Origin of the sequence: Endozoicomonas sp. ALD040 (assembly GCF_049275945.1) — a bacterium.
GTDB lineage: Bacteria > Pseudomonadota > Gammaproteobacteria > Pseudomonadales > Endozoicomonadaceae > Endozoicomonas_A.
The window spans coordinates 1,607,672-2,069,044 of record NZ_CP184829.1; the positions used below are offsets into that span (position 1 = coordinate 1,607,672).

At 49.3% G+C, this 461,373-nt stretch carries 373 protein-coding genes and 1 pseudogene (2 of these 374 only partly in view); 203 read left to right on the plus strand and 171 right to left on the minus strand.

Translation table 11 applies throughout. From position 1 onward, the window contains the following. Positions 1 to 521 carry the start of an acyl-CoA dehydrogenase C-terminal domain-containing protein gene (locus tag ACOJUN_RS05050; RefSeq protein ID WP_422135576.1) on the minus strand. Its footprint begins 1,270 nt before the window's first position, so 521 of the gene's 1,791 nt are visible here — the first part of the coding sequence; the start codon lies at positions 519 to 521; the stop codon falls past the left edge of the window. A gap of 525 nt (positions 522 to 1,046) precedes the next feature. Between ACOJUN_RS05050 and ACOJUN_RS05055 the strand changes: the two genes are divergently transcribed. The 15 genes from ACOJUN_RS05055 (at position 1,047) to ACOJUN_RS05125 (ending at position 16,506) form a co-directional block, all read left to right on the plus strand. Beyond that, positions 1,047 to 2,141 carry an ankyrin repeat domain-containing protein gene (locus tag ACOJUN_RS05055; RefSeq protein WP_422135577.1) on the plus strand — a complete coding sequence of 365 codons (1,095 nt, stop codon included), beginning with the start codon at positions 1,047 to 1,049 and terminating at the stop codon, positions 2,139 to 2,141. A gap of 188 nt (positions 2,142 to 2,329) precedes the next feature. Further along, positions 2,330 to 3,382: an ankyrin repeat domain-containing protein gene (locus tag ACOJUN_RS05060; RefSeq protein ID WP_422135578.1), complete on the plus strand. Its 1,053-nt coding sequence runs from the start codon at positions 2,330 to 2,332 to the stop codon at positions 3,380 to 3,382. 37 nt (positions 3,383 to 3,419) lie between these two features. Further along, a complete protein-coding gene (locus tag ACOJUN_RS05065) occupies positions 3,420 to 4,049 on the plus strand; it encodes an ankyrin repeat domain-containing protein (RefSeq protein WP_422135579.1) in 630 nt (209 codons plus the stop codon). Continuing rightward, positions 4,025 to 4,285 carry an ankyrin repeat domain-containing protein gene (locus tag ACOJUN_RS05070; protein WP_422135580.1) on the plus strand — a complete coding sequence of 87 codons (261 nt, stop codon included), beginning with the start codon at positions 4,025 to 4,027 and terminating at the stop codon, positions 4,283 to 4,285. The genes ACOJUN_RS05065 and ACOJUN_RS05070 overlap by 25 nt, the downstream gene beginning before the upstream one ends. Continuing rightward, positions 4,252 to 4,539 (plus strand): ankyrin repeat domain-containing protein, encoded by a 288-nt coding sequence (locus ACOJUN_RS05075; protein ID WP_422135581.1) that lies wholly within the window; start codon positions 4,252 to 4,254, stop codon positions 4,537 to 4,539. Before ACOJUN_RS05070 ends, ACOJUN_RS05075 begins: the two co-directional genes overlap by 34 nt. A gap of 138 nt (positions 4,540 to 4,677) precedes the next feature. Beyond that, positions 4,678 to 5,532: an ankyrin repeat domain-containing protein gene (locus ACOJUN_RS05080; protein ID WP_422135582.1), complete on the plus strand. Its 855-nt coding sequence runs from the start codon at positions 4,678 to 4,680 to the stop codon at positions 5,530 to 5,532. A gap of 199 nt (positions 5,533 to 5,731) precedes the next feature. Continuing rightward, positions 5,732 to 7,015: an ankyrin repeat domain-containing protein gene (locus tag ACOJUN_RS05085; protein WP_422135583.1), complete on the plus strand. Its 1,284-nt coding sequence runs from the start codon at positions 5,732 to 5,734 to the stop codon at positions 7,013 to 7,015. A 137-nt stretch (positions 7,016 to 7,152) separates the two neighbouring features. Beyond that, the gene (locus ACOJUN_RS05090; protein WP_422135584.1) at positions 7,153 to 8,310 is read left to right on the plus strand and encodes an ankyrin repeat domain-containing protein; all 1,158 of its coding nucleotides are present in this window, start codon (positions 7,153 to 7,155) and stop codon (positions 8,308 to 8,310) included. A gap of 188 nt (positions 8,311 to 8,498) precedes the next feature. Then, the gene (locus ACOJUN_RS05095) at positions 8,499 to 9,488 is read left to right on the plus strand and encodes an ankyrin repeat domain-containing protein (protein ID WP_422135585.1); all 990 of its coding nucleotides are present in this window, start codon (positions 8,499 to 8,501) and stop codon (positions 9,486 to 9,488) included. Positions 9,489 to 9,632: 144 nt separating this feature from the next. Next, positions 9,633 to 10,823 carry an ankyrin repeat domain-containing protein gene (locus tag ACOJUN_RS05100; RefSeq protein ID WP_422135586.1) on the plus strand — a complete coding sequence of 397 codons (1,191 nt, stop codon included), beginning with the start codon at positions 9,633 to 9,635 and terminating at the stop codon, positions 10,821 to 10,823. 136 nt (positions 10,824 to 10,959) lie between these two features. Then, positions 10,960 to 11,754, plus strand: a complete 795-nt coding sequence (locus ACOJUN_RS05105; protein ID WP_422135587.1) for an ankyrin repeat domain-containing protein — start codon at positions 10,960 to 10,962, stop codon at positions 11,752 to 11,754. 137 nt (positions 11,755 to 11,891) lie between these two features. Continuing rightward, positions 11,892 to 13,052, plus strand: coding sequence for an ankyrin repeat domain-containing protein (locus tag ACOJUN_RS05110; RefSeq protein ID WP_422135588.1), 1,161 nt, complete (start codon positions 11,892 to 11,894; stop codon positions 13,050 to 13,052). Between the two features lie 187 nt (positions 13,053 to 13,239). Beyond that, positions 13,240 to 14,289, plus strand: a complete 1,050-nt coding sequence (locus tag ACOJUN_RS05115) for an ankyrin repeat domain-containing protein (protein ID WP_422135589.1) — start codon at positions 13,240 to 13,242, stop codon at positions 14,287 to 14,289. A gap of 208 nt (positions 14,290 to 14,497) precedes the next feature. Continuing rightward, positions 14,498 to 15,559: an ankyrin repeat domain-containing protein gene (locus tag ACOJUN_RS05120; protein ID WP_422135590.1), complete on the plus strand. Its 1,062-nt coding sequence runs from the start codon at positions 14,498 to 14,500 to the stop codon at positions 15,557 to 15,559. Between the two features lie 188 nt (positions 15,560 to 15,747). Then, positions 15,748 to 16,506 (plus strand): ankyrin repeat domain-containing protein, encoded by a 759-nt coding sequence (locus ACOJUN_RS05125; protein ID WP_422135591.1) that lies wholly within the window; start codon positions 15,748 to 15,750, stop codon positions 16,504 to 16,506. A 281-nt stretch (positions 16,507 to 16,787) separates the two neighbouring features. On the opposite strand, the gene ACOJUN_RS05130 is transcribed toward ACOJUN_RS05125, so the two are convergent. Next, positions 16,788 to 17,315, minus strand: a complete 528-nt coding sequence (locus ACOJUN_RS05130; protein WP_422135592.1) for a DUF29 domain-containing protein — start codon at positions 17,313 to 17,315, stop codon at positions 16,788 to 16,790. Positions 17,316 to 17,368: 53 nt separating this feature from the next. Between ACOJUN_RS05130 and ACOJUN_RS05135 the strand changes: the two genes are divergently transcribed. Continuing rightward, complete coding sequence (locus ACOJUN_RS05135) at positions 17,369 to 17,632, plus strand: hypothetical protein (protein ID WP_422135593.1); 264 nt, start codon at positions 17,369 to 17,371, stop codon at positions 17,630 to 17,632. On the opposite strand, the gene ACOJUN_RS05140 is transcribed toward ACOJUN_RS05135, so the two are convergent. Beyond that, entirely contained in the window at positions 17,613 to 18,095 is a 483-nt protein-coding gene (locus ACOJUN_RS05140) for a zinc ribbon domain-containing protein (protein ID WP_422135594.1), read from the minus strand. The two genes, ACOJUN_RS05135 and ACOJUN_RS05140, sit on opposite strands and share 20 nt — an antisense overlap. Before the next feature lie 417 nt (positions 18,096 to 18,512). Continuing rightward, positions 18,513 to 19,097, minus strand: coding sequence for an IS607 family transposase (locus ACOJUN_RS05145; protein WP_422135595.1), 585 nt, complete (start codon positions 19,095 to 19,097; stop codon positions 18,513 to 18,515). A 347-nt stretch (positions 19,098 to 19,444) separates the two neighbouring features. Here ACOJUN_RS05145 and ACOJUN_RS05150 point away from each other — a divergent pair, with 347 nt between their 5' ends. From ACOJUN_RS05150 to ACOJUN_RS05275, 26 genes are all read left to right on the plus strand, one after another. Continuing rightward, entirely contained in the window at positions 19,445 to 20,692 is a 1,248-nt protein-coding gene (locus tag ACOJUN_RS05150) for an ankyrin repeat domain-containing protein (protein WP_422135596.1), read from the plus strand. Between the two features lie 77 nt (positions 20,693 to 20,769). Further along, positions 20,770 to 21,858, plus strand: a complete 1,089-nt coding sequence (locus ACOJUN_RS05155; RefSeq protein ID WP_422135597.1) for an ankyrin repeat domain-containing protein — start codon at positions 20,770 to 20,772, stop codon at positions 21,856 to 21,858. A 136-nt stretch (positions 21,859 to 21,994) separates the two neighbouring features. Continuing rightward, positions 21,995 to 23,545 carry an ankyrin repeat domain-containing protein gene (locus ACOJUN_RS05160; protein ID WP_422135598.1) on the plus strand — a complete coding sequence of 517 codons (1,551 nt, stop codon included), beginning with the start codon at positions 21,995 to 21,997 and terminating at the stop codon, positions 23,543 to 23,545. Between the two features lie 225 nt (positions 23,546 to 23,770). Next, on the plus strand, positions 23,771 to 25,531 hold the full coding sequence (locus ACOJUN_RS05165) for an ankyrin repeat domain-containing protein (RefSeq protein WP_422135599.1): 1,761 nt from the start codon (positions 23,771 to 23,773) through the stop codon (positions 25,529 to 25,531). Between the two features lie 186 nt (positions 25,532 to 25,717). Then, positions 25,718 to 27,067, plus strand: a complete 1,350-nt coding sequence (locus tag ACOJUN_RS05170) for an ankyrin repeat domain-containing protein (RefSeq protein WP_422135600.1) — start codon at positions 25,718 to 25,720, stop codon at positions 27,065 to 27,067. Positions 27,068 to 27,734: 667 nt separating this feature from the next. Then, entirely contained in the window at positions 27,735 to 28,853 is a 1,119-nt protein-coding gene (locus ACOJUN_RS05175; protein WP_422135601.1) for a hypothetical protein, read from the plus strand. 190 nt (positions 28,854 to 29,043) lie between these two features. Further along, positions 29,044 to 29,793: an ankyrin repeat domain-containing protein gene (locus ACOJUN_RS05180; RefSeq protein WP_422135602.1), complete on the plus strand. Its 750-nt coding sequence runs from the start codon at positions 29,044 to 29,046 to the stop codon at positions 29,791 to 29,793. Positions 29,794 to 29,938: 145 nt separating this feature from the next. Further along, positions 29,939 to 30,178: an RING finger domain-containing protein gene (locus ACOJUN_RS05185; protein ID WP_422137042.1), complete on the plus strand. Its 240-nt coding sequence runs from the start codon at positions 29,939 to 29,941 to the stop codon at positions 30,176 to 30,178. Then, on the plus strand, positions 30,123 to 30,293 hold the full coding sequence (locus tag ACOJUN_RS05190; RefSeq protein WP_422135603.1) for an ankyrin repeat domain-containing protein: 171 nt from the start codon (positions 30,123 to 30,125) through the stop codon (positions 30,291 to 30,293). Before ACOJUN_RS05185 ends, ACOJUN_RS05190 begins: the two co-directional genes overlap by 56 nt. A gap of 196 nt (positions 30,294 to 30,489) precedes the next feature. Then, positions 30,490 to 32,283: an ankyrin repeat domain-containing protein gene (locus ACOJUN_RS05195; RefSeq protein ID WP_422135604.1), complete on the plus strand. Its 1,794-nt coding sequence runs from the start codon at positions 30,490 to 30,492 to the stop codon at positions 32,281 to 32,283. A 137-nt stretch (positions 32,284 to 32,420) separates the two neighbouring features. Next, positions 32,421 to 34,217: an ankyrin repeat domain-containing protein gene (locus ACOJUN_RS05200; RefSeq protein ID WP_422135605.1), complete on the plus strand. Its 1,797-nt coding sequence runs from the start codon at positions 32,421 to 32,423 to the stop codon at positions 34,215 to 34,217. A 138-nt stretch (positions 34,218 to 34,355) separates the two neighbouring features. Further along, positions 34,356 to 36,524 (plus strand): ankyrin repeat domain-containing protein, encoded by a 2,169-nt coding sequence (locus ACOJUN_RS05205; protein ID WP_422135606.1) that lies wholly within the window; start codon positions 34,356 to 34,358, stop codon positions 36,522 to 36,524. A 186-nt stretch (positions 36,525 to 36,710) separates the two neighbouring features. Continuing rightward, positions 36,711 to 38,468 carry an ankyrin repeat domain-containing protein gene (locus tag ACOJUN_RS05210; RefSeq protein WP_422135607.1) on the plus strand — a complete coding sequence of 586 codons (1,758 nt, stop codon included), beginning with the start codon at positions 36,711 to 36,713 and terminating at the stop codon, positions 38,466 to 38,468. Between the two features lie 207 nt (positions 38,469 to 38,675). Beyond that, entirely contained in the window at positions 38,676 to 39,425 is a 750-nt protein-coding gene (locus ACOJUN_RS05215; protein ID WP_422135608.1) for an ankyrin repeat domain-containing protein, read from the plus strand. Positions 39,426 to 39,561: 136 nt separating this feature from the next. Then, a complete protein-coding gene (locus tag ACOJUN_RS05220; RefSeq protein WP_422135609.1) occupies positions 39,562 to 41,415 on the plus strand; it encodes an ankyrin repeat domain-containing protein in 1,854 nt (617 codons plus the stop codon). A gap of 189 nt (positions 41,416 to 41,604) precedes the next feature. Then, on the plus strand, positions 41,605 to 42,909 hold the full coding sequence (locus ACOJUN_RS05225; RefSeq protein ID WP_422135610.1) for an ankyrin repeat domain-containing protein: 1,305 nt from the start codon (positions 41,605 to 41,607) through the stop codon (positions 42,907 to 42,909). Positions 42,910 to 43,044: 135 nt separating this feature from the next. Then, a complete protein-coding gene (locus ACOJUN_RS05230) occupies positions 43,045 to 44,790 on the plus strand; it encodes an ankyrin repeat domain-containing protein (protein ID WP_422135611.1) in 1,746 nt (581 codons plus the stop codon). Positions 44,791 to 44,964: 174 nt separating this feature from the next. Next, the gene (locus ACOJUN_RS05235; protein WP_422135612.1) at positions 44,965 to 46,611 is read left to right on the plus strand and encodes an ankyrin repeat domain-containing protein; all 1,647 of its coding nucleotides are present in this window, start codon (positions 44,965 to 44,967) and stop codon (positions 46,609 to 46,611) included. A 174-nt stretch (positions 46,612 to 46,785) separates the two neighbouring features. Then, the gene (locus ACOJUN_RS05240; RefSeq protein ID WP_422135613.1) at positions 46,786 to 47,934 is read left to right on the plus strand and encodes an ankyrin repeat domain-containing protein; all 1,149 of its coding nucleotides are present in this window, start codon (positions 46,786 to 46,788) and stop codon (positions 47,932 to 47,934) included. A gap of 187 nt (positions 47,935 to 48,121) precedes the next feature. Continuing rightward, positions 48,122 to 49,375: an ankyrin repeat domain-containing protein gene (locus ACOJUN_RS05245; RefSeq protein WP_422135614.1), complete on the plus strand. Its 1,254-nt coding sequence runs from the start codon at positions 48,122 to 48,124 to the stop codon at positions 49,373 to 49,375. Between the two features lie 88 nt (positions 49,376 to 49,463). Further along, complete coding sequence (locus ACOJUN_RS05250) at positions 49,464 to 51,263, plus strand: ankyrin repeat domain-containing protein (RefSeq protein WP_422135615.1); 1,800 nt, start codon at positions 49,464 to 49,466, stop codon at positions 51,261 to 51,263. Between the two features lie 137 nt (positions 51,264 to 51,400). Further along, a complete protein-coding gene (locus ACOJUN_RS05255; protein WP_422135616.1) occupies positions 51,401 to 52,765 on the plus strand; it encodes an ankyrin repeat domain-containing protein in 1,365 nt (454 codons plus the stop codon). A 172-nt stretch (positions 52,766 to 52,937) separates the two neighbouring features. Beyond that, complete coding sequence (locus ACOJUN_RS05260) at positions 52,938 to 55,100, plus strand: ankyrin repeat domain-containing protein (protein ID WP_422135617.1); 2,163 nt, start codon at positions 52,938 to 52,940, stop codon at positions 55,098 to 55,100. Positions 55,101 to 55,269: 169 nt separating this feature from the next. After that, entirely contained in the window at positions 55,270 to 57,126 is a 1,857-nt protein-coding gene (locus tag ACOJUN_RS05265; RefSeq protein WP_422135618.1) for an ankyrin repeat domain-containing protein, read from the plus strand. 171 nt (positions 57,127 to 57,297) lie between these two features. After that, complete coding sequence (locus tag ACOJUN_RS05270; RefSeq protein WP_422135619.1) at positions 57,298 to 58,692, plus strand: ankyrin repeat domain-containing protein; 1,395 nt, start codon at positions 57,298 to 57,300, stop codon at positions 58,690 to 58,692. A gap of 136 nt (positions 58,693 to 58,828) precedes the next feature. Then, positions 58,829 to 60,079: an ankyrin repeat domain-containing protein gene (locus tag ACOJUN_RS05275; RefSeq protein ID WP_422135620.1), complete on the plus strand. Its 1,251-nt coding sequence runs from the start codon at positions 58,829 to 58,831 to the stop codon at positions 60,077 to 60,079. A gap of 134 nt (positions 60,080 to 60,213) precedes the next feature. On the opposite strand, the gene ACOJUN_RS05280 is transcribed toward ACOJUN_RS05275, so the two are convergent. Continuing rightward, the gene (locus ACOJUN_RS05280; RefSeq protein ID WP_422135621.1) at positions 60,214 to 60,549 is read right to left on the minus strand and encodes a hypothetical protein; all 336 of its coding nucleotides are present in this window, start codon (positions 60,547 to 60,549) and stop codon (positions 60,214 to 60,216) included. Beyond that, the gene (locus ACOJUN_RS05285; RefSeq protein ID WP_422135622.1) at positions 60,539 to 60,805 is read right to left on the minus strand and encodes a type II toxin-antitoxin system Phd/YefM family antitoxin; all 267 of its coding nucleotides are present in this window, start codon (positions 60,803 to 60,805) and stop codon (positions 60,539 to 60,541) included. Before ACOJUN_RS05285 ends, ACOJUN_RS05280 begins: the two co-directional genes overlap by 11 nt. Before the next feature lie 221 nt (positions 60,806 to 61,026). On the opposite strand from ACOJUN_RS05285, the gene ACOJUN_RS05290 reads away from it, so the two are divergent. Together ACOJUN_RS05290 and ACOJUN_RS05295 are read left to right on the plus strand one after the other, a co-directional pair. Next, positions 61,027 to 61,368, plus strand: coding sequence for a hypothetical protein (locus ACOJUN_RS05290; protein ID WP_422135623.1), 342 nt, complete (start codon positions 61,027 to 61,029; stop codon positions 61,366 to 61,368). Next, on the plus strand, positions 61,356 to 61,652 hold the full coding sequence (locus ACOJUN_RS05295; protein WP_422135624.1) for a helix-turn-helix domain-containing protein: 297 nt from the start codon (positions 61,356 to 61,358) through the stop codon (positions 61,650 to 61,652). The genes ACOJUN_RS05290 and ACOJUN_RS05295 overlap by 13 nt, the downstream gene beginning before the upstream one ends. A 26-nt stretch (positions 61,653 to 61,678) precedes the next feature. Here ACOJUN_RS05295 and ACOJUN_RS05300 read toward each other — a convergent pair whose 3' ends face one another. After that, the gene (locus tag ACOJUN_RS05300; protein WP_422135625.1) at positions 61,679 to 61,849 is read right to left on the minus strand and encodes a hypothetical protein; all 171 of its coding nucleotides are present in this window, start codon (positions 61,847 to 61,849) and stop codon (positions 61,679 to 61,681) included. Between the two features lie 293 nt (positions 61,850 to 62,142). Here ACOJUN_RS05300 and ACOJUN_RS05305 point away from each other — a divergent pair, with 293 nt between their 5' ends. From ACOJUN_RS05305 to ACOJUN_RS05320, 4 genes are all read left to right on the plus strand, one after another. Beyond that, positions 62,143 to 64,410 carry an ankyrin repeat domain-containing protein gene (locus ACOJUN_RS05305; protein ID WP_422135626.1) on the plus strand — a complete coding sequence of 756 codons (2,268 nt, stop codon included), beginning with the start codon at positions 62,143 to 62,145 and terminating at the stop codon, positions 64,408 to 64,410. Between the two features lie 187 nt (positions 64,411 to 64,597). After that, entirely contained in the window at positions 64,598 to 65,950 is a 1,353-nt protein-coding gene (locus ACOJUN_RS05310; protein WP_422135627.1) for an ankyrin repeat domain-containing protein, read from the plus strand. Positions 65,951 to 66,139: 189 nt separating this feature from the next. Further along, positions 66,140 to 67,486, plus strand: a complete 1,347-nt coding sequence (locus tag ACOJUN_RS05315; RefSeq protein WP_422135628.1) for an ankyrin repeat domain-containing protein — start codon at positions 66,140 to 66,142, stop codon at positions 67,484 to 67,486. Positions 67,487 to 67,841: 355 nt separating this feature from the next. After that, the gene (locus tag ACOJUN_RS05320; protein WP_422135629.1) at positions 67,842 to 68,609 is read left to right on the plus strand and encodes an ankyrin repeat domain-containing protein; all 768 of its coding nucleotides are present in this window, start codon (positions 67,842 to 67,844) and stop codon (positions 68,607 to 68,609) included. A gap of 198 nt (positions 68,610 to 68,807) precedes the next feature. Here ACOJUN_RS05320 and ACOJUN_RS05325 read toward each other — a convergent pair whose 3' ends face one another. Together ACOJUN_RS05325 and ACOJUN_RS05330 are read right to left on the minus strand one after the other, a co-directional pair. Then, positions 68,808 to 69,056: a BrnA antitoxin family protein gene (locus tag ACOJUN_RS05325; protein ID WP_422135630.1), complete on the minus strand. Its 249-nt coding sequence runs from the start codon at positions 69,054 to 69,056 to the stop codon at positions 68,808 to 68,810. Positions 69,057 to 69,075: 19 nt separating this feature from the next. Then, a complete protein-coding gene (locus ACOJUN_RS05330) occupies positions 69,076 to 69,309 on the minus strand; it encodes a BrnT family toxin (protein WP_422135631.1) in 234 nt (77 codons plus the stop codon). Between the two features lie 78 nt (positions 69,310 to 69,387). On the opposite strand from ACOJUN_RS05330, the gene ACOJUN_RS05335 reads away from it, so the two are divergent. The 21 genes from ACOJUN_RS05335 (at position 69,388) to ACOJUN_RS05435 (ending at position 105,920) form a co-directional block, all read left to right on the plus strand. Then, a complete protein-coding gene (locus ACOJUN_RS05335; protein WP_422135632.1) occupies positions 69,388 to 71,631 on the plus strand; it encodes an ankyrin repeat domain-containing protein in 2,244 nt (747 codons plus the stop codon). 336 nt (positions 71,632 to 71,967) lie between these two features. Beyond that, positions 71,968 to 73,119 carry an ankyrin repeat domain-containing protein gene (locus ACOJUN_RS05340; RefSeq protein ID WP_422135633.1) on the plus strand — a complete coding sequence of 384 codons (1,152 nt, stop codon included), beginning with the start codon at positions 71,968 to 71,970 and terminating at the stop codon, positions 73,117 to 73,119. A gap of 187 nt (positions 73,120 to 73,306) precedes the next feature. Next, the gene (locus ACOJUN_RS05345) at positions 73,307 to 75,016 is read left to right on the plus strand and encodes an ankyrin repeat domain-containing protein (protein WP_422135634.1); all 1,710 of its coding nucleotides are present in this window, start codon (positions 73,307 to 73,309) and stop codon (positions 75,014 to 75,016) included. A 123-nt stretch (positions 75,017 to 75,139) separates the two neighbouring features. Further along, positions 75,140 to 78,025, plus strand: a complete 2,886-nt coding sequence (locus tag ACOJUN_RS05350; RefSeq protein ID WP_422135635.1) for an ankyrin repeat domain-containing protein — start codon at positions 75,140 to 75,142, stop codon at positions 78,023 to 78,025. Between the two features lie 163 nt (positions 78,026 to 78,188). Then, positions 78,189 to 79,442 carry an ankyrin repeat domain-containing protein gene (locus tag ACOJUN_RS05355; protein WP_422135636.1) on the plus strand — a complete coding sequence of 418 codons (1,254 nt, stop codon included), beginning with the start codon at positions 78,189 to 78,191 and terminating at the stop codon, positions 79,440 to 79,442. A gap of 159 nt (positions 79,443 to 79,601) precedes the next feature. Then, positions 79,602 to 80,597, plus strand: coding sequence for an ankyrin repeat domain-containing protein (locus ACOJUN_RS05360; RefSeq protein WP_422135637.1), 996 nt, complete (start codon positions 79,602 to 79,604; stop codon positions 80,595 to 80,597). Between the two features lie 147 nt (positions 80,598 to 80,744). Beyond that, entirely contained in the window at positions 80,745 to 82,046 is a 1,302-nt protein-coding gene (locus tag ACOJUN_RS05365) for an ankyrin repeat domain-containing protein (protein ID WP_422135638.1), read from the plus strand. 147 nt (positions 82,047 to 82,193) lie between these two features. Next, positions 82,194 to 83,525, plus strand: coding sequence for an ankyrin repeat domain-containing protein (locus ACOJUN_RS05370; protein WP_422135639.1), 1,332 nt, complete (start codon positions 82,194 to 82,196; stop codon positions 83,523 to 83,525). A 116-nt stretch (positions 83,526 to 83,641) separates the two neighbouring features. Next, a complete protein-coding gene (locus ACOJUN_RS05375) occupies positions 83,642 to 84,937 on the plus strand; it encodes an ankyrin repeat domain-containing protein (protein ID WP_422135640.1) in 1,296 nt (431 codons plus the stop codon). A 392-nt stretch (positions 84,938 to 85,329) separates the two neighbouring features. Beyond that, positions 85,330 to 86,481 (plus strand): ankyrin repeat domain-containing protein, encoded by a 1,152-nt coding sequence (locus ACOJUN_RS05380; RefSeq protein WP_422135641.1) that lies wholly within the window; start codon positions 85,330 to 85,332, stop codon positions 86,479 to 86,481. A 146-nt stretch (positions 86,482 to 86,627) separates the two neighbouring features. Continuing rightward, entirely contained in the window at positions 86,628 to 89,423 is a 2,796-nt protein-coding gene (locus ACOJUN_RS05385) for an ankyrin repeat domain-containing protein (protein WP_422135642.1), read from the plus strand. A 151-nt stretch (positions 89,424 to 89,574) separates the two neighbouring features. Further along, on the plus strand, positions 89,575 to 90,942 hold the full coding sequence (locus ACOJUN_RS05390) for an ankyrin repeat domain-containing protein (RefSeq protein WP_422135643.1): 1,368 nt from the start codon (positions 89,575 to 89,577) through the stop codon (positions 90,940 to 90,942). 193 nt (positions 90,943 to 91,135) lie between these two features. Then, positions 91,136 to 92,944 (plus strand): ankyrin repeat domain-containing protein, encoded by a 1,809-nt coding sequence (locus tag ACOJUN_RS05395; RefSeq protein WP_422135644.1) that lies wholly within the window; start codon positions 91,136 to 91,138, stop codon positions 92,942 to 92,944. Between the two features lie 149 nt (positions 92,945 to 93,093). Continuing rightward, a complete protein-coding gene (locus ACOJUN_RS05400; protein WP_422135645.1) occupies positions 93,094 to 94,977 on the plus strand; it encodes an ankyrin repeat domain-containing protein in 1,884 nt (627 codons plus the stop codon). 181 nt (positions 94,978 to 95,158) lie between these two features. Further along, entirely contained in the window at positions 95,159 to 96,946 is a 1,788-nt protein-coding gene (locus ACOJUN_RS05405; protein WP_422135646.1) for an ankyrin repeat domain-containing protein, read from the plus strand. Between the two features lie 300 nt (positions 96,947 to 97,246). Beyond that, entirely contained in the window at positions 97,247 to 99,391 is a 2,145-nt protein-coding gene (locus ACOJUN_RS05410) for an ankyrin repeat domain-containing protein (RefSeq protein ID WP_422135647.1), read from the plus strand. Positions 99,392 to 99,570: 179 nt separating this feature from the next. Then, on the plus strand, positions 99,571 to 100,305 hold the full coding sequence (locus ACOJUN_RS05415; protein WP_422135648.1) for an ankyrin repeat domain-containing protein: 735 nt from the start codon (positions 99,571 to 99,573) through the stop codon (positions 100,303 to 100,305). A 12-nt stretch (positions 100,306 to 100,317) separates the two neighbouring features. Next, a complete protein-coding gene (locus tag ACOJUN_RS05420) occupies positions 100,318 to 100,746 on the plus strand; it encodes an ankyrin repeat domain-containing protein (RefSeq protein WP_422137043.1) in 429 nt (142 codons plus the stop codon). 181 nt (positions 100,747 to 100,927) lie between these two features. Next, positions 100,928 to 102,016: an ankyrin repeat domain-containing protein gene (locus ACOJUN_RS05425; RefSeq protein WP_422135649.1), complete on the plus strand. Its 1,089-nt coding sequence runs from the start codon at positions 100,928 to 100,930 to the stop codon at positions 102,014 to 102,016. 137 nt (positions 102,017 to 102,153) lie between these two features. Next, complete coding sequence (locus tag ACOJUN_RS05430) at positions 102,154 to 104,232, plus strand: ankyrin repeat domain-containing protein (RefSeq protein WP_422135650.1); 2,079 nt, start codon at positions 102,154 to 102,156, stop codon at positions 104,230 to 104,232. 137 nt (positions 104,233 to 104,369) lie between these two features. Beyond that, the gene (locus tag ACOJUN_RS05435) at positions 104,370 to 105,920 is read left to right on the plus strand and encodes an ankyrin repeat domain-containing protein (RefSeq protein WP_422135651.1); all 1,551 of its coding nucleotides are present in this window, start codon (positions 104,370 to 104,372) and stop codon (positions 105,918 to 105,920) included. Between the two features lie 215 nt (positions 105,921 to 106,135). On the opposite strand, the gene bioD is transcribed toward ACOJUN_RS05435, so the two are convergent. From bioD to bioB, 5 genes are read right to left on the minus strand one after another with little or no spacing between them, the layout of a single operon-like run. Next, complete coding sequence (gene bioD / locus ACOJUN_RS05440; protein ID WP_422135652.1) at positions 106,136 to 106,819, minus strand: dethiobiotin synthase; 684 nt, start codon at positions 106,817 to 106,819, stop codon at positions 106,136 to 106,138. Beyond that, positions 106,812 to 107,630 carry a malonyl-ACP O-methyltransferase BioC gene (gene bioC / locus ACOJUN_RS05445; RefSeq protein ID WP_422135653.1) on the minus strand — a complete coding sequence of 273 codons (819 nt, stop codon included), beginning with the start codon at positions 107,628 to 107,630 and terminating at the stop codon, positions 106,812 to 106,814. The genes bioD and bioC overlap by 8 nt, the downstream gene beginning before the upstream one ends. Further along, a complete protein-coding gene (locus ACOJUN_RS05450; RefSeq protein WP_422135654.1) occupies positions 107,615 to 108,361 on the minus strand; it encodes an alpha/beta fold hydrolase in 747 nt (248 codons plus the stop codon). Before ACOJUN_RS05450 ends, bioC begins: the two co-directional genes overlap by 16 nt. Further along, positions 108,358 to 109,533, minus strand: a complete 1,176-nt coding sequence (bioF, locus tag ACOJUN_RS05455) for an 8-amino-7-oxononanoate synthase (protein WP_422135655.1) — start codon at positions 109,531 to 109,533, stop codon at positions 108,358 to 108,360. The genes ACOJUN_RS05450 and bioF overlap by 4 nt, the downstream gene beginning before the upstream one ends. Further along, entirely contained in the window at positions 109,533 to 110,633 is a 1,101-nt protein-coding gene (gene bioB, locus ACOJUN_RS05460) for a biotin synthase BioB (RefSeq protein WP_422135656.1), read from the minus strand. The genes bioF and bioB overlap by 1 nt, the downstream gene beginning before the upstream one ends. 164 nt (positions 110,634 to 110,797) lie before the next feature. Between bioB and ACOJUN_RS05465 the strand changes: the two genes are divergently transcribed. Then, a complete protein-coding gene (locus ACOJUN_RS05465) occupies positions 110,798 to 111,490 on the plus strand; it encodes a ComF family protein (RefSeq protein WP_422135657.1) in 693 nt (230 codons plus the stop codon). A gap of 9 nt (positions 111,491 to 111,499) precedes the next feature. Here ACOJUN_RS05465 and ACOJUN_RS05470 read toward each other — a convergent pair whose 3' ends face one another. From ACOJUN_RS05470 to ACOJUN_RS05480, 3 genes are all read right to left on the minus strand, one after another. Further along, positions 111,500 to 112,516 carry a protein kinase domain-containing protein gene (locus ACOJUN_RS05470; protein ID WP_422135658.1) on the minus strand — a complete coding sequence of 339 codons (1,017 nt, stop codon included), beginning with the start codon at positions 112,514 to 112,516 and terminating at the stop codon, positions 111,500 to 111,502. 209 nt (positions 112,517 to 112,725) lie between these two features. Further along, the gene (locus ACOJUN_RS05475; RefSeq protein ID WP_422135659.1) at positions 112,726 to 113,709 is read right to left on the minus strand and encodes a protein kinase domain-containing protein; all 984 of its coding nucleotides are present in this window, start codon (positions 113,707 to 113,709) and stop codon (positions 112,726 to 112,728) included. A gap of 366 nt (positions 113,710 to 114,075) precedes the next feature. Continuing rightward, positions 114,076 to 114,978, minus strand: coding sequence for a protein kinase domain-containing protein (locus ACOJUN_RS05480; protein WP_422135660.1), 903 nt, complete (start codon positions 114,976 to 114,978; stop codon positions 114,076 to 114,078). Positions 114,979 to 115,130: 152 nt separating this feature from the next. Between ACOJUN_RS05480 and ACOJUN_RS05485 the strand changes: the two genes are divergently transcribed. Together ACOJUN_RS05485 and ACOJUN_RS05490 are read left to right on the plus strand one after the other, a co-directional pair. Then, positions 115,131 to 116,129, plus strand: coding sequence for a serine/threonine protein kinase (locus tag ACOJUN_RS05485; RefSeq protein ID WP_422135661.1), 999 nt, complete (start codon positions 115,131 to 115,133; stop codon positions 116,127 to 116,129). A gap of 171 nt (positions 116,130 to 116,300) precedes the next feature. Continuing rightward, complete coding sequence (locus ACOJUN_RS05490; RefSeq protein WP_422135662.1) at positions 116,301 to 116,540, plus strand: hypothetical protein; 240 nt, start codon at positions 116,301 to 116,303, stop codon at positions 116,538 to 116,540. Between the two features lie 457 nt (positions 116,541 to 116,997). On the opposite strand, the gene ACOJUN_RS05495 is transcribed toward ACOJUN_RS05490, so the two are convergent. The 3 genes from ACOJUN_RS05495 to ACOJUN_RS05505 form a co-directional block, all read right to left on the minus strand. Continuing rightward, positions 116,998 to 117,213 (minus strand): hypothetical protein, encoded by a 216-nt coding sequence (locus ACOJUN_RS05495; protein ID WP_422135663.1) that lies wholly within the window; start codon positions 117,211 to 117,213, stop codon positions 116,998 to 117,000. Continuing rightward, entirely contained in the window at positions 117,194 to 117,328 is a 135-nt protein-coding gene (locus ACOJUN_RS05500) for a hypothetical protein (RefSeq protein WP_422135664.1), read from the minus strand. Before ACOJUN_RS05500 ends, ACOJUN_RS05495 begins: the two co-directional genes overlap by 20 nt. A 114-nt stretch (positions 117,329 to 117,442) precedes the next feature. After that, positions 117,443 to 117,652 carry a hypothetical protein gene (locus tag ACOJUN_RS05505; RefSeq protein WP_422135665.1) on the minus strand — a complete coding sequence of 70 codons (210 nt, stop codon included), beginning with the start codon at positions 117,650 to 117,652 and terminating at the stop codon, positions 117,443 to 117,445. Positions 117,653 to 117,893: 241 nt separating this feature from the next. Here ACOJUN_RS05505 and ACOJUN_RS05510 point away from each other — a divergent pair, with 241 nt between their 5' ends. Continuing rightward, positions 117,894 to 118,106: a hypothetical protein gene (locus tag ACOJUN_RS05510; RefSeq protein ID WP_422135666.1), complete on the plus strand. Its 213-nt coding sequence runs from the start codon at positions 117,894 to 117,896 to the stop codon at positions 118,104 to 118,106. Between the two features lie 119 nt (positions 118,107 to 118,225). Here ACOJUN_RS05510 and ACOJUN_RS05515 read toward each other — a convergent pair whose 3' ends face one another. Further along, positions 118,226 to 121,765, minus strand: a complete 3,540-nt coding sequence (locus ACOJUN_RS05515) for an SNF2-related protein (protein WP_422135667.1) — start codon at positions 121,763 to 121,765, stop codon at positions 118,226 to 118,228. A 216-nt stretch (positions 121,766 to 121,981) separates the two neighbouring features. On the opposite strand from ACOJUN_RS05515, the gene ACOJUN_RS05520 reads away from it, so the two are divergent. Both ACOJUN_RS05520 and ACOJUN_RS05525 read left to right on the plus strand, forming a co-directional pair. Beyond that, the gene (locus tag ACOJUN_RS05520; protein WP_422135668.1) at positions 121,982 to 122,260 is read left to right on the plus strand and encodes a transcriptional regulator; all 279 of its coding nucleotides are present in this window, start codon (positions 121,982 to 121,984) and stop codon (positions 122,258 to 122,260) included. Beyond that, on the plus strand, positions 122,257 to 123,537 hold the full coding sequence (locus ACOJUN_RS05525) for a type II toxin-antitoxin system HipA family toxin (protein WP_422135669.1): 1,281 nt from the start codon (positions 122,257 to 122,259) through the stop codon (positions 123,535 to 123,537). Before ACOJUN_RS05520 ends, ACOJUN_RS05525 begins: the two co-directional genes overlap by 4 nt. Before the next feature lie 45 nt (positions 123,538 to 123,582). On the opposite strand, the gene ACOJUN_RS05530 is transcribed toward ACOJUN_RS05525, so the two are convergent. After that, entirely contained in the window at positions 123,583 to 125,007 is a 1,425-nt protein-coding gene (locus ACOJUN_RS05530; RefSeq protein ID WP_422135670.1) for a Fic family protein, read from the minus strand. A 360-nt stretch (positions 125,008 to 125,367) separates the two neighbouring features. Further along, positions 125,368 to 126,276 (minus strand): hypothetical protein, encoded by a 909-nt coding sequence (locus tag ACOJUN_RS05535; protein WP_422135671.1) that lies wholly within the window; start codon positions 126,274 to 126,276, stop codon positions 125,368 to 125,370. 125 nt (positions 126,277 to 126,401) lie between these two features. Between ACOJUN_RS05535 and ACOJUN_RS05540 the strand changes: the two genes are divergently transcribed. The 3 genes from ACOJUN_RS05540 (at position 126,402) to ACOJUN_RS05550 (ending at position 129,540) form a co-directional block, all read left to right on the plus strand. Continuing rightward, the gene (locus ACOJUN_RS05540; RefSeq protein ID WP_422135672.1) at positions 126,402 to 127,061 is read left to right on the plus strand and encodes a hypothetical protein; all 660 of its coding nucleotides are present in this window, start codon (positions 126,402 to 126,404) and stop codon (positions 127,059 to 127,061) included. 166 nt (positions 127,062 to 127,227) lie between these two features. Next, positions 127,228 to 128,106: a protein kinase family protein gene (locus ACOJUN_RS05545; protein ID WP_422135673.1), complete on the plus strand. Its 879-nt coding sequence runs from the start codon at positions 127,228 to 127,230 to the stop codon at positions 128,104 to 128,106. Positions 128,107 to 128,487: 381 nt separating this feature from the next. Further along, entirely contained in the window at positions 128,488 to 129,540 is a 1,053-nt protein-coding gene (locus ACOJUN_RS05550; protein WP_422135674.1) for a hypothetical protein, read from the plus strand. Positions 129,541 to 129,744: 204 nt separating this feature from the next. Here ACOJUN_RS05550 and ACOJUN_RS05555 read toward each other — a convergent pair whose 3' ends face one another. Further along, positions 129,745 to 130,395, minus strand: a complete 651-nt coding sequence (locus tag ACOJUN_RS05555) for a DUF29 domain-containing protein (protein ID WP_422135675.1) — start codon at positions 130,393 to 130,395, stop codon at positions 129,745 to 129,747. Beyond that, complete coding sequence (dnaB, locus tag ACOJUN_RS05560; RefSeq protein ID WP_422135676.1) at positions 130,385 to 131,788, minus strand: replicative DNA helicase; 1,404 nt, start codon at positions 131,786 to 131,788, stop codon at positions 130,385 to 130,387. The genes ACOJUN_RS05555 and dnaB overlap by 11 nt, the downstream gene beginning before the upstream one ends. Positions 131,789 to 131,974: 186 nt before the next feature. Between dnaB and tatA the strand changes: the two genes are divergently transcribed. From tatA to ACOJUN_RS05580, 4 genes are all read left to right on the plus strand, one after another. Further along, entirely contained in the window at positions 131,975 to 132,196 is a 222-nt protein-coding gene (gene tatA / locus ACOJUN_RS05565) for a twin-arginine translocase TatA/TatE family subunit (RefSeq protein WP_422135677.1), read from the plus strand. Between the two features lie 10 nt (positions 132,197 to 132,206). Next, a complete protein-coding gene (gene tatB, locus ACOJUN_RS05570; RefSeq protein ID WP_422135678.1) occupies positions 132,207 to 132,500 on the plus strand; it encodes a Sec-independent protein translocase protein TatB in 294 nt (97 codons plus the stop codon). Positions 132,501 to 132,534: 34 nt separating this feature from the next. Next, a complete protein-coding gene (tatC, locus tag ACOJUN_RS05575; protein WP_422135679.1) occupies positions 132,535 to 133,281 on the plus strand; it encodes a twin-arginine translocase subunit TatC in 747 nt (248 codons plus the stop codon). A gap of 263 nt (positions 133,282 to 133,544) precedes the next feature. Beyond that, positions 133,545 to 134,783, plus strand: coding sequence for an ATP-binding protein (locus tag ACOJUN_RS05580; protein ID WP_422135680.1), 1,239 nt, complete (start codon positions 133,545 to 133,547; stop codon positions 134,781 to 134,783). A gap of 130 nt (positions 134,784 to 134,913) precedes the next feature. Here the strand turns inward: ACOJUN_RS05580 and ACOJUN_RS05585 are convergent, their stop codons facing one another. The 6 genes from ACOJUN_RS05585 to ACOJUN_RS05610 all read right to left on the minus strand — a co-directional run bounded on the left by ACOJUN_RS05585 (position 134,914) and on the right by ACOJUN_RS05610 (position 139,634). Beyond that, complete coding sequence (locus ACOJUN_RS05585; protein WP_422135681.1) at positions 134,914 to 136,968, minus strand: PhoX family protein; 2,055 nt, start codon at positions 136,966 to 136,968, stop codon at positions 134,914 to 134,916. Positions 136,969 to 137,196: 228 nt separating this feature from the next. Beyond that, on the minus strand, positions 137,197 to 137,643 hold the full coding sequence (gene rplI, locus ACOJUN_RS05590) for a 50S ribosomal protein L9 (RefSeq protein WP_317144724.1): 447 nt from the start codon (positions 137,641 to 137,643) through the stop codon (positions 137,197 to 137,199). Positions 137,644 to 137,674: 31 nt separating this feature from the next. Continuing rightward, entirely contained in the window at positions 137,675 to 138,547 is an 873-nt protein-coding gene (locus ACOJUN_RS05595; protein ID WP_422135682.1) for a hypothetical protein, read from the minus strand. Between the two features lie 36 nt (positions 138,548 to 138,583). Next, entirely contained in the window at positions 138,584 to 138,808 is a 225-nt protein-coding gene (gene rpsR, locus ACOJUN_RS05600; protein WP_034835335.1) for a 30S ribosomal protein S18, read from the minus strand. A 110-nt stretch (positions 138,809 to 138,918) separates the two neighbouring features. Further along, positions 138,919 to 139,338, minus strand: coding sequence for a 30S ribosomal protein S6 (gene rpsF, locus ACOJUN_RS05605; RefSeq protein WP_422135683.1), 420 nt, complete (start codon positions 139,336 to 139,338; stop codon positions 138,919 to 138,921). 149 nt (positions 139,339 to 139,487) lie between these two features. After that, complete coding sequence (locus tag ACOJUN_RS05610) at positions 139,488 to 139,634, minus strand: hypothetical protein (RefSeq protein ID WP_422135684.1); 147 nt, start codon at positions 139,632 to 139,634, stop codon at positions 139,488 to 139,490. A gap of 38 nt (positions 139,635 to 139,672) precedes the next feature. On the opposite strand from ACOJUN_RS05610, the gene ACOJUN_RS05615 reads away from it, so the two are divergent. Continuing rightward, positions 139,673 to 141,406 carry an autotransporter assembly complex protein TamA gene (locus ACOJUN_RS05615; protein WP_422135685.1) on the plus strand — a complete coding sequence of 578 codons (1,734 nt, stop codon included), beginning with the start codon at positions 139,673 to 139,675 and terminating at the stop codon, positions 141,404 to 141,406. Further along, the gene (locus ACOJUN_RS05620) at positions 141,403 to 144,693 is read left to right on the plus strand and encodes a translocation/assembly module TamB domain-containing protein (protein ID WP_422135686.1); all 3,291 of its coding nucleotides are present in this window, start codon (positions 141,403 to 141,405) and stop codon (positions 144,691 to 144,693) included. Before ACOJUN_RS05615 ends, ACOJUN_RS05620 begins: the two co-directional genes overlap by 4 nt. Here the strand turns inward: ACOJUN_RS05620 and ACOJUN_RS05625 are convergent, their stop codons facing one another. Both ACOJUN_RS05625 and ACOJUN_RS05630 read right to left on the minus strand, forming a co-directional pair. Continuing rightward, a complete protein-coding gene (locus ACOJUN_RS05625) occupies positions 144,694 to 144,987 on the minus strand; it encodes a HigA family addiction module antitoxin (RefSeq protein WP_422135687.1) in 294 nt (97 codons plus the stop codon). A 112-nt stretch (positions 144,988 to 145,099) separates the two neighbouring features. Then, positions 145,100 to 146,044, minus strand: coding sequence for a D-2-hydroxyacid dehydrogenase (locus tag ACOJUN_RS05630; protein WP_422135688.1), 945 nt, complete (start codon positions 146,042 to 146,044; stop codon positions 145,100 to 145,102). Between the two features lie 92 nt (positions 146,045 to 146,136). Between ACOJUN_RS05630 and ACOJUN_RS05635 the strand changes: the two genes are divergently transcribed. Continuing rightward, a complete protein-coding gene (locus tag ACOJUN_RS05635; protein ID WP_422135689.1) occupies positions 146,137 to 146,379 on the plus strand; it encodes a DUF2789 family protein in 243 nt (80 codons plus the stop codon). Between the two features lie 13 nt (positions 146,380 to 146,392). On the opposite strand, the gene rlmB is transcribed toward ACOJUN_RS05635, so the two are convergent. The 3 genes from rlmB to trhA all read right to left on the minus strand — a co-directional run bounded on the left by rlmB (position 146,393) and on the right by trhA (position 148,376). Continuing rightward, positions 146,393 to 147,130, minus strand: coding sequence for a 23S rRNA (guanosine(2251)-2'-O)-methyltransferase RlmB (gene rlmB, locus ACOJUN_RS05640; RefSeq protein ID WP_422135690.1), 738 nt, complete (start codon positions 147,128 to 147,130; stop codon positions 146,393 to 146,395). 299 nt (positions 147,131 to 147,429) lie between these two features. After that, positions 147,430 to 147,672 (minus strand): hypothetical protein, encoded by a 243-nt coding sequence (locus ACOJUN_RS05645; RefSeq protein WP_422135691.1) that lies wholly within the window; start codon positions 147,670 to 147,672, stop codon positions 147,430 to 147,432. A gap of 65 nt (positions 147,673 to 147,737) precedes the next feature. Then, complete coding sequence (gene trhA, locus ACOJUN_RS05650) at positions 147,738 to 148,376, minus strand: PAQR family membrane homeostasis protein TrhA (RefSeq protein ID WP_422135692.1); 639 nt, start codon at positions 148,374 to 148,376, stop codon at positions 147,738 to 147,740. 117 nt (positions 148,377 to 148,493) lie between these two features. Here trhA and ACOJUN_RS05655 point away from each other — a divergent pair, with 117 nt between their 5' ends. Continuing rightward, on the plus strand, positions 148,494 to 148,757 hold the full coding sequence (locus tag ACOJUN_RS05655) for an addiction module antidote protein (RefSeq protein WP_422135693.1): 264 nt from the start codon (positions 148,494 to 148,496) through the stop codon (positions 148,755 to 148,757). A gap of 46 nt (positions 148,758 to 148,803) precedes the next feature. Here ACOJUN_RS05655 and rnr read toward each other — a convergent pair whose 3' ends face one another. Next, positions 148,804 to 151,335 carry a ribonuclease R gene (rnr, locus tag ACOJUN_RS05660; protein ID WP_422135694.1) on the minus strand — a complete coding sequence of 844 codons (2,532 nt, stop codon included), beginning with the start codon at positions 151,333 to 151,335 and terminating at the stop codon, positions 148,804 to 148,806. Between the two features lie 562 nt (positions 151,336 to 151,897). Between rnr and ACOJUN_RS05665 the strand changes: the two genes are divergently transcribed. Continuing rightward, positions 151,898 to 152,569: an OmpW/AlkL family protein gene (locus ACOJUN_RS05665; RefSeq protein WP_422135695.1), complete on the plus strand. Its 672-nt coding sequence runs from the start codon at positions 151,898 to 151,900 to the stop codon at positions 152,567 to 152,569. Positions 152,570 to 152,614: 45 nt separating this feature from the next. On the opposite strand, the gene ACOJUN_RS05670 is transcribed toward ACOJUN_RS05665, so the two are convergent. The 3 genes from ACOJUN_RS05670 to ACOJUN_RS05680 form a co-directional block, all read right to left on the minus strand. Next, positions 152,615 to 153,907 carry an adenylosuccinate synthase gene (locus ACOJUN_RS05670; RefSeq protein WP_422135696.1) on the minus strand — a complete coding sequence of 431 codons (1,293 nt, stop codon included), beginning with the start codon at positions 153,905 to 153,907 and terminating at the stop codon, positions 152,615 to 152,617. Positions 153,908 to 154,042: 135 nt separating this feature from the next. After that, the gene (locus ACOJUN_RS05675; RefSeq protein ID WP_422135697.1) at positions 154,043 to 155,227 is read right to left on the minus strand and encodes an ATP phosphoribosyltransferase regulatory subunit; all 1,185 of its coding nucleotides are present in this window, start codon (positions 155,225 to 155,227) and stop codon (positions 154,043 to 154,045) included. A 116-nt stretch (positions 155,228 to 155,343) separates the two neighbouring features. Beyond that, the gene (locus ACOJUN_RS05680) at positions 155,344 to 155,529 is read right to left on the minus strand and encodes a DUF2065 domain-containing protein (protein ID WP_317146501.1); all 186 of its coding nucleotides are present in this window, start codon (positions 155,527 to 155,529) and stop codon (positions 155,344 to 155,346) included. Between the two features lie 671 nt (positions 155,530 to 156,200). On the opposite strand from ACOJUN_RS05680, the gene ACOJUN_RS05685 reads away from it, so the two are divergent. Continuing rightward, positions 156,201 to 159,122: a death domain-containing protein gene (locus ACOJUN_RS05685; RefSeq protein WP_422135698.1), complete on the plus strand. Its 2,922-nt coding sequence runs from the start codon at positions 156,201 to 156,203 to the stop codon at positions 159,120 to 159,122. Between the two features lie 285 nt (positions 159,123 to 159,407). On the opposite strand, the gene ACOJUN_RS05690 is transcribed toward ACOJUN_RS05685, so the two are convergent. The 6 genes from ACOJUN_RS05690 to miaA form a co-directional block, all read right to left on the minus strand. Then, positions 159,408 to 159,671 (minus strand): hypothetical protein, encoded by a 264-nt coding sequence (locus ACOJUN_RS05690; RefSeq protein WP_422135699.1) that lies wholly within the window; start codon positions 159,669 to 159,671, stop codon positions 159,408 to 159,410. 399 nt (positions 159,672 to 160,070) lie between these two features. After that, positions 160,071 to 160,949, minus strand: a complete 879-nt coding sequence (hflC, locus tag ACOJUN_RS05695) for a protease modulator HflC (RefSeq protein ID WP_422135700.1) — start codon at positions 160,947 to 160,949, stop codon at positions 160,071 to 160,073. Continuing rightward, the gene (gene hflK, locus ACOJUN_RS05700) at positions 160,946 to 162,124 is read right to left on the minus strand and encodes an FtsH protease activity modulator HflK (protein ID WP_422135701.1); all 1,179 of its coding nucleotides are present in this window, start codon (positions 162,122 to 162,124) and stop codon (positions 160,946 to 160,948) included. Before hflK ends, hflC begins: the two co-directional genes overlap by 4 nt. Positions 162,125 to 162,655: 531 nt before the next feature. Beyond that, on the minus strand, positions 162,656 to 163,945 hold the full coding sequence (gene hflX, locus ACOJUN_RS05705) for a ribosome rescue GTPase HflX (protein WP_422135702.1): 1,290 nt from the start codon (positions 163,943 to 163,945) through the stop codon (positions 162,656 to 162,658). Positions 163,946 to 164,207: 262 nt separating this feature from the next. Next, positions 164,208 to 164,465, minus strand: coding sequence for an RNA chaperone Hfq (gene hfq, locus ACOJUN_RS05710; protein WP_317144701.1), 258 nt, complete (start codon positions 164,463 to 164,465; stop codon positions 164,208 to 164,210). A gap of 306 nt (positions 164,466 to 164,771) precedes the next feature. Further along, a complete protein-coding gene (gene miaA, locus ACOJUN_RS05715; protein WP_422135703.1) occupies positions 164,772 to 165,761 on the minus strand; it encodes a tRNA (adenosine(37)-N6)-dimethylallyltransferase MiaA in 990 nt (329 codons plus the stop codon). Between the two features lie 317 nt (positions 165,762 to 166,078). Here miaA and ACOJUN_RS05720 point away from each other — a divergent pair, with 317 nt between their 5' ends. Continuing rightward, positions 166,079 to 167,914: an autotransporter domain-containing protein gene (locus ACOJUN_RS05720; protein WP_422135704.1), complete on the plus strand. Its 1,836-nt coding sequence runs from the start codon at positions 166,079 to 166,081 to the stop codon at positions 167,912 to 167,914. A 210-nt stretch (positions 167,915 to 168,124) separates the two neighbouring features. On the opposite strand, the gene mutL is transcribed toward ACOJUN_RS05720, so the two are convergent. The 5 genes from mutL to ACOJUN_RS05745 all read right to left on the minus strand — a co-directional run bounded on the left by mutL (position 168,125) and on the right by ACOJUN_RS05745 (position 174,635). After that, the gene (mutL, locus tag ACOJUN_RS05725; RefSeq protein WP_422135705.1) at positions 168,125 to 170,065 is read right to left on the minus strand and encodes a DNA mismatch repair endonuclease MutL; all 1,941 of its coding nucleotides are present in this window, start codon (positions 170,063 to 170,065) and stop codon (positions 168,125 to 168,127) included. Between the two features lie 71 nt (positions 170,066 to 170,136). Beyond that, positions 170,137 to 171,108, minus strand: coding sequence for a hypothetical protein (locus ACOJUN_RS05730; RefSeq protein WP_422135706.1), 972 nt, complete (start codon positions 171,106 to 171,108; stop codon positions 170,137 to 170,139). A 106-nt stretch (positions 171,109 to 171,214) separates the two neighbouring features. Continuing rightward, positions 171,215 to 172,546 carry an N-acetylmuramoyl-L-alanine amidase gene (locus tag ACOJUN_RS05735; RefSeq protein ID WP_422135707.1) on the minus strand — a complete coding sequence of 444 codons (1,332 nt, stop codon included), beginning with the start codon at positions 172,544 to 172,546 and terminating at the stop codon, positions 171,215 to 171,217. Beyond that, positions 172,531 to 173,022 carry a tRNA (adenosine(37)-N6)-threonylcarbamoyltransferase complex ATPase subunit type 1 TsaE gene (tsaE, locus tag ACOJUN_RS05740; RefSeq protein WP_422135708.1) on the minus strand — a complete coding sequence of 164 codons (492 nt, stop codon included), beginning with the start codon at positions 173,020 to 173,022 and terminating at the stop codon, positions 172,531 to 172,533. The genes ACOJUN_RS05735 and tsaE overlap by 16 nt, the downstream gene beginning before the upstream one ends. 83 nt (positions 173,023 to 173,105) lie before the next feature. After that, positions 173,106 to 174,635, minus strand: a complete 1,530-nt coding sequence (locus tag ACOJUN_RS05745; protein ID WP_422135709.1) for an NAD(P)H-hydrate dehydratase — start codon at positions 174,633 to 174,635, stop codon at positions 173,106 to 173,108. 176 nt (positions 174,636 to 174,811) lie between these two features. Here ACOJUN_RS05745 and queG point away from each other — a divergent pair, with 176 nt between their 5' ends. Continuing rightward, positions 174,812 to 175,903 (plus strand): tRNA epoxyqueuosine(34) reductase QueG, encoded by a 1,092-nt coding sequence (queG, locus tag ACOJUN_RS05750; protein ID WP_422135710.1) that lies wholly within the window; start codon positions 174,812 to 174,814, stop codon positions 175,901 to 175,903. Between the two features lie 59 nt (positions 175,904 to 175,962). Further along, positions 175,963 to 176,352, plus strand: a complete 390-nt coding sequence (locus ACOJUN_RS05755; RefSeq protein ID WP_422135711.1) for a nuclear transport factor 2 family protein — start codon at positions 175,963 to 175,965, stop codon at positions 176,350 to 176,352. A 44-nt stretch (positions 176,353 to 176,396) separates the two neighbouring features. Here the strand turns inward: ACOJUN_RS05755 and ACOJUN_RS05760 are convergent, their stop codons facing one another. Together ACOJUN_RS05760 and orn are read right to left on the minus strand one after the other, a co-directional pair. Next, positions 176,397 to 177,716 (minus strand): DEAD/DEAH box helicase, encoded by a 1,320-nt coding sequence (locus ACOJUN_RS05760; RefSeq protein ID WP_422135712.1) that lies wholly within the window; start codon positions 177,714 to 177,716, stop codon positions 176,397 to 176,399. A 170-nt stretch (positions 177,717 to 177,886) separates the two neighbouring features. Beyond that, positions 177,887 to 178,429: an oligoribonuclease gene (gene orn / locus ACOJUN_RS05765; protein WP_422135713.1), complete on the minus strand. Its 543-nt coding sequence runs from the start codon at positions 178,427 to 178,429 to the stop codon at positions 177,887 to 177,889. A gap of 339 nt (positions 178,430 to 178,768) precedes the next feature. Between orn and rsgA the strand changes: the two genes are divergently transcribed. The 4 genes from rsgA (at position 178,769) to gshB (ending at position 182,653) form a co-directional block, all read left to right on the plus strand. Next, entirely contained in the window at positions 178,769 to 179,788 is a 1,020-nt protein-coding gene (rsgA, locus tag ACOJUN_RS05770; RefSeq protein WP_422135714.1) for a small ribosomal subunit biogenesis GTPase RsgA, read from the plus strand. Positions 179,789 to 179,848: 60 nt separating this feature from the next. Beyond that, positions 179,849 to 180,661 carry a sulfurtransferase gene (locus ACOJUN_RS05775; RefSeq protein WP_422135715.1) on the plus strand — a complete coding sequence of 271 codons (813 nt, stop codon included), beginning with the start codon at positions 179,849 to 179,851 and terminating at the stop codon, positions 180,659 to 180,661. A gap of 119 nt (positions 180,662 to 180,780) precedes the next feature. Continuing rightward, entirely contained in the window at positions 180,781 to 181,632 is an 852-nt protein-coding gene (gene asd, locus ACOJUN_RS05780; RefSeq protein ID WP_422135716.1) for an archaetidylserine decarboxylase, read from the plus strand. Positions 181,633 to 181,702: 70 nt separating this feature from the next. Then, positions 181,703 to 182,653 carry a glutathione synthase gene (gene gshB / locus ACOJUN_RS05785; protein ID WP_422135717.1) on the plus strand — a complete coding sequence of 317 codons (951 nt, stop codon included), beginning with the start codon at positions 181,703 to 181,705 and terminating at the stop codon, positions 182,651 to 182,653. 58 nt (positions 182,654 to 182,711) lie between these two features. Here the strand turns inward: gshB and ACOJUN_RS05790 are convergent, their stop codons facing one another. From ACOJUN_RS05790 to ACOJUN_RS05815, 6 genes are all read right to left on the minus strand, one after another. Next, a complete protein-coding gene (locus ACOJUN_RS05790) occupies positions 182,712 to 184,187 on the minus strand; it encodes a hypothetical protein (protein WP_422135718.1) in 1,476 nt (491 codons plus the stop codon). Between the two features lie 170 nt (positions 184,188 to 184,357). Further along, the gene (locus ACOJUN_RS05795) at positions 184,358 to 185,785 is read right to left on the minus strand and encodes a C2H2-type zinc finger protein (protein ID WP_422135719.1); all 1,428 of its coding nucleotides are present in this window, start codon (positions 185,783 to 185,785) and stop codon (positions 184,358 to 184,360) included. 216 nt (positions 185,786 to 186,001) lie between these two features. After that, positions 186,002 to 186,706, minus strand: a complete 705-nt coding sequence (locus ACOJUN_RS05800) for a hypothetical protein (protein ID WP_422135720.1) — start codon at positions 186,704 to 186,706, stop codon at positions 186,002 to 186,004. 145 nt (positions 186,707 to 186,851) lie between these two features. After that, positions 186,852 to 187,181 carry a type II toxin-antitoxin system PemK/MazF family toxin gene (locus ACOJUN_RS05805; protein ID WP_422135721.1) on the minus strand — a complete coding sequence of 110 codons (330 nt, stop codon included), beginning with the start codon at positions 187,179 to 187,181 and terminating at the stop codon, positions 186,852 to 186,854. Next, positions 187,181 to 187,435: an AbrB/MazE/SpoVT family DNA-binding domain-containing protein gene (locus ACOJUN_RS05810; RefSeq protein ID WP_422135722.1), complete on the minus strand. Its 255-nt coding sequence runs from the start codon at positions 187,433 to 187,435 to the stop codon at positions 187,181 to 187,183. Before ACOJUN_RS05810 ends, ACOJUN_RS05805 begins: the two co-directional genes overlap by 1 nt. A gap of 159 nt (positions 187,436 to 187,594) precedes the next feature. Beyond that, positions 187,595 to 188,983 carry an AAA family ATPase gene (locus ACOJUN_RS05815; RefSeq protein ID WP_422137044.1) on the minus strand — a complete coding sequence of 463 codons (1,389 nt, stop codon included), beginning with the start codon at positions 188,981 to 188,983 and terminating at the stop codon, positions 187,595 to 187,597. Positions 188,984 to 189,206: 223 nt separating this feature from the next. Here ACOJUN_RS05815 and ACOJUN_RS05820 point away from each other — a divergent pair, with 223 nt between their 5' ends. Genes ACOJUN_RS05820 through ACOJUN_RS05835 form a run of 4 tightly spaced genes read left to right on the plus strand, consistent with a single transcriptional unit; the run spans position 189,207 to position 192,036 of the window. Then, positions 189,207 to 190,073 (plus strand): energy transducer TonB, encoded by an 867-nt coding sequence (locus ACOJUN_RS05820; RefSeq protein WP_422135723.1) that lies wholly within the window; start codon positions 189,207 to 189,209, stop codon positions 190,071 to 190,073. Between the two features lie 20 nt (positions 190,074 to 190,093). Further along, the gene (locus ACOJUN_RS05825; RefSeq protein WP_422135724.1) at positions 190,094 to 190,714 is read left to right on the plus strand and encodes a YqgE/AlgH family protein; all 621 of its coding nucleotides are present in this window, start codon (positions 190,094 to 190,096) and stop codon (positions 190,712 to 190,714) included. A gap of 43 nt (positions 190,715 to 190,757) precedes the next feature. Beyond that, a complete protein-coding gene (ruvX, locus tag ACOJUN_RS05830) occupies positions 190,758 to 191,198 on the plus strand; it encodes a Holliday junction resolvase RuvX (protein WP_422135725.1) in 441 nt (146 codons plus the stop codon). Next, positions 191,176 to 192,036: a hypothetical protein gene (locus tag ACOJUN_RS05835; protein WP_422135726.1), complete on the plus strand. Its 861-nt coding sequence runs from the start codon at positions 191,176 to 191,178 to the stop codon at positions 192,034 to 192,036. Before ruvX ends, ACOJUN_RS05835 begins: the two co-directional genes overlap by 23 nt. 20 nt (positions 192,037 to 192,056) lie before the next feature. On the opposite strand, the gene ACOJUN_RS05840 is transcribed toward ACOJUN_RS05835, so the two are convergent. Beyond that, a complete protein-coding gene (locus ACOJUN_RS05840) occupies positions 192,057 to 193,184 on the minus strand; it encodes a PilT/PilU family type 4a pilus ATPase (RefSeq protein ID WP_422135727.1) in 1,128 nt (375 codons plus the stop codon). A 2-nt stretch (positions 193,185 to 193,186) separates the two neighbouring features. After that, positions 193,187 to 194,221, minus strand: coding sequence for a type IV pilus twitching motility protein PilT (locus ACOJUN_RS05845; protein WP_422135728.1), 1,035 nt, complete (start codon positions 194,219 to 194,221; stop codon positions 193,187 to 193,189). Between the two features lie 105 nt (positions 194,222 to 194,326). Between ACOJUN_RS05845 and ACOJUN_RS05850 the strand changes: the two genes are divergently transcribed. The 3 genes from ACOJUN_RS05850 to ACOJUN_RS05860 all read left to right on the plus strand — a co-directional run bounded on the left by ACOJUN_RS05850 (position 194,327) and on the right by ACOJUN_RS05860 (position 196,543). Then, positions 194,327 to 195,043 (plus strand): YggS family pyridoxal phosphate-dependent enzyme, encoded by a 717-nt coding sequence (locus ACOJUN_RS05850; protein WP_422135729.1) that lies wholly within the window; start codon positions 194,327 to 194,329, stop codon positions 195,041 to 195,043. Then, a complete protein-coding gene (gene proC / locus ACOJUN_RS05855; protein ID WP_422135730.1) occupies positions 195,033 to 195,857 on the plus strand; it encodes a pyrroline-5-carboxylate reductase in 825 nt (274 codons plus the stop codon). Before ACOJUN_RS05850 ends, proC begins: the two co-directional genes overlap by 11 nt. Before the next feature lie 134 nt (positions 195,858 to 195,991). After that, on the plus strand, positions 195,992 to 196,543 hold the full coding sequence (locus tag ACOJUN_RS05860) for a YggT family protein (protein ID WP_422135731.1): 552 nt from the start codon (positions 195,992 to 195,994) through the stop codon (positions 196,541 to 196,543). A 69-nt stretch (positions 196,544 to 196,612) separates the two neighbouring features. On the opposite strand, the gene ACOJUN_RS05865 is transcribed toward ACOJUN_RS05860, so the two are convergent. The 6 genes from ACOJUN_RS05865 to ACOJUN_RS05890 form a co-directional block, all read right to left on the minus strand. Next, on the minus strand, positions 196,613 to 197,746 hold the full coding sequence (locus ACOJUN_RS05865; protein ID WP_422135732.1) for an RNA-guided endonuclease InsQ/TnpB family protein: 1,134 nt from the start codon (positions 197,744 to 197,746) through the stop codon (positions 196,613 to 196,615). Between the two features lie 286 nt (positions 197,747 to 198,032). Beyond that, positions 198,033 to 199,961, minus strand: coding sequence for a hypothetical protein (locus ACOJUN_RS05870; protein WP_422135733.1), 1,929 nt, complete (start codon positions 199,959 to 199,961; stop codon positions 198,033 to 198,035). 350 nt (positions 199,962 to 200,311) lie between these two features. Then, a complete protein-coding gene (locus ACOJUN_RS05875) occupies positions 200,312 to 201,289 on the minus strand; it encodes a hypothetical protein (RefSeq protein WP_422135734.1) in 978 nt (325 codons plus the stop codon). A 232-nt stretch (positions 201,290 to 201,521) separates the two neighbouring features. Beyond that, positions 201,522 to 202,751 carry a hypothetical protein gene (locus tag ACOJUN_RS05880; protein ID WP_422135735.1) on the minus strand — a complete coding sequence of 410 codons (1,230 nt, stop codon included), beginning with the start codon at positions 202,749 to 202,751 and terminating at the stop codon, positions 201,522 to 201,524. Positions 202,752 to 202,999: 248 nt separating this feature from the next. Continuing rightward, on the minus strand, positions 203,000 to 204,742 hold the full coding sequence (locus ACOJUN_RS05885) for an ankyrin repeat domain-containing protein (protein ID WP_422135736.1): 1,743 nt from the start codon (positions 204,740 to 204,742) through the stop codon (positions 203,000 to 203,002). A 120-nt stretch (positions 204,743 to 204,862) separates the two neighbouring features. After that, positions 204,863 to 206,008: a hypothetical protein gene (locus ACOJUN_RS05890; RefSeq protein ID WP_422135737.1), complete on the minus strand. Its 1,146-nt coding sequence runs from the start codon at positions 206,006 to 206,008 to the stop codon at positions 204,863 to 204,865. 373 nt (positions 206,009 to 206,381) lie between these two features. On the opposite strand from ACOJUN_RS05890, the gene ACOJUN_RS05895 reads away from it, so the two are divergent. Then, positions 206,382 to 208,016, plus strand: a complete 1,635-nt coding sequence (locus ACOJUN_RS05895; protein ID WP_422135029.1) for an IS1634 family transposase — start codon at positions 206,382 to 206,384, stop codon at positions 208,014 to 208,016. Here ACOJUN_RS05895 and ACOJUN_RS05900 read toward each other — a convergent pair. The 17 genes from ACOJUN_RS05900 to ACOJUN_RS05980 all read right to left on the minus strand — a co-directional run bounded on the left by ACOJUN_RS05900 (position 207,915) and on the right by ACOJUN_RS05980 (position 230,697). After that, on the minus strand, positions 207,915 to 209,477 hold the full coding sequence (locus tag ACOJUN_RS05900) for a hypothetical protein (RefSeq protein ID WP_422135738.1): 1,563 nt from the start codon (positions 209,475 to 209,477) through the stop codon (positions 207,915 to 207,917). The genes ACOJUN_RS05895 and ACOJUN_RS05900 overlap by 102 nt on opposite strands. Positions 209,478 to 210,104: 627 nt before the next feature. Then, positions 210,105 to 210,683: a chorismate mutase gene (locus ACOJUN_RS05905; RefSeq protein ID WP_422135739.1), complete on the minus strand. Its 579-nt coding sequence runs from the start codon at positions 210,681 to 210,683 to the stop codon at positions 210,105 to 210,107. Positions 210,684 to 211,189: 506 nt separating this feature from the next. Beyond that, positions 211,190 to 211,735, minus strand: coding sequence for a hypothetical protein (locus ACOJUN_RS05910; protein WP_422135740.1), 546 nt, complete (start codon positions 211,733 to 211,735; stop codon positions 211,190 to 211,192). A 236-nt stretch (positions 211,736 to 211,971) separates the two neighbouring features. Beyond that, positions 211,972 to 213,453, minus strand: coding sequence for a hypothetical protein (locus tag ACOJUN_RS05915; protein ID WP_422135741.1), 1,482 nt, complete (start codon positions 213,451 to 213,453; stop codon positions 211,972 to 211,974). A 781-nt stretch (positions 213,454 to 214,234) separates the two neighbouring features. After that, complete coding sequence (locus tag ACOJUN_RS05920) at positions 214,235 to 215,482, minus strand: hypothetical protein (RefSeq protein WP_422135742.1); 1,248 nt, start codon at positions 215,480 to 215,482, stop codon at positions 214,235 to 214,237. Between the two features lie 146 nt (positions 215,483 to 215,628). After that, the gene (locus ACOJUN_RS05925; RefSeq protein WP_422135743.1) at positions 215,629 to 215,916 is read right to left on the minus strand and encodes a hypothetical protein; all 288 of its coding nucleotides are present in this window, start codon (positions 215,914 to 215,916) and stop codon (positions 215,629 to 215,631) included. Between the two features lie 139 nt (positions 215,917 to 216,055). Continuing rightward, positions 216,056 to 217,060 (minus strand): C2H2-type zinc finger protein, encoded by a 1,005-nt coding sequence (locus ACOJUN_RS05930; protein WP_422135744.1) that lies wholly within the window; start codon positions 217,058 to 217,060, stop codon positions 216,056 to 216,058. 25 nt (positions 217,061 to 217,085) lie between these two features. Next, positions 217,086 to 217,640: a recombinase family protein gene (locus tag ACOJUN_RS05935; protein WP_422135209.1), complete on the minus strand. Its 555-nt coding sequence runs from the start codon at positions 217,638 to 217,640 to the stop codon at positions 217,086 to 217,088. A 574-nt stretch (positions 217,641 to 218,214) separates the two neighbouring features. Continuing rightward, entirely contained in the window at positions 218,215 to 218,547 is a 333-nt protein-coding gene (locus tag ACOJUN_RS05940) for a Rha family transcriptional regulator (protein WP_422135210.1), read from the minus strand. Between the two features lie 686 nt (positions 218,548 to 219,233). After that, a complete protein-coding gene (locus ACOJUN_RS05945) occupies positions 219,234 to 219,971 on the minus strand; it encodes a ParB N-terminal domain-containing protein (RefSeq protein ID WP_422135211.1) in 738 nt (245 codons plus the stop codon). Beyond that, positions 219,968 to 220,867, minus strand: coding sequence for a hypothetical protein (locus tag ACOJUN_RS05950; RefSeq protein ID WP_422135212.1), 900 nt, complete (start codon positions 220,865 to 220,867; stop codon positions 219,968 to 219,970). Before ACOJUN_RS05950 ends, ACOJUN_RS05945 begins: the two co-directional genes overlap by 4 nt. Before the next feature lie 376 nt (positions 220,868 to 221,243). Further along, complete coding sequence (locus ACOJUN_RS05955) at positions 221,244 to 222,806, minus strand: recombinase family protein (protein ID WP_422135213.1); 1,563 nt, start codon at positions 222,804 to 222,806, stop codon at positions 221,244 to 221,246. A 61-nt stretch (positions 222,807 to 222,867) separates the two neighbouring features. Next, complete coding sequence (locus tag ACOJUN_RS05960) at positions 222,868 to 223,293, minus strand: hypothetical protein (RefSeq protein ID WP_422135745.1); 426 nt, start codon at positions 223,291 to 223,293, stop codon at positions 222,868 to 222,870. 291 nt (positions 223,294 to 223,584) lie between these two features. Next, positions 223,585 to 224,601: a hypothetical protein gene (locus ACOJUN_RS05965; RefSeq protein WP_422135746.1), complete on the minus strand. Its 1,017-nt coding sequence runs from the start codon at positions 224,599 to 224,601 to the stop codon at positions 223,585 to 223,587. A 323-nt stretch (positions 224,602 to 224,924) separates the two neighbouring features. After that, positions 224,925 to 226,853, minus strand: coding sequence for a pyruvate dehydrogenase complex dihydrolipoyllysine-residue acetyltransferase (gene aceF / locus ACOJUN_RS05970; RefSeq protein ID WP_422135747.1), 1,929 nt, complete (start codon positions 226,851 to 226,853; stop codon positions 224,925 to 224,927). Between the two features lie 19 nt (positions 226,854 to 226,872). Beyond that, on the minus strand, positions 226,873 to 229,530 hold the full coding sequence (gene aceE / locus ACOJUN_RS05975; RefSeq protein WP_422135748.1) for a pyruvate dehydrogenase (acetyl-transferring), homodimeric type: 2,658 nt from the start codon (positions 229,528 to 229,530) through the stop codon (positions 226,873 to 226,875). Positions 229,531 to 230,307: 777 nt separating this feature from the next. After that, a complete protein-coding gene (locus tag ACOJUN_RS05980; RefSeq protein WP_422135749.1) occupies positions 230,308 to 230,697 on the minus strand; it encodes a hypothetical protein in 390 nt (129 codons plus the stop codon). A 99-nt stretch (positions 230,698 to 230,796) separates the two neighbouring features. Between ACOJUN_RS05980 and ACOJUN_RS05985 the strand changes: the two genes are divergently transcribed. Together ACOJUN_RS05985 and ACOJUN_RS05990 are read left to right on the plus strand one after the other, a co-directional pair. Continuing rightward, a complete protein-coding gene (locus ACOJUN_RS05985; RefSeq protein WP_422135750.1) occupies positions 230,797 to 232,488 on the plus strand; it encodes a hypothetical protein in 1,692 nt (563 codons plus the stop codon). Between the two features lie 109 nt (positions 232,489 to 232,597). Continuing rightward, positions 232,598 to 234,259 (plus strand): hypothetical protein, encoded by a 1,662-nt coding sequence (locus tag ACOJUN_RS05990; RefSeq protein WP_422135751.1) that lies wholly within the window; start codon positions 232,598 to 232,600, stop codon positions 234,257 to 234,259. Between the two features lie 37 nt (positions 234,260 to 234,296). On the opposite strand, the gene ACOJUN_RS05995 is transcribed toward ACOJUN_RS05990, so the two are convergent. Both ACOJUN_RS05995 and ACOJUN_RS06000 read right to left on the minus strand, forming a co-directional pair. After that, the gene (locus tag ACOJUN_RS05995; RefSeq protein WP_422135752.1) at positions 234,297 to 234,917 is read right to left on the minus strand and encodes an isochorismatase family protein; all 621 of its coding nucleotides are present in this window, start codon (positions 234,915 to 234,917) and stop codon (positions 234,297 to 234,299) included. A gap of 26 nt (positions 234,918 to 234,943) precedes the next feature. After that, a complete protein-coding gene (locus ACOJUN_RS06000) occupies positions 234,944 to 235,627 on the minus strand; it encodes a pirin family protein (protein ID WP_422135753.1) in 684 nt (227 codons plus the stop codon). Positions 235,628 to 235,731: 104 nt separating this feature from the next. Between ACOJUN_RS06000 and ACOJUN_RS06005 the strand changes: the two genes are divergently transcribed. Both ACOJUN_RS06005 and glnE read left to right on the plus strand, forming a co-directional pair. Further along, positions 235,732 to 236,610 (plus strand): LysR family transcriptional regulator, encoded by an 879-nt coding sequence (locus ACOJUN_RS06005; RefSeq protein WP_422135754.1) that lies wholly within the window; start codon positions 235,732 to 235,734, stop codon positions 236,608 to 236,610. Further along, complete coding sequence (gene glnE / locus ACOJUN_RS06010) at positions 236,610 to 239,555, plus strand: bifunctional [glutamate--ammonia ligase]-adenylyl-L-tyrosine phosphorylase/[glutamate--ammonia-ligase] adenylyltransferase (protein ID WP_422135755.1); 2,946 nt, start codon at positions 236,610 to 236,612, stop codon at positions 239,553 to 239,555. The genes ACOJUN_RS06005 and glnE overlap by 1 nt, the downstream gene beginning before the upstream one ends. Here glnE and ACOJUN_RS06015 read toward each other — a convergent pair. Then, positions 239,519 to 239,866, minus strand: a complete 348-nt coding sequence (locus tag ACOJUN_RS06015) for a hypothetical protein (protein ID WP_422135756.1) — start codon at positions 239,864 to 239,866, stop codon at positions 239,519 to 239,521. The genes glnE and ACOJUN_RS06015 overlap by 37 nt on opposite strands. 13 nt (positions 239,867 to 239,879) lie before the next feature. Between ACOJUN_RS06015 and ACOJUN_RS06020 the strand changes: the two genes are divergently transcribed. From ACOJUN_RS06020 to ACOJUN_RS06065, 10 genes are all read left to right on the plus strand, one after another. Next, positions 239,880 to 240,806, plus strand: a complete 927-nt coding sequence (locus ACOJUN_RS06020) for a branched-chain amino acid transaminase (protein WP_422135757.1) — start codon at positions 239,880 to 239,882, stop codon at positions 240,804 to 240,806. A 289-nt stretch (positions 240,807 to 241,095) separates the two neighbouring features. Continuing rightward, positions 241,096 to 242,139 carry a lipopolysaccharide heptosyltransferase II gene (gene waaF, locus ACOJUN_RS06025; RefSeq protein WP_422135758.1) on the plus strand — a complete coding sequence of 348 codons (1,044 nt, stop codon included), beginning with the start codon at positions 241,096 to 241,098 and terminating at the stop codon, positions 242,137 to 242,139. Next, on the plus strand, positions 242,136 to 243,143 hold the full coding sequence (gene waaC / locus ACOJUN_RS06030) for a lipopolysaccharide heptosyltransferase I (protein ID WP_422135759.1): 1,008 nt from the start codon (positions 242,136 to 242,138) through the stop codon (positions 243,141 to 243,143). The genes waaF and waaC overlap by 4 nt, the downstream gene beginning before the upstream one ends. Beyond that, complete coding sequence (locus tag ACOJUN_RS06035; protein WP_422135760.1) at positions 243,140 to 244,282, plus strand: glycosyltransferase family 4 protein; 1,143 nt, start codon at positions 243,140 to 243,142, stop codon at positions 244,280 to 244,282. Before waaC ends, ACOJUN_RS06035 begins: the two co-directional genes overlap by 4 nt. Continuing rightward, entirely contained in the window at positions 244,282 to 245,091 is an 810-nt protein-coding gene (gene rfaP, locus ACOJUN_RS06040) for a lipopolysaccharide core heptose(I) kinase RfaP (RefSeq protein WP_422135761.1), read from the plus strand. Before ACOJUN_RS06035 ends, rfaP begins: the two co-directional genes overlap by 1 nt. Before the next feature lie 71 nt (positions 245,092 to 245,162). After that, the gene (locus ACOJUN_RS06045; RefSeq protein WP_422135762.1) at positions 245,163 to 245,288 is read left to right on the plus strand and encodes a hypothetical protein; all 126 of its coding nucleotides are present in this window, start codon (positions 245,163 to 245,165) and stop codon (positions 245,286 to 245,288) included. After that, positions 245,278 to 246,366, plus strand: a complete 1,089-nt coding sequence (locus tag ACOJUN_RS06050; protein ID WP_422135763.1) for a HigA family addiction module antitoxin — start codon at positions 245,278 to 245,280, stop codon at positions 246,364 to 246,366. The genes ACOJUN_RS06045 and ACOJUN_RS06050 overlap by 11 nt, the downstream gene beginning before the upstream one ends. A gap of 628 nt (positions 246,367 to 246,994) precedes the next feature. Further along, the gene (locus ACOJUN_RS06055) at positions 246,995 to 247,759 is read left to right on the plus strand and encodes a lipopolysaccharide kinase InaA family protein (protein ID WP_422135764.1); all 765 of its coding nucleotides are present in this window, start codon (positions 246,995 to 246,997) and stop codon (positions 247,757 to 247,759) included. Position 247,760: 1 nt separating this feature from the next. Next, entirely contained in the window at positions 247,761 to 248,708 is a 948-nt protein-coding gene (locus ACOJUN_RS06060) for a lipopolysaccharide kinase InaA family protein (RefSeq protein ID WP_422135765.1), read from the plus strand. After that, positions 248,705 to 249,631 (plus strand): glycosyltransferase family 2 protein, encoded by a 927-nt coding sequence (locus tag ACOJUN_RS06065; protein WP_422135766.1) that lies wholly within the window; start codon positions 248,705 to 248,707, stop codon positions 249,629 to 249,631. The genes ACOJUN_RS06060 and ACOJUN_RS06065 overlap by 4 nt, the downstream gene beginning before the upstream one ends. Here the strand turns inward: ACOJUN_RS06065 and ACOJUN_RS06070 are convergent. Both ACOJUN_RS06070 and ACOJUN_RS06075 read right to left on the minus strand, forming a co-directional pair. Continuing rightward, complete coding sequence (locus ACOJUN_RS06070) at positions 249,628 to 251,010, minus strand: PIG-L family deacetylase (protein WP_422135767.1); 1,383 nt, start codon at positions 251,008 to 251,010, stop codon at positions 249,628 to 249,630. The two genes, ACOJUN_RS06065 and ACOJUN_RS06070, sit on opposite strands and share 4 nt — an antisense overlap. 34 nt (positions 251,011 to 251,044) lie before the next feature. After that, positions 251,045 to 252,181 (minus strand): glycosyltransferase, encoded by a 1,137-nt coding sequence (locus tag ACOJUN_RS06075; protein ID WP_422135768.1) that lies wholly within the window; start codon positions 252,179 to 252,181, stop codon positions 251,045 to 251,047. A gap of 113 nt (positions 252,182 to 252,294) precedes the next feature. Here ACOJUN_RS06075 and ACOJUN_RS06080 point away from each other — a divergent pair, with 113 nt between their 5' ends. From ACOJUN_RS06080 to ACOJUN_RS06095, 4 genes are all read left to right on the plus strand, one after another. Beyond that, the gene (locus ACOJUN_RS06080) at positions 252,295 to 253,680 is read left to right on the plus strand and encodes an O-antigen ligase family protein (RefSeq protein ID WP_422135769.1); all 1,386 of its coding nucleotides are present in this window, start codon (positions 252,295 to 252,297) and stop codon (positions 253,678 to 253,680) included. A 101-nt stretch (positions 253,681 to 253,781) separates the two neighbouring features. Beyond that, positions 253,782 to 254,786 (plus strand): glycosyltransferase family 2 protein, encoded by a 1,005-nt coding sequence (locus ACOJUN_RS06085; RefSeq protein ID WP_422135770.1) that lies wholly within the window; start codon positions 253,782 to 253,784, stop codon positions 254,784 to 254,786. A gap of 490 nt (positions 254,787 to 255,276) precedes the next feature. After that, complete coding sequence (locus tag ACOJUN_RS06090; protein ID WP_422135771.1) at positions 255,277 to 255,516, plus strand: acyl carrier protein; 240 nt, start codon at positions 255,277 to 255,279, stop codon at positions 255,514 to 255,516. A gap of 25 nt (positions 255,517 to 255,541) precedes the next feature. Further along, positions 255,542 to 255,817: a BrnA antitoxin family protein gene (locus ACOJUN_RS06095; RefSeq protein WP_422135772.1), complete on the plus strand. Its 276-nt coding sequence runs from the start codon at positions 255,542 to 255,544 to the stop codon at positions 255,815 to 255,817. Positions 255,818 to 255,877: 60 nt separating this feature from the next. Here the strand turns inward: ACOJUN_RS06095 and ACOJUN_RS06100 are convergent, their stop codons facing one another. The 5 genes from ACOJUN_RS06100 to ACOJUN_RS06120 form a co-directional block, all read right to left on the minus strand. Then, positions 255,878 to 256,732, minus strand: coding sequence for a hypothetical protein (locus ACOJUN_RS06100; protein WP_422135773.1), 855 nt, complete (start codon positions 256,730 to 256,732; stop codon positions 255,878 to 255,880). Positions 256,733 to 256,804: 72 nt separating this feature from the next. Then, positions 256,805 to 257,050: a type II toxin-antitoxin system Phd/YefM family antitoxin gene (locus ACOJUN_RS06105; RefSeq protein ID WP_422135774.1), complete on the minus strand. Its 246-nt coding sequence runs from the start codon at positions 257,048 to 257,050 to the stop codon at positions 256,805 to 256,807. Between the two features lie 50 nt (positions 257,051 to 257,100). Next, complete coding sequence (locus ACOJUN_RS06110; protein WP_422135775.1) at positions 257,101 to 258,327, minus strand: pyridoxal-dependent decarboxylase, exosortase A system-associated; 1,227 nt, start codon at positions 258,325 to 258,327, stop codon at positions 257,101 to 257,103. Beyond that, positions 258,324 to 259,910, minus strand: a complete 1,587-nt coding sequence (locus ACOJUN_RS06115; protein ID WP_422135776.1) for an acyl-CoA ligase (AMP-forming), exosortase A system-associated — start codon at positions 259,908 to 259,910, stop codon at positions 258,324 to 258,326. The genes ACOJUN_RS06110 and ACOJUN_RS06115 overlap by 4 nt, the downstream gene beginning before the upstream one ends. A 96-nt stretch (positions 259,911 to 260,006) precedes the next feature. After that, a complete protein-coding gene (locus tag ACOJUN_RS06120) occupies positions 260,007 to 261,686 on the minus strand; it encodes an endonuclease/exonuclease/phosphatase family protein (RefSeq protein ID WP_422135777.1) in 1,680 nt (559 codons plus the stop codon). 312 nt (positions 261,687 to 261,998) lie between these two features. Between ACOJUN_RS06120 and ACOJUN_RS06125 the strand changes: the two genes are divergently transcribed. The 4 genes from ACOJUN_RS06125 to ACOJUN_RS06140 all read left to right on the plus strand — a co-directional run bounded on the left by ACOJUN_RS06125 (position 261,999) and on the right by ACOJUN_RS06140 (position 267,083). Continuing rightward, the gene (locus ACOJUN_RS06125) at positions 261,999 to 262,730 is read left to right on the plus strand and encodes a lipopolysaccharide kinase InaA family protein (RefSeq protein ID WP_422135778.1); all 732 of its coding nucleotides are present in this window, start codon (positions 261,999 to 262,001) and stop codon (positions 262,728 to 262,730) included. Positions 262,731 to 263,724: 994 nt separating this feature from the next. Then, positions 263,725 to 265,146, plus strand: coding sequence for a cytidylyltransferase domain-containing protein (locus ACOJUN_RS06130; protein WP_422135779.1), 1,422 nt, complete (start codon positions 263,725 to 263,727; stop codon positions 265,144 to 265,146). 5 nt (positions 265,147 to 265,151) lie between these two features. After that, entirely contained in the window at positions 265,152 to 265,691 is a 540-nt protein-coding gene (gene eda, locus ACOJUN_RS06135) for a bifunctional 4-hydroxy-2-oxoglutarate aldolase/2-dehydro-3-deoxy-phosphogluconate aldolase (RefSeq protein ID WP_422135780.1), read from the plus strand. A 357-nt stretch (positions 265,692 to 266,048) separates the two neighbouring features. Further along, positions 266,049 to 267,083: a polysialyltransferase family glycosyltransferase gene (locus tag ACOJUN_RS06140; RefSeq protein ID WP_422135781.1), complete on the plus strand. Its 1,035-nt coding sequence runs from the start codon at positions 266,049 to 266,051 to the stop codon at positions 267,081 to 267,083. Positions 267,084 to 267,279: 196 nt separating this feature from the next. Here the strand turns inward: ACOJUN_RS06140 and ACOJUN_RS06145 are convergent, their stop codons facing one another. Together ACOJUN_RS06145 and argH are read right to left on the minus strand one after the other, a co-directional pair. Then, the gene (locus tag ACOJUN_RS06145; RefSeq protein WP_422135782.1) at positions 267,280 to 268,362 is read right to left on the minus strand and encodes a Fic family protein; all 1,083 of its coding nucleotides are present in this window, start codon (positions 268,360 to 268,362) and stop codon (positions 267,280 to 267,282) included. A gap of 152 nt (positions 268,363 to 268,514) precedes the next feature. Continuing rightward, a complete protein-coding gene (gene argH, locus ACOJUN_RS06150; protein WP_422135783.1) occupies positions 268,515 to 269,894 on the minus strand; it encodes an argininosuccinate lyase in 1,380 nt (459 codons plus the stop codon). A 255-nt stretch (positions 269,895 to 270,149) separates the two neighbouring features. Here argH and ACOJUN_RS06155 point away from each other — a divergent pair, with 255 nt between their 5' ends. Next, positions 270,150 to 271,250 (plus strand): sensor histidine kinase, encoded by a 1,101-nt coding sequence (locus ACOJUN_RS06155; RefSeq protein ID WP_422135784.1) that lies wholly within the window; start codon positions 270,150 to 270,152, stop codon positions 271,248 to 271,250. Next, positions 271,228 to 271,962, plus strand: a complete 735-nt coding sequence (locus ACOJUN_RS06160; protein ID WP_422135785.1) for a LytR/AlgR family response regulator transcription factor — start codon at positions 271,228 to 271,230, stop codon at positions 271,960 to 271,962. The genes ACOJUN_RS06155 and ACOJUN_RS06160 overlap by 23 nt, the downstream gene beginning before the upstream one ends. An 18-nt stretch (positions 271,963 to 271,980) precedes the next feature. Here ACOJUN_RS06160 and ACOJUN_RS06165 read toward each other — a convergent pair whose 3' ends face one another. After that, on the minus strand, positions 271,981 to 272,472 hold the full coding sequence (locus ACOJUN_RS06165) for a DUF29 domain-containing protein (RefSeq protein ID WP_422135786.1): 492 nt from the start codon (positions 272,470 to 272,472) through the stop codon (positions 271,981 to 271,983). 177 nt (positions 272,473 to 272,649) lie between these two features. On the opposite strand from ACOJUN_RS06165, the gene hemC reads away from it, so the two are divergent. The 8 genes from hemC (at position 272,650) to trmB (ending at position 279,207) form a co-directional block, all read left to right on the plus strand. Then, a complete protein-coding gene (gene hemC, locus ACOJUN_RS06170) occupies positions 272,650 to 273,570 on the plus strand; it encodes a hydroxymethylbilane synthase (RefSeq protein WP_422135787.1) in 921 nt (306 codons plus the stop codon). Between the two features lie 13 nt (positions 273,571 to 273,583). Further along, the gene (locus tag ACOJUN_RS06175) at positions 273,584 to 274,360 is read left to right on the plus strand and encodes a uroporphyrinogen-III synthase (protein WP_422135788.1); all 777 of its coding nucleotides are present in this window, start codon (positions 273,584 to 273,586) and stop codon (positions 274,358 to 274,360) included. Further along, the gene (locus ACOJUN_RS06180; RefSeq protein ID WP_422135789.1) at positions 274,357 to 275,703 is read left to right on the plus strand and encodes a uroporphyrinogen-III C-methyltransferase; all 1,347 of its coding nucleotides are present in this window, start codon (positions 274,357 to 274,359) and stop codon (positions 275,701 to 275,703) included. The genes ACOJUN_RS06175 and ACOJUN_RS06180 overlap by 4 nt, the downstream gene beginning before the upstream one ends. After that, a complete protein-coding gene (locus ACOJUN_RS06185; RefSeq protein WP_422135790.1) occupies positions 275,700 to 276,947 on the plus strand; it encodes a heme biosynthesis HemY N-terminal domain-containing protein in 1,248 nt (415 codons plus the stop codon). The genes ACOJUN_RS06180 and ACOJUN_RS06185 overlap by 4 nt, the downstream gene beginning before the upstream one ends. Further along, a complete protein-coding gene (locus ACOJUN_RS06190) occupies positions 276,944 to 277,324 on the plus strand; it encodes a DUF423 domain-containing protein (protein ID WP_422135791.1) in 381 nt (126 codons plus the stop codon). The genes ACOJUN_RS06185 and ACOJUN_RS06190 overlap by 4 nt, the downstream gene beginning before the upstream one ends. A 56-nt stretch (positions 277,325 to 277,380) precedes the next feature. Continuing rightward, positions 277,381 to 277,863 (plus strand): DUF29 domain-containing protein, encoded by a 483-nt coding sequence (locus ACOJUN_RS06195; RefSeq protein WP_422135792.1) that lies wholly within the window; start codon positions 277,381 to 277,383, stop codon positions 277,861 to 277,863. A 66-nt stretch (positions 277,864 to 277,929) separates the two neighbouring features. Then, positions 277,930 to 278,388, plus strand: a complete 459-nt coding sequence (locus tag ACOJUN_RS06200) for a hypothetical protein (protein ID WP_317144599.1) — start codon at positions 277,930 to 277,932, stop codon at positions 278,386 to 278,388. 102 nt (positions 278,389 to 278,490) lie between these two features. Beyond that, entirely contained in the window at positions 278,491 to 279,207 is a 717-nt protein-coding gene (gene trmB, locus ACOJUN_RS06205; protein ID WP_422135793.1) for a tRNA (guanosine(46)-N7)-methyltransferase TrmB, read from the plus strand. A gap of 48 nt (positions 279,208 to 279,255) precedes the next feature. Here the strand turns inward: trmB and ACOJUN_RS06210 are convergent, their stop codons facing one another. The 7 genes from ACOJUN_RS06210 to ACOJUN_RS06240 form a co-directional block, all read right to left on the minus strand. After that, complete coding sequence (locus ACOJUN_RS06210) at positions 279,256 to 279,585, minus strand: DUF3392 family protein (protein WP_422135794.1); 330 nt, start codon at positions 279,583 to 279,585, stop codon at positions 279,256 to 279,258. Positions 279,586 to 279,668: 83 nt separating this feature from the next. Next, on the minus strand, positions 279,669 to 280,808 hold the full coding sequence (hemW, locus tag ACOJUN_RS06215; RefSeq protein WP_422135795.1) for a radical SAM family heme chaperone HemW: 1,140 nt from the start codon (positions 280,806 to 280,808) through the stop codon (positions 279,669 to 279,671). Positions 280,809 to 280,880: 72 nt separating this feature from the next. After that, entirely contained in the window at positions 280,881 to 281,501 is a 621-nt protein-coding gene (locus ACOJUN_RS06220) for an XTP/dITP diphosphatase (protein ID WP_422135796.1), read from the minus strand. Continuing rightward, positions 281,498 to 281,974, minus strand: a complete 477-nt coding sequence (locus ACOJUN_RS06225; protein WP_422135797.1) for a DUF4426 domain-containing protein — start codon at positions 281,972 to 281,974, stop codon at positions 281,498 to 281,500. The genes ACOJUN_RS06220 and ACOJUN_RS06225 overlap by 4 nt, the downstream gene beginning before the upstream one ends. A 4-nt stretch (positions 281,975 to 281,978) precedes the next feature. After that, on the minus strand, positions 281,979 to 282,581 hold the full coding sequence (gene metW / locus ACOJUN_RS06230; protein WP_422135798.1) for a methionine biosynthesis protein MetW: 603 nt from the start codon (positions 282,579 to 282,581) through the stop codon (positions 281,979 to 281,981). Next, a complete protein-coding gene (metX, locus tag ACOJUN_RS06235; RefSeq protein WP_422135799.1) occupies positions 282,578 to 283,735 on the minus strand; it encodes a homoserine O-succinyltransferase MetX in 1,158 nt (385 codons plus the stop codon). The genes metW and metX overlap by 4 nt, the downstream gene beginning before the upstream one ends. 253 nt (positions 283,736 to 283,988) lie before the next feature. Then, on the minus strand, positions 283,989 to 284,216 hold the full coding sequence (locus ACOJUN_RS06240; protein ID WP_317144591.1) for a hypothetical protein: 228 nt from the start codon (positions 284,214 to 284,216) through the stop codon (positions 283,989 to 283,991). A 533-nt stretch (positions 284,217 to 284,749) separates the two neighbouring features. On the opposite strand from ACOJUN_RS06240, the gene ACOJUN_RS06245 reads away from it, so the two are divergent. Further along, the gene (locus tag ACOJUN_RS06245) at positions 284,750 to 284,983 is read left to right on the plus strand and encodes a cell division protein ZapB (protein ID WP_317144590.1); all 234 of its coding nucleotides are present in this window, start codon (positions 284,750 to 284,752) and stop codon (positions 284,981 to 284,983) included. Positions 284,984 to 285,156: 173 nt separating this feature from the next. On the opposite strand, the gene ACOJUN_RS06250 is transcribed toward ACOJUN_RS06245, so the two are convergent. Together ACOJUN_RS06250 and ACOJUN_RS06255 are read right to left on the minus strand one after the other, a co-directional pair. Beyond that, positions 285,157 to 287,058 carry an ATP-binding cassette domain-containing protein gene (locus ACOJUN_RS06250; RefSeq protein WP_422135800.1) on the minus strand — a complete coding sequence of 634 codons (1,902 nt, stop codon included), beginning with the start codon at positions 287,056 to 287,058 and terminating at the stop codon, positions 285,157 to 285,159. Between the two features lie 267 nt (positions 287,059 to 287,325). Beyond that, positions 287,326 to 287,796, minus strand: a complete 471-nt coding sequence (locus tag ACOJUN_RS06255; RefSeq protein ID WP_422135801.1) for a hypothetical protein — start codon at positions 287,794 to 287,796, stop codon at positions 287,326 to 287,328. 422 nt (positions 287,797 to 288,218) lie between these two features. Between ACOJUN_RS06255 and ACOJUN_RS06260 the strand changes: the two genes are divergently transcribed. Continuing rightward, entirely contained in the window at positions 288,219 to 288,926 is a 708-nt protein-coding gene (locus tag ACOJUN_RS06260) for an FKBP-type peptidyl-prolyl cis-trans isomerase (protein ID WP_422135802.1), read from the plus strand. A gap of 69 nt (positions 288,927 to 288,995) precedes the next feature. Here ACOJUN_RS06260 and rsd read toward each other — a convergent pair whose 3' ends face one another. The 6 genes from rsd to hslO form a co-directional block, all read right to left on the minus strand. After that, positions 288,996 to 289,466 (minus strand): sigma D regulator, encoded by a 471-nt coding sequence (rsd, locus tag ACOJUN_RS06265; RefSeq protein ID WP_422135803.1) that lies wholly within the window; start codon positions 289,464 to 289,466, stop codon positions 288,996 to 288,998. A 713-nt stretch (positions 289,467 to 290,179) separates the two neighbouring features. After that, positions 290,180 to 291,754 carry a glutamate--cysteine ligase gene (gshA, locus tag ACOJUN_RS06270; RefSeq protein WP_422135804.1) on the minus strand — a complete coding sequence of 525 codons (1,575 nt, stop codon included), beginning with the start codon at positions 291,752 to 291,754 and terminating at the stop codon, positions 290,180 to 290,182. 210 nt (positions 291,755 to 291,964) lie between these two features. After that, positions 291,965 to 294,301, minus strand: coding sequence for a Tex family protein (locus ACOJUN_RS06275; RefSeq protein ID WP_422135805.1), 2,337 nt, complete (start codon positions 294,299 to 294,301; stop codon positions 291,965 to 291,967). Between the two features lie 313 nt (positions 294,302 to 294,614). After that, positions 294,615 to 295,991 (minus strand): hypothetical protein, encoded by a 1,377-nt coding sequence (locus tag ACOJUN_RS06280; RefSeq protein ID WP_422135806.1) that lies wholly within the window; start codon positions 295,989 to 295,991, stop codon positions 294,615 to 294,617. A gap of 813 nt (positions 295,992 to 296,804) precedes the next feature. Next, positions 296,805 to 298,406 (minus strand): phosphoenolpyruvate carboxykinase (ATP), encoded by a 1,602-nt coding sequence (gene pckA / locus ACOJUN_RS06285; protein ID WP_422137045.1) that lies wholly within the window; start codon positions 298,404 to 298,406, stop codon positions 296,805 to 296,807. A 245-nt stretch (positions 298,407 to 298,651) separates the two neighbouring features. Continuing rightward, on the minus strand, positions 298,652 to 299,572 hold the full coding sequence (gene hslO / locus ACOJUN_RS06290) for an Hsp33 family molecular chaperone HslO (protein ID WP_422135807.1): 921 nt from the start codon (positions 299,570 to 299,572) through the stop codon (positions 298,652 to 298,654). Between the two features lie 437 nt (positions 299,573 to 300,009). Between hslO and ACOJUN_RS06295 the strand changes: the two genes are divergently transcribed. Beyond that, a complete protein-coding gene (locus ACOJUN_RS06295) occupies positions 300,010 to 301,548 on the plus strand; it encodes a hypothetical protein (protein WP_422135808.1) in 1,539 nt (512 codons plus the stop codon). A gap of 23 nt (positions 301,549 to 301,571) precedes the next feature. After that, positions 301,572 to 303,296 carry a hypothetical protein gene (locus ACOJUN_RS06300; RefSeq protein ID WP_422135809.1) on the plus strand — a complete coding sequence of 575 codons (1,725 nt, stop codon included), beginning with the start codon at positions 301,572 to 301,574 and terminating at the stop codon, positions 303,294 to 303,296. A 7-nt stretch (positions 303,297 to 303,303) separates the two neighbouring features. Here ACOJUN_RS06300 and ACOJUN_RS06305 read toward each other — a convergent pair whose 3' ends face one another. Together ACOJUN_RS06305 and ACOJUN_RS06310 are read right to left on the minus strand one after the other, a co-directional pair. Next, entirely contained in the window at positions 303,304 to 303,606 is a 303-nt protein-coding gene (locus ACOJUN_RS06305; RefSeq protein WP_422135810.1) for a PTS fructose transporter subunit IIB, read from the minus strand. Between the two features lie 176 nt (positions 303,607 to 303,782). Continuing rightward, positions 303,783 to 305,042 carry a TolC family outer membrane protein gene (locus ACOJUN_RS06310; RefSeq protein WP_422135811.1) on the minus strand — a complete coding sequence of 420 codons (1,260 nt, stop codon included), beginning with the start codon at positions 305,040 to 305,042 and terminating at the stop codon, positions 303,783 to 303,785. Between the two features lie 564 nt (positions 305,043 to 305,606). Between ACOJUN_RS06310 and ACOJUN_RS06315 the strand changes: the two genes are divergently transcribed. The 6 genes from ACOJUN_RS06315 to ACOJUN_RS06340 all read left to right on the plus strand — a co-directional run bounded on the left by ACOJUN_RS06315 (position 305,607) and on the right by ACOJUN_RS06340 (position 316,138). After that, positions 305,607 to 305,966, plus strand: coding sequence for a response regulator (locus ACOJUN_RS06315; protein ID WP_422137046.1), 360 nt, complete (start codon positions 305,607 to 305,609; stop codon positions 305,964 to 305,966). A 311-nt stretch (positions 305,967 to 306,277) separates the two neighbouring features. Next, positions 306,278 to 306,652 carry a twitching motility response regulator PilH gene (gene pilH / locus ACOJUN_RS06320; protein ID WP_422135812.1) on the plus strand — a complete coding sequence of 125 codons (375 nt, stop codon included), beginning with the start codon at positions 306,278 to 306,280 and terminating at the stop codon, positions 306,650 to 306,652. Next, a complete protein-coding gene (locus ACOJUN_RS06325; RefSeq protein WP_422135813.1) occupies positions 306,649 to 307,194 on the plus strand; it encodes a chemotaxis protein CheW in 546 nt (181 codons plus the stop codon). The genes pilH and ACOJUN_RS06325 overlap by 4 nt, the downstream gene beginning before the upstream one ends. A gap of 137 nt (positions 307,195 to 307,331) precedes the next feature. Further along, positions 307,332 to 309,419 (plus strand): methyl-accepting chemotaxis protein, encoded by a 2,088-nt coding sequence (locus ACOJUN_RS06330; RefSeq protein ID WP_422135814.1) that lies wholly within the window; start codon positions 307,332 to 307,334, stop codon positions 309,417 to 309,419. Positions 309,420 to 309,475: 56 nt separating this feature from the next. Then, positions 309,476 to 315,625, plus strand: a complete 6,150-nt coding sequence (locus ACOJUN_RS06335) for an Hpt domain-containing protein (RefSeq protein ID WP_422135815.1) — start codon at positions 309,476 to 309,478, stop codon at positions 315,623 to 315,625. A 12-nt stretch (positions 315,626 to 315,637) separates the two neighbouring features. Beyond that, a complete protein-coding gene (locus ACOJUN_RS06340) occupies positions 315,638 to 316,138 on the plus strand; it encodes a chemotaxis protein CheW (RefSeq protein ID WP_422135816.1) in 501 nt (166 codons plus the stop codon). On the opposite strand, the gene ACOJUN_RS06345 is transcribed toward ACOJUN_RS06340, so the two are convergent. The 5 genes from ACOJUN_RS06345 to ACOJUN_RS06365 all read right to left on the minus strand — a co-directional run bounded on the left by ACOJUN_RS06345 (position 316,104) and on the right by ACOJUN_RS06365 (position 321,830). Beyond that, positions 316,104 to 316,829 carry a 16S rRNA (uracil(1498)-N(3))-methyltransferase gene (locus ACOJUN_RS06345; RefSeq protein WP_422135817.1) on the minus strand — a complete coding sequence of 242 codons (726 nt, stop codon included), beginning with the start codon at positions 316,827 to 316,829 and terminating at the stop codon, positions 316,104 to 316,106. The two genes, ACOJUN_RS06340 and ACOJUN_RS06345, sit on opposite strands and share 35 nt — an antisense overlap. Before the next feature lie 82 nt (positions 316,830 to 316,911). Continuing rightward, entirely contained in the window at positions 316,912 to 317,763 is an 852-nt protein-coding gene (gene metF, locus ACOJUN_RS06350) for a methylenetetrahydrofolate reductase [NAD(P)H] (protein ID WP_422135818.1), read from the minus strand. Positions 317,764 to 317,851: 88 nt separating this feature from the next. Beyond that, a complete protein-coding gene (gene ahcY / locus ACOJUN_RS06355) occupies positions 317,852 to 319,249 on the minus strand; it encodes an adenosylhomocysteinase (protein ID WP_422135819.1) in 1,398 nt (465 codons plus the stop codon). A 135-nt stretch (positions 319,250 to 319,384) separates the two neighbouring features. Further along, positions 319,385 to 320,395 carry a type I glyceraldehyde-3-phosphate dehydrogenase gene (locus ACOJUN_RS06360; protein ID WP_422135820.1) on the minus strand — a complete coding sequence of 337 codons (1,011 nt, stop codon included), beginning with the start codon at positions 320,393 to 320,395 and terminating at the stop codon, positions 319,385 to 319,387. 118 nt (positions 320,396 to 320,513) lie between these two features. Further along, positions 320,514 to 321,830, minus strand: coding sequence for a Bcr/CflA family multidrug efflux MFS transporter (locus ACOJUN_RS06365; protein WP_422135821.1), 1,317 nt, complete (start codon positions 321,828 to 321,830; stop codon positions 320,514 to 320,516). 330 nt (positions 321,831 to 322,160) lie between these two features. On the opposite strand from ACOJUN_RS06365, the gene ACOJUN_RS06370 reads away from it, so the two are divergent. The 4 genes from ACOJUN_RS06370 (at position 322,161) to ACOJUN_RS06385 (ending at position 327,387) form a co-directional block, all read left to right on the plus strand. After that, on the plus strand, positions 322,161 to 322,832 hold the full coding sequence (locus tag ACOJUN_RS06370) for a thiopurine S-methyltransferase (protein WP_422135822.1): 672 nt from the start codon (positions 322,161 to 322,163) through the stop codon (positions 322,830 to 322,832). 121 nt (positions 322,833 to 322,953) lie between these two features. Further along, positions 322,954 to 324,132, plus strand: a complete 1,179-nt coding sequence (locus ACOJUN_RS06375; RefSeq protein WP_422135823.1) for an ankyrin repeat domain-containing protein — start codon at positions 322,954 to 322,956, stop codon at positions 324,130 to 324,132. Positions 324,133 to 324,582: 450 nt separating this feature from the next. Next, the gene (locus ACOJUN_RS06380; RefSeq protein ID WP_422135824.1) at positions 324,583 to 325,530 is read left to right on the plus strand and encodes an ankyrin repeat domain-containing protein; all 948 of its coding nucleotides are present in this window, start codon (positions 324,583 to 324,585) and stop codon (positions 325,528 to 325,530) included. A gap of 498 nt (positions 325,531 to 326,028) precedes the next feature. After that, positions 326,029 to 327,387, plus strand: a complete 1,359-nt coding sequence (locus ACOJUN_RS06385; protein ID WP_422135825.1) for an SET domain-containing protein — start codon at positions 326,029 to 326,031, stop codon at positions 327,385 to 327,387. A 257-nt stretch (positions 327,388 to 327,644) separates the two neighbouring features. Here ACOJUN_RS06385 and tkt read toward each other — a convergent pair whose 3' ends face one another. From tkt to ACOJUN_RS06400, 3 genes are all read right to left on the minus strand, one after another. Beyond that, a complete protein-coding gene (gene tkt, locus ACOJUN_RS06390) occupies positions 327,645 to 329,642 on the minus strand; it encodes a transketolase (RefSeq protein WP_422135826.1) in 1,998 nt (665 codons plus the stop codon). A 167-nt stretch (positions 329,643 to 329,809) separates the two neighbouring features. Further along, entirely contained in the window at positions 329,810 to 330,832 is a 1,023-nt protein-coding gene (gene arsB / locus ACOJUN_RS06395; RefSeq protein WP_422135827.1) for an ACR3 family arsenite efflux transporter, read from the minus strand. 80 nt (positions 330,833 to 330,912) lie between these two features. Next, complete coding sequence (locus tag ACOJUN_RS06400; protein WP_422135828.1) at positions 330,913 to 331,437, minus strand: MerR family transcriptional regulator; 525 nt, start codon at positions 331,435 to 331,437, stop codon at positions 330,913 to 330,915. Between the two features lie 316 nt (positions 331,438 to 331,753). On the opposite strand from ACOJUN_RS06400, the gene ACOJUN_RS06405 reads away from it, so the two are divergent. From ACOJUN_RS06405 to vapC, 8 genes are all read left to right on the plus strand, one after another. Next, positions 331,754 to 332,725: an ArsR/SmtB family transcription factor gene (locus ACOJUN_RS06405; protein ID WP_422135829.1), complete on the plus strand. Its 972-nt coding sequence runs from the start codon at positions 331,754 to 331,756 to the stop codon at positions 332,723 to 332,725. 22 nt (positions 332,726 to 332,747) lie between these two features. Further along, positions 332,748 to 333,911 (plus strand): methionine adenosyltransferase, encoded by a 1,164-nt coding sequence (gene metK / locus ACOJUN_RS06410; protein ID WP_422135830.1) that lies wholly within the window; start codon positions 332,748 to 332,750, stop codon positions 333,909 to 333,911. Between the two features lie 328 nt (positions 333,912 to 334,239). Then, positions 334,240 to 335,403 carry a phosphoglycerate kinase gene (locus ACOJUN_RS06415; RefSeq protein ID WP_422135831.1) on the plus strand — a complete coding sequence of 388 codons (1,164 nt, stop codon included), beginning with the start codon at positions 334,240 to 334,242 and terminating at the stop codon, positions 335,401 to 335,403. A gap of 262 nt (positions 335,404 to 335,665) precedes the next feature. Continuing rightward, positions 335,666 to 336,631: a molybdate ABC transporter substrate-binding protein gene (modA, locus tag ACOJUN_RS06420; protein WP_422135832.1), complete on the plus strand. Its 966-nt coding sequence runs from the start codon at positions 335,666 to 335,668 to the stop codon at positions 336,629 to 336,631. 196 nt (positions 336,632 to 336,827) lie between these two features. Then, a complete protein-coding gene (locus ACOJUN_RS06425; protein WP_422135833.1) occupies positions 336,828 to 337,472 on the plus strand; it encodes a transcription termination/antitermination NusG family protein in 645 nt (214 codons plus the stop codon). A gap of 64 nt (positions 337,473 to 337,536) precedes the next feature. Then, positions 337,537 to 338,508 carry an alpha/beta hydrolase gene (locus tag ACOJUN_RS06430; RefSeq protein ID WP_422135834.1) on the plus strand — a complete coding sequence of 324 codons (972 nt, stop codon included), beginning with the start codon at positions 337,537 to 337,539 and terminating at the stop codon, positions 338,506 to 338,508. A 95-nt stretch (positions 338,509 to 338,603) separates the two neighbouring features. Beyond that, positions 338,604 to 338,843 carry a type II toxin-antitoxin system VapB family antitoxin gene (gene vapB, locus ACOJUN_RS06435; protein WP_422135835.1) on the plus strand — a complete coding sequence of 80 codons (240 nt, stop codon included), beginning with the start codon at positions 338,604 to 338,606 and terminating at the stop codon, positions 338,841 to 338,843. Then, positions 338,843 to 339,256 (plus strand): type II toxin-antitoxin system tRNA(fMet)-specific endonuclease VapC, encoded by a 414-nt coding sequence (vapC, locus tag ACOJUN_RS06440; RefSeq protein WP_422135836.1) that lies wholly within the window; start codon positions 338,843 to 338,845, stop codon positions 339,254 to 339,256. The genes vapB and vapC overlap by 1 nt, the downstream gene beginning before the upstream one ends. A 186-nt stretch (positions 339,257 to 339,442) precedes the next feature. On the opposite strand, the gene ACOJUN_RS06445 is transcribed toward vapC, so the two are convergent. Continuing rightward, a complete protein-coding gene (locus tag ACOJUN_RS06445) occupies positions 339,443 to 339,853 on the minus strand; it encodes a VOC family protein (protein WP_422135837.1) in 411 nt (136 codons plus the stop codon). Between the two features lie 112 nt (positions 339,854 to 339,965). Here ACOJUN_RS06445 and ACOJUN_RS06450 point away from each other — a divergent pair, with 112 nt between their 5' ends. After that, on the plus strand, positions 339,966 to 340,595 hold the full coding sequence (locus ACOJUN_RS06450) for a helix-turn-helix transcriptional regulator (RefSeq protein WP_422135838.1): 630 nt from the start codon (positions 339,966 to 339,968) through the stop codon (positions 340,593 to 340,595). On the opposite strand, the gene dsbB is transcribed toward ACOJUN_RS06450, so the two are convergent. Next, positions 340,579 to 341,133 carry a disulfide bond formation protein DsbB gene (gene dsbB, locus ACOJUN_RS06455; RefSeq protein WP_422135839.1) on the minus strand — a complete coding sequence of 185 codons (555 nt, stop codon included), beginning with the start codon at positions 341,131 to 341,133 and terminating at the stop codon, positions 340,579 to 340,581. The genes ACOJUN_RS06450 and dsbB overlap by 17 nt on opposite strands. A 266-nt stretch (positions 341,134 to 341,399) precedes the next feature. On the opposite strand from dsbB, the gene ACOJUN_RS06460 reads away from it, so the two are divergent. Beyond that, positions 341,400 to 341,597, plus strand: coding sequence for a type II toxin-antitoxin system VapB family antitoxin (locus ACOJUN_RS06460; protein WP_422135840.1), 198 nt, complete (start codon positions 341,400 to 341,402; stop codon positions 341,595 to 341,597). 37 nt (positions 341,598 to 341,634) lie between these two features. Here the strand turns inward: ACOJUN_RS06460 and serA are convergent, their stop codons facing one another. Beyond that, positions 341,635 to 342,864 carry a phosphoglycerate dehydrogenase gene (gene serA / locus ACOJUN_RS06465; protein WP_422135841.1) on the minus strand — a complete coding sequence of 410 codons (1,230 nt, stop codon included), beginning with the start codon at positions 342,862 to 342,864 and terminating at the stop codon, positions 341,635 to 341,637. Positions 342,865 to 343,106: 242 nt separating this feature from the next. Beyond that, on the minus strand, positions 343,107 to 343,367 hold the full coding sequence (locus tag ACOJUN_RS06470; RefSeq protein ID WP_317144543.1) for a DUF4404 family protein: 261 nt from the start codon (positions 343,365 to 343,367) through the stop codon (positions 343,107 to 343,109). A gap of 153 nt (positions 343,368 to 343,520) precedes the next feature. Between ACOJUN_RS06470 and ACOJUN_RS06475 the strand changes: the two genes are divergently transcribed. Together ACOJUN_RS06475 and ACOJUN_RS06480 are read left to right on the plus strand one after the other, a co-directional pair. After that, complete coding sequence (locus ACOJUN_RS06475; RefSeq protein WP_422135842.1) at positions 343,521 to 344,183, plus strand: fumarylacetoacetate hydrolase family protein; 663 nt, start codon at positions 343,521 to 343,523, stop codon at positions 344,181 to 344,183. A 69-nt stretch (positions 344,184 to 344,252) separates the two neighbouring features. Next, positions 344,253 to 344,645, plus strand: a complete 393-nt coding sequence (locus ACOJUN_RS06480) for a response regulator (RefSeq protein WP_422135843.1) — start codon at positions 344,253 to 344,255, stop codon at positions 344,643 to 344,645. A gap of 14 nt (positions 344,646 to 344,659) precedes the next feature. On the opposite strand, the gene ACOJUN_RS06485 is transcribed toward ACOJUN_RS06480, so the two are convergent. Beyond that, complete coding sequence (locus ACOJUN_RS06485) at positions 344,660 to 345,061, minus strand: acyl-CoA thioesterase (RefSeq protein WP_422135844.1); 402 nt, start codon at positions 345,059 to 345,061, stop codon at positions 344,660 to 344,662. 413 nt (positions 345,062 to 345,474) lie between these two features. On the opposite strand from ACOJUN_RS06485, the gene ACOJUN_RS06490 reads away from it, so the two are divergent. Further along, positions 345,475 to 346,440, plus strand: a complete 966-nt coding sequence (locus ACOJUN_RS06490; RefSeq protein ID WP_422135845.1) for a PstS family phosphate ABC transporter substrate-binding protein — start codon at positions 345,475 to 345,477, stop codon at positions 346,438 to 346,440. A 58-nt stretch (positions 346,441 to 346,498) separates the two neighbouring features. Here the strand turns inward: ACOJUN_RS06490 and ACOJUN_RS06495 are convergent, their stop codons facing one another. From ACOJUN_RS06495 to ACOJUN_RS06505, 3 genes are all read right to left on the minus strand, one after another. Continuing rightward, positions 346,499 to 347,821 (minus strand): Na+/H+ antiporter family protein, encoded by a 1,323-nt coding sequence (locus ACOJUN_RS06495; RefSeq protein ID WP_422135846.1) that lies wholly within the window; start codon positions 347,819 to 347,821, stop codon positions 346,499 to 346,501. Positions 347,822 to 347,996: 175 nt separating this feature from the next. Then, a complete protein-coding gene (locus ACOJUN_RS06500; RefSeq protein WP_422135847.1) occupies positions 347,997 to 349,817 on the minus strand; it encodes an RING finger domain-containing protein in 1,821 nt (606 codons plus the stop codon). Positions 349,818 to 349,996: 179 nt separating this feature from the next. Continuing rightward, positions 349,997 to 352,084: an RING finger protein gene (locus ACOJUN_RS06505; RefSeq protein WP_422135848.1), complete on the minus strand. Its 2,088-nt coding sequence runs from the start codon at positions 352,082 to 352,084 to the stop codon at positions 349,997 to 349,999. 419 nt (positions 352,085 to 352,503) lie between these two features. Here ACOJUN_RS06505 and ACOJUN_RS06510 point away from each other — a divergent pair, with 419 nt between their 5' ends. Next, a complete protein-coding gene (locus tag ACOJUN_RS06510; protein WP_422135849.1) occupies positions 352,504 to 353,544 on the plus strand; it encodes a hypothetical protein in 1,041 nt (346 codons plus the stop codon). A gap of 190 nt (positions 353,545 to 353,734) precedes the next feature. Here the strand turns inward: ACOJUN_RS06510 and ACOJUN_RS06515 are convergent, their stop codons facing one another. Together ACOJUN_RS06515 and ACOJUN_RS06520 are read right to left on the minus strand one after the other, a co-directional pair. Then, positions 353,735 to 355,828, minus strand: coding sequence for an RING finger protein (locus ACOJUN_RS06515; protein WP_422135850.1), 2,094 nt, complete (start codon positions 355,826 to 355,828; stop codon positions 353,735 to 353,737). 384 nt (positions 355,829 to 356,212) lie between these two features. Then, positions 356,213 to 358,285, minus strand: coding sequence for an RING finger protein (locus tag ACOJUN_RS06520; protein ID WP_422135851.1), 2,073 nt, complete (start codon positions 358,283 to 358,285; stop codon positions 356,213 to 356,215). Positions 358,286 to 358,738: 453 nt separating this feature from the next. On the opposite strand from ACOJUN_RS06520, the gene ACOJUN_RS06525 reads away from it, so the two are divergent. The 4 genes from ACOJUN_RS06525 (at position 358,739) to phoU (ending at position 364,419) form a co-directional block, all read left to right on the plus strand. Then, a complete protein-coding gene (locus ACOJUN_RS06525; protein ID WP_422135852.1) occupies positions 358,739 to 361,012 on the plus strand; it encodes an ABC transporter permease subunit in 2,274 nt (757 codons plus the stop codon). Between the two features lie 15 nt (positions 361,013 to 361,027). Beyond that, positions 361,028 to 362,692, plus strand: a complete 1,665-nt coding sequence (pstA, locus tag ACOJUN_RS06530) for a phosphate ABC transporter permease PstA (protein ID WP_422135853.1) — start codon at positions 361,028 to 361,030, stop codon at positions 362,690 to 362,692. Between the two features lie 63 nt (positions 362,693 to 362,755). Further along, positions 362,756 to 363,655: a phosphate ABC transporter ATP-binding protein PstB gene (gene pstB / locus ACOJUN_RS06535; protein WP_422135854.1), complete on the plus strand. Its 900-nt coding sequence runs from the start codon at positions 362,756 to 362,758 to the stop codon at positions 363,653 to 363,655. A gap of 38 nt (positions 363,656 to 363,693) precedes the next feature. Continuing rightward, complete coding sequence (gene phoU / locus ACOJUN_RS06540) at positions 363,694 to 364,419, plus strand: phosphate signaling complex protein PhoU (protein ID WP_422135855.1); 726 nt, start codon at positions 363,694 to 363,696, stop codon at positions 364,417 to 364,419. A 70-nt stretch (positions 364,420 to 364,489) separates the two neighbouring features. Here phoU and ACOJUN_RS06545 read toward each other — a convergent pair whose 3' ends face one another. Then, on the minus strand, positions 364,490 to 365,308 hold the full coding sequence (locus tag ACOJUN_RS06545) for a hypothetical protein (protein WP_422135856.1): 819 nt from the start codon (positions 365,306 to 365,308) through the stop codon (positions 364,490 to 364,492). 203 nt (positions 365,309 to 365,511) lie between these two features. Between ACOJUN_RS06545 and ACOJUN_RS06550 the strand changes: the two genes are divergently transcribed. From ACOJUN_RS06550 to ACOJUN_RS06560, 3 genes are read left to right on the plus strand one after another with little or no spacing between them, the layout of a single operon-like run. Then, a complete protein-coding gene (locus tag ACOJUN_RS06550) occupies positions 365,512 to 367,689 on the plus strand; it encodes a type I secretion system permease/ATPase (protein ID WP_422135857.1) in 2,178 nt (725 codons plus the stop codon). Between the two features lie 57 nt (positions 367,690 to 367,746). After that, positions 367,747 to 369,285: an HlyD family type I secretion periplasmic adaptor subunit gene (locus tag ACOJUN_RS06555; protein ID WP_422135858.1), complete on the plus strand. Its 1,539-nt coding sequence runs from the start codon at positions 367,747 to 367,749 to the stop codon at positions 369,283 to 369,285. 18 nt (positions 369,286 to 369,303) lie between these two features. Beyond that, entirely contained in the window at positions 369,304 to 380,583 is an 11,280-nt protein-coding gene (locus ACOJUN_RS06560) for a VCBS domain-containing protein (protein WP_422135859.1), read from the plus strand. A gap of 8 nt (positions 380,584 to 380,591) precedes the next feature. Here ACOJUN_RS06560 and ACOJUN_RS06565 read toward each other — a convergent pair whose 3' ends face one another. Beyond that, positions 380,592 to 381,737 carry a pentapeptide repeat-containing protein gene (locus tag ACOJUN_RS06565; RefSeq protein WP_422135860.1) on the minus strand — a complete coding sequence of 382 codons (1,146 nt, stop codon included), beginning with the start codon at positions 381,735 to 381,737 and terminating at the stop codon, positions 380,592 to 380,594. Between the two features lie 175 nt (positions 381,738 to 381,912). Continuing rightward, on the minus strand, positions 381,913 to 382,335 hold the full coding sequence (locus ACOJUN_RS06570) for an ArsR/SmtB family transcription factor (RefSeq protein WP_422135861.1): 423 nt from the start codon (positions 382,333 to 382,335) through the stop codon (positions 381,913 to 381,915). A gap of 245 nt (positions 382,336 to 382,580) precedes the next feature. On the opposite strand from ACOJUN_RS06570, the gene ACOJUN_RS06575 reads away from it, so the two are divergent. The 7 genes from ACOJUN_RS06575 to ACOJUN_RS06605 all read left to right on the plus strand — a co-directional run bounded on the left by ACOJUN_RS06575 (position 382,581) and on the right by ACOJUN_RS06605 (position 390,197). Continuing rightward, positions 382,581 to 384,266 (plus strand): NAD-dependent malic enzyme, encoded by a 1,686-nt coding sequence (locus ACOJUN_RS06575; RefSeq protein WP_422135862.1) that lies wholly within the window; start codon positions 382,581 to 382,583, stop codon positions 384,264 to 384,266. Between the two features lie 532 nt (positions 384,267 to 384,798). Beyond that, positions 384,799 to 386,118: a dicarboxylate/amino acid:cation symporter gene (locus ACOJUN_RS06580; protein WP_422135863.1), complete on the plus strand. Its 1,320-nt coding sequence runs from the start codon at positions 384,799 to 384,801 to the stop codon at positions 386,116 to 386,118. A 759-nt stretch (positions 386,119 to 386,877) separates the two neighbouring features. After that, the gene (gene gorA, locus ACOJUN_RS06585; RefSeq protein WP_422135864.1) at positions 386,878 to 388,245 is read left to right on the plus strand and encodes a glutathione-disulfide reductase; all 1,368 of its coding nucleotides are present in this window, start codon (positions 386,878 to 386,880) and stop codon (positions 388,243 to 388,245) included. 330 nt (positions 388,246 to 388,575) lie between these two features. Further along, on the plus strand, positions 388,576 to 389,076 hold the full coding sequence (locus tag ACOJUN_RS06590; RefSeq protein ID WP_422135865.1) for a hypothetical protein: 501 nt from the start codon (positions 388,576 to 388,578) through the stop codon (positions 389,074 to 389,076). A gap of 69 nt (positions 389,077 to 389,145) precedes the next feature. Continuing rightward, complete coding sequence (locus ACOJUN_RS06595; protein ID WP_422135866.1) at positions 389,146 to 389,349, plus strand: hypothetical protein; 204 nt, start codon at positions 389,146 to 389,148, stop codon at positions 389,347 to 389,349. Beyond that, positions 389,349 to 389,855 carry a superoxide dismutase, Ni gene (gene sodN / locus ACOJUN_RS06600; protein ID WP_422135867.1) on the plus strand — a complete coding sequence of 169 codons (507 nt, stop codon included), beginning with the start codon at positions 389,349 to 389,351 and terminating at the stop codon, positions 389,853 to 389,855. Before ACOJUN_RS06595 ends, sodN begins: the two co-directional genes overlap by 1 nt. Next, positions 389,856 to 390,197 carry a S24 family peptidase gene (locus tag ACOJUN_RS06605; protein WP_422135868.1) on the plus strand — a complete coding sequence of 114 codons (342 nt, stop codon included), beginning with the start codon at positions 389,856 to 389,858 and terminating at the stop codon, positions 390,195 to 390,197. Positions 390,198 to 390,692: 495 nt separating this feature from the next. On the opposite strand, the gene ACOJUN_RS06610 is transcribed toward ACOJUN_RS06605, so the two are convergent. The 3 genes and pseudogenes from ACOJUN_RS06610 to ACOJUN_RS06620 all read right to left on the minus strand — a co-directional run bounded on the left by ACOJUN_RS06610 (position 390,693) and on the right by ACOJUN_RS06620 (position 392,457). Then, positions 390,693 to 391,712 carry a hypothetical protein gene (locus tag ACOJUN_RS06610; RefSeq protein ID WP_422135869.1) on the minus strand — a complete coding sequence of 340 codons (1,020 nt, stop codon included), beginning with the start codon at positions 391,710 to 391,712 and terminating at the stop codon, positions 390,693 to 390,695. Position 391,713: 1 nt separating this feature from the next. Further along, positions 391,714 to 391,911, minus strand: a pseudogene (locus ACOJUN_RS06615) (zinc ribbon domain-containing protein); the annotation flags it as partial. Positions 391,912 to 391,923: 12 nt separating this feature from the next. Next, positions 391,924 to 392,457, minus strand: a complete 534-nt coding sequence (locus tag ACOJUN_RS06620; RefSeq protein ID WP_422135870.1) for a hypothetical protein — start codon at positions 392,455 to 392,457, stop codon at positions 391,924 to 391,926. A gap of 591 nt (positions 392,458 to 393,048) precedes the next feature. Here ACOJUN_RS06620 and ACOJUN_RS06625 point away from each other — a divergent pair. The 3 genes from ACOJUN_RS06625 (at position 393,049) to pntB (ending at position 398,268) form a co-directional block, all read left to right on the plus strand. Continuing rightward, positions 393,049 to 394,644 (plus strand): isocitrate lyase, encoded by a 1,596-nt coding sequence (locus tag ACOJUN_RS06625; RefSeq protein ID WP_422135871.1) that lies wholly within the window; start codon positions 393,049 to 393,051, stop codon positions 394,642 to 394,644. Between the two features lie 669 nt (positions 394,645 to 395,313). Then, the gene (locus ACOJUN_RS06630) at positions 395,314 to 396,846 is read left to right on the plus strand and encodes a Re/Si-specific NAD(P)(+) transhydrogenase subunit alpha (protein ID WP_422135872.1); all 1,533 of its coding nucleotides are present in this window, start codon (positions 395,314 to 395,316) and stop codon (positions 396,844 to 396,846) included. A 21-nt stretch (positions 396,847 to 396,867) separates the two neighbouring features. Next, positions 396,868 to 398,268, plus strand: a complete 1,401-nt coding sequence (gene pntB / locus ACOJUN_RS06635; RefSeq protein WP_422135873.1) for a Re/Si-specific NAD(P)(+) transhydrogenase subunit beta — start codon at positions 396,868 to 396,870, stop codon at positions 398,266 to 398,268. Between the two features lie 97 nt (positions 398,269 to 398,365). On the opposite strand, the gene ACOJUN_RS06640 is transcribed toward pntB, so the two are convergent. Together ACOJUN_RS06640 and nagB are read right to left on the minus strand one after the other, a co-directional pair. After that, positions 398,366 to 399,271 carry a hypothetical protein gene (locus tag ACOJUN_RS06640; RefSeq protein ID WP_422135874.1) on the minus strand — a complete coding sequence of 302 codons (906 nt, stop codon included), beginning with the start codon at positions 399,269 to 399,271 and terminating at the stop codon, positions 398,366 to 398,368. A 432-nt stretch (positions 399,272 to 399,703) separates the two neighbouring features. Then, positions 399,704 to 400,504, minus strand: coding sequence for a glucosamine-6-phosphate deaminase (gene nagB, locus ACOJUN_RS06645; protein ID WP_422135875.1), 801 nt, complete (start codon positions 400,502 to 400,504; stop codon positions 399,704 to 399,706). A 290-nt stretch (positions 400,505 to 400,794) separates the two neighbouring features. On the opposite strand from nagB, the gene sbcD reads away from it, so the two are divergent. From sbcD to ACOJUN_RS06660, 3 genes are all read left to right on the plus strand, one after another. After that, complete coding sequence (gene sbcD, locus ACOJUN_RS06650; RefSeq protein WP_422135876.1) at positions 400,795 to 402,039, plus strand: exonuclease subunit SbcD; 1,245 nt, start codon at positions 400,795 to 400,797, stop codon at positions 402,037 to 402,039. Continuing rightward, on the plus strand, positions 402,036 to 405,701 hold the full coding sequence (locus tag ACOJUN_RS06655; protein WP_422135877.1) for an AAA family ATPase: 3,666 nt from the start codon (positions 402,036 to 402,038) through the stop codon (positions 405,699 to 405,701). The genes sbcD and ACOJUN_RS06655 overlap by 4 nt, the downstream gene beginning before the upstream one ends. Before the next feature lie 244 nt (positions 405,702 to 405,945). Continuing rightward, complete coding sequence (locus tag ACOJUN_RS06660; protein ID WP_422135878.1) at positions 405,946 to 406,152, plus strand: hypothetical protein; 207 nt, start codon at positions 405,946 to 405,948, stop codon at positions 406,150 to 406,152. Between the two features lie 52 nt (positions 406,153 to 406,204). Here ACOJUN_RS06660 and ACOJUN_RS06665 read toward each other — a convergent pair whose 3' ends face one another. Both ACOJUN_RS06665 and ltrA read right to left on the minus strand, forming a co-directional pair. Further along, entirely contained in the window at positions 406,205 to 406,630 is a 426-nt protein-coding gene (locus ACOJUN_RS06665; protein ID WP_422135879.1) for a hypothetical protein, read from the minus strand. 485 nt (positions 406,631 to 407,115) lie between these two features. Then, positions 407,116 to 408,423 carry a group II intron reverse transcriptase/maturase gene (ltrA, locus tag ACOJUN_RS06670; RefSeq protein ID WP_422132384.1) on the minus strand — a complete coding sequence of 436 codons (1,308 nt, stop codon included), beginning with the start codon at positions 408,421 to 408,423 and terminating at the stop codon, positions 407,116 to 407,118. A gap of 854 nt (positions 408,424 to 409,277) precedes the next feature. Between ltrA and ACOJUN_RS06675 the strand changes: the two genes are divergently transcribed. After that, positions 409,278 to 411,515: an ankyrin repeat domain-containing protein gene (locus ACOJUN_RS06675; RefSeq protein ID WP_422135880.1), complete on the plus strand. Its 2,238-nt coding sequence runs from the start codon at positions 409,278 to 409,280 to the stop codon at positions 411,513 to 411,515. A gap of 4 nt (positions 411,516 to 411,519) precedes the next feature. On the opposite strand, the gene ACOJUN_RS06680 is transcribed toward ACOJUN_RS06675, so the two are convergent. From ACOJUN_RS06680 to gspC, 12 genes are all read right to left on the minus strand, one after another. Next, positions 411,520 to 412,320, minus strand: a complete 801-nt coding sequence (locus tag ACOJUN_RS06680; protein WP_422135881.1) for a type II secretion system protein N — start codon at positions 412,318 to 412,320, stop codon at positions 411,520 to 411,522. A 5-nt stretch (positions 412,321 to 412,325) separates the two neighbouring features. Next, positions 412,326 to 412,892 (minus strand): type II secretion system protein GspM, encoded by a 567-nt coding sequence (gene gspM / locus ACOJUN_RS06685; RefSeq protein ID WP_422135882.1) that lies wholly within the window; start codon positions 412,890 to 412,892, stop codon positions 412,326 to 412,328. Beyond that, positions 412,889 to 414,124 carry a type II secretion system protein GspL gene (gene gspL / locus ACOJUN_RS06690; RefSeq protein ID WP_422135883.1) on the minus strand — a complete coding sequence of 412 codons (1,236 nt, stop codon included), beginning with the start codon at positions 414,122 to 414,124 and terminating at the stop codon, positions 412,889 to 412,891. Before gspL ends, gspM begins: the two co-directional genes overlap by 4 nt. After that, positions 414,121 to 415,128 carry a type II secretion system minor pseudopilin GspK gene (gene gspK / locus ACOJUN_RS06695; RefSeq protein ID WP_422135884.1) on the minus strand — a complete coding sequence of 336 codons (1,008 nt, stop codon included), beginning with the start codon at positions 415,126 to 415,128 and terminating at the stop codon, positions 414,121 to 414,123. The genes gspL and gspK overlap by 4 nt, the downstream gene beginning before the upstream one ends. Further along, positions 415,125 to 415,763 carry a type II secretion system minor pseudopilin GspJ gene (gspJ, locus tag ACOJUN_RS06700; RefSeq protein WP_422135885.1) on the minus strand — a complete coding sequence of 213 codons (639 nt, stop codon included), beginning with the start codon at positions 415,761 to 415,763 and terminating at the stop codon, positions 415,125 to 415,127. Before gspJ ends, gspK begins: the two co-directional genes overlap by 4 nt. Beyond that, entirely contained in the window at positions 415,760 to 416,161 is a 402-nt protein-coding gene (gene gspI / locus ACOJUN_RS06705) for a type II secretion system minor pseudopilin GspI (RefSeq protein ID WP_422135886.1), read from the minus strand. The genes gspJ and gspI overlap by 4 nt, the downstream gene beginning before the upstream one ends. Positions 416,162 to 416,164: 3 nt before the next feature. Then, on the minus strand, positions 416,165 to 416,749 hold the full coding sequence (gene gspH, locus ACOJUN_RS06710) for a type II secretion system minor pseudopilin GspH (protein ID WP_422135887.1): 585 nt from the start codon (positions 416,747 to 416,749) through the stop codon (positions 416,165 to 416,167). Further along, positions 416,749 to 417,189 (minus strand): type II secretion system major pseudopilin GspG, encoded by a 441-nt coding sequence (gene gspG / locus ACOJUN_RS06715; protein WP_422135888.1) that lies wholly within the window; start codon positions 417,187 to 417,189, stop codon positions 416,749 to 416,751. Before gspG ends, gspH begins: the two co-directional genes overlap by 1 nt. A gap of 92 nt (positions 417,190 to 417,281) precedes the next feature. Next, on the minus strand, positions 417,282 to 418,505 hold the full coding sequence (gspF, locus tag ACOJUN_RS06720) for a type II secretion system inner membrane protein GspF (RefSeq protein WP_422135889.1): 1,224 nt from the start codon (positions 418,503 to 418,505) through the stop codon (positions 417,282 to 417,284). After that, entirely contained in the window at positions 418,505 to 420,043 is a 1,539-nt protein-coding gene (gene gspE / locus ACOJUN_RS06725) for a type II secretion system ATPase GspE (RefSeq protein ID WP_422135890.1), read from the minus strand. The genes gspF and gspE overlap by 1 nt, the downstream gene beginning before the upstream one ends. After that, on the minus strand, positions 420,018 to 422,219 hold the full coding sequence (gspD, locus tag ACOJUN_RS06730; RefSeq protein ID WP_422135891.1) for a type II secretion system secretin GspD: 2,202 nt from the start codon (positions 422,217 to 422,219) through the stop codon (positions 420,018 to 420,020). Before gspD ends, gspE begins: the two co-directional genes overlap by 26 nt. After that, a complete protein-coding gene (gene gspC, locus ACOJUN_RS06735) occupies positions 422,216 to 423,112 on the minus strand; it encodes a type II secretion system protein GspC (RefSeq protein WP_422135892.1) in 897 nt (298 codons plus the stop codon). The genes gspD and gspC overlap by 4 nt, the downstream gene beginning before the upstream one ends. Positions 423,113 to 423,669: 557 nt before the next feature. Here gspC and ACOJUN_RS06740 point away from each other — a divergent pair. Next, complete coding sequence (locus tag ACOJUN_RS06740) at positions 423,670 to 424,257, plus strand: acyloxyacyl hydrolase (protein WP_422135893.1); 588 nt, start codon at positions 423,670 to 423,672, stop codon at positions 424,255 to 424,257. 257 nt (positions 424,258 to 424,514) lie between these two features. Here the strand turns inward: ACOJUN_RS06740 and ACOJUN_RS06745 are convergent, their stop codons facing one another. Then, the gene (locus tag ACOJUN_RS06745) at positions 424,515 to 424,946 is read right to left on the minus strand and encodes a hypothetical protein (RefSeq protein ID WP_422135894.1); all 432 of its coding nucleotides are present in this window, start codon (positions 424,944 to 424,946) and stop codon (positions 424,515 to 424,517) included. A 262-nt stretch (positions 424,947 to 425,208) separates the two neighbouring features. Here ACOJUN_RS06745 and ACOJUN_RS06750 point away from each other — a divergent pair, with 262 nt between their 5' ends. Together ACOJUN_RS06750 and cueR are read left to right on the plus strand one after the other, a co-directional pair. Next, the gene (locus tag ACOJUN_RS06750; RefSeq protein WP_422135895.1) at positions 425,209 to 427,668 is read left to right on the plus strand and encodes a heavy metal translocating P-type ATPase; all 2,460 of its coding nucleotides are present in this window, start codon (positions 425,209 to 425,211) and stop codon (positions 427,666 to 427,668) included. Then, entirely contained in the window at positions 427,665 to 428,078 is a 414-nt protein-coding gene (gene cueR, locus ACOJUN_RS06755; RefSeq protein WP_422135896.1) for a Cu(I)-responsive transcriptional regulator, read from the plus strand. The genes ACOJUN_RS06750 and cueR overlap by 4 nt, the downstream gene beginning before the upstream one ends. Before the next feature lie 228 nt (positions 428,079 to 428,306). Here the strand turns inward: cueR and ACOJUN_RS06760 are convergent, their stop codons facing one another. Beyond that, positions 428,307 to 429,290 carry a transposase gene (locus ACOJUN_RS06760; RefSeq protein ID WP_422135897.1) on the minus strand — a complete coding sequence of 328 codons (984 nt, stop codon included), beginning with the start codon at positions 429,288 to 429,290 and terminating at the stop codon, positions 428,307 to 428,309. 200 nt (positions 429,291 to 429,490) lie between these two features. Between ACOJUN_RS06760 and ACOJUN_RS06765 the strand changes: the two genes are divergently transcribed. Beyond that, entirely contained in the window at positions 429,491 to 430,321 is an 831-nt protein-coding gene (locus tag ACOJUN_RS06765; protein WP_422135898.1) for a trypsin-like serine peptidase, read from the plus strand. A 239-nt stretch (positions 430,322 to 430,560) separates the two neighbouring features. On the opposite strand, the gene ACOJUN_RS06770 is transcribed toward ACOJUN_RS06765, so the two are convergent. The 7 genes from ACOJUN_RS06770 to galU all read right to left on the minus strand — a co-directional run bounded on the left by ACOJUN_RS06770 (position 430,561) and on the right by galU (position 435,106). Beyond that, complete coding sequence (locus ACOJUN_RS06770) at positions 430,561 to 431,010, minus strand: DUF411 domain-containing protein (RefSeq protein ID WP_422135899.1); 450 nt, start codon at positions 431,008 to 431,010, stop codon at positions 430,561 to 430,563. Between the two features lie 33 nt (positions 431,011 to 431,043). Then, entirely contained in the window at positions 431,044 to 431,244 is a 201-nt protein-coding gene (locus ACOJUN_RS06775; RefSeq protein ID WP_422137047.1) for an efflux RND transporter permease subunit, read from the minus strand. Then, positions 431,244 to 431,459 (minus strand): hypothetical protein, encoded by a 216-nt coding sequence (locus ACOJUN_RS06780; protein ID WP_422135900.1) that lies wholly within the window; start codon positions 431,457 to 431,459, stop codon positions 431,244 to 431,246. The genes ACOJUN_RS06775 and ACOJUN_RS06780 overlap by 1 nt, the downstream gene beginning before the upstream one ends. A 91-nt stretch (positions 431,460 to 431,550) precedes the next feature. Next, the gene (locus tag ACOJUN_RS06785; RefSeq protein WP_422135901.1) at positions 431,551 to 431,994 is read right to left on the minus strand and encodes a hypothetical protein; all 444 of its coding nucleotides are present in this window, start codon (positions 431,992 to 431,994) and stop codon (positions 431,551 to 431,553) included. A 112-nt stretch (positions 431,995 to 432,106) separates the two neighbouring features. Next, positions 432,107 to 433,318 carry a glycosyl transferase gene (locus ACOJUN_RS06790; protein WP_422135902.1) on the minus strand — a complete coding sequence of 404 codons (1,212 nt, stop codon included), beginning with the start codon at positions 433,316 to 433,318 and terminating at the stop codon, positions 432,107 to 432,109. 59 nt (positions 433,319 to 433,377) lie between these two features. Then, complete coding sequence (locus tag ACOJUN_RS06795; protein ID WP_422135903.1) at positions 433,378 to 434,250, minus strand: HAD-IIB family hydrolase; 873 nt, start codon at positions 434,248 to 434,250, stop codon at positions 433,378 to 433,380. Positions 434,251 to 434,275: 25 nt separating this feature from the next. Next, positions 434,276 to 435,106, minus strand: coding sequence for a UTP--glucose-1-phosphate uridylyltransferase GalU (galU, locus tag ACOJUN_RS06800; protein WP_422135904.1), 831 nt, complete (start codon positions 435,104 to 435,106; stop codon positions 434,276 to 434,278). Between the two features lie 193 nt (positions 435,107 to 435,299). Here galU and ACOJUN_RS06805 point away from each other — a divergent pair, with 193 nt between their 5' ends. Together ACOJUN_RS06805 and ACOJUN_RS06810 are read left to right on the plus strand one after the other, a co-directional pair. Then, positions 435,300 to 437,015, plus strand: a complete 1,716-nt coding sequence (locus ACOJUN_RS06805; protein ID WP_422135905.1) for a sugar phosphorylase — start codon at positions 435,300 to 435,302, stop codon at positions 437,013 to 437,015. 242 nt (positions 437,016 to 437,257) lie between these two features. Continuing rightward, positions 437,258 to 438,304: a hypothetical protein gene (locus tag ACOJUN_RS06810; protein ID WP_422135906.1), complete on the plus strand. Its 1,047-nt coding sequence runs from the start codon at positions 437,258 to 437,260 to the stop codon at positions 438,302 to 438,304. 60 nt (positions 438,305 to 438,364) lie between these two features. On the opposite strand, the gene ACOJUN_RS06815 is transcribed toward ACOJUN_RS06810, so the two are convergent. From ACOJUN_RS06815 to ACOJUN_RS06825, 3 genes are all read right to left on the minus strand, one after another. Then, positions 438,365 to 439,495, minus strand: a complete 1,131-nt coding sequence (locus ACOJUN_RS06815) for a hypothetical protein (RefSeq protein ID WP_422135907.1) — start codon at positions 439,493 to 439,495, stop codon at positions 438,365 to 438,367. Between the two features lie 93 nt (positions 439,496 to 439,588). Then, positions 439,589 to 439,909 (minus strand): FitA-like ribbon-helix-helix domain-containing protein, encoded by a 321-nt coding sequence (locus ACOJUN_RS06820; RefSeq protein WP_422135908.1) that lies wholly within the window; start codon positions 439,907 to 439,909, stop codon positions 439,589 to 439,591. A 35-nt stretch (positions 439,910 to 439,944) separates the two neighbouring features. Further along, the gene (locus tag ACOJUN_RS06825; protein ID WP_422135909.1) at positions 439,945 to 441,969 is read right to left on the minus strand and encodes an ATP-binding protein; all 2,025 of its coding nucleotides are present in this window, start codon (positions 441,967 to 441,969) and stop codon (positions 439,945 to 439,947) included. Positions 441,970 to 442,270: 301 nt separating this feature from the next. On the opposite strand from ACOJUN_RS06825, the gene ACOJUN_RS06830 reads away from it, so the two are divergent. After that, positions 442,271 to 442,489 (plus strand): hypothetical protein, encoded by a 219-nt coding sequence (locus ACOJUN_RS06830; RefSeq protein WP_422135910.1) that lies wholly within the window; start codon positions 442,271 to 442,273, stop codon positions 442,487 to 442,489. A gap of 63 nt (positions 442,490 to 442,552) precedes the next feature. On the opposite strand, the gene ggt is transcribed toward ACOJUN_RS06830, so the two are convergent. The 4 genes from ggt to sigZ form a co-directional block, all read right to left on the minus strand. Then, positions 442,553 to 444,319 (minus strand): gamma-glutamyltransferase, encoded by a 1,767-nt coding sequence (gene ggt / locus ACOJUN_RS06835; protein ID WP_422135911.1) that lies wholly within the window; start codon positions 444,317 to 444,319, stop codon positions 442,553 to 442,555. A gap of 102 nt (positions 444,320 to 444,421) precedes the next feature. Further along, positions 444,422 to 445,117 (minus strand): class I SAM-dependent DNA methyltransferase, encoded by a 696-nt coding sequence (locus ACOJUN_RS06840; protein WP_422135912.1) that lies wholly within the window; start codon positions 445,115 to 445,117, stop codon positions 444,422 to 444,424. 120 nt (positions 445,118 to 445,237) lie between these two features. Beyond that, a complete protein-coding gene (locus ACOJUN_RS06845; RefSeq protein WP_422135913.1) occupies positions 445,238 to 445,999 on the minus strand; it encodes a glutathione S-transferase family protein in 762 nt (253 codons plus the stop codon). A gap of 166 nt (positions 446,000 to 446,165) precedes the next feature. Continuing rightward, the gene (sigZ, locus tag ACOJUN_RS06850) at positions 446,166 to 446,702 is read right to left on the minus strand and encodes an RNA polymerase sigma factor SigZ (protein WP_422135914.1); all 537 of its coding nucleotides are present in this window, start codon (positions 446,700 to 446,702) and stop codon (positions 446,166 to 446,168) included. 29 nt (positions 446,703 to 446,731) lie between these two features. Between sigZ and ACOJUN_RS06855 the strand changes: the two genes are divergently transcribed. Both ACOJUN_RS06855 and ACOJUN_RS06860 read left to right on the plus strand, forming a co-directional pair. Further along, positions 446,732 to 447,010: a BrnT family toxin gene (locus ACOJUN_RS06855; protein ID WP_422137048.1), complete on the plus strand. Its 279-nt coding sequence runs from the start codon at positions 446,732 to 446,734 to the stop codon at positions 447,008 to 447,010. Positions 447,011 to 447,015: 5 nt separating this feature from the next. Next, complete coding sequence (locus tag ACOJUN_RS06860; protein WP_317144466.1) at positions 447,016 to 447,222, plus strand: hypothetical protein; 207 nt, start codon at positions 447,016 to 447,018, stop codon at positions 447,220 to 447,222. Positions 447,223 to 447,605: 383 nt separating this feature from the next. On the opposite strand, the gene ACOJUN_RS06865 is transcribed toward ACOJUN_RS06860, so the two are convergent. Then, positions 447,606 to 447,848: a hypothetical protein gene (locus ACOJUN_RS06865; protein ID WP_422135915.1), complete on the minus strand. Its 243-nt coding sequence runs from the start codon at positions 447,846 to 447,848 to the stop codon at positions 447,606 to 447,608. A 60-nt stretch (positions 447,849 to 447,908) separates the two neighbouring features. On the opposite strand from ACOJUN_RS06865, the gene ACOJUN_RS06870 reads away from it, so the two are divergent. The 10 genes from ACOJUN_RS06870 to ACOJUN_RS06915 all read left to right on the plus strand — a co-directional run. Continuing rightward, a complete protein-coding gene (locus ACOJUN_RS06870) occupies positions 447,909 to 449,567 on the plus strand; it encodes an F-box/WD repeat-containing protein (protein ID WP_422135916.1) in 1,659 nt (552 codons plus the stop codon). Between the two features lie 138 nt (positions 449,568 to 449,705). Next, positions 449,706 to 451,370 (plus strand): F-box/WD repeat-containing protein, encoded by a 1,665-nt coding sequence (locus tag ACOJUN_RS06875; RefSeq protein ID WP_422135917.1) that lies wholly within the window; start codon positions 449,706 to 449,708, stop codon positions 451,368 to 451,370. Between the two features lie 109 nt (positions 451,371 to 451,479). Beyond that, positions 451,480 to 453,261, plus strand: a complete 1,782-nt coding sequence (locus tag ACOJUN_RS06880; RefSeq protein ID WP_422135918.1) for an F-box/WD repeat-containing protein — start codon at positions 451,480 to 451,482, stop codon at positions 453,259 to 453,261. A 138-nt stretch (positions 453,262 to 453,399) separates the two neighbouring features. Next, positions 453,400 to 455,061, plus strand: a complete 1,662-nt coding sequence (locus ACOJUN_RS06885) for an F-box protein (protein ID WP_422135919.1) — start codon at positions 453,400 to 453,402, stop codon at positions 455,059 to 455,061. A 308-nt stretch (positions 455,062 to 455,369) separates the two neighbouring features. Then, the gene (locus tag ACOJUN_RS06890) at positions 455,370 to 457,028 is read left to right on the plus strand and encodes an F-box/WD repeat-containing protein (protein WP_422135920.1); all 1,659 of its coding nucleotides are present in this window, start codon (positions 455,370 to 455,372) and stop codon (positions 457,026 to 457,028) included. Positions 457,029 to 457,173: 145 nt separating this feature from the next. Next, complete coding sequence (locus tag ACOJUN_RS06895) at positions 457,174 to 457,800, plus strand: F-box protein (RefSeq protein ID WP_422135921.1); 627 nt, start codon at positions 457,174 to 457,176, stop codon at positions 457,798 to 457,800. 117 nt (positions 457,801 to 457,917) lie between these two features. Then, positions 457,918 to 459,297 carry a hypothetical protein gene (locus ACOJUN_RS06900; protein ID WP_422135922.1) on the plus strand — a complete coding sequence of 460 codons (1,380 nt, stop codon included), beginning with the start codon at positions 457,918 to 457,920 and terminating at the stop codon, positions 459,295 to 459,297. A gap of 514 nt (positions 459,298 to 459,811) precedes the next feature. Further along, positions 459,812 to 459,937: an F-box-like domain-containing protein gene (locus ACOJUN_RS06905; RefSeq protein WP_422135923.1), complete on the plus strand. Its 126-nt coding sequence runs from the start codon at positions 459,812 to 459,814 to the stop codon at positions 459,935 to 459,937. Beyond that, positions 459,882 to 460,241: a hypothetical protein gene (locus ACOJUN_RS06910; RefSeq protein WP_422135924.1), complete on the plus strand. Its 360-nt coding sequence runs from the start codon at positions 459,882 to 459,884 to the stop codon at positions 460,239 to 460,241. The genes ACOJUN_RS06905 and ACOJUN_RS06910 overlap by 56 nt, the downstream gene beginning before the upstream one ends. Before the next feature lie 149 nt (positions 460,242 to 460,390). Beyond that, positions 460,391 to 461,373: the 5' portion of an F-box/WD repeat-containing protein gene (locus ACOJUN_RS06915; protein WP_422135925.1), read on the plus strand. The gene runs 676 nt beyond the window's last position; only the first 983 of its 1,659 coding nucleotides appear in the window; the start codon lies at positions 460,391 to 460,393; its stop codon lies off the right edge, out of view.

Below are 461,373 nucleotides of genomic sequence, written 5' to 3' on the forward strand. Positions count from 1 at the left end.
AAGTCAGAACCGCAGTGAGGCTCGGTCAGACACATGGTACCTGTCCATTCACCGGATACCAGCTTGGTCAGGTAAGCTTGCTTCTGTTCTTCAGTACCATGGGCTTCCAAAGTATTCATGGCACCATGACTGAGTCCGGGATACATGCCCCAGGCCCAGTTGGCTTCTCCCATCAGTTCGCTGAGAACCAGACCCAGAGAGTAAGGCAGACCCTGGCCACCGTATTCTGGATCACTGGACAGTGAAGGCCAGCCGCCTTCAACGTATTGCAGGTAAGCCTCTTTAAAACCGTCTGGTGTTTTTACACCGTCCTCGGACCAGGTGCAGCCTTGCTCATCACCGACCTGATTCAAAGGGGCCAGAACCTGTTCACAGAACTTGGCACCTTCTTCAAGGATGGCGTCTACCATATCAGGGCTAGCTTCTTCTCCGCCGGGGAGACTGGCGTAATGTTCCTGATATCCCAGGAGCTCGTCACGAACGAACCGGATATCGCGCAGGGGGGCCTTATAGTCTGGCATAACGGTACCTCTGGGTTGTCTTATATTTATTCATGAAACAGATTGCAAAAGTATAGCAACAGTTTCAAACAGTCGTTTGAAAGTTACGTTCGCTTACAGTAAATGTCAACTATTGTTCATGTTCCTTTCAGTTTGCTCGGTTGATTTTCATGGTCGAGAGCTATGATGCAGCGCCTGTGGTGAATGAGGTCAGTGGTATATCTTATGCGGATGATTTTTTTCTTGATCGAGCGCTTTTTAAGCCTGTTTTGCGGGGTATTTGGATCAGGTGAAGCAATCATCGGCAGAAAAAATTAATGTCGATGCCATTGTGAATAATGGTATCACTGCTTTGATGCTGGCATGCGAGAACGGAAAAAAACGTTGTGTTATCCAGTAACCACGGCCTTCAGGTGTTCCCATCTTCTGAGTTTTTGAAATTGGTGACTATTTCGTCACTACAAACTTTGATTGCCATATATATGAACTACCATAGTTTCTTTGTACCTAACCCGGACCACCTAGTGGACCTAATGGCCAACAAAGATGCTCTACTTAAGTGTTGCATTGCTCGCTACCCTCTCCCTGTGGACAGTGAAGGCTGATCACTGTCCTATTTGTCTGGCTCACTTCCATGGCCGAAGTGCAGCGCCCGTGGTCGTCAAAACCCAATGTTGTGGCCAACTCTTCGATCTGGACTGTATTTCGAAGTCTTTTGTTGGACAGCCCATCGGCTCGCGACAGTGCGCGATGTGTCGGCAAGACCCGATGCCTGTGGTGAATCAGAACACCAATGAATCTCACCCGGATACATTTTTCCCCGATCAGGGGTTTTATCTTGCCTGTTCTATCGGGGATCTGGGTCAGGTGGAGAGGTCAGTGGCAGAAGGCGTTAATGTTAATGCTGTTATGACTAATGGTCTCACTGCCTTGATGTTGGCATCCCGCTGGAGGCACGCTGAAGTCGCAGAACGCCTGATCAATTCCGGGGCAAACGTCAACACTGCCTGGCATGGGGATGGCACCACCTCGCTGTTCCTGGCTGCTATGAATGGCTTTACCGACTGCGTAAAAATACTGATCAACGCCGGGGCGGATCTCGACATCCCCCGGACTTCGGATGGCGCCACTCCACTGTTCGCCGCTGCTATGAGAGGCAATACCGACTGCGTGAAACTTCTGATCAACGCCGGGGCGGATCTCAACGCCGGGGCGGATCTCAGCGCCGGGGCGGATCTCAACGCCCGAACCAAGACTGACACCACACCACTCTTCGCGGCTGCACAAGAAAATAACACCGACTGCGTAAAACTCCTGATCAACGCCGGGGCGGATATCAACATCCCTCGGACTTGGGATGGCTCCACCCCACTGTTGGCCGCTGCTGTGAAAGGCAATACCGACTGCTTGGAACTCCTGATCAATGCCGAGGCGGATCTCAACGCACAAACTGAGGATGGGCTCACCGCACTGTTCATGGCTGCTCAACAAAATAACATCAATTGCGTGAAGCTCCTGATTAAAGCCGGGGCGAATCTCAACATCCCTCGGATTTCGGATGGCATCACCTCACTGTCCATCGCAATCGCGATGGGCAATACCGAGTGTGCGCTAGCCCTTATCAAGGCTGGAGCAAAGTAGGGAACTGAGGCAAGGAAGGGAGCGAAAAAAAGGCGTTGTGTTATCCGGTAACCGCAGCTTTCAGGTGTTCCCATCTTCTGAGCTTTTGAGGTAGGCGATTATTTAGTCACAGCAAACTTTTATAGCCATAAAAATAAACTACCATAATTTCTTTGTACCCAACCCTCACTACTTCTTGGCCAGTACAGATGTTCTACCTATGGATGACATTGATCGCTGCCCTCTCCTCATGGACACTAAAGGCCGATCAATGTGCTATTTGTCTGGCTAACTTCCATAACCGTAATGAAGTGCCTGTGGTCGTCAAAACCGCATGTTGCGGCCAACTCTTCGATCTGGACTGTGTTTCGAGGTGTTTTGTTGATCAGCCCATCGGCTCACGCCGTTGCGCGATGTGTCGGCAAAACCCGATGCCTGTGTTAAATCAAAACACCAGTGAATCTCTCCCTGATACATTTTTCCCCGATCTGACGTTTTATAGCGCCTGCTCCAATGGGGATCTGGATCAGGTGGAAAGGTCACTGGCAGAAGGCGTCAATGTCAATGCCGTCGTGACTAATGGTTTCACCGCCTTGATGTTCGCATCCTATTATGGGCAAATGAACGTCGTCGAGCGCCTGATCAACGCCGGGGCGGACGTCAACATCGCCCGGAATGAGGATGGCGCCACCCCGCTATTCATAGCTGCCCAGACAGGCAACACCGGCTGCCTGAAAATCCTGATTGAAGCCGAAGCAGATCTCAACGCCCGGACTAAGAATGGCGCCACCCCGCTGTTCACCGCTGCACAAGAAAATAACATCGACTGCGTGAAACGCCTGATCAACGCCGGGGCTGATCTCAACGCCGCCCGGACCGAGGATGGCGCCACCCCGTTGTCCGCCGCAGCACAGATGGGCAATACCTATTGCGTGAAAGCCCTGATCAACGCCGGGGCGGATCTCAACACCCCGACCAAGACGGGCGCCACCCCGCTGTTCTTCGCAGCGCAGGAAAATAAAACCGACTGCCTGCAAGCCCTGATCGAAGCCAAGGCAGATCTCAACGCACGAACTGAGCGTGGGGTCACCGCACTGTTCATCACTGCCCAAGAAAGTAACACCGACTGCGTACAACTCCTGCTCAACGCCGGGGCAGATCTCAACGCCCAGACCAAGACTGGCGCCACCCCGCTGTCCATCGCAACAGAGATGGGCAATACAGAATGTGCGCAAGCCCTTATCAAGGCTGGAGCAAAGTAGAGAACTGAGGCAAGGAAGGCAGTGAAAGAAAGGCGTTGTGTTATCCAGTAACCACGGTTTTGCTTATGAATATCAACACTCCCCCCCTTTCCCCATGGGTACTGACGCCAGCTCGAAGGACGATGTTTGTGCTATTTGTTTGGAACATTTCCACGGCCACGATGTGGCGCCAGTAGACGCCGACGAAACCAAATGTCTAACCCATTGTGGCCACACATTCCATCTGCGCTGTCTTACGAGTCAATATTTTAGAAAACCTATCGGCTCACGCCAGTGCGCAATGTGTCGGCAAAACCCAATGCCTGTGGAGAAAGAGAAAACCAGTGAATCTCTCCCGGATAAGTTTTTCCCCGATGAGACGTTTTACGATGCCTGTTATCAAGGGGACTACGATCAGGTGGATAAGTCACTGGCAGACGGAGTCAATATCAATGCCGTTATGAAATATGGTGTCACTGCCTTGATGCTGGGATCCTTCAGTGGGAACAGGGCAGTCGTCGAACGCCAGCTCAACGCCGGGGCGAAGGTCAACTTTGCCCGGACTGAGGATGGTGCCACACCGCTTTTCATGGCGGCCATGATGGGCAATACCGAGAAGGTGCGACTCCTGATTGCTACAAGGCAGATCCCAACGCCGCCTTGTTGGATGGCACCCCCTCACTGTTAATCGCAGCCATGAAGGGCTATAAAGAGTGCGTAGAAATTCTGATCGAAAACGGAGCGGCTCTCGACACCGCCAGGGCTCAGGACGGCTTCAACCCACTGTTAGCCGCAGTCTGGGGAGGCAATACCGATTGCGCGGAAACCCTGATCAAACACGGGGCCGATCTCAACACCCCCAGGACTAAAGATGGCACCCCCCGCTGTACATGGCAGCTCAGGAGGGCAATACCCAGTGCGTGAATCTCCTGCTCAACGCTGGTGCGAATCCCAACACTGCCTTACCAACTGGTGCCACTCCGTTGTTCATCGCAGCCCTGAAGGGCAATGTCGAGTGCCTGAAAATCCTGCTCAACTTTGGAGCAGATCTCAAAGCCGCCAGATATAGGGATGGCGCGACTGCATTGTCCATCGCAATTGAGAAGGGCAACAACGACTGCACAGAAGCCCTTGTTGAGGCCGAGAAAGCAAATGAAGGGTACTGCGTTATCTTGTAAACACGGCTTTAAGGTGTTCCCATCTTCTGAGCTTTTGAGATGGGTGATTATTTGGTCACAGCAAACGGTGATAGCCATACAAATGAACTACGATACTCCCTTCGAACCTAACCCTTACTACTCACTTGGCTAGCACAGATGTTCTTCTTATGTATGGCGTTGCTCGCTGCCTTCTTCCCGACGACACTGGGGGCCGACATATGTCCTGTTTGTCTGGCTCCCTTCCATGGCCGAAGTGAAGAGCCTGTGGTCGTGACAACCCAATGTTGTGGCCAACGCTTCGATCTGGACTGTATTTCGAAATGTTTTTCTGAACAGCCCATCGGCTCACGCCGTTGCGCGACGTGTCGGCAAAACCCGATGCCTTTGGTGAATCAGAACACCAATGAAACTCTCCCGGATACATTTTTCCCCAATCAGACGTTTTATCTTGCCTGCTTATCTGGGGATCTGGATCAGGTGGAGAGGTCGCTGGCAGAAGGAGTCAATGTCAATGCCGCTATGACTAATGATTTTACGGCATTGATGTTGGCATCCACTATAGGAGACACAGACCTCGTCGAACGCCTGATCATTGCCGGGGCGAACGTCAACACTGTCCTTTCGAGTGGCACCAATGCAATGCTCATGGCTGCTTACTTGGGTAATAGCGACTGCGTGAAACACCTGATCAACGCCGGGGCAGATCTCAACGTCGCCAGAACGTCGGATGGCGCCACACCACTTTCCGTCGCAGCCTGGAAAGGCAGTACCGAATGCGTGAAAGCACTGATCGAAGCCAAGGCAGACCTCAACCTCCCCAGGACTGATGGCGCCACCCCGCTTCACGTCGCAGCCCGCAGAGGTAATCACGGTTGCTTGGAAATCCTGATCAACGCCGGGGCGGACCTCAACGCCGCCAGAACTTCGGATGGCTCCACCCCGCTGTCCATCGCAACCGAGATGGGCAATAGCGAGTGTGCGCAAGCCCTTATCAAGGCTGGAGCAAAGTAAGGAACTGAGGCAAGGAAGGAAGCAAAAAAAGGCGTTGTTTTATCCGGTAACCGCAGCTCTCAGGTGTTGCCATCTTCTGAGCTTTTGAGATGGGTGATTATTTAGTCACAGCAAACTTTATAGTCATAAAATTGAACTATCGTGCTTTTTTTGTATCTAAATCTGTATAGCTTCTTAAAAAAACACAGAGGTTTTACTTATGAATATCAATACTCACTCCCCTTTCCTCATGGGTACTGACGTAAGTTCGAAGGACGATGTCTGTGCTATTTGTCTGGAAAATTTCCATGGCCACGATATGGCGCCAGTGGACGCCGACGAAACCGAATGTCTAACCCATTGTGGCCACACATTCCATCTGGTCTGTCTTACGAGTCAGTATTTTACAAAACCTATCGGCTCACGCGAGTGCGCAATGTGTCGGCAAGACCCGATGCCTGTGGTGGGTAAGAAAATCGGTAAATCTTACCCGGATAAATTTTTCCCCGACGAGACGTTTTACGATGCCTGTCTTCAAGGGGATTACGATCAGGTGGATAAGTCACTGGCAGAGGGGGTCAATATCAATGCCGTTATGAAATATGGTCTCACTGCCTTGATGCTGGGATCCTGTAGTGGGAACAGCGCAGTCGTCGAACGCCAGCTCAAAGCTGGGGCAAAGGTCGGCGCTACCAGAACTGAGGATGGTGCCACCGCGCTTATTATTGCAGTCCTGGAGGGCAATACCGAGTGTGCGCAACTCCTGATCGACAAAGGGGCGGATCTCAAAGGCATCCCTCCACTGCTCATCGAAGTCCTCAAGGGCAATACCGAAAAGGTGCGAATCATGATTGCCGATGGGGCAGACCCCAACACCGACTTGTGGGGCACCACCCCAGTGTTTACCGCAGCACTGAAGGGCAATACCAAGTGTTTACAACTTCTGATTGAAAAAGGGGCGGCTTTTGACACTGCCAGAGCTTCGGATGGCTTCACTCCACTGTCCATCGCAGTCTGGAAAGGCAAAACCGATTGCGCGGAAATCCTGATCAAAGCCGGGGCGGATTTAAACGTCCGGACTAACGGTGGCTATAACATGTTGTTTCTCGCTGCCCAAGAAAATAACACCGGGTGCGTGAAACTCCTGATCAAACACGGGGTGGATCTCAACGCCGCCGGGACTTCAGAGGGCACCACCCCGCTCTACATGGCAGCTCAAGAGGGCAATACCCAGTGCGTGAAACTCCTGCTCAACGCCGGTGCGAATCCCAACACTGCCTTGCCAGAGGGTGTCACTCCACTGTTCATCTCAGCCGAGAAGGGCAATGTCGAGTGCCTGAAACTCCTGCTCAACTTTGGAGCAGATCTCAAAGCCGCCAGATATACGGATGGCGCAACTGCATTATCCATCGCAACTGAGAAGGGCAACAACGACTGCGCAGAAGCCCTTGCCAAGGCCGAGGCAGCAAAGAGAGCAAATGAAGGGTACTGCGTTATCCTGTAACCACGGCTTTCAAGTGTTCCTGTCTTCTGAGCTTTTGAGATAGGTGATTATTTAGTCACAGCAAACTTTTGTAGCCATAAAAATAAACTACCATAATTTCTTTGTACCCAACCCGCACGACTTCTTGGCCAGTACAGATGTTCTACCTATGGATGACATTGATCGCTGTCCTCTACTCATGGACGCTAAAAGCCGATCAATGCGCTATCTGTTTGGCTAACTTCCATAACCGTAATGAAGAGCCAGTGGTCGTCAAAACCGGATGTTGCGGCCAACTCTTCGATCTGGACTGTGTTTCGAGGTGTTTTGTTGATCAGCCCATCGGCTCACGCCGTTGCGCGATGTGTCGGCAAAACCCGATGCCTTTGATGAATCAGAACACCAGTGAATCTCACCCGGATACATTTTTCCCCGATCAGACATTTTATATCGCCTGCTCCAACGGGGATCTGGAGCAGGTGGAGAGATCACTGGCAGAAGGCGTCAATGTCAATGCCGTTATGACTAATGGTTTCACCGCCTTGATGCTCGCATCCTGTTATGGGCAAATGAACGTCGTCGAGCGCCTGATCAATGCCGGGGCGGACGTCAACATCGCTCGCAATGAGGATGGCACCACCCCGCTGCTCATCGCTGCCCTGTTGGGTAATACTGGCTGCCTGAAAATCCTGATCGAAGCCGGCGCGAACCCTAACACCCCCCGGACTACGGATGGCGCCACCCCGCTATTCATAGCTGCCTATGAGGGCAATACCGGCTGCCTGAAAATCCTGATCCAAGCCGAAGCAGATCTCAACGCCTGGAATAAGAATGGCGCCACCCCGCTGTACACCGCTGCACTAGAAAATAACATCGACTGCGTGAAACTCCTTATCAACGCTGGGGTGGATCTCAACGCCGCCCGGGCCAAGGATGGCGCCACCCCGTTGTCCAGCGCAGCGCTGATGGGCAATACCGATTGCGTGAAAGCCCTGATCAACGCCGGGGCGGATCTCAACGCCCGGGGTAAGAATGGCACCACCCCACTGTTCTTGGCTGCCTATGAAAATAACATCGACTGCTTACAACTCCTGATCACCGCCGGGGCGGATCTCAACGCTGCCTTGCCGAATGGCATTACCCCGCTGTTCATCGCAGCCCTGAAAGGCAATACCGATTGCGTGGAAACCCTGATCAACGCCGGGGCGGATCTCAACGCCGCCAGAACTTCGGATGGTGCCACCCCGCTGTCCATCGCAACCCGGAAGGACAACACCGACTGCGTGAAAGCCCTGATCAAGGCTGGGGCAAAGTAGGAAACTGAGGAGAGGAGGAGAACACATCAAAGGCATCGTGTTATCCAGCAAACACAGCTTTAGGGTGATTCCACCTTCTGAGTTTTTGAAATGCTTGAATATTTAGCCACAGCAAACTGTGATAGCCATACAAATGAACTACCATACTCCCTTTGAACCTAACCCTTACTACTTATTAGCTAGCACAGATGTTCTTCTTGTGTATGGCATTGCTCGCTGCCTTCTTCCCGACGACACTGGAGGCCGACATATGTCCTGTTTGTCTGGCTCCCTTCCATGGCCGAAGTGAAGAGCCTGTGGTCGTGACAACCCAATGTTGTGGCCAACGCTTCGATCTGGACTGTATATCGAGGTGTTTTGCTGATCAGCCCATCGGCTCACGCCGGTGCGTGATGTGCAGACAAGACCCGATGCCTGTGGTGAACCTGGACACCAGTGAATCTCTCCCGGATACATTTTTCCCCGATCAGACCTTTTTTGATGCCTGTTATGACGGGGATTTGGATCAGGTGGAGAAGTCACTGGCAGAAGGAGTCAATGTCAATGCCGTTACCTCTGATGATCTCACGGCCTTGATGATGGCATCCTATGGGGGGCATACAGACGTTGTCGAGCGCCTTATCAACGCCGGGGCAAGCCCCAACGCCGCCCGATCATGTGGTGCTACCGCGCTGACCTTCGCTGTCCAGGAAAATAACCCCGACTGCGTGAAACTCCTGATCAACGCCGGGGCAGATCTCAACGCCGCCAGAACTTCGGATGGCGCCACCCCGCTTTTCATCGCAGCTTTGAAAGGCAATACCGATTGCCTGGAAATCCTCATCCACGCCGGGGCGGATCTCAACGCCACAAGGACTTTGGATGGCGCCACCCCGCTATTCATCGCAGCCTGGAAGGGCTTCACCGATTGCGTGGAAATCCTGATCCACGTCGGGGCAGATCTCAACGCCGCCACGACTTCAGATGGTGCCACCTCACTGTTCGCCGCTGCTGAAAAAGGCAATACCGAATGCCTGAAAGCACTACTCGAAGCCGGGGCTGATCTCAACGCCCTGACTAAAGATGGCGCCACCCCGTTGTCCATCGCAACCATGCTGAGCCATAGCGATTGCGTCAAAGCCCTTACCGAGGCCAGAGAAAGGAAGGAAACAAAAGAAAGGCATTTTGCTATCCACTAAAAACAGCTTTCAGGTGTTCCCATCTTACGAGTTTTGCAATGCGTGATTATTTAGTCACAGCAAATTTATTCGCCATAAAACTGAATTATCGTACTTTTTTTGTGTCTAAAACTCATTAGATAAAACAACGAGGAGGTTTTACTTGTGGATGCCATTACTCACTCTCATTTACCCATGGGAACTGATGTAACGTCGACGAACGATGCCTGTCCTATTTGTTTGGAAGATTTCCATGGTCGCGATGTGACGGCTGTGAGCGTCAAACCTGTATTTCAAACCCAATGTGGCCACCGCTACCATGTGGACTGTATTACGCAGCTATTTCTTGAAGTAGCCATAGACCGCCGCCAGTGCGCGTATTGCCGGGGAGACCCGTTCCCTGTGATGAATTTGAACACCGGTGAATCTCACCAGGTTAAATTTTTCCCCAATCTGAGGTTTTATTATGCCTGTTCAAACGGGAACCGGGAACAGGTGTCCAGGGCGCTGGCAGAAGGAGTCAATGTCAATGCCGTCATGAATAAGGATACTCCCTTGATCTTGGCATCCAATGAGGGGGATGAAGTGATCGTCGACCACCTGCTCAAGGCCGGGGCGGACGTCAATACCGCCCGGACTGAGGACGGCGCCACCGCGCTGATGGTAGCTGCCCAGCGGGGCAGGACCAACTGCGTGAAACTTCTGCTCAAGGCCAGGGCGAATGTCAACGCCCGAAATGTGACGGGCGCCACTCCACTGTACTTTGCTGCTGAGAAAGGCAGAACCGGGTGCGCGAAACTCCTGCTCAATGCCGGGGCAGATCGCAACATCCCCAAGACTTCGGATGGCGCCACCCCTCTGTCCATCGCTGTTTCGAGAAGCTATGTCGAGTGCGTGGAACTCTTGATCAAAGACGAGGCAGATCTCAACACCCGGTTCAGGGATGGCAACACGCTGCTACTCATTGCAGCCTGTAAGGGCACCATGGAACTCCTGATCAAACATGGGGCGGATCTCAACGCCGCCAGAACTTCGGATGGCGCCACCCCGCTTTTCATCGCAGCTTTAAAAGGCAATACCGATTGCGTCGAAACCCTGATCAACTGCGGGGCGAATGTCAACGCCGCCAGGACTTCGGATGGCGCCACCCCGCTTTTCATCGCAGCTTTGAAAGGCAATACCAATTGCGTGGAAACCCTGATCAACGCCGGGGCGGATCTCAACGCCGCCAGAACTTCGGATGGCGCCACCCCGCTGTCTATCGCAATCGAGATGGACAACATCGACTGCGCATTGGCCCTTATCAAGGCCAAGACTCCGAAGAGAACAAATGAAGGGTACTGCATTATCCTGTAACACGGCTTTAAGGAGTTCCCATCTGCTGAGTTTTTGAAATTCGTGATTATTTAGTCACAGCAAACTTTGATAGCCATACAAATAAACTATCATGATTACTTTGGACCTAAACTGCGCTGCTTATTGGCTAGTACAGATGTTCTACCTAAAGGTCACATTGATCGCTGCCCTCTTCTCATGGACACTGAAGGCCGATCTACTTGAAATTTGTCTGGATTGCTACCGCTACCATAGCCGTAGTAGAGAGACTGTGTTCGTCATCACCCGATGTCGCCACTTCTACCATCTGGACTGCATTACGAGGCAATTTGTTATTCAGCCCACAGGCTCTCGCCAGTGCGGGTATTGCCGACAAAACCCGCTCCCTGTTTTGCATTGGCATACCGGTGAATCGTACCCGGATACATTTTTCCCCAATCAGACCTTTTATGATGCCTGTTATGACGGGGATTTGGATCAGGTGGAGAAGTCACTGGCAGAAGGAGTCAATGTCAATGCCGTTATGACCGATGATTTCACATCCTTGATGTTGGCATCCTCCGGAGGGCACACGGACGTCGTTGAACGCCTTATCAACGCCGGAGCAAACGTCAACGCCGCCATGACCTCGAATGGCGCCACCCCGCTTTTCTTCGCAGCTTGGAAAGGCCATACCGATTGCATGAAAATCCTGATCAACGCCGGGGCGGATCTCAACGCCGCCAGGACTTCGGATGGTGCCACCCCGTTGCTCGCCGCTGCTGAGAAAGGCAATACCGTATGTGTGAAAGCACTGGTCAACGCCGAGGCGGATCTCAACGCCGCCAGGACTTCGGATGGCGCCACCCCACTGTCCATCGCAACCAGGTTGGGCCATACCGACTGCGTGGAAGCCCTTACTGCGACCAAAGAAAGGAAGGAAACAAAAGAAAGGCATTTTGCTATCCAGTAAAAACAGCTTTCAAGTGTTCCCATCTTCGTGTTTTTTGATATTCATGATTATTTGGTCACAGCAAACTGTGATAGTCATACAAATGAACTACCATACTTTTTTTGTATCTAACCCAAGCTACTTATTGACCAACACAGATGTTTTACTTATGGGTGGCATTGCTCACTACCCTCTCCCCGTCAGCAGTAAAGGCTGATCAATGTCCTATTTGTCTGGCTGACTTCCATGGTCGAAGTGAAGCGCCTGTGGTCGTCAAAACCCAATGTTGTCGCCAACGCTTCGATCTGGACTGTATATCGAGGTGTTTTTTTAATCAGCCCATCGGCTCACGCCGGTGCGCGATGTGTCGGCAAGACCCGGTGCCTGTGGTGAATCAGAACACCAGTGAATCTCACCCCGATACATTTTTCCCCGATCGGACATTTTATGATGCCTGTTGTGATGGAGATTTGGATCAAGTGGAGAGGTCACTGGCAGAAGGCGTCAATGTCAATGCTGCTATGAATGATGGCTTCACTGCCTTCATGTTGGCATCCAGCAAGGGGCACATGGACATCGTTGAACGCCTGATCAACGCCGGGGCAGACGTCAACGTAGCTCGGAATGAAGATGGCACCACCCCGCTGTTCATCGCGGCCCTGACGGGCAATACCGGCTGCCTGAAAATCCTGATCAAAGCCGGGGCGAACCCCAACACCCCCGCGACTGCGGATGGCACCACCCCGCTATACATTGCAGCCCGGAAGGGTAATACCGATTGCGTGGCAATCCTGATCGAAGCCGAAGCAGATCTCAACGCCCGGAATAAGAATGGCGCCACCCCGCTGTTCATCGCTGTACAAGAAAATAACATCGACTGCGTGAAACTCCTGATCAACGCCGGGGCGGATCTCAACGCCGCCCGAACTATGGATGGCGCCACCCCGCTGTCCATGGCAGTACAGTTGGGCAATACCGATTGCGTGAAAGCCCTGATCAAGGACGGGACGGATCTCAACGCCCGGTGTAAGAAGAATGGCGCCACCGCACTGTTCATGGCTATCCAGGAAAACAACACCGACTGCATACAACTCCTGATCAACGCCGGGGCGGATCTCAACGCTGCCTTGCCAAATGGCGTCACCCCGTTGTTTGCCGCTGCTGCGATAGGCAATACCGAATGCGTGAAAGCACTGATCGAAGCCGAGGCGAATCTCAACGCCACCAGGACTTTGGATGGCGCCACTCCACTGTTAATCGCTGCCGAGTTGGGCAATACCGAATGCGTGAAGCTCTTGGTCAACGCCGGGGCAGAGTAGGGAACAGAGGCAGTGAAAGAAACAGAAGAAAGGCGTTATATTGTCCAGTAAACACAGCTCTCAGGTGTTCCCATCTCCCGAGTTTTGCAATGTGTAATTATTTTGCCAGAGCAAGCTTTGATAGCCATATAAATGAACTACCATACTTTCTTTGCACCTAACCCGTACTACTTATCGGCTAGCACAGATGTTTTACTTATGGATGGCATTGCTCACTGCCCTCTCCCCGACAACAGTAAAGGCTGATCAATGTCCTGTTTGTCTGGCTGAGTTCCATGGTCGAAGTGAAGCGCCTGTGGTCGTCAAAACCCAATGTTGTGGCCAACGCTTCGATCTGGACTGTATATCGAGGTGTTTTGCTGATCAGCCCATCGGCTCACGCCGGTGCGCGATGTGTCGGCAAGACCCGATGCCTGTGGTGAATCAGAACACCAGTGAATCTCACCCGGATACATTTTTCCCCGATAGGACATTTTATGATGCCTGTTGTAATGGAGATTTGGATCAGGTGGAGAGGTCACTGGCAGAGGGAGTCAATGTCAATGCTGCTATGAATGAAGGCTTCACTGCCTTGATGTTGGCATCCATTGGCGGACACATAGACGTCGTCGGACGCCTGATCAAGGCCGGGGCGGACCTTAACGCGGCTCGGTCTGAGGATGGCGGCACTCCGCTGCTCCAGGCTGCCCAGAAAAATAACACCAACTGCTTGAAAGCCCTGATCGGAGCCAAAGCGGATCTCAACACCAGGTCTAAAGGTGGCGCCACTGCGTTGTGGATTGCGGCCCAAGAGGGCAATACCGACTGCGCGAAACTCCTGATCAGCGCTGGGGCGGATATCAACGCCGCCACGCCGCGTGACGTCAGCCCGCTGTTCATAACAGCCCAGAATGGTAATACTGACTGTTTGAAAGCCCTGATCGAAGGCAGCGCAAATATCAACGCACGAACTGTGACTGGCGCCACCGCACTGATGGTCGCTGCCCAGTTGGGCAATACCGACTGCGTGAAACTCCTGATCAATGCTCACGCGGATCTCGACGCCGCCAACACGAATGACGCCACCGCATTGTTTATCGCTGCTCAGAATGGCAATACCGACTGCTTGAAACTACTGATCAACGCCGGGGCAAACCTCAACAGCCGGACTGATCTTGGCACTACCCCGCTGTCCATCGCAACCCGGAAAGGCAACACCGACTGCGCGAAAGCCCTGATCAAGGCTGGAGCAAAGTAGGGAACTGAAGCAAGGAAGGGAACAAAAGAAAGGCGTTGTGTTTCCCGGTAAACACAGCTTTCAGGTATTCCCTGCTTCTGTGTTTTGCAATGCGAGATTATTTAGTCACAGCAAATTTATTAGCCATAAAACTGAATTATCGTACTTTTTTGGTGTCCAAGACTTATGTGGATAACTCATTGAATAAAATAACGAGGAGGTTTTACTTGTGGATGCCATTACTCACTCCCCTTTCCCCGTGGGAACTGACGTAACGTCGACGAACGATGCCTGTCCTATTTGTTTGGAAGATTTCCATGGTCGCGATGTGACGGCTGTGACCGTCAATCCTGTATTTCAAACCCAATGTGGCCACCGCTACCATGTGGACTGTATTACGCAGTTATTTCTTGAAGTAGCCATAGACCGCCGCCAGTGCGCGTATTGCCGGGGAGACCCGTTCCCTGTGATGAATTTGAACACCGGTGAATATCACCAGGCTAAATTTTTCCCCAATCTGATGTTTTACCGGGCCTGTGAATACGGGAACCGGAGAGATGTGTTTAGGGCGTTGGCAGAAGGCGTCAATGTCAATGCCGTCATGAATAAGAAAACTCCCTTGATGTTGGCAACCAGTGAGGGGGATGAAGTGATCGTCGGCCGCCTGATCAAGGCCGGGGCGGACGTCAATACCGCCCGGACTGAGGACGGCGCCACCGCGCTGATGATAGCTGCCCAGCTTGGCAGAACCAACTGCCTGAAACGCCTGCTCAAGGCCAGGGCCGATATCAACGCCCGAACGGTTTTGGGCCTCACCCCACTGTACTTTGCTACTGATAGTGCCAATACCGACTGCGTGAAACGCCTGCTCAAGGCCGGGGCAGATCGCAACATCCCCAAGACTTCGGATGGCGCCACCCCACTGTTCCTCGCTGTTTCAAAAAGCTATGTCAAGTGTGTGGAACTCTTGATCAAAGACGAGGCAGATCTCAACACCCGGTTTATGGATGGCAACACGCTGCTTCTCATCGCGGCCTTTAAGGGCAATAGAGGCTGCACGAAACTCCTGATCAAAAATGGGGCGGATCTCAACGCCGCCTTGCCGGATGGTTCCACCCCGCTGTTCCTCGCTGCCCAGGAAAATAACTCCGGCTGCCTGGAAGTCCTGATCAAAGCCGGGGCGAATCTCAACGCTGCCAGAACCAGTGATGGCGCCACCCCGCTGTCCATCGCAATCCTGAAGGGCAATAACGAGTGTGCGATAGCACTGATGAAGGCTGGGGCAAAATGAGGAACAGAGGCAAGGCAAGGGAACAAAAGAAAAGTGCTGTGTTATCCAGTAATACGACTTTCAGGTGTTCCTATCTTCTGGATTTTTGAAATTCGTGATTATTTAGCCGCAGCAAACTTTGATAGCCGTAAAAATGAACTAACATACTCCCTTTGAACCTAACCCATAATACTTATTGGCTAGCACAGATGTTCTACTTATGGGTGACATTGCTCACTACCCTCTCCCCGTCAATAGTAAAGGCTGATCAATGTCCTATTTGTCTGGCTTACTTCCATGGTCGAAGTGTACCGCCCGTGGTCGTCACAACCCAATGTTGTCGCCAACGCTTCGATCTGGACTGTATTACGAGGTGTTTTCTTGATCAGCCCATCGGCTCACGCAGGTGTGCGATGTGTCGGCAAGACCCGATGCCTGTGGTGAATCAGAACACCAATGAATCTCACCCGGATACATTTTTCCCCGATTGGACATTTTATGATGCCTGTTATGACGGGGATTTGGATCAGTTGGAGAGGTCACTGGCGGATGGAGTCAATGTCAATGCCGTGATGGTTAAGGGTCTCACTGCCTTAATGGTGGCATCCATCAGGGGGCACACGGACGTCGTCGAACGCCTGATCAACGCCGGGGCGAATCCCAACGCTGCCAGAACTTTGGATGGCACCTCTCCGCTTTTCCTCGCAGCTTTGAAGGGCAATGCCGATTGCCTGGAAATCCTGATCAACGCCGGGGCGGATCTCAACGCCGCCAGGACTTTGGATGGCGCCACCCCGCTTTTTATCGCAGCCTGGAAAGGCAATACCGATTGCGTGGAAATCCTGATCCACGTCGGGGTGGATCTCAATGCCACCACGACTTTGGATGGCTCCACCCCAGTGTCCATCGCAACCGAAATGGGCAATACCAACTGCGTGAAAGTCCTTACAGAGGCTGAGGCAAAGTAGGGAAATGAGGTAAGGAAAGGAACAAAAGAAAGTCGGAGTGTTATCCAGTAACCACGACTTTCAAGTGTTCCCATCTTCTGGATTTTTGAAATTCGTGAATCTCACCCGAATACATTTTTCCCCGATTGGACATTTCATGGTGCCTGTAATACTACCCATTTCGTGCTACACAGCCTCCAACAGATTGTCAATGTCAAGCTGGTCAAACTGTCGTTTGGTCAGCAGTTCACGCTGTTGGGTCAGTCATTGGTGGTAATCGGTATTGTATAGGTTACTCATGGTCAGCCTCCGGCAGCCAGTCTTCTGTCGTAGAGATTGACGCCATTAAGGGGATACCAGTCTTCAGTCATGATCTGTTCAAATGACCACGGACACTCAGGCGGGAAACTACTGTCATTCAGTCGTTGCGTTTCGCTACTGGCGTAGATGTTCATTTCTTTAACGGCTCTCTCTTTGGCATCAGGATAAGCCTCACTTAAAACCTCTTCAATTTTTGCTGTAAGACAATGATTTTTTTCTATTAATTTATCAATATCACGTCTTGCATTGCATATGCTAACCACCCAACCCTTAAGTACTCTTTCAGTAGCTATACTGTCTCTCAACACACTGGTTTGGTAGTCTATTTTGAGAAGATGAAGTATAAGAATTACCAAGTGACTGTCCAGTACACGAAGGTCTTGCTTAATGCTCAACTCTAAATCCTCAATCAGGTTTTCTAAATCCAACTGATTAAAGTTTTGAGTTTTCAACAGGGTTACTTGCTGACTCAGCCATTGATGATAATCAGTGTTATATAAATTATTCATAAAAATACCTCCATTGCCCTACCACTGTAGGCAAATAACAGAAGGGAATCAAAATGAATTACCAAAGCACAGATGCCTTTGTCGGGGGCTTTGCCCGTGGTTTTGGGCTGGTCAATTCGGCCATTGATGCCAAAGAGAACCGTCAGTATCGCAAGGAAATGATGGGGATGCAGAAAGAATTCTATGATCGCAAGATTCAGAGAGAGGACATGAACAATAAAGTTAATGCGCTTCGGGCTTTACTCTTGATTAAAACCGCAACGAGCGCAACACTCGCTGTTATGGCTAAGGTTCAAGCTACCTTGTCAAACACTTAAGAAAGACATTTCTGGCACCGTTGATATCACGATCAACGATGAAGCCCTCACCCTTAATAATTTTGGAAGAACCTAATTTTTCGTCAATGGTCCCGCTCCATGATCGAGTCTTGGATGTATAGGCTTCGTTGCAATCAACCACATGCTTTCCATACTTTTTTGCGTACCACTTAAGCCGCTTTTTGAATTGGTAGTGATTGAGGTCAAGCATCTGGCGGCAGGTGTTACGGCGAATGGTGCGAACCTTCTTATCTTTGCGTGTGACCATACCTCTTGTCTCAAAGGTTGGCAAAAATACAACGTCGTAGTTCGACACCAGCTCGAACGCCAGCCGGTTATGCAGATCAAGAACAATGTCATCCTTTTTGCATTTCAGCCGGTCAATTTCCCTGTTGAAATGAATAATCCGATCTCTTGCCCACTGGGGCATATCGTGGAACTCAACGCCCTTCCGCGTGTTCACCGGGGTCAACTCCAACGCATCTAACCTTCCCTTGGATTTCGGGATTTAGCTCAATATGTTGTTGAACCTGAATGAACCAGCGACCTTTGTCGTAGGTTATGACACAAGACTTGCCAATCGCTTCTGCTGGCACATCTTCTGTCAGGTGAATCTTGCCAAGAGCCTCTACGCAGGGATTTAATCCCTTTGGCAAACGGTCAATAGAGAATGAGTGCCTGCTACCTTTGCGGCTTTTGAAACTGATTTCTGCAAAGCCCTCTTTAGCTCCCTTTTTGCTCTTGCTTCACTTGAGCTTTAATGGCAGGTCGCATGTTGATGAATTTTCCGCTGGCATCTTTATAGTCATCATTGCGGAAACGCTCAACAGCAAGGTTGTACGACCTCCGATAGAGCATCAGGGCATCGTGATAGGCTTGCTTATTCTCTGGGTAAAACCTGGTCTTTTTTGATGCTACTCTCTTTGCGTCCTTTGCGTCCTTTGCGTCTTTTAGCAGATCGCTTCCCGTAGTGGCTATTGCAGAATGAGGTAATGAAACCGATAAGCTCTTGGGTGTCGAATGGCTCACAGGCGTTATCCGGGTCATCCAAAACCTCGATGTGTCCTCCCGATAATTCAACAAGCCACTTGATAAGTTCAAATCCTGATCGGGCAAGGCGATTTTTTGTGGCAACCACAATATGGGTTGGATTTCCGCACACCGGTGATTCCAGAATGGTTTGCAGTCCTTTTCGCTTAAAGTTGAAAGCACTGGCAATGTCGCTGATAAATTCTGCATCAGGGTGCTCTTTGAGTAAGATACGCTTTTGCGTGTCAATGCTGGATTTTTGCTTTCCAGAACTCACTCTTGTATAGCATATCTTCCTCTGCTGGTTAATGAATATGCGGAAGTGACCACCACTGGTTTGCTTCACTTTTTCGTAGTGACCGCTTTCGATCTTGTGCCTCATAGTTTGGCTGGTTACGCCTTCAATCTTGGCTAGCTTTGTAGTTGAACCCCACAAGATAAATTCACCTTTTGACGATTTATCTTGTGTCTGGCGTAATTGATTTTGCGATTGTAGCAATTTTATTTGACTGTTTTTGAGCGCAAGCGACGATCCGGCAGAACGGCAACTGGCTCAGGATATTTGACGCAACTACGACTGCGAAAAAGTCCTTATCGAGGCCAGGCAAGGGAAAGGAATGAAAGCATCGAGTTGTGTTATCCAGTAACCACGACTTTAAGGTGTTCCCATCTTCTGGATTTTTGAAATTCGTGATTGTTTAGCCGTAGCAAACTTTGATAGCCATACCAATGGACTAATATACTTTTTTTGTATCTAACCCTTAACACTTTTGACCAATCCAGATGTTCTATTTATGTATGGCATTGCTTGCTGCCTTCTTCCCATCGACACCAGAGGCCGATCAATGTCCTATTTGTCTGGCTCCCTTCCATGGTCGAAGTGTACCGCCCGTGGTCGTCACAACCCAATGTTGTTGCCAACGCTTCGATCTGGACTGTATTTCGAGATATTTTACTGATCAGCCCATCGGCTCACGTCGGTGCGCGATGTGTCGGCAAGACCCGATGCCTTTGGTGAATCAGAACACCAGTGAACCTCACCCGGATACATTTTTCCCCGATCAGGCGTTTTATCTAGCCTGTATAAACGGGGATCTGGATCGGGTGGAGAGGTCACTGGCAGAAGGAGTCAATGTCAATGCCGTTGTGATTGGTGGCTTCACTGCCTTAATGTTGGCATCCAGTGACGGGAACAAGGACGTCGTCGAACGCCTGATCAACGCCGGGGCGAACCTCGACGCCGCCTGTTCGACTGGTGCCACCGCACTGTCCATCGCTGCTCAGGAAAATAACATCGACTGCGTGAAACTCCTGATCAGCGCCGGGGCGGATGTCAACGCACGGTCTGAGTATGGCGCCACCCCGCTGTTCATCGCTGCCGGAAAAGGCAATACCGACTGCGTAAAAGCACTGATCGAAGCCGAGGCGAATCTCAACGCCCGGGCCCAGAATGGCTACACCCCACTGCACATGGCTGTACAAAAAAATAACACCGACTGTGTGAAAATACTGATCAATGCCGGGGCAGATCTCGACGCCCAGAACAAGATTGGCTCCAATGCTTTGCTCGTGGCGGTCCGACACAATAACATCGACAGCCTGAAACTCCTGATTGAAGCCAAGGCAAATCTCAACGCCGCCACTCCGAATGGTGTGCCACCACTGTTTGTCGCAGCCCAGGAAAATAACGCCGACTCTATGAAACTCTTGATCAATGCCGGGGCGAATCTCAACACCCGGACTACGGATGGCACCACCGTGTTGATCTTTGCAGCTCTGAAGGGCCATACCGATTGCGTGGAAATCCTGATCAACACCGGCGCGAACCTCGAAGTGGCCCGTTTGAATGGTTCCACCGCACTGTTCATCGCTGCTGAGTATGGTAACGCCGACACCATGAAACTGCTGATCGACGCGGGGGCAGATGTCAACACCCTCCGGACTTCAGATGGCGCCACCCCGCTGTCCGCAGCAGCCCTGAATGGCAATACCGACTGCGTAGGACTCCTGATCAAGGCCGGGGCAAAGTAGGGAACATTGGATAGCCATACAAATGAACTACCATAGCTTCTTTGTGCCTAACCCGAACTACTTATTGGCCAGCACAGATGTTTTACTTATGGATGGCATTGCTCACTACCCTCTCCTGGACACTGAAGGCCGATCAATGTCCTATTTGTCTGGATTACTTCCGTAGCAGTGATGCAGCGACTGAGGTCGTCAAAACCCAATGTTGCGGCCAACTCTTCGATCTGGACTGTATAACGAGGTGTTTTTTTAATCAGCCCATCAGCTCACGCCATTGCGCGATGTGCCGGCAAAACCCGATGCCTTTGCTGAATCAAAACACCGGTGAATCTCTCACGGATACATTTTTCCCCGATCATACGTTTTATGATGCCTGTTATGACGGGGATTTGGATCAGGTGGAGAGGTCACTGACAGAAGGCGTCAATGTCAATGCCGTCATGGCTGATGATTTCACGGCCTTGATGTTGGCATCCTACGGGGGGCACACGGACGTCGTCGAACGCCTTATCAACGCCGGGGCGAACCTCAATGCCGCCCATTCGACCGGTGCTACCGCGCTGTTCCTCGCTGCCCGGGAAAATAACCCCGACTGCGTGAAACTCCTGATCAACGCCGGGGCGGCTCTCAACGCTGCCCTGGTGAATGGTGCCACCCCGCTGTTTATCGCTGCCCAGAAAAATAACACCGAATGCGTGCAACTCCTGAGCAACGCCGGGGCGGATCTCAACGCCGCCAGAACTTCGGATGGCACCACCCCGCTTGTCGCCGCAATCTGGAGAGGTTATACCGATTGCGTGGAAATTCTGATCCAAGCCGGGGCGGATCTCAACGCCGCCAGGACTATAGATGGCGCCACCCCGCTATTTATCGCAGCCTGGAGGGGCTGCACCGATTGCGTGGAAATCCTGATCCACGTCGGGGCAGATCTCAACGCCGCCACGACTTCGGGTGGCGCTACCCCGCTCTTCGTCGCTGCTGAGAAAGGCAATACCGAATGCCTGAAAGCACTGATCGAAGCCGAGGCAGATCTCAGCGTCGCCAGGACTTTGGATGGCGCCACCCCACTGTCTATCGCAACCAGGTTGGGTTATACCGACTGCGTGAAAGCCCTGATCGAGGCCAGGGAAAGGAAGGGAACAAAAGAAAGGCATTTTGCTATCCAGTAAAAACAGCGTTCAGGTGTTCCCAGACTCAGAGTCATACAAAGGAGTGACTATTTATTCGCAGAAAACTTTGATAGCCACATAAATGAACTATCATGCTTTTTTGTATCTAACCCGAGCTGCTTATCGGGCAACACAGATGTTCTACTTATACGTGACATTGCTCGCTACCCTCTCCCCATGGTCACTGAAGGCTGATCACTGTCCTGTTTGTCTGGTTCCCTTCCAGGGCCGGAGTTTAGCGCCTGTGATTGTCAAAGCCCAATGTTGTGGCCATCGCTTCGATCTGGACTGTGTTTCGAAATGTTTTTCCGGTCAGCCCATTGGCTCACGCCAGTGCGCGATGTGTCGGCAAGACCCGATGCCTATGGTGAATCAAAACACCAGTGAATCTCATCCGGATACATTTTTTCCCGATCTGACGTTTTTTCGTGCCTGTTTTAGCGGGGATCTGGATCAGGTGGAAAGGTCTCTGGCAGAAGGAGTCAATGTCAATGCGGTTATGATTCATGATTTCACTGCCTTGATGCTGGCAGCCAAAAACGGGAACAAGGCCGTCTTAGAACGCCTGATCAACGCCGGGGCGAACCTCGACGGTGCCGCCCGTTCGACTGCTAATTCCCCATTGTTCATCGCTACCCGGGAAAATAACATCGACTGTGTGAAGCTCCTGATTAACGCCGGGGCAGATCTCAACGCCCGCTCTGAGGGTGGCGCCACCCCGCTAGCCATCGCTGCCCAGGAAAATAACATCGACTGTTTGAAACTCCTGATCAAAGCCGGGGCGGATGTCAACGCTGTCTCGTCGGATGGCGACACCCCGCTCTTCATCGCTGCCCAGAGAAATAACACCGACTGCTTGCAACTCCTGATCAACGCCAAGGCGGATGTCAACAGCGTCCGGACTTCGGATGGCGCCACCCCGCTTTTCATCGCTGCCGGGATAGGCAATACCGACTGCGTGGAAATCCTGATCAAGGCCGGGGCGGAACTCGACGCCCGGAATGAGGATGGCGCCACCCCGCTATACATCGCAGCTCAGGAGGGCAATACCGACTGCGTGAAACTCCTGATCAACGCCGGGGCGAATCTCAACCCCTCCCTGACTTCGGATGGCAGCACCCCGCTGTTCATCGCTGCACGGGAGGGCAATAGCGACTGCGTGAAACTCCTGATCAACGCCGGGGCAGATCTCAATGCCCGGAGTGAGAATGGCAGCACCCCGCTTTTCATCGCTGCACAGGAGGGCAATACCGACTGCGTGAAACGCCTGATCGACGCCGGGGCGGATCTCAACGCCGCCAGGATTACGGATGGTGCCACCCCGCTTCTCATCGCAGTCTGGAAAGGCCATACCGACTGCGTGAAACTCCTGATCAAAGCCGGCGCGGATCTCAACGCTCCCATGAATGTTGCCACCCCGCTGTTTATCGCTGCCCAACAAAATAACATCGACTGCCTGAAAATCCTGATCGAAGCCGAGGCGAATCTCAACGCCCGGAATGAGAATGGCGCCACTGCGCTGTTCATCGCAGCCCTGATTGGCAATACCGACTGCGTAAAACTCCTGATCAACGCCGGGGTGGATATCAACGTCCGCACTGAGGCTGGCGACACTCCGCTGTCCATCGCAACCGAGAAGGGCAATATCGACTGCGTGGAAGCCCTGATCAAGGCTGGAGCAAAGTAGGAAACTGAGGCAAGGAAGGCAACGAAAGAAAGGCGTTGTGCTATCCAGTAGTGCTATCCAGTAGTGCTATCCAGTAGTGCTATCCGGTAAACCCGGCTTTCAGCCGTTCCCATCTTCTGAGTTTTGCAATGCGTGATTATTTAGCCAGAGCAAACTTTGATAGTCATATAAATGAACTAACATGCTTTTTTGTATCTAACCCACACGGCTTATTGACCAACACAGATGTTCTACTTATGTGTGGCATTGCTCGCTACCCTCTTCTCATGGACACTAAAGGCCGATCAATGTCCTATTTGTCTGGCTCCCTTCCATAGCCGAAGTGAATCGCCTGTGGTCGTCAAAACCCAATGTTGTGGTCAACGCTTCGATCTGGACTGTATTTCAAAGTCTTTTGTCGAACAGCCCATCGGCTCACGCCGGTGTGCGATGTGCCGACAAAACCCGATGCCTCTGGTGAATCAGAACACCAGTGCATCTCACCCGGATACATTTTTTCCCGATCTGACATTTTTTTGTGCCTGTTTAAGCGGGGATTTGGATCAGGTGGAAAGGTCTCTGGCAGAAGGAGTCAATGTCAATGCGGTTATGACTCATGATTTCACTGCCTTGATGTTGGCAGCCAAAAACGGGAACAAGGCCGTCGTCGAACGCCTGATCAACGCCGGAGCGAACCTCGACGGTGCCGCCTGTTCGACTGCTAACACCCCATTGTTCATCGCTACCCGGGAAAATAACATCGACTGTGTGAAGCTCCTGATTAACGCCGGGGCAGATCTCAACGCCCGCTCTGAGGGTGGCGCCACCTCGCTAGCCATCGCTGCCCAGGAAAATAACATCGACTGTTTGAAACTCCTGATCAAAGCCGGGGCGGATGTCAACGCTGTCTCGTCGGATGGCGACACCCCGCTCTTCATCGCTGCCCAGAGAAATAACACCGACTGCTTGCAACTCCTGATCAACGCCAAGGCGGATGTCAACAGCGTCCGGACTTCGGATGGCGCCACCCCGCTTTTCATCGCAGCCTGGAAAGGCAATAGCGACTGCGTGGAAATCCTGATCGAAGCCGGGGCGGATCTCAACACCGCCAGGATTACGGATGCTGCCACCCCACTGTTCGCCGCTGCTGCAAAAGGCAATACCGACTGCGTGAAACGCCTGATCAACGCCGGGGCGGACGTTAACGCCGCCCTGAGTCCGGATGGCGACACCCCGCTCTTCATCGCTGCCCAAGAAAATAACACCGACTGCGTGAAACTCCTGATCAACGCCGGGGCAAACATCAACGCCCGGGTCGAGAATGGCTCCACCCCTCTGTTCATCGCAGCCCAAAAAGGCAATACCGACAGCCTGATAACCCTGATCGGAGCCGGGGCGGATCTCAACGCCGCCAGGATTACGGATGCTGCCACCCCACTGTTCGCCGCTGCTGCGAGAGGCAATACCGACTGCGTGAAACGCCTGATCAATGCCGGGGCAGATGTCAACACCCTCCCGACTCTGGATGGCGCCACACCGCTTTTCATCGCTGCCTGGAAGGGCAATAGCGACTGCATGGAAATCCTGATCAAGGCAGGGGCGGATCTCGATGCCCGGACTGAGGATAGCGCCACCCCACTATACATCGCAGCTCAGGAGGGATATACCGACTGCGTGCAACTCCTGATCGACGCCGGGGCGAATCTCAACACCCCCCTGACTTCGGATGGCAGCACCCCACTGTTCATCGCCGCTGCAATAGGCAATACCTACTGCATGAAAGCCCTGATCAAGGCCAAAGCGAATCTCGACACCCGAACCAAGAATGGCGCCACCCCGCTTTACATCGCCGCCGGGGAGGGTAATACCGACTGCGTGAAACTCCTGATTAACGCCGGGGCGGATCTCAACGCCCGGACTAAGACTGGCGCCACCCCGCTCTTCATCGCAACCGCGATGGGCAATACCGACTGTGTGGAACTCCTGATCAACGCCGGGGCAGAGTAGGGATCAGAGGCAGTAAAAGAAATGAAAGAAAGGCATTATATTGTTCAGTCAATACGGCTCTCAAGTGCTCCCATCTTCTGAGTTCTTAAAACAGGTGATTATTTGGCCACAGGAAACTTTGATATTCAGTAAATGAACTAACATGCTTTTTCGTATCTAACCCGTACTGCTTATTGACCAACACAGATGTTCTACTTATATGTGGCATTGCTCGCTACCCTCTCCCCATGGACAGTGAAGGCCGATCACTGTCCTATTTGCCTGGCTCCCTTCCATGGCCGAAGTGAAGCGCCTGTGGTTGTCAAAACCCAATGTTGTGGACACCGCTTCGATCTCGACTGTATTTCGAGGTGTTTTTTTAATCAGCCCATCGGCTCGCGACGTTGCGCGATGTGTCGGCAAGACCCGATGCCTGTGATGAATCAGAACACCAGTGAATCTCACCCGGATACATTTTTCCCCGATAAGACATTTTTTCGTGCCTGTTTAGACGGGGATCTGGATCAGGTGGAGAGGTCTCTGGCAGAAGGAGTCAATGTCAATGCGGTTATGACTTATGATTTCACTGCCTTGATGTTGGCATCCAATAACGGGAACAAGGCCATCGTCGAACGCCTGATCAGCGCTGGGGCGAACCTCGACGCCGCCTGTTCGACTGGTGCCACCGCACTGTTCGTAGCTGCCCAGGAAAATAACATCGACTGCGTGAAACTCCTGATCAGCGCCGGGGCGGACCCCAACACCGCCAGGACTTCGGATGGCGCCACCCCACTGCAAATTGCTGCTATGAAAGGCAATACCGACTGCATAAAACTCCTGATCAACGCCGGGGCGAATCCCGATGCCCGGATCAGGAATAGCGCCACCTCGCTATACATCGCAGCTCAGGAGGGCAATACCGACTGCGTGATAATCCTGATCGAAGCCGGGGCGGATCTCAACGCCGCCAGGATTACGGATGGTGCCACCCCTCTTTTCGTCGCTGCCGTGAATGGCAATACTGACAGCTTGAAAGCCCTGATCAAAGCCAGGGCGAATCTCGAAGCCCGAAAAAGGAATGGCGCCACCCCGCTCTATACCGCAGCTCTAAAAGGCAATACCGACTGTTTGAAACTCCTGATCAACGCCGGGGCGGATCTCAACGCCCGGAATGAACATGGCGCCAACCCGTTGTTAATCGCTGCCCAAAAAAATAACACCGAATGCCTGCCACTCCTGATCAACGCCGGGGCGGATCTCAACGCTGCCCTGCTGAATGGCGCCACCCCGCTGTATATCGCTGCCCAACAAAATAACATCGACTGCCTGAAAATCCTGGTCGACGCCGGGGCGGATCTCAACGCCCGGTATGAGAAGGGCGCGACTCCGCTGTTGATCGCAATCCTGAAGGGCAATACCGACTGCGCGAAACTCCTGATCAACGTCGGCGCGGATCTCAACGCTGCCTTGCCGACTGGGGACACTCCGCTGTCCATCGTAACCGAGCTGGGCAATATCGACTGCGTGGAAGCCCTGATCAAGGCTGGAGCAAAATAGGGAACTGAGGCAAGGAAGGCAACAAAAGAAACGCGTTGTGCTATCCAACAAACAAGGCTTTCAAGTGTTCCCATCTTCCGAGTTTTGCAATGCGTGATTATTTAGCCACAGCAAACTTTGTAAGCGATGTAGATGAACTATCAAGCTTTATCGACCATACCTGTGCGAACGATCATATTTTTAAAAATTGAACATTAGCACCATTCAATAAACTCCATGGAAATCTACAAGTGTTTTGATTGGACAGGTAAAAATGTGATGTCTAAGCTTCCCTCTGCTCCGGCGGTCTCTCAAGCAATCGGTTAGGTACGGGGATTACCCTTTTCTTTTGGTATTTATCCTACAGGCGGTCCATAGAATCATGAAAATACTTTCAAGCCTTTTTCTGGCCTTGATACTTCCATTTTGTTCTTCCCTTTGGGCTGTGAATAATGAGATCAGTGCAGATGGCCTTTTGCAATACGATCCCCAGGAGTATGCCGCTCCTGAAGAGGGCGGTGTAGTTTCTCAAAGAGACAGAAGAGAGGCCCGCAGAGGCGGAGGTTCCTCAGGAGGTGGAAGAAGTAGCGGTTCAAAAGGAGGCAGTTACAAGGGTGGCAGTTACAAGGGTGGCAGTTACAAGGGTGGCAGTTACAAGGGTGGCGGTTCAAAAAAAAGCGGTCACAAAGTGACAAGCTACATAAAATCATCAGTATCAAGAGCCAGAGTTAAAATTGCAAAATTCATGAAAGGCTACTCCCTGTCCACTTCTAAAAAAATATCTGTCTCCATAAATCCGCTGGGGAAGTCCGCTCGAGGGAGTCAGCCAATAAACAAAATCGAATCAAAAGTCCGCTTTCAGACTAAAGAGTCTGATTTTCTTTACTACACACTCAGGGGGCATGCATCACTGAAAACTTTGTTTCATCTCATTTTAATCGAAAATCCAGAAGACTCCTCAAAGTTATATCTTGGTTACTATGAGGACAATGAAGACAGTGTTATTGATAATACTGTTTTCAGTTCAACGCCAGCACCCATCTTGTTGAAAGACGTTTTATACAAGTCTGACACATCAGCTTCTGCAATCAATGGTACTGCTACCAATAGCACGGCTCTACCACCTCATTCAGATCTGTCTGCAAACGACACTCTTATAAATACTAATTTGACTTCCCGTAATACAACTGGACTACAGGGTTTAATGCCAAAAGGGCGTGAGTTTAAGTCCTTCAAACCCATTCTGAGTTTGGAAAAAGAGCTTGAATATTCAATCGAAGTGGCTTGGAAATCAGAGGATGCAATAACGTCAGTTGCAATGTCTGATAACAATGGTATGGCGTATACAACAATCAGCCCTTCAGCAACAATGTCTTCTTCGGCACCATCCTCATCCATACTGTCCTCAACGAGACGATTCATGCCAGACGCTTCGGAAGCCATTCCCGAAAATGTCGGCACTCAAATTGTTATCAAAAATAAAGAGGGCATGACTCTTGCCATATTAAATCTTGAACTGGAGCCTGGTTATTTTTCACTGAGTGATGGCAATGGCTATTTACTCGAGTACAGAATTGATGGGGCCGGGATTTATCAGCTGACTAAAATTCACACTGAAAATGAATATGCGAACGAAAACTGGAACAATGTATTCTTTCCAGTGCGTCCTGATAACGATTACACCGCCTTGTACGCATTCCTCGGAGGAGTTGCCGGTTTTCTTGTAGTCGCTATGCTTTTATCAGCATTTGCAGTCAATCATTGTGGCCATCCTCAGGCGAAGACACTTCATGGAACGCCATTATAAAAATGACCTTGCGTTTCTCTACATACCATTTCTCTGGTTGCAGTGTTGATGACGGTTTCTGCTGCAATATCCTTTCAACGATATTTTACAGATAGTTTGGAGCAGGGAAGCACCACCATTCATCATGGAAGCGATGGAATGATTTTAATGCTTTTTTGTATCTAACCCTTAACACTTTTGACCAATCCAGATGTTCTATTTATGTATGGCATTGCTTGCTGCCTTCTTCCCATCGACACCAGAGGCCGATCAATGTCCTATTTGTCTGGCTCCCTTCCATGGTCGAAGTGTACCGCCCGTGGTCGTCACAACCCAATGTTGTTGCCAACGCTTCGATCTGGACTGTATTTCGAGATATTTTACTGATCAGCCCATCGGCTCACGCCGGTGCGCGATGTGTCGGCAAGACCCGATGCCTTTGGTTAATCAGAACACCAGTGAATCTCACCCGGATACATTTTTCCCCGATCGAACATTTTTTCGTGCCTGTTTATTCGGGGATCTGGATCAGGTGGAGAGGTCTCTGGCAGAAGGAGTCAATGTCAATGCGGTTATGATTGATGATTACACTGCCCTGATGTTGGCATCCGGCCTGGGGCACATAGACGTCGTCGAACGCCTGATCAACGCTGGGGCGAACCTCGACGCTGCCGGTTCGACTCGTCCCACTGCACTGCTCTTCGCTGTTAACTATGGTAATACCGATTGCGTGAAACGCCTGATCCACGCCGGAGCGGATCTCAACGCTGCCTTGCCGGATGGCACCACCCCGCTGTCCATCGCTGCCCAGGAAAATAACATCGACTGTTTGAAACTCCTGATCAACGCCGGGGCGGATCTCAACGCTGCCATGCTGACTGGCGAAACTCCACTGTCCATCGCAACCGAGCTGGGCAATATCGACTGCGTGGAAGCCTTGATCAAGGCTGGAGCAAAATAGGGCTTTCAGGTGTTCCCACCTTCCGAGTTTTGCAATGCGTGGTTATTTAGCCAGAGCAAACTTTGATAGCCATACCAATGAACTATCATACCTCCTTTGTGACTGACCCGGACAACTCATTGATAATACGATGTTCTACTTATGTATGGCATTGCTCGCTGCCTTCTCCCCGTCGGCACTGGAGGCCGATATATGTCCTATTTGTTTGGCTCCCTTCCATGCCCGAAGTGAAGCGTCTGTGGTCGTCACAACCCAATGTTGTGGACACCGCTTCGATCTGGACTGTATTTCAAAGTCTTTTGTTGGTCAGCCCATCGGCTCGCGACGGTGTGCGATGTGCCGCCAGGACTACGGGTGGCGCCACCCCGCTGTTCGTCGCTGCTGAGAAAGGCAATACCGAATGCCTGAAAGCACTGATCGAAGCCGAGGCAGATCTCAGCGTCGCCAGGACTTTGGATGGCACCACCCCACTGTCTATCGCAGCCATAGCGACTGCGTGAAAGCCCTTATCGAGGCCAGGGAAAGGAAGGGAACAAAAGAAAGGCATTTTGCTATCCAGTAAAAACAGCGTTCAGGTGTTCCCAGACTCAGAGTCATACAAAGGAGTGACTATTTATTCGCAGAAAACTTTGATAGCCACATAAATGAACTAATATGCTTTTCTGTATCTCACCCACACTGCTTTGACCAACACAGATGTTCTACTTATGTCTGGCATTGCTCGCTACCCTCTTCCCATGGACACTGAAGGCCGATCACTGTCCTGTTTGTCTGGCTCACTTTCATGGCCGAAGTGAAGCGCCTGTGGTTGTCATAACCCAATGCTGTGGTCAACGCTTCGATCTGGACTGTATTTCGAGGTGTTTTCTTGATCAGCCCATCGGCTCACGCCAATGCGCGATGTGTCGGCAAGACCCGATGCCTATGGTGAACCTGAACACCAGTGAATCTTACCCGGATAGATTTTTCCCCGATCAGACCTTTTATCTTGCCTGTTTAAACGGGGATCTGGATCAGGTGGAGAGGTCTCTTGCAGAAGGAGTCAATGTCAATGCCATTATGACTGATGATTTCACTCCCTTGATGTTGGCATCCATTGGGGACCACGAGGTCGTCGAACGCCTTATCAAAGCCGGGGCGGACGTCAACGCTCGGACTGAGGATGGCGTCACCTCGCTGTTCATCGCATCACAGGAGGGCAATACCGACTGCGTGAAACGCCTGATCAACGCCGGGGCGGAGGTCAACACTCACACTAATACTGGCGCCACCCCGCTGCACGTTGCTACTTTGAGAGGCAATACCGACTGCGTGAAACTCCTGGTCAAGGCCGGGGCAAATCTCAACGCCGCCTCGTCGGATGGCGTTACCGCGCTATTCATCGCTGCCCAAGAAAATAACACCGACTGCGTGAAAATACTGATTAGCTCCGGGGCGGATCTCAACGCCAACCGAACTTCGGATGGCGCAACCCCGCTGTTCGCTGCTGCTGCGAAAGGCAATACCGGCTGCATACAACTCCTGACCAACGCTGGGGCAGAGCCCAACGCCCGAACCAGGAATGGCGCTAGCCCGCTGTTCATCGCTGCCCTGAAAAATAACACCGACGGCGTGAAAATACTGATCAACGCCGAGACGGATATCAATCCCCGAACTTCGGATGGCATCACCCCTCTGTACGCCGCTGCTGAGAGAGGCAATACAGAATGCCTGAAACTCCTGATCGATGCTGGGGCGGACGTCAACGCCGCTCGGACTGCTGATGGTGCCACTCCGCTATTCGCCGCTGCTGCGAGAGGAAATGCCGACTGCTTGAAAGCCCTGATCGAAGCCAAGGCGAATATCAATGCCCCAAATAAAAATGGCGCCACCCCGCTATACATCGCAACTCAGGAGGGCAATACCGACTGCGTGAAACTCCTGATCAACGCCGGGGCGGAAACCGACGCCGCCTTGTCGGATGGCTCCACGCCTCTGTTCGTTGCTGCCCGGGAGGGCAATATCGACTGCTTGAAACTACTGATCAATACCGGTGCGGATATCAACAGCCGGATTAAGAGTGGCGCCACCCCCCTCCACGCCGCAGCCTATAAGGGCAATACCGACTGCGTGAAACTCCTGATCAACGCCGGGGCGAAAACCGACGCCGCCTTGTCGGATGGCTCCACGCCTCTGTTCGTTGCTGCCCGGGAGGGCAATATCGACTGCTTGAAACTACTGATCAATACCGGTGCGGATCTCAACAGCCGGATTAAGAGTGCCGCCACCCCCCTCCACGCCGCAGCCTATAAGGGCAATACCAACTGCGTGAAACTCCTGATCAACGCCGGGGCAGATCTCAACACTGCCTTTCCAAATGGCAAAACCCCACTGTCCATCGCAACCAGGATGGGCAATACCGACTGCATGAAAGCCCTGATCGAGGCTGGGGCAAAGAAGGGGACTGAGGCAGGGAAGAGAACAGAAGAAAGGCCTCATTCTATCCAGTAACCATGGCTCTCAGGTGTTCCCATCTTCTGCGTTTTTGAAACAGGTGATTGTTTGACCACAGCAAACTTTGATAGCCATATAAATGAGCTAGCATTCCTTTTTTGTATCCAACCCACACTACTTATTGACCAACACAGATGTTCTTCTTATCTTTGGCATTACTCGCTACCCTCTCCCCATGGACGCTGGAAGCCGATCCCTGTCCTATTTGTTTAGTTCACTTCCATGACCGTCATGTAGCGCCTGTGGTCGTCAAAACCCAATGTTGTGGTCACCGCTTCGATCTGGACTGTATTTCGAGGTATTTTGTTGATCAGCCCACCGGCTCACGCCGCTGCGCGATGTGTCGGCAAGACCCGATGCCTGTGGTGAATGAGAACACCAGTGAATCTCACCCGGATACATTTTTCCCCGATCTGACGTTTTATCATGCCTGTTTAAACGGGGATTTGGATCAGGTGGAGAGGTCACTGGCAGTAGGAGTCAATGTCAATGCGGTTATGGCTTATGATTACACTGCTTTGATGTTGGCATCCAATAACGGGAACAATGCCGTCGTTCAACGACTGATAGCAGCCGGGGCGAACGTCAACGCCTCCCGGACTTGGAATAACGCCACCCCGCTGCTCATCGCTGCACAGCAAAATAACAACGACTGCGTAAAAATCCTGATCGAAGCTGAGGCAGATCTCAACGCCGCCATGTCGGGTGGCGCCACACCGCTGTTCATCGCTGCCCAGGAAAATAACATAGTCTGCGTGAAACTCCTGATCAACGCCGGGGCGGATCTCAACGCCGCCTTGTCGGATGGCTCCACCCCGCTGTTCATCGCTGCCCAGGAAAATAACATTGACTGCTTGACAGCCCTGATCGAAGCTGGGGCGGATCTCAACGCCACTCGGACTATAGATGGCTCCACCCCGCTGTTAGTAGCTGCGGCAAAAGGCAATACCGACTGCGTGAAAGCCCTGATCGAAGCCAAGGCGAGTCTCAACGCCGCCATGTCGGGTGGCGCCACACCGCTGTTCATCGCTGCCCAGGAAAATAACACAGACTGCCTGGAACTCCTGATCAACGCCGGGGCGGATCTCAACGCCGCCTTGTCGGATGGCGCCACAGCGCTATTCATTGCAGCCCAGAAGGGCAACATTGACTGCGTGAAACTCCTTCTCGACGCCGGGGCAGATGTCAGCGCCCGGACGAAGAATGGCGCCACCTCGCTGTTCATCGCAGCCCTGAAGGGCTATACCGACTGCCTGAAAATACTGATCAACGCCGGGGCGGATTTCAACGCACGGACCGAGGATGGCTCCACCTCGCTGTTTATCGCGGCCTTGAGGGGCAATTCCGACTGCGTGAAACTCCTGATCAACGCCGGGGCGGATCTCAACACTGCCAGGATTACGGATCGTGCCAACCCGCTGTTCATGGCTGCTCAGCAAAATAACATCGACAGCCTGAAAATCCTGATCGAAGCCAAGGCGGATATCAATGCGCATATTGAGGATGGCACCACCCCGCTGTTCATCGCTGCCCAAGAAAATAACATCGAATGCGTGGAACTCCTGATCAACGCCGGGGCTGATCTCAACACCGCCTTGCCGGATGGCACCACTGCGCTGTTCATCGCTACACACGAAAATAACACCAAATGCGTGAAACTCCTGATCAATGCCGGGGCGGATCTCAACGCTCGAACTAAGACTGGCACCATCCCGCTGCACGTTGCTGTTGCGAAAGGCAATACCGACTGCGTGGAACTCCTGAGCAACGCCGGGGCTGATCTCAACATCTGTCGGACTTCGGACGGCGCCACGCCACTGTCCATAGCAATCGAGATGGGCAATAGCGACTGTGTGAAGTTCCTTATCAACGCCGGGGCAGAGTGGGGAACAGAGGCGGTGAAGGAAACAAAAAAAGCATCGTGTCAGTGAACATGGCTCTCAGGTGTTCCTATCTTCTGAGTTTTTGAAACAGGTGATTATTTAGCCACAACAAACGTTGAGAGACACACAAATGAACTATCATTACTTTCCTGTACTCAGGCCGCACCATTCATCGACTGGCACAGAATGTTCTACATATATTTGGCATTACTCGCCACTCTCTCCCCATGGACACTGAAGGCCGATCAGTGTCCTATTTGTTTGGCTCCCTTTCATGACCGAAGTGAAGCGCCTGTTGTCGTCAAAACCCAATGTTGTGGTTACCGCTTCGATCTGGACTGTATTTCGAGGTCTTTTGTTAAACAGCCCATCGGCTCACGCCGGTGCGCGATGTGTCGGCAAAACCCGATGCCTGTGGTGAATCAGAACACCAGTGAGGCTTACCCGGATGCATTTTTCCCCGATCAGACGTTTTATCGTGCCTGTATATATGGGGATTTGGATCAGGTGGAGAGGTCACTGGCAGAAGGAGTCAATGTCAATACCGTTATGATTGGTGGCTTCACTGCCTTGATGTTAGCATCCAGCAGGGGTCACGTGGATGTCGTCAAACACCTGATAAACGCTGGGGCGAACCTCGACACTGCCCGTCCGAACGGTGCCAACGCAGTGTTCGTCGCTGCTGAGTTCGGTCATGCAGACTGCGTGAAACTCCTGATCAACGCCGGAGCCAATCTCAACGCCGCCAGAACTTCGGATGGCGCAACCCCGCTTTTCATCGCAGCCTCGAAGGGCAATACCGACTGCGTGAAACTCCTGGCCAACGCCGGAGCGGATCTCAACGCCGGGGCGAATCTCAATACCGGGGGTGTGGTAGCGGGTGCCACCCCACTGTTCATCGCAGCCCTGAATGGCAATACCGACTGCCTGAAACTCCTGATCGAAGCCATGTCGGATATCAATGCCCGAAATTCGGACGACGTCACCCCGCTGTTCGCCGCTGCCACGAGAGGCAATACCGAGTGTGTTAAACTCCTGATCAACGCCGGGGCAGACCTCAACGCCGGTAATGAGTATAGCGCAACCCCACTGTTGGTTGCTGCTATGAGAGGTAATACCGACTGCGTGAAACTCCTGATTAACGCCGAAGCGGATCTCAACGCCCGGTCTGTGGATGGCCGCACCCCGCTGTTCCAAGCAGTTCAGAAAGGCAATACTGACTGCGTGAAACTCCTGCTCAACGCCGGTGCGAATCCCAACACTGCCTTGCCGGATGGCCGCACCCCGCTGTTCCAAGCAGCTCAGAAAGGCAATACTGACTGCGTGAAACTCCTGCTCAATGCCGGTGCGAATCCCAACGCTGCTTTATCGGATGGTGCCACCCCGCTGTTCATCGCAGCCCTTGAGGACAATGCCGAATGCCTGAAACTCCTGCTCAACTTTGGGGCAGATCTCAAAGCCGCCAGAAATAGTGATGGCGCGACTGCATTGTCCGTCGCAACCGAAGTGAGCAATACCGACTGCGTGGAAATCCTGATCAAAGCGGGAGCGCCTCTCAACGCCCGGTGTTCGTTTGGCGCCACCCCGCTATACATCGCAGCTGAGGAGGGCATTACCGACTGCGTGCAACTCCTGATCAACGCCGGGGCGGATCTCGATGTCCCGGATGAGAATGGCGCCACCCCGCTTTTCGTCGCTGCACGGGAGGGCAATACCGACTGTTTGAAACTCCTGATCAACGCCAGGGCAGCTCTCAACGCCCGCACTAAGACTGGCGCTACCCCGCTTTACATCGCTGTCCAGAAGGGCAATACCGACTGCGTGAAACTCCTGATCAACGCCGGGGCGAATATCAACGCCACCAGGACTTCGGATGGCGCCAACCCGCTGTTCATGGCAGCCCTGAAGGGCAATACCGACTGTCTGAAACTCCTGATCAATGCCGGAGCGGATCTCAACGCCCGGACTGAGGATGGCGCCACACCGCTGTTCATCGCAATCGAGATGGGCAATACCGACTGTGTGAAACGCCTGATCAACGCCGGGGCGGATCTCAACGCCGCCAGGTCGGATGGCACCACACCGCTGTTCTTCGCTATACAAGAAAATAACACCGAGTGCTTGAAACTCCTGATCAACGCCGAGGTGGATCTCAACACCCCCCGGGCTTCGGATGGCGTCACCCCGCTTCTCATCGCAGTCTGGCAAGGCCATACCGATTGCGTGGAAATCCTGATCAGTGGTGGGGCAGATCCCAATGCCGCCAATACTATGGATGGCGGCCTACTTTTCATTGCTGCCTTGAAAGGCCATAACGGCTGCGTGGAGGCTCTGATCAAGGCTGGAGCAAAGTAGGGAACTGAGGCAAGGAAGGCAACAAAAGAAACGCGTTGTGCTATCCAGCAAACAGGGCTTTCAGTTGTTCCCATCTTCCGAGTTTTGCAATGCGTGATTATTTAGCCACAGCAAACTTTGATAGCCATATAAATGGACTAATATGCTTTTTTGTATCTAACCCACACTGCTTATTGACCAATACAGATGTTCTACTTATGTGTGGCATTGTTAACCACCCTCTCCCCATGGACACTGAAGGCCGATCACTGTCCTATTTGTCTGGCTCTCTTCCATGGCCGAAGTGAAACGCCAGTGGTTGTCAAAACTCAATGTTGTGGTCAACGCTTCGATCTGGGCTGTATTTCGAGGTGTTTTGTTGATCAGCCCATCGGCTCACGACGGTGCGCCATGTGTCGGCAAGACCCAATGCCTGTGGTGAATCAGAACACCAGTGAATCTCACCCAGATACATTTTTCCCCGACAAGACATTTTTTCGCGCCTGTTTAAACGGGGATCTGGATCAGGTGGAGAGGTCTCTGGCAGAAGGGGTCAATGTTAATGCCGTTATGACTGGTGGCTTCACTGCCTTGATGCTGGCATCCTGCCGGGGTCACATGAATGTCGTCAAAAGTCTGATAAACGCTGGGGCGAACCTCGACACTGCCCGTTCGAATGGTGCCACCGCACTGCTCATCGCTGCTGAATACGGTAATACCGACTGCGTAAAACTCCTGACCAACGCCGGGGCGGATGTCAACGCCGCCAGGACTTCGGATGGCGCCACCCCGCTATACGTTGCTGCTGCGAAGGGCAATACCGACTGCGTGAAACTCCTGATCAGCGCCGGGGCAGATCTCGACGCCCGAACCAGGAACGGTGCCACCCTGCTTTTCATCGCTGTCCAGGAGGGCAATACCGACTGCGTGAAACTCCTGATCAACGCCGGTGCGAATATCAACGCCGCCAGAACTTCGGATAGCACCACCCCGCTGTTCATCGCAGTCCTGAAGGGCAATACCGACTGTTTGAAACTCCTGATCAACGCCGAGGCGGATCTCAACGCCCGGACTGAGGATGGCACCACCCCACTCTTCATGGCTGCCCAGAAAAATAACACCGAATGCGTGAAACTCCTGATCAATGCCGGGGCGGATCTCAACGCCGCCAGGATTACGGATGGTGCCACCCCACTGCTCGCCGCTGCTGCGAAAGGCAATACCGACTGTGTGAAACTCCTGATCAACGCCGGGGCAGATCTCAACGCCCGGACTAAGAATAGCGCCACTGCGCTGTACATCGCAGCTCAGGAGGGCAATAACGACTGCGTGCAACTTCTGATCGACGCCGGGGCGAATCTCAACATCCCCCTGTCTTCGGATGGCAGCAACCCGCTGTTCATCGCTGCTGCGAAAGGCAATACCGACTGCGTGAAAGCCCTGATCAAAGCCAAGGCCAATCTCGACGCCCGAACCAAAAATGGCGCCACCCCTCTATTCTTCGCTGCCCAAGAAAATAACACCGACTGTGTAAAACTCCTGACCAATGCCGGGGCGAGTCTCAACACCCGGCCTGAAAATGGTAACACCCCACTGTTCATCGCTGCCCTGAAAAATAACACCGACAGCCTGAAACTGCTGATCAACGCCGGGGCGGATCTCAACATCTGCCGAACCTCGGATGGCGCCACCCCGCTGTACATTGCTGCTGCGAAAGGCAATACCGGCTGCGTGGAACTTCTGATCAACGCCGGGGCGGATCTCAACATCTACCGGACTTCGGATGGCGCCACCCCGCTGTACGTTGCTGCTGCAAAAGGTAACAGCGACTGCGTGAAACTCCTGATCAACGCCGGAGCAGATCTCAACACCCGGAATAAGAATGGATGCACCCCGCTGTCCGCAGCAGCCCTGAAGGGCAAAACCTATTGCCTGGAAATCCTGCTCAACGCCATGACAAAGTAGGCAAGGAAGGGAACAAAAGAAAGGCGTTGTGCTATCCAGTAAACACGGCTTTCTGGTGTTCCTGTCTTCCGGGTTTTGCAGTCAAATAAAATTGCAACAATCGCAAAATCAATTACGCTAGGAGGCCGACCGAGAATAGCGCCCGTAGCGAGGACGGCAGAAAATTGAGGATGAAAATTCGGTTTTGTGAGGAGAATAGCGAGCTATTTGACGAACAAAAGCGGATTTTCAGACCAATTTGCTGCCGCCGCAGTAGGGCAGTCTATTCTCGGTCGGCCTCCTAGGAGCCTGACCCCATGGACACTGAAGGCCGATCCCTGTCCTATTTGTTTGGCTCCCTTCCATGACCGAAATGTAGAACCTGTGGTCGTCAGAACCCAATGTTGCGGCCACCGCTTCGATCTGGACTGTATTTCGAGGTGTTTTGTTGATCAGCCCATTGGCTCACGCCGTTGCTTGATGTGCCGACAAAACCCGATGCCTGTGGTGAATCAGAACACCAGTGAATCTCACCCGGATACATTTTTCCCGGATCAGACTTTTTATCTTGCTTGTTTAAACGGGGATCTGGATCAGGTCGAGAGGTCTCTGGCAGAGGGAGTCAATGTCAATGCCGTTATGACTAATGGTCTCACTGCCTTAATGTTGGCATCCGGCTGGGGGCACACGGACGTCGTCGAACGCCTGATCAATGCCGGGGTGAATCTCAATGCTGCCTTGTCGGATGGCACCACCACGCTTTTCATCGCTGCACAGATGGGCCATACCTACTGCGTGAAACTCCTGATCGAAGCCGAAGCCAATCTCAACGTCCGTGCTTCGGATGGCGCCACCCCGCTGGCCATAGCAATCAAGATGGGCAATACCGACAGCATGAAACTCCTCATCAACGCCGAGGCAAAGCTGGGAACTGAGGCAGTGAAGGAAACAAAGGAAAAGCTTCATGCTGTCCAGTAAACAGGGCTCTCAGGTGTTCCCACCTTCTGAGTTTTTGAAACAGGTGATTGTTTGACCACAGCCAACTTTGATAGCCACAAAAATGAACTAACATGCTTTTTTGTATCTAACCCACACGGCTTATTGACCAGCACAGATGTTCTACTTATGTGTAGCATTGTTCGCTAGCCTCTCCTCATGGACAGTGAAGGCCGATCACTGTCCAATTTGTTTGACTCCCTTCCATGGCCGCAATGAAGCGCCTGTGGTCGTCAAAACCCACTGTTGTGGACACCGCTTCGATCTGGACTGTATTTCGAGGTGTTTTTTTAATCAGCCTACCGGCTCACGCCGTTGCGCGATGTGTCGGCAAGACCCGATGCCTCTGATGAATCAGAACACCAGTGAATCTCACCCGGATACATTTTTCCCCGATCAGACGTTCTATCTTGCCTGTTTAAACGGGGATCTGGATCAGGTGGAGAGGTCACTGGCAGAAGGAGTCAATGTTAATGCTGTTATGAATAATGGCTTTACTGCCTTGATGTTGGCATCCGGTGGGGGGCACACTGACGTCGTCAAACGCCTGATCAATGCCGGGGCAGATGTCAACGCCGCCCCGCATGAGGATGGCGCCACTGGGCTGTTCATCGCTGCACAAGAAAATAACACCGACTGCGTGAAAATACTGATCAACGCCGGGGCAGTTGTCAACACCCGGACTAAGACTGACGACACCCCGCTGATCGCTGCTGTTACGAGAGGCAATATCGACTGCGTGAAAGCCCTGATCGAAGCCGGGGCAGATCTTAACGCCGCCTTATCGGATGGCGCCACCCCGCTGTTCATCGCTGCACAAAGGAATGAGATAGACTGTGTGAAACTCCTGATCAACGCCGGGGCAGATCTCAACGCCGCCAGGATCACGGATGCCGCCACTCCGCTTTTCGCCGCTGCTGCAACAGGCAATACCGACTGCATGAAAGTCCTGATCAAAGCCAAGGCGAATATCAACGCCCGAAATAAGGATGGCGACACGCCGCTGTTCAGCGCAGCTATACAGGGCAATACAGACTGCCTGAGAATCCTGATCGAAGCCATGGCGAATATCAATGCCCGGGCTTCGGATGGCGCCACGCCGCTGCTTGCCGCAGCTGCGAAAGGCAATGTTGACTGCATGAAACTCCTGGTCAACGCCGGGGCAGATCTCAACCCCCCTCATAGTCCCGATGGCGTCACCCCGCTGTTCGCCGCCGCTGCCAATGGCAATACCGATTGCGTGAAAATCCTGATCGACGCCGGGGCAGATCTCAACGTCCGGACTTCGTATGTCGCCACCCCTCTTTGCGCCGCTGCTGCGCTAGGCAATACCGAATGCTTGAAACTCCTGATCAACGCCGGGGCGGATCTCGACAACTCCCGGACTTCGGATGGCTCCACCCCACTGTTCGAAGCTGCTGCAAGAGGCAACACCGAATGCGTGGAACTCCTGATCAACGCCGGGGCGGCTCTCAACACCCGGAATAAGGATGGCGCCACCGCTCTGTTCATCGCTGCGCAAGAAAATAAGACCGACTGCTTGAAACTCCTGATCAACGCCGGGGCGGATCCCAACGCCACCGCGTCGGATAGCACTACCCCACTGTTCATGGCAACTCAGGAAGGCAATACTGACTGCGTTAAAGTCCTGATCGACGCTGGAGTGCATCTCTCAGCCCGGACTGAGGATGGCGCCACTGCGCTGCTAATCGCTGCTCAGCAAAATAAAATCGACTGCCTGAAAATCCTGATCGAAGCCAAGGCGGATATCAATGCGCAAATTAAGGATGGCAGCACCCCGGTGCTCATTGCTGCTGCGAAAGGCAATACCGACTGCGTAAAACTCCTGATCAACGCCGGGGCAGATCTCAACATCTGCCGGACTTCAGATGGCATCACACCGCTGCACCTTGCTGCTGCGAAAGGCAATACCGACTGCGTGCAACTCCTGACCAACGCCGGAGCAAAGTAGGGAACAAAGGCCGTGAAGGCAACAAAAGAAAGGATTTATGTTGCCCAGTGAACATGGCTCTCAGGTGTTCCCATCTTCTGAGTTTTTGAAACAGGTGATTGTTTAACCACAGCAAAGTTTGGGAGACACATAAATGAACTATCATTCCTTTTCTGTACCCAAGCCGCACGACTTATCGACTGGCACAGAATGTTCTACCTATATGTGGCATTGCTCGCCACTCTCTCCCCATGGACACTGAAGGCCGATCACTGTCCTATTTGTTTGGCTCCCTTCCATGGCCGAGTTGAAGCGCCTGTGGTCGTCAAAACCCAATGTTGTGGTCACCTCTTCGATCTGGACTGTATTTCGAAATGTTTTGCTGATCAGCCCATTGGCTCACGCCAGTGCGCGATGTGTCGGCAAGATCCGATGCCTATGGTGAATCAAAACACCAGTGAATCTCATCCGGATACATTTTTTCCCGATCAGGTGTTTTATGATGCCTGTTATGAAGGGGATTTGGATCAGGTGGAGAGGTCTCTGGCAGAAGGAGTCAATGTCAATGCCGTTATGCTTGATGATTTCACTGGCTTGATGATGGCATCTTACGGGGGGCACAAGGCAATCGTCGAACACCTGATCAACGCCGGGGCGAATCTCAACGCCACCTCAACAACGAGTGCCACTGCCATATTCTTTGCTGTCCAGAAAAATAACATTGATTGCGTGAAGCTCCTGATCAACGCCGGAGCGGATCTCAACGCCAACTTTTCAGATGGTGCCACTGTACTGTTGATCGCTGCAAGGCAGGGCAAAACCGACTGCGTGAAACTCCTGATCAACGGCGGGGCGGATATCAACGCCGCCTTATCGGATGGTGCCACCCCGCTGTTCTTTGCTGCCCAGGAAAATAACACCGACTGCGTGAAAATCCTGGTCAGGGCCGGGGCGAATATCAATGCCCGGACTAAGAAGGGTACAACTCCACTATTCATCGCTGCCCTGAATGGCAATACCAACAGCGTGAAAGCCCTGACCGAAGCCAACGCAGATCTCAACGTGAGAACTAACAATGGCGGCACCCCGCTTCTCATCGCAGTCTGGGAAGGCCATACCGATTGCGTGGAAACTCTTATCGCTGGGGGGGCTGATCTCAATGCTGTCTGGTCTATGGATGGCGTCACCCCACTTTTCATCGCAGCCCTGAATGGCCATACCGATTGCGCAGAAATCCTGATCCTCGTCGGGGCAGATCTCAACGCTGCCAGGGCTTCAGATGGTGCCACCCCGCTGTTCATCGCAGCCCTGAATGGCAATACCGACTGCGTAGAACTCCTGATCAACGCCGGGGCAAATCTCAACGTTGCCAGGACTTCGGATGGTGCCACCCCGCTGTCCATAGCAATCAAGATGGGCAATACCGACAGCATGAAACTCCTCATCAACGCTGAGGCAGAGGTGGGAACAGAGGCAGTGAAGGAAACAAAGGAAAAGCTTCATGCTGTTCAGTAAAAAGGGCTCTCAGTTGTTCCTGTCTTCTGAATTTTTAAAAACAGGTGATTATTTGACCACAGCAAACTTTGATAGCCATATAAATGAACTACCATTCTTTTTTTTGTATCCAACCCAAACTACTGACCAACACAGATGTTCTACTTATATGTGGCATTGCTCGCTATCCTCTCCCCATCGACACTGAGGGCCGATCACTGTCCTATTTGTTGGACTCCCTTCCATGGCCGAAGTGAAGCGCCTGTGGTCGTCAAAACCCAATGTTGCGGCCACCGCTTCGATCTGGACTGTATAACGAGGTGTTTTGTTGATCAGCCCATCGGCTCACGCCGCTGCGCAATGTGTCGGCAAAACCCGATGCCTGTGGTGAATGAGAACACCAGTGAATCTTACCCGGATAATTTTTTCCCCGATGAGACGTTTTATCGTGCCTGTTTAGACGGGGATCTGGATCAGGTGGAGAGGTCTCTGGCAGAAGGCGTCAATGTCAATGCCGTTATGACTGATGGTCTCACTGCCTTGATGTTGGCATCCATCAGCGGGCACACGGATGTCGTCGAACGCCTGGTCAACGCTGGGGCGAACCCTGACACTGCCCGTTCGAATGGCGCCACCGCACTGTTCATCGCTACTGAGTACGGTAATGCCGACTGCCTGAAACGCCTGATCAACGCCGGGGCTGATCCCAAGGCCACACTGTCGGATGACACCACCCCGCTATTAATTGCTGCTGCGAAAGGCAACACCGAATGCGTGCAAATCCTGATCAAAGCAGGAGCGCTTCTCGACGCCCGAACTTCGAATGGCGCCACCCCGCTGTTCATGGCATCACAGGAGGGCAATACCGACTGCGTCAAAATGCTGATCAACGCCGGGGCAGATCTCAACGTCCGGACCCGGGATGGCGCTAGCCCGTTGTTTATCGCTGTCAAAAAAAATAACATCGACAGCCTGAAAATCCTGATTGAAGCCGGGGCGGCTCTCAACACCCGGAATAAGGATGGCGCCACTGCACTGTACATCGCTTGTGAGTTCGGTAATACCGACTGCGTGAAACGCCTGATCAACGCCGGGGCGGATCTCAGCGCCACCCTGTCGGATGGCGCCACCGCTCTGTTCATTGCTGCTGCAAAAGGCAACACCGACTGCGTGGAACTCCTGATCAAAGCGGGAGCGCTTCTCAACGCCCAGACCTCCTATGGTGCCACCTCGCTGTTCATCGCAACACAGGAGGGCAATACCGGCTGCGTGAAAATGCTGATCAACGCCGGTGCAGATCTCAACTTACAGACCGAGGATGGCGCTACCCCGCTGTTTATCGCTGCCCAAAAAAATAATATCGACAGCCTGAAAATCCTGATTGAAGCCGAAGCAGGTCTCAACACCGTTATTAATTGTGGTGCCAGCCCAGTGTTCATCGCAGCCCAGAACGGCAATATCGACTGCCTGATAATCCTGATCGAAGCCGGGGCGAATTTCAACGTCGCCAGGATTAAGGATGGTGCCACCCCTCTGCTCATGGCAGCCCAGAAGGGCAATGCTGACTGCCTTAAAATCCTGATCGAAGCCGGGGCGGGTCTCAATGTCGGCAGGATTAAGGACGCTGTGACCCCGTTGTTCATCGCTGCACAAGAAAATAACATCGAATGCGTAAAACGCCTGATCAACGCCGGGGTGGATCTCAACGCCCGCACTAATACTGGCACCACCCCGCTGTTCGTTGCAGCCCTGAAAGGCAATACCGACTGCGTGAAACTCCTGATCAACGCCGGGGCGGATCTCAACGCCCGCACTATGAATGGTACCGCCCCGCTGCACGCTGCTGTAGCGAAAGGCAATATCGAATGTCTGGTACTCCTGATCAACGCCGGGGCAAGGTAAGGACGGGAAAACAAGAAAGGCCCTGTGCTATCCAGTAAACAAAGCTTTCAGGTGTTCCCATCTTCTGAGTTTTTAAAACAGGTGATTGTTTGGCCACAGCGAACTTTGATAGCCATATAAATGAACTAATATGCTTTTCTGTATCTAACCCACACGGCTTGTGGACCAACACAGATGTTCTATTTAAGTCTGGCATTGTTCGTTACCCTCTCCCCATGGACACTGAAGGCCGATCACTGTCCTATTTGTTTGGCTCCCTTCCATGGCCGAAGTGAAGTGCCTGTGGTCGTCAGAACCCAATGTTGTGGTCACCGCTTCGATCTGGACTGTATAACGAGGTGTTTTGTTGAACAGCCCATCGGCTCACGCCGGTGCGCGATGTGTCGGCAGGACCCGATGCCTGTGGTGAATCAGAACACCAGTGAATCTCACCCGGATACATTTTTCCCCGATCGGACATTTTATAATGCCTGTTTAAACGGGGATCTGGATCAGGTGGAGAGATCTCTGGCAGAAGGGGTCAATGTCAATGCTGTTATGATGGGTGGCTTCACTGCCTTGATGTTGGCATCCGGCAGGGGATATATGGACATCGTCGAACGCCTGATCAGCGCTGGGGCGAATCTCGACGCCGCCTGTTCGACTGGTGCCACCGCACTGTTCATCGCTGCTGAGTATGGTAATACCGACTGCGTGAAACACCTGATCAACGCCGGGGTTGATCTTAACGCCGCCAGGTCGGATGGCGCCACTCCTCTGTCCATGGCAGCCCAGAAGGGCAATACCGAATGCCTTAAAATCCTGATCGAAGCCGGGGCGAATCTCAACGCCCGGGCTAAGGATGGCGCCACCCCGTTGTTCATCGCTGCTGAGTACGGTAACAACGACTGCGTGAAACGCCTGATCAACGCCGGGGCGGATCTCAACGTCCGGACCCGGGATGGCGCTAGCCCGTTGTTTATCGCTGTCAAAAAAAATAACATCGACAGCCTGAAAATCCTGATTGAAGCCGGGGCGGCTCTCAACACCCGGAATAAGGATGGCGCCACCGCACTGTACATCGCTTGTGAGTTCGGTAATACCGACTGCGTGAAACGCCTGATCAAAGCGGGAGCGCTTCTCAACGCCCAGACCTCCTATGGCACCACCTCGCTGTTCATCGCAACACAGGAGGGCAATACCGGCTGCGTGAAAATGCTGATCAACGCCGGTGCAGATCTCAACTTACAGACCGAGGATGGCGCTACCCCGCTGTTTATCGCTGCCCAAAAAAATAATATCGACAGCCTGAAAATCCTGATTGAAGCCGAGGCAGGTCTCAACACCGTTATTAATAGTGGTGCCAGCCCAGTGTTCATCGCAGCCCAGAACGGCAATACCGACTGCCTGATAATCCTGATCGAAGCCGGGGCGAATTTCAACGTCGCCAGGATTAAGGATGGTGCCACCCCTCTGCTCATGGCAGCCCAGAAGGGCAATGCTGACTGCCTTAAAATCCTGATCGAAGCCGGGGCGGGTCTCAATGTCGGCAGGATTAAGGACGCTGTGACCCCGTTGTTCATCGCTGCACAAGAAAATAACATCGAATGCGTAAAACGCCTGATCAACGCCGGGGTGGATCTCAACGCCTGCACTAATACTGGCACCACCCCGCTGTTCGTTGCAGCCCTGAAAGGCAATACCGACTGCGTGAAACTCCTGATCAACGCCGGGGCGGATCTCAACGCCCGCACAATGAGTGGCACCACCCCGCTGCACGCTGCTATAGCGAAAGGCAATATCGAATGTCTGGTACTCCTGATCAACGCCGGGGCAAGGTAAGGACGGGAAAACAAGAAAGGCCCTGTGCTATCCAGTAAACAAAGCTTTCAGGTGTTCCCATCTTCTGAGTTTTTAAAACAGGTGATTGTTTGGCCACAGCGAACTTTGATAGCCATATAAATGAACTAATATGCTTTTCTGTATCTAACCCACACGGCTTGTGGACCAACACAGATGTTCTATTTAAGTCTGGCATTGTTCGTTACCCTCTCCCCATGGACACTGAAGGCCGATCACTGTCCTATTTGTTTGGCTCCCTTCCATGGCCGAAGTGAAGTGCCTGTGGTCGTCAGAACCCAATGTTGTGGTCACCGCTTCGATCTGGACTGTATAACAAGGTGTTTTGTTGAACAGCCCATCGGCTCACGCCGGTGCGCGATGTGTCGGCAGGACCCGATGCCTGTGGTGAATCAGAACACCAGTGAATCTCACCTGGATACATTTTTCCCCGATCAGACTTTTTATAATGCCTGTTTAAACGGGGATCTGGATCAGGTGGAGAGGTCACTGGCAGAAGGAGTCAATGTCAATGCTGTTATGATGGGTGGCTTCACTGCCTTGATGTTGGCATCCGGCAGGGGGTATATGGACATCGTCGAACGCCTGATCAGCGCTGGGGCGAATCTCGACGCCGCCTGTTCGACTGGTGCCACCGCACTGTTCATCGCTGCTGAGTATGGTAATACCGACTGCGTGAAACACCTGATCAACGCCGGGGTTGATCGCAACGCCGCCAGGTCGGATGGCGCCACTCCTCTGTCCATGGCAGCCCAGATGGGCAATACCGAATGCCTTACAATCCTGATCGAAGCCGGGGCGAATCTCAACGCCCGGGCTAAGGATGGCGCCACCCCGTTGTTAATCGCTGCCCATGAAAATAACACCGACTGCGTGAAACGCCTGATCAACGCCGGGGCGGATCTCAACGCCACCATGTCGAATGGCGAGACCCCGCTGTTCGTTGCTGCTGGGAAAGGCAGCACCGAATGCGTGGAACTCCTGATCAAAGCGGGAGCACTTCTCAACGCCCGGACTTCCTATGGCGTCACCCCTCTGTTCGCCGCTGCTGCGCGAGGCAAAACCGAATGTTTGAAACTCCTGATCAACGCTGAGGCAGATCTCAATGCCACCGTGTCGGATGGCACCACCCCGCTGCACGCTGCTGCTTCGAAAGGCAATACCGACTGCGTAAAAATACTGATCGAAGCAAATGCAAATCTCAACGCCGCCAGGACTTCAGATGGTACCACCCCTCTCTCCATTGCAACCACGATCGGCAATACCGATTGCATGGAAGCCCTGATCAAGGCCGGAGCAAAGTAGGGAACAAAGGCCGTGAAGGCAACAAAAGCAGGGATTTATGTTGTCCAGTGAACGTGGCTCTCAGGTGATGTCATCTTCTGAGTTTTTGAAACAGGTGATTGTTTGGCCACAACAGACTTTGATAGCCGTATAAATGAACTAATATGCTTTTTTGTATCTAACCCGCACTGATTGTTGGCCAACACAGATGTTCTACTTATGTGTGGCATTGTTCGCTACCCTCTCCCCTTTGACACTGACGACCGATCACTGTCCTGTTTGTCTGGCTCCCTTCCATGGCCGAAATGTGGCGCCTGTGGTCGTCAAAACCCAATGTTGCGGCCACCGCTTCGATCTGGGCTGTATAACGAGGTGTTTTGTCGATCAGCCCATCGGCTCACGCCGTTGCGCAATGTGTCGGCAAAACCCGATGCCTGTGGTAAATCAGAACACCAGTGAATCTTACCCGGATACATTTTTCCCCGATCAGACTTTTTATAATGCCTGTTTAAACGGGGATCTGGATCAGGTGGAGAGATCTCTGGCAGAAGGGGTCAATGTCAATGCTGTTATGATGGGTGGCTTCACTGCCTTGATGTTGGCATCCGGCAGGGGGTACATGGACATCGTCGAACGCCTGATCAGCGCTGGGGCGAATCTCGACGCCGCCTGTTCGACTGGTGCCACCGCACTGCTCATCGCTGCTGAGTATGGTAATACCGACTGCGTGAAACGCCTGATCAACGCCGGGGTTGATCTCAACCCCACCCTGTCGGATGGCACCACCCCGCTGTTAGTTGCTGCTGCGAAAGGCAACACCGAATGCGCGGAACTCCTGATCAAAGCGGGAGCGCTTCTCGACGCCCGGACTTCGCATGGCGCCACCCCGCTGTTCTTCGCATCACAGGAGGGCAATGACGACTGCGTGAAAATGCTGATCAACGCCGGGGCAGATTTCAACGCCCGGACTAAGGATGGAGCTACTCCGCTGTTTATCGCTGCCCAAAAAAATAACATCAACAGCCTGAAAATCCTGATTGAAGCCGAGGCAGATCTTAACATCCGGATTAAGAGTGGTGCCAGCCCACCGTTCATCGCAGCCCAGAACGGCAATACCGACTGCCTGAGACTCCTGATCGAAGCCGGGGCGGATCTCAACGCCGCCAGGATTAAGGATGGTGCCACCCCTCTGCTCATGGCAGCCGAGAAGGGCAATAGCGACTGTCTGATAATCCTGATCAAGGCCGGGGCGGATCTCAGCACCGCCAGGACTAAAGATGGCGCCACCCCAGTGTTTGCCGCTGCTGCAAAAGGCAATTCCGACTGCCTGAGACTCCTGATCGACGCTGGGGCGGATCTCAATGCCGCCAGGACTTCGGACAGCGCCACCCCACTGTCCATGGCAATCGAGATGGGCAATACCGACTGCGTTAAGCTCCTTATCACCGCCGGGGCAAGGTAGGGAACATAGGCGGTGAAGATTGATAACCATAAAAATGAACTAATATGCTTTTTTGTATCTAACCCGCACTGCTTGTTGGCCAACACAGATGTTCTACTTATGTTTGGCATTGTTCGCTACCCTCTCCCCATGGACACTGAAGGCCGATCACTGTCCTATTTGCTTGGCTCCCTTCCATAGCCGCAGTGAAGCGCCTGTGGTTGTCAGAACCCAATGTTGTGGTCACCGCTTCGATCTGAACTGTCTTTCGATGTGCTTTGTTGATCAGCCCATCGGCTCACGCCGGTGCGCGATGTGTCGGCAAAACCCGATGCCTGTGGTGAATCAGAACACCAGTGAATCTCACCCGGATACATTTTTCCCCGATCAGACTTTTTATAATGCCTGTCTTCACGGGGATCTCGATCAGGTGCAGAGGTCTCTGGCAGAAGGGGTCAATGTCAATGCCGTTATGACTGCTGATCTCAATGCCTTGATGTTGGCATCCGTCAGCGGGCACACAGATGTCGTCGAACGCCTGATCAACGCTGGGGCGAACCTTGACGCTGCCCGTTCGAATGGCGCCACCGCACTGTTCATCGCTGCTGAGTATGGTAATACCGGCTGCGTGAAACGCCTGATCAACGCCGGGGCAGCTCTTAACGCTTGCACAGAGACTGGCACCACCCCGCTGTTTGCCGCTGCGGTGAAAGGCAATACCATCTGCGTGCAACTCCTGATCAACGCCGGGGCGGATCTCAACGCGAGAACCAAGAGTGGCGAAACCCCGCTTCTCATCGCAGTCTGGAAAGGCCATACCGATTGCGTGGAAATCCTTATCAGTGGCGGGGCAGATATCAATGCCGCCTCGTCGGATGGCGCCAACCCGCTGCTCTTTGCAACACAGGAGGGCAATAGCGATCTCGTGGAAATCCTTATCAGTGGCGGGGCAGATCTCAACATCCGGACTAAGAGTGGTGCGAACCCAACGTTTATCGCAGCCCAGAACGGTAATACCGACTGCCTGAAAATCCTGATCGAAGCCGGGGCGGATTTCAATGCCCCCCACACTTCAGATGGCGCCACCCCGCTATTCATCGCTGCCCAACAAAATAACATCGACTGCCTGAAAATCCTGATCGAAGCCGGGGCGGATCTCAATGCCCAGACTGAATATAGCGCCACCCCGCTTTACGTCGCTGCACAAGAAAATAACACCGCATGCGTGAAACTCCTGATCAACGCCGGAGCGGATCTCAACGCCCACACCAAGACTGGCACCACCCCGCTGTTCGTCGCTGCTGCACAAGGCAGCACCGAATGCGTGGAACTCCTGATCAAAGCGGGAGCGCTTCTCGACGCCCGGACTTCGAAAGGCGGCACCGCGCTGTTCATCGCATCACAGGAGGGCAATAGCGACTGCGTGAAAATGCTGATCAACGCCGGGGCAGATCTCAACGCCCGGACTGAGGATGGCGCTACTCCGCTGTTTATCGCTGCCCAAAAAAATAACATCGACAGCCTGAAAATTCTGATTGAAGCCGGGGCAGATCCCAACATCCGGATTAAGAGTGGTGCCAGCCCACCGTTCATCGCAGCCCAGAACGGCAATACCGACTGCCTGATACTCCTGATCGAAGCCGGGGCGAATCTCAACACCGCCAAGATTAAGGATGGCGCCACCCCTCTGTTCATAGCAATCAAGACGGGCAATACCGACTGCGTGAAACTTCTCATCAACGCCGGGGCGGATCTCAATGCCGCCAGGACTTCGGACGGCGCCACCCCAATGTCCCTAGCAATCAAGATGGGCAATACCGACTGCGTTAAACTCCTCATCAACGCTGAGGCAGAGATGGAAACAGAGGCAGTGAAGGAAACAAAAGAAGAGCGTCATGCTGTCCAGTAAACAGGGCTCAGGTGTTCCCATCTTCTGAGTTTTTGAAACAGGAGACTATTGGGCCACAGCCAACTTTGATAGCCATACGAATGAACTATCATTCCCTTTCTTGTATCCAACCCGCACAAATTATTTGACCAGTGTAAATGTTCTACTTATATCTGGCATTGTTCGCTAGCCTCTGCCCATGGACACTGAAGGCCGATCACTGTCCTGTTTGTCTGGCTCCCTTCCATGGCCGCAGTGAAGCGCCTGTGGTCGTCAGAACCCAATGTTGTGGTCACCGCTTCGATCTGGACTGTCTTTCGATGTGCTTTGTTGATCAGCCCATCGGCTCACGCCAGTGCGCGATGTGTCGGCAAGACCCGATGCCTGTGGTGAATCAGAACACCAGTGAATCTCACCCGGATACATTTTTCCCCGATCAGACTTTTTATAATGCCTGTCTTCACGGGGATTTGGATCAGGTGGAGAGGTCTCTGGCAGAGGGGGTCAATGTCAATGCTGTTATGACTGACGGCTTCACTGCCTTGATGTGGGCATCTGGTGTGGGGCACACTGACGTCGTCGAACGCCTGATCAATGCCGGGGCGGATGTCAACGCCGCTCGGCATGAAGATGGTGCCACTGCGCTGTTACTCGCTGCACAAGAAAATAACACCGACTGCGTAAAACTCCTGATCAACGCCGGAGCAAACCTTGACGCTGCCATTTGGAGTGGTGCCACCGCACTGTACATTGCATCACAGAAGGGCAATACCGACTGTGTGAGACTCCTGATCAACGCCGGGGCGGATCTCAACGCCACCCCGTCGGGTGGCGCCACCCCGCTGTTCGTTGCTGCTGAGAGAGGCAACACCGAATGCGTGGAACTCCTGATCAAAGCGGGAGCGCTTCTCGACGCCCCCCGAACTTTGGACGGCGGCACCCCACTGTTCATCGCCACACAGCAGGGCAATACCGACAGCGTGAATAGGCTGATCAACGCCGGTGCAGATCTCAACGCCCAAACTGAGAATGGCGCTACACCGCTGTTTATCGCTGCCGAAAAAAATAACATCGACAGCCTTAAAATCCTGATCGAAGCCGAGGCAGATCTCAACACCGCCGCGTTTAAGCATGGTGCCACTCCTCTGTCCATGGCTGCTGCGAAAGGCAATATCGAATGCCTTAAAATCCTGATCGAAGCCGGGGCAGATCTCAGCGCCCGGGCCAAGGATGGCGCCACCGCACTGTTCATCGCTACTGAGTACAGCAATGCCGACTGCGTCAAACGCCTGGTCAACGCCGGGGCGGATCTCAACACCGCCTTGCCGGATGGCACCACCCCGCTACTAGTTGCTGCTGCGAATGGTAACACCGAATGCGCAAAGCTCCTGATCAACGCCGGGGCAGATCTTGACGCTGCCCTGCCGAATGGCGTCACTCCGCTGTCCATCGCAACCGAGATGGGCAATACCGAGTGCGTAAAACTTCTCATCAACGCTAAGGCAGAGATGGGAACAGAGTGAAGGAAACAAAGGAAAAGCGTCATGCTGTCCTGTAAAATAGAGCTCTCAGTTGTTCCTGTCTTCTGAGTTTTTGAAACAGGTGATTATTTGGCCACAGCGAACTTTGATAGTCGTATAAATGAACTAATATGCTTTTTTGAACCTAACCCACACGGCTTATTGACCAACACAGATGTTCTACTTATGTGTTGCACTGTTCGCTACCCTCTCCCCTCTGGCACTGAAGGCCGGTCACTGTCCGATTTGTTTGGCTCCCTTCCATGGCCGCAGTGAAGCGCCTGTGGTTGTCAAAACCCAATGTTGTGGTCACCGTTTCGATCTGGACTGTATTTCGAGGTGTTTTTTTAATCAGCCCATCGGCTCACGCCGTTGCGCGATGTGTCGGCAAAACCCGATGCCTGTCGTGAATCAGAACACCAGTGAATCTCACCCGGATACATTTTTCCCCGATCAGACTTTTTATAATGCCTGTCTTCACGGGGATTTGGATCAGGTGGAGAAGTCTTTGGCAGAGGGGGTCAACGTCAATGCTTTTATGACTGATGGCTCAACTGCCTTGATGTTGGCATCTGGTGGGGGGCAGACTGACGTCGTCGAACGCCTGATCAATGCCGGGGCGGATGTCAACGCCGCTCGGCATGAAGATGGCGCCACTGCGCTGTTCCTCGCTGCACAAGAAAATAACACCGACTGCGTAAAACTCCTGATCAACGCCGGAGCAAACCTTGACGCTGCCACTTGGAGAGGTGCCACCGCACTGTACATCACATCACAGAAGGGCAATACCGACTGTGTGAGACTCCTGATCAACGCCGGGGCGGATCTCAACGCCACCCCGTCGGGTGGCGAAACCCCGCTGTTCATCGCCACACAGGAGGGCAATACCGACAGCGTGAATAGGCTGATCAACGCCGGTGCAGATCTCAACGCCCGAACTGAGGATGGCGCTACACCGCTGTTTATCGCTGCCCAAAAAAATAACATCGACAGCCTTAAAATCCTGATCGAAGCCGAAGCAGATCTCAACACCGCCGCGTTTGAGGATGGTGTCACTCCTCTGTCCATGGCTGCTGCGAAAGGCAATACCGAATGCCTTAAAATTCTGATCGAAGCCGGGGCAGATCTCAACGCCCGGGCTAAGGATGGCGCCACCGCACTGTTCATCGCTACTGAGTACGGCAATGCCGACTGCGTTAAACGCCTGGTCAACGCCGGGGCTGATCACAAAGCCGCACTGTCGGATGGCACCACCCCACTATTAGTTGCTGCTGCGAAAGGCAACACCGAATGCCTGCAAATCCTGATCAAAGCGGGAGCGCTTCTCGACGCCCGGACTTCGAAAGGCGGCACCCCGCTGTTTATGGCATCACAGGAGGACAATACCGACTGCGTCAAAATGCTGATCAACGCCGGGGCGGATCTAAACGTCCGGACTCAGAATGGCGCTACCCCGCTGTTTATCGCTACCCAAAACAATAACATCGACAGCCTGAAAATCCTGATTGAAGCCGGGGCAGATCTCAACATCGGGATTAAGAGTGGTGCCAGCCCAGCGTTCATCGCAGCCCAGAACGGCAATACCGACTGCCTGATACTCCTGATCGAAGCCGGGGCGAATCTCAACGCCGCCAGGATTGAGGATGGTACCACGCCTCTGTTCATGGCAGCCCAGAACGGCAATACCGACTGCCTGATATTCCTGATCGAAGCCGGGGCGGATCTCAACGCTGCGACCATTAAGCGTGGTGTCACCCCCCTGCTCATGTCAGCCCAGAAGGGCAATACCCACTGCCTTAAAATCCTGATCGAAGCCGGGGCGGCTTTCAACGCCAGGACTCCGGATGGCATCACCCCGCTGTTCATGGCTGCTCAGCAAAATAACATCGACAGCCTGAAAATCCTGATCGAAGCCAAGGCGGATCTCAATGCCCAAATTGATGATGGCAGCACCCCGCTGTTCATTGCTGCTGCGAAAGGCAATAGCGACTGCGTGAGTCTCCTTATCAAAGCCGGGGCGGATCTCAACATCTGCCAGACTTCGGATGGCACCACCCCGCTGTTCATCGCATCACAGGAGGGCAAGACCGACTGCGTGAAACTCCTGATCAACGCCGGGGCAGATCTCAACGCCCGGACTCAGGATGGCATTACCCCGCTGTTTATCGCTGCCCAACAAAATAACATCGACAGCCTGAAAATCCTGATCGAAGCCAAGGCGGATATCAATGCGCAAACTGAGGATGGTGCCACCCCGCTCTCCATTGCAACCGCGATGGGCAATACCGACTGCGTGGAAGCCCTGATCAAGGCTGGAGCAAAGGAACAAAGACCGTGAAGGCAACAAAAGAAAGGATTTATGTTGCCCAGTGAACATGGCTCTCAGGCGTTCCCATCTTCTGAGTTTTTGAAACAGGTTATTATTTGGCCACAGCCAACTTTGATAGTCGCATAAATGAACTAATATGCTTTTCCGTATCTAACCTACACGGCTTATTTACCAGCAGATGTTCTACTTATTTGTGGCATTGTTCGCTACCCTCTCCCCTTTGACATTGAAGGCTGATCACTGTCCTATTTGTTTGGCTCCCTTCCATGGCCGCAGTGAAGCGCCTGTGGTCGTCAGAACCCAATGTTGCGGCTACTGCTTCGATCTGGACTGTATTTCGAGGTGTTTTGTTAGTCAGCCCATCGGCTCACGCCGGTGCGCGATGTGTCGGCAGGACCCGATGCCTGTGGTGAATCAGAACACCAGTGAATCTCACCCGGATACATTTTTCCCCGATCAGACGTTTTATCGTGCCTGTTTAAATGGGGATCTGGATCAGGTGGAGAGGTCTCTGGCAGAAGGGGTCAATGTCAATGCCGTTATGACTAATGATTTCACTGCCTTGATGTTAGCATCCAACAGAGGGCACACGGATGTCATCGAGCGCCTGATCAATGCTGGGGCAAACCTTGACGCTGCCCGTTCAAATGGTGCCACCGCACTGTTCATCGCTGCTGAGTACGGTGACAGCGATTGCGTGAAACGCCTGATCATCGCCGGGGCGGTTCTCAACGCCCGCACCAAGACTGGCGCTACCCCGCTGCACGTTGCTGCTGCGAAAGGCAATGCCGACTGCGTAAAACTCCTGATCATCGCCGGGGCGGATCCCAACATCTGCCGGACTTTGGATGGCGTCACCCCGCTGTTCATCGCAACACAGGAGGGCAATACCGACTGCGTGAAACTTCTGATCAACGCCGGGGCAGATCTCAACGCCCGAACTGAGGGTGGCGCTACCCCGCTGTTTATCGCTGCCCAAAAAAATAACATCGACAGCCTGAAAATCCTGATTGAAGCTGAGGCAGATCTCAACACCCGGATTAAGAGTGGTGCCAACCCACCGTTCATCGCAGCCCAGAACGGCAATACCGACTGCCTTAAAATCCTGATCGAAGCCGGAGCGGCTCTCAACGGCAGGACTTCGGATGGTGCCACCCCGCTGTTCATGGCAGCCCAGAACGGCAATACCGACTGCCTTAAAATCCTGATCGGAGCCGGATCGGCTCTCAATGCCGGGACTTCGGATGGTGCCACCCCGCTGTTCATAGCTGCTCAACAAAATAACATCGACAGCCTGAAAATCCTGATCGAAGCCAAGGCGGATATCAATGCGCACATTGAGGATGGCACCACCCCGCTGATCGTTGCTGCTGGGCAAGGCAATACCGACTGCGTGGAACTCCTGATCAACGCCGGGGCGGATCTCAAAGCCCGGACTTTGGATGGCGGCACCCCGCTGTTCGTTGCTGCTGCGCAAGGCAACACCAAATGCGTGGAACTCCTGATCAAAGCGGGAGCGCTTCTCGACGCCCGGACTTTGGATGGCGGCACCCCGCTGTTCGTTGCTGCTGCGCAAGGCAACACCGAATGCGTGGAACTCCTGATCAAAGCGGGAGCGCTTCTCGACGCCCGGACTTTGGATGGCGGCACCCCGCTGTTCGTCGCCACACAGGAGGGCAATACCGACAGCGTGAAACTGCTGATCAACGCCGGGGCAGATCTCAACGCCCGAACTGAGGATGGCGCTACACCGCTGTTTATCGCTGCCCAAAAAAATAACATCGACAGCCTGAAAATCCTGATCGAAGCCGGGGCGGATCTCAACATCGCCAGGATTAAGGATGGTGCCAGTCCTCTTCACATGGCGGCCCGGAAGGGCAATAGCGACTGTGTGAAACTCCTGATCAACGCCGGGACAGATCTCAACGCCCGGACTGAGGATGGTGCCACCCCGCTCTCCATTGCAACCGCGATGGGCAATATCGACTGCATGGAAGCCCTGATCAAGGCTGGAACAAAGGAACAAAGACCGTGAAGGCAACAAAAGAAAGGATTTATGTTGCCCGGTGAACATGGCTCTCAGGTGTTCCCATCTTCTGAGTTTTTGAAACAAGTGATTGTTTGGGCACAGCCAACTTTGATAGCCATAAAAATGAACTAACATGCTTTTTTCTATCTAACCCACACGGATTATTGACCAACACAGATGTTCTACTTATGTCTGGCACTGTTCGCTGCCGTCTCCCCTTTGACACTGAAGGCCGATCACTGTCCTATTTGTCTGGCTCCCTTCCATGGCCGAAGTGAAGCGCCTGTGGTCGTCAAAACCCAATGTTGCGGCCACCTCTTCGATCTGGACTGTCTTTCGATGTGCTTTGTTGATCAGCCCATCGGCTCACGCCAGTGCGCGATGTGTCGGCAAAACCCAATGCCTGTGGTGAATCAGAACACCAGTGAATCTCACCCGGATACATTTTTCCCCGATCAGACTTTTTATGATGCCTGTTTAAACGGAGATCTGGATCAGGTAGAGAGGTCTCTGGCAGAAGGGGTTAATGTCAATGCCGTTATGACTGATGATCTCACGGCCTTGATGTTGGCAGCCATCTGGGGGCACACGGATGTCGTCGAACGCCTGATAAACGCTGGGGCGAACCTTGACGCTGCCGGTTTGAATAGTGCCACCGCACTGTTTATCGCTGCTGAGTTCGATAATACCGACTGCCTGAAATACCTGATCAACGCCGGGGGGGATCTCAACCCCCGGAATGAGGATGGCGCCACCCCGCTGTTCATGGCTGCACAAGAAAATAACATCGAATGCGTGAAACTCCTGATCAACGCCGGGGCGGATCTCGACGACGCCTTGCCGCGTGGTGCCACTCCGCTGTTCGTCGCTGCACAAGAAAATAACACCGAATGCGTGAAACTCCTGATCAACGCCGGGGCGGATCTCAATGCCCGGACTAAGACTGGCGCCACCTCGCTGTTCATGGCTGCTCAGCAAAATAATCTCGACAGCCTGAAAATCCTGATCGAAGCCAAGGCGGATATCAATGCGCAAACTGAGGATGGCATCACTCCGCTGTTCATTGCTGCTATGGAAGGCAATACCGATTGCGTGCAACTCCTGATCAACGCCGGGGCGGATCTCAACGCCCGGACTTCGCATGGCGGCACCCCGCTGTACGTTGCTGCTGTGGAAGGCAATACCGATTGCGTGAAACTCCTGATCAACGCCGGGGCGGATCTCAACGCCCGGATTAAGACTGGCGCCACCCCGCTGTTCGCTGCTGCTGCGGAAGGCAAGACCGACTGCGTGGAACTCCTGATCAACGCCGGGGCCGATCTCAACGCCCGAAGTGACGATGGCGGTACCCCGCTGTTTATCGCTGCCCAGCAAAATAACATCGACAGCCTGAAAATCCTGATCGAAGCCAAGGCGGATATCAATGCGCAAATCGAGGATGGCACCACTCCGCTGTTCGTTGCTGCTGCGAAAGGCAATACCGAGTGCGTGAAACTTCTCATCAACGCTAAGGCAGTGATGGGAACAGAGGCAGTGAAGGAAACAAAAGAAAAACGTCATGCCGTCCAGTAAACAGGGCTCTCAGGTGTTCCCATCTTCTGAGTTTTTGAAACAGATAATTGTTTGGCCACAGCAAACTTTGATAGTCATATAAATGAACTAATATGCTTTTCTGTATCTAACCCACACTGCTTATTGACCAACACAGATGTTCTACTTATGTGTGGCACTGTTCGCTACCCTCTCCCCTTTGACACTGAAGGCCGATCACTGTCCTATTTGTCTGGCTTCCTTCCATGGCCGAAGTGCAGCGCCTGTGGTCGTCAAAACCCACTGTTGTGGTCACCGCTTCGATCTGGACTGTATTTCGAGGTGTTTTTTTAATCAGCCCATCGGCTCACGCCGGTGCGCGATGTGTCGGCAAAACCCGATGCCTGTGGTGAATCAGAACACCAGTGAATCTCACCCGGATACATTTTTCCCCGATCAGACGTTTTATCTTGCCTGTTTAAACGGGGATCTGGATCAGGTGGAGAGGTCTCTGGCAGAAGGAGTCAATGTCAATGCCGTTATGACTGCTGGTTTCACTGCCTTGATGCTGGCATCCGGCAGGGGGCACAGGGACGTCGTCGAACGCCTGATCGAAGCTGGGGCAGACGTCAACGCCGCCTTGTCGAATGGCGTCACCCCGCTGCACATCGCTGCACAGCAAAATAACTACGACTGCGTAAAAATCCTGATCGAAGCTGAGGCAGATCTCAACGCCGCCATGTCGGGTGGCACCACACCGCTGATGATGGCTGTCTATAGAAATAACATCGTCTGCATGAAACTCCTGATCAACGCCGGGGCGGATTTCAACGCTGCCTTGTCCGATGGCAGCACCCCGCTGTTCATGGCTGCTCAGCAAAATGACATCGACTGCCTGACAGCCCTGATCGAAGCCGGAGCGGAGCTCAACGCCGCTCGGACTACAGATGGCACCACCCCGCTGGTCATCGCTGTTACATTGGGCCATACCGACTGCGTGAAAGCCCTGATTAAAGCCAAGGCGAGTCTCAACGCCGCCATGTCGGATGGCTCCACAGCGCTGTTGTTCGCTGCCCAAGAAAATGACACTGACTGCGTGAAACTCCTTCTCGACGCCGGGGCGGATCTCAATGCCCAGAGCGAGGATGGCCACACCCCGCTGTTTAACGCAGCCCTGAAGGGCAATTCCGACTGCGTGAAACGCCTGATCAACGCCGGGGCGGATCTCAACGCTCACACTAAGACTGGCTCCACCCCGCTGCACTTTGCTGCTTCGAAAGGCAATACCGGCTGCGTGAAATTCCTGATCAACGCCGGGGCGGATCTCAATGCTGTGAGGACTACAGATGGTGCCACCCCGCTCTCCATTGCAATCGCGAAGGGCAATACCGACTGCGTGGAGGCCCTGATCAAGGCTGGAGCAAAGTAGGGAACTGAGGTCAGGAAGAGAACAAAAGAAAGGCGTTGTGTTATCCAGTAGGTACATGGCCCGTAACCGTGACAAATCTTCATAAAAATCACGTACCTATATTGTTTTTCTTGGAAAAAATATAAAACAGGGTGTTAATGGCGTAGACAATATTGAATCAAAGCCTGCCGGATGCTTTGTTTTGTGCTCAAAAATAACAATGGGTACACAACGCCCTCTGCCTCAGAAAAGCGATAGATTGTTCGCAATTGGAGTTTTGGATCAACATAATCGTGATAAGTTGTGAGCCCAAGTTCTGCCGCCTCTATACACAATGGAGCACTGTCAGGATGTCCATTCACTCTTTTCTCAAATCCAACAATAAAGCCATCAAGAAGCTCCTGAGCCGCTACCTGTCCGATGTGTCGAGCTAAATAATAAAACCTGTCATGAAGCTGACATTGGAAAGCTAGTGAATACTCAAACTTCATCAATAAGCCCTTTCAATCCAGCCCGAAGGTCGGAAGATGATACGGTTCGGCCTGCCTGAACATCTTTTTCGGCAAAAGATAGCAATCGTAGTAGAGCCATTTGTTCCTGCTGCATCTCAAACTGGACAGGATCTTGAACTACATACAAAGGTTCCCCATTTTGGGTTACAACTACAGGCTCTGATACATCCATAGAAGCCAGCTTTTTCTTGAAGGCCGATACCGTTGTGATGCGAGGTGAGGTTGATGAGCTCATGCTTGACTCCAATAATGAAAAATTTATCAGTCAAAGGATAAGCCCAATTAACGAAAAAGTCCATATATGGGCACTATATGGACTTGTTGTAAATTGCTAGTCTTTACGCTTTATCAGGGTTCGCCATTAAATAGTCAGGTGTAGTGCGAAAAACCACCGGCCTGCATCTTTCTTACCAACCATTATACTTTGCCTGAACTAATCCATTGGATTACATTCTAATGCATACGGTCGTTGAGCTGAAAAACTATCAGGACGAAGCTGAGAGCCTTCTATCCAGTGAGGAACGCCGCCATATCATTGATTACCTGGCGGCAAACCCTGAGGCTGGTGAGATCATGAAGGGTACAGGCGGCATCCGTAAGCTCCGGTGGCGAAGAGGTGCATCAGGCAAGAGTGGAGGAGTGCAGATTATTCACTTCTACAAGAATCCATCAATGCCCCTGTTCCTGCTCACGGTTTATGGGAAAAACCAACAGGAAAACCTGTCAAAGGCAGACCGCAACACCATGAAACAGTTAGTCACTCTACTCGAAAGAGGATGGAAAAAATGGCAAGCGTAGCGAACAGCATTATCCAGGGCCTTGAAGAGGCCGTAACCTACACAAAAGGTGAGAATACAGGTGCGATCGTCCATGAGGTGACACCCCTGGACATCAAAGGCATTCGCCAGCAGCTCGATATGACTCAGGAAGAGTTTGCCCAGGCTGTAGGTGTAAAACTCCCCACCCTTCGCCACTGGGAGCGGGGTGACCGCAAACCGAACGGCCCTGCCCGTGTATTGCTGAACCTGCTCGCCAGAGAACCCAAACAGATTGTCGCCATGCTAGGGCTGGCTCATTCCTGAATCATCGGCTGGTAATGTTTTTGCTGCTATTTATGTGGTTGTTTTTTAGTGCGTTTAGTATTCCATTTTCTAATACTTTTCTTAAGCATCTTCATTACTGCTTTGTTCTTATCAATCTTGCCACCTGCTTTTCTAATCCACCGCAGGCGGGCTTCATGGCCTCTGCTTTCTGGCGTTCCCTTCCATTGTTTTCTCATGTGAGCCTCCTTGTGGATTTTCCACTTTAGGTACTACGGCCATCCGTTTTAGCCAGGTATTCAAATGCGGTCTTTTATCCTCATCGCACTGACCCACAATCGCCAACCGTGCCGCCGTAATGTCGGTCTCGGACTGAGTTGGTACATGGCCCGTAAGCACGGCCCTGGTTGTTCCCATCTTCTGAGTTTTTGAAACAAGTGATTATTCAACCAAAGCAAACGTTGAGAGACACATAAATGAACTATCATTCCTTTCCTGTACCCAAGCCGCAGCAGTTATCGACAGGCACAGAATGTTCTACATATATCTGGCATTACTCGCCGCTCTCTCCCCATGGACACTGAAGGCCGATCAGTGTCCTATTTGTTTGGCTCCCTTCCATGGCCGAAGTTTAGCGCCTGTGGTTGTCAAAACCCATTGTTGTGGCCACCTCTTTGATCTGGACTGTCTTTCGAAGTCTTTTGTTAAACAGCCCATCGGCTCACGCCGCTGCGCGATGTGTCGGCAAGATCCGATGCCTTTGGTGAATCAGAACACCAGTGAAGCTTACCCGGATGCATTTTTCCCCGATCAGGCGTTTTATCGTGCCTGTATATATGGGGATTTGGATCAGGTGGAGAGGTCACTGGCAGAAGGAGTCAATGTCAATACCGTTATGATTGGTGGCTTTACTGCCCTGATGTTAGCATCCAGCAGGGGTCACACGGATGTCGTCAAACGCCTGATAAACGCTGGGGCGAACCTCGACACTGCCCGTACGAACGGTGCCACCGCACTGTTAACCGCTACTGAGTTCGGTCATACAGACTGCGTGAAACTCCTGATCAACGCCGGGGCTAATCTCAATGCCGCCAGGACTTCGGATGGCGCCACACCGCTTTTCATCGCAACCTGGAAGGGCAACAGCGACTGCGTAAAACTCCTGATCGAGGCCGGGGCGGATCTGAACCTCCCCCGGACTTCAGATGGCTCCGCACCGCTTTTCATCACAGCCCAGAAAGGCAATACCGACTGCATGGAAATCCTGATCAAGGCCGGGGCGGATCTCGACGCCCAGACTAAGGATAGCGCCACCCCGCTATACATCGCAGCTCAGGTGGGCAATACCGACTGCGTGCAACGCCTGATCGACGCCGGGGCGAATCTCAACCCTCCCCTGAATTCAGATGGCGCCAGCCCGTTGCTCATCGCTGCGGCAAAAGGCAATATCAACTGCCTGAAAGCCCTGATCAAAGCCAAGGCGAATCTCGACGCCCGAACCGAGAATGGCGACACCCCCCTGCTTATTGCTGCCCAACAAAATAACATCGACTGCGTGAAACTCCTGACCGAGGCCGGGGCGGATCTCAACGCCCGGAATGAGAATGGCGCCACCCCGCTTTTCGTCGCTGCCCAGGAGGGTAATACCGACATTTTGAAACTCCTGATCAACGCCGGGGCAGATCTCAATGCCCGGAATGAGAATGGCGCCACCCCACTTTTCGTCGCTGCCGAGGAGGGCAATAGCGACTGTTTGAAACTCCTGATCAACGCCGGGGCGGATCTCGATGCCCGGAATAAGAATCACGCCACCCCGCTTTACATCGCTGTCCAGGAGGGCAATACCGACTGCGTGAAACTGCTGATCAACGCCGGGGCGAATATCAACATCGCCAGGACTCCGGGTGGCGCCACCCCGCTGTTCGTCGCGGCCCTGAAGGGTAATACCGACTGTTTGAAACTCCTGATCAACGCCGGGGCGGATGTGAACGCCCGGACTGAGGATGGTGCCACCCCGCTATTCATCGCTGCTGTGCTAGGCAATATCGAATGCATGAAACGCCTGATCAAGGCCGGGGCGGACCTTAACGCCGCCCGGAGTAGTGATGGCGCCACCCCGCTCTTCTTTGCGGCACAAGAAAATAAAATCGAATGCCTGCAAGCCCTGATCGAAGCCAAGGTGGATCTCAGCGCACAAACTGAGGATGGGGTCACCGCACTGTTCATGGCTGTCCAGGAAAATAGCGTCGACTCCGTGAAACTCCTGATCAACGCCGGGGCGAACCTCAACGCCCAGACCGATAACGGCTCCACTCCACTGTTCGCTGCTGCTGCGAAAGGCAATACCGACTGCATGAAACTCCTGATCAACGCCGGGGCGGATCTCAACGCCGTCAGGATTACGGATGGTGCCACCCCACTGTTCGCTGCCACTGCGAAAGGCAATACCGACTGCGTGCAGCTCCTGATCAACGCCGGGGCGGATCTCAACGCCGCCAGGTTGGATGGCGCCACACCGCTGTCCTTCGCTATACAAGAAAATAACACCGAGTGCTTGAAACTCCTGGTCAACGCCGGGGTGGATCTCAACGTCCCCCGGGCTTCAGATGGCGCCACCCCGCTGCTCATCGCAGTCTGGCAAGGCCATACCGATTGCGTGGAAATCCTGATCAGTGGCGGGGCAGATCCCCATGTCGCCAGTACCATGGATGGCATCACCCCAGTCACCCCACTTTACATCGCATTCCTGAAAGGCGATGCCGGCTGCGTGGCAGTCCTGATCAAGGCTGGAGCAAAATAGGGAACCAAGACCATGAAGGCAACCAAAGAAAGGATTTGTGTTGTCCAGTGAACATGGCTCTCAGGTGTTCCCATCTTCTGAGTTTTTGAAACAGGTAATTGTTTGGCCACAGCGAACTTTGATAGCCATACAAATGAACTAACATGCTTTTTTGTATCAAACCTACACTGCTTCTTGACCAATACAGATGTTTTACTTATATGTGGCATTGTTCGCTACCCTCTCCCCATGGACACTGAAGGCTGATCACTGTCCTATTTGTTTGGCTCCCTTCCATGGCCGAAGTGAAGCGCCTGTGGTCGTCAAAACCCAATGCTGTGGTCACCTCTTCGATCTGGACTGTATTTCGAAGTGTTTTGTTGATCAGCCCATTGGCTCCCGCCAGTGCGCAATGTGTCGGCAAAACCCGATGCCGGTGGTGAATCAGAACACCAGTGAATCTCACCCGGATACATTTTTCCCCGATCAGGTGTTTTTTGATGCCTGTTATGACGGGGATTTGGATCAGGTAGAGAGGTCATTGGCAAATGGAGTCAATGTCAATGCCGTTATACATGATGATTTCACTGGCTTGATGTTGGCATCTGACGGGGGGCACGAGGCAATCGTTGAACGCCTGATCAGCGCCGGGGCGAATCTCAACGCCACCTCCACAGGTGGAGCCACCGCAATATTCTTTGCTGTCCAGGAGAATAACATCGATTGCGTGAAGCTCCTGATCAACGCCGGGGCGGATGTTAACGCCACCTTTTCAAATGGTGCCACCGCACTGTTGATCGCTGCCAAGGAGGGCAATACCGACTGCATGAAACTCCTGATCAACGCCGGGGCGGATATCAACGCCGCCTTGTTGGATGGCGCCACACCGCTGTTCTTCGCTGCCCAAGAAAATAACATCGAATGCGTGGAACTCCTGATCAACGCCGGGGCGAATCTCAACGCCAGGACTGAGAATGGTACAACCCCGCTATTCGTCGCTGCCCTGAGAGGCAATACCGACTGCGTGAAAGCCCTGACCGAAGCCAACGCAGATCTCAACGCGAGAAATAAGAATGGTGCAACCCCGCTTCTCATCGCAGTCTGGCTAGGCCATACCGATTGCGTGGAAATACTGATCCAGGTCGGGGCGGATCTTAAGGCCACCAGGACTTCGGACGGCGCCACCCCGCTGTTCATCGCAGTTCAGAAAAATAACACCGACTGCGTGAAACTTCTGATCAAGGCCGGGGCGAATCTCAACGCCCGGACTATTGATGGCACCACCGCGCTGTTCACTGCAGCCCTGAATGGCCATACCGATTGCATGGAAACCCTGATCCACGTCGGAGCGGATCTCAATGCTGCCAGGACTTCAGATGGTGCCACCCCGCTGTTCATCGCAGCCCTGAATGGCGATACCGACTGCGTAGAACGCCTGATCAATGCCGGGGCAGATCTCGACGCCGCCAGGACTTCAGATGGCGCCACCCCACTCTACATCGCAACCGCGATGGGCAATACCGACTGCATGGAAGCCCTGATCAAGGCTGGAGCAAAGTAGGGAACAAAGGCCGTGAAGGCAACAAAAGAAAGGCGTTACTTTGTCCAGTAAAAACGACTCTCAGGTGTTCCCATCTTCTGAATTTTTTTTTAAAACAGGTGATTATTTAGTCACAGCAAGCTTTGATAGCCATATAAATGAACTACCATTCCTTTTTTTGTATCCAACCCACACTACTAACCAACACAGATGTTCTTCTTATATATGGCATTGTTCGCTACCCTCTCCCCATGGACACTGGAAGCTGATCCCTGTCCTATTTGTTTAGCTCACTTCCATGACCGTCATGAAGCGCCTGTGGTCGTCAAAACCCAATGTTGCGGTCACCGCTTCGATCTGGACTGTCTTTCGATGTGCTTTGTTGATCAGCCCATCGGCTCACGCCAGTGCGCGATGTGTCGGCAAAACCCGATGCCTGTGGTGAATCAGAACACCAGTGAAGCTTACCCGGATACATTTTTCCCCGATCAGACTTTTTATAATGCCTGTTTAAACGGGGATCTGAATCAGGTAGAGAGGTCGCTGGCAGAAGGAGTCAATGTCAATGCGGTTATGGTTGGTGGCTTCACTGCTTTGATGTTGGCATCCCAAAACGGGAACAAGACTGTCGTCCAACGCCTGATAGAAGCCGGGGCGGACGTCGACGCCGCCTTGTCGAATGGCGCCAGCCCGCTGCTCATCGCTGCACATCATAATAACGATGACTGCGTAAAAATCCTGATCGAAGCTGAGGCAGATCTCAACGCCGCCATGTCGAGTGGCGCCACATCGCTGTTCATTGCTGCCCAGGAAAATAACATTGTCTGCGTGAAACTCCTGGTCAACGCCGGGGCGGATCTCAACGCCGCCTTGTCGGATGGCACCACCCCGCTGGTCATCGCTGCCCAAGAAAATAACATCGACTGCTTGACAGCCCTGATCGAAGCCGGGGCGGATCTCAACGCCCAGACCGATGATGGCTCCACCCCGCTGCTCATCGCAGCCTGGAAAGGCAATACCGACTGCGTGAAAGCCCTGATCGAAGCCAAGGCGAATCTCAACGCCGCCATGTTGGATGGCGCCACACCGTTGCTCACCGCTGCTCAAGAAAATAACACTGACTGCGTGGAAATCCTGATCAACGCCGGGGCGGATCTTAACGCCGCCATGTCGGATGGCTGCACTCCTCTATTCATCGCAGTCCAGAAGGGCAACATCGACTGCGTGAAACTCCTTCTCGATGCCGGGGCAGATATCAGCGTCCGGACTGAGGATGGCGCCACCTCGCTGTTCATCGCAGCCCTGAAGGGCAATACCGACTGCCTGAAAATACTGATCAACGCAGGGGCAGATCTCAACGCCCAGGCCGAGGATGGCTCCACCCCGCTGTTTATCGCAGCCCTGGTGGGCAATCCCGATTGCGTGAAACTCCTGATCAATGCCGGGGCGGATCTCAACACTGCCAGAATTACGGATCGTGCCACCCCGCTGTCCGTTGCTGCTGCAAGAGGCAATTCCGACTGCGTGAAACTCCTGATCAACGCCGGGGCAGAGTAGGGAACAGAGGCGATGAAGGAAAGAAAGGCGTTGTGTTAACCGGTAAACCCGCCTCTGGGTGTTTCCATCTTCCGAGTTTTTAAAACAGGTGATTATACCAATCGAACTTTCTAACTCCCTATTGCGCTGAAGATTTGAGCCTTAATCCTGCGTTGGCGATCGTCGCCATAGCTAAGGCTATGACTCCTCACGCCGCCTTGTCTTAAGGCTCAAATCTCCATGCTCATCACGGGAGTTAGAAAGCACGATTGGTATTATTTAGCCACAGCGGACTTTATAGTCACACAATTGAACTTTTGTACTGCTCTTATGTCTAACCAACACTGCATTATTGACTGACACAGATGTTCTACTTATGGATGGCATGGCTCGCACTCTTCTTCCCATGGAAACTGACGTAACGTCGGAGCCCGATGTATGTCCTATTTGTTTGGCTAATTTCCATGGCCGCGATGTGGCGCCAGTAGACGTCAAAACCCAATGTCTAACCCAGTGTGGCCACCGCTTCCATCTGGACTGTATTTCGAAACAATTCATTTTTGAACCGATCGGCTCACGCCGATGCGCGATGTGTCGGGAATGCCCGATGCCTGTGGTGAATCAGAAGACCAGTGAATCCCACCCAGATACATTTTTCCCCGATCAGGTGTTTTATGATGCCTGTTATGACGGGGATTTGATTCAGGTGGAGAGGTCACTGGCAGCAGGAGTCTGTGTCAACGCCGTTATGACTGATGATTTCACTGCCCTGATCGTAGCATCCAGTGAGGGGCACATAGACGTCGTCGAACGTTTGATAAAAGACGGGGCGGACGTCAATGTTGCCCGGGCCACGGATGGCGCCACCTCGCTGTTCTACGCTGCACAAGAAAATAACACCGACATTGGGAAACTCCTGATCGACTCCGGGGCGAATCTCAACACCCCCCGGACTTCGGATGGCGCCACCCCGCTGTTCTTCGCTGCACAAGAGAATAACAGCGACTTTGTGACACTCATGATCGAAGCTGGAGCGGATCTCAACGCCGCCAGGACTTCGGATGGCACTACCCCGCTGTCCATCGCAACCAAGATGGGCAATAGCGACTGCGTGGAACTCCTGACCAACGCCGGGGCAAGGTAAGGACGGGAAAGCAAGAAAGGCCTTGTGCTATTCAGTAAAGCTCGACACCCGCCTTCTGGCCCTGCTCCACGCCGAGCAGGATCAGGAAGAACTCTGTGTCAGCCAGTTGAATCGATTTCTGATTGCCAGAGCCCGAGAAGTGGCGTTTCGGCTGGCTGGGGATCTGGTGAAACCAAAGCAGGAGGAGACTGCAAGCTGTCACCCTGAATGCCTGACCACATATTCACGCAAAGCTTCATCCATACGGGTCTGCCAGCCTTTGCCAGTGGCGCGGAAAAATTCAACCACCTCGGGTGACAGCCGGATAGAAATCCGCTCCTTGGTCTGTTCGGCCTTGGGTCGCCCCACTGGTCGTAGTTGTTTGAACTCCTCGTCAGTAAGTTCATATGTGTCAGGATCAGCGGCAATGCCTGCATTGATGGCTGCCTCTTCTTCGTCGGTGTTCATCTGGATCCACCGACCGGATTTAGTCTTGATTCGCATAAGCAGTTTTCTCCCGGTTATTAGCTTTTCGAAGGGAAATAATACGTCGCGTCTCACCACGATCGGTGTACACCACGCAATAAAGTCGCTCACCCCAGAGGGCAAAACCAACCATGCGCTGCTCTCCATAGTCAAAGCGTTGGTCTTTCCATGCACAGAGTGTATCCCACTCCAAGCGCTCTGCCTCAGTTTTGCTTTCACCGTCCGGTTTAGCCACAGCAAACTTTGATTGACACATAAATGAACTAACATGCTTTTTTTGTATCTAACCCGCATTACATATTGACCAACACAGATGTTCTACTTATATGTGGCGTTGTTCGCTACTCTCTCCCCATATACAGTCAAGGCCGATCAGTGTCCTATTTGTTTGACTTACTTTCATGGCCGAAGTGTCACGCCTGTGGTCGTCAAAACCGGATGTTGTGGCCACCTCTTCGATCTGGACTGTATTTCGAAGTGTTTTGTCGATCAGCCCATCGGCTCAAGACGGTGCGCAATGTGTCGGCAAGACCCGATGCCTGTGTTGAATCTGGACACCGGTGTATCTCACCCGGATGCATTCTTCCCCGATCTGACGTTTTTTCGTGCCTGTTTTGAAGGGGATTTGGATGTGGTGGAGAAGTCACTGGCAGAAGGAGTCAATGTCAATGCCCATGACATTACGAATGATGATTACACCCCCTTAATGATGGCATCCATCGGGGGGCATATGGCGGTCGCCGAATGCCTGATCAACGCCGGGGCGAATCTCGACGCCGTCTGTGAGAGCGGTGCTACCGCACTGTTCATCGCTGCAATAGAAAATAACACCGACTGCGTGAAACTCCTGATCAAAGCCGGGGCGGATCCCAACATTGCCTTACCGGATGGCACCACCCCGTTGTACATCGTAGCCGAGATGGGCAATATCGTCTGCTTGAAAGCCCTGATCGACGCCGGGGCGGATCTCAACACCAGCTTGCCGGATGGCGCCACCTCGCTGCTCATCGCTGCCCAGAATGGCAATACTGACTGTGTGAGACTCCTGATTGAAGCCGGGGCGGATCTCGACGCAGTCTTGTCGGGTGGCTTCACTCCACTATTCATCGCAGCCGAGATGGGCAATACCGACTGCGTGAAAGCCCTGATCGACGCCGGGGCGGATCTCAATGCCCGGAATAAGGATGGCGCCACCTCGCTGCTCATCGCTGCCCAGAACAACAATATTGACTGCGTGAAACTCCTGATTGAAGCCGGGGCGGATCTTGACGCCGCCTTGTCGGATGGCTCCACTCCTCTGTTCATCGCAGCTGCGAAAGGCAATACCGACTGCGTGAAACGCCTGATCGAAGCCAAGGCAAAACTCAATGCCCTGACTCAAGATGGCGCTACCCCGCTGCTCATCGCTATACAAGAAAATAACACCGCCTGCGTAAAACTCCTGTGCAACGCCGGGGCGGATCCCAACGCCCCAGCTAACGATGGCACCACCCCGCTGTACATCGCTGCTGCAAAAGGCTATACCGATTGCCTGAAAGCCCTGATCGAAGCCAAGGCAGACCCCAACGTCAGGGCAAAGGAAGACAGCACTCCGCTGATCATTGCTGCTGCGAGAGGTCATATCGACTGCCTGAAAGCTCTGATCGAAGCAGGGGCGGATCTCAACGCACAAAATAAGGAGGGCGTCACCCCGCTGTTCATCGCTGCACAGGAAAATCACATCGACTGCGTGAAACTCCTGATCAACGACGGAGCGGATCCCAACACTATACTGTCGAATGGCTGCACTCCGCTGATCAGCTCTGCTGCGATGGGCTACAGCGACTGCGTAAAGCTCCTGATCAACGCTGGGGCGGATCTCGAAGCCAGCTTGTCAGATGGTGCCACCCCGCTGTACATCGCAGCCCAGAATGGCAATACCGACTGTGTGGAATCCCTGATCGAAGCCAAGGCTGACCTCAACGCCAGGAATAAAGAAGGCTGCACCCCGCTGCTGATCGCTGCTGCGAATGGCCATACTGACTGCGTGGAACTCCTGATCAATGCCGGGGCAGATCTCAACACCCAGACCAAGGATGGCGGCACCCCGCTGTTTTTGGCTGCACAAGAAAATCACGCCGACTGTGTGAAACGCCTGATCGAAGCCGGGGCGGACCTCAACATCCGGACTAAGGTTGGCGCCACCCCGCTGTTAATCGCTGCCAAGGAAAATAACATAGACTCCCTGAAACTCCTGATCGAAGCTGAGGCAGATCTCGACGCCAGGACTGAGGATGGCAGAACCCCCCTATTCATTGCAGCCGAGATGGGCAATAGCGACTCCGTGGAACGCTTGGTCAACGCCGGGGCCGATCTCGACGCCCGAAGGACTGAGGATGGTGCGACTCCGCTTTTAATCGCCGCTGAGGAGGGTAATACCGAGGGTCTGAAACTCCTGATCAGGGCCGAGGCAGATATCAACGCCGCCTTGTCGAATGGCACCACCCCACTTGCCATCGCAACCGAGATGGGCAATACCAACTGCGTGGAACTCCTGACCAACGCCGGGGCAAGATAAGGAGAGGAAAACAAGAGAGGCCTTGTGCTATCGAGTAAACAAAACTTTCAGGTGTTCCGATCTTCTGAGTTTTTGAAATAGGTGATTATCTGGCCACAGCAAACTTTGATAGCCAGATAAATGAACTAATACCAATCGAACTTTCTAACTCCCTATTGCGCTGAAGATTTGAGCCTTAATCCTGCGTTTGCGATCGTCGCCATAGCTAAGGCTATGACTCCTCACGCCGCCTTGTCTTAAGGCTCAAATCTCCATGCTCATCACGGGATTTAGAAAGTACGATTGGTATAACATGCTTTTTTGCATCCAACCCACACTGCTTATTGACCAACACAGATGTTCTACTTATATGTGGCATTGCTCGCTACCCTCACCCCATGGGCACTGAAGGCCGATCACTGTCCCATTTGTTTGGCTAACTTCCATGACCGAAGTGGAGCGCCTGTGGTCGTTAAAACCCAATGTTGTGGTCACCGCTTCGATCTGGACTGCCTTTCGATGTGCTTTGTTGATCAGCCCATCGGCGCACGCCGATGCGCGATGTGTCGGCAAAACCCGATGCCTGTGGTGAATCAGAACACCAGTGAATCTCACCCGGATACATTCTTCCCCGATCAGACGTTTTATCTTGCCTGTTTTAACGGGGATCTGGATCAGGTAGAGAGTTCACTGGCAGAAGGAGTCAATGTCAATGCCTTTAGGACTGATGATTTCACAGCCTTGATGTTAGCATGCCACAGTGGACATACGGATGTCGTCGTACGCCTGATCAACACGGGAGCAAACCACGACGCTGCCCGTTCTAATGGTGCCACCGCTCTGTTCATCGCTGCTGAGTTCGGTAATACCGAGTGCGTGAAACGCCTGATCAACGCCGGGGCAGATATCAACGCCCGGACCAGGTCTGGCGCCACGCCGCTGCACGTTGCTGCTGCGAAAGGCCATACCGACTGTGTGAAACTCCTGATCAACGCCAGGGCGGATATCAACGCGCAAACTGAGCATGGCGCCACCCCGTTGTTCATTGCTACACAAGAAAATAACACCGACTGCGTTAAAATACTGATCAATGCCAGAGCGGATCTCAACGCTTTCAGGATCAGGGATGGCACCACCCCGCTGTACATCGCCACCCTGCGTAATAGCATCGAGTGCGTGAAACTCTTCATCAACGCCGGGGCAGATATCAACGCCCGGTCCAGGAAAGGCATCACAGCGCTGCACGTTGCTGCTGCGTTAGGCAATACCGACTGCCTGAAACTCCTGATCAACGCCGGGGCGGACATCAACGCCCGGAATAAAGATGGCGCCACCCCGCTGTACATGGCAGCGCAGAATGGCAATACCGGCTGCCTGAAAATCCTGATCGAAGCCGGAGCGGATCTCAACGCCGCCAGGATTACGACTGGTGCTACCCCTCTGTTCATCGCAGCTCAGAATGACCATACCGAGTGCCTGAAACTCCTGACCGAGGCCGGGGCAAAGTAGGAAACAGTGGCGGTCAGAGAAACAAAAGAAAGATCTTGTGCTCTCCAGTAAATACACCTTTCAGGTGTTCCCATCTCCTGAGTTTTTGAAGCAGGTGATTATCTGGCCACAGCAAACTTTGATAGCCGAATAAATGAACTAACATGCTTTTTTGCATCCAACCCACACTGCTTATTGACCAACACAGATGTTCTACTTATATGCGGCATTGTTCGTTGCCCTTTCCCCATGGACACTCAAGGCCGATCACTGTCCTATTTGTTTGGCTAACTTCCATGACCGAAGTGGAGCGCCTGTGATCGTTAAAACCCAATGTTGTGGTCAACGCTTCGATCTGGACTGTCTTTCGATGTGCTTTGTTGATCAGCCCATCGGCGCACGCCGGTGCGCGATGTGTCGGCAAAACCCGATGCCTGTGGTGAATCAGAACACCAGTGAATCTCACCCGGATACATTCTTCCCCGATCAGACGTTTTATCTTGCCTGTTTTAACGGGGATCTGGAACAGGTGGAGAGGTCACTGGCAGAAGGAGTCAATGTCAATGCTGTTATGATTGGTGGCTTCACTGCCTTGATATTGGCATCCCTCTGGGGGCATACGGAAGTCGTCGAACACCTGATCAACGCTGGGGCGAACCCCGACACTGCCAATACCCTTTCGAATAATGCCACCGCACTGATCATCGCTGCTGATTGTGGTAATACCCTCTGCGTGAAAAGCCTGATCAACGCAGGGGCGAATCTCAACGCCCGGACTGGCGGCGGAGCCACCCCGCTATTCATGGCTGCTCAACAAAATAACATCGACAGCCTGAAAATCCTGATCGAAGCCGGGGTGGATCTCAACGCCCAGACTGAGGATGGCGCCTCCCCGCTCTTCGCCGCTGCTGCGCGAGGTAATACCGAATGCCTGAAACTCCTGATCGACGCCGGGGCGGATCTCAACGCCCTGACTAAGGGTGGCGCTACCCCGCTCTTCATCGCAGCCCAAAGGGGCAATAACGTCTGCATGAAACTCCTGATCGACGCCGGGGCGGATCTCAACGTCCAGACTGAGGATGGCGTTACCCCGGTGTTTATCGCTGCCCAAAAAAATAACATCGACAGCCTGAAAATCCTGATTGCAGCCGAGGCAGATATCAACGCCGTGACCAAGAGTGGTGCCAACCCTGCGTTCATCGCTGCCCAGAACGGCAATACCGACTGCCTGATAATCCTGATCGAAGCCGGGGCAGATCAAAACGCCGCCACGATTACGTATGGTGCCACCCCTCTGTTCACGGCAGCCCAGAACGGCAATACTGACTGCCTGAGAATCCTGATCAACGCCGGGGCGGGTGTCAACGCCGCCAGGATTACGGATGCTGCCACCCCTCTGTTCATGGCAGCCCAGAACGGCAATACCGACTGCGTGAAACTCCTGATCAACGCCGGGGCAGATCTCAACGCCGCCAGGATCAACGATGGCGCAACCCCGCTGTTCATCGCATCTCAGGAGGGCAATAGCGACTGCGTGAAACTCCTGATCAACGCCGGGGCAGATCTCAACGCCGCCAGGATCAACGATGGCGCAACCCCGCTGTTCATCGCAGCTCAGGAGGGCAATAGCGACTGCGTGAAACTCCTGATCAACGCCGGGGCGAATCTCAATGCCCGGGTCGAGGATGGTGTCACCTCGCTATACATTGCAGCCGGGTTGGGCAACACCGACTGCGTGAAACTCCTGATCAGGGCCGGGGCGAATCTCAACGCAGCCCTGCCGGATGGCACCACCCCACTTGGCATCGCAACCAAGATGGGCAATACCGATTGCGTGAAGCTCCTGACCAACGCCGGGGCAGAGTTCGGAACAGAGGCAGAGAAGGAAACAAATGAAAGACGTTGTTTTGCTCAGTAAACACAGCTCTAAGGGGTTCCTATCTTGCGGGTTGTTGAAATAGGTGATTATCTGCCTACTGCAAATTTAATAACTACCCGATTGAACTATCATATTTTTCCTGTGTCCAAACTGCATTGCTTATTGACTGATATAGATGTTCTACTTATGGACGGCATTGCTCACCCCCCTGTCCCCGGGGATAGTGAAGTACCAGAGGAGGCACATCCCTGTCCTATTTGTTTGACCCATTTTCATGGTCGTGTTGTAGCGCCCGTGGTGGTCAAAACCCGATGTTGTGGCCACCTCTTCGATCTGGACTGTATTTCGAAGTGTTTTGTCGATCAGCCCATCGGCTCACGGCGGTGCGCAATGTGCCGACAAGACCCGATGCCTGTGTTGAATCTGAACACCGGGGAGTCTCACCGGGATACGTTTTTCCCTGATCCGACGTTTTTTCGTGCCTGTTTTGAAGGGGATTTGGATCAGGTGGAAAGAACTCTGGCAGGAGGAATCAATGTCAATGTCCATTACATTGCGTATGATGATTTCACTGCCTTGATGATGGCATCCATGAGTGGGCATATGGCGATCGTCGAATGCCTGATCAACGCCGGAGCCAATCTCAACGCCGTCGCTAAGAGCGGTCTTACCGCAGTGATCATAGCTGCACAAAAAAATAACACTGCCTGCCTGAAAAGACTGCTCGAAGCCAAGGCGGATAGCAACGCCCGAACTTCCCATGGTGCCACCGCGCTGTTCATCGCTGCTTCGAAAGGCAATACCGAGTCCGTGAAAGCTCTGATCGAAGCCAAGGCGAATCTCGACACCCAGTCCAGGCAGGGCGCCACCCCGCTGCTCATCGCTGCTTCGAAAGGCAATACCGAGTGCGTGAAAGCCCTCATCAAAGCGGGGGCGGATCTCAACGCCGGGACTAAGGATGGTGCTACCCCGCTGCTTCTGGCAGCCCAGAACGGCAATACCGAATGCCTGAAACTCCTGATCGAAGCCAAGGCAGACCTCAACGTCCGAACTAAAGATGGTAACACCCCGCTGCTCATGGCAGTCGAGATGGGCAATACCGAGTGCGTGAAACTCCTGATTGAAGCCGGGGCAGATCTTGACGCCGCCCTGCTGGATGGCACCTCTCCGCTGCTCATGGCAGTCGAGATGGGCAATATCGACTGCGTGAAACTCCTGATCGAAGCCGGGGCAAATCTTGACGCTGCCCTGCCGGATGGCACCACCCCGCTGCTCATCGCAGCCGAGATGGGCAATACCGAGTGCATGAAACTCCTGATCGAAGGCGGGGCGGATCTCAATGCCCGGACCAAGGGTGGCGCCACCCCGCTGCTCATGGCTGCACAGGAAAATCACGCCGAATGCGTGAAACTCCTGATCGAAGCCAAGGCGGACCTCAACGCCAGGACTAAGGATGGCAGCACCCCGCTTGTCATCGCTGCTGCGAATGGCCATACCGCTTGCGTGAAAGCCCTGCTCAACGCCGGGGTCGATATCAACACTCGTAATGAAGATGGCACCGGCCCACTGTTCATCGCTGCTGCGAATGGCCATACCGATTGCGTGAAAGCCCTGATCGAAGCCAAGGCAGACCTCAACGCCAGGGCTAAGGATGACTTCACCCCACTGATCGTTGCTACTGCGAAAGGCCATCCCGACTGCGTGGAAGCCCTGATCGAAGCCAAGGCAGATCTCAATGCCAGGACTAAGGATGGTGACATCACTGCGCTTTTCATTGCGGCACAGGAAAATCAAATCGACTGTTTGAAACTCCTGATCAAGGCCGGGGCGAATCTCAATGCCCGCTTCAAGGATGGTGCCAACCCGCTCTACATTGCGGCCGAGATGGGCAATACCGCCTGCGTGAAAGCCCTGATCGAAGCCAAGGCGGATCTCAACGCCAAGACTGAGGATGGCGTCACCCCGCTTTTCATTGCGGTACAAAAAAATCACACCGAGTGCGTGAAACTCCTGCTCGACGCCGGGGCAGAGCCTGACGTCCGGACTGAGGATGGCACCACCCCGCTGTTCATCGCTGCTGCGAAAGGCCATACCACTTGCGTAAAAGCCCTGCTCAAAGCCAAGGCAGACCCCGACGCCCGGAACAAGGATGACAGCACCCCGCTAATCATTGCTGCTGCGAGAGGTCATAGCGACTGTGTGAAAACCCTGATCGAAGCCAAGGCGGATCTCAACGCGCGAAATAAGCATGGCGTCACCCCGCTGTTCATCGCTGCACAAGAAAATCACATCGACAGCTTGAAACTCCTGATCAACGACGGAGCGGATCCCAACGTCATCTTGTCGAGTGGCTGCACTCCGCTGTTCAGCGCTGCTGCAGGAGGCCATAGCGAATGCGTAAAACTCCTGATCGAAGCCGGGGCGGACCTCAACGCCCGCATCAAAGATGGTTCTACTCCGCTATACATCGCAGCCCAGAAAGGCAATACCGACTGCGCGAAACTCCTGATCAACGCCGGGGCGGACCTCAACGCCCAGAATAAGGATGGCGCCACCGCGCTGTTCATCGCTGCCCAGGAAAATCACCCCGACTGCGTGAAACTCCTGGCCGACGCCAAGGCAGGTCTCAACCCCCGAACCAAGGATGACGCCACCCCGTTGTTCATCGCTGCCCTGAACAATAACGTCGACTGCCTGAAAATTCTGATCGAAGCCGGGGCGGATCTCAACGCCCGGATCAAGAATGGCGCCACCCCGCTGCACGCCGCTGTTGCACAAGACAATACCGACTGCGTGGAACTCCTGATCAACGCCGGGGCCGATCTCGACGCCCGAAGGACTGAGGATGGTGCGACCCCGCTGTTCATCGCAGCCCGCAAAGGCAATAGCGAGTGTATGAAACTCCTGATCAGGGCCGAGGTAGATATCAACGCTGCCTTGTCGGATGGCACCACCCCACTGGCCATTGCAACCGTGATGGGCAATACCGACTGCGAGAAACTCCTGATCAACGCCGGGGCAGGGCAGGGAACAAAACAAAAGCGTTAGTTATCCGGTAAACACGGCTCTCAGGTGTTCTCATCTTCGGAGTTTTTGAAACAGGTGATTATTTAGTTAGCCACAGCAAACTTTATAGCCATAGAACTGAACTATTTAACTGTTTTTGTATCCAACCTTAAGCACTTATTGACTGGCACACGATGCTCTATTTATGGATAGCGTTGCTCGCACCTCGGCCCCCGGGAATCCTGTCGAACCGTCGGGGGTCGACAAATGCCCTATTTGTTTGACTGGTTTTCATGGCCGTAAAGCAGCGCCTGTGGTCCTCAAAACCCGTTGTTGTGGCCATCACTTCGATCTGGACTGTATTTCGAAGTGTTTTGTTGATCAGCCCATTGGCTCACGTCGATGCGCGATGTGTCGGCAAGACCCGATGCCTCTGCTGGATCTGAACACCGGTGAATCACACCCGGATACATTTTTCCCCGATCAGGCGTTTTATGATGCCTGTTATGACGGGGATTTCGATCAGGTAGTGAGATCACTGGCAGAAGGCGTCAATGTCAATGCCGTAAAGCATGATGATTACACTGCCTTGATGATGGCATCCGACGGGGGGTACGAAACTATCGTCGAACGCCTGATCAACGCCGGGGCGAATCTCAACGCCACCTGTGAGGTGGGTGCCACTGCACTGTTATTCGCTGCCCGGGAAAATCACACCGACTGCGTGGAACTCCTGACCAAAGCCGGTGCGAATCCAAACATACAAACTAAAAATGGTGCAACCCCGCTGTACATCACTGCCCTGAAAAATAACGCAGACTGCATGAAAATCCTGATCGAAGCCAAGGCAGATCTCAACGCCCGGACTGAGGGTGGCATCACTGCGCTGTTCATCGCCGCCCAGGAAAATAGCACCCACTGCATGCAAATCCTGATCGAAGCCGGGGCGGATCTCAACGCCCGGACTGAGGCTGGCGCCACCCCGCTGTTCATCGCAGCCGAGATGGGCCATAGCGACTGCGTGAAAGCCCTGATCGAAGCCGGGGCGGATGTCAAAGCGCAGGCTGAGGATGGTGCCACCCCACTGTTCATGGCAGCACAGAATGGCAATACTGACTGCCTGAAACGCCTGATCAATGCCGGGGCGGATATCAACACTGTCTTGTCGGATGGTGCCACCCCGCTGTCCATCGCTGCAGAGAATGGCCATACCGAGTGCCTGAAACTCCTGATCGAAGCCGGGGCGAATCTCGACACCACCTTGCCGGATGGCGCCACCCCACTGTTAATCGCAGCCGAGATGGGCAATACCGACTGCGTGAAAGCCCTGATCGAAGCCGGGGCTGACATCAAGGCCAGGACTAAGGATGGCAGCACCCCACTGTCCATCGCTGCGCAGAATGACAATACCGACTGCGAAAAACTCCTGATCAACGCTGGGGCAAGGCAGGGAACATAGGCAAGGAAGGGAACAAAAGAAAGGCGTTATGTTATCCGGTAAACACGGCTCTCAGGTGTTCTCATTTTCCGAGTTTTTGATATAGCCATATAGCTGAACCATCGTAATTTTTTTATGTCTGGTTTGTATAACTCATTAAATAACACGAAAACTCTACTTATGGATGCTATTGCTCCCTCCCCTCTCTCCATGGGCGTTGAATTGACGTCGGAAGCCGATGTCTGTTCTATTTGTCACGGTGAGTTCCATGGCCGCAATGTGGCGCCTGTGAACCTCAACCCCAAATGTCAAACCCACTGTGGCCACTACTTCCATCTGGACTGCATTACGGGGCAATTTGTTGATGAGCCCATAGGCTCACGCCGCTGCAAGCTTTGCCGACAAAATCCGATCCCGTTGTTGAATATAAACACCGGTAAATCTTACCCGGATAAATTTTTCCCCGATCAGATGTTTCGTAGTGCCTGTTGTTCCGGGGATTTGCAACAGGTGCAGAAGCTGCTGGCAGAAGGAGTCTATATCAATGCCGTTATGAATGCTGGTTTCACAGCCTTGATGATTGCATCCAGTGAGGGGGTCACAGACCTCGCCGAACTCCTGATTAGACACGGGGCGTGTGTCAACGCCGCTCGGGCTGAGGATGGCGTTACCGCGCTGTTCTTCGCTGCAAAAAACAATGACATTGACATTACGAGACTCCTGATCGGTGCCGGGGCGGATCTCAACACCCCCCGGACTTCGGATGGCGCCACCCCGCTGGCCATCGCAGTCCAGGAGGGCTGCACCGAGTGCGCGAGACTCCTGATCTACGCCGGGGCGGATATCAACGCAGCCTTGTCCAGTGGCATGACCCTGCTGTACATCGCAGCCCTGAGAGGCAATACCGACTGCGTGGAACTCCTGCTCAACGCCGGGCTGGATCCCAACGATGCTTCGTCGATTGGCATCACCCCGCTGTACATCGCAGCCCTGAAAGGCAATACCGACTGCGTGAAACGCCTGATCAATGCCGGTGCGGATCTCAACGCCCGGACCAGGAATGGCTCCACCCCGCTGTCCATCGCAACCAGAATGGGCAATACCGACTGCGTAAAAGTCCTTATCGCGACCGGGAAAAGCCAGGAAGCAAAAGAAAGGCGCGGTGTTCTCCAGTAAACACAGCTTTCAGGTGTTTCCATCTCCCGAGTTCTGAAATGCGTGATGATTTAGCCGCAGCAAACTCAACAGCCATAAAACTGAACTATCGTACTTTTTTTGTGTCTAATTTGTATAACTTACTTGAATATCATGGAGGCTCTACTTATGGATGCCATTGATCTTAATCACCCCCCACTCCCCATCACCACTGAATCAACGTCGGAGGCACATAAATGTGATATTTGTTTCGGTGAGTTCCATGGCCGCGATGTGGCGCCTGCGCAACACAACCCTAAATGTAAAAGCCACTGCGGCCACATCTTCCATCTGGACTGTCTTACGATGCTATCTGTTCATAAGCCCATAGGCTCACGCAGCTGCGGGTATTGCCGAGGAAAGCCGTTCCCTGTGTTGGATACGGAAACCGGTAAATCTTACCCGGAAGAGTTTTTCCCCGACCGGGTGTTTTTAACTGCCTGCTTGACTGGGAATGTGGATCAGGTGAAGAAGTCACTGGCAGCAGGAGTCTATGTCGACGCCGTTGTGGGTAATGGTCTCAATCCCTTGTTGATTGCATCCGCTGAGGGGCACACAGAATTAGCCAAAGTCCTGATTAACAACGGGGCGGACGTCAACGCCGCTATGGCTGAGACAGGCGTTACACCGCTGTTCTCCGCTGCGCTATACAATCGCACCGACATTGTGAGACTGTTGATCAATAACGGGGCGAAGCTCGACATCCCCGAGACTAAGGATGGCCACACCCCGCTGTCCATAGCGACCCAGGTGGGCTCTATCGACTCAGTGAGATTCTTGCTCATCGCCGAGGCGAATCCCAACGTCGTCTTGTCGTCTGGCTGCACCCTGCTCAACATTGCAGTCAAGAAGGGCTCTACCGACTCCGTGAGACTCTTGCTCCTCGCCAAAGCGGATGTCAACGCCCGGAATGAGGATGGCGTCACCCCGCTGTTCTTCGCTGCACAAAACAATCTCACCGAAATTGCGAAACTCCTGATCAACGCCGGGGCAAATCTCAACCCCCCCCGGACTTCGGATGGCGCCACCCCACTGGCCTTGGCAGCCCAGCAGGGCTCTGGCGGCTGCGTGAAACTCCTGCTCGACAGAGGGGTGAATCCCAACACCGCCTTGTTGAATGGCGTCACTCCGCTTTTCGCCGCAGCCCTTAAAGGCAGGATCGACTGCGTGCAACTCCTGCTAGAGAAAGGGCCGGATCTCAACGCCCGGACTAAATACGGCGCCACTGCGCTGTTCGTAGCCGCTGAGGGAGGCCATACCGAATGTTTGAAACGCCTGATCCAGGCCGGGGCAGATATCAACGCTGCCTTGCCGGATGGCACCACCCCGCTGTCCATCGCAACCAGGATGGGCCATACCGAGTGCGTGGAAGCCCTTAACGAGGCCGAGAGAAGCAGGGGAACAGAAGAAGGGCTCTGCATCATCCTGTAAAAACAGCTTTCAGGTGTTTTCATCCCCTGAGTTTTGCAATGCGTGATTATTTAGCCACAAAAAGCTTTATAGCCATAAAACTGAACTATCGTACTTTTTTTGTGTCTAATTTGTATAACTTACTTGAATATCATGGAGGTTCTACTTATGGATGCCATTGATCTTAATCACCTCCCTCTCCCCATCACCACTGAATTAACGTCGGAGGCACATAAATGTGATATTTGTTTCGGTGAGTTCCATGGCCGCGATGTGACGCCTGCGCAACACAACCCTAAATGTGAAAGCCACTGCGGCCACATCTTCCATCTGGACTGTCTTACGATGCTATCTGTTCATAAGCCCATAGGCTCACGCAGCTGCGCGTATTGCCGAGGAAACCCGTTCCCTGTGTTGGATACGGAAACCGGTAAATCTTACCCGGACGAGTTTTTCCCCGACCAGGTATTTTTACGTGCCTGCTGGAATGGGAATGTGGATGGGGTGAAGAAGTCACTGGCAGCAGGAGTCTATGTCGACGCCGTTATGAGTCATGGTTTCAATCCCTTGTTGATTGCATCCACTGAGGGGCACACAGAATTAGCCAAGGTCCTGATTAACAACGGGGCGGACGTCAACGCCGCTATGGCTGAAACAGGCGTTACACCGCTGTTCTTCGCTGCTCAAAACAATCACACCGACATTGTGAACCTGCTGATCAGTAAGGAGGCGAAGCTCGACATCCCCGAGACTAATGCTGGCCACACCCCGCTGTCCATAGCGACCCAGGTGGGCTCTATCGACCCAGTAAGATTCTTGCTCATCGCCGGGGCGAATCCCAACGTCGTCTTGTCGTCTGGCTACACCCTGCTCAGCATTGCAGTCCTGAAGGGCTCTACCGACTCCGTGAGACTCTTGCTCCTCGCCAAAGCGGATGTCAACGCCCGGAATGAGGATGGCGCCACCCCGCTGTTCTTCGCTGCAGAAAAAAATCTCACCGAAATTGCGAAACTCCTGATCGACAACGGGGCAAATCTCAACACCCCCCGGACTTCGGATGGCGCCACCCCGCTGGCCATCGCAGCCCAAGAGGGCTCTGGCGGCTGCGTAAAACTCCTGCTCGACAAAGGGGTGAATCCCAACACCGCCTCGTTGAATGGCGTCACTCCGCTGTGCGCCGCAGCCCTTAAAGGCAAGATCAACTGCTTGCAACTCCTGCTAGAGAAAGGGCCGGATCTCGACGCCCGGACTGAATACGGCACCACTGCGCTGTTCGTAGCTGCCAGGGGAGGCCATACCGAATGTTTGAAACGCCTGATCGGGGCTGGGGCAGATATCAACGCCGCCTTGCCGGATGGCACCACCCCGCTGTCCGTCGCAACCAGGATGGGCCATACCGAGTGCGTGGAAGCCCTTAACGAGGCCGAGACAAGTTGGGGAACAGTAGAAGGGCTCTGCGTCATCCTGTACACACGGCTTTCAGGTGTTTTCATCCCCTGAGTTTTGCAATGCGTGATGATTTAGCCACAGCAAACTCAATGGCCATAAAACTGAACTATCGTACTTTTTAGTGTCTAAATTTGTATAACTCATTAAATTACACGGGGGTTTTACTTATGAATACAATTAGTCTTTCTGCTCTCACCATGAGCACTGAAGTAACTTCGGAGGCCGATGAATGTAATATTTGTTTCGTTGAGTTCCGTGGTCGAGATGTCACGCCTGTGGAAGACGACCCCGAATGTAAAACCCACTGTGGCCATCTCTTCCATCTGAAATGTCTTACGAGGCTATTTTATGGTATGCCCATAGGCTCACGCAGCTGCGCGTATTGCCGAGGAAAGCCGTTCCCTGTGTTGAATATGAAAACCGGCAAATCTTACCCGGATAAGTTTTTCCCCGATAAGAGGTTTTATGATGTCTGTCTTCACGGGGACTTGAATCAGGTGACGAAGTCACTGGCAGAAGGAGTCTATGTCGATGCCGTTATGAAGGGTGATTTCAATGCCTTGTTGATGGCATCCGGTGAGGGGCATACAACCCTCGCCGAAGTCCTGATTAACCAAGGGGCGGACATCAACGCCGCTATGGCTGAGGATGGCGTTACCCCGCTGTTCTTCGCTGCACAACAAAATCACACCGATATTTTGAAACTCCTGATCAATAAGGGGGCGAAACTCGATTCCCCCCGGACTACGGATGGCTACACCCCGCTGTCCATGGCAGTCCAGCAGGGCTCTAACGACTCCGTGCGACTCTTGCTCATCGCCGGGGCGAATCCCAACGCCGTCTTGTCCTGTGGCATGACCCCGCTGCACATCGCAGCACAGAAAGGCAATATCGAATGCGTGAACCTCTTGCTCATCTACGGGGCGGATATCAGCGCCCGGAATGAGAATGGCGTCACCCCGCTGTTCTTCGCTGCACAAAAAAATCACACCGAAATTGCGAAACTCCTGATCGACGACGGGGCAAATCTCACCCCCCCCCGGACTTCGGATGGCGCCACCCCGCTGACCATGGCAGCCCAGCAGGGCTCTGGCGGCTGCGTGAAACTCCTGCTCGACAGAGGGGTGAATCCCAACACCGCCTTGTTGAATGGCGTCACTCCACTTTACGCCGCTGCCCTTAAAGGCAGGATCGACTGCGTGCAACTCCTGCTAGAGAAAGGGCCGGATCTCAACGCCCGGACTGAATACGGCACCACTGCGCTGTTCGTAGCCGCTGAGGGAGGCCATACCGAATGTTTGAAACGCCTGATCCGGGCCGGGGCAGATATCAACGCCGCCTTGCCGGATGGCACCACCCCGCTGTCCATCGCAACCAGGATGGGCCATACCGAGTGCGTGGAAGCCCTTAACGAGGCCGAGAGAAGCAGGGGAACACAAGAAGGGCTCTGCATCATCCTGTAAAAACAGCTTTCAGGTGTTTTTATCCCCTGGGTTTTGCAATGCGTGATTATTTAGCCACAAAAAACTTTTTAGCCACAAAACTGAACTATCTACTTTTTTTTTGTCTAATTCGTATAACTTACTTTAATAACATGAAGGTTCTAATTGTGGATGCCATTAATCTTAATCACCCCCCTCTCCCCATCAGCACTGAATTAACGTCGGAGCCCGATAAATGTGATATTTGTTTTGCTGAGTTCCATGGCCGCAATGTGGCGCCTGCGCAACACAACCCTAAATGTAAAAGCCACTGCGGCCACATCTTCCATCTGGACTGTCTTACGATGCTATCTGTTCATAAGCCCATAGGCTCACGCAGCTGCGCGTATTGCCGAGGAAACCCGTTCCCTGCGTTGGATACGGAAACCGGTAAATCTTACCCGGACGAGTTTTTTCCCGACCAGGCGTTTTCTCGTGCCTGCTGGAATGGGGATGTGGATGAGGTGAAGAAGTCACTGGCAGCAGGAGTCTATGTCAATGCCGTTATGAGTTATGATTTCAATCCCTTGTTGATTGCATCCGCTGAGGGGCACACAGAATTAGCCGAAGTCCTGATTAACAACGGGGCGAACGTCAACGCCACTATGGCTGAGAGAGGCGTTACATCACTGTTCTTCGCTGCGCAAAACAATCACACCGACATTGTGGAACTGCTGATCAGTAAGGGGGCGAAACTCGACCTCCCCCAGACTAAGGATGGCCACACCCCGCTGTCCATGGCGGCCCAGACGGGCTCTATTGACTCCGTGAGACTCTTGATCAACGCCGGGGCGAATCCCAACGCCGTCTTGTCTTGTGGCATGACCCCGCTGCACATCGCAGCACAGAAAGGCAATATCGAATGCGTGAACCTCTTGCTCATCTACGGGGCGGATATCAACGCCCGGAATGAGAATGGCGTCACCCCGCTGTTCTTCGCTGCACAAAAAAATCACACCGAAATTGCGAAACTCCTGATCGACAACGGGGCAAATCTCAACACCCCCCGGACTTCGGATGGCGCCACCCCGCTGTCCATGGCAGCCCAGCAGGGCTCTGGCGGCTGCGTGAAACTCCTGCTCGACAAAGGGGTGAATCCCAACACCGCCTTGTTGAATGGCGTCACTCCACTGTACGCCGCAGCCCTCAGAGGCAAGATCGACTGCGTGCAACTCCTGCTCGAGAAAGAGCCGGATCTCGACGCCCGGACTGAATACGGCACCACTGCGCTGTTCGTAGCTGCTGACGGAGGCCATAGCGAATGTTTGGAACTCCTGCTCAACGCTGGGGCAGATCCCAACGCCGCTCTCTCGGATGGCTTCGCCCCGCTGTTCGTCGCAGTCTTCAAACGCAGAAGCAAGTGCGTACAGCTCCTGCTCGAGAAAGGAGCGGATCCGGACGCTGCTCTGACCAATGGCGCCACCCCGCTGAACGTCGCAACCATGATGGGCCATTTCGACTGCGTGGAAGCCATTAACGAGGCTAAGACAAGAAGAACAGAAGAAGGACTCTGCATCATCCTGTAAACACGGCTTTCAAGTGTTTTCATCCCCTGAGTTTTGCAATGCGTGATGATTTAGCCACAAAAAACTTTGTAGCCATAAAAATGAACTATCGTACTTTTTTTGTGTCTAACTTATATAACTTATTGAATAACATGGAGATTCTAGTTATGGACGCTATTAATCCCCACCGTCTTCCCTCGAGCAATGACGTAACGTCGAAGGCCGATATCTGTTCTGTCAGTCTCGTTAAGTTCAACGGCCGCGATGTGGCGGCTGTGGACCTCAAACAGGAATGTCAAACCCGCTGTGGCCACCGCTTTGATCTGGCCTATCTTACATGGCTATTTCTTTATAAGCCCATAGGCTCACGCAGCTGCTTGCATTGCGGACAGAACCCGTTCCCTGTGTTGGATTTGAAAACCGGTGAATCTCACCCGGACAAGTTTTTCCCCGACCAGGTGTTTTCAGTTGCCTGCTTGAATGGAAATTTGGATCAGGTGAAAAAGTCACTTGCAGAAGGAGTCAATGTCAATGCCGCTATGAAGGATAATTGCACTGCCTTGATAACGGCATCCTTTAGGGGGTACACAGACATCGCCAAACACCTGATCAAACACGGGGCAGACGTTAACGCTGTCCAAGCCTCTAGTAGGTCCACTCCGCTGCACCTCGCTGCCCTAAAAAATAACACCGATATTGTTAAACTCCTGCTCAAGAAAGGGGCGGAGCTCGACGCCCGCAATGAGTGTGGCGACACACCGCTGCACTATGCAGCCCTGATGGGCAATATCGACTGCGTGAAACACCTGATCAAAGCCGGGGCGAATGTCAACATGCTCACTGTGTTTGGCGACACCCCGCTGCACTTCGCTGCCCGAAAAAATAACATCGATATTGTGAAACTCCTGCTCGAGGGAGGGGCGGAGCTCGACGCCCGGAATAAGATTGACCACACCCCGCTGCACTCCGCTGCCCATGAAAATAACACCGATATTGTGAAACTCCTGCTCGAAAACGAGGCGGATTTCAACGCCCGGAATAAGGATGGCGAGACCCCGCTGCACTTCGCTGCCCGAAAAAATAACACCGATATTGTGAAACTCCTGCTCGAGAAAGGGGTGGATATCGACGAGCGGAATATGAAGGGCGCCACATCGCTGTTCTTAGCAGCCGAGATGGGCAATAGCGACTGCATGCAACTCCTGCTCGACAATGGGGCGGATATCAACGCTGCCCTGCCCGATGGTACCACCCCACTGGCCATCGCAGTCCAGGAAAATAATATCGACTGCGTGAAACACCTGCTCAATGCCGGGGCAAACGTCAATAAGCCCACTGCCTATGGCAGGAGCCTGCTGTTCTGCGCTGCCCAGGACAATAAAACCGACATTCTGGAACTCTTACTCAACAATGGGGCGGATCTCGACACTGACTTGCCCGATGGCAAAACCCCACTGGCCATCGCAGTCCTGAAAAATAATATCGACTGCGTGAAACGCCTGATCAAAGCCGGGGCTAATGTCCACACTCCCACTATGTTTGGCACCACACCGCTGCACTTGGCTGCCCAAAAAAATAACGCCGATATGGTTAAACTCCTGCTAGAGAATGGGGCGGATCTCAAGGTCCGGGATGAGGATGGCGGCACCCCGCTGTTCGAGGCAATCGATAAGGGCAATGCCGACTTCGTGCAATTCCTGCTCGACGAAGGGGCGGACCCCCGCGTCCGGAATAAATATGGCGCCACCCCGCTGCACTTTGCTGCCAGAAAAAATAACACCAATGTGGTGAAACGCCTGATCGACAGGGGCGCAGATCCCGACGCTACCTTGCCCAATGGTAACACCCCGCTGTCCATCGCAACCAAGCTGGGCAATATCGACTGCGTGAAACTACTGAGCAACGCCGTGGCGGAAAAAGAGGCGGCGAAGGCCGATGCCAGTCCTGTTTGTCCGGTTGATTTCCATGACCGCGATGTGGCGGCTCTGGCTGCCAGAACCCCATGTCGAACCCAATGTGGCCACGACTTCGATCGGGTCTGTATTTCCAAGCATGTGGTTAAACAGCCCATCGGCTCACGCCAGTGCATGGTGTGCGAGCAAAACCCCATGCCTGTGGTGAATAAGAACACCGGCGAAACTTACCCGGATGAATCTTTCCCCGACGAGGTGTTTTTAAGTGCGTGCTATAAAGGGGACTTGGATCAGGTGAAGAAGTCATTGACAGAAGGAGTCAATGTTAATGCCGTTATGACTGATGATCTCACCGCCTTGATGATAGCATCCTCGACCGGGAGCGAGGAGGTCGTCGAACACCTGATCAGGTCTGGGGCGCAGGTCAACGCTGTCCGGACTGAGGATGGCGCCACACCACTGCTCTTGGCTGCCAGAAAAAATAACCCTGCCGTTGTGGAACTCCTGCTCAACGCCGGGGCGAAAGTCAATGCCGCCGATTCCCTGGGCGCCACACCACTGTCCCTGGCTGCCCAGAACAATCACGTCGACAACCTGGAACTCCTGATCAAAGCTGAGACGAATCTTAACGCCCGGAACAAGGACGGCTTTACCCCTTTGCTAACCTCTGTCAAGGAAAATAACACCTGCTGCACGGTAAAACTTATTGAAGCTGGAGCGGATGTCGACGCTGCCTTGCCGAATGGCTGCACCTCCTTGCTAATCGCGATCCTGCATAATAACAACAAAATCATGAGACTGCTGCTCAAAAACAGAGCGGACCCCAACGCCCGGACTACGGATGGCTCCACCCCGGTGTACCTCGCAGCTCAGGAGGGCAATATCTTTTGCCTGGGTTTCCTTGTCAAAGCCGGGGCGGATCCCAACGCCGCCTTATCGGATGGCACCACCCCACTGGCCATCGCAACCAGGATGGGCAATACCTCATGCGCGAATTTCCTGATCTATCACGGGGCAAGGCAGGAAACAGAGACAATGCAGGAAAATTAACATCCTTCCCGGTGAACAAGGCTCTCAGGTGTTCCCATCTTCTGAGATTTTGAAATAGGTGATTATTTAGCCGCAGGGAACTTAATAGCCACATAAATGAACTAACCTGCTGTTCTTATGACTAATCTGTACTATCTGGCAGGTTTCACAGATGTTCTACTTATGGATGGTATTGCTCGCCCTCCTCTCCATGGGAACTGACGTAAAGCCGGAGGTCAATGTCTGCCCAATTTGTTTGGCTGATTTTCATGGCCACGAAGTACCGCCAGTGGTCGTCAAAACCCAATGTGGCCACCACTTCCATCTGGACTGTATTTCAAGACAATTTGTTTCTCAGCCCGTTGGCTCAAGACAGTGTGCGATATGCCGGCAAGACCCGATGCCTGTAGTGAATCTGAGCACCGGTGAATCTCATCCGGATGCATTTTTCCCCAATGAGACGTTTTGTGATGCCTGTTATTACGGAGATTTGGATCAGGTGGAGAAGTCACTGGCAGAAGGCGTCAATGTCAATGCCTTTACGCATAATGATTTCACTGCCTTAATGATCGCATCTTACCGGGGGCACAAGGCTATCGTCGAATGCCTGATCAACGCCGGAGCGAATCTCAACGCCACCTCTGAGACTGGTACCACGGCACTGTTCCTCTCTGCCCAGGAAAATCACAGCGACTGCGTGAAACTTCTAATCAATGCCGGGGCGGATATCAACGCCCGGGCTAAGGATGGCGCCAGCCCACTGTTCATCGCTGCACAAGAAAATCACATTGACAGCGTGAAACTCCTGATCAACGCCGGGGCCAATCTCAACACCGTCTGGCTCGTGGATGGTGCCACCCCGTTGTTCATGGCTGCGCAAAAAAATAACATCGACTGTCTGAAACTCCTGATCAACGCCGGGGCGGATCTCAACATCCCCTGTGAGGATGGCACCACCCCGCTATTCATCGCAGCCCAGAGGGGCAATATCGACTGTCTGAAACTCCTGATCAACGCCGGGGCGGATATCAACGCCCGGGCTAAGGATGGCGCCAGCCCACTGTTCATCGCTGCACAAGAAAATCACATCGACTGCGTGAAACTCCTGATCAACGCCGGGGCCGACATCAACGCCGTCTGGATTGAGGAGGGTGTCACCCCGTTGTTCATGGCTGCACAAGAAAATCACACCGACTGCCTGAAACTCCTGATCAACGCCGGGGCTGACCTCAACGCCCGAAGGACTGAGGATGGCGCGACCCCGCTGTTCATCGCAGCCAGGGAGGACAATACCGACTGCGTAGAACTCCTGATCAACGCCGGGGCCGACCTCAACGCCCGAAGAACTAAGGATGGCGCGACCCCGCTGTTCATCGCAGCCAGGGAAGGCAATATCGAGTGTTTGAAACGCCTGATCGGGGCCGAGGCAGATATCAACGCCGTCTTGTCGGATGGCACCACACTTCTCTCCATCGCAACCGGGATGGGCAATGCCGACTGCGCGAGACTCCTGATGAACGCCGGGGCTGAGAGGGAGTAGAGGCGGTGAAAGGAACAAAAGAAAGGCGTTAGGTTGTCCGGAGGACACGGCTTTCAGGTGTTTCCATCTTCTGAGTTTTCGCAATAGGTGATTATTTAGCCGCAGCAAACTTTATAGCCAAATAAATGAACTATCGTACTTTTTTTATGTCTAATTCGAACTATTTATTAGTTATCAAGGATGTTCAACTCTTATGGATAGTATTGCTCACCCCCCTCTCTCCATTGCCGCTGACGTAAAGTCGGAGGCTGATGTCTGCCCTATTTGTTTGGCTGAATTCCATGGCCACGATGTGGCACCAGTGGACGTCAGAACCCAATGTCGAACCCACTGTGGCCACCGCTTCCATCTGGACTGTATTTCAGAACAATTTGTTTTTCAGCCCGTCGGCTCACGACACTGCGCGATGTGCCGGCAAGACCCGATGCCTGTAGTGAATCTGGACACCGGTGAATCTTACCCGGATACATCTTTCCCCAATCAGGCATTTTGTGATGCCTGTGATTACGGGGATTTGGATCAGGTGGAGAGGTCGCTGGCAGAAGGCGTCAATGTCAATGCCGTTATGACGGATGGTTTGACTGCCTTGATGTTGGCATCCATCAATGGGCACACAGATATCGTCGAACGTCTGATCAACGCCGGAGCGGAGGTCAACACCGCTCGGAATGAGGATGGCGGCACCCCACTGCTCTTCGCTGCCCAGGAAAATAACAGCGACTGCGTTAAGCTCCTGATCAATAAAGGGGCAGACCTCAATGCTGAGGCCAAGAATGGTGCCACCCCTGTGTCCATCGCTGCCGCGATGGGCAATACCGACTGCCTGAAAGCCCTTATCGAAGCCAAGGCGAACCTCAACACCAGGGATGAGGATGGCGTCACCGCGCTTTTCATTCCGGTACAAAATAATTACATCGAATGCGTGAAACTCCTGCTCAACGCCGGGGCGGATCCTAACGTCCGGACCGAGGCTGGCAGCAGCCTGCTGTTCATCGCTGCTGCGAATGGCCATACCGCTTGCGTAAAAGCCCTGCTCAAAGCCAAGGCAGACCCCGACGCCCGGAATAAGGATGACAGCACCTCGCTGATGATCGCTGCTGCGATGGGTCATAGCGACTGTATGGAAGCCCTGATCAAGACCGGGGCGGATCTTAATGCCCGAACTGAAGATGGCATGACCCCGCTATTCATCGCCGTGATGCGTAATAGCATCGACTGCATGAAACGCCTGATCAAAGAGGGGGCGAATATCAATGCCCCGAATAACGATGGTGTCACCCCTGTGTACATCGCTGCGCAAGAAAATCATATCGACTGCTTGAAATTCCTGATCAAAAAGGGGGCGAATATCAACGCCCGGGCTAAAGATGGCGTCAGTCCACTGTTCATCGCTGCACAAAAAAATCACATCGAATGTGTGAAACTTCTGATCAACGAGGGGGCAGATCTCAATGCCGTCTGGATCAGGGAGGGTGCCACCCCATTGTTCATTGCTGTACAAGAAAATAACACCGATATTGTAAAACTCCTGACCGAAGCAGAAGCGGACCTTAACAAGCAAAATAATGATGGCTTCACCCCGCTGCACGTTGCTGCAAAAGAAAATAACACGGACTGCCTGAAACTCCTGCTCAACGCCGGGGCGGATCTCAACGCCCGGACTAAATACGGCAGCACTGCACTGCACATCGCAGCCCGGAAGGGCCATACCGATTGCGTGGAGCTCCTGCTCAACACCGAGACCGATCTCAACGCCCGCAGGACTGAGGATGGCGCGACCCCGCTGTTCATCGCAGCCCGGGAGGGCAATATCGAGTGTCTGAAACGCCTGATCAGAGCCGAGGCAGACATCAACGCCGCCTTGTCGGACGGCACCACTCCTCTCGCCATCGCAATCGGGATGGGCAATGCCGACTGCGCAAGACTCCTGATAAACGCCGGGGCAAAGAGGGGGACAGAGGCGGTGAAAAAAACAAAAGAAAGACATTATGTTGTCCAGTGAACAAGGCTTTCAGGTGTTCCCATCTTCTGAGTTTTTGTAATTGGTGATTATTTAGCCGCAGCAAACTTAATAGCCAAACAAATGAACTATCGTAATTTTCTTATGTCTGATCAGTACTATTTATTGGATATCAAGAATGTTCAACTCTTATGGATAGCCTTGCTCACCCCCCTCTCCCCATTGGCGCTGACGTAAAGTCGGAGGCCGATGTCTGCCCTATTTGTTTGACTGAATTTCATGGCCACGATGTGGCGCCAGTGGACGTCAGAACCCAATGTCGAACCCACTGCGGCCACCACTTCCATCTGGACTGTATTTCAGAACAATTTGTTTATCAGCCCATCGGCTCACGACACTGCGCGGTGTGCCGGCAAGACCCGATGCCTGTAGTGAATCTGGACACCAGTGAATCTTACCCGGATACATCTTTCCCCAATCAAGCATTTTATGATGCCTGTTATTACGGGGATTTGGATCAGGTGGAGAGGTCGCTGGCAGAAGGCGTCAATGTCAATGCCATTATGACGTATGGTTTGACTGCCTTGATGGTGGCATCCATCAGGGGGCACACGGATGTCGTCGAACGTCTGATCAACGCCGGAGCGGACGTCAATACCGCTCGGAATGAGGATGGCGACACCCCTCTAATCATGGCTGCTGTGAATGGCAATACCGAATGCGTGGAACTCCTGATCAACGCCGAGGCGGATCTCAACGCCCGGAATGAGCTTGGTGCCACTCCGCTGCTCTTCGCTGCCCAGGAAAATAAAAGCGACTGCGTGAAGCTCCTGATCAATAAAGGGGCAGATCTCAATGCCAGGGCCAAGAATGGTGCCACCCCTCTGTCCATCGCTGCCGAGATGGGCAATACCGACTGCCTGAAAGCCCTTATCGAAGCCAAGGCGAACCTCAACACCAAGGATGAGGATGGCAACACCCCGCTAATCATGGCTGCTGCGGAAGACAACACCGACTGCGTGAAACTCCTGATCGAAGCCAAGGCAGATCCCAACGCCAAGCCTGAGAATGGCACCACTCCGCTGCTCTTGGCTGCCCAGGCAAATAACACCGAATGCATGAAACTCCTGATCAAGGCCGAGGCGGACCTTAATGCCCGATCTGAAGATGGCATGAGCCCGCTGTTTGTCGCCGTCCTGCGTAATAGCATCGACTGCGTGAAACTCCTAATCAAAGAGGGGGCGGATATCAACACCCCGAATAACAATGGTGCCACCCCTGTGTACATCGCTGCACAAGAAAATCATATCGAATGCATGAAACTCCTGATCAAAGAGGGGGCGGATATCAACGCCCGGACTGAGAGTGGCGCCAGCCCACTGTTCATGGCTGCACAAGAAAATAACACCGACTGCGTGAAACTCCTGATCAAAGAGGGGGCGGATCTCAACGCCGTCTGGATCGAGCATGGTGCCTCCCCATTGCACATTGCTGCACTTGAAAATAACACCGATATTGTGAGACTCCTGATCGAAGCAGAGGCGGACCTTAACAAGCAGAATAATGATGGCGGCACCCCGCTGCACATCGCTGCGCAAAAAAATAACACGGACTGCCTGAAACTCCTGCTCAACGCCGGGGCAGATCTGAACGCCCGGACTAAATACGGCAGCACTGCACTGCACATCGCATCCGAGATGGGCAGTACCGAGTGTGTGAAACGCCTGATCAGTGCCGGGGCAGACATCAACATCCTGAGTGAGGATGGCACCACCCCGCTATTCATCGCAGCCCAGAAGGGCCATACCGACTGCGTGGAACTCCTGCTCAACACCGAGGCCGATCTCAACGCCCGCAGGACTCAGGATGGCGCGACCCCGCTGTTCATCGCAGCCCGGGAAGGCAATATCGAATGTCTGAAACGCCTGATCAGAGCCGAGGCAGACATCAACGCCGCCTTGTCGGACGGCACCACTCCTCTCGCCATCGCAACAGAGATGGGCAATGCCGACTGCGCGAGACTCCTGACCAACGCCGGGACCAGGCAGGCAACAGAGGCAATGCAGGGAAGGTGAATGAGACCGGTGTGCGACAGGTCGGCATGACCCGGTGCCGGTATTGCGGCAGATATGCATCAGATATTTTGAAATAGGTGATTATTTAGCCACAGCGGACTTTACAGCCACATAAATGAACTATCCTACCTCTCTCATGTCATATCTATATTATTTTGCTGCTTTCACAGTTGTTTTACTTATGGATGGTATTGCTCGCCCCCCTCTCACCATTGGAGCTGACGTAAAGTCGGAGGCCGATGTCTGCCCTATTTGTCACGATGAATTCCATGGCCGCGATGTGGCGCCAATGGACGTCAAAACCCAATGTCGAACCCAATGTGGCCACCGCTTCCATCTGGACTGCATTACAAGACACTTTGTTCATCAGCCCGTTGGCTCACGACACTGCGCGATGTGTCGGCAAGACCCCATGCCTGTTGTGAATCTGAAGACCGGTGAATCTCACCAGGATACATTTTTCCCCAATCAGACGTTTTATACTGCCTGTTATGACGGGGATTTCGATCAGGTGGAGAAGTCACTGGCAGAAGGAGTCAATATTAATGCCGTTAGGTATGATGATGTCACTGCCTTGATAATCGCATCTTACCGGGGGCACAAGGCTATCGTCGAACGCCTGATCAGCCACGGAGCGAATCTCAACACTGCCAGTGAGACTGGTGCCACGGCACTGTTCGCTGCTGCCCAGGAAAATAACACCGACTGCATGAAACTCCTGATCAAGGCCGGGGCAGATCTCAATGCTGGCACTGAGGATGGCTCCACCCCACTGTCCATGGCCGCCCAGTTGGGCAACATCGACTGCGTGAAAGCCCTGATCGAAGCGAAGGCGAACCTCAACGTCAAGGATAAGGCTGGCCACACCCCGCTACTCATCGCTGCTGCGAAAGGCAAGACCGACTGCGTGGAAGCCCTGATCGAAGCCAAGGCAGATCCCAATGCCGGGCATAAGAGTGGCATCACCCCGGTGCTCTTGGCTGCCCAGGAAAATAACGCCGACTGCCTGAAACTCCTGATCAAGGCCGGGGCAGATCTTAATGCCCGATCTGAAGATGGCATGAGCCCGATTTTTGTCGCCGTCCTGCGTAATAGCATCGACTGCGTGAAACTCCTGATCAAAGAGGGGGCGAATATCAACGCCCGGACTGAGAGTGGCGCCAGCCCTGTGTACATCGCTGCACTAAGAAATCATATCGACTGCCTGAAACTCCTGATCAAAGAGGGGGCGGATATCAACGCCCGGACTGAGGATGGCGCCAGCCCACTGTTCATGGCTGCACAAGAAAATAACACCGACTGCGTGAAACTCCTGATCAAAGAGGGAGCGGATCTCAACGCCGTCTGGATCGAGGAGGGTGCTACCCCGTTGTTCATTGCTGCACAAGAAAATAACACCGATATTGTACAACTCCTGATCGAAGCAGAGGCGGACCTTAACAAGCAGAATAATGATGGCGGCACCCCGCTGCACGTCGCCGCACAAAAAAATAACACCGACTGCCTGAAACACCTGATTAACGCCGAGGCGGATCTCAACGTCCGGACCAAATACGGCACCACTGCGCTGCACATCGCAGCCGAGATGGGCAATACCGAGTGCGTAAAAATCCTGATCAGTGCCGGGGCGGACATCAACATCCCGGGTGAGGATGGCACCACCCCGCTATTCATCGCAGCCCAGAAGGGCCATACCGACTGCGTGGAACTCCTGCTCAACACCGGGGCCGATCTCAACGCCCGCAGGACTGAGGATGGCGCGACCCCGCTGTTCATCGCAGCCCGGGAAGGCAATATCAAGTGTTTGAAACGCCTGATCAGGGCCGAGGCAGATATCAACGCCGCCTTGTCGGATGGCACCACTCCTCTCGCCATCGCAACCGGGATGGGCCATACCGACTGCGTGGAACTCCTGATCAATGCCCGGGCAAGGCAGGGAACAACAGAAAGGCGTTGTATTATCCAGTGAACACGGCTTTCAGTTGTTGTCGGCTTCTGTATTTTAAAATGCGTGATTATTTAGCCACAGTAAACTTTGATAGGCCCATAAATAAACTACCATAATTTTTCGGCATCAAACCCTAGGAGCCTGACCGAGAATAGCGCCCGTAGCGAGGACGGCAGAAAATTGAGGATGAAAATTCGGTTTTGTGAGGAGAATAGCGAGCTATTTGACGAACAAAAGCGGATTTTCAGACCAATTTTCTGCCGCCGCAGTAGGGCAGTCTATTCTCGGTCAGGCTCCTAGCCACTTGCTTGACCAATACAGATGTTCTTCTTACGGATCGCATTGCTCTCTATCCTCTCCCCATGGACACTGAAGGCCGATCAATGTCCTATTTGTTTGGCTTACTTTCATGGCCGAAGTCTGCCCCCTGTGATCGTCAAAACCCAATGTTGTGGTCACCGCTTCGATCTGGACTGTATGTCAAGGTGTTTTGTTGATCAGCCCATCGGCTCACGTCAATGCGCTATGTGTCGGCAGGACCCGATGCCTGTGGTGAATCTGAACACTGGTGAATCTCACCCGGATGCATTTTTCCCCGATCAGGCATTTTATGATGCCTGTAATGACGGGGATTTGGATCTGGTGGAGAGGTCGCTGGCACAAGGCGTCAATGTCAATGCCGTTACGCATGATGGTTACACTGCTTTGATGATCGCATCCTACCGGGGGCACAAGGCTATCGTCGAACGCCTGATCAACGCCGGAGCGAATCTCAACGCCCCTGGTGAGGCTGGTGCCACGGCGCTGTTCCTCGCTGCCCAGGAAAATCACACAGACTGCGTGGAACTCCTGATCAACGCCGGGGCAGATCCCAAGACGCGAACCAGGAGAGGCTCTACCCCACTGTTCATCGCTGCTGCGAAAGGCAATATCAACTGCGTGAAAGTCCTGATCAACGCCGGGGCGGATCTCAACGCTACTGCATCGGATGGTACCACCCCGCTGTTTGTTGCTGCTGAGAAAGGCCAGACCGACTGCGTAAAACTCCTGGTCAACGCTGGGGCGGATCTCAACGCTACTGCGTCGGATGGTACCACCCCGCTGTTTATTGCTGCTGAGAAAGGCCAGACCGACTGCGTAAAACTCCTGATCAACGCCGGGGCGAATCTCAACGCCGCCTGTGAGGTTGGTGCCACTGCGCTGTTCATCGCTACCCAGAATGGCAATACTGATTGCGTGGAACTCCTGATCAACGCCGGGGCAGATCCCGAGACGCGAACCAGGAGAGGCGCTACCCCGCTGTTTATTGCTGCTGAGAAAGGCCATACCGACTGCGTAAAACTCCTGATCAACGCCGGGGCAGATCCCAAGACGCGAACCAGGAGAGGCTCTACCCCACTGTTCATCGCTGCTGCGAAAGGCAATATCGACTGCGTGAAACTCCTGATCAACGCCAGGGCGGATCTCAACGCTACTGCGTCGGATGGTACCACCCCGCTGTTTATTGCTGCTGAGAAAGGCCAGACCGACTGCGTAAAACTCCTGATCAACGCCGGGGCGGATCTCAACGCCGCCTGTGAGGTTGGTGCCACTGCGCTGTTCATCGCTACCCAGAATGGCAATACTGACTGCGTGGAACTCCTGATCAACGCCGGGGCAGATCCCGAGACGCGAACCAGGAGAGGCGCTACCCCGCTGTTTATCGCTGCTGAGAAAGGCCATACCGACTGCGTAAAACTCCTGATCAACGCCGGGGCAGATCCCAAGACGCGAACCAGGAGAGGCGCTACCCCGCTGTTCATCGCCGCTGCGAGAGGCAATATCGACTGCGTGGAACTCCTGATCAACGCCAGGGCGGATCTCAACGCTACTGCGTCGGATGGTACCACCCCGCTGTTTATTGCTGCTGAGAAAGGCCAGACCGACTGCGTAAAACTCCTGATCAACGCCGGGGCGAATCTCAACGACGCCTGTGAGGTTGGTGCCACTGCGCTGTTCATCGCTACCCAGAATGGCAACACTGACTGCGTAGAACTCCTGATCAACGCCGGGGCAGATCCCGAGACGCGAACCAGGAGAGGCGCTACCCCGCTGTTTATCGCTGCTGAGAAAGGCCATACCGACTGCGTAAAACTCCTGATCAACGCCGGAGCAGATCCCAAGACGCGAACCAGGAGAGGCTCTACCCCACTGTTTATCGCTGCTGCGAAAGGCAATATCGACTGCGTGAAACTCCTGGTCAACGCCAGGGCGGATCTCAACGCTTCTACGTCGGATGGTACCACCCCGCTGTTTATCGCTGCTGCGAAAGGCAATATCGACTGCGTGAAAGTCCTGATCAACGCCGGGGCCGATCTCAACGCCGCCCCGCCGGATGGCACCACCCCACTGGCCATCGCAACCGAGATGGGCAATACCGACTGTGCGAGACTCCTGATCAACAGCGGGGCAAGGCAGGGAAGATAGGCAAGGCAGGGAACAACAGAAAGGCGTTGTATTATCCAGTGAACACGGCTTTCAGTTGTTGTCGGCTTCTGTATTTTAAAATGCGTGATTATTTAGCCACAGTAAACTTTGATAGGCCCATAAATAAACTACCATAATTTTTCGGCATCAAACCCTAGCCACTTGCTTGACCAATACAGATGTTCTTCTTACGGATCGCATTGCTCTCTATCCTCTCCCCATGGACACTGAAGGCCGATCAATGTCCTATTTGCTTGGCTTGCTTTCATGGCCGAAGTCTGCCCGCTGTGATCGTCAAAACCCAATGCTGTGGTCACCGCTTCGATCTGGACTGTATTTCAAGGTGCTTTGTTGATCAGCCCATCGGCTCACGTCGGTGCGCTATGTGTCGGCAAGACCCGATGCCTTTGGTGAATCTGAACACCGGTGAATCTCACCCTGATACATTTTTTCCCGATCAGGCGTTTTATGATGCCTGTGTTGACGGGGAGTTGAATCAGGTGGAGAGGTCAGTGGCAGAAGGCGTTAATGTAAATGCCATTACGCATGGTGATTTCACTGCCTTGATGATCGCATCTTACCGGGGGCACAAGGCTATCGTCGAATGCCTGATCAGTGCCGGAGCGAATCTCAACGCCGCCAGTGAGGCTGGTGCCACGGCACTGTTCCTCGCTGCCCAGGAAAATTACACCGACTGCGTGAAACTCCTGATCAATGCCGGGGCAGATCTCAATGCTGGGACTGAGGATGGCTCCACCCCACTGTCCATGGCCGCCCAGGAGGGCAACATCGACTGCGTGAAAGCCCTGATCGAAGCCAATGCAGATCCCAATACCGGACATAAGAGTGGCATCACCCCGTCGCTCTTGGCTGCCCAGGAAAATAACGCCGACTGCCTGAAACTTCTGATCTAGGCCGGGGCGGATATCAACACCCGAACTGAAGATGGCATCACCCCGCTGTACATCGCTGTCCAGAACAATAGCATCGACTGTGTGAAACTCCTTATCACCGCCGGGGCAGATCTCAACCACCCCCGGAATGAGAACGGTGCCACCCCGCTGCACATCGCTGCACAAGATAATAACACCGACTGCCTGAAACTCCTGATCAACGCCAGAGCGAATCTCAACGCCCAGAATAAATACGGCATCACTGCGCTGCACATCGCAGCCGCGATGGGCAATACCGACTGCATGAAACGTCTGATCAGGGCCGAGGCAGATATCAACGCCGCCTTGTCGGATGGCACCACTCCTCTCGCCATCGCAACCGGGATGGGCAATAACGACTGCGCGAGACTTCTGATGAACGCCGGGGCCAGGCAGGAAACAGAGGCAATGCCGGGAAGGTGAATGAGGCCGGTGTGCGACAGGTCGGCATGACCCGGTGCCGGTATTGCGGCAGATTTGCATCTGATGTTTTGAAATAGGTGATTATTTAGCCACAGCGGACTTTACAGCCACATAAATGAACTATCCTACCGTTCTTGTGTCTTATCTATATTATTTTGCTGCTTTCACAGTTGTTTTACTTATGGATGGTATTGCTCGCCCCCCTCTCACCATTGGAGCTGACGTAAAGTCGGAGGCCGATGTCTGCCCTATTTGTCACGATGAATTCCATGGCTGCGATGTGGCGCCAGTGGACGTCAAAACCCAATGTCGAACCCACTGTGGCCACCACTTCCATCTGGACTGTATTACAAGAGACTTTGTTCATCAGCCCATTGGCTCACGTCGGTGCGCTATGTGTCGACAAGACCCCATGCCTGTTGTGAATCTGAACACCGATGAATCTCACCAGGATACATTTTTCCCCAATCATACGTTTTACACTGCCTGTTATTACGGGGATTTCGATCAGGTGGAGAAGTCACTGGCAGAAGGAGTCAATATTAATGCCGTTAGGTATGATGATTCCACTGCCTTGATAATCGCATCTTACCGGGGGCACACGGATATCGTCGAACGCCTGATCAGCGCCGGAGCCAATCTCAACGCCGCCACTGAGACTGGTGCCACGGCACTGTTCGCCGCTGCCCAGGAAAATAACACCGCCTGCGTGAAACTCCTGATCAAGGCCGGGGCAAATCTCAATGCCGGGACTGAGGATGGCTCCACCCCACTGTCCATGGCCGCCCAGACAGGCAACATCGACTGCGTGAAAGCCCTGATCGAAGCGAAGGCGAACCTCAACGTCAAGGATAAGGTTGGCCACACCCCGCTTATCATCGCTGCTGCGAAAGGCAAGACCGACTGCGTGAAAGCCCTGATCGAAGCCAAGGCAGATTTCAATGCCGGGCATAAGAGTGGCATCACCCCGTCGCTCCTGGCTGCCCAGGGAAACAACGCCGACTGCCTGAAACTCCTGATCAAGGCCGGGGCAGATATCAACACCCGAACTGAAAATGGCATCACCCCGCTGTACCTCGCTGTCCAGAACAATAGCATCGACTGCGTGAAACTCCTTATCACCGCCGGGGCGGATCTCAACGCCCGGAATGAGAAAGGTGCCACCCCGCTGTCCATCGCAACCGAGATGGGCAATGCCGACTGCGCTGGACTCCTGATCAATGCCGGGGCAAGACAGGGAACAACAGAAAGGCGTTGTTTTATCCAGTGAACACGGCTTTCAGTTGTTGTCGGCTTCTCTATTTTAAAATGCGTGATTATTTAGCCACAGCAAACTTTGATAGGCCCATAAATAAACTACCATAATTTTTCTGTATCAAACCCTTGCCACTTGCTTGACCAACACAGATGTTCTTTTTACGGATCGCATTGCTCTCTGTACTCTCCCCATGGACACTGAAGGCCGATCAATGTCCTATTTGTTTGGCTTACTTTCATGGCAGAACTGAAGCCCCTGTGATCGTCAAAACCCAATGCTGTGGTCACCGCTTCGATCTGGACTGTATTTCAAGGTGTTTTGTTGATCAGCCCATCGGCTCACGCCAGTGCGCTATGTGTCGGCAAGACCCGATGCCTGTAGTGAATCTGAACACTGGTGCATCTCATCCGGATACATTTTTTCCCGATGAGACGTTTTTTAATGCCTGTTTAAACGGGGATTTGGATCAGGTGGAGAGGTCACTGGCAGAAGGCGTCAATGTCAATGCCATTACGCATGATGATTTCACTGCCTTGATGATCGCATCTTACCGGGGGCACAAGGCTATCGTCGAGTGCCTGATCAACGCCGGAGCGAATCTCAACGCCACCAGTGAGGCTCGTGCCACGGCACTGTTCCTCGCTGCCCAGGAAAATAACACCGACTGCGTGAATCTCCTGATCAAGGCAGGGGCGGATATCAACACCAGAATTGAAGATGGCATCACTCCGCTGTACATCGCTGTCCTGAGAAATAGCATCGACTGTGTGAAACTCTTGATCAACGCCGGGGCGAATCCCAACGCCGCCGATAGGGATGGTGGCACGGTACTGTTCCTCGCTGCCCAGAATAATAACACCGACTGCGTGAATCTCCTGATCAAGGCCGGTGCAGATCTCAATGCGGTGGCTGAGGATGGCTCCACCCCACTGTTCATGGCCGCCCAGTTGGGCAATACCGACTGCGTGAAAGCCCTGATCGAAGCAAAGGCGAACCTCAACATCAAAACTGAGGATGGCAACACCCCGCTGCTCATCGCTGCTGCGAAAGGCAATACCGACTGCGTGAAAGCCCTGATCGAAGCCAAGGCAGATCTCAATGCCGGGCCTAGGTATGGCGTCACCCCGCTGCTCTTGGCTGCCCAGGAAAATAACGCCGACTGCATGAAAGCCCTGATCAAGGCCGGGGTTGATATCAACACCCGAACTGAAGACGGCATCAGCCCGCTGTTCATGGCAGTCCTGCGTAATAACACCGACTGCGTGAAACTCCTGATCAGCGCCGGGGCGGATCTCAACCCCAGGAATAAGAGTGGCTCCACCCCATTGCTTATCGCTGCACGAAAAAATCACACCGCCTGCCTGAAACTCCTGATCAACGCCGGGACGGATCTCAACCCCCGGAATGAGAGAGGCGTCACCCCAATGTTTATCGCTGCAAAAGAAAATAACACCGACTGTTTGAAACTCTTGATTAAAGCCGGGGCTGATCTCAACGCCCAGAATAATGATGGCGCCAGCCCGCTTTTCATGGCTGCACAAGAAAATAGCACCGACTGCCTGAAACTCCTGATCAACGCCGGGGCAGATCTCAACGCCGCCCTGATCCAGGATGGTGCCACCCCGCTGCTCATCGCTGCGCAAGAAAATAACACCGACTGCCTGAAACTCCTGATCAACGCCGGGGCAGATATCAACGCCCGGACTAAGGATGGCGTCAGCCCACTGTTAATAGCTGCACAAGAAAATCACATCGACTGCGTTAAACTTCTGATCAAAGAGGGGGCGGATCTCAACGCCGTCTGGACCAAGCTTGGTGCCACACCGTTGTTCGTTGCTGCCTATAGAAATAACACCGACTGCTTGAAACTCCTGATCAACGCCGGGGCAGATATCAACATCCCGGGTAAGGATGGCACCACCCCGCTATTCATTGCAGCCCGGAAGGGCAATACCGAATGCATGGAACTTCTGATCAACGCCGGGGCTGACCTCAACGCCCGAAGGACTGAGGATGGCGCGACCACGCTGTTCATCGCAGCCCGGGATGGCAATATAGAGTGTCTGAAACGCCTGATCAGGGCCGAGGCAGATATCAACGCCGCCTTGTCGGATGGCACTACTCCTCTCGCCATCGCAACCGAGATGGGCAATGCTGGCTGCGCGAGACTCCTGATCAATGCCGGAGCAAGGGAGGGAACAACAGAAAGTCGTTGTATTATCCAGTGAACACGGCTTTCAGTTGTTGTCGGCTTCTGTATTTTAAAATGCGTGATTATTTAGCCACAGCAAACTTTGATAGGCCCATAAATAAACTACCATAATTTTTCTGCATCAAACCCTGGCCACTTGCTTGACCAACACAGATGTTCTTTTTACGGATCGCATTGCTCTCTGTACTCTCCCCATTGACACTTAAGGCCGATCACTGTCCTGTTTGTTTGGCTTACTTTCATGGCCGAAGTCCAGCCCCTGTGGTCGTCAAAACCCAATGTTGTGGTCACCGCTTCGATCTGGACTGTATTTCAAGATGTTTTATTGATCAGCCCATCGGCTCACGTCGGTGCGCTATTTGTCGGCAGGACCCGATGCCTGTGGTGAATCTGAACACCGGTGAATCTCACCCGGATACATTTTTCCCCGATCAGACGTTTTATAGTGCCTGTCTGAACGGAGATTTGGATCAGTTGAATAGGTCACTGGCAGAAGGCGTCAATGTCAATGCCGTTATGACGAATGGCTTGACTGCCTTGCTGATCGCATCCTACCGGGGACACAAGGCTATCGTGGAACGCCTTATCAACGCCGCAGCGAATCTCAACGCTGTCGATGAGGCTGGTGCCACGGCACTGTTCATCGCTGCCCAGGAAAATAACACCGACTGCGTGAAACTCCTGATCAATGCCGAGGCGGATATCAACGCCCGGGCTGAGGATGGCGCCAGCCCACTGTTCATCGCTACACAAGAAAATCACATCGACTGCCTGAAACTCCTGATCAACGCCGGGGCCGATCTCAATGCCGTCTGGATCGAGGATGGTGCCACCCCGCTATTCATCGCAGCCCAGAAGGGCAATACCGACTGCGTGGAACTCCTTATCAACGCCGTGGCGGATATCAACGCCCGGGCTGAGGATGGCGCCAGCCCACTGTTCATCGCTACACAAGAAAATCACATCGACTGCGTCAAACTCCTGATCAACGCCGGGGCCGATCTCAATGCCGTCTGGATCAAGGATGGTACCACCCCGTTGTTCATAGCTGCACAAGAAAATCACATCGACTGCCTGAAACTCCTGATCAACGCCGGGGCGGATATCAACATCCCGAGTGAGAATGGCATCACCCCACTATTCATCACAGCCCAGGAGGGCAATACCGACTGCGTGGAACTCCTCATCAACGCCGGGGCCGATCTCAACCTCCGGAATAAGAGTGGCTCCACCCCATTGCTTATCGCTGCACAAAAAAATCACACCGACTGCCTGAAACTCCTGATCAATGCCGGGGCGGATATCAACGCCCGGACTGAGGATGGCACCACCCCGCTACTCATAGCAGCCGAGAAGGGCAATACCGACTGCGTGCAACTCCTGATCAACGCCGGGGCGAATATCAACGCCCGGGCTGAGGATGGCGCCAGCCCACTGTTCATCGCTACACAAGAAAATCACATCGACTGTGTGAAACTCCTGATCAACGCCGGGGCCGATCCCAATGCCGTCTGGATCGAGGATGGTGCCACCCCGTTGCTCATGGCTGTACAAGAAGATAACACCGACTGCGTGGAACTCCTTATCAACGCCGGGGCTGACCTCAACGCCGTCTTGTCGGATGGCACCACTCTTCTTGCCATCGCAACCGGGATGGGCAATGCTGACTGCGAGAGACTCCTGATCAACGCCGGGGCAAGGTAGGAAAAAAGGCATCATCCCATTCAGCAAACAGCGTGAAGTACCTCCGGATGCCGTTGCCCGAAAGGGCGACATGATCCGATGCCTGTGTTGCGAAGGATTTGCAGAGAAACCTGAACACTGGCTTTTTTATTGCGGTCACCCGGGAAGCAAGCGGCTCACTGTCTCGCTTACTGTGGTGAACTACTCGCTGCTAGGAGCGAGTAGTTCACAAAAGATCAGACAGTTAAAAGAGAGAGATCAAGACTGACTACCGCGTCACCCGCCTGTTGTTCAGAACACCAGGGGACAACGCCAAGGCAGGGCGCATGAATTGACTGCTTGAGAGCTTCAACATTTTCCTGAAAACGGCTCATATCGGGATCCACCTGATTGGCCACCCAACCCGCCAGCTGACAACCACTTTGCAAAATGGATTCGACCGTCAACAGGGAATGACTGATACATCCCAGCTTCATTCCTGCCACCAGAATCACCGGAAGGTTCATCGCCTTAGCCAGATCGGCCAGCATCTCCCGGTCGTTCAGGGGGACTCGCCAACCGCCCGCGCCTTCAATGAAAGAAAGATCATGGCGGGTCATCAGGGCCCCACGGCAAAAGCCGGTCAGACGATCGACAGTGATTCGCCGACCTTCTTCCTGTGCCGCAATATGAGGGGCAATGGGTGCTTCAAAAAGAACCGGATTAACCTGTGAATAACTCAACTTGATATTCATGGCACTCATCAGGTTCAGGGCATCAGCATTTCTTGGGCCGTCTGAAGTCTCATCGGAGCCCGCAGCCACCGGTTTCAGGGCCAGTGTTTTAAGCCCTTGCTCATTGGCAGCCTGCAACATTACACAGGTGACAAAAGTCTTCCCGGCATCCGTATCGGTGCCGGTGACAAAAAACGTTCTAGGCATGGGCTGGTTTTCTTAAAATTCCGTACAACACCTGATAGGAGAGGGGTAAACCGGCGTCCGCCCGAAAAGACTCGTAGGCTTCCTGCAGTTGGGTCAACCGCCTCCGGGTTACCAAACCGGATGGCCGACCATGCACCGTATTTACCCCCAATGCTTTTAATTCTCTCAACATCTGAAACAGCTCGGGGTAGTAAAGCGTCTCAGCCTGCTGCTTAAAAGATTGCTGCCTGAAGCCTGATTCAAGCAACCACAGCCTTTGCTGTTCAAAACTGTCAAAGCCGTTGATATGGACATGACTGTCGACCTGTCGCCAGGCTTCTTGCAACTCCACCATAGTGCCACTGGCCAGGCTGGAGAAAACAAAGACCCCACCCGGTTGGAGTACCCGATAGATTTCCTTCAGCACCGTCTCAAATGAGCACCATTGAATGGCCAGGCTGGAGAACACCAGGTCAAAGCTTTCTGACTTAAACGGCAGTGACTCAATATCACCTGAACACCAGGAAGCTGAGTCGCACTGCAACCGGGCAAACTTGAGCATGCCCATGGCCAGATCCAAACCGGTTACATGGGAATCGGGGAAATGTCCGGAGAGTAACCCAGTCTGGCTGCCCGTACCTGAACCAAGATCCAATACATACTCAGGACAAATATCCGTTGGCAGCCCCATCATGGCTCTGGCTGCTACACGCTTCTGAAGCACTGCAGCGGAGTCATAAGTGGTTGCAGCGCGACTGAAATTGGCAGCAACACGTTGTTTGTTGATGCGGGCTTCTGCCCCACAATCAGCCGCTTTCAGCTTCGGTTGCATAGGCGATTAACCTGATCCGCTACCTGTCTGATGGCACCAGAGCCCTGGTCCAGGAAAAAGCAATGACCGCCTTCCATCATCAGAACTTTGTGACCCGGGTAGTCCTGCTCGATTCTCTTGCCGGTATCAATGGGCACCAGCGCATCATCCTTGCCAAAACAATGCAATACCGGACAACGGATATCAGCCAGCTGTGAACGAACGTCACTGGTACCCAGCAATTTCAGCAATTGCAGAAGAATGGTTGCTTCCAGGTCAGCGTCCCGGCGAATCGCGTTTTGCAAATGTCTGGCGACCTCTTTTCGATTGCCATTACCCATGCAGCAGAGCAGGGAAAACTGGTCAACGGTGGCCGCAGAATCTTCTTGCATTCCGGCATAAAAACTTTCAAAGGTCTGTGGCAGCATTGCTTCTGACCAGTCCTTGTTTCTGACAAAGCAGGGATTACAGCCCAGTGTCACCAGACCGGCTACCTTGTCTGGATTCTGACTGGCGTAGATAGAAGCCAAAGTGCCTCCTAAGGACCAGCCAACCAGGATGACGGGAGGGTCCAGCAAATGCATGTCGAGGTAGTCCAGCAGTTGCTTCCAGTCATATTTTCTGCGCTCCCGGACCAGGCCCGGCAGCTGCACCACAGACACTCGACCATCGCCGTCCAAAGCACTCGCCAGAGGCTCCATGACAGCTGCAGGCATCGCCCATCCACTAACCAGAACAATGGGTAAACTCACGCTACTTCCTCCTGTGATGGGCGTACTGTTCTTTCCAGTGCATGCAGTAGCTGTTCTACATGCTGTTGTTTGTGAGCTGCACTGAAGGTAATGCGTAACCTTGAAGTTCCTTCAGGAACCGTGGGGGGACGAATGGCCGTCACCAGGATACCCTGTGCTGCCAGAGCGTCACTCATGGCTACAGCGGTATCTGCAGACCCGACAATAACAGGCTGAATCGGAGAGTGCGAGTCCATCAGTTTCAGCCCCATCTGCTGGCACTCTTTTCTGAAGTATTGAACCAGCTTGTCCAGGTGCTCTCGTCTCCAGCTTTCTTGCTTCAGAATTTCAAGACTCACTCTTGTTGCCTCTGCAATGGCCGGAGGCATTGACGTGGTGTAGATATAGGTTCGGGCAAACTGGATCAGAGTTTCAATCAGGGCTTCACTCCCTGCAACGAAAGCACCTGCCGTACCAAACGCTTTACCCAAAGTTCCTACCAGGACCGGCAAGTCTCTCTGACCCAGAGAACAATGTTCAGCAACTCCGCCGCCGTTGTTACCCAGAACACCGAAGCCATGGGCATCATCCACCATCAACCAGGCATCCTGTCGATGGGCAAGTTCTGCTAAGGCTTTCAGAGGAGCCAGATCACCGTCCATACTGAAAACGCCGTCAGTAACAATCAGCTTGCGCCGCCCATCGGTGCGGTTCAGCCGGGTCTCCAGGTTTGCCAGATCTTTGTGGAGATATCGCTGAAACCTTGCCCCGGATAACAAACCGGCATCCAGCAGAGAAGCATGATTCAGACGATCCTGAAAAACCGCATCCTCTTTACCCAGCAAGGCAGTGATGACCCCCAGATTCGCCATGTAGCCATTGGAAAACAGCAAAACCCGCTCACGACCGGTGAACTCTGCCAGCTCTTCTTCCAGCTGATGATGGGCACGACTATGGCCAATGACCAAATGGGAAGCGCCGCCGCCGGTACCGTAATCAGAAGTGGCCCGAGCCATGGCAGCACAGATGTCCGGATGATTAGCCAGACCCAGGTAATCGTTATTGCAGAAAGCCAGATAGGACTTGCCATCGACCACCACTTCTGCCCCCTGAGGAACCTCAAGCGTTTTCCTTGTCCGGTAAAGGCCCCGGGCCCGCCGGATTTGAAGGTCCTTCTCAAGGTCGAAAGCCATCAGGAAGCCTGCTGACCCATGGCGTCGTAATACTGTTCATTATTCAGCTCATTATTTAATAAAGAGTCCTGCTCGCGCAGAGGGCATATGGCCTCCAGCGTTTGCTCTTCCAGCCCGTTGGCGTCACCTCTGTTGATACCCAGTTTGTTGAAGAGTTGCCGGTCACGGCTCTCTTTGGGATTGGCCGTCGTGAGCAGTTTGTCACCCAGGAAGATTGAGTTGGCACCTGCCAGAAAAGCCAGAGCCTGCAGCTCATCACTCATGTTTTCACGACCGGCAGACAGGCGTACACAGGAAGCAGGCATCATGATCTTGGCAACTGCGATGGTACGAACAAAATCGATACCGTCGACAGCTTCGACATCAGCCAAGGGCGTACCTTCGACGCGAACCAACATATTTACGGGCACACTTTCCGGATGTTTGGGCAGGTTGGCCAGCTGGATCAACATACCGGCACGGTCTCTTTCTGTTTCACCCAGACCGACGATACCACCACTGCAGATATTCATTCCCGCATCACGCACATGGGCAAGGGTATTAAGACGATCTGAGTAAGTGCGAGTGGTGATGATGCTGCCGTAAAACTCTGGTGAGGTGTCCAGATTGTGGTTGTAATAATCCAGACCAGCCCGGGCCAGCTGTGCAGCCTGATCGTCATTTAACATACCCAGGGTCATACAGGTCTCCAGACCCATTTCCTTGACTCCTTTCACCATTTCCAGAATGTAGGGCATGTCCTTCTCAGGTGGGTTTTTCCAGGCAGCTCCCATGCAGAAGCGGGTCGCCCCGGAAGCTTTGGCGCGGCGGGCTTCTTCCAGAACCTTGCGCACTGCCATCAACTTTTCCTTGTTCAGTCCGGTGTTGTAGTGACCACTCTGGGGACAATATTTACAGTCTTCCGGGCAGGCACCTGTCTTGATGGACAGTAGTGTACTAACCTGCACCCGGTTGGGATCAAAATGTTCTCTGTGGGCCAGCTGAGCCTGGAAGACCAGATCATTGAACGGCATTTGAAACAGGGCTTCGACTTCGTCATGTGTCCAGTCGTGGCGAAGTTTGCTGGGACCTGAGTCCTTGAGGCTTGCAAGGTTAGTCATGTTTTTCACTGATTCTTCCGGGAAGAAGCTCTCTGTTGTAAGTCAGACCAAATATCAGAAATCAAGATCAAAAACAGGATCGATGATAATTAATTGAAACTATGCGTCAATTGTTAAAACGTAACAATATTTACAAGTGGTTAAATCTTAAACAGTTTATTTCCATGAGCTGTTTGCTGTGCCGAGCCGATACGCCGATGAATCAGCCCGTTTGCAGCCTTTGCATGAAGTCACTGCCTGTTGCAGAAAAACACTGTCAGTCTTGTGGCATTCCTGTTCCACTTAATGCTTTGGAACTCTGCGCCCGTTGTCTCCAGAAGAAACCGGTATTCGACACCTGTTATTCTGCCTTTAATTACGAGTTTCCCGTTGACCATCTTCTCAAACAGATCAAATACCATCAGCAACTGATCTACCTTCCACCTGTAGCCGATCAATTGACTCGAAATCTGATCCACCACTACGATGGCCGGGAGTGGCCTCAGGCAATACTGCCGGTTCCGCTGCACAATAAACGTCTACGGACAAGAGGCTTCGATCAGGCACTGCTGCTGGCTAGGCAACTGGTTAAAAACCTTCAGCCCTATCAGAAAATAAAATTGGAAGCCCATCTAATCAAACGACAGAAGCACACAATTCCCCAACAGGGTCTGAAGGCTTCAAAACGCAGGAGCAATATCAGGAATGCTTTCTCCATGACGGACAAGTCAAACTATCAATACCTCGCTATAGTGGACGATGTTGTCACGACCGGAGAAACAGTCACGGAAATCGCCCGACTTCTGAAAAAGCAGGGCGTGGAACGTGTCGATATCTGGTGTCTGGCGAGAACACCTGACTACCGCCAGGACCTTTAACCTCTCTTTTCAAGATCCCATGAAAAAACCCAGCACTTCGTCTGCATCAGGCCGATCCTTCGGATTCCAGGCCAGCATTGACCTTATTAATTTCCCATAGCGTTTATCAATAGCCTCCACCTTTTTCATTTGATCGTCCAGATACTCGTTATATCTGTCTTTCTCCATCATCACTCCACAGGTCGGTCTACAGAAAGAAAGGACACCAGAAAAGGGTCTGTCATTCGTTAACAACCTGAAAAGAATAACCCCCGCTGAAAAAATATCGGTTTTCCCGGAAAGGGTCTTGGGTCCCCGATAAAACATTTCAGGAGGTTTATGGCCTTCTGCGCAGAGTACCTTCTGCCTGGCCGGACCAGCACGCTGAGACACACCGAAATCAATGATGGAGAGTTTGTCATCGTTATCCTCATCCACTACCACATTGGCGGGTTTCAAATCCAAATGCCAGATCCCTGAATGATGCAAGTGTGCAACACCCTGCATTAGTTGCCGGGCATAGTTCTCAAACCTGGGCAGTGGTAGCCCTCTGCTCGAATCCCGATCCAAAATATTGCGAAGTGTTTCGCCAGCGTAGGGCATCAATATGTTTGTGCCCTTCGTTTCAATGAGCGGCACAATATTCGGACCCTGAGCAGCTCTGAGCATCTTCTTTTCATGTTTGAGATAATTTTTAGCCAATTTGCCCTCATAGCACTTTCTCATGAGGATTTTAGGACCCTCAGGGAAATCCCAAACCTCACGCCTCACAACGAAGTAATCTTCTTTAACATACTCATCAGTTGAGTTCAGCATTTGCCCATTCACATTGGTTAGTGTTGAGCCCGACATTTGCTCATTCACGCTAACCCGCCTGAACCTGCCCAACACATAGTGATAAGCCGATGAAGCGATGTTACAGGGATTCCTGAGACAACTTTGATCAGTTGGTGAACTATTACCGTTAGAAGCAGAACTATGAACGACTATTGTTGGCGACCCACTTTCAGTAAGAGTAGGGATATGAGCATCCATTCTTATATTCATTTTTTTGTCCTTTTACTGATTGATACAAGCTTTAGAGTCACCGAAAGTAGAAAAAGTTTTATGAAGGAGTAACGGAAAGGTCAGTAAAGCTAACCCTTTTGAGGCGAGTTTCGTAGTGGACACCAGTAGCTAACAATTATCAGCCTATTGGGTCAGGGCGATATCTTCAGATGCTTTACCGACTGGAAGGCTCATTCTTGATGTCACAGTCAGTATCTCAAGAGATCACCCAGCACCTTATCAGCATCAGGCCGGTCCTTTGGATTCCAGACCAGCATTGACCTTATTAATTGCGCATAGTGATTATCAATATCCTCCACTAGTTGCAGTCGACTATTCAGGTACTCGTAATATGAGTCTTCCTTCGCCACAAATCCCTTGTTAAGGAAATTAATAGATTGAGGAAAGAGCCTGTAATTCGTCAACAACTCAAAAAGAATAACCCCTGCTGCAAAAATATCGGTTTTCGCAGAAAGGGCCTTGTGTCCCCGACAAATCATTTCAGGAGATTTATAACCCATTGTGCCCGGATCCTTATTTTTAGCACGACCAGCACGCTGAGACAGACCGAAATCAATAATGGTGAGTTTATCTTCGCCGCTCTCATCCACTAAGACATTGGCGAGTTTCAAATCCAAATGCCAGATCCCTGAATGATGTAAGTGAGCTACACCCTGCATGAGTTGTTGGGCATAGCTCTCAAACTTGGGTCGTGGTAGCCCTCGATCCTGATCCCGAGCCAAAATACAGATAAGTGGTTCGCCTGCGAAGGGCATCAATAGGCTTTTGTCTTTCGTTTCAATAAACGGCACAATATTCGGACCCTGAGCAGCCCTGAGCATCTTCTTATCATTTATGAGAAGCTTTTTACCTGCTCTGTTGTTAAGACACTTTCTCACGTAGATTTTTCTACCCTCAGGGAGCTCCCAGGTCTCCTGCTTCAGAACGAAGCACCCACTGTAACAGAGTAATTTTGAGTCCAGCATTCGACCATTCACATGTTCATTCACATGAGTCCGCCTGAACCTGCCCAACACGAAGTGATAAGCCGATGAAGCGATGTTACAGGGATTTCTGAGACAACTTTGATCAGTTGGTGAACTATTACCGTTAGAAGCAGAACTATGAACGACTATTGTTGGCGACCCACTTTCAGTAAGAGTAGGGATATGAGCATCCATTCTTATATTCATTTTTTTGTCCTTTTCCTGATTGATACAAGCTTTAGAGTCACCAAAAGTAGAAAAAGTTTTATGAAGGACTAACAGTGTGGTCAGTAAAGCTAACCCTTTTGAGGCGAGTTTCGGAGTAAACAACAGTAGCTAACAATGATCAGCCTATTGGGTCAGGATTCTATTTTCAGACGTTTTACCGACTGGAAGGCTCATTATTGATGTTAAGTACCTAACCAGTTGGTTTCGCATATTCTGGACGGCGGCTTTTTCCATCCTTCTGCGTTCCAACCCTGGTTGCGTAGCTATGGCTACGCGCCCGTCGTTGCGCCTTGATGGATGAAAAAATCCACTCGCCAGAATATGCGAAACCAACTGGCCAGGTACTTAGGGTCTGGATCTCATGAAGTGGCCCAGTATCTTCTTTGCATCAGGCCGATGCTGTGGATACCAGGCCAGCATCAACCTGAGTAATACCCCAAGGCTTGGGTCAATGGACTCTACCTCTTTTAATTGCTCATTCAGGTACTCATAATAAACGTCTTGCCTCACCATTACGCTCTTATCGAAGTCCTCTGGAAAAAGCTTTTTATTCATCAACATTTTGAAGAGAGAAACTCCTGCTGAAAAAATATCGGTTTTACTGGAAATAACCTCAGGTCCCTTATGAAACATTTCAGGAGGTTTATAGCCTTCTGTACATACTTCTGACCTTTCAATCGGACCCGCATACTGAGACAGACCAAAATCAATGATGGAGAGATTGTCCTGATCATCGACTACCAGATTTTCTGGTTTCAAATCCAGATGCCAGATCCCTGCATCATGCAGGTGAGCAACACCCTTCATTAACTGTCGGGCAAAAGTCTCAAAGATAGGCAGAGGCATCCTTCTATTATTAAAATGCAAAATCTCCTCAAGTGACATGCCTGCGAAGGGCATCAGTATAGTGTCGTCCTCTGTTTCAATGAGCCTGACAATATTCGGACCCTGAGCCGCTCTGAGAAGCTCCTTTTCAATCCTGAGACGCCGTTCAGCCCCTCTTGGCACAACACACTTTCTCATGTAGATATTTTGACCCACAGGGGACTCCCAGAGCTCTGAGGTCACCGAGAAGTATTCATTCTTATAGACGACTTTGGAGGCCACCATCTCCTCAGGCACGTTAATCAGCCTGAGTTTACCTAATACGTAGTAAACAGCCTTTGCAACAATGTCACAGGGATTCCGGGAACGACCCTGATCAGTCGCTAACCTGTTGCTGGGAAAAGTAGCGCTTTGAACATCCATTTCCGCTTTCCTCAAAAGACCATGAATAACTTTTAGACCCACCAAAAATAGAAATAGTTTTCTGAGAAACTGACAAAAAGGTCAGTAAACCTGACAATGCCGAGACGAGTTTCGTAGTAAACTTCAGCAGCAAACGATGATGGGAGCCTTCTATGAGTTCAGATATCCAACACCCTTATGAGCGACTGACGCCTGATCGGGTGATGGACGCTGTGGAAAGCCAGGGATACCTGTGTGACGCCAGGAACCTGGCTCTGAACAGCTACGAAAACCGTGTTTACCAGGTTGGGATTGAAGATGGCTTGCCGATTATTGCCAAGTTTTATCGCCCGGAGCGCTGGAGCCGGGAGGAGATTCTGGAAGAACACGCCTTCTCGCTGGAGCTGCAGGACATGGAATTTCCGATTGTGGCCCCCCTCCGGAACGAGAATCAGGAAACCTTACATGAATTTGAGGGCTTCCGGTTTGCCCTGTTCAAACGCATGGGAGGCTACCCACCGGAACTGGATAACCTGGATCATCTGCTGGTGCTGGGTCGTTGCATGGGAAGGTTACATAAACTGGGCTCAGCGGCACCTTTCCAGCACCGTCCGGCCATTAATCTGCAAAGATACGGCATCGACAATGTCACCTGGCTGCTGGATCATGATTTTATTCCCGCCACCCTCAGAGAAGCTTATGAAACCCTGACCCGTGACATTCTGGATCGTCTTGCGCGAATCGAAGCCCAATACCACCCGAAAATGATTCGGGTGCATGGCGATGCTCATGTCGGCAATATTCTCTGGCGAGATGATAACCCTCACTTTGTCGATTTCGACGACACCTGCATGGCTCCCGCTATTCAGGACTTGTGGATGTTTCTGAGCGGTGACCGGGCCAGCCAGACCCTTCAACTGGCAGAGCTTTTAGAAGGTTATGAGGAATTTCACGAGTTTGACCCCATAGAACTCAATCTGGTGGAATACTTCCGAACCCTGAGGCTGATCAACTATTCTGGCTGGCTGGCCAAACGCTGGACGGACCCGGCCTTTCCCATGGCATTTACCTGGTTCAATACCGAGCGTTACTGGTCAGAACATATTCTGGAGCTGAGGGAACAGATGGCTAATCTGGATGAACCCGTGCTTTCAGTTTACGGGAATAGGTGAGTTGTTGATTATTGTGTCCGGAAAACAAGGTTTCATTTGCATAACCACTTGAACATGACTACGACAGCCTGTACTCCCGACACATTTTAAACCGGTAAGGCTTGCAAAGGTGTCTCTGCTCCGTCGGCCGCCCTCACTTTTGGTGCCACCACTGATTTTACGCCGTTTGACGTGTTCTCTTCCGTCATTCCCGGCTTCATTCTCGTCATTCCCGGCTTCATTCTCGTCATTCCCGCGAAGGCGGGAATCCACACTGACTCTCCACCAGAACCATACTGCCCGGTGTCCCCCTGGCCTTGTCATCCCCGAGAAAGCAGAGATCCACCGTTGGCGCTGGATTCCCGCCTTCGCGGGAATGACGGGAGTGAGGCCGGGAATGACGGGAGTGAGGCCGGAAATGACGGGAGGTGAACCAGGGTTTTGCGACACCCTTTGTTGCGTGGGAACGAGGGGTGTATGGATATCAGAGCTTAGCTGCACTAGTCGCTGTGTTTATAGTTATCCATTAACAGGATTAAGGTGTTGCCAGAAAACAGATGGATCTTTTTGTCAATCCTCTCTTTAGTGCTGCTATTCAGGGTATTAGCCATGACTCCTGAGCCGTTCATATACAGGGCAAGGGCGTTGTAACAGCTTCTTTTAAACGAGGGGGTGAATCACTCAGGCTATAGATTCAACAATATGGCCAGAGAGGCTATGACCCCCAAAGCATTGGTCACTGGGATTGTATCCGCCGATCAAGTAGAAACCGGGTTGATATTGAAAGTCGCATTGGTAGTCGCATTGCTAATAGAAGCAGAGGACTAAGGGTCTGTCATGCAAACAGCTGAGTCAAAGTTGAACTGACCATCGACGTTGGTCAGTCCAGTCAAAGCAGTGTCTTTGGAATCATTGACAGGAGCCAGCTATTCACGATCTGGCAAAGTGTCGGTGCACTGGTCGTTGCCGAGCCGACGGTTGAACTCTCGGATTTCTGGCACTCACCTGCCAGTGGCAATGGATCAACGGCTTTCAGGGGGGAATCTTCGTTGTCTACTTTCCACAAAGTCATTCCCCGAAAGTGGTTACAGGTCAGCATACTCAATGACATCCACCAGTCGATGAGTAATCTGCTCCTGCTGCTGGGCGATGAACTTTAGCAGGTTCGGGGACTGATCCGTGGAGGGTAATGAAATCACAGGCTTGAGGCTAGACGACAAATTGGAACTTTGCCTCATGTACCGGTTTTTGAGTACTTACGGCGACTTCAATCCTGATTCGCTGTTTGGGTATATCTCTTTGCTCAGGTGCAGTAATGATAGAAATCTGCTGGGTTAATCTTCATAAACCGCCTGCTTGTCAACAAGGTGTGTGTTTCTGCCAACACGTTTTAAATCTCGCCAGTCAGCCTCTTTTGACGCCATACGCAAGGGGCGTCCATTAGAATCAATGCAGTCAATAATCTTGGATGCTGGTCGTTTGGTATGAGTGAACTCGATTGTTCCAAAAGGGGTTTTGTACTCCCCTTTGCGACCGGTAGTCATTACTGTTAACCGGTCAATCGGAATACGCAGCGCCCCTGCTTATCGAGAGCAGGCAGGCTCCTGGTGCAGCCAAGCCCTGATATCCATACAGCCCACTCGTTCCCACGCAGAGAGGCTTTCACAAAACTCTGGTTCCCATGCTTTTAGGCCCTGTGGGTCCCAGCGTGGGAACCCATACCTATCTCGCGCCTCAGAGTCCGCTGTTCAGGGGAGGAGATATGCATTCCCACGCACAGCGAGGGTGTCGCAAAACTCTCTCCGGCGTGGGAACGCGCTGACTCCCGTCATTGCCGGCTTCATTCTCGTCATTCCCGCGAAGGCGGGAATCCACACTGACTCTCCACCAGAACCATACTGCCCGGTGTCCCCCTGGCCTTGTCATCCCCGAGAAGGCAGAGATCCACCGTTGGCGATGGATTCCCGCCTTCGCGGGAATGACGACTTCAGAGCGTGAGAACGAGCTGTTGAAGTTTTGCGACACCCTCACAGCGTGGGAACGAGTGGTTGGAGTTTTGCGGCACCCTCTCTGCATGGGAGCGAGAGGGGGTACATATCAGAGCTTGGTTGCACTAGTCACCCCAATGACACCAGCTCCTTGATTTCCTGGTCCGACAACTCGGTAATCCACTGTTCGCCACTGGCAACTGTCAGGTTGGCCAGTTCTTTCTTGCCCTGAATCATGGCATCGATTTTTTCTTCAAAGGTGTTTTCAGTAATCAGGCGATGCACCTGGACATTGCGTTTCTGGCCAATACGGTAAGCCCGGTCGGTGGCCTGGGCTTCTACCGCCGGGTTCCACCAGAGATCGTAGTGAATAACCTGGCTGGCCGCAGTGAGATTTAAACCGGTACCTCCGGCTTTCAGGGACAGGATCATGGCACGGGTGTGTCCATTCTTTTGAAAGTCTTCGACGATTTCGTCCCGTTTCTTCCGGGACAGGCCACCGTGCAGGAAAGGAACATCCAGAGTCATTTCCTGTTGCAGCGTATTCACCAGTAACTCCCCCATGGTCGTGTACTGAGTAAAAATAAGCACTTTCTCATCAGCATCCATAGCCTCACGCATCAGCTCCATAAACAGCGCCAGTTTTCCGGACTCTTCGACACTGGCCTGGTCGTGGTTCAGGAATTGCGCCGGTGCATTACATATCTGCTTTAACGCGTTGAGCAGTTTGAAAATAATGCCTTTGCGTTCAATCCCTTCTTCACTGGAGTGCAGGTCTTTCATAATGCTGTTAACCGTACTCTGGTAAAGGGATGCCTGCTGTTTGCTGAGGTTGCAGAAGCGGTTGCTTTCTACTTTATCTGGCAGGTCGCTGATGATGGTTTTATCCGTCTTCAGTCGTCTGAGAATAAATGGGCTGGTGAGTTTGCGAAAGCGGTCCAGGCAGTTCTGGTCACGGTCTTTCTCAATGGGGGTGGCCAGTTCTTCCTGAAACTTCTTCTGGGTGCCAAGATAACCTTTATTGGTGAAATCGAACACGCTCCAGTATTCCCGCAGGCGGTTTTCAACCGGTGTGCCGCTCATGCCAATACGGATATCGGATTTCAGCTTTTTGATGGCTTTGGTCTGCTGGGTGCCAGGGTTTTTAATGTTCTGGGCTTCATCAATGACCAATGTGCGCCAGCGTGGTTTGGCCAGTGCCGCACTGTCGGTGCGGATAAGGCCGTAGCTGGTGAGAATTACGTCATGGTCACTGATTTTTAACTGTCGTTTGCTGCCGTGATAGACCTGCACGCTTAAATCCGGGGCAAAGCGTTCAATCTCTTTGCGCCAGTTGGTCAGCAGGGAAGTAGGGGCCACCACCAGGGCTTTTTGTTGATCAAGCTGGCCGTTTTCTTGCTGGTGTAACAGCAGGGCAATGACTTGCAGGGTTTTACCCAGACCCATGTCATCGGCCAATAGTGAACCAAAACCAATGCGGGCATTTTGCGCCATCCATTCGTAGCCACGCTGCTGATAGGGGCGTAGTTCAGCATTCAGGCTTGCAGGCAGAGGTGCGGGTTCGCCTTTGAGCAGCTCTTCAAACAGTTGTCTGGCACTGTCGCCTAAATCCACTTTGGCGCCATCCAGTTCACCAGACAGTCCGGCTTTTAACAGATCGGTGCGTGACAGGGTTTCCGGTAAATTATCGAGTTTTTTAAGCAGTTGCTGCAATTTGCTGTCATCCAGCATGACGTATTGATCCAGCATTTTAACCAGACCGTCGGCGCCCTGAAGCAACTGGTTAAACTCGTTGACCTCAATGCGCTGGTCGCCCAAAGCCACTTGCCAGTTAAACTGCAAAAGCTGGTCAAGGTTCATATAACTGACGGCATTATCACTGTCACTTTTTGACAATGACAAACTGAGCTGAGGGTACACCAGCTTTTGCAGTCGTTTGGGCAGTACCAGCTGAATACCCAGCATTTGCAGGGCAGGGAGGGTTTCCCTGAATATGGGTGTGAAGGCCTGAAGTGTGTAATGCAGCGGGCGGTGTTTTTTTTGGGTCTGGTAAAGCTGTTCTATAGCAGGCATATAATCTGCCAGTAATGCCAGGTCGGTCAGCACGCTTACTTTGGTTTCAGATAATGAACCCTCCTTAAACAGTTCGGGCAGCATCAACATGGTCTGCTTCTGTTCAACCCTGATATCTACCGATAGCTGGTCAGCTATCTGGTCATCTGCTTCCGGGCTATCCACTTCTTCCACCAGCAGGTGCAGACGGTGCGCCCGCTCTCCCAGTGATAGCCGGTTTAGCCAGTTGCGAATGACCTTGGGGTAAGCCAGCGTTTCAAACTGGTTAAACAGGCAGGGTGATCCGGCAAAAAACAGACGACAGATATCTTCTTCCCAGTATTTATCGGGCGCTGCTTCCATGGCCTGTTCCATAAAGAAGCTGATGACGGCGTTGATGGCCAGATGGATCTGGGTTTGGCTGTCTGCATAATGCAGCTGAGGTTTTTTGCGGTTTTTCTGCGTTGTTTCTAATACCACGAAATCCGGTGGACACACGTCGTAGAATATCTGTAGCTGGTTTTTCACCGGTTCACTGAGCAGTGCTGGTTGCCACTGTATCAGCGTCAGGTCATCCTGTTGCATAAAGACGGCCGGAATAGAAGCATGTTGCTGCACCAGCTTGACACTCAGACGATAAAGCCATTGCCAGAGCAGGGCTTTGTGAAAATATCGGCTACGTTCAGGGCTGTGAATATTGCGTAACGATGCCAGCAGACTGATCCATTCGTTCGGTTCCGATACAGACTGTCCATTATCTTTGCTTCGGGCTGAGTGGAAACAGCCATTCTTGTCGATCACCAGCTGGGTCAGGCTGAAGTCAGCAATATCCAGCGTATTTTCCGTCGCCTGTTGTTTTTCGTATTGGCTGACATAACGGGCACTGCGTTTGTAAAAGTCAGTCAATACGGTTTTAAATTCTTTGCCATAAAACAAGGGTTTTGGTGTGAGAATGCCCTGAATCCTCTCACCCAATGGCTCAATGGTGGCCAGATCCAGCAACTCAAAGGTTGGGGTTTTTGGCAACTGCCAGTCTTCAGACACAGGCTCGTGCTGCCAGAAAGACATCACCTGTGGCGGTGTGTCGGCCTTCGCCAGGGACATGCCGGTTTGTTTTTCAATAGCTTTGGGTAAATCCATACCGTGAAGCTTGAACACCATAAACGGGTCTTTATCAATCTCATTGGCGATCAGATAGATGACGGCGGCAATATGTTTGCATGGCATTGCCCAGTCAGGACAGGAACAGCTGGCTTTCATATCATCCCAGTGTTTGGGAAACAGGGGGATGTTCTGTTTTTCCATCAACGTCAGCATCTGAGCGGGGAGTTGCCGGTTCAGTAATTTAGCGAGCAGGGCCGGGCTCTGGCTGACGGCCATTAAAATGCTTTGTTGCTGGTTGGTGGTAAAACCCGGTAGATGAACCTTGACCTTGTAGGGCCTTGGTCGTCTTCCCCGAACATCTGCATGAGTTGAGGTGCCTTTAAGCTCAATGTTGGATACCGAGCCATTACCGGCATAGCGGCGCCCACGGGGCAGACGGTTGCTGTAATCAATGCCGTTAAAAGCTACCAGCCATTGTTCGCCCCACCAGGTTTGGCCGTAGTTTGTTGCCATTAGTTTGTCATCTCATTATTTGCGTAACTGGGTTACTGTAGCGTTTTTAACGGGGTATTGCTCACTCAGGTAACGGAAAGAACTCAGTTCGTAGATGGGTTGCTCATTCTGATGATAGTTTTCTTTCAATTTGATTGGATACAGTAATATCCAAAATCTCGTATTTTACCTAAAAAAAGCTATAATAGTATCCATATTTCATGGATGTGACTCACTATGAGCTTATTGTCATTATTAACACCCACTGATGTTCAGCAGCAGCTGGCCACTGCGGTTATGGACAGAAGAAAGGCAAAAAAATGGTCCCGACAGAGTCTGGCAGAGCGGAGTTCTGTGCCAGCATCAACGATCAAAAAATTTGAATCAACCGGGCAAATATCGTTGCGGCAGTTCATTTTGCTCTGGCAGGCGGTTGATCAGCTGGAAGCCCTGGTTGCATTGACAGAAAAAGCCGAGTCTATGCCTGCCAGTATCAGCGAGGTATTAAAAACATGAGGGTTCGAAAACTCAGTGTACATCGCAGGTTCAGTGACGGGACAAAGCATAAAGTCGGTGAGTTGGCTCAGAATCAACAGGGTATTTTCTTTCAATATGATGAGAGCTATCTCAGTCGTTTTCATAGTTTGTCTCCTTTCACCTTGCCCTTTGAAGCTACCTTGAGTCGCGGGCCCAGGCAGCCACACCAAGGGTTACAGGGAGTTTTTGCCGATTCTCTGCCTGATGGCTGGGGCTTGCTGTTGATGGATAGAGCCTTCCGACAACAGGGCATACTTCCACATCAGGTAACCCCGATGGATCGTTTGGCATTCATCGGTGAGAGAGGGATGGGTAGCCTGAGTTATACACCGGCTATGGATCATGCCACTGAGAATGATCACTCCTTATCAGACATTGCGCTGTTGGGACAGGAGGCTCAACAGGTTTTTGAAGGTGAGACTGAAGATATATTACCTGTCCTGGCTCAGGCTGGTGGTTCGGGGGGGGCCAGACCCAAGGTATCGGTATGGCTTGATTCCGATAATGCCCGCTATGTCAGCATTAAGCCACAAAGTCACCTAACCCCCTGGTTGGTAAAATTTACTGCCAAGAGTCTTCCCCTCGGGCATGAAGAAAGCCTGTGTGAAGCACTCTGGTTAACTCTGGCAAAACGAGCTGGATTGACGACACCGCAATGGCACCTTATTCATGATACTGGAAACTCTGGTGCAAAAGCCTGGCTGGCATTGAAGCGATTTGATTGTTCAGACCACCCGTCTCAGCAAGGGCATTTTCATATGCAAACACTGTGTGGTCTTATGGATGCCGATTTTCGGCAACCCTCAATCGACTATGAGGATTTGCTGAAAGTGAGCCAGATATTGTGCCAGAATCCGGCAGTGGCACAGGAGCAATTTGCCAGGGCCATGTTCAACTTGTTTGCTATGAATCAGGATGACCATACGAAAAACTGGTCTTTTTTAATGGATGACCATGGTCGTTGGTCACTGGCACCTTTTTATGACGTAACTTTCAGCCCAACACCCTACAACAACCACATGACAGCCTATATGGGATACGGTTCCCAGCCGCCACTAGAGGTCATACAGAAACTCGCCAGCCAGGCAAATTTTGCAAACTGGAATCAAGCCAGACGAGTGATCGAGCAAGTGGTTGAGTCTGTGCAAAGCTGGAGCGATCAGGCCGGATTGTTCGACATCAAGGCTGATACTCAAAAGCTGATAGGTAAACAGTTACGTGAAACCTGGCGGGCTAATAAAGGTTTATTCAGTTGAAACCAGCATCCAATCTGATCGGTCAGCCCTTGCCAGCTGATCAGTTTAACTTTCTTTTTGTACTTCCTGCCAGTGTTTAAACTGGGATGGTCTTAAACCGTAACGGGCTAATACACCTTCGTGTAAACGACGTAGTTCTTCAATAATCAGCGATGACAAATCTGAGCGTGAGGCTTCTTCAATCTCTTCTGGTAACAGGGCTTTAATCAGATCTACAGGATCGGAATCCGGAGTGAGAACTATTTCTTTAACCGTTTTTTTAACCAAGTCCCGATGTTTAAGTCGCAGGGGATCAGGCTCAGCCAGTTGTTGTTTGATCGCCAGATATTCCTGCGTTGAGCGTTCATAAGCCCATAGATAGAGATCACGTAACAATTCAATCCGGGTCATTTCATAGACGCCTAGAGTCGCACAGCTATAGGCCTGTTCCGGTACATCCAGAAAAGTAAGAGGGCAGAGATTGGCCCGGATTAATGGCAGGTTAACTGCCAGACGTGATGTCCGTTTGTTCACGTCAGCAAAAGGTTGCAGATAGGGCAGGTGGACCATCATGAAAAAAGACTGCTCAAACGGATCTTCAATCTGACTGGCTTTTTGCAACAGAATATCAAGCAGTTCACTGATAATGACTTCGCCAGCCAGTGGCCTGAAAACACTTTTACCTATTTCTACCTGATGCTGTCGAATTCGTCCTTCATCAGCAGGGTTAGGCAACAGGTTTTCGGACAGTAAACTGTGAAGGTTTAGTAGCGTAAAGCGGTTGTATGATGCGGTTTCTGCATTATCAACCAGCAACTCTATGGCTGTTTTATGATTCAGAATCATCTGTGTCTCGATAGCTGCCTTTCCCTGAGCTGCATGACCGTCTTCTATAAGCCGAACAGTATCAAGACGGCTGTAGGTATTACCCTCCAGATGACTGGATGCCCAGGATAAGTCAATCAGGAAACGGTTCAGAATTGCACGACCGTATGTGCCAGCGGGTTGTGATGTTTGCTTAGTGTCGCCCATGCGCCAGAGCTGATGGCGTATGGGAGCTGATAAGTAGTAGGTGTTGTTGGGCTGGTATATGTCCAGAAATTCTCGCTGGTATCCAATGGGTTGTCGGGCTTCGACAGGTTGCTCTATATAAGACAGAATATCCTTACTGTCTGGCGACAGTGGAATAAATGCAGGAAATTCGTCAGATTGATCATTATCCTGATTTGCCTGAGATAGACTAAATACCTGATATTGCCTGCCCCGTCCCTCACCAAGAGCAGTAATCTTGCTTTCGGCCAGTAAACTGTTTAACCAGCGCTGGGTTGTTCGGCGGGTAAGATTTGGGTGAGCAGCAAGCAGTTCAGAGATAGAGACTGGCTTGTTGGCTTGCATGATAGCCTGGTATAAATCATCGAGAGTATTCATGAATGTGATGCAACTTTGAAGCTCTTTGGCGCGATTATGGCGTATTATATCTAATTGCGCCATAATTGCGCCATAATTGCGCCATAATTGCGCCATCGCTTTGGCGCGATTAGTAACGGAAGCTAGTCGTTTATAAAGAGGCGATCCTGAAGCTGCTTCTATCGGGCAGAGGGCAGGTTTCCCATGAAGCTCGTGATACAGAGGATGGCCTTTGATAATTTCATCTATATCATCGAGGTCAGCACACCCGCAAAACCCAATTTGCAGCACCTTTTCCAACTTGTGATAGCAACATCTCGTGGTTGTCTGAAGCTTACGCTCTGGCGGGACGAAAACGCCTGGTTAGGCCGGACCGCTGCGGGCAGCAACGGGCGAAAGCATCTGGTTATTGAGAGTCATGAATCAAAAAAGGTGCCATCAATCCTAAGACGGAGGGGTTGGCTCATGTGGCAGATACTCGCTTAGCCCTTCATCGAGCCCGCCGTTGTATAGATCAATACATTGACGTGTCTGTTCAATCAGATCTCCGATTTCACGATATTCTTCACCACTATCATTTCGTTTAGGGCTGCTTGGTTCTGGTCCAAAAGCAGGCCTGAGAAAACCTGAATAAAGCAGTAAGGCTTTGTAAGTGATAGTGCCTTTTTTCATGTTGATCATCATTTCAGCATCCCAATATTCAGGAGTTTCAGATAAACTACAGACATCAATATGTGAATGGTCATAACATTTGTACTTTTTTTTGCTTGCTCCAGCTTCAGTATCTTCTTCAGAAGCTTTTCCTTCATCATCACTGCTGTCACTAAATCCACCCAAAGCATAGTCACTATCATAATTATGATAATCAGGGCCTTCGACTACTGCTGATCCTTGATTACGATCAAGATTGGCTCGGCCCAGATAATAAACTTTATCAGTGTTGAAGTGCGTCCGAAAATATTCAGTCAACAATTGCAAAACAGACGTAAAGTAAGCCTTACTCCTGGCCCCCATTTCAATGAAATTTGATGGTCGAAGTCTCATATCAGGGGGAGTATTCACTGCAGTAATTTGGAACCTGGCGGTCACTCTCAGCTCACCATCAACAGTCTGCTCGTCAATTCCCAGAAATCCGTCAGATGAATGGTGATCCCTGTTAAATGACCATAATGAAACCTCTTCAAGATTGAAAAGGCTTCTGGAGGAGCCCCCCCCTATAAAGGTTTTGAACATTTGCATGAGCGCTAATTCTGCCAAAGGCAGGTAAGCGTCGTATCTGTCATCTCCGGAATAGCCTGTACAAGGAAGCATCATGGTAACCAGGACTAACACTAACCGAATACCTTGCTTCATGTTATCGGGCCTTTCCCAGCAATGCGCTCATTGAACTTGAGTTCGATTTAAAAAAGACAAGAGCCCCGGCGATTTAGCCATCTTTCGGTTGCAGACTATAGATAGCTGACAGGGCTCCTGCGCCTATGATGAGTGTATTCTATGATGTTGATGGTTTCTGTCTGGTTTTAAACAAGAATGACATAAACAACCAACATGCAATAGCAAAAGACCTCCTGTTATATCGAAAACCCGCCGTATCTGGTGACAAAAACTTTAACCAGCTTCCAACCATGATCTATGGACTTGTTTCTTTGGTTGCTTTGATGATGGTCATTTTTATTTGGAACCTTCTGGGCTGGGTGTTGTCTAATTTTTATAAGGTTTCACAAAAGGGTCTAGAGTCCATGAAAAATAAATTTACGCTAATGATATTGATGGCAACACTGGCAATTAGTGCGGAGGCTGTATCTGAAACTTGCGATATAGTTTTTGCTCATAATAGAGTGAATATAAGCACTCTTGATAAAGCTGAACTACTGGCAGCTCTTTATAATAGAGCTAAACCTCAAGGATTGGGAATGCTCCACTATGATCCTGCTCCAATGACTGTAGATCAAGCCAAAGAGCTATTAAGCAAGCGAGCTTCTCATGAATTATATTTTGATTATCTCGCTGGGCGTGTAATGAAAATTGATATTAGTTCTGATGTTATGAAAACACGTTTATACAACAGGGATAATGGAGAAAATGCAGCAGAAAAGGTAGCTTGCGCATTAAAACCATCCAAAAAAGATGAGTTCTGACATTGGAAATCCTATCAAATCGCCTGTTATTACGCAGCCATTTGAATCCAATATGTTTATTGGGTTCAAATGGTTTTTCATGTTTTAGTAGCATTCGTTATTGATTGCAACATGACGCCAGTTTCAGAGTCTGTGCCACAGGGATGAATTAAATCAGGGAGTTAATATGGATATTTCAGGCTTACCCTCTAAAAGGATAAAAATTGATGTACAAAGTAAAAGTGAAGATAAGTGTTTTCATGGCTTTGCACAGGGATGTATACCAAAAGCTCATATGTTCGAGTTTAAAGATAAAATTGATGGTGGCGCATGCGGTGATGTGTATCGGTCAAAGTGCGTAACTGAACGTAAATGTGATATAGCCATAAAAGTTATTCCTTTGATAGGTTGGAAAGCGGAGAATGCTATTGATGAGAAAAAGACGATAAAAACCTTAATAGCCAATCCCCACCCTAATATTGTTGAATACTTTGGCGTTCTGGAAGAAGATAATAAAATGTATATTGTGATGGAATTAGGGAAAAGCAACCTCTATCAATTTTTAGATGAAAACTTCTCAAAATTATCAGTTTCACAATTTCATGAAATTATTTTCCAAGTTCTTGAGATTTTAAATCATCTTGAGTCGATAAGTGTTACGCAAATGGATTTCAAACCTGAAAATATGATTTGTCTGAAAAATAAAATAAAATTAATCGATTTTGATAGCGTCCATAAAAAAGGAACACGTTTTTATCAGCCTCCATCATCACGCCTTATCAATGCTGCACTATTTTTATCAAAAATACAGTTGAAAATGAAATGTGGCGCTCCAAACGATAAATATTACGAGTTAACTTATAAGTTTAACAATGCTTGCCTCTCAGATGATTTCAACGAGTCTGATGCAAAAACTTTATCTGAAGATCCTGATATCTGGCATGATCAGCTTCCTTTAGAAACACGAAAATTATTAAGCAGAAGTTTCATTAATGAAGAGTCTAAGCAAAAACAAGTTATAAAAATGCGAGACAAAATTTCACCCAGAAGCGAGCTTGTTTTTTAGAACCTGTAACCTTTGCAGCAAGGGTGGCGAACGCAACATGCCAACCCTTTTCCTGTAATTGTTATCCTGCAGCCCTGCCGTCAGGGCCAATGTTGATAGAATTTCGAACGAGAATAGAGCTACTAAAATAGCGCTACCTCCGATCACAGTGAAGGCTAGCGTGGCTTTTGGCTCGTGAATCATCCACTGGAAAAATAGAAAAAACTTTCACACTTCTTCCGACTAATGCCAAAGCAGTCGGCTGGATTTTTTTTTAGGCTTTGCTATATACTCTGAACACTTTTTATTTAGTAAATAAAAATGCGTTTACTTATCTTTTGCCTATGTTTTTACTCAAGCACTTTGTTTGCTTATTTCGAAGAAATTCACATAGAGAATATTGTGAGAATTAATTGTGTATTGCTCCCAGTTATAACAACCATTAATTACTTACAGCTTAAGAAGCACTATAATCTGGGATTCGATCAAAATGTCAGGCCTTTTCACCTTACGACGTTGTCAGTAATTTCAACAATTCTTACGAAAGTCTACCTGATTGATAGAATATTTGCTTCAAGACATCTTGATCGTAATTCCAGATCACTGAAACCAAAAATTATTAAAAGTAATTATGCCTATGGCATCATTTTAGAATTTGAATTACTGAATAAAACATTATTGCAAAGTGAAAATAAGTCAGACTGCATTCAGTTATTGAACAATTCAATTATTTACCCTGTTTCTATTGACGAAAAATTAAAGTTAAGCATAGATTTAAAAAACATATCATCAGAGCATAAACTCATGCATTTAGATTCAACATATGGTCAAAAAGGGGATTGGTGGTTTGAAACTTCATGCATTTCAAATAAAGATAAAAATTTAGAAAAAGAGGAAAAATCAGAAAAAGCAGTTAGTGTTTTTAACAGCTTTGTTTTAACAAATGTTTGCATTGAGCTAAAGAATCCCGAGAAATTATTGCAACTTGAAATTTTATCAAAATACAGTCTAAACGTAGTGACGGGAGAAGGGCTCAGTAAGTTTATGACTATCAACATGGGTAACAAACGAGCAAAAACCCAGCTGTTAAATATTTGTAATTTACAGCATGGGTACTTTGAACTTTACCATAGCAATGAGCCTGATATTAAATCAGCGTTGCAAGATTACATCTTGAACTTACATTTTCTGGAAGCTGATAACGAGAGAGAAAAGAGCTGGTTGAATACATTGTACATTTTAGGTCATTCTTTTGCCTATGGAATTGTTACTTACGTGTTTTCATATTTTGTTGACTACGCAAGCTTTTATCTTTTGGCTGAAAGTTGTGCAATTTGTTTAAACCAAGTCCAATACCCGGGAGCATCAGCTTGTGTGTACCACTGGTTTTGCACACTGTGTTTAAGTAAAGCGAGAGCAGAACATCCTCGAAGCTGCCCATTATGTGGTATATAAATGCCTCACGCTTGCAGCAAGGGTGGCATACACAGTGAGCCAACCCCTTATATCCTCGCCGGCATGCCCAAGAATTTGTCGCAGATTTTCCTTCCTCTTACTTTTTCCTACTTTTTCTTGTAGAAGGTTCACGCTATTGACTCAACCATTGGGTGTAGTCGGTTTTGTATAAATCAGTCATTGTCAGCCTCCGGCAGCCAGTCTTCAGTCGTCGATATTGACGCCATTTAGTGGATACCAGTCTTCAGTCATTATTTGCTCGTAAGACCACGGGCACTGATCCGGGAAACTATTTTCATTTAACTTTTGATTTTTATTAACATAAATATTCATTTCTTTAATCGCATCTTTTTTACCGTCAGGATATGTACTGTTTAGTACATCTTCTATTTGTGGTTTTAGACAAGGATTATCCGCAATAAGTTTGTTAATGTTGTTTCTTGATCTGTTGATAGTAATTAACCATACCCTTGGTACTCTTTCAGTTGCTACAGTGCCTATTAATACACTTGTTTGATAATCACATTTCAGAAGATGAGTTATCAAAGTAGCTAAACGATTTTTTAACTCACGAATATGGTCCTTAATGCCCAACTCCAGCTCCCCCATCAAATTCTCTATGTCAAGCTGGTCAAACTGTCGCTGAGCAAGTAGCTCCCGCTGTAGGGTAAGCCATTGGTGATAATCTTTGTCATACAAGTTTTCCATAAATACCTCCATTGCCCTACCACTGTAGGCAATTAACAGAAGGGAATCAAAATGAATTACCAAAGCACAGATGCCTTTTTCAATATCGACAGACCGGGTCCAGTACCTGTGCGCAAGAGCGTTAATAACTTCCTGCTTATTCATCATCAAAGTTGACATAAGCATCGGGGGCAAGATTCTCAAACCGGGTGTACTGACCAATAAAGGCCAATCTTACTGAACCGATAGGGCCGTTACGCTGCTTACCAATGATGATCTCACCAATACCCTTAAACTCGGTATCCGGGTTATAGACCTCGTCACGGTAGATAAACATGATGACGTCGGCATCCTGCTCAATCGCTCCGGATTCACGGAGGTCGGAGTTGACCGGACGCTTGTTGGGGCGTTGCTCCAGAGACCGGTTAAGCTGAGACAGCGCAATCACCGGTACGTTAAACTCCTTGGCGATGGCTTTCAGGGATCGGGAAATTTCCGAAATTTCGTTGGTACGACCTTCGCTGAAACCGGGAATCTGCATCAGCTGCAGATAGTCGATCATAATCATGGCCATGTCACCATGTTCACGAACTACACGACGAATACGGGAACGCATTTCTGAAGGACTGATGCCTGCGGTGTCATCAATAAACAGTTTTTTGTCCTTGATTTTCTCCACCGCTGACACCAGCTTCGGCCAGTCGTCTTCTTCCAGCTTACCGGAACGCACTTTGCCCTGATTGATTCGGCCCAGAGAGGACAACATACGCATCATCAGCTGCTCAGAGGGCATTTCGAGGCTGAAGACCATGACGACTTTTTCGGTATTTAGCAGGGCGTTTTCGACCAGGTTCATCGCGAACGTCGTTTTTCCCATCGACGGCCTGGCAGCAACAATAATCATATCCGACGGCTGCATACCCGAGGTCATATTGTCCAGATCACTAAAGCCTGTGGTGATACCGGTAATGGCATCGCCAGCGTTAAAAAGCTCATCAATTTTCTGAACCGTGTTGTCCAGGATTTCCCGAACACCCACCGGGCCACCGGTTTTGGGGCGCTCTTCAGCGATGTTGAAAACCAGTCGTTCAGCTTCATCCAATACTGTCTGGCTGTCCCGACCTTCCGGATTGTAGGCGCTTTCAGCCATCTTCTGACTGGCATTGATCACCTTTCTGAAAACAGAACGCTCCTGAATGATTCCGGCGTAAGCCTCAATATTGGCAATACCGGCAACATTGGCCACCAGCTCGGTGATGTACACCATACCACCGGCCTGTTCCAGTTCGTCCTGATTCTCCAGGGTGGCGGCCAGTGTCAGGGGGTCAAAGGGAAGCGTCTCATTCGCCGATTTAGCCATCGACGAGAAAATAATTTTGTGACGGGGATGATAAAAGTCGTCAGCCGCGATCTTGTCGGCCACTTTATCCCAGGCTTCATTATCCAGCAGCAGGCCACCGAGCACAGACTGCTCCGCCTCAATGGAATGAGGAGGGGTTTTCAGGCTTACGGTTGCTTCATCAATGGGCAGTTCGCTTTCTTGGGGCAGTGCTTCCAGCATGATTCATGAATACCAAAATCGGAGTTTACAGAATACAGCAACTTGATGGGTGACTAAACTGCTGAAGCATATGATTTGATTGAGAGTCAATCCCAAGTGTCCAGAACAGTCAGGGGCTTGTCATAATTTCTCCATAATGAAACGCTATAGTGACCACTTTCAAAGAATCATAAAGGAAGAATCACTATGGGCCTAGGCGGTATCAGTATCTGGCAACTGTTAATCGTACTTTTGATCCTTGTCATGCTGTTTGGCACCAAACGACTTAAGGGTCTTGGCAGTGACCTGGGTGGAGCGATCAAGGGCTTCAAGAAGAGCATCAGCGATGACTCAAGTTCAGCAGAAATCCCTGCGGGCAATAGCCAGGACACCGAAAAGAGCAGGGAACTGAGTCATAACAAAGCCTGAGGACTTCAGCGTGTTTGATATTGGCTTTGCCGAACTGCTGGTTATCTCAGTGCTCGCCCTGGTGATTCTGGGGCCTGAGCGCTTGCCTTACGCGATAAAAACCAGTCTGCAGTGGATCAACTATCTGCGCAGCAGCGCCAGCACTATAAGAGAAACGGTCAATAGAGAGCTAAAGGTCGATGAGATCAAGCAGGATCTTCAGCTGGAGGAGCTGAATCAACAGGTTCGATCTCTAAAACAGGAAGCAGCCGTAGCTACTGAAAACCTCTCCAAACCATCCGATTCCAAAATAAAGGCAGCCTGAGCGCTGCCTTTATTTGATGCCTGCCGAGACATTTATGAAGACTGAAACCCCAACGGTTCAATCAGAACAACCCCTGATTCAGCATCTACTTGAGTTACGTACTCGTGTGCTGAAAAGTATGGTGATTACCCTGCTGTTCTTTGTCGGGCTGTTTTACTTTTCCAATGACATTTACGAGCTGGTTTCCGAGCCTCTGCGCCTGCTAATGCCCGAAGGCACCAGTATGATAGCCACCGATGTAGCCTCCCCTTTCTTTGCTCCGTTTAAACTCAGTCTTGTGCTCTCCCTGTTTATGGCCATTCCCTTTATCCTCCATCAGGTCTGGGGATTTATTGCTCCCGGCCTGTACAAGAATGAAAAGCATCTGGCCATTCCATTACTCATAACCAGCGTCATACTCTTTTATACCGGTGTCGCTTTTGCCTATTTTGTGGTGTTCCCACTGATCTTTGGTTTCTTTACCACGACCGGGCCTGAAACGGTCACCATGATGACCGACATCAGCAGCTACCTGAACTTTATTCTTAAACTGTTTTTTGCCTTCGGGCTGGCCTTCGAAATCCCTGTCGCAACGCTGTTACTGATCTGGTCTGGCATGAGCACCGTTGAATCCCTCTCCAGGAAACGTCCTTATATCGTGGTGGGCTGTTTTGTGATCGGTATGCTTCTGACACCACCCGACGTTATCTCCCAGAGCCTGCTGGCTGGACCTATGTGGATGTTGTTTGAACTTGGACTTTTGTTTGCCAGGATGACGCCTTTTATGAAAAAGTCTTCTTGAGAACGACCCTGCGCCAAGGTCCGTATTTATCGGGAAAGCCTGGCAAGATTTAAAGCGATAGCACGCCATTTTCGGCCTGCAAAAAGCCATATACTTAAGCTACCAAAAGACCGAGATAACTACTTGTTTTTATTATATAAAAAAGTAGAAAAAGAAATAAACCGACATTTGGCCGGAAGCTAAATAGGCAATTAGACGCTTTATAAACCGTCAAATAGACGCTAGAGTAATAGACAATTAGCCGAAACTTGAAGCACCTTCTGATGCCAAATTTCCCACGCTACTTACAACCAAAAATAGAAGAGGCCTTGCAGGATACTCCTGTAGTCTGCCTGCTCGGGGCTCGTCAGGTGGGCAAATCAACTCTTTGTCGGAAGCTTTCCTCTGAGCGAGTTTACCTGACCTTTGATGATGCTTCTGTATTGCAAGCCGCCAAAGACGACCCAGCTGGATTTGTACAGAACCTGCCTGAATACGTGACATTGGATGAAGTCCAACGGGTTCCAGAGCTGCTCTTTGCCATCAAGGCTGAAGTTGATCGCAATCGCAAACCTGGCCGCTTTCTGCTGACAGGCTCAGCCAACTTGATGTTATTGCCCAGAGTCAAAGAATCGCTTGCTGGGCGTATTGAAATTTTGCATCTGCATCCACTGACAGAAGCGGAAAAAGAATCAACTCCTCCCGTCTTTTTACAACGACTCTTCACACAAGCCCTGTCTGCCTCTATCAAAGGTGAGCAAAAAGAAATTCATGGTATCGCTGAACGGGTTTGTCGGGGCGGCTTTCCTGAGCCCAACACCCGCACACCCCATCGTGCACGACAATGGTTTAATCAGTATCTTCAGACCATTGTTCAAAATGATATTCGGGATATTGCCAACATCCGTGACGAAGATGAAATGCTTAAGCTGGCTGAGCTGCTATCTCTTCGTACTGGCAATCTGCTCAATACCAGTAGCATCGCCACTGACCTGAAAATACGACGCGAGACCACCGATAAATACATCAGTATTCTGGAACACCTGTTTCTCTTCTACCGTTTGCCAGCATGGCATAATAATGCTGCCAAACGCCTGATAAAAGCACCTAAAATTCATATCGCAGACAGTGGGTTGGCAAGCAGGCTGAATCGACTGAAAGCTGAAGAATGGCAGCACTATTCGACCCCCTTCGGTCCCATTCTGGAGAGTTTTGTAATACAGCAGATAAGAGCTCTGACCGAATGGCTGGATGACCCTGTCCACCTCAGTTATTACCGGGATAAAGATCAGGTGGAGGTAGACTTGGTCATCGAACACAATCGTGATACCTACGGTATAGAAATTAAAAAAGCTATCAGTATTCAGGAAAAAGACGGAGAAGGCTTAAGGCGACTTGCTGACCAGGCCGACAAACACTTTAAAGGTGGCGTATTGATTTATTGTGGTAACAATGCACTGCCACTGAAGACAAAAAACTGCATGGCGGTGCCACTGGATTGGCTCTGGCGCAATGATATATAAGTACCTGATCAGCTGGTTTTGTTCCGCCACCAGCCAATGGAAAACGACATAACAAAATGTTTTTCACAAAAAAAAGCCGATGAGCATTCCAATCATCGGCTTTGTCAAATTGGCAGTCAGGTGACGGCTATTAAACCCCCACTTCACCACCACCGTCTTTCATAACAACCACCGTGGCAGAACGCGCCCTGTTCGCACCACTTTCATCCTTTGCATCGGTTGACCCGGCGGCAGGCCAGTTCGATGGATGCTGAATATTCAGGAAGAAGCTCTGGTGATCCGGTGTAAACGCCAGACCAGTCACCTCACAACCATTTGGCCCGACAAAGAAACGCTTCAGTTGCTCCTGGTTGTCGGCGTTAACGGCTAACAAGTCCTCAGTACTAGTACTGCTTAGCTCAGATGGAATAATGGCCAGCATCTGGTCATTGGTGTTTTCATTGACACCACCGTCTGTCTGAATCCACAACAAACCACGGTCATCAAATGCCAGACCATCCGGGCTGCCAAATTCATTGGCTTCATTCAATCCAGAGAGATTCACCAGGGCACTTTCTGATGCAAAAGAGCCGAACAGGAAGAACTCCCAGGTAAACTGGCTTGGATCAGCCCCTTCATTCCAGCGAATAATATGGCCATACTCATTTCCTTCACGAGGGTTGGCCACGTTGGTGTCGGTATCAGAATTGCCGTCCTGGTTATCACGATCAGTGTTGTTTGTCAGTGTCACATAAACAGAGCCGGTTTTCGGATCTACCGCAGTCCATTCGGGGCGGTCCATGGGGGTAGCGCCTACCAGATCAGCTGCACCCGGCGTGTTCAGGATAATTTCAGCCTGAGTCGTGAATCCTGAGATATCACCTAACCTTCCACCGTCTTTAGTGGTGGCATCGGGAGTCAGGGGCAACCACACACCCTGACCTTCCTCATCGAAGCGAGCGGCATACAAAGTACCTTCATCCATGTACTTTGCACCGGTGGCGAGACGATCTTCAGAGTCAGCATCTGCCGCGTCCCAGAGCTCTTTGGAAACAAACTTGTAGATGTACTCAAACCGGCTGTCATGGCCAGAATAGAAAACAACGGGCTGACCTTCTTCCAGTTTGCCAAATGAGCAGTCTTCGTGACGGAAGCGACCCAGAGCCGTCCGTTTAATCGCTTTAGCCTGTGGACTATAGGGGTCTATTTCTACAATGTATCCGTGACCATTAGCTTCGTTACGGAAATCCTCAGTCTCATCTCCGGAGCCCGGAGTTACATCAAAACGGGCAAACTCGCCGGTTTCGTTTTCGTCAGAAGATAGAGCAGTATCCCAATCATAACGGGTCCCCCTGGAACTGATACCCAGACGTATTTGTTCTTCAGTCCAGTTAGACGGGTCATCGGAACGGGTAAAATAGCCAGGCCAGTTTTCTTCACAGGTCAGATAAGTCCCCCAGGGAGTGTGACCATTACCACAGTTATTGTTGGTGCCCCGGGCAAGGGCTTTATTCCCTTTTTCATCCGTGTATTTGGTAATCAGCAGATCACTGTCTGCCACCGGCCCGGTCAGATCCATTTCAGAGCCTGCAGTGTAACGCTTGTTGTAGTTGCTGTTTTTAACCACATCCCAGACGCCATCAGTCAGTTTGATGTGAACCACTGAAACACCATGAGCGTTAATTTCTTTACGAACTTCCTCAGCAGGACGTACACCATTATTGTCAGTTGCCCCATTCGGATGCAGTCGCGTCTGATCAATAAACTCATGGTTTATACACAGCAGACCTTCAGTACTGTTGCCTTCAAGGGGGAAGAAATGCATCCCATCATGCATCATGCCAGTAGCATTCGCCTGATCGGTGGAACTGTTGGTGCCATCATCTTTCCACTCTGCCGCTAAATCATTCAATGGCGTTCCCCACGGCGCCAGAACCTGAGCGGAGTAGCCAGCAGGTACAGACACAGCATCGGTCTTGGAGCCGGAAATAGAGTCAAAGCCAAGAGAGAGCTCTGATGAAAAAACATCGTCAGAGTCGTCATCGTTACAGCCCGTTAAACCAAAGCTGGCCAGTGCACTAAATGCTGCCAGTGCACCCCCACGTTTCAGAACACCGCGGCGGGAGAGTTCTTTTTCCAGCACTGCCGAGATCGGCCTGTTATCACTGGAGTTATACACCGTCGGATCAAAAGTATATTTGCTCATGTAATATCTACTCGTTCAAGCCAGCTTTATTTGTTGTGTAATATCCTCTAAAGCAGGCTCATTAAACGACACAAGAATTACAGTGAAATGTATTTAAGATGACAGATTTAAAACAATCTTTTGACTGAAATGACGGCGAATGAAGAGGCAGGACAAAAGGCACATAAAAAAATACCCGTGGACCTAAGCCCACGGGTATTTTTCTATCAGGCGTGGTTACAACCGAACTTATTCAGCTTCAACGAATACCTTGATAGTCGCTGCAACGTCGGTGTGCAGCTGGATGGCGATGTCGTATTCGCCAGTAGCGCGAATGGGACCTTCGCCCATGCGAATTTCGCTCTTGGCTACTTCAACGCCAGCACCAGTGATGGCTTCAGCCAGATCACGTGAGCCGATAGAACCGAACAGCTTGCCTTCGTCGCCCGCTTTGGCGGTCAGGGTCAGTTCGATTTCAGCCATTTCAGCTGCACGCTTTTGGGCAGCAGCCAGCTTTTCGTTAGCAGCCTTTTCCAGCTCGGCGCGACGAGCTTCAAAAGCTTCAACATTTTCCTTGGTAGCAGGCACAGCCTTGCTGAAAGGAATCAGAAAGTTACGACCGTAACCGGCTTTAACGGTTACCTTGTCGCCCAGGTTGCCAAGGTTGGCAACTCTCTCAAGCAGGATAACGTCCATCGCTAGCCTCTTACCTTATACCTAGTGCCTGTCAGCCCTGAATCTGCTTACTCACGCGGTTGCGAAAATCAAACAGACTGTCAAGACAAGCAGTCAAAACAATAACCGGGTATGCCAGTTGCGTAAGGGTGATCAACAGCATATACAGTCCAATCAACCAGAAGCTGCCCCGTTGACGCAGTTTTACCAGCCCATGGACCAGCGCCAGACCTGCAATAAACAGTGGCAACGATGCGATGGGTACCAGGGCAGTCATCACAGGTGACAGTGCTGAACCCATCAAAGTGATGGTCAGTAGACCTACCCCGACAGCTGCGGGTAACCGCACCTTGCGGAATTCTTCACCGAATCCTCCGGGGTTATAGAGATCGGCCTGCCAGGAGCGCGCCAGCATCAAAGCCAGGACACAAAACAGTATGTGCACCCAGGCCAGAGCACCCGCTACGCCGTACTCCAGGACCTGTCTCAGATGTTCACCCGGTTGCAGAGCCTCTAGACTGCTACTGCCCTGGAGACTCTTTTTCAGAAACTCCATCACAGTGCCAGCCATGACGCTGATCATCTGCGGTGATATCTGGTACATGGCAAAAGCCACGAGGCCTCCCAGCGGCACAACAGCCAACAGGGTTTTCGGCCATGAGACAGTCTGGCGCAGGACGCAAGCCAGCAACGCTGTGGTTGCCAACCCGATCAATACGCTGTATTGACCAAAGGCGGCCCAGGCTATTCCGGGTAACAAAGCCCAAATCAGGACTTTCAGTCCGTGGTCAATGCCGCGACGCAGTATCACCAGAGATACAATAGCCGCACTCAACCAGAAAAGCATGGGAATACAGGCAAATATGACCGCCAGAAACAAGGAATGTTTCGGGCTTTTCATTGCCAGTTCCGCCAGTTTACGCATCAAGCAATACCTTCAGTTCCAGAGTTTGCCGACTGATCAGTGACGATCAGTATATGGCAGCAGTGCGATGTAACGCGCACGCTTGATAGCTGTCGCCAGCTGACGCTGATAACGGGCTTTGGTACCGGTGATACGGCTTGGTACAATCTTGCCAGTTTCAGAAACATAAGCTTTCAGGGTGTTCAGATCTTTGTAATCGATCTCTTTCACGCCCTCAGCGGTGAAACGGCAGAACTTTCTGCGGCGGAAAAAACGTGCCATTGCAACGTCTCCTTGAATTCAACAAATGGTGATGTTCTTAATCCTGCCAGCCTGGGCTGAAACAGCCTTGAGCTAAAACAGCCTTGAGCTAAAGCAGTATCAAGGACGACTTACTCGGCAGCTTCTTCAGCAGCTTCCGGAGCTTCAGCAGCTTCTTCACGACGCTCTTCACGACGATCTTCACGACGATCGTCACGGCGTTCACGTTTCTCTTCAGCCTGCATCATGATGGATGGCTCGGAAACGGCCTCATCACGACGGATCACCATGTTACGGATAACTGCGTCGTTATAACGGAAGTTATCTGTCAGTTCGTCCAGGATCTCATTGCTGCACTCGATGTTCATCAGAACGTAGTGAGCCTTGTGGATCTTGTTGATTGGATAAGCCAGCTGACGACGGCCCCAATCTTCAAGACGGTGTACCTGACCGCCGTTTTCGCTGATAGCGCGTGTATAACGCTCTATCATGCCTGGTACTTGCTCGCTCTGGTCAGGATGTACCAGAAAAACAATCTCGTAATGACGCATTATTTGCTCCTTACGGGTTAAACAGCCTCCCACACTGAGTGAAACACAGGTTCCATTCACAGAGCAGTAAGGCAAGGAGATGGATCGGAGATGACAGTCACCTGAAAGATGCCTGCACACCACGCCCAGCTTACAAAGAGCGGAGGATTTTAGAGAAGTGTGACCATGGTTGCAAGAATTATAAACCGATGGCGGCCGACGTTAAAACGCATGAGAATCCGGGAATCTACTGCCTGACGCTGCTTTTTATTGAGATAGATCGACAGACCTTCTACGATATCGGTCAGTCCCGCCACTTTCTCTCAACAACTTTACTCTCAACAAATGGTCGCCAGTGGGTAAACTGAATAAATTTCTATCGATTATCGTACTTTTGCTTTCAGCCCTTCCTTCTGTTTGCCAGGCCCGATCCCATCTGACCTATGAGATTAAGGGTCTGGAAGACGGGCTGAAGCGGAATGCCGAACGCTTTCTGCAAACTTTGCCTGCTATTGAGCCCGGAGAATTGCCTGGCTATCAAAGCAGTATTCTTGAGGCCGTTCAGAAATCTCTGCAAGCCCTGGGCTATTTCAACCCAACCATTTCCATGAAGATGGATGGCAAAGATACTGACCAACTCAAAATTCATGTTGATCCGGGACAACCCGTACTTATCCGCACCATCAAAATAGAACTGAAAGGAGAGGCCCGAAAAAACCGGTCGTTCAAGAGGATCGTCAAACGCTCCCCCCTTAAAAAAGGTACTGTCTTCAATAGCGGAGAATATGAAGAACTTAAGACGGAGCTTAACACCCAGGCCCAGTCTCTCGGTTTTTTCGACGCTCAGATGCAAACCCACAGAGTCAAAGTTTATCCACAAGAAAATGCGGCGGATGTCGAACTGGTTTTTGACTCTGGCAGGCGTTACCGCTTTGGGAACATTGTTTATAGAGAAATCCCTGAAAATACCCAAGCCCTGATCGAGAAAATGTTGACCTTCAAGCCCGGCTCAAACTATCAATCGGTTAAGCTGGGCAACCTGAACAAAGAGCTGGCCTCAACAGGCTATTTCCAGCAAATCGATATCCTCCCCATGCGGGATAAAACCGAAGACTACCATGTCCCTGTTTATATCGGTGTCATTCCCAAGAGGTATCATGAGATTGAAACCGGTGTCGGTTATTCTACTGACGAAGGCCCCAGGCTTTCTTTGACCTGGGATATCCCCATGATCAATGACAAAGGGCACAGCCTGACCAATGAGGCTCTGCTCTCAGCCCCCAGAGCCGAACTGACTTCCAGCTATAAAATCCCCTACGGCAACCCATTAACTGAATTCTATGACCTTCAGGTGGGTTATCAATATAAGCGACAGGAAGACACCATCAGTAACCTTGGATCGACGTCCATCCATAAATGGAAAAAAAACCCACATGGCTGGGACCGAGACCTGTTTTTAAGAATTCAATACGAAAGCTACAAACAGGGCCTTCAGAGTGGCGAAAGCTTTCTGGTCATCCCAGGCATTTCCATGACCCGACGCCACGCCAGAGGCGGGAAGCTCGACCCCCGGAGCGGCTACCTGATCATGTCCACGGCAGAATTTTCGGATAAGCTCTTTGCCTCTGATCAGAACTTTGTGAAGCTATGGGGCCGTACTAAAGGTTTAACAACACTGGCAGAAAAACACCGTTTCATTGGTAGAATTGAACAAGGTGCTATCTGGATAAACGACGTCAGCAAAATACCCCCTTCTATTCGTTTCTTCACTGGAGGTGACCAGACGGTAAGAGGCTATGACTATGAAAGCATTGCCCCCAAAGACGACAACGATAAATTGACGGGGGCAAAATATATGACTGCGCTCGGTGTGGAATACAATTACCAGTTTCTGGAACACTGGCGAGCCGCTGTTTTTGTTGACTACGGAACTGCCACCAATGACTACAGGGACGACTGGAAAACCGGAGCCGGCTTCGGCATCCGCTGGATAACCCCACTGGGCGCACTGAGATTGGATCTGGCCTTCGCTGTCAGTGAACCTGGCACCCCTTATAGACTGCACTTTTCTATGGGGCCAGAAATATGAAGACGGCTCTGGGTATCTTAACCTCTCTTGTCACTCTCCTCTGCCTGATGCTGTTTTTGCTGCTGACTCATACCGGCAACCTCTGGCTGTGGAACCTGGCTCGCTCACAATTACCTGAACTTCACGGTGAATTGGTTCAGGGATCAATTTCCAACGGCCTTGTCTTCCAGAATCCAGGCTGGGTGGATCAGGATATGGCGTTCACAGCTAACCGACTCTCTTTGCAGTGGCAACCACAAATGCTGCTCGAAGGAAGACTGGTCATTGATGAACTGGGACTGGAAAACCTTTTAATTAAACTACCAGTGCCTGATAAAGCACAAACACCTGCCAGCGACGGACTGATATTGCCAGAGATAGAGCTACCTCTGCCCATCACTGTCAAAAAGCTGACTCTGGATAAAGGCACTTATGAACAGGGTGAGATTAAGCAAGAAGTCAGTAATATACTTTTGTCGTCTGATGCCCGGCAATCGCAAATCAATATCCAAGAGTTCAAAGTTGAACATGCTTTGGGCAAAGCCAGCCTGCACGGGAAAATAACACTGAGCGGCGATTATCCGGTGTCAGCAACCGTTGAAATTCAACCAGCCTCCTTCGATAAAAAGCTCCAACCAGAAAGTCTGAAGGCCAGCCTTCAAGGTTCTCTGGCCGACTATCAACTGGATGCCAGCGCCACGGCCAAATCCAATGTCCTGGCCACTTCCGGGACTCATAAAGAAATCCGGGTAAAGGTCTTACTCCAGGCACGGGGAGACCTTGAGCATATTGCGATCCATCGTCTCAATCTCTCAACCCCTGAAGGTGATGCAGATCTTTCAGGCCGACTGAACTGGACAAAGGGGATTGCCTGGAATGGGAAGGTGAATCTCAACAGTCTGAACACAGCCAGCCTCTTACCTCAGTATCCTGCGAGACTGGATGGCGTTATGAAAAGCCGTTTTAATCTGGACGGTAAAATCTGGCACCTGATGATTTCTGAAATGGATATCACCGGAGAACTCAGGGACAAACCCGTCTCGCTCTCCGGCACACTGGACATCAATCATCTTTTTAACTGGAAGGTAGATCACCTCAATGCCAAAGTCGGTGAAAACCAGTTAAACGCCCATGGTCTTATTGATAAACAATGGGACATAGAAGCAGAACTCAATGCTTCAAAACTGGCAGAACTTTATCCCGGCCTTAAGGGTGAGGTGAAAGGTTTAATCCATGTATCCGGGAGCAAAAAGCAACCCAGATTGAACTTTCAACTGGACAGCTCTTCAGTTCGTTATCTGGACACAGTCGTCAAAGACCTCTCGGCAAAAGGTCAAATTGTAAAGAAAGAACAGATTCTGGGGCAGGCTCGCATCAGCATAGAGGCACTGAAACAGGGCACACACACGCTTAACCAGATCTTGCTTGAAGCCAGAGGCAATGAAAAACAACATCAGGTTCGGCTCTCAACCCAGGGTAAAGAGCTCAAGAGCGTCATCACCCTGGCTGGCAGCTACCACAACGAACAATGGCAGGGACAGCTCACCCGCAGTGACCTGAACACAGAATTCGGAGATTGGTCACTGAAAAAGCCTGTTGATATCAAAGCCTCGGCAGCCAACGCTTCATTCTCTGAATTCTGTCTGGAATCATCCCCTTCCAGTATTTGTGCTCAATCCAGCCACTTGGGCAAAGATTCAGGACTTCTCTCCTTTCACATTGAGCAACTCGCACCTGAAAGATTCAAAGCCTTTTTTCCCACCGATTTTGGCTGGCAGGCGATGCTTAACTCAAAAGGGGAAGCAAGCTGGCAGGATAACCAGCCGAAACTGTCGTTAAAGCTTTCTTCAAGCCCCGGAAAACTTCAGGCTTATGATCTGTCCGGCGATTACAGCCAGCTCAACATGGAAGCCAGAATCGTCAACAATCAGTTGCAAAGCTCTCTAAACTTCCTCTCAGACACATTGGGACGCAGCCACCTGACCATAGCCGTCAATGATCTGAAAAACCGGAAAACCCTCAGTGGCCAGCTGAATATTGAGCAATTATTGCTGGAAATATTTGCGCCTTTCTTGCCTGAAGTTAGCGATTTGAAAGGTACTTTTTCTGCCCGGGGCCGACTGGAAGGCTCTCTTGCCAAACCTCTTTTTTATGGCCGACTGGCCATTGAAAATGGTTATGCCAATACCACACGAGACATTGTCAGCGTTTCTGAACTTAATACTTACCTCAATGTGAACGGTGACTCAGGCACAGTAGAAGGCAAAATGCAGGTAGGTAAGGGCTTACTGGATCTGGGAGGTCAGCTAAGCTGGAAAGATTTTCGGCAGCCTGCCGGTATCATCACCCTGAAAGGGCAAGACCTGGATGTTAAATACCCTGGCATGGGGGAGATCAAAGTTTCTCCCGACCTTAAGCTGACACTGTCTGAAAAGATAACACTGACGGGTATTATCCGAATTCCCTGGAGTCGCATTACCATCAACAGTCTTCCGGAGAGTGCTGTTTCAGTCTCAGATGATGTAGTAATAGTGCAGGAAGGACAAACTTCTGAGCTCCACGAACAGGCCTTACAGCTGTTTTCGATGAAGGTACGAGTCATACTGGGAGACGATATCCGGCTCAATGCTTTCGGCCTCAAAGCCAGACTGGCAGGGCATCTCGATCTTCTACAGCTTCCTGACAAACCCCTGGAAGGAAGCGGCACCATTAATTTAATTGGCGGTCGTTACCACCAGCTGGGCCAGGATTTACTGATCAAGGAAGGAAAAATCATTTTTCAGGGGCCTATCGATTCCCCCTATCTATTGGTCAATGCCATTCGAAATCCGGAAACCATCGAAGATAATGTTGAGGTCGGCATTAAGGTCAGTGGCTCTGTAAAAAAACCTGAGTGGACCGTTTATTCCAGCCCGGAAATGCCGCAACAGGAGCAGCTCTCCTACCTGCTGCGAGGCCGGGGTCTGGAAGGAGATGACAGTTCCGGTGCCCAGGCGATGCTGGTAGGGCTTGGTGTTTCCCGATTTGGTGGTATCGCCACATCGCTTGGTGAATCCTTTGGTTTTAGCGATGTCTCTCTGGATACTGAAGGCAGTGGCGATGATACCCGAATCACCATTGGTGGCTACATAGCCCCCGGTCTCCGCCTGCAATACGGTGCTGGGGTTTTTGACTCAGTCAGCGAAGTGAAAGTTCGCTACGAACTCATGCCCAGACTCTATCTTCAGGTCGTCAGTGGTCTGGCTCAGGCTGTGGATATTTTCTATCGCTTTACCTATACCCCTGATTCCAAAAAAGGGCCTGAGTGATCACGCAAAAGAAAATTTGAAAGGCTTCAGAGTATTGAGCTTTACTGACTGCTCTGATTGCCAGATGTCGTAGTTGTTCTGCATAACCAGCCAGCTTTCCGTAGTTCTGCCAATAACCATGGAAAGTCTTCTGGCCATCTCAGTGGATATAGCGCTTTTTCCCTGCAAAATCCTGTTCAAAGTTGAGGGTGAGACCTCCAGAGCCTCAGACAGTTGCCTGCAGCTAACTTTGGCTGGTTCCATGTAGGTTTGCTTTATAAACTCTCCCGGGTGGAGTGGATCGTGCATTCTCATCAGTGATAATCCTCGTAGTTCAATATGTATGCATTGCCATCAGTAAATTCGAATGTGATGCGCCAGTTTTTTTAACTGTTATTGACCATAGTGCAATTAACGAAGCTGACTCCTACTCCTGAAGAAAACGTATATAGTGCTCTGCCGCAAAATTGACCAGACGTTGTCTCGACTCGAGACTTCCCCAGGCGCAATGGGGAGTGACCATCAAATTGGGCAGAGACGTGCTGAGCAGGATATTTCCGTGTCTGGGGGGCTCCTCCGTCAACACATCAAACCCGGCGCCTCCCAGTCGCCCAGCTTCCAGTGCTGAAACCAGAGCACTCTCGTCTACCAGCCCGCCTCTGGCGGTGTTGATCAGAATAGCCCCGGATTTCATCAGTGACAGTCTTCTCTGATCCATCAGGTTGGCAGTGCTTTCACTCAAAGGACAATGCAAACTGACGACATCTGACTGTTTCAATCCTTCGTCTAACTCCAACCTGTCTTCAGAGGTTGTCGGCGAACCTGGCACTTTAGCCTTCAACACATTCATACCGAAAGCTTCTGCCAGCCTGGCAGTGGCCTTACCCAAGTCCCCATAACCGACAATGAGCAGTGTTTTACCCTCCAGCTCCATGATCGGATGATTCAGTAGACAGAATCTGTCGCTTTTTTCCCAGCTGCCGTTGGTAGCATCTTGGATGTAAGCAGGAACAGAGCCCGCCAGAGACAAAATCAAAGCCATGGTATGTTGGGCAACAGATGCGGTGCTGTAACTTTCTACGTTCTGGACTTTAATTCCTCGCAGATCACACGCAGCAAGATCAATATTATTTGTTCCCGTTGCCATTACTCCGATATATCGAAGGTTGGGGAGTGAAGAGAGTGTCGACTCATCAATCACCACTTTATTGGTGAAAATCGCTACCGCATCACGACAACGTTCAACTATATCTTCTGGTTGACTCTGATCGTATATTTCCAGCGGTAATGAAAGCTGTTGAAACGCTTCCAGTGATACGCCGTCACCCAGAGTAACCCGATCCAATAAAACGACATTCTTTTTTGTACTCACATTTTTTACCTTTGGAATTCGGTTTTATCTTTTCAAAAGACAGTGGCCTGCTATCATGACGTTACGAAAACAGATTCCATCAGGAGGTCTCAATGGAACCTGCTCATCACACCATGAACGATCTGTTTGATCAGCTTGGATTGCCCAGCAGCGACCAAGAAATCAATGCCTTCATCGAAGAGCATAAAAAAATGCCCCATCGGGTAAAAATTGAGCATGCCGACTTCTTTTCAGACAGCCAGCAGGCTTTTATTCAACAGGCATACAATGAAGACGCTGACTGGGTTGTAGTCATTGAACATCTGGACGCTCTGTTGAGAGAAAAACCATCCTGAGAATTTCGGAGTTCTATGACTGTCTTTGGCGAACCGCCTCAAACAGGCAGACACCTGTCGCTACAGAAACATTCAAACTGCTGACTGACCCTGTCATGGGGATAAAGATTAAAGAATCACACTTGTCACGGGTCAGTCTTCTCATTCCCTTACCCTCAGCACCCATCACCAGGGTCAGGGGCCCCTTGAGGTCTGTCTTGTAAATATCACAAGCGCTTTCACCGGCGGTGCCAATCATCCAGATGCCACGATCTTTCAGCCAATCCATGGTTCTGGAAAGATTGGTCACCTGTACCAGCGGGACATTCTCTGCTGCGCCACAGGCCACTTTTCGAGCCGTCGCATTCAGGCTGGCAGATTTGTCTTTGGGCGTAATCAGAGCGTGAACACCGGCGGCATCAGCGGTTCTTAGACAGGCACCCAGGTTATGAGGATCGGTCACGCCATCCAGTATCAAGAGGAAAGGCGGCTCATCCAGCGTGTTCAGAAGATCTTCCAGATCGCCCTCCCGGTAAACTTTCGCCTGCGCAACACGGGCCAGTACGCCCTGGTGCACCCCTTCAACTTTCGAGTCCAGTCGGCCGCGCTCGACAAAACGCACCGTCACGCCCTGGTTGCGGGCTTCCTCCACCAGCGCATTAATGCGCTTATCAGTGCGACCTTTCTGGATCAAAAGTTCTAAAACTTTTTCAGGAGAATGCTCAAACAGGCTCTGCACAGCGTGCAGGCCAAAAACAACATCATCACTCATTACGGAAATTCGTATGCAGGGTTGGAATCAGGATTGGAATGCATATTAGCAGAGCCGAAGGCTTCAGTGGAATGGATACCGCTCTTCACGCTTGAATAAACAATACCCTGTGATCTATACCATTGAGGGTCATCTGGTACAGGTCAAGGTCGTAAACGTAACATCCCATGACTACAAAAAGCGATGAATGGCTGCCTGCCACCTCACGCTAACACGAGCACTGACAACAGTTCTGCCCCATAGCCTGATCTGGAAGTGACACTCCCCGCCTTGTCAGGCGAGGCTTCTGACTTCACAGGCTACAGCCAGCTTATAGCGACTGGACTTACACAGAAGCCTCCATCAGCAGTAACCGGGTGCCCCTCGGTTATTGAAGTCGTCATTCCCGCGAAGGCGGGAATCCAGCGCCAACAGTGGGTCTCTGCCTTCTCGGGGATGACAAGGCCAGGGGGCAACGGGCAGTATAGTTCTGGTGGTGAGTCAGTGTGGATTCCCGCCTTCGCGGGAATGACGAGAATGAAGCCGTGAATAACGGGAGTCAACTCGTTCTCACGCTGGAGAGAGTTTCGCGACACCCTCGATTGGGCGAGGGTTTACGACGATTTTGCTAACTGGCAGGCAGTACGTGAAAAAAAACAGCAAAGAAATGACAGACACTACCGCCCAGAACAAAAACATGCCAGATAGCATGGTTAAAGGGCAGCTTTTTCCACAGGTAAAAAACCGCCCCAAGAGTATAAGAGAGGCCACCCGCTAACAGCCAGTAGATACCCTCCAGCGATATCTTGCTGGCCAACTCTTTTGACGCAAAAAGAACCAGCCAGCCCATCAAAATATAAGTGGCTACCGAAAGTTTTTTAAAGCGTGGACCAAACCAGACTTTAAAAACAATGCCCGCAATAGCCAACAGCCAGATAATGGCAAACATGATCCAGCCCAATGTTCCCCTCATGCTGACCAGTAAGAACGGGGTATAGGTTCCGGCGATCAGAAGGTAGATGGAACAATGATCCAGCAGCTTGAAAACCTTCTTGGTGTTCTCATGCTGGATACTGTGATAGAGCGTGGAAGAGAGAAAGAGCAGTATTAGCGTTGCCCCATAGATACTGAAGCTGACAATGCGCCAGACATCATGCTGTTCGGCAGCATAGGTTACCAAAAGGGTCAAACCGGCCACACTGAGCAGAGCGCCCAGACCGTGGGAGATACTGTTTGCAATCTCTTCAGCCAGGCTATATCTGGCCATGAGGTTGTTTCCTGTGTCGGTGTTGACTGACATCTTAACACTCGGAATAGGCTATTGAGCCCGGATAATACTCAAGATTCTGGTTAATGTCAGAGCAGATTACAAAGAAAGATCAACTTGCTGATCAAAAAATCTGGAAGCGCGGGATTTGGCGGCTACGATATGGTTGAGAATGCCCTAACCGATGAAGACATTCCCTGGTTCCTGACTGAGGCCTCTCTCGATAATGATCCGGCTGTTTTCATTACGGCTCTGGGTCATGTAGTCAGACATAAGGGCATTGCTCAGTTAGCAGAGCAAACCGGCCTGAATCGTGAGAGCCTTTATAAAACATTTAACGGCAAAGTCCAGCCTCGATGGATACTGTTCACCGATTGCTGAAATCATTAGGCGTCAAATTGGAAATTGCCGCCTGACCGCTTTCAAATCACTTAGCCTTTCTCTTTCTCGGCTGTCTGTCGGCCGGTTTTGCAGACGACTTTTTATTCGTTTCTGGCTTCTTACCGGCTGAGGATTTACCGGACTTCTTGCCGGTACTTTTAGCCCTGGTTTTTTGCTTGCGAGTGGGTTTTTTCTTTTTACCTGTAGTTTTCTTGCCCGATTCTTCAGACTTTGCTGCATCCAGTAAAGCTCTTTTTGCGGCCCGACTCTTGGCCACACTGGTTAATGGCTTGCCACCTTTTGAGGGGCTTTTTCGCGATTTGCGGGAACGTGAAGGTCTCTGCGCAGTACCTGTGGATAATTCGAAATCAATTTTCTGGTCATCCAGATTGACGCTGGCCACCATGACTTCGATATCATCACCTAATCGATAACTTCTGCCGGTTCTTTCACCCACCATACGATGATGAACAGCGTCGTAATGATAATAATCATCCGGAAGGCTAGTGACGTGTACCAGACCTTCTACATAAATATCATCCAGGGCGACAAACAGGCCAAAGCCTGTAACGGACGAAATGACACCGGAATACGTCTGTCCGATATGCTGCTGCATGTACTCGCACTTCAGCCAATCCATAGCATCCCGTGTAGCTTCGTCTGCCCGGCGTTCTGTCGCAGAACAGTGCTCTCCCATGGCCAGCACTTCACTGCCATCATAGGGATAAATGGTCTTTTTATTCATCTCTCTGGCACCCACGCGAACAACATGCCGGGTTTCAACAGAAGAACGAATAATATGACGGATAGCCCTGTGCACCAGCAGATCAGGATAACGACGAATCGGCGAAGTGAAGTGCGCATATTCGTCAAAAGCCAGTCCGAAGTGCCCCTGATTATCCGAAGTGTACACGGCCTGACTCATAGAACGCAGGACCACTGTCTGGATCACATTGTAATCGGGGCGATCTTTAACCGATGCCAACAAAGCCTGAAAGTGAGCGGGCTTCAGCTTGCCAGCAGGCAGCGATAAGCCAAGACTGGCAATAAAGCTGTTCAGATTGAGCCGCTTCTCCATAGTAGGCCCTTCATGCACGCGATAGAGCCCGGGAATCTTGTGTTTCTGAAGGAATTTGGCCGCACAGACATTGGCGCAAAGCATGCATTCTTCAATCAGTTTGTGCGCGTCATTGCGGACAGCAGGGACAATCTTTTCGATTTTTCGGTTACGACCGAAAACGATCTGTGTTTCTACCGTTTCAAAATCAATAGTGCCACGGTCAGAACGAATACTTTTCAGAACCTTGAACAGGTTATAGAGTTCTTCTACATGGGGAAGAACCGCTTTTCGTTCGCGACGTAAAGCCTTGCCCTCATCACTGAGTGGCTTTGATAGCATTTCCCAAACCTGGGTATAAGTCAGACGGGCATGGGAGCGGATCAGACCCTCGTAGAACTTGTAACCGGAAATTTTTCCATTGCCACTGATGGTCATTTCGCACAGCATGGCCAGACGATCCACTTCAGGATTCAGAGAGCAGAGCCCGTTTGACAATACTTCCGGCAACATGGGAATAACATGTCCCGGGAAGTAGACAGAAGTGCCCCTGTTATAGGCTTCTTTGTCCAGTGCTGTTCCGGGCTTCACGTAATGGGAAACATCAGCAATGGCTACAAATAAACGCCAGCCGCCGCTTTTTTTGGGTTCACAGTAGACTGCATCATCAAAGTCACGGGCATCTTCGCCATCAATGGTAACGAAAGGCGTCTCTCTCAGATCAACACGGTGCTTTTTGTCCCGCTCAGCCACTTCCGGCTTGAACCGGGCCACCTGCTCTTCCACTTCAGGAGGCCACTCATGAGGAATGTCATGGGTGCGTAATGCAACGTCCACTTCCATTCCGGCATCTTGTCGTTCACCCAACACTTCTTTGATCAGGCCCAACGGCTGAACACGTCGGCCAGGCTGCTCAAGGATTTCAACCAGAACATACTGCCCATGGCTGGGCATCAAAGGGCCCGGCTTGATGAGAATTTCGCGACCAATTCTGGAGTTTTCCGGTACGACAAAAGCATTGTCGTTTTCTATGTAAAAGCGACCCACCAACTGGGTGGTATTACGCTCTATGACTTCAACAATCTGACCTTCAAGTCGTCCTCTGCGGTCCACTCCGGTTTCACGAATGACCGCACGATCACCATCAAAAGCCTTGCGCATTTCACGCCATGAGAGGTAGTAATCTTCGCCGCCCTCATCAGGAATCAGGAATCCATAGCCGTCCTTATTACCCTGAATACGCCCTTTGATCAGATCCATTTTACTCAACAGACCGTAGGTTCCCTTGCGGGTTTCCAGTAGCTGACCATCACGAATCATAGCTTTAAGGCGGAATAACAAAGCTTCCTGCTGCTCAGGCAGAGTTACACCCAACTCACGGCACAGTAACTTATGGCTTGCCGGAGCCCCTCTCTTTTCCAGAGTCTCCATAATAAAAAGACGACTGGGAATCGGGTTGTCGTAGCGAGCTGCTTCATCAGCAGCCTGGGAGTCCAGTTCTTTCCACCCTTTTTTGGGCATAGAGTTTATTAACCTCTCTGTGATCACATAATGTCTGTATGCAGTGTAACCCTACTCCGGGTAACTAGCAGCCTGTCGGACTTAAGACTGTCCTACTGCGGTTGCAATAAATTGGTCTAAAAATCCCTGTTTCTTCGTCAAATAGCTCGCTATTCTCCTCAGAAACAGAGATTTTTATCCTCAATTTCTTGCAATCCTCGCTACGGACGCTTAAGTCCGACAGACTGCTAGGAGCCTGACCGAGAATAGTCTGCCCTACTGCGGCGGCAGCAAATTGGTCTGAAAATCCGCTTTTGTTCGTCAAATAGCTCGCTATTCTCCTCACAAAACCGAATTTTCATCCTCAATTTTCTGCCGTCCTCGCTACGGGCGCTATTCTCGGTCAGGCTCCTAGCGCGCATCTTTGCTTAGTATGCCCACACTTTCAACAGAATTCCTACCGTATATGCGTTGGCAGACACGGCTATGCATTGATTCAGATCAATATTGTACGACAAGCAATTAATTAAACTGTTAATAGTTAACAAAGAAACTTTTTTGCAACCACATGCAAGGGACCACCATGAACAGAAACGTTCTCTCACTCACCATTGCTGCAGCTATTGCTGTTTCTGCTACCTCTGCCCAGGCTTATGAGGCCGGAGATTTTATTTTCCGGGGCGGAGTAGCCAGTGTTCAGACGGATGTTGACAGCGGGGGGTTGGAAGTCAACGGGGATGAGGACAAGAACGCAACAGTTGACGTCAACAATGACACCCAGCTGGGACTCTCCTTTACCTACATGCTGTCGGATAAGTTTGGTGTTGAGCTGCTGGCAGCGACACCGTTCAAACACACTCTGAAAGGAAAAGGTGATCTGGCAGGATTGGGAGATTTTGCCGAAGTTAAACACTTACCACCGACTTTGAGCCTGCAATACTACCCGATGGACAAAAACGCCAGGTTCCAGCCTTACCTGGGACTTGGTTTGAACTACACCGTTTTCTTCAGTGAAGATTTCAAAGGCTCCGCCAGTGATATCTACAGCGATCTGGAACTGGACAGTTCATTGGGCCTGAGTGGACAACTGGGCTTTGACTATCAACTGAACGAGCATTGGGCCGTGAATGCTGCTGTATGGTATATGGACATCAATACCACAGCGAAGTTCAGGGACGACTCTGGAGACCGCTACAAGCTGGACGCAGAACTGGACCCACTGGTTTACATGGCCGGTGTTTCTTACAGGTTCTGATGGCGAAGAAGCCCCCGCCGCCAGTAAATCCGGCGGGGGACTGGATCAGCCGAAAGGCTGTTCCAGAATAATGGTTTCTACACGATCCGGGCCGGTAGAAACGATATGGACAGGTGTTCCCACCACTTCTTCCAGACGGCGGATGTAGGCGCGGGCATTTTCCGGCAGATCATTCAGGCTCCTGGCACCAAATGTAGACTCACTCCAGCCGGGCACTTCTTCATACACCGGTTGAATTGCTTCGTACTCTTCCGCATCCACAGGGGTCGTAATGGACTCACCCCGGGCATTCTTGTAGCCGGTACAGATCTTGATCGTTTGCAGGCCATCCAGAACATCCAGCTTGGTCAGACAGAGACCGGATACGGAGTTGATCTGAACAGACTGACGCAGAGCCACAGCGTCAAACCAGCCACAACGACGGGGACGTCCAGTGGTCGCACCAAACTCATTGCCTTTCCTGGCCAGGTGCATACCCACATCGTCAAACAGCTCGGTCGGGAAAGGACCAGAACCGACACGAGTCGTGTAAGCCTTGGTAATACCCAGAACGTAGTCCAGATAGAGAGGGCCAAAACCACTGCCGGTAGAAACACCACCGGCTGTGGTGTTGGACGAAGTGACGAATGGGTAGGTACCGTGATCAATATCCAGCAGAGAGCCCTGAGCCCCCTCAAACAGAATGTTCTCCCCCTTGCCATGGTGCTCATGAACCTTGTCGGTCACACGCTCAATCATAGGTTTGATCTGTTCACCCATGGCCAGTGCTTCATCCAGAGTCTTCTGAAAATCTACTGTATCAGCCTTGTAGTAGTGCTCCAGAGCAAAGTTATGGTACTCCATGACTTCTTTCAGTTTCTGGGCAAAACGCTCAGGATGCAGAAGATCGGCAACACGCAGTCCACGGCGAGCTACTTTGTCTTCGTAGGCAGGGCCAATACCACGACCGGTGGTACCGATTTTGTCCTTGCCTCGTGCCAATTCACGGGCCTGGTCCAGGGCAATGTGATAAGGAAGAATCAGCGGGCAGGACGGGCTGATTCGCAGACGTTCACGAACAGGAACGCCACCTTCTTCCAGCTTGTGAATCTCTTTCAGCAGAGCTTCAGGAGACAGAACTACGCCATTACCGATGTAGCATACAACGCCTTCGCGCAGAATACCGGAAGGAATCAGGTGCAGAACGGTTTTTTCACCGTCGGTCACCAATGTATGGCCGGCATTATGGCCGCCCTGGAAACGCACAACCGCTTTTGCCTGCTCAGTCAGCAGGTCAACGATTTTGCCCTTACCTTCGTCACCCCATTGAGTGCCGAGTACGACAACAGTCTTACCCATGGTAAACGGTCTCTTACTTTCTAAAATAAACAGACATGACAAAGTTCAGTTCAAAACATTTTCTGAACCGACTCTCATGCATCTGTGACAGGCCGGAGAAGTTTAACTGAAATCAATTTCGATCAGACTTCCGGGTTATTCTACAACCCACTCTCCGTCACGGCAGACCAGCTGCCGGTCGCAACCCGTGCCTGCAGCGTCTGTCTCTTGTTCAGGCAGTTGGTAAACTACCCGTTGTCCCTGGCGACGCAGTTTCTTTACAACAGCAGGATCTGCAGCAACAGGGGCAAATATCGTCATTCGTTCGTCACTGGCATCCGTTTTCAGACCCGGAAGGCTCTTCAGCTCAATTAACGTCTTCAGGTCTGTACTGAAACCGGTAGCAGGGCGGGCTCTGCCAAAGATCCGCCCAATGCCGTCGTATCGACCGCCTTTGGCGATCGCCTGTCCCTTTCCGGGAACATACGCAGCAAACACGACGCCTGTATGATAGTTATAACCGCGCAACTCACCCATATCGAGGTAGAGGTTAGCTGACGGGTAAAGCTCAGCGACCTTGCCGGCAATCACTTCCAGCTGGTCGAGCGCTTCGAAAACAGCCTCAGGCGCGTCCTTCAGTACCGCACGGGCATCATTGATGACACTGGCATGACCTGTCAGGGATGTCAGCGCTTTAAACATCTTTGCGGTGCCCGAACAGATTTGCCAGCTGGCCAGCAGTTCAGATACTTCACACACCGCTTTTCTTTGCAGAGCATCAAACAGTTTCTGCTCCTGCTGTTCACTCAGTCCGGCATACTCCACCAGTGAACGATAGATCCGCACATGACCCAGATCGAGGTTCACAGACTCAATACCGATCGCTGCCAGTGTTTCCAGCATCAGGGAAATGACTTCAATATCACTCTCGACGCCGCCATGACCATAAAGTTCGGCACCCAGCTGAATGGGCGACCTTGTGGCTCCCAACGACGCTGAACGAGTGTGAAACACGCTGCTCGCGTAGCAAAGTCGAACCGGCCCTTTTGCTTTCAGGGTGTGGGCGTCAATTCTGGCAACAGCTGGCGTGGTATCCGCCCTTAACCCCATCGTTCTACCCGTGAGTTGATCTGTTACTTTAAACGTCTGCAACTCCAGATCGCGGCCCAGACCAGCTGTCAGTGACTCCATGAACTCCAGATGAGGAGGAATCACCAGCTCGTAGCCCCAGCAATCGAATAAATCCAGCATCTCACGACGAAGCATTTCTGCCTGACGTGCTCGTGGAGCAAGAATTTCCTCAATGCCATCTGGCAATAACCAGCGATCTGCGACGGTCATAACAGCCCTCTTTTTTTCGCTTTTACCACTGTGCCAGAAGTCTGTTGGACTAAAGGCTGTCCTGAGGCGGACAACTCAAGCCTGACAGGCTCCTGGAGCGATAAACTATTCCGCTTTTACGTGAGCATACTCAGAATTATGAGTCCTACCAACATGCTGCCAAAACCTGCCATGCGCAGCTGCCGGTTATCAATCTCTGACAACTTTGTGACCATATTGCGCCAGCGCTGGGGATACAAAAAAGGCAAGACGCCTTCCAGAACCAGCATCAGACTCAAGGCTATGCCCAGATGTTGCAACATATCCACAGGATGACTCCCCAAAGCTTTTAGTCCGGACAGGTCCACAAAAAAACCGGGCAGAACCCGGTTTGCGGTATCATACCACTGGCTGAAGCAGACTTCACGACCAGTAGTCGATAATTTATCAGTCTCTGATCAACCGGCAAGAGCAAAAGCACTGTTTCATTTCTTCATCGTCAGAGATCGCAACCCGCTTTTTGTGAGCCTGTCCGTTGGGAAGCGATCATCCGGATATAATGAAACTCAATCAAGGCCCTCACTCTACCGCTGATTCTGGATGGCGCATTGCCATTTTTGTATCCCCGACGCCGACAAATATGTTAACAAAATTGCCAATAATTGATAAACGACAGCTTTGAACGACAGGCTCTATCAGCAGACAGGACTCGCAACTACAACTCTACCTGCGCAAGAGAAGCATAATCAGTCGCCTGCGATCAGAATAGATCGCCTCTGTATCTTTTCTTCATTCCCAAAATTCTTAAGCCATGAAACAGGATAGCTTCGATTTTGAAAAACACAAAAAACGTGAAATTACCGTTTATGTCTTCCCGTGCAATTCTTCTGAGCTGGCACGTTGAACATGAACAGATGGGAGATAAATAATACAGCTTCAGATTTAGGGTCTATTGTTATGCCTCAACAATAAAAATCTATGGGCAAATTCAATTATGAAAGTAAAAAGATTTCTCACTATGGCTCGCCTGTTTCTGTTATTCGCTCTGTCGGTCATTTTGCCGGTCTCCGGTCATAGTTCTGCTGTTTCCGATCTATTGAGCTGGGCGGGATGGGGGGACTCCTTCAAATCCCCGAAGACAACAGAATTTATTAATAAAATGTCGTTTATAGAGAACAATCCGTCTCTTCACCTTGTTTACGATCTTAAAACTGCTGATGATAAAGGCAAGACAATTGAACTGGAAAAAAATCAGCTTTATATCCGCCTGAATAGCAAAGCAGGCGATATCTTTCATTTTTGTTTCAGAACCCCTCCCTCGTTATCCGCAGGAAATTTTCCCTCCCCACCAGTAATTACAGAGGCTTTAACAGGGCAGGGTATGCCTGATATTCAGGCCGGAGGAATGAGAGTGGTCGAACTGACACCAGACAGTGGTGGCTGGCAACATGAATATTTAGCCAGATGGCGTTTACCGGCTGGTAAAGCCTCGTTGGTCCTGTCGGTTCAAGACAATAATGCATGGCGTATACAACCAGAGTGTAGTGGTATTTTTTCACAAAGCACCGGTCTACCGTCACCTTCCGGTGGCAACACTTCTGGTAACAATACTTCCGACAATAAAAAGCTATCATTTGTCGATATTTTTTTCCGTAACCCTCAGGTTCCGGAAAACGGGTTCAATAATCCTGACGATACCAGCCGTTTCAATGCGCCTTCTGTAGTACCTCAAACCCCTGAGACCGCAGATAACAGCGAGCTATACACAAACTCCGGCGGTGGCGGTTTTGGTGGCGGCGATGATTCAGACGATTTATTTAAAAAAAGGCCGGGAGGTGGTATGGCTCCCCTTTACTCTTTTGAACTGATGAGTGAACTGGTCAGTAGAATGGTCCTGGTGCGTCTCCCCGACACTAACGGTCAGGCTGTTAAGAAACGAGTTTGGGATACCCGGATTGTTCTCAAAATCAAGCGTGGCTGGAATGAGCAGACCATCCTTATTTCACAACATCTGTGGAATAAGATAAAGGGTGCAAACCTTGAGCGGAATCCGCGACTTTTTATGGCATTGCTCAGGAATCCGGATAATCCGGAAGCAGCATTTGATCATTACCAGAGCAACAACCCGGAACAGACAGAAGACTATCGTGTTTATACAGAACAAGAGTTCATTTTAAGCCCTAAGCAATTAATTAGTGTTTCAGTATTTCCGGGCAGCTGTCCAACGGGGATAAGTTGCCCGAAAGGTACTGAAACCGCTGCAAAAGATGCCAGAGTTGATCTGAAACCTCCCTCCTACAGGCAATCTCAGGAGGCCTACAGTCATCATAATCGACGCCTCTTCGGTGAAAGCGGAAATGGGGAAGACGATGGTTCCGGCGGGGCACCCAACAACGTGTATTGCCAAAATTGTCAGAGACAAAAACCTGTAGTCTTTAACAATATGTGCTTCGACTGCGCTAATGCTGGCATGGTTGCATTTGAGCGGGGTCTCAGCGAACCGCCTCCTATTGTAACAAGTAAGGAAATACCGGTAGCCGTGGCAGAGTGGGTTGATACCTCAGCGATCAGACTAACACGATGGCTCGGTGAACTGGTCTATGAAAGACGAGAGTCGGATATTTTTCACTCCAGCCATTTCTACAAAAAGTATGAACTTTATAACCTTCTAACTGAAAATATTTTACAGCATAAAGAGACTCTGGAAAAATTTCACAAGTACTGGGTTAAATTTTCCAGAGGTTCGATATCTGCTGGTAACTTGATTCTACAGGTCGGTGTACTGGCCAAGAATCATGGAATCGACAAGCATGTTGAAATAGCAAGAATTGTTAAGACACTGGCCCGTCACCGGGACATATTTGAGACCCAGGCCTTTTTGGATCAATTCACAGAAAACAAATTAGCCAGTGAGCTTATAGGCAATCATCTTGCGACATATAACGAGTTATATAATCTCGTATATTCACAAGTAGATAGCCAAAAGAAAAAAGAATTAATGAATTTTATTTATCAAGTATTTAAACAAACCAGTGATTTACTGGCAGAGAAAACGGTTCCTTCGAACTATGACACATTCAGATATTTAGGCGAGTTATCCAGAGAACTGTTTAAGGATTATAGTTTTGGCTTTCCGAATTATAGGGATGGTCAGCTAGATATTATCCCCTGGGGTTTTGGACAACACGCCTTTATTACTCCATCTAACATACATAAATTAGAAAGGAATTTGCAATCTCAAGCACTTTATGGCCTTGGATTTTATATTTCTGACAATAATCCATCCACACCTGAACAAGTTATGGCTGTATTCACCGGCTTGGCTATTTTAAGCACAACACTCACGGAATGTGGCGGGTTCATCCACAAACTTACTCAGGATCAACGTCAGCTTTTCCTTTATTTTGCCAAGACTGCCAGAAAAGAACTTATTAATTTACTGAACTCAACCAGTTCAGAGCAAAAAAATGCGTTCTTAAACAGTATGTTTTTCGTCTTTGGCGAGATTCCCAGAGAATTGGCTGATGAACTGGCTCAGGAACAGTCATCCACACCTGTCAGTGGAGCGCATGCTGCTATGCAAACAGCGGCAGAACCCCAGCGTGAGCAAACAACAGGATACACTCTGGACTCACCTTTACCAGAACAAGTATTCGTAGACTATGGTTACTTGATAGGTACTAAATGGAAAATGTTTGCCAGACGTACGGAAGCAGGTTTTAGAGAACCCCAATTAGAGGCTATAGATCATGATAACAGACAACTTTTTGAAAAGGTGATGGCAATGCTGCACCAATGGAAGCGAGGCTCTCGTCGACCTGTTACCTTTAGAGACTTCCTAGGTACCCTTAAAAAAATAGACCGAAATGATATTAGAAGCTCAATAGAGCAAAGATATAATCTTCCTCAAATATAGAGTTTTTAAAATAGCTCCGCTATTTAACTCATATTCAGCTAAAACAACCATCTCATTATCGTATGACAAGAGATGGTTGTTGTGCTTTCGTCTAACCACCTAATGTTCTTTCAGGAACTTTCCTCACAGACAGTTTTCTGGACAGTATGCGAGCGCCAAAATATCTACCACAATTCTGCTAACTTCCTATTCCTCTGTAGCGGACGATTTCGAGACAAAGCTTGGTATGAAAGGGTGAATAGGTGACCGATAGCAAGTATTCTGCAAGCCTATTACCTCAAGCAGTCAGCTTTCGTGCAACGCACCCATTGACTGGCAAAGATGGTGACCAAAGGAAACTGGGTTGTCTGTCTGGATCACACCAACTGAGACTTTGGTCAGTTCAAAATCAACATCATGATGGTCGCTAAGTAGGAGTTCGACATTCTCGCGAAGGAAGTCGTCATTCCCGCGAGGGAGGCTGTTGCAAAACTCTGGTTCGCGTGCTGCAGCGTGGGAACCGATACCCATCTCGCGCTGCAGAGTCAGCTTTTCAGGGGAGGTATGCATTCCCACGCAGAGCTTGTTGGGCTTTTGCGACAGCCTCAGAGCTTGGGAACGAGTTGTTAGAGTTTTGCGACGGCCCCCTTCGCGGGAATGACGGGAGTGAAGCCGGGAATCATTCAGCTTGAGTTAATAAGCTTGCAGCTATATCTGCTGGCGAGTAGCCACTCACCCTTTTAATCAGGATTCCTTACAAAACTGCCGCCTACAGAGCTTCTATTCGTAGCCTGTTTCGCTGTGCAGGATAAGAGGGGATCCCTCACCCCGTGAAGAAGCCGAAGGCAATAGGCAGGCTATGGGCCGAGGTTGCAACATACTCACAGGTCTCTGGTCAGCCATCAAGGGCAGAGGCACTGCTTCAGTTCATCCGAACTTCCGCAATGCCCTGCCCGGCAAACTGTCCGCTTACTTTTTGCTACCTGAGTGACTGTTCAGATAGTTGAAGAAATCATTATCCGGTTCCAGCAACAGGATGTCGCCTTTACTGTCAAAGGACTCTTTATAAGCCTGAAGGCTACGATAGAATGCGTAAAATTCAGGGTCCTGACGGTAAGCCCCGGCATAAACTTCTGCCGCCTTGGCATCGCCATCACCTCGAACAATCTCTGCGTCCTTGTAGGCATCTGCCTGAATAACGCGCTGTTCCCGGTCCGCATTAGCACGGATACCTTCAGCCATTTCCTGACCTTTGGAGCGGTATTCCTGAGCCTCTTTCTCACGCTCGGAAGACATACGTTCGAAGACCGAGTCACTGACCTGAGGTGGCAGGTCTACTTTTTTAACCCGGACATCCACAACAGTCACACCCAGCTCTTCTCTGGCCACTTTATCCAGGTTGCTGGTGATATCATTCATCAGCTTGTCACGCTGACCGGATACCACTTCATTCAGTGTCAAACCACCAAACTTGTTACGCATTCTGGATTCAGCACGCTGGGAAAGCAGCGTGTTGGCACGATAAATGTCACCGGCTGTCGCCTTGTAGAACTTGGCGACATCCGCTATTCGCCACTTGATGTAAGAGTCCACAATAACCGCTTTCTGTTCCAGTGTCAGAAAACGTTCTGATGGCACTTCGAGGTGTTGCAGACGGGCATCGAAAATACGCACGTTGTCTACAAACGGGAATTTCAAATGCAGACCCGGTTTCAGGTTAGGGTTCACCAGCTGACCAAAACGCAGTTGCACTGCACGCTCACGCTCGCTGATGACAAAGAGACAACTCCAGGCCAGAACCAGGATGACCAGACCAGCGATCAGAGCTGTAAAACCTTTCTGACTCATCGACCAACCCTCCCACTGCTTCGTGCACTGTTCACTCGCTTGCTCAACTCCTCTGCAACGCGATTACTGATGTCAGTCAAATCCTGACTGCTCAGCTCAGCTGGCTGGGCTGGCATGGATGACTTGCCCTGGGTCAATTTATCCAGTGGCAGGTAGATCATATTGTTGCCACCCTTGACGTCCACCAGTACCTTGCTGGTACCCTTCAGGACCTCTTCAACGGTTTCGATGTAGAGACGCTCACGTGTCACTTCAGGTGCACGCTTGTACTCTGTCAACAGCTTGGAGAAACGATCTGATTCACCTTCAGCCCTGGCAATGACTTCATCACGGTAAGCATTAGCTTCCTCAATGGTCCGCTGAGCCTTACCACGCGCTTCAGGGATAATCTTGTTCGCGTAAGCTTCCGCCTTGTTCTTGGCACGTTGCTCGTCTTCCCGTGCACGAATTACGTCATCAAAAGCAGCCTGAACTTCTTTTGGAGGCTGGGCACTTTCAATGTTGACCTTACCGATGCGCAGACCCGTCCCATAGTTTTCCTGGTATTCCTGCAAACGGGCACGAACTTCCTGCCCCAGAACTTCACGTCCCTGAGTCAGTACCTGGTACATCTCGGAGCTGCCGACCACATGACGCAGCGCACTCTGGGTGGCCTGCTCAAGACTCATCAGAGGCTTGGCAACATTCAGAACATAATTTTTAACGTCTTCAATGTTGTATTGGACAGACATGGAGACTTCAACAATGTTTTCGTCTTCAGTCAGCATCTGCTGTCTCAGGTTATAGGTACGGAGTTCGGTCACCTTTTCCAGAAACTTGCTTTCAAAGGGCGGGAAGTATATGTGAAGACCCGGACCAACGGTCTCGGTATATACCCCAAAGCGCAGAATAACGGCGCGCTCTTTTTCATCGACGGTGTAAATTGCGTTCCAGAGGTAGGCAACAATTGCCAAAACAATGATTCCGATAAACATTCCTGAGGAGGAACCGGAATTACTGCTCCCTTTACCTGAACCACCTCCACTCTTGCCACCACCAAACATTGAGTTCAGTTTGTCCTGCAGTTTGCGGAATGCTTCATCCAGATCAGGTGGTCCCTGATTTTTGCCACCACCCTTATTATTTCCACTACCCCATGGATCCTGGCTGTTTCCACCCGGCTCGTTCCAGGCCATATATGTCTCCGTAGAGTCAGTAACGAATTCTTTGCCCAGCTGGTGCGTCAGGACTTGCATCGTCCAAACTGGCTCTGTGAGCAAACTATTTCGCTGTAAAGCTGACCTTTGTCGCAACGACAGGGTAACTCTCTTTACAGCAGTGCGTAAAATCCATAAGGCGATCGGCCTGACAGATATGTGAACCTGACCTTGCCCGGACAGGCATGGCGTCTTTCCGGTCGTGTGAACCAAAGGCTTGACTGAAACAGTGAACATTCAGCAAATCCGGATACCACAACTTTCGGCGACAGACCAAGGCTGATTGTGTCGCTCCGGGAGCCCATCGGACCAAAACTTTTGAGTACGAAACCGCCCTGAGTCACAAAGTCCTCCAGGAGCCTGTCCGACTTAAGCAACCCCAGTAGGACAGTCTTAAGTCCATCAGGCTCCTAGGCCAGATTGTAGAGTTTGGAGAGCAGGAAGTGCAAGCTCATATTAGTAATCGCCGCAACTTCCTGACACCTTGCTGACTATTCATTAACAATAATCCTACCCTTCAATCAGACAACCTGTCTGTAAACCTTCCTGTTTTGCCACCCGTTCGAAGTCACTTCTTGGCATGCGGATATCCAGCAACAGTTCACCTTTGTCAGAATACTCTTCTGTCTGGATAGCACCCATTTGGTACAAGCGTGCCCTCACCTTTCCCTGATTGGCCTGAAGCATCAGACGCCCCTGAATCATATCATTGCCCAGCAATTCGGTGATGGCCTGACCGATTAACTCCAGACCTGCACCGTCTTTTGCACAGACCCAGACTCTTTCAGGTTGTCCATTATCATCACGCTGGATTTTTGGCGCCACCTCAGCCAGCAGATCAATCTTGTTATAAATCTGAAGAATGGGTAGTTCATTGGCATCAATTTCTTTCAGAACTTCATGCACTTCCCTGATATTTTCCAGACGCTCCGGATCATGGGCATCGATCACGTGCAACAGCAAATCTGCCTGACGGGTTTCCTCCAGTGTCGCCCGAAAGGCTTCCACCAGTTTATGAGGCAGGTGTCGAATAAATCCAACCGTATCTGCCAGGATCACCGGCCCCAGATCAGCAAGATCCAGCCTTCTCAACGTTGGGTCCAGTGTTGCGAACAACTGATCCTGTGCATAAACGTCTGACTGAGTCATGCTATTAAATAATGTCGACTTGCCCGCATTGGTATAACCTACCAGAGAGACCTGCGGCACTTCTGCCCTCTTTCGGGAACGCCGTCCCTGGTCACGCTGTTTACGAACTTTTTCCAAACGACGGGTGATGCTTTTGATTCTTGCCCTGAGCAATCTGCGGTCGGTCTCCAGCTGGGTCTCACCCGGCCCCCGCAGACCAATCCCCCCTTTCTGTCTTTCAAGGTGAGTCCAGCCGCGGATTAAGCGGGTACTCATATATTCAAGCTGAGCCAATTCAACCTGCAGCTTACCCTCAAAGGTTCTGGCACGCTGGGCAAAAATATCCAGTATCAGTCCGGTGCGGTCAATGACACGGCATTCCAGTTCTTTTTCAAGGTTTCTGGCCTGACTGGGTGACAGGGCATGGTTAAACAGAACGACTTCGGCTTTGTGCTGAAGCACAGATTGACGGATTTCTTCAACTTTACCGGGACCGACAAAATAGCGGGGAGAAGGAGACCGGACATTCACTGTGATAAAAGCAAGGGTTTCAACACCTGCAGAACGAACCAGCTCCATGAATTCCTGCGGATCTTCCCGTTCCTTGTCTTCACTCATATCCGGATGAACAAGGATTGCACTTTCACCACCTTCATGGCGCTCAAAAAACAAACAAAACTCCTGAAATTATTTTCTTTCGATAGGGGTTATTAACCATTCATTAACAGAACAGGAAATATTGAGACGGTCTGAATTGACCATTAAAACAGACTGCCAGCCCCAATAGTATACTGCCCGGTTATTTTTCTACACAGCTGTTTTTTCCATAAAACAATTTTCACGCTTAAAATGTTTCAATCGTACACGACCTGTTTATGAAACTCATAAACGTCAAAAGGCGCTATAAAAGCGCCTTTTAATCAATCAGCAAAACTTATTCTTGCTCGTCGTGCTCGCCCATACCTTCCTGACCCTGCATTGGCAGTCGAACCGGGCGGCTTGGCACTACAGTTGATACTGCGTGCTTGTAAACCATCTGGCTAACGGTGTTTTTCAGAAGGATTACAAACTGATCGAAAGACTCGATCTGTCCCTGGAGTTTAATGCCGTTTACCAAATAAATAGAAACCGGCACGCGCTCTTTACGCAGCACATTAAGGTAAGGGTCTTGTAGAGAATGCCCTTTTGACATTTCTGTACTCCTTATTAATTCTCGGGTTTTGAATAGCCATTGTTCACTTCTAGTTGGGCTATTCGCTCGACCGGCAGTGCCAGTACCTGATTGTTCAATCTGTGTACAGCCCAGAAATTTAGCTGGGCAACAGTAAGCGATGCCCCACACTGCCATCAATAGGTAATACTAGCTACTCATACCGGACCTGCAGAAACTATTGCAGGTGCTCACGTACCAGCCTTTTCCAATGCACTTTGTTAATGCTTTAACCAATACAAAGCTGAGGTCAGGAGACTTGTACAGAAATCACTTTCTTATTATTCCTTATTTAAGGACGGGCTTCAGCCATTTCAAGGCATCTTCCAACCGGTTTTTCGACAAACTGTCCAGCCAATGAATATCAGGCCAGCTTCTGAGCCAGGTCAACTGTCGCTTGGCCAGTTGTCGGGTAGCGATTATCCCTTTTTCCAGCATGGTGGAATAGTCCATCTCTCCTTGAAGATACCCCCAAACCTGACGATAACCAACCGCCCTGATAGAAGGCAGGGAAATATCCAGGTCTCCCCGCTCGTATAAAGCCCTGACTTCATCCACAAAATGGTGCTCCAGCATAAGTTTGAAGCGGGTTTCAATGCGCTGATGGAGCACTGATCGATCCCCGGGAGCAATGGCCAGATTCACCAGATTATAAGGCAGTCGACTGGTTGCCTGCTCCTGATGCCAACGGGAAATCACCTTGCCTGTGGCATAATAGACCTCCAGAGCTCTTTGCAGACGCTGAGTATCCGTCGGTTTAATACGAAGAGCGGCTACAGGATCAACTGTCTGAAGCTCGTCATGGAGCGCCTGCCAGCCCTCAGACTCAGCCCTTCTCATCAACGCTTCCCTGATCCCGGCATCTGCCGCTGGCAAAGTTGCCAGACCGTCTCGAAGCGCCTTGAAATAGAGCATGGTACCTCCCACAAGGAGAGGTATGTTTCCCTTATTAGTAATTTCCGTCATTTCCCTGAGAGCATCCTCACGGAAGTCAGCTGCAGAATATGGCTCGGAAGGGTCCCGGATATCAATCAACCGATGAGGAGCCCTTGCCAGTTCCTGTGCAGAGGGCTTGGCCGTTCCTATATCCATGCCTCTGTAGACCAGTGCCGAATCAACACTGATCAACTCACAGGGCAGTCTCTCCGCCAGCTGGATAGCCAGATCCGTTTTGCCCGATGCAGTGGGCCCCATCAGAAAAATAGCCGGTGGCTGTATTTCTTCAGAAGAAAGAGTCTGTGGCTGTTTTTCTTCAAAAGAAAGCGGTTCGGATGCCATAAACAGAAAAATAATGCGTTATCAGAAAAAACGGGGAGCTGAGTGTACCCGAAGCCTTCCCATGATCAAAAGCTTTGGACTGAAAACTTACCAAAGAGTTCCGCAAGTCTAAGCGAAGATGTTAAAAATTTTTTTACCAATTGTTGCTGCCACACCAAGGTAGTCTATTCTCGGACAGGCTACTCAATTTTTTTTGGAACACACAAACAATGGAATGACTGACACAAACTGATCAGAAACACGGGTTTATCATGAAAGCAGTCCCCTTTTTATCACCCTCTTACCGAAAAGTACTCTCAGTAGCAGCCTTTTCCTTAATGCTATCCCCTGTAAAAGCTAATGAAATTTATAGTCAGTTTTATAGTTTTGGAGACAGTATTTCAGATACCGGCAATCTGAAAGTCCCTTATGCCGGACGGTTGGTTCCATTAAAGTTCTCAGACAACACTTTATACAACCAGAATATTGCCGGCACAATGGGGTTTGATTTTCGCCCCTCTATGGATGGCGGCAATAATTTTTCCGTGAGTGGCAACTCCAGTGAGGAAATCCTTTTATCCGTCACGTCAGATACCCCCTATGTGCCTTTAAATCTGGATTTTTTCAAGAACCAGACGCAAGACAGTTTCTTCATGAGAAGCCATGGACAGGCAGATAAAAAAGCCATGTACATGATTCTGGGCGGTAGCAATGATGTTGAATTCGTGACAAACAACTTACGAACTCCCCTGAAAGCCGCTCAGGACCTTGTAGGCACTGCCAATGCACTCCATAGCTATGGCGCTCGTTATATCATTATGCTCAATGTTCCCAACCTTGGAGAAACGCCGGGAGGAGAACATTTGCTGGCTGGTACGCGTGATCAACTCAGAATGGTCAGCAAATCGATTGATGATGCCGTCCTCACAGAACTCCAGAAGTCCACTGCCAATATCTTCTATCTGAATTTGTATGGTCTGGTGAAAGAGGTATCCGATAACCCGGCAGCCTTTGGTTTTGTTGATCTTTCCCCTGAAAACGCAGACATCACCTGTATGGTTGCAGGCGTTCCCACAGGCGTACCCTGCGAAAAGCCCGATCCCGCTACAGTTATGGGCGGAGACGATAGAGATCGCATCATCACCGGGGTTGCACAGAAGTCCATATTCTGGGATGGCCTGCACCCCAGCAGCGCTATGCACAAAATAGGGAGCGATTACATTTTGTCAGCCATCAGGGCGGCTACCGAAGTCGGCAGCCTGCCAAGAATCGCAGACTCTCATTCAACCACATTGGACAGCAGTATTTTTAATGAGCTGGCACTGCATCGCTGGAAAGACGCAGAGCCGGGTACCCTGTCATTCTTTGGTGGCGGAGCCGGCGCAGAAAGCCAGATTTATGACGCTGTTGCCAGGAAAGCCAATGACAATAAGGGTTTCGTAATCCATGCAGGCCTACACTACCAACTGACAGAAGAATTCAAGCTGGGTGTCGCCTTACAGGGCGCTGAAACACACTACAAACCTGAGCAGTCCGACTATAAAACCAACAGTATTGGTGGCAGCCTTTTTACCAGTTATCAGGGGGAAAGGTTTTTTTCCAATACGGCATTGAACTATCTTGACCTCGATTACGACAACAAGCGTGGTTTCCATCTGGGTGCCTTGACACGCAAAGAAAGCAGCTCCAGCTCGGGCAAACTCTATGGTTTAACCATGGACGCAGGCTATGCACTATACGACAATGGACGGCTAAAGGTAGGCCCTATTGTTTCCGCCAGCTATCATAAATCATCGGTCGACGGTTTTACCGAGTCCGAAAATAACTTGTCCTCTATGGTATTCGGTGATCAGGAGCTGGATTTCAAAAATGCCGCAGCAGGTGTTTTTCTGGATGCGATAAACGACAAAACACGTCTTGGTATTCAGATTGACTACAACAAGGATCTCAATGATGACGACTTGAGAACCATTCAACTGCGACAGAAATTAACTCCCCGGATGGCCTATTTACCCGCTGATATCAGTAGCAAAGATGCCTGGCGAATGAAGTTAAGAGTAGGGCACAGCCTGACAAACGACGTGGAAGTTTACGGCAGCTACCAGTTCAGCAAGGCTGATGACCATCAGACCGATTATCAGGCCTTGCAACTGGGTATTTCCTGGTCGATCTAGTGCGTCTGAGCCTTATATCGTTAACTTACTCACATTCCGCCACCCCTCGAAAGCAGGAGTACAACGAATGTTGGATTCCCGCTTCTGAGGCTGTCGCAAGACCTCTGGTTCCCATGCTTTCAGGCCCTGTGGGTCCCAGCGTGGGAACGAATTGTTAGCGTTTTGCGACACGCTCTTATTCGGGAATGACGGCTGTGTGAGTATCGGCTCCTAACGCCCTCGTAAAAACAGTTTGTCCAACTGATCCAGTGTTAATAACGTCCAGGTGGGTCGTCCGTGATTACACTGTCCACTGCGTTCCGTCTGCTCCATATCCCTGAGCAGAGCGTTCATTTCTTCGATGGAAAGACGACGGTTAGCTCTTACCGAACCATGGCAGGCCATGGTGGCCAGCACTTCATTCATCTGACTTTCCACACGATCACTGTCACCGTGCTGCATCAGATCTGACAAAACATCACGAACCAGCTTTTCAACATCAGCGTTGTGAAGCATGACCGGCACTTGTCGAACCAGGAGCGTTTCCGGCCCCATTCGCTCAAGTGTTAATCCAAGCTTTTTGAAGTACTCATAATTCTCTTCTGCACAGGTCGCCTCACGATCGCTGACAGCTATTGATTTTGGCACCAGCAGGGGCTGGGCTTTAATACCATCGGCATGCCAGGAAACTTTCATCCGCTCGTAAGTAATGCGCTCGTGAGCAGCGTGCATGTCCACCAGAATCATCCCCTGCTCGTTCTCAGAGAGAATATAAATACCTTTCAGCTGCGCTATGGCAAAACCCAAGGGGGGTATATCTGCTGTCTGCTCTGGCAGATTAACAGATGCAGGCTGAGCAGCTGGCGCATCATTGACGGCCAGTGGCTGACTTTCCTGGACAGAGCTTCGCTCAGTGGCACCAGAAGCATAGAGTTCACTGTAGACCTGAATCTGCTTCTGAATCTGATCTGGCTGAGGTGTTTCTCTTGCCTGTCTTGCACCTGCCGATGCTGATGGCTGCCCGGAAGACGCACCATAAGAATGGGAAGCGGTTGCTGGAGCTGGCGACAGCGGCATACTTTCCTGACTTTTGAACTCGCCACCTTCAACACCTGAAGCCCGGGCCTGGGGTTGTGAAGAGAGAGCGGCTGGTGGCAACTGATCTTCTGGAGACACCTCTCCCAGAGCACGATGCAGGGTACTGAACAGAAAATTATGGACGGTTCGACCATCCCTGAATCGAACCTCATGCTTGGTGGGGTGAACGTTGACATCCACCAGCGCCGGATCAAGCTCAAGATACAAGACAAAGGTTGGATGCCTGCCGCCATAGAGAACATCGCGATAGGCCTGACGAACAGCGTGTGCGACCAGTTTATCCCTGATCACCCGGCCATTGACGAAGAAGTATTGAAGATCAGCACTGGAACGGGAAAACGTTGGCAATCCTACCCAGCCCCAAAGCTTGAGCCCGGAAACATTAACATCAACAATCACCGAGTTTTCAATAAACTTCGGACCACACAGGGAAGCCACCCGGCGATCTTTCTCAGCCTGAGTGTTACAGGGTCTTAGCTGATGAATACTGCGCTGGTTATGTCTGAGACCAAACCCAACATCAAACCGGGACAGGGCCAGACGCTTCACGACTTCTTCAAGATGGGAAAACTCGGTTTTTTCCGTGCGCAGGAATTTACGCCTTGCAGGGGTATTAAAAAACAGATCCTTGACTTCAATCGTCGTACCCACGGGGTGAGGTGCCGGATTAACAATAGCCTCCATGTCACGCCCTTCGGTACGAACCTGCCAGCCAGACTCCTGACCATCAACATGTGACGTTAATGTTAAGCGTGAAACCGAGCTGACCGAAGCAAGGGCTTCACCACGAAAGCCCAGAGTCCCGACACCTTCCAGATCTTCCAGTTCAGAAATCTTGCTGGTGGCGTGTCGCGACAGAGCCAGTGCCAGATCATCTTTGGCAATGCCATGTCCGTCATCACGAATACGGATCAATTTGACACCACCATTTTCTACCTCGACATTCACTCGTTTGGCACCGGCATCAAGACTGTTTTCCAACAGTTCTTTAACAACCGATGCGGGACGTTCAACCACCTCACCGGCAGCAATCTGGTTAGCAAGTCGGGTATCGAGTAAACGAATAGGTTTCATAAAAGGCAGGTCAGTCAGTCCGGTTTTATTGCCAGAAAGACTATCAGCCTCTATCGACTTTTGCCAAGTCGTTAGAAGAGACTGGATAATAAAGCTGGCATCCAGCTCAAGGTAAAGTCCGTCAACGCAGGCATGGCATTCTGGTCGTAGTACAACGCAGCCATCTCATCCTTGAAATCCTTGAGTCGCCAGAGTGTCAGCATGGCCGGTACAATCCGGTAGCCCGGAATGGTGTACCCCAACAGAGTCAGTACTGGCAGTGATGGACTGGTAGAACCACAAACCTTTGACAGCTGAAGCATACGACGTCCTATGTTTTCACTGACTTCATAATGAACCTGACCTTTCAGGATATTCTTAAGCCCTGTCTGAAGCTTCTCTATTTTCTCCTTTGAGACGACAAGGGTTGCGGCCCCCTTAATTGTTTTGCCTGCGGGGGAGGCAATACCGACAACTTTGACCAGAAACTCCCAGACTTTATTTTCAAGCTCTTCTGCGGGCAGGCCGGTCAGCACATCAATCACCGGAGTTTCTTTCGGCTCTCTTTGTTCTGTTGTCTGCTCTGCCGGGGTTTCCGTCTCTTCTGCCAAACTGCCCTGTTGTTTCTGAGCTTCAGGTTCCTTTTGTATTTCTTTCTGCTTCCAGACCTGCTCAGGTACTAATAAACGCGGCCTTAAAACCAAGTGATGTTCAGACATGACAGAAACAGGCCGGGCTGAAGATGGGACAGCCAGTCCAGATATGATCCTGAGGGCTGAATCTATCTCAGGGTACTCTGAAATCACCTCATAGGATTGCAGTAAATCTGACAGATCGTCTTCAGGCTCTTCAAGGTCAGGGGAAGAAAGCGTCAGACTTTCAAACTGTGCAATGGTCCGGCTATCGAGCCTGGTGAAGGTATCGCTGAAAATCCGATGTCCGGACCGGTTGACCCGGTTATTCTCATTGAGAGGGTTGTCCTGACAACCATAAGCCGACAGCTCATCGGTTGATGCCTGGTTTAGCTGGGTGGGTAATAAGTTAACTGAAGCCCTCAGATGCATAACCGGATCCTCCCTGGATTTTCCACACAATGGCACTTTACAGGAAAAAACCCGGGAACAGACTGACCAGCCTGTCAGCATTACTGACGGTATCTTCAGGTGTCTTTTAGTTGGGAATCACCAACATCTGTCCGGTTCTGATCCTGTCTGACCGGCTGATATTATTGGCTGTTTTCAAAGAGCTCAGACTGATATCAAAGCGACTGGCAATCTCTGACAGGGTATCACCGGCCTGGATCACATACTGGTCTGGACGAGTATCTATTTTACCCTCAGTCTTGAGCCTGGAGATCAGAGTGCCGGGCGGTGGCTTCTCAACAAAGTAGCCTTTCACGCCTTTGAATATCTGTCGGGCCATAGCACGTTGATGGCTTCGGGTTTTCAGTTTACGCCCTTCTTTGGGATTGGAGATAAAGCCTGTTTCCACCAGAATAGAGGGAATGTCGGGAGACTTCAGAACAGCAAAAGCAGCTTGCTCCACCTGTTCTTTATGCAGCCTGTTGATCGTACCGATATTCTTCAGCACCTTGTCACCGACTTCCAGACTCGAAGACAGTGTTGAGGTCATGGACAAATCCAACAAAACACCCGCCAGAATATCGTCTTTGTCACTCAGGGATATGCCCCCTTCACCGCCAATCAGATCTGACGAGTTTGCTCTGTGAGCCAGCCAGCGGGCAGTCTCTGATGTTGCTCCCCCCCTGGACAGGGCATACACCGAGGCACCATTCGCTCGAGGATCTGTAAAAGCGTCAGCATGGATGGAAATGAACAGATCAGCTCCTGCTTTACGAGCAATAGCGGCACGTTCACGCAGGGGGATATAGTAGTCTCCGGTTCTTACCAGAACAGGCTTGAAGCCGGGTTCTTTGTTCAACAGAGCGGCGAGGTCTTTGGAAATGTTCAGCGTGACGACCTTTTCATGCCCTCCTCCATAGGCCAGTGCGCCCGGATCTTCGCCACCGTGGCCGGCATCAATCGCCACAACAATATCTCTTTTGGAAGATGTTTTAATGGGCTCTTTGACCGGTTCTGCTGTTTTTGTCCGATCATCAAAGAGATCTACCACCAGACGATAGCCGTATGTGGCATTGGGTTTAAGCAGGAAGCTTTTACTGGTGACCTTATTTCTCAGATCCAGAACAATCCGCAAATCTTTCTTGTTTCGAACCCCATAACGAATCTTGCTGATAGGGGTCGAGCCAAGACGGGGATTGACTGAACTTTTGGGCTTCCGGGTGCCACGAATATCCACCACCAGTCTTCGGGGGTTGTCCAGAAAAAATTGCGAGTGAGCGACTTCACTGGAGACATCAAATACCAGACGGGTCTTATCAGGCGATCGCCAGACACGGACATCGTCAACCTGGGCTGCAAACAATGGCAGAGGCAATAGCAACAGAGCAGCAAAAAAGAACTTCCTTATCCTCGACGACATTCTCCCTCCTGCCGTCCCTGCAGTTTTCTCAACATACCCAGCCCACGTTCGGTTCCCGCTTTGATGAGAGCCTTGCGTCCGGGCAGGTTGTAATCCAGTTGTACTTCCAGATCGGCATCCGGCAGAGCTCCCTCACCTTTGCAGGGCCACTCGATCAGACACAGACAGTCTTCTTCAAAATAATCCCGCCCCCCGATGAACTCAAGCTCTTCAGGATCAGCCAGTCGATAAAGGTCAAAATGATAGACCTGCTGACCGTCAACTGAGTAGGGCTCCACCAGGGTATAAGTCGGGCTTTTCACCGCCCCCTGATGACCAAGGCTATGCAGAATACCCCGGCATAAAGTGGTTTTTCCGGCTCCCAGGTTTCCGACCAGATAAATGACGGCATGACCACTGCTTACTTCAGCCAGCTTGTTGCCAAGCTGAACCATTTCCTGCTCATTATCAATCAGCAGCTCAATCCTGCCTTCCATACACTCACTATTATCTTTACGGGAACGGGCAGGGGCACCCGTTCATCATTTGTTTTGTCCATAGCCAAAGCTGTCACTGAAACTCAAGGTTGTTTTGATATTTTATTCAGCTGACTTCTTATGTGAGGGAGAGTTTCCAGTGCCAGCATCCCTCTTTCACCCTGTAGCCCCGCCAGATGGTCTGCACCTGTCGCATGCAGCCAGACCCCCAAAGCTGCTGCATCATGGGTCTCTAAACCCTGAGCTGCCAGTGCGGCAATGACACCGCTGAGTACATCCCCCATACCCGCCACAGCCATACCCGGATTACCATCCGGGCACAGATTCAGGATTTTTCCGTCGTATACAAGCGTGCCGGCCCCCTTTAACACGACCACTGCACCGAAACGGTTAAAGAGTTCTTTTGCAGCTTTAACCCGGTCGCCATTAATGGTTGAAGTTTGAGTTTCCAGCAGTCTCGCCGCTTCGCCGGAATGGGGTGTGAGAATCATCGGGTACTTTCGACGTTTAAGCAACGCCGGATCTTCCGAAATGATATTGAGCCCATCGGCATCAATTACCACAGGACACTCAGCTTTCAGCACTTCAGCAAGGAGCTCGCGGGCCCATGAATCTTTTCCCAGACCGGGTCCCACAACCAGCAGATTTTTCCCTTCCAGGAGCACGCGAAGATCTTCTGCACCCGAAACGGCTGAGGCCATCAACTCGGGACGCCGGGATGCCAGAGCCAAAAGATGTTCCTGACGGGTAGCCACTGTGACCCGACCGGCACCACAATATAATGCAGCTTCTGCCGACATAATGGCAGCACCGGGCATACCATGATTCCCGGCCACCACCATAACATGTCCATTGTCGCCTTTATGTAAATCTCTGGCTCTGGGCTGAAGCCAGCGACTCAGTCTGTTTTCTGACAACCTCAGAGCTTCATTCGGCACGGCTTCATAAACCTCCCCCGGCACACCCAGATCAGCAAACTCAACCTGCCCGGACAGCTCTTTTCCCCTGCCTGAAAGCAACCCCAGCTTCATACCTATGAATGTCACCGTTACATCTGCCTTTATGGCAACGCCCATAGCGATGCCTTTGTCAGCACAAAGACCGGATGGAATATCAACAGCAAGAACAGGTCGACCCGATTCATTGATGCGAATGACAACGTCTCGATAGCGACCCTCAACGTCTCTTCCCAGCCCCGTTCCCAGCAGGGCATCGACGAATACGTCACCGGACAGTAGCGTCTGGGGTGTATAAGGTTCAACATCAACACCCTCTGCGATACAGGCTTTATAGGCTGACAGGGCATCTCCTGACAGTTTTTCCGGAGAAGAGAGGAAATTCACTGAAACCGAAATCCCCCGCTTAGCCGCCAGCATGGCCACCAGATAACCATCGCCACCATTATTCCCGCCACCGCAGAAGACCTGAAGCCGATTGCCAAGAAGAAGGTCTGGCCAATGGTTCATCAGAGAGCGAAAAGCCGCACGGGCAGCCCGGCTCATCAGCTCAAAGCCATTGATCTGAAAATCATTGATTGCTACATCATCAAGCCGGCGAACTTGTTCTGCAGCATAGAGCCGGTCAAAGATGCCAATTTGATCGCTATCGTACATAAGCACTCACTCCTACCTTGATAGATTACCTTAATATCGACAGCTAAACAGCTTCGATTCCGTCTAAGAAGTAGCTCAGGATTACGCTTTTGCGGGTTTACCATTATTCTCGACAAGGGGTGTGTTAGAATGCTCGTCTACAATCTCAGATTTTTTCCTGGCAGCAACTGATCAACGTGTCTATCTCCAACGACTCTTCTGAAAGCCCTGATTATCAAAAGCTGGCTGACGATATTCGTCTTTGGGCCAGACATTTAGGCTTCCAGCATGTGGGTATTACAGAAGCCCGAATCCCGGAGCGGGACAAAAAACAGTTTCAGCAGTGGCTGGATCAGGGACTCCACGGTGATCTGGCGTACATGGAGCGACACAAGGAGCTCAGGTGCCATCCTGAAAAGCTTCATGAAGGTGTCATCCGGGTTATCTCCGCCAGAATGGATTATCTGCCCGCAGAAACCGAAACCATCAAGATTCTTAATGAACCGGAAAAAGCCTATGTTTCCCGTTATGCCCTGGGACGTGATTACCACAAGCTGATTCGCAAACGCTTAACCCAACTCGGAAAGAAAATAGAAGCAGTGGCCCCGAACCACGGTTATAGGGCATTTGTTGACAGTGCTCCCGTGATGGAAAGACCTCTCGCCCAGCAGGCGGGTCTGGGCTGGATGGGCAAACACTCACTGATTATCAACCGTAAGGCAGGTTCTTTCTTTTTCCTGGGAGAACTCTTTACTAATTTACCTCTGCCCACGGACGAACCTTATGAGAAGAACCATTGCGGCCGCTGCACCGCCTGCATGGATGTTTGCCCTACCCAGGCGATTGTCGAGCCCTACAAAGTGGATGCCAGAAAGTGCATTTCCTATCTGACTATTGAAAACAGTGGCCCCATACCCGAAGAGCTTCGCAGCAAAATGGGTAACCGAATTTTTGGCTGTGATGACTGTCAGCTTACCTGCCCCTGGAATCGATTTGCCAGACACACACAGGAAACTGACTTTCAGCCTCGTCACCATCTGGATAACAGTGATCTGGCGGATCTTTTTCTGTGGACAGAAGAAGAATTTCTGGAGCGCACCGCAGGCTCACCGATCCGACGTGCGGGCTTTGAATGCTGGTTACGGAATCTGGCAGTAGGTTTAGGCAACGCCCCCACAACGGATAAAGTCATGTCAGCACTTCATCAGCGCCAGAACTACCCCTCGGAACTGGTAAAAGAACATGTGCAATGGGCACTTAAACAACACAACCCAAATGCTCAAGATTAAATCTGTGCATGGACTACCCTTAGGAGCTACTGAGACGCAGATTCCCGAGGTTATTGATCATGTCTGTCAAGTTATCGGGTGATTCACTCACGCCCTTTCTTCATATTGTCAAACAATACGACCATTACATTCAGACTAAAGACGTCCGTGGCATCATGTCGCTGTTTGTCACAGACGACGAGCCCCACAGCTTCGGACTGCATGTCAATTTGAATGAACGGGAAGCATTGAGACAGCGGTTCACAGATTATTTTAATGCCGGTGAATCTTTCTCAGCAGAATTTGCAGCAGAACCGGTTGTCTATCACTATGGCGAAGCAGCCTGTCTCTGCATGATGCTACCCGTGAAAGGTTCCGAAGGTGCTCATATCAGGGTCACTATTTTTCTGGAAAATCATTCCGGACAGTGGCTGATACGTCACCAGCATATTTCCCAGTCACCTGTTTGAAGGGATTCACCAAAGATTTAAACGGCCCTGGAACCTGGTGTTCTTCACCTTGGCTTTCCGGGTGCCTCTTTGGTGTCCCTTTGCTTACGTCTGACAGATGTATTGGGTTTATGGCCCCTGGAAACCTCCCCCGAGCGCTGCCCATCCTGATGCTCTACTCTGGGTTTTTTTGGCTTTTTGGGTTTTTTGCGCCTGGGAGGGCGGGTATCCAGTCTGGATTCTGGCAGTGCATTCACAGGCTTGAACCCCGGAATTTCCTGTCGATCAATCAGCTGACGGGTTAACCTCTCAATTGCCACCAGTTGTTTGAATTCATCAGCACACACCAGAGACACTGCCTGTCCGGTCGCACCGGCCCTGCCTGTTCTGCCGATCCGATGAACATAGTCTTCGGCAACGTTGGGAAGATCAAAGTTAACAACCTGCGGCAACTGATCAATATCCAGCCCACGTGCAGCAATATCAGTGGCTACCAGAACCCGAATTTCACCGCTTTTGAACTCAGCCAGTGCTTTTGTCCGGACATTCTGGCTTTTGTTGCCGTGAATAGCTGCGGCCTGGACCCCCTTGCCCTCAAGATGCCGTGTCAGCCGGTTGGCACCGTGTTTTGTTCGGGTAAATACCAGCACCTGACGCCAGTCATTCTCTGTGATCAACTGAGTCAGCAGTGCGGCTTTCTTGTTTTTGTCCACAGGGTAAACACACTGGTCTACGGTTTTAGCGGCGGCATTTCCCGGTGTGACCGAAATCTCTACCGGCGAACGCACCAGACCTTTTGCCAGATTTCGAATCTCATCGGAGAAAGTCGCTGAAAACAGTAAGCTCTGCCTGCTTTTGGGAAGGATTGCCAGAATCTTGCGAATATCACGAATAAAGCCCATGTCCAGCATACGGTCGGCTTCGTCCAACACCAGCACCTCCAGCTGTTTGAACTTCACAGCATTCTGGTTGAACAGGTCCAGTAGCCTGCCTGGCGTTGCCACCAACACATCCACGCCTCTTCTCAATTTCATCATCTGGGGATTGATCTTGACGCCCCCAAATACCACGGTTGAGCGAAGAGGAAGGTGGCGACTATAGGTTTCCACACTTTCAGCTACCTGAGCGGCCAGCTCACGGGTCGGCGTCAGAATTAACGCCCGCACCTGATTGGCCTGGACACGAGGTCCTTTTGCCAGCTTCTCCAGTATGGGCAACGTAAAGCCTGCCGTTTTACCGGTACCTGTCTGGGCCGCTGCCATGACGTCATGGCCTTCAAGTACGGCAGGGATAGCCTGAGACTGAATAGGCGAAGGGGCATCATAACCTTGCTCTGTGACAGCTTGGAGGATGGGAGCTGATAACCCCAGCGAGTCAAAACTCATGAAACATTCCCGGTTGGCGTCATTCAGCAGAACCGGGCTGAAGACTTGGCGAGGTGGGCAGCTTAACCAATATGTCTGACTGAAGCTATCAGGTCTTTGCTGCAATAACGAAAAAGAACAGCCGCTCTTTTTGAGAGCCACTGTTAAGAGCCACTGTTCTGATTAACTGATCAGGATTGAATAAAGTGTTGGCGGTAGAAACGGAGTTCTTCTATGGATTCACGAATATCTTCCAGCGCCAGATGAGTGCCTTTTTTGCTAAATTGATCAAGCAGCTCAGGCTGCCACCTTCTTGCCAGCTCTTTTAACGTACTGACATCAATATTACGGTAATGGAAAAACTCATGAAGTTCTTTCATGTAGCAGTTCAGAAAGCGGCGATCCTGACCAATGCTGTTCCCGCACATGGGTGATGCACCGACCTTGGAGTACTGTCTGAGAAAGGCCAGAGTCATTTGCTCGGCCTCAGTCAGACTGATCTGGCTTTCACGGACTCTTTGGGTCAACCCCGTTTCACCGTGGGTTTTGATACACCACTCATTCATATTCGCAAGGACTGCATCACTTTGATGCACCGCTATCACGGGGCCTTCAGCAATAAAATTCAGCTGATCATCTGTAACAATGGTCGCAATTTCCAGAATTTGGTCGTGTTCGGGATCAAGTCCCGTCATTTCCAGGTCGATCCAGACAAGATTATCTGCTTTAGCCATCAAGCACCCGATTTCCTTTAGAAAGATGTGCCAGCCCAACAATGAATACGGCTTGAATTCAAAGGTTTGAAATAGCCCTGAAACCGATTCTGTAACATTTTCACAAAAAATATCGGCAAATGAAGAAAGCCATGGCTGACTTATTTAGTCTAACCGATCATAATCTCTCCGTGAAACCTACACTCGCTTCCTTCTGACCGCTCTGTAGCTCAGTATCGATTGACACCTTCTGTCTATCCACTTAAAGATGTGGGCATCAGCGAGACAAAGGCTATTTCTGGCCATTGCCATGAAAAGCCAGAATCTATCCAGCAGACCAGGTAAAACCTTGAGTAAACCATGAGTAAGCGCAAACTAACGCGCAAACAGAAATGGCGCATAGAGAAAGTCCAGCAGGAACGCATTGCCCGGGCCCGGAAGCGAGAACAGCTTATTGAGCAAAAAATACAGGACGATAACCTGGGGCCTGAACAACAAGGTCTGATCATTGCCCACTATGGTGCAACCCTGGATATCGAGCCATGGGGCCAAACCGGTGCTGTTCGTCGATGCCACCTGCGGACCAACCTCCCACCCCTGGTCACCGGAGACCAGGTGGTATGGCGTCCGTCCCTGAAAGACGAAACCGGGGTGGTGGTCGCCCTCGAAGATCGCACCAGCCTGCTCACCCGGCCTGACAACCATGGTCGAATCAAACCCGTTGCCGCCAATATTGACTATATCGTGCTGGTCATAGCGCCTGTGCCCATTCCTCATACCAATCTGATTGACCGCTATCTGGTTGCTGCCGAGACGGTTGGCATTGAACCGGTTCTTTTGCTGAACAAAATCGACCTGCTGGATGAAGAAGGCATGGAACTGATGGACGATATGCTGGCGGTTTATGAAGACATTGGTTATCAGGTCCTGCGGGCTTCTACCCGCTCAGAAGATGGACTGGTGCCTCTCAAGGCTCTGCTTGATGAGCATGTCAGTGTCTTTGTTGGACAGAGTGGTGTGGGAAAGTCCTCCCTGGTTAATGCACTCTTACCCGGTGTTGATATCCGTGTCGGTGACCTTTCCGAAGCCACCGGCAAAGGCATGCATACAACCACTGCCGCAAAGCTCTTCCATTTCCCCGCAGGTGGCATGTTGATTGACTCACCCGGCATTCGGGAATTTGGCCTCTGGCATATTGATGCCCAGTCGGTTCTTGAAGGTTTCAGGGAATTCAGACCCTACCTTGGTCATTGCCGATTCCGAGACTGTCAACATGAGAAGGAACCGGGTTGTGCCTTGAAGCAGGCTCTGGAAGATGGCGAAATTCTGGAAGAACGAATGTTCAGCTATAAACAGATTGTCGACTCTCTGGACCTCTGACGGGTCCGTGTTAGCATAGGCTATCGCCTTTTTCTCATCAGCCATGAATGAAGAAGTACAATGAACTCAATAGACGATCTGCCACTGATCCTTGAAGCTGATCAGCTGGAACCTCTGCTGGGGCACGAAGACCTGCTGATAGTAGACCTTTGCAACCCGCAACTGTACAACCACTCCCATATTCCCGGTGCCCTTAGCATTGCTCCACAGAGCATGGTTTCCGGTGAAAAACCGGCAGCGGGCAAACTTCCTGCCGTTAAACAGCTGAACCAGATGCTCTCCAACATTGGCTACAGCAAAAACAAACACATTGTTGTTTATGATGACGAAGGCGGTGGCTGGGCAGGCCGTTTCATCTGGACGCTGGATGTGATCGGACACAAGAAATACAGCTACCTGAACGGTGGTGCACACGTCTGGCTGAAAGAAGGTCATCCCACCGAAAGCACCATTAACCGCCCTGAACCGACACAAGTTGATCTGAAGATTGATGACTCTGTGATTGCCAACAAAGAGCTCATCATGAATTCACTGGAAGACTCAAACACTGTGATCTGGGATGCCCGATCAGTTGATGAATATCGCGGTGAAAAACGCTTCTCACAAAAAGGGGGGCACATTCCGGGTGCCGTAAACCTTGAATGGACACTGGCCATGGATCATGACCGTAACCTCAGAATTCGCAACGACATCGCCGATATTCTTGAACAGCTGGGCATTACCCGGGACAAAAACGTCATTACCCATTGTCAGAGCCATCATCGCTCGGGCTTTACCTATCTGGTGGGCAAGTCTCTGGGCCTGTCTATCAAAGCTTACGATGGCTCCTGGTCAGAGTGGGGCAATCTGCCCGATACCCCCGTCGAAACCTGAGGAATAATGGCACTGTTTAATCTTAAGCAGTGCCGTTTCTGTCTACTCAGCGTCTACTTGTGAGCCCCTGCTCTCACCATTACAATCCAATACTCTTAAAAACAGGATGAGTCCTGACTGTGAAAGAACAATTTTTTGCCTTTATCCAATATTTTCTGCCGCACCACCTTATTTCACGGGCGGTATACTGCTTTGTTGAGAGCACCTGCCCCAGGTTCAAGAATGCGCTGATCCGCCGCATCATCAAACAATATGATGTTGATATGAGCGAGGCTGATCGCGAAACCCCTGAAGAATACCTTCACTTTAACGATTTCTTCACCCGTTCCCTGAAACCGGGGTTGCGTCCCCTGCCTGAAGACGAAAGTCTGATCGTCAGCCCCGCTGACGGCGAAGTCAGCCAGCTCGGCGACATCGAAAATGGCAGGATTTTCCAGGCCAAAGGGCACGACTATAGCCTGATTGAACTGCTGGGCGGGGACAGTGATCTGGGCCAGGAATTCATGGGTGGAAAGTTCGCCACGATCTACCTTTCTCCCCGTGATTACCACCGTGTTCATTCACCTTTCGGTGGCACTCTGCGAAAAATGATCCACGTTCCGGGTCGTTTGTTTTCGGTGAATCAGGGCACTGTTGAAAACATTCCAAACCTGTTTGCCCGAAATGAACGTGTCGTGGCTATTTTTGATACTGAGCGCGGACCGATGGCTGTTATCATGGTCGGTGCCATGATTGTTGCCAGTATTGAAACCGTCTGGGCCGGACTGGTGACCCCCATCAGAAAAAAAGTTCGTACCTTTGAGTACGGCGAAGACTCGGCAGAACAGGTCTCCTTGAAACGGGGTGATGAGATGGGCCGATTCAAGATGGGCTCTACTGCCATTGTGCTCTTTGGCAAAGATCAGGTTGACTGGCTTGAATCCTTCGAAGCCGGATCGAAGATCAGGATGGGAGAGGCTCTGGGAGCCTGACCGCACCTGCAAAATAGATGAAGGACTCAATTAAGGATACACTGCGGTTTTTGATCGCCCCGGACTTGCAATGACTATAAAACTCGGCGTCGTGATGGACCCTATTAAGTCCATCGAATACAAAAAGGACAGTACTCTGGCGATGCTGGTCGCAGCACAAAAAAAAGGCTGGGAGCTGTTCTATATGCAGCAGGAAGACCTGTATCAGTCAGAGGGTGTCGCCTATGGCAGTATGCGCTCCTTGCAGGCCCGCTACAATCCGGATGACTTTTATTCTCTGGGAGATCGGGAAGAGCAGCCGCTGAGCACTCTGAACGTGATTCTGATGCGTAAAGATCCTCCTTTTGACATGGAGTTTATTTACAGCACCTATCTGCTTGAACAGGCTGAGGCCGCTGGCACACTGGTGGTCAACAAACCCCAGAGTATTCGTGACTGCAACGAAAAAATGTTTGCCACCCTGTTCCCCCAGTGTACACCCCCGGTCATGGTGGCCCGCAGTGCACGACACCTGAAAGCTTTTGCCGAAAAACACGGCGATGTGGTTCTCAAACCGCTGGATGGTATGGGAGGGTCGTCTATTTTCAGAACTCACCCGAATGATCAGAACTTCAGTGTGATTGTTGAAACCCTGACCCAACATGGGCAACAACAGTCCATGATCCAAAAATACATTCCCGAGATCAAGGCAGGCGACAAACGCATTCTATTGATCGACGGCGAACCGGTACCTTACGCTCTGGCACGTATCCCGGCTGAAGGTGAACTGCGTGGCAACCTTGCCGCGGGCGGCAGTGGTGTGGGCCAGAAGCTGACCGAAAAAGATTACTGGATCGCAGAGCAGGTGGCGCCAGTATTGAAAGAGAAAGGTCTGCTGTTCGTGGGGTTGGATGTTATCGGAGAATATCTGACCGAAATCAATGTCACTTCACCCACCTGTATACGACAGCTGGACGACCAGTTTGGTATTAGCATTGGTGACAGGTTGATGGACAAGATTGAGGAAAAGCTGGTCCAGTGATTAAACGAGAGGGTCGCAAACCCCGTTCCCACGGCTGGCCACCCTCTCCCACCACTCGTTACCTGCTGTGATCTCTTCTTACATGATCCCAAAGAGTTCTCCCGCTTAGCTTCTCGCACTCAGAGCAGGTTCGCTCTCCAGCGTGATCTTCTCTATGAGCCACCAGGACCACGACATTCCTGAAGAGCCGCCCGCATAACTGCCGCTGGCCATCTTCGTCGATTCTGGTCACACGACAGATTAGTCGCCCGCATGTTCTTGTTATGGCAGCGAAAGAGGCCCTCTGTGAGGAACTGGCCCGACCTTCTGTTTCAAAACGGTATGGTGGCAGGAGTCGACAAATGCCATAACAGGGATAGACGGGACAGTTAGAACCCAAAGTATGCAAATTATGCTGCGTAGTGCCAACGAAAAAGATCGCTGGGGCAATGGGACGAGCTACTTCTTCAGCCACCCTTCTCCGATGGTATGGTGGCAGGCGTCGACAAATTCCGCCATTACAGGAATCGACGAAACAGGCAGGCCCCAAATTGTGCCTATTATGCTGGGTAGTGTTAACGGAAGAGTCCGTTTGTGAGGAGCTGACAGTCGTGAGCTCGTTGTAGTCCCTTTGTACCTCTGAGCATGATCTGAAATCCGGTAATTGCGCTAATGAAGACAGGTTCCCTCTGCAAAGTGGGCAGGAACATTGTGAAGTGCTCAGAATTACCTTTTGTAAACAGTGTTTGTCAATTTTCTGCGAACAACAGGGAGTTGCAATCACATCAGTAAGCTTGTCCAGGCATACGGGACAATTCTCAACGGCTTGCGCCATCTCTCCGCCAGAGGGTGGTGGCCGGAATCGACAAACGCCATTACAGGAATCGACGTAACAATCTAAACCATAAGTATGTTGGGGTTGTTCAGGGTCTTCTTTACCGTCGCGACGTCGAGACAGGCGCTTGGCGAAAAAGCGTCTAAGGCGGGTGATTTTTCCTGAGGCCTGCTGACCGGAGGATGCTGACGCCTGGCTTTGTTGGCCATTTTCTTTTTGACTCTTTCCGGGAAGTACCATAGTCGTGATTGCAAACGGATAATCCTCTTGTGTCGAAATAGATGCCGCCTCCGGTTCATCTGCCGGGTTGAACAGTAATGATTCAGGGTTCCAATAGCTTTTTAAAAGCATGCCGACGGTGATGAGTGCTTCTTCAGGTAGCCGCGAATCAGGTTTGGAGCCCGGTGGGGCTTCATGGGTGATCAGAGCCAGTCCGTAGGCAACCAGCAGTTGAGTGGCGTATAGCAACTGCCAGGAAATCGTCTCAATACAGGTTGTTGCTAACCCGTAACCGTTAAGTTCACCTGATGTGGCATCAGCCAGTAAACTCGGGTCTGTGTAGCTGTTTGTGTCGTCAATGTCTAACGAGCTGTCCAATAACGTATTCAGGTTGGGCTTTATAGAAAAGACCTGGTCTGTAACCTGATCCTGTGCAAGCTCGACAACAAAACGTCTTGTCAACTCCTCGGCCCCGCAAACGACGGACAACGGGAGCAGCAAAAGAAGCACCTTAGGAAGTGTTTTTTTCACCATTACGTCCCTACACTTTTTATTTCTGTACGCGCAAAGTAGACCAGCAACAGAATAAGTGCATATTTCTGTCAAAAAGCAAAGGTTGCAACAGGTAAATATTCGTATGGCCGCATCTGGCCGCCCTCTCTGACCAATGGTTACCTGCTGTGTTTTCTTCTTTTGTGGGCCAACAGGGCTTGAAGGTCTGGCAGGATCTTCTGGCACTCAGGGCAGGTTTGCTCTCCGGTGTGATCTCTTCTCCTGTGCTCCCTCAGGGCTTGAGCGTTTAGCAGGATCTTCTGGCACTCAGGGCAGGTTTGCTCTTCGGTGTGATCTCTTCTCCTGTGCTCCCTCAGAGCTTGAGCACTTGGCAGGGTCATCTGGCACTCGGGGCAGGTTCGCACTTGGGTGTGATCTAGTCTTGCGTGAGCCAACAGGGCTGAGGCATTCATGAAGACCGCCCTGCATGGCCGCACCATGCCATCTTCGTTGATTGTGGCCAAGCCACAGGTCAGGTGCCCCCCTGCTATTGATGTGGCAGCGAAATAAGCCGCCTGTGTGGAAATGGTAAAAGGGGGCTGGGGCTCGTTATAAGAACCTGGTAAGTCCTGCTGTACCTCTTCGCTTTCTGCAAAATCCACTAATTGTGCTGTAGAACTCATGTCTGCTCTGCAAAATGGGCAGGCTTTTATTAATGATCGCCGAGTGGTCTGAAATATCCTTCGCAAACAGTGTTTGTCAATTTTCTTCAAACAACAGGAAACAACATACAAATCAGTGAACTTTTGAAGGCATATAGGGCACTCATCATCGCCTGATTCAGCCAGCTCACTGCCATCGGATGGCGGTCGTAACTGACAAACACCATGACAGGAACCAGCGTAACAATCTAAACCGTAAGTATGTTGGTGTTGTTGTTCAGGGTCTCCGTTACCGTCGCCAGAGCCGAAATCCAGAGGGCTGATGAAAGAAGCTCCAGGTTGGTTAGTTGTTCCTGAGGCCTGCTGACCGGATGATGCTGATGGCTGGTTTGCCGGGTCATTTTTTTGTTCACACTGCCCGGGCAGCACCATGGTGGTGATCGCAAACGGATGATCTCTCTGTGTCGAAATAGAAATTGCCTCCGGTTGATCTGTTGGCTTGAACAACAATGAATCAGGGTCCCAAAAACTTTTCAAAAGCCAGCCAACGGTGATAAGTGCTTCTTCAGCTAGCCACGAATAAGGTTTGGAGCCCAGGTGAGCTTCATGGATGGTGAGAGCCAGTCCGCAGGCGACCAGCAGTTGAGTGGCGTAAAACAATTGCCATGAAATTGACTCGGTAAAGGTGGCTGCTAACCCGTAACCGTTAAGCCCACCAGGTGTGAAATCAGCCAGTAAACCCGAGTCTGTGAGGCCGTTTGTGTCATCAATACCTGATGAGCTGCCTGACAATGAATTCAGGTTAGGCTTAATAGAAAAAAAACGATCTGTATCCTGATCCTCTGCAAGCTCGACAACAAAATGACTTACCAGCTCCTCGGCCCCGCAAACGACGGACATCGGGAGCAGCAAAAGAAGCACCGCAGGAAGTATTTTTTTCAACATTTTGTCCATACACTTTTTATTTCTGTTCACGCAAAGTAGACCAATAACAGGATAAGTGCATATTTCTGTCAAAAACCAAAGGTTGCAACGGGTAAAATTCACCGGGAAGAAGGTTTCTCGTTCTCATGCTCCAGCGTGGAAACGAGTTAAAAAAAGGAGGGGGATTTTTTTACCCCCCTGTTCATCGAAAATCATTTCAATCTAAATCAGTCCAATTCATTTGATCCTGACATAAATTTTTCGATTCAATATTTCTTCGATTTTAAGAAGCCTGGATTCCATTTTGTTGTAATACAACCAGGCCTCGTTTCCTAAAAGGCGCATAAGGTTTTCTTCCAGCCACAAGACATTGGATTTAATTTCCTTAAACAATTGAAGAAGCAAAGACGAATCACCATGTTTTTTAAAAAGAGATTTTGCCAGGGTAAAACGAGTTTCATTATCAACCTCTATAATACCAAATTTTTTATTAAACTGAGTTGCGGCTTTAAATCCGTCTTCGATAATCTTTTTATCGTCGTCAGATTTATTATAAATATCTTTAGTTCGATCAATAGCAGTATCTATAGCCTTATTCAGAATATCATTTTCAAGTTTACTCTTCATCTGGTGCGCACGAGTTCCAAAAACTTTCATCTTATTTTCATCAAACCTTTTAAATGCGTCAAAAACTGCACCAATAATACGGCTAAAAATATTTTTCCTGCCTGTTTCAGCGGTGACATCGACATCAACAAATCTATATGTATGATTACTGGGGCGGACAGAAACATGGTAATTTCTATTTGCTTGCTCCGAGTAAAATATTGCTTTTTTCTCACCACCTTCGAACCCACTAATTCCATCAATGAGTGTTCGGTCGATCATCATATTATCCAATCTATGAATATAAGTGGCAGCTGAATATCCTTGAGTATTCATATCAATTACCTCCGTGGAAGTTAATCAAGATACCTATCACTTTGGATAAGCAATAAATATGTTTTAAAAAGATATAGAAAAGTCATCCTGACTATAATGACAACTCTGTTGGCAAGACTAACAATCGATAGTGATTAATAAATTTTCAGGAGATAATTAACTTGGCTATCTTGTCTACTTGATCGATGATTGATTCCGGCGATTTCTCTACAAAACGAGCAGCCCGGCACTCAAAGTCCATGGATTTCATCTGGTGAACCAGAATAGACCCGTGGGTCGTCATTGTTTTGGTTAACAGCACTTCCAGTTTGACGCCTCGAATGGTACTGGTAATAGGAGCGATGATAGCGAGGCCCGTATGTTGGTTAAGAAGTCTCCGGGAAAGCACAAAACCAGGGCGGGTTTTCATGATTTCCTTGCCAATACTGGGTTCAAAATTGATGAGTATAATATCGCCCCGATCCGGTATGTACATCAAATTTCCTTACCAGCAGGCAGCATGTCCAGCCACTCTTTGTCCTCGTCTGTTATGACCAGACGTTCAGCCGGACTTCCTTCAAGCAGAGCTTCAAGAGTTAACTCTTCTTCGACGGGGGACAAGACAATCTTGTTGTCCTCAATGGACAGATTCAGCCTTGACCCTACTTTTATCCCCAAGGTTTTCAGTACGGCTTTGGGTATACTGACGATACTTGCTCCACCGGACTTCCTGACAGCTATAAGTGACATGGTACTTTCCCCCTAATATTTTACCCAAGTATAACCATGATAGGGTTTTAAACAAGTAACAGTAACTGTAAGCATGCCTGACCTTTCCACTATGGGCAATATAACCTCTGGTGCAAGCAAAGCAAGAAATTCAGATCTCATAAAACCAAGCCCCTGAATTCAATACATCTGATAATAAATGTCATCTTGCAATGCATTGGCATCCTCTATTTTTTGATCAAAAACATCGGTATCAATACCCTCTTCAGTGACCTCCAACTGATGAACTTTATGATCAGAGTGTACTGTGTACGCCTTAACCTGTTCTGGCCGTAATATATCTTCTTTGATCATCTTATGTTCTTTCATGAGGTGGGATCGCCCTTTGAAATCAACATTAAGCATGATTCTGTTATTTATTTCACGCACCAGAAAATCGCTATGGGTAGTCATAACAACTTTAATACCAGCATTAACTAACCTTGCCAGCAACTTGGCCATTTGCCTTTGCTTATCTGGATGAAGATTTAACTCTGGCTCGTCAATAATCAGAACACTGTTTTTTTCAGCTATAGAATTGATATACAGATCCAACAAAAACAGTGACTTAATCGAAGAAGAAGCCAGATAGATGGGTAGAACTGTTTTATCCCTGTTTCGCTCTTTAACAGGTTGATAAAGAACCTGGTCATTTACAGTTTTAAAACCGCCACCAATAATCTCTCTTAACGCATCAAAAACAGGCTTGTATTTACCTGCTTTATCTTCTTTAAGGAAACTTTTTTTCTTCGCAATATTATCAGCATCACGAATAATATCGATATTATCTTTAATAGGTTCTGCATATCTGGAACGCATACTATTCAACAACCTGAATGGGTTAATCCCCTTTTTGCTGCTATCGGACAAATGCTCAACCAGAATATTCTTACTAAGATCCAGCTCTTTATAGAAAAGAGAAATACCAGTCCTTTCAGAAGTCAGTACAAAAGGTGTCAATATGCAAGCACCAAGAAGCGTCCTGGCCAGCTCCCGCTCTACAATATCAATAATGGCAGGCTCAGGTAGATCTGAATCAGTATCCTGAAGCGTGACAATAAGAGTATTATCCCCTGCCTCTTTAGAGACAAGTAGCACATCCTTTCTACCCAATCTCACTACTCGATGGATATTTTCACTCAAATCCAGCGTATAGTTTTCAAGCTTCAGACCCACCCTGGCTTTCGACATCAGGTCGGAATCCGTGTTGAAGTACTTCCCAAGATTGTGGCTAAAACGATCAGACATGTTCTTGAGAATCTGATCGAGCTTTCCCGCATAGTCTGTCAACGAGAGCTTTGCAGTTCCGTGCTCCTTCAAATTCTTAAAAATCTCAGGTTCAAGATTAAACGAGGCTATAAAAGGGTAATCTTTCAACAAGCCATACATAGCGTAGTTGAGCCAGGTTTTGCCGACATTATTTGGACCACAGATCAGAGTCATATCTCCCAACTCTATTGATCCCTGATCCACATACCCCAGATTTTTAAATGTAAATTTGATAATGATGGGTGTACCGAACTTTCTCAGACCTCAATAATACACAATTTTCGTTACCATACGGCAAGTAAGTAGGCCTGACACCTATAGCCATTGGAAATATGTCCCCAAACCCCGCAAGCAGTACTTGCGTACCCTATGCTCATTGATGACAATGCTTATGTAGCTGGTGAGGTATTGTGATAACCTTCCAGGCCCCAGGGAGATCAACTATAAGATTCAGGATGCACTACCCAAGAGGCCCACTCCGTCAATGACGACCGTTTCTTCTGCCGACCGCCTAGGCTTTACCGTTTTTATGGCAGCCGCTATTCATGCCGTGATTGTGCTCGGTCTGTCTTTTGGACTTGAAGACAAAGCTCCACCTCCGAAAACGCTTGAAGTCACCCTTGCGACCTACAAGAGCCAGAAAAAGCCGGAAGATGCCGACTTCCTGGCCCAGCTGAATCAGCAGGGCAGTGGCACACTTGAAAAAAAAGCCACACCCACTACCGACCGAAAAGCCGACATACAGGACAACAAAATCAACGAGGTTGAGCTTCAGCCACAGGAAGCTGCTGCACCTGAAACGCAAGCAAAGAAAACATCTCAGGTCGTTACTCGGGCTGAGAGTGAAAAAAAAGTTCAGGACACTGACGTTATTGACCAGCCCACAGATGAACAACCCAAAAAGGCTGAGCCCAGCAAACAGATCGATCTGCGTCAGGAGATTGCCAGCCTCGAAGCTCAACTCAGTGACCAGCGCCAGGCCTACGCCAGGCGCCCTAATGTGAAAAGACTGTACTCAGCCTCCACCATGCTTGAGCCCGGTGCCGCTTACAAAAATGCCTGGAAACAGAAGGTCGAACGTATCGGTAACCTGAACTACCCTGCCAAAGCCCGCCAACAACAACTGTACGGCGAGCTCCGTCTGATGGTGGCAATCAATCGTGATGGCACTCTGTCCAGTGTCGAAATCTTAAAATCTTCGGGTTACAGCGTTTTAGATGATGCGGCTCTCCGAATTGTCAGGTTAGCTTCTCCCTACGCACCCTTCACTGACGATTTACGGGATTACGACATTGTCGAGATCATTCGTACCTGGCGCTTTGAAAAAGGTGACAGACTATTTAGCCAGTAACGTTTTTGAGCGAATATTCATTGAGCACTTTATTTGCCATCGGGACCGTTTGCCCTGATACTCCCACCATGAGCAGTGAAACCTTTCAAAGCCTCAAAAACCACTTCCTGATTGCTATGCCTCGCATGGCAGATACTTCTTTTGCGGGTACTCTGACTCTGGTTTGTGAACACAATCCCTCTGGCGCATTGGGAATCATCGTTAATCGCCCGACCGATCTGACGCTGGGTGAAGTGTTCAGTCAGGTAGGCATCAGCGATGCTGACGAATGCTTCCTCAGTCCCGACACCATTTATGCCGGCGGCCCGGTGGCGATTGAAAGGGGCTTTGTTCTCCACTCTGGCAGCGATCGATGGGATTCCAGTCTTGAAATCAGTCATGGGCTTGCGCTAACCACTTCCAGAGACATTCTGTTCGCCATGGCCCGGGATGAAGGCCCTGATGCTTCACTGGTGGCCCTGGGCTATGCCGGCTGGGGTGGCGGTCAACTTGAAAAAGAGTTGTCTGATAATGCCTGGCTCACCTGCAAGGCCAATCAACAGATTATTTTCGAAACGCCTTTCCAGCGACGTCTGGATGCTGCCGCCAACTCATTGGGCGTCGATCTTCGACTGCTCTCTGATCAGGTTGGCCACTCATAGCCCCCCTCAGCAAAAGGCTCACTCTGGCAACGTTAAAGAAAACATGACTGAAAAAAAACTGAATACCCTGATGGGCTTTGACTTTGGTACACGTAATATTGGTGTGGCTGTCGGTCAGGCTGTGACTCGAACGGCGACAGCATTACCTTCTATCAAAGCAAAAGATGGTATTCCAAACTGGACCGATGTTGCTGCGCTGATTGAAGAATGGCAGCCGGATGCCGTTGTGGTGGGTATCCCTCTGAATATGGACGGCACCGAGTCCCCGATGTCGATGCGAGCCAGAAAGTTCGGCAAACGTCTCCATGGTCGTTACAACCTGCCTTTCTTCGAAGCGGATGAGCGTCTAAGCTCTTTTGAAGCCAAAGACTGGGCAAACAAACTGGGCCACAGTGGGCACTATGGCTCTAGTCCCGTCGATGGTATGGCAGCACAAATCATACTGGAAGGCTGGATGAACGATGAGAACAACCCGGTACTCTAGCTACGCTCTTTCAACTCTGTTTATTCTGTTTCTGACTACCCTGTGCCTGAAATCCCAGGCCGGTGAGAGGGAAATTATTCACCCTCTCTGCTTTGAACCTTTCGCCAATCTGGAAGCAGGCAGCCAGTCGTCAGGCAAGAAGACCATCGACCTGAATGACTGCATGAACAAATACCTCAGTTACCCTTTCAAGCAGCCTACCCCATGGCAGGCTGTTTTTGAAAAAAATGATCAACCCGAATACAACAGTGAAACCGGTTTACCCACTTATTCCAGCTATACATTGATTGGGCAGATGGAAAACCAGCAGGTGTTGATGAGTTATTCTGTCAGTTACGGAGGCAGCGGCACATTTAGCCATGCTTTTCTGGTTGAGGGTATCTCACTGCAAAAGCAGGTCCCCAATAACACGACACTGACCCAGACTTTGCTCGTTGAAGGCGGTGATCGCTGCTTCGGAAGTATTGAACACCTGTCTATTATTTCGCCTCAGAAATTTGAGATCCGGCGCAAAGTAACACCCAGTGCGCTCGTTGGTTACGGGATGAAGGCAGACTACGCACAGCGAATGACGAAAGGCCTGCCAGATTGTGCGCTATGTTGCATAGGCAGTTTAGTGGAGCAGGTGGATATGAAAGGCAACAGAGAGCTGGTGAACGTCATTCTGCTGCCAAGAGAATTGCGTGAAACGGCGACAAAGCAGGAACGCTGCCTGAACCGTCTCACCAAAGCAGACATCCATACCGATATTTTCACCAAAGAGGATTTTGTAACCCTTCAACAGAATTACATTAAAGAGTGCCCGGACTACGATACTCCCTCCCTCAAGGGGCTCTGATACCGGGCTTCAATCGGGCTCTAATAGATCTCCTCATGCTGCAAACTAAGCTTGTCTGCCATTTTGGTCAGATGCTCCCCATCAGCCTCTGGCCCCAGCTTGATCATGAGACGCAGATCGTTGGGTGAATCCGCATGCGCCAGAGCTTCTTCGTAGGTGATTTCTCGATTGTTATAAAGCTCAAACAACGCCTGATCAAAGGTTTGCATACCCAGCTCGCGGGACTTCTTCATAATACTCTTGAGTTCATGAACATTGCCGTGAAGGATAGTATCCTGAATCAAGGGTGTATTGAGAAGGACTTCAACGGCTGCCCGGCGATCTTTGCCATCCCGGGTTCTCACCAGCTGCTGGGCAACCAGGCCTTTCAGGTTCAGGGATAAATCCATCCATATCTGACTATGACGATCCGCCGGGAAGAAATGGATAATCCTTTCCAGTGCCTGATTAGCATTATTTGCGTGCAGTGTCGCCAGACAGAGATGCCCTGTCTCTGCGAATGCCAGGGCATATTCCATAGTTTCACGGGTCCTTATTTCACCAATCATGATGACATCCGGTGCCTGTCGCAGGGTGTTTTTCAGAGCCACGGCATACGACTCTGTATCAATGCCTACTTCACGCTGGGTGACAATGGATTTGCGATGCTGATGGATAAATTCGATCGGGTCTTCAATACTGATGATGTGCCCGCAGGCATGTTCATTCCGATGCCCGAGCATCGCCGCAAGGGAAGTCGATTTACCAACACCGGTCGCCCCAACAAAAAGCACAAGGCCTCTTCTGGTCATGGAAAGGTCTTTAATCACCTTCGGCAACTTCAGCTGATCCAGTGTCGGGATCTCGGTCTCAATCCTTCTCAATACCATGCCAGCCAGATTTCGCTGGTAGAAAGCACTGACACGAAAGCGACCTATTCCAGAGGCTGATATTGCAAAGTTGCATTCATGCTCGCGATTAAATTCGGCTTTTTGATCCTCATCCATCACACCGTAGACCATGTCCCGGGTCATGGCAGGTGCCAGAGGTTCCCTGGTGACAGGAACAATCCTGCCATTGAGTTTAAAACTGGGTGGAAAGCCAGCCGTGATAAATAAGTCAGAGGCCTTCTTTTCGGCCATCACTTTTAGTAAACGATTGATATCCATGGTTAAAAGTTTTCCGGGTCCCGGGCTTTTTCCTGAGCCACATCTTTGGCAATCAAGCCTTTTCTCACCAGCTCGTGGAGACACTGGTCAAGTGTCTGCATACCCAGGGCACCTCCGGTCTGGATGGAAGAGTACATCTGGGCAATCTTGTCTTCGCGAATCAGGTTACGAATAGCAGGAGTACCGATCATAATCTCGTGGGCTGCCACACGTCCGCCGCCGTTTTTCTTGAGCAGGGTCTGGGAGATAACTGCCTGCAGGGATTCTGAAAGCATGGAGCGCACCATGGCTTTTTCAGCTCCCGGGAATACGTCCACCACACGGTCTATCGTCTTGGCTGCGGAGGTGGTATGCAGAGTTCCAAAAACCAGGTGACCGGTTTCTGCAGCCGTCAGCGCAAGACGAATGGTTTCAAGATCGCGCATCTCACCCACCAGGATAATATCGGGGTCTTCACGAAGTGCCGAGCGCAGTGCGTCGCTGAAACTGTGGGTATCCCTGTGAACTTCCCGCTGGTTGACCAGACATTTTTTCGAGGTGTGAACAAATTCAATGGGGTCTTCGATGGTTAGTATATGCTCATACTTGTTGTCATTGATGTAATCCATCATGGCCGCCAGACTGGTACTCTTACCGGAACCTGTAGGGCCCGTCACCAGTACCAGCCCCCGGGGCTTCAGAGCAATATCCTTGAACACCTGACCCATGCCCAGTTCATCCATCGAAAGCACTTTACTGGGGATAGTACGAAATACAGCACCGGCTCCGCGGCTCTGGTTAAAGGCGTTGACACGAAAGCGGGCGACGCCGGGGACTTCAAACGAAAAGTCAGTTTCCAGCTTCTCTTCGTAGTCTTTTCGCTGCTTGTCGTTCATGACGTCATAGATCAGGCTGTGAACGTGCTTGTGATCCATGGGAGGCAGGTTAATCCGGCGAATATCCCCGTCTATACGAATCATGGGTGGCAGGCCGGCTGAGATGTGAAGATCCGAAGCGCCTTGCTTGTGACTGAAGGCCAGCAGTTCGGTTATGTCCATGAATTTCCCCCTGAAACCCGGACGCAGGTAAAATAGACCGGGACTCCTTCTTATGTTCAACCGAAATATCGGTTTCTACCTATTAACCAACTACTGTACAGGCTGATGACCTTATTAAAAAGTCAATTCGACCAGGTTTTTGAAAGAATTCACAAAGCTGAGCAAGCCAGCGGCCGGGAAAGTCAGGTAAAACTTCTGGCAGTCAGTAAAACCAAACCTGCCGGGATGATTGCCGAGGCCTGGCAGCTGGGTCAGAGGGATTTTGGCGAAAACTATTTGCAGGAGGCTGTGGATAAAATAACCCAACTCAGCGATCTGGAAGGGTTGGTCTGGCATTTTATCGGACCGATCCAATCGAACAAAACCCGCGATATTGCCAGTCACTTCCAATGGGTACACAGTGTCGATCGTTTTAAAATTGCCCAACGACTCAATGATCAGCGCCCGGAACAACTTCCGCCCCTGAATATCTGTCTTCAGGTCAATATCAGCGAAGAAGAAAGTAAATCCGGGGTCACTCTGACAGAACTTCCTGAACTGGCAGCAGCCATATCCCAACTCCCCAGGCTTCAGCTGCGCGGACTGATGGCAATACCCGCACCGGAAGAAGATGAAGTTAAACAGCGGGCTCCCTTTAAAAAGCTGGCAAATGCCCTTGAATCTCTTAACCGTGAGCACCATCTAACTATGGACACATTGTCCATGGGAATGACCAGTGACCTGGAGGCAGCCATTGCTGAAGGGGCAACCATGGTTCGCATTGGTACGGCTCTTTTCGGGGCCAGAAGTCAGAACCATCAAGGAGTCAGGAATGACCAATAAGACCATCGCATTCATCGGTGCTGGCAATATGGCCAGCAGCATCATGGGTGGATTGATTGAACACGGCTGGCCGAAAGAGAGAATATTCGCTTCCTGCCAAACGCAGGAAAGTGCCAGAAAATGTTCTGACCAACTCGGTATTCATACCTCTACCAGCAATCTGGAAGCAGCAGAAAAGGCTGAAATTGTGGTGCTTGCTGTTAAACCTCAGATGATGAGAGCGGTTCTGATTGAACTGGCCTCCGTGCTTCAGGCGCATAAGCCCTTCATTATTTCTGTAGCTGCCGGTATCCGCCTAGATAGTCTGGATGTCTGGACTGGCGGCGGCCTGCCCATTGTCCGCAGTATGCCCAATACGCCATCACTTCTGCATTTTGGTGCGACAGGCCTGTTCGCCAATCCCTGGGTAACGGATGAACTGAAAGCCATTGCCAATGAGATTTTTTCACCCATTGGCATTCTTCACTGGCTGGACAAAGAAGAACAGGTCGATACCATCACCGCCTTATCAGGTTCGGGTCCGGCTTACTTTTTCCTGATGATGGAAGCCATGGCAGAAGCCGGGGTCAGGCTGGGGCTGGATCATGAAACCGCTGAACGTTTTTCATTGCAAACCGCTCTGGGAGCTGCAAACATGGCCGTTCAGAGTGATGTTGATGCTGCCGAGCTTCGCAGAAGAGTCACCTCTCCCGGCGGAACCACTGAACGGGCTTTGAAAACCTTCCGACAGGAAGGCTTTGAAGCGGTGGTTTACAAGGCGGTTAAGGCTGCAAAAGAAAGGGGTGCGGAACTGGCAGAACAACTGGCTGACTAGGAGCCTCTATTTCCCGCAACCGGAAGTTTCATAGTAAACTGGTCAGGACACTGGGCTCAGCCACATAAGCCACCTTGCTTCCCCGGCTTGCTCACTTTTATTTAACCATGGCTGTTTAAACACGAAGGATTTTTATGTCAGCACTCTCCTCCAGCCTCGTCTTTCTGATACAGACCCTGGGAGGTCTGTATATCATGGCTGTACTGCTGCGCTTTCTGCTGCAACTGGTTAAAGCAGACTTTTATAACCCCATCTCCCAGGCCATTGTCAAAGTCACTTCACCGCTACTGAATCCTCTCAGGAAAGTAATTCCGGGAATGGGTGGTCTGGATCTGGCTGCTCTGGTCCTTGCCCTGATCTTGCAGATACTGCTGGTTTACGTACTCTTTATGGTTCAGGGTATTGCCGCTAATGCGATTCCTTTTCCCCAGGTGCTGATTGTCAGCCTTAAGGAGCTGGCAGGTGAAGTTTTGAACATTTATATGTTCAGCCTGATCGTCATCGCTATTGCCAGCTGGGTAGCACCCGGCAGTTACAACCCGGGCCTGATGCTGCTGCATCAACTGACCGAGCCTCTGAGCAGCAGGATCAGACGAGTAATTCCGCCTTTGGGAGGATTGGACTTTTCCCTGATGGTACTGGTTTTGATTATTATTACCCTGAAAAACTTCATTGCTGCTTTCTGACACTCCCCGCCCTATCGGGCGAGGGTTCTTAGATCGCTCCAAGAACCTTCCTGCTTCGTCACGCCTTCCCTAGATGGTTGCTTTCGCAGCCATCCCCGTTCCAGTCGCTCCACAGGCTAACCCCGCCAGCCCGGCGGTTTTGATATTCTTTGCTGCGTTAATGTCCCGGTCGTGATGAGTGCGGCACTCTGGACACTCCCATTCACGAATAGACAACGGCAAGCTTTCATGGACAAACCCACAGCCGGAGCAACGCTTGGAGCTTGGAAAGAACCGGTCAATCTGAACAACCTTTCTTTCTGCCCACTCCGCCTTGTATTGCAACTGTCGGACAAATTCTCCCCAGTTTGCATCGGCTATGTGCTTGGCCAGCTTTGGATTTTGAATCATACCCTTCACGTTCAGAGACTCTACGCAAACAACTTGGTTCTCGTCTATAAATTCGCGGGATGCCTTGTGAGTAGCATCCATCCGGCAATCGGCAATTTTTGCATGGATACGAGCAACCTTGAGCTTTGCTTTAGCTCTGTTGCTGCTGCCTTTCTGCTTTTTCGACAACTGACGCTGAAGGTAGGCGAGCTTTCGCTCGTAGCGTTTGGTGTGCCTTGGATTACCGGATTTTTCACCGTCTGAAGTGATGAACAGATCATTCAAACCTAAATCAATGCCCACTGTCTTATTTCTAATAGGCATTGCTTTAGCTTCAAATTCGCACAACATAGAAACAAAGTACCGGCCTGCCCGATCTTTGCTGATAGTGACACTGGAAGGCTCAGAAGACAGTTCTCTGCTCCAGCGAATGTTCAGAGGCTCTTTGCTTTTGGCTATAAACAGGTGGCCGTTTTTAACGCTGAAAGCAGCCTTTGTCAGCCGCATACTTTGTCTTGAATGTCTTTTTTTGAACTTAGGGTATTTCGCCCTGCCAGCCCAAAAGTTCTTGAAGGCTTCCTGCTGATCCCTGAGTGTTTGTTGTAGGATGACACTGGATACATCTGCCAGAAATGGGAACTCTGTCTTGAGCGACACAAGCCGCTTTTCTGCCTCGGAATGGGAGATAGATTGCCCGTCTTTGTAGTAGGCATCAGTGCGAAAACGGAGGGTGTTGTTATAGACAAAACGGGCGCAACCTAACGACTGGGCAAGAAGTATTTCCTGTTCCGGCGTTGGGTAGAATCGTTCTTTGTAGGCACGTTTAGTTTTCATGGCAGGAATATTACAGAAACGATAAGCGCCTGTAAATAATTAAGGATTCCGGTTCTGCAAGCCCTACACGGGCTTGTTGCTTATATCACCGCCCGATTGGGCGATGCTTTACGCAGGTTCAGGTAATAAAGTTTGAGACCCCCAAACCTCTGGCTTTTGCCGGTATCGCATAACTCTCGCAACGCATTCCTACGTCCAGGTCCGGTGGGTCCCAGCGTGGGAACCAGAGCTTTGTGACGACCTCTGGAGCCCGGGAACAAGTTACAGGTTTATTGAGCACTGCGGACTACTCCTCATAGGGATCGACATCCATATCGGAATCAACATCCCACCCTGCTCCATGGGTATCGCTGGAATCTTCCGGGATGCCCGCAAGCTCCGTTGAATGATTATGAGCGCCGCTTATTGGCGGAAGTCGCGAAATTGATAATGACACGGCTAATAGGGCGTTAAGAAACGAAGATCCACGGCCAAAGCCGCAAGACGTGAGGTTGAAACCAGGCAGAGAATGCAAGCTTGCTCCTGAGGCTTGCAATTGAGATGGTTGGTTTTGTCGCCAGTTTTGTCCTGCACCACTTGCACTTGATGGCATGACACTAACCGAAGATCCACCAGCTTGTGGCTGAAAGGTTTGTGTTCGGCCCGCCGAACTTCCTTCGGATCTCAGCGACACTTCAGTTGATCCACCGGATTCTCCGAGTCTGCAAAAGCCATTGCAGGAATCGAAGAAACAATTAGAACTCATAGTATGGTTCCCAAGCTCCCTAAGATGACCATGAACGTCGCTTACCATAACGCCATATGGCCGAAATCGATCAAGTGGGAACCTGGCAGCTTCTGAACGTCCTATGCAGATACGAACCCAAGGTTCGCTGGTAGTCGAGGGGTCGAAACCAGCCACAAGATGGCCGATTGCTGCTGAGTTTTGTCGTTCGCGAAATGCAATTGATGGAATGACAATAAGCAAAGAACCACCGACTCCTAGTTGATTGTTTCGCATTCCCGTCATGCCACGATTAGTGTGGCCCGCCGAACTTCCTTCGGATCTCAACGACCCTTCAGCTGATCCACTATCGCCGGATTGTCGGAGTCTGCAAAAGCCATTGCAGGAATCGAAGGAACAATTAGAACCCATAGTGTGGTTCCCAAGCTCCCTAAGATGACCATGAACGTCGCTTACCATAACGCCATATGGCCGAAATCGATCAAATGGGAACCTGCCGACCTCTGAACGTGACATGACGGTACGAACCCAAGGTTCACTGGTAGTCGAGGGGTCGAAACCAGCCGCAAGATGGCCGATTGCTAATGAGTTTTGTCGGTTGCGAAATGCGATTGATGGAATGACAATAAGTATAGAACTACCGACTCCCAGCTGATAGGTTCGCGTTCCTGCCATGTCACGATTAGTGTGGCCCGTCGAACTTCTTTCGGAACTCCGCGACCCTGCAACTGATTCACTGCTACCGAATTGTCGGAGTCTGCAAAAGCCATTGCAGGAATCGACATAACAATTGAAACTCAGAGTATGCCGGGGTTGCTCAGGGCCCTGATTACCGCCCCCAGAGCCTGAGGACATGAGGCTGGACAAAGCAGTTGTAAGATGGGGAGTTGTTCCTGAGGCTTGCGATTGAGATGGCTGGTTTTGTGGTTGGTTTTGTTGCCCGTTTTGTCCTTCGCCATTTTGGGGTTTTGTCTTGGTGGTGATCAAAACCGGGTGATCTCCCTGTGCCAACATAGATACCGGGTCCAGTTGATCCATCGGGTTAAACAGCGGCGAATCGGGGTTCCAATAGCTTTTCAAAAGCAAGCCAAGAGTGGCAAACGCCTCTGCGAGCATCCATGAATAAGATTTGGCGCTCAGAGGGGTGTCGCCGGTGGTCAGAATCAATTTGTAAGCAACCAGCAGATGACTAACGTAAATTAATTCCCACGAGATCGATTCAATAAGGGACTTTGTTGCGCCATAACCGCCAACTCTGTGTGAATTGTCATCAGGCGGCAAAATTAGTCCTGCGTCATCACTTATGTCTGCGACGGATGATGGATTATACGACAACGCATCAAGATCACGCTGTATAAAAAAGCTTCCTTCCGAAACGCCTCCGTCGTGTTCAAACTCGACAATAAAATGTGTTTTCAACGATTCGGCGTGACAGGTAACAGCCAGCCACGCCAGCAATAAGAGCAATGACGAAGAGAGTGTTTTTTTCAAACTTAATCCTTAGATGCGTTTTGTGCTTTTTCTGAACAGGAAAGTTAGACCAAGAGATTAATAAATCAAGAAAACAGGCATTTTTTCAAAAACAACCACTTGTTCCAATGCTCAAACAGTGTCGTAAAACTCTGGTCTTCACGCTCTTAGGCTCTGTGGGTCCCAACATGGGAACGATTCTGGAAACCAAAGGTCGCACCGGGTAAGAAAATGTCGCTTGAGTAACTGCATCATTATCAGCACTTGCGATGAAGTTTAATTCTATGGGCGTGAGCATCCAAGCAGGGTGCCCCGCACACATCACAGATTTTGTAGAACATTGGCCCGGTACGAAGTGTATCCGCCGGGTCTCAGCCATCGGATGGTGCTCGGAATTTACACTCACCATAACAGGAATCGATGTGGCAATTGAAACCGTAAGTATGTTGGGGTTGTCTATGGCCCTCTGAACGTTTCGTTCGGCCAGTCCGCGCTGCGCAGGGGGTAAAATAGATGCCAGCCAAATACAGGACGGGAGTGAGAAGCCCCTCTACAACCTGACCAAGCAAACTTTGTTCTTCATTCGCCGTTCTACGGGGTGATGATCGGAGTTGACAAACGCCATGACAGGAACCAGCGTAACAACTTAAACCATAAGTATGTTGGGGTTGTTCAGGGCTTTCGCCACCATCGCCCGAGCCCGATGTCAGTGAGCTGGTGATAGAGCCTGAAATCCCGGTGCCAGTTGTTGTCCCTGAGGCTTGCTGACCGGATGAACTAGTTTGCTCATTTTGTGGTTGGCTTTGTTGCTGGCCATTTCCGGGGTGCATCATAGTGGTGATCACAAATGGGTCATCCCCCTGTGTCATCATAGAGGTCGCCTCCCGATGATCCATCGGGTTAAACAGCAGCGAATCGGGGTTCCAATAGCTTTTCAAAAGCAGGCCGACAGCGGCAAATGCTTCTACAGGTATCCATGAATTGGCTTTTTTACTTATAGGGTTGTCGCTGGTGGTAAGAACCAGTTTGTAAGCAACCAGCAGATGAGTGGCATAAATCAACTCCCACGAGATCGATTCAACAAGGGACTTTGTTGCGCCATAGCCGCCAACACTGCCAAGCTTGCCATCAGGCGCAAAAATTGATTCTGCGTCATAATTTATGTCAGCAAGGTATGACGGATTGCACGACAATGAATTAATATCACGCTTTATAGAAAAGCTCCCTTTTGGAACACCTTCATTTTGTTGAAACTCGACAATAAAATGTCTTTTCAATGATTCGGCTTGACAGATAGCAGTCACTGACATCAGCAACAACAGCAATGACGAAGAGAGTGTTTTTTTCAAAACTTAATCCTTACATCTGTTTTGTGCATTTTTCTAAACGGGAAACTTAGATCAAAAAATTGATAGAGCAAGAAAAAAAGCATTATTTCAAAGGCTAAAGGTCTCACCGGATAAGAATTCGCCGACAAGAAGAGGGCAGGATATCCCCCTGTTCACGGTAGACAAAAACTCCTCTGTCCTGTTAAAAAAACGAAAGTTATGTGAGATCATGGCGCGTTCCGGGCTTGTACTCTCAACGCCTTCTATTAAGCCTTCCATGAAGTCTTCTATTCTGCATTATTGCATGCCTTAATTTATGACGGAGCAGCTCTGCAGTATTCCCGAAGATCTTCCCACAAAGCCGCCGTCCGCCGTCCTCCCCAGCCACTCTCACGTCACAGAAATGTGGCTTGGCGTGGTGTTTACTTCTGTGAAGCCACAACATTCTGACACTCCTGAGGATCATCCCGCATGGCCGCTGCTCTCCATCCAGCCCGATCACTATCGCATGACATTCGTTTCTCCTGTTACGAATTCTATTGGCTGCCCCTGCATTTATCAGGCGTAAATTTGGGTTAACCGGAATGGGCTCTTGCTGGTAAATTTGCCCGTCGAAATCATTGTGGATCTGAACGTTGCAAGAGATTTCCGGGCGGGGACAGGAACTTTGTCCGGGTGTTGAGCCTGTATCTCCTGTCGTACTTTTTTCGGAATTCAGCGGTCCTTCAGCTGACTCTCTGCTATCAGATGATAGTCGGAATATACAGACGCCATTGCAGGAATCAGCGTAACAATTTAAAGCCAGGGTATGCTGCTGGTGTTGTTCAGGATTTTCGTTACCGCCGCCAGAGTCAGAAGACAGGAGCCGGGTGAGAGAGCCTGAGAGTCCGGTACTGCTTGCCCCTGAGGTTTCCTGACCGGGTGACTCTGATGGCCGACTTTGTTGGCCGTTTTCATGGACAGGAAGTACCATCATATTAATGGTTGCAAGCGGGTCATCCTGACTTGCCTTCAGCTGATCTATCAGATCAGACAGCGATGAATCGGGCTTCCAATAGTTTTTCAAAAGCCAGCCGACAGCTAAAAACGTTTCTACAAATAGCCATGGATAAGGTTTGCCACTCAAAGGGGGGGCATTGCTGGTCAGAACCCATTCGTAAGCCACCAGCAGATGAGTGGCGTAAATCAATTGCCATGAAATGGACTCAATAAGGATGGCTTTTAACCTGTAAACGTTCAGTCCATGTGGTTCATCATGAGGCGATAAATCGGGCTCTGCATAGCCTTTTGTGTCGGCAATATCTGACGAGTTGCGTGACAGAGTAGCGAGGTCATGCTTTATAGAAAAAGTCTGGATTGAAGAACCTGCATCATCCTTTTGAAACTCGACAACAAAACTTTCTGTCAACGGGTAGGGCTGACAGATAACAGATAATGAGGCAAGCAGTAAAAGCATGGCCACATAGAGTGAGTTTTTCATCATTGCACTCGTGCATATGGTATACAGACAAGAAAGATAGATAGAGAAAGTGACAAATCAAAAAAGCGTTTTTTGTCAAAAACCAAAGGTTGCATGAGGTAAAAATTTTTCAGGAAGAAGATGCCAGAACACAAACCATCCCCGACCCGAGTCTAATTGTCGTCCACTGTCGTTCGGTTAAAAATCGAAAGATATGTGAGATTGGATGCGTGTTTTGAGTTTCAGTCCACACTGGGAAATCACAAAGCCTTTTACCGCGACCTGTATTGTCCGCTCTTATATCCCCACCCTCGTTTGGGCAAGGGTTTATGACGTTTTTGCCAGAAGGACAGCGGTCGGTAAACAAAAGCTCTCAGGTGCTTGGGCAGCTGCAGGCAATTGGAATCGGCGCACAGGGTCTGCCAAAAATTAGCCCGGTTCTGCACCAGCCGCTTGCGGATAGAGGCACGGGCCCAACACTGTAGCGACGCCGGTTGATAAGGTACAGGTGTATAATTCTTCAGGATGTTAGCAACTTTGATATGCCCGTTCTTCTCAGCCAGATGGAGTAAGCTCAAATCGGGCTTATTGTGCTTATTACTGACATTCGGGGGAACCCATAGCTGGTCAAATGGAACAAAGTGCCCGGCCAGCAAAATGGTGACGATTTCTACTCCTTCTGAATAATAACAATACCCATACCCATACCCATACCCATACTCATCCCCATACCCATAAACTAGCCTATCTTGCAGATCTTGATGGATAACTTTAACGCCCTCAGAATCACGAACATTTGGATTGGCACCATTGGCCAGCAGGAGCTTGATCACCTTCAGATCACGTGAGCTTACCGCAAGAGACAATGGAAAGAGAAAGCCATTGGGATCATTTGGTTCCACGCCGTTGGCCAGAAGGGTGGCTGTCATTTGCGGACCACTGCGTATCGCCCAGCACAACAGTAGCGTACGGTCAAAGTAACCGGAATGGTACAGACTGGCACCGCTATGAAGCAGTAGTTCAACGATTTCAGCATGTCCATCCCTTATCGCAAACCATAGCGGACAGTGGCCTTCGTGGTCCGGGGCATCGGGGTCAGCACCACCAGCCAAAAGAAATTGGACAGTATTACTGTGACCTCTCGATACTGCATTATGCAGCAATGATCCACTGTGGCGCCGGGCATTTGCATCGCCCCCTTGATTGAGCGTGGTGCATACCGTTTCTGAGTTTATGGATGAAACAGTCACGCTGTCAGGGCCGATTGTCTGGTTGATATCAGTGAGTTGAGTGGACAATTGATCCGGAAAAACACCAGTATTCAGAGGCCCTTCGGCGGACTCTTTGCTATCGGTTGATGATCGGAGTTTACAAACGCCATTACAGGAATCCACATAACAATCTAAACCCAAAGTATGCTGGTGTTGCTCAGAGCCCTCGTTACCGCCACCAGAACCAGAAGACAGAGGACTGCTAGAATAACTGCCAGGTTGGTTGGAGGAGGTTCCTGAGGCTTGTTGACCGGATGATGATGGCTGCTGGTTTCGTTGGCCGTTTTGTTGTTGGTTATTTCCGGGGAGCATCATCCTGGTGATTGTAAAAGGCTCATCCCCCTGCGACATCATAGAGGCCACCCCCGGTTTTTCCAGTGGATTAAACAGCAGTGAGTCGGGGTTCCAATAGCTTTTCAAAAGCCAACCAACAAGGACAAAAGCTTCTGAAGGTAGCCATGATATTGACTTGGCGCCCAGAGCAGCGCCATGAACCAGTTCGTAAGCAACCAGCAGATTCGTGGCGTAAAGCCATTGCCATGAAATGGACTTGATAAAGGCCGTCTTTAATCCATTACCGCTAAGTCTATGTCGTTTATTAACAGGTAGAAAATCTGAATCTGGATCGCCATTTGTGTCAGCTATGTCTGACGAGATGTGCGGCTGTGTATTGAGATCACTCTTTATAGAAAAACTCTGGGTTGAAGAGCCTGCATCCTGTTGAAATTCGACAACAAAAGGCATTGTCAACAGTTCGGCTTGGCAAAAGACAGATATTATCGCTAGCAGCGTCGGCAAGAGTATGTTTTTCATCATTCCAGTCGCGTATAGGGTTTTGGACAAGAAAGATAGATAGAAAACTGCCTACAAAGGTTCCACAGGTCCCTCATATTTGATTATGACTTTAAATTCATTGCGTAACCGCTCCGGAACATTTTCTCGCAGGAAACGCTCCACATAGGTGCTTAACTCTTGCCTTTCTTCCTGGGTGCAATCGTAATCAGCCATTACTTCCAACTGAAGTTGACCTCTGGTCCTACCGGATGTTCCCACTGCACACACAAGTCGATTCTTCCAAAGCATAGAGCCAACTAAGTCTATTAACTCTCTCCTCATGCCACTAACAATGCTCCTTTCTGAGTTTATGGATAAAATAGCCACGCCCGTCCTATCATGGCTGATTGTCTGCCTGATATCAGTGCTTTGACTGGAGAATTGGGCTGGTAAAACACCAGCATTCAGCGGCCCTTCGGCGGACTCCTTGCTATCAGTTGATGATCGGAGTTTACAAACACCCTGACAGGAATCGAAGTAACAATCTAAACCCAGAGTATGCTGGCGTTGTTCAGGGCCTTCGTTACCGCCACCAGAGCCAGAAGACAGATGACTACTGGAATAACCGGAAAGTTGGGTGGAGGTGGTTCCTGAGGCTTGCTGACCGGATGATGATGACTGCTGGTTTCGTTGGCCGTTTTGTTGCTGGTTATTTCCGGGAAGCATCATCCTGGTGATTGAAAAAGGCTCATCCCCCTGCTTCATCAAAGAGGCTGCCTCTGGCTTTTCCAACGGATCAAACCGAAGTGAACCGGGGCTCCAATAGCTTTTCAATAGCAAACCAACAAGGACAAACGCTTCTAAAGGCAACCATGAAATTGGCTTGGCGCCCAGAGCGGCGTCGTGGATGGTAAGGATCAGTTCGTGAGCAACCAGTAGATTTGTGGCGTAAAGCCATTGCCATGGAATGGACCTGATAAAGGCTGTCTTTAACCCATAACCGCTAAGTCCATGTCGTTTATCAACAGATAGAAAATCTGAACCTGGATAGCCATTTGTGTCAGCGATGTCTGACGAAATGCGTGGCTGCGCATTGAGATCACTCTTTATAGAAAAGCTTTGGGTTAAAGAGTCTGCATCCTGTTGAAATTCGACAACAAAACGCCTTGTCAACAGTTCGGCTTGGCAGAAGACGGGTATTATCGCCAGCAGTGTCGCAAAGAGCGAGTTTTTCATTGTTCCATCTCTACATTCTAATTTGTTAAGAAAAAAATAGATCGAAAAAGTGACAAATCAAAAAAAACGGTTTTTTGTCAAAAATCAAAGCTTGCATCAGGTAAAATTTGCCGGGAAGAAAATGCCGGAATACAATTCATCCGTGACCTGATTATAAATGACGTCTACCGTCGTTCGGTTAAAAATCAAAAGATATGTGAGATTGGAACGTTTTCAAACCCTTCGATTATTTCATTCAGACGGGTATTGCTTCTGGTGGAATGTTCTCCTGTGAAGAAGCAGCTCTTCAGTAGTATCTGCCTTTCACCACCCCGATTGATATTTGCCTAAAATCTGTTGTCAAAGAAATAAACAGACATTCAGGTGCACCAACATGCCTCAAGCTCAATACCAGTCTAAGAACCTCAACCACCTTGGCTTGGTTGCCGCTATGTGTCGGGAGTTAAAGATAGCCGAATACATTGATGCCCGTATCACAAATGACTCCGATGTTCGTAATGTCACTATTGGACAAGCTGTAGTCGCAATGATCATCAATGGCTTGGGCTTTACGGGGCAAACTCTGTACATGCTCCCTGAGTTTTTTGAGGATAAGCCGATTGACCGCCTTATCGGGGAAGATATACAGGCCGAACACTTGAACGACAAGGTACTTGGTCGGGCTCTCGACAGTTTGTACGACGCTGGTGTTAGCGACTTGTATCTCAATCTGGCCGTCAAGGTCGTCAATCATCTGAAACTTCCTTGCAAGGCATTAAATCTGGATGGCACCAGCTTTCATGTGGATGGAGTCTATAACAGTCATGACAATCCAGACGACTTAAATTGTATTCATATCTGCCAAGGTTACAGCCGTGACCACCGGCCTGACCTGAATCAGGTAGTCTTGCAGTTAATGACTGAAAATCAGGCGGGCATCCCTGTGTTTATGGCCCCTGCCAGCGGTAATGTAAACGACAAAACCTGTTTTCAGGAAATTATCAAAAATCATCTGTCATGTTTTAAGGCCGCTTTGAATAGCCGCTATCTGGTTGCTGATGCTGCCATGTATGTTGCAGAAACCCTTCAGTTGCTTGATGAGCAAAAGCAGCTGTTTATCTCCCGGGTGCCCCTGAACATCAAGGAGGCAAAGGAGCTGGTCTGCAAAGCGCCAACCATGTCGCTGGTGCCTGTTGAAGGCTATGAAGATTACTACTCAGCTGAAGTGCCTTCCTGCTACGGAGGGGTTCAGCAACGATGGTTCCTGTTTCTCAACAAAAAGCGCGGGCTTAGTGAACGGAAAACATTGACCCGGAAGATGCAAAAGCAGTCACTGAAAGAGGCCCGTGATCTGGAGAAGCTGAGCAAAAAGGCCTTTTTGTGCCGGGACGATGCATTGAAGGCTTTTGCCTTGTGGCAGAAACAATCGAAACTTTGCCAAAGCGAAACAGAGCCAGAGGTTATCCGTAAACCCTGCTATTCGGGCAAAGGAAGACCATCGCCGGATAGCAAGCCTGATCACTTCGAGTACTTTGTGCAGGCTGAATGCTTTGTTTCCTGCGAGAAAAGGGAGCATGCAGAAGCCTCACTGGGTTGTTTTATCCTAAGCACCAATGAACTGGATAAAAATAGTTTGAATGCCTCTGAGCTGCTGTCTACTTATAAGTCGCAACAAAAAGTTGAAGGCGGCTTTCGGTTCCTGAAGAGCCCGGACTTTCTGGTCTCTTCGCTCTATCTGAAGAAAGCGGAACGTATTGAAGCCCTGTTAATGGTGATGACTCTATGCCTGATGGTCTATGCTGCTATCCAGCACAGAATCAGGCAGGAACTGAAAAAGCAAAGTCGTGTATTTCCAGACCAGAAAAAAAAGCCCTGCCAGAACCCAACAGCAAGATGGGTATTTTTCTGTTTCCAGGGGCTTAGTGTATTAACGGTCAATAATCAGGAGGAACATGTGATTGGCTTGAAGGAAAGGCAGTGGACGATCATTCAAATTTTGGGCATTTTTTACGAGTCCATGTATTCCTGATAGGGGTGGTGAAAGGCGGGTAGTATTGAAGATCGCTCCGCATAGTTGTTGCAGCAATCCCCCCGCGTCATCATCCACTAAAGCAGCCAGATCACAAAAATGTGACCCGATAATATGGTCACTTCTTCCGGGATGCGACCATCTGATATCCCATTCACCTTCGTGATATAACTGGCTGTGACTCTGCTGCTGTACACTATCTCTGAAGACCGTCCCGCATAATCGCTGATCACCATCCTCCCCGCACACTATCAGGTCACAGAATGCTGGCTCAACGTGGTATCTCATTTTGTGACTCGACAGCAATTTTTTATTCCTTAAGTGCGAACCGCATGGCATTCGCCTGCCATTCCTCAAAATCACTGGTCTGTCACAGACAACTGTTTTGAGACGATTTGCATTGGCTGTCCCTGCACCTAGTCCGGTGTGGAATCTGATTTTGTGACACGACAGCCTTCTGGCACTCCTGAGGATCTCCCCGCATGGTCGCTGGTCGCCATCCTGCACCAGTATCACGTCACATTCGTATCCCCTGTCACGGGCTGTATTGGCAGCTCCTGCATTTGCCGGGCTTACAGTTGGGTTAACCGGAATGGGGTCTTGTTGGTTCATTGGCTCGTGAGAATTATTTTGGGACTCAACGTTATTTGGGAATTCCGGGCAAGGATATGGGCTTTGCTCTGGTGTTGTTCCTGTTTGTCCTGTCGAACTTTCCTCAACATTCAGTGGCAATTCAGCTGGCTCACTGTTCTCGGGTGACGGTCTGAATATACAAGCGCCATGACAGGAATCGACGAAGCAATTTAAACCCAAAGTATGCTGCTGGTGTTGTTCAGGGTCTTCGTTGCCGCCACCAGAGTCAGAAGACAGGGAGCCGGTGACAGAGCCTTGAATTTGGGCGCTGTATGCTGAGGCCTGCCCACTGGAAGATTCTGATTGCTCGCTTTGTTGCTGGCTTTGTTGTTGGCCTTGCTGTTGACCATTTCCGGAGAGCATCATGGCAGTGTTCGCTAATGAGTCATCCTGACTTGCCTCCAGTTGCCCCATCGGTTTAAACAACGGTGAATCGGGGCTCCAATAGCTTTTAATAATCCAGCCGACAGCGATAAAGCTTCCAACGCTTAACCATAGATTAGCTCTGAATTGAGGAGCTGTATTAGTGATCAGGAACTCGTCAGCAACCAGCGGACTGATAGCGTAAACCCATTGCCAGGAAAGAGATTCAATAAGGGTCGTTTTTAGCCCGCAACCGCCAATTACCTGTGGTTTTTCGGCAATGTCTGACTGGTTGCACGACAGTGTGTTAGAGTCGCTCTTTATACTAAAATTCTGGATTGGAGAACTTGCACCACCCCGCTGAAACTCGACAACAAATCGTCTTTTCAACATTTCGCCGTGACAGATGACAGATAATGAAGCAAGTAGTAACAGAAGTGCCACATAGAGTGAGTTTTTCATCATTCTATTTGTGCATACGATTTATAGACATGAAAGATAGAACGGGTAAGTGTCAGATCAAGAAAATAAACGTGTTTTCAGACTCAAAGGGCAAACAGTAAGCGGTAAAACGATAATAATTAATCTGCCCAAGGTAAAATTCAGCCTTTGCAGTGTCAGGCACCTCCAGGTTTCGTTTCTGAAGCTTCTGTACTTGCTTTGCAAAGGTAATAGGAGGCTTGAGATAAGGGCGCTTGTGGGCTGGCTTCTTTCCGGAGGAACTCATAGTACCCTTCAATGACCGATAACTTATTGGATTTATTGATCCCCAGAAACGAGTAACCCCTCACGGTGCGCTGATCTTACGGGAAGCGGGAGGGGTATTGCTACGGGAACTATAGCGTAACTGCCAGCGAAATCAAGTGCGGTTTCATCTGATGACAGCCCTGTTTATAAGGACGCCAGGAGGCCGACCTAACTAACACTAAACAAAAGCCCCTGTCAGCCTATTATGGATGTCATTCCAACCACTGTTTCAACGATGAGACTATTTCGCCTTGTGCAGCCAGGAGTATGCTTTTTGAGCATCGAGCCAAGCGGACTGATGACTGGTTTGGAGATGATATGCACTACAGGTTTCAACGCACTGCACTAGCTCTTGATCAAACGTATCCTCTGAAGACTTTCAAACATCTTCTTTTTATCGTTTTCAGATAAATGCTTTGTATTCACCGTTCTGACAAAGTCTTTCTGCAGATTATTATCAAAAGACCCTCCACCTTTCAGGTATTCGCTGATTCTAACCACAATTTCATCACCAAGCTCCAAAAGCTTTGGCCTGACCTCAGAAGCTAAATCCCGATATTCACTATTTTCAGGATGGGTAGATAACCAGTCAGCCCTATAGCGATATTGAATCGCCTTGGCAGCATCCATCTGTGCCTGAAAGAAACCAACAATAGAGTCCGGTTGTAAACCTGCCTGCTGCGCATCGACCAATGCTTTCTCAAGCACCTGCTTTTCTCTGGCCAAGTCTTCAATCGCACTGTGGCTTTTGGCCTTGGATAAGGCGACATCCTGCATATAATTCAACCGTTGGTTGATTAACTGAAAGATTCCATTCGACATTGTATCGGCAACCGTCAAGGTGGAGAGTGTCAAACAGAGCAAACCAATGACTACAAGCTTTGTACTTCCCCAACAATCCTCAGAGCTTAGAACCAGTTTCATTCTGTCGATTCCGCTAGTGACACAGTTCATATTTTCCCAATACCTTCAAATATCTGCCAAAGTCACCAGTGCTTGAGATGAAAAATAAGCTCATACTTAACTCCATTGACAGCCTCTAGGAGGCCGACCGAGAATAGACTGCCCTACTGCGGCGGCAGCAAATTGGTCTGAAAATCCGCTTTTGTTCGTCAAATAGCTCGCTATTCTCCTCACAAAACCGAATTTTCATCCTCAATTTTCTGCCGTCCTCGCTACGGGCGCTATTCTCGGTCGGCCTCCTAGAAGTACGGGGTTTTATGCTCATTCGATAAAACAACATAATTCATGTCGCTGATTGGATGTCCCCAAACCTCTTCCCCAAACCTGCACTGGCAGGAATCGGCGAAACAATTTAAAAGCAAAGTTTACTGCTCGTGTTGTTCAGGATCCCCGCTACCACCACCAGAGTCAGAAGTCAGGGAGCCGGTGACAGAGTCTGGGAGGTGTTTGCCCCTGAGGCCTGCTGACTATTGGTCGCTTTGTTGCTGGCCTTGCTGTTGGCCATTTCTGCGGAGCATCATGCTGGTGTTCGCAAATGGTTCATCCTGACCCGCCTCCGGTTGACCCATCTGCGGTGAATCAGGATTCCTATAGTTCTTAGCAAACCAGGAGACAGCCATAAACGCTTCCCAAGTTAGCAATAGTTTATATCTGTGGCTAAAAGCGGCATTGTTGATAACGACCAGTTCATACAAAACCAGCAGATTGCTAATGTATATCCATTGCCACGAAACGGACTCAATAAAGGTCATTAACCCATAACCGCCAAGTCCGCGCTGTTTGTCATCAGGCAGAGCAGATGACTCTGCACGGCCGCTGTTGTTAGCAATGTCTGACTGATTGCACGACAGTGTATAAGAGCCATTCTTTATAGAAATATTCTGGACTGAAGAATCTGCATTATCCTTTTGAAAGTCCACAACAAATCGTCTTTTCAACGTTCCACCCTGACAGATTGCAGATAGCGAAGCAATCATCAACAGCTGCGCCACACAGAGTGATTTTTTCATCATTCCATCCCCGCATATGACTTGTAGAAAAGATAGATAGAGAAAGTGTTAAATCAAGAAAATAAACCTGTTTTTCTGTCAAAAACCAAAGGTTGCAGCAGGTGAAAGTTTGCCGTTAATAAGATACCAGAATACAAGCTATCCCTGACCAGAGTGTAAATGACGTCTACTGCTGTTCGGTTAAAAATAGAAAGGTAGGTGAAATTGAAGCATGTTTAATAATTCTACCCAGCATGACATCAATTCTGGTGATATCCACTTCTGTGACAATAGAGCTCATCAAGAGTAATGAAGATCCTTCCGCATAGTTGCCAAACCTGTCTCCCCTCGCCATCGTCCACGAGCCCTGCCATGTCACAGAAGTGTGACCCAATAATGTGGTCCCTTCTTCCGGGATGCGACCATCTAATATCCCATTCACCTTCGTGGTTCAACAAGCTGTGACCCTGCTGCTCCGCGATATTCCTGTAGACCTTCCCGCATACTCTCTGCTCGCTATCCTCCCCGACCACTATCAGGTCACAAAATGCTGGCTCAATGTGGCATTGTGTTCTGTGACGCGACAGCATTTCTTGATTCCTGAAGGACATCTCGCATGGCCGCCGCCTGCCATCATTGAGGATGATTAGCGCGTAACAGAATTTTGGCACGCAGTGGGATCTTCTTACATGAAGCGACCGCCCCTGAACAGTCCTGAAGACCTTCCCGCATCTCTGCCGTTGACCATCCTCTGCGACCATTATCACGTCACATTCGATTCTCCTGCTACGAGTTATATCGGGTGCCCTTGAATCTGTCTGGTATAAAGTGGGACTAGCTGGTCCGTGTTCTTGCTGGTTAATTTGGCCGCGAAAATTATTTTGGATATGTGCATTATTTTGGATTTCCGAGCGAGGGTGTGAGCTTTGTCCGGGTGTTGCTCCTGTGTGTCCTGAAGAACTTTCTTCGCAATTCAGCAGCACTTCAGCTGGCTCTCTGCTCCGGAATGATGATCTGAGTCCACAAACACCGTGACAGGAATCGACGTAACAATTTAAACCGAAAGTATGCTTCTGGTGTTGTTCAGGATCTCCGTTACCATCGCCAGAGTCAGAAGACAGAGGGCTGGTGAGAAAGCCTGTGAGTTGGGTGGTGGTTGCCCCTGAGGCCTGCTGACCGGACACTGCCGATGGCTGGTCTTGTTGGCCATTTTGTTGTTGGTTTTGTCCGGGTAGCATCATAGCGCTAATCGCAAACGGGTCATCCTGACTTGCCTTTAGCTGTTCTATCGGGTCAGACAGCGGTGAATCGGAGTTCCAATAGCTTTTCAAAAGCCAACCAACAACGACCAACGCTTCTACAGGTGTCCATGAATAAGGTTTTGTGCTCATGGCAGCGGCACGGGTACTCAGAACCAGTTCGTATGCTACCAGCAAATTCGTGCCGTAAATCAATTGCCACGAAATCGACTCAATAAAAGACGTTTTTAGTCCGTAACTGCCAAGTCTGTGCGGTTTGTTATCAGGCCGAAAAATTGATCCTGAATAGCCGTTTGTGCCAACAATGTCTGACGGAGTAAACGACAGCGTATTAAGGTCACGTTTTATGAAAAAGTTACCAATTAGAGAACCTGCATCCTGTTGAAGCTCGACAACACAGCGTCTTGTCAGTGTTTTAGCCTGACAGACTATGGACAACAGCAACAGCGCGGACAGGAATGCCGCAGAAATTGGTGTTTTCAAAACCTTATTCTTACATCTGTTCTGTGTTTTACGATCATAGGGTGAATCTGACACTGCATAGCTATTTGTTTCGGCAATTCCTGACGATTTACACGACTCTGTATGCAAGTCACACTTTATAGAAAAGTTCTGATTTGGAGAGCCTGCATCCTGCTGAAGCCTGACAACAAAACGTCTTGTCAACGGTTCGGCCTGACAGGTGATAGATAGCGACGCTGGCAGTATAAACAATGCCGCAAAGAGTGAGTTTTTCATCATTCCATTCGTGCATTCTATTTTGTAGAAGAGAAAGATAGATCGGGAAAGTGATAGATCAAGAAAATAAGTATGTTTTCTGTCAAAAACCAAAAATTACACCGGATGAAAGGTACATCGTATATAAGTACTCAGCCATACGGAATCGAATATTTCTGGCTTATTGGGCAGGTGCTCTGCAAGGCGCAACGACGGGAACATAGCAAGCTATGTGACCAGAGTTGCAACGCATCACGACTGCATGGATGCAGGAGCTAGAGCAACGCAGGAGCAGTTGCCGCGAGTGCCTGAACAATGAGTCAGAAAATATGATTTCGTATGGTTGACTACTTGACCTATGGTGGAGCGAAAAAATCATTCTGCTCTTGGTCAATAGGGTGGCGTTTTCGGTTACCCCGCGTGGCAACCTCTGAGCATCCGCGTTAGCCACTGTCTCGACAGGGGTTAAGTGCCTGGCAAGACGTGCCCCGTCAGCATCAGTTGAAGTTATCACGGCATTTCTGCTGCTGGCCATTCTCGATGAACATTATTTGTCAGAGATATCTTCCCTTTCATTATTTTTTATAGAGGCTGCAACTGCATTCATTGAGTTTATAAGTGACTGGCTATTTGTTGAGTTGAGATAAATGCTTTGAGTGACAGGAAAATCATCAGGAGGATCGACAGAGAGGTCAACCAGTATCTCAAAATCATCGGGAAGATAATTGGAAGTATCCATCAATGTGTCGGCATCATCAGGGAGATAAATAGAAGGATCCATCTCTCTGTCGACATCATCAGGGAGGTAAACAGAGCGATCAATCGATGTGCCAAAATCAGAAATGATATATACAGGAGGGTCAAGTAATGTACCAAACTCAGAAATGATATAAACGGGGGGTTCATTCAATGTGCCAGGATCAGTCGATGTAGAGTTCTCTCGATTGCGGGGCTGTTCACAGTGAAAATCGGCTGGATCAGCATGAAGAGTGTCGCATACCGAACTATCTGGGAAATTCAGCGAGCGTTCAGCTGACTCTCTGTTTCGGAGTGGTGATCGAAGTTTACAAACACCAATACAAGAATCGACGAAACAATTTAAACTCAACGTATGTCGGCTTTGTTCAGAGCCTTCGTTACCGCCACCGGAGCCGGAATGCTGAGGGCTGTTGAAAGAACCTTTAATTTGGCTGTTTGCCCCGGGGGCCTGCTGATCAGTTGATAATACTGTTGGCTGATTTCGTTGCTGGTTTTTTTGTTGACCATGTTCGAGGTACGTCATTGTGATGGTCGCATATGGGTCATCCTCCTGTAACATCATAGAAGCCGCACCCAGTTGATCCATTGTGTTGAACAGCGCTGAATTGGCGTTCCAATAGCCTTTCAGGAGCCAGCCGACAGCGACAAACGCATCTACTGGTATCCTTAAACAAGGTTTGGCGCCTGAAGGAATGTTATTGGTCAGGATCAGTTCGTAAGCAACCAGCAGATGAGTGGCGTAAAACAGCTGCCATGAAATCGACTCACTAAGGGTCGTTTTTGACCCATCACCGCCAAGTCTGTGTGGTTCGTCATCAAGTAGCCTATTTGAACCAGAATGGCTATTTGTCTGGGCAGTGTATGACGGGTTGCCCGCTAGTCCATGCTGGCCAAGCTTTGTAGGAAAGTTCCCGTCTGGAGAACCTGAATTCCGTTCAAGCACCACAACAAAACTCTTTGTCAACGGTTTGGCCTGACAGATGACAGATAACGAATAAAGCAGCAACAGCAGTGCCGCAGACAGAGAGTTTTTCATTACATTCCAGTCTGTAGCTTATAATATTCAGTTCTTATTTTTTAAGAGGAAAGATAGATCAAGAAATCGGTAGTTCAAGGAAATAAGCGTATTTTTCGATGTTGCTGCTGCCCTGTCTACTTTTGGTCGTTATGTCCCGACCGATTTTAATTAGCCTTAAAATCATCCTCATCACCAGAACCGGGGCAGGTTCGGTAACCGCCAATTCTTTGTGGTTTGTCATCAGGCGGCAAAGCCGGTCCCCGACAGGCGTATGTGTCTGAGATGTATGACGGATTGCCTGACAATATAAGCTGCTCAGGCTTTATGGCAAATCTCCGGATTGGAGAATCTCCACCCTGTTCAAATTCGACAACAAAACTTCTTTTCAATGTTGCAGCCTGACAGAGGACAGACAACGAAAACAGCAGTGCCATAGAGAGTGTGTTTTTCAAAACTTTATCCTTACATCTGTTTCGTGCTTTGTTTTTGTCTTTCTTTTTTTCAGATTGGAAGCTGGGAGAGTGATTGATCAAGAAAACAGGCATCTTTTCGGTCAAAAAAAAGCTTGCAGCGCGAAATGACAATCAGAAATCAATCACTTGACTTTGCATCATCAAGTTTTCGTTTCCGGTGTTGCCTTCTGTGATTCGACAGGGCTTGACTGTTTGGCAGGGACTTATGGCACTCAGAGCAGGTTTGCTCTCCGGTGTGATCCTTTCTTCTATGAGCCGCCAGGGCTTTCACGTTTGGCAGCGTAGTCTGGCACTCAGGGCAGGTTCGCTCTCCGGTGTGATCCTTTCTTCTATGAGCCGCCAGGGCTTTCACGTTTGGCAGCGTAGTCTGGCACTCAGGGCAGGTTCGCTTTCCTGTGTGATATTGACTTTTGTGAGCCGACAGGGAATGAGCGTTTGCCAAGGTCTTCTGGCACTCAGGGCAGGTTCGCTTTCCTGTGTGATATTGACTTTTGTGAGCCGACAGGGCATGAGCGTTTGCCAGGGTCCTCTGGCACTCAGGGCAGGTTTGCTTTTCGGTGTGATCTTTTCTTTTGTGAACCGACAGGGCTTGAGTGTTTGGAAGGGTCTTCAGGCACTCAGGGCAGATTCGCTCTCCGGTGTGATATAGACTTTTGTGAGTCGACAGGACTTGAGCGTTTGGCATGAGCTTCTGGCAATCAGGACAGGTTTGCTCTCCGGTGTGGTCTCTTCTTTTGTGAAGCAACAGGGCTTGAGCGTTTGGCAGGGTCGTCTTGCACTCAGAGCAGGTTTGCTCTCCGGTGTGATCTTTTCTTTTGTGAACCGCCAGGGCTTGAGCGTTTGGCAAGGACTTCTGGCACTCAAGGCAGGTCCGCTCTCCGCAATGATACTGACTTTTGTGAGTGTGCAATGAGGCTTGAGAGCTAAATAATTTTTTACAGCCGGGGTGATGACATCGGTATTTTTTGATGACTGCCTTTTTCTGTTTTTCCGCAGGAGGTGGATTTAATTTTAATGACCCACCGGTTGTGCTGTCAGCTTCTGAGACAACTGTCGGTGCTTCAGCAGGATGGCTTACCGAGCCAGATTCCTGATCGCCTGCTTGCCAATAGACGGATAACAACCAATAGTACAGGAAAATAAAGTGACTAACCTTGTTGCTCCTCAAGCACTCTATAGACAGTCTTTCGGGCTATCCCTAGCTCCTTTGCAATAGCAGTGGCTCCCATGCCACCCGCTTTCAACTCCCTTACTCTATCCCTATCGACTGATTGCTTACGGCCTTTGTAGACTCCTTTAGCTTTCGCCTTGGCTATCCCTTCAGCCTGTCTATCTTTAATCCTTGCTCTCTCGAACTCAGCTACAGCCCCAAAGATTTGAAGCATGAGCTTTGACATTGAATCATTCTTATTGGAGGAGAAGGTAAGACTCTCCTTATGGAACACTACAGTAACTCCCTTCTCATTAAACTCATTAACAAGGCTCTGAAGGTCTAACAAGTCTCTAGCCATTCTATCAATGCTGTGAACGTGTACTGTGTCTCCTTCTCTTAGCCAGTTCTTAAGCTCACCTAAAGCTGGTCTATTGGTTGTGCTTCCGCTGCATTTATCCTCAAATACTTTTACTCCTTCTTTAACTATCTCGTATTGTCTCTCTGTGTTCTGGTCAGTGCTGGAGACTCGTATGTATGCTGCTTCAGACATTGCTGTGTGTACCTTATTAGTGTGTCATTAGGCTTTAGACTTTCGGCATTATACGTGTGTCATTATCAAAAGCAACCCTATTGATACATCTATTTGTGTCACTGTCGGTGTGGCTCAAGGGTGTACCCTAGTGATACAGGAGAAGATAGAAGGGAGGAGAGGTAGAAGGAGAGGGAAGGAGAAGAATTAATTACTCCTCCTATTACAAAGAATGATTAACCCTAGGGGCGGCCTTTGGCTTTGGCCTATGGGGACATTCAGCCAGCCGCTATATATAAAGAAAGGGCTCAGAAATTTGTGGTAAAAATATTCAAGGGGTACTTGCTGGTGGTTTGGCTGGTGGCTCTCAGAGAAAACCCTTGGTTCTCTCAGGTAAATCCAAAAGTAGGTTCCCTTTTGAGTTCCTTCAGTACTACATGCAGAAGATCGGGAGTAGCGCAGCTGTTGCACCCAATAGCGCGCCAATCACGCAAGCTCCAATGATGCACCAGACTCCCGTTGGTACTGATTTAAATTTCATAAGCCTACCCCTACTGTTAATGCTTATTAGTGTCGCTGCTGTTTCAGTTAAGGATTACACCAGTGTTTGAATCAAAGCGTCAAGCACTGCGTTACCAGTGGAGGTAGGGATAACTTGCTGTGCCTGCTGTGCTTGTTGCTTCTCCTTCTCCAACTGCATCCATCTATCAATGACTGCTGCTCTGCGAACTACGTCATAGCCTGTTACGAGGATTTCACATTCACGACGTGGGAGGAGGTATTCCTTAGCCCGCTTGTTTTGTAGGGTTAGGTAGGAGGACTTAAATTTAAGGCGTCCTACTTTAAGTGTGTCTAACATCTTTTCAATGGCAGCAATAACGTTATCGTGCCGCTTACCAACCAACTCAGCAATCTCACGGGAAGACATAGTTGTCTGTTGGTTTGGCTGTGTGTTTGGCTGCGTGTTTGGCTGTGTGTTTTGGCTGGTGGTTTGACTTTATTACTCCTCCCATTACCACCACCTACTAACTGAAGTCAATAGCAAATCAGGGTATAAAGTGTAATTACTTAGAGCACTATGTGATAACCCAGTCGTCAAGATGGATATTGTTGTTGAATATTTGTGATAGAGCCTAATGGATAATGGGTCATGGTTGTTGTATGAGGAGATAGTTAAAACCTCCAGATTTGGATGCCTGTAGGAGCGATTGAAGGAGCGTAAGAAGGAGTTGCTGAAGGGTCTTCAGCTTCCCTTTATTACTCCCACTCCTGTATTAATCAATGTGTACCCAAATCTGGACGGACATGAATCTCATTCCTTTGTATCAATCAATAGTTGTAAGTAGGAGGAGGTGTACATAGACCATCAGGAGGGAGCCTTTAGGGAACCTCTTCAGAGCCTCGTAGCCTCCCTAAGAGCTTTTCTGTTTCGGTGGTGAGATAGGTAGGAGTGAGTAGGGTTTTCTGAAGGGTTTTCCTTAAAGTGTGGCTATGCACCCCCTGAACTCCACCAGTCACCTACAGCCCTCTCCAGTGTTCCCAAGGGCTACAGGTCAATCTGTAGGCTGTTCTGGTGCATTTCTGGGCTACTACTAATCGGGAATAGTAGTACTATCAGAAGTCCTCAAATTCATCTTCTCCTTGGTAGAAGGATTGAACCTCAGATAGAACCTTGTCATACCTTATGCCTCTACCAGAGAGCAATCGGTGTATCTTCTTTACAACCTTCTTCTCTTCCTTACTCAAACCATTCTCAGGAGTAAACTCAGTCTCTCCATACTTCAAAGCATGACTAAGCTTTTCCTTTATGGGGTATCCAGTTATCTCGTTGCGCTCTATTGCGTCTTCCCAAGCGTTTTCATTCTGTGCATCTTTAAGAAGCTTGCGCCAGCTCTGCAAGGTTCTAACAGCTATCCCAAGCTCTCCCGCTAGTTCACTGTTTTTTGGCTCGCTGTTTTCTTTAAGAGTCTTTACAAGGAACTTTTGCCACTTGAGTTCTGAAGTTTGAGCGGATGTAAGTGGTCGGCCTTTATGTTCACTATTGAGATTGAAGTAGTACTCAAGGCTCACATTCTCCAATACATTGACACTAATTCGTGGTCTCTCCAGTTTCTTCTGAGCTTTGAACCTGTGCCATCCATCAACAATTACATACTTCCCCTTTTCTCCTTTCACTACATCAATGGGTGGAAGTCTCCTATTTGTCTCAATTGCTTCAACAATACGCTTGACGTGCTGTCTTTCCTCAAGTTCACACGCTAGGGCATCATTAGATGAACCAGTGCGGTTATCTCTTACCTGATAGCGTGTATCGTCTTGGTCAATAGCTGTTATTGATACTTGTTTGCTCATAGGTACTGCGCTTGCTCCAGTGCTCCAATGCTTATGTAATACTCCTTTAATTCTTCCCTTGTCATTGTACTTGTATCAGGCTGCATAGGAGTGGTGATAGGAGTTGTTTTATGATTAGCCTTAGCTTCCCTACTGCTATCCTCAGCGTCCCTCTCAAGCTTCTCTACAGCAGCCTTAAGGAGCTTCAAATCTTTATCCTTGGCTCTCTCTTCAGCATCCCTCAGATACTTCTCAAAAGACTCCCTCCCATTAAGCCCTTTGTTCCTGTCGTAAGCTCTAGGCTCGCTGGGTTCTTTCAGCCACTCAAGTACTACAGGCCAGACATAAGACTTTCTATAGCCATCCATAAGCCCCTGAAGCCTTTCATGTGGTTTACCTAAGACATGGGAAGTTTCAATATTAGGAGTTTCAAAAGCTGTTCGCATCCAGTAGAACAGTTGCATCTTGGGTAACTCTGGAATGTAACCTTTTTCCTCTCCTCCATATTCATCCACTAATATCATTTCAAGGTGAATACGTACTAAGTTCTGAGCTAAAGCTTCTCTGCCTTTAAGCTTACTTAAGCCTCCAATGTACGGCCTAAGCTCTCTCCCATAGCGAATAAGTCTTTTCCATATTGGGTAGCTTCTCTGCTTCTTGTTTTCATCAAGTGTGCTGTTGTGGAAGAAGGTAGCAATGTTCTTTCTCTCTCCTAACTCCTTCTCACAATTCCCTAACCAATGAATCAATCTATGGCGGCTCTCGAGTGTCTCCCAACGTGTTTCAATGTTCCTCTTCAGCCAAGCTCTTTCATACGTGCCGAGCCTTCCAATCTTCTTAGTGGGGTGTGCGTGGTACTGATTGTGTGCGTTGTGTTTACTACAGTACTTCCCGATACTCACTCCCATTACAGGCATTGTCTGCTTAACTGGCTTCCTGCATCCTTCGACAGCGCATGGTTTCTTAGGTGTGGCTGGCAGTGATGATAGGTGTCGGCTAACGTGGCTGCTAATCCGGCTCAGGAGTTCGTGTTTACTCAAGGATGTCAAACTATTTAATTAACCTCTTAAATTATATTGATAGTGCTAGTGGGACAGAAATATACGGGAAAAGATTTCAATACAGCAGTGGATAAAACCCCTAGAAATCTGTGTGTAATCTGTAAAGCAATCAGGCTTTCATAGAGTTCTTCTAAGCGTCTTTCTATTTAGGTGGTACGATAGTGGTAGGTAGGAGGAGAAAGCCTCTCAGGGAGGCTCTATAGGGAGGTCTTAGGCGACAGATTAATGATGACTATGCTCTTATCTTCAGCCCTGATGTTCTCCTCACTCCAGACTCAATAGCTTTGATTACCTCAAGCTGTCTTAAGTCCACTGAAGCTACTTCCTCGCTTTGTTCCAGTAGCGTCACCTTGTCTTCCTTACTGTTCAGTACTAGAGTAATCCCGAGCTGTCTAAGTCTCGCATTAACCTTGTTAGTGACAGAGGAGTCATTGTAGGAGGAGTCAATGTCTAGCATCACTTCAGCATAAGCTTTAATCCTCTCATCAATATCTAATTGCCCTGAAAGTTTAGCTTTGTAGTCCTGAAGCTTATCTTGAGCTGAACGTGAGGCATCAATGCTTTCTTGTAGCTTGGCTACGAGGCTTGGTATTGAGCCATCAGCGTTGCCTATGGCTTCCTCATAGTTCTCTACAGCCTTCTTATGCTTACTTACTTCTCCTTCCAACTCAGAAATAATACTGTATTGCTCACTTGTTTGTTGAGCTGGTGGACGTGTGTCAGTGCATGAGAGGAGGTACTTAAGTGCATCCAGAGCTTTGCTATAGTCGAACATGCCACGGCTAGCGCACTCTATGTTATCCCTGTATGTGTTACATGAGAGGTAACGGTATTCGTACGCTTTGCCCTTGTATAGCTTCCTTGACTTTGAATACTTGACTGAGCCGCTACAGCCTGAACACCTAATGATTCCTTTAAACACGTTCTCAGTGTTCACTGATTTACCTCTTAAGGCTCTCTCGCCGTTGCGTCTATTGCGGAACTCCTGAGCCACATAGAATAGCTTTTCTGTAATGACGGGAGGGTAGACTTTTATCGGCTCTCCTGTCTGCTCTTTAGTTTCACCGCTGCGTGGAATCCATAGCCCTATCACAGCGTAACTCGTTAATAATGACCTAATGGCTGTTGCTGTCCATGTCTTATCGTTAGCTATGTGTGAGTTCATGTGTTCTATTAGTTCTCTTCCGCAAACTCCTCCTATGTACAACTCAAATAACTCCTTCACAAGCTTTGCTCTATCTTCTATAACAGTGTATATGCCTTTGTTGTCACGCTCTAACCACCAAGGCACACGGCCTCCACGTTTAACTAGACGGCCTTCTCTGGCTGCCTCCCAATAGGCTTTAGCTCTATCAGACTTAATCTTGCTTTCTTCGTGCGCACGGTGGAGATTCACCATAGCGACCATACTAGAACCTAAGTCATCCTTTGCGGAGGGAGGGTATACCTGATTGTCACTGACTGTAGCTATAGTGACATTGTTCGTTAGGAGGAGTTGGAAGGTGCTTAAAGCTTGAGATAGTTTGTCCCTTGATACACGGTCTAGTGATTCAACTATCAATACGCAAGGTGTAGCAATGGCTCCACTTTGAACAGCCTGAAGGAAGTCTGATAGCTGCCCTCGTTCAACGTTATTGCCATTGAAAGCTGATACACCTAGATCATTAAATGTGGTGTCTGATAGTGTCCAGCCGTGGCGTTTAGCGAACTCCTGACTTGCTTTAGTCTGTCTCGTAAGGGAAGTTCCTTTAGATTGCTTCTTGCTGGAGAATCTACGATAGCTGTATGCTTGCATCGGTTTTTATCTTACGTATTGAGGGACGGTGTTATTCTACAGCCGTCCTATAGATAGGAAATTAGTATTTCTTACACCATCGTTGATTATCCACATCTGTTGTGTAAGCGAAAGAGTCATCTGAGATTGAACGACACAGGGTACTTGCGGAAGGAGCGAAGATACATACTCCCTGTTGATTACAACAGGGCTGTTCATGGCAATTCTTGTCAAAGCTATGTCGTGAGTCAGTGGGCCGACCCGAATTTTCATCATTATTGTCGTTGTCGTATAAATAATGTGATTTTTCTGAATGTCTATTGAATGACTGACCGTGAACCTCTGACTCTGTTACCCGGGAATAGTTACCGCCGCCCGTTCCGTACATCAAAGTGATGATCTGAAGTTTGTTTCGCCTGGAGGGTTGGTCATCGGACAGCATGCCTGACCATTCGTTTGTGCTGATCGTGTGTGATACTTCGTTTTGCATCAGCTTCCAATCAGTCATTGGCATTGCAGTTAATAGGTCCGGCTCAGTTTTTATAGAAAAACTCTGGCTTGTCGAAGCCTCATTTTGATCAACCTCAACGATAAAACGATGAGTCTGCGGCTCAGCCGGGCAGACGAAAGGCAAAAAGACCAATACGTGCGAGAGTAAGCTGTTAATGGTTCTATCCTTTATTTTCCGGGGATAGGAGCAGTGAGGATAGACGAGAAGACAGAAGGCACGAAACTAAAATCCGGGGACAATGACAGTAGATCAGACCTGCATCAAAGCCCTTGCCATTGCGGACAGACTTCATGGATGCCTTGGAGATACCCATAATAGCGACCTCGGACTCATACAACCATTTGTCAGGTTGATATCAATGCGGTGAATGTCAGAGAAATCAACAAAGAATTGATTATAGAGTTCATCTGGGGGGGCATCAGTAACTGGAATAAATGTGTTTCTATCGAAATAAACCAGTGGCGATGTGAAGGATCGACTAGTGATATCCGGGGATGAGACCTGTCCGGGTGTGGCTTCCATATGGGCGGTCGAATTCTCTAAAGAATTCACTACAGAAATCAGCGGCCCTTCTGCTGAGTTATCAGATGATTGCGAGAGTTTACAAACGCCATGACAGGAATCGACGTAACAATTTAAACCCAAGGTATGCCGTTGTTGTTCAGAGCCTCCACTACCGCCGCCAGAATCAGAAGACGATGGGTTGAAAAAGCCCGTAGCATGTGTGGTTGACCCTGATACCTGCTGACCGGATGAGGATGATGACCGGCTTTGTTGTTGACCATTTTGTTGTTGACCCCGCCCGGGGAGCATCATAATGGTGATCGCAAACGGGTCGTTCTGACTTGCCACCTGTTGTTTCATCGGGTTAAACAGCAATGAATCGAAGTTCCAATAGCTTTTCAAAAGCCAGCCGACAGCTAAAAACGCCTCTATTGGTATCCATGAATAAGGTTTGCCGCCCGGAGTGCCGTCATTGGTGGTCAGAATCAGTTCGTAAGCAACCAACAGATTTGTGGCGTAAAACAATTGCCATGAAATCGATTCAATAAAGGTCGTTTTTGCTCCGTAACCGACAAATCTCGGTGGTTTGTCATCAGGCAGAAAAATTGACTCTGCGAAGCCGTTTGTGTCAGCAACGTCCGATGGGGTGCCCGACAACGAATTCAGGACGTGCTTAAGAGAAAAGCTCCGAGATGTCTGTGTATGCTCGACAATAAAACGAGTTGCCAACAGTTCGGCCTGGCAGATAACAGACAACGACAAGAGCATCAGCAGCAGTGCTGCAACAGACAGTTGCTTCATTGTCGTAACAATGCACTCGAATTTGTTGGCATGAAAGGTAGATCAAGAAAGTGATAGATCAAGAAAACAAGCCTCATTTTCTCTCAAAAAACCAAAGGTTGCATCAGACAAGAAAGAGCCCGCTAATGAAAAAAGCTGCGGACTTTTTATTCAATGGGTCAGTTGACTATTCCCTCTGGATGCGGGCTTTAAGCCTGGTTTAGACCAAAAAAGTGGTACATCAGGAAAGCAAGCGTGCTTTTCTCCCAAAAAAATTGTACCGGGTAAAAAAAGCCCGCACTGCAAAACAGTCGCGGGCTCTTTTACTCAGCGGAATCCCGGGATTACAGCAGCAAACGACGAATGTCTGACAACAGATTACTTAGCAGGGTGGTGAAGCGGGCGGCATCAGCACCATTAACCACACGGTGATCGTACGACAGTGACAGCGGGCACATCAGGCGTGCATCAAAGTCCTTGCCGTTCCAGACAGGCTTCATGGATGCCTTGGAGATACCCAGAATAGCGACTTCAGGCGAATTCACGATGGGGGTAAAGGCGGTACCACCGACTGAACCCAGGCTGGAGATGGTGAAGCAGCCACCTTGCATTTCAGCCGGTTTCAACTTCTTGTCACGGGCCTTGCCAGCCAGTTCGATACACTCTCTGGACAGATCCCAGATACCTTTCTGGTCAACATTTTTGATGACCGGTACCAGCAGGCCGTCAGGAGTATCTACAGCAACACCAATGTTGATGTACTTCTTGTAGATAACCGACTCACTGTCTTCACTGAGGGAAGAGCAGAATACCGGCATCTCTTTAAGTACGTAAGCCACAGCCTTCAGGAAGAAAGGCAACGGAGTCAGCTTGGTGCCCCGGGCTTCTGCCATTGCCTTGTTGGCCTTACGAAAAGCTTCCAGTTCGGTAATATCCGCTTCATCAAACTGTGTGACGTGGGGCACATTCAGCCAGGAGCGCTGGAAGTTCTGAGCTGCTACTTTACGCAGACGATTCAGGGCCACTTCTTCGATTTCACCCCACTTGGCGTAATCCTGGGCAGGCACCGGAGGAATACCCATCCCCCCTGTGACGGCAGCTGTCTGAGGCTTGTCAGCTTCAGACAGCATGGCCTTAACGTAAGCCTGAACATCTTCTTTCAGGATACGGCTGCGTGGGCCTGTGCCTTTTACTCGTTCCAGGGCAACGCCAAACTCACGGGCAAGCCTGCGAACCGCTGGACCGGCATGGACATTGCGATTGGCTTTTTCCAGTTCTACCAGTTTCTGAGCAGAAGCCGGAGCAGCAGGTGCTGGTGCTTTGGCAGCCGCAGGAGCCAATGCTGCCGGAGCAGAAGCCTTTGGCGCGGTTGCAGCCGGAGGCGCAGCAGCAACACTGCCCTGGGTCTCAATCCTGGCAATCAGGTTGCCCTGGCTGAGCTTGTCACCTTCTTTAATGCAGATCTCTTTGACAACACCGGCAAAAGGAGAAGGTACGTCCATACTCGCTTTGTCAGATTCCAGCACAATCAGGGAATCTTCTTCAGCGATTTCATCACCCACAGCTACGCAGATTTCGATAACAGGGACGTCTTCGGCACCAATATCGGGCACCGTCACTTCCTGAACGCCACCTGCAACAGGCGCTGCGACTGGAGCTGGTGCGGCAGGCTGAGGGGCTTCCGTCTGAGGAGCCGGAACAGGAGCAGCACCTGTGGTTTCCACTTTCACCACCAGATCGCCCTGACTCATCTCGTCGCCTTCTTTCACGCAGATCTCTTTTACTATGCCAGAGAAAGGTGAAGGAACTTCCATGGTCGCCTTGTCAGACTCCAGAACGACCAGAGAATCTTCTTCAGAAATCTCGTCACCTATAGCAACACAGATTTCGATAACAGGGACGTTTTCTGCCCCGATGTCTGGAATCAGAACGTCCTGAATGCTGCTGCCGACTGGTGGAGCAGCTGGAGCAGGCTCTGGCTTTGCAGCCGGAGCTGGAGCTGCTTCGGTGGTAGTTACGGAACCTTCCTTATCTACGACAATTGTCGTTATTTTCAGCATGTCATCACCTTCAGACACACTGTCACCTACCTTGACCATGATCTCGGAGATTTTGCCGTCACGGGGTGCAGGCACTTCCATGGATGCCTTGTCTGACTCCAGAACAATCAGGGAGTCATCGGCAGAAACTGAATCACCGGGTGCAACGCAGATTTCAATAACTTCTGCACTGCCACTGCCGATGTCGGGGATCTTGATTATTTCATCGCTCATTCGGGATAACCTTATGAAATCAGCAGTACAGTGGGTTAGCTTTGTCGCCGTCGATGTTGAACTTTTTCATAGCGTCTTTCATAACAGACACTTCCAGTTCACCGTCTTTTACCAGACCGTACAGGGCAGCAATAACAACGAAGTAACGATCCACTTCGAAGAACTCACGCAATTTCTCACGGGTATCGGAACGACCAAAGCCATCGGTGCCCAGGGCAATGAAAGTACCTGGTACGAATTCACGAATCTGGTCGGCGTAGATCTTCATGTAGTCAGAGGCGGCAATAACCGGACCCTTGCGACCAGTCAGCTGCTGTTCGACCCAGCCTGCACGCTTCCCGGAGTCAGGGTTCAACATGTTGTGACGAGCTGCCGCCATACCATCTCGACGCAGTTCGTTGAAGCTTGTGGCACTCCAGATATCAGACTCGATACCGAAGTCGTTACGCAGGATGTCAGCAGCAGCACGCACTTCCTCAAGAATAGTGCCACAGCCCATCAGCTGTACTTTCAGGCCGTCGCTTCCGGCGTTTTCCTCGAAGCAGTACAGACCTTTCACAATACCTTCGATAATGCCATCGCCTTCTGGCATGGCTGGCATCCTATAGCTGTCGTTCATAGTGGTAATGTAATACCACACGTTTTCGTTGTCGCTATACATACGACGCAGACCGTCCTGAACAATCACTGCCAGCTCGTAGCCGTAAGTTGGGTCGTAGCTGATGCAGTTAGGAACAGTGGAAGCGAGAATGTGGCTGTGACCATCCTGGTGTTGCAGACCTTCGCCGTTCAGAGAGGTTCGACCGGAAGTCGCGCCGATCAGGAAACCACGAGCCTGCATGTCGCCTGAAGCCCAGGCCAGGTCGCCGGTTCGCTGGAAACCGAACATGGAGTAGAAGGCATAGAAAGGAATCATGGGTACATTGTTGTTACTGTACGAAGTCGCCGCCGCGATCCAGGCAGCGTGGGCACCGGCTTCGTTAATACCTTCTTCCAGAATCTGACCCTGTTTGGACTCCTTGTAGAACATCACCTGATCAGAGTCGACCGGCTCATACATCTGACCTTCAGCAGAGTAGATGCCCAGCTGACGGAACATGCCTTCCATACCGAAAGTCCGGGCTTCATCAGGAATAATCGGTACGATGTGCTTACCGACATTCTTGTCTTTCGCCAGAGCCGCCAGAACACGTACGTAGGCCATGGTGGTTGAGATTTCTCGTTCACCACTGCCTTTGAGAACAGCGTCGAAGGCACTCAGGTCAGGAATTTCCAACTGCACATCCGACTGCTCGCGACGCTGAGGAATGAAACCACCCAGTTTTTCACGATGCTTGCGCATGTAAACCATCTCAGGGCTGTCTTCTGCGGGCTTGAAGTAAGGCAGGCTGGCCAGATCTTCATCTTTGATCGGCAGGTCGAAACGGTCACGGAACTGTTTCAGGTCATCGATAGGCAGTTTCTTGACGTTGTGGCTGACGTTGGAGGCTTCACCCGTGGTACCGGTACCGTAACCCTTTACAGTCTTGGCCAGAATAACCGTTGGCCTGTCGGTGGTGTTTACCGCAGCATGGTAGGCTGCGTAAACCTTGTATGGATCGTGACCGCCCCGGTTCAGACGCCAGATATCATCGTCAGAAAGGTGTTCCACCATCTTTTTGGTTTCAGGGTAACGACCGAAGAAATGTTCACGTGTCCAGGCACCGCCCTTGGCCTTACAGTTCTGATAGTCACCATCGACGGCTTCGTCCATCAGCTTCTGCAGCACACCGTCTTTGTCCTGGGCAAACAGCTGATCCCAGTGACGACCCCAGGTCACCTTGATCACGTTCCAGCCAGCGCCACGGAATACGCCTTCAAGCTCCTGCATGATCTTGCCATTACCACGAACCGGCCCGTCCAGACGCTGCAGGTTACAGTTCACCACGAAGATCAGGTTGTCGAGCTTTTCACGGCCCGCCAGAGAGATTGCACCTGTGGATTCCGGCTCATCCATTTCACCGTCACCCAGGAAAGCCCAGACTTTACGGTTCTGCTCCGGGGCCATACCACGGTTGATCAGGTACTTCATAAAGCGTGCCTGATAGATGGCCTGCAATGGGCCCAGACCCATGGATACGGTAGGGAACTGCCAGAAGTCAGGCATCAGGTGCGGGTGAGGATAGGATGAAAGACCCTTGCCTTCTACTTCCTGACGGAAACCGTCCAGCTGATCTTCACTCAGACGACCTTCGAGGTAAGCACGGGAATAAATACCCGGAGCCGTGTGCCCCTGATAGTAAACCAAATCGCCTTCACGGTTATTGTTGTAACCGTGGAAGAAGTAGTTGTAGCCGATATCGTACAGGGTTGCACTGGAAGCGAAGGAAGAGATGTGGCCACCCAGTGAACTGTCTTTCTGGTTAGCACGCATGACCATTGCCAACGCATTCCAACGAACCAGGGAACGGATTCTGCGTTCCATAAACAAGTCGCCCGGCATTCTCGCCTCTTTCTCAGGCGGAATGGTGTTGCGATAAGGGGTAGTAATCGCATAGGGCAGCTGGGTGCCTTTCGCTCTGGCATGCTGGGAAAGTCGGGTCATCAGGTAATGAGCCCGGTCTTCCCCTTCTTTTTCCAGAACGGAATCCAGGGCTTCCAGCCACTCCCGGGTTTCGATGGGATCAATGTCGTGCATATAGTTTGCTCCGAGAATTGAGCGCTGTAACCAGTTCTAAAAAAAGCATCTGTGAAGGGATCATCAGCCACTGATGCATCTTTCCGTTACGATTACCCGGACAGGAGTACACTTTAGCAACTCAGCCTTGAGCAAATAAATCGCCTCAATCTGAGATGGACAACCACATTTTCAAATGACGGTTATTCATCAATGAGCCAGTGAAATTCTGTCTGTCAGGATAGTCGAGGCTCTAAGGGGCCGTTTTTTTCAGCCCATACCACCAGTGAAAACCAATGATCCGAGGAGTCCGAACAAGAAAAGATTGCTCGAGGGCTACCCCTGTCGCGGCTCCCAGCGCCAAACTGTTATCTATGAAAAATCTGTCCTGTCTGCTTGAGCGTAAGGTTCGACCACCGTGCCATCGGCTTCCAGCCGGACGATTGGCCCTGGATGGAGATTTAACCGGGTGCAAAGAAGACAGAGCTTAAAACTTCAGAAAATTGATTTCGATCAATTTTGTAATTGAACTACAAGATAAGCAAAATCCGCAATGAGTACCAGTACTTAGGCACAGTAAAGTTACAGAAATATATCAAAAGCCGCTACATCATTACATTTATCCATGAAATTCCCATGACATAATTATTATCAAACAAGAAAAAACTCTATCAGCGCATACCCCGATAGAAATTTCCGCGCTGGACTTTACTCTGAATTTACGCAGAGAAAAGTCGAAAATCCCTACTGGAAAAAGAAAAATGCTGACGATTCATCGAATTAGTGTAAAGCCTCTCGCTATATTGGCGTATCTTCCTGCCATGAGCTGATACCCCGGAGCCGACTTTGATCCGCTTTGATGCCAGCTAATGGAAAAGCAATTTTCTGCTTCCAGCTGGAGCTTGTTCTAAAGCTGATGCTCAGCTGCTGAGCAGGATCAATCTCACTGGCAATCTGTTCTCTTTCTTCCATGTCCAGAACATCATTAAATCGACCATGATTCATTGGAGTGGCAGGTATAGCTTGCCAGAGAGGCGTATCTTTTTTACTGGCATTGTATTCAGGATCAAGGGAAGCACTGACCTTGCTGGCCAGCTCATCATCGATGCCGAAAAAGAAGGTTTGCGAAACCTGTGCCGGGAACAGAATCTGGCCCCAGCTGTACCTATGGTGTCGTTGAAAAAACACGCTTATTTTTTTGATCTGTCACTTTCCTGGACTAACTTTCCTCTACCGATAAATGAATAACCAAGCACTGCGAACAACGGGCTTTAAAAGTGGGTTCTAATGAAAAATTCGTTCTCTGCGACACTGCTGTTGCTGCTTTCGTGGTTGTCTGCCGTTTGTCAGGCCGAATCATTGACAAGAGATTATATTGTCAGGTTTCAACAGGATGGAAGCTTGCCAGATGGGAGTTTTTCTATTAAGCCAGACCGTCAGACATTGCCGGGCAACCCGACCTACCTTGCCGACACAAACGGCTATGCAGAGTCAATTTTTCCGCCTGATGACAGACCACTCAGACTTGGCGGTTACGGGGTAAAAACCGCCTTTTTTGAGTCGATCTCCTGGCCATTGATTTACGCCGCTCATTTTCTGGTTGCTAATGAACTGATTATGACCACCAGTGACGCCCTGAACCCCAAACCCTATTCGAGGATACCATTAGAGGTATTTGCCACTGTTGGCTGGCTATTGGAAAGATATTGGAACAACAATTCGCCGCAGCTTAACCCAATAGGTGAACCGGAGTCAGGTCAGGATCACCCATTTGCAATCACCACTATGGTGCTCCCAGGGCAGGGTCAACAACAAAGTAACCAACAAAACCCAACATCAGCATCATCCGGTCAGCAGGCCTCTGGATCAACCACCCAAGCTGGTGGCTCCTCTCTCAAGCTTACGCCTTCCGACTCTGGCGATGGTGAAAACCCTGAACAACCCCAACATACATACGGTTTAAATTGTCATGTCGAATCCTGTCATGGCATTTGTAAACTACGATCATCTCCCGATAGCAGGGATTCAGAACCCGATAGCAGTGATTCGGATGAAGAGGGCCAGCAAGACTCTTCTTCCCCTGCGCGACGAGAGATTGAACCTTCGATAGCTCGTCTGTTGTTTGGTAACATAGGTAGTGACCCGTCCCGAAATCCTCATTTACCCAGCCTTGAAGAGTGTACTGCCAGAATGGCTCTTCTAGAAACCCGGGCTTTATCAGATTCTGAACAACTTGATCCTTCAGGAATTGAAAAAAAAATCTCCAGACTTGTATCTGAATTTTTCGTTAGTCCAATTTTAAATTTTCTGAATTACAGAGTCCTTGTGAATAAACACGACACTGACGACGAATACGTACATCTTGCTGCTGCAATGTGCAATGCCCTGGGCGAAGAATATCAATACATTGTTCATTGTTGTGCCAATATTACCCATAACTTCAACTTTGGATTCAGCCACTCCCTTAGCTGTATGGCCAATGTGGTAAAAGACTTTTATACAAATAAAAGCTTGAACTTGCACCAGTTCAGACAAGATGTCATCAAAGGCTTGAACACAGATCGCCAGACTCTTGTAGAGAAGATTGCTCGTCGAGAGATAGAGCGTGTAAACATTATTCTTCAACAAGGCTCATCGATGGAAGATAAGTATGAGCCGGTTGGTAATTTTGTATTAATTTTCTTTGCTCTTTCCGCCAATCATCTAAAAGAAGCGGGTGATTTTTTCTGGAAGCTTTGTTATAGAGATGCAGATGGCAACAAGATAACACAGGACAATCCCCCTCCTGAATACTCCAGATTGTTCACAACTGAACCCACAGACACTTATAAATATGTTTATTATTCAGTAAGAAATATGAAAGATATTACTCAATTACAAAGACTGGTTAATCAGCTTGCAGACTATTTAATTTCGGATAAGGGCACTACCTCAACAAGCAGTGAAAATAAGCCCAACCAGAAAACCGACGATGAATGATAGATTTATTCCAGCATAGGTCAGGGATGACACTGTTTGTTTTTGAAAAAAACACGCTTATTTTTTGATCTATCACTTTCTTGGTCTAACTTTGCCCTGTAGAAAATGAATGCCTAAGCACTACTACAAGCAACAGACTATCAAAGTGGGATTAATGAAAAACTCGTTGTCTATGGCGCTGCTGTTACTGTTTACATGGTTGTCTGTCGTTTGTCAGGCCGAACCATTGACAAGACGTTTTGTTCTCGGGTTTCAACAGGATGGAGCCTTTTCAAAAGAGAGCTTGTTTATAAAGCCAGACCAACATAAATTGCCGGGTACCCCGTTTCACCTTGCCGACACTAACGGCTGCGCAGAGTCAACTTTTCTGCCTGATGACAAACCACTCGGACCTGGTGGTTATGGGGTAGAAACTGCCTTTTTTGAGTCGGTCTCCTGGCCATTGATTCACGCCGCTCATTTTCTGGTTGCTAATGAACTGATGATGACCGACAGTGACGCCGCTCTGAACGTGAAACCCTATTCAAGAATACCATTAGAAGTGTTTGTCACCGTTGGCTGGCTATTGGAAAGATATTGGAACTACGATTCGCCGCAGTTCAGCCCAGTGGATCAATCGGAGTCAGGTCAGGATCACCCATTTGACATCACCACTATGATGCTACCCGGGCAGGGTCAACAACAAAGTGGCCAACAAAATAGTGGCCAACAAAACCCGCCATCAGCATCATCCGGTCAGCAGGCCTCTGGATCAACCACCCAACCTAGAGGCTCTTTTTTCAGGTTTACGTTTTCCGGCTCTGGCGGCGGTAACCAGGGCCCTGAACAACACCGGCACACGTACGGTTTCAATTGTTACGTCGGTTCCTGTCATGGCGTTTGTCAAGTCCAACCGCCATCCGGTGGTAGCGGGTTGGCTGGAGGGGACCAGCAAAACTCTCCTTCCCGTGCTCAAAGAGAGACTGAACATCCGATACCTCGTCCGTCGTTTGGTCATATAGGTTATGACCCGTCCCCGAATACTCATCAACCCAATCTTGACCTTTCAGAGGATGATGAAGAAATACCTTTCAAAGTTTTAGAAAAGTCTTTCGTTAATCCAATTATGTTTGTGCTGAATTGCAAAAGGCTCATGGAAAAACAGGCAATCGGCGACGTATATGTACATCTTGCTGCTGCAATGTGCAACGCCCTTGGGGAAGACTATGAACATATTGTTGATTATTGTGCCAGTTGTACCCACACCTTCCGCTTTGGCTTCTGCCACTCCCTCACCCGTATAGCCAGGATGTCAAGAAAATTTCATGCACGTAAAAGCTTTAACTTGCATCAGTTCAAAGAAAATGTCATCAAAGGCTTGAATACAGATCGACAGGCTCTGGTAGAGAAGGTTGCCCGTCAAGAGACAGAGCGTGTAAACATTATTCTTCAACAAGGCTCATCCTTGGAAGACAAGTATGAGGCGGTTGGTAATTTTGCATTAATTTTCTTTGCCCTTTCCGCCAACAAACGAGATGCAGCCATTGATCTTTTCTGGGAGGCTTGTTTTAAAGATGCAGATGGCAACAGGATAACTCAGGACAATCCCTCCCCTGAATACTCCAGATTGTTCACAACTGAACCCACAGACACTTATAAATACGTTTATTATTCGGTAAGAAATATAAAAGATATTACGCATTTACAAAGACTGGTTAACCAGCTTAAGAACTCTTTAATTCCGGATAAGGACACTGCCTCAACAAGTCGTGAAAATAGTGCTACCCAATGATGGTTAACTGGCGAGCTGTTGAGCTCGCCACCCATGACTATCCTCTTGCGAAATAACTGTTCATCACATAACCGTATTTGGTCGTATGCTCAGCCAATACCTGCCCCAACGCTTCACCGTATTCACTGCGCCAGTCGTTCATCAGCTCTGCCAGAACCGAAGCCCAGGTCGTCACTTTCACACCCGCCTGAGCCAAACGCTGTATCGTGACTTCCTGAACCGTTTTATTCCAGGTACCCGAGGCATCGATCACGGCATACACATCGTAGCCTTCTTCAATGGCGGACAATGCCGGAAATAATAAACATACGTCCGTTACAACACCGGCCATGATGATTTTTTTGCGGCCTGTTTTCTCAATGGCTTGCCTGAACGCCAGGCTATCCCAGGCATTGATCTGCCCTTCACGCTCAATCACTTCCCCGCCCAGTACGTCGGTAATTTCAGGCATCACCGGACCATTTGGCCCCTCAGGCAAGCTGGCAGTCACCACCGATGGCAAGCCAATGGCTTTTGCCGTTCTGGTCAGGCCAACAATGTTGTTTTTCAGCACCGTCGGGTGTTCATCACCCAGCCCGACCATCAAACCCGTCTGGTGGTCGATCATTGTTAATACAGCGTTGTCCGGCGTTAAAAACTCAGAGTATTTTGTTGTCATGGTCATGTCCTTATCAGTGCTCTGTTTCATTCAAAAGATTCGGTAAAAATCAGAATCAGCTGGCTCTCTTGTTGGGCGACAAAGTTCAATTCCGTCGCTCTTACCAGAGTGCCAGCCTGAATGGTTTCGCCATTAATGCTTGCCTTGCCAGTACTGAGATAAGCCAAAACCTCACCGCTATGCTCTGTCTGGTATCCTTCGGTGGCCTGAACCATTTCTACCACGGTGTGGCTATCAAACGTTTTCGTCTGTTTTTTACTTCCTCCATAGATGCGTGTTCTGACATTGGTTTCCGGGGTATAAGCCTTGTAACCCGCTGGCTCGCCCTTTGTTTCTGGCAGAACCCACAGTTGAATCAATTGATTGGGGGTTTCATCCGGATTCACTTCGTTATGTGCAAACCCTTCACCTCCCGCTCGTTGTACCTGCGCCTCCGGGGCCACTAAACCTTTGCCGTGTTGCAAAGATCCAGCGTGGCTTATCCGGCCTTTTGCCATCACACTGATGACGTCGATCTCTTGGTGGGGGTGCATACCTGTCTCGCCGTGGGGCAAGAAGCTGGCATCAGCAAGATAAACGAAGTTACCTATGCCGTTGGCTGTCTCAGGACGCTTTCGAGCACCAAATACTCGCTGATCTGTGACGACCTGTTTTTCTTCCAGTCCGGCAAAACCGCCTTGTGGTAGTTGCTCTAAGGTCAAAATTTCCATCGCTCAATCCCTGTTTTCCAGTCAGTGATGAAACCAGATTAGTTTGTTATCCAAAGTTGATATATATTCATTCATACAAAACACTGTTCAATATTTGATAACAAATGACTGACCTTAATGATCTGATGGTGTTTGCAACGGTAGTCGAGAGAGGCAGCTTTACCCAGGCAGCAGAAGCACTGAATACGCCGAAATCCAACATCAGCCGCAAGATCACCCGGCTGGAATCCCGGTTGGGTGTGCGGCTGTTGGAACGTTCAACCAGAACCTTGCATCTGACTGAAATCGGTCTGCGCTACTATCAGTACTGCAAAAGAATCAAAGAGGAATATGAGGCCGCAGCCAGTGCAGTGGAATCCATGCTGGAAAAACCTCAGGGCCGCCTGCGAGTGTGTACCTCTCTCGGTGTCGGTCAGTCATTGCTGGGCGATCACCTCACCGATTACTGCCGAGAGTACCCTGAGGTTGAACTCGACCTTACCTTGACGAACCGACGTGTTGATCTGATTGAAGAGGGGTACGATCTGGCGTTTAGAATTGGAGACTTGCCAGACTCTGGACTGATTGCCAGGAAACTCTGCTCCATCCATCTGCGTCTTTATGCGGCTCCGGGTTTTGCAAAACATAAAATCAAAACGCCGGGCGACTTATTAGAGCATCCGCTAATGTTGATGAGTGCAAAGGAGCGCAATCCCGATTGGCATCTCTTTTGCGGACAAGAAAATAGAACCCTGAAGTTTGAGCCGAGTCTACGCTGCGATGACTTTTCCATGCTGATGAGAATGTCCATCAGGGGGTTGGGTATCACCGAACTGCCAGAGTACATGGCAAAGCATGCCCTGGCAGCAGGTACGCTCATCAATATTCTGCCCGATTGGCAGTTCGAGCCTGTGGACTTATATGCGTTGTATCCCAGTCACCGTGGCTCAACCCCCAAAGTTCGAGCACTGCTCACCCACCTTGCTAAAGAGGGCTTCCACTAATGGCGTCGCCAGATTACAGCCTTGAGTCAATCAAAAGCCTTGAGCGAATGAACTGCCCTGCATCGGTAAAAAGCATCCTGAACAAGCAATGGGACGAGTTTCTGGAAACCTGTCGAGCAAAAGATCTGGCTGACAGATCTGACTCATTATCTCCCGATTTTCTCTCCCAACTTTATAAAACCTGGGCGGGCAGCGACTTTGCTTTTGAACAATGCCTGAAGCATCCGGATCTTGTTTTCCAACTCCATCAGAATCCGGATTTATTAAAAAACCCCAAACCCGAGAGGCATCAGGATGCCCTCCGCCTGCTGACTCAGGAAGTCCTCAACGAAAATGACCTGATGCAGCAACTCCGGGTCTACAGAAACCGTGAGATGGTCAAAATCATCTGGCGTGACCTCAACCGCCTGTGCTCCATGCAGGAAACCACACTGGATCTTTCTGCTATGGCGGATGCCTGCGTCGATCAGTCAATGGACTGGCTGTATGAAGAAGCCTGCAAAACCTGGGGTACCCCGATGGGGGCTTCCTATGGAGAAACACCTCAACCACAAAAGATGATCGTACTCGGCATGGGCAAGCTGGGTGGGCAGGAACTGAATCTTTCTTCCGACATCGACCTGATGTTCACCTATCCCCATAAGGGTGAAACGTTGGGTGGAGCTCGCTCTCTGGATAATCAGGAGTTCTTTATCCGGCTTGGGCAACGTCTGATCAAAGTCCTGGACAATCAAACGGTGGACGGCTTTGTGTTCCGGGTTGATATGCGACTGAGGCCTTATGGTACCAGCGGTGCACTGGCCATGAGTTTTTCCGCTATGGAGCAGTATTATCAGGATCAGGGCAGAGACTGGGAACGCTATGCCATGATCAAGGCCAGGGCCATTGCCGGAGATATCCCGGAAGGTCAGAATCTGCTCAACATTCTGAAGCCATTCACTTTTAGAAAGTACATTGATTTCAGTGCTATTTCTGCACTCAGGGATATGAAGGCCCTGATTCAAAGAGAAGTAAAGCGCAAAGGCATGCAGGGCAACATCAAATTAGGTCCCGGCGGCATCAGAGAAATTGAATTTATTGCCCAATCATTTCAGCTGATCCACGGTGGCCGGGATCGAAGCCTTCAGGAAAAGGGACTGCTCAACATTCTCAACCGACTCTCGCCGCATTACCTGCCAGAGTTCGTTACACAGGCGTTAACTGAAGCCTACATATACCTTCGAAATTTAGAGCATGCTATTCAGGCGCTGCAAGACAGACAGACTCAGGAACTGCCGGTCGATACCCTGCAACAGGAAAGAATTGCTTTTATTGCAGGGCACCAGGACTGGTCTTCCCTGATGAGTAAGCTGGATCATCACAGAGAGCAGGTCTTGGGACACTTTGATGAGGTTGTGTCCTTACCGGATACATCCAACGATCAGGAACAGACGGTTCAGGAGCACTGGAAGCTGCTCTGGCAGGGCAATCTCAACGAAGACGAGGAATTAAAACAATTTCAGGAGAACCACTTTTCAGAGCCACAAGCATCGAGGCAACGTCTGTCAGCGCTCAGGGATGGCAGAGCCATCACCAGAATCCGCCGCCAAAGCCGTGAGCGACTTGACCACTTCATGCCTTCGCTGCTGGAACATATCGGTCGTAGCGAACAGCCTGATCTGGCACTGACCCGAATTCTTCCGCTTATTGAAAGTGTTTTACGCCGAACGGCTTACCTGGTTTTGCTGATGGAAAACCCCAAAGCTCTGGAGCACCTGATCAGCCTCTGTACCGCCAGCCCCTGGATAGCAGACCAGATTGCCCGACATCCGGCCTTGCTGGATGAGTTCCTGGATATTGGTGATCTCTATAACCCACCCAAAAAAGCGGAACTTGAGCACGACCTCAGACAACAACTGACTCATATTCCGGAAGATGATCTGGAGGCCCAGATGGAAGCGCTGCGCTACTTCAAGATGTCACATCTTTTGAAAGTAGCGGCAGCACAGGTTGCTGGTACATTACCCTTAATGAAGGAAAGCGATTACCTGACCTGGATTGCCGAAGCCTTGCTGGATCAAGTGGTCGGCCTCGCATGGAAAACCATGGTTGAGCGACATGGGCACCCTGTGGGTGAAGACGGTTCCATCTGCGATCCTGGCTTTATCATCATTGGCTACGGCAAACTGGGTGGCATTGAACTCAGTCCGGGATCGGACCTGGATTTGGTGTTCGTGCATAACGGCGCTCTCAATAAAGAAACAGACGGCTCGCGCTCCATAGAAAGTTCTACCTTCTATACACGACTGGGACAGAGAATCATACACATTCTCACCGCTCAAACCCCTTCCGGAAGACTCTATGAAGTCGACATGCGTCTGCGCCCTTCAGGCGCTTCAGGAATGCTGGTCAGTTCACTCACATCTTTCGAAAAGTACCAGCGCAATGACGCCTGGACCTGGGAGCATCAGGCTCTGGTCCGGGCCAGGGCAGTAGCTGGCGATAAACAGCTGACAGCAAAGTTTGAATCACTTCGCAAAAGTATTCTGGCCATTGGCAGGGACCCTGCCACCTTGAAGGCAGAAGTCATCAGGATGCGCCATAAAATGCAAGAGCATCTGACAAAGTCCCGACGGGATGAACAGGGGCAACCCCTCTTTAATCTAAAGCACGATCGCGGCGGCATTGTCGATATTGAGTTTCTTATGCAATACGCCGTATTAGCCCATGCTCACGCTCACCCGGAAATTGCGCAATTTCCGGATAACATTCGAATTTCGGAGTCACTGGAAAAAGTCGGCTACCTGACAGCCAGTGAAGGCAAAGGGCTTAGAGAAGCTTATAAAGTCTTGAGAAAAGCGGCTCACTTGAAAGCTTTGCAAAACGAGCCATCCTTTGTGGAAATCCCCTTGGTGGAGGCCTTCACCCGTCAGGTTGAAGCGCTTTGGCAGCTATGGCTGGAATGAATGTCCCGGCGGTTTGGAATCAGTAGCAAAGTATGATCCAATACTCGTCTGCCTGCAGATAACCGAAGCACAGACAGAATCATGGCCGCCTTACCCACAGCGGCCTGCAAGCCTGGCTTGAGACCCACCGGGCTGAGTAGCCATGAACACGAAACAACCATGAGCACAGAAAGACTTTTGTCACCCAAAGTGATGACAAGACTTTCACTAAGGGTCTTCAATAAAATCACAATACCACCGTGAGAAAACAAAGCTGCCCATTTGGCGATGAACTTAGCTACATTCTCATGGTTAAAATTACTGGATTGCATCGGGAGTTTTCGCATGTCCTTCGCCGATAGAGATGGCGTTATTTGGTTTGATGGCAAGCTGGTTCCATGGCGAGAAGCACAAACCCACGTTCTGACCCATACCCTGCACTATGGCATGGGCGTCTTTGAGGGTGTTCGAGCCTACAACACCGACAAGGGTCCTGCTATTTTCCGTCTGGAAGAACATACGGATCGACTGTTCAGAAGTGCTCATATCCTGGGTATGAAGATCCCTTACTCCCGTGAAGAGCTGATCGAAGCTCAAAAGCTGGTGGTTCGTGAGAACGGTCTTGACAGTGCCTATCTCCGCCCCATGTGCTTCCTGGGCTCTGAAGGCATGGGCCTTCGTGCAGAAGGGCTAACTGTTCACTGCATCGTTGCTGCATGGAACTGGCCTTCTTACATGGACCCTGACGCCAAAGAGAAAGGTATCAAAATCCGTACTTCTTCCTACACCCGTCACCACGTAAACATCACCATGTGCAAGGCCAAGGCCAATGGTAACTACATGAACTCCATGCTGGCACTGCGTGAAGCACTGGACAGCGGCTGCGAAGAAGCTCTGCTGCTGGACAACGAAGGTTACGTGGCGGAAGGCAGTGGTGAAAACATCTTCATTGTCAAAGAAGATGGTATTCTCTACACACCTGAGCTGACTTCCTGTCTGGAAGGAATTACCCGTGACACCATTATCCGGTTTGCCGGGGAACTGGGTCTGGAAGTCAGGGAAAAGCGCATTACCCGTGACGAAGTTTATATTGCCAAAGAGGCTTTCTTCACCGGAACAGCCGCTGAAGTACTGCCTATTCGCGAGCACGATGGCCGCATCATCGGCAGTGGTCAACGTGGCCCCATCACCGAACAGCTGCAAACTATGTACTTTGATCAGGTTCAGGGCCAGCGGGAAGCATACCCTGAGTGGCTGGCTCATGTGATCTGAATCACTGGCTTTCATTCCATAAGCTGTAAGAATTACTGAGTTATTGATCAGAAAAAGTGGCGTATAATCTACGCCGCTTTTTATTTACATGGATGTAATGTATCCCCGGCCTATCTTCAGACGGGGTACCCTGCATATTTGAAACTGGACACTGTCCAGTGTGCATATTCTGCCATCGGTGACAGCGTGCTCTCACTGAGGGCGGTAGCGTGCCCAATTACAAGAGATCGATTCCGGATCGATCCCCAGGAGGCTCCAGAAGCCTCCCTGAAACAGGAACTGCAGCAACGTGAAGTACTTGATTGTCGGTCCCTCCTGGGTGGGGGATATGGTAATGGCTCAAACTTTGTTCATTGCCCTGAAACGACAACATCCAGAGGCTGTCATCGACGTACTGGCACCAGGCTGGAGCCGCCCCATCATTGAGCGCATGCCTGAAGTCCGGAACGGGATTGATATGCCCGTAGGCCATGGCAGCCTGAATCTGGCCGTGCGCAGAAGAATAGCCAGAGACCTGAAAGCACAAGGGTATGACCGGACCATTCTTCTGCCCAATTCACTAAAGTCTGCCCTGATTCCATTCCTTGCCGGCATTCCTGTCAGAATTGGCTGGCGGGGAGAAATGAGGTATGGCCTGCTTAACGACCTGAGAGTTCTGGACAAAGAGCAATACCCTCTTATGGTTGAACGCTTTGTTGCTCTGGCCTATCCGGATAAGTCGCCACTGCCCTCCCCTCTACCCAAACCTGCCTTGAGTGTTGACAGCCAGAGTGTTGCCAAAGCATTGCATCGCTATCAACTGTCTGATGACTTGCCCATTCTGGCGCTTTGTCCTGGCGCTGAGTTTGGCCCCTCGAAACAGTGGCCTGCCGGTTACTACGGCGAAGTGGCTTTGACGATGGCTCAGAAAGGCTGGCAAATATGGTTGTTCGGCTCTGAAAAAGACCATGCCGTCACCCAGGAAATCATGGGCTACCTGCCCAGAAATCTGCATAAACGTTGTTTTAATCTGGCAGGACAAACCACTTTGGCGGATGCCGTTGACCTGATGTCTCTGGCCCATGCTGTGGTTTCCAATGACTCTGGCCTTATGCACATTGCCGCCGCACTTTCTCGACCTCTGGTGGCTGTTTATGGCTCGACCACTGCTGCTCATACCCCGCCAATGAACGACAACAGTGAAACACTCTGGTTGGGACTGGAATGCAGCCCCTGCTTTAAACGTGAATGTCCTCTGGAACACATGGACTGCATGAAAAAGCTGGGACCCGAAATGGTTCTGGACGCCCTGGAACGACTGTCTGGTGAACAGACTCTGGAGATTCAGGGTTGAAAGTTCTTATTGTAAAAACCACCTCCATGGGCGATGTGATTCACACACTTCCAGCCCTCACCGATGCTGCCAAAGCGATTCCGGGCATCCGGTTTGACTGGGTCGTAGAAGAAGGGTTTGCGGAAATCCCGCGCTGGCACCCTGCTGTCGATAAAGTCATACCTGTCGCGGTGAGAAGATGGCGAAAATCGATCCTGAACACAGTCCACTCAGGCGAGTGGCGTCGTTTTCGCAAAGATCTTAAATTCAGAGAATACGATGCAGTTATCGATGCCCAGGGATTATTGAAAAGCGCTCTTATTACGCGAATGGCGCGGGGCCCCAAGTTCGGGCTGAATAAAAACTCAGCCCGGGAACCCGTTTCTGCCAAGTTTTATGACTTCCCAAAAACGGTTAACTGGGGGCAACACGCCGTCGAGCGTGTACGACAGCTGTTTGCCAAATCACTGGACTACGAATTGCCAACAGAACCCGGACAGTTTTTGCTCGACCAATCCCGATTCGATGGCGACCTGATTCAAAATAAACCCTATGTCGTTTTTATTCATGGCACCACATGGCCCACCAAACACTGGCCAGAAACTTACTGGTGCCAACTGGCCCATAAAGTTCAGGCAGCGGGAATGCATATCGTCATTCCCTGGGGCAACGAAAAAGAGCAAGAACGAGCCAACTGCATCGCAAAATGTTCCGATAATATTGAGGTGCTGCCACGCCTCAGCCTGAGTGGTATTGCCGGGGTCATAGCAAATGCTAAAGCGGCGGTTGCTGTCGATACAGGACTAGGCCATTTGACGGCAGCTCTGGAAACACCCGCTGTATCTCTATACGGCCCGACCCGTCCTGACCGGGTGGGAGCCTACGGAAGCTCACAGATTCATCTGACCGTTGACCAGTGCCCTGAATGCCAGCTTCCAAAAGCCGACCCGGACATTTTCACCCCTATGACCCCGGATTATGTCTGGCCCTACCTGGAGAAGCTTCTGCAAGAGGCGTCTTCATGATATTGGCTTTTGCGCTTTATAAGTATTTTCCTTTTGGGGGGTTACAGAGAGATTTTCTGAGGATTGCGCTTGAATGCCAGAAAAGAGGCCATAGAGTTCTTGTTTTTACCACCTGCTGGCAGGGCGAAAAGCCTGACGGTTTTGATATCCGGGTTCTTAAAGTCAACGGTCATTCAAACCATGTCAGGATGAAGAGCTTCCAACAACAGATCGGCAAAACATTAGCCGACCAGCCAGAAGTCATTTTGACAGGGTTTAATAAAATGCCGGGGCTGGATATCTATTATGCCGCCGACACCTGTTATCTGGACAAAGCCCAATCAAAAGGCTGGTGGTATCGACTCACATCACGCTTTCGATATTACCAAGCCTTTGAGGAAGCGGTTTTCTCTCAGGAAAGCAAAACCGTTTCCCTGCTGATATCTGCACTGCAAAAGCCTGTCTTTCAGCGGTATTACCATACCCCTGAAGAGCGCATTCATTTGCTGCCTCCGGGTATTTCAAAGGATCGATGTCGACCTGAAAATGCCGAAGCCGTGAGGGCAGAATTCAGAAAAGAGTTTTCGCTCACTGATGGGGACAAACTCGTTCTGATGGTGGGTTCAGGCTTCAAAACCAAAGGTTTGGATCGAGCCATCAGGGCTATTGCTTCATTGCCCGCTTGTCAAAAACAGGGCACTCGTTTCTTTGTGATAGGTCAGGACAAACAAAAACCCTTTGAGTCACTGGCCAAACAATTGGGCATTGAGCACCAGCTTCGCTTTTTTGCTGGCCGAGATGATGTCCCCCGGTTTCTGCTGGGTGCCGACTTGCTGATTCATCCGGCTTACAATGAGAATACTGGGACCGTTCTGCTGGAAGCACTGGTTGCTGGGTTGCCTGTGCTGACCACCGATGTCTGTGGCTATGGGCATTATATCGATGAAGCCAAAGCAGGCACTGTACTACCAAGTCCGTTTAATCAGGGTTCTCTGAATGAGGCTGTCAGCAACATGCTTGATTCAGAGCATTGGCTGGAATGGCAAAACAATGCCATTGCTTTCAGTCGCTCTGAGGACCTGTATAGCCTGCCTGAGCGGGCCGCTGATATTATTATTGAACAGGCTGATCGAAAGTCTGGCCACTTCTCGATTTCTTAATGCTATATCTTAGAAACGATTTTAAAAAAGCCTGGCAAGGCAAGGACCCCCAATCCCTGTTGGAAACAATGGATGGAGAGGTCTACAGAGCACTTGAAGCTCGCCGTACCTTTCGATTTGAACTGAATGGCAAAGGCTATTTTGCCAAAGTTCATGGGGGTGTGGGCTGGTTTGAAATACTTGAGAACTTTGTGCATTTGCGTAAGCCCGTTCTCGGTGCCAGAAACGAGTGGGAAGCTCTGAACAAACTCCATGAGATTGGCATCGATACCATGACACTTGTCGCCTACGGAGAAACCGGGAATAACCCTGCCACACTTCGCTCTTTTCTGGTGACTGAAGAGCTGGCGAATATGGTCACTCTGGAGGATTTTTGCGAGCATTGGAAAACCGCTCCTCCTTCCTTTCGATTGAAGCAAGCTATAACGTTGAAGCTGGCAGAAATCAGCAAAAAACTCCATGATAATGGCGTCAATCATCGTGATTACTATCTTTGCCATTTCATGATGCCAAAAACTCAGGCCCCTGATCCGAAACACTTGAAGTTTTATCTGATTGACCTTCACCGGGCCCAGATTCGGGATAAAATTCCCGAGCGCTGGCGACTGAAAGACTTATCTGGACTCTACTTCTCTGCCATGGATTATGGCATCAGCCGAAATGATGTTTTTCGTTTTTTGAAAGCCTATACAGGGCTGTCTCTCAGAGACACATTAAAAAAATACAGCGCTTTGCTCAATCGCATTGAGAAGAAAGCCGTAAAACTGTATCAGCGCATGGAACGAAAAGCGGGAAAGAGTGACGCTTAAAACTTAGCCCTAAACCTTCATTTCCTGCAGCCAAAGTGATCGCTTATGGGCAGGTGATCTAATGGGGTGTCATGACGTGCGGTGCTCTGGTGAATGCTATTAATCTGACGGGGTTTTATAGACTGATATTCACCGTCGAGGGTGACACGCTGAATATCGCAATGATTGAAGAAGTGAGCAAGCACTATGATGACTGAACAGACTTACGTGTCCGATTTGGCCATTCCCCCGGGTGAGTATTTGGAGGAAGTGCTTGAAGAGATGGATATTACCCAAGCAGAGCTAGCTCGTAGAATGGGTCGACCTCCTCAAGCCATCAATGAGATTCTCAAAGGAGAAAAGGCTATCACACCAGAAACCGCTCTTCAGCTTGAGCAAGTTGTCGGTGTGCCTGCGTATTTCTGGAGCAATCTTGAGTCCGAATATCGCTTGGTAATGGCAAAGGATGCTGATGAAAAGAAGGCAAAAGACGAGCTACAATTAGCTTCTGCCTACCCATATACAGAGATAGCAAAATTAGGCCTTGTTGAAAAAACAAGAAAACCTTTGGAGAAAGTCAAAGAACTCCGAAAATTTTTTGGTGTTTCCTCGCTCTTCCATATTACTTCTGTGAAGGAATACGCTCCTGCATTCAGGCAGAATAAGAAAGAAAGTACTTCTCATGAAGCTCTGGCAGCTTGGCTTAGAGCTGGCCATATTCTTGCGTCCAGAACAGAAGTCAGGCAATTTGATAAAGTAAAACTTCAACAATCTCTCCCGGTTTTGAGAGAGCTTACTTTTGAAACAGAGCCAAAGACTCTGTTAGAAAAGCTGAGTAATTTACTTGCCGATTGTGGCATAGCGTTAGTTGTCATCCCGCATTTCTCAAAAACTTATACTACAGGTGCAACTTACTGGATAGGCAAAAGCAAGGCTGTAATAATGATGTCTATGAGAGGTAGTTGGTCTGATATATTTTGGTTTAGTTTAATGCATGAAATTGGACACATTTTGCTACATGATAAAAGAATCACATTCTTGGAAAATGATTCTAAAGATCAACAATATATCAGACAAGAGTCTGAAGCAGATAAATTTGCACAGACAACATTAATTCCTGAAAGTGAATACTCTGCTTTCTTGAAAGAAGGGGTTTTCACTAAAGCTGCTATCAGCCAATTCTCTCAAGCAATAGGCATTTTTCCCGGTATTATCTCTGGACGCCTTCAATACAACAAAAAGCTACCTCACACTTCTAATTTCCACAGAGTTCGCTTCAAGTGGCAAAACCCCTAACATATATGAGCCGTAACTCTCTCTGTCAAAGGCAAATAACTGCCCCTTGGCAAAACAGGAGCCAAAGTCATCCAGTTGAACACTGACGGAATCCTGTAATAACACATCGGTTGGCAATGCTGTCGCTTCGCTCGAGAGCACTTTTACCGTGATTGGTGCGAAACTACCCGTGATATTATCAGCTCCATGTGCCGTAATGAGGTTGGTGATAAAGGCTACTACCTGAAACGATATACCAGAGGTGTGAAACAGCATGCCTTTGAGAGAAGCTCTGGAACAATACCTGAACCGGTGAAAAACAGCAGAAATGAAAACGACAAAACTGTACAAACGAATGCGCCGAAAAGAAATGGGGCATAGATGCTGACAAAATCCAATTGGTCATACAACTCATTCCCACGCTCTGCGTGGGAATGCATACCTCCCCTGAAAAGCGTACTCTGCAGCGCGAGATAGGTATGGGTTCGCTGGAGCATGGGAACCAGAGTTTTGCGACAGCCTCTTTAGGCGGGGAGGATGTCAACACTACGATTCCTGATGAGAAAAACCGTTTGGAATCCCCATCTGCACTGAAATATCCAAGCTTTGAACTTGTGAAGATTCCGCCCAGTTATGGGCCATGTAGAATATGCGCATTCCTTTTTTGATGTCGTCCAGTTGGACATTGTCGGAATCCTACAATGACACGCCGGTTGGTAATGCTTTCTCTACGCTCGAGAGCACGTTTGCCATGACCGGCGTTGAAATTACCCGGGATATCATCAGCTCCATGTGCCGCACCGAAATTGATGGTAAAGGCTACTATCTCAAACGATATACCGGGGGCGGAAAAAATCTTCGCCGTTACATTGGCAGAAGTCGTATCCGGGGTGAGTGGGAAAGTATGCTGTTTTTCCATGAACACGGTATTCCTGCAGCTAAAGTGGTCGCTTATGGGCAGGAGATCCAATGGGGTGTCATGACGCGCGGTGCTCTGGTGACTGAAGAGGCTCCCAATACACTGGATCTTCGCCAGATGGTCAGAGACAGTATTCCCTGGCTAAAAGATCGGATCTGGATAGCCAAAGTTATTGAACAATTAGCGCCAGCCGTCAGGACCATGCATAGCCAGAGCTTCATCCATACTGATCTCAAATGGCGAAATATTCTGGTTTCCCAGAATGAAGAGCCTGAAATCTGTTTCATTGACTGTCCTGCTGGCCAGAAGGTTCTTCCCTTTTTCCTGGAGCGAGGCATTATCAAAGACCTGGCCTGTTTGGATAAGATGGGCAAGCAGCATCTTACACGCACTCAACGGCTAAGATTTTATCGGCTCTATTGTGGAGGCCGACTGAGGGCAAGTGACAAGGTTCGAATCCGCAAAATCCTCAACTTCTTTGAAGGAAGGGAGTGATATGCCTGATCCATTCCTTCAGAAATGGCAGTCACTGAGCTCTGATTCCGAAAAGTCCGAGTTTATCCGCCACGCCATGGTGGCTAATGAACGCCCTGAACATTTTGCCGAACTACCACCCAAGTTTGATCGCCTTCTTGAGACGCATAAAGCCCCACTCGAACTGTTGAAGGAAATACAACGTATTCGCAAGCAGAAAGAATTAAAGCTGGAAGAATGTCTAAAGCCCAGGAGAGGATTTAGTTATCAGAAGTCCTGGTTTCAGTTGGCTATTACCGATCAGAGAGATGAATGCCCGGAGCTTTCAAACCTTCTTGCTGACCCCGACCCCTTTATCCGACAAGGCCATATCATTAAGACAGGAAAAGCCACGACCGTTGCTGTTGTGACATTCGGGAAAAAACAGTATTTCATCAAAAGGTACAATTCAAAAGGGTTTCTCTATAGCCTGACTCGCAGCCTTATTCCATCAAGAGCAGCTGTAACCTGGCATGCTGCTCAGTTACTGGAGAGCATTGGCATCCCGACGGCACGGCCCGTCGCTATCCTGGAAAAGCGCTGGGGGCCTTTTAAACAGACCAGCTATGTTATTCATGAATATGTCGAAAGTATTCATGCTATGAAATATTTTGCTGAAGGCGCTGAGCCTCAGCCTGAATGGCCTGCGGTTGCTCAGGAAATAGATGACATCCTTTATACCTTGAAACGATCTCTGATTATTCATGGTGACCTGAAAGGACAGAATTTCATTATTCAGAATCACCAGCCTTTATTGATAGATCTGGACTCTTTAACCAGCTATCCTTGCTCGTCTACCTATTTCAGGCAATACCCCAAAGATCTGGCACGCTTCGCCCGAAACTGGAAAGATGAACCTCAAGCCCGTACTTTCTTTACACCTGTCATCAACCAACTCAGCAAGGATATTGTCGATCCTTCCTCATTATGACTGCCCCATTATTCAGTATTGTCATACCCTGCTATAACTACGCCCATACTCTGAAGCGCTCTGTAAAATCTGTCATAGAGCAAAACTGCAAGGACTATGAGCTACTGATCATTAATGATGGTTCCAAAGACAATACGGAAGAGGTCATTAGCGAGTTGACCGTACAATACCCGAACACTTTTCGGGCCATTACTCAACCTAATAAAGGTTTGGCTGCCACAAGAAACTGCGGCGTTTTAGAGACCTCTGGCCAATATTTAATGTTTCTTGATGCCGATGATGAGCTGGCCGAAAACGCTCTTGAAAGTCTGAGTCAAGCCATTGATTCACGCCCTGATGCAAGAATGGTAATTGGTGCTCATATTGCTGTAGAACCGGACGGGAGAGAACGCTTTCGACCCAGACCAAAGGCTCCAGAAGATAATGCAGCCCTCTTCAAAATGTATCTTTTGAAAGATGAACTCCCTATCGCCAATGGTGCAACGGCCATGCACAGGGAGATCTTTGACGGGTACCAGTACCCTGCTCACTTCAGATGTGTTGAAGACATACCCATGTTTGCCTATGTGCTGGCTAACTATCCATGCATCACACTTAACAAGCCTGTTGCTAAAATACACAAACACGACGACAGCATGAGAAACGACGTGACGCTGGACCTTTCTGTTGGCCTGGATCTTATTGATGAGGTGTTCAGCACGGAAAGAATACCTTGGCGCTTTATGTCACTGAAACCAATGTACGAAACCAGACGACTGCTCTCTATTTTCAGATCACTCTACATTGCTGGTGACTACCGACAAGCCCTTAAGTATTACTGGCAAGCAATCAGTCGATCACCTTTTACTTTTTTTGAACCGAGTTACTTCAGAAAAGCATTGAGAGCTCTGCTATTCAGCTGGAAAGGACCAACAAGGCGTTAATAGAAGAACAACTCATTAGTTCTGATTGCCTTTCGGAAAAACTCATCTTCACCATAGTCTGGCTGATAACGCTTGATCAGAGCTTTTTGCAGGCACTTTCTCAACCACTTTTTGAATCGGACAGGCCTTCGCAGGTCATGGTTCATCTCTATGGCCATAATCTTATTTTTTTGCTCTGAGTCATTCAGGGTGTAGGAGAATGCTCCCGACAGTTTCACTGCATCGCCAGTGACAGGGGGCAGGGATACAATGGAACCAGAAGGACCAAACGGGTACATATCTGTATTGGCCAAGTGGTTGGCGTAATACATGAAAAAAACATCTGTCCGCCGACTATTTATAATCGCTTCTTGGATCGCCGCAGTACTATATCGATGATCCTGATGAGCATCTACATTAAGGTGTGGTGTCACCACATAGTCAGGCTTAAAGAGGGCGACCAGCTCTGCAAGGTCATCAACCAGCTGCTGCCAGCTGGCTGTGCCATGGTTATCAGAAGCCAGTTTGATATGATTAAACTCCCGAAAAACCCTGGTATCCGATACCCCTGCATACTCAGATGAAATGGTTTGCTCTGGGCTGTCGTACATTTTCTTTAAATGCTTGCAAAAGTAGCCCAGCTGAATAACACGATCACTCTTCAGTCCTGCCCATTGTGGCACCATGATACTGTCCCAGGCTCTTACCCTGCCCTTCATAATGGCAGCCTGTTTATTATCACTGATGTAGCGATCAAAAGTTTCTGGTTCAGCCTCTCCGGCGGTAATGGTTACAACAAGACTGTCGGTATTTTTATAGAGACCGAAAGCCGCAATTTCGGCATCATCCGCGTGGGGTGAGATAAATAAAACTTTTTTGCCCACCAGATCAGGCTTTTTAAAAGCAATCAGTTCGGCATTTTTTTTGTCAAATCGACAATGCCTGCCACTGAGACTCAGTGTCTCTGCATACTCCAACGCTTCTATAGCAGGGGTTAGATTGATATAACGGAAGCCTTTACAACTGCGCTCAAAGAACTGGGCGTACTTCTGACCATTGGATAGAATCCTCAGAGCAGGATCAAAAAGCTTTCCGGAAAATTTCGCACTGATCTTAACTCTGAGAAAAACAGTGTGCCCCCCCGTTCTTAATGATTCAGGTAACATCAAAACAGAGTCATTAAACACGGCTTGCTGGCTATCTTTGCTATCGACTTCCCACTGATAATCACAGCGTCGTCGATAGTAAATATGATCTGCAAAAAATAGCCCGTGTAAAATATAGGCCATAAAGAAAAGCATTATCCAAAGCCAGCTGGTGTATAGGTACATGCCTGCACCAATTACAGCCAGCACCGCAAAAATGCCTGATAGTTCCAAAGCTCTGAATAACGATTTCATATTTCAATTTAATCAGTTTTTTATTACGTATGGCTCAACTTTTTCGGGTTAGCATCTTATCCAACAGATCGTGATAGGACTCACGAAAATCATTAATATTGTGTCTTGTACAAAGTGCCTCGTAGAGATGACGACCTTCTTCTGCCATAGCAGCAGGTGGCAGTGAAAGATAATATTCCATGGCCTTAGCCAAACTCTCTGGATCACCCGCTTTAGTAACCTGCCCTAAACCTTCTATGTAAGGTTTTATGGTATCTATATCTGAACCTATGATGGGTAAAGCACCCGACATGCCCTCCAATAACGCGAGGGGCAGACCTTCTGTGAAGGAAGGCAGAGTGAAGACATCAAATGCCTTAACATATTTGATGGCTTCTTCTCTCTTTCCAAGCAGGAAAACACTGTTTTGCAAACCAAGGTTATTGATCTGCTGCCTGAGGTTTTGTTCTTCCTCACCCCAACCAATGATGGCCACTGCAGCAGCCGGATATTTCCGGTAAATGTTAGCCAGAGCATCAATCATTACAGCATGACCTTTAATCTCGACCAATCGACCTATAGTGCCAAAAATAAAACGATCCTCAGGCAGCCCCAGTTCCAGCCTCGCCTGCTCACGGCTTAGCTGTATCGAAACGGCCTGTTCAATATCAATAGCATTACTGATCACTGCCGTATTGCTCTCATTCAAGCGGTTTATAGTGTTCATAAGATAGCTCTGAACCGGCTTTGATACCCCTACAAAGCACCAGCGTTCATCAGCCAATCTGTTTACCAGTTTTTGCCGATAAGAGCGGTCATAATCACCAAAACCATGGGCGATACTGATAAAAGCTTTTGTATTCAGCTTCCTGGCAAGGTTGAGCATGATGTGAGTCGGTTTGAAGCGATGGCATATGATGCCGTCAAAATGATGTTCTCGACAAAAGCGTAACAGTCTTCGTACAGCAAACCAGCGTCGAATCCCTTTGAGCTGCTTACTACTAAAATCAAAATAGACCGATTTTCCGGCAGCGCTAACAGGTTGACCCGCTTCTGGCTTTCCTTTCAGAAAGGCTGTTGTAATTTCGTACTGGTCAGATGGCAGCGCCTTGATGATTTGCTCTGCCAAGTCAGAAGACATGACATTAAAGCTGTTCTGAAGCTGTAAAATCTGCTTCTTGCGTTCAGTCATTGCTCTACCAAATAAAGAAAAAGCGAAGGATATGCTTATATTCGCTGTATTGCTAGTCAAATCTTCAGCCTGGAAAATACTTAGCCAGTGGTGGTCTAAAGAGCCAGCATATAGTGTTAAAATTTTATATTTTTTTATTTATGAATATATCGCTACAAGATAAAACCAACCACATTATTTTAAAATGGATTATTCCATTTGGTATGATTGTTTTCCTAACAGGGCAGATCATACTTCCAAACAACAGTTCACATATCTCTCAAACTTATACTTGGCTTATTCTTCCTGCATTTATACTGCTCTTCACTTCGGGCAAGGAAGTATTCAAAGAACATAGGGTCAATACCTTAGCAATATTGACCCTATGTTTTATCGTTCTGTACACTCTATCCTTTTTATGGTCCGACACAGATGAAGATGCAGGTAGGTTTATCAAAGATGGTATATACATTGTATTATTTATATTCAGCATATATATGCTAATTCGTTCAGATTATTGGGACTTCAGCCGAATACTCGAAACATCAGCACTAATAATCTCTATTGGTGCAGCTATTTCATTATTGAATCACTTCTTTATTCTGGATGCACCCATCGGAGTTCGAGAATATAGAATCAGTAACATGGGTGACTGGGGCTTTGGAAATCTTGACAACCCAATCCCTGCCGCCATCTATTACGGATCATTTTCAGCTATTTTATTTGTGCTTTTTTCGGATAGAAAATCATCAAAAGCCAGATCTTTCTTAAAGTTAATTTCTTTATTAGTACTTAATACCTATGTCATGTTTACCTGGTCCAGAGGCCCCATAATCTCATTATTCTTATCTTATTTTCTTTCATGGATTCTTATAAAGAATAAAAAATCAACCATTGCGCTACTAGCTATAACAATTTCAAGTTCTTTGATTTACTTTTCTGACCAAATATCGACAGGCATTTCAGACACATTAAACAATAGACAGTCAACTTATACCACTAACGAAATAGAACTTGTCTCATCTGGAATAATTGCAACTGGTTCAAAGTTTAAATTCATGGAGTCATTAGAAGAATCAGAGGATTTTCTCAATAAAACATTTAGTGAAAGGGGAAGCATTTGGCTTACAACCTACAAAAGGTCTCTTGAAAGGTTTTGGTTTGGTCACGGTGCCGGAGCAAAATTTCAAATACCATACAATCAAAATAGAACTATAGCCTTTCACGCTCATAATATATATCTTCAAGTATTCTATGAGCTAGGTTTTATTGGCTTATTTTTGTTTGCATTTTTATTATGTTTACTGATTAAAAACCTATATACCACTAGAGAAAACATCAATACTAAAATTGCAATTGCTTTGCTGTGCATAGGACTTTTTTCTTACATAACCGATGTAAGCAAAATTTTCACAAAACCACATATATACTGGATTAATTTCTGGCTACCTCTAGGAATAGGAATAGCTATTAAAATGAAAATTAGTGCCTCGCCCTTAACTTTTTCAAGAAATCAGTAAGAATTTATATAAATTGATTAAAAATAAGTAACAAAGAATCTGGGGTTAACACATTCTCTATCTAATAAAGGATTTTTCCCCAATGCGGATAAAGTTTATCAATGAACACACAAGAAAATCTTATTAGTGTAATTATACCCGCTTTCAATTCTGAGCTTTACATTGAAGATTGCTTAATTTCAATAATAAACCAAACCTATAATAACATTGAGATAATAGTTATCAATGATGGCTCCACTGATAAAACAAAAGATATTATTTTAAAAATACAAGACCGGGAAAAGAGAATAAAGTATTTAGAGCAAGAGAATTTTGGAGTATCGCAAGCTAGAAACAGAGGCTTATCAGTTGCTTCGGGATCTTATATTGCTCTTATAGATTCTGATGATATATGCTATCCGTTCAGACTAGAAGATCAAATCAACTACATGAAATCAAATAATATTGATGTTTGTGGTTCATGGATAAAAGAGTTCAATACTAAGAAAAACAAAATAAAGTCTTATCCAGAGAAAGATAACAGCCTAAAGTTCAATTACTTTTTTTTCGGAAAAACTATACCTTGCTCTACAGTAATGATGAGCGCGGAGTCAATAAAAAATTTACAATTCGATAGTTCTATAGACTTTGCTGAAGACTACGATTTCCTAATGAGAACTATAACAGAAAGTAGATGTCAGTTAGGAATCATTAAAAAACCATTAGTGAAATACAGAATACATTCAAACCAATTTTCTAAAAAGCTAGTAGAAAAAAACAAATCCGCCCTGACTAGCTCCATAAAAAGAAACTCAGAAAATTTCGGCTATTCATTTAAAGAAAAAGAAATTTTTTTTCATTACGAAGTAATAAAAAACAAACATAAAATCAGCAGAGATGAGTTCAAAGAATACAAACATACTTTAGAAAGACTGTATAATCTTGTCAGTATTTTTTGCAACTGCAGGAGTAACTTCTCATATTTTTTATATCGACTAATAAAGAACAATCCAGAGATAAAAAATGACATAAAATGCTGGGCTTATAAAAAAGGATTCAAAACACCAAATACAATCACCGTCATAGCTTACAATCTTTTCTTAAAAATCACCAATCAAAGATATTAGAAAAATGCGCTTAGACAATTCCTGGCTAATTTGCTAGCCATCAGTTGGTTTGGCAATTAGAGAAAAATACAAATCGTACCCCTCAAATAATGAGTTGTATGATGATTTGGACGGAGCCTCTTTACGGAGCAATCGCCTTATGAGCCCAGCTCATCCTATTCTGCTACCAAAACCAGTACTTCGTTCAAACAGCAGAGAAACACCATAGCCTGAAAATTGCCTCTCTGGAAGTGATTGCATGAAGAAATGGCTAGATTAATGAGTCAGATTTTCAAGAGCTGGCGGCAGGCCTTTTGATAAAGTGGTTATGAACGTTATTTACTGTCCTCAATAAACTGAGCCAAACTCAAAAAGCCAACCAGAATGCAGCAGACTTGCCAACATATCCGGCTTGATGCCAACCCCGAAACTCTATAGAGTTGCCCCTCTGATTTATTTCTACAGACTGTTCAAGGGCCGGGCTCCAGATCGGCAGTACCAGGAAATATAAATGGCACACATTGACGAACTCAAAACGATACTGGCGGAAGTGCTGGAAGTCGACACCCAGGCCTTTGACAAAGAGACCCAGCTTTTGGGCGCTCTTCCTGAGTTTGACTCCATGGCTGTAGTGGGTGTGATCACTGCTATGGAAGAGTCTTTTGGCATCAACGTAGCAGATGATGATATTGATGCGACCATCTTCGAAACGGTTGGTAGTTTGTTGGGCTATATTGATCAGGCTTCCTGAGTCATTTTTTGTACCGAAACAGGCTATGAGCGATACACGAAAACGACCTGATTTCAAAACCGAGGAAGAAGAGCGAGCATTCTGGGAACACCACGACTCAAGTGGTTATGTGGACTGGTGCAAGGCTGAAGCTGTTACCTTGCCGAACCTGAAGCCTTCAACCAAGGCCATAACCTTACAACTGCCGGAAAGCTTGCTGGACGGCATCAAACAAGAGGCCAACAAAAGAGATATGCCTTATCAATCACTGATTAAATACTGGCTGGCCAATGAGATCAGGCGAAGCCAGGGCACGATCTAAGCTTACAAAACCACCAACTCAAACAATTCCTACAGCCCTATAGCAACAAAATGCAGCACTTCAGTTTGTTGCCAACACCACCAATTCTGAGTAACTGGCATTCACCCTGTCTGCCGGAATGCTGCCTCTATATTGCTTCGGTTGAGAAAAGCGTTTCAAACGAGACAGCAACAATCGTTTACCAGCCAGCCACCGCTCATCAACCTGTAATGCCTTAACACTCAATGCTTTACAGAGAGGCCATCGCACCTGGCTGATGGTTTCTCTGAACAGTTCGACATCGCCTAGCCGGTGTATGTGACCTCGATTTAAACGACGAGTAATCAATAAATAACAAACACGATCCTCTTTCCTGATCACGCACTGCCTAACATCCAATGGAAGATGAGCATCAAAACATCGACACTCCTGCTCATTCAATAGTTTTCTCACCTTCTCTGGATCAGTGACCAACTCTGGAGAATGCGAAAAAGATGGCCATGGATAAATGACTCTGGCGTGGGTATCAAGATCCTTAAACCCAAGCCTTTTATAAACGGTATAGGCCTCAGGTGAAGAGGTCAGGCTGGTGAGCACCACGGACTTTTTACGCAAAAAAGGCATCAATAGCATCAAGGAGGAACTGCGATATGCTTCATCAACAATCCATGCTGTCAGGTTACAGGTCACTTGCCTCTGCCCGCCAACAATTTCCTCAGAATAGAACCCGCCAAGAAAACCCACTATTTTTTCACCCGTATCCAGAACGTAACCCGGTGACCAATTCTCCTGTCCCCAAAGATTAGTAAACAGCCTTTTCCATATGGCTTCTGTAAATCGTGTGCTGTTTAGCTGCCTCAACAAGGGATAAACCCGGACAAAATCCTCAGCCACCGCCTCACGTACTTTAGCTTCTGGTTTATCTGTTGCAGACATCAGATGAGTAATTCCCTGACATTAAGAAAGTCTTGATCGGTCATCAGAAAAACCAGTCCCCTGAACGCCTTGTTATACATAATCTGACATAGCATCCCAGCTTTCCCCAATTGGGGAAATAACATCATCCATCTGACACCGGGAAGCCATGTTGTCTAGTCTGTTCCTGGCCTCACTCTGCCCATCTGGCTCAGGGATAATACGGGCGATAATTTTGCCATGCTTGTACAGGGCAAGGTTATCTCCGCTAATGACCCGGGAAAGCCAAACCTGCAAGTTTTCTCGAAAGTCGGATACCTCCACCTGAACAGTTTTCATACTTGCTCACCTGTTTTATTCACAAACCTGTCGCTATTGACTGACCCATCTCAAATCAGAATCTCTTTCACTTCAGGATGACTCAAGAACTTCTGCGGACTGGCAGTGGCTCCATAGGCGCCCGACTGAAGTACAACAACCAGATCACCCACTTCGGCTACAGGCAACTCCAGCTTGGCCCCAACAATATCCAGAGGCGTGCACAAAGGTCCAACGATCTCAACGATTTCTTTCTCTTCAGATGCGATCCGATCAGCAATCAGCACGGGGTAGTTTTTACGGATAACCTGACCAAAATTGCCAGAGTTCGACAGGTGATGATGCAGTCCGCCATCGGTCATCAGGTAGGTTTGCCCCCTGGATTTTTTTTTATCCGTAATCTGGCAGAAGTAGTAACCCGCTTCACCAACCAGATATCGGCCTAACTCCATGACTATCTCGGCATTTTGTAATCGGCCTGAGCGAGCCCCCATCAGCTTTTTCAGATGTTCAGCAACAGGGACAACATCCAGCGCCTGCTCACCCGGAAAATAGGGAATCCCCAGTCCGCCACCTATGTTGACATGCCGAACCGGAACAGGAGCCAACTCACAAAGTCGTGCAGCCAACTCAAATGTTTTCCCATGAGCATCAATCAACGCATCCGGATTCAGATTCTGTGACCCGGAATAAATATGAAAACCATAAAAGTCTACTTTTTCGGTATCCAACCCGGATAACACGTCAGGCATTAATTCTGCATCTATACCAAACTGCTTCGGGCCTCCGGCCATTTTCATGCCAGAAGACTTGAGTTCAAAATCAGGATTGACGCGAAAAGCGATCTTGGGCTTTATCTGCAACTCAGAGGAAAGCTGATAAAGCCTCTCCAGTTCCAAACTGGATTCGACATTAATCACGATATTGGCGGCCACAGCTGCCCTGAGTTCTTCGACTCTCTTCGCTGGCCCGGCAAAGCTAATGGATTCAGGATCGATACCCGAACTTATAGCGACCATCATTTCCCTCTGGGAAGCCACATCCAGGCCATCCACAAGACCTGCCAGATGATAAACAACAGCGGGCATTGGATTTGCTTTGATCGCATAGTGCAACTTCAGGTCAGAAGGCATCACCGAACGTAGGGACTTTACTCGCTCAGTGAGAGACTTTCTGTCGTATATGTAACAAGGTGTTCCGCCGGCCATGGCCACCAGCTGCTCAGCAGGAAGGCCAGCGACCTGAAGATGATTATCCCTGACTGAAATTCTCTGCAGACGATCATGCTGCTTGCTCATTTACTTTCTCCGGATACAAACAGATTTTCATACTCTGCAGCCAAGGCTTTTCGATCTATTTTGCCGTTAGGATTTCTGGCTAAAGCACTTTGAGTAATTACCCGCAAAGGCACCATATAGGTTGGCATGTGTTTTTGGAAATACTTGATAACTGCTTTCTCTTCAACAGGCTCATCTGTCGCAGATACCACGATAAGTACGATAGCCTGACCCAGCTGGTCATGGGAAACACCAATGGCAGCCGCTTCCAATACCATTTCAGATGCGTACATTAGCTCTTCAAGCTCACTGGGACTTACCCGATAGCCAGACGTCTTGATCATGTCATCTTTGCGGCCGACGAAATACAAATAACCGTCTTCATCCTGAGTAACAGTATCACCCGACCAGACAGCCAGCTCAGGGGTTGGAATTTCCTGAATCGACAAAGGTACGGGTTTGAAACGCTCTTTGGTCCGTTCAGGATCATTCCAATAGCCCAGTGCCACCAGACTTCCCCGATGCACCAGTTCTCCCGGCTCATGGGGTTTACAGGGTAGTCCACGCTCATTGATAACCAGTAATTCAGCATTGGGAATGGCTCTGCCCATGGAGCCTGGACGACGGTCCACGTCTTCGGGTGGCAGATAACTCGATCGAAAGGCTTCTGTCAGGCCATACATTAAATATGGTGAAGCCTGTGGCAATTTATTTCTAAGTGCATCCAGGGTTGACGATGGCATGGCTCCACCAGAATTCGTGAAATACCTCAGACTCACTGTTGCTTCTTCAGGCCAGCTCATTTCAGAAAGTTGTACCCAAAGGGGCGGCACCAGAGCCAGGCCGGTAATGTTCTGCTGAGCCACTTGTTTGATGATATCTCCGGGCAGCAGATACTCCAGCAGATAGCAGCTGGCGCCGGAGGCAAAGGCGGTGGTTAATTGACTGAAACCATAGTCAAAACTAAACGGTAGTACACACAGGAGCCGGTCATGATGGGTATTTTCGAGATATTCAGAGACACTATAAGCCCCGGTCACCATATTGCGATGAGAAAGCACGACCCCCTTCGGCTTACCGGTACTTCCGGAGGTATAGAGAATCGCGGCCACATCCATATCAATAGAGGGCGGTTGAAACCAGGTGTTCTCTTCCTTAAGGAAATCTGACCAGGCAATAACCTGAACACAACTTTCCACTTCAGAGTGCCCATCCACCAAAACAATATGACTCAAATCGTGGCAATCGGTCAGGCTGGCCTCAATCTGCTTGAAGCGAGCCTTATTAGTAATCAGAACACTGGCCTTGCAATCCGTCAGAATATGCAACACCTGAGGTGCTTTTAACACCGGATTGACAGGAACCATGACGCCACCGGCCGCCGTTGTTCCAAAATAACTGAATACTGCTTCAGCGGTTTTTGGCAGATAAACAGCGACTCTTTCGTGCCTCGATAATCCCAGACCCTGCAAGCCTGAAGCCACACTTTTTACATGCAGGGCAACCGAAGCATAATCATACCACTGAGATTTAATCCCCAGAGCCTGAGACAGAGGTGCTTTTTCGGCCTGATCAAACAGTAATTGATGTAACAGCTGGCTCATGCATGAATCCGTAATACCTTTGCAGACCAACTATTGTAACAAACATGGATTTTGGAAAGCACGACTTGTAAAAAACCGCATTTCAGAAATTGAGGTTTACCCAGTGTCCGACCCAGACGTTCCGGAAACAGGATTCATACTTTGCCTGACTATTTTTTCGAGCTGGTTAAGCTCGTTCACAATCAAAGATTCCCTTTTGTACTGATCCCTGAGTTTAGCAATTTTACGCAAGGGATTGACGCCTGCGAACTCTGGATCACGTATATTCTCAGTTATCTGATCACTAGGTTGATGACCATAGGCATGCTTCAGTTTATTAACCAGTTCCCTGACCTCCGGGGCGTTAAAATCCTCCGGCTTCAAACTGGCAATGGCATCAGAAAATCCTTCTGTTTCCCGGTAGATAACCGAAACTGGCAAATGGTCAGATAGCCCGCTTTCCAGGTTATTATTAATATCAAGTCCCATTTGCCGTATTTCTGCATGGGCTGCCCATTTTTCTTCAGAGTCCCCATACACCATCTGGTAGTCATAAATACACTGCATTGCCACCTTGGGATGTTCTTTCCAGCGCCTGCTGCCCCAGGGTTTATGCATTCTGTTTCCGGCTCCAAGATACCATGTGCCATTCGGCTCCAGACGATCTTTCGGCTCGATCGTTTCCTGATCGCTATTGACAAAAAATGACTCGCTGCGGTCAAGCAGCCGAGTATCATTTCCTTTATCATGGGTGTGGTAGTAACTGTTGGAGAACTTTTCCCCCAGTGCCTGCATGGCGTTTTCATACTCCGACTTTTTACTCATTACCCCCTGCTCGTCTGACCGTGCGCTGTTCAGGTCTCCCATCAGGAAGGTGCCATGATGATGTACGTCATTACGCCTGTCGTTATTGCTATCCTCCTCAACCCAGTCTCTTACCTGAAGCAACTCCTCATAGCGAATCGTCTCATAGGTTTTTCCGTCTTTGGCCTGAAGGTGCGTATTATAAACCACGGCCGTTTTATCGTTACCGAGATCCAGCACGATCCGCAGCAATCCTTTATTGGCCAGCTGGTCTTCTGCAGCCAGATCAGAGAATGGCCGGAATGTTGCCTCCTTTACGGGATATTTGCTGGCAATGGCCAGACCACTACTCAATCCGGTTTCACGGGGGGCAACACTGTGAACAATATGATGGTAGTGACCACTGAGATCCTTACAGAGCTGCTTTGTCGCCTGCTGGTCAAACGCCTCCTGAAAGCAGACAACATCAGGAGCAACGTCAGGATTGCGGGTTAATGCTTCGGCAATCTCATGACTGCGCTGCTGTGATGAGCGCAGGTCGTTCAGATTACGGATAAACGAGGGCATCAGGCCAATGTTATAGGTCATCAAATGCAGGCCCCGCTCAGGATCATAAACGGTGGGTGGAACTGCAGACTGAATCAGGGAAATTTCGTTCCTGAACAGATTGCCGATCATGCGCAGGGAGAATCCCATCATTCCTAATGCCAGCGAGGGCACCAGAAATAGTGTAACTGCAGTCGCCCGGGCTACTTTCCTGGCCCACAGTGGTACATTTTGCTTCTGTTTTTCACTCTCGGAAGTCGTGTTGCTTTTGCCCGGCCGTTCATGGGCAAAAAGCTTTGTTGCCGAATCGGCGACCAGCGAAACCGGTCGGGACAGAAACCGGCCAATATAATGGCAACCACGACCAAAGCGGTTGTGAGAATAAACATAGTCATTATCTCTGGGTAGATAATGGGTCTGTGCTTTAGATGGCTGGACTGCAGGCATACAGTTTCCTCTGGTTAGTCTGCTGCTTATATCCGCCATCGACAATTACTCTTGCCACTTAATGGCTTTCGTACCGTTTTTTCCTTGGAACTGCCTGCGCCAGCTGGAAAATGTCACTCCCGGGTATTTTTTAAGTTAGAAACAGTGAGACGACAATTACATGACTGTCAGGACTGGTTCTTGCGAATGGGATGTGTATGGGATCTGATCCAGACCATTAGAAAGTTCGGGAGAAATCACTCCTCAGATCAATGATCTGGTATACTCTCGCTTCAGCAGATTGTCTGAGCCAATAAGCAAAAAAGCCGTTCTATGCAGCCTAACTTTGAACACGATGTTTCCCAACTTGAAAACAATATCCTACCTAAGAATTGGGAGTGGGTCAGCTGTTCCAAACAGGCCAAAATGGCACGCTATAACGGCAGTCCTGCTTGTTACTTCAAAGAGTTTATTCCCAAAAGCAATATGGAGATTCTGAAGTCTAAATTCAGGGGCACTCGCTGTGAAATATGGGTGAAACAGGCCAGGATTGCGGAGGATGCGGGCTTTGAAATTCCGGAAATATTAGCATTTGGGGTGCTCAAAAATAAGAATCACTATTTAATTACTGCAGCGGGCCCGAGCGGCTCTGTCTCTGAATACCTGACGAAAAAACCTGAAAATGATGAACCCATGCGTCAAGAGTGGATCAAAGCTTTTGGCCGCTATATTGGTCAGATGCACAAAGCCGGTATTGTCCATGGAGACCTGCGCGCAGGCAATATTTTGATGGAACCTGGCATGCCTTCACGTTTTGTCATGATCGACATCGAGCGCAACAGCTATCACTCTCTGGTGCCTCTTTCACTGGTGAAAAAGAACCTGGTGCAGTTGATTAAGAGAATATCCTTCAAACATTTTACTGCTAAGGATAGAGCCCTTTTTTTCAGGCACTATAACCTTGCTTATAAGCGATTTGATAAAAACGCTCAGAAAGCACTCGCCTTTGAAGTAATCAGGCTTGTAAAAAAACAAAATCTTTGGGGCGGCAGCAAAAACGTATAGAAGTACATGCCTTCAGCCCTTGGGAAATGGGTTGATCATTCTTACTGCCACTTTGGAGTATGCAAAATAAGTTTCTCTGACGTGCAATGACCTCAGCCAAATCAAAACTGAGAACTTCCCTAGACCGTGTTATTCTGAATCACACGACAATCGTCAACGCTCGTAGCCTGCCTGAAAAAGACCATCTCAAACGAAACCACTACGCATACATACAAGTAAAAGCACCGAAGATCAAATATGAGACCGGCAATTGTGGCATTATTTATACGGTCCTGACCAATAAAAAGCACATCAATACCTATTGAAGCCAAAGATCAAGCATATATAATGCTGCCGTAGCACCCTCGTGCGGTAGCTACGTCTAAATTCCGGAAAAAATCAGGGAGAATTTATGAAAACCCTGAAACCAGTGATCTATAGCTTGTATTTGCTTTCTTATTCATACATCTATGCTCATATACCTGCAACGCCAGGATAAGACCTCTACATGAATGCTCACGACTTGATTTCACAATTCTCTATTATCAAGCCGGGTACATTGACACATCGAGAATAAACTTCACTGAAAGCTTAATGTCGTGATCAGAGAAGGTGGCTGTCGAATTCGGAGAATGTTGGAGCAAAAATTTTGGTCGGCTTTAGACATATTACAGTCAATTTTTTCAACAATACAAAACCTCATAAAGCAGGCCTGATGAGAAAACAAAAGAAAGTCACTATAGGTAGAAGCGATCTGGAAGAAGTCATTGCTACACGAGCACTTTCATGATTTAACGTGGAACAATGAGATATTGCAGATTATGAATCGCAAGGGTGGTTACTGAAAGAATACCTGTGTTTAAAGCTTTTTCATTCTCTGAAAGTAAAGGCTGTTCTGTATTAATGTTCGAAGAACCGAGTTTAGTTAATAACCTTAAAGGGCTGAAAAATAAAAAATTAATAGAGTCTCGTTATCTAATCCGTATTAATGTCTGAGAGTAAAAAGGTTAAAAGTATGTATAAAGATTATGATCTCGGAGTAGTAATACCTGTCCGCTTAGGTAGCTCCCGCGTATCGCAAAAAGCACTTCTTCCCGTAGGTCCAGATAACATCCCACTATTAGCCTGGAAAATACGACAACTTAAGAAAGTCATTTCACCTGAGAATATATATATCAGCACCGAATCTGATGAGTTGAAAACAATTGCTCTTGATGAAGGAGTAAAAATTCATCATCGTGAATTTCATCTGGCTGACGGTCACAAGGCATCCTTTAGTGACGTTATTGTAGGAGTAGTAAAAGATATTCCCCATGAGCATATCGCTTGGGTAACCTGTGTTGTACCCTTAATGAGTCCTCAGGAGTATTTGCAGGGCTTTCGAGAATACAAAGAGCATGTGCTCCCTGTAAATACTAAGTTTGACAGTTTGGTTTCGGTAAACTTACTGAAGGAGTACTTCTGGGATGATGATGGAGCGTTAAACTATAAGGCAACTAAAGAACATACCATCAGTCAGAATTTGCCAAATATTTACAGGGTTACAAATGGCCTATATATGTCAAGCAAAGAAAATATGCTCAAGAACGAATATATATTAGGAGTCAGACCTTATAAGTCCTGCGTTTCTAAAATTGCGGGCATCGATATTGATGAATATGAAGACTATGAAATAGCTCGTGATCTGATTGGCATTTATAAGTCTAATGAGAAAAAAGTTCTTGCCGATAAAATGGTCTTCCTTGACTTTGACGGAGTGATTTTTGACTCAGCTATTGAAGCTTACGCTGTTGCAATGATCACCTCGGGAAAAGCAGAAAATTTAAATGATATTGATATTAATAGCGATCATGCAAAAGCCTTTTTATCTCAACGCTATCAAATAGGCCCTGCATGGAACTATTACTATTTACTAAATGCCATTGATCAGAAACTGGTTGAACAATTTTCTCAATTCTTGCCAGACCAGCCAGGCACTGAAGCCAAAGAGTTTATGGCAAGCTTCTTTGCAGTCAGAAAAAATCTCAGAAAAAACAACTGGGATAACTGGCTGGCTCTTAATAAGCTCTATGAAGGCTCGAGAGGTTTCTTGGACCTGCTTGAGAATTATGAAAATTCCTGCATTGTCACAACAAAAGACAGAGAAACAGTTCAAGCTCTATTGCAAACAAATGGTGTTAGCCGGGAAGTCAAAATATATGATGCTTCCGATTATGAGAAACACGGTTGTAAATCCCGTTTGATTGATGGACTTATCAAAGAAAATAGTGTCAACAAGGCAATTTTTGTTGATGATTCATACAAACATTTGGAGAAGTGTAATTGGGTCAGCAATCTGGAAGTCGTTCATGCTCGCTGGGGCTATGTTGCTCCCGATCTATATCAGGATAACAAATTCGAAGTTCTTAATAAATTAACGGCCATGCTGCAGGAGTAAAGTTGATGGATTATTTGAATGGTCAGATTGTTGCTGTACTTATTATTAATGAGCTAAAAGGCTTGAAGATTAGAATTAATAAACTTATTGAGAATGGCTATTCTGTTTTTGAAGTGACTTTAAGAACTGATTGCGCATTTGATGCGATACGAAAGATAAAAGAAGACTTTCCAACAGTTAAAGTAGGAGCAGGTACAATCCTTTCGGAGCAGCAGGCAGAACAGGCTGCTTACGCTGGTGCCGATTTTGGTGTTGCACCGGGATTTAATATCACCGTTGCAAAAAAGGCGAAAAGTCTCAATCTGCCTTTTATTCCTGGTGTTGCAACACCTTCTGAGATTGAAACTGCACGAGAAAATGGTTACAAGCTGCTTAAGCTTTTTCCGGCCAAAGTTCTGGGGGGAGTAAACTACTTGAAAGCACTGTCAGGTCCCTATAAAGACGTGAAGTTCATGCCTACAGGTGGTATTACACAGAAAACAGCTCAAGATTATCTGGGTTTGCGAAATGTTGACTGCATCGGTGGAACCTGGATGAATGAATAACTTATTAGATACTATCTTAAAAAGCACACATTAAGCGACTTCGGATCTATTCTGACGTTACAGAGAGAAAACTGGGCCGCTTATTTAATTTTTCTTAGCCACAGACAGCAGATATAACTTATCTCAGATAAGAATCTATAAGACGCTGGAGAATAATTTGCATTGGTTACTGGAATTTTTTTCAAAAGATCAATCACCAGTAAAAAAGGCAGAAAAAAACAATGCCTCAATGAAACAACCTATTCATAGCTTATATTTCTATTTCTTATAATAGAAAAAAACCACTTAATTAGATTACTAAATTTCTCCAACCTTCTTATCAAAAACAACTCAATCTACAGAATGCATTAATCTACCATGAAAACAAATGACTCATTAATCAACATCTTCTTCATCAACTCATCATTCCAACTTGTTAGTTCAATACTGATTGCTAAAGACACTAGTTCTTTTTTCTTCTGCTTTAAGAAACAAAACTATGAAGCAGCAAAGGACTATGGGTTAAAAAATGTTTTTCTTCTAAAATACCGAGAAGCTTCAAAATTTGCACGAAAGTTGTCTACCCGAGAAAATATAAGATTCATTTTTTCAATAATTAAAGATAACAATCCTAAATCTATAAATTTCCATTCAACTTCAATATCTAGCACAAGATACAATTATTTCATTGCAGCTTCAAAGAAGAACTTCCCAGAAAAGAAAATAACATTTAATATAATACCTGACGGCACTCATAACTTGGTAATCCACCCCATTTCAAAAAACAAGTTAAAGCGTGTCAATAAAAGAAAAAAGTCTCTCATTGATAAAGCAGTCGGTCTAAAATACACACCTTTTAAAGAAGACAGACATGGGATGCTAAGCAACAAGGTATCCCATATTTATACTATTCCAGGAACGACAGAAGGCTTACCGGCAGAGAAGACAAAAGAACTCCCACCCTTTACAACAGAGTTTTCAATAACACCTAATAATCAAACATCTAAGTCTGCACTCATCATCGGCCAACCTCTAACCAACTGGGGTATTACTGATGAAGCCTCCTCAAAAGCTATTAGCCAGAACCTTATTAGTTATCTGTGTTCAAAAAATATAAAAGACGTACTATTTATCCCACACCCAACAAATAGGAGTGACAAAAAAATAGAGTTTTGCTCAGAAGATTTTAAAATATACTCAGGTTCATCCCCCATTGAGTTATTGATGATAAAAAACCAATATGATTATGTCATCGGTTTCTCCAGCACAGCACTCATCACAGCCAAGCTTATTTATGGAAATAGCAACAAAATAGTCTGCATTGGTAAGGATTTATTTAACTACAAAGAACATCCCATGCTTAAAAAAATAGTTTCTCATTTTAAAGAGATAGGTGTAGATTGTATGCCTTAAGCTAATTAGTTGTACGTGAGGAATACACTATAGACAGTTTATTCCTCACCCTATCGGCTAATGGAAAGTCGTTACCCCGTCTAACCATCTTCACAGCCAACCTCATCTGCCCAAACGCAGTCCCACCAATATTATCTCTCGAACAGCCCGCTCCAACGTCAAACTAACACCCCCTCGCCAGAGAATCGCTCTCCAATCACTGACCAATATTCAGAAACAGTGTAACCAGAGGTTCGTTAATATAATAATTGCTTCGCCCCATTTTTTGCTTAATCAAAAACCCCTTACCACACAGCTGATTCAGGTATTTGGTGGCAGTCAGTCGGCTGACATTCAGTTCTTTCTCAATAAACTCTATTTTTGTGTAAGGGTGACAGAACAGATGGTTGAGCAGATCCTGACTGTAAATTTTGGGGAGTTCTTTACGCATTCTATGCTTTACAGCCTGCATCCGGTTTTTTATTTCATCAATCAGAGTTGTTGTTTCTTTTGATGTTTCTGATATGGCTTCAAGCATGAACAGTAACCAGCCTTCCCACTCCTCATGGTCTCTCACTGCTTGTAATCGTGAGTAGTACTCAGCCTTGTTGCGAATAATATAACGGCTTAAGTAGAGCACTGGCAGGTCCAGTAACTGTTGAGTGATCAGGTAAAGGATATTGATGATTCGACCTGTTCGGCCATTCCCGTCGTAAAATGGATGAATACTCTCAAACTGGAAGTGGATAACCGCCATTTTTACCAGTGGATCATTGTCTGAAAGTCCATGGTCGTTAAGATAAGCCACCAGGTTTGCCATCTGTGACTCAACCTTTTCCGGATTTTGAGGAGGGGTATAGACGACTTCACCCGTAGAGGTGTTTTTTAATTCAGTTCCAGGCAGTTTGCGTAAGCCTGCCCTGTTTTCTTCCAGTGTTTGCTGAATATCGAGAATGTCCTGAAAGCGAAGCATCCCTGTTTTCCTGACAGTGTCGAAGCCACGACTCAATGCTCTGGCGTAATTTTTAACTTCCTTGGTTGCAGGGCTATAGGGTGACACTGTCAGGTCGTTTTTAAACAGTTCATCATGAGTTGTGACAATATTCTCCACTTCTGAGCTGTCTTTGGCTTCCTGAAGCGTCAGGGTGCTGACCAAAATGGTTTCATTAGGAATGGAGCGAACTACACCTTTCAGTTCTGCCAGATGCCGGTGAGCTAAAGCCAGTTTTTTTAATACCTGCCGTGTTTCCAGCTCATTTTCTCTGGGCAGGGGAAGCCCTTCCGGTTGATAAGGGGCCACAGTTACTCCCAATATGTATAGGAAAGTGCCGTTTTCTATACAGGTTATCAGAACATGTATAGAAAACCGATATTCTCTATACATATTTGTTGGATCTGTATAGAAAAACAGGACTTCTTATACATGTTCAGCGCTCAGGCAAATGAAGGAAATTACTGACTTAAAGCCTGCTTCACAGCCAACCTCACCTGCTGCGGCGCAGTCCCGCCTATATGATCCCTCGCAGCAACAGACCCTTCCAGTGTCAACACATCAAACACATCTTCCTTAATAGAGTCTGAGAAAACCGTGAGTTCTTCCAGAGTCATCTCTGACAAGTCCTTGTTCTTCTCAATGCCGTAGGCCACTGCTTTGCCAACCACTTCGTGGGCGTTGCGAAATGGCACGCCCTGTCTGACCAGGTAGTCTGCCAGATCGGTCGCGGTGCTGAATCCGCGGCGAGCCGCCTCTTTCATGTTTTCTTTCCTGGACTGGATGTGTGGAACCATATCGGCAAAGGCTCGCAGGCAGTCTTTTAGGGTATCTACGGTATCAAACAGTGGTTCTTTATCTTCCTGATTGTCTTTGTTGTAGGCCAGTGGCTGAGATTTCATCAGCGTCAGCAGGCTAACCAGGTGACCATTCACCCTTCCTGTCTTACCTCTTACCAGTTCGGGGACATCCGGGTTTTTCTTTTGGGGCATGATGGATGAACCGGTACAGAAACGATCGGGCAGATCAATAAAATTAAACTGGGCTGATGTCCAAAGTACCAGCTCTTCCGACATACGCGACAGGTGCGTCATCAGCAGTGCACCCACCGAACAAAATTCTATGGCGAAGTCCCTGTCGCTGACAGAGTCCAGTGAGTTTCTGGATGGGCGATCAAAACCTAAAGCCTTGGCAGTGAATTCACGATCAATCGGATAGGTTGTGCCTGCCAGCGCAGCTGCTCCCAGAGGCGATACGTTAACCCGCTTTCTGCAGTCCTGTAGACGTTCGCTGTCTCTTACCAGCATTTCATACCAGGCCATCAGATGATGTCCAAATGTCACGGGTTGTGCGGTTTGCAGATGAGTGAAGCCCGGCATAATGGTGTCAGCTTCCTGCTCTGCCAGATTCACCAGACCTGTCTGCAAACGTTTTAACTCATCACCTATATGGTCAATTTCTTCCCTGAGCCACAGACGAATATCGGTCGCTACCTGATCGTTTCTGGAACGGCCGGTGTGCAGTTTCTTACCCGCATCACCAATTCTGTCTGTCAGTCTGGCTTCAATATTCATATGAATATCTTCCAGCTCGATAGACCAGTCGATGTTGTTGTTTTCTATATCTTTCAGAATGCTTTCGAGCCCATCCAGAATGGCTGACAGCTCATCCTGGCTCAGAATGCCTGATTTTTGCAGCATTCGAGCATGAGCCATCGAGCCTTCTATATCGTGACGATAAAGGCGACGATCAAAATCAATGGAGGCGGTGAATCGAGCAACAAATGCATCCACACCCTCGCTGAACCTTCCGCCCCACTGCTGATTGCTGCTATCAGACATGTTCTACCTCTTTCTTTGTTGGCTCATGGCTGTTGGTTAGCTCATGGCTGTTTTGCATTCTGCAGGCTGATTTCTTGATGCCAGCAGCATCATTGTTCTGATTTTTATAGCCAGCCTGTGGATGACTGAAGCTGGCTGCGGCATTATAAGGGTAACCGGGTGATTTTACATAGCGCACCCAACCAAATAAGAATAATTATTCTATTTTTGTGAATTTTTATAAATTTTCAAATACCAGAGACAGGATGCTCCCTCTTGCCATTTAAAACCACCAGGAACCAGGATGAAGACGACTTTTTCCTGCCGGATTTATGCTCTCCCGGTGCTGTCTTTATGTTGGTTCTGGTCTCTGAGCTTTTTGTCCTTATTCAGGTACTCACTTTGCCCGGCCCGGGTGATCTTGACTGGAACCGTCTGGCCATGACTTCCATGTTTGTCCAGTGGATCTCTCTGGTCTCAGGTGCTGTTCTTTGCCGACTCAGGCCCATTCTGAAGCGTCAGAAGCTGACAGTTATCATCAGCAGCTGTCTTGGCGTCGTGGCTACCACCACGCTGATATTCACGCTCGCAGCCCAATGGTTTCTGTGGCGGGATGCTTTTATTGACACCTACCCGGAATGGACCCAGCTGATCAGACATGTCACTGTTGCCCTCATCATCACAGCCATGCTGCTGCGCTATTTCTATGTTCAACAGGAAGCCAGAAAAGAGCAGAAAGCCAGCCACACCGCTCGCTTTGAGGCTTTGCAGGCTCGAATCCGCCCTCACTTTCTTTTTAATTCGATGAATATCATTGCCAGTCTGATTCATATTGACCAGGACAAGGCCGAGCAGGCCGTTGAAGATTTATCGGACCTCTTTCGCTCCAGCCTTCAGGATCATGGCAAGAATATTACCCTGAGTCGGGAAATCGAGCTCTGTCAGCGCTATTTAAGAATTGAGCAGCACAGGCTGGGAGACCGTCTGCAGACCCGGTGGAATATTGAGTTAACCCCTGAAGAGGTTGACATTCCGCCCCTTACTCTGCAGCCCATTGTTGAAAATGCGGTTTATCATGGCATCCAGCCACTGGAAAAAGGTGGCACTGTGAGTGTAGATATTCGCAGGAGCAACGATAACATCACTATCAGAGTCCGAAACCCGGTCCAGAGTAGCCCTTCCAGTTTTGCCAAAGGGGCTCAGGGTAATCAGTTGGCTCTGGCAAATATCCGCTCCAGACTGAATATGCTTTTTGGTAACAAAGCCAGTGTAGAAGCTCAGCTGTTTGAGGGTGAGAGTGGAAATACCCAGGAGTTTGAAACATTGATCACTTACCCTTACGGTGGCGATAACCATGAACATACTGATCACCGATGATGAACCGCTGGCAAGAGACCGTCTGCGACATTTGTTGGGACGTTTAGAAGGCTTTCAGGCTCTGGAGTACGATGCAGGTAATGGCATTGAAGCCCTTGAGCTTTGTCGTAAATACCAGCCAGACATTGTCTTGATGGATATTCGTATGCCTGTTATGGGAGGCCTGGAGGCGGCCGCTCATATCAGCAAGCTGGAGCGTCCACCTGCTATCATTTTCTGCACCGCTTATGACACTCACGCCATTGAAGCTTTTCAGGTTCAGGCGGTTGGCTATCTGCTGAAGCCTGTCAAGCTTGAAGATCTGCAACAAGCGCTGACCGGAGCCGCTAAAGTTAATCGATTACAGCTGGCCAGCCTCAAAGATGATCTGAATGATAACGCCCGCAGCCATATCGCAGCCAAGACGCTCAGAGGGATAGAGCTGGTTCCTCTGGATGATATCTACTACTTTATGGCGGACAGCAAATACATCACGGTCTATCACAAGAACGGTGAAGTGCTCATTGATGACCCACTGAAAGACTTGGAGTCCGAGTTTAGTTCCAGATTTGTTCGAATCCACAGGAACGCTCTGGTGGCCAGAAAAGCCATAGAGAGGATGATTCGTGACGAGCAGGGTCACTACTCTATCCAGCTCAGTGGTGTCGAAAAGCTTCTTTCAGTAAGCCGTCGGCATGTGCCACTGATGAAGAAGTTTATGCAATCACTGTGAGGCCTACGGGTGCCAGGCTTAACTGAGCCTGGCTTGTGGTAAAAAGTCTTCGCCCATAACCTGCTCAAGTGTCCATGGGCAATCTTCGGGGAAGTCTTTCGTGGTAAAATGTCTTGAATCCACATAACTGTTTAACCCCTTGGCAGCCAATATTCGGGCCTGCTGGTAAGCCTCAAGGTAGATAGCCTGTTGCTTTGACTGCAGGTTGGGATTATCTGCCAGGACCGCTGCTGCGGCATACCTCTGAATTTGAATTGTATCCACCCAGCTGCGAAACCAATGATCCATATCCCTGAGGTCATTGACCTGATTCTGCTGAAAGTCCCATTTTAACAAGTGGCTAAGTAGCTGAATAAGGTGTCTCTTGAAAGCTCTTGGCTCACTCTTTCCCATATCAGCTAACTCTTCCAGCAAATTTCCAAGATCAAGCTCATCAAAACGCCTGGCAGCCAGCAGCTTTTTCTGTTCTTCAATCCAGAGCATGTAATCGGTTTTATAAAGGTCTGTCATAAGCGCCTCCACTGGAATAACAAGCTAGTTGCTATTTTAACCTCCGGCAACTGCCTTCAGGAAAAGTAACGGTTGGTCACAACTACAGACTATCGTATTATCCCAGTCTTCATAGGACCACTCAGCCATCGTTGCCCTTTTTTGTAGATTGAAAGTTTATTGATTGAAAGCCTCCCCATGAAAACCATCCGCATCGCGACAAGAAAAAGTGCCCTGGCCCTCTGGCAGGCTGAATACGTAAAAGAGCGTCTGGAGTACTTTCACCCGGGTATCCGGGTGGAGCTGGTAAAGATGACCAGCAAGGGTGATCGGATTCTGGATTCACCTCTGGCCAAAATCGGTGGCAAAGGCCTGTTTGTAAAAGAATTGGAAACGGCTATGCTGGAGAGCAGGGCTGATATCGCCGTTCACTCCATGAAAGACGTACCTATGGAGTTTCCAAAAGGGCTCGAGCTGGGTGTTATCTGCCCTCGCGAAAACCCACTGGATGCATTTGTTTCCAACACCTACAACCAGCTGAGCGATCTGCCTGAGGGCGCCATCGTGGGTACATCCAGCCTGCGCCGCCAATGCCAGATCCTTGCAAAAAGACCGGATCTAAAGATTGAATTCCTGCGGGGCAACGTTAACACACGTCTGGCCAAGCTGGACGATGGCCAATACGACGCCATCATTCTTGCAGCGGCAGGATTGATCAGGCTGGGGATGAAAAATCGGATCAAATCGGCCCTGCCCCCTGAACTCAGTCTGCCAGCGGCGGGTCAGGGTGCAGTGGGTATTGAGATTCGTTCTGACGATGAATCGATCAAACACTTTCTGGCCCCATTGCATCATGAAGAAACTGCAACACGAGTCCTTGCAGAAAGAGCCATGAACCGAAAATTAAATGGCGGCTGTCAGGTACCCATTGGTTGCTACTCTGAACTCATCGACGACCAGCTCTACATCCGGGGCCTTGTGGGTCAACCGGATGGCAAAGTCATACTGAGCGCAGAAGTCTATTGTGCACCTTCCGATGGTGAGAAAGGCGGGGTCCAGCTGGCAGAATCCTTGCTGGCACAGGGTGCAGACCGAATTCTCGCAGAGTTGCTGCATTAATGTGAGCCGTGTCATGATAAACAGCCGTGAGATAAGGGCTTTGGTTACCCGCCCCAGGGAGCAGGCAGAGCCACTGGTTGCCATGATTCAGAACCAGGGGGCCATGGCATGGTCTTTACCAATGATCCAAATCCAACCGCTCGCAGAGAGCCAGACACTGCGAGACCGGATTTTACAGCTGGATCAGTACAGTAAAGTCGTTGTGATCAGTCAGAATGCCGCCAGGCTGGGTCTGGAACATATAGAGAACTACTGGCCACAAATGCCTTTGAAGATCCACTGGTATGCCGTCGGCCCAAAAACACGACGATGGCTTAAGAGTAATGGCATTGATGCGACTTACCCGGAGATAAGACAAAAGCCCGGTGACAGTGAAGCACTGTTGCGACTGGAGAGCCTTCAGCAGGTCAGCGGAGAAAAAATACTGATTCTGAAAGGAAAAGGTGGTAGAGAACTGCTGGAGAACACCCTCAGAAATCGGGGAGCCCAGGTGGATTGCCTGGAACTTTATGAACGCCAGAAGCCCGATTACCCGGAAGATTATCTGAACAGGCTGATCAAAGATCATGCTATTAATGTCATACTGACCAGTAGTGGTGAGATTCTGGCCAATACCGCAGACTACCTTTCTCCGGCTTTAAGCCAGGAGTGCTGTCTGGTGGTTCCCAGCGATAGAATTGCCAGAATGCCAGAGGCTCAAGCATTCAAACGGGTTTATACCGCTCGCGGCGCCGACAATCACGCCATGATCTCGGTACTGAACCTGATTAACAGCGAAGGGTTAACGTGAGCAAGAAAGATCAGAACGCCAGTAAACTCGAGCAGACCGAACCGAAAGAACTGGCCAGGTCAGCAGGGCCTTCCAAAAAACAGGAAAGCAAGCCAACTTCAGCAGGCTCCAGAAAACAGCCTCAAAAATCAGCATCAAAGCCAGGACGAAAGCTGTCTGTCCTGGCCGTGTTGCTTGCAATCATTGCACTGGGATTGAGCGGCGGTTTAGGTTGGCGGCTCATTCATTGGGAGCAGAAACAACCCTCCCTTATTGAGGGGCAGGAACAGCAGCAAACCCAGATTGCGCGACTTCAGGCCAGGCTCGCTGAAATAAACAGTGATCTCACGCCTATCAAAACCGAACTGAGCGAACAGGAAAGTCGAAGTGAACGTTTGCTCAGTCGCACCGACAGCCTGACCAAAAACCTTCAGGAACTCACCGGTAGCAGTCTGGATGGCTGGAAGCTGGCAGAAGTAGAATACCTGCTCAGTCTCGCTAACCAGCGTCTGCTCATGTCATCTGATATCCAATCAGCCAAAGCTCTCCTTAACAGTGCTGACAAGATGCTGCTTGAGTTGGACAACTATAATTTGTATCCCGTTCGGGAAGCACTGGCAGAAGATATAGCTTCTCTCAACAGTCTCCCGGATCTCGATCAGGAAGGGCTCTACCTGAAGCTTGAAGCGCTCACCCGGCAGATTGACCAATTGCCCCTGATGGAAAAAAAGACCCTGCAACAACCTTTAGCAACCGTATCAAAATCTTCTGACATGCCATCCGCAGGCACTCCATCTACAGAAACTGCCAAGTGGCAGACTGTCGCCCTCTCAATGCTGAATAATACCTGGGAGAGCTTTGTCAGCCTGTTCAGGTTCACTCCGGATCGCGATCAGAAAATCACCTCACTACTGACACCCCAAGAGAATATTATCATTCGCCAAAACCTACAGTTGATGCTGGAGCAGGCCAAGTTGTCAGTCCTCTCCAGAGACCAGGCTATCTACAACAGTAGCTTGCAACAGGCTTCAAACTGGATAGAAAAATACTTTCCCCTTTCAGGGTCTCAGGCGACCGCAATGCTGGACGAGCTGAAGGTTTTAGACAAAATCACCGTAAAACCTGTAACCATCAATATCAGCCGTGCTTTGAGCTTGCTGAAATCCAGCCAGTTAAACGATACCCCGGAGAATAAAAAAAATACGACAGGACAAACTGAATCTGCACAGAGTGCTCAGACTGTCCAGAACAGTCCAGCCGAAAAAGCACCTGAAGTGACTGACCAGACAACCACAGAAAACCGGACAGAACATTCTCAGCCCTCAGAAGCACCTGCTAATTCTTCAGAGGAGCCCCGGAAATGAAGAGTTTTATCATCTTCCTGGCGATTCTGGGCATTACTTTTGGTCTGGCAAATACCATGATCAGTGACAGCGGCTATGTGCTTATCTCTTACAACACGACTACGTTCGAAAGCACACTGTGGGGACTGTTTCTACTGATAGGTCTTGCCATAGGTGCGTTATGGCTTGTCTGGATTATCCTGAAACTGATTTTCGACGTCACTGGTTTTATCTATCCAATGACTTCGGGCGCCAAAGAAAGGCGAGCCCGTAAATTAACAACCCGCGGCTTTGTCGAGTTCACTCAGGGACACTGGAAAAAAGCTGAGCGACTGCTTTCGCAGGCAGCGGACTATGGCTCGTCACCGTTACTGAATTATCTTGCTGCCGCCCGAGCGGCTCATGAAAATGATGACCCTGAAGCCTCTGCCGAATACCTTCGCCGAGCCGATCACAAGGAGCCCGGTGCAGAGTTGGCTATTGGTATTACCCAGGCTCAGCTGCAACTGTCATCGGGTCAACTGGAGCAGGCACTGGCCACTCTGACCAAGCTGCACAAGCAGGTTCCACGACATTGCTACGTCCTGAAGATGCTGAAGCAGGTTTATACCCGTCTGAATGACTGGCAATCACTTGCAGCCTTGTTACCCAAGCTGAAAAAGCAAAAAATCGTTTCCGATAAAGAGTATCGCACCACTGAGCTTCAGTGCTTTGAGGCCCTTTTCAATCAAGCCTTTAACAATGGCCGCAGTTTTACCTCTCTGGAGCAGAAAATAAAACCTGCAACTCAAATCTGGAACAGTTTGTCGTCCAGTCAAAAACACAACTCTGCCATGATCTATCGATATGCGAAGTGCCTAACAGATCTGGGAGCAGAAGAGAAAGCAGAAGCTCTGCTCAGAGAAAACCTGAAGAAACACTACTGCAGCGACATGGCTCTGCTCTACGGCAAGATTAAGGGCAGGGATGTGAAGAAGCAGCTGCATTTTGCCGAAGCCATGCTCAATGAAAGACCTAACGACGCCGACCTGCTACTGACCCTGGGTCGTCTGTCTCTCCGTAATGAACTCTGGGGTAAAGCCAGGGAATACTTTGAAGCCAGCCTGAGACTCAGCAAACGGATTGATACCTATAACGAGTTGGGCCGCCTTATGGCTCATATGGAAGATCATGAAAAAAGCTCTCTGTACTTTCAGGAAGGATTGAGACTTGCAGCGGGGAGTGTTGTTGATCTGTTGCCGACAAAAGTTACGGATAAAAAATGACCCGACTCTACCTGTTACCCGGTGCCCTTTGTGGTTTTTTGTCTGTGGCTCTGGGCGCATTTGGGGCCCATGCTCTGAAAGATCAGCTGTCCGAGCGCTACATAGACGTATGGGCAACAGCGACGGATTACCAGTTCTATCATAGTCTGGCTCTGGTTCTTGTTGCCGTTCTTGCCCTCCATTTCAAAGACTCCAGAAAGCTGAGATGGAGCGCCAGACTGTTTCTCGCGGGTATCATCCTCTTTTCCGGTAGCCTGTATATTCTTGCCATCACCGGAATTGGCTGGCTGGGTGCGATCACCCCACTGGGTGGCATCTCGTTGATGCTGGGTTGGCTTTTTCTGGCCATCTTTGCTGTCACCGAACTTTATGATTAATGTTTTTGATGCTCCGGTACTTTTTGCCTACATTAGGAAGTTCATGGAGGTGATTTATGGATAATCTTTACGAGACAGACTTTTACCAATGGGTTCAGAAGCAAAAACAGCTCTTGATTAACCGCCAGTTTGACCAGCTTGATTTGGAAAACCTCATTGAGGAAGTAGGGGATATGGGTAAGAGTGAGCCAAGATCGATAGAGTCTCACTTGACTACTCTTCTCCTTCACTTATTGAAATATGAATACCAAACCTATCAACTGGAGGATAGATGGATAGCTGAAATGGTCGTCCATACCTGGTACCCCAGCATGGATAATCCCAGGCGTGAAATACGAAAATTGCTCAAACAAAGCCCGTCTCTTCAGACCAAAACCAGCCAGTTGATGCATGATGCTTACGCAGAAGCCAGAATCGATGCCATCAAACAAATGAACAGGTACATCAAGCAAAAAAGCAGAAAACTCAATGCCAGCAGCTTCCCGGATGATTGCCCCTGGACTTTTGAGCAAATAATGGGAGACGACTGGCTACCTTGATCCGGTTGTTGAAGGGAGACGTGAGCATTGCTTTTTGATTGATCCAGACTCCACAGGAGGTCAACCATGTCACTGAGTATTAATCTCGTTAAATACGAGGCAGCCAATGATGGAAAGCTCTACGAAACCAATGCTGACCTCATTGAAACAGCTTTTGTCACTTCATCCTTACTCGAGGAATTAAAGAATCAATTTTCCTTAGCAGAAAAGAATATCTTTGAAGCTCTAGGTTCTGAAGATCACTATTCAATAGACTGCTTTAATGACTCGGATGTTGAAGCCGCTATCAGAAAGCTGGAAGAAATTTTTTTATCCATTTTAAAATCAGATGGAAAAAAGTTACATGGCAAGATGGAACCTGATGCCCCTGAAAACCTCCCTTCCAAGTACTCTGACCCCATTAGCTCAGAGGATATTGAAGACTCAATTAGCCGTTTTAGAACACTCACCAACTTGATAAACGTGTTCAAGTTAAAGCACGACCAGTTCAGAAAGGATGACTCCGCTGTACTCAAGGTTGGATAACAAACACATGAGCAAACCTGAATCCGGTAGCCAAAGGTTTCCAAGTCAACACAGTTTAGGTATCTTACGCCGACTTTTTCATTTGCAGATTATGTACCTCTCATGACCAGCTCAGTTGATCCTGATCACACCCCCGATCCGACTAAACGTCGGGAAATCAAAAGTTTTGTCCTGCGCGCAGGTCGTATGACCACAGGGCAGCGTCGTGGCTGGGATGAATGCTGGGACAAGTGGGGTCTACAGAAAGAAGACGGGCCATTAAACATCAGTGAAGCCTTTGGCCGGGAGGCACCTGTCGTATTGGAAATCGGTTACGGCATGGGACTGTCACTGGTGGCTATGGCAAAAGCCGAAAGCGACAAAAACTTTATCGGTATTGAGGTTCACCGCCCGGGAGTTGGCAGTCTGTTGAATGAATCCCAGCTGGCAGGCGTCACCAATGTTCGCAGCTATTGCGATGATGCCGTTGAAGTGCTTCGCGACTGCATTGCCGACGGCAGCCTGTCCAGAGTTCAGATTTATTTCCCTGATCCCTGGCACAAAAAGCGTCATCACAAGCGTCGCCTGATTCAACCCAAATTTATTGCAGCCATCAGACCGAAACTGGCGTTGGGTGGCGTTATTCATCTGGCCACAGACTGGGAAAACTACGCCGAACAAATGATGGACGTCATGACGGCCGCTGAAGGGTTTAAAAATCAGGAAAGTGAAGGTCAATACGCACCAAGGCCAGATTTCAGACCGCTGACCAAGTTTGAAAAGCGCGGTCACAGGCTGGGTCACGGCGTTTGGGATCTGCTGTTCGAAAGAACGGAATAAACCTTACCCCATCCGGAAGGGGCAGAGTTTCAATCGCTGCTCCTCTTCTCAATGCCCCAGCTTCTCCGACAATATCCCGACACAGACTGCGATTACCAGCAATACCGGAGCGAGAGTGTAATGATTGAAGTAGCCCAGTAAATTGCCGAGCCACTGTGGCACAAAATAGAAGATGGCGCCAAACAGGGCAAGATTCAAAACAGCTCTTGCAGGGATTCTCACCGCAGCGTGCAGCCGATTCATCCAGCCACTGCTCCATGAGGCAATAAAACGCCCCACAAATGCCACGGCTACCGCTGTCAGAGCCATAGCGATGACACCAAGATGCTCACGAGCCAACTTTGACAGAAAAATAATGCCGTCTGTTATCCATTCCATAGTTCACCCTCCGTTTTGAGTGCGTAAACAATTCGCAACAGATTCCAAAAAAATGGCGTCCAGTCGCTACCTGAGCGAGAAAATCACCCATCCGTAAACAAAGCCAACAGATCATTCAGAAAGAGTCGCCCCTGCTTTGTTGGCTGTAGTCGATCCTGCTCCAGCAAACCTTTTTCAATCGCCAGCTGACATTGAACGTCTATGTCAGAAAGTGCCATTCCGGTTCTCTGCACAAACAATGAGTGATCAACCCCCTGGTTAAGACGCAGAACATTCATCATAAACTCAATCGGCAGATCATCCCTACCCAATATCCTGCTGCCCGATTCAAAGGGTTTGTCCATTGCCAGATAATCGGAAGGCATCCTGGTTTTCCAGTTTCGATAAATCCTGCCCGTCTCCCGCTGGGTGATCTTGCCATGGGCCCCTGCACCAATACCGATATAGTCACCAAACTGCCAATAGTTCAGATTATGTTTTGCCTGCTTGCCGGGTCGGCTGTAGGCCGAAATTTCATACTGCTGATAGCCCGCCTCTGCCAGTAAATCCCACCCTTCTTCCTGGATCGACCAGAGGGTATCATCCTCTGGCAGGATGGGCGTTTTTGAATAGAAAACCGTATTGGGTTCAATGGTGAGCTGGTACCAGGAAATATGAGTCGGCTCCAGTGCAACCGCTTTTTCCAGATCTGACAGGCCATCCTGAATGCTTTGCCCGGGCAGTCCGTGCATCAGATCAATATTGAAGTTATCAAAGCCCATCCCCCTGAGGGACTCAATCGCTTTGCGTGCTTCTTCCGAACTGTGAATACGGCCCAGCGCCTTGAGCTTTTCATCCTGAAAACTCTGAACCCCTAATGACAATCGGTTGATGCCGGCTTTTCGATAATCTTTGAACCGATCATGCTCATAGGTGCCGGGGTTGGCTTCCATGGTGATTTCAATACCCGGCGCGAAACGGATTCGTTTTTCCAGCTCAGAGAGAAAACGATCAAAGCCTTTGGCAGACATCAAACTGGGAGTACCGCCACCAAAGAAAATCGTATGCAAGGCTCTCCCCTGGAGAGAACTCACTTCGCTGTCAAAGTCTTCCAACAGGGCGTTGACATAAGCTTCTTCAGGAATACCATCACTGAGTGCATGGGAGTTGAAGTCACAATAGGGGCATTTTTTGACACACCAGGGGATGTGAACATAAAGACTCAATGGAGGGAGTTCGAGCATATCGAGAATCAGGTCAGGTGATTAAAGCAGCCAGATAACATCACCGGCCGCATAAAGAAAAAAAGTCGTCTATCAGGAGCCTTCTTTTAACTGCGCCAGAAGCTGCGCCATGGCTTTGGCCCGATGGCTGATACTGTTTTTCTGTTCCCGACTGAGTTCAGCCGCTGCACACTTGTGGTCAGGTACATAAAAAAGCGGATCATAACCAAAGCCCTGATTACCTGCAGGCGACTCCAGAATGTAGCCTTCCCAGCTTCCGTGACAGATCACAGGGGTAGGGTCTTCGGCATGACGCATATAGACCAGCACGCTGTGAAAACGAGCGGTTCTTTGCTCTTTGGGTAATCCGTCCAGGCTCTGCAAAAGCTTCTGATTGTTGGCTTTGTCGGTGGCATCGTCACCGGCAAATCGTGCCGAGTAAATACCTGGCTGGCCATTCAGGGCATCCACTTCAATTCCGGAGTCATCAGCAATAGCTGCAAGACCTGAGATTTTTGCTGCATTTCTGGCCTTGATCAAGGCATTTTCTATAAAAGTCAGCCCTGTTTCCTCAACAGAATCTATACCGAACTCACTTTGAGCCAACACTTTAAAGTCAAGCCCCGAGAGCATCTGCTGAAGCTCCCTCAGCTTGCCCTGGTTACCACTGGCCAATACCACTTTTTTTGGCTCTTTTTTTAGCAACGAACTCACTGGCCGCCCTCGTAAAATTTCTGGCTGAACTGAATGGTATGACTCTGACTGGAACCTTCAGGGTGTACTTTGATGGTGAATTTTAGCATTTCTTCATTACTGAACCGGAAACCTGCCAGGTAATAGATGGCATCACCTTCTTTTATTTCCTTGAAATTCAGAGCCGACTGCTGACCCAGAAGGTTGGCGGCATTACCATCAAAAGAGGCTTTTACCGCCTTGCCTTCGTCGCTGTCCCTGACGTTTCTGACAACCATATTGACCAGACCATTTTTTGGGCCGCGCTCCAGATCATACGTTTTGGCTATGCCCGGCTGAATAAAGGTGCTGGGGAAGGCACTGTAATAGACTTCATAATCGCCAAACCGAGCCGGTTTGTCATTCATGACACGGGCTTCAGGCACCCCGGCAGCATGGGCTCCTGAAAAAACGGCAAGCGCCAACAGTAAACTAAGCAGCCTTACACAAGCCATGACTTCACTCTCCTCGAGTCAGATGATAGATAGCCACTTCTCCCATCAGATTGGGCAGCAGGCGGGTTCTCCAGCCTCCCCTGTTGGCGCTATCGGTTACCATACGATTGATGATCTTCAGCTTTTTCTGACGACAAAGATCTTCAAAATCCTTAAACGTGCAAAAGTGTATATTAGGCGTGTCATACCAGGTATAAGGCATAAATTTGGATACCGGCATTCTGCCCTTGGTAGCCAGATGCCAGCGGCAACGCCAGTGACCAAAGTTCGGGAAGGTGACAATGCATTCCCGACCCACTCTAAGCATTTCATCCAGTGCCAGATGAGGAAACTGCAGAGCCTGCAGAGCTTGAGTCATCACCACGGTATCAAAGCTTTGATCGCCAAAATTGCCCAAACCCTGGTCAATGTTTTGCTCAAGAACATTGACGCCGTTTTGAATACAATTCTGGATATTCTGTGGATTAATCTCCAGTCCATAACCCCTGACCTGCTTGTTTCTCCCCAGATCCGCCAGCAGAGCCCCCTCACCACAGGCCAGATCAAGAATCCGACTGCCCTGGCCAATCCAGTCACTGATGATGGCAAAATCAACACGGGTACTCATACGGCAGTCTCCTTGCATTCGTCAGCGACTCGTTTCATATAGCCTGAAACGGCATTCACGTATCGGGGAATGTTCATCAGGAAAGCATCATGGCCCTGGGGGGCATCCACTTCCAGGTAAGAAACCTGCTTGCCCGCCTTGAGAAGCGCATCGGTGATCTCTCTGGAACGCTCCGGGGAGAATCGCCAGTCGGTAGTGAATGAAACCAGCAAAAAGCGTGCTTTAGCCGGAGACAAAGCCTGTGCAAGATCATCATTAAACTTCCGGGCCGGATCAAAATAATCCAGAGCCCGGGTCATCAACAGATAGGTGTTGGCATCAAAGCTGCCAGAGAAATTTTCTCCCTGATAGCGAAGATAACTCTCTACCTGGAACTGAACACCATAGTCGAAACTGTACTCTTCATTCTTGAGTTCACGCCCAAACTTTTGTCCCATGGCGTCATCCGACAGGTAGGTAATGTGGCCTACCATCCTGGCCAGTCCCAGTCCGTTCTTGGGCAGGGTTCCTTCTTCAAGATATTGGCCATCCCGAAAGTTTTCATCGGAGCGAATGGCCTGACGAGCCACTTCATTAAAAGCAATATTCTGTGCCGACAGTTTCGGTGCAGAAGCAATAACAACAGCATGACGCAGTCGTTCAGGATAAGCCGTAGACCAGTAAAGCGTCTGCATACCGCCAAGGCTGCCACCCACAACGGCAGCCCATTGTCGAATACCCAGATGATCTGCCAGTCTGGCCTGACTCTCGACCCAGTCTTCTACGGTTACTATGGGAAAATCAGAGCCGTAAAGTTTGCCGGTTTGCGGGTTGATACTGGTTGGGCCTGTACTGCCATGACAGCCCCCGAGATTGTTCAGACTGACAACAAAGAAATGCCGGGTATCCAGAGGCTTACCCGGTCCAACAAAGTTATCCCACCAGCCAGGCTTGCGATCTTCCATGCTGTGGTAACCGGCTGCATGATGATGGCCACTGAGCGCATGGCAGATCAAAATACCATTACTCTTTTCGGTATTCAGCTCACCGTAGGTTTCAATTACCAGGTCATATTCGTTCAGGGTCTGGCCACAACTTAACTGAAGGGGCTGATCAAAATGAACCGTTTCGGGTTCGACCAGGCCCACCGAGTCAGGGGGAATAGTTTCTGGCATAGTTACTTATCTATCACTTGTTACCGTGAAACACTTTCCAGCACATCAAGTGATGAAAAACGGTTCTTTTGCTCATGGTGCTTTTTGCGAATTGTCCTCAGGTACGCACGAACATCAGACTGACCTCAGTCAGCCCGGAAGCACGATCTGCATTTACATTCGCAGCTGGGAAGTGTATCTATTTGGTGGGTAGTTGTCAGTACGCAAGCCCGGTATCACAAGAGTCAGTTCAACCTGAAAATACTCATTGCCGTCATCGAGTGAGCAGAAAGCAGCGATCCAGGGCCAATTCCGTCAAAGCCAGCAGATGACTCAGAAAAACACCTTCTACCTGACGTGAAGAAAAGTAAAGATGCTGATCATGAATGTATTCGTCAACACTCTGATTACAGGTCAGGGAGATGTAAAAGGCCCTCATGGCCTCGTCTTCGACATTGAGAACAGAGACAATGGTTGCGTCAGGTAGTGCAGTTTCGCTCATGCAAAACTCCTTGAGGCATCTCACCTCATCGCACAGGACCCACTTGGCTGTCCTGTGCAACTCTGAAAAGCATCAAAATTTCTAACTGGCGTCATTAAAACTCCACCGGACCACGCCAAGGTCTCAATTACCGCGAACACGTCCCTGCTGTCCCGACTTTAGAGGCTGTCGCAAAAGCCTCTTTGGAAAAGAATTTGAAGAGACGATTGGTATGTCGGTAGCAGACTGCCCGGGCATTATAAAATGATCGTCGTTTTTAAAGCATTTCAGAAGCGATAGATTCAATTCAGAACAGAGTCATAAACATTCCCCTATCACTCGCAATCTTTTGTAATTACTTCGCAAGTATAGCCTGCATATAAGTAACTTATCTGAACTTAGCCAGAAGTATGTGCTATCGTAGAGCCAGTGCAAAAACCACCCTTAACTTGCACAGGTGCCTGCCGGACTGCTGCTTAAAGAACAGGCTGGCGGCTGTTGGTTACAGACAAGCTGATTTCGTCCGAACTATTCCTGGTGAAAAAGTAACAATTATGTCCATTGAATCCTTAGGCCAACTTGAAAACAAACTTCAGAACCTGATCGACAAACTTGAACTCACTCGAATGGAGCTAGAGGAATTGCGTTCAACCAATACCCGTCTGGAAGATGAAAACACTCATCTCAAACAGGAACTGAGCTCCTGGAGCGAAAGGGTGGGTAGTTTGCTGGGCAAACTGGACAGTGTATCCGACGAAGCTGAAGAAGTGGCATACGAGCAAGCATAATAAGGTCATACTTCAGATTCATGACCCGCTTTTCCGGAATGGAGTCCCTGCCCATTTTGCGCCAGGCAAAAAGGGTTGCGAGAAAGACTACGATCGATCTCTGAAAACTCCTACTCCTCTGTATGATATTCCCTGATTATGCCGCCTGATGATTATCAGGCGGCAAAAGATGCCTACTCACTTTCCATTGCTTCCAGTTGCTCCAGCGTTTCCATCCAATCTTCTTCGATTTGTGCAATCGTTTTTTTGTATTGAGCCTGCTGATCCAACAAAGATTTCAAACGCTCTTTTTCTGAACTTTCATAGAGTTCCGGACTGGCCAGTTCAGACTCCAAATCCGCCAGCATAGATTGTTGCTTCTCCAGTTTTTGCTCCAGAAACTCCACTTTCTTTTTCAGCGGCCTGAGTTGTTTGCGACGTTCTGCCTCAAGACGCTTCTGCTCTTTGCGGGCTTGTGCAGAGTGCGCCAATTGAACCGTTTCAGAAAGGGTTTCTGATTTATCTTCTTGGCGCTGCTGAGTCAACCAGAGGCTGTAATCTTCCAGATCACCTTGAAAAGCTTCAACCCGGCCATCATGAACCAGAAAAAGATCATCTGTAGTACTGCGCAGGAGACTACGATCGTGCGACACCAGTATCACGGCTCCTTCGAACGTCTGTAGAGCCATAGTCAGGGCATGACGCATCTCAAGATCAAGATGGTTGGTCGGTTCATCAAGCAATAACAGGTTAGGCTTTTGCCAGGCTACTATTGCCAATGCCAGCCTCGCCTGTTCACCGCCAGAAAAGCCTGCAATCGTTTCCAGGGCCTTGTCACCATGAAAACCAAAGCCACCCAGAAAGTTTCTCAACTCTTGTTCCCGCGCCTCAGGCGACATTCGTTGTAAATGAAGCAATGGGCTGGCATCGGCATCCAGCTTTTCCAATTGATGCTGGGCGAAGTATCCCACTCTCAGGTGCTCTCCATCATGCCTCTGGCCAGCTACCAGGGGTAACTCTCCTGCCAGTGTCCTGATCAGGGTTGACTTACCCGCGCCATTAGCCCCCAACAAACCGATGCGACTGCCAGGCAGGATATTCATTTTCAGTTTGATAAGTGTGCTGCCTTCATAACCCAGTTCGGCTTTTTCCAGGGTCAACAGCGGTGAAGATATTTTTTCAGGATCAGGAAAGCTGAAGCTGAAAGGCGAATCGACATGAGCCGGTGCTATTTCTTCCAGCCTGGCCAGCGCTTTCAAGCGACTCTGTGCCTGTTTGGCCTTGGTCGCTTTGGCACGAAACCGTTCAACAAACTTCTCCATGTGAGCACGCTGCTTTTGTTGCTTTTCAAAAGCAGCCTGCTGTTGCTGAAGACGTTCAGAACGCATGCGTTCAAAAGCAGAATAATTGCCACGATAGGTATTCAGTTTCTGATGCTCGATATGAAGGGTGATATCAATCACTGCATCCAGAAAATCACGGTCGTGAGAGATAATAATCAGTGTGCCCTGATAACGTTTAAGGAAACTTTCCAGCCAGACAATGGCATCCAGGTCAAGGTGGTTGGTTGGCTCATCAAGGAACAGTAAGTCTGAAGGACACATGAGGGTACGAGCCAGATTCAATCTCATTCTCCAACCACCAGAGAAATCTTTTACGCTACGCTCAATTTGTTCATGGGAAAATCCAAGACCATGGAGCAATTGTTCAGCGCGAGAACGCGCCGTATAGCCATCTGCCTGAAGCAGCTTTTCGTGAAGTTCAGCAAGATTGCCGTGCTCTTCGTCTCGTTCGGCACGCTCAATGGCTTTTTCTATTTTCCGAAGTGTCTCATCTCCATCCAACACATAATCGACGGCTCTCTGGTCCAGAGCCAGAACCTCCTGAGCCATGTGAGCAATCCCGCGACCGGTGTCGATACTGACATCGCCCTTGTCCGCTTGCAGGTTTCCCATAATTAGGGCCAGCAGACTCGACTTGCCACACCCATTGGCTCCTACCAGCCCAACATGCTGGCCGTGATGAATTATTGCACTGGTTTCTTCCAGCAAAACCTTGCCAGAGCGCAATAAACTGACTGAGTTCAAATTAATCATGGCGCGCATTATAAACACTGTTTCACTGGCATTCCTACGGGAATATCAAACCACTGCGGATACAGGGATTTCTATACAACGAGACGTTAATATCATGCAGAGTGGTCAGGCAATTCGAGGTCAAAATTCGGGTCAGGTTATTTCCAAAAAAGTGGCAACGGAATCATTGCCACAAAGAAGTACTCGCAGACAGATGGCGAGAGGGAGAGAGATATTTAGAATTATTGCAGGAGAGGCTTCCCTCTCCTGCATATACCGCTGTAGCGATTAGCTCTTGGCTTTTTTCTTGGCTGGAGCCTTAACAGCGGTCTTGCGAGCTGGGGCTTTTTTCTTAACTACAGCCTTCTTGGCTGCTGCTTTACGAGCCGGTGCCTTTTTCTTAGCAACCGTTTTTTTGGCAGCTGCTTTACGAGCTGGGGCCTTTTTCTTGGCAGTGGTTTTTTTCGCTACCGTTTTCTTTTTAGCAGCAGCCTTTTTAGCCGGAGCTTTTTTCTTGGCGTCAGCTTTGGCTTTTGTCTTTGCTTTCTTCAAAGACTCCTTAGCCTTATCCAATTTCTTCTTGAGTGCTTCAATTTCTTTTTCCAGTTTCTTAACCGGATCTACCTTGCGAGTGGTTTTTTTCGCTGCAGTTTTTTTAACGACTGGTTTTTTAGCTGCTGGCTTTTTTGCCACAGTTTTTTTAGCGGCTGGTTTTTTTACAGCCTTCTTGGCGGCTGGTTTCCTTTTAGCTACAGGCATTTGGTCATCCCTCGTCATTGCCTTTAGAAGTACTTCTATATAAAAGCTGAATAATTTATATCCAGTTTTAATTAGAAAATAGAGTGCTTATCACACGACTGCAAATTTTTTTATGCATTTTTTTATATAAAATTATTTTTTTTCCTTCAAAAAAAACTTGTCGTCTTTCGTTTTATCATCGGCGAAAGTCATTTAACCCTTTAATTTAAGGCCTTTTTGTAAAAGTAATGTTCCATAACACTTGCTATCTCTCTGTGTTTGCAGAAAGATAGAGAAACACTTGTACCAAAAAAAAATCTGACCCTTCGTGAGTCGAGCTAACACAAATAGCCATGAGCCGGAAGTGCAGCTTGACCGGAACATGACAACAATAACTGCAAAGTCAGGAAGAGCTGCACTTTAAAAATAAATAGAGAAACTTCATGAGACTAAAAGTGCTTGCTGGCATCGCCCTGATGTCCTTTTCCCTGCAATCAGTTACTGCTCTGGAAACAGAGGCAGACAAACTCAGCTACAGTCTGGGTGCAATTTTAGCCGAGCAACTCAAACAGTTTGAGGGCATCAACGCGGACGCATTGTCCCGGGGAGTAGAGGATACTCTGGAGAACAAACCACTGGCTTTTGACAAGCAGGAAATGTTCAGGCTGATCGAAAAGGCTCGTAAGGATCAGGAGAAAAAGCGTCAGGCCCAACTGGCAGAGGAGGCAAAAAAGAACCTTGAAAGGGGTCAGACTTTCCTGAAAGATAACGCCAAAAAGTCAGGTATCAAAACACTGGCAAGTGGCCTTCAGTACAAAGTGATTAAGAACGGTCAAGGCATCAAACCAGCAGAGAACAGTGAAGTGACTGTCCATTACGAAGGACGCCTTCTGGATGGCAAAGTCTTTGATAGTTCTTACAGCAGAAACCAACCGGCAACGTTCAAACTGAATCAGGTCATCAAAGGCTGGACTGAAGGTCTGAAACAGATGCAGGAAGGTTCCGTCTGGGAGCTTTATATTCCTTCAGAGCTTGCATATGGTCCCGGAGGAATTCCCGGAAGGATTGGGCCTAATGAGGTGCTGATTTTTAAAGTTGAGTTGCTGAGTGTGAAAAAAGAATCGCAGGGAAAAGAAGAGAAAAAGAAGTAATCAGACCACCGCAGGTCGAGCAGTTTCCTTAATACTGCTGGCAGATATTCGGACTATCTGCCAGCGGTATTATTGCGAGGCAAGCAATTCTCTGTGGGATTCGTGAAGCACTTCAATCATCTGGTCTTCCAGAGAAAACCGTTCTTCTAAAGCTTCACCCAGTTCGGACAGGTGGGTCTGCAGCATAATGACACTGCTGAGGGACTCACAACCGTCATTAAAATCCAGACAAGCCTGCGTATTTTTTTCCAGTTTCGGCAAAATGGACTGTGCCATTTCTACTCCCCCATCGTCAAAATCAATACCTTCCTGAATCAGTTGTTCGTAAACTTCGAAATGACCCGCTGAAACATAATCAACCAGAATCTGGCACATTTCTTTCAGTTTGTTTGCAACAGGTCTTTTATCATCGTGAAATTGATTCACTCCATTGATTGAGCAGTAGAGAACGATCAGCGCTTGCCGCTCGTTTAGCCAGCGGTCAATGATTTCCGATACGCCACCCCAACGTTCTCTGGCCGTTTTGCACCCCTCCAGCATGACTATTCCTCTTCGTTTGGATCTCATCTACTTGAAACGGGATCACTTTCTCGCCCCTTGCAGCCTGTCGGACTTAAGCGTCCGTAGCGAGGATTGCAAGAAATTGAGGATAAAAATCTCTGTTTCTGAGGAGAATAGCGAGCTATTTGACGAAGAAACAGAGATTTTTAGACCAATTTATTGCAACCGCAGTAGGACAGTCTTAAGTCCGACAGGCTGCTTGGAAACGGCGACTCAGTTGCTAGGTTATGACAGTGGATTTTTTGCGGCAAGAGGTAATTTCAATTTACAGTCAATTTCGATCTTGATTATATTTGTACGATCGCACCAAAAGTCGTTTTTTTCAGGGTTTTTAGGGTTTTTTAATTCTATAAAAGATAAAAGGGCCTGCCTTGATTCAAAAAAATTATTTAATAAAGCAGTCAAAAAAATGGGATTCTGACTCCCGTTCGGTGAGTTCCAGAGCGATTCAAAAAACAGAGCTTGATCGATCGCGTAAATCAGCCATGAGCAGCTGAAACAGTTTTTTGTCTCCCTCACGGGTGAAAATTTTTTCACGGTAAAACAAAATAGAAGTAACCAGCAAAAAACAACTTTTACCTAGGTAAGAAAGCTTTTTCTGGTCAGAAAAAAGCCCTGTTCGTGAGAGAATATGATGGGATCTGATGGTCATTTGCTTACTCACCAGATCCGGTTTTTCAAAAAATTACGAATCATTCAGATTCAAAATAACGTTTCAGAAACTCATCAAAATGCGTCGTATCAGAAGCTTTCAATCGCTCCTGATGCTCCCTTGATTCGGCGGCTATGCGCCCAAAATACTCCAACCTTTCAGGCTGAATATTTTGCTGACTGAAATAGCGGGCGTGTGCTTCAGACTGCTTGAGCATCCAATCAATATAACTGTCTCCGCTGTTTTTCAGTGCCTGCAAGATTCTGGCTGAAGGTGTATTCTCAGCATTCAGCAGCTTCGCTCTCTGTTGAGCCAGAGATTCCGAGAAGAGATGAGACTCATTTGCCTTATCCAGCATCTGGGCAACGGGCACCATCATGTCGATTAAACACAATCCCCAGTCAGTCAGAGGGACCGGACCCTGCTCATCATTTAACTTCAGTCCGGGACGTCTTCCTTCTGAAACCGTCAGGGCAAAGTTCTCAGTCACCCTCTGACACTCTGCATGATCAATTTCAGGACTGTCTATCAATGCGACAAACACCAGGAACACATCCAGAAAAGCAGCATCAGCCGAAGACAAACCCAGTGGCTCCATGGGATTGATGTCCATGCAGCGCACTTCAATGTATTCAACACCATAGTTCGACAATGCGGTCAGAGGCTTCTCACCCCGTTTGGCAATTCGCTTGGGTCGAATGTTGCTGTAATATTCGTTCTCAATCTGGAGCAGGTTAGTATTCAGCTGTAGATAACGATCGCCATTTTTGAGTCCGATTTCTTCATAAGGCTGATAGGGCGTTTTAATGGCTTTAGCAAGACTGGAAACATACTCTCCCAGAGTGTTGTAACAAATACTCAAGGATGACTGGGCATTATTGGTATAGCCAAGATCACTCATTCTCAAAGAAGTTGCCCAGGGTAAATACAAGGTGTCTTCATCCAGCTGTGCCAGCGACTCGAAGGCTTTTTCCTGAGTAAAAAAACTCTTGCTGACAGCGGGCGAAGCGCCGAAAAGATACATCAGCAGCCAGGAATAACGACGAAAGTTTCTGATCATTGCCAAATAGGATTCTGACTGGAAATCTTCCAGAGAACGATCTGAAGATTCAGCATCAGACAACAACTGCCAGAATGATTCTGGCAAGGAAAAGTTATAATGAATGCCGGCAATAGTCTGCATCGCCTTGCCATATCGATGCGCCAGCCCTTCACGGTAGATCGTCTTCATTTTGCCTGAATTGGAGTCACCATAACGGGCAATAGGAATGCTCTGCTCACCTTCCAGCAGAGCTGGCATACTGCCCGCCCAGAGCAATTCACCATCAAGGTTTTTGCAGGTGTAGCTATGCAGCTCTTCCAGAAATTTCATAACATCTTCCACCTTGCAGTAGACCGGAGTGATGAACTCCAGCAAAGCTTCAGAGTAGTCAGTCGTAATATAGGGGTGCGTCAGGGTCTTACCCAGCACTTCCGGATGAGAAAACTGCGACAAACGTGCATCAGCCGATACCCGCAAGCCTTCACGTTCGATTCCGTGTTGTATACCACTGAGCAGGTTTTGGTTGGACGACTGCTGTAGTAGTTGCAGACGACACTCATACTGGCTAGTCAAAATACAATTCCAATCCAGATGCGTTTTTTCGAGATCAACACTCTGCCGTCCTCGCTAAGGGGTCGCCTAGGAGCCTGCGAGCATTGCAGAAGGCGGTAATCATTTCTTAGGGCGGACTATATAACGTTAGAATCGGCCTTGCACCCATCGAATGACCGCGAAACCTTCGAGACCTTGAGCAGCCTCCTGGGGGCTGCTCCTGTTGCCTATTTACTTTCTCAGCTTTTTAGCATTGGCAAAAAGGTCAGCAAAAGACCCGGCGGACTGCTCTTTTTTAGCCTGATGGTTGTTTCTTTTGCTACCACGACTCTGAGGCTTTGTGCCACCGGAACGTTCACCACGAGGTTGCCGACTGGCCTGAGTCACTTCTTCCGCCTTGTCATTCATGCGCATAGAGAGTCCAATGCGCTTGCGCTGGACGTCTACTTCCATGACTTTCACCTTGACGATATCACCGGCCTTAACCACTTCAGCGGGATCTTTTACAAACTTATCGGACAGCGCAGAAATATGAACCAGACCGTCCTGATGAACACCGACATCAACAAAGGCACCAAAGTTGGTTACATTGGTGACAACGCCTTCCAGCTCCATGTTCAGCTTCAGGTCACTGATTTTTTCAACGCCTTCCTGGAATTCTGGCGCCTTGAATTCCGGGCGGGGGTCACGTCCCGGCTTATCCAGTTCAGAAATAATGTCGGTCACGGTGGGCAGACCAAAGCTTTCATCCGTAAATGTTTTGGGATCCAGAGACCTCAGGAACAGGGAATCGCCAATCAGGCCATGCACTGCACGCTCAGACTGACGGGCAATCTTCTCCACAACAGGATAAGACTCAGGGTGAACCGCTGAAGCATCCAGTGGGTTTTCACCGTTCATGACGCGCAGGAAACCTGCTGCCTGTTCAAAGGCTTTGGGACCAAAACGACCCACTTTCTTGAGCGCTTCACGATCAGAAAACACACCGTTCTGGTCACGGAAAGCAACGATGTTATCTGCCAGTGTTCTGTTCAAACCGGACACACGAGTCAGCAAGGCACTGGAAGCTGTATTTACATCAACGCCGACAGCGTTTACACAGTCTTCAACGACTGCTTCCAGAGAGCGTGACAGCTGAGTCTGACTGACATCGTGCTGATACTGGCCCACACCAATCGCTTTAGGTTCAATCTTAACCAGCTCAGCCAGTGGGTCTTGCAGACGACGGGCAATAGATACTGCACCACGGATAGAAACATCCAGGTCAGGAAATTCACGAGCTGCCAGTTCAGAAGCAGAATAAACCGACGCCCCGGCTTCACTGACGACAATTTTCGTCAACCCCAGTTTTGGATAAGCTCTCATCAGCTCAGCAACGAGACGATCCGTTTCACGGGATGCTGTGCCGTTGCCAATACTGACCAGCTCAACACCGTGTGTCAGACAGAGAGTGGCCAGAGTTCCCAGAGCTTCTTTCCATTGGCGCTGAGGAGCATGAGGGAAGATAGTGGTGTGTTCTACCAGTTTGCCCGTAGCGTCGACGACAGCCACTTTGACACCCGTACGCAAACCCGGATCAAGACCCAGGGTTGGGCGCAGACCTGCAGGGGCTGCCAAAAGCAGATCTTTAAGGTTCTTGGCAAACACCTTGATCGCTTCTTCCTCTGCACTTTCACGGACACGGGTCATCAAGTCGGTTTCAAGCTGAGTAAGGAGCTTAACTCTCCAGGTCCAGCGCACGACATCTTTAAGCCACTTGTCAGCCGCTCTGCCCTGATCTGAAATATCCCAGTGATCAGCAATGACTTTTTCGCAGGGATGTGTTTCCAGGCGCGACTCAGGTTCATTCTCGAGACGAATGCCAGACTGGAGCACACCTTCATTGCGGCCACGAAAAATAGCCAGGGCGCGATGAGAAGGAACCTGTTTGATCGGCTCATCGTGCTCAAAGTAATCCCGGAATTTCGCTCCCTCTTCTTCCTTACCCTCAACACCACGGCTGGAAAGAACGCCCTGGCTCCATAGCATATCCCTGAGTTTACCCAGCAGCTCGGCGTCTTCACTGAACCTTTCCATTAGAATGTAGCGTGCGCCTTCCAGTGCCGCCTTGCTGTCAGCAACGCCTTTATCAGCATCTACGAAATCAGCGGCGGCTGCTTCCGGATCAGTATCCGGCTCGTTGAACAATCGATCAGCCAGTGGCTCCAGACCGGCTTCAATGGCGATCTGACCTTTAGTACGGCGCTTCGGTTTGTAAGGAAGATAAAGATCTTCAAGGCGGGTTTTAGTGTCCGCAGCACGAATATCCTTTTCCAGTTCAGGCGTCAGTTTTTCCTGATCCCGAATACTGTTCAGAACCGTTTCACGACGCTCCTCAAGCTCACGAAGATACCTCAGACGCTCTTCCAGCGTACGCAGTTGGGTATCATCAAGAGCACCAGTAGCCTCTTTACGGTAACGGGCAATAAAAGGGACTGTAGCGCCATCATCCAGCAGCGCAACAGCACTGGTGACCTGCGCAGGACGAACGTTCAGCTCTTCAGCAATACGCTGAAAGATGATCTCCATAAAACCCACTCAATTGTTAGCTTTGAATTTATCGAAAAGGCGAATTATAACGGATGGCAGCGAGTTGTCTTCCTTTCTGTGGACCTTCCTTGCTGTACAAAAGCTCCCGGCAAAAAACTGCCGGACAACTGCTCACCAAAGCACCTATTGAACGACAGTTTTTTACATCAGTCCAGCGGCAGGTCTTCAGCGTACAGGACCTTGCCTTCTTTGGTATCAGTAGACTTGCTGAAGTTAGTGATAAAACGACCAGCGTTATCTTAATCCTTCTTTGTCTGTTTGTGAAAGAGGCAGCCTTAACTTCTGTGCAAATCTATTCCTTGAATCGCACTGGAACAACGACTTTACGCCCTGACTTGGTTGAAACAGGGTTTTCATCCGTGTCTTTAGAACGCTTGCGTTTTGCCTCTCCTTTATCTTTATCATCATCCTCTGATTTACGCTTTTTGGCAGCATGGCTGGATAGTGATTTTTTTTGCCGACGCTTCAAGCCTGCAGCACTACTTCTGTCTATCCTGAGTTCACAGAGTTTATCCCTCCAATTAAAATCGATATCGCATCTGTCAATTTCCATGTCGAGCCATAATACCATCAGAGCCAATTCAGTGTGCTTCATATTGTTGGTCTCACGGAATAAATCATCTAAAACAGACAGGATAGTGTTCTCGAACACTTTAAATTCAGCTAGGGATTTATTCTCTATGTATCCTTCTATTTCGCTAAAGTGAAAAAGAAGGTTCCATAATACCTGCGAACGGAAATCTTTTTTGTTCAACTTATTAGCATACAATTGTTTAGATGTTACCCCGTTGTGAATCATGTAGTCCTTTCCCCATGATCTTAAACGATTTTCGTAAAACAGAGATACATCCTCAATTTCAAAGTTAAAATAAGACAAATCTTTTTCCTTGAGCAGCCAACTTTCAACATCCAAATGATTGTTGTTTTTTATGAGCCCATGTTTGATCCAGAGCTTGGCGAGTTTTGCTATTCTGCTGCCTTCAGTTACCTCCAACATTGCTCTCAATACCAGCTCTAATGCCGGGTCGAACTTTGCCAGCATTTCGGAGAAGTCCTCATTGGATTCGTCAGAGCTCGGGATAGACCTTAGTGCATCATCAACTTCATGCATTATCATCCATACGATCAAAGGACAATTTTCAGGTATATGATCTGTGGTAACCTCTTCCCATGTTATTCCCAGAAAAGCTGCCTCAACTTTGAGTGCCTGTAGCCTCAACTCAACCTCGGGAGTGTTAGCTGAATTTTTAACCGCTTTTTTGTTACGTCGCTTGCTGACGTTTTTTCTCTTAGCAACAGGAGCTTCGTCTACAACAGACTCATTTTCCGTCGTTGGCTGTTGAGTGTCTGAATCTGCTGCTATCTGCTGAGTGCCCGAATCCGCTGCTGACTGCTGAGTGTCTGGATCTGCTGCTGACTGCTGTGTTTCTGAATGGCCACCATTTTCCACCTCATTACTATTGCTGGGCACAGTCTCTGATGACTCTTTTGATGTGCCAGCCCCATCAGTCACTGGCCTGACTATCCAGGAATAATCCTTGAAGCGGCCGGATAAGAAAAATGTATCTACCCAGCGCATGAACTTTTCATAGCTTATTGAAGGCTCATGGCCAGATAAATCCACCGACACTACACTCTTGCCCTGTATTCCATGAAAATTAAGCATCATGCTCAAAACATTGGGTGGGAGTGGCCTCAGCTCATTGATCAACGGGGGGGCATAAGGCTGGGAAAATATGTGATAAGTCTCATCACAGTGGCCTGCTGCCGATATTAAAGAAACAAGAAGCAATACAAGAAAATGGACGACGTTAGACAAAGTTCTTTTTTTTAACATAAAACAAAACTCTATCAGTTAATGACCATATTAAATTTTTACAAGCTCAGTAAAACGCGCTAAGCAATGCAAACATTACTTGTAGCCTGACTTGTGTAAACAACATGCAATAGATATCGAGAAACTACATCCAGAGCATATTCATACCACTGATGTTAAAACATCGCTTCTCTCAGATTGCACTAAAAGCAGATCAACAGGATGGCACTAAATCATCAAATTGCCAGTAAATGAATGAAATTATTACAAGATCGGGGTAAATCTTGTTTTTTGATTATGGCTTTAAGTACCTAACCAGTTGGTTTCGCATTTTCTGAACGGCGGCTTTTTCCATCCTTCTGCGTTACAACTCTGGTTGCGTAGCTATGGCTACGCGCCCGTCGTTGCGCCTTGAAGGATGAAAAAATCCACTCGCCAGAATATGCGAAACCAACTGGCCAGGTACTTATCGCCAGACTCATGAGCCTGAGAAAGGTTAATTACCTTATCACTGTCTTTCACCAATAGTCGGCCAATTGATGATTCCGAAAGGTAAAATAACGGATAGCACCGGGCTGTTTTCCTTTTGTGGAAAAACTGCGAACATAAAAAAACTGCCGGACAATAGCATTTACAACAGCTATTGAACGACAGTTTTTATTTGCATCAGTCCAGTGACGGGCCAGCGGCGATCAGAGCTTTGCCCTCGTCGGTATCAGTAAACTTGTTGAAGTTGGTGATAAAGCGATCAGCAAGATCACGGGCCTTATTATCCCAATCCGCCTTGTTTTCATAGGTATCCTGAGGATTCAGGATGCCATCTTCCACCCCTTCAACCTGAGTTGGAACTTGCAGACCAAAGTAAGGAACTGTCACTGTTTCTGCTTCATCAATGCTGCCATCAATGATGGCATCGATGATGGCACGGGTAGCCTTGATGGAGATACGTTTGCCAGTGCCATTCCAACCGGTGTTAACCAGATAAGCCTTGGCACCATTAGCTTCCATCTTTTTAACCAGCTCTTGAGCGTATCGGGTCGGATGCAGGGTTAGAAAAGCTGCCCCAAAGCACGCAGAAAAGGTTGGCGTTGGCTCAGTAATGCCACGTTCAGTACCGGCCAGCTTGGCTGTAAAACCAGACAGGAAATGATACTTGGTCTGCTCTGGTGTCAGTCTGGATACCGGAGGCAGCACACCGAACGCATCAGCCGTCAGGAAGATCACTTTGCTCGCATGACCTGCTTTTGAGACAGGTTTAACAATGTTTTCAATGTGTTCAATCGGATAGGAGACACGAGTGTTTTCCGTCTTGGAACCATCAGCAAAATCAATCGTACCGTCTTCAAGGACCGTCACATTCTCAAGCAGCGCATCACGACGAATAGCATTGAAAATGTCTGGCTCATTTTCCTTACTCAGATTGATGGTCTTGGCATAGCAACCGCCTTCAAAATTGAAGACTCCATCGTCATCCCAGCCATGCTCATCATCACCTACCAACGCCCGCTTTGGATCGGCAGACAGGGTGGTTTTACCGGTACCGGACAGGCCGAAGAATATTGCAACATCGCCGTCTTTACCAACATTTGCTGAGCAGTGCATGGAAGCCATACCTTTAAGTGGCAGCAGGTAGTTCATAATGGAGAACATACCTTTTTTCATCTCGCCACCGTACCAGGTACCACCGATAATCTGAACCCGCTCAGTCAGGTTAAAGGCTACGAAGTTCTCAGAGTTCAGGCCCTGCTCCTGCCAGTTTGGATTGGTGCACCTGGCACCATTCATGACCACGAAGTCAGGTTCGAAACCTTCCAGCTCACCTTGTGAAGGACGAATAAACATGTTTTTAACGAAGTGTGCCTGCCAGGCTACTTCAGTGATGAAACGAACACTCAGGCGGGTTTCCTCGTTGGCACCACAGAAACCGTCGATCACGAACAGACGCTTGCCGGATAACTGCTGGGTAACAAGGCCTTTCAGATCAGTCCAGACGCTTTGGGTGATCGCCTTGTTGTCATTTTTACCCTGGTCAGACCACCACAGAGTATCGCGGGTCGTATCATCTTTTACTATGTACTTATCTTTAGGGGAACGGCCAGTAAAAATGCCCGTGTCCACAGAGACAGCCCCCAATTCGGTTACCACGCCTTTCTCATAACCTTCCAGCTCAGGACGTGTCTCCTCTTCAAATAGAAGCTCGTAGGACGGGTTGTAAACAATGTCCGCCACGTCTCTGATACCAAGACTGGCCAGAGCTTCTTTGTTCAGCTCAACATTTGCGCTAACTTCTGCCATTAAGAGCTCTCCCAAGCTTCAAAAAAGTTGTTATGTTTGCATTTGTGATTCTATGATAACCGATGAAGGGGCACCTATGATAGGGGATATATTGGTTCAGATAAACGCTTAAATAGCCTGTTTCTCTGTTAAAGTTTGATTGTCTGAGTTCAATGGAGTGAGGATTTGGCCGGAAGTTCTCCGGCCGAAACGAGGATTCGCAAAAGCTGCGAGGCCATTCAGTGCGTCTTGGGTTCATTACCCCGGAAGATCTCAGCCACATCCTGTACCGTAAAAGTATAAGTCTGACTACAGAACTGGCAACCCATCTCGATCTTTCCGAGATCCGCTACCATGGACTCAGCTTCTTCCTGACCCAGACTGGCCAGTATTTTTGCACTGCGAGGACGTGAACAGTTGCAGCTGAAGGTCACCGCTTGACGATCGAAAACCCGTACTTCTTCTTCATGAAACAGTCTGAGCAAAAGAGTCTCGTGTTCCAGCTCGAGCATCTCTGCTTCGGTTGCCGTATCCACCAGCATGACCATACGCCGCCAGGATTCCTGACGCTCATCTTCTTCCTGCTCAATACTGGCTGGCAAAGCCTGCAACAGAATACCTGCTCCCTGATCACCATTACTGGCCAACCATAAACGGGTTGACAGCTGTTCGGATTGTTTAAAGTAAGCATTCAGACCTTCTGCGAGGGTTTCATGATGCAGAGGCACAATACCCTGATAACGATTGCCTTTGTGAGGATCAATCGTCATTACCAGCTGACCATTCCCCAGAAGACCTGACAGGCCTTTTGCGGTCAGCTTGTCGGTATTCTCTTCGTCCCAGCGCGCCAGAGCACGGAAAGTTTTCTGATCGGTACACTCAACCATCAACAACGACAGGGGACCATCACCCTTGGCCTGCAGGCTCAGAATACCTTCAAACTTGAGGGTCGAGCTGAGCAGGACGGCAGCAGCCACCAGCTCTCCCAGCAACGCCTTGACATTTACCGGGTAGTCATGGGCTGCCAGAGACTCTGTCAGACTGTTGTCAAGAGAGACAATCTCTCCACGAAGGTCGGCATTCTCAAATATAAATCGCTGAGCACAGTCTTTTTGGCTCACGGCTTCTTTCTGGTTCAAGGCTGTATCTTGTTTACTCATCAACGGCTCTATCGGTTGCTTTCACTCCTGACTGGTCAGCTCCGGTGCCCGATCGGGAATAACTGACCGCCTTTCCAGCCTGTGCTGCCAGTCTCTGATATAGGAGGCTGCGAGCATTGCCGGGTTCATTTAACCCGACATTATAGCGATTTCATCTCCCTATCTCATTTGTTGCTTCTACCGACCGATAACAAAGCAACAAGTTAAACACTCGTGAGTACAGAAAAGCATTTTAAGGTCAACTAATTCGGGAATAAGCTATGTCAACTGGTAGCGGAAATATACCTCCTTCGCAGCGTCCGGGATCTATCCCGTTTGTGCCCGAGTCTCAAACTCCATCCTCGCCAGGCACAGGAGAGATCACACCGCACACAAAACCCAATGCACTCCCCGTTGGTCACCGCGAAGCACCTGATACCCCGATCAGCAGACGCAAAATGCTACCGACGTCCGCCACGCCCCGACTCAGTCTGTTAAACGCGCTGGAGAATGAATATCACGAACAGTTCAATCAGATTCTTTGCTTTCAGGCCCAGCGCGATTTTCTGGACTACATCCCTGACCTGAAAAACCACCTTCATAATCCATCACGGTTTCAGGATAACCTGCCTTTTGAAATTGTTTACGTAAAAGATGGCAAAATGACCTCCGTATTACCGCCAGACCCTGAGCTGCCAACCGACTCGGAAAAAGCCATCAAACTCAGGGAGTCACTGCAGAAAAAACTCACAGTGATTGGCCAAAAGAATGGTCCCGAAGAGAAACTTGCACTCAGAAAACAGATAGAAAACACCGAAGAAAAACTGATTCATATCAGTAGAGACATCGAAGAGAACGGTGGCACCGTACCTACTCCCCCGATCCCAAAAATCACACTGGTCATTGACGAAAACCAGTTCACCGCCCGGGCTCCGGCAAGACCAATTAACCCCGGCGAACCCGACGGCAAACAATCGGCTGAAGGTCAGTTTCTTTTGATTCCAAAAGATGATTCCAGACGCATGCCCCCTTCCACAGCCAGACCGTTTATGCCTTTTGACATTCCTGATGAAGACACCCGCATCAGGCCAACTGGACCTCACGAACCGCTTAGCATTTTTGTGAGGCCCGTAGAGCGCCAGCTACCCGTGAACCTGGGAGGTGACTTTTCAGATATCTACCTGACGAGGGAGACTGAGGCTGATCACGGGCAAACAGGGAATATCGCCTCTGTGAACGCAGGTTCTATCGACTCACTATTTGGAGAAGAAGCCGACGGAATAAATGCCCGGTTTAGAGAATTTTTCACCTCTGCCCAGCAAAAAGCCATAAGAAAGGCTCAGCAGGGTTTTTTGGCAAAACCGGAGGGTGAAGTGAATAAAGTGAATAAAGGACACCCAGAAATTGAAGAGGGCGAAGGACGCTCAGAAGTGAATAAAGGACACCCAGAAATTGAAGAGGGCGAAGGACGCTCAGAAATTGAAGAGGGCGAAGGACGCTCAGAAATTGAAGAGGGCGAAAGACTCTCGGAAATTGTCTTTTCTAACAAAGAGTTCACTGATGGTACGCCTCTGGCAGCCATGTATGGTTTCGTCACCGACGAACGGGAAAATCAGGGGACTGTCCTTGTCAACGTTTTCAAGGATGAGCACTGTCCGGTCGGTATCAGGAAGAACCGCGCCATGATTTATGTGGTGCCTCCGAACGGTTCTAGTGTCCATTTTGATAACAAAGATCACTTTCTCAAAAGTGTCCGGCTAACCGCTAAAAATCTTGTTACTACACAGGACAAATACAACCACTGGGCAGCCCGGGAAGGTCACCCCACCCTACCTGTTCTTCGCACCGGCGTATTTGTTGACGATATTTATCGTCACCCTGAAGCCAGTGAGGAGGAAGTAGCAGATGCCATTCGAGAGGGTATTAGAGATTACTTTGATAAAATCAGTCCTGATCGCAATACGATCAGGGAAGTCCAATACGAATATGGCCTCTGACCGGTTTTCAACGGAAGCATACTATGAGCATACCTCCTTCCCATCCCCATAAGCCTGGCGTTCACGGCTCACAGCCACCCAACAGGCCTGGCAGTCAGCCAGACGATAAAACCAGGCCTGTGCTTCCCAGGGGAGAGAATCATCAGCCGCAAACGTCTCTGGGGCAGCGAAAAACAGCAAAAACCGCACCTGTTCCCGACACCAGGCCCGGGCCTGCAAATCTTTCTCCGACAACCCCGGAAGAAGCCGAAAAGCATTTCATTCAGCAAAGCTTCAGGGTAGAAGCTCTTGAAACCCGTGCAACGCTGGCCAGATCTGCAGCCAGCTTGAGCCAACAGATTGCTTCAGGCATCCCTGACAGTACCGAGACACCTCTTCTGGTCATTCACGTTGGCAGTAATGGCAAGATGACCAATATTATCCCTGCCGACGAGAACATGGGAGATCCTCAGGCTGCAAGCGCAATCAGGGAATCACTGGCAAAGACGTTCACGCAAGTCAGCCGGTATTACACCTTAGAAAAAAAAGCCGCTCTGCAAAAGGACCTCGCCGAAGCAAAAAGGGAACTGGAAAGCAGCGAGCAAACTTTGCTGGACATGGGACTTCCCTTACCTCAACCAAATTTAAAAGGAAGAGGTATTCGCATTGAACCAACCTTACTGGAGAAATCACCAGAGTTTTCCAGACCTGATAGCCACAGGCCTGGTGTGTATGCAGTGCCACAACATCTTTCGGAGACAGATGACCGTAGTGAGGAACTTCTGCTTGACCCGTTGACCTCTAAACTGAAACTTCCGTCTTTGAAAGAAGACCCGCAGCCGGATCTGGCGACTCAGAGCAGTGACCCAGCCATCGCAACGCTTAAGTACTATCAAGCAGAACTTTATCAAGATGACACTCCCGCCAAAGATTTTGACGCAAAGGGAGATTTGGCCGTTCTGTTAAGGCAGGACGACCCGCTCATGGAAGAAGCTTCTGTCGGGACTCCGGCTTTATTACCGAGACAAAACGACAACCGCCAGGGCTTGGCACATTCAGCAAGAAAAGCGATGTTGTTCCCCATACTCATGAATTTAATGCGAAAGTATGAGCATCCTGCAGCCCGGGAGTTTCCCACAGAAGCCATCTATGCCTATCAGGTGGGACTCGCTGCTACCTCGCCAAATACCGCTAAGCTCCTCAAAGGCAACGGCAGTGATACAGAGAGAGAACGTTGTCAAAAGCTGCTGACTGATTTTGAAGATGTGCACCCGGAAGTAGCCAAAGTAGTTGCCATGGACGTCACTGGTAGCCATCAGCCCCGTCTTCATATCGGCTTCGAACAGCCCGAAACAGCGCTCTCCAACAGTCTTCCAGCCTCAATAGTCCGGGATATTGAGAGGCTTGAAATGAGCCGGTTTAATAAACAGATAGCGGTAGAGGATCTTGAGATTTATCAGATGCTCAAACAGTTGATATTCGAAAAAAATCGGCTGGATCAGGCAACTGATATCTCAATCGACCTGACTGAACTCTGTCATTACTGGCTACAAGGCCTCAAAGACCAGGAGGAAGTCACTGACTTCCAGATCTATCGAGAGGGAGAACCTCTGGAATTTATTGGTAAAGTCATCCCCCCCGCCGCTCCCACTGCCGCCGGTGAGTACTCGCGACAGAGGGAGTGGATGCTCAATTATGAGCATCTGAAGAACTTCTATGATTGGGACAATCAGGACGACCTTGAGGACGACCTTGAGGACGAGTACTGACCACGCTTTATCCCTGACCCAATTGTGCCATCACCGCTTCCGGGTTCCTGATCGCTTCTGATACAGGCACCTTGATGATCCTGAGATCCCTGAAACGGTCCTCACCATCCACCGTAATATCCACTGCCAGAAGTGCAACGTCTGCCTCTTCTACATCCTGAGGCGTGATTTCGTTCTCAATGCCCATGGCCCCCTGGGTTTCTACCTTGATCTCATGTCCCTGATTGAGTGCAGCTTCGGTGAGTTTTTCGGCAGCCATATAGGTATGAGCAATACCGGTTGGGCAGGCCGTTACAGCAAGTATTTTCATTGAATGATCCTCTGGAACCGCTTTTACCAGTTGAGCAGACCTGTTTATTTTCCCCAGTAAGGCTAGTAGAAGATTTCACGAGTGGGAAAGTTTGATTGGTATAATCACGACTTGGAGAGATTAGATCAAATCAGCACCAGAGCAATGGTTCGCTCCGATGCAGCAAACTGAAAGGGTTAATCCTGCTCTTGCCAGTCTGCGGGGAGGATAATCTCCAGATTATCGAGAAGCTCACCGGTAGCAGCAACAATCCGGAATCGTGCGAAAACCTCCTGATAGACTGCGCTGGTCAAACTGCGGCTGGACTGGAAAAGTTCATTTTCGCTGTCCAATAAATCTAAAAGAGTTCGTTTACCGATATTGAACTGCTCCTGGTAAGCCTTAACGGTTTTTTTGCTGGATGCTTCATGGAGACGAAGGTGCTCCATCTGCTCACCAATAAACTCACGGGCAGACCAGGCCAACCTCAAGGTTTCTTCGGCATTCCTCAGCATCCTGTCCCGTTGGGCCCTGCTCTCTTGGGTCCTGTAGGCGCTTTCTTTGGAACGGGCCCTGTCAGAACCGCCACGAAAAAGGTTATAACTGAGCTTCAGTACAGCCGTTGTATCTGCGTGAGTGCCCAGCTGACCATCTGCATTATGTTTCCAGCTCTTATCAATATTGATATCCAATGACGGGAAAAAGCTGCTGTCAGTCGCAGATTCCTCTGACTCGGAAGCCTTGATGTCCTTCTCCGTCGCCAGGATGCCCGGATGCCTTTTGACGCTGGCCTGAAGAGCCTCATCAAAACTTTCATAAACAGCCAGCTCGTAGGTGTCTGGCTGCTTCAGATCGCCTGGCATGACGCCTACCAGACTGTAATATTCGCTCTCGGCATCCATGAGATTATTGCGGGCGTTTATCACATTCACTGTCGCTCTTGCTACCCTTCCCTCAACCTGGTTCAGGTCTGAACTTCTGGCAACACCCTGACGGCTGCGCTGGGCGATCTGCTTGAGAATGGAATTGTGGAGTTCCAGATTCTCTTCGGCCAGCTGCACCATATCCCTTCTTTCCAGAACCTTCAGGTAGACATCGGTGATGTCCAGAGCCAGATCCTGCAGAGTATTCCTCAGACGCAGGTATTCTGCAGCAGCACTATGTCGAGCCCGGTCAACACTGCGGCTGGTATTAAATCCGGAAAACAGATTCTGGCTAATAGAAAAAGAGGCTTCCTTACGGGTAAAGCTCTTGTCACCAAGGGCTTCGTTAGGCTGATCATCAGGGTAACTCTTTTTCTGGCCGCCAATCCCTGTCGCGACATCGACAGAAGGCCACCAGCCTCCCCAGGCTACATCAATATTTTCAATAGCGGCCCGGTACCGACTCAAGCCAGCCTGAGCCTGAGGGTGGCTGACCAGAGCCTTATTGATCACCTCACTCAGGGTCTCTGCCATTGAAAGACTGCTGAATAAAACACTACCGACCAGAGACATGCCCAACAGGCATAAACGGGGTAGGCGAAGCAGGTGCACCTGCCTCAAAGACGATCTCGGACTGAATTTCATAAGCATCCCCCTCCGCCAGACAGTTCAGTTGAACGATGTCTCAATACATCGGCTTTTAAGGAGTTGGCTTTAGTGAACTTCCCCCCCATTTGTCAGGCTATTAAGCCACTCGCCGTCTGGCTATTCACCGGCAAATTGTGTTAAAAGATGGGAAAGTCTGAATGAAATAAATTCCTTTCAGAATGGACATAAAAAAGTTCAAAAATTTTGAGTCATCAATACTCTTCTTCTCAATCAGGATTGAGAAGGGTGCAAAAAAACTGCCATGAGCGGAAAGGCTGACATCCGATCAGCATTTTCATGGTAAATAAAAATAAAAGCATCTGAAGCCAAAGGATCAGGGTTCGGGTGATCAGAGTGTATATGGACAGAAGCATGAACAGCTATGAGTCAAACGCTGCATCACCGGCGAGTCATAAGAAGCGGGATGTCAGTCTTGAGCAACTGAAAGTCATGGTGATAGACGACAGTAAAACCATTCGCAGAACCGCAGAAACGTTGTTGACAAAAGAAGGCTGTAAAGTGGTAACAGCCACTGATGGTTTTGATGCCCTGGCAAAAATTGCTGAAAACCAGCCCAACATTATTTTCGTTGATATCATGATGCCACGCCTGGATGGCTACCAGACCTGCACACTGATCAAGAACAATCATTCATACCGGGAAACCCCTGTCATCATGCTATCGAGTAAGGACGGACTATTTGACCGGGCGAAAGGCCGTGTGGCCGGGTCCGATCATTACCTGACCAAACCTTTCAGCAAAGATGAACTACTGGGTACTATCAGACATTTCTGTCCAGTCAATGATTGATAAAAACAGCCCTGAGCCTTGATGCGGCTCCGTACAGAGAATTAATAAGGCAACAAAGTCCTCGTGAGCTGCATTTTCGTAGTAAAAAATGTTAAAAAAATCTGTTATAAACATGTACTGAGCCTTCTAACCAATGGTTCTGGCAGGAACCTGATTATTTCGAAACAGAAACAGTCTGCAGCCAGCGCAGGGAAATACCCAGATTGCAACGAAGAACATTCGGTATTTCCATGGTAAAAAAAGAACGGCTAATAACAATGAAAAAAGCTTGGCCCTGAGGATTTGGGCAAAAACAGTAACAGGGGAAAATAATGGCAAACATTCTCATTGTTGATGACTCACCCACTGAGTTGTTCCAATTGAAAGCCATGCTCGAAAAACACGGACACAGTGTGCTGACTGCAGAAAACGGTGCCGACGGTGTAGCACTGTGCCGGGCCGAACATCCCGATGCTGTGTTAATGGATATTGTCATGCCTGGTCTGAATGGTTTTCAGGCTACACGTCAACTGTCTAAAGATAACAATACTTCCCATATTCCGGTCGTGATTGTCACCACCAAAGATCAGGAAACCGACAGGGTCTGGGGAATCAGGCAAGGCGCAAAGGATTATCTGACCAAGCCTATCCGTGAAGCAACACTGCTCAAAACACTGGGTAATGTTCTGGAAACCAAACTTGCATGAATACCTCCCAAACAAGCCCCTTTGAGGCATTGGTAGAGCTGGATGCCAGGATCAGCAAATATGCTTTTGAGCTTCCTGAAAAGCAAACACAGGTTGAGTCCTGGAGTGGACTTGGCTTCACACTGAATAATCAGCAATTTGCACTGCAGGTTGGTGAGGTAACGGCCATTCTTCCAGTTCCATCCACTACACCCCTGCCAGGTGTTCAACCTTGGGCAAAGGGCATTTCAAACGTACGTGGACGTTTACTTCCGATCATAGATCTGGGAGAGTTTCTGGGTCAGGCCAGAGACAGCGGTAAATCGGCCAACCGGATTATGATTGTCGAGCAGGGGGAAGTATCAGTTGGTCTCATCGTTGATGAGGTGCAGGGTATGGTGCATTTTTCCACCAGCCATTTCAATGATGCAGTACCTGACTATCTGTTTGACGAAGTTAAACCGTTTACCGTTGGTCATTACCAGCAAGAAAAAGATTACATGGTATTCAACACACAGCGGTTGGTGAATGATCCCCGCTTTCTGAAAGCAGCCATAGCGTAATCAGCTTCATGCTGGATAAGTGACAGGAACCGTCTTTCTTCACCACAGGTGACGAAAGGGGTCAAACGATAAAAAGTATTCGAATAAAAACAATCCAAAAAGCGAGCATTCCGAAGAAGTCACCGGGGACCACAATAATGAAAGGCAATACCGCAACCAAAGCCCAGGGAGCAGGGGCAAGCCGAGCCATTCTGGCCTCGATTATCCTGTTAATAGTCTCTCTTTCCGTAATCACCGGCTCATTTATTTATCTCAGCCAGCAAAGTGAACTTGATCAACAGCACCTGACTGACGCCGGTGAGCTCCGGGTACTCTCTCAGCGTATTGCGACCAGTGCCACCGAGGCATCGGCCGGTAAAGAAGAAGCTTTCGTCCTGTTGCGTGAAGCACGCAATGAGTTCGATGCACGTTTTAGCTCCCTGAAAGACACCAGGCTTTCTGTTGCTCCATTTCTCAGCCCCGGTGACAGTATCGCTAAAACACGGATCGACACACTGGACGCTGCCTGGTCTGAACTGAAAATAGAGGCAGATAACATTCTGGCTGCAGAAGAAACCGTTTTAGCTTTGCACGAAGTGGCAAAAACACTGGGTGAAACTATTCCCCAGCTGCAGGTTGAGTATGATGAGGTGGTAGAGATTCTCCTCGAGAGCAATGCTCCCAATGAGCAGATCGCACTGGCACAGCGTCAGCCATGGCTCGCAGAACGTATTATTCGAAGTGTCTCAAAAGTACTGGAAGGGGGTGAAGACTCCATCATGGCTGCAGACAGCTTTGGTCGTGACGCCAAGCTGTTTGGTCGGGTACTGAACGGTATGCTGGAAGGTAACCTGGCCATGCGTATCAGTCAGGTCACCGATGAAGAAGCCACTGATCGTCTGGCCGAAATCTCCGATCTGTTCGGATTTGTAGAAGGCAGTGTTGACGAGATTCTGGAGACCTCCCCGGAACTGTTCCAGGTGCGTGCCGCTTCTGACCAGATTTTCACAGACTCCCAGCAACTGCTGCAACAGACTTCTATTCTCGTGGACACTTTCGAGAGTCTGACTGACCAGCGCCTGATCAACAACACGGTCATCAGTATTGCCGGTGTCGTTGCCCTGCTCTCTGTGCTGATAATCGCCGTGGCCATCGTAAGAGACACCCGCAGGCGTCTGGCTGAAACTGCAGCCCGGAACGAAGCCAACCAGGCTGCAATCCAGCGACTGCTCGATGAAATGGATGGCCTTGCGGACGGTGACCTGACAGTACAGGCGACAGTAACCGAAGACTTTACCGGTATCATCGCTGACTCCATTAACCTCTCTATTGAACAGCTCCGGGCATTGGTTAAAACCATCAACGAAACGGCGGTGGAAGTAGATACCTCAGCTCAGGAAACACAGAGTACCGCGAAACAACTGGCTGAAGCAGCAGGGCATCAGGCAGAGGAAATAAACTATGCCAGTCAGGCGGTCAATGACATGACCAAATCAATGACCATGGTATCCGAGAACGCTTCCGAGTCAGCCAATGTAGCGGAAAAATCAGTAGAAATTGCCACCAGCGGTGGTCAGGTGGTTCGTAATACCATCGAGGGCATGGATACTATCCGCGAACAGATTCAGGACACCTCCAAGCGTATCAAGCGGCTGGGTGAGTCTTCCCAGGAAATCGGTGACATCATTGCCCTGATCAACGATATCGCAGACCAGACCAACATTCTGTCCCTGAACGCCGCCATCCAGGCCTCCATGGCGGGAGAAGCCGGTCGGGGCTTCGCGGTGGTAGCGGATGAAGTACAGCGTCTTGCGGAACGAGTATCCGGCGCGACCAGGCAGATTGAAGCACTGGTATCGGCCATCCAGACCGATACCAACGAAGCCGTTATTTCCATGGAACAAACCACTTCCGAGGTGGTAAACGGTGCCAGACTGGCACAGGATGCGGGTGTTGCCCTGGAAGAAATTGAGAAAGTATCCAGTAACCTCGCCGACCTGATCCGGAATATTTCCGACACAGCGAAGAAGCAGACAGGCTCAGCAGAACAGATAGCCCTGCGTATGACCACCATCCGGGACATCACCACCCATACAGCCTCCAGTACCACAGCAACAGCCGGTTCAGTAGGCAACCTGGCAGAAATGGCTCTGGAAATGCGTCAGTCTGTATCCGGCTTCCGCCTGCCTTCGGTAGCAGAAAATGAAGCAGTGACTAGAGCGCAAGAAGACGAAATCACCGTTTGATGAGTATTTTTATTCCAGCAGCCCAGGTTGCTGGCACGGAATAGCGGGGGCCGGCAATGGCTGAACAACAGGATTATGCAGGCCTGGACTGGGTTAAGGAAGAGATTGAGCAGACGCTCATTGAAGCTGGCCAGGCATTGGAAAATTACCAGCAAGAGCCAGGCAACCCAGCCCACATCAATGCCGGGCAGAGCGCATTCAGTCAGGTTCATGGCACACTCAAAATGTTGCAGCATGTAGGCGCAACCCACTTGAGTCTGGAAATGAGCAAACTGTCCGAGGCCCTGATCAGTGAGCGAGTGCCTGATGTCAGAATGGCTCTGGAAGTCCTGATGCAGGCCACTCTGCAGCTGACAGGTTACATTCAACAAACTCTGAACAGTGGCGTTGATCGTCCCTTGACACTTCTGCCACTGATCAATGAACTAAGACGTCTGCGAGGTGAAGACCCTCTCCCGGAAGCTACTTTTTTCTTTCCGGATACCCGCTCGCTGATCGATCCTATTGCGTCACCACAACTGGAAAGCCTTGAACGGAGCGGACTGACACCGTTACTGAGAAAAATAAGACAGAAGTATCAGCTAACACTGGCAGGCTATCTTCGAGATCAGAACAGACCTCAGCAGATTAAAATTCTGGCCAAATTGTTTGCCAAACTTCAGGACCTTTCCTGGGGCACCCCTCTTTCTCCTCTCTGGGAAGCCAGTATTGCGCTGACTGAAGGGCTGGATAATGAGTCGATCGAACAGAACATCCATGTTGCTAACCTGCTCAGGGAACTGGATGGCCAGATCCGTCTGTTCATCAGACAGGGCGCTCCCTTTGTCAATAGTCATCCAAATGATGCACTGTTCCGGGGGTTGCTGTACAACATTGCCACTTCCGAAGGCCGTGGGGGTTTCACTGGAGTACTGAAATCACGCTATAACCTGAAAGATGAGCTGAAACGAGCTCAGGCTGGTATTTCCGATGTTCTGACGGGCGTGAATGCTACAAAACCTGTTGTTGAAGCTTTGAACTACGAGCTGACAGGTATCAAGGAAGCACTAGACCTTTACCTTCTCTCAACCGATCCTGATCCACTGGTTCTGGAAAACCAGCTGCCGGTCATTCAGCAGGTGGCAGATACCCTGACCATCCTGGGCATGGAAGATCTTAAAAATCGCCTGAAGCAGAAAAAAGCACTGATCCAGAGTGTGATCAATACCGGTCAGAACGCTGAAGAGCATCTGATGGACGTTGCTGGCACCATTCTTGACCTTGAGACTGCGCTATCCAGGTATGCTGCAGGTGAAAGTCTGGAGGCAGGCGAAGGCGCACCCCTGCTGGAAGAGGTCTATCAGGCGGTTGTCAAAGAGGCTCGCCACTATCTTGAGCAGGGCAAAGATGCCATCGTCGATTTTGTGGACAGTCATCATCACCCGGATTTCCTGAGCCCGATACCCGAACTGCTCCGTAAAGTGCAAGGCGGTTTGTCCATGACACCTCTGACCCGGGCCGCTGCTCTGGTCGGAGCCTGTTCAGATCACATCAGGAAAGAGTGGATAGAAAACGGTAAAACACCTGAAAAGATGGAACTGGAACACCTGGCTGATGCATTGACCAGTATTGAGTACTACCTTGAAAGGTTGGGTGACAGAGATCAGAAAGAACATGACGCCATTCTGGATGTTGCAGACAAAAGCCTGTCTGCCCTGCGTGAGACAGATCTTGAACTGCTGATTGATGAGCAGAGCTTTCTCGACGGCTCGATGCCCATCACTCTGGACGAAAATAAAGTACAAGAGCCCTCAACGGAAGAAAAACAAAGTTCTGCAAAAACCACTGATCTGGAAGTTAAGACTTCTTTGACCCTGACCAACAGAAACAGACCCGTCGAAGTCAGCCCATACGATGTAGTTCAGTTCAAGTACACTAGCAACAGCAGCGTTGAGGCAGAGGCTCCGGGTGAAGCTTCACGGTTGGCTGGACCGCAGCAGGCGCAAGCCCTCACTCCGCAAGTCGAAGTCAAAGAGGACCAACAAGAGAACATCATCGACGATGAATTGCTGATCATCTTCATTGAAGAGGCTGGCGAAGTTCAGAAGCAGCTGACCGAAGACGTAACTACCTGGATCAATCATCAGGATGATCTGAACACCCTGAAAGATATCCGCAGGGCTTTTCATACTCTGAAAGGCAGTGGTCGTATGGTGGGTGCGAGCGTTGTGGGTGAACTGGCCTGGTCCATCGAGAACATGTTAAACCGCCTGATCGAGAGAACCGTTCATAACAGCCCTGAATTGAGCAATCTGGTTAGCCGCGTTACCCATATGCTGCCAGGATTGATTTCCGACTTTGCTGAGCAGAGCCAGGTTCTGACCCACGAAGTTCTGGTTTGCATGGAACAGGCTGACGCTTTGTCCCGAGGTGAAGCATACACCATTGAGGACGAGGAAGAGTCCATTGATGACGCCATCGCCAATGACCCGGATATCGATTTTCAACGAGCGGAAGAACCTGTCCCACAGGCAGCAGAGCGGGCCACTATTGATGCGCTATCCAAGCCATCATCTGAGCCAGAAATAAATGTAGATGTTGAGAAAGACGTTTCGCAATCTGTCGGACAGGAAGCTTACGACATCCAGCTGCTTAACGTATTCCTCGGCGAGTCCAGAGTTCATCTGGAAGTCGTTCAATCCTTTGTTGAGCAGGTGAAAGTCCAGGGTGGAAAGCGCCAGATCAGTGATCAGGTACAACGCTCTCTCCATACTATGAAGGGCATAGCCCTGATGGCAGAAATAGCGCCGCTGGCCAGCATCATTGTTGCCCTTGAAAAGAACATCAAGGATTTCAGAGCCCACCTGATTCCGGCCAATGACCGGGTGATCAGTATGCTGGAAAAGGGTCTTGAGCTCATTCAGGATGGCCTCGAACAGCTGGCCCTCTCACCCAGACAACCGGTACTGGATTCTGAAAATTACCTGTCCTGGCTGGAAGCGCTTCATGCCCAGCTCATCACCGAACAGCATAAAGCACAGTCTACCAACAGAAAATACACTGGCGGTCAGGACACCCGGCTGTTTGCTCACAGCGACCTGGGTTTACTGCTGGATGCCGATGATTACCTCTCTACCTGGCGCATCGCTCTGCCCAGAGATGAGCTGGTAATGTTCCAGAAAGAACTGACAACACTGGCCGAACGGGCAACCGAAGCACGACTCACCGCTCTGACTGAACTATGTGACGTGCTTCTGGATGTTATGAACTATCTGGATAAGTACGAAGACAATCTACCCGGGGTTCTTGCGGCACCTCTGTCCAACGGCTTCGAAGCCATGGTCGATATGATGAATATGATTGCGGCCCAGCAAACCCCGGTTCCACCGCAATCAGTATTCACAGAACTCAGGGAGTCTCTGGAAGCTCTGCTCATCGCTGAACCGATTCAGGCAGGAGCCGTCCCTGAAAATATTGAAATTGACAAGATTGTTCAGGAGGCACCGTCTCCAGAGCCAGTGGTTGAGAACCCTGAAGTTGAAGAAATCATCCTGGAGTCGCTGACAGAAAAACCTGCCATTGAAGAGCAACCTGCTGTTAAGCCAGAGGCTGAAGTTGCTGTCGTTGTTGAAGATGCTGAAGATGCCAAAGATGTTGAAGAATTGCTTCTAAAGCCCTCAGTTTCAGGGATGTCACCTGCTCTCACCATTGAAACAGAAGTAGAAGTGGAAGAGCATGACCTTGAACTGCTGGAACTGTTCCTGGAAGAAGCCTCTGATCTGGCAGAAGATTGCCATCATGCTCTGGAAGACTGGCTGAATAATCGTCAAAACCTGACATCTCTGACCGATCTGCAGCGCTCTCTGCATACCCTCAAGGGCAGTGCCCGAATGGCAGACCAGCCGGAACTGGGTGACCTCAGTCATGCCATCGAAGCTATCTACAGTGCTATTGCCATGGGCAGAAGTTCTGCAGATAAAGCACCGATACACCTGCTACAGGCTGCTCATGATCAGGTTGACCAGATGTTGCTTGCCCTGAAAAATCAGCAGTCACCCGATTCTGTCATCCCGATGGTAGAACAGCTGGAGCAATGGACTCTCAATCATGACTATGAAGCAGAATTACCCTCTCTTGCAACGGCTGAAGCGCATGTAGAAGCTCTCCCTGACTACCTGGGTCAGGTCAAAAAAGAGTCTGACACGACCTGCGAACAGCCCGAAGAAATAGTAATAGACGATGCTCTGGTTATTGATGAAGAAAATCGGAACACAGGCGTCACCAGAGTGTCTGAATCCTTAGAGAGTAGTACCAGTGCGCCTGAAATGATCGCACAAGAGACTGCCCCTGCATCAACACGAATAAACACACCGGTTACCAGCAGCGCAGCCAATACCTTCAAAGGTGTTGAGATGATTCGTGTCCCTGCGCAGCTTGTGGAATCGCTGATCAACCTTTCCGGTGAGTCGAGTATTCATCGTGGTCGAATCGAGCAGCAGATTCAGGACATGGGGAACATTCTTGAGGAGATGAACAGTACCATCGACCGGGTAAAAGAACAGCTGCGTCGTCTGGATACCGAAACCCAGGCCCAGGTTATTTCCACCTTTGAAGAAGAGTACGGCAGTAATCCTGAGTTTGATCCCCTGGAAATGGACCAGTATTCAGAACTGACCCAGCTGTCCCGCTCTCTGGTTGAGTCCGCGACTGACCTCCAGGACCTGAAGGAAGACATCCAGGAAAAAAATCGTGATGCAGAAACCCTGCTGCTTCAACAGTCCAGAACGCTGGTAGAGCTTCAGGAAAAGTTGATGCAGGCCCGAATGGTTTCATTCAGTCGTCTGCTGCCACGCCTGCGAAAAATTACCCGTCAGTTGTCGACTGAGCTCGACAAGCCGATCAACCTGAATGTCAGCAATGCTGAAGGTGAGATGGACCGTACCATGCTGGAGCGGACCCTCGCACCACTGGAGCACCTGCTGCGAAATGCCATTGATCATGGTATTGAAGCCTCCGTTAAGGACCGCCTGACACTGGGTAAACCGGAAACCGGCAATCTAACGCTTGCCATTGCCCGAGATGGTGCCGATATTGTTATTGAACTGGCCGATGATGGCCGGGGCATCAATCTTCGGGCTGTTCACGCCAAGGCACTGGAAAAACATCTGATCACTCCGGAAGATGAGCTGACCGACCAGGAAATTGCTCAGCTGATCCTGGAACCAGGCTTCAGTACTGCGGAATCTGTCACCCAGATTTCCGGTCGAGGTGTAGGTCTGGATGTGGTCAATACAGAAATACGTCAGATGGGTGGTAGTATTCAGATTGACAGCGAGCCTGGCAAGGGAACCTCTTTCAAGCTCCGTCTACCCTTCACGCTGTCGGTAAACCGTGCTCTGATGGTCCAGGTTGCAGACAACCTTTACGCCCTGCCCATGCAGTCCATTGATGGTATTACGGTAGTGGACCCCAGTGTCCTGATCGACTGCTACCAGAACAACACCCCTCTGCATTATGGGGGTATCGAACACCAGCTCATGTTCCTGGGTGAAATTCTGGGTGATGCAACCCCCAGAATTCAGTCCGGGCAGTGCCCGGTTGTGATCATCGAGCGGGGCGGCAAGAATCTGGCCCTGCATGTGGATGAAATCATTGGCGGTACTGAAATCTTTGCCAAAAGTCTGGGCCCGCAGTTCGCAGGTCTGGTCGGTGTCAACGGTGCCACCATTCTTGGTGATGGTCGTGTTGCCATCATTATCGACCCTGTCACACTGCTTCGCAGACATCGGATTGAACAGCACTCTGTAGAACTGGCCAGCCAGATGGATGAAGAAGCAGAAACCATCCAACGTGTTCTGGTAGTGGACGACTCGGTTACTGTACGTAAAGTGACCACCCGTCTGTTAGAACGTAATGGCTATTTGGTTGAAAGTGCTAGGGATGGTATCGAAGCTCTGGCCAAACTGGCTGAAAACCGCTACGACATCATGCTTCTGGATATCGAAATGCCGAAGATGGACGGCTATGAGGTGGCCAGTGCCGTGCGTAATGATGACAGCCTGAAGTCTTTGCCGATCATCATGATCACCTCAAGAACTGGTGAGAAACATAAAGCCAGAGCCTTCAGCCTGGGGGTTAATGAATATCTGGGTAAACCTTTCCAGGAACATGAAATGCTGGCCTCCATCGAGCAATTGATCAGTGCCAAAGCTCACAACAATGAATAAAGGAGTAGCGTCATGACGGGCAGTCCTGAACCTATGGAAAGCAGAAGCCTGAAGTCCCGTTTGATCCCGATGCAGCAGAAGCCACTTCTGCTGCCTGCCTCCTGTATTGCCGATGTTGTAGACTACAGTCGTCCATCGGGTAACAGAGAGAAAAACTCATGGTTTCTCGGTGAAATTGACTGGCGGGGACAAACACTACCCCTGATTTCCTTTGAACGAATCAACGGTGGTCGTTTTGCAGAGTTCTCTGCAACGGCACGGATTGCAGTAATGCACAGCAGTACCGGAAATGAGCAGCTGCCTTTTTATGGCATGGTGATACAGGGTATCCCCAGGACATTAGATCTGACAGCGGGTGACGTTCAACCCGCTATCGAGGCAGATACAGGTTCAGCAGAAACATTCAGGGTCATTATCAAGGAAATTCCTGCTGCCATTCCTGATCTTGAAAAAGTGGAACAACAGCTCTCGGCAATGTTTACAGATCGCCCCAAAGATACTGCATCACACTGATTGCAGTGACCGGGGCGGTTTCCGTTCTCAGGACTCTCGGGCCCAGTGCAAGGACATGAAAGCCTAACGACTCGGCGCTGGTAATTTCTTCTTGAGTCAACCCACCTTCGGGACCGATCAAAAGAGAAACCGTTTCTGGAGGAACGAACCCCTCCAGTTTTTTATCGGTCCGATGGTGAAGCACAAATTTCAGGTCAGCGTTTTGCTTTGCCATCCAATCCGCAACAGGCTCGGGCGAGTGAATCACCGGAACTCTGTTCAAGCCACACTGCTCACAGGCACTGATGGCTATTTGTTGCCAGTGTCTGGCTCGCTTTTCCTGGCGCTCGGCATTCAACCTGACTTCACAGCGCTCGGAAAAGAGCGGCGTTATTTCGGTCACGCCCATCTCGGTAGCCTTCTGGATAGCGTAATCCATTCGTTCACCCCTGCTAAGACTCTGCCCGACGTGGACTTTCAAGGGGGATTCCGTGACCAGGCTTATTTCTGCTTCCAGGACAACTGCAACGTTTTTTTTTGCCACAGACTTGATTCTACCCTGCCATGAAGCGCCCTGCCCATTAAACAGGATAAGAGACTCTTCAGGCCTCATGCGCAGGACTTTACCGACATGATTGGCAGCACTGTCACTTAGCTCAACGACCTGATCTTTTGCCAGAGGCTGATCGGTATAGATTCGAGGGTTTCTCATGACGTTCTCATGGCGAGGCCGTAATTCTCAGGAGTACAGAAAGGCTATGGACTGCGTGCGGCCAGAAGCGTTGGCCGCAGGATCAGACCAGCCTGAGGTTCTGACAGATGACTCTGGAGGGTGCAGCCTGATTCAGGGCGTAGAAATGCAACCCCGGAACCCCTTGCTCAATGAGCCTTTCACACATCCGGGTAACTACCTCTTCACCAAACTGCTTGATGCTGTCGATATCATCACCGTAGGCTTCCAGCTGCTTGCGAATCCAGCGAGGAATTTCTGCACCGCAGGCATCGGAGAAACGAGCCAGACGGGTGTAGTTGGTGATAGGCATAATACCCGGGATAATCGGCAGATCAATCCCCAGACCTATGGCACGATCAACAAAGTTAAAATAGCTGTCAGCGTTAAAGAAGTACTGGGTAATAGCTGAACTGGCACCGGCATCAACCTTGCGTTTGAAGTGCATCAGATCCGCTTCAAAGTTTTGCGCCTGGGGGTGGGCTTCCGGATAAGCAGCAACCTCCAGATGAAAATGATCACCGGTTTCGGCCCGGATAAATTCCACCAGTTCATTGGCATACTGCAGCTCACCGTTTGAGCGCCCCATACCCGATGGCAGATCGCCGCGTAAAGCAACAATACGATTAATTCCCAGACTCTGGTATTGCTCTAGCAAACTTTTCAATTGCGCTTTGCTATCGCCCACACAAGAGAGGTGAGGCGCAGCAGGAATATCAGTGCAGTTGCGAACGCTTATGACGGTATCAAGGGTTCTGTCTCGGGTGGAACCGCCAGCACCATAGGTCACAGAGAAGAATTCTGGCTGACATTCGGAGAGCTCAATCGCTGTCTGATCGAGCTTTTTAGCACCCTCTTCCGTTTTGGTCGGAAAAAATTCAAAGCTGATTGTCAGCTTTTTATCGTTAGTTGTCATCGTTAATTAAAACCTTTATCACTGTTCTGTCGCTTACGGTTCTCTATAAGCGTCAGGAGCCTGCGCAGAGACGCAGGCTCAGTGCAGATCAGTACTTGTACTCATCCGCTTTGAATGGACCTTCAACAGCGACATTAATGTAGTCTGCCTGCTGTTGGGTCAGCTGGGTGATTACCCCGCCAAAGCCCTGAACCATGTAGCTTGCCACCTCTTCGTCCAGTTTCTTGGGAAGAACCTTCACATACAGGTTCTCAGCCTTCTCGGCAGCGGGTAGATTGGCAAAGCCTTCTTCATACAGATGAATCTGGGCCAGGACCTGGTTGGCAAATGAACCGTCCATGATACGCGATGGATGACCTGTGGCGTTACCCAGATTGACCAGGCGACCTTCCGAGAGCAGAATCAGATGATCATTGCTGCCCTTGTCACGCCAGATCTTGTGGACCTGTGGCTTAACTTCTTCCCACTCCCATGTTTCTCTCATGAAAGCCGTATCAATTTCGGTATCAAAGTGACCAATGTTGCAGACAACGCAGCTACTCTTCAGCGCTTTCAGCATTTCACGATCACAAACATGCAAGTTACCGGTGGTGGTTACCAGCATGTCGGTAGTACCCAGCAAGTCTTTGTTGATGCTGGCAGCAGTGCCATCGTTGACACCGTCAATGTAAGGAGAAACCACTTCAAAGCCGTCCATGCAAGCCTGCATGGCACAGATAGGATCAATCTCGGTGACCTTAACGATCATGCCTTCCTGGCGCAGTGAAGCCGCAGAGCCTTTACCAACATCACCGTAACCGATAACCAGGGCTTTTTTGCCCGCCAGCAGGTGATCTGTACCCCGCTTGATAGCATCATTCAATGAGTGACGACAGCCGTATTTATTGTCGTTCTTGCTCTTGGTAACTGCGTCGTTAACGTTAATCGCCGGTACTTTCAGAGTGCCTTTTTCCAGCATTTCCAGCAAACGATGAACCCCGGTGGTGGTCTCTTCGGAGATACCGTGGATGTTATCCAGAATTTCAGGGTACTTGTCGTGCAGCATCAGAGTCAGGTCGCCACCGTCGTCCAGAATCATATTGGCATCCCAGGGCTGGCCTTCTTCTGTCAGAATGGTCTGCTCGATACACCACCAGAATTCTTCTTCCGTCTCCCCCTTCCAGGCGAATACAGGGATACCCACAGCAGCTATTGCTGCAGCAGCGTGATCCTGGGTGGAAAAAATGTTGCAGGAAGACCAGCGGACCTCAGCCCCCAGATCGACGAGGGTTTCAATCAGTACAGCGGTCTGAATGGTCATGTGAATGCAGCCCATGATCTTCGCGCCTTTCAGAGGCTGCTGATCATGGTACTTCTGGCGGATAGTCATCAGTGCAGGCATTTCACCTTCTGCGATCTGAATTTCGCGGCGACCCCACTCGGCCAGGGAAATGTCGGCAACTCGATAGTCAGTAAAGCTCTGAACAACTGCAGGAGTAGCGCTCATGGGTATGATCCTGTTATGCGTAATTACCGAAAACAGGTTGAAGTCTAACAGTCGCACCAACCTATATCAATTTTTTTTGATATAGATTTCAAATAAGCAACAGGTCGGGAATTCAATCAACCGGCCAGCTTTTTCCTATTGCCTCAACCAGTGGTTAGCCACATCCAGCATACGGTTGGAGAACCCCCACTCGTTATCAAACCAGCAAAGCAGCTTGATCAGCTTGCCTGAAGTCACCTTGGTCTGGGTACCATCGACCACACATGAGCGGGCATCATGGTTGAAGTCTACGGATGCGTGGGGTTCATTAGAGAAACCCAGAATCCCCTCCAGACGTCCATGGGTAGCTTGTTCCAGAATCCGGTTAACTTCCTCTCCGGTTGTTTCCTGATTGACATGAACGCAGAGATCCATGCAGGAAACATTGATGGTGGGCACCCTGATTGAATTGGCTTTGAAGCAGCCGCCAAGGTCAGGAAGCAATCTGTCGATGCCCTTTGCCAAGCCGGTATCTACGGGGATGATGGACTGCAACGCACTGCGGGTCAGCCTGAGATCACTGTGATGATAAGCATCAATCACCGGTTGATCATTCATCGCCGAATGAATAGTTGTGATACTACCGTACTCAATACCAAGGGCGTCATTCAGTGTCTTGATAACAGGAACAATGCAATTGGTGGTGCATGAAGCACTGGACACAATGCGCTGATCACGACTGAGATCCTGCTCATTGATACCGTAGACAATAGTGGCGTCTACATCCGGTTGAGCGGGCTGTGAAAAAAGCAGCTTTCTGGCTCCACTCTCTATGTGTTGCTCTGCTATTGCCCTGTCATTAAACGACCCTGAACACTCCAGCAACAGATCAATATCGAGACTTTTCCAGTCAATATTTTCAGGCCGGGCTTCGTGAATAAGCTGAATCCGGTCGCCTGCCACTATGAGCTGATTTTCCTCCGACTCTACCTTGGCTGGAAAGCGACCGTGAGTGGTGTCATAGCGAGTCAGATAGGTCAGGGTGTCCTCATCGGACAACTCGTTAATGGCGACAACCTGCAAGTCTTTGCGATAACCATTCTCGTAAAGAGCACGAAGAACACACTGGCCGATACGGCCGTACCCGTTGATGGCTATTCGAAACATAGTCTTGCTGTCAGGCTCATTACTGCTGAATTGAGGCGGTATTATAAGCGCAACTAGTGAAGGGATAAAAAATATTTGCCCTACCTTGTTGCCAGGGCAGGGCGCTTGTTCCTGATGATCAGGCGGAAGTCCGGACTTCAGAATCGGATGTGTCTTCCGGCATCACTTCATCCGATGGCACACCCTTATTCCTGACTATTAGCAAGGATACGAAGGAGAGCAAACCACAAACGGCTACTACCGCTGTCATAGGTACATCAGTTCCATTATGCAAAAGACCAACCACCGCAGAAGAAACACCGCCAATGGTAAAGCGAAGTGCACCGGACATAGCATTGGCTGTGCCCGCAGACCTTGGAAAGTGAGACAGGGCCAGAGCGTTGGAGTTAGGGCCTGTCAGACCAATACAGCTGACGTAAATCACGACAGGAATCATCAACCCAACCAGCCCGCCGATCTCAAACTTTGCATTAACCAACATCACTACTGCGCTGATACTGGCAAGAATGCTCCCTGTTTTCAGGATAGTGAACAGTGGCAGGCGATCTATCAGACGGATATTGATCATATTCATGACCATCATGGCCATAATATTGACAGCAAACAGCAGTCCGTAATGCTCTGGCTTGACCCCATACAGCTCGATATACACGTAGGGTGAGCCGGCAATAAAGGCAAACATACCGCCAAAGAAAAACCCATGGCAGAGGATACAGCCCATAGCTTCCCGGTTTTTCAGGACGGACAGATAGATCAGGAACAGCTGACTGGCAGGAATCACCAGTCTTTTCTCCTCCGGGAGGGTTTCCGGAACTTTTGAAGCGGCCAGCACCATGGCAAGTGCGGACATGACAGCCAGAAAAATAAACAGACTTTCCCAACCCATGAATTTAAGCATCTGACCTCCCAGCAGGGGAGCAATCAGAGGAGCTATTGTCATGACCATTAAAATAGACGACATAATCTTTGCGCTTTGCTGCCTTGAGAACAGATCCCGAACCATGGCAGGAATAGTGACCATAACCGCAGAGGCGGCCATAGCTTGCAGAACCCGGACAATAATCAGTTGCAAGCCGTTTTCACAGAGTGAAGCCAAGACACTGGTAACAAGAAAAGCAACCAGACCCGGAAACATGATTTTTCTGCGACCAAAGCGGTCTGAGAGAGGTCCGTACAACAGCTGTCCCAGGGCAAAGCCTACGGTATAGGCACTGAGTGTATACTGGATAATGCTCAGGGGTTCTCCCATATCTTCTGCTATCGCGGGGATTGCCGGGAGATAGAGATCCACTGCCATAGGGCCAAGTGCGGTTAAAGCGCCCAGGGTCAATATGAAAAGTAGCCTGTCACGGCTATGGCTCATTGAAATGCCCTGCTTTTTATCTTCTTGCCTGGTTGCTTTTGGCTCAGGACTGCTTTCGATATTGATGGTCATGTACTTCCTTCGATCAAGCGGATGAGGCGCTGAAATCATTAAATGTTTGTGCTGTATTCCTTCTGTTTGAGCTGCACAAGTGAAAGGTTGCGACACTGCCGTCGCAGGATTGAGGAATAAAAATAAGTTCGCTGTCGTATACAGAAGAGATGGCAGTTTTACACCGCTATCTTAAATCTTATCGACATAAAAAAATATATTTGATAGGTAAATTTATAATATCAGGGTTGCACTCTGGTATAGGCGCTTGAGCTTCGCCGTTGTCAGTGTTTCGTCAGTGCTGATCGCCAAAATCAAACCAAATACGACTTGAATGCATGAGAGGACACAATGAGCAATCCTGACTGGGTTAATCGCTGGAAAGAAGGACGGATTGGTTTCCACAGATCTGAGTTCAACTCGACATTATTGAAATACTGGCCCCAACTGAACCTGTCAGAAGCCCGGTCAGTGCTGGTGCCATTGTGTGGCAAAAGCCTGGATATGGTCTGGCTCAGGCAGCAGGGACTGGAAGTGATCGGCACCGAGTTGGTAAAAACAGCGGTTGAGTCCTTCTATCAGGAGCAGGCACTGCAACCGGCAGTGAAAGAGGCTCAGGGTTACCGACATTGGCAAGCCGATGATATCCATATCCTCGAAGGTGATTTTTTTGCTTTGCCGGAAGGTTCCATCCAAAGCACCGTTTTTTACGACCGTGCTGCTCTGGTTGCATTGCCCCGGGAGATGAGGCAGCAGTATGTCAACCATCTGGCAAACGCTGCGCCCCATTTACAAGAAGGCCTATTAATCACTGTTGAGTACGATCAGGACCTGGTGTCCGGCCCGCCTTTCTCAGTCGAGGAGCATGAAGTCAGAGCACTTTATTCACCGCAGTTTGAAGTAATTAAGCTGGACACACACAGCGCACCGGCATCAACCAACCTGAGAGAGAAGGGCGTCAACGAGCTGATTGAAGTGGTCTACAAACTCGCATTAAGTTCTCAGCCTCCCGGTCTTTTTTGAGAAATTTGCGTTTTTTTCAAAACTAAGAGGGAACCTTGGTTGACTATCGCTGTCTACATGTGACAACGGAATGAAATTCCCAAGCGTATTTACATTAAATAACTTACGGAGATGTTTGAACATGGATATATCAAAAACTGGCATTGGTCCATTAAATTATGATGGTGCGACTATTGGAGAAGTGACTACTAAAGTTACACGAGATAAGAATGATGAGGTTTCTTCGTTTTACGTTTTCTCAACTTTGAAGCTACCACCACAAGTAAATTTACCAGAAAGTTATACCCAAAACTCTGCTACACCCATCGTGGATCGTAATATTGAAGCGTATGCACAAGCTTCAACTTCAAATGAAACGGCTCAAAGTGATAGTAGTGATAGTTTCAAAGCACAAAAAAGGCCATTCAGTGATGACGCGGGCACCATATCTCAACTTTGCAAATCAATGAAAGGTGAGGCTATGGCTATCTCTACCGGGCGCGACAATCTGGAGCCTTTTGCAGAGAGCCTTTTTAAAGTGATTACAGACCCTGAAAGCACTGACGCTGATACTTCGGAAGCCGTAGGGTTGATATCCAAGTTCGGTGCCGATGAACTTGCCAAGCTAACAGTCCCATTTTCTTTTCATACAAATATCACCAGGAGTTGTTACCCTGCTATTACTCTTTTTGCTCTTGCATGCAGATTCGGTAAGCTGGATTTAGTGAAGGCTCTGTACGTGAATCAGCAACAATTAAACCAGACATTTGATATGAAAAATGGGACTAATGGAAAAACAGCCCTCATGCTTGCAGTTAGTCATGGCCATGCAGATGTAGTGAAGCAATTATTAGACTTGGGGGCTGACCCTCAAATTGTTGATGAAGATAACAATTGTGCTGATAAGCTTAATTCAGTTTTTAACAGCAGCAAACAAGATACATACATTAAAATCAGAGAATTATTAATAGACTATCGCAAAGAAAACAATCTACCACCTTTTAAAGAACCCGCTATTCATGGTTATTACATTAAAGATACTGGGGAAATGAGTGCTACTATTAACCTTCCAGCATTCCTTTCTGAACATCCGGAAATTTTTGAAAAATACCTTTCTGAAAACCCGGGTTGTCTCATGCAGATCGGTCGTGAAAGCCCGGAGTTTCTGGTATATCTCCTTACTACACAGCCGAAGGCACTTGAAAAATTCTTTTCTGAAAATCCGGGTTTTGTCAGTCGTCTCCGTCGTGAAACCCCGGAGCTACTGGAACACCTCTTTTCTGAAAACCCGAACCTTCTCGAATCTTTATCCAGTGAATAGTCATGGGGGTGTAACTTTCAGAAGACAGACGACAGACGACAGACGACAGACGAATCTTTATCCAAGATATAGTCATGGGTGTGTAACCCATGACTATATCTTGGATCTACTCCAGTTAACTTCTTAAATGCTTGAATCTAACAGCTCTTGCTATGAAATAATTAACACCTTAAGTCAAATCCATTGATCTGCCAGATCAGGAGAGCCTCAAATCACAGGCAGGTTTTAAATGCCTTGTTTGTGATCATACAGAGAATTTCAACATTAATGCAGCCAGGAATATCTGAGCGCCAGGTCATGGAGTGTTATCCTGAATGACCCGTCTTTTTTGAGAAATTTGCGTTTTCGAAATGTAAGAAGGAACTTCAGTTAATTAGTATTGTCTAACCTAATGTGATATCAAAACTCACAGTCGTTTTCAAACACAATTACTTACGGAGTTGTTTAGATATGGATATTCCAATGACTTGCATTCAGCAACCACTACATATTGATGTGAAGGTTTCAATTACATTAGATGAGAATGGTGCGATTTTTTTAGGTGTCGGTGTCAAAATCACTGAACCACAGTCACAAATGATTTCACAAGGATATAATCAGGCATCTGCTACTCCCTTAGCGGATCGAAACATTGATCTGTCTTCTAAGGCATATGACGCTGATCGAAGCGACTGTGGGAATAATTTCAAAGCACAGAAAAGGCCATCCCCTAATGACCCGGATACCGAATCTCAACCGTGCAAAACGATGAAAAGTGTTGCCATGGCTACCTCTGCAAGTCGTGACAAGCTGGAACATTTTGTGGATAGACTCGTATGGGTCATTACAAACGCTGATAGTACCGATGCTGATATTGCAGAAGCTAAAAGGTTGATATCTGAGTATGGGGCCGATGAAATTTCCAAGTGCACAAGATCATTTCCTGTTATTAAAAATCTTTACTACTCTGCGATTACTCCTTTTGCTCTTGCCTGCAGATTCGGAAAACTGGATTTAGTGAAAGCTCTGTATGTGAATCAGGAACAATTAGAACAGACTTTTGAAGTAGTCAATGGAACTAATGGACGAACAGCACTCATGCTTGCAGTTATTGGTAGGCATCCAAATGTTGTGGAGCAATTATTAACGTGGGAAGCCAACACCCAAATTCTTGATGGAGCGGGCTATTGTGTTGACTTTCTTAATAGTGCGTTTAGTCACAAAGATAATGGCGCTTCATTCTCTGCAATCAAAAAATTACTCACAGACTATCGTAATGAAAGGAATCTACCACCTTATAGAGAACCCGATGTTCAAATTTCCTTCCTTCCTGACTCTGGAGTAACAAACATTGATATAAATAATAATATACCTCCTTCTCATGCCCAGCTTATTATCAGAGCTATGTTAGAGAGATAATCATGGGTGTATAACCCATGACTTTTCTTGCATCTATTCCGGTTAACTCCTTAAATGCTTGAATGTAACAGCCCTTGCTATGAAAAGATTAACTCCTTAAGTCAAATCCATTGATCTGCCAAATCAAGCGAGCCTCAAATCACAGTCAGGTTTTAGTTTGTTAGATGCATGGCACTGAGCCAAACTTATACCCTTCCAACAGATGGGAAATAGTTGTATGGGAACAGAGTTTCCAGCGTTAGAAGCACTTTTGGGGTGGCTGTTTTTTTCAGACCAATCTACCGTTGTGCTCATCCGAACATGGGTAGAGGCAGCACATAACCATGGGTTGATGGCTGAATACGTGGCTGACCACTTTTGTAAAGAAACAGCGATACAAATAATTATGAATTGGGTAGATCACTATTTTTGAGGTAGCACCTGAGACGCTTTTGAACTTAAAACGATTATTACGGTCAATAACAGTGAAATATCAAGAAAACCATTGAGGATATATCAATGCAACCCACTGGATCTGGATCAGATCTTCGCCTAATGCCAACCTTACGTCGATTTGACGAAACAGACACGGCTGCTCCCCCGGCAAAGAAATCATGCTTGCGGCAAGTTGAAGGAAACGCAGCAGCCGGGAAATCTCTGCCATCCAGTTGCAATAGTGGTTGTTTTGATGATACGGAGACGATATTTAACCATACAATGGTTCTTTTAAAAGCCAGAAAGACCAGGGTAGTTCCCGGAGAAAATTATTCAAACATCATAAAAAGCCTGTCATCTTTCAGCGACTTGATATCCTCTGAGCTTCTCCGTTTTACTCAGAGTAATGGGAACCCTTTTGCTAATGGACAAGAAGCGATGTATTCCCCTGAATCTCCGGATTCAGAAAGAGCAACAACTCCATCATCTCCAGGCACTGAATCCACTCCCGGTATCAAAACCTCAACAGCAGGCGTGGTTCACGGTACCGGTGTCATTGCTACCCGGAGCTTCAAAAAGGATGAGGAAGTATGTGACTACGAAGGACCATTGGTGTACAGAATCCGTAATTCTAATACCGGCAAATATCATGTCTTTACGATGAACACTGTGAACAGTAAGATCGAATTCCCGGAAAATGACTCCTTTGTCGTATGGTCGGGCGCGTCTATTGCAAAATCTGGCAGACCGGCCATTGAAATTGGTCGTGACGGTAAGAAGGATATCCGATTCCTTAATCACTCCAAGGATCCCAATATCGTTATACGCTATTCAGGCAGTATGACTGTAAAATGGGGGGATCAGGACAGTCTTCAACTGAGAGTGGTCACTACAAAAGATATTAAACCAGGAGAAGAACTTTTATTCGATTACGATAAAAATAAGGAAGACTCTGAAATAGACTTCAGCAAGTCAGATGTGGAAAAAACAACCGAAAAAAAAAGAAACAAGATAATCGACAGGGTTAAAAAGCTGAATCTAAAAGATTTACACACTGGGGAAAAAAGATCAGCAAAAACAATGAACAAAGAGATTATACTGCCAAAAGAACTTGCTGATGAAATTGATGAGATCATACAAACACTACACGAGATTCACAAAACAAATGATGCACCCGCAACTCTTAATGACATTGATACAGAATTAGCTCTCTCTCAGAAGATCCTTCTCAAAATCATTCTTTCTGATAAATCTTCAATTTTAAATGATCTGGCTTCACATCTATTTCCGGGGAAAACCGGACAACGAAAAAAAACTTTTATAGATAAATTAACGCCTAAAAGTATTGAAGAATTGAAAGAGCATTTAACGAATACAATTTTTAATGGAAAACAAACCTGGGTTACCGTTTCACAATTAAAATCGAGAAACTTCTTCTTATAGCAGAACAAAAAAACGGCAGTTGATATCAATCATCTGCCGTTTTTTCAAAAACTTTTAAAAGCCATTCAGAGCAATGATTTCCCTGCTATTGCCAAGTACCTAACCAGCTGGTTTCGCATATTCTGGACTGCGGCTTTCTCCATCCTTCTGCGTTCCAACTCTGGTAGCGTAGCTATGGCTACGCGCCCGTCGTTGCGCCTTGAAGGATGAAAAAATCCACTCGCCAGAATATGCTAAACCAACTGGCCAGATACTTATCAGTCCAGAATCTCTTCAGCCGCAGCAACAATATTTTCTACAGTAAACCCGAAGTATGGGAAAAGGTCACCGGCCGGCGCAGACTCACCATAAGTGGTCATGCCGATTATCCGTCCGTCCAGGCCAACGTACTTGTACCAGAAGTCAGCTGCAGCGGCTTCAATCGCGATACGGGCAGGGACTTCCAGAGGCAGAACACTCTGCTTGTATTGCGCATCCTGAGCATCGAAGACGTCAGTAGATGGCATGGATACCACGCGAACCTTGCGACCCTCGGCAGTCAGGGCAGCTTCAGCGTTCATGGCCAGTTCCACTTCAGAACCGGTAGCGATCAGGATCAGTTCGGGAGTGCCTTCACAATCCTTCAGTACATAACCACCACGGGCAATGTCGGCCACCTGATCAGCTTCACGGTGCATACAGGGCAGACCCTGACGGGAGAAGATCAGTGCAGTGGGGCCATCTTCACGCTCAATCGCATGTTTCCAGGCCACCGCCGACTCAACGGTGTCACAGGGCCGCCAGGCATTCACGTCTGGTGTCATACGCAGGCTGGCAATCTGTTCTACCGGCTGGTGAGTAGGGCCGTCTTCACCCAGACCAATCGAGTCGTGAGTGTAAACCAGAATAGCGCGCTGCTTCATCAGAGCGGCCATGCGCACAGCATTGCAGGCGTATTCCATAAAGACCAGGAAGGTGGCACCGTAAGGGATAAAACCGCCGTGCAGGGCAATACCATTCATCATCGCGGTCATGCCGAATTCACGCACACCGTAGAACACATAGTTGCCGCTGGCATCAGCAGGTTTAACGCCTTTGGAACCGCTCCACAAGGTCAGGTTTGAGCCCGCCAGGTCAGCAGAACCACCCAGCAGTTCAGGCAACAAAGGACCAAAAGCATTCAGAGTATTCTGGGAAGCTTTACGACTGGCCACTTTCTCACCTTCTACCTGACAGGATTTAATGAAATCATCGGCCTTTGCAGAAAAGTCAGCAGGCAGTTCACCTTTTTGACGTCGAAGGTATTCAGCAGCAAGTTCCGGGTGAGCAGCCTGATAAGTAGCAAACTTTTCGTTCCATGCGCTTTCTTTGGCAGCACCGGCTTCTTTGGCATCCCATTGGCTGTAGATGTCGGACGGGATTTCGAAAGCAGGGTGTTCCCAACCCAGACGCTCGCGGGTCAGTTTGATCTCTTCGTCACCCAGAGGTGCACCGTGGCACTCTTCCTTGCCTTCCTTATTGGGAGAACCAAAACCGATGACAGTCTTGCAGCAGATCAGGGTAGGTTTGGTTTTTTCAGCTCGACCGGCCTCAATAGCAGCACGGATCGCTTCCGGATCGTGACCGTCAATATTTGGAACAACGTGCCAGTTGTAAGATTCGAAACGCTGAACGGTGTCGTCGGTGAACCAGCCTTCTACTTCGCCATCAATAGAGATGCCGTTGTCGTCGTAGAAAACGATCAGTTTACCCAGCTCCAGAGTCCCTGCCAGCGAGCACACCTCGTGGGAGATACCTTCCATCATGCAGCCGTCGCCCATGAAGACATAGGTGTTGTGGTCAACAATTTCGTGACCTTCACGGTTAAACTGTGCAGCCAGGGTCTTTTCAGCAACAGCCATACCCACGGCATTGGCAATACCCTGCCCCAGAGGACCGGTAGTGGTCTCGATGCCCGGAGCGTAACCGTACTCAGGGTGGCCTGCGGTTTTGGAGTGCAACTGGCGGAAGCTCTTGAGGTCTTCAACAGACACATCGTAACCGCTCAGGTGCAGCAGAGAGTAAAGCAGCATGGAACCATGACCGTTGGACAGAACAAAACGGTCACGGTCAGCCCATTGGGGGTTAGCCGGGTTGTGATTCAGATAATCACGCCATAATACTTCAGCAATATCAGCCATACCCATTGGGGCACCGGGGTGTCCGGACTTGGCTTTCTGTACAGCGTCCATACTCAGGGCGCGGATGGCATTGGCTAGCTCACGACGTGAGGACATAGGAATCAGGGCTCCGAAGATCCAGTCTGTTTTAAAATTGGCGCTATTCTAATGCCTTCAGTCGGAAACTGAAATCGCTATATATGACTATCCTGAATCACCTGAACATTTTATTGATAGCTATTGCCTGTGAAAATATGGGGCGTCGGCAAGTCGAAAGTCAGTGATCAGGAAGACTCCCGTTCAGTGAATGACTGTCGTGTACGATTGGCATAGGCGACCAGCGATAACATCACTGGCACTTCCACCAACACACCCACAACCGTTGCCAGAGCGGCCCCGGAGTTCAGTCCAAAGAGACTTATGGCCACGGCAACAGCCAGTTCAAAAAAGTTGGAGGCTCCAATCATTGCACCGGGTGAGGCAATGTTATGGGGTTGCTTCCACTTCTTCATCCATAAATAGGTGATGGCAAAAATCAGATAGGTCTGGATGATCAGGGGTATGGCAATCAGGAAGATATTCAGGGGATGGGCAATAATCGTGTTGGCCTGGATCCCAAAAAGAAGAATGACCGTGCCAATTAATCCAATGATCGAAAAGGGCTTGGTGCCTGTCAAAAATCGACTCAGTGTTTGTTCGCTGCGAACAGCTTTACGGGTCAACCAGCCTGCAAGCACTGGAATCACCACAAACAGTCCTACGGACAGAAACAGGGTATTCCAGGGTACAAATACTTCTGTTACTCCCAGCAAAAAGGCGGCAAGAGGCGCAAACGCAATAAGCATAATCAGATCATTGATGGCGACCTGAACCAGAGTGTAGTTAGGATCTCCCCTGGTCAACTGACTCCAGACAAAAACCATGGCAGTACAGGGTGCGACACCCAGTAGAATCATACCGGCAATGTACTCTTTACCCAGCTCAGGATTGATCCAGTCGCCAAAAACATAGCGAATAAACAATACGGCCAGCAGTGCCATGGTGAAAGGCTTGATCAGCCAGTTAACAGTGACGGTAACGATCAACCCTTTTGAACGACGACGAACGTTTTTAATGGCAGAAAAATCCACCTGCATCATCATTGGATAGATCATCAGCCAGATCAGTACAGCAATGACCAGATTAATGCTGGCGTATTGCCATCGACCCAGAACCTCAAAAAATTCTGGAAATTGCAGTCCACCAAAAAGCCCTGCAAAAATACCCAAAGCAACCCAGAGGCTGAGATAGCGTTCAAAAATACCCATAAGCTGACCTCATATTCTTAAATCGCCAGATGTCGCGGCAAAAGCTATTATCGGTGGACTGGGTGGAAAGTCTATCGGTTTCAGGGTTGCCTGGACCAGACGCGGATTTTATCGATTTCCTCTTTATCAATGCTCAGGGACTCCAGGAATTCCTGATGTGCCTGCGGCTCCATTTTTTCAAACTGCTGATGCCAGCTTTTCATATCCTCCTCGCTGAACCCGGCCGCTTTCATAATCTCTACCCAACGATCTTTGTTGACCATATTTTGCTCCAGTAATGAAGGTTGTTTAAGAAGCAACACGATAGCCTTTTGCTGTTGACGCAACTTCTGGATCTCGTGCTCAAGAGCCATCAGCTGGCCACGCAAAATGCGTTCCTGCTCCATTTCGTCTTCACCGTCGAGAAGCCGTACAATATTGCTGATCGGTATTCCGAAAGCACGATAAGCCATAATCGCTTCAAGGCGCTTGATTTCATGTTGCCCATACCATCGGTAGCCATTCCCGGATCGAGTGTGAGGCATTAACAGACCTTCACGCTCATAGTAGAGAATGGTAGTGCGAGATATATCGAACTTTCTGGCCAATTGGGTAACCGTAAGCATCTGGCCTCTCCGGTGAATTCGCGGTCAATTCTTAGCCCTACACTAATAGACGAGTCAACGGAAAATCAAAGCAAATTCATCCGGGTCAACTAAGGTTATTGCTTGCATCCAATTTGCACACTCAATTTGCATTGTCGCGGTGATAAACCCACACGACAGGTTGACATAGGTTAAATCACCCCGTCCCGTATGAATATCTATATCAAAAAGTTTTGATATACCATGTACTGCTTGCTAGACTTCCGCCCTGGATAGACGGAATAGGATCTTCTGGCCGTCTGCGAGAAGTCAACGGTGCAGCGGTGAGGAGCCTTGCGTGTCGGAATCAGGATCAGTCGAACAGCTTGCCGCTCTGGGAAAAGCCTATGGCGACGTACTGAGGCTTGAAATCCTGAGAGTTCTGAGCACAGACTCTTTCGGGGTGCTTGAACTCAGCAGCCTCTTCGATATGCGTCAGCCTGCCATGAGCCACCATCTCAAGGTTCTCTCTCAGGCCGGACTTGTGAGTACCCGCAAGGAAGGTAATACCATTTTTTACCGTCGGGCGCTGCCCCCTCCAGAAGGAATCAGTAGTGATGTCATGCGTTCCCTTTTTTCAGCGGTCGACACTTTGTCGTTGTCGCCTTCCCTGACCGGTCGTCTATTAAAAGTCAGAGGCCAAAGGGCGGAGCAATCCATGGCGTTCTTTGCCCGTAATGTGGATCAGTTTCGTCAGCATCAGGAACTCATTGCTGATCATGATCTCTACGCCCGATGTGTGGCCGACGTTCTGGAAAAAACTGAACTGCCTGACCATCAGCGGGTGTTGGAGCTGGGACCGGGTGAGGGCGATTTTCTGGCAACGCTGAGTGAGAATTTTCAGCGGGTCTATGCTGTGGACAATTCCGCAGAAATGCTGGCCATCAGTCAACAGAGGGTAAAAGAGCGGGGTCTGAAAAACGTTGAGTGCATTCATGGGGAAATAGATACCCTGAATGCGCTGGAAGGTCAGTTTGACTGCATAGTGGCTAACATGGTGTTACACCATGTAGCCAGCCCTTCTGGTATTTTCACCCGCGTTTCAGAACTGTTGAAGCCCGGTGGCAGTATGCTGGTCAGTGAACTCAGCAGTCACAATCAGGATTGGGTGCGGGAATCCTGTGGCGATTTGTGGCTTGGATTCAGTGTTGAAGACCTTGACGGTTGGGCACTGGATGCAGGTCTGGCAATAGGTGAGTCCCAGTATCTGGGGCTGCGTAATGGTTTTCAGATTCAGGTCAGGCGGTTTTTTAAACCCTGGGCTGAATAGTTTCAAGAGGCGAAAGACGACTATGGCAGATTACACGCTATTCACTTCCGAGTCGGTTTCCGAAGGTCATCCGGACAAGATTGCCGACCAGATTTCCGACGCTATTCTGGACGCCATCCTCAAGGATGATCCGGAAGCCCGTGTCGCGGTTGAAACCATGGTAAAAACCGGCATGGTGATTGTAGCGGGTGAAGTGCGTACCGACACTTACGTTGATATCGAAGAACTGGTTCGTAAAGTGGTCACTGACATTGGTTACAACCATGGCGACCTCGGCTTTGACGGTGATTGTGTGGCCGTTCTGAATGCTATTGGCAAACAGTCTCCGGACATCGCTGTCGGTGTTGATGAAACAGATGGGCATGAACAGGGCGCGGGTGACCAGGGTCTGATGTTTGGTTACGCGACCAATGAAACACCGGTACTGATGCCTGCCCCTATCTACTACTCTCACGCATTGGTTAAGCGTCAGGCCGAGCTGCGTAAAAACGGTACCCTGCCCTGGTTGCGCCCGGATGCCAAAAGCCAGGTCACCATGCGTTACGACAGCGAAGGCAAAATACAAAGTGTGGACGCCGTGGTGTTGTCGACACAGCATCATCCTGACATCTCCCAGGAAGAGCTGCAGAAAGAAATTCTGGAAAAAGTCATCAAGCCGGTTATACCAGCGCAATGGCTCCATGAAGAGACCCGTTACCACATTAATCCAACCGGTATTTTCGTGATTGGAGGCCCGGTGGGTGATTGTGGTCTGACAGGGCGCAAAATCATTGTAGACACCTACGGTGGTATGGCTCGTCACGGTGGCGGTGCCTTCTCTGGCAAGGACCCGTCAAAGGTTGACCGCTCTGCTGCTTATGCAGGTCGTTACGTGGCCAAGAACGTTGTGGCTGCTGGCCTGGCTGACAAGTGCGAGATCCAGGTGTCTTATGCGATTGGTGTTGCGGAGCCCACATCTATCTCTATTGACACTTTCGGTACTGGCAAGATTGCTGATGCCAAAATTGAAGAGCTGGTTCGTGAGCATTTCGATCTGCGTCCTAAGGGTCTGATCGATATGCTGGACCTGAAGCGTCCAATTTATCGGGCTACTGCCGCATACGGTCACTTTGGTCGTGAAGAGGAAGAATTTTCCTGGGAGCGCACCGACAAGGCTGACGCACTGAGAGCTGCAGCAGGTCTGTAATCGATACATTTAATAAAATAATAAAAGGGTTGCTTTGTGCAGCCCTTTCAGCTTTTGTATAAATGCCGGTTCAGCAACTGATCACATATTCTATCCAATTCTGTTAAACCTTCCTTCCGAGTCTGTTGACCGACGATTTTACAATGAAATTTTTGTTGTCCCGCGTTAACTCCTGAAAGCCTGTTGATTTGGTTCATATCAGGCTAAAGGTACGTACCGGGCGCCATATTTTTGTGCTATTGTCCATGCCAATTCTACCCTTCAGTACTGTTGTCTCATCCAGACAGCAGTCGATCTTCATTGACCCCGTGCATAGGGAGAGACCCTGATGAACCTATTGAAAATGACCGACCTGGATCTGGCTGGCAAACGAGTCCTGATCCGTGAAGACCTCAACGTTCCGGTCAAAGATGGCAAAGTCACCAGCGATGCACGAATCCTTGCTTCTCTGCCCACCATTAAGCGCGCTCTGGAATCCGGTGCCAAAGTCATGGCAACCTCTCATCTGGGTCGTCCGACAGAAGGTGAATACGACGAACAGTTCTCCCTGAAGCCTGTTGCAGACTACATTGGCAACCTGCTAGGCAAAGAGGTTCGCCTGATCAAAGACTGGGTCGACGGTGGTTTTGACGTTGCCGAGGGTGAACTGGTCATTCTTGAGAACGTGCGTTTCAACAGGGGTGAAAAGAACGATGACGAAGCACTGTCTAAAAAAATGGCAGCCCTGTGCGATGTCTATGTAATGGATGCATTCGGTACCGCACACCGTGCTCAGGCATCCACTCACGGCGTGGGTAAATTTGCTGAAATTGCCTGTGCAGGCCCCCTGCTGGCGGGTGAACTGGATGCCCTGGGTAAAGCCTTGGGAAACCCTGAGCGTCCAATGTGCGCCATCGTGGGTGGCTCCAAAGTTTCCACCAAACTGACGGTACTGGAATCCCTATCTGACGTCTGCGACCAGCTGATCGTGGGCGGCGGTATTGCCAACACCTTTCTCGCTGCTGCCGGTCACAATGTCGGTAAATCCCTTTACGAAGAAGATCTGATCCCTAATGCCAGGGCACTGATGGAAAAGGTTAACGTACCTATGCCTGTAGATGTAATCTGCGGTAAGAAATTTGATGAAAATGAAACCGCTGTCGTTAAACAGGTATCACAAGTAGAAGACGACGACATGATCTTTGACGTAGGCCCCCAAACCCAGAAACTGTTCAATGAAATTCTGAAGTCCTCTAAAACCATTCTTTGGAACGGCCCTGTGGGTGTCTTTGAATTTGACCAGTTTGGTGAAGGCACTCGCTCCATGTCTCTGGCCATAGCCGAGTCTGACGCTTTCTCTATCGCCGGTGGAGGTGATACTCTGGCCGCAATCGACAAGTATGGAATTAAAGACCGAGTATCTTACATTTCTACGGGCGGCGGTGCCTTCCTGGAGTTTGTAGAAGGCAAGAAGCTCCCGGCTGTGGCGATGCTGGAAGAAGCCTGTCAGTAAAATAGAGAATAGCGCCCGTCTAGGCGACCCCGTCTAGGCGACCCCGTAGCGAGGACGGCAGAAAATTGAGGACGAAAATTCGGTTTTGTGGGGAAAATAGCGAGCTATTTGACGAACAAAAGTGGATTTTCAGACCAATTTGCTGCCGCTGCATGGTCGCAGGAGCTAAAGCAATTGCCGCGTGGGGCAGTCTATTCTCGGTCAGCCTCCTGGAACCTAAACTAAGCTCTGTAACTCGCTCAATGGGTTGTGGAGAAAAATCTTGTTTCACTTTCGTTTTGTTAGACACCCAAAATCTTTCTCTAAATTGAAAGCCATTCCTGACCTGCCGATTCTGACTTTCATTTTTGGATGCCTGCTCACCATTACTCCCCTATCAGAGGCTGACACTATCAAGGTTGCTGTGGCAGCGAGCTTTCAACATGTTCTGGAAAGCCTGAAAGGGCAGTTCCAGTCACGGTATGGTCACACCCTGGAACTGTACTATGGCACTTCTCAAGACCTGAGGTACCGGGTCAGTGACAACACTCAGAAATTTGATCTGTTTCTATCTGCTGACAATTTAAAGACGGCAGAACTGGAACAAATGAATAAGATTCTAGCAAATTCCAGGAAGATCTATGCCCAGGGTTTGCTGGCATTCTGGCACGGTCAGCGGAGCCCGTTAAAACCCAACGACATAAAAACCTACCTTATAGATAACAACCCTCCAACAATTCACATTGCAGACCGGGAAGCTGCACCCTACCGGCACGCCGCTGTGTCCGTCCTTCAAAAATATTATCTTTACCGAATAATCAGAGATCAGGATAGGCTCTCTTACAATGACCATGTCAGGGAAACATGGACCAATATAAAAAATTCTTCCGATGCTGGTTTTGCGCCTTTTTCCCAGGTGAAAGAAGTCGACTTCAATAGCATTCTTTTCCCAGTGAGTGTAACTTTAGTCCCGCAGTCACTTTACACACCACTGCTTCAAGAGCTGGTCATCCTCAAGGCTACCGAGCATGAGGCCGCTGCCAAAACTCTGGTCGAATACCTTCTCTCCGATGAAACGCAGAGATTCATTGGGTACAATGGTTATCAAAGAGCAGCTGCCAAAAAACAGGATTTAAACCTTGTCCCCAGTCCCGCAGTGTCTCTCCACAAACGCGAGTCACGCTACCCCAAAGCTGCGCTGGTTATCGTCTGGTTAAATACAGCAATGTGGATGTTAAGCGGTGCATAGTTCGACCATGGGAATTATAATGAGGCACTTTTAATAGACATCGAGATGTGGCTGCTCAGATCAAAGTGCAATCAGTTCAATAGCCGTTATTGATGTGACAGTTAACGCGTGACCGTTAAAAGTCACTGTCAGATAGTTCCACATCAGGTTATTTGCACTTTCGTTTTATATAGCAGAAAGCATTCAGGGAATATGTATGCAGAATCAAGAGTGCTTGCAAGAGGGATGGTACCTGCTTAAAACCAGGCCTCGTCAAGAGCAGAGAGCCCAGGAAAACCTTGAAACCCAAGGATTTGATGCATACTGCCCGATGGTAAAGGTTCGAATCAGGGGCCTTTTGAAGGAAGAGGTTCTCTTTCCCGGTTATGTATTTCTTTACCTGGACCTCAAGGATCTGGATCGTTTCCACAAGATACGTTCCACCCGAGGCGTCTGCGAGATCATCTCTTTTAACCGGATTACCCGCCAGCTCCATAAAGATGGTCGCCTGAGCAAAAGTCAGGAGCAGGATGTGCAAGTCCTGCTGCCAAAACCTATCCCAAATGGCCATGAAGTGATCAAGGATATCCGGTTAATTGTCGAAACGCTTAATAGTCATGCAGAAAGTGAAGGTACGGGCTCAGGCAGAGGGGTCAGCTTTAAAAAAGGTGACAAAGTCATTATGAATCATCCTCTCTATCAAAAACTGGAGATGACGTTTATAAATAACGTCGGGTCTGCTCGGGGTATGATTCTGGTGCAATACATCAAAATGCAGCGAAATACACAAGGCGATACCGTCTGTGAAGTCGTTTCCGAGAAGCAAATAGAAGTCAGGCTCGAGGATCTGGAAAAAGCCTGATGAAAGGTGCAACCCGTTCAGGATTAACGACAGCCCTGAGCCCAACACAGGAACAGAGCACCCTATGCTGAATCCTGAAAACCTTAAGGAACAGATCAAACCTCTGGTTTTTCCTCTGGGAGCCCGGGATTCAATCGCTGGCCAGAATCCGGACATCAAAGCATACCTTGATTTCTATGGTATCAATTTTGAAACCGGATTAGCGGATATTCGCCACTCAATGGGCTCAATCGACAGCTGCAACTACAAGGTGGCCTGCCATCTGTTTGAGAAGTCCGATGCCAGAGGCACTTTTTTTCTTCTTCATGGTTACTACGACCATGTTGGACTCTTCGCCCGAATCATCCGTTTCCTGCTGGAACAGGGCTTCAATGTTCTGGCCTATGACCTGCCCGGTCATGGGCTCTCCAGCGGCAAGCCCGCCACTATCCCGGATTTTTCTGTTTACACTCTGATTCTTGAAGACATACTGACACATTGTGAAGGTCACCTGCCCAAACCCTGGCATGCTTTTGGCCAGAGTACAGGGTGCGCGATCCTGACAGACTGCCTCATCAACCGGGAGGCCGATCATAAGGCCAGTCCCTTCCAACAGGTCATTTTATCCGCTCCCCTGGTCAGGCCCTGGAAGTGGACACTGGGACGATTACAGCTGCAACTGGCGAAACTGTTTATTACCCAGTTGCCCCGAACTTACACCCGGAATTCCAGAAAAAAATCGTTTCTAGAGCTGTCCCACAACGATCCTCTGTCCGCCACCATTCTGCCCATACAATGGGTACTGGCGATGGATCGCTGGATCAGGCGCATTGAATCCAGCAAGATAAAATCATCGGTCAGCCCGCTTATTCTGCAGGGTACATTCGACCGTACGGTCGATGCCAAACACAATATTCCTGTACTTGAGAAGCTCTATACCCAGCCCAGTGTCTACTATTTAGAAGATGCCCGACACCACTTGCCCAATGAGCTGGACGAAACCATTGATGATTATCTCAGCTGGTTGACCAGCAAGCTGAATGCCCAGTCAGCCTGAGGTCAGTTTTGCTGTCAGTCCCAAAGTTTTAAAACTTGCCATATAGTCATTGAGATAAAAATTTTGCATATATCATCAACCTAAAGGTGGCAACGATGGCTCAGGGTACTGTCTTTGTTAACAACCGGACACAGGCTGTTCGACTCCCCGCAGAAACCCAATTTCCTGATGGCGTCAAAAAAGTCAGCGTCAGGGTTCGTGGCAATGATCGAATTCTCTCTCCTTTGGGAAAGACCTGGGACTCATTCTTTAATGCAGACCCTGCAGAAGGCGTCACCGATGAGTTTATGGCTGAACGAGCCTCTCAGGATCAGAGAGGTCGAGAGGAATTCTGATGTTGAAGTTCTTACTTGATACTGATATCTCGATTTACGTGATAAAACGCAGGCCAGCGGAACTGCAATCTGTTTTCAATGCTTATGATGGACAGATTGCTATAAGCTCCATCACATTGTCAGAGCTACTTCACGGTGTAGAAAAAAGCGCCAATCCGAAAAGAAACAGGGATAACGTCGAGAGCTTTGTCAGCAGGCTGGAGGTCCTGGAATATACCCCTAAGGCATCTGCTCACTTCGGCAATACACGTGCAAACCTTGAAAGAGAGGGATTGGTGATAGATGTTAATGATATGCATATAGCCGCTCATGCACGCAGTGAAGGGTTGATTGCTGTAACCAATAATGTAAGAGAGTTTGATCGCGTAGAAGGGCTACGGGTCGAGAACTGGCTTGAGCAAAGAGGGCAATAAAAGACAAACGAAGCTCAAAACGGCCAGCTAGCTGGAGATAGACAGGATCTGACACTGCTTTCTTCAATACGGTGGCTTACCCGTTTAAGTTAGAAGCACCGGCAACCAAAATAAACGAAGGTAATCCTTAGTGAAGCAGACTAATAAACGACACAGGGTTTATTATTTTAGTGCCTTAGTTTTAATTCAGTAATGATTTCTTTTTGAAACGTCTTCGGTTGCATACTCAATAAACTCCCACTCCATACCATTACCGTCGCAATAGTAATGACGTCTGCGGAAATCGCCTTCCTCCTGAAAGTCCGGAATCAACTTATAACCTTCTTCCTTAAGTCTTTGATCCAGCTCATCAAGCTGTTTGACCACAAAGCCAATATGATTAACACCAAAGTGACTGTAGTCTGGTTTACTCGCTTTACCTTCAGGGTATTCATTCAGAGCCATATAAGTTGTGTCATTGCCAAAATGTACCCAGCGGCGGCCACGGAACTCTCCTCCACCTCTTATCCGAAAATCAGGAAAAGCCGCACCCAAAATACGAGTGGCTTCATCAATTGAGGGGACGGTGATATTGGCATGTTCAAGATAGGCGTTCATAACCCTCTCCAGATATGTAAAGTTTTTTATTTACATATTCAGGCTATGGCAATGGCTTTAATTTGTAAAGCTTTTTGTTTACTAACTAAGACCCCCCTCATATACTGAGGCCATGAAAAGTGAAAAAGCCCAAAACAAAATCCTCCAGCTCCTGAAGAAGGAAGGTGCAAAAACTGCCGTGGAACTGGGCAAGACACTCGACATCACCAGCATGGGTGCCAGACAACATCTCGAAAGAATGGAGAAAGAAGGCCTGGTATCCAGTGAGGAAGTCAGTAAAGGGGTCGGTCGCCCCAAGAAGCTCTGGCAGCTGACGGAAAAGTCGCAGTCACACTTTCCTGATCGTCATGATCAGCTTACGGTAGACATGCTGATTTCCATCAAGAATGTATTTGGTGAACAGGGCTTGGATGAACTGATAGAACATCGCTCGAAAGAAACAGGCCGACAATATCATGAGGCACTCGATAGCCATAAAGATCTGGAAGGCAAAATAAAAGCGCTGGCCAAGGTCCGCTCCAGGGAAGGATACATGGCAGATTACGAAGCCACCGATGTGGGGTTTATCTTCTATGAAAACCATTGCCCGATCTGCTCAGCAGCCAGGGCCTGTCAGGGGTTCTGCCGGTCAGAATTAGAAGTGTTTGCAGAACTTTTTGAGGGGATAGCAAGGGTTGAGCGCCTGGAGCATATACTCCAGGGCGCCCGAAGGTGTGCTTACTCGATTACTTTGATTTCCTGAACAGACTGATCAGACAAAGCATGTAGGCCAGAATATAGAGACCAAAGATAAACGTCATCCAGTGAGCCATATTCATTCCCAGGAATAGCCAGCCATCCTGCCCGCAGAAACCGGACGGCAGGAACATTTGAGGCCACCAATCATAAAGCGGCAGATCGAATGGGAAGCTAGGCAGAGCCTTGCAGGTCATGAACAAGTCTGCAGACGTGTAGTAGCCCAGCATTTTGATCGAAGCATCCAACCCATAGGCAGCACCGGCAATCCAGATGATGTATCCGAGACCTCTTGCCAGTTTGTTTCGTGGCACCACCAGCATGACCAAGGCTGCAAGGCCGATCAGTAATACAGCCAGACGCTGATAAACACAAAGTTCACAGGGGTCCAGATACATGACGTACTGAAAATAAAGGGCTACAGACTCCAGAAAAACAGCCGTCAGCAGCATGATCAGCCAGGTAGTCCTGGCATTCTGCCAGTCACGAATAGCCCCAAGAGGATCCGTTCTGAAATCAGTCCAGAGATGAGAGAGTTTCGTCAAAACAGCGCTTCTCCAAAAGCCTGTATATTGTTCTAAGTAGGTTGGAGACTCAACTTGGAGTCCGACAGCTAAAGATACTGCATGCCCCTGTTGAGTGTAAGACACATTACAAGAAACTGACGGGATCAATTGTTTCCATAGGAGCTGTTTATCGACATTTTCAGAAGACTTCAAAGCAATTAAGAAATTCTCTCCCGACTTCTGATTTACAGTCTAAAACATATCCAGAGAATCAACTCAACATATGCTCTATACGAGACGCTGTTATGAGAATCCATACAGTCATTGATGAAACGCTCATGCATGATGCCCTTGAAATAACCGGGTTAAAAACGAAGCGTGAGGCTATTGAAAAAGGACTCAGGCTTTTGATCAAGCTGAGCAGGCAAGAATTGATCAGACAATATCGTGGAAAGCTCAACTGGGAAGGCGATCTGGATTGCCTGAGAGTTGACGATGACTAACCCTGGAAACCGGGCCTGCGGCCCGGCTACATCAAACTCAGTAAAGAACCCGGCAACGAATGGTGCCGTCGATTTCTTTCAGCTTCTCCAGCGCAATGTCACTGTGATCGGCATCTACGTCAATGACCACATAACCCACGGATTCATTGGTTTGCAGGAACTGACCGCTGATATTGATATTGTTCAGGGAGAAAACCTTGTTGATGGCTACCAGAACTCCGGGGATATTCTTGTGAATATGCAGGATACGATGCTTGTCCGGATGCCCAGGCAATGAGACTTCAGGGAAGTTAACAGACGACAATGTTGTACCATTATCACTGTACATAACAAACTTCTCGGAGACTTCACGACCAATATTTTCCTGCGCTTCCTGAGTACTGCCACCCACGTGAGGTGTCAAAATGACGTTATCCAGTCCACGCAGAGGGCTGACAAACTCATCACTGTTAGAACGTGGTTCTTCCGGGAAAACATCGATTGCAGCCCCCAGCAACTTGCCCGTTTCAATCGCCGAAGCCAGGGACTGAATGTCGACAACAGTTCCGCGAGAAGCATTGATCAGAATACTGCCTTCCTTCATAGCCGCAAACTGCTCTTCGCCAAACATCCATTGAGTGGCGGGTGTTTCAGGAACGTGCAGGCTGACAACATCAGACATGGACAGCAGATCATTGAGACTGCCGACCTGACTGGCATTACCGATGGAGAGCTTGGTCACCACATCGTAGTAATAAACGTCCATGCCCATAGATTCAGCCAAAACACTTAGTTGGCTTCCGATACTGCCGTAGCCAATAATACCCAGCTTTTTACCGCGAATTTCATAGGAATTGGCGGCACTCTTCTGCCAGCCACCCCGGTGAGCAACGGCATTCTTTTCAGGCACACCCCGCAACAGAAGAATGGCCTCAGCCAGAACCAGCTCAGCAACAGAGCGAGTGTTGGAATAAGGTGCATTAAAGACCGGGATTCCCCGTGACGTAGCAGCATCCAGCTCTACCTGGTTGGTACCGATGCAGAAACAACCAACAGCGATCAGCTTCTGGGCTGCAGCAAAGACGTCTTCACTCAGCTGGGTTCGGGATCGAATGCCTACAAAGTGCGCTTCGGAAATCCGCTGCTTCAGCTCATCGTCTGGTAAGGACTTGGAAACATAATCAATATTGGTGTAGCCGGAAGCTTCAAGCACTTCCACAGCAGACTGATGAACCCCCTCCAGAAGAAGGAATCGAATCTTACTCTTGTCCAGGGAAATAGAGGGCATAACAATAGCTCGGATGTCTTTTAATCTACCTTGAAAAGTACTTCAGCCAAATTGAGTGGGAAATACTGTCAATGGCTGAATACAACCCGAGTCATCTGGTTTCAGAACCGACCGGGGTGTGGATAATAGCATAAAAAAGAGAAAAACCCTTACCTTGAGTGTATGAATCAGATGTTCCTTGTCCAATCACCACTACAGGACTTAAACCTCGCGTGCAGAGCAGTTATTATGTGTTTTCTGTTTCAGACACCTATGCTTGATAGCGTAGTCAGAATCTGTCTGATGGCCTGAGACAATGCAGGATGTTGTTCGGAAAACTTGATCGCTTCCTGCTCGAGCTGTTCGTTGTAGTCCTGCAGAGGAATATCGCCCTCTGCCTGAGCCAGAGCCAGCTGCAGTTCATCGGTAATTTGCTTGAGAGCCCCTGCAGTACATTCGTCCACAGGCTGTCCTTCAAGCAGGTCATGCAGATTCTGGATATTCAGGTGGAGTTCTTCAGACATGACGTGCTCCTGTGATCAGGTTAATCTGGAAAACACAATATTTGTACTGTGAATGATAGCTTCAGCAGTCGTACCCGGCTGATAAATACTAGCGATGTGCCAGGCCATGAGCAAAATAAAAACACAAGAACAAACAAGCAAGAAGGACGCCCTATGAAGTACAGGCATCACTGGCTAAGTGGCGACCGCATTGATCTGCCGGCCGGCAAAGTGGTGTGTGTCGGCCGAAATTATGCCGAGCACATTCGGGAGTTGAACAATCCGCTGCCCGACGATCCCGTGTTGTTTATCAAACCTTCAACATCACTGACAGCTCTGGAAATACCCTTTGCCATTCCCGTCGATCGCGGTGAAGTTCACCACGAAACAGAAATAGCAATTCTGATGGACACCCGACTCCAGAATGCCAGCGAGAATGAGAGCATTGATGCCATCAAGGCAATAGGGCTGGCATTGGATCTGACACTCCGGGATGTTCAGTCCCGGCTAAAAGAAAAAGGACTGCCATGGGAAGTGGCCAAAGCCTTTGATGGCAGCTGCCCCGTTTCAGGGTTTATTGCCAAAGAGCACCTGCCCGATCTCGATAACATTCACTTCAGCCTTAAAATTAATGGGCAGACACGTCAGGAAGACACTTCAGCCCATATGCTGACCTCAATTCCGGGGCTGATCAGCTACATAAGCCGTCACTTCACACTGGAACCCGGCGATATTGTCCTCACTGGCACTCCGGCCGGCGTTGGTCCTCTGAAGCAGGGAGATCGGCTGGAATTAGCTATTACTGACCGCTTTAGTCTGGCAACATCCTGCATTTGATCCTAAAGAACCCGGCACTTCTTCAGATATTGACTGTAGAGAAATCAGGCCACAGGCAAAGGAAAGCCAGTGTCAGTCAGGGAAACCTACAGCGTCCATATTCTGGTGGTGGAAGATAGCCAGGTAAACCAGATGGTGGTCAAAAAGCTACTTGAAAAATTGGGCTGCAGCTGCAAAGTGGCCCAGAATGGTCAGGAAGCACTGGACATTCTTGAGACTTCAGAGGCCTTCAACCTGATTCTCATGGATTGCATGATGCCCATCATGGGTGGTCTGGAAGCCACTGAAAAAATCAGAGCCTCCGGGCAACACTATGCCGGAATACCGGTTATCGCTTTCACAGCCAACACCTCGGAATCGGATAAGATTGCCTGTAAGTCTGCCGGTATGGACGATTTTCTGGACAAACCTGTTTCACTTGCATCTTTATCAGAAAAGCTGGTTCTTTGGACCCAAGACTGAAACTGCCTCAAATCCTAAGGGCTTTTGGCGCTCTGGATTCGAGACGTTCTGCCCTGTGTATCAATGGCTACAAAAACCATATTGGCTTCAGTCAGCTTGGCGCGACCGTGTTTATCTTCCACCCAGGCTTCAACGACCACCCGAATTGACGTTTTGCCGACCTCTGTCACCCGGGTGAACAGCGCAAGAATATCGCCCATTTTAACTGAGCGCATAAAACTCATACTGCCGATACTAACGGTGACAACACGTCCTGTGGCAATCTTTCTGGCCATGATTGCGCCAGCCTGATCAATCTGCATGGCCACCCAGCCACCAAAGACATCGCCTGTCGTATTAACAGATTGGTAGTCTGCCAGCACTTTCAGCGTCAGTTCTCCCTGAGGTCCGGGAGCAAGATCATTATTCAGTTCCATATTGCTCTCTAGCACTTGATGTTTTTATTTTTTTGGCGCAACCGACTCTGAAAATCCCTATATATAATGTCAGTTGTTTCTTGCGCCCGCGATCTTCCTGATCGTGAAGCTTTTCCAGCTGAAGGTATTTTACTTCTCTTCTCAGTTAGCGTTGTAGCTAAAACACTCAGCGAATAGAAACTGGCACAGGAGGCATGCTTTGCAAGCCGGGCTCGTACCTGTCTTGGCATTTCATCAGTAATCTACAATCAAGTTGGAATTAAAGTCAGTGATTTTACATTATGACTATTGCGAATATAAAGCTTCACTGTCGTTCATATAACTGTCACATTTTCATCTTATAGTTCTTGCCAGTAAACAAATGCCTGTAGCTGTATAAGAGAGGCTAAAAAATCCCTTTAGGAGAGATACGAATGAAGCTTAGAGCTCTAATAACAACAATTGCCCTTGCGACCGGAATCCAGGCTGCCTCTGCCAGTCAGATTGACGCTGAGATCCCCACTTATAAGAAAGCCAGTGGTGTATCAGGCAATCTGTCCAGTGTCGGCTCTGACACTCTGGCTAACCTGATGACTCTGTGGGCAGAAGATTTCAAGCGTGAATATCCTAATGTGAACGTACAGATTCAGGCTGCCGGTTCTTCTACTGCACCACCCGCTCTGACGGAAGGAACGTCCAACATCGGCCCCATGAGCCGCAAGATGAAAGACAAGGAACTGGAAGCTTTTGAGAAGAAGCATGGCTACAAGCCCACTGCTGTTCCGGTTGCCATTGACGCTCTGGCTGTTTTCGTCAATAAGGACAACCCAATCAAGGGTCTGACCATGGCTCAAGTGGACGCTATTTTCTCCTCCACCCGCAAGTGTGGTGGCGACAAAGACATCAGTACCTGGGGTGCTGCCGGTCTGGACGGAGCCTGGAAAAACCGCTCAATCCAGTTGTACGGCCGTAACTCTGTATCCGGCACTTACGGTTACTTCAAGAAGAAAGCCCTCTGCAAAGGTGATTTCCGTAACAACGTAAATGAGCAGCCTGGTTCTGCTTCTGTGGTTCAGTCTGTCAGTGCATCTGTAAACGGCATCGGCTACTCCGGCATCGGTTACCAGACTTCCAGCGTACGTACTGTACCTCTGGCCAAGAAAGCCGGTCAGCCATTCGTTGAGGCAACGCCCGCTAACGCTGTCAACAACTCTTATCCACTGTCTCGTTTCCTGTACGTGTACGTTAACAAGCAGCCCAACAAGAAGTTGTCCCCTCTGGAAGGCGAATTCCTGAAGATGGTACTGTCTCAGCAGGGTCAGGAAGTCGTCGTTAAAGACGGTTACATCCCTCTGCCTGCCAAGGTGGTTGAAAAGTATCTGTCTGAACTCGATCTGTAATCACAGATTCATGAGTGATCCACACGGGGCCATCTGGCCCCGTTTTTATGGCGGGTACTCAAAGAATCATGGCGGCAATCCAGCCAAAAATAATCATCGGAATATTAAAGTGTAAAAAGGTGGGAATCACCGAATCCCGGATGTGGTCGTGCTGACCATCCACGTTCAAGCCGGCAGTGGGACCAATGGTAGATTCTGAAACCGGGGAGCCTGCATCACCTAATGCTCCTGCGACTCCCACAAGACAGGCTATCGCCAGTGGCGTAAATCCAAGTTCCATGCCCAGTGGCACATAAAGGGTGGCAATAATCGGAACCGTAGAGAACGAAGAGCCAATACCCATAGTGATCAGTAACCCGACCAGAAGCATAAGAATGGCCGCAAGAGCCTGACTGCCTCCCACAAACATCTGTACCTGACTCACCAGCTCTGGAATATCACCTGTTGAGCGGAGCACTTCCGCAAAACCTGCGGCCGAGATCATGATGAAGCCAAAAGCTGCCATCATGCGCAGACCCTCATTGAATACCTCATCTGCTTCCCGCCAGCAGACGACTCGCCCAATGACCATGGTAATAAAGCCCAGTGCAGCAGCGAGAACCATGGACCCGGTTGTCAATTGACTCACCAGCACCAGAACAATGGCTATGACAGAGGTAATAATGGCAGGCTTGCTTAACTGAATATCTTGTTCATGAATCAAAATGGTCTCTTCTACACGATAGGTTCTGGACTTTCGGTAACTGAAAAAAACAGCCAGCAACAACCCCAGGAACATACCCAAAACGGGAATCGCCATCGCCAGCGGCATCTGGCTCAGTTCAATATCCAGCCCATTCTCCTGAAGGTTGCCACCAAGAATCTGATTCAGATAGACATTGCCAAAGCCTACAGGAAAAATCATATAGGTCGCGGTAAGGCCAAAGGTAAGAAGACAGACCACCTGACGACGATCAATCGCCATAGCACTGAATACCGATAACAAGGGAGGAATCAGTATGGGAATAAAGGCTATGTGGATAGGTATCAGGTTCTGGGAAGAAAAAGCCATCAACACAAGCGCCAGAAACAGGCTGTACTTTAGCTTCACATTATTGTGCGAGCTGTTGCTGTTCTTTACTTTGCGGATGATCTTTCCAGCCATCCACTCAGGTATGCCGGAGCGGGCAATGGCTACAGCAAAAGCACCCAGCATGGCGTAACTGATAGCAATGCCTACGCCACCGCCCAAACCTCTGGAGAATGCCTCCAGAGTCTGGAAGATATCCAGACCACCGATCACTCCCCCGGCCAGAGCCCCCACAAACAGTGCCAGAACCACATTAACGCGCAACAAGCTCAACGCGAGCATGACGGCAACCGCCAGAATCACTGCGTTCATATTAATTCCAAATTGTATTTTATCGTTATAACGGCCAGCGGCTATCTATAGTGAAGCATGGACAATAGCGGCATTACCAGATTGTAGTTAATTGGTTTATTTTTCGCGCAAATAGAGAATTAGCAGGCCAAATAACTATAAAGTGAAGAAATATCCCTGAAAACGCAGGCTGGAATCAATTCTCTGGCGAGTTGCTCTTATATTGATCAACTAATGGCCTGAGTGCCCGTGCCTGCTGAGCAATGGTCGGATCACCGCTATCTTCTGCATTGCTCAACCTTACATAGACATTATTGTCATCTTCAGGCCAGCAGGTTCTTGTTCCTGTCTGCATTTGTAATACCAGATGTTGCACAGAGAACAAATGAACGGTTGGCTCAATGGCTCGTGCCCGCTCAGCAAGGTCCCGATCATTGCTTCGCTGTGCACTACTCAACCTTGTATAGATATATCTGTCATCATCAGGCCAGGTCTCACTCCCCGCCTGCACTTGTGCCAACAGATGCCGCACAGAGTAATAATTAACCAATGGCTCAAGTGCTTCTGCCTGCTCAGCAATGACCAGATCATTACAATCCCTTGCAATACCCAACCATGTATGGATATAACTGTCATTCCAGGCCTCATCCTCTGCCTGCACTTGAGATACCTGATGCTGTACAGCGTACAAATTAGCTAATGGATAAATTGCCCGCGCCTGCTTTGCAATGGCCGGATCAGGGTTGTCTACCAGCATTCTCAACGACCCTAGATGGATAAAACCCTCATATCCGGGCCAGGTTCTATTCCCTGCCCGCACTTGCAACACCAGACGCTGCGCAGAGTACAATTTTACTAATGGATAAATTGCCCGTGCCTGCTCTGCAATGGCTGAATTATTACAAAATAGCGCAGCATTCAACCTTACGAAGATACTATAGTCATCTTCAGGCCAGGTCCCTCTACCTAGCAGCATTCCCATCACAATATGAATCACCTCTTGCAGTCCTTTCCGGATCTCTTTCCATGTCAGAAAATCACCCAAAGCGCTCTGATCATGCCGACAATATGGGCAGAAACGATTCCCTTCCATGTTAACTTCTCCTGTCAGCCACTGTTTCAGGCATTCCAGATGGAACAAATGCAAACATGACGTTTTCATCACGTCGTCAGATTGTTCTAAATTAAGCAGGCATACGCTGCAAGTTTCCCCAACATATTCAACCCCCTGCGCTTCTTCAAAATCATTCGAATCAGATTGAGGCAGCATAAATACCGGATACAACATAACTGTTTCTGGCTGATGCATCTGCCCATGACCAGACAAATCTTTCCCCGATAGTTCAGCAAGCAGTTCCGAGGCATCTAACGGCACCCGACTGAATAACGACCTGTTGAATGCCATCTTCTGTGTAATACCTGCCAAAGCCGCAGATAAATCTTTGTCACTGACGAATGGTCTGGATTGACCGGAAGTGGTGGGATATCCATTATAAAGCCATTGTTTCAGCCGCTGGCCGATCCCGAGCAGCACTGACAGGTAGTCAAACTGCCAGTCGGGCATTTTAAACAATCCCCTGCCGGAAATGCCCGGTATAAATAGAGGAGGGGGTGGTGGGTCAGGTGGAAATCCGCCTCCTGATAATCGCAAGGCGGATTCAGGTGTTGATGTGGGCCATTCAGGCAGAGCAAAACCCGTGCTATTTTTCTCTCTCTTCTCAAAAACATTCTCTAAAGACATCAGCCACTGCCACAGAGCTGACAGGAGAGAACCAGGCTGCTGGAGAAATGAACCTTTACCGTCATCCATTGACCAGACCGGTGAGGGCTGATCAAACCATTGCCCTTCTGCCTGCTTTACTTCGTTGCTGTCTGTTGCCCGGTCACTCTCCTTACTGGCGGTTCTGTCTACTTGCCATTCAGGGCTGATACACGCAAAGCTTCCCTGTTCCGTTGCGGGAATATCAATATCGCGATTCAGGAAATAACAGGTAAACGATGCCTCAGCTATTGGCACCCCAAGAGCGACTCCAATGGCCGCCAGAAAGATCAAGAGTGTACATATGAATGAAAACGGCTTTAAGTCGCACACAAACTTTCGCTTTTTTTCAGTCGGAGCCTGAGTGTAGCTCATTGTGCGGACACACCTGCCTGAATATTGAAGCAGAGAGGTCTCGCTGAAAAAGCAGCCCGGAATCAATTCCCTGACGACTTACTCTTATATTGATCAACTAATGGTTTAAGTGCCCGCGCCTGCTGAGCGATGGCCGGATCAGTGCATTTTCCTGCACTACTCAACCTTAAATAGACACTATTATCATCTTCAGGCCAGCTAATCCTTAATCCTTTCTGCATTCGTGACACCAGGTTCTGCACGGAGTAAAAATTAACGGCTGGCTCAAGTGCCCGTGCCTGCTCAGCAATGGCCGGATCATCGCTTCCTTGTGCACTTCTCAACCTTGTATAGATATCACTGTCATCATCAGGCCAGATATCACCCCAAGCCTGCCTCAGCGACAACAGATTCCTGACAGAGTAAAAATTAACCAATGGCTCAAGTGCTTCTGCCTGCTCAGCAACAGCCAGATCATTGCTGGCTTTTGCAATCCTCAACTCTTCATGGATATGCCAGTCATTATCGGGCCAGGTCTCTCTCCCTGCCCGCATTTGTGACACCTGATATTGTAAAGCGTACAAATTAGCTAATGGATAAATAGCCCACGCCTGCTCAGCAATGGCTGGATCAGGGTTATTTACTAATCTCCACAACGACCCCATGAGATGACTCTCATCTCCAGCCCAGCTTCTTTTCCCAGCCTGTATTTGTGATATCAGATGCTGCGCAGAGTACAAATTCACTAATGGATAAAGTGCACTTGCCTGCTCAGAAGTGGCAACATTATCGCCATATTCCCTCCATGCCTTACTAATGGTTCCATCAGTACCATATGACCCAAGATTTAACCCAACACTCAGGCGTGCTAAGAAATGGTCATCAGTACCAAAAAAGGCAACATTCAGCATTTCGAAGACACCACGGTCATCGTCTGGCCAGACCCCTTTTCCTGCCTGCATTTGTGAAACCAATTGCTGCACAGAGTAAAGAAAAATTGTCGGCTTAAGTGCCCGTGCCTGCTTAACAATGGCCGGAACATTACTGCCCAGTGCCATTCTCAACCTCAGAGCGATATCACGCTCATCGTCAGGCCAGGCCCTTCTCCCTGCTTCTATTTGTGACATCAGATGTTGCAGGGAGTACAAAGAAACTGACGGCCAAAGTGCCCGCACCTGCTCAGCAATTTCCGGATCATCGATAGCTTCTGCCATTCTCAACTCTAAAAAGATATGCCCATCATTGTCAGGCCAGGTCGCTCTCCCTGACTGCACTTGGGACACCAGATGCCGCACAGAGTAAAAATTAACTAATGGCCAAAGTGCCCGCACCTGCTCAGCGATGGCTGGATCATTGCTGACTCCTGCATGGATCAGCCTTTCATAGATATACCTCTCATTTTCAGGCCAGGTCCCTCTTTCTAAAAGCATTTCCGTCACAATATGAGCCACCTCTTGCATTTCTTTCTGGATCAGAAAGTCACCCAGAGCACTCTGATCCTGCCGACAATATGGACATAAATGGTTGCCTTTCATGTTAATTTCTTTTGTTAGACACCGTTTCAGGCAGTCCATATGGAACAAATGCAAACACGACGTTTTCACCAGGTCGTCAGATTCTTCAAAGTTATTCCGGCATGCTCCGCAAGTTTCCCCAACATATTCAACCCCCTGCGCTTCTTCAAAGTCATCCAAATCAGATTGAGGCAGCATAAAAACGGGATACAACATAACTGTTTCTGGCTGGTGCCTCTGCCTGTGACCAGACAAACCTTTCCCCGATAGTTGAGCAAGCAGTTCCGAAGCATCTAACGGCGCCTGACGGAATAACGAACTGCTGAACACCCTCTTCTGTGAAATCTCTGCCAAAGCCGCAGATAAATCTGTGTCAGTAACGAATTGTCCGGGAGTGCTGCGATATCCATCATAAAACCATTGTTTCAACCACTGCCCGATCCTGAACAGAGCTGACAGGTAGTCAAACTGACAGTCAGGCCTATTAAACAATCCCTTGCCAGGAATACCCGGCATAAATGGTGGAGGTGGTGGGTCGGGTGGAAATCCGCCTCCTGATAATCGCAAGGTGGGTTCAGGGGTTGATGTGGGCCATTCTGGCAGTGCAAAGCCTGTGCTATTTTTCTCTCTTATCTCAGGAACATTCTCCGAAGACATTAGCCACTGCCACAGAGATGACAAGAGTAAAACGGGCTGCTGGAGAAATGAGCCTTTAACGTCATCAGTTGACCTTACTGGTGAGGGCAAGAGCAGAGAGCCTTCAGGCACAAAGCAGACAAAATCGGATATCAGATAAGCCTCTTGATCAGACGTCCCATTTACGACGACGAGCAGAAGTCCTTGAGAGTTGTCAGCAGCAAATCCAATGACTGCCAGAGAGATCAAGAACTTACAAAAGAAAATGGTTTTAAGTCGCACACAAACTTTCGCTTTTCTTCAGTCGGAGCCTGAGTGTAGCTCATAGTGCGGGCACACCTGCCTGAGATATTGAAAAATGCTTTTTTTCTTGATCTATCAATCTCTTGTTCTAAATTTCCCCTTCAGGAAAAACACAAAACAGATGTAAGGATTAAGTTTTGAAAAAAACACTCTCTTCGTCATTGCTGTTATTGCTGGCGTGGCTGACTGTTACCTGTCACGCCGAATCATCAGAAAGACATTTTATTGTCGAGTTCGGCAACACCCCTCTGGGCGCCAAACCTTATTCATGGATATCCGTAGTAGAGGCAATAGCTGCTTTCGGCTTGCTTATGTATGGCCGAGGACACTACGGGCAACAAAACCAACCACAAAGTCAGCCACAAAGCCAGCCATCTCAATCGCAAGCCTCAGGAATAATTCCCCATCATACAGCTGCTTTCTCCAGCCTCATGTCTTCCGGCTCTGGGGGCGGTCACCAGGACCCCAAACAATCCCGACATACTTTGGGTTTAAATTGTTTCGTCGATTCCTGTCATGGTGTTTGTCGATTCCTGTCACAGGGTTTTGAAAGAAGTTCGACGGGCCACACTCATCATGACACGACGGAAACGCAAAGAGATAAGCTGGGAACCGGTCGTTCTTTGGGTATTCACATTCCAAGAATTGCATTTCGCGAACCAGAAAACTCAGCATCAATCAGCCATCTTTTGGCTGGTCCTGACCCCGCGACTTGGCCTGAACCTATGGTGAAAATCGTCTGGACACGTTCACTTGCCACAGAGTTCCCCCTTGAGCGATTTCGGCCATACGGCGTTATGGTAAGCGACATTGATGGTTATCTTAGGGAGCTTGGGAACCATACTATGAGTTTTAATTGTTCCTTCGATTCCTGCAATGGCTTTTGCAGACTCGGACAATACGACGGTGGTGGATCAACTGAAGAGTCGCTGAAATCCGAAGTAAGTTCGGCGAACCAAACTCATCACGGGATGACAGAATCACAAACCTTTCAGCCACAAGCTGGTGGACATTCGTTTTTTGACGCCCTAATAGCCGGGTTATTCCCAATTTCGCAATCTTCGCTAATAAATAATCATTCAACGGAGCCTGCGGGCACCCTGGAATATTCCAGCGACACCTATGGAGCAGGGTGGGATGTTGATTCCGATATGGATGTCGATCCCTATGAAGAGTAGTACGACATTGGTCGTCACAAAACTCTAAGACCTGAGCAGACAGACTGAACTTGCCAGAAGGCTGAGGTTCAAAGCTTTCGGTTACAACGACTTTTCCTCATGGGTACAATCTGTGTACACTCGTAGAGAATCGTTACCCACTGATAACCAGATTGAAGCAGAGAGGTCTCGCTGAAAAAGCAGCCTGGAATCAATTCCCTGACGACTTACTCTTATAATGATCAACTAATGGTTTAAGTGCCCGCGCTTGCTGAGCAATGGCCGGATCAGTGCATTTTCCTGCACTACTCAACTTTAAATAGACACTATTATCATCTTCAGGCCAGCTAACCCTCAATCCTTTCTGCATTCGTGACACCAGGTTCTGCACGGAGTAAAAATTAACGGCTGGCTCAAGTGCCCGTGCCTGCTCGGCAATGGCCGGATCATCACTTCCTTGTGCACTTCTCAACCTTGTGTAGATATCACTGTCGTCATTAGGCCAGATATCTCCCCAAGCCCGATTCAGTGACAACAGATTCCTGACAGAGTAAAAATTAACCAATGGCTCAAGTGCTTCTGCCTGCTCAGCAACAGCCAGATCATTGCTAGCTTTTGCAATACTCAACCTTTCATGGATACCCCTATCATTTTCAGGCCAGGTCTCTCTCCCTGCCCGCATTTGTGACACCTGATATTGTAAAGCGTACAAATTAGCTAATGGATAAATGGCCCGTGCCTGCTCAGCAATGGCCGGGTCAGGGTTATTTTCTAATCTCCACAACGACCCCAGGTACCCCAGGTGATCACTCCGGTCTCCAGGCCAACTCCTTTTCCCAGCCTGCACTTGTGAAATCAGATGCTGCGCAGAGTATAAATTCACTAATGGATAAAGTGCACTGGCCCGCTCAGCAGTGGCTGCATTATCGCCATATCCCCTAAATTCCTCACGAATGGTTCCATTAGAACCAAATTTCGCAATATTCACGTCCAGGAAGAAATGTTCATCAGTACCAAATAAGGCAACATTCAGCATTTCGAGGACACTATCGTCATCTTCAGGCCAGACCCCTGTTCCTGCCTGCATTTGTGACACCAGATGCTGCACGCAATACAGAAAAATTGCCGGCTTAAGTGCCCGTGCTTGCTCAACAATGGCCGGATCATTGCTGTCCAGTGCCATTCTCAACCGTAGGAAGATAACACTGTCATCGTCAGGCCAGGTCCTTCTCCCTGCTTCTATTTGTGACATCAGATGTTGCAGGAAGTACAAACAAACTGACGGCCAAAGTGACCGCACCTGCTCAGCAATTTCCGGATCATCGATAGCTTCTGCCATTCTCAACTCTAAAAAGATATGCCCATCATTGTCAGGCCAGGTCGCTCTCCCTGACTGCACTTGGGACACCAGATGCCGCACAGAGTAAAAATTAACTAATGGCCAAAGTGCCCGCACCTGCTCAGCGATGGCCGGATCATTGCTGACTCCTGCATGGATCAGCCTTTCATAGATATACCTGTCATTTTCAGGCCAGGTCCCTCTTTCTAAAAGCATTTCCGTCACAATGTGAGCCACCTCTTGCATTTCTTTCTGGATCAGAAAGTCACCCAGAGCACTCTGATCCTGCCGACAATATGGACATAAATGGTTGCCTTTCATGTTAATTTCTTTTGTTAGCCACCGTTTCAGGCAGTCCATATGGAACAAATGCAAACACGACGTTTTCACCAGGTTGTCAGATTCTTCAAAGTTATTCCGGCATGCTCCGCAAGTTTCCCCAACATATTCAACCCCCTGCGCTTCTTCAAAGTCATTCGAATCAGATTGAGGCAGCATAAAAACGGGATACAACATAACTGTTTCTGGCTGATGTACCTGCCTGTGACCAGACAAACCTTTCCCCGATAGTTGAGCAAGCAGTTCCGAGATATCTAACGGCACCTGACTGAATAACGACCTGTTGAACGCCCTCTTCTGTGTAATCCCTGCCAAAGCCGCAGATAAATCTTTGTCACTGACGAATTGTCCGGATTGACCGGTAGTGCTGCGATATCCATCATAAAACCATTGTTTCAACCACTGCCCGATCCTGAACAGAGCTGACAGGTAGTCAAGCTGCCAGTCAGGCCTATTAAACAATCCCTTGCCAGGAAGGCCCGGCATAAATGGTGGAGGTGGTGGGTCGGGTGGAAATCCGCCTCCTGATAATCGCAAGGCGGATTCAGGTGTTGATGTGGGCCATTCCGGCAGTGCAAAGCCTGTGCCATTTTTCTCTCTTTCCTCAGGAACATTCTCCGAGGACATTAGCCACCGCCACAGAGATGATAGGAAGAAAACGGGCTGCTGGAGAAATGAGCCTTTAACGTCATCAGTTGACCTTACTGGTGAGGGCAAGAGCAGAGCGCCTTCAGGCACAAAGTAGACAAAATCGGATATCAGACAAGCTTCCTGATCAGACGTCCCATTTACGACGACGAGCAGAAGTCCTTGAGAGTTGTCAGCAGCAAATCCAATGACTGCCAGAGAGATCAAGAACTTACAAAAGAAAATGGTTTTAAGTCGCACACAAACTTTCGCTCTTCTTCAGTCGGAGCCTGAGTGTAGCTCATAGTGCGGGCACACCTGCCTGAGATATTGAAGCAGAGAGGTCTCGCTGAAAAAGCAGCCCGGAATCAATTCCCTGACGACTTATCTCTTATATTGATCAACTAATGGTTTAAGTGCCCTCGCCTGCTGAGCAATGGCCGGATCAGTGCATTTTTCTGCACTACTCAACTTTAAATAGACACTATTATCATCTTCAGGCCAGCTGATCCTTAATCCTCTCTGCATTCGTGACACCAGGTTCTGCACGGAGCAAAAATTAACGGCTGGCTCAAGTGCCCGTGCCTGCTCAGCAATGGCCGGATCATCGCTTCCTTGTGCACTTCTCAACCTTGTATAGATATCACTGTCGTCATCAGGCCAGATATCACCCCAAGCCTGCCTCAGCGACAACAGATTCCTGACAGAGTAAAAATTAACCAGTGGCTCAAGTGCTTCTGCCTGCTCAGCAACAGCCAGATCATTGCTAGTTTTTGCAATACTCAACTTTTCATGGATATGCCAGTCATTATTTGGCCAGGTCTCTCTCCCTGCCCGCATTTGTGACACCTGATATTGTAAAGCGTACAAATTAGCTAATGGATAAATAGCCCGTGCCTGCTCAGCAATGGCTGGATCAGGGCTATTTACTAATCCCCGCAACGACCCCAGGAGATCACTTCCGGGCCAACTCCTTTTCCCAGCCTGCACTTGTGACATCAGATGCTGCGCAGAGTACAAATTCACCAATGGATAAAGTGCACTTGCCTGCTCAAAAGTGGCTAGGTTATCACCATCCCTCCATGCTTCAGCGATGGTTCCATCAGTACCATATAACCCAACATTTAACCCAACACTCAAGCCTGCTAAGAAATGGTCATCAGTACCAAATAAGGCAACATTCAACATTTCGAAGACACCACGGTCATCGTCTGGCCAGACACCTTTTCCTGCTTGCATTAGTAACACCAGATGCTGCACAGAGTAAAGAAAAATGGTCGGCTTAAGTGCCCGTGCCTGCTTAACAATGGCCGGAACATTACTGTCCAGTGCCATTCTCAACCTCAGAGCGATATCACGCTCATCGTCAGGCCAGGTCTTTCTCCCTGCTTCTATTTGTGAGATCAGATTTTGCAGGGAGTACAAACAAACTGAAGGCCAAAGTACCCGCACCTGCTCAGCAATTTCCGGATCATCGATACCTTTTGCCATTCTCAATTCTAAAAAGATATGCCCATCATTGTCAGGCCAGGTCGCTCTTCCTGACTGCACTTGTGACACCAGATGCTGCACAGAGTAAAAGTTAACTAATGGCCAAAGTGCCTGTATCTGCTCAGTGATGGCCGGGTCACTGCTAGCTCCTGCACGAATCAGCCTTTCATAGATATACCTGTCATTCTCAGGCCAGGTTCCTCTCTCTAATAGCATTTCCTTCACAATATGAGCCACCTCTTGCATTTCTTTCTGGATCAGAAAGTCACCCAGAGCACTCTGATCCTGCCGACAATATGGACAGAAATGGTAGCCTTTAATGTTAATTTCTTTTGTTAGACACCGTTTCAGGCAGTCCATATGGAACAAATGCAAGCATGACGTCTTCACCACGTCATCAGATTCTTCAAGGTTATTCCGGCATGCTCTGCAAGTTTCCCCAACATATTCAACCCCCTGCGCTTCTTCAAAGTCATCCAAATCAGATTGAGGCAGCATAAAAACGGGATACAACAAAACTGTTTCTGGCTGATGCAACTGCCTGTGACCAGACAAACCTTTCCCCGATAGTTGAGCAAGCAGTTCCGGGGCATCTAACGGCACCTGACTGAATAATGAACTGTTGAACGCCCTGCTCTGTTTAATCCCTGCCAAGACCGCAGATAAATCTGTGTCACTGACGAATTGTTTGGATTGACCGGAAGTGGTGGGATATCCATTATAAAGCCATTGTCTCAGCCACTGACTGATCCTGAACAGAACTGACAGGTAATCAAACTGCCAGTCGGGCCTATTAAACAATCCCTTGCCGGGAATACCCGGCATAAATGGTGGAGGCGGTGGGTCTGGTGGAAATCCGCCTCCTGATAATCGCAAGGCGGATTCAGGTGTTGATGTGGGCCATTCCGGCAGTGTAAAACCCGTGCTATTTTTCTCTCTTTTCTCAGGAACAATCTCCGAAGACATTAGCCACTGCCAGAGAGATGACAGGAGGGAAACTTTAACGTCATCAGTTGACCTTGCTTGTGAGGGCGCATCGAACCATTGCTTTGCCTTTCCTTCTTGCGTTGCGGGAATACCAATAAGAAGTCCTTGAGAGTTGTCAGCAGCAAATCCACTGGCTGCCAGAGAGATCAAGAGTGTAAATATGAAAGAAAACGGTTTTAAGTTGCACACAAATTTTCGCTTTTCTTCAGCTGGAGCCTCAGTGTAGCTGATACTGAATAGAGTGCGGTTTGGCTGCGGTGTTTTTCAGACAGCGTGTCCGGTCACGGCTATCTATCGCTCAATACCGGGTATACTGTTCCAAGATACTGAGAGTGGCGGCTTGAGTACTCAACTCCCATTTTTTTCAATTCTGTCATATTTCTGTAACACAGACCTTTTAAGGTACGCTCAATAATCTCTGCGACCAGTGCCATGTACCAACCAATAATAGAAGACAGCCCTGGTGTCGATTACAACACCCCGGCTCATAAACGTCATCAGTCACTTCGCTTTCTCAAAGATCACCTGACCCGGTGGGGTGTAGCCGTCGGTGGCCTCGGTGTTATTGCCGCCATTCTGCTGATCTTCATCTATCTTCTGTACGAAGTTGGGCCTTTATTCAAAAGTGCAGAAATTGAACAAAGCAGTACCTGGACACAGACGATCACAGGGGAGCAGCGCCCTCTCTATCAGAGTATGGAAGAACAGGCTGAACTGGCTTTTTCCATCACTGCCGACGGTGCCCTGACTTTTTCATCCACCCGAACCGGAGGGCAGAAATATCGCTATTCCCTGCCCCTTCCTGCCGGGACCTCAGTCACCACAATTAACAATGATCCATCCGATAGCAACCTCCTGGCTGCGGGTCTGAGTAATGGTCAGGTCATCATTTTCAAGCACGGCTATCAAATTACCTGGCCTGATGACAAGAGGCTGATCACGCCAAGGGTCACCTACCCATATGGTGAGGAAGCGATTGATCTGATAACGGATAATGAGGCTGTTTCACACCTGAGTATCAGTGATAGTGAAGATCAGCTGCTACTCACCGGTTATGGTGACAAGCGCCTCTATATGACCGCTTTTAGCAAGGAAGAAAACTTCCTGACGGAAGAAGTCACGCTTGAAGAAATGAGTGTCACTCTGCCCGAAGTGGATGGACCTGTTCACGATGTACTGATTGCTCCGGATCAGCACTGGCTTTTTGTTCAATCCGGTGCTGATGGCCTGACACTGATCGATATCAGCAACATCAATCAGCCTCACGTCGTGTCAGAGACTGACCTGACTAACGACTCGGCCAGAGTAACAACCATGACATTCCTGTTGGGTGGAGTTTCTCTGCTGATAGGCGATGACACCGGCATGGTCAGCCAGTGGTTCATGGTCAGAGATGAACAAAACCAGTGGCACCTGCAAAGAATTCGCGAGTTCGAGCTGGCCGGTGAACCTATTATGCAGATAGTGCCTGAGCATCGCCGCAAGGGCTTTCTGGCAGCCGATGACAAGGGTAATGTTGGCATCTTCTACACCACAGCCAACAGAACCCTGCTGACTGAGAAGCTGACCGACGGTCCTGTTGAGCAACTGGTTATTGCCCCCCGTAGCAACTACATGCTGGTGAGTAGCAATGGCTCTACCGAATTCTGGCGTGTTGAAAATGAACATCCGGAAGTATCCTTGTCGGCTCTCTGGGGTAGAGTCTGGTATGAGGGTTATGAGAAGCCTGAATATATCTGGCAGTCGTCTGCATCGAATAATGACTTTGAGCCAAAGCTGAGCCTGACCCCTCTGGCCTTCGGCACTCTCAAGGCCGCCTTTTACGCCATGTTACTGGCTACACCTCTGGCAATAGCCGGAGCCATCTATACGGCTTACTTCATGGCGCCAGCCATGCGTCGTAAAGTAAAGCCTGTCATTGAGTTGATGGAAGCACTGCCTACGGTCATTCTGGGTTTTCTGGCCGGTCTCTGGCTGGCCCCCCTGATCGAAAACAGTCTGGCAGGAATATTTGCACTCTTGTTGATTGTTCCAATCGGCATATTGCTCTTTGCTTTTGCCTGGGACTCCATGCCCGGTAAAATCCGCCACGCCGTCCCGGAGGGTTGGCAAGCAGCCCTGCTCATCCCTGTGGTACTGATCAGTGGTGCTATTGCCATGAACCTGAACGGTACCATTGAAGCAACCTTCTTTGATGGTGACCTGAGAACCTGGCTGACCACTGATCTGGGCATTCCTTACGATCAGCGCAATGCTCTGGTAGTGGGACTGGCAATGGGCTTTGCAGTGATCCCCACCATTTTTTCTATCGCTGAGGATGCCATTTTCAGTGTTCCCAAACATCTGAGTTATGGCTCTCTGGCACTGGGTGCGACGCCTTGGCAGACCTTGATGCGGGTGGTATTGCTGACCGCCAGCCCGGGCATATTCTCTGCCGTGATGATTGGTATGGGCCGCGCCGTGGGTGAAACGATGATCGTACTGATGGCTACCGGCAACACGCCCATCATGGACGCCAATATCTTCGAAGGCATGAGAACCCTGGCTGCCAACATTGCTGTTGAAATGCCTGAATCCGAAGTCGGCAGCAGCCACTATCGAATTCTATTCCTTGCTGCACTGGTGCTTTTCCTGTTCACCTTTGTCGTTAATACCGCTGCCGAGATGGTTCGTCATCGACTGCGCAAGAAGTACAGTTCGCTTTAAGGAAGGAGCCGGAACATGAGTAATAAAATAACCAAGTGGTACCAGACTGGCTCCCCCTGGGTTTGGCTTAATGCCGGAGCGGTGGCCATCAGTGTGATTCTTGTTGTCGGCCTTCTGGGTTTGATAGCGATCCGGGGTCTGGGTCACTTCTGGCCAGCACAAATTCTGGTGGCAGACTATGCCCCTCCCGGCCAGGAAGCCCGCTTGATTGCTGGAGAAATAGCAGACACTGAAACTGTTTCTGCAACCCGCCTTGAGGCGGCAGGTCTGCCGGTACCCAAGGGAATGGAAACACTGACCCGTGATCTGCTGAAAGTCGGTAACAGAGATGTTTCAGGCTCAGACTTTGCCTGGGTCATTGATCTTTGGCTTGAGAATCGCCGTTACCCTGAAAATATCATTGCTCTGGAGCGCAGGGAGTGGGGTAACTTCTACGGTTATCTGAACAACATCAAACAGGATGGCAAAATTATTGCCGAGGGTGAAGCCGCCTGGCCAGAGTTCCAGAAGAGACTGAACAGAGCCCTGTCTATCTACGACGAAATCTACGCCATCGAAAAGCACGAAATAGGTACCGTCAACGCTAAGCTGGAGCGCCTTCGTCTGGAACAGCGTGCCCTCGAACTTAATGGTACAGATACCCCTCAGGCCCTCGCCGATATCGAAGCACAACGCAAGGTATTTCAGGCTGAATATAAGGTGATGGAAGCCAGACTGGGTGATCTTTATGTGGCTTTCAATCGTGATAGTCTGGTGGCTACAACCATTGATGGTAAAGAGATTGAGCAATCTTTTGGCAAAATCGTCCGGGCCTATAAACCCAATGCCATGACCCTGACCCAGAAAATGTTTTTCTATCTCGACAAGGTCGGCGAATTTATCACTGACGATCCCAGAGAAGCAAACACGGAAGGGGGGGTTTTCCCGGCTATTTTCGGTACAGTCATGATGGTGATTCTGATGTCGATCATCGTGACCCCATTTGGTGTAATAGCGGCGGTTTACCTCCGTGAATACGCTAATCAGGGTTGGCTGACCCGAACTATTCGCGTGGCCGTGAATAACCTGGCGGGTGTCCCTTCCATTGTATACGGCGTATTTGGTCTTGGTTTCTTCATCTATTTTGCCGGAAGCCAGATTGACCAGTTATTTTTCCAGGAAGCACTGCCAGCACCGACCTTTGGTACACCGGGACTACTCTGGGCATCGATTACTCTGGCCTTATTAACATTACCTGTTGTTATTGTTGCCACCGAGGAGGGGCTATCACGTATTCCAAGCTCTGTCCGTGAGGGCAGTCTGGCGCTGGGGGCGACCAAAGCAGAAACACTCTGGCGAGTCGTTCTGCCCATGGCCAGCCCTGCCATGATGACAGGATTGATCCTGGCTGTTGCCCGTGCCGCTGGGGAAGTTGCACCTCTGATGCTGGTTGGCGTGGTGAAACTGGCTCCCAGCTTGCCTCTGGATACTAATTATCCTTTCCTGCATCTGGATCAGAAATTCATGCACCTGGGCTTCCATATTTACGATGTCGGCTTCCAGAGTCCTAACGTAGAAGCGGCCAGACCACTGGTTTACGCCACCGCTCTGCTGCTGGTTATTGTCATCGCGGTTCTTAACCTTTCAGCAGTAGCTATTCGCAACCATTTGCGTGAAAAATACAAGAGTCTGGAAGCGTGAGATTAGTTTGCTACAAAAAAGTTTCCCTGACTGAGCCAGGAAGGTTTAATTAAAGGTAACATCATGCTGGATGAGGCACTGGACTTGAATACACCCACCCGGACAGAGAACCAAAAGAGTAGAGCCACTCCCGAGGAGACCAGCTCAACTCCGGCGTTTAATCTCGACAGCCTGGGACGTAGCCGTCGCAAGCTCAGCCTGCAGCAGGAAGAAAAATGTCTGGATATCAGAAATTTGAACCTGTTTTACGGTGAGAAGCAGGCACTGCACGATATTTCCCTGACCATTCCGAAACGCAGGGTAACCGCGTTTATTGGTCCATCAGGCTGTGGTAAATCCACGCTGTTGCGCAGTATGAACAGAATGAATGATCTGGTGGAAGGCTGCCGCGTCAAAGGTGAAATTCAGCTGGATAACCAGAATATCTATCAGAAGGGCGTCAATGTCGCGGACCTCCGCCGTCGTGTTGGCATGGTATTCCAGAAGCCAAACCCCTTCCCGAAGAGTATTTATGAAAATGTCGCCTACGGTCTTCGCATTCAGGGCATCAACAAAAAGCGTGTTCTGGATGAAGTCGTAGAGTGGGCCCTGCGCAGTGCAGCACTTTGGGATGAAGTTAAGGATCGCCTCCATGAAAGCGCCCTGGGCATGTCCGGTGGTCAGCAACAGCGTCTGGTGATCGCCCGAACCATTGCTGTGGAGCCTGAAGTTCTGCTGCTGGACGAACCGGCTTCAGCCCTGGACCCCATTTCAACATTAAAAATTGAAGAGCTGATTAACAAGCTCAAGTCCAAATTCACCATTGCCATCGTTACCCACAATATGCAACAGGCTGCTCGCGTCTCTGATTACACAGCATTTATGTATATGGGTAAGCTCATTGAATTCGATGATACGGACACGCTGTTCACAAACCCACAAAAGAAACAAACTGAAGACTATATAACCGGTCGTTACGGCTAAATGCCATAGCTATTGCCAAGAAAGCACCTGGAAAACTCATGGATACCAAAAGCGAACTTCTTAGCCATCATATTTCCCAGCAATTCAACCATGAACTGGAGGAGTTACGAAACAACCTCCTGTCCATGGGCGGGCAGGTTGAAAAGCAAGTATCCGACGCGATCAATGCCCTGATCAATGCTGACAGCGAAGGAGCTGTGGTGGTCTGCGAGAAAGACACCGACATTAACTTCATGGAACTGGCCATTGATGAAGAATGTTCCCGCATTCTGGCCAGACGCCAGCCAGCAGCCAGTGACCTCCGTCTGGTGATTGCCTGCTCCAAGGCCGCGACCGATCTGGAAAGAATTGGTGACGAGGCGGCAAAAATTGCCCGCTTTGCCATCAGTCTCACTGAACAGGGCGAAGCGCCCAAAGGTTATATCGAGACCCGCCATATTGGTAACCATGTACGACAGATGGTACAGGATGCACTGAATGCTTTTGCCCGTTTCGATGCCAATCTTGCTCTGGCGGTTGCCAAGGAAGATAAAACCGTCGACCGGGAATACAAGAGTGCCACACGGGAACTGGTCACCTACATGATGGAAGACCCAAGATCCATTACCCGGGTTCTGAATATTATGTGGGTATTAAGATCACTGGAACGGATTGGCGATCATGCCCGCAACCTGGCGGAATACGTTATCTATCTCGTGAAAGGCAGAGATGTACGACACATTGGTATTAAAAGAATTCAGGAAGAGGTGTTTGATAAGAGTTGATCATTGAACTCTGTGAATACCATTGAATAAAAACCCGAGGCGTAACAAACTCGGGTTTTTAAGGTAATACTCAATCTTGCAAACGAAATCTCTCGTAAATGAGGTCAGTAATGGGCCGAAGATCTTTATCGTCGGCAGATACTTCATCAATTTGTTTTTGTAATGATTCTTTTTGATCCTGAAGCTCTCTGTACGTCATCTCGAAGTAAAACGGCAAAGTATTTTCCACAAAGTTGCGACCTCTTATACTCAAACAATTGATTGCACGAGCCTTGAATACTTCGCCATCTTCTGATTTCTCATCCACCTCAATAAAATTCAGCTGTTTACAGGCACGAGCAAAGTGATATAAAAAACCTTTTTCACCTAATAGCTCTTTTAATTTTTCGCTACCGACTATTGAATCTTTAACCTCATCAAAAAGAGCACCCATTGCCTGCCCCATATCAACCACTGCGGCTTTACGACCTTTAGCAATGGAAAATGCTTTAAAAACAGTGGTGTCCAGCTCAAGAAGGATCTCAATTAACTCACTTGTCAATGCTTTAGCCTTATCGGAGGAAAGGTCTTCGATCCCAGCACCTCTTTCAACCAGATTTTCCAGAAAGTCATTCATCAACAATCTTGCTCTCTGCTCATTTCGTTCAAGGCGCCAGTAATGAAGTTTGACCCCAACACTCCAGGGATCGGTTTTGCGTTTGTAAATAGACTTATTAAATGACAATTCGGTCCTGGGTGATCTGCTGACTTTATCTAAAGCCGTCGATAGCGCTTCAAGGACGTGAACCAGTTTTCCAAAAATTTTTCCATATAATCTTTTACAATCATTTTTAAAACCGGAAAGACTTAAATGGCTCGCAGCAAAAGACTTAATTCCTTCAAAGCTCACAAACTACCTCCATGCCGAAAAAGCATCATATTTAGTATTTTATGTCATTAACAACAATTAAACGTCAGATATAAGACACTCTTTAATTACTTTCTTATTAATCATTTAAGACCAATAAACTACGCTAGTATTAATTCAGAAACCTTTTAACAGATATAAGCAGTACCTCTGTTATTTATTTTTTATTTCATTGGCAATGAACTATGAATTACAGTGCAGCTGCAGAAGATGCAAACGAAGAGTGGGGCATACCCGAGAGCGGTCAAAAGGAGTTTGATCCTTTACTGGAATGCCTCAGTATTCTAACCAAGCATTATGGAAAGCCCTTTTCTCACGACTCTCTTCGTGCCGGACTACCTCTGGAAAATGGCAAACTGACCGCAGAGCTGTTTTCCCGAGCAGCCCAAAGAGCGGGTCTTGCGTCGAAAACTCACAAAAGAGCGTTGAAAGATATCTCTCCTCTGGTAACGCCTGCAGTTCTTTTTCTGAAAGAACGTAAAGCCTGCATTCTGATTGATATCGATCATGAAGAAGGCAATGCCCGGGTGATTATTCCTGAAGCCGGAGAAGGTGTCAGGAACATCGACCTCCCGGATCTGGAAGAGTACTATACCGGCTACACCATCTATGTTCGCGAAAAGCACCGATATGACAAGCGTACTCCCACCACGCTGAATATTCGCTCCCGACATTGGTTTTGGGGGACCATTCTTGGCTCCTGGAGAATTTATCGTGATGTCCTGCTGGCTTCCCTACTGATCAATATTTTTGTGGTGGCCAGCCCGCTGTTTGTCATGAATGTTTACGACAGAGTGGTACCTAACCAGGCTTTTGATACTCTCTGGGTGCTGGCAGTGGGTGCCATTATTATCTTCAGCTTCGACTTCGTACTGAAAATGATTCGAAGTTATTTTATTGACCTGGCCGGGAAAAAATCGGACATATTGCTCTCATCCCGGGTTATGGAGAGAGTATTGGGTTTGAGCATGTCGGCCAAACCGGTTTCGGTCGGCTCCTTTGCCAAGAGCCTTCAGGAATTTGAGAGCATTCGGGAGTTTATCACCTCATCAACAGTGATTGCCCTGGTGGATCTCCCTTTCACCCTGATCATATTGATGGTGATTTTAATTCTGGGTGGACCACTGGCTTACATTCCCCTGCTCTGTATGGCCCTGATTGCCATTTACAGTTTTGCTATTCAAGCCCCTCTCAAGCGTTCCGTTGAGAAAACCCTGCGCTCCAACTCCCAGAAAAACGCTACCTTGATTGAAAGCCTCTCAGGCATGGAAGCCCTGAAAATTGCCCAGGCAGAGAGCGAGATTCAGTACAAGTGGGAAAAAGCGGTCGGCCACATAGCCACCTGGAGTATCAAAACCAAATTGTTGAGTTCTTCCGCATCAACGGTCAGCGCTTATGTTCAACAGATGTGTAACGTTGCGCTGGTCTCCTACGGTGTTTTCCTGATTTCTGAGGGTGACCTCAGTATGGGTGGCCTGATTGCAACCGTTATGTTGTCAGGCCGATGCCTCGCCCCCATGGCTCAGGTAGCAGGTCTTGCCACTCGTTACAACCAGGCTAAATCAGCCCTGGATGGACTTAACGATATCATGGACATGCCGGTAGAACGTCCGGCAGACCGTGACTATGTCAATCGTCCTGAGCTGGCCGGAAGCATTGAATTTGATGGTGTTGATTTCACATACCCGGGTCAGGAGATCCAGGCCCTCAGAAACATCAATCTGCACATCAAACCTGGTGAAAAAGTAGCTATTATCGGTCGCATCGGTTCTGGCAAAACCACGATAGAGAAGCTGATTCTTGGCCTTTATGAGCCCAATGAAGGCGCCATCCGGGTCGATGGTATTGACCTGAGGCAGATCAACCCTTCAGACCTTCGTAGCAGCATTGGTTGTGTCTCTCAGGACATCACCCTGTTCTATGGCAGTATCAAGGAAAACATCACCCTCGGCGCCAGCTTCGTTGACGACGCTGCTCTGCTGAAAGCGGCTGAAATATCTGGTGTTACCGAATTCGCCAACAAGCATCCAAACGGCATGGATATGATCGTGGGCGAAAGAGGACAAAATCTCTCAGGCGGGCAGCGACAGAGTATCGCATTAGCCAGAGCTCTGTTGATGGACCCACCAATCCTGGTTCTTGATGAACCGTCCAGCTCCATGGATAACACCACCGAATTGCGAGTCAAAGAACAACTGAAAAAGCAATGCAAGGATAAAACCATTGTTCTGGTCACTCATAAGGCTTCCATGCTGGAGCTGGTTGATCGCCTGATCCTGGTGGATAACGGAAAGATTGTTGCGGACGGACCCAAGGATCAGGTTCACGCAGCCCTTAAGCAAGGCAAACTCAAAATCGAGTAACCCTGCAGCCAGCAATGAGCTGCCAATGACCTTGAATGGATTGAACAGGATCGTGCAATGAGCGAGTACAAGGACGATAAAAACACTTCTGAAATACCAGAAGATCAGCCTCATGAGACTTCGAATACTCAATCAACAACTCCGTCCCGGGAGGCAGAGTATGAAGTGAGTTCTGATGATCATGAAGTTCTGACCGAAGAAGCCGTGCTCGAAGAGCTGGAAGAACGGGACAGGCAGAGTGAAGAAGATGAAAACCTGAAGAATACTTCTTCACTGGAAGACAATGTCAGTGCAGAAGATCTGGAGTACATGTCTGATACCAGCGCTGCCATGTTAATGAAAGCCCCAAGAGGCGGCAGGCTGCTTATTTACACCATGCTGCTGGCTATTGGCTCTGCCATCACCTGGGCCAGTCTGGCACCACTGGATGAAATCACCCGGGGCATGGGAGAGGTCGTTCCCTCTTCTCATCTGCAGGTCATTCAAAACTTTGAAGGCGGCATACTGGAAGAGCTTTTTGTCCAGGAGGGTGAGCTGGTCAAGGAAGGGCAGCCGCTGCTGCAACTGGACGACACCCGCTTCAAGTCCACCTTCAGGGAAGGTGCCGTTGAGTATTACAGTGAGCTGGCCAAAGCCGCCAGACTTAGTGCTGAACTGTCCGGCAAGCCACTGAAATTTCCTCCCGAATTAAGTCATTACCAGGATTATGTGGATCGAGAGAGACAGATTTACCAGAGACGAGATGCCGGTCTTAAAGCCGAGCTTGATATTGTCAACAAACAAGCTTCTCAGGCCAAGCACGAACTGACCGCTTCCGAGTCACAACTGGAGTTTTTAACCACCAGTCTGGATCTGGGAGAAGAGGAGCTGGAATTGACCGAACCTCTGGCTGAGCAAGGCGTTATTTCTCACGTAGAAATGATTCAGCTCAGGCAGAGAGTCAACGATCTGGCCTCTGAGAAGAAGATGACAGAACTCTCCATTCCCAAGCTGAATGCAGCCTATCAGGAGGCCCTGGCACGTAAGCGAGAACTGACTGTCAAATTCCGGGAAGAAGTGGTTCAGGAGCTGAAAGACGTTGAAGTCAAACTGGACCAGATGTCTGAAACACAAACCAGTCTGGAAGATCAGGTAGTCAGGACACTGCTTCGCTCGCCGGTCGAAGGCATTGTTAAAAAGATCAATGTTAAAACCGTAGGCGGAGTTATACAGCCTGGAATGGATGTCATGGAAATTGTCCCGGTAGAGGAATCCCTGCTGGTTGAAGCCCAGATCGCTCCTAAAGATATAGGCTTTCTCAGGGAAGGCATGAAGTCTGTCGTTAAGCTGACCGCCTACGACTTTGCCGTCTATGGAGGGCTTGAAGGCTTGGTAGAGCACATAAGCGCAGACACGATAAAGGATGATAAAGGGGAAAGTTTCTACATCGTTCGCGTCAGAACCCATGAAAATCAGCTTGGCAACCCTGAAAAACCACTGGAAATCATCCCGGGTATGAAGGCTAACATCGATATTATCACCGGAGAGAAAACCCTGATGGAATATTTGATGAAGCCAATTCTCAGGGCCAGACAGAATGCTCTGACTGAGCGATAGACGCTTCAGGAAAGGAATATGCCTCCCAGCTCTGATGGTTCCATGTCTGTCATCGGCCACGTTCAGAAAACCGATGGTGATGTATTCGCCATCGCCCCTGATGGCAGCAAACGCATTCTTCAGGAAGGGGATCCCCTCTATCTCAATGACAGGGTAGTCTCTGAATCCAGTAGCCCTGTTTCTATTCTTCTTGTCAGTAGCGAAGTCATTGAGCTGAAGGGTCAGTCTCAGCTTGTCATGATGCAGGATATGCTTCTGCCTGCATCATCTGATACTGATGGCTCATCAGAAGCGGAAGAGATACTGGATGCTATTGCAGAAAGAGCAGATTCTGCCGCAATCGCCCCTATTAAAGTTAACCCTGTTGAAGTTTCTGAACCCTCTTCGTCAGAAGAACCTAACAGTTCCTCTCAAGATCCCAGTCAGGAAGCAAGCGATGGCTTATCCGGTGAAGTCGTTGTTCTGGAGAGAGATGCCACAGAATTAGAACAAAAAAGAGAGATTGAGCCGCTATCGGAATCATCAGAAGAAATTAAACAACCGCTTGAATCCATTCAACCATTGTTTGTACCCGAAAAGATCAATGAAGAATTAGCCAGCTCCTCTCCTGTCAATTATGCGCCCACCGCTCAAAACATGATTATGAATAACGGCGAAAGCGCTACAGAGCTGGAAGGCAAGCTCCAGGCCTTCGACGCCAACACCGGAGAAGCTCTAAAATTCAGCCTGGTCACTACTCCTGACTCAGGGCAGTTGATACTCAATGACGATGGCAGCTTTCGATTCCTGCCCGGGAGTGACTTCGATTACCTTGCAGCAGGTGAGCAAACGGTTGTTACTTTTATCTTTGAAGCCATAGACAGCAGCGGAGCCAGTTCAAGGGCTTCTGTCGATATCACCATCACAGGTGACAACAACGAAAGTATCAAGGATACCTCGGAAACTGCAAAGCCAGTATTAGCCGAGATTGTTCAGAGTGATGACGAAACAACCATCGATCTGCTCTCTCAGGCTTTTGACAAGGACCCTTCAGACACTCTCTCTGTGACTCAGTTACGACTGACTGAGGGCAACGAGGCCGGTGTCAGTATTGGCCTGGATGGCAACAGTCTCAGTATTGACCCCGAAGCCTATAAATATTTGGCTGCTGGCGAAACAGAAACCCTGACCTACGAATACCTGGTCACGAATTCCCGGGGAGAGTCCGTTTTAGAGTCTGTCACTATTACGCTCTCTGGCGACAATGATCAGCCTCAGGTCAGAGAAGCCGTCATTCAGACTTTTGATAAGAACAGCGATGACTTTAACGTTGACCTCTTGGCAGGTGCGTTCGATCTGGATTCATCAGACAACCTCAATGCCGTCTCTCTCAGGATAACAGCGGGGGATCCTTCAGGTATTACAATCGCTGACGATGGCAACAGTCTTGATGTGGATGCGTCTGCTTATGAGCATCTGGCTGGAGGCGAATCTGAAGTCATTGAGTACAGCTATGAAATAGAGGATGGGCAGGGTGGTGTTGTCAGCCAAAGTGCGTCCATTACCGTTGAGGGCACCAATGATAATCCGGAAGATATTGAACTCTCCGGTACCCGCATTGATGAAAACCAGGATGGTGCGGTTGTGGGTACTCTGTCTACCAGAGACAAAGACCTTTCTGACTCTCACACCTACACCATTGATGACCATCGCTTTGAAGTGGTAGACGGCGATCTCAAGCTGAAAGAAGGCATAGCCCTTGACCACGAAACCGATGACTCCGTTGATGTTAAGGTAACAACCACCGATGTTGATGGTGCCGCCTATTCAGAGAATTTTACCCTTGAAGTCAATGACATCAACGAAGCGCCTGTGGCCACAGACAGTTCGACCACTATCGATGAAGACAGCCTCTATCGTTTCACCCTGAATGACTTTCCCTACACTGACCAGGACGACGGTGACACGCTGAAAGCGATCGTCATTGAGACTATTCCAGCCAGTGGATCGCTGGAACTCAACGGCAGTCTGGTATCTGAAGGCGACGCCATCAGTCAGGCTGACATTTCGGCGGGCTTACTGACGTTCCTTCCTGTAGCCAATCAAAGTGCAGACAACTACACCCGCTTCAATTTCCGAGTGAACGATGGTGCCCTGTCTTCTGATATCCAGACTTTCACGATCACTGTCAATCCGGTAGACGATGCTCCCGTTGCGGGGAATCTTGATCTGGGATCAACTCCGGAAGATACCTCTTTTGTCATCACTGCTGCTGATCTTCTGGCTTCAGCCAGTGATATTGATGGGGACAGCCTGAGTATTCAATCCGTCACCCTGGCAGACCCTGCCACAGGCAGTCTGGCGAACAATCATGACGGTACCTGGAGCTACACACCCACTGCCCATTACTTCGGTGATGATGTTACTTTTAACTTCACCGTTTCAGATGGAACCTCAGGCGATGAAGCCAGCGCATCAGCCACACTTGACGTCATTTCTGTCAATGACGCAGCAGTAGTTGCCGGAGTTGATACCGGCTCCGTCACGGAAGACGATAACGCCACATTAACCACCAGCGGCAACCTGACCGTTACGGATGTTGATGCCAACGAAGCTGTTTTTCAGGCTGAAATACTTTCAGGAAGCCATGGGCAGTTATCCATTAACGCTGATGGCAGCTGGACTTACAGTGCTGATAACAGTCAGAGCACCATTCAGACATTGGGCGACGGAGACTCACTAAGAGACAGTTTCACAGTGCAGACTGCCGATGGTACACAGCATATTGTCACTGCCACTATTCATGGCACCAACGATGCGCCAGTAGTCAACGCAGGAGGCACTCTAGCTTACACAGAAAACGACAACCATCAGGTAATAGACAGTCATATCACTTTGACAGATATTGACTCTGCCACCATAGAGAGTGCCACGATCACGATCATCAGCAATTTCAGTTCAGCTGAAGACAATCTGGCTTTCACCGATCACAACGGGGTTTCCGGAAGCTGGGACTCATCAACCGGTACCATGACGCTCTCTGGAACTGCAACGGTCGCGCAGTATCAGGCAGCACTGAGAACGGTCACCTACTCAAACAGTTCTGACTCACCCTCTACCGCTGATCGCATCGTCAGCTTCAGTATTAACGACGGTCATAACAGCAGCCATATAGCCACCAGTACCATCACGATAAAGGCCGTCAATGATGCTCCGGTTACGGCAGGGACACTGGTGACGTCCGACGAAGATACACCTTATATCTTCAGCACATCTGACTTCGCCTTCTCTGACCCGGATGCCGGACAGACACTGCAAAGTATCAAAATCACTCAGCTGCCCCTGGCAGGTGAGCTGCTCTTTAACGGATCGGCTGTCACTGCGGGCACAGAAGTAACAAGGAACGAACTTTTAGCGGGCCGATTGAAATTTGAGCCGACTCAGAACGAACATGGCAACCTTTACGCCTCATTCGAATTTCAAGTCAGTGATGGCAACCTCTTCTCATCTTCAGCAACTTTCGACTTCAGCATTACATCGGTTAATGATGACCCAACGCTCAGCTCTGCCATTGCGAAAAATTTTGTTGAAGACTCGGCTTCAGTCAATATCGACCTGCTTGAGTCTGCTGCAGACGCTGATGCTGGTGATAACCTCTCCGTGACTCAGATCACCCTGTCATCCGGTGATGACTCTGGCATCACCATCAATGGCAACACCCTTACCGTTGACCCCGGCGCCTACGACTATCTTCCCGACGGAGTGACTGAAACCATTGTCTACAGCTATGACATCGAAGACGGCAATGGTGGCTCAGTTTCCCAGACAGCCACTCTGGTCATCACCGGTACAAACGACAGCGCACAGATAACAGGTCTTGATACAGCAACCATAACTGAAGACAGTCATGCCAGCACCCTGACAACCTCAGGCTCCCTCACCATCACTGATGCTGATCAGGGTGAAGCCCAGTTTCAAGCTGAAACCCTCACCGGAACTTATGGTGATCTTGTTATTGATGCCAGCGGACAATGGACTTATACGGCTGATAATACACTTCTGGAGATCCAGAGGCTGGGCGACGGTGATACTTTAAGTGAAACCTTCACAGTCACTGCGGCAGGTGGTGATAACCACAATGTAGCTGTTAGTATCGACGGCAGCAACGATGCTCCCACTATCAGCAGCGTTACCGATGTCGCCGGAGCTGTGACTGAGATTGTCGACGGTGGTGCGGGTGAGAACAGCAACACCCTGACCGACACCGGCTCCTTCACCATCGCCGATGTGGATCTTTCAGATCAGCAGAGTGTCAGCGTCAGCGCCGCAGCCAATGGTTATCTGGGTAGCCTGACTGCCATGGTAGCAGACGACACCCAGGCCGATGGTACTGGCCGCATCGACTGGAGTTTCAGTGTTAATGATGCCGACATTGATTATCTGGGTGACGGTGAGATCCTGACCCAGACCTACACCGTGACTGTTAACGACGGTGAGGGCGGCACCGTCGATCAGCAGGTGACTATTACCCTTACTGGCAGCAACGATGCTCCCACTATCAGCAGCGTTACCGATGTCGCCGGAGCTGTGACTGAGATTGTCGACGGTGGTGCGGGTGAGAACAGCAACACCCTGACCGACAACGGCTCCTTCACCATCGCCGATGTGGATCTTTCAGATCAGCAGAGTGTCAGCGTCAGTGCCGCAGCCAATGGTTATCTGGGTAGCCTGACTGCCACGGTAGCAGACGACACCCAGGCCGATGGTACTGGCCGCATCGACTGGAGTTTCAGTGTTAATGATGCCGACATTGATTATCTGGGTGACGGTGAGATCCTGACCCAGACTTATAGCGTCACTGTCGACGATGGCGAAGGCGGTACAGTAGCTCAGCAGGTAACTATTACTCTGACTGGCACCAACGATGTGGCAGTAATCACGGGTGATGACAGTGGCAGCGTCACTGAGGACGTCGGCAACACCCTCATGACTTCCGGCACCCTGAGTATCACCGATGTCGATGGCGGCGAGGCCAGTTTCACCCCAGAGACCATCACCGGCACCTACGGCTCACTGACCATTGATGGCAGTGGCACATGGAGCTATTCGGCCAGTAACAACCATGCTGATATTCAGGCTCTGGGCAATGGTGACACTTTGACCGAAACCCTTACGGTTCGGACTTTGGATGGCACCACCCGCAATATTGTCATTACCATTAACGGCACCAACGATGCGGCAGTCATCACCGGCGATGACAGTGGCAGCGTCACTGAGGACGCCGGCAACACCCTCATGACTTCCGGCACCCTGAGTATCGCCGATGTCGATGGCGGCGAGGCCAGTTTCACCCCAGAGACCATCACCGGCACCTACGGCTCACTGACCATTGATGGCAGTGGCAGCTGGAGCTATTCGGCCAGCAACAACCATGCTGATATTCAGGCTCTGGGAAATGATGACACTTTGACCGAAACCCTTACGGTTCGGACTTTAGATGGCACCACCCGCAATATTGTCATTACCATTAACGGCACCAACGATGCGGCAGTCATCACCGGCGATGACAGTGGCAGCGTCACTGAGGACGCCGGCAACACCCTCATGACTTCCGGCACCCTGAGTATCGCCGATGTCGATGGCGGCGAAGCCAGTTTCACCCCAGAGACCATGACCGGCACCTACGGCTCACTGACCATTGATGGCAGTGGCAGCTGGAGCTATTCGGCCAGTAATAACCATGCTGATATTCAAGTTCTGGGCAATGGTGACACTTTGACCGAAACCCTTACGGTTCGGACTTTGGATGGCACCACCCGCAATATTGTCATTACCATTAACGGCACCAACGATGCGGCAGTCATCACTGGCGATGACAGTGGCAGCGTCACTGAGGACGTCGGCAACACCCTCATGACTTCCGGCACCCTGAATATCACCGATGTCGATGGCGGCGAGGCCAGTTTCACCCCAGAGACCATCACCGGCACCTACGGCTCACTGACCATTGATGGCAGTGGCACCTGGAGCTATTCGGCCAGTAACAACCATGCTGATATTCAGGCTCTGGGCAATGGTGACACTTTGACCGAAACCCTTACGGTTCGGACTTTGGATGGCACCACCCGCAATATTGTCATTACCATTAACGGCACCAACGATGCGGCAGTCATCACTGGCGATGACAGTGGCAGCGTCACTGAGGACGCCGGCAACACCCTCATGACTTCCGGCACCCTGAGTATCACCGATGTCGATGGCGGCGAGGCCAGTTTCACCCCAGAGACCATCACCGGCACCTACGGCTCACTGACCATTGATGGCAGTGGCACCTGGAGCTATTCGGCCAGTAACAACCATGCTGATATTCAGGCTCTGGGCAATGGTGACACTTTGACCGAAACCCTTACGGTTCGGACTTTGGATGGCACCACCCGCAATATTGTCATTACCATTAACGGCACCAACGATGCGGCAGTCATCACCGGCGATGACAGTGGCAGCGTCACTGAGGACGCCGGCAACACCCTCATGACTTCCGGCACCCTGAGTATCGCCGATGTCGATGGCGGCGAGGCCAGTTTCACCCCAGAGACCATCACCGGCACCTACGGCTCACTGACCATTGATGGCAGTGGCAGCTGGAGCTATTCGGCCAGCAACAACCATGCTGATATTCAGGCTCTGGGAAATGATGACACTTTGACCGAAACCCTTACGGTTCGGACTTTGGATGGCACCACCCGCAATATTGTCATTACCATTAACGGCACCAACGATGCGGCAGTCATCACTGGCGATGACAGTGGCAGTGTCACTGAGGACGCCAGCAACACCCTCATGACTTCCGGCACCCTGAGTATCACCGATGTCGATGGCGGCGAGGCCAGTTTCACCCCAGAGACCATCACCGGCACCTACGGCTCACTGACCATTGATGGCAGTGGCACCTGGAGCTATTCGGCCAGTAACAACCATGCTGATATTCAGGCTCTGGGCAATGGTGACACTTTGACCGAAACCCTTACGGTTCGGACTTTGGATGGCACCACCCGCAATATTGTCATTACCATTAACGGCACCAACGATGCGGCAGTCATCACCGGCGATGACAGTGGCAGCGTCACTGAGGACGCCGGCAACACCCTCATGACTTCCGGCACCCTGAGTATCACCGATGTCGATGGCGGCGAGGCCAGTTTCACCCCAGAGACCATCACCGGCACCTACGGCTCACTGACCATTGATGGCAGTGGCAGCTGGAGCTATTCGGCCAGTAACAACCATGCTGATATTCAGGCTCTGGGCAATGGTGACAGCCTGTCCGAGACCCTGACGGTTCAGTCTTTGGATGGCACTACCCACAATATCGTTATTACCATTAATGGCGCCAATGACGGTCCAGCTATTGATGCGGGTACGCCAGACCAGTCTGCAACCGAAGAACAGGTATTCAGCTACCAGGTACCTGCAAACGCTTTTTCCGACATAGACGGTGACAACCTGACTTATTCTGCCACACTGGATGATGGCAGTCCGTTACCCGCATGGCTGTCATTCGATCCATCCAATGGCACTTTTTCCGGAACACCCGATGACCCGGATCTTGGACAAATCACCATCAAAGTGACTGCCAGCGATGGTATCCTCACTGTTTCAGATCAATTCAAAATTAATGTTGCAGGGGTCAACGATGCTCCGAAACTGGTTGGCACCCTTAATAATCAGATGGTGGCGGAAGAATCTGCTTTCAGTTACACCATTCCGGCAAATGCTTTCTCCGACGCAGAGGGCGACACACTGACTTACAGCGCCAGTCTGGCCGATGGCAATCCCCTGCCCGCATGGCTGACGTTCGATGCCGGAACCCGAACCTTCAGTGGAACACCTGATGATCCTGATGTTGGCAATCTGTCAGTCAAGATTTCCGTTTCGGATGGTTCAGAGACAACGGATGTTTTCTGGTCAATGAATGTCACGGCTGTCAACGATGCCCCTGAATTGTCGGGCAGTCCTCTTATCAGCGGAGTTGAGGCAGCCTACAGTTTCTCAGATAACACGGACATTTCAGGTAACGGTAACAACCTGACCCTCAGTGGCAGTGCCACACTGGGCAGCGGACATAACGGCGGTCAGGCCTTTGAAATGAATGGCAGCTCCGGTGGTGGTGAGATTTCGGGGCTTAAGATCGGTGGAGCCCTGACCATTTCTGCCTGGGTGAAATACGACAGCCTGAATCAGAACTGGTCCAGAATAATAGACTTCGCGAATGGTCCTGCCGACAACAATATTCTACTGGCTCATATCGGCACATCGAATGATCTCGCTTTTGAAATCTATGACGGGGCAGGCTACCCCGCAGACGGTCAGCTCCATATCAGCAACTTTTTTACCGAAGGTGAGTGGGTTCACCTGACAGCCACTATCGATAATACCGGAGCAATGCGGATCTATAAAAACGGAGAGCTGGCCGGAGAGAATCTCAACGGGGCTGTTCTTCCGGAGATTGTCCGATCAGGCAACTATGTCGGCAAGAGCCATTGGGGTCATGATGGTGATCTGGACGGCTCAATAGACGATTTTGCTGTTTTCAACAGTGCCTTGAGTGCTCATCAGGTCAAAGCCGTCTATGAAGCTGACTCAGTAGAAAATCTCATCAGCGATGCCTTCCATGTTATCGAACAGAGTCCCAACAGCACTGTCCTTGGCTCAGTAGCGGCGACGGATATTGATAATGCCAGTAACCAGCTGACTTACACCTTGAGTAACGATGCCGGTGGCCGCTTCACCATAAACAGTTCAACCGGTGAAATTTCAGTGGCTGACAGCACACTGCTGGACCATGACAGCAACGCATCTCACACGATTACGGTGCAGGTGAGCGATGGCCAGCTCAGCAGTACTCGCGATTACACGGTTTTTGTTAACAGCAGCACGCTGTCTACCGATGAGGATACCAGCTATGCCCTCACTCTGACCGATCTGAGTCACAGCGATCAGGAAGCGGCTGCCATGACCCAGATCAAGCTATCAACCTTACCTGATGAGGGAACCCTGAAGCTGAATGGCGTTGCTGTGACGCAAGATCAGGTCATCAGCAAAGCGGATATTGAAGCAGGTCTTCTGGTCTTTGAGCCAGACAGCAACGAAGCCGACGATAACTACACGTCTATCGGCTTCAAAGTACACGACGGTAACAGCTATTCTGGTGAGTATACCCGGACATTTGATGTGGCAGCGGTGGCGGACAGCGTCACCATGAATAATATCGGCTCTGAAGTGTTGAATAGTACCTTTGATGGCAACAACACTGATGGCTGGCAACGAACCAACCCTTACGGCATCAGCCATTCAATGGTTAAGAATAATCGGCTGAATAACTATTATTCAACTGAGAGCTATAGAAACATTGATACCAGTGACAGTTCTGTTCAGACGTACGAATTAACCTTCATCCTTCACCATGAGAGAAATCTACACCATACCACCAACATCAGGGTGAAATGGAATGGACAGACAGTCGCAACCTATACGGAAGCTCCCGGTTCAGGTACCCATACATCGACCAAAACGATCCTGTTAAACGCAACGGGTAATCCCACTACAGAGCTGCGATTCGACGAAGATATCAATGTGTTTTACCTGGACAATATCCGGATCACCAAAGTGCGTGCTACGGATGAGGATACCGCTTTCAATCTGCCGGATCTCGGCATCACCCAGGTCGACAGCGACGGTTCTGAAACGCTGACCGTTTCTGCCGATGGCGTACCTGCCGGAGCAGTGCTCACTGATGGCAGCCACTCAATAACAGCAGATGGAACCGCTGTCGACATTTCCGGCTGGGACTTCGCTAATCTGCAAATAACACCACCGGCAGACAGCACAGATACTATGAATCTGACGTTCACAGCCACCACGACAGAAAGTAATGGTGACAGTTCATCAGTCAGTGAGAGCTTGTCCATCAGGGTCAACTCGGTAGATGACAAACCAGTATCGTCAGACAACAGTCTTTTATTAAAACAGACGGACAGTTACACATTCAGTACCGAAGATTTCAGCTTCACCGATGGTGATGCCGGTGACAGCCTGCAATCCATTACCATCACCTCTCTGCCCGCTTCCGGCGCTTTAACGCTGAATGGTGCTGCTGTGACAGCCAATCAGGTCATTACCGCAGCAGACCTTGGCAATCTGACCTATACCGCTCCAGCCACTGATCCGGATGTTGGCACCAGTTTTGGTTTTACGGTGAGCGATGGCAGTCTTTCCAGTGATCCACAAACATTCAGCCTTAATGTAAGAGGTACTTACTCTCAAAACCTGCTGACTAATGGCAGTGCTGAGAATGGCACCTCTGGCTGGAATATTATTGCAAACGGTGGTGATGGCTGGGGTTCAGGCAATAGCAGTCACGACGGCGACGGTCAGAGTTGGGTTACTTCCAATGCCTGGGCGAAAAAGTCACAAACGGTGGATCTTCTGGCCAAAGGGTTTACCGAACAATATCTGGATTCTGCTCCTGACATCAGTGTCAGCGACTGGTTTAAAGATAACGGTGCCAACGATGATTATTACCTGAAAGTTGAACTGCGGGACGCCAGCAATAATGTTATTGCTTCCTACGACACCGGAACATTGACTGCAACCGACAACTGGCAGGAGGCTGCTAATACCTTCAGTAATTATGGTGCCGGTGTCCGCTATGTTTATTTTGAACACGGCGCTAAAGACCAGGAAAACCTGAGTGGTCATCACGGGGCAAGCATTGACGACTCAGAAGTGGTATTAAAGATTGGTGATGTTGATCTGGTGGGTACCAATTCCGGAGAAATTATTGATGGTACAGTTCAGTCCGACACTCTCAGAGGTGAAGGGGGTGCAGACACCCTTCTTGGTGATGCCGGTGACGACCTGATATTTGGTGGTGCGAGTAAAGACATCATCACAGGCGGAGCAGGCGATGACATTCTCTCGGGGGATGATGATAGCGATACCTTTGTCTGGCTTGCTTCTGACCTGGGGTCAGCCGCTAATCCTGCCGAGGATGTCATCAAGGACTTTAACACAGGCTCCGGTGGGGACGTTATAGATCTAAGTGATGTCCTGGTGGATAATTCAACGCCTCTGGACCAGTACCTGAGCCTGAACTTTGATAACGGCGACACCACCATCGAGGTGATGCCAGACGCTGACGGTGATATTACCCAGAAGATTAAGCTGGAAGGTGTTGATCTCTCAGGCTACGGGGGAGGCAGTACCGACGCACAAATCCTTAACAACCTGATTAGTGACGGCAACCTTCAAATCGATTGATTCGACAGTCATTCGATTAAAGTTTCTCCATCCAGACCTGTGTGGTTCATGGTCCAGGCTCCAAAATCAGAATCCCGAATCATGGCACCAATAAAAGAGCTGCGATCAAACCTTGCATGATTGAACTCTGCCTGATCAATAGTAACATGATCCAAACGACAGTGGACAAATGATGGGCTTTCTTCCAAACTGTAACACTCCCTGAACTGACCCTGCTCAAAAATCACTTCGTTAAACTGGGTGCCTTCCATTAAAGCTGAATCCATATCGACCCGGGTAAAATAACTGTTCGAAATCCGGGTCCTGACCAGCTTGGGAACATTGAATTCGCAGTCGGTCATAATCACCTTGTTCAAATTGCCACCCGAAAACACCGGCCCTTCCTGAAAACTGTCACAGCCTCTGAACTGACAGTCTTCCATTAAAACGTTATTGAAGTGAGTACTTGTCAGTGTGCAATCCCTGAACTCTATATTCCTGAGCTGGGAGCCGGTAAAGTTCGCATCATCCAGAAATCCGTGAATAATCTGGCTGTTGTGCATCTTTAAACCCATGCATGAGCTGTTATGAAAACTTTGAGCCCCCATATTGCAGCTATCAATGACAGCATTATCCAGACAACTTTGGTCAAAATTAACAGCAAACAGATTGCAATCCACCAGACGCGCCTCATCCAGCCGGCAATGCCTCAGATCAGCACCTTCCAGGGAAGAATCTTCGAAGATGGCACCCCTCAGATCGGCACCTCTGAAATCAGCCCCGGATAAATTACAGCCTTTAAATCGGGCTCCCCGCAACTGTGCCTTTCTGAAGTTACTGCCCTTCAAGTCCGTTTGATTAAAACAGACCCTTTCAAGATCTCTGCCCTCCAGCACTGCACCTTTGAGTACCTGTCTGGGAGGAAAGTTCATACCGGGATGTAAAAGATCGAGAAGTTCACTCGCAAAATCATCAGATGCCGGAGTATTGGTCACGACTCGAGCTTCTCTGGCCGGGTCGATAGCAATACTGTATTCACCCAAGCCTTTCAGCAGGATGGTACTTTTTCCATCAAGGCCTGAGGTTCTGATTTCCTCTGTTTCCAGTACATCAAACCTGCCCAATCCTTGTCGTGCATTCTGACGGGTATCTTTATTTTTCCCTGAATCGGACACCACTGCGCCTCCCTGGCTGATACTTTTTGCGATCAAATTTGGACATCATCGCCATGAATGCGGGGATGATTGTCTTAGCTTGCGGCTGTTTATTAGAGTCGTCCGATGAACGGTAAAGTTTAGAATGCGGCCATCCAAAGATACTGTTCGCCAAGTGCAGTAAAACTCTAGACTCTCAGTCGGAGGGCTCCATAACATGATTGGCAAGATCCAACACAACATGCCGTATATGATGGTCATCAAGCTCATAGAATACCTGTTTACCACGGCGGGAAGATTTGAGAATTCTGGCTTCTCTGAGCCCTTTGAGGTGATGGCTGGTCAGTGGTTGAGACATACCTGATATTTCTGACAGGCAACAGACCGGTTGTGGTTCATCAATACAGGCCATAACCAGTTTGAGGCGCCCTTCATCCCCCAGCAGCCTGAAAAGTGAGGCCAGCCTGGCCAAATGCTCTGAAGACATTTCTGGTAATTCAGTACAACAGGGCTGATGGAGTTCAGTCATATAGGAGTTACGTTGTAAAAAGTAGATTGAGTTCAAGCCGCCATGGGCTAAAAATATCAGCTCATGCCGGATTAATACAATTAGTGCCATCGACAGAGGCGAATCCTGTAACAAACACGCATGGGTGCTTCGGCTTTTCCTGTCTATTTAAGATTTAGATCAGGATTTATCCTAAGCGGCCGTTATTGACAGTGATAGACACCCTTGCAAGCTGGTATAAAGTCCAGAATCCAGGGGTTTGTCCGTCATAGCCCACACATTGCACGAAGTGCAGCTAATTTCATTGTGGGTTTAACATCTGATGCACTCTCCAGAACCACCACTGGAACTGAATAATGACCGACCTAGATTCCAACAGCATTCATACTGGCCTTTCAGGTCGTATGCTTCTTGAAAATCCTTTGCTGAACAAGGGCACTGCCTTTACTTTTGAAGAACGCAGCGAACTGGACCTCCATGGTCTGTTGCCACCCCGTGTAGAAACATTGGAAGAGCAGTGTCGCCGCGCCTATAAATCTTTTGCGATCAAGCCCACTCCTATTCTCAAACATATTTACCTGCGCTCACTGCAAGATACCAACGAAACGCTTTTCTACGCTCTGGTTCAGCGTCATCTTCAGGAAATGTTGCCTATCATCTACACCCCTGTGGTAGGTCAGGCCTGTCAGCGATACAGCGATCTTTATCGTCGTCCTCGCGGCCTCTACATCTCTTTCCCTGAGCGCGCTCAGATTGATGCCATGCTGGCAAACTTCAAGCGCAACATTGAAGTCATCGTAGTGACTGATGGTGAGCGTATCCTGGGTCTGGGCGACCAGGGTATTGGTGGTATGGGTATCTGCATCGGTAAACTATCTCTTTACTCTGCCGTGGGTGGCATTACGCCCAACCTGACAATGCCCATTACTCTGGATTGTGGCACTAACAACAAAAAACTGCTGAAAGATCCCAATTACCTGGGATGGCGACATGAGCGCATCGGTGAGGACGATTATTTCGAATTTGTCGATAAGTTTATCCAGACACTTAAACGTCGCTGGCCAAACGCCCTGCTGCAATTTGAAGACTTCGCGATCAACCACGCTACGCCTCTGCTGGAAAAGTACCGTGATCAGCTCTGCACCTTTAACGATGATATTCAGGGCACGGCCGCTGTTACTGCTGCTACCCTGATGGCTGCAGCCAAGGCTGCTGGCAAATCCATTGAAGATCTGAGCGTTGCTTTCCTGGGTGGAGGCTCTGCAGGCTGTGGGATCGCTGAACAAATTATCCGTCTGATGGTGGGTCGCGGACTGTCTGACGAGGAAGCTCGCAAGCGCATCTACATGGTTGATCGTGACGGCCTGGTGCACGACCAGATGAAAGGCCTCCGTCCATTCCAGCAGAAGCTGACTCAGCGTTTTGCTGATATTCAAGGCTGGTCAGCCGAGGGCACAGTGTCGCTGGCGGATGTCGTTCGCATTGCCAAGCCAGATGCCATCATTGGTGTTTCCGGTCAACCCGGCCTGTTCACTCAGGAAATTATTGAGAACATGTCGATCAACCACGAGCAGCCCATTATTTTCCCACTCTCGAACCCGATCAGTCAGGTGGAAGCTCTGCCCGAAAACATTATCAAATGGACTAACGGCAAGGCTCTGATTGCTACTGGCAGCCCGTTTGAGCCGGTTCAGCTCAATGACAGCGCTTACCCGATTGCCCAGTGCAACAATATCTATATTTTCCCCGGTCTGGGTCTGGGTGTGCTGGCTTCCGGCGCCTGTCGCATTACTGACAAGATGCTCGACGTTGCTGTAGAAACACTGGCACTCGCTTCTCCTGCTCTGGTGAGCAGAGAAGCACCTCTTCTGCCTTTGTTGGATCGCATCCAGCATGTCACCAACGATATTGCTCTCGCTGTTGCTCTTCAGGCCCAGAAGGACGGTCTGGCCCCGATCACTGAGTTGACTGATCTGGAACAAAAGATCAGAACAAAACGCTGGAGCCCCGAGTATCGCCGCATTCGCATGTCCTTCTGCTAGATTGCCCTTCTGATAATAGCATCACTCTCCAATTGCACGTCGTAAGACGTGCAATTGGTCTCTCTTTATCCCATTACTCTGCCTTTTTTATCGCTATCATAAACTCCTGAAAGCTTGGACGCTCATTTCAAGGCCCAATCAGACCAGACTGAATAACATTTTAAAAAAAGCCGCCAAGAAGTAGTTATATCCACCAGATATTCAATATAAATCGAGAAATAGTGTCATAAATAGCGGGTTATTATCACTATTTATCCCTTTATTGATCTATATCAAACCTGCTTCGTACCAAACAAACTTAAGCTGTAAGAGAAATCGGGGACTCCGGTTCAATTTTTTGATCGGTACAACCCTGCCGAAAAAACCGGCGGGTCAGTTTAATTCCATAAGCGTTCAAAGAAATCGCTTGGGTTACTCAGCAATAAGACCTCCAAGAAAGTCTGATCTGACATGCCTCCGGCATAATTCTCTCTCGCAACACAAAGACAAGCGAACAGTGAGAGATACGTGTTTGGTAACATAGGAAATAAATATGAAGCAGTGGATTCGACTTTCACTCACAACCAAAGTGCTGATCGGCATGGTGGCAGGCCTGGCTATTGGCCTGATAATGCGTCAGTTTACAGGTAATACTTTTATTGAGCATTACCTGGTAAATGGCGTATTCAACGTCATAGGTCAAATATTTCTGACCGCTCTGAAAATGATAGTAGTACCTCTGGTATTCACCTCCATCGTATGCGGTACCTGCTCCCTCAAAGACGTAACAGTACTGGGTCGTCTGGGCGGAAAAACAGTCGCTTTTTACCTGCTTACGACCTGTATTGCCATCAGTCTGGCTATGGGTCTGGCTCTGCTTGTCAGCCCGGGTGAAGGTGCCAACCTGGAAAGTGCTTCTTCTTATGCCGCCTCCACCGCACCTTCGCTGTCTGAAGTCATCATCGGCATGTTCCCGGCTAACCCTATCGAAGCCATGGCCTCCGGTAACACACTGCAAATCATCGTATTTGCCTTGCTGTTCGGTATTGCCATTGCTGCTGCGGGTAAACCTGCTGAGCCTATCGTCAAGATTTTTGTGGCTCTGAACGAAGTCATGATGAAGCTGACTACTTTGATCATGAACCTGGCACCTTACGGTGTGATGGGGCTGCTGGCCAAGCTGTTCTACTCAATTGACCTGGGTGCTATCGGTAACCTGATTCAGTATTTCCTGGTCGTTCTGGGGGCTCTGGCTCTGCAGCTGTTCATCACATACTGCGGTCTGTTAAAAATCACTACAGGTCTGAGTCCGCGCATCTTCCTGAAGAAAATGCAGGATGCCTTCATGTTTGCCTTTACCACAGCCTCCAGTAACGCCACTATCCCGGTCACTATGGAAGGCGTAACTCGTCGTATGGGTGTTAGCAATAAGGTGGCCTCTTTCACCATCCCCCTGGGCAGTACCATCAACATGGACGGTACCGCCATCATGCAGGGTGCTGCGACGGTCTTTATCGCCCAGGCCTTTGGTGTAGATCTGAGCATGGGTGACTATCTGATGGTGATCGTCACAGCCACTCTGGCTTCTGTCGGTACTGCGGGTGTACCCGGAGTGGGTCTGGTTATGTTGGCGATGGTTCTACAGCAGGTAGGCCTGCCTCTGGAAGGTATTGCCCTGATCATGGGTGTAGATCGCCTGCTGGATATGGTACGTACCGCTGTCAATATAACAGGCGACAGTGTTGTAACCTGTATCGTTGCCAAGAGCGAAGGCGAGATGGATCTGAAGGTTTATAACGATCTTGAAGCCGGTGAAAGCGATGAGAACATCGACTTCCACCACATCGGTGAGCAGCAGGTCCGGACTGCCTGATTGATCACTGACCACAACAGAGCGTAGCCCCAAGGCTACGCTCCTCCCACCTACTCAAACTTACCCATCCCTGCTGCACAGTTCAGCAATTCAGCCTCCTGTAAGCCTGACTCATCAGAACCACTGTTCGGCAACATAAATTCAGAGCGTCAAACGAGCGTTAACAGTCGTCAGTCAGAAACAAGGAGATGAAGGAATAGAGAGTTTTAACGGAAGGTAATTGAACATAAAAATAAGCGGATTGGTTTACAGGCTGTGTGGATAATGGCTTTATTATCCTTCCATGTATGTCCGGATGCTCGCGTTGCTTCTGCAATTCTTCTCAGCTCCGGTTTCCCTGTTGGTTGCTACACCACAAAAAAACACCCTATAAACCAATCCGCTTGTACGGTCATCGACTTTTATTATTGTTTTTATCAGTCGATTCATCTGCCTCATTATTGTTTTTATTTTCGGCAGTTTTTCTTGCTTTCGACCCTATGTATACAATCGACGTGCCAATTTTTTGGAAACTGGCCACACCCCTTGGCATACGTACAATCCGACGCAAGACCCCACCCCAATAGGTATTTTTATCCAGCCTGAATGTGTTACCTGTGGGAAGTAGTCCCGTAACAGTGAGATATTGACGTAACGCTTACAGAATTTCATAAACTGAGAATACCCCGGGCAACGGGGATTTTGACTGAGAGATTTAAATTCGAGAGATTGCCCATATAGTGTCTTTATAATCGCACTTGGAATTTATCGGAAATAATCATGACTACAGATACTCATTTTGACTACCTGGTCATTGGTGGTGGTAGCGGCGGCATAGGTACTGCTAATCGAGCTGCCATGTACGGCACAAAAGTTGGTCTTATTGAAGCCAAACACCTCGGCGGCACCTGTGTAAACGTTGGCTGTGTTCCCAAAAAAGCAATGTGGTTTGCAGGACAGATTTCCGATGCCATCCACTATGGTCCGGATTACGGTTTTGATCTGAACCGTGAAGAAATCCTGAAAAACTTCAGCTGGAGCAAGCTGGTTGAAAGCCGTGAGGCCTACATCAGTCGTATTCACCAGTCCTATGACCGGGTACTGGGTAACAACAAAGTAACCGTCATAAAAGGTTACGGTCGTTTTGTGGATGCCAAAACCGTTGAAGTGAACGGTGTTCAATACACGGCTGATCACATTACCATCGCCACCGGTGGTGAGCCTGCTGTCCCATCCATTCCAGGCGCTGAATACGGCATTGACTCTGACGGCTTCTTTGAACTGACAGAACGTCCTGAGCGTGTTGCAGTGCTGGGGGCCGGGTACATTGCCGTCGAACTGGCGGGGGTCCTCCATGCCCTGGGCAGTGAAACCCACCTGCTGGTTCGCAAGCACAAACCCTTGCGCAACTTCGACGACATGCTGTCCGATACTCTGGTTGAGATCATGGAAGCGGAAGGCCCGACCCTGCACACACATTCTGTACCCAAAGAGATCACCAAAGAAAGTGATGGCAGCCTGACCATCCATCTTGAAAATGGCAACAGCCTGACAGTTGATACGGTTATCTGGGCTGCAGGTCGTAAGCCACACACCCACTCCATCAATCTGGAAGCAGCGGGTGTCGAAACCGATGAGCGTGGCTACATTCCTGTCGACAAGTTCCAGAACACCAATGTGCCTGGTATTTATGCAGTCGGTGACAACATTGGCAAGATCGAACTGACACCGGTTGCAGTGGCAGCCGGACGTCGTCTGTCAGAAAGACTCTTCAACAACAAACCGGAAGAACACCTGAACTACGACAATATTGCGACTGTCGTCTTCAGTCACCCTACGATTGGCACCGTGGGTCTGAGCGAAAGCGAAGCCATTGAACGTCATGGTGAGAAAAACGTTAAGGTTTACACCAGTGGCTTCACCGCCATGTACAGTGCGCTGACCAGTCACCGTCAGCCAAGCCGCATGAAGCTGGTTACCCTGGGTAAAGAAGAGAAAATTGTTGGCATTCACACCATCGGTCATGGCTCCGATGAAATGCTGCAGGGTTTTGCCGTGGCGCTGAAAATGGGTGCAACCAAAGCAGACTTTGATAATACAGTGGCTATCCATCCGACCTCTGCGGAAGAGTTTGTCACCATGCGATAATCCATTTTCTCAAGAGACGTTCAGAGAAAGTGTTTTTCCCAACTCTCAGCCCATGCAGGTTCCGCTTATGGGATGAGAGTTTGTAACAGCTGCCTCATAAATAACGCCCACAACAGCTCCATTAGTGGATCTGTCCTTCTATATACAATGACGTTTTCAATCAACAAAAGTGACCTGAAGTATTCAGCTGTCTCTAGCCCAAAAAACATATAACTTTCACTCTGTAAAAATGCCACAGCGTCACATTTTCTCTAAATAAGTCAGAAATCAGGTTGAAAAAAACATAAATGCAAATGATAATGATTCTCAATTGCTTTAGAGTTTATAATTATGAGTGCTTGGAAAGAGAAAATTTGTCAGGGAAACCATTGTTTCAATCAGCAGCATTGGCATTTAGCAGAAAAAGCGTATCTGAATGCAGCCAGAGAACTTGAGCAGGAATGGTTCACCAACCTTACCGATGTGCCACTCATGATGGCCTGGATTGCCAATATGCATAATCTGGCAACCCTCTATGAAACCACCCAGCGTCCGCAAATGGCCAGCCCCTTCTTTGTTCAGCCTTATCAGCGCATTCTGATTCTGATGAGAGAGGAAAATCTGCCAGGAGAATTCCAGAGCTCCCTCCTCCATGCCATGCGCACAGTCATTATTCCTCTGCTGGATTTCTCAAAGCGTTACCCCATCTGTGAATGTTGTCAGAAGCAACTTGAAAAGATGAAGGGCTGGCTGAACCAAATGCCTTCCTGCCAAGCATTTCCCTGCGATAAGGGTTCATGTCAATCGACACTCAGGAAAAAACAGTTATCCGGATCTCAGACTATTCATTGAGATAGGAACCACCCGACTGGACTTACAAAATCTGTTCAGGACATTCAAGCGAGTAAGGAAATACTTAAAGTGTTAAAAAAAACTGATCCCCTCACCCTGCTGTTACCCATGTTCATTCTTGCCAGTGAGCCTGTTTTCGCTCACCCAGGTCATGATCACGGCCACTGGTCTGCCGGTCTGATTCACCTGCTGTGGATTGCCCCTGTGATTCTTGCCACTGGCTTTGCAATTTATCGCCTCGGGAAAAATAAACACTTAAAAGGACAAAAATAATGCTTTACAAATTACTCTCATTTCTGGATCGCAAGGTCACTTTTCCCGAAGTCTCTGCTCATTGCGATATTCCCTGCAAAATCTATGACCCCTCAACAGCCCAGATAGCTGCTTTGACGATCATCCGCATGGTGGATCTTATTCAGGACCTTGAAGCCAAAGACAGCCTGACTGTTGATGATCAGGCGACACTGAACAGATTGGTTGCCCAGAAAGAAGAACATGGTTTCAAGGTCAAGGAAGAAATACGTGTTATCTGGGGGGACTACATCAAAACACCCCAACTTGAGCAGTTTCCTGAGATCCATGAACTGGCTCACAGTATTATGCTGACGGCATCCAGAGTTAAACAGAATGTAGACAAAGATGCGGCTTTGGATTTGTTGAAAAAGGTTAACCGCTTTGCTGAGATTTTTTGGGCTACCAAGGGAGTGAAGACCTATACCACCACTTGCCCTTACCCACCAGAGCAAACTGTGGTTTACCCACAGCTACAGGCAAACTAAATGCTTTTGCTGAGCATCCATAAAGTTCGGGGAGATAGCATGTCTCCCCGCATCCCGGATAAAAGCTATGCCCTGATCCTCCGTACCCCCATAGCGAATCGGCTTGGCTTTATGTTACCCAGAGTCGGCGATACACTGGTGGTCGAACACGACAGTTTAGGCACGATTATTAAAACAATGGTAAAAATAGATCGTCTGGGGCGCTTCTGGTTGAAAGGGGATAATGACAGCAGCGTCTCAATGCATGAAATGGGTCCGATCAGGCTTCGACAGGTGATTGGAAAAGTGGTGCTAACCGTAAAAAATAAAAAGCCAGCAGAAGCAGCTACCTATCAAGGTTGAACCGGAAAGTTCAATCTGGACATTTACCTCTGACTCCCACGCTCCAGAGACTATCGTAAAAGTAGCAAACAAAGCTGAGACACGGCAAAAAGTGGCGAAAAAGCGCAGTTTACAGCGAGTAAATGAACATTTTGAGCCACTTTTTAACCCAGTGTCAGCGAAGCGCAACGCTTTTGCGATAGCCTCTTCAGCGTGGGAACGAGTTGTTGAAGTTTTACGACACCTTCTTTAAGGCGGGGAGGATGTGAACTCTACTAAATGCGCTCTGTATTGTTGGCTCCTGGACTCTTCCAAAAGATGCTATTGCCGTGGGAGGCGTGGAAACAGCGACGAGGCTTGCCAGGGAGGCTCCCTCAATGTTCAACGGTTGCAGCATAAGATAAGTGTTGGAGGTTATGTTAACTTTTTGAATGTAAATGAAATGACCAGTTTTTCAGAATGTTTATCGACCAGCAATTAGTAGCTGGCCGTTTTATTTGAACAACTGGCAACATTTCAACGCCTGCCCGAACGGTGAAGCTGCTTCAATACACCAGTACACATCCTGGTCAGCCCGTTCATTAACGATATCAGTGGAAATGTGCAGTTATAGGCTCCAAGATTTAACTGATCATCAATATTTAAAAAATTTTTCTCGCTTAGAAGCTTGCCAGCACCATAGGGATAGAGCATTTCACTCAGGCATTTATTATTTTTTACATGATTCAGGTAGCAGTCGGCCGGGTCATATTCACCCCCGGTGAGCTGATCAAAGCCTGACTCACAAGGCTGCAGGGCCGTCCAGTAGAGCACCACCTGCGCTACCCGGCCAAGCCATTCCCGGTACTCCTGATCTTCCCGACCCAGGAGGGATTGGAGGTGATTAAGTGTGGCAGGCCCAGGCAACAGTCCTGAGAGGAATTGATTGCAGGCTGATTCAATAAATGTGGCCGTTTCCTTAAGTGCCTGAGGGTTTTTATAGTGATAACCATCATCCCTCTGGCGTAAACGTGACCGTACCAGAACCGCTGATACAATGATCTCACAAATGCTATTAGCCAGAGCAACACGCTGTGAAACTATGGGCGGATAACAGTGGTCGAGCGTGTCTTTCTGCCTTAAACAACTCTGGATATCGCCAAAGGTTTCATAATCACCCAGGTCACGCATGCCACAGTGCCCAAAATCAATCTTATCAGTCGCAAGAGTATTCCACGCCGCCAATTTGCCAGGGTGAATATTGTCGTGCATTAGATTCATGGCTGCATGCAAAGCGACCCAGCCCCGACCGTAATTTGTATCGTGCAGGCACTGCAGCATACTGGTCGGCACCAGCCCCATGCTGGTCATGTAACCGGCATCGTGACAGGCCTTCAGGATGCCCTGCTCCGGGCGCTCCCGGGGGCAGTCACCGTCTGCTTCTGGCGAATAGGCATACCGGGCATAGGCGGCAGGTGCTGTATAGGAAAAGACATTGATATACTCTTGATTAAATCCGCAACGAGCGCAACACTCGCTGTTATGGATAAGGTTCAAGCTACCTTGTCAAACACTTAAGAAAGACATTTCTGGCACCGTTGATATCACGATCAACGGTGAAGCCCTCACCCTTTATAATTTTGGAAGAACCTAATTTTTCGTCAATGGTCCCGTTCCATGATTGAGTCTTGGATGTATAGGCTTCGTTGCAATCAACTACATGCTTTCCATACTTTTTTGCGTACCACTTAAGCCGCTTTTTGAATTGCTAGTGATTGAGGTCAAGCATCTGGCGGCAGGTGTTACGGCGAATGGTGCGAACCTTCTTATCTTTGCGTGTGACCATACCTCTTGTCTCAAAGGTTGGCAAAAATACAACGTCGTAGTTCGACACCAACTCGAACGCCAGCCGGTTATGCAGATCAAGAACAATGTCATCCTTTTTGCATTTCAGCCGGTCAATTTCCCTGTTGAAATGAATAATCCGATCTCTTGCCCACTGGGGCATATCGGGGAACTTAACGCCCTTCTGCGTGTTCAGGATTTTTTGCTTTTGACTGATCAAGCTGTCCACTTGCTTCATCAGTGGGAACAGCTTTGTTTTTGCAACGTTATCACCCGCTATCAATGCCTCTTTTTCGCTGTAGCAAGTGGCAAAGGTGCGAACTCCGGGGTCAACTCCAACGCATCTAACCTTCCCTTGGATTTCGGGATTTAGCTCAATATGTTGTTGAACCTGAATGAACCAGCGACCTTTGTCGTAGGTTATGACACAAGACTTGCCAATCGCTTCTGTTGGCACATCTTCTGTCAGGTGAATCTTGCCAAGAGCCTGTACGCAGGGATTTAATCCCTTTGGGAAACGGTCAATAGAGAATGAGTGCCTGCTACCTTTGCGGCTTTTGAAACTGATTTCTGCAAAGCCCTCTTTAGCTCCCTTGAGCTTCTTGTTGTGCTTGCAGACCGCTTTGAATGTAGTCGCTGCCGCCAGTGCTCAAGGAGTATCCCCCCGCCTGAAATATCAATTATCAAAAAATCACAAACGAAACCAGAAAAAGGAATTTTATCAAGAAACCCTTGCAAGATAATCAAACACACGATATATACAATTACATAGTCGTATATTCCGCCGTCTTTCCAAAGAAAATAACATAAGTACCTGTTTTTATTGTAATAGTTAAACAGAAAAATAATGCTATTCAGTGTCAACACTTCTCTGATGCCGTATAAAAAAACACCACTATTCACAAAATAAATAGCAAAGATAAAAACAACAGGATTGTCACAAATGTTCACAAATCACAGAATGCAGTCACCGGATCGGCATGTCTCTGACTAAAAACGCCGATCATCAAAACACGCTGATAACGTCGTGAAAACGGAAGGACTGATTATGTCAAACTACCTGAATGATATTGACGCAATTGCTTCACTGAAAGCTACTCAGGGCTCTTCCTGGGAAGCGATCAATCCCGAATACGCTGCTCGCATGAAAGCGCAGAACCGTTTCAAAACCGGTCTGGATATTGCCCGCTATACCGCCAAAATCATGCGCGAAGACATGGCGGCTTACGACGCAGACACTGCAAAGTACACCCAGTCCCTGGGCTGCTGGCATGGATTCATTGGTCAGCAGAAGATGATTTCTATCAAGAAACATTTCAACAACACTGACCGTCGCTACCTTTACCTGTCTGGCTGGATGGTTGCTGCACTGCGCTCCGAGTTTGGTCCTCTGCCAGACCAGTCCATGCACGAGAAAACGTCAGTAGCTGGCCTGATTGAAGAACTCTACACCTTCCTGCGCCAGGCTGATGCCCGTGAACTGGGCGGTCTGTTCCGCGAACTCGACTCTGCTCGCAAGGCTGGCGATACCGCTAAAGAAGCAGATCTCCAGAGCCAGATCGATAATCACCAGACACACGTTGTGCCCATCATTGCCGACATCGACGCTGGTTTCGGTAACGAAGAAGCCACTTACCTGCTGGCTAAGAAAATGATTGAAGCCGGCGCCTGCTGTATCCAGATCGAAAACCAGGTTTCCGACGAGAAGCAGTGTGGTCACCAGGACGGCAAGGTAACCGTTCCTCACGAAGATTTCCTGGCCAAGATTCGCGCTGTTCGCTACGCGTTCCTGGAACTGGGTGTAGACGACGGGGTGATCGTTGCCCGTACCGACTCCCTGGGTGCTGGCCTGACCAAGCAGCTGGCAGTAACTAACCAGCCTGGTGATCTGGGTGACCAGTACAACAGCTTCCTGGATGTTGAAGAAGTCACTCCAGAAAACATGAAAAACGGTGATGTGATCATTAACCGTAACGGCAAGCTGGTTCGTCCCAAGCGTCTGCCCAGCAACCTGTTCCAATTCCGTCAGGGTACCGGTGTTGACCGTGTCGTTCTGGACTGCATCACTTCTCTGCAGAACGGCGCTGACCTGCTGTGGATTGAGACCGAAAAACCTCACGTTGGCCAGATCGCCGAGATGGTTAACAAGATTCGTGAAACCTGCCCGAACGCTAAGCTGGTTTACAACAATTCACCGTCCTTCAACTGGACTCTGAATTTCCGCCAGCAGGTATTCGATGCCTGGAGCGAAGAAGGTAAAGACGTTTCTGCTTACGACCGTGCTCAACTGATGAGTGCAGAGTACGACGCAACAGAACTGGCCCAGGCGGCTGATGAGAAGATCCGTACCTTCCAGGCAGACGCTGCCCGTGAAGCAGGCATCTTCCACCACCTGATCACTCTGCCAACTTACCACACTGCCGCGCTGTCCACCGACAACCTGGCTAAAGAGTACTTTGGTGATCAGGGCATGCTGGGATATGTTGCAAACGTTCAGCGCAAAGAAATCCGTCAGGGTATTGCCTGTGTTAAACACCAAAATATGGCTGGCTCAGACATGGGTGATGATCACAAAGAATACTTCTCTGGTGATGCTGCACTGAAAGCGGCCGGTGAAGACAATACCATGAACCAGTTCGGCTAAGCTGAACAGTCAGGCTAAATAGTTCGCCTCCCCCGCGTGAAATATCACGCAACCATTCAGGGCAGCTTCTCGCTGCCCTGATTTATTTTGACTGAGCAAAGCCCTGATTCATTGAGTAGACTTAGGATCAGCTCACCCCGGACGGTGTCCGTAGACGCCGGACACTGGGATCAAACCTTAACACAACCTACCAAACTATTACGTACGACACCCCTTTTAACAAGAAAATTTATTCACTATTTACGAATAAATTATCAAAAATTCTCATTTCAAAATTATCCATAACAACCTCCACACACCCACAGAGACTCGAACATGACTGCACGTAAAAACCGAAAACCCGAAAGATTTCCACACACAAAACATACCACCTATATAGTTAATTACCCTTTTAACTTAAAATCACATACTATACGTGATCAGTACTCATGCCCGAGTACCTCTCATGGATGAAGTCCGGATTGAGCCGGATCACAGAGGCCCAGGTTATGAAAGAAGGGTCAGAAGAAACACAGTGTTCTGACAAGCGTCGACTCCCGTATAGACAGACAGCTTTGATCCATTGTCGTGCTCAGTACGGGTACGATGAAAAACGACGGTGAAGGCACAACTACTGATCGGCAGCCCACGTCTGCCAGAACATTTTTATAGCTACACTAGGTGACCGATATGCGGATAGGGATCCCTGGAGAGATTCAGGAAAACGAAAACCGGGTAGCCGCTACGCCTGATACAATAGGCAAGCTGCAAAAGCTCGGTTATGACGTCATCGTTGAGAGTGGAGCTGGTATCAAAGCCAGCTTTGATGATGCGGCTTTTAGAGAAGCTGGCGCTCAAATCGCAGAACGCTCAGAAGTCTGGGGTTCCGATATCGTTCTGAAAGTGAACGCACCAACAGACGACGAAATAGCTCTATTAAAAGACGGCGCTACCCTCGCCAGCTTTATCTGGCCCGGCCAGAATGAAGAGCTTATGAACAAACTCAGCCAGCGCAACATCAACGTGCTGGCTTTGGACAGTGTACCCCGTCTGTCCCGCTCCCAGTCACTGGATGCACTGAGCTCCATGGCTAATATTGGCGGTTACCGGGCTGTTGTTGAGGCTTCCCATCACTTTGGCCGCTTTTTTAATGGTCAGATTACCGCTGCTGGCAAAATACCACCTGCCAAGGTCATGGTCATTGGTGCCGGTGTTGCAGGTCTCGCTGCCCTGGGTGCGGCTGGCAGCATGGGTGCTATTGTTCGGGCTTTCGACACTCGTCCTGAAGTTAAGGAACAGGTAGAAAGCATGGGCGCTGAATTCCTTGAGCTGGATTACGAGGAAGAGCAAGACTCTTCCGACGGCTATGCCAAGGAAATGAGCCAGGCCTTTATTGATGCCGAGATGGCCCTGTTCATGGAACAGGCCAAAGAGGTCGACATCATTATCACCACCGCCCTGATTCCCGGTCGACCGGCACCCAAGCTGATTCTGGAAGACATGGTTAAAGCCATGAAACCAGGCAGTGTTATCGTCGATCTGGCTGCCCAGACCGGTGGCAACTGTGAATGCACAGAAAAAGACAAGGTTGTGGTCAAGCATGGTGTTACCGTCATCGGCTACACCGACCTGCCCAGCCGACTGCCAACCCAGTCATCGCAGTTATACGGCACCAACCTGGTGAATATGCTGAAACTGATGACACCTGAGAAAGACGGCAACCTGGTCATCGACTTTGAGGACGAAGTAGTCCGTGGTCTCACTGTCGTGAAAGAGGGCAACATTACCTGGCCTCCACCGCCTGTTAAAGTCAGTGCAGCTCCGGTAGCTAAACCGACGCCAAAGGTTGATGAAGTCAAGAAAGAGAAGCCTTCAAGTCCCTGGCTGAAACCTGCCCTGATCGCCGCAGGTGCCGCCATCTTCGGATGGGTTGCCCATTCAGCTCCGGCAAGCTTTCTGGAACACTTCACTGTATTCGTTCTGTCGTCCATTATCGGCTACTACGTCATCTGGAATGTTACTTCTGCCCTGCACACACCTCTGATGAGTGTGACCAACGCCATCAGCGGCATTATTGTGATCGGTGCCCTGATGCAAATGGGGAGTGACAACAATATTATTCTGGCTATGTCGGGCATCGCCCTGTTAGTGGCCATGATTAATATTGTCGGTGGTTTCGCTGTGACCCAGCGGATGCTCAAGATGTTCATCAGAGATAATTAATCGCAGCGGGAGTAAACAGGAATGTCACAAGGATTATTATCGTCCGCCTACCTGATAGCAGCGCTGCTGTTTGTCATGAGTCTGGCAGGCCTGAGCCGTCAGGAGTCTGCCAAGAGCGGCAGTCTCTATGGCATGGTCGGTATGGTCATCGCCGTTCTGGCCACACTGGGTTATGCACACCTCGAAGGCTTTACCTTTGTCACCATTATGATGATTGTCGGAACAGCCACAGGCCTCTTCCTGGCCAGGAAAGTGGAAATGACCGAAATGCCCCAGCTGGTCGCCATCCTGAATGGTTTTGGCGGGCTGGCAGCGGTGTTGATCGGCTTTTCAAGTGCGATTGAATCTTCAGAATCACTGGTCAAGGCGGCTTCCGAGCTGGTGTCGTCTACCGAGCAACTGATTCACAGCATTGAAATATTCATTGGCATCATCATCGGTGCAATCACTTTCAGTGGTTCGGTTGTTGCCTGCCTGAAACTGAATGGAAACATCAACAGCCGTCCCGTATCACTGCCTGGTGGCCACTGGACTAACCTGGCTTTGATTGTTCTGGCCATTGTGATGGGGATTATCTACATACAGCAGGACAGCATTCTGGCTTTGATCATCATGACAGGTCTGGCCTTTATTTTTGGTATCACTCTGGTTATGGGCATCGGTGGTGCTGACATGCCGGTTGTGGTTTCCATGCTCAATGCGTACTCCGGCCTGGCCGCTGCTGCTACTGGTTTTATGCTGGGCAACAACCTGCTGATTATAACAGGTGCCATGGTGGGCTCTTCAGGCGCAATTCTCTCCTACCTGATGTGTTCAGCAATGAACAGATCCTTTATATCGGTAATTCTCGGTGGTTTTGGCACCGAAGCTGGTACTGTAGCGGAAGGTGAGGAACAGGGTGAATACACCGAGGTCAATGTAGAAGAAGTCGCTGAAATGCTCAAAAGCGCTTCCAGCGTGATCATCACTCCCGGATACGGAATGGCTGTCGCCCAGGCTCAGCACCCCCTGAGAGAACTGGTCAATAAGTTGCTGGCCCAGAATATTAAGGTACGCTTTGGTATTCATCCGGTGGCTGGTCGTCTGCCAGGTCATATGAACGTTTTGCTGGCCGAGGCAAAAGTGCCTTACGATATCGTTGAAGAGATGGATGAGATTAACGACGACTTTACCGAAACGGATGTTGTCCTGGTGATTGGTGCCAACGACACTGTAAACCCGGCGGCGTCTGAAGATCCGGGCAGTCCGATTGCAGGCATGCCTGTACTTCGTGTCTGGGAAGCAGAAAGGGTCGTCGTATTCAAACGCTCTATGGCTACAGGCTATGCAGGTGTCCAGAATCCCCTGTTCTTTAAAGACAATTCTCGTATGCTTTTCGGAGATGCCCACAGTACCGTCGAAGGTATTCTTAAGCAGTTCTGATCTGCCCCCCCGGATAGAAAGCCATTCTTCTATCCGGGTAGAAACAAACAGATGTCGACAGAACAGGGACCCTGCCTGAAATTATGACCCGCAACACTTAATGCTCATCATATTGCCTCCCTTGCACTGGAGCTTCAGATAATGAGATATCAGGCGTTGATGCTTCAGGCACCGGGGCTTCAGAGGCTGAGGCTTCAGAAACCACGGCTTCAGGTGAAGCTTCGGGTATTGAGGCTTCGGGTACTGAACCTTCAGGTAATGAACCTTCAGCTACTGAGCCTTCGGGTACTGAGCCTTCGGGTACTGCGCCTTCGGGTACTGCACCTTCGGGTACTGAAGCTTCAGGTACTGCACCTTCAGCTACTGAACCTTCGGGTACTGCACCTTCAGGTACTGCACCTTCAGGTACTGCACCTTCAGGTACTGCACCTTCAGGTACTGCACCTTCAGGTACTGCACCTTCAGATAGCTGGATTAAAGGCAGCGGGGACAGAACTATAGTCAGTCTGCTACTCTCCGCGAAGGGCACGTTATGAAAATAAGTGGGTGACCAGTTACTTTGACTGTCTGTTTTCACAGGACCGTATTCTTTACCATCTACAGACAGTGTAACCTGGTATGGCTGTTCATCAGGATAATAAAATCTACCTCCTGCAAACACACTAAAAGTGTAAGTAGGTTTATACACATCGGAACTGTCTATGGACCAACCGACACTACCCTGAGGATACCTGGCATCAGTGGGATGAGCATCATCATTTACATTCTGGAAACCGATATTGGTATTGACGGGAATGTAAACACCAGACTTTTCGACAAAATCCAGTTTGACCGACAAGCCATTCACCTTCCTGAAGTGTGTCAGTCCACTGTACGCAAAGCCATCAGCTTTGGCACTGAAACCGTAACCGAGCCCTACCGTTTCATCTCTGAAAACCACATCTGCCGCAGACGCAAAACCGGAAAGAAATATACTAACGGGTACAACCAGTAAAACTTTCATGATTAAAAAAAGCCTCTTCTGATGTGATAACCCTGAAATATCATTAAGTCGCTTTCACCAGAATCAATTTCGCATCAATGATACTGGCGCCATCGTTTATTGAACTGTACAAAAATAAACGAACGTCACATGCCTACTTCTTGCCAGCCCACTTTCGTCTAACAACAAAATGTATCACTTGCAAAGCGGTAGAATGAGAAGCTAGACACTTTATGATATTTCCGGATTAGACCACCGCTCAATTATAGATACTCATTTCTATAACTGCTTTTTTTACCGTAAAAAATATTTTGTTAAGCCACCCCACCATTACAGATCAAGAGAATCAATTCTGGAAATGGCCGTCCTGAATGACTTTCCAAATACCGGCATTTCTGCCCTGATCCAGTGAGTCTGTCAATCCGCTGCACTGGCACAGAGCCCGCCCGAAAATCAGAGGCCGCGAATATTTTCAGCTTCCAGCTCGGCAAAGTATTTCAGGGTCTTGACTCGCAGTTCCATGGTGGCATCTTCATCACAGACGATCATGGCTTTCGGGTGCATCTGCATGGCAGAAATGGTCCACAAATGGTTCACAGAGCCTTCTACCGCAGCATGGAGGGCATAAGCCTTATCCGCGCCAGTGACCAGAATCATGACTTCACGGGCATCCATCAGTGTGCCTACACCAATGGTCAGAGCCAGATTGGGTACCTGATTGATATCGTTTTCGAAGAAACGGGAATTGGCCTGACGGGTCTTGTCAGTCAGGGTCTTGATACGGGTACGTGAAGACAGGGAAGAGCCTGGCTCGTTAAAGGCAATATGGCCATCGTGACCAACTCCACCCATAAACAGATCAATGCCGCCACAGGATTTGATCTTGTCTTCATAACGCTGGCATTCGGCTTCCAGGTCTTTCGGATTTCCATTGAGCAGATTGATGTTTTCGTGTCGGATATCAATATGTTCAAAGAAATTCTTAAACATGAAGGTACGGTAGGATTCCGGATGATCGGCGGGAATGCCCACGTATTCGTCCATATTGAAAGTCACTACATGCTCAAAGCTCACCTCGTCGGCATGGTTCATCTCAATCAGGTTCTTGTAGGTAGCCAGAGGCGTACTGCCTGTGGGCAGCCCCAGAACAAAGGGTCTGTCTGCCGTTGGCTTGAACTTGTTGATCCGTCTGACAATGTGCCTGGCGGCCCATTTGCCCACGTCGGATTTTGCGGATAGAGGAATTAAGCGCATAGTTTAATCTTCCGGTTGTGGACCTTCTGAATTCTGTTTAGCCGGACGATGGACATTTGTCACTCTGTTTTCGGCATGATGTAACCGGTTACACTATCATTTCTACAGATAACGGCCTATCTCACAGATCAATGTTTTGTGCAAAAGATACGAATTTCTCTGAAACAGTTCGAGCAGCTGGATACTTTACTTTCCGAACCCACCAGCGACCTCTTTAATAAAACTGACAGTCCTGACTCAAAAAGTATATTCTTTACAGTCCACCTCTCTTTCTGGTTAGTCTTCAATACATGCGCATTCTCCACACGTCTGACTGGCACCTTGGCCAGCACTTTATAGGCAAGAGCCGTGAGCCTGAACATCAGGCATTCATTTGCTGGCTGCTGACAACCGTTGAAGAGAATTCTGTGGATGCCATCATCATTGCCGGTGATATTTTTGATACCGGAACGCCGCCCAGCTATGCCCGAACACTCTACAACCGTTTCATTGTCGACCTGCAGAAAACTTGCTGTCAGCAGCTGATTATTGTCGGTGGCAACCATGACTCGGTCTCAACCCTGAATGAGTCCAGAGATTTGTTGGCCTGCCTGAATACCCATGTGGTGGGTGGCGTTACGGAAAACCCGGAAGACCAGATAGTGGTTTTAAAGAACCATCAGGGAGAACCCGGCGCAGTGGTCTGCGCTATACCGTTTATCCGACCCAGAGATGTTCTGGAAAGTCAGGCTGGTGACAGTGACACCGATAAACAACAGGCTCTGCAGAACGCAATTGCCAGGCACTACCAAAAAGTATTTGAACTGGCCTCTGACAAAAACCTGCCAACCGTGGCTACAGGACACCTGACCACGGTCGGTGGACAAATGTCTGAGTCGGTGCGGGATATTTATATTGGCACCCTGTCGGCTTTTCCGGCCAGTGCCTTCCCTCCGGCAGACTACATAGCCCTGGGGCACCTGCACCGCGCCCAGAAGGTTTCGGATCAGGCACATATCCGTTACTCAGGCTCCCCTATCCCGCTCAGCTTTGATGAAACGTCCTGCCCTAAACAGGTGGTGCTGGTTGACCTTGAGCCTGGCACTGCGCCAGAAATCAATGAACTGGCAGTGCCCATCTTTCGTTCCCTGAAAAGCCTGAAAGGCAGCCTGAAGACCATTCAACAGTCGCTGGAGAAGATCAATGACGACTCTCCACTCACCACCTGGCTGGAATTGGAAGTCAGCACTGACGACTACCTCACCGATCTGCAAAAGCCTATACAGATCATGCTGGAGGGCAGAAATCTGGAAGTACTCAGGGTCCGTCGAAAGCGTGAAATCAACAGTGCTGCTCTACAAAGCGAAAGCAAAGAGACGCTTGACGAACTTGATGTCGCTGAAGTGTTTGCCCGGCGACTGAACGACGAAGATCTTGATGAACAACGCACAGCCAGTCTCAGCCGGGCGTTTAATGAAATCCTTGCCACTCTGGATGATCCGGATGGTGACAGCAAAACCGCCAGACTTGAGGACGAGAAGGAGTTAATGGCTTGAAAATCCTCAGTTTACGTTTGAAGAACATCAACTCGCTCAGAGGTGAGTGGAAAATTGATTTCACCGAAGACAACTTCCGCAACAACGGTCTTTTTGCCATCACCGGTCCTACAGGTGCGGGAAAAACCACGCTACTGGATGCCATCTGCCTGGCTCTTTATCACCAGACTCCCCGACTGAGCACGGTTTCTACCAGCGATAACGAGTTGATGACACGTCATACGTCAGAATCCCTGGCGGAAGTGGAGTTTGAAGTTCAGGGACAGGGTTATCGTTCTTTCTGGTCCCAGCGGCGGGCCAGAGGTAAGGCAGACGGTAAATTACAAAGCCCACAGGTAGAGTTGGCGAAACTCGATGGCACCATCATTACCAGCCGCATCCAGGACAAACTAAAGATCGTCAGTAACATTACCGGCCTCGACTTTGGTCGTTTCACCAAGTCCATGATGCTGGCCCAGGGGGGATTTGCCGCTTTTCTCCAGGCCAGCGCCAATGAACGGGCCGAGCTTCTGGAAGAGCTGACAGGCACGGATGTCTACGGAGAAATTTCCCGCCGGGTGTTTGAGCGTGCACGGGCAGAACAGGAAACACTCAACCTGCTTCAGGCCAGAACCGAAGGCGTTGAACTACTGGACGACAGTGTTCTGGAAAAGCTCACTGAAGAACAGACCGACCTGACAGAATCCAACAGCAAGATACAGAGCCAGACGGATGAACTGAACAAACAACATATCTGGCTGGAAAAGAAAGCAGAGCTTGAGCAAGAAAAGCAAACATCCCGGCAGTTACTCCAGCAAAATCTGGAACAGCAGGAAGCCAACCGTGAAACGCTGAAAAAGCTGGACGAATCGATTCCTGCCCTGGAAATAAAGCCGGTTTACAATCAGTTATTGTCTCTGAAGGCAGCGGCGGCTCAGCGTCAGAAACAGGTGGATGAATTGCTGGAGAAAGAACAAACACTCAAGCAAACCCTGACAAAAAAAGAGCAGGCCAGCAAAAGTGCGCAGGAAAACCTCAGACAGGTCAAACAACAAAAAGTGGAAACCGAGCAACTGATCGCAGATCAGATCATTCCTCTGGATCTTAAAATAGCCGAGGCCCAACGCAGTCAGGCCGAGCTGTATGAAGCACAGAAAGAACTCGGTAAAGCGCTTCAGAGCCAGCAAGAAAAGCACTCAACACTGCAACAGAGTCGACAAGAGCTTCAGCAGTCTCTGAAACAGGCTTCTGAATATCTGGCTCAACATACTCATCATGAGAAACTGGCAGAGAAGCTGCCTCTCTGGCATTCGCAGTTTGATCAGAGAAAGTCTCTGATAGAGCAGATTAATCAGCTTAAACACAGGCTGCAAGAACACCATACCCGGAATAAGCAGGACAGCACCCGGCACGAGCAGTTGCTGGAACAGCAAAAAGTCACTCAGGAACAATTAGCCCAGTCTCGTGACCTGCTTGAGCAAAAGCAGGCTCAGCGTCAACACTGGCTTCAGGGTCAGGAAGAGCCTTTACTCAGGCAACAACAACACGCCCTGATGGAGAAAGTACCCTTATGCCAGCAGTTGAAAACTCTGCTTAAGCAACATCTGGAAAGCCAGGTCAGCCTGCGTACAGAAAAAACGACATTGGACGAAAACAAACGGCAACTCACCACTGTTCAGACAGAATTGACTCAACAAAGGGACCTTTACAGAAAAGAAGCTCAGCATCTGAAAGATCTGGAAACCCTGCTACTTCAAGAGCAAAAAATTGCCAGTCTCAGTGAACATCGTCATCACCTGAAAGAAGGCGACCCCTGCCCACTCTGTGGTTCAACAGCACACCCTGCTGTGCAGCGTTATCAGCAGGTAGACGTTGATTCCACTCAAAATCGGCAGGAGGAAAAGAAGCGGCTTGTGACAGAACTGGAACAGCAGGGAACCCGGAAAAAGCAGCTGGAAACAGAACTGAAAACGCTGTGCAACACTTCAGAAAAACGCATTCTCGAATTACAGGACCGACAGGCATCGACGCAGACAGAATGGCAGCAGCTTTGTCAGTCACTGCAGATTCAACTCAATATCTCTGACTCTGAATCGGTTCATAGCTGGCTGGACAGCACCAGAGAGCAGCTGATAGCCATTAATGAACAGGTCAAGCAGTTGGACGCAATCAACCAGCAACTGCAAAGTGCCGAAAAGGTGGCTACCCGGGAACAGCAGCAGCTTGAGCAGAAACAGTCGCAACTGGCTCTTTTGCATCAACAGCTGAGTCAAGCGTCAGAACAGATCGAAACACTGAGGCAGCAGCTATCCCGACACGAACAGGAACTGGGCCAGCTGGAAGCAGCCCTTCATCAGTCAATGGCAACGGCGCTTCCGGCACTGGAAACGCAGGACACTTGGCTTATGAGCCAGAAAGCGTTGAAAGATCGCTGGCAAACATGCCATCAGCAGAGTCTTGAACAACAGCAGGCATTGCAAACGCTCAATCATGAGATGCAAATGCTTGAGCAGAATCTGCTTCAGTCCCGACAGCAGGCCGATCAATTAAACCGGCAACTGGATCAGATCGACAGAGAGCAGGCTGATCGCAAAGACGTGCGGTTCACATTGTTTGGAGAACTGAAGGTGACCGAGGAACGCAGCAGGATCGAGCAGGCCATAGTCACCGCCGAACAAAACCTTAAAAACGCAGAAACGCAGTTGCAAACAGCACTGCGCGCTGAGAGCGAGCTGTCCGGCTCTATCCGGCAACATCTCAATGACCAGAAAACTCACCAGTCAGAACTGGAGCAAAAAGAAGCACACTGGCAGACCACTCTGGAAGACAGCCCCTTTGATTCCAGCGAACAGTTTCAGCAGGCTCTGCTTGCTCCTGAACAACGTAGCGAACTGGAAGCATTGAAAAGCACTCTGGACAGGGCCATTGCCAGCAGTAGCGAACGTTTCAAACTGGCTGAAGCCTCTCTGGAAAAACTATTGAAAGAGGCCCTGACTGAACAAGCCGCTGAAGATATCCTGACCTGCCTGAAACAACAGACAGCAGAACTGAGCCTCAACAATCAACGACTGGGTGAAATTCGACAGGCGCTCACCGAAGACCAGAAAAAGCGTCAGCAGTTGTCTGACTGGGTAGATGAAATCAGCAAACAGAGAGAGCAGTTTGCGGTATGGGAACATCTCAATAGTCTGATCGGCTCGGCAAAAGGCGACAAGTTTCGTAAATTTGCCCAGGGACTGACACTCGATCATCTGATTTATCTGGCCAACCAGCAGTTACAAAGGCTGCATGGTCGTTACCAGCTGCATAGAAAAGCGGTCGAAGCCCTCAGCATGGAAGTCATTGATACCTGGCAGGGGGATACCGCCCGGGACATCAAAACTCTCTCGGGAGGAGAGAGCTTTCTGGTCAGTCTGGCACTGGCACTGGCCTTGTCCGATCTGGTCAGTCACAAAACCAGCATTGATTCCCTGTTTCTGGACGAGGGCTTCGGCACACTGGACCAGGAGACACTGGAAATAGCGCTGGATGCCCTGGATAACCTGAACGCTTCAGGAAAGATGGTAGGGGTCATCTCGCATATTGAATCGTTGAAAGAAAGGATTCCCACACGTATTGAAGTTAGGAAAGAGACAGGGCTGGGTTACAGCTCTCTGGACAAACACTATGCCGTCGTCGGATAGACGGCATTAGCTTCTGGTCAAAGGACAGAAAAGCGGGCGGTGGCCCGATTAAAAGACCCGAAAGATCTCTTGAAAGGTAGCGTTATCTCGATCGATAACCCAACGGACCCGGTATCAGATAACTGGGAAGTGCTTTAACGATTGCATAAGATACACGTACGCTGATCGAGGCTGTCGCAAAACTCTAACAACTCGTTCCCACGCTCTGAGGGTGTCGCAAAACTCTCTCCAGCCTGGGAACGAGTTGACTCCCGTCATTCCCGGCTTCATTCTCGTCATTCCCGCGAAGGCGGGAATCCACACTGACTCACTACCAGAACCATACTGCCCGATGCCCCCCTGGCCTTGTCATCCCCGAGAAGGCAGAAATCCACCGTTGGCGCTGGATTCCCGCCTTCGCGGGAATGACGACCTCAGAGCATGGGAATCAGAGTTTTGCGACACCCACTGATCCTGTCGGTTTCAGATCATTCAGCAAATACAGCCATTTGAAAACTTGAAAGCTAAGGACTCACCAACAGCTTCACTGTTTCAGCCTTAACCTGCGCTGGCTCACCGGTTTCCAGCAATCGTATGCTCTGAACTCTGAGCCCTCTGGCATACATATCCGCAAACCCGTTCACAAAGGACGCTACCGATCCCTCCCTGATATAGATTTCAGCCTGCTGGGCATTGCCCTCTCTGACACCAATCTGTAGACCGCTCTGGTCAGCCACCTGCTGCATCAGCAGCTGCCAGTCTGCCAGATTAATGGGTTCTGCCTTTGGCATGGTCAGTTCTTCCGCCTGAAGCTGAGCTCTTTCCAGCAGTTGGGTCAGCTCCGGTACCGGAGTGACCGGTTTTTCAACCGGTTTGAACTTCACGTACAGGACAGTGGCTCCGGCCAGAAGCAGAACAAACAATAGAATTTTTATGAAGATTTTATTCACGAAACTTCCATTAACGGGAAGAAAAAAACAGTCAGTTTGAATGGTTGATACGACAGAATAACCTCAGAACCGTTGCTCTGAACTGAGCGTAATTATGTTCGGCTATATTCATCACGCAATGTGTGATGAATATAATGGTAACCCTTCCTGCGATGAAAAACCTAACTTCCTGCCTCTGTCAATGGCATCTGACGGTAGTTACTTTGCATTACCTCCGGTTTCTGGTCTACATTGGGCGGTTATGGATTGACTGGTGCAGAGTTGACGATTGAAAACCAATATACAACTGATTACCACAGTTGGATCAGCCAGCGACGGGAGCTGCTGAAAAACAGGCAAGTTGCCGCTCAAGCCGCTGGTTGAGTCGAGTAAGCAAGGGGAAATTTCATCTCCAGGCACCGGGTAGAAGGAGCTACCAATTGTAGCTCCAACCCCCTCAGATCCCGGCGTGCGGATTTCCCGCACCGGGCTCTTCGATATTTGACTCACAGCACAGCCATGGATTTCATTGCCATAAAAGGCAGCATTATCCTCGGTTTCTGTAGCGGCAGAAGCTGCTTGAGGTTATGGTACTTTTCCCATGGAATCTTGCCTTTCCGGCATCGGCTACACAGCATCTTGTACCAGTAGCGGTCAACAAACCGGTAAAGCTTCTCCATACTTCGGAAGTTTCCTCCCAGACCGTAATACGCATAATGCCCTCTCAACCGTCGATTGATCGCTGTCACTTGTTCGTGCAGCGGTTCATGGCGTATTCGTCTCAGCAGTTCCTTCAGTTTGGCTATGCTGCGTCTTAGGCGGGATTTTTCCGTTCTCCTTCCCACCATGAAGTTTCCTTTCAGATTCCTTGTGCAGTAGTGCGTAAAGCCAAGGAAGTAAACCGTTTCCGGTCGTCTTCCCCCACGACTGGCAAAACGTCCGAACCTGACTAACCGGGTTTTATCCCGCTCCAGTTTCAACGCAAACTTCTCCAGTCGCTGTGGCAGCACATTCATGAACCGCTCCGCATCACTGCGATACTGAAAACACACCACAAAGTCATCAATGTACCTGATCAGCCATGCCTCGCCTTTTAGCCGAGGCTTGACCATGCACTCGAACCAGAGGTCAAGTACATAATGCAGGTACAGGTTGCTCAGAACTACGCTGATCGGCCCACCCTGAGGCGTACCTTCTTCACACTCTTGCAACTCCCCGGCCTCCATCACCCCGGCTTTCAACCAGCGCCGTATAAGGTTCAGGATTCTGGGATCACCGACCCGGTGTTCCACAAAACGAAGCAGCCATCCATGGTCAAGACTCCCAAAGAAGTTCTTCAAGTCCGCTTCCAGCACCCAGCTGACCTTTCGGCCTGAAACCACCTCGTTAAAAGTGGACAGGGCATGGTGCGCTCCCAGTCGTGGCCTGCCACCCATGGAACAGGGCAAAAAGTCCTGCTCATAAATAGCATTCAGCACATCAGCAACACTTCGCTGCAAAGCCCGGTCATTGATGCAGGGAACACCCAGAGGGCGCTTTTCCTTTTTTCCCGGCTTGGGTATCCATGCCCTTTTGACCGGCGGTGCCTTGTAGCCTTGCCGATGGATAGACGTCAGTGTCTGTTCCAACCACCGCTTAAAGTCTTTCTTTGTCTCTTCGACAGTCAGCCCATCGACTCCGGGCGATGTGTTGTGTGGAATCTTGTTCAGATTCATACACAGGCTCGCCGGGGTAATATGATGTGCCAGACTTGTAAAGCGAAGTTTCGGATAACTCCGGGCTTTCGCTGCTACCCTCTCCAGTCCCGTTGCCATGGCTGGTTTACCTTCTCACTGCGTAAAAGACCGTAACTCCCTCAGATGTGGAGCCCATGTTTCCCTGGAAAGGCTCAAATACCGCCAGCCGCTTCCCCATGTGACGGGCTCTCCCCGCCTCGGAGTACTATCAGCTGGTCTGACTTCCTGAACGTCATCAAGTCGTTCTTGCTTTACAGGCTCGTCGGACCCTACAGGCTCCGCCTGAACGTTCAGGATCTCCCTTGTTCACGTAAAATCATTCGATAACATGCCGTGGGTACGAACCCCGGAAGCAGTCGGGATGCCTTGTCATTAGCGGAGCTCCCGACTTCCGCTTTCCCCATTGAGAAAGAAGGTCAGCTACTTCAACCACGTTCAATTTCGGGGCTAATTATCCCTTAGCAGACGTTACGGCCTGTTATCACCCTGTCTACGCTTCGCAGTAGTCGTTACCTTCTACCACGCAAGACTCGGTACACGGCTGCCGACCACAGCTTTACCGCGATGACCATTTCAGGTCACAAGATTTTACGCGCTTGCAAGGCGCAATTCTCACGGAACCATACCTGAGAGTCTCCCGTCATACGGCTCTTGATCACACATTTGATGCACGAAGTATGATGTTGGCATCCATCAAGTCTCACATAGACGTCGTCAAACGCCTGTTCAACGTTGGGGCGAGGTAGTGAACAGAGGTTAAAGAAGGGAACAAAAAAAGTGTTGTGTTGTTCAGTGATCATGGCTCTCAGATGTTCCCATCTTCTGAGTTTTTGAAACAGGTGATTGTTTGGCCACAGCGAACTTTGATAGCCGTTTAAATGAACTAATATGCTTTTCTGTATCTAACCCACACGGCTTATTGAGCGACACAGATGTTCTACTTATGTGTGGTATTATTCGCTACCCTCTCCCCTTTGACACTGAAGGCAGACCATTGTCCTATTTGTTTAGCTCCCTTCCATGGCCGAAGTGAAGCGCCTGTGGTCGTCAAAGCCCAATGTTGTGGCTACCGCTTTGATCTGGACTGTATTTCGAGGTTTTTTGTTAATCAGCCCATCGGCTCACGCCGGTGTGCGATGTGCCGGCAAAACCCGATGCCTTTGGTGAATCAGAACACCAGTGAATCTCACCCGGATACATTTTTCCCCGATCAGAGGTTTTATCGTGCCTGTTTAAACGCGGATCTGGATCAGGTGGAGAGGTCTCTGGCGGAAGGAGTCAATGTCAATGCTGTAATGACTGCTGATTTCACTGCCCTGATGCTGGCATCCAGCTGGGGGCACACAGATGTCGTCGAACGCCTGATCAACGCTGGGGCAAACCTTGAAGCTACCCATTCGAATGGTGCCACCGCAATGTTCATCGCTGCTGAGTATGGTAATACCGACTGCGTGAAACTCCTGATCAACGCCGGGGCGGATCTCAACGCCCGGACTTTGGATGGCGTCACTCCGCTGTACGTTGCTGCTGCGAAAGGCAATACCGACTGCGTGAAACTCCTGATCAACGCCGGGGCGGATCTCAACGCCCGGACTAAGACTGGCGCCACTCCGCTGTACGTTGCTGCTGCGAAAGGCAATACCGACTGCGTGAAACTCCTGATCAACGCCGGGGCGGATCTCAACGCCCGGACCAAGACTGACAACACCCCGCTGCACGCTGCTGCTGCGAAGGGTAATACCGACTGTGTGGAACTCCTGATCAACACCGGGGCGGATATCACCGCCCGCACTGAGAATGGCGCCACCCCGCTCTATGCTGCTGCTGAGTACGGTAATGCCGACTGCGTGAAACGTCCGATCAACGCCGGGGCGGATCTCAACGCCCGGACTTTGGATGGCGTCACTCCGCTGTACGTTGCTGCTGCGAAAGGCAATACCGACTGCGTGAAACTCCTGATCAACGCCGGGGCGGATCTCAACGCCCGGACTAAGACTGGCGCCACTCCGCTGTACGTTGCTGCTGCGAAAGGCAATACCGACTGCGTGAAACTCCTGATCAACGCCGGGGCGGATCTCAACGCCCGGACCAAGACTGACAACACCCCGCTGCACGCTGCTGCTGCGAAGGGTAATACCGACTGTGTGGAACTCCTGATCAACACCGGGGCGGATATCACCGCCCGCACTGAGAATGGCGCCACCCCGCTCTATGCTGCTGCTGAGTACGGTAATGCCGACTGCGTGAAACGTCCGATCAACGCCGGGGCGGTTCTCAACGCCCGGACTAAGACTGGCGCCACTCCGCTGTACGTTGCTGCTGAGAAAGGCAATACCGACTGCGTGAAACTCCTGATCAAGGCCGGGGCGGATCTCAACGCCCGGACTTTGGATGGCGTCACTCCGCTGTACGTTGCTGCTGCGAGAGGCAATACCGGCTGCGTGAAACTCCTGATCAAGGCCGGGGCGGATCTCAGCCCCGTCAAGGCTAAGAGTGGTACCACCCCGCTGTACGTTGCTGCTGCGAAAGGCAATACCGACTGCGTGGAACTCCTGATCAACGCCGGGGCGGCTCTCAACGCAGGGAATTCGGACGGCGCCACCCCGCTATTCATGGCTGCTCAGCAAGATAACATCGACAGCCTGAAAATCCTGATCGAAGCCAAGGCAGATATCAATGCGCAAATTGAGGATGGCGCCACCCCACTGTTCGTTGCTGCTGCGAAAGGCAATACTAACTGCGTGAAACTCCTGATCAACGCCGGGGCGGATCTCAACGCTGCCCTGCTGAATGGTGCCACCCCGCTATTCGTCGCTGCCCAGGAAAATAACATCGAATGCTTGCAACTTCTGATCAACGCCAGGGCAGATCTCAACACCCGGATTAAGGGTGGTGCCAGCCCAACGTTCATCGCAGCCCAGAAAGGCAATACCGACTGCCTGATAATCCTGATCGAAGCCGGGGCAGATCTCAACGCTGCCCTGCCGAATGGCGCCACTCCGCTGTTCACCGCAGCCCTGAAGGGCAATACCGACTGCGTGAAACTCCTGATCAACGCCGAGGCGGATATCAACGCCCGCACCAAGACTGGCGCCACTCCGCTGTCCATCGCAACCAAGGAGGGCAATACCGACTGCGTGAATCTCCTGATCAACGGTGGGGCATACTAGCAAGTTACTGATGCTTTGATCTGTTCGGTCGGTTGGATAAGAATACCCCCTGGATGCCCCCTCTGAATGTTAAAGGGAAGCGCCCCTGAGAATCCGGCCTTCCCAGAAACTTCATTCCATCTTTCATGGTTTCTGGCAGAGCTTCACCTTCAGACACTTTCCCGTTCAATGAATAACTGCCGTTAAGATTAAAGCTGAAAACGGCATCTGTTGTCAGAAACTCGGATGACTGGCTAATTTTACCTTCCAGAGTATTTCCCTTACAGGTGAGATCAGCATCTGCTTTACCCAGTTCTACGTTACCCAGAGGACTGCTGATTCGCCCTCTTTCCCATTCCATACGACCATCCAGCTCGACACACCGACCTTCTTCATAGACCAGGGAGTCTACCACCAGATTGATATTACCTCTGGCTGTTGCCGGAACTGGCATGGCTGCAAGCTGCTGTAACCAGCCTGCCGAGGCGTCTGCTTCAAGGTCTTCAACCATCACACCCTGAGGACTGTAGGTCACTGTCGCCTGACCTACAACAGCAGACAAGTTATCGCCGACCTCGAGGTCCGCACTGACCTTTCCGGTGAGCAGTGCAGAAGGCTGGAAATCCCAACTGACTTCCTGAAGCTCGATACCATTGATGGTTAATTCCTGCGCTGAACCCGACCAGACTGAACCTGACAGACCTTCCAGCTCAATCCCCGACATGTTGGGTGCATGACGCCAGACAAAAGCGGCTGGCAACCCTGCCAGCAAAAAAACTGAGTAAGAAACAACGGCCAGTGCAGCCAGAGAAATGATTTTCTTCATATGTCTTAACTCTCGCTGAAGGCTGTCTCTGCGCTGAAGGCTGTCTCTGCGCTGAAGGCTCTTTCCATTCTCAGAGCCTTAACGATCACATGACCGGGCTTTTCGGCGGCTTCTACCTCCAGCTCCCTGATCTCAACCCCACCCTGCTGTTGAAGATTGACCAGCCATGCCAATAAACGATCAAAGCCCACTGTATCAAGATCGACCTGCAATGCATCTCGAACGGCTCGAACCCCGGTGATGCGCAGATCGAAATCTTTTGCGGTTCTGTTCACCAACTGGTCCAGAGGTAACACCAGATAGCGGCTCTTGTCAGGCCGACCCTGACGCAGACTGACGATCTCGTTGGCCTGTTTCTCTACAGAAGCCAGTAACTTCTGACTGGCCACCAGCTTTCGCTCGGCAGCTAACTGACGTTCTGACAAAGGGTTTAAAATACCCTGCCAAATGCTCCAGACAATAATAAACGCACCTGCTACCGTACAGAGTTGCTGCTCGCGTCGACTCAGACCACGCCAGTAGGTTTGAGCCTGTTGCCAGCGCTCATTGAAGCTTTCCACAACGTTATTCATGAATCGCTCCCCTTGATGATCAGCGTACCATTGGCAATATCACCACGCTTCTCCAGTGTTTCAACCGTGATCACCAGTTGCTCACCCGACTCTTCCCGAAATGCCGTAAAAGTATCAAAATCCTTCGCAGTGGCTTCCACCCGGAGTGATTGCTGAGACTGGTTGTACGACAAAGTAACCGGCTTGAGTTGCGGATACTGTATAAACAGCGGGGCAGTCTGATCGAGCAGTTTCAGCAGACCCGAGTCATCGCTGTTGCTACTTTTCAAGGCCATAAGCTTCTGCCGCATCTGCGACTGCAGACGCACAATCCGCTCACCGGGGAACATGTCACTGTAGATCTTATGCGCCTGTGCATTAAGCTGTTCAGCCTGTTGTTCCAACTGTACCGACTTCACTACCGCCTGAGCCATAAACAGAGTGACGGTAAAAGCCAGAAGTCCGGCAGCCAGCCCCCAGGGTTTCAGGCTTTTGATGACGGATGACTCTACCTGCCAGACGCCCTGCAAGAGGTTGGCACTGTTTTTCTGTGAGGTGGCGCTCACCGCACCCGCTGCCAATACTTCCAGAGCAGAGCCCGAAGCTTCCTGACGCCATTCACCCGGCCTGTCCTCTGGTAGTTCGCTGAAACAGTTCACTTTCAGGGGCGTTTCTTCTGAGTCGTCCTCTGCCAGACAGAAGCTCAGCCAGGATGGATCACAGGCAGCCCACTGCCAGCGGCCATCCCGGAGTATCCAGCGTCCATTCATGGCCAGCGCCGAGCACTCTCCCTCGGTCCAGGGCAGAGCCAGGGCTTCAGGAATCAGGGTTTTGACTTTAAGACCGGACTGATTCAGTGCTTCGTACCAGAAAGCCATTTTCGAATGAGCGACCACTGACAGATAAACCTGAGTTCCTTCTCTGGCAATAACCGAAATATGAAGATCATCCACATCCTCAGCCAGATCATCTTCCAGACGAAAAGGCAGTGACTTTAATACCGCCTTGCTCAGTCTGCCTTCAACCTGAAGGCAGTGAACACTGACCAGCTCCGTGGGAACCAGGGCAATGGTTTTGGTATCCGGGAATGACTCCATCAGTGTTCCCAGGTCTTCAACAGACGGCAGAATACCAAAGGTAGCGTTTTCCCCTTCGGTTACCTGAATCACTGGCTCCTGCTCTACTGGATAGCATTGCCAGTGAACGGGCTGGCCGGGATCTCCGGGCAGCCTGATGATAAGATACTGGCTCACTCAAGCCCTCCAAACTCTCGGCGAATGACGCTGAACTTATTCTCTTCTTCCCGCCGCAGCAGGCTCTTTATTCGGACTTTGGTGTCCGCATAAGAAGCGGTTGCAGTCATTGCAAAATACTGACTGTCCACCGACATCAATTCATGGGTGTTTTCGGCACTGAAGTTGGAGAGAGAGGGTTGTTGAATAAATTCATCGACACTCCTCCAGCCATTCTCCGGCCTCTGTTCCAATACCTCTTTTGCCTGCTCTAAGGGAAGCTCACCCCAATACAGGGCGCTGAGCACCGGCGCATGGTCCGGCGACAGGGTATTGATATTGATCTTCATTTCAGTGGTCGGCAATGCACAGACAAAAGGTTTGACCCTTCTCATTATTCTGGCATTGACGCCTTTTACCGCTCTCAACTCCGAAACCGATCTCATACTGGTATTACTGGCCAGATAGGGCACTGGCAGAGACTGGTAATAACTGTCTTCCGCGCCCATGCCTGACCCCTGGGTGTTGTCATTATCTACCCAGTCTCTGGTTGATTGTGCAATGATCTCGGTCTGATAGGACTCAATTCCCAAAGCTTCCATCAGGGATTGAAACACTTTGACTTCAACCGAGGTCTGCCCTTCTTTATCCGGAGCCTGCAAAGCATTCAGGTTTAAACAGGCCTGAGCGTCGAAAATTTCGCCCCTGATTGTTCCGCCATCCATCGGAAAAATCACTTCCCCCGTGGCCCAGGTTTGACCAAGATTCACGGTTTCTTCGCTTTCATCAAACCCGTCCTGAAGTACTTTGACTGCCAGTTCTTCGCCAGACAATGCATACCAGCGTGCCTGTTCCATTTGTTGCAGGGAGGCTGTCCGGCGCATTTGCAGGGAAAATCCAAAAGTCATCTCTGCCGCTATCAGCACCATCAACGTCAATACGAACATAACAATTAGCAATGCGACACCCGACTGACGACGCTGAAAAGACGTTGTATTCTTTTTATCTGAAATCAGGCTCGTCATGAATCTTGCTCCTGAACTTCCCAGTTCCCGGAAAGCACGTAGCGCCGCTCGATGACCCCCAGATCATTCAGCTCAAACGTAATCTTCATACCTTGGGGCAGGGTATTGCCGAGCATTTCTAGCCATTGGCCATTAATAAAGTACTGAAATTTAAGTGAGCGGACATCGGTTAACAGATCCCTGACCACAGGTTCTGCATTCTCCTCCGGGTCCAGCACATAAAAGTGCTGACGTTCGAGCACTCCGGCTCTGAGCCGATAGCTGACTTTCTGCAACTCAGAGCGGGGGAGTTTCTGTTTCGGATTGCGCCAGCCCAGACGAATAAAGGCCGCCGCCTCGTCATCGGATTCCAGCATGTCTCTACCGGCAAACAGACTCTGATCCGTCAGTTCACCATCGACCCGCACACCCCGGTCAATCATTTGCCGAAAGTCCTGCTCCATGACCATCATGGCGTAGTCAATTTCCCGAATACGACTCTGATGATCGCTGGCAACATCCCGAGCACCCATAACCCCCTGCAGAATCTGCCAGGCACTCATACTGACCAGTGCAAAAATGGTCAGAGCCACCAACATTTCGAGCAATGTAAAACCGCGTTGGGTCGAGCGTTGCATGACATTCAATGACTTCAAGACCGCTTCACCGTGTAAGTTTGCAGACTGGCCAGAGCGGCTTTCTTCTCATCACGGTCGAGTCGGACTTCGACCTGGATGGCCCGAAAATTGTCATCCGCCGTACGCACACTTCGGTATCGAACATGCCAGGTTTGATCAGCCAGCTCACGGGTTTCTTTTTTCCAGGTCTGGGATGGCCATTGATCCTTCAGGTAGAGATCGACCAGTTCATTGTCGGCTACCCAGCGAGCCATGGTTTTGTTCTTCAGGTACTGGCTGTTATCCAGGCTTTCACTGCTGGTTCTGAGCACCGTGATACCGGCGATGGCCAGAATAGTCATGGCCATCAACACTTCTAACAAAGTGAAGCCCCTGACCTGTCGGGAACATCGGGAACAGCCTGAATAACGTTTCATTTATCAGCCCCGGCCAACTGTCTTGTCGTACTCATCTGCACTGACCACGGTTACTTCTCCGGTTTCCGTGATTATGACACTAAAAAAACGACGAATGTCGCTGGTTGACTGGAACCGCACTTCCGCCGGGGTCAGGTCACCGCTGGACCAGATATAGAGTTCAGGCTTTTTCTTGCTTGCTTCGTTTTCAAACAGCCCTGAGTCAGTAAAAAACGAGTCACTATCCTGCTGCTCTTCAGCATCCAGAGCAGCCTGCCAGATCAGCTCACCCGGCATAAAATCCAGATTGATGGCTTCTGAAAGTTCTTTCTCTGTGAGCAATCGGTCATTTTGCATTAACTGCCATTTGTCTCCGTGCCACTCCATAAACTGATAGCCATTGTCGGTAAACCTGACCCCAAGGTCTTTACCTTTGAGCAATGACTTTTCGTGGCCAGTTTTCACCAGAGCAGCAAATCGATCCGCAGCCGTTTTTAAACGTGCGGAACTGTCAGCCGGTTCCAGAGTGGGCAATACGACAGCGGTAGCAATGCCCAGCAGTACCAGAACCAGCATGATTTCAAGCAAGGTGAAACCGGCACTTTTCATCAGGAATTCATGTTCCAGTTGCCGATGTCATCCTCAGAGCCCGCCTGGCCATCAGGACCGGCAGAGAAGATATCGATATCACCAAATTCACCGGGAGACTGCATCAGATAGTCATTACCCCATGGGTCTTGGGGTAGACGACGGATGTAGCCGTTGTCACGATAATTCCTGGGTTGAGGGCTGCCGGAAGGCTGTTCTACCAGAGCATTCAAACCCTGCTGAGTCGATGGGAAGTGATTATTGTCCAGCTTGTACATATCCAGTGCGTTTTCCAGCGTCACTAAGTCACTGACAGCTTTCTGCTGGTCTGCCTTTTCTTTGTTACCCAGAACATTCGGGGCCACCATGCTGGCCAGGACACCGAGAATCACGATCACCACCATGATCTCGATCAGGGTAAAACCCTGCTGTTGTTGTCGATGTGCCTTTTTCGTAGTCATTGGTCATTCACTCCTAATGTCACATGGCCCGATCTGTGTCAGGCTCATATTCTCTTCTGAAAAGCTCTTTACTGAAAACCCCATACTGACTGTTAACCATCTGATACCAGTGAGTTAAGATCCAGCATCGGGGTCAGAATCGCCATCACAATAAACAGAACCATGCCCGCCATGGAGACAATCAGCAAAGGGCCAAAAACACCCAGGGCAATATTCACCTGGTTTTCAAACTGTCGATCCTGACTGTCCGCTGCTCGAACCAGCATCTGTTCCAGCGCACCCGATTTTTCACCACTGGCAATGATATGAAGCATCATGGGTGGAAACAGTTGTGTCTGATCCAGCGCCATCCAGAGGCTGGAACCTTCCCTCACCCGCTCCGAAGCCTGTTCAAGGGATTTCCGGATAAAAGAGTTGGACATGACTTCTGCCGAGATTCTCATACCCTGCAGAAGGGGCACTGAACTGCTGCTGAGAATACTCAATGTCCGGGCAAAACGGGAAGTATCAACACCGGCACCCACTTCACCCATAACGGGCATTTTCAACAGCCATCGGTCGTGGGTCAGTCTCCGCTCGGGATTAACCAGCAGACGTTGCCTCATGAATAACAGAACGACAAGGCCAGCCAGTACACCGAAGCCGTAATCCCGAACAAAGTCACTCATGGCAATCAAGGCACGAGTCATGGCTGGCAGGTCCTGCCCGAGATCCGCAAACTGTTCCACCACGGTGGGTACCACGGTTGCCAGCAAAATGGCGATGACCGAGACCGCTACTATGCTGAGAATAGCGGGATAGATCATGGCCTGAATCAGCTTACCCCGGATCAGCTGACGCTGTTCGGTATAATCTGCCAGCCGCTCCAGAACCGTATCCAGATGACCGGACTTTTCACCGGCCGCCACCATTGAGCAATACAGTGTGTCGAAGGTTTTCGGGTAAATCGCCAGACTTTCTGCCAGCGTCCGGCCTTCCAGTACCTTGGCTCTGACGGTGGTGATCATAGCTTTCAGATGGGATTTCTGAACCTGACGAGACAAGGCCTGAAGACACTCTTCCAGAGGAATGGCAGCCGCAACCAGAGTGGCCAGCTGACGAGTCAGCATGGCGACTTCAGCCGGGCTGGCTTTTTTCTCGAACAGAGTAAACGACGCACGTTCACCACTGCTCTTTTGCTCAGATTCATTAATGGTCACCGGAACCAGACCTTCGGAGCGCAACTGCTGACGGAGCTGGCGGGCAGAATCAGCCTCAAGTACCCCTTTGCGTTTTTTACCCTTTTTATCCAGGGCTTCGTAAGCAAATACGCCCATTATTCCTCCCTGGTCACCCGCAGTACTTCTTCAATGGAAGTCATACCCGCAAGAACTTTACGGAAGCCATCTTTCTGGATACTGGGGCTGGTCCTGCGAATCACGTCTTCCAGAGCCTGTTCACCGGCACCCTCATGAATCATTCTACGAACTTCATCGCTGACCAGAAACAGCTCATGAATGCCGGTTCGACCTTTATAGCCACCGCCATGACACTCGGAACAACCTTCAGGGCTGGCTTCGTGAACGGGTCTGCTGTCAGAGTCGTCCATTCCTATCAGCTTTCGCTCATGAGGCGTTGGCTCTCTGGCTACTTTGCAGGAAGGACAGAGGGTACGAACCAGACGCTGGGCCAGAACGCCCAGCAAACTGGATGACAGCAGGAAAGGCTCAATGCCCATATCTCTCAGGCGTGTGACAGCACCGATAGCCGTATTGGTGTGCAGGGTACTCAATACCAGGTGACCGGTAAGGGAGGCCTGAATAGAAATTTCTGCGGTTTCGAGATCACGAATCTCACCCACCATCACCACATCAGGGTCCTGACGCAGGATGGCACGCAGACCCCGGGCAAAGGTCATATCGACCTTGGGGTTGACCTGTGTCTGACCCACACCTTCGAGATCGTATTCCACAGGATCTTCAACGGTGAGAATATTGCGCTCTGTGTCATTGATTTCTGTGAGACCAGCGTACAGCGTCGTACTCTTACCAGAACCGGTCGGACCTGTGACCAGAAGAATGCCGTGAGGTTTATGCAAAGCCTCACGGATGTGCTGATGAATATCAGGCGTCATGCCTAAGCTGGACATATCCATACGGACACTGTTGCGATCCAGCAAACGCAATACGATTCGCTCGCCATGACGGGAAGGCAGTGTCGATACCCGGACATCAACGGCACGGCCACCCAGTCGCAGAGAAATACGACCGTCCTGAGGCACCCGCTTCTCAGCAATATCCAGTTTGGCCATAACCTTGATACGGGATACCAGCAATGCCGCCAGCTTACGCTGGGGTCGAAGGATTTCTCTCAATACACCATCGACGCGGAAGCGAATGACCAGGCAGTTTTCGAAGGTTTCGATATGAATATCGGAAGCCCCTTCCTTGATCGCCTCACCTAACATGGCGTTGATCATGCGAATGATCGGGGCACCATCATCGGCATCTAAAAGGTCTTCGCTGTCGGGTAATTCCTCTGCCAGAGAGTGAAGACCTTCATCATTGCCGATATCGTTCATCAGCTGTCGGGCAGCCGATGAGTCTTTTTGATAATAAGCCGACAGTCGTGCTTCAAACTCACCCTCGGACAGTGATTTAATATCTATCGGACCCGCAACAAATCGACGAACTTCGGCAATGGCTGCTCTGGATGGTTGGCCATTGACGTACAGGCAGGGGCTGCCCTGCGGCTCTTGTTCCAGCAGAACACCGAAGTTACGGGCAAAGGCAAAGGGCAGTTCAAGAACACCCGCAGGAGTACCTTGAGCAAGGACTTCGGTTTCCTGATCAACTGTTATCGCCGGACTCAGCATCGTTCTTCTCCGACTGTTTACTGGCTACCTTGTCATCGTCTTCCCTGTCGTTTTTTTCTTTCTCTTTTTCTTTCCGATCGGCTTCATCCAGTTTCTGGCGCGCTCTGTTCATCAGATCGGAGTTAGAAGGGTATTCAGGCAGGACCGGAGTTCTCGCATCAGGCATCAACTCAACGCCCTGATCACGACGATCTAGCTGGCGGGCACGCATATAGCTGTATTTCTTACCGCTGATACTGGTCAGGATGTTATCGTCACGAATGATGGTAGGTCTCAGGAAGACCATCAGGTTACGCTTTTTCACCTCGCTGGAGGTGGAGCGGAAGAGCGCCCCCAGGTAGGGAATGTCACCCAGCAGTGGCACTTTGGAAACACTTTCCTGCACGTCTTCGTCCAGCAGTCCGCCAATAACAATGGTGTCACCACTGCGGGCCATGATGGATGTTTTCACTTCACGCTTGGAGAAAGTGACATCGACGGAAGTCGTACCATTAACACCAGACACTTCCTGAGTAATATCCAGCATCACCGAATCCCCTTCATTGATCTGGGGCTTGACGGTCATCTTCACACCTACTTCCTTACGCTCTACAGTCTGGAAAGGATTATCGTTGTTTGAACTGGAGGCGGAACCGGTGATAACAGGAACTTCGTCACCCACTATGAAAGAAGATTCTTCGTTATCCAGCGTCATCAGGCTGGGAGTCGCCAGAACATTGGATTTTGTTGAGCTGGTAACAGCCTGCAAAAGGGCTGTCCAGTCGCCGGATGTGATACTGAATGCAGCACCGGAAACACCGGCCAAAGCATCATATAATCTGGTGTAATCGCCTGGCTGATCAGGGTTAATAGTGGTGCCATTTTCACCGATGACCGTTGAGCCCGGCACGTCCTCTGCCTCTTTCAAACCGGCCATGATCTCGCCAATCGGTACCGTTCGGCCATCATTAAACTGCATCATGCTGCCGTTGTTAGCATTGGCCAGCTGGAAGGAGAGGTTAATGCCATCACCATCGGCTACCTCAACGATAATGGCTTCGACCAGAACCTGGGCACGACGGATATCAAGCTGCTTGATGACACTTTCCAGACTTTTCATAATGTCTGGCTGAGCGGTGACCACCAGAGCGTTGGTTTGCTCATGAACGTTGATGCTGAATTTCTGGTTATTACGAACAACTGTTTTACCGCTGTCTTTTTCTGCCTGAACCGTTTGCCCGACACCTTCCATGACTTCTTTCAGTTCTTCCGCCTTGGCATACCTCAAATAGAAGACACGGGTATTACCGGAGGATTCCTGTTCGGCATCCAGCTGGTAGACAATACGATTCACTTTTTGCAGTTGTCTTGCCTGACCGGCAACAATCAGGCGGTTGCTACGATCATCAGCAACCACGGTCACCCGGGACGCGCTGCCCTTACCACCTTTTTCCTGTAGCAGGGAAGTGAGAATTCGCTGCATTTCTGAAGCAGAAGCGTACTCGAGCTGGATAACAGAGAAGTTTCGGTTGCCGGCCATATCTACTCGTCTGACAATTTCAACCAGACGCTTCACATTAGCAGCACGGCCAGTCAGCAGAAGAATATTGGAGGGATCGTAATGAACCACATTGCCTGCAGTATCATTGAGCTGGCGCAATAACGGAGACAGTTCTCTCACCGGCACATTCTGAACCGGAAGCACCCAGGTAACGAACTCATCACCCTGACCCGTGTTTTGCCGGTCGGCCAGCGCAATAGACGACATTTTTGCGTTCTTGTCCTGAACAATTTTCAGAACATTATTCTCTTGTTCAATAACGGCAAAACCATGAACTTCCAGAACGTTCAAAAAAAGCTGATAGTACTGTTCAGCATTGAGCTTGTCATAGGAACGCACCGTTACAGAGCCACGAACAGCGGGGTCCAGAATAATGGTTTTGTTCAGAGTGGCACTGACCGTACTGGCAAATTCAGCAATATCGGCCTTTTCAAAACTGGCAGAATAACGCTGATAGTCAGCCGAAGCCTGACTGGCAAAAGCAAACGCTGAAACCAGTAAGAGTCCTGCCATCATTGAGCAGATCTGTCTGCGCAGCCGTCTCACGGCATTCTGGTTCACACATTTTCGGGCAATGGCCCCGCTAAGCAATTCAGGGAGTAATACTAATAACCCTGTCTTTCCTCTAACACTCATAGTTTGACTTCTATTTCATAGAGACGACCACCCCGTTCAATGGTCATCGATAGCTGGGTGAGCTGCTTGATTTCCTGCAGCAGCTTCATGGTATCGTTGCTGTCACTCAGGTCATATCCGTTAATGGACAGGGCTATATCATCAGGCTTCAGGCCTGACTCACGAAAAACGTCAGGAAACTTGCCAGGGGTTATCTGATACCCGACCAGCTGACCATCCTTCTGAGCCTCGGTGATCTGAAAAAAATCCGTAAAAGAGTCCGGATCAGAGATCAGTTGCTGACGAATTTCTATCAGACGACCACTGTCTCTTTTTTCTACTTTTCGATCCGCTTCATCGGGGTAAAGCAAAAGGGCTTCGAGCTTGCCCCGGTTCGATACAATCACCCGATCCTCATAAATATCTTTCACTTCCGCATTGGAGCCCTGAAGCCTTTCACCGATTCGATAAGTGCGATCACGGCCACTGGAACGAATCACCGCAACGGAATCAGCAGGAACTGAACTGGCAACAATACCGGTGACTTTTGCAGAGAGGCGGGATTTGGGAACAGCGTTGGGGTCAATACCAGGGTTATCCGTTTGTGTCAGCTTGACAGGCTCCTGACCAAACAGATGGAAATCATTCAGTGCGGGGTAGGCATCCTGTTCCGATTGGCGACGATTTACCACTGTCGATTGAGGTTGCCACGACTGAATCCTGGCGCTGCCAGAACCCTCCATGAGTTGCCAGGTAAGACGAGCCAGCTGTTGAGTCAGAAGAATCACCAGCAGCACTTCACAGCCAATAATCAGTCGCCGCACCCCAGTCTGTGATAACACACTGGCAATGTTCAAGTCAGGCGAGGACAGAGGGCCAAAGGCTTTCAGTCTGTTGAGCAGGCTTGGTGACATGGTACAACTTATTCATCTAATTCGTTTATCAGTCCAATGCAGATTAAGTCGGCATTAAAATTCTTGTTTTCCCAATTGCCACTAATAGTGGTACATATAGTGGTACATAGGTACAAAAAATTCACCATACGTGTAAATACTTATAAAAACAACGAATTATTCTTCATCCTTCAGTGCATAGAGGCTACAGCAAAACGGCCCTGATCTTGATCCAGATCAAATCGACCGATTTGATGGTAATGGTTCACTGTTACACTCTCGTGAAGCCATCAGATCGCCTCTTTTAGTTCGAATGGTAATAACCAAACTCAGCTTCATCATCTGATACTTCATCGGTCCCTTCATTTTTTGAGTCATAAAAAGCCCAGAACTGTGTGAGATAACAGCCTGCATATCAACCTGGCTTTGCTGAAAAAGAACAAGGTTGCAAAAATCTGGTCTTATTGGCTGACTCCTTAGTGTAAGTTAGTAGGAAGCCCCCTCCCACTTGGCGTCAAGAATATTGCGCAGCAAACTCTGGTAGCGGGCTCAATAAATAAAACAAGAGCATAAGGATCATGAAATTCAATAACACAGCCTTTCTGTCGGCAGTACCTTTGGTGCTATCTGTTTTTTCAACGTCGGTAGTCGCACAACCCGAAAGTATTCATTTCAGCTACGGGCCGGATCTTTCCAGTAAAATAGAGGTTAAGGACACTCGTCTGGCACTCAGATGGCATTTAAGTGACGAAGGACTTCTCGAACATTCAGAATGGAATGATCGCTTTCTTCTCGATACCTCGGTTTCTTACTGGGACAATAAACTCGATGCCAGACCCTCCCACAGCTCGAAAGGTGACGATGATATCCATGGCATTTTCGTGACTCCGGTATGGCAATTCAAGAGTCCCAGAGGACGGTATTACTTCGATGCAGGTCTGGGCGTTGGCTGGATCAGCGACACCCAGATCCGTTACAAAGGCGACCAGCCTTTAGAAAAAAGCACTCATTTACAGTTTGAAACCATGCTGGGTGCCGGGGTTCTTCTGGGTTCCGAAAAAAGTTTTGACCTGGGCGCCAAGTTGCTTCACTACTCCAATGCTTATATCAAACGGCCCAATATGGATTTGAATGTTGTCCAGTTTTCGCTTGCTTATCATTTTTGAAATTAAATGCCCGGCAGTTGTCGGGCGTTTTGCTGACTGTCTGCTTTTCAAAAACATTTGATGGATGGCTCAGTTTCGACATTAAACTGCCGATTTGTGTTGATCAATGAACAGGAACTCAACAAACTGAGGCAGACACAAGTTATTATTGCGAAGGTTAGAGGCCGAACAGGAGTCTGAACCAGAGGCCAGATTAAAAAAACTGGCCATTATCCGGTTGGATACTTTAGCGTGGTGCTGGCAGGAAAATAACTGAGTTAATTACGGGCCTGGGGGATCATCTGGCGAAAGAGCAGCTCCAGCTGGTCAAATCGTTTGTCCATCTGTTCAAAACGGTTGTCCATCTGTTCAAAACGGTTGTCCATCTGTTCAAAACGGTTGTCCATCTCTTCAAAACGGTTGTCCACCTGTTCAAAGCGGGTACGAGTTTCCAGCTCCAGCCGATCAATACGGGCTTGTGTCTCCCGATGTTGCTCATCGCTGCGCTTGAAACCCGCCATAGTCGCCTGAATCAGTGCCGCCAGGTCAGATCGAACAGATGACACTTCGATCTTCAGGCCCGCAATATCATGCTGATTGGTCAGCGCAATATTTTTGGTATCAGCACAGACTTTTGCCAGCCCGTGCTGGTTGGCATCCAACTGTCTGTGTTGCTCTTCCAGTTTTTCCAGTCTCGACTCAACCGACATAATCTTACCTCATGTTGTCGTTGCGCTGATCAGCATAGCAGAGCCAGCGAGCATCATTGCAAAACTTCGAGAAGCACCAGAATTTAGGATGAATCCAGTTCCCGGGCAGTCAGCTCTTTGAGCTCGGCGTAGCGGTAAGCGGTTGTGTAGATGTTAGCTGCGGATTATGGCATATCTTCTCTACCACCTCTTTACCTTCCAGTCAGGGTAAGGGTTATCCTGTGCACAGTTTCCCTCTAAATCAATCTCGTGGAGAAACACCATGAAATCTCTACAGATTCAGCTGGCCCTCTCCGGAGTCAACTGTGCCGGTTGTGTCGGCAAAATTGAAAAGGCCCTGAAAGGAGTGACTGGCGTGAATGAAGCCAGTGTTAACTTTGCAGACAAAACGGCTATGGTCAAAGGCAGTGCTGAAGCGTCCTCTCTGATTTCAGCCCTGAAAAAAGCCGGATTTGAAGCGCGAGTGATACCCTGCGACTCTGAACGACAATTTTCTATACCGACTATTCACTGTGCCTCCTGCGTCAGCAAAATCGAGTCGGCTCTTCTAAAGATTCCGGGTGTTGAGAGTGCATCGGTCAATCTGGCCGATAAAACCTGCTCTGTTCAGGGGCAATCTGAAATTGGCGTCATTCTGCAGGCATTGGAACATGCCGGTTATCCCGGCACCGTGCTGACACCTGACAGTGATCTTCAGCTGAAACAGGAAGAGGAAGACAAAAAACAGTATCGCCACCTGCTAAAACATACCGCCATTGCTCTGAGTCTGGGCATTCCCCTGATGATCTGGGGTGTCGTCACCGGCGAAATGAGCATAAACACGCCCTTTCAGCAACTCGCCTGGGGGATTGTTGGCCTTGCCACTCTTTTTGTTCTGGTGTTCTCAGGTAAACACTACTTTACCGGCATGTGGAAAGCTCTGAAGCATGGCAACACCAATATGGATACCCTGATTGCCATAGGCACAGGCATAGCCTGGCTTTACTCTATGGTCGTCGTATTGTTTCCTCACCTTCTACCGTCTGCCGCTCGCCATGTTTACTTTGAAGCCAGTGCCATGATCATTGGTCTTATCAATCTGGGCCATGCTCTGGAGTTAAGAGCCAAAGGCAAAACCAGTCAGGCGATTAAGCGTCTGCTGGGGCTTCAGGCCAAAACGGCCAGAGTCGTACGCAATGGACAGGAAATAGATCTCCCCACAGACCAGGTTTTAAAAGGCGACATCGTCAGAGTCAGACCCGGCGAGAATATCGCGGTAGACGGCATTGTCGTTGAAGGCAGCAGTCTCGTGGACGAGTCTATGCTCACAGGCGAACCACTGGCTGTGAAAAAAACACCAGACGACGCAGTTTCAGCAGGCACCCTGAATAAAAATGGCAGCTTGCTGTTCAGGGCAGAAAAGGTGGGCAGTGAAACCGCTCTGGCCCATATCATTGCCCTGGTGAAAAAAGCCCAGAGTTCAAAAATCCCCATTGCCCGGATGGCAGATCAGATCTCATCTGTATTTGTACCCGTTGTGATAGTCATTGCTGTTCTGGCAGCCACTGTCTGGTTCTTTTTCGGGCCTGCGCCGGTATTAGCGCACGCACTGGTGGTAGTCACCACGGTTCTGATTATTGCCTGCCCCTGCGCTTTGGGTCTGGCTACTCCTATGTCTGTCATGGCCGGTGTTGGCAAGGCCGCTGAGCTGGGAATGCTGATTCGCAAGGGAGACTCTTTGCAGCAGGCCAGTCAATTGACCACCATAGTGCTGGATAAAACAGGCACTATCACCGAAGGCGATCCCAGAGTGACCGAACGAATCAGCATCACGGCGGACACTGAGGAAGAAAAAAACAGAATTCTGCAGATTGCCGCCAGCATTGAGAGTGCATCGGAGCATCCCCTGGCTGACGCTATTGTCAATTCTGTCAGACAGCAATCGTTGTCACTTTCACCCGTATCCGATTTTCATGCAGTCACAGGGCAAGGAGTGAGCGGGTGTGTTCAAGAAAAGTCTGTGCTGCTGGGTAATGAAAAGCTTATGGCTGCCAATGGCATTGATGTCTCGCTTCTGGCATCCACATCAGAGTCACTGGCCAATCAGGGTAAAACCCCCATGTATCTGGCTGTGGATCATCAACTGGCGGGACTGATAGCGGTCGCCGACCCGATAAGAAAAGACTCCAAAGCAGCTATCGAAAGACTCCATAAACTGGGCATCAGGGTCTTGATGGTGACCGGTGATAACAAGCTGACTGCCGCCGCTGTTGCTCAACAGGTGGGCATTGATGACTTTAGAGCCGAAACTCTGCCTGAAGACAAGGAGCGCTATGTCAGGCAGTTGCAGGAAAAAGGGCACAAGGTCGGTATGACAGGTGACGGTATAAACGACGCCCCGGCCCTTGCCCGTGCTGACGTTGGCTTTGCCATAGGCACAGGGACTGATGTTGCCATTGAATCGGCAGATATCACCCTGATTCGCTCTTCACTCCATGGACTGGCCGACGCCGTCGAGCTGTCCAGGGCAACTCTGGGAAACATTAAACAGAATCTGTTTGGCGCCTTTGTTTACAATTCTCTCGGTATCCCGATTGCTGCCGGAGTGCTATACCCTTTCACAGGAATGCTGCTTAATCCTGTTGTTGCAGGAGCAGCCATGGCTCTGTCATCGGTCACAGTGGTCAGCAACGCCAATCGTCTGAGACGCTTCAAGCCAACTGCAAGGGAGCCTGAATCATGAATATTTCCAAAGCAGCGCAGGCCACTGGACTGACCGCCAAAACCATTCGTTACTATGAAAGTCTGAACCTGATTTCACCTGCCCATCGTCTCAATAACGGTTACCGTGATTATAATGAATCACACATACGAGAACTGTCTTTTATTAGCCGCGCCAGAGAGCTGGGCTTTACTCTGAAAGAGTGCTCGGACCTTCTGGATCTGTATAACGACAAACATCGTAAAAGTGCTGATGTAAAATCACTGGCCCTGAAAAAATTAGTCGATGTCGAGGCTAAGATCAGTCAACTGCAGGTGATTCGTGACAGCCTGCAACAGCTCGCCCAATGCTGTCATGGAGACAATATGCCGGACTGCCCTATCATTGAACGGCTGGCCAGGGGAATGGAATCGGATCCTGATAAAAAATAAGATAAAAAAAAAAAATAAGACACCCATTAAATAAATAAGACATTTAAAAACTGCATTCCCAAAAAAGGATCTGAAAACCTATCTTCGAATAGCCTATCAGCGAGCCACACATGAGCGTTCGACGAACAGAGGCTGCTCAGTCCATGATTCAGACGACACAAACTTATTCCGACTTAAAGTCGAGGAGGGATAAAGAGAAAGTGTTTAATTTCTTAACTGACTTCTAAGCTAACTTGTCAGATACAAACGACTGCAGGCGTTTAAACCTCGAAGCCACTTCTGTCCGGCTTCAAGTGCATAAGCCTTCATCGCCTTCAGACGGCCAACTGCCCGATAAAAACGATTATTCCATTGCATGGTTTTCAGCCACTCATCCGGATCAATTTCCAATCTTTCAAGAATAGGAGGGGTGCATGACGGGATGGAACCTTTCTTGTCTGTTCTGACAATGCGACCGCTCCAGTCAACCAGTTCCAGATAGTCATGAAGAAGGTAGGGAAGGGCAACGTCCGTATTCTGGCCCTGCAAACAAAAAGGTTTCAGGGTCAGCGGCTGCTTTTTAGTCTCAGAATGTGTAACCTGCTCCACGCGTTCCTGAATCGACGTGTAGTCTGATGCTTCCGGTGTTTCCACCTTTCCAGCCCGAATCGGATTCAAGTCAACATAGGTCATGCAGGTCAGTAACGCTGCTTCGTCCAGCAGTGCCTGGCTTTTAAAGCGACCTTCCCAAAAGCGTCCTTTACACTCGTCTTCTTTATTGGCCTCACGAGCAAGGTATTCATTCAGACAACGCATAAACCAGCTGATATCCGTTAAACGACGCCGGTATTCCTCAGCATATTCATCAATACGGGCCAATTCAGCGCTGCCCAGTTTGTCAGCAGCCAAATGCCTTTGCACCAGAAGTGGGCCTGTAAACAAGGTCGTCCAACGGTGAAGCACTTCGTCCCGTGACCAGCCTCTGGCAGATGACTGATTGATGTGCAAAACCACGTGATAATGATTTGACATGACAGCGTAAGCGCAGACTTCGATAGCAAAGACTGAAACCAGTTCCCGGAGTTTATCCACCACCCATTGGCGGCGATGCTCGTAGTTCTTGCCAGTCAGGTGGTTCTCTCCACAGAGGTAAGCCTGACGAACACATCTTGCCATGCAGTGGTAATAAGGCGTTGAGCCGGGGTCAATCAGAGTATTGCGGGCCTGTGCCATGGACTCACCTGTCTGGGTAAAAAATCAGTGATGGGTGAAAAAGTAGACTAGGTGGACGGTAAAGCAAATTTATGGGTGTCTTTTTTCTTTTGTAAAGCAAATTTATGGGTGTCTTTTTTCTTTTCTTTAGTGGTTATACGGCAACAAGTTTGAAATATGCTACTTTGATACACTTGGCTAGCACAGACAGGCAACATTTAATGAAAAAAATTATTGTGCTCTTTTCATTTATATTAATATTTACTTCAGAAGAAATATTGTGTGAATCAAACAGTAGAATTCCTCGATACACTGAGCCGGTTAGAAAAATAAATTCAGGTACGCTTCCATGGATAGCTGGTATTAATGATGGTTGTACTACTGTGCTCATATCTGATAAGCATTTGCTGACTTCAGCTCACTGTATTGGTAAAAAATTAGACATAACTTTTCTTAATGCTAAAAACAAGATTAAAAGAAAAGTTATAAAGTATATAATAAATAATAATTTTTTTTCTGCCTCTGATTGGCCTAAATACGATATAGCAATACTTGAGTTAAACCGGCCTGTGTCAATTCCTCCTGCTGACATCGACTATACCAAATGTCCTGACCTTTATAATATTACTCACCTTATGGTTGCGGGTTATGGCAATCAGCAGTTATTGCAGCTTGCATCTGTAAGTTGGGTAGGCTCCTGCAATGATGAAGTACATTTCGTTTCATATCCCGGAGATTCCCAGCCTGGGGATTCAGGTTCTCCCTTATTTTACAGACAAAACAATTCATTTATCTTAGGAATACATGTTGGAAAATTCTATCAAGACAATTTGGCAATCCAGTTTAAGCTGTCATTAACTTTTAATCGTAATTTTATAGAGAAGTATGTGCGATTAGAAAAAAGCCATGATATATATTACCTAATAAAAGGAATTTCTCTAAATGCACAAAGATGGAATTCCATTTCTGCTTCTGCTTCTGCTTCTGCTTCTGCTTCAACTATGTTATGTATTTTAATAACACCATTAACCTTGGCAATGAATTTGCTTTAATCATACCTGAATCCCCGAGTTCACATCACATAAATCAGCCTGAGAAGCCCCCAATCCATGGCTTTTCTTGTATAATTCTCTGATTCTGATTTTCACCTTCTGAGTGCGTTTTTGTGAAACTCACAATCGAGCAGTCAACTATCAAGTTTTAGACACCCGTTACGTGAATTGGGGATAACTCATTTCAACCCTGCCACCCAAAGAAGCTCATAAAAGAGCTTCTTTGGATCGCGACATGATTAATGATTGGCAAATACACTCGTGTTGCCATCCTTGGTGAAACCGATCACCTGATAAGGATCTTTGCGATCACCGTACTCCATACCTGGCGATCCCAGAGGCATACCCGGAACAGTCAGACCATTCACACCAGCAGGCTTTTCACTTAGCAAACGCTTGATGTCTGCAGCCGGGACATGACCTTCAATGGCATAATCACCGATAAAGGCTGTATGGCAAGACTCCATTCCTTTCGGAATACCGGCCCTGGCTCGATACGTGGCTGTGTTCGGCACATCATGGGACATGACCTTAAAGCCATTCTCTTCCATGTGTTTCGCCCACTGTTTGCAACAACCACAGGCAGGGGTTTTGTAGAGCATGACTGTCGGTAATGACTCCTCGGCCTTGGCCAGCATAAACGACATTAGAACAGCAGTTCCCAGGAACAGGGCTTTCAGCTTTTTCATGGTTTCACTCTCCTTTTTCAAGTGTTTCATAATTCATTGATTGATCTGAGCGGTCAGAACCTTTTCCCGGCTGTGCCATAGAAAATAGACGGCAGGCACCAGCACGAGAGTCACCACCAGTGAGCTGACAATGCCACCGATCATCAGGCTAGCTATGCGCTGCACGACTTCGGAACCAGTGCCATTATTGAGCATGACCGGTATAAGACCGAAGAGAATGGTGCAAACGGTCATCACAATGGGCCTGCGGCAGGGGATGTAAGCTCGGCACTGATCAGATCCTGCTGACTTTTTTTGCCTTGCCTGGACTGTTTTTCATAGGCTTGAATCATTGGATCAGCAGCCAGAGCTTTTTGCTCGGCTTGAGATAGAGTCAGGCGGCCTGCACTGACTCCTGCCGATACCAATATCAGCCATGCAGCGGATACCATAATCCGTTTCAGTTGCATGTTTGTCTCCACAGCCGTGCCAATCCCATGCAGGGGACACTGAAAAATCAACGTTTCACTCTGTTTTTTAAACGACGATATTTATGAAATGCTATTCCAGAAAGGAGACATTGGCCAGATAGATATCAGGCTGGGAGCGCTGTACTGAAGATGGGGGTGCAGAAATCCAGTCCTGCGACGGTTCAGCGTCCAGCACAATCAACTCTGCAACAATATAAAGCAGGGTAAAAGTCGGCTTACTGTCCGGGTGAGAAAACGGGATATAGCGATCCTCAGAATCGCAGTCTGGACAGGCCTGATTCGCTTTCTGCAGTTGCTCTGCCGGGGAAGGAGCACAACAGTCATGATCTGCGGACAAACCGTCAGCCATGCCGGAAGCATTGGATGACATCGTCGTGGGCATGTCTGACTGGTCAGCAACCATAGCCTGTGACGACTCCATCAGGCAAACCTGCAACAGCAAAAACATCAGCAGGGCAATCATTGCTGTGCCAATGTTCTGCCTGTGTTTCAGGTTCAGGTGAAGGATGGACATAGAATTCAGGAGATTATGGTTCAGCTTTCCAACTTAAACCATCCAGTAACTGGAAGGTCAACCCTTGAAAAGCTGAATGAGTGATGATTCAAGACTATTCTGTGCGCTTTAATCAGGCATTGTCTTCTTCTACTGCATCATAGAGACGCTCCAAAATATCAGGGACAGCGGACATCACCCGGTTCCAGCTGGGAATAAAAGGCCTTTCCATGGGGTTTTCCAAAAAGTGTTGCCCTGCTGCCATAATGTTTCTGGCAAAGAGTTCAACGGCTCGCTCTTCCGTATCACGATCGACATGCAGGCCATTCATCATCGCATCATCGTAATAAGACTCGATGAAATCCAGTGCTACCCGGTAATAAGTCGCTTTGATCGTGCGGAAGGTTTCAGTATTGAACTGAACCCCGTTGGTCGCCAGCTTCCTGAACACGGCCTTGATAATATCGTGGCTCATTTTCGACAGACCGGCATTGCGATCTTCTTCCGATAGAGGCTGATGTTTGTGATCATAAACATCGGCAATATCAACCTGACACAGCCGTTTATTGGAATAGTTTCTCTTAACTTCTGACAGTACCCCTATTTCCAGACCCCAGTCGCTGGGAATCCGGATGTCATTGAAAACACTGGTTCGCATGGAAAACTCACCGGCCAGGGGATAACGAAAACTGTCGAGGTATTCCAGATAGTCCATAGGGCCAAGAATTTTTTTCAGGGCTCGCAACAGAGGCGTCACCAGAAGACGGCTGACCCTGCCATTAAGTTTGTTATCAGCGACTCTTGCATAATAGCCCTTGCAAAAATCATAGCTAAACGCAGGATTAGCTACCGGATAGAGTAGCCTGGCCAGCAGATCTCTCTGGTAGGTCACGATATCACAGTCGTGCAGAGCCACTGCTTCTGACTTGGCTGAAGCCAGCACATAACCGTAGCAGTACCAGACGTTTCTTCCTTTACCAGCCTCTTTAGGCGCCAACCCCTTACTTTCAAGCAGACGGTCAATTTCACGAAGTCCGGGGCCATCCTGCCATAGAATCCGGTGATGCTGATTCAGCTGGGCAAAAAAGTCTCTTGAATAGGAAAATTCTTTTTCGTTGGCTCTATCCAGGCCTATAACAATCTCGGAAAGATAACCCACCTGGCTAAGCTCCTGAACAATATTATTCAAGGCTGGTCCCTGCAGCTCGGAGAACAGCGAAGGCAAGACCAGAGACATAGGGCGCTGGCGGGAAAAGGCCTGCAGCTCCTGCTCCATATCTTCAACCGAACGTACTCTCAAATTATGGAAATTGGTGATAGTGCCATTCTGGTAAAAATCGCCCATAAATGCTTTCCCTTCTTTTCGTTAGCGCTTTATGCTCTGATCACACTCTGCAGTCCAGCTCACCCGTCTTGTAAAGAGCAGTCTTTTATAGAGCCGTCTTTTGGAGGACAGACTGGCTCATGACCTTCCTGAAGAGAATCAAGAACCTCCAATACCGCTTCATTCCAACCTTCAGGCCCGACTGATTTTGTGTACTTAATATTAGACAGATGTTCTGTAATGGGCTGTTTACTTTTTTCAGAACTTACAAGAACAGGAATATCGACTACTTCCAGCATGGGCAGATCGTTGAAGCTGTCGCCCAGACCCATGGATATCCACGTCCACTCCGGAAAGTTTTTCAGGTAGTGTTTGAACAGTTTCTTCGCCGCCGAACCCTTATCCCCCTTGCCGGATACGTGATAGAAACGCCCACCCCGGGTCAGTTGTAATCCTTCTTCAGCAAGCTGCCTTTCAAACTGCTCCAATGCCTTATCACTGTCTTCCCAGACCAAAGGTTCACTGGCTTTTCGGTCTGCTGCCAGTTTAGCCTCCTCCAGGCTTAGCCCGGAGAGATCGGCTATTTCACTATGAGAGCAATCGCCAAAGCCCCTGAACCGGAAGCCGTACTGCTCGCGAAACTGTTTCAGTACCCTGCGTATCGCCTTGTAGGGTTGACCATGGAAGTAATGGGTATTCTTGTCAGTATCAGACGACTGAAAGTAGTGAGCCGGGATGGTGGTAATCATTCCGTTTTCGGTAATAAATGGATGATCCAGAGCCATCTCCAGTTGCAGAGGCAGTACCTCACTGAGGGTTTTGCTGGTATTGAAAACAACCGGAATATTTTGCTCTCTCAACCGGTCCAAAGCGGGTTTTGCCCCCGCCCAGCTGTAGCTATCATGATCCAGCAAGGTACCATCGAGGTCGGAAAATATGACCAGCTTCGTCATCGCCTTTTTGCTGTTGAACATCGACTCAAACTCTGTCCAGACGTTTTTGGTAGATGGTATTGGTGGCCTCGACAAAACCACTGACACTGCCACAGTCAAAGCGCTCACCTTCAAACTTGCAGGCAATAACACAGCCCTGTCTGGCCTGAGTCAGAATGGCGTCAGTCAGCTGCACTTCTCCGTTTATTCCGGGTTCAGTGTTCTCAATAATGTCGAAAATATCCGGTGTCAGGACATAACGTCCAATCACTGCCAGATTACTGGGTGCTTGCGAAGGGGCTGGTTTTTCCACCATATCGGTCACACGGATCAGGTTATCGCTCAGGGCTTCACCGGCAATCACACCGTATTTATCGACTTCGGATTCGGGCACTTCCTGAACAGCCAGAATGGTGCAACGAAACTGCTTGTAAAGATTGACCAACTGCGACATAACCAACGGACCACTGTCGTTAATACAGAGATCATCGGCCAGCACCACACCAAAAGGCTGATCGCCCATAAGAGTTCGTCCGCAGAGAATGGCATGCCCCAGCCCCTGCATCTGGTTCTGTCGAGTATAGGAAAAAGTACAGGCCGCCATCACTTCTCGAATGGTCGACAGTTTTTCTTCTTTGCCACTGCCAGCGATTTCCGCTTCCAGCTCATAGTTAATATCAAAATGATCCGGAATCGCCCGTTTGTTTCTGCCATTGACAAACCCCAGGTCAGTCAGACCTGCCAGCATGGCTTCTTCTACGCCATATTGAATCAGGGGTTTATCAACAATAGGCAGCATCTCCTTGGGCATGGACTTGGTGGCGGGTAAAAAGCGGGTTCCATACCCCGCAACAGGAAACAGACATTTTTTAATCATATTATTGCTCGTCTTATTGAGAAGTTTTGCATCTCATCAGGCTATAAGCAGAAGTCGTGCCAATTCAGAAAACCACCCGCCGGGGTCAACATCATTTACAATGATTGAAGGTTTTATAAATACGGGAGTGGCATGACTCCTGCTGCAAAGAAGAAAAAGTACTAAAAAACATTGCCAAAGGGGAAGATGTATCGTGCAAAGTTATCCTAAAGCCTTCCATGAGTTTCATCAGGCCATGACTCAGCTTCTGACCTTCCCTTATGGACAGGAAGCGGGCGAGATAGCCGCCAGAATTGTCCGTAGAGTTCAGTATCACCTTCATGAAAACCCTCCCAAAACAGTCACTGGCTGGTCAGAAAAAGATATCTTTCTGATTACCTATGGCGACACCCTCTATGACAAAAGTGAACAGCCACCTCTTCAGGTCTTGAAGGGATTTCTTGATGGCTATCTGAACGAGGTTATTAATACCCTTCACATTCTTCCCTACCTTCCCTACAGCTCGGATGATGGCTTTTCTGTGATTGATTACCTGTCGGTCAATGAGCAGCTGGGAAGCTGGCAGGATATCGAAGCCATCGCCAGTGACTATCAGCTTATGTCGGATCTGGTGATTAACCATGTCTCCCGGGAAAGTCTCTGGTTTGCCGACTTTGTCAGTGGTCATCAGCCCGGCCGGGATTACTTTATTGAAGAAGACCCGGAGACTGATCTCAGTGAAGTGACCCGCCCAAGAAACTCCCCCCTGCTGGTGCCTATTCATACAAGGCGAGGGCTGAAACACGTCTGGGCCACCTTCAGTGAAGATCAGATGGATCTGAACTTTAAAAACCCCGATGTGCTGATACAGATGGTAGATGTCCTGCTCTTTTATCTGGCCCGCGGCACCATGGTAGTCAGGTTGGATGCCGTTGCTTTTCTCTGGAAGAAACCGGGCACTCACTGCATAAACCTGCCCGAGACCCATGCCATCGTGAAACTGTTCCGACTGATTATGGAGAGAGCCTGTCCTGGCAGTACGCTGCTGACCGAAACCAATGTCCCCCACGAGGAGAACATCAGTTATTTCGGGGAACAGGATGAGGCACACATGGTTTATCAATTTGCCCTGCCGCCCCTGATATTGCATGCACTCAATCGGGGCACAGAAAAATACCTTGTGCAATGGGCCCGTAACCTGCCCGATTACCCCGAGAGTTGTACCGTTCTGAACTTTACTGCCTCTCATGATGGCATAGGCCTGCGTCCGCTGACGGGGGTGATCCCGGAAAATGAAGTTTCAGAGCTGATCGACAGCATGCACCGTTTTGGGGGGTTCGTCAGCATGCGCACCCTTTCGGACAACACTGAATCACCTTATGAGATCAATATTGCCCTGTTTGATGCCATGAAAGGGACGAGAAGGGGTGAGGACCAATGGCAAGTGCAGCGATTTCTCTGCTCCCAGCTCATCATGCTGGGGATGCGCGGAATACCTGCTTTTTACATACACAGCCTGTTTGCCACACACAATGATTTGGCAGGCGTCGAGAGTAGTGGCAGAACCCGCTCGATCAATCGCCGCAAGTGGTTACTGGAAGAATTATTGCCTGAGCTGGAAAACCCGGTTTCGATTCGGTCACTGGTTTTCCATTCGTTGTTGAATCACATCAAAGTTCGCAAACAGGAGCCCTGCTTTCATCCCAATGCCTCCCAAACCATTCTGGATATGGCGCCGGGGATTTTTGCATTCTTGCGAACATCTCCCTGTGGCCGCCGGAAACTGGTGGCTATACACAACCTGACATCGGCCCATCAAACGTTGAACCAGCCAGACTATGTCGGCTGGTCCGATTTACTGGGCAGTGGGACCATACAGGACCTGCAACTCAAGCCCTATCAGGTATTGTGGTTAGCAAAAACGCCGTAAACCCTCGCCCAATCGAGGGTGATATTTTTTGCCAGGCGCTCCGGGGCTAACAAAAGACAATAGTCGTTTAAATAAATCACCGAAGTCATCTATCTAACCTTCGAATGGCTCGTGATCACACTCTTGGGACACAAAAAACGATAAGTACTTCTATGCGTTTTTAACAGAATCTCTTTGCCAGAAAGCACGCTTATTTCCATGGTCTACACTCTCTCAACGGTAAACCAGGATGTAACAATAAAGTGAAACGCCCACTCTTTGCAGCACTGCTGTTGCTGTCTATCGCCTGCCAGGCGTCAATAAGACACTTTGTTGTCGAGCTTGAACAGGATGCAGGTTCTCCAGACAAAAGCTTTTCTATCAAACAGCATGACCCGCATACTTTGACGAACACTCCTTCAATCATTGCCAGCAACAACGGTCATTCAGACCAGGATTCCCCGGCAAATGATACACCCTTCGGACCCGGTATTTTCGGGCTAATAACGATCATTATTGAGTCGGTTTCGTGGCATTTGCTTTACGCCTCCCAGTGGCTGGTTGCTTACGAACTGATCCTGACCAGCCATGACACACAAAGCTCCAAAACTTATTCACGGCTACCTTTAGAATCGTTTATCACTGTCGGTTTGTTTTTAAGCAACTATTGGAACTCCGATTCACCGATGTTCAACCCGATTGGACAACAAGAGTCGAGCCAGGATTATCCGTTTATGATCAACACTATGACGCTCAGCTCCGGAGATAACCAACAACAAGGCCAACTATCGGAATCATCGACCCGGCAAGCCTCAGGAACAACCTCAGGGTTCAGAGGCACTATCACCAGCCGCCAGTATTCTGACTCTGACGGTGGAGACGAAGTCCCTGAACAACACCAACATACTTTGGGTTTAAATTGTTTCGCAGATAACTGTAATGGCGTTTGTAAATTCCGACAATCAGGTGCAAGACCGAAACAAAGCTCAACGCCCAATGAAGACTTCGATCGACAGAGCCCTCTCGTGCAACAACACACCTGTAAAGTGACAGTGTTCGGGGAGGGTGGTCGGCAGCGAGCATGCGGGCAAATCTGCCAGAGTAATACAGCCCTGAAGGATCACAAAAGAAGAAAACACAGGCAACACACCTGTTACGTAACAGTCGCCATTTGCAATGGTCGACGGTGGCCATGCGGACTTGGCTTCAGGACTGCTCGGGGCCTGATGTGGCATAAAAGAATACATCAAAGACGCAGGCCCGATAATCCGAACAACAATAATGGCGCCACAATAAAGCATGGAGGCTGATCGGGAATAGACTGCCCCTCACTCTTAAGACTGTCGCAAAAGTGCGGCGCTGATATGGGGTTAAAAACGCCACCGGAGGTTTGCCGGTGGTCTTATGTCTTTCCATCTGTGATGGCATCCCTGGTGGCGTCTGCTTATGTGACGAAGCAGCCCTTCTTCACTCTCGAAGATCCTCCCGCATAGTTGCTGCGTCATCCGATGTACGCGACCCTCGTCAAAATTCACGTATAGGATCACGTCACAAAATACTGACCCGGGAACCTGATGGCTTCTGTTGGGATCCGACCATCTAATATCCAATTCGTCGTCATGGTATCTACTGTCGTTGTGATCCTCCTGCTCTAGTACATGAAGAACTTCTCCGCATACTCGCTGCTCACCATCTCCCCCGACCACTATCACATCACAGAATAGTGGCGCAGTGTGGTATCGCATTTTGTGTTCTGACAGCCTCTCCCTATCTCTGCAGCGAATCCCGCAGGGCGCCCGCTCACCACTGCTCGTTTTCATCTGCACATCACAGACAAATCCCCTGGCGGGATCACGACCTCTCCTGATAGATTTACTGGCTGCTCTCGGCCTCGCCAAGATGCCAGTTGGTGATCGGAGTTTACAAATACCGTGACAGGAACCAAAGTGACAATTGTAATCGAAGGTATGCTGTTGTGGTTCAGGGTTTCTGTCATCGCCGTCAGAGCCAGAAAGCTGGGAGCCGCTGGCATAGCCTTTAATCTGGGCACTGGTTGACCCACCTGTGGCTTGCTGACCGGATGATGTTGATGGCGGGTTTTGTTGGTCATTTTTTTGTTGGCTATTCCCGGGAAGCATCATGGTGATGATTGCAGGCCGGTCATCCTGACTGGCTTCCAGTTGATCCATTGGGATAAGCAGTGATGGATCGGAGTTCCAATAGTTTTTCAAAAGCCAGCCAAGAGCAACAAACGCTCCTGCAGGTAGCCATGCAAGGGACTCAATACCTAACCCCGCATAGCCGTTTGTGTCGACCATGTCTGACGAGGTATACGACAGAGTATTGAAATCACGTTTTATAGAAAAGCTCTGGATCGGAGAACCTGCATCATCCTTTTGAAAATCGACAACAAAATGTCTTGTCGACGACTCAGCCTGATAGACGACAGATAACAGCACTGACAGTAAAAACAATGCCGCAAAGATTGAGTTGCCCATCATTCTATCCGTGTGCTCTGACTTGTAGAGAGTAAGGGTAGATTGAGAAAGTGATAGATCAAGAAAATAAGCGTTTTCTGAGCTTGATTGGTAGTTTTATCGAATGAGTTTAAAACCCCGTGCTTTGAGAGCGTGTCGCAAAACTCTATCCAGCGTGGGAACGAGTTGTAACTTCAGCGGTTCCGCTGGTGTCTTATCCCGGTCAGACTCCAGCGCATCAACTTCCTCGTCCGTCAGGCCGATGTCTCGCCCGGCATTGACCAGGGCATCACCCATCAACAGCCGATCCTCAGGTTGAAGAACCTCTTTGAGAATATTCCGAACCTCGGCAACCAGGCTCCGGTTATTTTGCTTAGCCCTGGCCTTCAGAGCACTGTAGAGCTCATCCGGGATATTTCCAAGCGTCATCATTGCCATAGTTTCACTCCTGCAGAGCACACTCTGTGTCAAGGTTAAGTGGATGGCAGGCCCAGTTTGTCGAAGAATGCTTTGTTCCTTTCCTTCGCCGACTGTACCAGCCGGTTATAAGAAATAACTTCGATAAAGGCACCGTAACTTTTACTGTATCCAAAATACCCCATGTGGTCATGGGTTGGCGTGAGGTCGAAGATTCGGCAACGCTGCACAACTGATGGCGTTAAATCACAGATGACGTAGCAAAAGCCTGGTATATCCCGTGAATTGGGTATCAGCCTGCCACTCGCCGTTTTCGCCTGGCCTTCACGAATACGATCCAAATAGCTCAAAGCCTGCTCGATAGGATCTTTATTTTCTCCCTCTCGGGCATCGTTTCGCATGGGCCGTTTGATCTCGACCACAGTAACGGATGCCAGCGGCAAGGCTTTTTTATCGGACACCAGAATAGGATTATCACAGACATTTAACGCACACAGGTCTGGCTCTTTTCCAGAAATGTCACCGGTAACAGGCATGGAACCCAAAGGCTTGTCTGAGGCCAGATAGTCATGAAACGCGAGTCGTTCATCAATCAGCCAGAGATTACAGGCATCAAACGGTGTCTGCGTGGAATCCTTACGCATTGGCATAATCAACTGATGGATTAAATCCTCACGAGCGTACTTGTCGTCATCCAACCGCTCAATATACTTTTCCAGCAAATCGATGATTGTCCGGCGGTGAGTGACGTAGTTGGCCAGGTCTGACTGTTTGAAGTCCTGTGCTTTTCTCAGGTAGTCACTCAGTCGGTTTTGATAATCTTCCAGATTGCTTTCTACCGCCGGATTCATAATTTCATGCCCTTCTTCCATCAGGCTTTTTTCGGCCTCGTAGTAGTGCCTGTGGAGAAGGGACTCAAGCTCCTTGTCCGATATTCTGGGGTCAACCACAAGTTCACGCTCATCCATATGGCTCATAATTGAACGGTACCGTGGCGCTTTCTGAGCAACAAAGGTATTCACCCGCTCCTTGCCTGCTTTCATGTTGTCGTGGAGGTAATCGGAAAGGTATTCTCTGGTTTTCTCTACGACCGCTTCCCGGATTTCGCTGAGGGAAATCTCCTGATCACTGATAAGATCCTCAATCGTTTCAGCGATATCAAATGCCGTTCTTTCAGAACGGACATGCTCATCAAGATAGTCTGAGGTGACATAGCAGGCGTAGGTAAACTCACCCGCATCATCGGATAGAGTGCCAAAGAGCCCGGGTACCTTTTTGCCAATAGACTCTTCTTTAACAACACGGTTAGCCGCACAGAGGAACATGGGGTGGTTTTTGTTCACTCCAGCCCGAAACTTAATGTGATTCAGTTCAAAAACATAGCCCTTCAGACTGACTTGTTCTGCCGTTGCAGCAGAGTGCATGCAGCGATCGTAAATGTCGCTGAGAGAAATGCTTTCGGTACCATCCTTTACAATAATGTTTGGCGTTGCCGGGCTTCTGACGAAATACCACAGGCAATGTTCCAGCAGAGCCTCGGCAATACTCAACGGGGTTTTACGGCAACTCGCGTAATACTCTTTGTCAAACCCGTCCAGTTTTAGCACCGTCCGTACTTTCTGGTCATGAACCGCCACCGGCGACTCTGTCTGAACACCCTGCCGGGATGAAAAAGAAAAGTTTCGCTGATAAAGCTTTCCTTCTTGACAGAAAACGCTTTCTACTTCGGCGGTGTCGAAGGCTTTCAACCACATCAAACGCCCGATGCCCCGGCAACCCTTTCCGATCTTGTGATCTGAGTCCAGGGTTTCAAAGGACTCCATGTTGGCTGCGTTAAATCCAACTCCATTATCGGTAATGGTAAAGCCTTTGATGATTTCTTTTTCAGCCCCTTTTCCGGGGTGCATTTGTTGTTGAGGGTTACGAATAATCTCAAGAGTAATCTGACCTTCGGCCAGCCCATCTGCTTCTTCAAGGGCCTGAATCGAGTTGACCACGGCTTCAAAAACCGGCAGCAGACCATGAGTTTTCGGCAGATTAGTATTACGTAACCTTCCGGCAAGATTTGTATGAAGGCTCATTGGCACTCCCTTGGAAGCAGCCCGCATTGTTGTTTTTCACGGATTGAAGATAGCATCAAACAAAGTGATTTTTCGCTCAGTGAGAAAAGATGCACAGCAAAATAAAACCTGTTCTGCACCCGTTGCTTGAGAAGGCAGTATAGACAGAGTTACTGGAATGACTATTACAAAACATCAGAAAATGTCAGACGGGTATCACTGTTTCATCAGGAATGTAATTTGCTGGAGTCTCTGACACTCCCCGCCTCTAAGAGGGTGTCGCAAAACTCTCTCCGGCGTGGGAACGCGTTGACTCCCGTCATTGCCAGTCATTCCCGGCTTCATTCTCGTCATTCCCGGCTTCATTCTCGTCATTCCCGGCTTCATTCTCGTCATTCCCGCGAAGGCGGGAATCCACACTGACTCTCCACCAGAACCCTACTGCCCGGTGTCCCCCTGGCCTTGTCATCCCCGAGAAGGCAGAGATCCACCGTTGGCGCTGGATTCCCGCCTTCGCGGGAATGACGACTTCAGAGCGTGAGAACGAGCTGTTGAAGTTTTGCGACACCCTCCTAAAGAAGCGGGATTACCCCCTTAATTTCGTTCAAATCCCCATCGCTACTCCCTCACGACGGGGGTCAGCGCCACCTTCAAGGCCTTTGTCCGTGATCACAATGCCGTGCAGGCCACTGTTCAGTTCCCGCACCTTGACGGAGTAGCCGAGCTTTTCCAGTGCCGACTTCAGACGCTCTGCTTCGGTATCCTGCTCCAGCTCATAAACGCCAAAAGGGTTCAGCTTATGGGGCAGAGCAATGGCTTCCTGAATGTCCATTCCCCAGTCAATATGTGCGACCAGGGTTTTGGCAACATAGCTGATTATACGACTTCCGCCGGGTGAACCAAGCACCATATAAGGCTGTCCCTTTTTATCCATAACCATGGTGGGCGCCATAGAAGACCTTGGTCTTTTACCAGGTTCAACGCGATTGGCAATGGGCGTACCATTGTCATGGCTGGAAAAAGAGAAGTCCGTCATCTCATTGTTCAGCAGGAAACCGCCCACCATTAAACGGGAGCCAAAACCATTCTCAATAGTCGCCGTCATGGATAACGCATTACCCTCGGCATCGACAATGGAAATATGGCTGGTAGAAGGCAGTTCAATGGACTGATCATCGGCCTGAAGCGAAGCATGCTGCCAGAGGGGTTTGCCTGCTTTAACCGTCTTTAGAGCCTGATCAGACTGAAGTTGTCTGGCTCTCTCTGCCAGATATTGGCTGTCCAGAAGCCCCTGAACAGGTACGGGCACATAGTCACTGTCGGCCAAATAACGGGCCCTGTCGGCAAAAGCCAGCCTTGATGCACCGGCAAACAGGCGCCAGGATTCCGGATTATCCGCCCCCAGGTTGGCCAGATCATAAGATTGCAAAATGCCCAGGATCTGTCCCACCGTGGTTGCGCCAGAGCTGGGAGGTCCCATGCCACAGACAGAGTATTGACGATAGGCCGAACACACCGGCGTTCGCTCTTTTACCTGATAGTTTTTCAGATCCTTCTTTGAAAGCACTCCGGGATTCCCCTCGGCCTCTCTGACGGTTTTGACAATCCTGTCCGCCAACTTCCCTTCATAGAAGGCTTTTGAGCCTTCTTTGGCAATCAGCCTCAGTGTCCTGGCAAACTCAGGATTTTTCAGAACAGCGCCTGCCTGAAGCGGCTGTCCTTTTTCATCAAAGAAGTATTCACGGGTACCCGAATAACGGCTGAGTCTTTTTTGATCCCTGGCAATCAAGCTGGCCAGCCTGGGAGAAACGATAAAGCCTTCCTCAGCCAGTTTAATGGCCGGTTGGAAAAGCTCAGACCATGGACGTTTACCATAACGCTGATGCATCTCTTCCAGCAGCTTGACGGTACCTGGCGTACCGACTGAGCGCCCCCCCACCACAGCATCATAGAATTGCAACGGCTTGCCATCGCTGTCCAGAAACAAGGTCGGTGTCGCCTCTACAGGGGCTGTTTCCCGGCCATCAAGAGTGATCAGGCGGTTCTTTTTGGCATCGAAGTAAAGGGTGAAGGCTCCTCCGCCAATTCCGGACGACTGGGGCTCAACCAGATTCAGAACCAACTGAACAGCAATCGCAGCATCCGCTGCCGAACCACGTTTTCTAAGGACTTCGTCACCTGCCTGCACAGCCAGCGGGTTGGCTGCTACCACCATATGTTTGCTGGCTTTTACCAGACTCTTTTGTTCAAATCCCGTCGCTGCTTCAGGCGCCAGATCATCACTCAGACTCACGGCCTCTGCCTGCACCTTAAAGCAAGCAGCCAAAAGACTGGCGGTGATAACATACCGTCTGAACATTCCCCCAGACATAGCAAGACTTCCTTTCAATTAATTTTTATAAGGTCGGACGATGGTTTCAGTCTTGGCTCAAATGTGCAATGACTTTTGGAATTGAGCAGTTTAAAAAGGTGCCTACCTGACCTCACACTTAAAAAAGATAAAGTTAGGCGTTGTGGATAACTTCTTATAGCTCTCGGCGCAGAGAGACTTCATGCGCTCCGACGGCTTTCCTTCTGACAGGTGAGTGACACACAGATCTGCTGCAGCCAGACTCTCAAACCACTCTGTCAGTGAACGACGATAGAAGCTTACTTCAACAGGATGACCTACAGTATCCCACTCTTCCGTGATCAGTTCTCTTTGAAAGTAATTGCCTGAAGGTGACACTTCAAAATCCACTATCGGGTGATGGGTAGAAAAGATAAATACGCCGCCATTTTTCAGCAGGCGCTTAACATCACCGAACAGTACACTAAGGTCTTCAATGTAATGCACGGTCAGAGGACAGATAATAACATCATAACTGGCTTCTTTTTCTTCTGGCAGCCCAAGAGAAATATCCTGTGCATAAGTTCTAACGTTATCACCCAACTTCTCTTTGACGATCTCAACCATTTCCAGCGAGGCATCAATCGCAGTCACCTTTGCCCCCTGGTTGATCAAATACTCTGCATAGACACCCGGTCCACACCCCAGATCCAGAACACTTTTTCCGCCCAGTTCGGGCAGCATGGCGATTAATGATGGACGCTCCAGATGGCCATTGTAGATATTATCGATAATGGCTTTTTCGTAATCCCTGGCGAACTTTTCGTACATTTCGCTCATCCTGATACTCTCTGTCGCTTATTCTCTGTGGCCAGAAGTGTATCAGGAACAACGATTGCCACTATTCGAACAAACACCAATGAATGCCACTCAAACAGGAGATCCACCAGCCCCCCATGCTTAACATCCGCAGCCACTGACGAAATCCTTACAAGCCGTAACTTCTGTCTTGCAGCAGTCAGCTTCTATACAGCACTCTTCCAGATTAAAGGCATTGCACTCCCCTCCCTGTTCACAGCGGCCAAGAAAGGTTTCCTCAGACAGATAAAAGCCTGTGAACTTTTCAATAAAGTCATCGGAGACACTCTTTTCAGCCAGCCCGGTCGCCAGCAGACTTTTTTGCCAGGCTTTGGTTTTAGGATAAAAAGCCAGGAAGTCATAGCCTGTGTTCACCTGAATGATATGGGCACGATGCAACACGGGCAGCCAGGCCAGATCGACCATGCCCAGTGAATCACTGTTGAAGAATGGCTGTTCAGCCAATCCCTTCTCCACTTTGGCAAAGGCGCTGGCCAGCTTCTCAGTGCGTTCAATCAGAGCCTGAGCGTCCTGACTTCGCTGTGCAGAGCACTGAACCAGGTACTGTTTACTGCCCAGGTAGCTCCAGGCACGATTCAGTGCTTTCTGCTCTGCGCTCAAGCCAGGCAGCAGTGGGGGATAAGCTTCTTCCAGGTATTCGGCGATGGCATCGGATTCAAACAAAGCTGTGCCATTCTCAGTGACCATGACAGGTACCTGGCCGTTTGGTGAAATAGCCAGAAACCATCGGGGCTTTTCGCTCAGGCTGATGTATTCGATTTCATAAGGAATACTTTTGGCTTCCAGCATTCCGGTAATGCGTTGCACAAATGGGCAGATTTTAAAGCTGATAACTTTCAACATGGTCGATACCTCGATTCAGCGATGACCGGTCAGACCGGCCTGTTACCTATAAAGACGCGAGGTATGAAAAAAGGACGCAAAAAAAATGTTTTTTTATCGTGAAAATATTTTGCCCAGTTGGTTACAGGCAGGAGAAGGGCTAAGTTTTTTTCGCTGATAGTTGTTCTCAGCAATTTTTACAGCCGGTTTTTTTAGGCCGATAGTCCATCACACCGCCCCGGCCCACTTCAATATCGCAGCAGGCAATAAAACGTTCTTTCAGCTGAACCCGACCACGCTGAATACGGCTCTTGGCACCGGACAGGGATAAACCCAGGGCTTTTGCTACCTGCTTTTGGCTCATGCCCTGCAACTCTGACATTTGCAGAGGAATCCGGTACTTCTCGGGTAGCTCATCCATAAAAGGCACCATGCAGCGGGCCAGCTCCTGATGGGCCCTCTCTGCTTCATCTTCTTCCCCGGCAGCAAGACTGTCTGGTAACTCATCCCAGGGCTTCTGCTGACGGTAGTAATCCATGACAGCATTTTGTGCAATCCGGTAGAGCCAGCTACCCATTCTGTCTTCAGACTTGAGTGTATGAATATGAGTATGCGCTTTGAGATAGACATTCTGCAAAATGTCATCCACAGCCGATGGTTCGCTCACTTCACGGGCTATATAGCGTTGCAGCCGGACTTTATGCTCCTGCCAGTGATTTTCCATAACAGTCTGCGCCTGTTGAAAGGGTTGGAATTAAACATGGAAGTAACAGTTTACCGCCAGTACGGAAGCACAAGATGTCTCTGATTGCGGGTATATCTGTATTCGATGATCCTTACCGGATCGAAGCCCATGATGGCAAAGAAGTTTACGGGGAAGATCGGTATATCACCATTGGTATGGATAAAGAGTTGGATACACTTTATGTATGCTACACAATGAGAAGTAATGAAACCTCAACCAGGCTGATCTCGGTGAGGCGTGCTGAAAAGCACGAGCGTCGATTATATGAACAGCATAAATCATGGTGATCACAATGGGAAAAACAGTCTCTGTAGACTACGTAAAAGGGCAAAAACTTGATGTGTACAAAGATAAAAAAGCTCTCGATGAAATGACCGAAGAAGAACTTCATGAGGCTGCATTGGAAGACCCTGATGCACAGCCTTTGTCCGAAGAACAACTCAAACGCTTTAAGCGGGTAAATCCAAATCTCCCTAAGAAAGAAGCTGGAAATGGGTAAAGAAATTGTTCTGTACCCTATATAAGGCACCCCGTTGCCGAATGAGCCAGGTAATCAAACCCTCAGCACATTCCTAATCAGCTCAAGATAATACCGGCCTGCCAAAAGATGTTGTCCATTTTCACTCCGTAGTAGCGAGCGTCTGATTCGGCTTTGCGGGCGTTTGACTCGGAGCCTGACCGAGAATAGCGCCCGTCTAGGCGACCCCGTAGCGAGGACGGCAGAAAATTGAGGATGAAAATTCGGTTTTGTGAGGAGAATAGCGAGCTATTTGACGAACAAAAGCGGATTTTCAGACCAATTTGCTGCCGCCGCACGACTGCATGGATGCAGGAGCTAGAGCAACGCAGGAGCAGTTGCCGCGTAGGGCAGTCTATTCTCGGTCAGGCTCCTGGACCATGGATGACTTTAACAACAAACCGCCTGGCCTGATTGCCCCTGCGGCCAGTGCCGAGGATCAACTGCCGCTGAAAACCTGAATGCGGCAGATTACCGAGGCAGTGCGACAGGGGTTGGGGCAGATCGGGCAGTATGGACAGTCGTTTATAAGTCGTGCCTTTCATTATTCTGACCTCAATATTTTTTGAACTTCCACCATAAAGCCGGGTCCAACAGATCTGATCCATTTTAAATGCCCTTCCCAAGCCGGGATAAATACTAACTTTGAAGTTACGGGACAATCAGGAATGAACCCTATCGACAGCAATTCCAACCTACACGAACCACCCTCGCCAACGCCTTTGCAGCCTCAACCGGAGGAGGCACCAGCGGGTATCAGTGCAGACAGGGACGTTACTCTATATCACAACAATAACTCACCGTTTTTACATTTACCCGAATTAACACAATTAAAGATTATTCGCTGTTTGGGTTTTCGAGATATTACCCGTTTAGCAGAGGTATGCCGATATTTTCATGATTTTGTTAAAGAAAATAACGCTTTGGGAAGAGCATGGAATCGCCGGTTTCCTTCACCCTACCTATATCAGCTAAAAACCACTATTAAGACAAAAGATGAGCAACAACTCCGTGATTGGTTTAAGCCAATGGCTAATACGGGCACTGTCGAGTCGCTCATTGAACGACGCAAGAATATTTATTTCCCTGTTCAGTTACTTTTCACCAACAGTAAACTGATGTCTCAAAGTAAAGAATTTGAGTTAGTGGAAAAAGCCGTAATTAGACATGATGATACTGTCTACCACGCCAGTTTAAGTCTCGATGGCCAGCATCTGGCAACTGCCAGTCGTGATAAATCAGCGAAAATTTACTCCCTGCAGACCAATGGATCATGGCAAAAAAAAGCCACCATTAGCCATGATCATACTGTTGATTCAGTCATTTTTAGCCCCGATGGCCGCTATCTGGTCACAGCCGGTTGGGATGGCAAGGCAAAAATCTACGGTCTGGAAGACGATGGATCATGGAAAGAAAAAGCCTGCATTTCCCACGAGAATATGCTCAGTTCAGCCAAATTCAGTGCCGATGGCCGCCGTGTGGTGACCGTCGGTTTAAGAGATTCGGTGAAAATCATCCACCGGGAAGACAATGGATCATGGCAGGTAGAGGACACTATTCATGACGAAGGGGTCTATTCGGCCAAGCTCAGCTCCGATGGCCGTCACCTGGTAGTTTTCGGTTCTCTGGATGATGTTTTAGAAGTCTATGGCCAGTCAGCCGCCGGATCATGGGTAGTAACATCCACTATTAATTTCAGGTTTAATATCCGCACGGGCAACTTGAGTGCCGATAGCTGCCATCTGGTCATCACAACTTACGCTCACACAGCGATAATCTTTGACCTGCAGGCTGATGGATCATGGAAAGAAATGGGTTCGATTGAACATGATCAGTCGATCAAATCAGCTAACTTCAGCCCTGACAGCCTCCATTTGATGACCGCCAGTGATGATGGTACGGCGAAAATCTATAGCCAGAATGCTGGATCATGGGAACAAAAAGCCTGCATTGTCCACCATGGGGGGGTCAAATCGGCAAGCTTCAGTGCCGATTGCCAGCATGTCTTGACCATCGGTGATGATGCCAAAGCAAAAATCCATAGCCTGCAAACCGACGGCTCATGGCAACCAAAAGCCAACATTGTCCATAAGGATAAGATCCTCTCAGCCGCCTTCAGTCCCGACGCTTGTCATCTGGTGACGTACAGTGACGATGGTATGGTGAGAATCCTTGGCCAGCAGGCCGATGGATCATGGCTGCAAAAAACCGCCGTTCATAACAGTATACGATTCAACGCAGCCTGCTTCAGCGCCGATAGCCGAAATGTGGCGGCCATCGGTCACGAATACTCGCTGAGAATCACTGAACTATGGAAGAAGGATTAATGATCCAATGAGCGTATTTTTGCTTACGCAATGTTTTGATCTTCCATTGTAAAAGCGAGTCTAACGGATCGAATCCATTTTAAATGTCCTTTTTAACTGAGGATACATACTGACTTTGGCGCTATGAAGGAAACCGTCGTGAACCCTGCAAAAAGCACTTCTAGTATTAACGAACCACTGTCGCCAACATCTGAACAACCTCAACTGGAGCAAGCACCAACGGGCGTCAGTGCGGGTAGGGACGTCACTCTATATCACAACAATAACTCGCCATTCTTCGATTTGCCCGAATTAACACAATTAAAGATTATTCGCTTTTTGGGTTTACGAGAGATTACCCGTTTAGCAAAGGTATGCCGATATTTTCGCGATCTTGTTAATCAAGATAGAGCTCTGGAAAGAGCATGGTATCGCCGTTTCCCTTCACCACAGCAATATCAACTAAGATCCACCATTGAGACAAAAGATCAGCAACAACTCCGTGATTGGTTGGAGCCGTTTGCTGATAAGGGCACTATCGGGTTGCTCATGGAACAAGGAAAGAACATTCATTTTTCTGTTCAGCTCCTTTTCACCAACAGCAAACTGATGTCGCTATGTAAAGAATTTGAGTTAGTGGAAAAACTCGAAATTACCCATGGAGGTCGTGTCTACCAGGCTACTTTAAGCCCCGATGGCCAACATCTGGCAACCGCCAGTCGCGATACAACAGCGAAAATCTACAGCCGTGAGCCCAATGGCTCATGGGAAGAAAAAGCCGTTATTACCCATGAATATTGGGTGATATCAGCCACCTTCAGCCCCGATGGCCGCTATCTGATAATCGCCGCTCATCGCGGCACAGTGAAAATCTATGGTCTGGAGGACGATGGATCATGGGAAGAAAAAGCCTCCATTTCCCACGAGACATACATCACTTCAGCCACCTTCTGTGCTGATGGCCGCCGTGTGTTGACTGTTGGTTATGGTAATGATGCTTTGCTGAAAATTACAGGTCGGGGGGACAATGGATCATGGGAATTGGAGGACACTCTTCAAAAAAATTGGATCACTTCGGCCAAGCTCAGCCCCGATGGCCGTCACCTGATCATTCATACTCCCGGGTATCGCGTTATAGAAATCCAGAGTCAGTTGGCCGCTGGATTATGGGCAGTAACATCCACCATTCAGCTAGAGGATGGAAGCGACCGGGTCAAATTCAGCGCCGATAGCTGCCATCTGGTCATCAGCACATTTGCTCCTGCGGCAATAATCTATGAACTGCAGGCTGATGGATCATGGAAAAAAATGGGCACGATCAAACATGATGATTTGATCCAATCAGCCAACTTCAGCGCCGACTGCCTCCACCTGGTGACCGCCAGTAAAGATAATACGGCAAAGATCTATAGCCAGAGTGCTGGATCATGGAAAGAAAAAGCCTGCATTGTCCACTCCGGGGGGGTGAGGTCGGCAAGCTTCAGTGCAGATTGCCAACATGTGGTAACTAACAGTGACGATGCCACGGCGCAAATCAATAGCCTGCAGACCGATGGATCATGGGCACTAAAAGCCAGCATTGTCCATTATGATCAGGTCGTCTCAGCCACCTTCAGTGCCGACGCTTGCCACGTGGTGACCGCCAGTGACGATGGTAAAGTGAAGATTTATGGTCTGGAGGCTGACGGGTCATGGCTGCAAAAAGCCGTCATTCAAAAAGAGACAAAATTCACCGCAGTCAGTTTCAGCGCCGATAGCCGAAATGTGGTGACCGTCAGTATGGATAACAAAGTGAGGATCACTGAACTTCGGAAAAAGGATTGATGATCGATGAACTTTCATCATAAAACCGAATCCTACTGACTGAATCCATTTTAAATGTCCTTTCCAGATAGCAATAAATATTGACTTTGGAGTTACGGAGCAATGAGGGATGAACCCAATTAACAGCAATTCCTGCATAAACAGAGCCTCACCGACACCTGTGCAACCTCAAATGGAGGCAGCATCAACGGGCGTCAGTGCGGGCAGGGACGTTACTCTGTATCACAACAATAACTCTCCGTTTTTAGATTTGCCCGAATTAACTCATTTGCAAATTATTCGCTGCCTGGGTTTTCGAGAGATTACCCGTTTAGCAAAGGTATGCCGATATTTTCGCAATCTTGTTAAACAGGTTAACGCTTTAGGAAGAGCATGGAATCGCCGGTTTCCTTCATCCCATCTATATCAACTAAAGACCAGCATTAAAACAAAAGATGAGCAACAACTCCGTGACTGGTTAGAGCCATTTGCTAATAAGGGCACTATAGAGCCCCTCATTGAACAACGTAAGAATACTTATTTTCCTGTTCAGTTACTTTTCACCAACAGTAAACTGATGTCGCTATGTAAAGAATTTGAGTCAGTGGAAAAAGCTGAAATTACCCGTGGTGATATTGTCTACAATGCCAGTTTCAGCTCCGATGGCCAGCATCTGGTCACTGCCAGTCGTGATAATACAGCGAAAATCTTTGCTAAGGAGGACAATGGCTCATGGAAACCAAAAAACATCATTTCCCATAATGGTCGGTTCTACATCGTCACATTCAGCCCAGATAGCCGCAATCTGGTGGTCGCCAGTCGCGCCAAGGGGGAAATCTATGGCAAGGAGGACAATGGATCATGGAAACCAAAAGCCACCATTTCCGGCAATGGTCTGGTCAAATTTGCCAGATTCACAGCTGATGGGTGCCAAATGTTAACCGCCAGCACCGATAAAACGCTGAGAATCTATGACATGGAGACTGATGGATCATGGCAAGAGAAATACACTAATTACCATAATAATTCGATCAAATTTGCCCAACTAAACGACGACGGTCGTTATTTATTGATCCTCAGCGTATCTGGCATTGTCACACTCTATGGTCAGAAGGAGAATGGCTCATGGAAAGCAGAAGCCACCATGATTCATAACGGTGAGCTCATATTGCCCAGATTCAGTCCCAATTGCCGTCATCTGATGATCAGTGGTAAAGACAACACTGTGGAAATCTATGGTCAGGAAGCCAATGGGTCATGGGAAATAAATACCACCATGACTCATGATGTTCCTGTCCACTCAGCTCGTTTCAGTGCCGATGGACGCCATCTGATAACCAAAGGTGTCCTTAAGACGCTTAAAATATGTGACCTGCAGGACGATGGTTCATGGCAAGAAACAGTCACGATTTTTAATACGGGTGTCTTCTCAACCAGATTCAGTGCCAATGGCGGCCGCCTGCTGACCATCTCTAATAATACGATGAAAATCTATGGCCTGGAGCCCCCCGGATCATGGGTAAAGGAAGCCATCTTTTCTCACAAAATCGACAACATCTCAGCCGACTTCAGTGCCGATGGCCTCCGTTTGGTGACCACCGTCGACAATAAAAAGGCAAGAATCTATGGCCGGAAGGCTGACGGATCATGGGAAAAACAAGCCACTATTGTCCACAAAGGTTACGTCTGTTCAGCCACCTTCAGTGCCGACGGTTGCCTTGTAGTGACCGCCAGTTGCGATCACACGGCGAAAGTTTATGGCTTGTGGACCGATGGTTCATGGGTAGAAAAAGCCACCATTCGACACGAGTTTTCTGTCGAATCAGCCAACTTCAGCGCCGATAGCCGACATGTGTTGACTGTCAGCGCAGATAACAAGGTGACAATCACTGAACTTCGGAAAAAAGATTGATGATCGAATGAGCGTATTTTTGCTTACGCAATGTTTTGAACTTCCATTGTAAAACCGAGTCTAATGGATCAAATCCATTTTAAATGTCCCCTTTAACTGTGGATAAAGACTGACTTTGGAACTACGGAGCAATCAGGGATGAACCCAATTAACAGCCATTCCGGGATACAGGAACCACACCCGCCAACACCCAAGCGAAATCGACTGAAGGAAGCTGCAACCGTTGTCTGTAAAGGCAGGGACGTTACTCCTTATTACGACAATAACTCTCCGCTTTTAGATTTGCCGGAATTAACACAGTTAAAGATTATTCGCTGTTTGGGTTTGCGAGAGATTACCCGTTTAGCAAAAGTATGCCGATATTTTCGCAATCTTGTTAAACACCATAACGCTTTGGGAAGAGCATGGAATCGCCAGTTTCCTTCACCACATCCTCTATATCAACTAAAGGCTGCCATTAAGACAAAAGATGAGCAACAGCTCCGTGATTGGTTGGCGCCGTTTGCTAATAAGGGCACTGTCGAGTCGCTCATTGAACACCGAAAGAATATTCATTTCCCTGTCCAGTTACTTTTCACCAACAGTCAATTAATGTCTCTGTGCAGAGAATTTAAGTTAGTGGAAACGCTCGAAATTACCCATAGTGGTCGAGTCTATGAAGCCAGTTTCAGCCCCGATGGCCAGCATCTGGTAACCGCCAGTAGCGATCACACGGCAAAAATCTACTGCTGGGAGGCCAATGGATCATGGGAAGAAAAAGCCACCATTACCCATAATCGTGTGGTCTTGTCAGCCAGCTTCAGCCCCGATGGCCGTTACATGGTCACCGTCTGTCGCGATGGCACAGGGAAAATCTATGGTCTGGATGATCATAGATCCTGGGAAGAAAAGGCCTGCATTTCCCATAAGAATTTCCTCAATTCAGCCACTTTCAGTGCTGATAGCCGCCTTGTGGTGACCCACAGTTCCTATAACACGGTGAAACTCGTTGGTCGAAGGGGCAATGGGTCATGGGAAGTAGAGGAGACTTTTTATAGAAATTGGATCACTTCGGCCAAGCTCAGCCCCGATGGCCGTCACATGATAATTCTTAATTCAATGGATCACGTTGTAGAAATTCATGGCCAGTTGGCTGCGGGATTGTGGGAAGTAACATCTACCATCCAACTAAAGGCCCCTGTCTTCCTGGCCAACTTCAGTGTCGATAGCTGCCATCTGGTCCTCAGCACTCATCGTAATCACGCGACAATAATCTATAACCTGCAGGCTGATGGATCGTGGAAAGAAGTGGGCACGATAAAACATGATGAGTTGATCAAATCAGCCAACTTCAGCGCCAACTGCCGCCATGTGGTGACCGCCTGTAATGATGGTAAGGCGAAAATCCATAGCCAGAGTGCTGGATCTTGGGAAGAAAAAGCCTGCATTGAACACCCTGAGGAGGTCACCTCAACCAACTTCAGTGCCGATTGCCAGCATGTGGTGACCACCAGTGATGCCATAGCGAAAATCAGCAGCCTGCAGGCCGATGGATCATGGGCACTAAAAGCCCGCATTGTCCATCCGGGTGAGGTCGTCTCAGCCACCTTCAGTGCCGATGCTTGCCATGTGTTGACCGCCAGTGTCGATGGTGTAGTGAAAATTTATGGTCTCGAGACCAACGGGTCATGGCTGAAAAAAGCCGTCATTCAAAAAGAGACAGAACTCACCGCAGCCAGTTTTAGCCCCGACAGCCGAAATGTGATGACCGTCTGTAAAGATAACACGGTGAGAATCACTGAACTTCGGAAGAAGAATTGATAATCGAATGATTGCTAAGTACCTGGCCAGTTGGTTTCGCATATTCTGGCGAGTGGATTTTTTCATCCTTCAAGGTGCAACGACGGGCGCGTAGCCATAGCTACGCAACCAGAGTTGGAACGCAGAAGGGTGGAAAAAGCCGCCGTCAAGAATATGCGAAACCAACTGGTTAGGTACTTATTAGTTCCACTGACCTCAATCTTTTTTGAACTTCCACTATAAAACCGACTCCAACAGATCAAATCCATTTTAAATGTCCCTTTTAACTGTGGAGAAAGACTGACTTTGGAGCTACGGAGCAATCAGGGATGAACCCAATTAACAGCCATTCCGGGATACAGGAACCACTCCCGCCAACACCCAAGCGAAATCGACTGAAGGAAGCTGCAACGGTTGTCTGTACCGGTAGGGACGTTACGCCTTATTACAACACTAACTCTCCGCTTTTAGATTTGCCGGAATTAATACAGTTAAAGATTATCCGCTGTTTGGGTTTACGAGAGATTACCCGTTTAGCAAAAGTATGCCGATATTTTCGAAATCTTGTTAAACAAAATAACGCTTTGGGAAGAGCATGGAATCGCCGGTTTCCTTCACCACATCTAGATCAACTAAAGGCTGCCATTAAGACAAAAGATGAGCAACAGCTCCGTGATTGGTTGGCGCCTTTTGCTAATAAGGGCACTGTCGAGTCGCTCATTGAACACCGAAAGAATATTCATTTCCCTGTTCAGTTACTTTTCACCAACAGTCAATTAATGTCTCTGTGCAGAGAATTTGAGTTAGTGGAAACGCTCGAAATTACCCATGGTGCTGGAGTCAATGAAGCCAGTTTCAGCCCCGATGGCCGGCATCTGGTAACCGCCAGTAGCGATCACACAGCGAAAATCTACTGCTGGGAGGCCAATGGATCATGGCAAGAAAAAGCCACCATTACCCATGATCGTTTGGTCTTGTCAGCCAGCTTCAGCCCCGATGGCCACTATCTGGTCTCTGTCTGTCAGGATGGCACAGCGAAAATCTATGGTCTGGAGGACAACGGATCCTGGGAAGAAAAGGCCTGCATTTCCCATAAGAATTACCTCAATTCAGCCACTTTCAGTGCTGATAGCCGCCGTGTGGTGACCCACAGTTCCTATAACACGGTGAAAATCATTGCTCGGAGGGACAATGGATCATGGGAAGTAAAGGAGTTTTGTCATGGAAATCAAATCTATTCGCCCAAGCTCAGCCCCGATGGCCGTCACATGGCAATTCTTCATATTATGGATAATGTTGTAGAAATTCATGGCCAGCTGGCCGAGGGATTATGGGTAGTAACATCCATTATTCAACCAGAGGCCAATGCTTTCCAGGCCAACTTCAGCGCCGATAGCTGCCATCTGGTCCTCAGCACTTATAGTAATCACGCGGCAATAATCTTTAACCTGCAGGCTGATGGATCGTGGAAAGAAATGGACACGATAAAACATGATGAGTTGATCAAATCAGCCAACTTCAGCGCCGACTGCCGCCATGTGTTGACCGTCTATAAAGGTGGTATGGTGAAAATCCATAGCCAGAACGCTGGATCATGGGGAGAAAAAGCCCGCGTTGAACACTCTGAGGAGGTCATCTCAGCGAGCTTCAGTGCCGATTGCCAGCATGTGGTGACCATCAGTGATGCTATAGCGAAAATCAGCAGCCTGCAGGCCGATGGATCATGGGCACTAAAAGCCCGCATTGTCCATCAGGATGAGGTTGTCTCAGCCACCTTCAGTGCCGATGCTTGCCATGTGTTGACCGCCAGTATCGATGGTGTAGTGAAAATTTATGGTCTGGAGATTAGTGAGTCATGGCTGCAAAAAGCCGTCATTCAAAAAGGGACAGAACTCACCGCAGCCAGTTTCAGCCCCGATAGCCGGAATGTGATGACCCTGGGTGATTATAAAAAGGTAAGAATCACTGAACTTCGGAAGAAGAATTGATGATCGAATGATGGGTATTAGTTCCACTGACCTCAATCTTTTTTGAACTTCCACTATAAAAGCGACTCCAACAGATTGAATGCTTTTTAAATAACCTTTCCAGGCGAGAATAAAGACCGACTTTGGAGCTACGGAGTAATGAGGGATGAACCCAATTAACAGCCATTCCGGGATACACGAATCACTCCCGCCAACACCTGTGCAGCATCAACTGGAGGAAGCACCAACGGGTGTCAGTGCAGGTAGGGACGTTACTCTATATCACAACAATAACTCTCCGATTTTAGCTTTGCCCGAATTAACACAGTTAAAGATTATTCGATGCCTGGATTTTCGAGAGATTACCCGTTTAGCCAAGGTATGCCGATATTTTCGCGATTTTGTTAAACAAAACAGAGCTCTGGAAAGTGCATGGGATCGCCGGTTTCCTTCACCACATCTTTATCAACTAAAGGCCGCAATTAAGACAAAAGACGAGCAACAGCTCCGTGATTGGTTGCAGACGTTTGCAAATTCAGAAACTATCGAGTCACTCATTAAACAAAGAAAGAGTTCTTATTTTCCTGTTCAGTTACTTTTCAGCAACAGTAAACTGATGTCTGAATGTAAAAAATTCAAGTTAGTGGAAAAAGCCAAAATTACTCATTCCTTCAATTTAAGCACAGCCACCTTCAGCGTCGATGGCCTCGGTGTGTTGACTGCCAACGAGCTCAAGCGATCTGTTCTTCACACAAATACACCCTGCGTACATTTCTCGGAAATTTTTTGTTAGCCATTATTACACATTTGTTAGCAATTATTTGGTACTAGAAAGATCTTTAGGGCTATGTTTTGCTAATGTGAGCATTTTAGATTCTTAACAGCCTAATAAGGGAAAAGGGAAAAGGGCATGTATCAAGTAGTAAAACCAATTGTACCGCCAGGGGCACATATTCTAACGCAGTCCAAAATGGAGCAAGAGAGTCCATCTGTAAAAAAGGATGATATAAAGTATCTTCCTTGCGCAGTAGAACACACAGGAAATTATTTTGGGACTAAGGATCTTTCATCAAGATGCATTTCTCCGGTTATGAACGAAAAAGACAATGATGATTTCTACGTCCACCTTGCGAAAAACATCGTCTTCACTCTCGACCGAACTTATTTTGATTCAATCGATGAATTATCCTGGAGAAATATCGCTGATAGTTTAAAGTTTTCAGGCATAGATACATTAGAGAAAGCTACTGCTATGGATTTGAAGGTATGTCCTCCATGTCCAGTATTTCATACATGGGCAGCGCTGCATGGCACCACCATATTTGATGGCAAAAATAATCCTGAAAGATTTAACGGATTGAATTATGTCCAAAGAATATTGAAAGAAGGAACCGAACTCAGTAAAAATGATATCCCACTGTTTATAGTATTTTCTGACAAGGCGCTTAAAGAATCCCAAATCAATGAGATGAAAGCCAGTTTCAAAGATCATGATAATATCTTATGTATCTCTCTTGAAACAGACCTGCAGTTAAAATTTCCCAAGGAATTAGATTGGCATACTGCATATATGGGTTTCATGTTTATGGATTGCATCAGAATTGTTGTATCTCAACACATTACCAAGACTATAAACTTTTGTATAGATAAGGCTAAATCTGAAAACAAAATTAATCTGGCTAATCGTTTTGAAAAACTCGGAACCAATTTTTTGTTTTATTCAGACATTGATAATCAATGGCTATCGAAACCACCTTATATAATAGCTAGCCATGGCATGTTTACTCAACCAACATTGTCAGAGACCCTGCCACTCTACGGTATAAAAGATTGCGATGCAGATAAATTATTTGATGATGATAAATCGATTTTAACCAGACACAGGTCGTTTTTCTCTGACTTTCCTTACCATAATACAGGTAGAACAGTAACATGGTCTTCAGACAAAGCGAAAAATCTATTTGACTATATTTTAAGTGGTGAAGCAGAATCTAATTTCAAACATCTATCAAATCAGATTGCACATATTTCATCTAAATTCAATTATCTATTACGCATTGACAAAGGAGTTTCCTGGAAAGGTGATAATAGTTGTTTTTTTGTAGCAGATCATTCTAAAGACGTTTTTTATAGGGGCGCTTCAAAGAGAGTCAGCGTTATAGACCTCCATGAAAAGCCAGATGGTAAATGTGCTAATCCAGACCCATATTACAGAGAAGCACACAGTCTCGTTGGAATGCAATTACTCAAGTATTATTCTCATGGACATGATTTCACTTGGTGGCATTAAGCATTCAAGCAGGAGACCTCTACCTGGTTGTTTTGATCAGATTTTAACGGATCGGCCCCGAAATTTTCTTTCCAAATTCGTGAAATCAGCTCTTTGATCTATTGGCGCTCTGCGGTAAAGATTTCACTGTGACACTCCCAGCCCTGTCGAGGGTGTCGCAAAAGGTCAATTAAAACGCTTCAAGCTTCAAACCGTCATCTCCGCGAAGGCGGAGATCCACTGCTCGTGGTGGGTTCCCGCCTGCGCGGGAACGACGATCTTGATATATCCTGCTGACCATACCCTTTTGCGACACCCTCTGTCAGGCAAGGGTTTACGGCGATTTTGCTAACTTTGGGGTTTTGAATGAGTCAGGCGTGAACCCTCTGAACAACAATTACAACAATGAGGGTTCACTCCCGCCACCACCCAAGGGAGCTCACTGGAGGAAGGCGCAACGGGCGTCTGTGCAAGCAGGGACGTCAATGTCTATAACCAATCGCCATTCCTCCGTTTACCCTACGAAACAAAATCGTTGATTATTCGCTATTTGGGTTTTCGAGAGATTACCCGTTTAGCAAAGGTATGCCGATATTTTCACGATCTTGTTAGACAAACACCGCCGTGCCGATTGCCAGCATTGGTTGACCATCGGTGCTGATGCCACAGCGAAAATCCATAGCCTGCAAACCGATGGCTCATGGCAACCGAAAGCCAACATCGTCCATCAGAATAAGATCCTCTCAACTGCCTTCAGTCCCGACGCTTGCCATCTGGTGACCACCAGTGACGATGGTATGGTGAGAATTCTTGGCCAGCAGGCCAATGGATCATGGCTGCAAAAAACAGCCGTTCGCAACAGAATACGATTCACCAAAGCCAGCTTCAGCGCCGATAGCCGAAATGTGGTGGCCATCAGTCATGAATGCCCGCTGAGAATCACTGAACTATGGAAGAAAGATTGATGATCGAATGAGCGTATTTTTGCTTAGTCCAAGTGACTGCAATGTTTTGAACTTTCATTGTAGAACCGAGTCCAACGGATTAAATCCATTTTAAATGTCGCTTTTAACTGTGGAGAAAGACTGACTTTGGAGCTAAGGAGCAATCAGGGATGATCCCAATTAACAGCCATTCCGGGATACAGGAACCACTCCCGCCAACACCCAAGCGAAATCGACTGAAGGAAGCTGCAACGGTTGTCTGTACCGGTAGGGACGTTACGCCTTATTACAACACTAACTCTCCGCTTTTAGATTTGCCGGAATTAATACAGTTAAAGATTATCCGCTGTTTGGGTTTGCGAGAGATTACCCGTTTAGCAAAAGTATGCCGATATTTTCGAAATCTTGTTAAACAAAATAACGCTTTGGGAAGAGCATGGAATCGCCGGTTTCCTTCACCACATCTAGATCAACTAAAGGCTGCCATTAAGACAAAAGATGAGCAACAGCTCCGTGATTGGTTGGCGCCTTTTGCTAATAAGGGCACTGTCGAGTCGCTCATTGAACACCGAAAGAATATTCATTTCCCTGTTCAGTTACTTTTCACCAACAGTCAATTAATGTCTCTGTGCAGAGAATTTGAGTTAGTGGAAACGCTCGAAATTACCCATGGTGCTGGAGTCAATGAAGCCAGTTTCAGCCCCGATGGCCGGCATCTGGTAACCGCCAGTAGCGATCACACAGCGAAAATCTACTGCTGGGAGGCCAATGGATCATGGCAAGAAAAAGCCACCATTACCCATGATCGTTTGGTCTTGTCAGCCAGCTTCAGCCCCGATGGCCACTATCTGGTCTCTGTCTGTCAGGATGGCACAGCGAAAATCTATGGTCTGGAGGACAACGGATCCTGGGAAGAAAAGGCCTGCATTTCCCATAAGAATTACCTCAATTCAGCCACTTTCAGTGCTGATAGCCGCCGTGTGGTGACCCACAGTTCCTATAACACGGTGAAAATCATTGCTCGGAGGGACAATGGATCATGGGAAGTAAAGGAGTTTTGTCATGGAAATCAAATCTATTCGCCCAAGCTCAGCCCCGATGGCCGTCACATGGCAATTCTTCATATTATGGATAATGTTGTAGAAATTCATGG

What these genes read in the sequence shown, in the direction of transcription:
- ACOJUN_RS05055 (WP_422135577.1), top strand. Translation starts at nt 1,047, where the DNA reads ATGCTCTACTTAAGTGTTGCATTGCTCGCTACCCTCTCCCTGTGGACA.
- ACOJUN_RS05060 (WP_422135578.1), top strand. Translation starts at nt 2,330, where the DNA reads ATGTTCTACCTATGGATGACATTGATCGCTGCCCTCTCCTCATGGACA.
- ACOJUN_RS05075 (WP_422135581.1), top strand. Translation starts at nt 4,252, where the DNA reads ATGGCAGCTCAGGAGGGCAATACCCAGTGCGTGAATCTCCTGCTCAAC.
- ACOJUN_RS05080 (WP_422135582.1), top strand. Translation starts at nt 4,678, where the DNA reads ATGTTCTTCTTATGTATGGCGTTGCTCGCTGCCTTCTTCCCGACGACA.
- ACOJUN_RS05085 (WP_422135583.1), top strand. Translation starts at nt 5,732, where the DNA reads ATGAATATCAATACTCACTCCCCTTTCCTCATGGGTACTGACGTAAGT.
- ACOJUN_RS05090 (WP_422135584.1), top strand. Translation starts at nt 7,153, where the DNA reads ATGTTCTACCTATGGATGACATTGATCGCTGTCCTCTACTCATGGACG.
- ACOJUN_RS05095 (WP_422135585.1), top strand. Translation starts at nt 8,499, where the DNA reads ATGTTCTTCTTGTGTATGGCATTGCTCGCTGCCTTCTTCCCGACGACA.
- ACOJUN_RS05105 (WP_422135587.1), top strand. Translation starts at nt 10,960, where the DNA reads ATGTTCTACCTAAAGGTCACATTGATCGCTGCCCTCTTCTCATGGACA.
- ACOJUN_RS05110 (WP_422135588.1), top strand. Translation starts at nt 11,892, where the DNA reads ATGTTTTACTTATGGGTGGCATTGCTCACTACCCTCTCCCCGTCAGCA.
- ACOJUN_RS05115 (WP_422135589.1), top strand. Translation starts at nt 13,240, where the DNA reads ATGTTTTACTTATGGATGGCATTGCTCACTGCCCTCTCCCCGACAACA.
- ACOJUN_RS05125 (WP_422135591.1), top strand. Translation starts at nt 15,748, where the DNA reads ATGTTCTACTTATGGGTGACATTGCTCACTACCCTCTCCCCGTCAATA.
- ACOJUN_RS05130 (WP_422135592.1), bottom strand. Translation starts at nt 17,315, where the DNA reads ATGAATAATTTATATAACACTGATTATCATCAATGGCTGAGTCAGCAA.
- ACOJUN_RS05135 (WP_422135593.1), top strand. Translation starts at nt 17,369, where the DNA reads ATGAATTACCAAAGCACAGATGCCTTTGTCGGGGGCTTTGCCCGTGGT.
- ACOJUN_RS05150 (WP_422135596.1), top strand. Translation starts at nt 19,445, where the DNA reads ATGTTCTATTTATGTATGGCATTGCTTGCTGCCTTCTTCCCATCGACA.
- ACOJUN_RS05155 (WP_422135597.1), top strand. Translation starts at nt 20,770, where the DNA reads ATGTTTTACTTATGGATGGCATTGCTCACTACCCTCTCCTGGACACTG.
- ACOJUN_RS05160 (WP_422135598.1), top strand. Translation starts at nt 21,995, where the DNA reads ATGTTCTACTTATACGTGACATTGCTCGCTACCCTCTCCCCATGGTCA.
- ACOJUN_RS05165 (WP_422135599.1), top strand. Translation starts at nt 23,771, where the DNA reads ATGTTCTACTTATGTGTGGCATTGCTCGCTACCCTCTTCTCATGGACA.
- ACOJUN_RS05170 (WP_422135600.1), top strand. Translation starts at nt 25,718, where the DNA reads ATGTTCTACTTATATGTGGCATTGCTCGCTACCCTCTCCCCATGGACA.
- ACOJUN_RS05180 (WP_422135602.1), top strand. Translation starts at nt 29,044, where the DNA reads ATGTTCTATTTATGTATGGCATTGCTTGCTGCCTTCTTCCCATCGACA.
- ACOJUN_RS05185 (WP_422137042.1), top strand. Translation starts at nt 29,939, where the DNA reads ATGGCATTGCTCGCTGCCTTCTCCCCGTCGGCACTGGAGGCCGATATA.
- ACOJUN_RS05195 (WP_422135604.1), top strand. Translation starts at nt 30,490, where the DNA reads ATGTTCTACTTATGTCTGGCATTGCTCGCTACCCTCTTCCCATGGACA.
- ACOJUN_RS05200 (WP_422135605.1), top strand. Translation starts at nt 32,421, where the DNA reads ATGTTCTTCTTATCTTTGGCATTACTCGCTACCCTCTCCCCATGGACG.
- ACOJUN_RS05205 (WP_422135606.1), top strand. Translation starts at nt 34,356, where the DNA reads ATGTTCTACATATATTTGGCATTACTCGCCACTCTCTCCCCATGGACA.
- ACOJUN_RS05210 (WP_422135607.1), top strand. Translation starts at nt 36,711, where the DNA reads ATGTTCTACTTATGTGTGGCATTGTTAACCACCCTCTCCCCATGGACA.
- ACOJUN_RS05220 (WP_422135609.1), top strand. Translation starts at nt 39,562, where the DNA reads ATGTTCTACTTATGTGTAGCATTGTTCGCTAGCCTCTCCTCATGGACA.
- ACOJUN_RS05225 (WP_422135610.1), top strand. Translation starts at nt 41,605, where the DNA reads ATGTTCTACCTATATGTGGCATTGCTCGCCACTCTCTCCCCATGGACA.
- ACOJUN_RS05230 (WP_422135611.1), top strand. Translation starts at nt 43,045, where the DNA reads ATGTTCTACTTATATGTGGCATTGCTCGCTATCCTCTCCCCATCGACA.
- ACOJUN_RS05235 (WP_422135612.1), top strand. Translation starts at nt 44,965, where the DNA reads ATGTTCTATTTAAGTCTGGCATTGTTCGTTACCCTCTCCCCATGGACA.
- ACOJUN_RS05240 (WP_422135613.1), top strand. Translation starts at nt 46,786, where the DNA reads ATGTTCTATTTAAGTCTGGCATTGTTCGTTACCCTCTCCCCATGGACA.
- ACOJUN_RS05245 (WP_422135614.1), top strand. Translation starts at nt 48,122, where the DNA reads ATGTTCTACTTATGTGTGGCATTGTTCGCTACCCTCTCCCCTTTGACA.
- ACOJUN_RS05250 (WP_422135615.1), top strand. Translation starts at nt 49,464, where the DNA reads ATGTTCTACTTATGTTTGGCATTGTTCGCTACCCTCTCCCCATGGACA.
- ACOJUN_RS05255 (WP_422135616.1), top strand. Translation starts at nt 51,401, where the DNA reads ATGTTCTACTTATATCTGGCATTGTTCGCTAGCCTCTGCCCATGGACA.
- ACOJUN_RS05260 (WP_422135617.1), top strand. Translation starts at nt 52,938, where the DNA reads ATGTTCTACTTATGTGTTGCACTGTTCGCTACCCTCTCCCCTCTGGCA.
- ACOJUN_RS05265 (WP_422135618.1), top strand. Translation starts at nt 55,270, where the DNA reads ATGTTCTACTTATTTGTGGCATTGTTCGCTACCCTCTCCCCTTTGACA.
- ACOJUN_RS05270 (WP_422135619.1), top strand. Translation starts at nt 57,298, where the DNA reads ATGTTCTACTTATGTCTGGCACTGTTCGCTGCCGTCTCCCCTTTGACA.
- ACOJUN_RS05275 (WP_422135620.1), top strand. Translation starts at nt 58,829, where the DNA reads ATGTTCTACTTATGTGTGGCACTGTTCGCTACCCTCTCCCCTTTGACA.
- ACOJUN_RS05280 (WP_422135621.1), bottom strand. Translation starts at nt 60,549, where the DNA reads ATGAAGTTTGAGTATTCACTAGCTTTCCAATGTCAGCTTCATGACAGG.
- ACOJUN_RS05285 (WP_422135622.1), bottom strand. Translation starts at nt 60,805, where the DNA reads ATGAGCTCATCAACCTCACCTCGCATCACAACGGTATCGGCCTTCAAG.
- ACOJUN_RS05290 (WP_422135623.1), top strand. Translation starts at nt 61,027, where the DNA reads ATGCATACGGTCGTTGAGCTGAAAAACTATCAGGACGAAGCTGAGAGC.
- ACOJUN_RS05295 (WP_422135624.1), top strand. Translation starts at nt 61,356, where the DNA reads ATGGCAAGCGTAGCGAACAGCATTATCCAGGGCCTTGAAGAGGCCGTA.
- ACOJUN_RS05300 (WP_422135625.1), bottom strand. Translation starts at nt 61,849, where the DNA reads ATGAGAAAACAATGGAAGGGAACGCCAGAAAGCAGAGGCCATGAAGCC.
- ACOJUN_RS05305 (WP_422135626.1), top strand. Translation starts at nt 62,143, where the DNA reads ATGTTCTACATATATCTGGCATTACTCGCCGCTCTCTCCCCATGGACA.
- ACOJUN_RS05310 (WP_422135627.1), top strand. Translation starts at nt 64,598, where the DNA reads ATGTTTTACTTATATGTGGCATTGTTCGCTACCCTCTCCCCATGGACA.
- ACOJUN_RS05315 (WP_422135628.1), top strand. Translation starts at nt 66,140, where the DNA reads ATGTTCTTCTTATATATGGCATTGTTCGCTACCCTCTCCCCATGGACA.
- ACOJUN_RS05320 (WP_422135629.1), top strand. Translation starts at nt 67,842, where the DNA reads ATGGATGGCATGGCTCGCACTCTTCTTCCCATGGAAACTGACGTAACG.
- ACOJUN_RS05325 (WP_422135630.1), bottom strand. Translation starts at nt 69,056, where the DNA reads ATGAACACCGACGAAGAAGAGGCAGCCATCAATGCAGGCATTGCCGCT.
- ACOJUN_RS05335 (WP_422135632.1), top strand. Translation starts at nt 69,388, where the DNA reads ATGTTCTACTTATATGTGGCGTTGTTCGCTACTCTCTCCCCATATACA.
- ACOJUN_RS05340 (WP_422135633.1), top strand. Translation starts at nt 71,968, where the DNA reads ATGTTCTACTTATATGTGGCATTGCTCGCTACCCTCACCCCATGGGCA.
- ACOJUN_RS05345 (WP_422135634.1), top strand. Translation starts at nt 73,307, where the DNA reads ATGTTCTACTTATATGCGGCATTGTTCGTTGCCCTTTCCCCATGGACA.
- ACOJUN_RS05355 (WP_422135636.1), top strand. Translation starts at nt 78,189, where the DNA reads ATGGATAGCGTTGCTCGCACCTCGGCCCCCGGGAATCCTGTCGAACCG.
- ACOJUN_RS05360 (WP_422135637.1), top strand. Translation starts at nt 79,602, where the DNA reads ATGGATGCTATTGCTCCCTCCCCTCTCTCCATGGGCGTTGAATTGACG.
- ACOJUN_RS05365 (WP_422135638.1), top strand. Translation starts at nt 80,745, where the DNA reads ATGGATGCCATTGATCTTAATCACCCCCCACTCCCCATCACCACTGAA.
- ACOJUN_RS05370 (WP_422135639.1), top strand. Translation starts at nt 82,194, where the DNA reads ATGGATGCCATTGATCTTAATCACCTCCCTCTCCCCATCACCACTGAA.
- ACOJUN_RS05375 (WP_422135640.1), top strand. Translation starts at nt 83,642, where the DNA reads ATGAATACAATTAGTCTTTCTGCTCTCACCATGAGCACTGAAGTAACT.
- ACOJUN_RS05385 (WP_422135642.1), top strand. Translation starts at nt 86,628, where the DNA reads ATGGACGCTATTAATCCCCACCGTCTTCCCTCGAGCAATGACGTAACG.
- ACOJUN_RS05390 (WP_422135643.1), top strand. Translation starts at nt 89,575, where the DNA reads ATGTTCTACTTATGGATGGTATTGCTCGCCCTCCTCTCCATGGGAACT.
- ACOJUN_RS05395 (WP_422135644.1), top strand. Translation starts at nt 91,136, where the DNA reads ATGGATAGTATTGCTCACCCCCCTCTCTCCATTGCCGCTGACGTAAAG.
- ACOJUN_RS05400 (WP_422135645.1), top strand. Translation starts at nt 93,094, where the DNA reads ATGGATAGCCTTGCTCACCCCCCTCTCCCCATTGGCGCTGACGTAAAG.
- ACOJUN_RS05405 (WP_422135646.1), top strand. Translation starts at nt 95,159, where the DNA reads ATGGATGGTATTGCTCGCCCCCCTCTCACCATTGGAGCTGACGTAAAG.
- ACOJUN_RS05410 (WP_422135647.1), top strand. Translation starts at nt 97,247, where the DNA reads ATGTTCTTCTTACGGATCGCATTGCTCTCTATCCTCTCCCCATGGACA.
- ACOJUN_RS05415 (WP_422135648.1), top strand. Translation starts at nt 99,571, where the DNA reads ATGTTCTTCTTACGGATCGCATTGCTCTCTATCCTCTCCCCATGGACA.
- ACOJUN_RS05425 (WP_422135649.1), top strand. Translation starts at nt 100,928, where the DNA reads ATGGATGGTATTGCTCGCCCCCCTCTCACCATTGGAGCTGACGTAAAG.
- ACOJUN_RS05430 (WP_422135650.1), top strand. Translation starts at nt 102,154, where the DNA reads ATGTTCTTTTTACGGATCGCATTGCTCTCTGTACTCTCCCCATGGACA.
- ACOJUN_RS05435 (WP_422135651.1), top strand. Translation starts at nt 104,370, where the DNA reads ATGTTCTTTTTACGGATCGCATTGCTCTCTGTACTCTCCCCATTGACA.
- bioD (WP_422135652.1), bottom strand. Translation starts at nt 106,819, where the DNA reads ATGCCTAGAACGTTTTTTGTCACCGGCACCGATACGGATGCCGGGAAG.
- bioC (WP_422135653.1), bottom strand. Translation starts at nt 107,630, where the DNA reads ATGCAACCGAAGCTGAAAGCGGCTGATTGTGGGGCAGAAGCCCGCATC.
- bioF (WP_422135655.1), bottom strand. Translation starts at nt 109,533, where the DNA reads ATGGCTTTCGACCTTGAGAAGGACCTTCAAATCCGGCGGGCCCGGGGC.
- bioB (WP_422135656.1), bottom strand. Translation starts at nt 110,633, where the DNA reads ATGACTAACCTTGCAAGCCTCAAGGACTCAGGTCCCAGCAAACTTCGC.
- ACOJUN_RS05465 (WP_422135657.1), top strand. Translation starts at nt 110,798, where the DNA reads ATGAGCTGTTTGCTGTGCCGAGCCGATACGCCGATGAATCAGCCCGTT.
- ACOJUN_RS05470 (WP_422135658.1), bottom strand. Translation starts at nt 112,516, where the DNA reads ATGAATATAAGAATGGATGCTCATATCCCTACTCTTACTGAAAGTGGG.
- ACOJUN_RS05475 (WP_422135659.1), bottom strand. Translation starts at nt 113,709, where the DNA reads ATGAATATAAGAATGGATGCTCATATCCCTACTCTTACTGAAAGTGGG.
- ACOJUN_RS05480 (WP_422135660.1), bottom strand. Translation starts at nt 114,978, where the DNA reads ATGGATGTTCAAAGCGCTACTTTTCCCAGCAACAGGTTAGCGACTGAT.
- ACOJUN_RS05485 (WP_422135661.1), top strand. Translation starts at nt 115,131, where the DNA reads ATGAGTTCAGATATCCAACACCCTTATGAGCGACTGACGCCTGATCGG.
- ACOJUN_RS05505 (WP_422135665.1), bottom strand. Translation starts at nt 117,652, where the DNA reads ATGACTACCGGTCGCAAAGGGGAGTACAAAACCCCTTTTGGAACAATC.
- ACOJUN_RS05515 (WP_422135667.1), bottom strand. Translation starts at nt 121,765, where the DNA reads ATGGCAACAAACTACGGCCAAACCTGGTGGGGCGAACAATGGCTGGTA.
- ACOJUN_RS05520 (WP_422135668.1), top strand. Translation starts at nt 121,982, where the DNA reads ATGAGCTTATTGTCATTATTAACACCCACTGATGTTCAGCAGCAGCTG.
- ACOJUN_RS05525 (WP_422135669.1), top strand. Translation starts at nt 122,257, where the DNA reads ATGAGGGTTCGAAAACTCAGTGTACATCGCAGGTTCAGTGACGGGACA.
- ACOJUN_RS05530 (WP_422135670.1), bottom strand. Translation starts at nt 125,007, where the DNA reads ATGGCGCAATTAGATATAATACGCCATAATCGCGCCAAAGAGCTTCAA.
- ACOJUN_RS05535 (WP_422135671.1), bottom strand. Translation starts at nt 126,276, where the DNA reads ATGAAGCAAGGTATTCGGTTAGTGTTAGTCCTGGTTACCATGATGCTT.
- ACOJUN_RS05540 (WP_422135672.1), top strand. Translation starts at nt 126,402, where the DNA reads ATGATGAGTGTATTCTATGATGTTGATGGTTTCTGTCTGGTTTTAAAC.
- ACOJUN_RS05545 (WP_422135673.1), top strand. Translation starts at nt 127,228, where the DNA reads ATGGATATTTCAGGCTTACCCTCTAAAAGGATAAAAATTGATGTACAA.
- ACOJUN_RS05555 (WP_422135675.1), bottom strand. Translation starts at nt 130,395, where the DNA reads ATGATGAATAAGCAGGAAGTTATTAACGCTCTTGCGCACAGGTACTGG.
- dnaB (WP_422135676.1), bottom strand. Translation starts at nt 131,788, where the DNA reads ATGCTGGAAGCACTGCCCCAAGAAAGCGAACTGCCCATTGATGAAGCA.
- tatA (WP_422135677.1), top strand. Translation starts at nt 131,975, where the DNA reads ATGGGCCTAGGCGGTATCAGTATCTGGCAACTGTTAATCGTACTTTTG.
- tatC (WP_422135679.1), top strand. Translation starts at nt 132,535, where the DNA reads ATGAAGACTGAAACCCCAACGGTTCAATCAGAACAACCCCTGATTCAG.
- ACOJUN_RS05580 (WP_422135680.1), top strand. Translation starts at nt 133,545, where the DNA reads ATGCCAAATTTCCCACGCTACTTACAACCAAAAATAGAAGAGGCCTTG.
- ACOJUN_RS05585 (WP_422135681.1), bottom strand. Translation starts at nt 136,968, where the DNA reads ATGAGCAAATATACTTTTGATCCGACGGTGTATAACTCCAGTGATAAC.
- rplI (WP_317144724.1), bottom strand. Translation starts at nt 137,643, where the DNA reads ATGGACGTTATCCTGCTTGAGAGAGTTGCCAACCTTGGCAACCTGGGC.
- ACOJUN_RS05595 (WP_422135682.1), bottom strand. Translation starts at nt 138,547, where the DNA reads ATGCGTAAACTGGCGGAACTGGCAATGAAAAGCCCGAAACATTCCTTG.
- rpsR (WP_034835335.1), bottom strand. Translation starts at nt 138,808, where the DNA reads ATGGCACGTTTTTTCCGCCGCAGAAAGTTCTGCCGTTTCACCGCTGAG.
- rpsF (WP_422135683.1), bottom strand. Translation starts at nt 139,338, where the DNA reads ATGCGTCATTACGAGATTGTTTTTCTGGTACATCCTGACCAGAGCGAG.
- ACOJUN_RS05620 (WP_422135686.1), top strand. Translation starts at nt 141,403, where the DNA reads ATGAAGACGGCTCTGGGTATCTTAACCTCTCTTGTCACTCTCCTCTGC.
- ACOJUN_RS05625 (WP_422135687.1), bottom strand. Translation starts at nt 144,987, where the DNA reads ATGAGAATGCACGATCCACTCCACCCGGGAGAGTTTATAAAGCAAACC.
- ACOJUN_RS05635 (WP_422135689.1), top strand. Translation starts at nt 146,137, where the DNA reads ATGGAACCTGCTCATCACACCATGAACGATCTGTTTGATCAGCTTGGA.
- rlmB (WP_422135690.1), bottom strand. Translation starts at nt 147,130, where the DNA reads ATGAGTGATGATGTTGTTTTTGGCCTGCACGCTGTGCAGAGCCTGTTT.
- trhA (WP_422135692.1), bottom strand. Translation starts at nt 148,376, where the DNA reads ATGGCCAGATATAGCCTGGCTGAAGAGATTGCAAACAGTATCTCCCAC.
- rnr (WP_422135694.1), bottom strand. Translation starts at nt 151,335, where the DNA reads ATGCCCAAAAAAGGGTGGAAAGAACTGGACTCCCAGGCTGCTGATGAA.
- ACOJUN_RS05665 (WP_422135695.1), top strand. Translation starts at nt 151,898, where the DNA reads ATGAACAGAAACGTTCTCTCACTCACCATTGCTGCAGCTATTGCTGTT.
- ACOJUN_RS05670 (WP_422135696.1), bottom strand. Translation starts at nt 153,907, where the DNA reads ATGGGTAAGACTGTTGTCGTACTCGGCACTCAATGGGGTGACGAAGGT.
- ACOJUN_RS05675 (WP_422135697.1), bottom strand. Translation starts at nt 155,227, where the DNA reads ATGACCGTCGCAGATCGCTGGTTATTGCCAGATGGCATTGAGGAAATT.
- ACOJUN_RS05680 (WP_317146501.1), bottom strand. Translation starts at nt 155,529, where the DNA reads ATGTTGCAACATCTGGGCATAGCCTTGAGTCTGATGCTGGTTCTGGAA.
- ACOJUN_RS05685 (WP_422135698.1), top strand. Translation starts at nt 156,201, where the DNA reads ATGAAAGTAAAAAGATTTCTCACTATGGCTCGCCTGTTTCTGTTATTC.
- ACOJUN_RS05690 (WP_422135699.1), bottom strand. Translation starts at nt 159,671, where the DNA reads ATGCATACCTCCCCTGAAAAGCTGACTCTGCAGCGCGAGATGGGTATC.
- hflC (WP_422135700.1), bottom strand. Translation starts at nt 160,949, where the DNA reads ATGAGTCAGAAAGGTTTTACAGCTCTGATCGCTGGTCTGGTCATCCTG.
- hflK (WP_422135701.1), bottom strand. Translation starts at nt 162,124, where the DNA reads ATGGCCTGGAACGAGCCGGGTGGAAACAGCCAGGATCCATGGGGTAGT.
- hfq (WP_317144701.1), bottom strand. Translation starts at nt 164,465, where the DNA reads ATGTCAAAAGGGCATTCTCTACAAGACCCTTACCTTAATGTGCTGCGT.
- miaA (WP_422135703.1), bottom strand. Translation starts at nt 165,761, where the DNA reads ATGGCATCCGAACCGCTTTCTTTTGAAGAAAAACAGCCACAGACTCTT.
- ACOJUN_RS05720 (WP_422135704.1), top strand. Translation starts at nt 166,079, where the DNA reads ATGCTATCCCCTGTAAAAGCTAATGAAATTTATAGTCAGTTTTATAGT.
- mutL (WP_422135705.1), bottom strand. Translation starts at nt 170,065, where the DNA reads ATGAAACCTATTCGTTTACTCGATACCCGACTTGCTAACCAGATTGCT.
- ACOJUN_RS05730 (WP_422135706.1), bottom strand. Translation starts at nt 171,108, where the DNA reads ATGCATCTGAGGGCTTCAGTTAACTTATTACCCACCCAGCTAAACCAG.
- ACOJUN_RS05735 (WP_422135707.1), bottom strand. Translation starts at nt 172,546, where the DNA reads ATGTCGTCGAGGATAAGGAAGTTCTTTTTTGCTGCTCTGTTGCTATTG.
- tsaE (WP_422135708.1), bottom strand. Translation starts at nt 173,022, where the DNA reads ATGGAAGGCAGGATTGAGCTGCTGATTGATAATGAGCAGGAAATGGTT.
- ACOJUN_RS05745 (WP_422135709.1), bottom strand. Translation starts at nt 174,635, where the DNA reads ATGTACGATAGCGATCAAATTGGCATCTTTGACCGGCTCTATGCTGCA.
- ACOJUN_RS05755 (WP_422135711.1), top strand. Translation starts at nt 175,963, where the DNA reads ATGTCTGTCAAGTTATCGGGTGATTCACTCACGCCCTTTCTTCATATT.
- ACOJUN_RS05760 (WP_422135712.1), bottom strand. Translation starts at nt 177,716, where the DNA reads ATGAGTTTTGACTCGCTGGGGTTATCAGCTCCCATCCTCCAAGCTGTC.
- orn (WP_422135713.1), bottom strand. Translation starts at nt 178,429, where the DNA reads ATGGCTAAAGCAGATAATCTTGTCTGGATCGACCTGGAAATGACGGGA.
- rsgA (WP_422135714.1), top strand. Translation starts at nt 178,769, where the DNA reads ATGAGTAAGCGCAAACTAACGCGCAAACAGAAATGGCGCATAGAGAAA.
- ACOJUN_RS05775 (WP_422135715.1), top strand. Translation starts at nt 179,849, where the DNA reads ATGAACTCAATAGACGATCTGCCACTGATCCTTGAAGCTGATCAGCTG.
- gshB (WP_422135717.1), top strand. Translation starts at nt 181,703, where the DNA reads ATGACTATAAAACTCGGCGTCGTGATGGACCCTATTAAGTCCATCGAA.
- ACOJUN_RS05795 (WP_422135719.1), bottom strand. Translation starts at nt 185,785, where the DNA reads ATGTTGAAAAAAATACTTCCTGCGGTGCTTCTTTTGCTGCTCCCGATG.
- ACOJUN_RS05800 (WP_422135720.1), bottom strand. Translation starts at nt 186,706, where the DNA reads ATGAATACTCAAGGATATTCAGCTGCCACTTATATTCATAGATTGGAT.
- ACOJUN_RS05805 (WP_422135721.1), bottom strand. Translation starts at nt 187,181, where the DNA reads ATGTACATACCGGATCGGGGCGATATTATACTCATCAATTTTGAACCC.
- ACOJUN_RS05810 (WP_422135722.1), bottom strand. Translation starts at nt 187,435, where the DNA reads ATGTCACTTATAGCTGTCAGGAAGTCCGGTGGAGCAAGTATCGTCAGT.
- ACOJUN_RS05820 (WP_422135723.1), top strand. Translation starts at nt 189,207, where the DNA reads ATGACGACCGTTTCTTCTGCCGACCGCCTAGGCTTTACCGTTTTTATG.
- ruvX (WP_422135725.1), top strand. Translation starts at nt 190,758, where the DNA reads ATGACTGAAAAAAAACTGAATACCCTGATGGGCTTTGACTTTGGTACA.
- ACOJUN_RS05835 (WP_422135726.1), top strand. Translation starts at nt 191,176, where the DNA reads ATGAGAACAACCCGGTACTCTAGCTACGCTCTTTCAACTCTGTTTATT.
- ACOJUN_RS05840 (WP_422135727.1), bottom strand. Translation starts at nt 193,184, where the DNA reads ATGGATATCAATCGTTTACTAAAAGTGATGGCCGAAAAGAAGGCCTCT.
- ACOJUN_RS05845 (WP_422135728.1), bottom strand. Translation starts at nt 194,221, where the DNA reads ATGGACATAACCGAACTGCTGGCCTTCAGTCACAAGCAAGGCGCTTCG.
- ACOJUN_RS05850 (WP_422135729.1), top strand. Translation starts at nt 194,327, where the DNA reads ATGACCTTATTAAAAAGTCAATTCGACCAGGTTTTTGAAAGAATTCAC.
- proC (WP_422135730.1), top strand. Translation starts at nt 195,033, where the DNA reads ATGACCAATAAGACCATCGCATTCATCGGTGCTGGCAATATGGCCAGC.
- ACOJUN_RS05860 (WP_422135731.1), top strand. Translation starts at nt 195,992, where the DNA reads ATGTCAGCACTCTCCTCCAGCCTCGTCTTTCTGATACAGACCCTGGGA.
- ACOJUN_RS05865 (WP_422135732.1), bottom strand. Translation starts at nt 197,746, where the DNA reads ATGAAAACTAAACGTGCCTACAAAGAACGATTCTACCCAACGCCGGAA.
- ACOJUN_RS05880 (WP_422135735.1), bottom strand. Translation starts at nt 202,751, where the DNA reads ATGATGAAAAACTCACTCTATGTGGCCATGCTTTTACTGCTTGCCTCA.
- ACOJUN_RS05885 (WP_422135736.1), bottom strand. Translation starts at nt 204,742, where the DNA reads ATGCCTTTTGTTGTCGAATTTCAACAGGATGCAGGCTCTTCAACCCAG.
- ACOJUN_RS05890 (WP_422135737.1), bottom strand. Translation starts at nt 206,008, where the DNA reads ATGAAAAACTCGCTCTTTGCGACACTGCTGGCGATAATACCCGTCTTC.
- ACOJUN_RS05895 (WP_422135029.1), top strand. Translation starts at nt 206,382, where the DNA reads ATGCCTCAAGCTCAATACCAGTCTAAGAACCTCAACCACCTTGGCTTG.
- ACOJUN_RS05900 (WP_422135738.1), bottom strand. Translation starts at nt 209,477, where the DNA reads ATGATGAAAAACTCACTCTATGTGGCACTTCTGTTACTACTTGCTTCA.
- ACOJUN_RS05905 (WP_422135739.1), bottom strand. Translation starts at nt 210,683, where the DNA reads ATGAAACTGGTTCTAAGCTCTGAGGATTGTTGGGGAAGTACAAAGCTT.
- ACOJUN_RS05910 (WP_422135740.1), bottom strand. Translation starts at nt 211,735, where the DNA reads ATGATGAAAAAATCACTCTGTGTGGCGCAGCTGTTGATGATTGCTTCG.
- ACOJUN_RS05920 (WP_422135742.1), bottom strand. Translation starts at nt 215,482, where the DNA reads ATGAAAAACTCTCTGTCTGCGGCACTGCTGTTGCTGCTTTATTCGTTA.
- ACOJUN_RS05935 (WP_422135209.1), bottom strand. Translation starts at nt 217,640, where the DNA reads ATGTCTGAAGCAGCATACATACGAGTCTCCAGCACTGACCAGAACACA.
- ACOJUN_RS05940 (WP_422135210.1), bottom strand. Translation starts at nt 218,547, where the DNA reads ATGTCTTCCCGTGAGATTGCTGAGTTGGTTGGTAAGCGGCACGATAAC.
- ACOJUN_RS05945 (WP_422135211.1), bottom strand. Translation starts at nt 219,971, where the DNA reads ATGAGCAAACAAGTATCAATAACAGCTATTGACCAAGACGATACACGC.
- ACOJUN_RS05950 (WP_422135212.1), bottom strand. Translation starts at nt 220,867, where the DNA reads ATGCCTGTAATGGGAGTGAGTATCGGGAAGTACTGTAGTAAACACAAC.
- ACOJUN_RS05955 (WP_422135213.1), bottom strand. Translation starts at nt 222,806, where the DNA reads ATGCAAGCATACAGCTATCGTAGATTCTCCAGCAAGAAGCAATCTAAA.
- ACOJUN_RS05960 (WP_422135745.1), bottom strand. Translation starts at nt 223,293, where the DNA reads ATGACTGATTGGAAGCTGATGCAAAACGAAGTATCACACACGATCAGC.
- ACOJUN_RS05965 (WP_422135746.1), bottom strand. Translation starts at nt 224,601, where the DNA reads ATGAAGCAACTGTCTGTTGCAGCACTGCTGCTGATGCTCTTGTCGTTG.
- aceF (WP_422135747.1), bottom strand. Translation starts at nt 226,853, where the DNA reads ATGAGCGATGAAATAATCAAGATCCCCGACATCGGCAGTGGCAGTGCA.
- aceE (WP_422135748.1), bottom strand. Translation starts at nt 229,530, where the DNA reads ATGCACGACATTGATCCCATCGAAACCCGGGAGTGGCTGGAAGCCCTG.
- ACOJUN_RS05985 (WP_422135750.1), top strand. Translation starts at nt 230,797, where the DNA reads ATGAAAAATTCGTTCTCTGCGACACTGCTGTTGCTGCTTTCGTGGTTG.
- ACOJUN_RS05990 (WP_422135751.1), top strand. Translation starts at nt 232,598, where the DNA reads ATGCCTAAGCACTACTACAAGCAACAGACTATCAAAGTGGGATTAATG.
- ACOJUN_RS05995 (WP_422135752.1), bottom strand. Translation starts at nt 234,917, where the DNA reads ATGACAACAAAATACTCTGAGTTTTTAACGCCGGACAACGCTGTATTA.
- ACOJUN_RS06000 (WP_422135753.1), bottom strand. Translation starts at nt 235,627, where the DNA reads ATGGAAATTTTGACCTTAGAGCAACTACCACAAGGCGGTTTTGCCGGA.
- ACOJUN_RS06005 (WP_422135754.1), top strand. Translation starts at nt 235,732, where the DNA reads ATGACTGACCTTAATGATCTGATGGTGTTTGCAACGGTAGTCGAGAGA.
- glnE (WP_422135755.1), top strand. Translation starts at nt 236,610, where the DNA reads ATGGCGTCGCCAGATTACAGCCTTGAGTCAATCAAAAGCCTTGAGCGA.
- ACOJUN_RS06015 (WP_422135756.1), bottom strand. Translation starts at nt 239,866, where the DNA reads ATGCAATCCAGTAATTTTAACCATGAGAATGTAGCTAAGTTCATCGCC.
- ACOJUN_RS06020 (WP_422135757.1), top strand. Translation starts at nt 239,880, where the DNA reads ATGTCCTTCGCCGATAGAGATGGCGTTATTTGGTTTGATGGCAAGCTG.
- ACOJUN_RS06035 (WP_422135760.1), top strand. Translation starts at nt 243,140, where the DNA reads ATGATATTGGCTTTTGCGCTTTATAAGTATTTTCCTTTTGGGGGGTTA.
- rfaP (WP_422135761.1), top strand. Translation starts at nt 244,282, where the DNA reads ATGCTATATCTTAGAAACGATTTTAAAAAAGCCTGGCAAGGCAAGGAC.
- ACOJUN_RS06045 (WP_422135762.1), top strand. Translation starts at nt 245,163, where the DNA reads ATGACGTGCGGTGCTCTGGTGAATGCTATTAATCTGACGGGGTTTTAT.
- ACOJUN_RS06050 (WP_422135763.1), top strand. Translation starts at nt 245,278, where the DNA reads ATGATGACTGAACAGACTTACGTGTCCGATTTGGCCATTCCCCCGGGT.
- ACOJUN_RS06055 (WP_422135764.1), top strand. Translation starts at nt 246,995, where the DNA reads ATGCGCATTCCTTTTTTGATGTCGTCCAGTTGGACATTGTCGGAATCC.
- ACOJUN_RS06060 (WP_422135765.1), top strand. Translation starts at nt 247,761, where the DNA reads ATGCCTGATCCATTCCTTCAGAAATGGCAGTCACTGAGCTCTGATTCC.
- ACOJUN_RS06065 (WP_422135766.1), top strand. Translation starts at nt 248,705, where the DNA reads ATGACTGCCCCATTATTCAGTATTGTCATACCCTGCTATAACTACGCC.
- ACOJUN_RS06070 (WP_422135767.1), bottom strand. Translation starts at nt 251,010, where the DNA reads ATGAAATCGTTATTCAGAGCTTTGGAACTATCAGGCATTTTTGCGGTG.
- ACOJUN_RS06075 (WP_422135768.1), bottom strand. Translation starts at nt 252,181, where the DNA reads ATGACTGAACGCAAGAAGCAGATTTTACAGCTTCAGAACAGCTTTAAT.
- ACOJUN_RS06085 (WP_422135770.1), top strand. Translation starts at nt 253,782, where the DNA reads ATGAACACACAAGAAAATCTTATTAGTGTAATTATACCCGCTTTCAAT.
- ACOJUN_RS06090 (WP_422135771.1), top strand. Translation starts at nt 255,277, where the DNA reads ATGGCACACATTGACGAACTCAAAACGATACTGGCGGAAGTGCTGGAA.
- ACOJUN_RS06095 (WP_422135772.1), top strand. Translation starts at nt 255,542, where the DNA reads ATGAGCGATACACGAAAACGACCTGATTTCAAAACCGAGGAAGAAGAG.
- ACOJUN_RS06100 (WP_422135773.1), bottom strand. Translation starts at nt 256,732, where the DNA reads ATGTCTGCAACAGATAAACCAGAAGCTAAAGTACGTGAGGCGGTGGCT.
- ACOJUN_RS06105 (WP_422135774.1), bottom strand. Translation starts at nt 257,050, where the DNA reads ATGAAAACTGTTCAGGTGGAGGTATCCGACTTTCGAGAAAACTTGCAG.
- ACOJUN_RS06110 (WP_422135775.1), bottom strand. Translation starts at nt 258,327, where the DNA reads ATGAGCAAGCAGCATGATCGTCTGCAGAGAATTTCAGTCAGGGATAAT.
- ACOJUN_RS06115 (WP_422135776.1), bottom strand. Translation starts at nt 259,910, where the DNA reads ATGAGCCAGCTGTTACATCAATTACTGTTTGATCAGGCCGAAAAAGCA.
- ACOJUN_RS06120 (WP_422135777.1), bottom strand. Translation starts at nt 261,686, where the DNA reads ATGCCTGCAGTCCAGCCATCTAAAGCACAGACCCATTATCTACCCAGA.
- ACOJUN_RS06125 (WP_422135778.1), top strand. Translation starts at nt 261,999, where the DNA reads ATGCAGCCTAACTTTGAACACGATGTTTCCCAACTTGAAAACAATATC.
- ACOJUN_RS06130 (WP_422135779.1), top strand. Translation starts at nt 263,725, where the DNA reads ATGTATAAAGATTATGATCTCGGAGTAGTAATACCTGTCCGCTTAGGT.
- eda (WP_422135780.1), top strand. Translation starts at nt 265,152, where the DNA reads ATGGATTATTTGAATGGTCAGATTGTTGCTGTACTTATTATTAATGAG.
- ACOJUN_RS06140 (WP_422135781.1), top strand. Translation starts at nt 266,049, where the DNA reads ATGAAAACAAATGACTCATTAATCAACATCTTCTTCATCAACTCATCA.
- argH (WP_422135783.1), bottom strand. Translation starts at nt 269,894, where the DNA reads ATGTCTGATAGCAGCAATCAGCAGTGGGGCGGAAGGTTCAGCGAGGGT.
- ACOJUN_RS06160 (WP_422135785.1), top strand. Translation starts at nt 271,228, where the DNA reads ATGAACATACTGATCACCGATGATGAACCGCTGGCAAGAGACCGTCTG.
- ACOJUN_RS06165 (WP_422135786.1), bottom strand. Translation starts at nt 272,472, where the DNA reads ATGACAGACCTTTATAAAACCGATTACATGCTCTGGATTGAAGAACAG.
- hemC (WP_422135787.1), top strand. Translation starts at nt 272,650, where the DNA reads ATGAAAACCATCCGCATCGCGACAAGAAAAAGTGCCCTGGCCCTCTGG.
- ACOJUN_RS06175 (WP_422135788.1), top strand. Translation starts at nt 273,584, where the DNA reads ATGATAAACAGCCGTGAGATAAGGGCTTTGGTTACCCGCCCCAGGGAG.
- ACOJUN_RS06185 (WP_422135790.1), top strand. Translation starts at nt 275,700, where the DNA reads ATGAAGAGTTTTATCATCTTCCTGGCGATTCTGGGCATTACTTTTGGT.
- ACOJUN_RS06190 (WP_422135791.1), top strand. Translation starts at nt 276,944, where the DNA reads ATGACCCGACTCTACCTGTTACCCGGTGCCCTTTGTGGTTTTTTGTCT.
- ACOJUN_RS06195 (WP_422135792.1), top strand. Translation starts at nt 277,381, where the DNA reads ATGGATAATCTTTACGAGACAGACTTTTACCAATGGGTTCAGAAGCAA.
- ACOJUN_RS06200 (WP_317144599.1), top strand. Translation starts at nt 277,930, where the DNA reads ATGTCACTGAGTATTAATCTCGTTAAATACGAGGCAGCCAATGATGGA.
- trmB (WP_422135793.1), top strand. Translation starts at nt 278,491, where the DNA reads ATGACCAGCTCAGTTGATCCTGATCACACCCCCGATCCGACTAAACGT.
- ACOJUN_RS06210 (WP_422135794.1), bottom strand. Translation starts at nt 279,585, where the DNA reads ATGGAATGGATAACAGACGGCATTATTTTTCTGTCAAAGTTGGCTCGT.
- hemW (WP_422135795.1), bottom strand. Translation starts at nt 280,808, where the DNA reads ATGCTCGAACTCCCTCCATTGAGTCTTTATGTTCACATCCCCTGGTGT.
- ACOJUN_RS06225 (WP_422135797.1), bottom strand. Translation starts at nt 281,974, where the DNA reads ATGGCTTGTGTAAGGCTGCTTAGTTTACTGTTGGCGCTTGCCGTTTTT.
- metW (WP_422135798.1), bottom strand. Translation starts at nt 282,581, where the DNA reads ATGAGTACCCGTGTTGATTTTGCCATCATCAGTGACTGGATTGGCCAG.
- metX (WP_422135799.1), bottom strand. Translation starts at nt 283,735, where the DNA reads ATGCCAGAAACTATTCCCCCTGACTCGGTGGGCCTGGTCGAACCCGAA.
- ACOJUN_RS06240 (WP_317144591.1), bottom strand. Translation starts at nt 284,216, where the DNA reads ATGAGCGAAACTGCACTACCTGACGCAACCATTGTCTCTGTTCTCAAT.
- ACOJUN_RS06245 (WP_317144590.1), top strand. Translation starts at nt 284,750, where the DNA reads ATGTCCATTGAATCCTTAGGCCAACTTGAAAACAAACTTCAGAACCTG.
- ACOJUN_RS06250 (WP_422135800.1), bottom strand. Translation starts at nt 287,058, where the DNA reads ATGATTAATTTGAACTCAGTCAGTTTATTGCGCTCTGGCAAGGTTTTG.
- ACOJUN_RS06255 (WP_422135801.1), bottom strand. Translation starts at nt 287,796, where the DNA reads ATGCCTGTAGCTAAAAGGAAACCAGCCGCCAAGAAGGCTGTAAAAAAA.
- ACOJUN_RS06260 (WP_422135802.1), top strand. Translation starts at nt 288,219, where the DNA reads ATGAGACTAAAAGTGCTTGCTGGCATCGCCCTGATGTCCTTTTCCCTG.
- rsd (WP_422135803.1), bottom strand. Translation starts at nt 289,466, where the DNA reads ATGCTGGAGGGGTGCAAAACGGCCAGAGAACGTTGGGGTGGCGTATCG.
- ACOJUN_RS06275 (WP_422135805.1), bottom strand. Translation starts at nt 294,301, where the DNA reads ATGGAGATCATCTTTCAGCGTATTGCTGAAGAGCTGAACGTTCGTCCT.
- ACOJUN_RS06280 (WP_422135806.1), bottom strand. Translation starts at nt 295,991, where the DNA reads ATGATGCTTAATTTTCATGGAATACAGGGCAAGAGTGTAGTGTCGGTG.
- hslO (WP_422135807.1), bottom strand. Translation starts at nt 299,572, where the DNA reads ATGAGTAAACAAGATACAGCCTTGAACCAGAAAGAAGCCGTGAGCCAA.
- ACOJUN_RS06295 (WP_422135808.1), top strand. Translation starts at nt 300,010, where the DNA reads ATGCTACCGACGTCCGCCACGCCCCGACTCAGTCTGTTAAACGCGCTG.
- ACOJUN_RS06300 (WP_422135809.1), top strand. Translation starts at nt 301,572, where the DNA reads ATGAGCATACCTCCTTCCCATCCCCATAAGCCTGGCGTTCACGGCTCA.
- ACOJUN_RS06305 (WP_422135810.1), bottom strand. Translation starts at nt 303,606, where the DNA reads ATGAAAATACTTGCTGTAACGGCCTGCCCAACCGGTATTGCTCATACC.
- ACOJUN_RS06310 (WP_422135811.1), bottom strand. Translation starts at nt 305,042, where the DNA reads ATGGCAGAGACCCTGAGTGAGGTGATCAATAAGGCTCTGGTCAGCCAC.
- ACOJUN_RS06315 (WP_422137046.1), top strand. Translation starts at nt 305,607, where the DNA reads ATGGTGATAGACGACAGTAAAACCATTCGCAGAACCGCAGAAACGTTG.
- pilH (WP_422135812.1), top strand. Translation starts at nt 306,278, where the DNA reads ATGGCAAACATTCTCATTGTTGATGACTCACCCACTGAGTTGTTCCAA.
- ACOJUN_RS06325 (WP_422135813.1), top strand. Translation starts at nt 306,649, where the DNA reads ATGAATACCTCCCAAACAAGCCCCTTTGAGGCATTGGTAGAGCTGGAT.
- ACOJUN_RS06330 (WP_422135814.1), top strand. Translation starts at nt 307,332, where the DNA reads ATGAAAGGCAATACCGCAACCAAAGCCCAGGGAGCAGGGGCAAGCCGA.
- ACOJUN_RS06335 (WP_422135815.1), top strand. Translation starts at nt 309,476, where the DNA reads ATGGCTGAACAACAGGATTATGCAGGCCTGGACTGGGTTAAGGAAGAG.
- ACOJUN_RS06340 (WP_422135816.1), top strand. Translation starts at nt 315,638, where the DNA reads ATGACGGGCAGTCCTGAACCTATGGAAAGCAGAAGCCTGAAGTCCCGT.
- ACOJUN_RS06345 (WP_422135817.1), bottom strand. Translation starts at nt 316,829, where the DNA reads ATGAGAAACCCTCGAATCTATACCGATCAGCCTCTGGCAAAAGATCAG.
- metF (WP_422135818.1), bottom strand. Translation starts at nt 317,763, where the DNA reads ATGACAACTAACGATAAAAAGCTGACAATCAGCTTTGAATTTTTTCCG.
- ahcY (WP_422135819.1), bottom strand. Translation starts at nt 319,249, where the DNA reads ATGAGCGCTACTCCTGCAGTTGTTCAGAGCTTTACTGACTATCGAGTT.
- ACOJUN_RS06360 (WP_422135820.1), bottom strand. Translation starts at nt 320,395, where the DNA reads ATGTTTCGAATAGCCATCAACGGGTACGGCCGTATCGGCCAGTGTGTT.
- ACOJUN_RS06365 (WP_422135821.1), bottom strand. Translation starts at nt 321,830, where the DNA reads ATGACCATCAATATCGAAAGCAGTCCTGAGCCAAAAGCAACCAGGCAA.
- ACOJUN_RS06370 (WP_422135822.1), top strand. Translation starts at nt 322,161, where the DNA reads ATGAGCAATCCTGACTGGGTTAATCGCTGGAAAGAAGGACGGATTGGT.
- ACOJUN_RS06375 (WP_422135823.1), top strand. Translation starts at nt 322,954, where the DNA reads ATGGATATATCAAAAACTGGCATTGGTCCATTAAATTATGATGGTGCG.
- ACOJUN_RS06380 (WP_422135824.1), top strand. Translation starts at nt 324,583, where the DNA reads ATGGATATTCCAATGACTTGCATTCAGCAACCACTACATATTGATGTG.
- ACOJUN_RS06385 (WP_422135825.1), top strand. Translation starts at nt 326,029, where the DNA reads ATGCAACCCACTGGATCTGGATCAGATCTTCGCCTAATGCCAACCTTA.
- tkt (WP_422135826.1), bottom strand. Translation starts at nt 329,642, where the DNA reads ATGTCCTCACGTCGTGAGCTAGCCAATGCCATCCGCGCCCTGAGTATG.
- arsB (WP_422135827.1), bottom strand. Translation starts at nt 330,832, where the DNA reads ATGGGTATTTTTGAACGCTATCTCAGCCTCTGGGTTGCTTTGGGTATT.
- ACOJUN_RS06400 (WP_422135828.1), bottom strand. Translation starts at nt 331,437, where the DNA reads ATGCTTACGGTTACCCAATTGGCCAGAAAGTTCGATATATCTCGCACT.
- metK (WP_422135830.1), top strand. Translation starts at nt 332,748, where the DNA reads ATGGCAGATTACACGCTATTCACTTCCGAGTCGGTTTCCGAAGGTCAT.
- ACOJUN_RS06415 (WP_422135831.1), top strand. Translation starts at nt 334,240, where the DNA reads ATGAACCTATTGAAAATGACCGACCTGGATCTGGCTGGCAAACGAGTC.
- ACOJUN_RS06425 (WP_422135833.1), top strand. Translation starts at nt 336,828, where the DNA reads ATGCAGAATCAAGAGTGCTTGCAAGAGGGATGGTACCTGCTTAAAACC.
- ACOJUN_RS06430 (WP_422135834.1), top strand. Translation starts at nt 337,537, where the DNA reads ATGCTGAATCCTGAAAACCTTAAGGAACAGATCAAACCTCTGGTTTTT.
- vapB (WP_422135835.1), top strand. Translation starts at nt 338,604, where the DNA reads ATGGCTCAGGGTACTGTCTTTGTTAACAACCGGACACAGGCTGTTCGA.
- vapC (WP_422135836.1), top strand. Translation starts at nt 338,843, where the DNA reads ATGTTGAAGTTCTTACTTGATACTGATATCTCGATTTACGTGATAAAA.
- ACOJUN_RS06445 (WP_422135837.1), bottom strand. Translation starts at nt 339,853, where the DNA reads ATGAACGCCTATCTTGAACATGCCAATATCACCGTCCCCTCAATTGAT.
- ACOJUN_RS06450 (WP_422135838.1), top strand. Translation starts at nt 339,966, where the DNA reads ATGAAAAGTGAAAAAGCCCAAAACAAAATCCTCCAGCTCCTGAAGAAG.
- ACOJUN_RS06460 (WP_422135840.1), top strand. Translation starts at nt 341,400, where the DNA reads ATGAGAATCCATACAGTCATTGATGAAACGCTCATGCATGATGCCCTT.
- serA (WP_422135841.1), bottom strand. Translation starts at nt 342,864, where the DNA reads ATGCCCTCTATTTCCCTGGACAAGAGTAAGATTCGATTCCTTCTTCTG.
- ACOJUN_RS06470 (WP_317144543.1), bottom strand. Translation starts at nt 343,367, where the DNA reads ATGTCTGAAGAACTCCACCTGAATATCCAGAATCTGCATGACCTGCTT.
- ACOJUN_RS06475 (WP_422135842.1), top strand. Translation starts at nt 343,521, where the DNA reads ATGAAGTACAGGCATCACTGGCTAAGTGGCGACCGCATTGATCTGCCG.
- ACOJUN_RS06485 (WP_422135844.1), bottom strand. Translation starts at nt 345,061, where the DNA reads ATGGAACTGAATAATGATCTTGCTCCCGGACCTCAGGGAGAACTGACG.
- ACOJUN_RS06490 (WP_422135845.1), top strand. Translation starts at nt 345,475, where the DNA reads ATGAAGCTTAGAGCTCTAATAACAACAATTGCCCTTGCGACCGGAATC.
- ACOJUN_RS06495 (WP_422135846.1), bottom strand. Translation starts at nt 347,821, where the DNA reads ATGAACGCAGTGATTCTGGCGGTTGCCGTCATGCTCGCGTTGAGCTTG.
- ACOJUN_RS06505 (WP_422135848.1), bottom strand. Translation starts at nt 352,084, where the DNA reads ATGTCTTCGGAGAATGTTCCTGAGATAAGAGAGAAAAATAGCACAGGC.
- ACOJUN_RS06515 (WP_422135850.1), bottom strand. Translation starts at nt 355,828, where the DNA reads ATGTCCTCGGAGAATGTTCCTGAGGAAAGAGAGAAAAATGGCACAGGC.
- ACOJUN_RS06520 (WP_422135851.1), bottom strand. Translation starts at nt 358,285, where the DNA reads ATGTCTTCGGAGATTGTTCCTGAGAAAAGAGAGAAAAATAGCACGGGT.
- ACOJUN_RS06525 (WP_422135852.1), top strand. Translation starts at nt 358,739, where the DNA reads ATGTACCAACCAATAATAGAAGACAGCCCTGGTGTCGATTACAACACC.
- pstA (WP_422135853.1), top strand. Translation starts at nt 361,028, where the DNA reads ATGAGTAATAAAATAACCAAGTGGTACCAGACTGGCTCCCCCTGGGTT.
- pstB (WP_422135854.1), top strand. Translation starts at nt 362,756, where the DNA reads ATGCTGGATGAGGCACTGGACTTGAATACACCCACCCGGACAGAGAAC.
- phoU (WP_422135855.1), top strand. Translation starts at nt 363,694, where the DNA reads ATGGATACCAAAAGCGAACTTCTTAGCCATCATATTTCCCAGCAATTC.
- ACOJUN_RS06550 (WP_422135857.1), top strand. Translation starts at nt 365,512, where the DNA reads ATGAATTACAGTGCAGCTGCAGAAGATGCAAACGAAGAGTGGGGCATA.
- ACOJUN_RS06555 (WP_422135858.1), top strand. Translation starts at nt 367,747, where the DNA reads ATGAGCGAGTACAAGGACGATAAAAACACTTCTGAAATACCAGAAGAT.
- ACOJUN_RS06560 (WP_422135859.1), top strand. Translation starts at nt 369,304, where the DNA reads ATGCCTCCCAGCTCTGATGGTTCCATGTCTGTCATCGGCCACGTTCAG.
- ACOJUN_RS06570 (WP_422135861.1), bottom strand. Translation starts at nt 382,335, where the DNA reads ATGGCACTAATTGTATTAATCCGGCATGAGCTGATATTTTTAGCCCAT.
- ACOJUN_RS06575 (WP_422135862.1), top strand. Translation starts at nt 382,581, where the DNA reads ATGACCGACCTAGATTCCAACAGCATTCATACTGGCCTTTCAGGTCGT.
- ACOJUN_RS06580 (WP_422135863.1), top strand. Translation starts at nt 384,799, where the DNA reads ATGAAGCAGTGGATTCGACTTTCACTCACAACCAAAGTGCTGATCGGC.
- gorA (WP_422135864.1), top strand. Translation starts at nt 386,878, where the DNA reads ATGACTACAGATACTCATTTTGACTACCTGGTCATTGGTGGTGGTAGC.
- ACOJUN_RS06590 (WP_422135865.1), top strand. Translation starts at nt 388,576, where the DNA reads ATGAGTGCTTGGAAAGAGAAAATTTGTCAGGGAAACCATTGTTTCAAT.
- sodN (WP_422135867.1), top strand. Translation starts at nt 389,349, where the DNA reads ATGCTTTACAAATTACTCTCATTTCTGGATCGCAAGGTCACTTTTCCC.
- ACOJUN_RS06605 (WP_422135868.1), top strand. Translation starts at nt 389,856, where the DNA reads ATGCTTTTGCTGAGCATCCATAAAGTTCGGGGAGATAGCATGTCTCCC.
- ACOJUN_RS06625 (WP_422135871.1), top strand. Translation starts at nt 393,049, where the DNA reads ATGTCAAACTACCTGAATGATATTGACGCAATTGCTTCACTGAAAGCT.
- ACOJUN_RS06630 (WP_422135872.1), top strand. Translation starts at nt 395,314, where the DNA reads ATGCGGATAGGGATCCCTGGAGAGATTCAGGAAAACGAAAACCGGGTA.
- pntB (WP_422135873.1), top strand. Translation starts at nt 396,868, where the DNA reads ATGTCACAAGGATTATTATCGTCCGCCTACCTGATAGCAGCGCTGCTG.
- ACOJUN_RS06640 (WP_422135874.1), bottom strand. Translation starts at nt 399,271, where the DNA reads ATGAAAGTTTTACTGGTTGTACCCGTTAGTATATTTCTTTCCGGTTTT.
- nagB (WP_422135875.1), bottom strand. Translation starts at nt 400,504, where the DNA reads ATGCGCTTAATTCCTCTATCCGCAAAATCCGACGTGGGCAAATGGGCC.
- sbcD (WP_422135876.1), top strand. Translation starts at nt 400,795, where the DNA reads ATGCGCATTCTCCACACGTCTGACTGGCACCTTGGCCAGCACTTTATA.
- ltrA (WP_422132384.1), bottom strand. Translation starts at nt 408,423, where the DNA reads ATGGCAACGGGACTGGAGAGGGTAGCAGCGAAAGCCCGGAGTTATCCG.
- ACOJUN_RS06675 (WP_422135880.1), top strand. Translation starts at nt 409,278, where the DNA reads ATGTTCTACTTATGTGTGGTATTATTCGCTACCCTCTCCCCTTTGACA.
- ACOJUN_RS06680 (WP_422135881.1), bottom strand. Translation starts at nt 412,320, where the DNA reads ATGAAGAAAATCATTTCTCTGGCTGCACTGGCCGTTGTTTCTTACTCA.
- gspM (WP_422135882.1), bottom strand. Translation starts at nt 412,892, where the DNA reads ATGAATAACGTTGTGGAAAGCTTCAATGAGCGCTGGCAACAGGCTCAA.
- gspK (WP_422135884.1), bottom strand. Translation starts at nt 415,128, where the DNA reads ATGACGAGCCTGATTTCAGATAAAAAGAATACAACGTCTTTTCAGCGT.
- gspI (WP_422135886.1), bottom strand. Translation starts at nt 416,161, where the DNA reads ATGAAACGTTATTCAGGCTGTTCCCGATGTTCCCGACAGGTCAGGGGC.
- gspH (WP_422135887.1), bottom strand. Translation starts at nt 416,749, where the DNA reads ATGAAAAGTGCCGGTTTCACCTTGCTTGAAATCATGCTGGTTCTGGTA.
- gspG (WP_422135888.1), bottom strand. Translation starts at nt 417,189, where the DNA reads ATGACTACGAAAAAGGCACATCGACAACAACAGCAGGGTTTTACCCTG.
- gspF (WP_422135889.1), bottom strand. Translation starts at nt 418,505, where the DNA reads ATGGGCGTATTTGCTTACGAAGCCCTGGATAAAAAGGGTAAAAAACGC.
- gspE (WP_422135890.1), bottom strand. Translation starts at nt 420,043, where the DNA reads ATGCTGAGTCCGGCGATAACAGTTGATCAGGAAACCGAAGTCCTTGCT.
- gspD (WP_422135891.1), bottom strand. Translation starts at nt 422,219, where the DNA reads ATGAGTGTTAGAGGAAAGACAGGGTTATTAGTATTACTCCCTGAATTG.
- gspC (WP_422135892.1), bottom strand. Translation starts at nt 423,112, where the DNA reads ATGTCACCAAGCCTGCTCAACAGACTGAAAGCCTTTGGCCCTCTGTCC.
- ACOJUN_RS06740 (WP_422135893.1), top strand. Translation starts at nt 423,670, where the DNA reads ATGAAATTCAATAACACAGCCTTTCTGTCGGCAGTACCTTTGGTGCTA.
- ACOJUN_RS06745 (WP_422135894.1), bottom strand. Translation starts at nt 424,946, where the DNA reads ATGTCGGTTGAGTCGAGACTGGAAAAACTGGAAGAGCAACACAGACAG.
- ACOJUN_RS06750 (WP_422135895.1), top strand. Translation starts at nt 425,209, where the DNA reads ATGAAATCTCTACAGATTCAGCTGGCCCTCTCCGGAGTCAACTGTGCC.
- cueR (WP_422135896.1), top strand. Translation starts at nt 427,665, where the DNA reads ATGAATATTTCCAAAGCAGCGCAGGCCACTGGACTGACCGCCAAAACC.
- ACOJUN_RS06760 (WP_422135897.1), bottom strand. Translation starts at nt 429,290, where the DNA reads ATGGCACAGGCCCGCAATACTCTGATTGACCCCGGCTCAACGCCTTAT.
- ACOJUN_RS06765 (WP_422135898.1), top strand. Translation starts at nt 429,491, where the DNA reads ATGAAAAAAATTATTGTGCTCTTTTCATTTATATTAATATTTACTTCA.
- ACOJUN_RS06770 (WP_422135899.1), bottom strand. Translation starts at nt 431,010, where the DNA reads ATGAAAAAGCTGAAAGCCCTGTTCCTGGGAACTGCTGTTCTAATGTCG.
- ACOJUN_RS06775 (WP_422137047.1), bottom strand. Translation starts at nt 431,244, where the DNA reads ATGACCGTTTGCACCATTCTCTTCGGTCTTATACCGGTCATGCTCAAT.
- ACOJUN_RS06780 (WP_422135900.1), bottom strand. Translation starts at nt 431,459, where the DNA reads ATGCAACTGAAACGGATTATGGTATCCGCTGCATGGCTGATATTGGTA.
- ACOJUN_RS06785 (WP_422135901.1), bottom strand. Translation starts at nt 431,994, where the DNA reads ATGTCCATCCTTCACCTGAACCTGAAACACAGGCAGAACATTGGCACA.
- ACOJUN_RS06790 (WP_422135902.1), bottom strand. Translation starts at nt 433,318, where the DNA reads ATGGGCGATTTTTACCAGAATGGCACTATCACCAATTTCCATAATTTG.
- ACOJUN_RS06795 (WP_422135903.1), bottom strand. Translation starts at nt 434,250, where the DNA reads ATGACGAAGCTGGTCATATTTTCCGACCTCGATGGTACCTTGCTGGAT.
- galU (WP_422135904.1), bottom strand. Translation starts at nt 435,106, where the DNA reads ATGATTAAAAAATGTCTGTTTCCTGTTGCGGGGTATGGAACCCGCTTT.
- ACOJUN_RS06815 (WP_422135907.1), bottom strand. Translation starts at nt 439,495, where the DNA reads ATGATGGGCAACTCAATCTTTGCGGCATTGTTTTTACTGTCAGTGCTG.
- ACOJUN_RS06820 (WP_422135908.1), bottom strand. Translation starts at nt 439,909, where the DNA reads ATGGCAATGATGACGCTTGGAAATATCCCGGATGAGCTCTACAGTGCT.
- ACOJUN_RS06825 (WP_422135909.1), bottom strand. Translation starts at nt 441,969, where the DNA reads ATGAGCCTTCATACAAATCTTGCCGGAAGGTTACGTAATACTAATCTG.
- ggt (WP_422135911.1), bottom strand. Translation starts at nt 444,319, where the DNA reads ATGTCTGGGGGAATGTTCAGACGGTATGTTATCACCGCCAGTCTTTTG.
- ACOJUN_RS06840 (WP_422135912.1), bottom strand. Translation starts at nt 445,117, where the DNA reads ATGAGCGAAATGTACGAAAAGTTCGCCAGGGATTACGAAAAAGCCATT.
- ACOJUN_RS06845 (WP_422135913.1), bottom strand. Translation starts at nt 445,999, where the DNA reads ATGTTGAAAGTTATCAGCTTTAAAATCTGCCCATTTGTGCAACGCATT.
- sigZ (WP_422135914.1), bottom strand. Translation starts at nt 446,702, where the DNA reads ATGGAAAATCACTGGCAGGAGCATAAAGTCCGGCTGCAACGCTATATA.
- ACOJUN_RS06860 (WP_317144466.1), top strand. Translation starts at nt 447,016, where the DNA reads ATGGGAAAAACAGTCTCTGTAGACTACGTAAAAGGGCAAAAACTTGAT.
- ACOJUN_RS06865 (WP_422135915.1), bottom strand. Translation starts at nt 447,848, where the DNA reads ATGGATCAGATCTGTTGGACCCGGCTTTATGGTGGAAGTTCAAAAAAT.
- ACOJUN_RS06870 (WP_422135916.1), top strand. Translation starts at nt 447,909, where the DNA reads ATGAACCCTATCGACAGCAATTCCAACCTACACGAACCACCCTCGCCA.
- ACOJUN_RS06880 (WP_422135918.1), top strand. Translation starts at nt 451,480, where the DNA reads ATGAACCCAATTAACAGCAATTCCTGCATAAACAGAGCCTCACCGACA.
- ACOJUN_RS06885 (WP_422135919.1), top strand. Translation starts at nt 453,400, where the DNA reads ATGAACCCAATTAACAGCCATTCCGGGATACAGGAACCACACCCGCCA.
- ACOJUN_RS06890 (WP_422135920.1), top strand. Translation starts at nt 455,370, where the DNA reads ATGAACCCAATTAACAGCCATTCCGGGATACAGGAACCACTCCCGCCA.
- ACOJUN_RS06895 (WP_422135921.1), top strand. Translation starts at nt 457,174, where the DNA reads ATGAACCCAATTAACAGCCATTCCGGGATACACGAATCACTCCCGCCA.
- ACOJUN_RS06900 (WP_422135922.1), top strand. Translation starts at nt 457,918, where the DNA reads ATGTATCAAGTAGTAAAACCAATTGTACCGCCAGGGGCACATATTCTA.